Source organism: Flavobacterium aquiphilum (assembly GCF_027111335.1).
Lineage (GTDB): Bacteria > Bacteroidota > Bacteroidia > Flavobacteriales > Flavobacteriaceae > Flavobacterium > Flavobacterium aquiphilum.
This window is the reverse complement of the sequence record NZ_CP114288.1, coordinates 2,710,148-3,171,520: the sequence shown is the minus strand read 5'-3', so window position 1 is coordinate 3,171,520 and position 461,373 is coordinate 2,710,148. Positions and strand designations below refer to the sequence as shown.

Annotated in this window: 380 protein-coding genes, 4 tRNA genes, 1 other RNA gene and 4 pseudogenes (2 of these 389 only partly in view); 249 read left to right on the top strand and 140 right to left on the bottom strand. The window is 34.3% G+C overall.

From position 1 onward, the window contains the following. Positions 1-20, top strand: partial view of an alpha/beta hydrolase gene (locus OZP12_RS13095; protein ID WP_281225462.1) — the end only. It extends 874 nt beyond the left edge of the window; only the last 20 of its 894 coding nucleotides appear in the window; its start codon lies beyond the left edge, outside the window; it ends in the stop codon at positions 18-20. A gap of 79 nt (positions 21-99) precedes the next feature. Here the strand turns inward: OZP12_RS13095 and OZP12_RS13090 are convergent, their stop codons facing one another. Then, complete coding sequence (locus OZP12_RS13090; protein WP_281225461.1) at positions 100-246, bottom strand: hypothetical protein; 147 nt, start codon at positions 244-246, stop codon at positions 100-102. A 570-nt stretch (positions 247-816) separates the two neighbouring features. Between OZP12_RS13090 and OZP12_RS13085 the strand changes: the two genes are divergently transcribed. Both OZP12_RS13085 and OZP12_RS13080 read left to right on the top strand, forming a co-directional pair. Continuing rightward, on the top strand, positions 817-1,857 hold the full coding sequence (locus OZP12_RS13085) for a hypothetical protein (RefSeq protein WP_281225460.1): 1,041 nt from the start codon (positions 817-819) through the stop codon (positions 1,855-1,857). A 1,183-nt stretch (positions 1,858-3,040) separates the two neighbouring features. Next, on the top strand, positions 3,041-3,961 hold the full coding sequence (locus OZP12_RS13080; RefSeq protein WP_281225459.1) for a hypothetical protein: 921 nt from the start codon (positions 3,041-3,043) through the stop codon (positions 3,959-3,961). A 174-nt stretch (positions 3,962-4,135) separates the two neighbouring features. Here the strand turns inward: OZP12_RS13080 and OZP12_RS13075 are convergent, their stop codons facing one another. Next, positions 4,136-4,300 (bottom strand): hypothetical protein, encoded by a 165-nt coding sequence (locus tag OZP12_RS13075; protein WP_281225458.1) that lies wholly within the window; start codon positions 4,298-4,300, stop codon positions 4,136-4,138. Between the two features lie 629 nt (positions 4,301-4,929). Here OZP12_RS13075 and OZP12_RS13070 point away from each other — a divergent pair. From OZP12_RS13070 to OZP12_RS13005, 14 genes and pseudogenes are all read left to right on the top strand, one after another. Next, positions 4,930-5,712: an SDR family oxidoreductase gene (locus OZP12_RS13070; RefSeq protein ID WP_281225457.1), complete on the top strand. Its 783-nt coding sequence runs from the start codon at positions 4,930-4,932 to the stop codon at positions 5,710-5,712. 21 nt (positions 5,713-5,733) lie between these two features. Further along, entirely contained in the window at positions 5,734-6,057 is a 324-nt protein-coding gene (locus OZP12_RS13065) for a nuclear transport factor 2 family protein (RefSeq protein WP_281225456.1), read from the top strand. A 54-nt stretch (positions 6,058-6,111) separates the two neighbouring features. Then, a complete protein-coding gene (locus OZP12_RS13060) occupies positions 6,112-6,663 on the top strand; it encodes a DNA-3-methyladenine glycosylase I (RefSeq protein ID WP_281225455.1) in 552 nt (183 codons plus the stop codon). Positions 6,664-7,016: 353 nt separating this feature from the next. Next, positions 7,017-7,547, top strand: a complete 531-nt coding sequence (locus tag OZP12_RS13055; protein ID WP_281225454.1) for a hypothetical protein — start codon at positions 7,017-7,019, stop codon at positions 7,545-7,547. Beyond that, positions 7,548-8,309 carry an XAC2610-related protein gene (locus tag OZP12_RS13050; RefSeq protein ID WP_281225453.1) on the top strand — a complete coding sequence of 254 codons (762 nt, stop codon included), beginning with the start codon at positions 7,548-7,550 and terminating at the stop codon, positions 8,307-8,309. A 205-nt stretch (positions 8,310-8,514) separates the two neighbouring features. Continuing rightward, positions 8,515-8,970, top strand: coding sequence for a DinB family protein (locus OZP12_RS13045; RefSeq protein WP_281225452.1), 456 nt, complete (start codon positions 8,515-8,517; stop codon positions 8,968-8,970). Between the two features lie 239 nt (positions 8,971-9,209). Continuing rightward, complete coding sequence (locus tag OZP12_RS13040; RefSeq protein ID WP_281225450.1) at positions 9,210-9,905, top strand: aspartate/glutamate racemase family protein; 696 nt, start codon at positions 9,210-9,212, stop codon at positions 9,903-9,905. 538 nt (positions 9,906-10,443) lie between these two features. Continuing rightward, positions 10,444-11,076, top strand: a complete 633-nt coding sequence (locus OZP12_RS13035; RefSeq protein ID WP_281225449.1) for a hydrolase — start codon at positions 10,444-10,446, stop codon at positions 11,074-11,076. A 517-nt stretch (positions 11,077-11,593) separates the two neighbouring features. Continuing rightward, positions 11,594-11,944 (top strand): MmcQ/YjbR family DNA-binding protein, encoded by a 351-nt coding sequence (locus tag OZP12_RS13030; protein WP_281225448.1) that lies wholly within the window; start codon positions 11,594-11,596, stop codon positions 11,942-11,944. A gap of 584 nt (positions 11,945-12,528) precedes the next feature. After that, positions 12,529-13,524: an SDR family NAD(P)-dependent oxidoreductase gene (locus tag OZP12_RS13025; RefSeq protein ID WP_281225447.1), complete on the top strand. Its 996-nt coding sequence runs from the start codon at positions 12,529-12,531 to the stop codon at positions 13,522-13,524. A gap of 18 nt (positions 13,525-13,542) precedes the next feature. Further along, positions 13,543-14,271, top strand: a pseudogene (locus tag OZP12_RS13020) (SDR family NAD(P)-dependent oxidoreductase). Between the two features lie 76 nt (positions 14,272-14,347). Next, positions 14,348-15,166 carry a helix-turn-helix domain-containing protein gene (locus OZP12_RS13015; protein ID WP_281225446.1) on the top strand — a complete coding sequence of 273 codons (819 nt, stop codon included), beginning with the start codon at positions 14,348-14,350 and terminating at the stop codon, positions 15,164-15,166. A gap of 519 nt (positions 15,167-15,685) precedes the next feature. Next, complete coding sequence (locus tag OZP12_RS13010) at positions 15,686-16,120, top strand: Xre family toxin-antitoxin system antitoxin (RefSeq protein WP_281225445.1); 435 nt, start codon at positions 15,686-15,688, stop codon at positions 16,118-16,120. Between the two features lie 5 nt (positions 16,121-16,125). Continuing rightward, positions 16,126-16,578 carry an RES family NAD+ phosphorylase gene (locus tag OZP12_RS13005; protein WP_281225444.1) on the top strand — a complete coding sequence of 151 codons (453 nt, stop codon included), beginning with the start codon at positions 16,126-16,128 and terminating at the stop codon, positions 16,576-16,578. Positions 16,579-16,666: 88 nt separating this feature from the next. On the opposite strand, the gene OZP12_RS13000 is transcribed toward OZP12_RS13005, so the two are convergent. Next, positions 16,667-17,695 (bottom strand): rod shape-determining protein, encoded by a 1,029-nt coding sequence (locus tag OZP12_RS13000; RefSeq protein WP_281225443.1) that lies wholly within the window; start codon positions 17,693-17,695, stop codon positions 16,667-16,669. Positions 17,696-18,314: 619 nt separating this feature from the next. Between OZP12_RS13000 and OZP12_RS12995 the strand changes: the two genes are divergently transcribed. From OZP12_RS12995 to OZP12_RS12950, 10 genes are all read left to right on the top strand, one after another. Next, the gene (locus OZP12_RS12995; protein ID WP_281225442.1) at positions 18,315-21,059 is read left to right on the top strand and encodes a substrate-binding domain-containing protein; all 2,745 of its coding nucleotides are present in this window, start codon (positions 18,315-18,317) and stop codon (positions 21,057-21,059) included. Between the two features lie 184 nt (positions 21,060-21,243). Further along, on the top strand, positions 21,244-23,769 hold the full coding sequence (locus tag OZP12_RS12990; protein ID WP_281225441.1) for a GH32 C-terminal domain-containing protein: 2,526 nt from the start codon (positions 21,244-21,246) through the stop codon (positions 23,767-23,769). A 655-nt stretch (positions 23,770-24,424) separates the two neighbouring features. Beyond that, entirely contained in the window at positions 24,425-25,747 is a 1,323-nt protein-coding gene (locus OZP12_RS12985) for a sugar porter family MFS transporter (RefSeq protein ID WP_281225440.1), read from the top strand. Between the two features lie 36 nt (positions 25,748-25,783). Then, positions 25,784-28,864, top strand: coding sequence for a SusC/RagA family TonB-linked outer membrane protein (locus OZP12_RS12980; protein ID WP_281225439.1), 3,081 nt, complete (start codon positions 25,784-25,786; stop codon positions 28,862-28,864). A 10-nt stretch (positions 28,865-28,874) separates the two neighbouring features. Next, positions 28,875-30,578 (top strand): RagB/SusD family nutrient uptake outer membrane protein, encoded by a 1,704-nt coding sequence (locus OZP12_RS12975; RefSeq protein ID WP_281225438.1) that lies wholly within the window; start codon positions 28,875-28,877, stop codon positions 30,576-30,578. A gap of 23 nt (positions 30,579-30,601) precedes the next feature. Next, complete coding sequence (locus OZP12_RS12970) at positions 30,602-32,413, top strand: SGBP N-terminal domain-containing protein (protein WP_281225437.1); 1,812 nt, start codon at positions 30,602-30,604, stop codon at positions 32,411-32,413. Between the two features lie 19 nt (positions 32,414-32,432). After that, positions 32,433-33,578, top strand: a complete 1,146-nt coding sequence (locus tag OZP12_RS12965; protein WP_281225436.1) for a DUF4960 domain-containing protein — start codon at positions 32,433-32,435, stop codon at positions 33,576-33,578. Positions 33,579-33,655: 77 nt separating this feature from the next. After that, positions 33,656-34,549 (top strand): carbohydrate kinase family protein, encoded by an 894-nt coding sequence (locus OZP12_RS12960; protein ID WP_281225435.1) that lies wholly within the window; start codon positions 33,656-33,658, stop codon positions 34,547-34,549. A 181-nt stretch (positions 34,550-34,730) separates the two neighbouring features. Continuing rightward, the gene (locus tag OZP12_RS12955; protein WP_281225434.1) at positions 34,731-39,848 is read left to right on the top strand and encodes an Ig-like domain-containing protein; all 5,118 of its coding nucleotides are present in this window, start codon (positions 34,731-34,733) and stop codon (positions 39,846-39,848) included. Between the two features lie 198 nt (positions 39,849-40,046). Next, positions 40,047-41,651, top strand: coding sequence for a glycoside hydrolase family 32 protein (locus OZP12_RS12950; RefSeq protein WP_281225433.1), 1,605 nt, complete (start codon positions 40,047-40,049; stop codon positions 41,649-41,651). A 177-nt stretch (positions 41,652-41,828) separates the two neighbouring features. On the opposite strand, the pseudogene OZP12_RS20635 reads toward OZP12_RS12950, so the two are convergent. Both OZP12_RS20635 and OZP12_RS12945 read right to left on the bottom strand, forming a co-directional pair. Continuing rightward, positions 41,829-42,032, bottom strand: a pseudogene (locus OZP12_RS20635) (transposase); the annotation flags it as partial. 186 nt (positions 42,033-42,218) lie between these two features. After that, on the bottom strand, positions 42,219-42,455 hold the full coding sequence (locus OZP12_RS12945; RefSeq protein ID WP_281225432.1) for a hypothetical protein: 237 nt from the start codon (positions 42,453-42,455) through the stop codon (positions 42,219-42,221). A 493-nt stretch (positions 42,456-42,948) separates the two neighbouring features. Between OZP12_RS12945 and OZP12_RS12940 the strand changes: the two genes are divergently transcribed. From OZP12_RS12940 to OZP12_RS12930, 3 genes are all read left to right on the top strand, one after another. Next, positions 42,949-45,375, top strand: a complete 2,427-nt coding sequence (locus OZP12_RS12940) for an aminotransferase class I/II-fold pyridoxal phosphate-dependent enzyme (protein ID WP_281225431.1) — start codon at positions 42,949-42,951, stop codon at positions 45,373-45,375. 34 nt (positions 45,376-45,409) lie between these two features. Next, positions 45,410-45,787 carry a DUF7793 family protein gene (locus OZP12_RS12935; protein WP_281225430.1) on the top strand — a complete coding sequence of 126 codons (378 nt, stop codon included), beginning with the start codon at positions 45,410-45,412 and terminating at the stop codon, positions 45,785-45,787. 405 nt (positions 45,788-46,192) lie between these two features. After that, on the top strand, positions 46,193-47,701 hold the full coding sequence (locus tag OZP12_RS12930) for an ATP-binding protein (RefSeq protein ID WP_281225429.1): 1,509 nt from the start codon (positions 46,193-46,195) through the stop codon (positions 47,699-47,701). Positions 47,702-47,985: 284 nt separating this feature from the next. Here the strand turns inward: OZP12_RS12930 and OZP12_RS12925 are convergent, their stop codons facing one another. Both OZP12_RS12925 and OZP12_RS12920 read right to left on the bottom strand, forming a co-directional pair. Next, positions 47,986-48,162, bottom strand: coding sequence for a histone H1 (locus OZP12_RS12925; protein ID WP_281225428.1), 177 nt, complete (start codon positions 48,160-48,162; stop codon positions 47,986-47,988). Positions 48,163-48,298: 136 nt separating this feature from the next. Further along, positions 48,299-49,972, bottom strand: coding sequence for an AraC family transcriptional regulator (locus tag OZP12_RS12920; protein ID WP_281225427.1), 1,674 nt, complete (start codon positions 49,970-49,972; stop codon positions 48,299-48,301). A gap of 492 nt (positions 49,973-50,464) precedes the next feature. Here OZP12_RS12920 and OZP12_RS12915 point away from each other — a divergent pair, with 492 nt between their 5' ends. From OZP12_RS12915 to OZP12_RS12905, 3 genes are all read left to right on the top strand, one after another. Beyond that, complete coding sequence (locus OZP12_RS12915) at positions 50,465-51,061, top strand: hypothetical protein (RefSeq protein ID WP_281225426.1); 597 nt, start codon at positions 50,465-50,467, stop codon at positions 51,059-51,061. Between the two features lie 356 nt (positions 51,062-51,417). Then, entirely contained in the window at positions 51,418-52,248 is an 831-nt protein-coding gene (locus OZP12_RS12910) for a helix-turn-helix domain-containing protein (RefSeq protein ID WP_281225425.1), read from the top strand. A gap of 111 nt (positions 52,249-52,359) precedes the next feature. Continuing rightward, complete coding sequence (locus OZP12_RS12905) at positions 52,360-53,553, top strand: hypothetical protein (RefSeq protein ID WP_281225424.1); 1,194 nt, start codon at positions 52,360-52,362, stop codon at positions 53,551-53,553. Between the two features lie 152 nt (positions 53,554-53,705). On the opposite strand, the gene OZP12_RS12900 is transcribed toward OZP12_RS12905, so the two are convergent. After that, positions 53,706-55,430 carry a phospholipase D-like domain-containing protein gene (locus tag OZP12_RS12900; RefSeq protein ID WP_281225423.1) on the bottom strand — a complete coding sequence of 575 codons (1,725 nt, stop codon included), beginning with the start codon at positions 55,428-55,430 and terminating at the stop codon, positions 53,706-53,708. Between the two features lie 455 nt (positions 55,431-55,885). Here OZP12_RS12900 and OZP12_RS12895 point away from each other — a divergent pair, with 455 nt between their 5' ends. From OZP12_RS12895 to OZP12_RS12815, 17 genes are all read left to right on the top strand, one after another. Then, positions 55,886-56,326 carry a hypothetical protein gene (locus tag OZP12_RS12895; protein ID WP_281225422.1) on the top strand — a complete coding sequence of 147 codons (441 nt, stop codon included), beginning with the start codon at positions 55,886-55,888 and terminating at the stop codon, positions 56,324-56,326. Positions 56,327-56,473: 147 nt separating this feature from the next. Continuing rightward, positions 56,474-56,812 (top strand): DUF4134 domain-containing protein, encoded by a 339-nt coding sequence (locus OZP12_RS12890; protein WP_281225421.1) that lies wholly within the window; start codon positions 56,474-56,476, stop codon positions 56,810-56,812. 27 nt (positions 56,813-56,839) lie between these two features. After that, complete coding sequence (locus OZP12_RS12885; protein ID WP_281225420.1) at positions 56,840-57,154, top strand: DUF4133 domain-containing protein; 315 nt, start codon at positions 56,840-56,842, stop codon at positions 57,152-57,154. Positions 57,155-57,186: 32 nt separating this feature from the next. Further along, on the top strand, positions 57,187-59,655 hold the full coding sequence (locus OZP12_RS12880) for a TraG family conjugative transposon ATPase (RefSeq protein ID WP_281225418.1): 2,469 nt from the start codon (positions 57,187-57,189) through the stop codon (positions 59,653-59,655). Positions 59,656-59,668: 13 nt separating this feature from the next. After that, positions 59,669-60,358, top strand: a complete 690-nt coding sequence (locus OZP12_RS12875; protein WP_281225417.1) for a conjugal transfer protein TraI — start codon at positions 59,669-59,671, stop codon at positions 60,356-60,358. A 13-nt stretch (positions 60,359-60,371) separates the two neighbouring features. Then, entirely contained in the window at positions 60,372-60,986 is a 615-nt protein-coding gene (locus tag OZP12_RS12870) for a hypothetical protein (RefSeq protein ID WP_281225416.1), read from the top strand. Positions 60,987-60,997: 11 nt separating this feature from the next. Next, complete coding sequence (locus OZP12_RS12865; protein WP_281225415.1) at positions 60,998-61,633, top strand: TerB family tellurite resistance protein; 636 nt, start codon at positions 60,998-61,000, stop codon at positions 61,631-61,633. Positions 61,634-61,637: 4 nt separating this feature from the next. Continuing rightward, positions 61,638-62,843, top strand: a complete 1,206-nt coding sequence (traJ, locus tag OZP12_RS12860) for a conjugative transposon protein TraJ (RefSeq protein ID WP_281225413.1) — start codon at positions 61,638-61,640, stop codon at positions 62,841-62,843. Positions 62,844-62,860: 17 nt separating this feature from the next. Continuing rightward, positions 62,861-63,481, top strand: coding sequence for a conjugative transposon protein TraK (gene traK, locus OZP12_RS12855; RefSeq protein ID WP_281225412.1), 621 nt, complete (start codon positions 62,861-62,863; stop codon positions 63,479-63,481). 6 nt (positions 63,482-63,487) lie between these two features. Next, positions 63,488-63,802 (top strand): hypothetical protein, encoded by a 315-nt coding sequence (locus OZP12_RS12850; protein WP_281225411.1) that lies wholly within the window; start codon positions 63,488-63,490, stop codon positions 63,800-63,802. A 146-nt stretch (positions 63,803-63,948) separates the two neighbouring features. Further along, a complete protein-coding gene (gene traM, locus OZP12_RS12845) occupies positions 63,949-65,241 on the top strand; it encodes a conjugative transposon protein TraM (RefSeq protein WP_281225410.1) in 1,293 nt (430 codons plus the stop codon). A gap of 14 nt (positions 65,242-65,255) precedes the next feature. Next, positions 65,256-66,098: a conjugative transposon protein TraN gene (traN, locus tag OZP12_RS12840; RefSeq protein ID WP_281225409.1), complete on the top strand. Its 843-nt coding sequence runs from the start codon at positions 65,256-65,258 to the stop codon at positions 66,096-66,098. Between the two features lie 29 nt (positions 66,099-66,127). Continuing rightward, entirely contained in the window at positions 66,128-66,928 is an 801-nt protein-coding gene (locus tag OZP12_RS12835) for a hypothetical protein (RefSeq protein ID WP_281225408.1), read from the top strand. Positions 66,929-66,933: 5 nt separating this feature from the next. Continuing rightward, a complete protein-coding gene (locus OZP12_RS12830; protein WP_281225407.1) occupies positions 66,934-67,221 on the top strand; it encodes a hypothetical protein in 288 nt (95 codons plus the stop codon). A 157-nt stretch (positions 67,222-67,378) separates the two neighbouring features. Then, the gene (locus tag OZP12_RS12825; RefSeq protein WP_281225406.1) at positions 67,379-67,543 is read left to right on the top strand and encodes a hypothetical protein; all 165 of its coding nucleotides are present in this window, start codon (positions 67,379-67,381) and stop codon (positions 67,541-67,543) included. After that, the gene (locus OZP12_RS12820) at positions 67,540-69,099 is read left to right on the top strand and encodes a recombinase family protein (protein ID WP_281225405.1); all 1,560 of its coding nucleotides are present in this window, start codon (positions 67,540-67,542) and stop codon (positions 69,097-69,099) included. The genes OZP12_RS12825 and OZP12_RS12820 overlap by 4 nt, the downstream gene beginning before the upstream one ends. Before the next feature lie 127 nt (positions 69,100-69,226). Then, positions 69,227-70,423 (top strand): site-specific integrase, encoded by a 1,197-nt coding sequence (locus OZP12_RS12815; RefSeq protein ID WP_281225404.1) that lies wholly within the window; start codon positions 69,227-69,229, stop codon positions 70,421-70,423. 64 nt (positions 70,424-70,487) lie between these two features. Here the strand turns inward: OZP12_RS12815 and OZP12_RS12810 are convergent, their stop codons facing one another. The 3 genes from OZP12_RS12810 to OZP12_RS12800 are packed head-to-tail and all read right to left on the bottom strand — an operon-like array spanning position 70,488 to position 72,189. Continuing rightward, on the bottom strand, positions 70,488-71,213 hold the full coding sequence (locus tag OZP12_RS12810; RefSeq protein WP_281225403.1) for a 3'-5' exonuclease: 726 nt from the start codon (positions 71,211-71,213) through the stop codon (positions 70,488-70,490). Positions 71,214-71,233: 20 nt separating this feature from the next. Continuing rightward, a complete protein-coding gene (locus tag OZP12_RS12805) occupies positions 71,234-71,758 on the bottom strand; it encodes a hypothetical protein (protein ID WP_281225402.1) in 525 nt (174 codons plus the stop codon). 41 nt (positions 71,759-71,799) lie between these two features. Further along, a complete protein-coding gene (locus tag OZP12_RS12800; protein WP_281225401.1) occupies positions 71,800-72,189 on the bottom strand; it encodes a hypothetical protein in 390 nt (129 codons plus the stop codon). Positions 72,190-72,321: 132 nt separating this feature from the next. Between OZP12_RS12800 and OZP12_RS12795 the strand changes: the two genes are divergently transcribed. The 42 genes from OZP12_RS12795 (at position 72,322) to OZP12_RS12590 (ending at position 102,205) form a co-directional block, all read left to right on the top strand. After that, complete coding sequence (locus OZP12_RS12795) at positions 72,322-72,585, top strand: hypothetical protein (RefSeq protein WP_281225400.1); 264 nt, start codon at positions 72,322-72,324, stop codon at positions 72,583-72,585. Positions 72,586-72,587: 2 nt separating this feature from the next. Further along, positions 72,588-72,842: a helix-turn-helix domain-containing protein gene (locus OZP12_RS12790; protein ID WP_281225399.1), complete on the top strand. Its 255-nt coding sequence runs from the start codon at positions 72,588-72,590 to the stop codon at positions 72,840-72,842. A gap of 29 nt (positions 72,843-72,871) precedes the next feature. After that, the gene (locus OZP12_RS12785) at positions 72,872-73,018 is read left to right on the top strand and encodes a hypothetical protein (RefSeq protein ID WP_281225398.1); all 147 of its coding nucleotides are present in this window, start codon (positions 72,872-72,874) and stop codon (positions 73,016-73,018) included. A gap of 196 nt (positions 73,019-73,214) precedes the next feature. Further along, a complete protein-coding gene (locus OZP12_RS12780; protein ID WP_281225397.1) occupies positions 73,215-73,643 on the top strand; it encodes a hypothetical protein in 429 nt (142 codons plus the stop codon). 18 nt (positions 73,644-73,661) lie between these two features. Beyond that, the gene (locus OZP12_RS12775) at positions 73,662-73,898 is read left to right on the top strand and encodes a hypothetical protein (RefSeq protein WP_281225395.1); all 237 of its coding nucleotides are present in this window, start codon (positions 73,662-73,664) and stop codon (positions 73,896-73,898) included. 77 nt (positions 73,899-73,975) lie between these two features. Further along, the gene (locus OZP12_RS12770) at positions 73,976-74,344 is read left to right on the top strand and encodes a hypothetical protein (protein WP_281225394.1); all 369 of its coding nucleotides are present in this window, start codon (positions 73,976-73,978) and stop codon (positions 74,342-74,344) included. A gap of 3 nt (positions 74,345-74,347) precedes the next feature. Beyond that, a complete protein-coding gene (locus tag OZP12_RS12765; RefSeq protein WP_281225393.1) occupies positions 74,348-75,058 on the top strand; it encodes a hypothetical protein in 711 nt (236 codons plus the stop codon). Positions 75,059-75,061: 3 nt separating this feature from the next. After that, a complete protein-coding gene (locus OZP12_RS12760) occupies positions 75,062-75,361 on the top strand; it encodes a hypothetical protein (RefSeq protein WP_281225392.1) in 300 nt (99 codons plus the stop codon). Beyond that, a complete protein-coding gene (locus OZP12_RS12755; RefSeq protein WP_281225391.1) occupies positions 75,339-76,100 on the top strand; it encodes a hypothetical protein in 762 nt (253 codons plus the stop codon). Before OZP12_RS12760 ends, OZP12_RS12755 begins: the two co-directional genes overlap by 23 nt. Then, the gene (locus OZP12_RS12750; protein WP_281225390.1) at positions 76,063-76,512 is read left to right on the top strand and encodes a hypothetical protein; all 450 of its coding nucleotides are present in this window, start codon (positions 76,063-76,065) and stop codon (positions 76,510-76,512) included. Before OZP12_RS12755 ends, OZP12_RS12750 begins: the two co-directional genes overlap by 38 nt. A 3-nt stretch (positions 76,513-76,515) precedes the next feature. Further along, positions 76,516-77,214: a helix-turn-helix domain-containing protein gene (locus OZP12_RS12745; RefSeq protein WP_281225389.1), complete on the top strand. Its 699-nt coding sequence runs from the start codon at positions 76,516-76,518 to the stop codon at positions 77,212-77,214. After that, positions 77,214-78,701, top strand: coding sequence for a replicative DNA helicase (locus OZP12_RS12740; protein WP_281225388.1), 1,488 nt, complete (start codon positions 77,214-77,216; stop codon positions 78,699-78,701). The genes OZP12_RS12745 and OZP12_RS12740 overlap by 1 nt, the downstream gene beginning before the upstream one ends. A 2-nt stretch (positions 78,702-78,703) precedes the next feature. Next, positions 78,704-79,021, top strand: coding sequence for an HNH endonuclease (locus tag OZP12_RS12735; protein WP_281225387.1), 318 nt, complete (start codon positions 78,704-78,706; stop codon positions 79,019-79,021). Between the two features lie 96 nt (positions 79,022-79,117). Further along, positions 79,118-79,549: a P27 family phage terminase small subunit gene (locus OZP12_RS12730; RefSeq protein WP_281225385.1), complete on the top strand. Its 432-nt coding sequence runs from the start codon at positions 79,118-79,120 to the stop codon at positions 79,547-79,549. Positions 79,550-79,858: 309 nt separating this feature from the next. Continuing rightward, positions 79,859-80,137: a hypothetical protein gene (locus OZP12_RS12725; RefSeq protein ID WP_281225383.1), complete on the top strand. Its 279-nt coding sequence runs from the start codon at positions 79,859-79,861 to the stop codon at positions 80,135-80,137. A gap of 133 nt (positions 80,138-80,270) precedes the next feature. Next, entirely contained in the window at positions 80,271-80,783 is a 513-nt protein-coding gene (locus OZP12_RS12720; protein ID WP_281225382.1) for a hypothetical protein, read from the top strand. Positions 80,784-80,923: 140 nt separating this feature from the next. Next, entirely contained in the window at positions 80,924-82,666 is a 1,743-nt protein-coding gene (locus OZP12_RS12715) for a terminase large subunit (protein ID WP_281225380.1), read from the top strand. A 22-nt stretch (positions 82,667-82,688) separates the two neighbouring features. Continuing rightward, entirely contained in the window at positions 82,689-82,955 is a 267-nt protein-coding gene (locus OZP12_RS12710) for a hypothetical protein (RefSeq protein ID WP_281225379.1), read from the top strand. Further along, complete coding sequence (locus OZP12_RS12705) at positions 82,952-83,140, top strand: hypothetical protein (protein WP_281225378.1); 189 nt, start codon at positions 82,952-82,954, stop codon at positions 83,138-83,140. Before OZP12_RS12710 ends, OZP12_RS12705 begins: the two co-directional genes overlap by 4 nt. 2 nt (positions 83,141-83,142) lie before the next feature. Continuing rightward, positions 83,143-83,448 (top strand): hypothetical protein, encoded by a 306-nt coding sequence (locus OZP12_RS12700; protein WP_281225377.1) that lies wholly within the window; start codon positions 83,143-83,145, stop codon positions 83,446-83,448. A 19-nt stretch (positions 83,449-83,467) separates the two neighbouring features. Then, positions 83,468-83,620: a hypothetical protein gene (locus OZP12_RS12695; RefSeq protein ID WP_281225376.1), complete on the top strand. Its 153-nt coding sequence runs from the start codon at positions 83,468-83,470 to the stop codon at positions 83,618-83,620. A gap of 732 nt (positions 83,621-84,352) precedes the next feature. Continuing rightward, entirely contained in the window at positions 84,353-85,585 is a 1,233-nt protein-coding gene (locus OZP12_RS12690) for a phage portal protein (RefSeq protein WP_281225375.1), read from the top strand. Beyond that, a complete protein-coding gene (locus OZP12_RS12685) occupies positions 85,575-86,237 on the top strand; it encodes an HK97 family phage prohead protease (protein WP_281225374.1) in 663 nt (220 codons plus the stop codon). The genes OZP12_RS12690 and OZP12_RS12685 overlap by 11 nt, the downstream gene beginning before the upstream one ends. A gap of 6 nt (positions 86,238-86,243) precedes the next feature. Next, positions 86,244-87,563: a phage major capsid protein gene (locus OZP12_RS12680; protein ID WP_281225373.1), complete on the top strand. Its 1,320-nt coding sequence runs from the start codon at positions 86,244-86,246 to the stop codon at positions 87,561-87,563. Positions 87,564-87,594: 31 nt separating this feature from the next. Next, on the top strand, positions 87,595-88,104 hold the full coding sequence (locus OZP12_RS12675; protein ID WP_281225372.1) for a hypothetical protein: 510 nt from the start codon (positions 87,595-87,597) through the stop codon (positions 88,102-88,104). A 12-nt stretch (positions 88,105-88,116) separates the two neighbouring features. After that, positions 88,117-88,674: a head-tail connector protein gene (locus OZP12_RS12670; protein ID WP_281225371.1), complete on the top strand. Its 558-nt coding sequence runs from the start codon at positions 88,117-88,119 to the stop codon at positions 88,672-88,674. 3 nt (positions 88,675-88,677) lie between these two features. Continuing rightward, on the top strand, positions 88,678-89,010 hold the full coding sequence (locus OZP12_RS12665) for a phage head completion protein (RefSeq protein ID WP_281225369.1): 333 nt from the start codon (positions 88,678-88,680) through the stop codon (positions 89,008-89,010). Further along, the gene (locus OZP12_RS12660; protein ID WP_281225368.1) at positions 89,003-89,569 is read left to right on the top strand and encodes a hypothetical protein; all 567 of its coding nucleotides are present in this window, start codon (positions 89,003-89,005) and stop codon (positions 89,567-89,569) included. The genes OZP12_RS12665 and OZP12_RS12660 overlap by 8 nt, the downstream gene beginning before the upstream one ends. After that, a complete protein-coding gene (locus tag OZP12_RS12655; protein WP_281225367.1) occupies positions 89,562-89,930 on the top strand; it encodes a hypothetical protein in 369 nt (122 codons plus the stop codon). Before OZP12_RS12660 ends, OZP12_RS12655 begins: the two co-directional genes overlap by 8 nt. 20 nt (positions 89,931-89,950) lie before the next feature. Then, entirely contained in the window at positions 89,951-90,370 is a 420-nt protein-coding gene (locus OZP12_RS12650) for a phage tail tube protein (protein WP_281225366.1), read from the top strand. A 2-nt stretch (positions 90,371-90,372) separates the two neighbouring features. Further along, positions 90,373-90,762 (top strand): hypothetical protein, encoded by a 390-nt coding sequence (locus OZP12_RS12645; RefSeq protein ID WP_281225365.1) that lies wholly within the window; start codon positions 90,373-90,375, stop codon positions 90,760-90,762. Between the two features lie 164 nt (positions 90,763-90,926). Further along, positions 90,927-91,121, top strand: coding sequence for a hypothetical protein (locus OZP12_RS12640; protein ID WP_281225364.1), 195 nt, complete (start codon positions 90,927-90,929; stop codon positions 91,119-91,121). A gap of 148 nt (positions 91,122-91,269) precedes the next feature. After that, positions 91,270-93,807 carry a phage tail tape measure protein gene (locus tag OZP12_RS12635; RefSeq protein WP_281225363.1) on the top strand — a complete coding sequence of 846 codons (2,538 nt, stop codon included), beginning with the start codon at positions 91,270-91,272 and terminating at the stop codon, positions 93,805-93,807. Continuing rightward, the gene (locus tag OZP12_RS12630) at positions 93,807-96,572 is read left to right on the top strand and encodes a PKD domain-containing protein (RefSeq protein WP_281225362.1); all 2,766 of its coding nucleotides are present in this window, start codon (positions 93,807-93,809) and stop codon (positions 96,570-96,572) included. Before OZP12_RS12635 ends, OZP12_RS12630 begins: the two co-directional genes overlap by 1 nt. A gap of 2 nt (positions 96,573-96,574) precedes the next feature. Beyond that, positions 96,575-96,793, top strand: coding sequence for a hypothetical protein (locus OZP12_RS12625; protein ID WP_281225361.1), 219 nt, complete (start codon positions 96,575-96,577; stop codon positions 96,791-96,793). Positions 96,794-96,798: 5 nt separating this feature from the next. Then, positions 96,799-97,305, top strand: coding sequence for a hypothetical protein (locus OZP12_RS12620; RefSeq protein WP_281225360.1), 507 nt, complete (start codon positions 96,799-96,801; stop codon positions 97,303-97,305). Between the two features lie 9 nt (positions 97,306-97,314). Further along, the gene (locus tag OZP12_RS12615; RefSeq protein ID WP_281225359.1) at positions 97,315-99,840 is read left to right on the top strand and encodes an NHL repeat-containing protein; all 2,526 of its coding nucleotides are present in this window, start codon (positions 97,315-97,317) and stop codon (positions 99,838-99,840) included. A gap of 11 nt (positions 99,841-99,851) precedes the next feature. Then, entirely contained in the window at positions 99,852-100,229 is a 378-nt protein-coding gene (locus tag OZP12_RS12610; RefSeq protein WP_281225358.1) for a hypothetical protein, read from the top strand. Then, positions 100,229-100,558 carry a hypothetical protein gene (locus OZP12_RS12605; RefSeq protein WP_281225357.1) on the top strand — a complete coding sequence of 110 codons (330 nt, stop codon included), beginning with the start codon at positions 100,229-100,231 and terminating at the stop codon, positions 100,556-100,558. Before OZP12_RS12610 ends, OZP12_RS12605 begins: the two co-directional genes overlap by 1 nt. A gap of 20 nt (positions 100,559-100,578) precedes the next feature. Next, the gene (locus OZP12_RS12600; RefSeq protein WP_281225356.1) at positions 100,579-101,061 is read left to right on the top strand and encodes a phage holin family protein; all 483 of its coding nucleotides are present in this window, start codon (positions 100,579-100,581) and stop codon (positions 101,059-101,061) included. A gap of 2 nt (positions 101,062-101,063) precedes the next feature. Next, positions 101,064-101,555 (top strand): lysozyme, encoded by a 492-nt coding sequence (locus OZP12_RS12595; protein ID WP_281225355.1) that lies wholly within the window; start codon positions 101,064-101,066, stop codon positions 101,553-101,555. Between the two features lie 107 nt (positions 101,556-101,662). Next, positions 101,663-102,205 carry a hypothetical protein gene (locus tag OZP12_RS12590; protein ID WP_281225354.1) on the top strand — a complete coding sequence of 181 codons (543 nt, stop codon included), beginning with the start codon at positions 101,663-101,665 and terminating at the stop codon, positions 102,203-102,205. 95 nt (positions 102,206-102,300) lie between these two features. On the opposite strand, the gene OZP12_RS12585 is transcribed toward OZP12_RS12590, so the two are convergent. Beyond that, positions 102,301-102,374 (bottom strand) — tRNA-Arg (locus tag OZP12_RS12585). Positions 102,375-102,489: 115 nt separating this feature from the next. Here OZP12_RS12585 and OZP12_RS12580 point away from each other — a divergent pair. Next, the gene (locus OZP12_RS12580) at positions 102,490-103,002 is read left to right on the top strand and encodes an adenine phosphoribosyltransferase (RefSeq protein ID WP_281225353.1); all 513 of its coding nucleotides are present in this window, start codon (positions 102,490-102,492) and stop codon (positions 103,000-103,002) included. 152 nt (positions 103,003-103,154) lie between these two features. On the opposite strand, the gene OZP12_RS12575 is transcribed toward OZP12_RS12580, so the two are convergent. From OZP12_RS12575 to OZP12_RS12560, 4 genes are all read right to left on the bottom strand, one after another. Next, entirely contained in the window at positions 103,155-103,295 is a 141-nt protein-coding gene (locus tag OZP12_RS12575) for an SsrA-binding protein (protein ID WP_281229070.1), read from the bottom strand. A gap of 72 nt (positions 103,296-103,367) precedes the next feature. Beyond that, positions 103,368-105,257: a M56 family metallopeptidase gene (locus OZP12_RS12570; RefSeq protein ID WP_281225352.1), complete on the bottom strand. Its 1,890-nt coding sequence runs from the start codon at positions 105,255-105,257 to the stop codon at positions 103,368-103,370. A 6-nt stretch (positions 105,258-105,263) separates the two neighbouring features. Beyond that, positions 105,264-105,623, bottom strand: a complete 360-nt coding sequence (locus tag OZP12_RS12565) for a BlaI/MecI/CopY family transcriptional regulator (RefSeq protein ID WP_281225351.1) — start codon at positions 105,621-105,623, stop codon at positions 105,264-105,266. A gap of 618 nt (positions 105,624-106,241) precedes the next feature. Then, entirely contained in the window at positions 106,242-107,462 is a 1,221-nt protein-coding gene (locus tag OZP12_RS12560; RefSeq protein WP_281225350.1) for an MDR family MFS transporter, read from the bottom strand. 184 nt (positions 107,463-107,646) lie between these two features. Here OZP12_RS12560 and OZP12_RS12555 point away from each other — a divergent pair, with 184 nt between their 5' ends. From OZP12_RS12555 to OZP12_RS12535, 5 genes are all read left to right on the top strand, one after another. Continuing rightward, positions 107,647-108,249 (top strand): DUF1684 domain-containing protein, encoded by a 603-nt coding sequence (locus OZP12_RS12555; protein WP_281225349.1) that lies wholly within the window; start codon positions 107,647-107,649, stop codon positions 108,247-108,249. Then, positions 108,249-108,902 (top strand): TatD family hydrolase, encoded by a 654-nt coding sequence (locus tag OZP12_RS12550; RefSeq protein ID WP_281225348.1) that lies wholly within the window; start codon positions 108,249-108,251, stop codon positions 108,900-108,902. Before OZP12_RS12555 ends, OZP12_RS12550 begins: the two co-directional genes overlap by 1 nt. A gap of 73 nt (positions 108,903-108,975) precedes the next feature. Beyond that, positions 108,976-109,698: a tRNA threonylcarbamoyladenosine dehydratase gene (locus OZP12_RS12545; RefSeq protein ID WP_281225347.1), complete on the top strand. Its 723-nt coding sequence runs from the start codon at positions 108,976-108,978 to the stop codon at positions 109,696-109,698. Positions 109,699-109,863: 165 nt separating this feature from the next. Next, positions 109,864-110,517, top strand: a complete 654-nt coding sequence (locus OZP12_RS12540; protein ID WP_281225346.1) for an HAD family hydrolase — start codon at positions 109,864-109,866, stop codon at positions 110,515-110,517. 177 nt (positions 110,518-110,694) lie between these two features. Next, complete coding sequence (locus tag OZP12_RS12535; protein ID WP_281225345.1) at positions 110,695-111,543, top strand: DUF2911 domain-containing protein; 849 nt, start codon at positions 110,695-110,697, stop codon at positions 111,541-111,543. A gap of 203 nt (positions 111,544-111,746) precedes the next feature. Here OZP12_RS12535 and OZP12_RS12530 read toward each other — a convergent pair whose 3' ends face one another. Both OZP12_RS12530 and OZP12_RS12525 read right to left on the bottom strand, forming a co-directional pair. Next, positions 111,747-113,492, bottom strand: a complete 1,746-nt coding sequence (locus OZP12_RS12530; RefSeq protein ID WP_281225344.1) for a sodium:solute symporter family protein — start codon at positions 113,490-113,492, stop codon at positions 111,747-111,749. A gap of 120 nt (positions 113,493-113,612) precedes the next feature. Next, positions 113,613-116,144, bottom strand: coding sequence for a PIG-L family deacetylase (locus tag OZP12_RS12525; protein ID WP_281225343.1), 2,532 nt, complete (start codon positions 116,142-116,144; stop codon positions 113,613-113,615). Positions 116,145-116,436: 292 nt separating this feature from the next. On the opposite strand from OZP12_RS12525, the gene OZP12_RS12520 reads away from it, so the two are divergent. Then, positions 116,437-117,390, top strand: a complete 954-nt coding sequence (locus tag OZP12_RS12520; protein ID WP_281225341.1) for an alpha/beta hydrolase — start codon at positions 116,437-116,439, stop codon at positions 117,388-117,390. 64 nt (positions 117,391-117,454) lie between these two features. Here OZP12_RS12520 and OZP12_RS12515 read toward each other — a convergent pair whose 3' ends face one another. From OZP12_RS12515 to OZP12_RS12490, 6 genes are all read right to left on the bottom strand, one after another. Beyond that, positions 117,455-117,967 (bottom strand): hypothetical protein, encoded by a 513-nt coding sequence (locus OZP12_RS12515; RefSeq protein ID WP_281225340.1) that lies wholly within the window; start codon positions 117,965-117,967, stop codon positions 117,455-117,457. A 52-nt stretch (positions 117,968-118,019) separates the two neighbouring features. Continuing rightward, positions 118,020-118,553 carry a mechanosensitive ion channel family protein gene (locus tag OZP12_RS12510; RefSeq protein WP_281225339.1) on the bottom strand — a complete coding sequence of 178 codons (534 nt, stop codon included), beginning with the start codon at positions 118,551-118,553 and terminating at the stop codon, positions 118,020-118,022. 7 nt (positions 118,554-118,560) lie between these two features. Next, positions 118,561-119,142 (bottom strand): Maf family nucleotide pyrophosphatase, encoded by a 582-nt coding sequence (locus OZP12_RS12505; protein ID WP_281225338.1) that lies wholly within the window; start codon positions 119,140-119,142, stop codon positions 118,561-118,563. Next, entirely contained in the window at positions 119,135-120,061 is a 927-nt protein-coding gene (locus OZP12_RS12500; RefSeq protein ID WP_281225337.1) for a geranylgeranylglycerol-phosphate geranylgeranyltransferase, read from the bottom strand. Before OZP12_RS12500 ends, OZP12_RS12505 begins: the two co-directional genes overlap by 8 nt. Before the next feature lie 66 nt (positions 120,062-120,127). After that, positions 120,128-120,655, bottom strand: a complete 528-nt coding sequence (locus OZP12_RS12495) for a KdsC family phosphatase (protein ID WP_281225336.1) — start codon at positions 120,653-120,655, stop codon at positions 120,128-120,130. Then, positions 120,639-121,400: a Rossmann-like and DUF2520 domain-containing protein gene (locus tag OZP12_RS12490; RefSeq protein ID WP_281225335.1), complete on the bottom strand. Its 762-nt coding sequence runs from the start codon at positions 121,398-121,400 to the stop codon at positions 120,639-120,641. Before OZP12_RS12490 ends, OZP12_RS12495 begins: the two co-directional genes overlap by 17 nt. 199 nt (positions 121,401-121,599) lie before the next feature. On the opposite strand from OZP12_RS12490, the gene OZP12_RS12485 reads away from it, so the two are divergent. Further along, positions 121,600-124,797: a cytochrome c biogenesis protein gene (locus tag OZP12_RS12485; protein WP_281225334.1), complete on the top strand. Its 3,198-nt coding sequence runs from the start codon at positions 121,600-121,602 to the stop codon at positions 124,795-124,797. A gap of 1,218 nt (positions 124,798-126,015) precedes the next feature. Continuing rightward, positions 126,016-126,561: a glutathione peroxidase gene (locus OZP12_RS12480; protein WP_281225333.1), complete on the top strand. Its 546-nt coding sequence runs from the start codon at positions 126,016-126,018 to the stop codon at positions 126,559-126,561. A 98-nt stretch (positions 126,562-126,659) separates the two neighbouring features. Here OZP12_RS12480 and OZP12_RS12475 read toward each other — a convergent pair whose 3' ends face one another. Next, positions 126,660-127,604 (bottom strand): tRNA dihydrouridine synthase, encoded by a 945-nt coding sequence (locus tag OZP12_RS12475; protein WP_281225332.1) that lies wholly within the window; start codon positions 127,602-127,604, stop codon positions 126,660-126,662. 57 nt (positions 127,605-127,661) lie between these two features. Continuing rightward, positions 127,662-128,159: a GNAT family N-acetyltransferase gene (locus OZP12_RS12470; RefSeq protein WP_281225331.1), complete on the bottom strand. Its 498-nt coding sequence runs from the start codon at positions 128,157-128,159 to the stop codon at positions 127,662-127,664. 140 nt (positions 128,160-128,299) lie between these two features. Between OZP12_RS12470 and menD the strand changes: the two genes are divergently transcribed. The 3 genes from menD to OZP12_RS12455 all read left to right on the top strand — a co-directional run bounded on the left by menD (position 128,300) and on the right by OZP12_RS12455 (position 131,462). Continuing rightward, positions 128,300-129,961: a 2-succinyl-5-enolpyruvyl-6-hydroxy-3-cyclohexene-1-carboxylic-acid synthase gene (menD, locus tag OZP12_RS12465; RefSeq protein WP_281225330.1), complete on the top strand. Its 1,662-nt coding sequence runs from the start codon at positions 128,300-128,302 to the stop codon at positions 129,959-129,961. 170 nt (positions 129,962-130,131) lie between these two features. Then, positions 130,132-130,473: a DUF2853 family protein gene (locus OZP12_RS12460; protein ID WP_281225329.1), complete on the top strand. Its 342-nt coding sequence runs from the start codon at positions 130,132-130,134 to the stop codon at positions 130,471-130,473. A gap of 134 nt (positions 130,474-130,607) precedes the next feature. Continuing rightward, on the top strand, positions 130,608-131,462 hold the full coding sequence (locus OZP12_RS12455) for a CvfB family protein (protein ID WP_281225327.1): 855 nt from the start codon (positions 130,608-130,610) through the stop codon (positions 131,460-131,462). Between the two features lie 314 nt (positions 131,463-131,776). Here OZP12_RS12455 and OZP12_RS12450 read toward each other — a convergent pair whose 3' ends face one another. The 5 genes from OZP12_RS12450 to OZP12_RS12430 form a co-directional block, all read right to left on the bottom strand. Further along, positions 131,777-131,917 (bottom strand): hypothetical protein, encoded by a 141-nt coding sequence (locus OZP12_RS12450; protein WP_281225326.1) that lies wholly within the window; start codon positions 131,915-131,917, stop codon positions 131,777-131,779. 237 nt (positions 131,918-132,154) lie between these two features. Beyond that, complete coding sequence (locus OZP12_RS12445; RefSeq protein ID WP_281225325.1) at positions 132,155-133,006, bottom strand: DUF3943 domain-containing protein; 852 nt, start codon at positions 133,004-133,006, stop codon at positions 132,155-132,157. 298 nt (positions 133,007-133,304) lie between these two features. Further along, positions 133,305-134,069 carry an SDR family NAD(P)-dependent oxidoreductase gene (locus OZP12_RS12440; RefSeq protein ID WP_281225324.1) on the bottom strand — a complete coding sequence of 255 codons (765 nt, stop codon included), beginning with the start codon at positions 134,067-134,069 and terminating at the stop codon, positions 133,305-133,307. A 40-nt stretch (positions 134,070-134,109) separates the two neighbouring features. After that, positions 134,110-135,408 carry an L-fucose:H+ symporter permease gene (gene fucP / locus OZP12_RS12435; RefSeq protein ID WP_281225323.1) on the bottom strand — a complete coding sequence of 433 codons (1,299 nt, stop codon included), beginning with the start codon at positions 135,406-135,408 and terminating at the stop codon, positions 134,110-134,112. Positions 135,409-135,628: 220 nt separating this feature from the next. Then, entirely contained in the window at positions 135,629-136,495 is an 867-nt protein-coding gene (locus OZP12_RS12430; protein WP_281225322.1) for an AraC family transcriptional regulator, read from the bottom strand. Between the two features lie 166 nt (positions 136,496-136,661). Between OZP12_RS12430 and OZP12_RS12425 the strand changes: the two genes are divergently transcribed. The 3 genes from OZP12_RS12425 to OZP12_RS12415 are packed head-to-tail and all read left to right on the top strand — an operon-like array spanning position 136,662 to position 142,718. Beyond that, positions 136,662-138,968 carry a glycoside hydrolase family 20 protein gene (locus tag OZP12_RS12425; protein WP_281225321.1) on the top strand — a complete coding sequence of 769 codons (2,307 nt, stop codon included), beginning with the start codon at positions 136,662-136,664 and terminating at the stop codon, positions 138,966-138,968. A gap of 17 nt (positions 138,969-138,985) precedes the next feature. Next, positions 138,986-140,470: an alpha-L-fucosidase gene (locus OZP12_RS12420; RefSeq protein WP_281225320.1), complete on the top strand. Its 1,485-nt coding sequence runs from the start codon at positions 138,986-138,988 to the stop codon at positions 140,468-140,470. Positions 140,471-140,474: 4 nt separating this feature from the next. Beyond that, positions 140,475-142,718 (top strand): GH92 family glycosyl hydrolase, encoded by a 2,244-nt coding sequence (locus OZP12_RS12415; protein ID WP_281229069.1) that lies wholly within the window; start codon positions 140,475-140,477, stop codon positions 142,716-142,718. 64 nt (positions 142,719-142,782) lie between these two features. Here the strand turns inward: OZP12_RS12415 and OZP12_RS12410 are convergent, their stop codons facing one another. The 16 genes from OZP12_RS12410 to OZP12_RS12335 all read right to left on the bottom strand — a co-directional run bounded on the left by OZP12_RS12410 (position 142,783) and on the right by OZP12_RS12335 (position 171,082). Beyond that, a complete protein-coding gene (locus OZP12_RS12410; RefSeq protein WP_281225319.1) occupies positions 142,783-144,900 on the bottom strand; it encodes an alpha-L-fucosidase in 2,118 nt (705 codons plus the stop codon). A 19-nt stretch (positions 144,901-144,919) separates the two neighbouring features. Then, positions 144,920-146,368, bottom strand: coding sequence for an alpha-L-fucosidase (locus tag OZP12_RS12405; RefSeq protein WP_281225318.1), 1,449 nt, complete (start codon positions 146,366-146,368; stop codon positions 144,920-144,922). 233 nt (positions 146,369-146,601) lie between these two features. Next, positions 146,602-147,276 carry a copper homeostasis protein CutC gene (locus OZP12_RS12400; RefSeq protein WP_281225316.1) on the bottom strand — a complete coding sequence of 225 codons (675 nt, stop codon included), beginning with the start codon at positions 147,274-147,276 and terminating at the stop codon, positions 146,602-146,604. A 23-nt stretch (positions 147,277-147,299) separates the two neighbouring features. Next, positions 147,300-148,304, bottom strand: coding sequence for an isoaspartyl peptidase/L-asparaginase (locus OZP12_RS12395; protein ID WP_281225315.1), 1,005 nt, complete (start codon positions 148,302-148,304; stop codon positions 147,300-147,302). Positions 148,305-148,348: 44 nt separating this feature from the next. Beyond that, positions 148,349-149,257, bottom strand: coding sequence for an ROK family protein (locus tag OZP12_RS12390; RefSeq protein WP_281225314.1), 909 nt, complete (start codon positions 149,255-149,257; stop codon positions 148,349-148,351). A 36-nt stretch (positions 149,258-149,293) separates the two neighbouring features. Continuing rightward, positions 149,294-151,603, bottom strand: coding sequence for a glycoside hydrolase family 20 protein (locus OZP12_RS12385; protein WP_281225313.1), 2,310 nt, complete (start codon positions 151,601-151,603; stop codon positions 149,294-149,296). A gap of 255 nt (positions 151,604-151,858) precedes the next feature. Then, entirely contained in the window at positions 151,859-154,045 is a 2,187-nt protein-coding gene (locus tag OZP12_RS12380; RefSeq protein WP_281225312.1) for an alpha-galactosidase, read from the bottom strand. Between the two features lie 58 nt (positions 154,046-154,103). Then, on the bottom strand, positions 154,104-155,186 hold the full coding sequence (locus OZP12_RS12375; RefSeq protein ID WP_281225311.1) for a sulfatase-like hydrolase/transferase: 1,083 nt from the start codon (positions 155,184-155,186) through the stop codon (positions 154,104-154,106). A 176-nt stretch (positions 155,187-155,362) separates the two neighbouring features. After that, entirely contained in the window at positions 155,363-156,823 is a 1,461-nt protein-coding gene (locus OZP12_RS12370) for a glycoside hydrolase family 125 protein (RefSeq protein WP_281229068.1), read from the bottom strand. A 73-nt stretch (positions 156,824-156,896) separates the two neighbouring features. Further along, complete coding sequence (locus OZP12_RS12365) at positions 156,897-159,173, bottom strand: GH92 family glycosyl hydrolase (protein WP_281225310.1); 2,277 nt, start codon at positions 159,171-159,173, stop codon at positions 156,897-156,899. Between the two features lie 26 nt (positions 159,174-159,199). After that, positions 159,200-160,057 carry an endonuclease/exonuclease/phosphatase family protein gene (locus OZP12_RS12360; RefSeq protein ID WP_281225309.1) on the bottom strand — a complete coding sequence of 286 codons (858 nt, stop codon included), beginning with the start codon at positions 160,055-160,057 and terminating at the stop codon, positions 159,200-159,202. A 28-nt stretch (positions 160,058-160,085) separates the two neighbouring features. Next, positions 160,086-162,353: a GH92 family glycosyl hydrolase gene (locus OZP12_RS12355; RefSeq protein ID WP_281225308.1), complete on the bottom strand. Its 2,268-nt coding sequence runs from the start codon at positions 162,351-162,353 to the stop codon at positions 160,086-160,088. Between the two features lie 264 nt (positions 162,354-162,617). Next, positions 162,618-164,630 carry a beta-mannosidase gene (locus OZP12_RS12350; RefSeq protein ID WP_281225306.1) on the bottom strand — a complete coding sequence of 671 codons (2,013 nt, stop codon included), beginning with the start codon at positions 164,628-164,630 and terminating at the stop codon, positions 162,618-162,620. Positions 164,631-164,663: 33 nt separating this feature from the next. Beyond that, positions 164,664-166,529 (bottom strand): glycoside hydrolase family 35 protein, encoded by a 1,866-nt coding sequence (locus OZP12_RS12345; protein ID WP_281225305.1) that lies wholly within the window; start codon positions 166,527-166,529, stop codon positions 164,664-164,666. Positions 166,530-166,628: 99 nt separating this feature from the next. Continuing rightward, the gene (locus OZP12_RS12340) at positions 166,629-169,085 is read right to left on the bottom strand and encodes a carboxylesterase family protein (RefSeq protein ID WP_281225304.1); all 2,457 of its coding nucleotides are present in this window, start codon (positions 169,083-169,085) and stop codon (positions 166,629-166,631) included. A 341-nt stretch (positions 169,086-169,426) separates the two neighbouring features. Further along, positions 169,427-171,082 carry a UxaA family hydrolase gene (locus OZP12_RS12335; protein ID WP_281225303.1) on the bottom strand — a complete coding sequence of 552 codons (1,656 nt, stop codon included), beginning with the start codon at positions 171,080-171,082 and terminating at the stop codon, positions 169,427-169,429. Between the two features lie 521 nt (positions 171,083-171,603). Here OZP12_RS12335 and OZP12_RS12330 point away from each other — a divergent pair. From OZP12_RS12330 to OZP12_RS12275, 12 genes are all read left to right on the top strand, one after another. Continuing rightward, entirely contained in the window at positions 171,604-173,052 is a 1,449-nt protein-coding gene (locus OZP12_RS12330) for an alpha-L-fucosidase (RefSeq protein WP_281225302.1), read from the top strand. 83 nt (positions 173,053-173,135) lie between these two features. Then, complete coding sequence (locus OZP12_RS12325; protein WP_281225301.1) at positions 173,136-173,483, top strand: L-rhamnose mutarotase; 348 nt, start codon at positions 173,136-173,138, stop codon at positions 173,481-173,483. Between the two features lie 38 nt (positions 173,484-173,521). Further along, positions 173,522-174,301, top strand: a complete 780-nt coding sequence (locus OZP12_RS12320; protein ID WP_281225299.1) for an L-fucose dehydrogenase — start codon at positions 173,522-173,524, stop codon at positions 174,299-174,301. A 28-nt stretch (positions 174,302-174,329) separates the two neighbouring features. Continuing rightward, entirely contained in the window at positions 174,330-176,153 is a 1,824-nt protein-coding gene (locus OZP12_RS12315) for a right-handed parallel beta-helix repeat-containing protein (RefSeq protein WP_281225298.1), read from the top strand. A gap of 47 nt (positions 176,154-176,200) precedes the next feature. Beyond that, positions 176,201-178,756: a beta-galactosidase GalB gene (gene galB, locus OZP12_RS12310; RefSeq protein WP_281225297.1), complete on the top strand. Its 2,556-nt coding sequence runs from the start codon at positions 176,201-176,203 to the stop codon at positions 178,754-178,756. A 20-nt stretch (positions 178,757-178,776) separates the two neighbouring features. Next, on the top strand, positions 178,777-180,114 hold the full coding sequence (locus OZP12_RS12305; protein WP_281225296.1) for an alpha-L-fucosidase: 1,338 nt from the start codon (positions 178,777-178,779) through the stop codon (positions 180,112-180,114). 154 nt (positions 180,115-180,268) lie between these two features. Then, positions 180,269-182,938 carry a glycoside hydrolase family 3 C-terminal domain-containing protein gene (locus OZP12_RS12300; protein ID WP_281225295.1) on the top strand — a complete coding sequence of 890 codons (2,670 nt, stop codon included), beginning with the start codon at positions 180,269-180,271 and terminating at the stop codon, positions 182,936-182,938. Between the two features lie 34 nt (positions 182,939-182,972). Beyond that, a complete protein-coding gene (locus tag OZP12_RS12295; protein ID WP_281225294.1) occupies positions 182,973-184,163 on the top strand; it encodes a peptide-N-glycosidase F-related protein in 1,191 nt (396 codons plus the stop codon). 30 nt (positions 184,164-184,193) lie between these two features. Continuing rightward, positions 184,194-186,443, top strand: coding sequence for a family 20 glycosylhydrolase (locus tag OZP12_RS12290; RefSeq protein WP_281225293.1), 2,250 nt, complete (start codon positions 184,194-184,196; stop codon positions 186,441-186,443). Positions 186,444-186,870: 427 nt separating this feature from the next. Beyond that, positions 186,871-187,884: a LacI family DNA-binding transcriptional regulator gene (locus OZP12_RS12285; protein ID WP_281225292.1), complete on the top strand. Its 1,014-nt coding sequence runs from the start codon at positions 186,871-186,873 to the stop codon at positions 187,882-187,884. 369 nt (positions 187,885-188,253) lie between these two features. Further along, the gene (locus OZP12_RS12280; protein ID WP_281225291.1) at positions 188,254-191,583 is read left to right on the top strand and encodes a SusC/RagA family TonB-linked outer membrane protein; all 3,330 of its coding nucleotides are present in this window, start codon (positions 188,254-188,256) and stop codon (positions 191,581-191,583) included. Positions 191,584-191,614: 31 nt separating this feature from the next. Continuing rightward, on the top strand, positions 191,615-193,192 hold the full coding sequence (locus tag OZP12_RS12275) for a SusD/RagB family nutrient-binding outer membrane lipoprotein (protein WP_281225290.1): 1,578 nt from the start codon (positions 191,615-191,617) through the stop codon (positions 193,190-193,192). A gap of 522 nt (positions 193,193-193,714) precedes the next feature. Here OZP12_RS12275 and OZP12_RS12270 read toward each other — a convergent pair. The 3 genes from OZP12_RS12270 to OZP12_RS12260 all read right to left on the bottom strand — a co-directional run bounded on the left by OZP12_RS12270 (position 193,715) and on the right by OZP12_RS12260 (position 198,175). Next, entirely contained in the window at positions 193,715-194,683 is a 969-nt protein-coding gene (locus tag OZP12_RS12270; protein ID WP_281225289.1) for a M20/M25/M40 family metallo-hydrolase, read from the bottom strand. Positions 194,684-194,798: 115 nt separating this feature from the next. Beyond that, positions 194,799-196,130: an alpha-L-fucosidase gene (locus OZP12_RS12265; RefSeq protein ID WP_281225288.1), complete on the bottom strand. Its 1,332-nt coding sequence runs from the start codon at positions 196,128-196,130 to the stop codon at positions 194,799-194,801. Positions 196,131-196,501: 371 nt separating this feature from the next. Further along, a complete protein-coding gene (locus tag OZP12_RS12260) occupies positions 196,502-198,175 on the bottom strand; it encodes a GLPGLI family protein (protein WP_281225287.1) in 1,674 nt (557 codons plus the stop codon). Between the two features lie 321 nt (positions 198,176-198,496). Between OZP12_RS12260 and OZP12_RS12255 the strand changes: the two genes are divergently transcribed. The 13 genes from OZP12_RS12255 (at position 198,497) to OZP12_RS12195 (ending at position 223,900) form a co-directional block, all read left to right on the top strand. Further along, the gene (locus OZP12_RS12255) at positions 198,497-199,249 is read left to right on the top strand and encodes a GntR family transcriptional regulator (protein WP_281225286.1); all 753 of its coding nucleotides are present in this window, start codon (positions 198,497-198,499) and stop codon (positions 199,247-199,249) included. Positions 199,250-199,253: 4 nt separating this feature from the next. Beyond that, positions 199,254-201,920 (top strand): ROK family protein, encoded by a 2,667-nt coding sequence (locus OZP12_RS12250; protein WP_281225285.1) that lies wholly within the window; start codon positions 199,254-199,256, stop codon positions 201,918-201,920. Positions 201,921-202,012: 92 nt separating this feature from the next. After that, on the top strand, positions 202,013-203,452 hold the full coding sequence (locus OZP12_RS12245; protein ID WP_281225284.1) for a sugar porter family MFS transporter: 1,440 nt from the start codon (positions 202,013-202,015) through the stop codon (positions 203,450-203,452). A 21-nt stretch (positions 203,453-203,473) separates the two neighbouring features. Next, positions 203,474-205,921, top strand: a complete 2,448-nt coding sequence (locus OZP12_RS12240) for a bifunctional YncE family protein/alkaline phosphatase family protein (protein ID WP_281225283.1) — start codon at positions 203,474-203,476, stop codon at positions 205,919-205,921. 58 nt (positions 205,922-205,979) lie between these two features. After that, entirely contained in the window at positions 205,980-209,324 is a 3,345-nt protein-coding gene (locus OZP12_RS12235) for a glycoside hydrolase family 38 N-terminal domain-containing protein (RefSeq protein WP_281225282.1), read from the top strand. Positions 209,325-209,337: 13 nt separating this feature from the next. Beyond that, positions 209,338-211,719 carry a GH92 family glycosyl hydrolase gene (locus tag OZP12_RS12230; protein ID WP_281225281.1) on the top strand — a complete coding sequence of 794 codons (2,382 nt, stop codon included), beginning with the start codon at positions 209,338-209,340 and terminating at the stop codon, positions 211,717-211,719. Between the two features lie 16 nt (positions 211,720-211,735). Continuing rightward, entirely contained in the window at positions 211,736-212,440 is a 705-nt protein-coding gene (locus OZP12_RS12225; protein WP_281225280.1) for a glucosidase family protein, read from the top strand. Next, complete coding sequence (locus OZP12_RS12220; protein WP_281225279.1) at positions 212,413-213,027, top strand: glucosidase family protein; 615 nt, start codon at positions 212,413-212,415, stop codon at positions 213,025-213,027. The genes OZP12_RS12225 and OZP12_RS12220 overlap by 28 nt, the downstream gene beginning before the upstream one ends. 72 nt (positions 213,028-213,099) lie before the next feature. Next, a complete protein-coding gene (locus OZP12_RS12215; protein WP_281225278.1) occupies positions 213,100-215,349 on the top strand; it encodes a DUF4838 domain-containing protein in 2,250 nt (749 codons plus the stop codon). Positions 215,350-215,390: 41 nt separating this feature from the next. Continuing rightward, on the top strand, positions 215,391-217,292 hold the full coding sequence (locus OZP12_RS12210) for a right-handed parallel beta-helix repeat-containing protein (RefSeq protein ID WP_281225277.1): 1,902 nt from the start codon (positions 215,391-215,393) through the stop codon (positions 217,290-217,292). A gap of 116 nt (positions 217,293-217,408) precedes the next feature. Beyond that, positions 217,409-219,589 carry a glycoside hydrolase family 3 N-terminal domain-containing protein gene (locus OZP12_RS12205; RefSeq protein ID WP_281225276.1) on the top strand — a complete coding sequence of 727 codons (2,181 nt, stop codon included), beginning with the start codon at positions 217,409-217,411 and terminating at the stop codon, positions 219,587-219,589. 21 nt (positions 219,590-219,610) lie between these two features. Beyond that, positions 219,611-221,872, top strand: coding sequence for a GH92 family glycosyl hydrolase (locus OZP12_RS12200; RefSeq protein ID WP_281225275.1), 2,262 nt, complete (start codon positions 219,611-219,613; stop codon positions 221,870-221,872). Between the two features lie 411 nt (positions 221,873-222,283). After that, positions 222,284-223,900 (top strand): ABC-F family ATP-binding cassette domain-containing protein, encoded by a 1,617-nt coding sequence (locus OZP12_RS12195; RefSeq protein WP_281225274.1) that lies wholly within the window; start codon positions 222,284-222,286, stop codon positions 223,898-223,900. Positions 223,901-224,465: 565 nt separating this feature from the next. Here the strand turns inward: OZP12_RS12195 and OZP12_RS12190 are convergent. Continuing rightward, the gene (locus OZP12_RS12190; RefSeq protein WP_281225273.1) at positions 224,466-225,059 is read right to left on the bottom strand and encodes a hypothetical protein; all 594 of its coding nucleotides are present in this window, start codon (positions 225,057-225,059) and stop codon (positions 224,466-224,468) included. 2 nt (positions 225,060-225,061) lie between these two features. Beyond that, entirely contained in the window at positions 225,062-226,282 is a 1,221-nt protein-coding gene (locus OZP12_RS12185) for a hypothetical protein (RefSeq protein ID WP_281225272.1), read from the bottom strand. 278 nt (positions 226,283-226,560) lie between these two features. Here OZP12_RS12185 and pyrR point away from each other — a divergent pair, with 278 nt between their 5' ends. The 6 genes from pyrR to OZP12_RS12155 all read left to right on the top strand — a co-directional run bounded on the left by pyrR (position 226,561) and on the right by OZP12_RS12155 (position 230,845). Beyond that, the gene (gene pyrR / locus OZP12_RS12180; RefSeq protein ID WP_281225270.1) at positions 226,561-227,100 is read left to right on the top strand and encodes a bifunctional pyr operon transcriptional regulator/uracil phosphoribosyltransferase PyrR; all 540 of its coding nucleotides are present in this window, start codon (positions 226,561-226,563) and stop codon (positions 227,098-227,100) included. Between the two features lie 102 nt (positions 227,101-227,202). Beyond that, positions 227,203-228,129 carry an aspartate carbamoyltransferase catalytic subunit gene (locus OZP12_RS12175; RefSeq protein ID WP_281225269.1) on the top strand — a complete coding sequence of 309 codons (927 nt, stop codon included), beginning with the start codon at positions 227,203-227,205 and terminating at the stop codon, positions 228,127-228,129. Positions 228,130-228,138: 9 nt separating this feature from the next. Next, positions 228,139-228,471 carry a ribonuclease Z gene (locus OZP12_RS12170; RefSeq protein ID WP_281225267.1) on the top strand — a complete coding sequence of 111 codons (333 nt, stop codon included), beginning with the start codon at positions 228,139-228,141 and terminating at the stop codon, positions 228,469-228,471. 128 nt (positions 228,472-228,599) lie between these two features. Beyond that, positions 228,600-229,508: a ribonuclease Z gene (locus OZP12_RS12165; protein WP_281225266.1), complete on the top strand. Its 909-nt coding sequence runs from the start codon at positions 228,600-228,602 to the stop codon at positions 229,506-229,508. Between the two features lie 27 nt (positions 229,509-229,535). Beyond that, the gene (gene pdxH / locus OZP12_RS12160; RefSeq protein ID WP_281225265.1) at positions 229,536-230,180 is read left to right on the top strand and encodes a pyridoxamine 5'-phosphate oxidase; all 645 of its coding nucleotides are present in this window, start codon (positions 229,536-229,538) and stop codon (positions 230,178-230,180) included. Positions 230,181-230,344: 164 nt separating this feature from the next. After that, entirely contained in the window at positions 230,345-230,845 is a 501-nt protein-coding gene (locus OZP12_RS12155; protein ID WP_281225264.1) for a CAP domain-containing protein, read from the top strand. 76 nt (positions 230,846-230,921) lie between these two features. On the opposite strand, the gene OZP12_RS12150 is transcribed toward OZP12_RS12155, so the two are convergent. The 5 genes from OZP12_RS12150 to OZP12_RS12130 form a co-directional block, all read right to left on the bottom strand. Further along, entirely contained in the window at positions 230,922-232,871 is a 1,950-nt protein-coding gene (locus OZP12_RS12150; RefSeq protein ID WP_281225263.1) for an OmpA family protein, read from the bottom strand. A gap of 48 nt (positions 232,872-232,919) precedes the next feature. Next, complete coding sequence (locus tag OZP12_RS12145; protein ID WP_281225262.1) at positions 232,920-233,606, bottom strand: tetratricopeptide repeat protein; 687 nt, start codon at positions 233,604-233,606, stop codon at positions 232,920-232,922. A 102-nt stretch (positions 233,607-233,708) separates the two neighbouring features. Beyond that, complete coding sequence (locus OZP12_RS12140; RefSeq protein WP_281225260.1) at positions 233,709-234,620, bottom strand: PorP/SprF family type IX secretion system membrane protein; 912 nt, start codon at positions 234,618-234,620, stop codon at positions 233,709-233,711. A gap of 140 nt (positions 234,621-234,760) precedes the next feature. After that, positions 234,761-244,978, bottom strand: a complete 10,218-nt coding sequence (locus OZP12_RS12135) for a DUF7507 domain-containing protein (protein ID WP_281225259.1) — start codon at positions 244,976-244,978, stop codon at positions 234,761-234,763. A 152-nt stretch (positions 244,979-245,130) separates the two neighbouring features. Then, positions 245,131-245,403 carry a hypothetical protein gene (locus OZP12_RS12130; RefSeq protein ID WP_281225258.1) on the bottom strand — a complete coding sequence of 91 codons (273 nt, stop codon included), beginning with the start codon at positions 245,401-245,403 and terminating at the stop codon, positions 245,131-245,133. Between the two features lie 1,187 nt (positions 245,404-246,590). Here OZP12_RS12130 and OZP12_RS12125 point away from each other — a divergent pair. Genes OZP12_RS12125 through OZP12_RS12115 form a run of 3 tightly spaced genes read left to right on the top strand, consistent with a single transcriptional unit; the run spans position 246,591 to position 250,101 of the window. After that, the gene (locus tag OZP12_RS12125) at positions 246,591-247,076 is read left to right on the top strand and encodes a SixA phosphatase family protein (protein ID WP_281225257.1); all 486 of its coding nucleotides are present in this window, start codon (positions 246,591-246,593) and stop codon (positions 247,074-247,076) included. Positions 247,077-247,082: 6 nt separating this feature from the next. Beyond that, complete coding sequence (gene ppk1 / locus OZP12_RS12120; RefSeq protein ID WP_281225256.1) at positions 247,083-249,158, top strand: polyphosphate kinase 1; 2,076 nt, start codon at positions 247,083-247,085, stop codon at positions 249,156-249,158. Between the two features lie 52 nt (positions 249,159-249,210). Continuing rightward, the gene (locus OZP12_RS12115; RefSeq protein ID WP_281225255.1) at positions 249,211-250,101 is read left to right on the top strand and encodes a Ppx/GppA phosphatase family protein; all 891 of its coding nucleotides are present in this window, start codon (positions 249,211-249,213) and stop codon (positions 250,099-250,101) included. A 92-nt stretch (positions 250,102-250,193) separates the two neighbouring features. Here OZP12_RS12115 and OZP12_RS12110 read toward each other — a convergent pair whose 3' ends face one another. From OZP12_RS12110 to uvrA, 11 genes are all read right to left on the bottom strand, one after another. Continuing rightward, entirely contained in the window at positions 250,194-251,363 is a 1,170-nt protein-coding gene (locus OZP12_RS12110) for an L-lactate MFS transporter (protein ID WP_281225254.1), read from the bottom strand. Between the two features lie 28 nt (positions 251,364-251,391). After that, a complete protein-coding gene (gene pflA, locus OZP12_RS12105; protein ID WP_281225253.1) occupies positions 251,392-252,174 on the bottom strand; it encodes a pyruvate formate-lyase-activating protein in 783 nt (260 codons plus the stop codon). Positions 252,175-252,274: 100 nt separating this feature from the next. Next, positions 252,275-254,509, bottom strand: coding sequence for a formate C-acetyltransferase (gene pflB, locus OZP12_RS12100; RefSeq protein WP_281225252.1), 2,235 nt, complete (start codon positions 254,507-254,509; stop codon positions 252,275-252,277). 320 nt (positions 254,510-254,829) lie between these two features. Next, positions 254,830-255,291 (bottom strand): DinB family protein, encoded by a 462-nt coding sequence (locus tag OZP12_RS12095; RefSeq protein WP_281225251.1) that lies wholly within the window; start codon positions 255,289-255,291, stop codon positions 254,830-254,832. Between the two features lie 109 nt (positions 255,292-255,400). Further along, positions 255,401-256,621 carry a DUF6600 domain-containing protein gene (locus OZP12_RS12090; RefSeq protein ID WP_281225250.1) on the bottom strand — a complete coding sequence of 407 codons (1,221 nt, stop codon included), beginning with the start codon at positions 256,619-256,621 and terminating at the stop codon, positions 255,401-255,403. 170 nt (positions 256,622-256,791) lie between these two features. After that, positions 256,792-257,469, bottom strand: coding sequence for a peptidoglycan DD-metalloendopeptidase family protein (locus OZP12_RS12085; RefSeq protein ID WP_281225249.1), 678 nt, complete (start codon positions 257,467-257,469; stop codon positions 256,792-256,794). An 85-nt stretch (positions 257,470-257,554) separates the two neighbouring features. Next, positions 257,555-259,963 carry an alpha-ketoacid dehydrogenase subunit alpha/beta gene (locus OZP12_RS12080; protein WP_281225247.1) on the bottom strand — a complete coding sequence of 803 codons (2,409 nt, stop codon included), beginning with the start codon at positions 259,961-259,963 and terminating at the stop codon, positions 257,555-257,557. A gap of 186 nt (positions 259,964-260,149) precedes the next feature. Continuing rightward, positions 260,150-262,978, bottom strand: coding sequence for a gluzincin family metallopeptidase (locus OZP12_RS12075; protein ID WP_349293541.1), 2,829 nt, complete (start codon positions 262,976-262,978; stop codon positions 260,150-260,152). Between the two features lie 151 nt (positions 262,979-263,129). Further along, positions 263,130-263,858, bottom strand: a complete 729-nt coding sequence (locus OZP12_RS12070) for an LOG family protein (RefSeq protein ID WP_281225246.1) — start codon at positions 263,856-263,858, stop codon at positions 263,130-263,132. A gap of 285 nt (positions 263,859-264,143) precedes the next feature. After that, positions 264,144-264,575 carry an endonuclease domain-containing protein gene (locus tag OZP12_RS12065; RefSeq protein WP_281225245.1) on the bottom strand — a complete coding sequence of 144 codons (432 nt, stop codon included), beginning with the start codon at positions 264,573-264,575 and terminating at the stop codon, positions 264,144-264,146. Positions 264,576-264,693: 118 nt separating this feature from the next. Beyond that, positions 264,694-267,525, bottom strand: a complete 2,832-nt coding sequence (uvrA, locus tag OZP12_RS12060; RefSeq protein ID WP_281225244.1) for an excinuclease ABC subunit UvrA — start codon at positions 267,523-267,525, stop codon at positions 264,694-264,696. A gap of 93 nt (positions 267,526-267,618) precedes the next feature. Between uvrA and OZP12_RS12055 the strand changes: the two genes are divergently transcribed. Then, complete coding sequence (locus tag OZP12_RS12055; RefSeq protein ID WP_281225243.1) at positions 267,619-267,828, top strand: hypothetical protein; 210 nt, start codon at positions 267,619-267,621, stop codon at positions 267,826-267,828. A 4-nt stretch (positions 267,829-267,832) separates the two neighbouring features. On the opposite strand, the gene OZP12_RS12050 is transcribed toward OZP12_RS12055, so the two are convergent. From OZP12_RS12050 to OZP12_RS12030, 5 genes are all read right to left on the bottom strand, one after another. After that, positions 267,833-269,626: a chloride channel protein gene (locus tag OZP12_RS12050; RefSeq protein WP_281225242.1), complete on the bottom strand. Its 1,794-nt coding sequence runs from the start codon at positions 269,624-269,626 to the stop codon at positions 267,833-267,835. A 58-nt stretch (positions 269,627-269,684) separates the two neighbouring features. Further along, positions 269,685-270,851, bottom strand: coding sequence for a S1 family peptidase (locus OZP12_RS12045; RefSeq protein ID WP_281225241.1), 1,167 nt, complete (start codon positions 270,849-270,851; stop codon positions 269,685-269,687). Positions 270,852-270,970: 119 nt separating this feature from the next. Further along, a complete protein-coding gene (locus tag OZP12_RS12040; protein ID WP_281225240.1) occupies positions 270,971-271,639 on the bottom strand; it encodes a DNA alkylation repair protein in 669 nt (222 codons plus the stop codon). 29 nt (positions 271,640-271,668) lie between these two features. Further along, positions 271,669-273,354: a gamma-glutamyltransferase gene (ggt, locus tag OZP12_RS12035; protein WP_281225239.1), complete on the bottom strand. Its 1,686-nt coding sequence runs from the start codon at positions 273,352-273,354 to the stop codon at positions 271,669-271,671. After that, a complete protein-coding gene (locus OZP12_RS12030; RefSeq protein WP_281225238.1) occupies positions 273,351-273,935 on the bottom strand; it encodes an acyl carrier protein phosphodiesterase in 585 nt (194 codons plus the stop codon). The genes ggt and OZP12_RS12030 overlap by 4 nt, the downstream gene beginning before the upstream one ends. A gap of 259 nt (positions 273,936-274,194) precedes the next feature. On the opposite strand from OZP12_RS12030, the gene glmM reads away from it, so the two are divergent. The 7 genes from glmM (at position 274,195) to OZP12_RS11995 (ending at position 285,999) form a co-directional block, all read left to right on the top strand. Then, a complete protein-coding gene (gene glmM / locus OZP12_RS12025; protein WP_281225237.1) occupies positions 274,195-275,583 on the top strand; it encodes a phosphoglucosamine mutase in 1,389 nt (462 codons plus the stop codon). A gap of 353 nt (positions 275,584-275,936) precedes the next feature. Continuing rightward, the gene (locus OZP12_RS12020; RefSeq protein ID WP_281225236.1) at positions 275,937-276,506 is read left to right on the top strand and encodes an RNA polymerase sigma factor; all 570 of its coding nucleotides are present in this window, start codon (positions 275,937-275,939) and stop codon (positions 276,504-276,506) included. Positions 276,507-276,702: 196 nt separating this feature from the next. After that, positions 276,703-277,836 (top strand): FecR family protein, encoded by a 1,134-nt coding sequence (locus OZP12_RS12015; RefSeq protein WP_281225235.1) that lies wholly within the window; start codon positions 276,703-276,705, stop codon positions 277,834-277,836. Between the two features lie 133 nt (positions 277,837-277,969). Beyond that, the gene (locus tag OZP12_RS12010) at positions 277,970-281,608 is read left to right on the top strand and encodes a SusC/RagA family TonB-linked outer membrane protein (protein ID WP_281225234.1); all 3,639 of its coding nucleotides are present in this window, start codon (positions 277,970-277,972) and stop codon (positions 281,606-281,608) included. A gap of 4 nt (positions 281,609-281,612) precedes the next feature. Then, the gene (locus tag OZP12_RS12005) at positions 281,613-283,037 is read left to right on the top strand and encodes a RagB/SusD family nutrient uptake outer membrane protein (RefSeq protein WP_281225233.1); all 1,425 of its coding nucleotides are present in this window, start codon (positions 281,613-281,615) and stop codon (positions 283,035-283,037) included. Positions 283,038-283,042: 5 nt separating this feature from the next. Beyond that, complete coding sequence (locus tag OZP12_RS12000; protein ID WP_281225232.1) at positions 283,043-285,481, top strand: zinc-dependent metalloprotease; 2,439 nt, start codon at positions 283,043-283,045, stop codon at positions 285,479-285,481. Continuing rightward, positions 285,478-285,999 carry a DUF3347 domain-containing protein gene (locus tag OZP12_RS11995; RefSeq protein ID WP_281225231.1) on the top strand — a complete coding sequence of 174 codons (522 nt, stop codon included), beginning with the start codon at positions 285,478-285,480 and terminating at the stop codon, positions 285,997-285,999. The genes OZP12_RS12000 and OZP12_RS11995 overlap by 4 nt, the downstream gene beginning before the upstream one ends. Positions 286,000-286,288: 289 nt before the next feature. On the opposite strand, the gene OZP12_RS11990 is transcribed toward OZP12_RS11995, so the two are convergent. After that, a tRNA-Pro gene (locus tag OZP12_RS11990) sits at positions 286,289-286,362 on the bottom strand. Positions 286,363-286,658: 296 nt separating this feature from the next. On the opposite strand from OZP12_RS11990, the gene OZP12_RS11985 reads away from it, so the two are divergent. Continuing rightward, a complete protein-coding gene (locus OZP12_RS11985) occupies positions 286,659-288,146 on the top strand; it encodes an aminotransferase class V-fold PLP-dependent enzyme (protein ID WP_281225230.1) in 1,488 nt (495 codons plus the stop codon). Between the two features lie 139 nt (positions 288,147-288,285). On the opposite strand, the gene OZP12_RS11980 is transcribed toward OZP12_RS11985, so the two are convergent. Beyond that, a complete protein-coding gene (locus OZP12_RS11980) occupies positions 288,286-289,155 on the bottom strand; it encodes a lysophospholipid acyltransferase family protein (RefSeq protein WP_281225228.1) in 870 nt (289 codons plus the stop codon). Between the two features lie 96 nt (positions 289,156-289,251). Further along, positions 289,252-290,121: a lysophospholipid acyltransferase family protein gene (locus OZP12_RS11975; RefSeq protein ID WP_281225227.1), complete on the bottom strand. Its 870-nt coding sequence runs from the start codon at positions 290,119-290,121 to the stop codon at positions 289,252-289,254. A 122-nt stretch (positions 290,122-290,243) separates the two neighbouring features. Between OZP12_RS11975 and OZP12_RS11970 the strand changes: the two genes are divergently transcribed. Both OZP12_RS11970 and OZP12_RS11965 read left to right on the top strand, forming a co-directional pair. Continuing rightward, entirely contained in the window at positions 290,244-290,882 is a 639-nt protein-coding gene (locus OZP12_RS11970) for a rhomboid family intramembrane serine protease (protein WP_281225226.1), read from the top strand. 30 nt (positions 290,883-290,912) lie between these two features. Beyond that, entirely contained in the window at positions 290,913-291,602 is a 690-nt protein-coding gene (locus tag OZP12_RS11965) for an SIMPL domain-containing protein (protein WP_281225225.1), read from the top strand. A gap of 111 nt (positions 291,603-291,713) precedes the next feature. On the opposite strand, the gene OZP12_RS11960 is transcribed toward OZP12_RS11965, so the two are convergent. The 6 genes and pseudogenes from OZP12_RS11960 to OZP12_RS11935 form a co-directional block, all read right to left on the bottom strand. After that, a tRNA-Tyr gene (locus OZP12_RS11960) sits at positions 291,714-291,794 on the bottom strand. A gap of 174 nt (positions 291,795-291,968) precedes the next feature. Continuing rightward, positions 291,969-292,355, bottom strand: a pseudogene (locus tag OZP12_RS11955) (TlpA family protein disulfide reductase); the annotation flags it as partial. Between the two features lie 18 nt (positions 292,356-292,373). Next, entirely contained in the window at positions 292,374-293,132 is a 759-nt protein-coding gene (locus OZP12_RS11950; protein WP_281225224.1) for a DUF4369 domain-containing protein, read from the bottom strand. Between the two features lie 204 nt (positions 293,133-293,336). Next, on the bottom strand, positions 293,337-293,564 hold the full coding sequence (locus OZP12_RS11945; RefSeq protein ID WP_281225223.1) for a hypothetical protein: 228 nt from the start codon (positions 293,562-293,564) through the stop codon (positions 293,337-293,339). Between the two features lie 171 nt (positions 293,565-293,735). After that, positions 293,736-294,176, bottom strand: a complete 441-nt coding sequence (locus OZP12_RS11940; protein WP_281225222.1) for a KTSC domain-containing protein — start codon at positions 294,174-294,176, stop codon at positions 293,736-293,738. A 168-nt stretch (positions 294,177-294,344) separates the two neighbouring features. After that, positions 294,345-294,587, bottom strand: a complete 243-nt coding sequence (locus OZP12_RS11935; RefSeq protein WP_281225221.1) for a hypothetical protein — start codon at positions 294,585-294,587, stop codon at positions 294,345-294,347. 304 nt (positions 294,588-294,891) lie between these two features. Between OZP12_RS11935 and OZP12_RS11930 the strand changes: the two genes are divergently transcribed. Further along, on the top strand, positions 294,892-295,437 hold the full coding sequence (locus tag OZP12_RS11930) for a hypothetical protein (RefSeq protein ID WP_281225220.1): 546 nt from the start codon (positions 294,892-294,894) through the stop codon (positions 295,435-295,437). Here the strand turns inward: OZP12_RS11930 and OZP12_RS11925 are convergent. Further along, positions 295,434-295,829, bottom strand: coding sequence for a response regulator (locus tag OZP12_RS11925; RefSeq protein ID WP_281225219.1), 396 nt, complete (start codon positions 295,827-295,829; stop codon positions 295,434-295,436). The two genes, OZP12_RS11930 and OZP12_RS11925, sit on opposite strands and share 4 nt — an antisense overlap. Beyond that, entirely contained in the window at positions 295,826-298,663 is a 2,838-nt protein-coding gene (locus tag OZP12_RS11920) for a PAS domain S-box protein (protein WP_281225218.1), read from the bottom strand. The genes OZP12_RS11925 and OZP12_RS11920 overlap by 4 nt, the downstream gene beginning before the upstream one ends. Before the next feature lie 242 nt (positions 298,664-298,905). Between OZP12_RS11920 and OZP12_RS11915 the strand changes: the two genes are divergently transcribed. From OZP12_RS11915 to OZP12_RS11890, 6 genes are all read left to right on the top strand, one after another. Next, the gene (locus OZP12_RS11915; protein WP_281225217.1) at positions 298,906-299,064 is read left to right on the top strand and encodes a hypothetical protein; all 159 of its coding nucleotides are present in this window, start codon (positions 298,906-298,908) and stop codon (positions 299,062-299,064) included. Between the two features lie 6 nt (positions 299,065-299,070). Beyond that, positions 299,071-299,301, top strand: a complete 231-nt coding sequence (locus OZP12_RS11910; protein WP_281225216.1) for a hypothetical protein — start codon at positions 299,071-299,073, stop codon at positions 299,299-299,301. A gap of 15 nt (positions 299,302-299,316) precedes the next feature. Continuing rightward, positions 299,317-299,697, top strand: coding sequence for a YchJ family protein (locus tag OZP12_RS11905; RefSeq protein WP_281225214.1), 381 nt, complete (start codon positions 299,317-299,319; stop codon positions 299,695-299,697). A 336-nt stretch (positions 299,698-300,033) separates the two neighbouring features. Next, positions 300,034-300,819 carry an META domain-containing protein gene (locus tag OZP12_RS11900; protein WP_281225213.1) on the top strand — a complete coding sequence of 262 codons (786 nt, stop codon included), beginning with the start codon at positions 300,034-300,036 and terminating at the stop codon, positions 300,817-300,819. A gap of 192 nt (positions 300,820-301,011) precedes the next feature. Continuing rightward, positions 301,012-302,130, top strand: a complete 1,119-nt coding sequence (locus OZP12_RS11895) for a vWA domain-containing protein (RefSeq protein ID WP_281225212.1) — start codon at positions 301,012-301,014, stop codon at positions 302,128-302,130. 40 nt (positions 302,131-302,170) lie between these two features. Next, positions 302,171-303,634: an AAA family ATPase gene (locus tag OZP12_RS11890; protein WP_281225211.1), complete on the top strand. Its 1,464-nt coding sequence runs from the start codon at positions 302,171-302,173 to the stop codon at positions 303,632-303,634. Positions 303,635-303,711: 77 nt separating this feature from the next. On the opposite strand, the gene OZP12_RS11885 is transcribed toward OZP12_RS11890, so the two are convergent. Next, entirely contained in the window at positions 303,712-304,503 is a 792-nt protein-coding gene (locus OZP12_RS11885) for an RMD1 family protein (RefSeq protein ID WP_281225210.1), read from the bottom strand. A gap of 151 nt (positions 304,504-304,654) precedes the next feature. On the opposite strand from OZP12_RS11885, the gene OZP12_RS11880 reads away from it, so the two are divergent. Then, a complete protein-coding gene (locus tag OZP12_RS11880; RefSeq protein WP_281225209.1) occupies positions 304,655-305,008 on the top strand; it encodes a hypothetical protein in 354 nt (117 codons plus the stop codon). Here the strand turns inward: OZP12_RS11880 and OZP12_RS11875 are convergent. Both OZP12_RS11875 and OZP12_RS11870 read right to left on the bottom strand, forming a co-directional pair. Then, positions 304,981-306,078, bottom strand: coding sequence for a class I SAM-dependent methyltransferase (locus OZP12_RS11875; protein ID WP_281225208.1), 1,098 nt, complete (start codon positions 306,076-306,078; stop codon positions 304,981-304,983). The two genes, OZP12_RS11880 and OZP12_RS11875, sit on opposite strands and share 28 nt — an antisense overlap. 37 nt (positions 306,079-306,115) lie before the next feature. Beyond that, positions 306,116-306,412 (bottom strand): hypothetical protein, encoded by a 297-nt coding sequence (locus OZP12_RS11870; RefSeq protein WP_281225207.1) that lies wholly within the window; start codon positions 306,410-306,412, stop codon positions 306,116-306,118. 186 nt (positions 306,413-306,598) lie between these two features. Between OZP12_RS11870 and rnpB the strand changes: the two genes are divergently transcribed. Next, positions 306,599-306,930, top strand: an RNA gene (gene rnpB, locus OZP12_RS11865) — RNase P RNA component class A. Positions 306,931-307,126: 196 nt separating this feature from the next. Then, positions 307,127-307,672: a hypothetical protein gene (locus tag OZP12_RS11860; protein ID WP_281225206.1), complete on the top strand. Its 546-nt coding sequence runs from the start codon at positions 307,127-307,129 to the stop codon at positions 307,670-307,672. Positions 307,673-307,741: 69 nt separating this feature from the next. Here the strand turns inward: OZP12_RS11860 and OZP12_RS11855 are convergent, their stop codons facing one another. Both OZP12_RS11855 and OZP12_RS11850 read right to left on the bottom strand, forming a co-directional pair. Beyond that, positions 307,742-308,344, bottom strand: coding sequence for an RsmD family RNA methyltransferase (locus tag OZP12_RS11855; RefSeq protein WP_281225205.1), 603 nt, complete (start codon positions 308,342-308,344; stop codon positions 307,742-307,744). Then, entirely contained in the window at positions 308,341-309,153 is an 813-nt protein-coding gene (locus OZP12_RS11850; RefSeq protein WP_281225204.1) for a DUF3822 family protein, read from the bottom strand. Before OZP12_RS11850 ends, OZP12_RS11855 begins: the two co-directional genes overlap by 4 nt. Positions 309,154-309,316: 163 nt before the next feature. Between OZP12_RS11850 and OZP12_RS11845 the strand changes: the two genes are divergently transcribed. The 4 genes from OZP12_RS11845 to kdsB all read left to right on the top strand — a co-directional run bounded on the left by OZP12_RS11845 (position 309,317) and on the right by kdsB (position 313,090). Then, a complete protein-coding gene (locus OZP12_RS11845) occupies positions 309,317-310,741 on the top strand; it encodes an ATP-dependent DNA helicase (RefSeq protein ID WP_281225203.1) in 1,425 nt (474 codons plus the stop codon). Positions 310,742-310,851: 110 nt separating this feature from the next. After that, entirely contained in the window at positions 310,852-311,412 is a 561-nt protein-coding gene (locus tag OZP12_RS11840) for a transposase (RefSeq protein WP_281225202.1), read from the top strand. A gap of 59 nt (positions 311,413-311,471) precedes the next feature. Beyond that, the gene (ygiD, locus tag OZP12_RS11835; RefSeq protein WP_281225201.1) at positions 311,472-312,305 is read left to right on the top strand and encodes a 4,5-DOPA-extradiol-dioxygenase; all 834 of its coding nucleotides are present in this window, start codon (positions 311,472-311,474) and stop codon (positions 312,303-312,305) included. Positions 312,306-312,361: 56 nt separating this feature from the next. Next, positions 312,362-313,090: a 3-deoxy-manno-octulosonate cytidylyltransferase gene (kdsB, locus tag OZP12_RS11830; RefSeq protein ID WP_281225200.1), complete on the top strand. Its 729-nt coding sequence runs from the start codon at positions 312,362-312,364 to the stop codon at positions 313,088-313,090. A gap of 67 nt (positions 313,091-313,157) precedes the next feature. Here kdsB and OZP12_RS11825 read toward each other — a convergent pair whose 3' ends face one another. Beyond that, on the bottom strand, positions 313,158-313,823 hold the full coding sequence (locus OZP12_RS11825; protein ID WP_281225199.1) for a spermidine synthase: 666 nt from the start codon (positions 313,821-313,823) through the stop codon (positions 313,158-313,160). Between the two features lie 61 nt (positions 313,824-313,884). Between OZP12_RS11825 and OZP12_RS11820 the strand changes: the two genes are divergently transcribed. The 5 genes from OZP12_RS11820 (at position 313,885) to OZP12_RS11800 (ending at position 319,617) form a co-directional block, all read left to right on the top strand. Beyond that, positions 313,885-314,445, top strand: a complete 561-nt coding sequence (locus OZP12_RS11820) for a 1-acyl-sn-glycerol-3-phosphate acyltransferase (RefSeq protein WP_281225198.1) — start codon at positions 313,885-313,887, stop codon at positions 314,443-314,445. A gap of 213 nt (positions 314,446-314,658) precedes the next feature. Continuing rightward, positions 314,659-315,813, top strand: coding sequence for a M14 family metallopeptidase (locus tag OZP12_RS11815; protein ID WP_281225197.1), 1,155 nt, complete (start codon positions 314,659-314,661; stop codon positions 315,811-315,813). A gap of 76 nt (positions 315,814-315,889) precedes the next feature. Continuing rightward, positions 315,890-316,369, top strand: coding sequence for an Lrp/AsnC family transcriptional regulator (locus OZP12_RS11810; protein ID WP_024981770.1), 480 nt, complete (start codon positions 315,890-315,892; stop codon positions 316,367-316,369). Positions 316,370-316,463: 94 nt separating this feature from the next. Beyond that, positions 316,464-319,049 (top strand): phosphoenolpyruvate carboxylase, encoded by a 2,586-nt coding sequence (locus OZP12_RS11805; protein ID WP_281225195.1) that lies wholly within the window; start codon positions 316,464-316,466, stop codon positions 319,047-319,049. Between the two features lie 46 nt (positions 319,050-319,095). Then, positions 319,096-319,617, top strand: a complete 522-nt coding sequence (locus tag OZP12_RS11800; RefSeq protein ID WP_281225194.1) for a DinB family protein — start codon at positions 319,096-319,098, stop codon at positions 319,615-319,617. Positions 319,618-319,622: 5 nt separating this feature from the next. Here the strand turns inward: OZP12_RS11800 and OZP12_RS11795 are convergent, their stop codons facing one another. From OZP12_RS11795 to aroB, 6 genes are all read right to left on the bottom strand, one after another. After that, a complete protein-coding gene (locus tag OZP12_RS11795) occupies positions 319,623-320,102 on the bottom strand; it encodes a DNA-deoxyinosine glycosylase (RefSeq protein WP_281225192.1) in 480 nt (159 codons plus the stop codon). A 3-nt stretch (positions 320,103-320,105) separates the two neighbouring features. Further along, positions 320,106-322,217 carry a DNA helicase RecQ gene (gene recQ, locus OZP12_RS11790; RefSeq protein ID WP_281225190.1) on the bottom strand — a complete coding sequence of 704 codons (2,112 nt, stop codon included), beginning with the start codon at positions 322,215-322,217 and terminating at the stop codon, positions 320,106-320,108. Between the two features lie 83 nt (positions 322,218-322,300). Further along, the gene (locus tag OZP12_RS11785; RefSeq protein WP_281225189.1) at positions 322,301-322,702 is read right to left on the bottom strand and encodes a DNA primase; all 402 of its coding nucleotides are present in this window, start codon (positions 322,700-322,702) and stop codon (positions 322,301-322,303) included. Positions 322,703-322,711: 9 nt separating this feature from the next. Continuing rightward, entirely contained in the window at positions 322,712-323,683 is a 972-nt protein-coding gene (locus OZP12_RS11780) for a deoxyhypusine synthase family protein (protein ID WP_281225188.1), read from the bottom strand. A 138-nt stretch (positions 323,684-323,821) separates the two neighbouring features. Next, complete coding sequence (locus OZP12_RS11775) at positions 323,822-325,219, bottom strand: type III PLP-dependent enzyme domain-containing protein (protein WP_281225187.1); 1,398 nt, start codon at positions 325,217-325,219, stop codon at positions 323,822-323,824. A gap of 292 nt (positions 325,220-325,511) precedes the next feature. Then, positions 325,512-326,579: a 3-dehydroquinate synthase gene (gene aroB, locus OZP12_RS11770; protein ID WP_281225186.1), complete on the bottom strand. Its 1,068-nt coding sequence runs from the start codon at positions 326,577-326,579 to the stop codon at positions 325,512-325,514. A gap of 92 nt (positions 326,580-326,671) precedes the next feature. On the opposite strand from aroB, the gene OZP12_RS11765 reads away from it, so the two are divergent. Next, positions 326,672-327,841 (top strand): proline dehydrogenase family protein, encoded by a 1,170-nt coding sequence (locus tag OZP12_RS11765; protein WP_281225185.1) that lies wholly within the window; start codon positions 326,672-326,674, stop codon positions 327,839-327,841. 244 nt (positions 327,842-328,085) lie between these two features. Here the strand turns inward: OZP12_RS11765 and OZP12_RS11760 are convergent, their stop codons facing one another. Then, the gene (locus OZP12_RS11760; RefSeq protein ID WP_281225184.1) at positions 328,086-329,873 is read right to left on the bottom strand and encodes an ABC transporter ATP-binding protein; all 1,788 of its coding nucleotides are present in this window, start codon (positions 329,871-329,873) and stop codon (positions 328,086-328,088) included. A gap of 185 nt (positions 329,874-330,058) precedes the next feature. Between OZP12_RS11760 and OZP12_RS11755 the strand changes: the two genes are divergently transcribed. Beyond that, positions 330,059-330,136 (top strand) — tRNA-Val (locus tag OZP12_RS11755). On the opposite strand, the gene OZP12_RS11750 is transcribed toward OZP12_RS11755, so the two are convergent. From OZP12_RS11750 to OZP12_RS11735, 4 genes are all read right to left on the bottom strand, one after another. Further along, entirely contained in the window at positions 330,093-331,649 is a 1,557-nt protein-coding gene (locus OZP12_RS11750; RefSeq protein WP_281229064.1) for a recombinase family protein, read from the bottom strand. The two genes, OZP12_RS11755 and OZP12_RS11750, sit on opposite strands and share 44 nt — an antisense overlap. Further along, on the bottom strand, positions 331,540-331,815 hold the full coding sequence (locus OZP12_RS11745) for a hypothetical protein (RefSeq protein ID WP_281225183.1): 276 nt from the start codon (positions 331,813-331,815) through the stop codon (positions 331,540-331,542). Before OZP12_RS11745 ends, OZP12_RS11750 begins: the two co-directional genes overlap by 110 nt. Positions 331,816-331,952: 137 nt before the next feature. Then, positions 331,953-332,306, bottom strand: coding sequence for a hypothetical protein (locus OZP12_RS11740; RefSeq protein WP_281225182.1), 354 nt, complete (start codon positions 332,304-332,306; stop codon positions 331,953-331,955). Between the two features lie 4 nt (positions 332,307-332,310). Beyond that, positions 332,311-333,945: a hypothetical protein gene (locus OZP12_RS11735; RefSeq protein ID WP_281225180.1), complete on the bottom strand. Its 1,635-nt coding sequence runs from the start codon at positions 333,943-333,945 to the stop codon at positions 332,311-332,313. A 172-nt stretch (positions 333,946-334,117) separates the two neighbouring features. On the opposite strand from OZP12_RS11735, the gene OZP12_RS11730 reads away from it, so the two are divergent. The 17 genes and pseudogenes from OZP12_RS11730 to OZP12_RS11650 all read left to right on the top strand — a co-directional run bounded on the left by OZP12_RS11730 (position 334,118) and on the right by OZP12_RS11650 (position 357,693). After that, positions 334,118-334,522, top strand: a complete 405-nt coding sequence (locus OZP12_RS11730; RefSeq protein WP_281225179.1) for a helix-turn-helix domain-containing protein — start codon at positions 334,118-334,120, stop codon at positions 334,520-334,522. Positions 334,523-334,624: 102 nt separating this feature from the next. Further along, a complete protein-coding gene (locus OZP12_RS11725; protein ID WP_281225178.1) occupies positions 334,625-334,885 on the top strand; it encodes a hypothetical protein in 261 nt (86 codons plus the stop codon). Positions 334,886-335,148: 263 nt separating this feature from the next. Further along, positions 335,149-335,424, top strand: a pseudogene (locus tag OZP12_RS11720) (transposase); the annotation flags it as partial. 195 nt (positions 335,425-335,619) lie between these two features. Further along, positions 335,620-336,714, top strand: coding sequence for an IS3 family transposase (locus tag OZP12_RS11715; protein WP_281225177.1), 1,095 nt, complete (start codon positions 335,620-335,622; stop codon positions 336,712-336,714). Between the two features lie 36 nt (positions 336,715-336,750). Continuing rightward, the gene (locus OZP12_RS11710; RefSeq protein WP_432419509.1) at positions 336,751-337,908 is read left to right on the top strand and encodes an IS3 family transposase; all 1,158 of its coding nucleotides are present in this window, start codon (positions 336,751-336,753) and stop codon (positions 337,906-337,908) included. A 932-nt stretch (positions 337,909-338,840) separates the two neighbouring features. Continuing rightward, positions 338,841-339,236, top strand: a complete 396-nt coding sequence (locus tag OZP12_RS11705; protein ID WP_281225176.1) for a plasmid mobilization protein — start codon at positions 338,841-338,843, stop codon at positions 339,234-339,236. Continuing rightward, complete coding sequence (locus OZP12_RS11700) at positions 339,221-340,462, top strand: relaxase/mobilization nuclease domain-containing protein (protein WP_281225174.1); 1,242 nt, start codon at positions 339,221-339,223, stop codon at positions 340,460-340,462. Before OZP12_RS11705 ends, OZP12_RS11700 begins: the two co-directional genes overlap by 16 nt. Positions 340,463-340,696: 234 nt before the next feature. After that, on the top strand, positions 340,697-341,341 hold the full coding sequence (locus OZP12_RS11695; RefSeq protein ID WP_281225173.1) for a metallophosphoesterase family protein: 645 nt from the start codon (positions 340,697-340,699) through the stop codon (positions 341,339-341,341). A gap of 80 nt (positions 341,342-341,421) precedes the next feature. Next, positions 341,422-343,131 carry a DNA recombination protein RmuC gene (locus tag OZP12_RS11690; RefSeq protein ID WP_281225172.1) on the top strand — a complete coding sequence of 570 codons (1,710 nt, stop codon included), beginning with the start codon at positions 341,422-341,424 and terminating at the stop codon, positions 343,129-343,131. 126 nt (positions 343,132-343,257) lie between these two features. Continuing rightward, positions 343,258-345,303 (top strand): ATP-dependent nuclease, encoded by a 2,046-nt coding sequence (locus OZP12_RS11685; protein ID WP_281225171.1) that lies wholly within the window; start codon positions 343,258-343,260, stop codon positions 345,301-345,303. 4 nt (positions 345,304-345,307) lie between these two features. Next, complete coding sequence (locus OZP12_RS11680; RefSeq protein WP_281225170.1) at positions 345,308-347,065, top strand: UvrD-helicase domain-containing protein; 1,758 nt, start codon at positions 345,308-345,310, stop codon at positions 347,063-347,065. A gap of 137 nt (positions 347,066-347,202) precedes the next feature. Beyond that, the gene (locus OZP12_RS11675; protein ID WP_281225169.1) at positions 347,203-348,105 is read left to right on the top strand and encodes a BRCT domain-containing protein; all 903 of its coding nucleotides are present in this window, start codon (positions 347,203-347,205) and stop codon (positions 348,103-348,105) included. A gap of 6 nt (positions 348,106-348,111) precedes the next feature. Then, a complete protein-coding gene (locus OZP12_RS11670) occupies positions 348,112-350,037 on the top strand; it encodes a tellurite resistance TerB C-terminal domain-containing protein (protein ID WP_281225168.1) in 1,926 nt (641 codons plus the stop codon). Next, positions 350,034-351,350, top strand: a complete 1,317-nt coding sequence (locus OZP12_RS11665; protein ID WP_281225167.1) for an ATP-binding protein — start codon at positions 350,034-350,036, stop codon at positions 351,348-351,350. Before OZP12_RS11670 ends, OZP12_RS11665 begins: the two co-directional genes overlap by 4 nt. Then, positions 351,350-353,482 (top strand): DEAD/DEAH box helicase, encoded by a 2,133-nt coding sequence (locus OZP12_RS11660; RefSeq protein ID WP_281225166.1) that lies wholly within the window; start codon positions 351,350-351,352, stop codon positions 353,480-353,482. Before OZP12_RS11665 ends, OZP12_RS11660 begins: the two co-directional genes overlap by 1 nt. Before the next feature lie 115 nt (positions 353,483-353,597). Beyond that, complete coding sequence (locus OZP12_RS11655) at positions 353,598-353,861, top strand: hypothetical protein (RefSeq protein WP_281225165.1); 264 nt, start codon at positions 353,598-353,600, stop codon at positions 353,859-353,861. A gap of 1 nt (position 353,862) precedes the next feature. Next, on the top strand, positions 353,863-357,693 hold the full coding sequence (locus OZP12_RS11650; protein WP_281225163.1) for a hypothetical protein: 3,831 nt from the start codon (positions 353,863-353,865) through the stop codon (positions 357,691-357,693). Positions 357,694-358,207: 514 nt separating this feature from the next. On the opposite strand, the gene OZP12_RS11645 is transcribed toward OZP12_RS11650, so the two are convergent. The 9 genes from OZP12_RS11645 to recG form a co-directional block, all read right to left on the bottom strand. Then, positions 358,208-359,680 (bottom strand): FAD-dependent oxidoreductase, encoded by a 1,473-nt coding sequence (locus tag OZP12_RS11645; RefSeq protein WP_432419508.1) that lies wholly within the window; start codon positions 359,678-359,680, stop codon positions 358,208-358,210. Positions 359,681-360,676: 996 nt separating this feature from the next. Next, positions 360,677-363,097: a phenylalanine--tRNA ligase subunit beta gene (gene pheT, locus OZP12_RS11640; RefSeq protein WP_281225162.1), complete on the bottom strand. Its 2,421-nt coding sequence runs from the start codon at positions 363,095-363,097 to the stop codon at positions 360,677-360,679. A 111-nt stretch (positions 363,098-363,208) separates the two neighbouring features. Continuing rightward, positions 363,209-363,730: a MepB family protein gene (locus OZP12_RS11635; RefSeq protein WP_281225161.1), complete on the bottom strand. Its 522-nt coding sequence runs from the start codon at positions 363,728-363,730 to the stop codon at positions 363,209-363,211. Positions 363,731-363,754: 24 nt separating this feature from the next. Continuing rightward, the gene (locus tag OZP12_RS11630) at positions 363,755-364,618 is read right to left on the bottom strand and encodes a bestrophin family protein (protein WP_281225159.1); all 864 of its coding nucleotides are present in this window, start codon (positions 364,616-364,618) and stop codon (positions 363,755-363,757) included. 25 nt (positions 364,619-364,643) lie between these two features. Further along, entirely contained in the window at positions 364,644-365,954 is a 1,311-nt protein-coding gene (locus OZP12_RS11625; protein WP_281229060.1) for a TolC family protein, read from the bottom strand. 283 nt (positions 365,955-366,237) lie between these two features. Next, entirely contained in the window at positions 366,238-369,336 is a 3,099-nt protein-coding gene (locus OZP12_RS11620; protein ID WP_281225158.1) for an efflux RND transporter permease subunit, read from the bottom strand. A gap of 236 nt (positions 369,337-369,572) precedes the next feature. Further along, positions 369,573-370,640, bottom strand: a complete 1,068-nt coding sequence (locus tag OZP12_RS11615; protein WP_281225157.1) for an efflux RND transporter periplasmic adaptor subunit — start codon at positions 370,638-370,640, stop codon at positions 369,573-369,575. Between the two features lie 661 nt (positions 370,641-371,301). Further along, entirely contained in the window at positions 371,302-371,901 is a 600-nt protein-coding gene (locus tag OZP12_RS11610; RefSeq protein ID WP_281229059.1) for an REP-associated tyrosine transposase, read from the bottom strand. A gap of 235 nt (positions 371,902-372,136) precedes the next feature. Next, complete coding sequence (recG, locus tag OZP12_RS11605; RefSeq protein ID WP_281225156.1) at positions 372,137-374,272, bottom strand: ATP-dependent DNA helicase RecG; 2,136 nt, start codon at positions 374,270-374,272, stop codon at positions 372,137-372,139. A 173-nt stretch (positions 374,273-374,445) separates the two neighbouring features. Here recG and OZP12_RS11600 point away from each other — a divergent pair, with 173 nt between their 5' ends. Continuing rightward, the gene (locus OZP12_RS11600; protein WP_281225155.1) at positions 374,446-374,991 is read left to right on the top strand and encodes a DUF1697 domain-containing protein; all 546 of its coding nucleotides are present in this window, start codon (positions 374,446-374,448) and stop codon (positions 374,989-374,991) included. 12 nt (positions 374,992-375,003) lie between these two features. Continuing rightward, the gene (locus OZP12_RS11595) at positions 375,004-376,704 is read left to right on the top strand and encodes a carbamoyltransferase family protein (protein ID WP_281225154.1); all 1,701 of its coding nucleotides are present in this window, start codon (positions 375,004-375,006) and stop codon (positions 376,702-376,704) included. Positions 376,705-376,706: 2 nt separating this feature from the next. Here OZP12_RS11595 and OZP12_RS11590 read toward each other — a convergent pair whose 3' ends face one another. From OZP12_RS11590 to OZP12_RS11580, 3 genes are read right to left on the bottom strand one after another with little or no spacing between them, the layout of a single operon-like run. Continuing rightward, on the bottom strand, positions 376,707-377,396 hold the full coding sequence (locus OZP12_RS11590) for an aspartyl/asparaginyl beta-hydroxylase domain-containing protein (protein WP_281225153.1): 690 nt from the start codon (positions 377,394-377,396) through the stop codon (positions 376,707-376,709). A 3-nt stretch (positions 377,397-377,399) separates the two neighbouring features. Next, complete coding sequence (locus OZP12_RS11585) at positions 377,400-377,909, bottom strand: hypothetical protein (RefSeq protein ID WP_281225152.1); 510 nt, start codon at positions 377,907-377,909, stop codon at positions 377,400-377,402. Between the two features lie 34 nt (positions 377,910-377,943). After that, entirely contained in the window at positions 377,944-378,723 is a 780-nt protein-coding gene (locus tag OZP12_RS11580) for a Dph6-related ATP pyrophosphatase (RefSeq protein WP_281225151.1), read from the bottom strand. Between the two features lie 123 nt (positions 378,724-378,846). Between OZP12_RS11580 and OZP12_RS11575 the strand changes: the two genes are divergently transcribed. From OZP12_RS11575 to OZP12_RS11565, 3 genes are all read left to right on the top strand, one after another. Beyond that, positions 378,847-379,659 (top strand): transposase, encoded by an 813-nt coding sequence (locus tag OZP12_RS11575; RefSeq protein ID WP_281225150.1) that lies wholly within the window; start codon positions 378,847-378,849, stop codon positions 379,657-379,659. Continuing rightward, the gene (locus OZP12_RS11570; protein WP_281225149.1) at positions 379,656-381,719 is read left to right on the top strand and encodes a M1 family metallopeptidase; all 2,064 of its coding nucleotides are present in this window, start codon (positions 379,656-379,658) and stop codon (positions 381,717-381,719) included. Before OZP12_RS11575 ends, OZP12_RS11570 begins: the two co-directional genes overlap by 4 nt. Before the next feature lie 86 nt (positions 381,720-381,805). After that, positions 381,806-382,705, top strand: a complete 900-nt coding sequence (locus OZP12_RS11565) for a patatin-like phospholipase family protein (RefSeq protein WP_281225148.1) — start codon at positions 381,806-381,808, stop codon at positions 382,703-382,705. Between the two features lie 79 nt (positions 382,706-382,784). On the opposite strand, the gene OZP12_RS11560 is transcribed toward OZP12_RS11565, so the two are convergent. Next, complete coding sequence (locus OZP12_RS11560; protein WP_281225147.1) at positions 382,785-383,312, bottom strand: DUF7935 family protein; 528 nt, start codon at positions 383,310-383,312, stop codon at positions 382,785-382,787. A 197-nt stretch (positions 383,313-383,509) separates the two neighbouring features. On the opposite strand from OZP12_RS11560, the gene OZP12_RS11555 reads away from it, so the two are divergent. Further along, positions 383,510-384,277, top strand: a complete 768-nt coding sequence (locus tag OZP12_RS11555; RefSeq protein ID WP_281225146.1) for a sulfite exporter TauE/SafE family protein — start codon at positions 383,510-383,512, stop codon at positions 384,275-384,277. Between the two features lie 90 nt (positions 384,278-384,367). Here the strand turns inward: OZP12_RS11555 and OZP12_RS11550 are convergent, their stop codons facing one another. Together OZP12_RS11550 and OZP12_RS11545 are read right to left on the bottom strand one after the other, a co-directional pair. After that, positions 384,368-385,021, bottom strand: a complete 654-nt coding sequence (locus OZP12_RS11550; RefSeq protein ID WP_281225145.1) for a 3-keto-disaccharide hydrolase — start codon at positions 385,019-385,021, stop codon at positions 384,368-384,370. 118 nt (positions 385,022-385,139) lie between these two features. Beyond that, the gene (locus OZP12_RS11545; protein ID WP_281225144.1) at positions 385,140-385,622 is read right to left on the bottom strand and encodes a hypothetical protein; all 483 of its coding nucleotides are present in this window, start codon (positions 385,620-385,622) and stop codon (positions 385,140-385,142) included. A gap of 265 nt (positions 385,623-385,887) precedes the next feature. Between OZP12_RS11545 and OZP12_RS11540 the strand changes: the two genes are divergently transcribed. The 9 genes from OZP12_RS11540 to OZP12_RS11500 all read left to right on the top strand — a co-directional run bounded on the left by OZP12_RS11540 (position 385,888) and on the right by OZP12_RS11500 (position 397,633). After that, positions 385,888-386,427 carry a lipid-binding SYLF domain-containing protein gene (locus OZP12_RS11540; protein ID WP_281225143.1) on the top strand — a complete coding sequence of 180 codons (540 nt, stop codon included), beginning with the start codon at positions 385,888-385,890 and terminating at the stop codon, positions 386,425-386,427. 403 nt (positions 386,428-386,830) lie between these two features. Beyond that, complete coding sequence (locus OZP12_RS11535) at positions 386,831-387,142, top strand: hypothetical protein (protein ID WP_281225142.1); 312 nt, start codon at positions 386,831-386,833, stop codon at positions 387,140-387,142. 328 nt (positions 387,143-387,470) lie between these two features. Then, positions 387,471-388,973 (top strand): rhamnulokinase, encoded by a 1,503-nt coding sequence (locus OZP12_RS11530; RefSeq protein ID WP_281225141.1) that lies wholly within the window; start codon positions 387,471-387,473, stop codon positions 388,971-388,973. Between the two features lie 47 nt (positions 388,974-389,020). Beyond that, complete coding sequence (locus tag OZP12_RS11525) at positions 389,021-390,325, top strand: class II aldolase/adducin family protein (RefSeq protein ID WP_281225139.1); 1,305 nt, start codon at positions 389,021-389,023, stop codon at positions 390,323-390,325. Between the two features lie 244 nt (positions 390,326-390,569). After that, positions 390,570-391,730 (top strand): lactaldehyde reductase, encoded by a 1,161-nt coding sequence (fucO, locus tag OZP12_RS11520; RefSeq protein WP_281225138.1) that lies wholly within the window; start codon positions 390,570-390,572, stop codon positions 391,728-391,730. A 44-nt stretch (positions 391,731-391,774) separates the two neighbouring features. Continuing rightward, positions 391,775-393,037 carry an L-rhamnose isomerase gene (locus OZP12_RS11515; protein WP_281225136.1) on the top strand — a complete coding sequence of 421 codons (1,263 nt, stop codon included), beginning with the start codon at positions 391,775-391,777 and terminating at the stop codon, positions 393,035-393,037. Between the two features lie 195 nt (positions 393,038-393,232). Beyond that, a complete protein-coding gene (locus OZP12_RS11510; RefSeq protein ID WP_281225135.1) occupies positions 393,233-394,168 on the top strand; it encodes an AraC family transcriptional regulator in 936 nt (311 codons plus the stop codon). A gap of 335 nt (positions 394,169-394,503) precedes the next feature. Continuing rightward, positions 394,504-396,840 carry an ATP-dependent helicase gene (locus OZP12_RS11505; protein ID WP_281225134.1) on the top strand — a complete coding sequence of 779 codons (2,337 nt, stop codon included), beginning with the start codon at positions 394,504-394,506 and terminating at the stop codon, positions 396,838-396,840. Between the two features lie 172 nt (positions 396,841-397,012). Then, positions 397,013-397,633, top strand: a complete 621-nt coding sequence (locus tag OZP12_RS11500; protein WP_281225133.1) for an L-threonylcarbamoyladenylate synthase — start codon at positions 397,013-397,015, stop codon at positions 397,631-397,633. 137 nt (positions 397,634-397,770) lie between these two features. On the opposite strand, the gene OZP12_RS11495 is transcribed toward OZP12_RS11500, so the two are convergent. From OZP12_RS11495 to OZP12_RS11485, 3 genes are all read right to left on the bottom strand, one after another. Further along, complete coding sequence (locus OZP12_RS11495; protein WP_281225132.1) at positions 397,771-398,613, bottom strand: OmpA/MotB family protein; 843 nt, start codon at positions 398,611-398,613, stop codon at positions 397,771-397,773. A 70-nt stretch (positions 398,614-398,683) separates the two neighbouring features. Beyond that, positions 398,684-399,679: a glycosyltransferase family 2 protein gene (locus tag OZP12_RS11490; protein ID WP_281225131.1), complete on the bottom strand. Its 996-nt coding sequence runs from the start codon at positions 399,677-399,679 to the stop codon at positions 398,684-398,686. Between the two features lie 111 nt (positions 399,680-399,790). Next, a complete protein-coding gene (locus OZP12_RS11485; protein WP_281225130.1) occupies positions 399,791-400,261 on the bottom strand; it encodes a type I restriction enzyme HsdR N-terminal domain-containing protein in 471 nt (156 codons plus the stop codon). A gap of 123 nt (positions 400,262-400,384) precedes the next feature. On the opposite strand from OZP12_RS11485, the gene holA reads away from it, so the two are divergent. The 4 genes from holA to ettA all read left to right on the top strand — a co-directional run bounded on the left by holA (position 400,385) and on the right by ettA (position 405,421). Then, positions 400,385-401,389, top strand: a complete 1,005-nt coding sequence (gene holA / locus OZP12_RS11480) for a DNA polymerase III subunit delta (protein ID WP_281225129.1) — start codon at positions 400,385-400,387, stop codon at positions 401,387-401,389. Between the two features lie 11 nt (positions 401,390-401,400). Further along, positions 401,401-403,422, top strand: coding sequence for a type I pullulanase (gene pulA, locus OZP12_RS11475; protein WP_281225128.1), 2,022 nt, complete (start codon positions 401,401-401,403; stop codon positions 403,420-403,422). A gap of 76 nt (positions 403,423-403,498) precedes the next feature. Further along, positions 403,499-403,675 (top strand): CAL67264 family membrane protein, encoded by a 177-nt coding sequence (locus OZP12_RS11470; RefSeq protein ID WP_281229058.1) that lies wholly within the window; start codon positions 403,499-403,501, stop codon positions 403,673-403,675. A gap of 51 nt (positions 403,676-403,726) precedes the next feature. Then, a complete protein-coding gene (gene ettA / locus OZP12_RS11465; RefSeq protein WP_281225127.1) occupies positions 403,727-405,421 on the top strand; it encodes an energy-dependent translational throttle protein EttA in 1,695 nt (564 codons plus the stop codon). Positions 405,422-405,764: 343 nt separating this feature from the next. Here the strand turns inward: ettA and OZP12_RS11460 are convergent, their stop codons facing one another. The 3 genes from OZP12_RS11460 to OZP12_RS11450 form a co-directional block, all read right to left on the bottom strand. After that, positions 405,765-406,211, bottom strand: a complete 447-nt coding sequence (locus OZP12_RS11460) for a thiol-disulfide oxidoreductase DCC family protein (protein WP_281229057.1) — start codon at positions 406,209-406,211, stop codon at positions 405,765-405,767. 10 nt (positions 406,212-406,221) lie between these two features. After that, the gene (locus tag OZP12_RS11455; RefSeq protein WP_281225126.1) at positions 406,222-406,527 is read right to left on the bottom strand and encodes a GIY-YIG nuclease family protein; all 306 of its coding nucleotides are present in this window, start codon (positions 406,525-406,527) and stop codon (positions 406,222-406,224) included. A gap of 178 nt (positions 406,528-406,705) precedes the next feature. Further along, positions 406,706-408,871 (bottom strand): endonuclease MutS2, encoded by a 2,166-nt coding sequence (locus OZP12_RS11450; RefSeq protein WP_281225125.1) that lies wholly within the window; start codon positions 408,869-408,871, stop codon positions 406,706-406,708. A gap of 173 nt (positions 408,872-409,044) precedes the next feature. On the opposite strand from OZP12_RS11450, the gene ung reads away from it, so the two are divergent. Beyond that, positions 409,045-409,716: a uracil-DNA glycosylase gene (gene ung / locus OZP12_RS11445; RefSeq protein WP_281225124.1), complete on the top strand. Its 672-nt coding sequence runs from the start codon at positions 409,045-409,047 to the stop codon at positions 409,714-409,716. A 6-nt stretch (positions 409,717-409,722) separates the two neighbouring features. On the opposite strand, the gene OZP12_RS11440 is transcribed toward ung, so the two are convergent. The 5 genes from OZP12_RS11440 to OZP12_RS11420 form a co-directional block, all read right to left on the bottom strand. Beyond that, on the bottom strand, positions 409,723-410,655 hold the full coding sequence (locus OZP12_RS11440) for a transglutaminase-like domain-containing protein (protein ID WP_281225123.1): 933 nt from the start codon (positions 410,653-410,655) through the stop codon (positions 409,723-409,725). Positions 410,656-410,798: 143 nt separating this feature from the next. Beyond that, the gene (locus OZP12_RS11435; RefSeq protein ID WP_281225122.1) at positions 410,799-411,923 is read right to left on the bottom strand and encodes an SDR family oxidoreductase; all 1,125 of its coding nucleotides are present in this window, start codon (positions 411,921-411,923) and stop codon (positions 410,799-410,801) included. A 98-nt stretch (positions 411,924-412,021) separates the two neighbouring features. Next, complete coding sequence (locus OZP12_RS11430; protein ID WP_281225121.1) at positions 412,022-412,894, bottom strand: nucleoside phosphorylase; 873 nt, start codon at positions 412,892-412,894, stop codon at positions 412,022-412,024. A gap of 123 nt (positions 412,895-413,017) precedes the next feature. After that, positions 413,018-413,347, bottom strand: a complete 330-nt coding sequence (locus tag OZP12_RS11425) for a translation initiation factor (protein WP_281225120.1) — start codon at positions 413,345-413,347, stop codon at positions 413,018-413,020. A 74-nt stretch (positions 413,348-413,421) separates the two neighbouring features. Then, on the bottom strand, positions 413,422-414,372 hold the full coding sequence (locus OZP12_RS11420) for an isopenicillin N synthase family dioxygenase (protein ID WP_281225119.1): 951 nt from the start codon (positions 414,370-414,372) through the stop codon (positions 413,422-413,424). A gap of 176 nt (positions 414,373-414,548) precedes the next feature. Between OZP12_RS11420 and OZP12_RS11415 the strand changes: the two genes are divergently transcribed. Beyond that, positions 414,549-416,525, top strand: coding sequence for an alpha-ketoacid dehydrogenase subunit alpha/beta (locus OZP12_RS11415; RefSeq protein ID WP_281225118.1), 1,977 nt, complete (start codon positions 414,549-414,551; stop codon positions 416,523-416,525). 267 nt (positions 416,526-416,792) lie between these two features. Here OZP12_RS11415 and OZP12_RS11410 read toward each other — a convergent pair whose 3' ends face one another. After that, positions 416,793-418,493, bottom strand: a complete 1,701-nt coding sequence (locus OZP12_RS11410) for a putative transporter (protein ID WP_281225117.1) — start codon at positions 418,491-418,493, stop codon at positions 416,793-416,795. 289 nt (positions 418,494-418,782) lie between these two features. Here OZP12_RS11410 and pckA point away from each other — a divergent pair, with 289 nt between their 5' ends. From pckA to OZP12_RS11345, 13 genes are all read left to right on the top strand, one after another. Next, positions 418,783-420,402 (top strand): phosphoenolpyruvate carboxykinase (ATP), encoded by a 1,620-nt coding sequence (gene pckA, locus OZP12_RS11405; RefSeq protein WP_281225115.1) that lies wholly within the window; start codon positions 418,783-418,785, stop codon positions 420,400-420,402. Between the two features lie 421 nt (positions 420,403-420,823). Further along, the gene (gene hisG / locus OZP12_RS11400; protein ID WP_281225114.1) at positions 420,824-421,681 is read left to right on the top strand and encodes an ATP phosphoribosyltransferase; all 858 of its coding nucleotides are present in this window, start codon (positions 420,824-420,826) and stop codon (positions 421,679-421,681) included. A 56-nt stretch (positions 421,682-421,737) separates the two neighbouring features. Then, a complete protein-coding gene (gene hisD, locus OZP12_RS11395) occupies positions 421,738-423,018 on the top strand; it encodes a histidinol dehydrogenase (protein WP_281225113.1) in 1,281 nt (426 codons plus the stop codon). A 128-nt stretch (positions 423,019-423,146) separates the two neighbouring features. Next, the gene (gene hisC / locus OZP12_RS11390) at positions 423,147-424,187 is read left to right on the top strand and encodes a histidinol-phosphate transaminase (protein ID WP_281225112.1); all 1,041 of its coding nucleotides are present in this window, start codon (positions 423,147-423,149) and stop codon (positions 424,185-424,187) included. Between the two features lie 22 nt (positions 424,188-424,209). Next, the gene (locus tag OZP12_RS11385; protein WP_281225110.1) at positions 424,210-424,632 is read left to right on the top strand and encodes a hypothetical protein; all 423 of its coding nucleotides are present in this window, start codon (positions 424,210-424,212) and stop codon (positions 424,630-424,632) included. A gap of 41 nt (positions 424,633-424,673) precedes the next feature. Then, positions 424,674-425,810, top strand: coding sequence for a bifunctional histidinol-phosphatase/imidazoleglycerol-phosphate dehydratase HisB (gene hisB, locus OZP12_RS11380; RefSeq protein WP_194641765.1), 1,137 nt, complete (start codon positions 424,674-424,676; stop codon positions 425,808-425,810). Positions 425,811-425,821: 11 nt separating this feature from the next. Then, on the top strand, positions 425,822-426,169 hold the full coding sequence (locus OZP12_RS11375) for a nuclear transport factor 2 family protein (protein WP_281225109.1): 348 nt from the start codon (positions 425,822-425,824) through the stop codon (positions 426,167-426,169). Between the two features lie 5 nt (positions 426,170-426,174). Next, on the top strand, positions 426,175-426,756 hold the full coding sequence (gene hisH, locus OZP12_RS11370; RefSeq protein WP_281225108.1) for an imidazole glycerol phosphate synthase subunit HisH: 582 nt from the start codon (positions 426,175-426,177) through the stop codon (positions 426,754-426,756). 79 nt (positions 426,757-426,835) lie between these two features. Then, positions 426,836-427,561, top strand: a complete 726-nt coding sequence (gene hisA, locus OZP12_RS11365) for a 1-(5-phosphoribosyl)-5-[(5-phosphoribosylamino)methylideneamino]imidazole-4-carboxamide isomerase (protein WP_281225107.1) — start codon at positions 426,836-426,838, stop codon at positions 427,559-427,561. A gap of 148 nt (positions 427,562-427,709) precedes the next feature. Next, entirely contained in the window at positions 427,710-428,072 is a 363-nt protein-coding gene (locus OZP12_RS11360; RefSeq protein WP_281225106.1) for a four helix bundle protein, read from the top strand. Between the two features lie 56 nt (positions 428,073-428,128). After that, a complete protein-coding gene (gene hisF / locus OZP12_RS11355; RefSeq protein WP_281225105.1) occupies positions 428,129-428,884 on the top strand; it encodes an imidazole glycerol phosphate synthase subunit HisF in 756 nt (251 codons plus the stop codon). 102 nt (positions 428,885-428,986) lie between these two features. Next, positions 428,987-429,583, top strand: a complete 597-nt coding sequence (gene hisIE / locus OZP12_RS11350; RefSeq protein ID WP_281225104.1) for a bifunctional phosphoribosyl-AMP cyclohydrolase/phosphoribosyl-ATP diphosphatase HisIE — start codon at positions 428,987-428,989, stop codon at positions 429,581-429,583. A gap of 165 nt (positions 429,584-429,748) precedes the next feature. Continuing rightward, positions 429,749-431,407: a M1 family metallopeptidase gene (locus OZP12_RS11345; RefSeq protein WP_281225103.1), complete on the top strand. Its 1,659-nt coding sequence runs from the start codon at positions 429,749-429,751 to the stop codon at positions 431,405-431,407. A gap of 89 nt (positions 431,408-431,496) precedes the next feature. Here the strand turns inward: OZP12_RS11345 and OZP12_RS11340 are convergent, their stop codons facing one another. Both OZP12_RS11340 and OZP12_RS11335 read right to left on the bottom strand, forming a co-directional pair. Continuing rightward, complete coding sequence (locus tag OZP12_RS11340) at positions 431,497-432,177, bottom strand: 3-keto-disaccharide hydrolase (protein ID WP_281225101.1); 681 nt, start codon at positions 432,175-432,177, stop codon at positions 431,497-431,499. 4 nt (positions 432,178-432,181) lie between these two features. Next, on the bottom strand, positions 432,182-432,580 hold the full coding sequence (locus OZP12_RS11335; RefSeq protein ID WP_281225100.1) for a glyoxalase: 399 nt from the start codon (positions 432,578-432,580) through the stop codon (positions 432,182-432,184). Between the two features lie 60 nt (positions 432,581-432,640). On the opposite strand from OZP12_RS11335, the gene OZP12_RS11330 reads away from it, so the two are divergent. Then, positions 432,641-433,030 (top strand): acyl-CoA thioesterase, encoded by a 390-nt coding sequence (locus tag OZP12_RS11330; RefSeq protein WP_281225099.1) that lies wholly within the window; start codon positions 432,641-432,643, stop codon positions 433,028-433,030. A 44-nt stretch (positions 433,031-433,074) separates the two neighbouring features. Here the strand turns inward: OZP12_RS11330 and OZP12_RS11325 are convergent, their stop codons facing one another. Both OZP12_RS11325 and OZP12_RS11320 read right to left on the bottom strand, forming a co-directional pair. Then, the gene (locus OZP12_RS11325; protein WP_281225098.1) at positions 433,075-434,334 is read right to left on the bottom strand and encodes a mechanosensitive ion channel family protein; all 1,260 of its coding nucleotides are present in this window, start codon (positions 434,332-434,334) and stop codon (positions 433,075-433,077) included. 158 nt (positions 434,335-434,492) lie between these two features. Then, the gene (locus tag OZP12_RS11320) at positions 434,493-434,777 is read right to left on the bottom strand and encodes a DUF3817 domain-containing protein (RefSeq protein ID WP_281225097.1); all 285 of its coding nucleotides are present in this window, start codon (positions 434,775-434,777) and stop codon (positions 434,493-434,495) included. Positions 434,778-434,882: 105 nt separating this feature from the next. Between OZP12_RS11320 and OZP12_RS11315 the strand changes: the two genes are divergently transcribed. The 19 genes from OZP12_RS11315 to OZP12_RS11225 all read left to right on the top strand — a co-directional run bounded on the left by OZP12_RS11315 (position 434,883) and on the right by OZP12_RS11225 (position 449,894). Further along, positions 434,883-435,410 (top strand): DUF6155 family protein, encoded by a 528-nt coding sequence (locus tag OZP12_RS11315; protein WP_281225096.1) that lies wholly within the window; start codon positions 434,883-434,885, stop codon positions 435,408-435,410. Positions 435,411-435,504: 94 nt separating this feature from the next. Then, positions 435,505-437,043 carry a DEAD/DEAH box helicase gene (locus OZP12_RS11310; RefSeq protein ID WP_281225095.1) on the top strand — a complete coding sequence of 513 codons (1,539 nt, stop codon included), beginning with the start codon at positions 435,505-435,507 and terminating at the stop codon, positions 437,041-437,043. 157 nt (positions 437,044-437,200) lie between these two features. Next, the gene (locus tag OZP12_RS11305) at positions 437,201-438,535 is read left to right on the top strand and encodes a DEAD/DEAH box helicase (RefSeq protein ID WP_281225094.1); all 1,335 of its coding nucleotides are present in this window, start codon (positions 437,201-437,203) and stop codon (positions 438,533-438,535) included. A 55-nt stretch (positions 438,536-438,590) separates the two neighbouring features. Beyond that, positions 438,591-439,862, top strand: a complete 1,272-nt coding sequence (locus OZP12_RS11300; protein WP_281225093.1) for an NAD(P)/FAD-dependent oxidoreductase — start codon at positions 438,591-438,593, stop codon at positions 439,860-439,862. A gap of 174 nt (positions 439,863-440,036) precedes the next feature. Further along, positions 440,037-440,453 carry a hypothetical protein gene (locus OZP12_RS11295; protein ID WP_281225092.1) on the top strand — a complete coding sequence of 139 codons (417 nt, stop codon included), beginning with the start codon at positions 440,037-440,039 and terminating at the stop codon, positions 440,451-440,453. Between the two features lie 32 nt (positions 440,454-440,485). Continuing rightward, positions 440,486-440,944: an SRPBCC family protein gene (locus OZP12_RS11290; RefSeq protein ID WP_281225091.1), complete on the top strand. Its 459-nt coding sequence runs from the start codon at positions 440,486-440,488 to the stop codon at positions 440,942-440,944. 9 nt (positions 440,945-440,953) lie between these two features. Beyond that, positions 440,954-441,850 (top strand): carbohydrate kinase family protein, encoded by an 897-nt coding sequence (locus OZP12_RS11285; RefSeq protein ID WP_281225089.1) that lies wholly within the window; start codon positions 440,954-440,956, stop codon positions 441,848-441,850. A gap of 494 nt (positions 441,851-442,344) precedes the next feature. Beyond that, positions 442,345-442,650, top strand: a complete 306-nt coding sequence (locus OZP12_RS11280) for a hypothetical protein (RefSeq protein ID WP_281225087.1) — start codon at positions 442,345-442,347, stop codon at positions 442,648-442,650. A 4-nt stretch (positions 442,651-442,654) separates the two neighbouring features. After that, a complete protein-coding gene (locus OZP12_RS11275) occupies positions 442,655-442,831 on the top strand; it encodes a hypothetical protein (RefSeq protein WP_281225085.1) in 177 nt (58 codons plus the stop codon). A 120-nt stretch (positions 442,832-442,951) separates the two neighbouring features. Then, positions 442,952-444,085: a replication initiation factor domain-containing protein gene (locus OZP12_RS11270; RefSeq protein ID WP_281225084.1), complete on the top strand. Its 1,134-nt coding sequence runs from the start codon at positions 442,952-442,954 to the stop codon at positions 444,083-444,085. Next, positions 444,085-444,255, top strand: a complete 171-nt coding sequence (locus tag OZP12_RS11265; RefSeq protein WP_281225082.1) for a hypothetical protein — start codon at positions 444,085-444,087, stop codon at positions 444,253-444,255. Before OZP12_RS11270 ends, OZP12_RS11265 begins: the two co-directional genes overlap by 1 nt. Before the next feature lie 122 nt (positions 444,256-444,377). Next, positions 444,378-445,094 carry a hypothetical protein gene (locus OZP12_RS11260; RefSeq protein WP_281225081.1) on the top strand — a complete coding sequence of 239 codons (717 nt, stop codon included), beginning with the start codon at positions 444,378-444,380 and terminating at the stop codon, positions 445,092-445,094. 33 nt (positions 445,095-445,127) lie between these two features. Continuing rightward, a complete protein-coding gene (locus OZP12_RS11255; protein WP_281225080.1) occupies positions 445,128-445,580 on the top strand; it encodes a hypothetical protein in 453 nt (150 codons plus the stop codon). Positions 445,581-445,691: 111 nt separating this feature from the next. After that, positions 445,692-446,150, top strand: a complete 459-nt coding sequence (locus tag OZP12_RS11250) for a hypothetical protein (protein ID WP_281225079.1) — start codon at positions 445,692-445,694, stop codon at positions 446,148-446,150. Between the two features lie 101 nt (positions 446,151-446,251). Next, positions 446,252-446,419 carry a hypothetical protein gene (locus OZP12_RS11245; RefSeq protein ID WP_281225078.1) on the top strand — a complete coding sequence of 56 codons (168 nt, stop codon included), beginning with the start codon at positions 446,252-446,254 and terminating at the stop codon, positions 446,417-446,419. Then, complete coding sequence (locus OZP12_RS11240) at positions 446,412-446,963, top strand: hypothetical protein (protein WP_281225077.1); 552 nt, start codon at positions 446,412-446,414, stop codon at positions 446,961-446,963. Before OZP12_RS11245 ends, OZP12_RS11240 begins: the two co-directional genes overlap by 8 nt. Positions 446,964-447,129: 166 nt before the next feature. Further along, positions 447,130-447,699: a hypothetical protein gene (locus OZP12_RS11235; protein WP_281225076.1), complete on the top strand. Its 570-nt coding sequence runs from the start codon at positions 447,130-447,132 to the stop codon at positions 447,697-447,699. A 15-nt stretch (positions 447,700-447,714) separates the two neighbouring features. Further along, positions 447,715-449,082: a hypothetical protein gene (locus OZP12_RS11230; RefSeq protein WP_281225075.1), complete on the top strand. Its 1,368-nt coding sequence runs from the start codon at positions 447,715-447,717 to the stop codon at positions 449,080-449,082. Positions 449,083-449,429: 347 nt separating this feature from the next. Then, on the top strand, positions 449,430-449,894 hold the full coding sequence (locus OZP12_RS11225) for a hypothetical protein (RefSeq protein WP_281225074.1): 465 nt from the start codon (positions 449,430-449,432) through the stop codon (positions 449,892-449,894). 335 nt (positions 449,895-450,229) lie between these two features. On the opposite strand, the gene OZP12_RS11220 is transcribed toward OZP12_RS11225, so the two are convergent. Next, positions 450,230-450,736, bottom strand: coding sequence for a DUF2911 domain-containing protein (locus OZP12_RS11220; RefSeq protein ID WP_281225073.1), 507 nt, complete (start codon positions 450,734-450,736; stop codon positions 450,230-450,232). A 174-nt stretch (positions 450,737-450,910) separates the two neighbouring features. On the opposite strand from OZP12_RS11220, the gene OZP12_RS11215 reads away from it, so the two are divergent. After that, positions 450,911-452,830 (top strand): DUF294 nucleotidyltransferase-like domain-containing protein, encoded by a 1,920-nt coding sequence (locus OZP12_RS11215; protein WP_281225071.1) that lies wholly within the window; start codon positions 450,911-450,913, stop codon positions 452,828-452,830. A gap of 2 nt (positions 452,831-452,832) precedes the next feature. After that, positions 452,833-453,429, top strand: coding sequence for a 3'-5' exonuclease (locus tag OZP12_RS11210; RefSeq protein ID WP_281225070.1), 597 nt, complete (start codon positions 452,833-452,835; stop codon positions 453,427-453,429). Here the strand turns inward: OZP12_RS11210 and OZP12_RS11205 are convergent, their stop codons facing one another. Genes OZP12_RS11205 through OZP12_RS11175 form a run of 7 tightly spaced genes read right to left on the bottom strand, consistent with a single transcriptional unit; the run spans position 453,430 to position 458,956 of the window. Further along, the gene (locus OZP12_RS11205) at positions 453,430-453,918 is read right to left on the bottom strand and encodes a 4'-phosphopantetheinyl transferase family protein (RefSeq protein WP_281225069.1); all 489 of its coding nucleotides are present in this window, start codon (positions 453,916-453,918) and stop codon (positions 453,430-453,432) included. It lies immediately after the preceding gene. Then, positions 453,915-454,169, bottom strand: a complete 255-nt coding sequence (locus OZP12_RS11200; protein ID WP_281225068.1) for a phosphopantetheine-binding protein — start codon at positions 454,167-454,169, stop codon at positions 453,915-453,917. The genes OZP12_RS11205 and OZP12_RS11200 overlap by 4 nt, the downstream gene beginning before the upstream one ends. Positions 454,170-454,217: 48 nt before the next feature. After that, positions 454,218-455,492: a beta-ketoacyl-[acyl-carrier-protein] synthase family protein gene (locus tag OZP12_RS11195; RefSeq protein WP_281225067.1), complete on the bottom strand. Its 1,275-nt coding sequence runs from the start codon at positions 455,490-455,492 to the stop codon at positions 454,218-454,220. A gap of 15 nt (positions 455,493-455,507) precedes the next feature. Continuing rightward, positions 455,508-455,936 (bottom strand): 3-hydroxyacyl-ACP dehydratase FabZ family protein, encoded by a 429-nt coding sequence (locus OZP12_RS11190; protein ID WP_281225066.1) that lies wholly within the window; start codon positions 455,934-455,936, stop codon positions 455,508-455,510. Between the two features lie 41 nt (positions 455,937-455,977). Beyond that, complete coding sequence (locus OZP12_RS11185) at positions 455,978-457,030, bottom strand: type III polyketide synthase (RefSeq protein ID WP_281225065.1); 1,053 nt, start codon at positions 457,028-457,030, stop codon at positions 455,978-455,980. A gap of 44 nt (positions 457,031-457,074) precedes the next feature. After that, positions 457,075-457,785, bottom strand: a complete 711-nt coding sequence (locus OZP12_RS11180) for a methyltransferase domain-containing protein (protein ID WP_281225064.1) — start codon at positions 457,783-457,785, stop codon at positions 457,075-457,077. 40 nt (positions 457,786-457,825) lie between these two features. After that, positions 457,826-458,956, bottom strand: coding sequence for an NAD(P)/FAD-dependent oxidoreductase (locus tag OZP12_RS11175; RefSeq protein WP_281225063.1), 1,131 nt, complete (start codon positions 458,954-458,956; stop codon positions 457,826-457,828). 165 nt (positions 458,957-459,121) lie between these two features. Between OZP12_RS11175 and dnaX the strand changes: the two genes are divergently transcribed. From dnaX to OZP12_RS11160, 3 genes are all read left to right on the top strand, one after another. Beyond that, positions 459,122-460,207, top strand: a complete 1,086-nt coding sequence (gene dnaX / locus OZP12_RS11170; RefSeq protein WP_281225062.1) for a DNA polymerase III subunit gamma/tau — start codon at positions 459,122-459,124, stop codon at positions 460,205-460,207. Beyond that, the gene (locus OZP12_RS11165; RefSeq protein WP_281225061.1) at positions 460,144-460,866 is read left to right on the top strand and encodes a DNA polymerase III subunit gamma/tau; all 723 of its coding nucleotides are present in this window, start codon (positions 460,144-460,146) and stop codon (positions 460,864-460,866) included. The genes dnaX and OZP12_RS11165 overlap by 64 nt, the downstream gene beginning before the upstream one ends. 109 nt (positions 460,867-460,975) lie before the next feature. Further along, on the top strand, positions 460,976-461,373 hold the 5' portion of the coding sequence (locus tag OZP12_RS11160) for an acetate uptake transporter (RefSeq protein ID WP_281225060.1). It continues 160 nt past the right edge of the window; only the first 398 of its 558 coding nucleotides appear in the window; its start codon is at positions 460,976-460,978; its stop codon lies beyond the right edge, outside the window.

Here is a 461,373-nt window from a genome sequence, read left to right as displayed (position 1 = left end):
GTAAGAAGTCTAAAGTATAAAAATAAGGCACTACCTACAACAGCTACGATTTCGTTGCATGTGCACTACAAACATTTAGATTACTGACAGATTCAAGACCTATTTACCCGACTTGATTTCTTGTAGCATACGTTCGAGTTTTGCTTGCTGTTGATCCACTTTTTTATAATACTCCTTTTGTCTTTTCTCGAAAGTCACTTGTTTTACATGAAGTTCATTGTATACTAAAACAAGTTCTTTTTCCAATATCAAAGTTTTATTGTAATTATAAATCAATAGAGTTAATAGCAATGTAATAATTGAAAAGCAAAGGCCATGTTCCAATAGGAAATATTTTAGTGTTTCAATTCCTCGCGATAGCATAAAATGTCGTTTTTAAATATTCTTTTGGAGAAATAAAGACTCAACGTAAATATAGTAAAAATTGCAAGAAATAGAAATAATTATTATATCATGTGAGGGCTTAAACTCAGAATGATATCTTGTGAACGGTTGAGGGATAGGCGGTATCACGGGATTTAAGAAATGAGAAGATGCCGAGATGGTGTTTTTTTATTTTACGGCAATACTATTATGAATTTACGGAACGGATTGGCTGTAAGTTTATGGGAGTATATCTTTGCTTATGTACGAAAAGTATCTAGTAAATTAAAGTTTATTTAATGATTTGTAAGAAAAAATTAATATATTTGAAAAAGCACAAAGCGAAACAAACCTTCGCTTATCCACCCGAATTTAGGTGGTATACGAAGGGTTGTTTTGTCAATAATCTAGTTACCAGTAATTTTACAAAGACAACTAAAATAAATCAATGACATGAAAAACGAAGACTTAGTGAAAATCCAATCCTACAACTTGGATGTTGAGGAATACAAATTAATTGACAGCATTTATACTGATCCTGCAACAGTTATTGCGATAGCAGAAACTGGATATAAGCTTTATAATATGTTTAAGCGAAAGAGATCGGGACCAAGTGAAGAGCTTAAATATTTGCGAAAAATATATTCAGATATAAGGAATATGCAACAGGACTTAAAATTGATAATTAATCTTTTGCAAGACCTCAAAGTTTATATTGACCAGCGTCAAATTGAATTTATTGCGAATACTTTGTCTTCCAAAATAAATACAACCAATTTATTTTTGATTGGATGGCTAGAAACCGGAAAAGGAAATATTGAGGAACAATTCGCCTCAATTCATGAAACAAAGAACTTGCTTGCTATTTATGGATTTGCTCATATTCATGTTTACATGCTGGCTTTCCAAACAGAATTAGAGTTATGTTACTGGTTAGAAAAAGGTGACAATTTCACAAAAGCATTATTAGAAGATAGTAGGCAGTATTTTTCTGAAGCTTTAAATGAAAATCATACTTTAGAGACCCCTTCGAAAAGACTTAAATTTATTTCAAATGCAATATCCGAATTGCAACAGAAATTCCCAATTGGAACCTATTCCCAAGAAATTAAGATTACTACAAGTAAAGCGACTAATTGTATGTCTGAAGGTTATAAAATAGTTTTGTATACACTTACAATTGAAGGAGGCATTGAAAACGGATTTTCTTTTGGTTTTAGTGAAAAATTAATTAAGAAAGTTGACCCTGTAAGAGACGGTGATTGCAGAGGAGAACCAGGAGGTGGTGGAGTTGGACCACGTTTAATGTTGACAGAATTTGAGGAAAAGCTATTTGAAATTAATTCTAATGCACCATTATTGGATAAGCAAATTTCTAATTATAATAGCGCACATGAACTTTATTTGAAATATTTAAAATCAAAGTTAGAATTAACCGCCACTATTAATACGGTAATTCAAATGGTTGGAATTATTGACACATGGGATAAATAAAACTGCTTGTAATAAGAGTTTTGAGTCAAGCTTGGTGACGTGTAAACTCTGAACTTTGTGCCTTTATTCAAGTTGAGTACTGTTTGACGGTTTAGTGCTTTGAAACTCGCCCGAACGCAGAGCCCGAAAAAGTAAGATTGTGAAAAAAAAAATACATCAAAAAGAGAAGTTATTCTTATACCTGTTAGAGAAAAATTTTATAAATGTGATTCTTTGAGAATCATTTATTAGTTTTTTCACAGACTGATGTTAGTAGAAAGAATACCTCAAAACAGGAGAAACAATGGAATTTGAAATAGTAATTATTATAGTTTTGTCAGCTCTACTTGGAGTTGCTTTGACTATGTATTTTACAAATCAGCGTAAAAAAAGCAGATTTATTTAAGACTTAAAAATTAAGGAGAATGGTGAAATAAAATCTTTTTATATAGACTTAATTGCATCATTGGAAAAAGCCCAAAGATATACGGAAAGAGGAAAAGACTATTCTGAACTAATTGACGAAGGGTTTGTACTTTCAGTAAAAGCAAATTTAATTTCACCAAATCATATCAATGAAAGTTCGCGAATGTTAGTAATGCAATTCACATTTGGTCTTCATACTATCGTAAAAGTTTGCCAACTAAATTTAGGGATACTGATTTGAGCATTATATCAACTGAACAAGGAGAATTTAGAAAAAAAGCTGATGAATTTTACCCAAATTTAAAAACAGAAATAGGATAATTAATTGTGCTGATTAAGACAGAAATTAAAAATAATGAAGAAGATTTAAGAAAATGATTCCTGCTTACAACAGCTAGAGTTCGTAGCATGTGCAGTACCAATAATGAAATCTATGTTGGACTAGACTGCTGTGATTTTTTATCTATGGGGTTATCGTAAAAGAAATTTGTAATTTTTCAAGAGGATTTTGCATCCTCTTTTTTTTATGCGGGCGGATTTGTTAGCGATTTGTTGTTTTGCGGGCACGAGATTTTAGGAGGGTATTTTCTCGTTTGTTGTAATAGTTAATTTTTGTAATTTGTAAATAATTATTTATATATTTGAGAGTATAATAAAGTTATACTGCTTGTTTAAAAATGGAATGTATGGTTATTTTTATAAAAAATGAGTAAATTCTGATATATTTATAGATTTCAACATTTGGTGTTTCAATATTTAAACATAAATCCTTACAAATATGAAAAAAATTATTCTGTTTTTATTGATTATCAGTTTTTCGGCTGGACAGGCACAAGAAAGCTTTAAGAAAAAATATTGGATCACGCAAAGCAAAATTAAAGTGAAAGGTGAAGATGTTGTTTATCTTATGAAAGATAGCATTATAAAATTTGGAAAAATGGATCAGCAAAAAAAAGATGAAATTCTTAGACAATATTCCATAGGTAGTAAAGTAACTCTGTCGCAAGAAATTCTTACTGGTGAGAAAAAAGTTATAGCTGTAAGGGAAGTGGTTGTTAACCAAAGTTTTGTTGATAGTATTAGTGCAAGAATTCCCCAAAAAGTATCTCTTACGCATTGTATTAATAGTAGTGTGCTTTTTGAAGAAGATAAAGTTTATATAAATGGTTATTTAAAAAGAGATACGACTGGAAAATATTTGAATCAATCGATATATTATTATAAACTTAAAAATCGTCAGTGTATTAGGTTATGGTTTGATGAGTATACGGTTTCAGCACTTGTTATTCCCGTAAAGTATAGGTTTAAGGGACATGGACTTTCCGAGGAATTTTCAACGACTATTAATGGAAATGTATTACTTGGTTATTCGATGGGGCAGTCGAGTTTTTTCTATCAAGAAAAAATAGGTAACAAAAGCAATACTTGGAAAGTAACTGGAGGTCTAATTTTGGGAGCTTCCTCAGTAATACTAAATAGTAATAATACTTCTAAAGCTGATGTCCCTCTAGGGCCAGATGTAGAAATCGTAAAAGGACTAGCATCTGTAGGAGTAGGTGCTTCATTTTCTTATAACAAAATAAATTTCGGTCTATTTTCTGGCTGGGATTATGCAATAGGAGATGATGCGCAAAAATGGAATTATAATAAGAAACCTTGGCTGGGAGTTGCTATTGGTTATTCTCTTTTTAATTTTTGAAGCATCAAACTAAAAAATATTCGACTAAAAAAATATGACAAATTTTGTTTTAGCAGTTTCTTACTGCATTAATTTTAATATTTATTTATAAAAAAAGTAGCTTCGCTGCGAAGCCTCCTGACATCACACTATAACTCCTTCAAAACTAGAAATAGCTGTTTTGTGTTAGAAAAATTATAAATCCTTCTCGTCATTTAATTCTACCTCTTCTTCTTTTTTAAAGTAGTTTAAGTCTTTTTCAAGCTTTTTTTCATCTTTTCTGTTTTGCTTTATTAAGATAAAGATAAGGATAATAGCCGCAAGAAAGACAAGCGATAATATAAACCAATTAATTTCCATGACATTGTGGATTAAGTATGCTATTGTATCTCGTAAGTAAGAAGCGAAACTCGTTTTCACCATAATCTTTAATCTTTCGAATAAAAAAATAGCAAAATTCCATTATTATACTATAAAGATACGCAAAAAAATAAGCAAATGCTTCAAGTGTAATAGCCAAATAATCAGCCACCACTTAAACCATAACAAATTAAAATACATTCCCCCGATAGTCCGAGCATTAGGTAACATAGGGCTAGTGCGAGTGTCACACTCGTACCCACAATTTCAAACAGTATCTAAAAGCATTGGCCTTATTTTTTTATGTTTGTGCGATACATTTTAAGACTTTTTACCGCTCTATTTTTTGCACACCGCACCAAATTACTTTTTACCGAAAGTTGTTTTCCTTCATTAATAAACCAAAGCAAACGTATCTTCCATTTCCCGTAGAGTACTTCTCCTATAAGATCAAGTCCACAATTTAAGTTCGGTATTGTTTTTCTCTCAGACATATTACAAAAATAAACCTATCTACCAATTCCTGCAATAGGGGAAAAATTTATCCCTATATGAATCGTAACTCCGTACTTGTGAGAAATTTACATACTTCAGAAATTTGTACCTAGCAATTTTAAAACGAATATAAGATGAATTATCAAAACGAATTATCAGGCAAAATTGCCTTAGTAACAGGAGGTACAAAAGGAACCGGAAGAGCAATTGCAGAAAGACTGCTACAAGCTGGGGCAACGGTTATTATCACTGCAAGAAACGCACCGGAAAAAGAAAACAGTAAACTGCATTTCATTGCGTCCGACTTGAGTAAAGCAGAAGGAACGCAAAAAGTAATTAATGAAGTGCTTTCGACTTATGGAAGGCTTGATATTTTGGTGAACAATCTTGGTTCTTCAACAACACCTGCCGGCGGCTTTACTGCATTATCTGATAAAGATTGGGAATCGACCCTGCAGGCTAATTTGCTTGCTCCTGTTCGACTTGACAGGGGATTTTTACCACAAATGGTAGATCGAAAAAACGGAGTTATTATTCATATAGCTTCTATCCAAGGAATACTACCACTGTATGACTCTACTTTGCCTTATGCGGCTGCAAAAGCAGGATTGAGAAACTATAGTAAAAGCTTATCGAATGAAGTTTCACCTAAAGGGGTTCGGGTGCTAACTGTTTCTCCTAGATGGATCAATACAGGAGCATCGAAAGCTTGGCTGGCTGAGATTGCAAGAAACGCCAATAGTAGTGTAGAAGAAGCAAAACAAGGTGTAATGGATGCATTGGGTGGAATACCTTACGGCAGACCTGCTGAGCCGGAAGAAGTAGCTGAATTGGTCGGTTTTCTTGTTTCGCCGAGAGCCAGTTATTTATCAGGAACTGAATATATAATAGATGGCGGTACAGTACCAACAATTTAATAATCTTTAAAAATTATAACAATGAACTTACCAAAAGTATTAACTGACTTGATTAAAGCACAGAATGAGTTTGATGCTGTGACCTATGCAAATTTGTTTTCAGAAACTGCCATTGTTTTTGATGAAGGTAAAACGCATAAGGGAAGATTGGAAATAGAGGGCTGGATCGACCACTCAAACAAGAATTACAAAGCAGTGATGAAACCACTGGAATATACCGAAAACGGCACAACAAGTGTTTTGTCAGCAGAATGCTCGGGCACATTTCCAGGAAGCCCTATTACGCTGAAATTTCACTTTGATATTGTTGATGAACAAATTCAGCATTTAAAAATAACAGATTAAATAGAGTAGAGAGTGACTATCTTTGGTCACTCTCTATTTTTAAAAATTCAAATTATGAGTTATTGCACCGCTATAGAAACTATGCAGTCTGAAGAAAAGAAAGCATTGCATAAAAATTACCACGACAATTATTACGGCTTTCCGCTTCACGATGATAACGAGTTGTTCTGTCGTTTAGTAATGGAAATTAACCAGGCCGGACTAAGTTGGGAAACAATTCTGAAAAAAGAAGCATCCTTCAGGGAAGCGTACAGCAACTTCGATATAAAAAAAGTGGCGAACTACACCGAAAAGGACCGCGAACGACTTTTAGCAAATGCTGGAATTATAAGGAACCGATTGAAGGTAAATGCAGCCATTGAAAATGCAAAAACAATCTTGACTCTACAGGAAGAATTTGGTTCATTTGAAAAATGGCTGGAGCATCATCATCCTAAAACAAAGGAAGATTGGGTAAAATTATTTAAAAAGACTTTTCGTTTCACAGGCGGTGAGATTGTAAATGAATTTTTAATGAGTATTAGTTATTTACATGGGGCACATTCAGAAAGTTGCCCTGTCTATAAGCAAATACTCAGAGAAAAACCTATGTGGATGAAAAAGTAAAAATGAAAGACGATACTTTAATTGCAATAGATAACTATTGTGAATAGAAGCCCTCTGGTGCTCGTTTGCAATGAGTATATACATTCTTTTGTCTACTAACTAGAGCTCTTACGACGCGGCTAATTTGCCGTGCTCCCCAGTTCTTTGAAGCCTCTTGATTTCATTTTTATTATGCTTTCTCCTAATCGATTGCACTGGTTGTTATGATGATTTGTAATAAAAATATTATTCCTATTTTTGTTCAAAATCCGCGAAATAATAGGGACTATACATTCCAAATTAGGTAGATTGTCGCTACGTTGTAGCGAGTATAAGCGAGTTATAGCCAATGCTAAATGAAAATCAGAACTAAAATGAAAAAGATAATAAAATTAATATTATTTGTTGGAATCTTAATTTCGCAAAATGGATTTTCACAAGCTTGCGGTGGAGGAATATTAACATTAAATATATATACTCTAAATGGAGTAGAAATTGAAGAATTTAACTATGAAATTTTGCCCGTTTCAGAAGAACTTTTAAAAGAAAAATTTTATAAAAAAGTAGTGAATGAAGTAAATCTTGACAATCAAAATTATTATCTCTTTCAAACAATTAATATGAGAGGTTGCATCATAATGGAACAGTATGCTAATGAAATTATTGAAACCAGTGATAAAAAATTAAATGAGGGATTGAGAAAAATGTTGGATTTAAGTAAAATAAATCAATCGGGTAAAATAAAATCTTCCTTGTCTTTTAATACATTCGAACTCATCACTTTTCCGATTATCTTGAAAATTAGCCATAAAGAAAAAAGTATTTATATTTTAGGTAATTATTTTGGTGGTTGTGATAGAGATGTATCATTGATTTGGAATAATGGATCTGGTAAATTGAACTAAATGAAAAACCTGTTTTATATAATTGCTATTTTATTTTTAGTGAGTTGTAAAAACCCAATTAAAAATACCTCTTCTGCAAAAAACACTGTTAAAGATAGTGTATCAACTAAAGATACAAGAGAAGTCTCTATTAATGATACAGCTTCTACATTAGAAATTCCCGAAATTAAATATGATACAATTGTCAAAGTAAGTAAGCCATTTGAGTTGAATGGTATTTTGTGTAATTGGGAAAACCGCATTATTTTTCAAGTTATTTATCAAGAAAAAAATGTGAGCGAAATATATGTAAACCTAAAAAATTATAAGAATAAACAAATATTACTTGAAACACCTTTGGATGTAGAAGACTCAGTTAACTATAAATCAGATGGGTATTTTGAAAATCTCAATAATTACTACTTTAAAGATTTTAATTTTGATGGATTTAAAGATTTTTATTTCTATTCAAAAGGAAGTAACGAAATGACCAGTCTAACAAATATTTACTTATTTAACAATCAGTCAAAAACATTTGAATATTCTGAGTATTTGTCAGCAAGTCATATAGAGGATATTAATAAAAATGGAAGAAAATTGATTACAGAAAATTCAGGAATGGATTATGGCATAACTAATACACATTATTTTGATAAATTCGGAAAGCTGAAATATACTGAAGTTGTTACAGAATATATTAATCCTCACAACTATAAAATATATGAGAAAATAATTAACGGAGAAGTTGTGAAAAGAGACTCTATATTCATCTCTAAGGAATAAGTTGAATATAGAAAGCACTGGCTATAACCGCGGTTTGCAGAAATGGCGAGATATGTGGTAAATTCAAGTTTATCTTTCTCAAGAAATTCTATCTTAGTGGAAAATTATCGGTTTCGAAGTTCGCCACCTCTGCAAGCCTTAAAACGTGGGGTGACAGCTACAACGAAAATACGGGAATTCAATAACCTAAAGAAGAAATAACAAAATGAAAGCCACTTTTAAAATTTGGACAAAAAATAGAGATTTATTTTTAGATTTTTTTGAGAAATATAGTTTAGAACAATTGAATAAAATACCTGTTGGATTTAGCAATAATTTGATTTGGAATATTGGGCATATTATAGTTTGTCAACAAGTATTAATTTATAAATCTTCAGGTTTGAAAGGATATATTTCAGATGAATTATTGGAACTTTATAAACCAGGAACAAAACCAACAGAAAAAACATCAGAAAATGAAATAAAAGATTTGAAAGAACTCTTAATTTCGCTAATTGAGAAAACAGAATCTGATTTTTATAACGGAGAATTTAAGGTTTATAATGAACGAACCACAAGTATGGGATTTCATTTAGGCTCATTAAAAGAATCATTAGAATATAATAATTATCACGAAGGATTGCATTTAGGATTTATGATGAATATTAGAAAATTTATCTGAAAAACTTATAAATAAATGTTGAAATTAACCGCATAAATAGCCGATCGCCCGACACTTGCTACAAGTGATTTGGACATTAGGCTGAATTTAAAAATGGTTTTTATTTAGGATGTTTTGCTTCGCTTGTTCGTCCCGATAATTATTGGGACTCAGGTGGCAAATCCGAAAACAAGGCTTAATTTAACACCAAACCTCTTGTAGCAAATTAATTTTAAAACGACACTTACAAAACAGAAAATATGAGGACAATTGGACTTATTGGTGGAATTAGTTGGGTTTCGACAGTTGATTATTATAAACTGATTAACCAAGGAATTAACGATAAATTAGGTGGGCTTAACTATTCTCAATGTCTAATTTATTCTTTTAACTATGCCGACATAAAAAAGAATAATGATACAAACGATTGGGAAACGACTTTCAAAATGGTTGCAAAGGCTTGTAATGATTTAAAATCTTGCGGGGCGACAGGAATTGTTTTATGTGCTAATACAATGCATTTTATTGCAGACAGACTTGAAAAAGAAATTGGCTTGCCAATTATTCATATTGCAACCGCTACTGCAGTAGAAATTGAAAAGAACGGACTAAAAAAAATAGGGCTACTTGGGACAAAATTTACAATGGAACTAGACTTTTTTAAATCTAAATTATCGGACAAGGGAATTGAGGCTATTATTCCAAATGATGAAGACAGAGAGTTCGTTCATACGACAATTTTTGAAGAATTAGGAAAAGGAATTGTAACTAATGAAACCCAAAAAAGATATTTAAAAATAATTGACAAACTCATAGAAAATGGAGCAGAAGGAATTATACTTGGTTGTACTGAAATTCCGTTAGTTATTCAACAATCTGATGTAAAAGTGCCGACCTTTGACACAGCGTTATTACACTCGAAAGCAGCGATTGAATTTCAATTAGACAAAAAATAAAACTACTTCCAACAGCTGGGATTCGTTGCATGCGAAGCAAAAACACCCGAGTCCCGATGATTATCGGGACGAACTGACGAAGTAATGAAATCCCTCTGGTGCTCTTTTGCAACGAGTATCTACATTCTTTTGTCCACTAACTAGAGCGTTTGCAACGCGGCTAATTTACGATGTTTCCCCTCTGGTCGTCTGCAACAAGTTCCTACATCTCTTTGAAGGCTCTAGACCTCGGGTTTTTGTTAAGCGTTCTCCTAATCGATTGGGATGGTTATTATGATGATTTGAAAGAATTAATGTTTATATTTATATTTGAATAAGCATTTATTTAACCCCACTTCACATATACAACCTATTTTGGGTGGATATGTGTGACAGATTCACAAATATAAACAAGGTTGGTGGTAATGATATAGAAAATTACACAACCAAAAAGAAAGCATTATTTTAATAAAAAACAAAGTAAATTCGGAAGAAAAGTTCTCACTAAGCATTAGAAACAAACAAAGAATAATATTTCAACACATAAAAATCATAGATAATGAGTAGCATTACACCTATTAGAGATCCGAAAACTGATCATTTAATTTCACCTGAAAATTCAGCACTTATCTTGATCGACTACCAGCCTTTACAAGTGAACTCTGTTCGTTCAATGGATCACGTAGAATTGGTAAGAAACATTGTAACCGTTTCAAAATTGGCGAAGGGATTTAATATACCAACAGTTCTTTCTACTGTAAATGTAGAATCTGGTATTAACAAACCGACTATCAAGCACATAAAAGACGTATTAACAGATCTTAAGGAAATAGATAGAACTACAGTAAATTCGTGGGAAGACAAAGGGTTTCAGGATGCCGTAAAAGCATTGGGCAGAAAGAAATTGATCATTTGTGCATTATGGACAGAAGTTTGTCTGTGTTTTCCTGCTTTAGACTTGCTAAAGGAAGGATATGAAGTTTATACTATTGTCGATGCAGTAGGAGGTACTTCTACCATTGCTCACGACACTGCCCTTCGTAGAATGGAACAAGCGGGTGTACAATTATCATCTGTTACCCAGCTAGCCTGTGAACTTCAAAGAGATTGGAATCGTTTAGATACAAAACCAATATTCTTTGACGCATTAAAGGAAAATGGTTCATTTTTTGTTGAAACTTTGCGATGGTAATAGATAAATTTTATAGGCCCTTCTGGCTCGTTTGCAACAAGTACCTATTTTCTTTTTAATACTAACTATAGCGTTTTCAACGCGGCTAATTTACCGTGCTCTACCGCTATTTGTAGTCTCTTAACCTCGAACTTTTGTTAAGTAATGCCATTTGTGCATATAAAATAGTCTAAAGAACGAGTAGATTGGACTATTTTATGTGTACAAATGGCATAATCTCCTGATCGATTGCGATGGTAATTATGATGATTTGAAAAAGAATTGTTTATATAAGCAAAAATAAGCCCTAACGTTTGTCAGACTTATACACCCAATTTGAGGCAGATAAGTCTGATTTTGTCGGACATATAGATGCGTTAGCGGTAATGCTATCCGACTAGTTCTATAAACAAAGTAATTCGGACTTTAAAACAAAACTACCCGACAAAATGCTTTCTATCATTGTCCCCAATGATTTAAACTAACTACTTTAATTAATTAAAAAGTCAATGCATTTATTCCTTGAAAATGATTAGATATGGACATTGAAAAATTTAGATTATTTTGCCTATCACTTCCCGATACAGATGAAAGGATGCCTTTTCAAGGTTTTTTTCGCAATTCCCGTTCCATACTGGTTTTTTATGTTCACAGTAAAATGTTTTGTTTGTTAGATATAGACAATTTTGAAAGTTGCACTATAAAATACCACATTGATGAATTAGAAGATTTAAAAAACCGCTACCTCGCTGTTGGAGATCCATTCAACCTAAGCAGAAAACATTGGATAAGTGTAGCATTTGGCAAGGATCTTTCTGATGAAAAAATACTTAAATTGGTAGGAGATTCTTATGAGTTAGTAAAGAAAAATCTTAAAAAAGGAAAATAATTTACAAGTTGAATTTTTAGACACTTTTAAAAAAAAATTCTGACAGTCGGAAACTAAACTGAACTATGACATTGTAATTATGGAATAACCTAGTTGTTTCAAGGACGATTCGAAGTCCACCCAAAGCCCACTTTCTGGCGAGTCCAAGCTACTCAAAGCCTACTCAAAGGCGTGGATAGTGTATGAAATCAAGATAGAGTGGGGGAGACAGGGTGATACTAAGTAATGAAAATAACACTGCCCCCTCCGGTCGTTTGCAAAGAGTTCCACCATCTCTTTGAAGTCACTTGACCTTGAACTTTTGTTAAACATGCTCTCATCGATTGCGATAGTTATTATGATTATTTGTAAGAATTAATGCTTATATTTGGTTTCAAATAAAGTATGTCCCAAATCATATATCTAGCTAAAACTGGATGGATTTGTGTGATATTGTTTTGCATATCAACAAGTTAGAGGTGATCTTACAGACACATCTCAAAATATCGACCTTTTAAACAAAGCATATTCGGACGTTTAAACAAAGCCTTGACAAAACATCCGCTCTACTTTTGTTCCATCAAAAACATTTAAAATTTAAAAAGATGGAACAAAACAATTATCAAGGAGCGTTACAAAAACCGACAGGTTCTGGCTTCAATGCAAAATCCACAACAAGTGATGTAATTAAAGGCATTGACCTTACTGGAAAAATCGCCATCGTAACGGGTGGTAACACAGGTATTGGTTTGGAAACTACCAAAACGCTGGCAGCCGCAGGGGCAACAGTAATTGTACCTGCACGAGATACAGAAAAAGCAAAAAGAAATTTGACTGGTATTGCAAATGTTGAATTGGAAACAATGGATTTGATGAATCCAGATTCAATTGATGCATTTACCGAAAAGTTTTTGGCTTCCGACAGACCACTTCATTTGCTCATTAACAATGCAGGTATTATGTGGGTACCGCTGCGTAAAGACAGCCGTGGTATCGAATCGCAATTAGCTACCAATTATTTAGCACAGTTTCAATTGACAGCCAGACTTTGGCCAGCCCTCAAAAAAGCCAATGGTGCAAGGGTAATTAATGTATCTTCTCACGGACATCAATTTGCAGGCTTCGATTTTGACGACCCTAATTTTCTTAACAGAGAATACGAAACGCTGCAGGCTTATGGGCAATCAAAAACTGCCACCAATTTATTTGCACTTGAATTGGACAATTTAGCCAAAGCATTTAATGTAAGGGCTTATTCATTACACCCTGGTTCTATTGCTGGAACAGAATTAGGAAGAGAGGCATCATTAGAACTGTTTCAACAAATGGGTTTCCTTGATGCAGACGGTAATCTGTTACCAGAAATAGCCGCATCATTAAAAACAATTCCACAAGGTGCAGCCACAACAGTTTGGTGTGCCACCAGTCCTTTATTGAACAATGTTGGAGGAGTGTATTGTGAAGATGCAGACGTTGCCGAATTGGCTTCTGACATTTCAATGTCAAATGGTGTAAAACGTTACTCATTAGATGAAGAAAGTGCCAAACGTTTATGGATATTAAGCGAAGCAATGACAGGCTTCACATTCAACATTAATTAAACTCTTAAAAATGCTAAAGTGAAAAATCTAAAAAATAAAGTTGCCGTCATTACGGGCGGCAACAGCGGCATCGGTTATGCCACAGCAAAAGCACTGAATGAAAATGGAGCAAAAGTCATCATCACAGGCAGAAGAAAAGAAGCGATTGAAAAGGCCGCATCAGAACTTAATGCAAGTGGTTTGTTGGCAGACCAATCCAACTTATCCGACATTGATATATTGGTTGCAAAAGTGAAAGAGGACTTTGGAAAAGTAGATATTTTACTAATCAATGCAGGTATCACAAAGTTTGCACCCATTGAGTTAATGACTGAAAATATGTTTGACGAAGTAATGAATGTAAATTTTAAAGGGGCGTATTTTACTTTGAGTAAATTTGTTCCTATCCTTAATGATAACGCATCAGTAGTATTTTTATCGTCAACGTCTGCCACCATTTCCCCATAAAGTGCATCGGTATATGCAGCCAGCAAAGCAGCCATCAATGCAGTAATGAAAATCGCAGCGTTGGAATTATCTTCCCGCAAAATTCGTGTAAATGCAGTAAGTCCGGGGCCAGTTGCTACAGAAATTATGAATAAACTTGGGTTGGATAATTATGTTGAAGCTCAAATAATAAATAGCATTCCTTTGTCAAGATTGGGCAAAGCAGATGAAGTAGCAGATTTGATAACTTATTTAGCAGGCGAGAGTGCTTCGTTTATTACAGGCTCAAATTTCCTGATTGATGGCGGTCAGTCAGTATAACAGCAAATCCTATGATTATTTCTATTTTTGTATTCATAAATTCCTATCTGAAGAAAAGAAATTCAAAAAATGCGCCATGGAATATAAAGCAAAATATATAACTGATGATATAAAACTGTCCTCTTACGAGGACAAGTTTTTCAAGTCGGATATTATGTTCGACCACCATATGCTCATCTGGTTTATTTCGGGTGAAACCAAAATTGTACAGGCAGATGCCACTTACTTTTTTAAGAAAGGTGATATATTTTTAATTCCCAGAAATCAACTGGCAACAATTATAAATTATCCTACTAATGGACAACCGCACAAAACCGTGGTAATGCACTTATCCACCGATAGGCTAAGAGATTTTTACTCCAACCTAAATGTAAAACCCAAAGCGGTGGAATCGCAGAAAATTTATTCTTTCAATAATCATCCTTTGCTGGAAAGTTGCCTTGCTTCATTAGTTCCGTATTTTGAAATGAAAGAACTTCCTGAAAATATCGCCACCTTGAAAATTACAGAAGCCATTTGTATTCTAAGGGCTATTGACAAGGGAATTGATAATGTTTTAGCAAACTTTGAAGAGCCTGGGAAAATTGAATTGGCGGATTATATGGAAAAGAACTTTATGTTCAATTTGCCGTTAGAAAAATTCGGCTATCTGACAGGTCGTAGCCTAACAACTTTCAAACGGGATTTTAGTAAAATATTCAACACGACACCACAACGTTGGCTTACTCAAAAGCGATTGGAATTAGCACATTATCAATTTGTCGAAAAGAAAAAGAAACCAATTGACGTTTGCTACGAGGTCGGCTTTGAGAATTTATCGCACTTTTCATACGCTTTCAAAAAACACTTTGGCTATGCACCAACCGACTTGACTGGACAACAAGCCAGCCGCTAACAGCTAGAGTTTCGTTGCGTGTGCAGCACGAACAATGAAACTCGTGTTGAACGGAACCGCTGTGATTCTGCAACTATGGAGTTGTCGTAAAAGAGATTTGTAATTTTTCAAGAGGCCAATGTGCCTCTTTTATATGGGAATTTGTCAGAGACTTGTCAATAATTTTCCCTCTGGTCGTTTGCAACGAGTATCTACATTCTTTTGTTTTCTAACTAGAGCGTTTGCAACGCGGCTAATTTACTGTGCTCTCTAGCTCTTCCAGGTCTCCTGACCTCGTTTTTGTTAAGCCCTGTCCTAGCTCTCAAAGTTAATTTGGCTGTATTGTCCAAGCTACTCAAAGCCTACCCAAAGGCATGGATAGAGTATGAAATCAAGATAGAGTGGGGGAGACTGGATGCTATATTTTATGAAACAGAAACGACGTTTTTTTACACACAGATTGCCGTTGTATGTTTGTTTTTGTAAAATATTCCGTTTACAGACGGAATATTTTCCTAACTTTACAAAAAAGACTAAATTATGAACGCAGTACTTGACAAAAAAGTTAAGGAAAGTATTAAAGACATTCCTGAGATAGGGGATTTAACTAAGATTTTCTTTTATGTTAAGAACCATAACGTAAATTTTCAATATTTAAATCTTTTAAAAGAGTTAACCAATTTGAAAGATGATATAATATCAAATTGGCTCAACATAAACACAAGAACTTTTAGAAATTATAAAAAATCTGATGTTGTTTTAAAGGACAATACAAAGGAACATATTGTTTTGTTGATTTCACTCTACAAACACGGTATTGAAGTTTTCGATAGCATTGAGAATTTTGATAAATGGTTAATCACAGAAAATTTTTTACTCGATAAGAAAGCCCCGATGGATTTTCTTGACACAGTTTCTGGGTTAAAATTTATTGATGACAGACTTACTGCTATTGAATATGGTGATAATGTATAGTAGCAATGGAAGTATATAACATAAGAAAGGAAAAATATTCTTCTACATTAGTCGCATCGGGATCAGCAAATAGATGGAATAAAAAAGATGAATTTGTAATATACACGGGCAGCAACAGAGCACTGTCAACACTTGAAATGGTTGTGCATAGATCATACATTTTACCATCAACCCCCTATAAATTATTGACAATTGAAATACAAGAAGCAGCATCATTTTTAAAAGAAATTGATCCCAATATGCTTCCTAAAAACTGGAGATCTATTGAGGCATATCCTACACTTCAAGATATAGGATCTAACTGGTATAAATCTCAAGAAAGTTTAGTTTTAAAAATACCTTCTGTAATTATCCCACAGGAATACAATGTCGTAATAAACACGAAACACCCTCTTTTTGAAACTCATGTAAAAATAACCACCATTGAAGATTTTATATGGGACGAAAGATTATTATAAAACTACAAATAGCGGTGGTAGTTGTTGTATAACTTCTACTATTTTAAAACTATTGCAAAAGCTCAATTGTATTGATGAAATAACGAACTTATTTCATCAATACACTTTTATATCTAGCCATGTCTTTTAAAACAATACCGGTACCTTTAACCACGGCCCTTAAAGGATCTTCTGCAACATAGACCGGCAGATCCGTCTTCAGCGAAATTCTTTTGTCAAGGCCTCGAAGCATTGCTCCACCTCCTGCAAGATACATACCCGTATGATAAATGTCTGCGGCCAGTTCTGGTGGTGTTTGTGAAAGCGTTACCATAATAACATCTTCAATTCTCTGAATTGATTTATCCAAAGCTCTTGCTATTTCCCTGGAGGTAACCAAAACTTCTTTAGGCTTCCCTGTAAGCATATCTCTTCCACGAACCGTTAAATCATCAGGAGCCTCCTCGAGCCCTTCCATTGCAGCACCAACTTCAATTTTTATCGATTCAGCGGAAGCTTCTCCAATATACAGATTATGATGAGTCCTCATATGAAACAATATATCGTTGGTAAAAACATCACCCGCAATTTTTATAGATTTATCACAAACTATTCCCCCAAGGGCAATAACGGCAATTTCTGTAGTCCCTCCACCAATATCGACTATCAGATTTCCCTTGGGCAGCATCACATCTAAACCAATTCCAATAGCGGCAGCCATAGGTTCATGAATTAAATATATTTCTTTTCCATTTACCCGTTGGCAGGACTCCTTTACGGCTCTCTTTTCAACTGCGGTAATACCACTGGGAATACATACCACCATTCGCAGTGTGGGAGTAAAAAAAGTTTTCTTTAATTGAGGTATATTTTTTATAAACCAACCGATCATTTTTTCCGAAGCATCAAAATCAGCAATAACCCCGTCTTTAAGCGGTCGGATTGTTTTGATGTTCTCATGTGTTTTTCCCTGCATCAAGCTGGCCTCTTTACCTACGGCGATAGTTTTACCATTCCTAATATCTCTGGCCACAATGGAAGGGTTGTCCACTACGATTTTTCCGTTATATATTATCAAAGTATTAGCAGTCCCTAAATCCATAGCTATTTCCATTATCATAAAATCAAATAAGTTCATAATATAGTTTTGTTTAAGAACGCTATTATTATGGTTTTATTCTCTGTAAAAATGAAAATCTAAAGGATCTTTCGTCTTCTAACCTCGAACTTTTGTTAAGCATGCTCTAATCGATTGCGATAGTTAACACAATGATTTGTATGAATTAATGTTTATTTTTGATATTAAATAAAGTATGCCCCCAATCATACATATCTAACTAAATCTGGATAGTTATGTATGACATCATCATACATAACTTTAGCAAAATCTACAAGCTAAGCACACCAAAATAAAGTGGTACATGAGCACTTTTTTGATAACAAATAATTACAGATTCTTTATAAGTTGGAAATATAGTTGCTTCTTTCTTTATCCTCTTTATTTTTGGCTGAACTAATTAAATTACTATGGATCCTAGATGTATTTAATTATTCAGATCTATAATGTTACTAAACTATACTTTATTGTATCAATTTTATCTTTTTTTTTCTTCAAAAAAAAGTAATTTCGAATTCTTAAACTATCAATAATGTAATGATTACATGTTTTAAATATATGATTGTAAATTTTATAATTGTATTTTTTTAAATTGTTTAAAATTACTTCCGTTATGTTTAATTTGTAATAAAGAAATTAAATGCATATTAAAAATACTGTTGCAATGTTGAAATGGACGAAACATATTTTAGTTTTTCTCTTAATTTTTACATGTTTTTCGTGTATTAAAGACGATGAGAGTAATCATAGGATCAAAATTGGTTTTTCACAATGTATAAGTGGTGACCAATGGAGGGTAGCGATGGATTATTCAATGAAATTGGAAGCTTCTATTTATCCAAATGTTGATTTAACTATTTATAATGCAAATAGAGATTCAGAGACGCAAATCCAACAAATTCAGAAAATGATAGATGACGGGATGGACGCTATTATTGTTTCTCCGTTAGAAAGTGATGCATTGACGCCAATTATTGAAAAAGCGTATAAAAAAAATATCTCGATAATTTTGGTCGATAGAAAGATTAATACCGATCAATTTACTACTTATTTAGGTGCTGATAATTTAGAAGTAGGCCGTTTGGCTGCGAAATATTTAGTTTCAAATTCCAAAGAGAAAGTAAAGGTCGTTGAAGTATTTGCTGATTTGGATACTTCAGTGGGACGAGAGCGTACGCAAGGATTTAATGATATAATAAAGGAATTCCCTCGTGTTTCCTTGGTTGGTCGTTTAGATGGTACTAAAAAAGGATTGCCGAAGGCAAAATTTGAAGAATTGCTAGACAAAAATCCAGATATAAATTATGTATTTGCATTTAATGACAATATTGCGTATCAGGCATGGAAAGTGGCCCGCAAAAAAGGATTGGAAAATAAAATAAAATTTATAGGGGTTGACGGTTTGAACGGGCCTAATGGAGGTATAAATTTAGTAAAAAATGGAGTGTTAACAGCTTCTATTTTGTATCCAACAGGTGGAAGTGAAGCCATAAAAATTGCTCTTCAAATATTAAAGGGAGATAAAGTTGCTAAATATAATAAATTAACTACTTTGGTAATAGACTCAGTTAATGCTGATATCATGATCAATCAGTTTGATAAAATTACACAGCAACAAACAGATATCGAATTACAGCAAAATACTATCAAAAGACAGGAAATAGCTTTTACAACCCAATATAATTTGACAAGACTGTTAACCTTGTTTTTGTTACTAATATTATGTTTAGCTTTTTTTAGTGTTTATTCGGCAGTTACAATTTTAAGGAAAAAGAAACTGTTGGAAGAGACTAATGAAAAAATTAGTAGTCAAAGAAATGAAATTGAAAGCTATGCAAATGAATTAAAAATCAGGAATGACGAAAAATTAAATTTTTTCACAGGTTTATCACATGAATTTAAAACTCCTTTGACTTTGATAATGAATGCAATAGATTCTGTTACTTCAGATAAAGCATTAATTGCCGAGTCAAATAAGAAGGATTTTTATCTGATTCATAATAACTCACGAAGGCTTTTGAGATTAATAAATCAATTACTAGATTATAGAAAAATTGAAGAGAAGAAATTCAATTTTAACCCTTCATTGACCGATGTGGTAAGTTTTTCAAAACAAATTTTTAAAGAATTCGCAAGAGAGGCCAATAGAAGAAATATAGATTACAGTTTTAAGTCAAGTGATGAAAAAATTGAAGCTTATATAGACAGAAATCTAATGGATAAAGTGTATTTCAATTTACTGTCTAATGCTTTTAAATTTACTCCGGACAACGGTAAAATTGATGTTGCAATTTTTAAAAATTCAGACAATAATTCGTTTAAAATAAGTATTAAAGATTCAGGAATGGGGATTCCTGATAATGAAATAGACGAAGTATTTAGTTCATTTTATCAAGGCTCAAATAATTATAAGAATAGTTCCGGGATAGGATTGAATCTGTCTAAAAATTTTATTGATCTTCATAACGGAAAAATTGAAGTGATTTCCAAAAATGGAACAGAGTTTATTATTACTCTTAAATTAGGGAATGAACATTTAGTTGGGAATTCAATATTGAACAAAGAAGTTTCTTATATAACGAATGAGTATGACTATTTGGATATTGATCTTGAAGCTAATGAAGAATTAAAGTCTGGTGAGGAGAAATACTCGATTCTGATTATTGAGGACAACGTTGATTTACTTGATTTTATTAGTTTAAAATTGGGGTCGAATTATAATGTGATTAAATGTAATGGAACTAGAGCTATTGAAACTGCAATTGAAATCATCCCTGATATTATAATATGTGATTTAAATTTGCCTGAAATTAGTGGTTTTGAAATATGTCGAATTTTGAAGAAAGACACTAGAACATCTCATATTCCAACTATCATCTTGACAGCCCAAGATGATGATATCTCTTATTTAAAAGCACTGGAAGTTGGTACAGATTTGTTTCTAACGAAACCTTTCAATTTAAGAGTGCTAAAAGAATCTATAAAAGGGTTGTTATTTAATCGAGAAAAAATTAGATATTATTATACAAATAATCTTCATAAGATTGAGGAATTAGGATTGGGTCATCAAGACCGAGATTTCATTAAGAAGATTGATGATCTTATCATTGAAAATTTGGATAATTCATCATTTTCTGTTGAAGAACTGGCAGAGTCTTTAAATATATCAAGAGTCCAGTTATATAGAAAAATTAAGGCATTATTGAATATTAATATAAGTGACTATATTAACAATGTCCGCTTGGAAAAAGCAAAAGAATTATTGACGACTACTAAATTGACTATTTCTGAAATAGCATATTCTTGCGGTTTTTCAACACCAAATTACTTTTCAACTTCATTCAAAAATAAATACAATTTATCACCCAAGGAGTTTAGAGCATAAGCTTTAATTTTTTGGATGTATCATTTTTGAATTTATCGGATTTTTTTAAAATAAACATTGGTTTTTTTGGTTGTAAGTAATTGATAATTAGTGTATTGATTTTTTCATTGATTTTGTTGTCTAGGTAACATATTGAGATGTATTAGTGCTTTTCCTTTTCTATTTTTATCAAAATTATATTGATATGAAAAAGAAATACTTGTTAGTTGGATTACTCTTAATTGGATGTAAAAGCCAAAAAGATCCGACCCCAGATTTACCAGATACTACTCCACAACCAAATGTTGCTGCCAAGATAATTGATTTTGGATTTGATGAATCATCTGGACAAAATACCGTTGAAATTGTGTCAAAATCAAGTTTTACTATTAATGGACCGATTGATTCAGCAGAACGAATTCGGGGACTTGAAGGGAATGCCTTGCGAGTAAATGGATATTATGGATGGGCTTCCGGAAATGCGACGGTAAACTATCCATCGAAAAGCGTGTCGATTTCAGGGTGGATCGCGCCAGCTGTTTTTCCAGTACAGCGTAAAAATGAAGATGCTATCACTGAAAATACGGTTGCAGCTATTTTTTCAAATCAAAACACGACTAATAGTTCCGGAATCTCCTTTGGGATAAATCAGCATGGTAAAATTATTGCACAGTTTAAAGTAGGTAATAATGTTAAAGAAATCATTTCAGATGAGGAGGTGAAATTAAGAGAATGGAGTTTCATCGTTTTAAATATTGATGCTGAGAAAGGGGTAGCTAAATTGTTTTTAAATGGAGTAGAAGTAGAAACTATTTCTTTTCCGGTTGGGAATTTGGGATGGGATAAAAGTATGCCTATTTTGATAGGTAAAGAATCGAAATCAAAAACAGTTGCTGGCTTTGATACAAATGGATTGACCGGGGCGATTGATTTAGTTTCTGTTTGGAATAAGGCGTTAACTGCAGATGAGATTCTTTTGAATTTTAAAAGTCAAAAAGTAATCATTCCTGATTTGTCCATTCCTGAGAGTAGATTTGCTAATGATTTCCATAAACCAAAATATCATTTGATGCCTAGTGCTGGATGGACTAACGAGTCTCATGGATTGATTTATTTAGATGGTAAATACCATATTTTTAGTCAAAGAAATATAAATGGGCCTTATTTGGAACAGATCAATTGGGGACACTATGTTAGTGATGATCTTGTGAATTGGACGGAAATTAAACAAGCTTTGTGGCCTCAACCTGGTTTTGATGAGGTTGGTATTTGGTCAGGGCATGCTGTTGTTACAAATGGAAAACCGTACTTATTTTATACTGGTGTGAATAAATCCAAAGCTGGTATAGGTTTGGCACAAGCGGAAAGTCCTTATATAGAGTGGAAGAAAAATCCAGATCCTATTGTTGCAAGTGCACCACCATCAGTACCTAATGCGGATTTTAGAGACCCTTTCGTTTTTAATGAAAACGGGACTTGGTACATGATGATTGGCACTGGTTTGCGAAGTGGAGTGGCTAGAGGAGGATTGTTTTTGTATAGGTCATCTAATGATCAGTTTAATCAGTGGACTTACGATGGTATAATGCTTGAAGGAAATCCAGTTTTAGATGGTACTGGTGATTTTTGGGAAATGCCGGTATATCATAATTTTGGGAGCAAATCAATAGTGTTAATCAATAAACTGCCAAATGCAAATTCCTTGTATTGGACAGGTTCTTTTAGTAACGGGAAATTTATAAAAGACAATGCAATACCAGAAAGGTTAGATGTTATTAATCAATTGTTGTCGCCGACTATTCAGGAAGATAAAGATGGTAATTTAGTTGCTATTGGGATTATTCCTGACGGAGTAACTTCTCAGAAGGAAAAGGAACAGGGGTGGGCACATATGCTAAGTCTTCCAAGAGTTTGGACATTGGTTAATAATAAAATTTATCAAAAACCGCATCCAAGTTTAGTAAGCTTACGAAAAGGGTCTCAAAATTTTTCAAATGTTAGTTTTAGTTCGGGTGTTAGCAATGTATTAAATGGTGCAAGGGGAACACAATATGAAATTCAAGGAACTATCAATCCCGGCGATGCCAGTAAAGTTGGGTTTATTTTGAACAAAGGAACTGCCAATGGTGAAGAAACACTTATTTATTATGATTATGTAGCTCAAAATTTTGTAGTCAATCGTAGTAATTCTTCGAAATTATCGGGTGTTCCCTTAAGTAATTTGGCAACATCTTATCCGCTTGCAAAAACGGATATAAATTGGCACATATTTGTAGATGCTTCTTCAATTGAAGTTTTTATTAATGATCAATTGGCTTTTGCAACAAGAGTATTTCCATCAAAAGGATCTGATTTAATTGAGTTATATGCTCAAGGTGGTACCGCAATTGTAAAGGATTTAACTATATATAATATTGAAGGTAGTGGAACTGTTTCATCTAAAAAGATTTCTCAAAAAAGTACTGTTATAGAGCCAATCGTTTATCCTAATCCATCAGCTTCTGAATTTAATATTCAGTTTAATAATGTGGCTTCAAAAACCGTTGTATATGCTGGAGTTATTGATATAAATGGAAATATTGTGCGTAAAATAATCACCATGACTAATCCAGAGTCAAAAATTCAATGGGATGGATTTTATGATAATGGTCAAAAAGCAGATCGTGGAGTTTATATAATTAGAGGAATTATAAATAACGAAATTTTTCAAACCAAAGTGATTGTGAAATAGTTAAGTGGAAGTCATTAATCTATATGAAACATTCGCTTAATATGTTTTAAATCTAAAGTATTTAAAATTTCAGTTAGGAGTTCTAAAAATAAGAAAAAAGGCTTTTTCACAATTGTGAAAAAGCCTTTTTTCTTATATCAGTATTTTGATAAAATTGTTTTAAACAAAGCAAAAGAATAGTTTGCTAACTTTATTAGATGAGTACTACAATTTGTTTTTTTAATAGCATATGAATAAACTATGAACAAAGATTTGTTAACCGCTATTTTATATTTAAAATAGGTATATGATATATTTAAAAATGATAAAAAACGCTCTCTTGTAGTACTTGTTTTACGTGTAGATTAATGTTTTATGGTTTAATAATTGTCAATTATTAATATATAATGATTAAAAAATTGAAGATGTTCTTTTTTTGAGTTCTTTTTTTGTGAGATTGATTTTTTCAGGATGAAACATATGTAACAAGAGTGTATTTTGAAGTATCAATTTTAAAAAAAATAAAATTATTAAAAATTAAAAAAGTGTGTAAAGTATTGGTAATTAGAGGTTTTTGTTAGTTGTTTCAAAATTGAATCACTTAGTTACATAATCAGTTATGATAATTTAAAATAGTATTTAGGTTTGGATAACAATTTATTAACACTATACGGATATGAATAAAAAAATTATTTTATGGTCTGCGATTGCATCTCTAGCTGGATTCTTATTTGGTTTCGATACGGTTGTAATTTCAGGCGCAGACAAGACCTTGCAGGAATTATGGCACTCCAGTGATTTTTTCCATGGATCAGTTGTAATGGCAATGGCTTTATGGGGTACGGTTATTGGGGCAATTTTTGGAGCTATCCCAACAAACAAATTAGGGAGAAAGAAAACATTAATGATGATTGGTATTCTTTTTACAATTTCTGCATTGGGATCGGCATTGGCAAATGATCCATGGACATTTGCAATTTTTAGATTTATAGGAGGTTTAGGAATTGGAACTTCAACAATTGCAGCGCCTTCTTATATTTCAGAGATTGCACCTTCAAAAGATCGAGGAAGATTGGTTTCTCTGTACCAGTTTAATATTGTCTTCGGAATTTTGATGGCATTTCTTTCTAATTATGTTTTAAGTGATACAGGAGAAAATGCATGGAGGTGGATGTTAGGTATTCAAGTATTTCCAGCTGGAATTTATACGCTGATGGCTCTTTATATTCCTGAAAGTCCAAGATGGTTGCTTTCTAATTTTAAAGAAGAAAAAGCAATTAAAATTTTAAAACTTATTGAACCCGACAATGATGTTGAAAAGATAGTCTTAGAGATTAATAATGCTAATAAAGAAGTAAAAGTTACCGAAACTATTTTATCTAGTAAATATCGGCTTCCGTTGATACTCGCCTTTTTGATGGCTGCGTTTAATCAATTGTCAGGGATTAATGCTTTTTTATACTATGCCCCACGAATTTTTCAGGAAGCAGGGTTGGGTCAGAGCACTTCACTGTTAAGCAGTATTGGTATTGGAATAATTAATTTGATTTTTACGCTTTTGGGAGTTTTTCTTATCGATCGGATTGGGCGCAAAAAATTGATGTTCATTGGCTCAATCGGATATGTGGCTTCCCTGTCGTTGGTTTCTATTGCTTTCTTTTTGAGCTGGAAAGGAATGTTCGTTCCTATTTTTCTTTTTTTATTTATAGCGTCGCATGCCATTGGGCAAGGAGCTGTAATTTGGGTATTTATCTCAGAAATTTTCCCTAACCATCTTAGGGCAACAGGACAGGCATTTGGTAGTTCCGTTCACTGGATTTTAGCTGCTATTATACCGTCTTTAGTTCCAATTTTCTTCTCTGTTTTTGGAGCTGGATATATGTTTGCATTTTTTGCAATAATGATGTGTCTTCAACTACTTTTTGTATTGTTTATGATGCCTGAAACCAAAGGTGTTGCACTTGAAGATATGGAGTTGAATTTAAAATTCAACAAATAAATAAGTAACCAAACTAAACTAAATTAATAATCAATTATGAAAAACAAGTTTTTAAATGTAAAGCAAGTTTTTGCGTCATTTTGTTTTTTCTTTCTTTTCTTTCTTGCCAATGCACAGCAAAGGGAAATTCGAGGAATAATAACTGACACAAGCAAGAAACCTCTCCCTGGTGCTACAATTGTAGTAAATGGGAGTAAAAATGCAACTACATCAGATTTTGATGGTAAATTTTTAATAAAAGCAGCACAAGGCGATCAGCTTATGGTTTCTTTTATTGGATTTACTAATAAAAAAGTTACTATTGATAGTTCTAATTTTATTACAGTTATTTTAAATGATAATGTAAATAATCTAAGTGAAGTCGTAGTTGTTGGATATACCAAGGAAAAAAAGAGAGATTTGACAGGAGCAGTATCTATAGTAAATGTTGCTGACATTGCACAAGAATCAAGTCCTAATATTTTGACCGCATTACAAGGGAGAGTTGCAGGTCTTCAAGTTAATTCTGGCGGTACTCCAGGAGGTAATGATTCACAAATCACAATACGTGGATTAACGACTGTTAATAGTGGATCGGCTCCTTTGTGGGTTATTGATGGAGTACAAACAACCAGCCCAAGCGCATTAAATTCTGATGAGATTGAATCTGTTCAAGTCTTAAAAGATGGTGCTTCTACTGCAATTTATGGAACTTCAGCAGCTAATGGCGTAATCATTGTGACCACTAAAAAAGGAAAGAAAGGTACTTCTGAGTTTACTTTTAAATCCGAAGTAACTGTAAACATGCTGAGAGATAAAATTAATGTTTTAAAAGCTCAACAGTGGGCTGATGTTGCTTACCAAGCACAGTTAGGTGCTGGAATTGAAACGCCAACACATCCAGTTTTAATTAATAACGGTTCGGGATTTACAATTCCAACTTATTTGGATCCCAATGGTATTCAAACGGCATCAGATACAGATTGGGTTAAAACGATTACACAACCTTCGGTTTCCACTAATAATGATTTTGCATATTCTAAAGGCACTGAACGATTGAGTATGTATTCAAGTGTTAATTATTCTAAAGATAATGGTGTGCAACGTTATACTTATTTTGATCGTTTGAATATGCGATTAAATGCTTCATATAACTTTTTTGATAAAAAATTAGTAATTGGAGAGAATTTCCTGTACTCAAAATTTAATGAAGTAAAGGCTAATGAATTTGAAAATGCCATTCTTCAAAATCCAATTATCCCAGTATATACCAATTTAGGGGATTATGCTGCTCCTCTTTCTGGTGGATTTCAAGACAAGCCAAATCCGTTAGCCAATTTATGGGGAAATAGGAAAAATAAACAAATGAGTCAGAGGTTTTTGGGTAACGTATATGGAAATTATTCTATTATTCCGGATTTAGTTTTTAGCTCTACTCTTAATTTTGACTATGGGACATTCAAATTTAAAACAGCTTCAGAGGCATTTTCGGTAAACGGTTCAATTCCATCCACTTTTCAAAATATAACAACTGAAGATACCAATAATGATTATTTGGGAACCATATTTACGAATACATTAAAATACGATAAAGAATTTAATAAGCATAGAATTTCAGTATTGTTAGGTTTAGAAAATACTGCCAGGGAAGACAATATTAATACTGATTTGGTTAGAGGAGTTGATATTACTGATCCTTCAGGATATATTATTAGACCAGATGCAGAGTATCAGACCATCAAAAATAAAATTGAATCATATAAAATTTCACAATTTGCCTCTGGAAAATATATATATGATGATAAATATATTATTTCGGGTAGTGTAAGAAGAGATGGGTCTTCACGATTTGGTCCCAATAATAAATATGCGATATTTCCTGCTGCTGCACTTGCTTGGAATATGGACAAAGAAGCATTTTTTAAATCCAATAATTATATTTCCAGAGCAAAATTTAGAGCTTCTTGGGGTGTAAACGGTAATGATCAAATTGGGGATTATTTGTATTTGTCAAGTTATATAAATAATTCCACGGCAGGTGTAATTGAATTTTCTGATTATGATATTGATGGTGATGGTCTTGGAACTTCTGGTGGTGTACTACAAACGAGACAGGCAAATCCAGATATAAAATGGGAAAAAACTGAACAGTATAATGTGGGATTAGATCTTGGTTTTTTTAACAATAAGCTACAGCTACAATCGGATTACTTCATTAAAACTACAAATGATTTAATTCTGAATCCTATTTCTTTAGCAGTAACCGGTGAGTCAAGACCTCCAACAATTAATGCAGGTAGTGTAAGCAACAAAGGTTTTGAAGCTGTATTGAGCTATAAGGATAAGATTAACACTGATTTTAATTACGGTGTTGATTTGAATTTTGCTCAATATAAAAATAATGTTGAAAGCCTGGATTCTGATTCAAATTTTTTATTGAATAACAGTATTTCAATTACAAAGGCAGGAAGTCCGATAGCATCATTTTATGGGCTAATTGCTGATGGTATTTTTAGAACACCTGAAGAAGTTGCAGTTCATGCGGAGCAACCAGGAAAAGCTCTTGGTAGAATTCGATACCGAGATTTAAATGGTGATGGAGTTATAGATCAAAATGACAGAACCATAATTGGTAATCCACACCCCAAATTTATGTATGGAATTAATTTGTATGCAGCTTACAAAAGATTTGATTTAACCATGTATTTTGATGGAAAACAAGGTAATGATATTTATAATACACAAAGAAACATGGGGGATTTCGCCTATTTTGGTTTCAACCATGGAACAAATACATTAGATGCATGGACGCCAGAAAATGCAAATTCTAACATCCCAGCTTTATCTACGTTGAACACAAATAATGAGTTACAACCTTCTAGTTATTTTGTAGAAGACGGCTCTTATATCCGTTTGAAAACAATTACGTTGGGTTACACCTTTGATAGAACAATGGTTAAAGGTTGGGGGCTTTCAAATTTGAGAATTAACGTGATTGGCCAAAATTTATTTACAATTACTTCTTTTACCGGTTTTGATTATGAAGTTTCTGGACTTAGTGCCAATGGGATTGGAATTGCTGGTTATGGAATACCTCACTCAAAATCAGTAACATTTGGAGTAAATGCTAATTTTTAATTTAAAGAACATGAAAAAGAAAATAATTACAGGTCTATTAATTGGAATGGCATTATTATTTAATGCTTGTGTAAGTGATTCTGACCTAGATGTTAAGGAATATAATGTCCTTTCGGAAAATAATGTTGATCCAGAGCAATTGGTTATTGCCGCATATAGTGCATTGGATTATAGATACAATACAGGGGACTTTAGAGATTTATGGCCATTCGACCATGCACCTTCCAATTGGGCTACATCAGACATACGTTGTGGAGATGCTTATAAAGGAGGTGGTGGTACCGGCGATAATCCTGGAGGAGGGACACATCAATTGGAAGCTCATGATTTGTTTCCATCGAATGAAAATGGTTATAATTTATGGAGAGCAATTTATTTTGGAATTAAAAGGGTGGATACGGCAATTCGTGCTATAAACCAAAAAACAGCAACTGAATTTCCTAACAAGAATATTAGAATTGGTGAATTAAAAGTTTTACGCGCTCATTTTTATTTTGAGGCTATGAAAAATTTTGGTTCAATAGTTTGGTATGATGAAAACACTCCTGTTGATGAAGTTAACAAAATTCCAAACACCTTTGACTCTGCTTTTATTTGGTCAAAAATAGAAAGTGATTTAAAAGACGCAATAGCTTTATTGCCACAAAATCAGGAAGATTTAGGAAGAGCAAATAAAATGGTAGCTCATGCATTTTTGGCTAAGGCTCAATTGTACCAAAAGAAATGGGCTGAGGTTATTACAAACACAGATGTGGTAATTAATTCAGGTCAGTATGGACTTGTAGCTGATATTGAAAAATTGTACTCAGAGCCAGGATATGGAAACCATGAAAATATTTTTGCAATTCAATTTTCAATTAATGATGGTTCGAATTATGGTAACTTAAACTTTGGTGATTTGATCACTTCTCCTGACAGTCCTGGAGATGATGTTAATCATCCTTACTTGAACGGAGATGATTTTCATAAACCATCACAGAATTTGGTTAATGCATATAAAGTTGGTCCTAATGGTTTGCCACTGCTTACAACCTATAATAATGCTGACGTAACTCCGACAGACAATGTAGATCCAAGGCTTGATCATGCGATTGGCAGACCTGGTATTACATGGAAAGATTGGGCTGCAATGCCACAGCAACAAAATTGGAGTAGAGATCCTGCAACGTATGGTCTATTTGAAAAAAAGAAAAATACTATTTCACCTAATTCTTCGGGGATGGCTTCTAACCCAAACGGTTTTCCATGGGCATTGGGTAATTTAGACTTTCCAATAATTAAATATAGTGATTTGATATTATGGAAAGCAGAAGCATTGATAGAAACTGGACAAGTTGCTGCAGGAATAGCTATAATTAATACTATTAGAACTCGTGCAAAAAACTCTCCTTACGTTAAAGATTTTAATGATCATTCCAAAAATGCGGCTAATTATTTAATTGGATTGTATCCTACGAGCCTTTCGCAAGCTGAAGCACGTGAGGCGTTAAGAATGGAGAGACGATTGGAGTTATCAAATGAGGGGCATGGTTTTTATGACTTAGTAAGATGGGGTATTGCCGAGCAATTTACAGCAGCTTATATCCAAGTAGAAAAGACTAAAAGAACCTATTTACAATCAGCTTTTTTGGAACCAAAAGAAGAATATCTTCCAATACCACAAATCGAAATTGATGCCAGTTCAGGTATTTACAAGCAAAGATCAGGATACTAATTAACTAAACCAAACTAAACCATATGAAAACAATCAAACAAGTATTTTTAAAATATAAAGCAATTATTGCTTTACTGATGATCCTTTTAACCTTGGGATCTTGTGAGAAAAGTGATAATTTTGATGACAGGGTACCTGATTACACCAATGCAATTATTCAATCTTTTAAAGTAGGGGATAAATATGCCGAAATAAATCATACCCTAGGAACAATTACCGCAACATTACCAGCGGGTACAGATTTAACAAAAGTTAAACCTGAAATTAGAATACCAGATGGAGCAACAATATCGCCTTCTGCTGATCAAACGTTTGATTTTACTAAGGGGGCGATAGTGTTTGAAATTAAATCCAGTGATGGTGCAAATAGAAAGTATACGGTATCATTGGCTGTTTATGGCAATCCAAAAATGCTTTCATTTGGAATTGCGGACAAAAAAGGAGTTATTGATGATACAAAAGGTACTGTGGCAATCGAAATAGGGAGTCAAGACGGCAATGTAAATAATCTCGCTCCAACATTTGTTATTGCCGAAGGAACGACAGTAGATGTAGCTTCAGGAGTTGCACGAAATTTTACAAGCCCTGCTGTTTACACTATTTTATCAAATAATGGATATACAGCTAAGCAATACACGGTTACAGTTACACAAATTGCTGCTCCTAGAATTGATACATTTACTATCAATGGTGTTGGAGGAATCATTGATAACCAAAATAACACTATCAATGTTACTCTTCCTCCTGGAACTGCTATAAATGCTTTAACCCCCGTAATTACTGCACCTACAGGGCAAACTGTGAGTCCTGCATCTGGCGTATCTCAGGACTTCTCTAAAGGCACTGTTGAATATACAGTTACAAATACCGAAAAATTAACTAAAAAATATACTGTAAAAATTACTCTTATTGCTGCCACAAAAATTGCATTTTTAGGATTGCAGAATAGTGTAAACGAACTTGCTGATGATGATGCGAAAGCTGCTGCTATCTATTTGCAAAGTGTTTACGGGAATGATTTTAAATATGTGAAAATTTCGGACATTTCAGCTGATAATATGGGTGATGTGAAGGTAGCTATGATTTATTATTTAACTCCCGCAGAAAACCTGGGCTTCTTTGCTACACCTGGGAATGCATCAACTATGTTGCCGCCAGAATTACGCACTGGAGCGGCTCAAGCTGAGGTACTTAAATCATTTGTAAAAAGAGGAGGAGATATGTTTTTAGCAGGAGAGGCAAGTGCTTTAATATTTTCTTTAGGCAGGATTCCAACTAGTTATGCGTATACTGAGAATGGTTGTTCAGCTGCTGCAGGCTGCATTGATCATGGTCATGCATCAAATGATCATTGGGGGTTAGGTATGAGAGATTTAAATAATTCAGGAAACAGAAGAAATCATCCTATTTTTAATGGTTTAACATTTTTAGGTGGTGCTGGTGACGAATATTTACCCTTGCAAAATAGTGATACTAGAGAAGTTCGTCTTGTTTGGTGGCCTCATTTTGACGGTTTGTTAACCCCAAGTTGTTGTGGTCAGGATGCTGCAACTAAGTTTGAAAATACTTTTACTGCTACTAAATTCGGTACATTAAAATGGATCGGAGATGCTTTTGGATATGGAGCTATTGAATGGAAGAGAACTGATTTAACAAATGCGGTCGATTTTGACACCCGAATTAGCACTAATTATAAAGGGCATATTTTTACAATGGAGGATACCATAACCGGCTATGAGTGGGACTCAAATGGAGGGACAAATGATTATCAGTCAAATATTAAAAAATTGACTACGAATATCATTGATTATCTATATTCTATTCAAAATGACTAATCCAAGTAATTCATTTCTTATGAAAAAAGTCAATAAAATTTATGTTTTTTTCATTGCAGCATTTATAGTTTTTATGTGTAATGCCTGCGACGAACGAGAAAATTATGATAGTGATTTGCCGAGTTCATTGAATATAATTAATGCAATGAAAATTGGGGAAACATCTGCAACCATTGATAATTTATCAGGAGTAATTAATGTTGTACTTCCTGCTAATACAAGCTTGCAAGGATTAAAACTTGATATTGCTTCGCCAAAAGGTGTAACAACCAGTCCTGCCAATGGAACAATTGTTGATTTGTCAAACCCATTAGAACTTAAAACAAATTTCAATGGGAAGATCAGAAACTTTATTATAAATGCAAAAGTTTTACCAAATCAAATTGCATTTATTAATGAAGCATCCAGTATAGAAGGAATTGCGGATGACGATATAAAGGCCATAGCAAAATGGGCTCAAAGCACTTATAGTAATGATTTTATATATATCCCTTTTAATGAGTTAACTATTCAATCATTAGCTCATGTAAATGTTCTTTTATTTTACTACGATCAAGAAGGAAGTTCGGCATTGCCTCAAGCAATTTTAAATAAAAAGAATGTTATTACACAATTTGTTGTGGAAGGAGGGAAAATGCTTACTGGCGGTATGGCAAATACTATGATTGCTGAAATTGGTAGAGATAAGAGTGGACTTTTAACCATAAAAAGTAATGGTTCAGGAGGTGTAAACAATGATATTTGGTCAATTGATGGAGGTGTCAATTTTCAGAATGACCAAAGAAATAGCCCTGTTTTTAATTTCACCACTATTATTTCGACAGATTTAAACGGCTATTTTCCAGTTATCAATGGTGGCTTTAAAGAAGATCATAACACAATGTGGGATTTAGGCCCATTATTGGCTGCTGGTCACCAGTTAGGACAATTTGCAGAATTTCAAAGACTTTATGGAGGTAAAGTCTTGGCAACTTGGAGTGGAGTGACAGATGAAGCTGTGGCAGGAATTATCGAATTTGCTCCAACATCCGTTTATGCGGGGACTATTATTGGGATAGGTTTTGGCGGTATGGAATGGTCAATGAATGACAATAGAACTAATGTATACGATGCCAATATAAAAGGTATTTACCGTAATAGTATAGATTATCTTAAAACAAAATAATAAAATAAAAATTGCGATCCGAAAGATATATTAATATTCAAATGTATCTTTTGGATTGTCATATAATTGCTTACAATATGTTAAAAATAACCTGTTTTGGAGAAGTTTTATGGGATGTTTTTCCTACTCATAAAAAAATTGGAGGTGCACCATTGAATGTTGCCGTTAGATTGCAATCATTTGGTAATGATGTCGCCATGATTAGCGCTGTTGGGAATGATAAAAAAGGAGAAAATTTGATAGATTTTCTTAAAGATGGAGGTGTCAATGCAGAATTGATTCAAGTAAATACGGAATATAAAACCGGAAAAGTGAAAGTGATGCTAAATGAAAAAGGTTCGGCATCATATGACATCATGTTTCCAAGAGCTTGGGATAAAATCGAATTGCAAAATCATGCAATTGAGAGGGTCAAAGAATCGGATGCATTTGTTTTTGGCAGTTTAGTTGCTCGTGATGAACAGTCTAAAGAGACACTTTTTGCATTAATTGAGGCTTCTAAATATGCAGTTTTTGACGTGAATCTTAGGAAACCATATTATACTCCAGAGCTTTTAATAGCCCTATTAAAAAAAGCCGATTTTATTAAGTTTAATGATGATGAGCTTTTTGAAATCAGCCGTTATATGGGATCAGTGCATAATTCGTTAGAACAGAATTTACAATTTGTCGCTAATCAAATCCAAGCAAAGAGCATTTGTGTGACCAAAGGCAGGCACGGAGCTGTATTATTACATGAAACAAAACTATTTTATAATAGCGGTTATCAGATAAATGTAGTAGATACAGTCGGAGCAGGAGATTCTTTTTTGGCTTCACTTATTAGTAAATTATTAAACAATGTAAATCCTCAAGAAGCTATTGATTTTGCGTGTGCAGTAGGTGCATTAGTGGCTCAAAGTGAAGGTGCAAATCCAATTCTTAAAATTGAGGATATTGGACTTTTTATTAATCCCTTAACTAATAAGTAAAAACATTCAATAGTAGTTTCTGTTATTTTTATTTTGTTGGCAATTATTTATAAAAAGAAAGTTTAGAGATACTATTTCCAGGACGGCGATGCTTTCTTTATTTTTTTGCATAAAAATATCTGAATTGGCTATAAAAAAGCCAATTCAGATTTATTAATTAATTTTAATTCAATTAAAGATTATGAAAAAAACTACTTTACTATGGATGTTGTTTTTTTTAAATTACATTCATGGGCAACAACCTGTTCTTCATCTTAATTATGATGATGTATCTGGCTCTGTTTCTACAAAAAACATAATAAATGATAATGCTTTTCAAGTAAGTAATAATTTTAATAAACCAGAAAGAATACTAGGAGTTTATGGTAATGCGTTGAGAACAGATGGATTCTCTACTTGGGTATCGGGTAATTTTTCGGTAAATCTTCAAGGACAAATTACTGTAGAAACATGGATTTCTTTGGAGTCCTATCCGTCTGATGAAGAAGTGCCTTATAGCGGTTTGACTCCTTCAGCAATTATAGCACAAAGAAAAGATGGAAAAGGTTTTTCAATGAGTATGAACACCTTTGGGGAATGGTGGTTTGAAGCTAATTTGTCTGGTCAGATTTATAAAGTTAAAGCCCCAAGTTCTTTTCCATTATATCAGTGGGTTCATGTAGCAGCTGTTATTGATTCTGCCAAGGGAACTATGAGTCTAATATTAAATGGAAATCTTTTGGCTTCTACAACAATTCCTTCAGGTTCAAGTCTCGTTATGGCAGATGGACCTTTATTAATTGGTAAGAGTGAGATTAATAAAACAATGGGAATCTTTTTAATTAATTGTTTGAATGCTGCAATTGATGATACCAAGATTTATGACAGGGCTAAACCAATTTCTGAATTGTTGACTGATTATTCCAGTGGTATTGCCGTTGCCAAAACTACTGGAGAACAAGCTATAGCAGTACCGGAAAGCAGATTCGAAAATGATTTACAAAGACCAATATTTCATGGAATGCCTCCTGCAAATTGGACAAATGAACCTCATGGTTTGGTAAAATATAACAATACATATCATATGTTTTATCAAAGAACTCCAAATGGTCCATTTAAAACTGAAATGCATTGGGGACACATGTCAAGTACTGACCTGGTGCATTGGGAGAATAAAAAGGATGCTTTATGGCCATCATTAGATAATTCAAGCACAACGGGTTTTGATATGAAAGGAATATGGTCAGGTGATGTTATAGTAAAAAATAATGTTGCACACGCCTTATATACTAGTGTGAATCATAGTAATATGTATAATCCTGGTATTTCTTTAGCAACAAGTTCAGATTCTGATTTAGAAAATTGGACAAAGAAAGGACCGGTAATTAATAGACAATTTGTAAATGATTTTAGAGATCCTTATTTATGGCAGGATTCTAGCACAGGTAATTATAATATGATCATTGGTGCTGCATTAGGTACCGGTGGTGGTTTAGATTATTATAGCTCATCAGATTTGGTAACATGGAATCATAATGATCAGTTCTCTACAGTTAGTTTTTCGCAAATGGATATCGGTTCAGTTATTTGGGAAATGCCAGTTTTTGAATCTATTGGAAATGGGAAATATCTGTTAATAACAAATCCAATTGGAGGTAGTGTAAGTAAATATGGACCTGCTAAATATACCAGAGCTGTATATTGGATTGGAACTTGGGCAAATGGTAAATTTACTCCAGATTTTAATCAGCCGAAAAATTTAGACTTAATACATGGTCATTTATCTCCAACAGTAACCCGAAAAGCAAATGGCCAGCTTGTAGGAATTGGTATGGTTGATGAACGAAGATCGTCTCAGGCACAATTAAATGCAGGTTGGTGTCATACTTATAGTTTGCCGAGGATCTACTCTCTATTGCCTGATGCTAAAACATTAGGGCAATCCCCAGCACCCGAATTGCAAAGCTTAAGGTTAGTAGGGAGTAAGAGATCCTTTACGGATGTGTCAGTCAATGGAACACAGCAATTAGCTGCTGATGGTAACGCTGTTGAAATTATTGCAACAGTTAATCCATCTTCATCAGCCAAACAGTATGGGTTAAACTTTGCTGTTTCAGCTAGCGGTGGTGAAGTAACAAAATTGTATTATGACGTAAATCTGAAACAAATAGTATTGGATAAAACTAATTCATGCCTTTCAAATGATGATGAGGAAAAAACAATTTTGAGAGGTGATTATGATGAGGCCGCATTTGGGAAACCAACTAAGTTTCAAATTTTTATAGATCATTCTATTATCGACATTTTTATAAATGATGCTGCTGCATTTTCAAACCGAATATATCCCACTAAATTAGACAGCAAAAATATACAATTGACTTCTATTGGAGGAATTTCAATTTTTACAAATGTGGAAGTTTATAATTTGGATAAAGCTTTTGGTGTTATTCAAACGAAGCTTAATTTATCAACAGAAAGTGATATTGCAGAGCATTCTGAAGATGGGAAGGAGTTTTTTGTTTCAGTAAGTAATAATACATTTAAAACAGATTTAGACAAATCGTTGTGGCAAATTGAAAATTTACCTCAAGGAGTTCAAATTGGAAATATAATAAGAGTATCTGACAACCAAGTTAAAGTTGTTCTGCAGGGTAACAGTACTAAGGATTATGATAAAGATATTGCAATAACTCTTTCGATACCTGCTTCTCAATTTTTAGAAGATAAATTGCCACAAACGGTTACAGGTACAGGCTTAATTTTTAAAGCTGTGATTGAACCTGTTACTACAATTAGTATGCAAGCTACTTCTGAAATCAAAGAAGGTTTTGAATCGGGTAAAGAAATTCAGCTAAATATAACAAACAATACGTGGAAAAATGTACTAAATACTGGATCTTGGGTTATAACAAATTTACCTTCAGGTTTACAATATAATATTAGCCGCATTGATTCTACTCAAGTTAAAATTACTTTATCAGGAATCTCAAATGATTATGATCAGGATATTTCAAATTTTACAATAACTGTCCCAAAGTCTGAGTTTGTGAAAGATGATGTTGAGTTGACAGATTCATCTATTACCATAAATCAGGGCATTATTTTTAAAGCAATTAAAGGAGAATTAAAGTATGATTTTGAAAGTGGTGATCTAAAAAACTGGTCTATAACGAGTGGAAATGCATTTTCAAATGGTGATGTTACAAATCAGACAACTTGGTTTGGAGGTAATTTTATGCAACAGGGGAATTATCATTTATGGGGATTTCTTGATGGAGAAGATGTTCAGGTTGGTGAAATGAGGACAGGTACTTTTAAGTTGGAGGGGGATGGAAAGATTAATTTTTTGATTGCTGGAGGAAATGATATCAATAATCTCTATTTAGCACTTGTTGATGCATCTAGTGGTAATGAACTTTTAAAGGCCACGGGAAATAACTCTGAGACATATAGAAGTGAAACTTTTGATGCTAGTCAGTTTATTGGGTTGAATTGCTATTTAAAAGCAGTTGATAAAAGCACTGGTGGATGGGGGCATCTGAATTTAGATGCTATTAGTGTTCCAGTACCTGATAATGAAGTAATGCCAGAATTACCAACTTTAAAAGTTACGGGGATAGTAATAAATCCTATTGCTGTTTCGATGAAAGTTGGAGAGATTAAAGAACTTATCGCAACAGTATCTCCAGAGAATGCATTGGATAAAACAGTTACTTGGTCGTCCTCAAATGGAGCTGTAGCAACAATAGATCAAAACGGAAAGATAACAGCAAAATCGATTGGAAATATAATAGTAAAAGCAATAACTACAGATGGAGGCTTTTGGGCTCAAAGTGAATTGACTGTTTCGGAGGCTCCAAATTATTTGCAATATGATTTCGAAAGTGGTGATTTGACGGGTTGGACAGTTACTGGTGATGCTTTCTCGAATGCTGATGTTACTCAGGATGCTTTTTTTTGGGGTAGTGTTCCATTCAATCAGCAAAAGCTATATCATTTATGGGGTTTTAAAAGTGGGGGAGATTCACAAACTGGTAGCATTAGGACAGCAGATTTCAAATTAGGAGGTGATGGAAAAATATCTTTTCTGATTGGCGGTGGACAAAATTTAAATAATTTATATATTTCATTGGTTCGCGCTTCGGATAATGTGGTTTTACTAAAAGAAACAGGCAAGAATAATGAGGCATATACATCTTCTTTTTTTGATGCTTCTCAATACATAAATGAAACCTGCTATATCAAAGTCGTTGATAATTCCACAGAAGGTTTTGGACATTTAAATGTAGATGATATCAGAATCCCCGTTCAAACTACTTCTGTTGTAAATATAAGTGGAGTTACTGTCGATAAAAGCGATGCAGAACTATTGATTGGGAGTAGTATACAAATTACTGCTGTAGTGAGTCCTTCGTCTGCAACGAATAAAACTCTTTCATGGAGTTCCAGTAACTCAGGAGTTGCTTCAGTTGACCAAAATGGGCTCGTGCAGGCAATAGCTGTTGGTAATGCTATAATTACTGTTGCCTCTATTGATGGCAATTTTAAAGCTATGACGACAATTACTGTTAAGGGAAATACGCAACAAAATGATTTTTTGACTTATGATTTTGAGTCTGGTGATCTGACGGGTTGGACAGTTACTGGTAATGCTTTCTCTAATGCTGATGTCACTAATGTGACAAGCTGGAGTTGGGGAGGTCCATTTAATCAGCATGGAACCTATCATCTTTGGTCATTTAAAGAGGGGGAAGACAACCAAATAGGAAGTATTCGAACTCAAAATTTCTATTTAGGTGGCGATGGCAAAATTACATTTCTCTTGGGGGGTGGATTTGATATAAACACACTGTATTTGGCTTTAGTCCGGGCGTCTGATGGCAGTATTCTAATGAAAGCGACAGGAGAGAATAATAATAGTGAAGAGTATCTTCCGAAATTTTTTGATGCTAGAGATTTTATAGGTGTGCAATGCTATATAACGGTCGTTGACAATGCAACAGATGGATGGGGGCATTTAAACGTTGACAATTTAAAAATTCCTGTGCAAAACAATGTAACAGCTAAGAATTCAAGTTTAAAACAAAAAAGTGCAGACAATGTAGTCAATGAAATACAGGTTTTTCCGAATCCTTCTGAAGATATATTTTATTTAAATTCTGATAAGACGGCTGTTTTTTCCGTAAGTAATGTACTCGGAAATGTATTATTCAACACTAAAGGGAATAGTATTGATTTGACAGGTTATCCTTCAGGAGTTTATATTTTGAATGTAAAAATGTCTACTGAAGAAAAATCAATTAAGATTGTGAAAAAGTAATAGTTCAGCTTGAGTAAATCAATTTTTAATTTATAACAATCAAATTAAGTTAGATTCTACTTTAGCAGAGAGTTTTTCTAAATTATATTCCTGTTTCTGGCTCGGTATGCGTTAGATTATAGATAGTATCGGGCTGGAAGCAAGGGATTGAAGTGTGAAAATTAGGCGAAAAATTAATAAAAATAAAACAAAATTAAAATGAAATCTACGAAACATTTATCGCTAGTTTTTTACGGTACCCTAATGCTTTTTGCAGGATTTACACCTTATTCTGCAATGGGGCAAGCAACTGGTGTGTTAAAAAAAGAGGCAACAGAGGAACAATTATACCGCCCTAATTTTCATTACACTCCTAAAAAAGGTTGGATGAATGATCCAAACGGAATGTTTTACAGCAATGGAAAATATCATTTGTTTTATCAGTATTATCCAAATGATAATGTATGGGGACCTATGCATTGGGGACATGCTGTAAGCAAAGATATGATTAAATGGGAAGAGTTACCAATGGCCCTTTATCCAGATAATCAAAAATATATTTTTTCTGGCAGTGCAGTTGTTGATACGAAAAACACCTCTGGTTTAGGAAATGGAAAAGAGGCACCTATTATCGCAATATATACTATGCATGATGCGGACAAAGAAAAGCAAAATGTAATAGATGTAGAACAACAGGATATTGCTTATTCGCTTGATGAAGGAATTACATGGAAAAAATTTGAAGGAAATCCTGTAATCAAAAATTCAGGGATTCGTGATTTCCGTGATCCAAAAATGTCTTGGGATGAAACTCATCAGCAATGGATCATGATTTTGGCTGCGCAGGATAGAGCTCAGTTTTATAAATCAACAAACCTTAAGAATTGGGAATACCTATCCGATTTTGGAAAAAATATTGGTGCACATGGTGGCGTCTGGGAATGTCCTGATTTCTTTCAGATAAAAGTACAAGGAACTAATGAATCGAAATGGGTTCTAATTCAAAACTTGAATCCAGGCGGAGCAAACGGTGGATCCGGTGTGCAATATTTTGTTGGAGATTTTGATGGTAAAACATTTACGCTTGATCCGCAATTTGCTAAAAGAGTTACAGAAGAAAATGCAGTTTGGTTAGATTATGGAAAAGATAATTATGCGGGTGTCACATGGAATAATATTCCAAATGCTGATGGCCGACGATTATTTATTGGATGGATGTCAAATTGGGCTTATGCAGAGAAAGTGCCAACAACACCATGGAGAAGCGCTACCACAATCCCTCGTGAACTTCAGTTAATTAAAAAAGCAAATGATTACAGCTTAATTAGTAATCCTGTAAAAGAAATTAATAAATACATTTCTAAAACAATGACAAAGAAAAGTGCAAAAGGAAAAGGAAGTTTGACTTTGGTTGAGGGTGGAAAAGTAGATTTAACACAAGCAATTATTGAGTTTAATTTAAAAAATCTAAGACAAGATAACTATATTTTTATGCTATCAAATAAAGCTGGTGAATCTTTAAGTTTTGGAATTAATAATTCATCAGATAGTTATTTATTTGTAGATCGTTCTAAGTCGGGAAGAATTGATTTTTCTGATAAATTTGCGTCAGTAATAAGTAAAGCAAATTTGAAAGGAATTCAAAAAGAAGCTGTTTTTAAAATAATATTAGATAAAACTTCGATCGAAATATTTTATAATAATGGTGAAAAAGTAATGACTGAAATCTTTTTCCCAACACAGCCTTTCACCAAAATTTCAGTCTCATCCAATCAAGGTATTGAAATTTATAATTTAGTAATTAATGATTTATCTATAAAGTAAGTTTAAATGTTTTTACAATATTGAGGTTTGACCTTTAACCTTTGAATAATTTTTTCGCTACAAATCCACAGACTTTGAATCTTTTTTAATCTGAGGATTTGTAGCTTTTGTCTTGTATTTTTGATGAAAATTTTAATATTTGGGTTAATTAAAATAACGTGAGTTCGATACAAATCATTAAAAAAGCATTAAGTGTTTAGTATCAACAAAGTGGTTTTTTAAAGAAGGCTTTATTGGCAAGTTATAGGCAATTAAAGCTGAAAATATCTTGTTAAAGTAATTGGTTTGTGATCGATTTCTGGAATGCTCGACTCGAAAAATATTTTTTAATTGATCAAAAACTGTTTCAGTTATAGCTCTTTTTCTCAAATCAAATGCGTCTGTCTTGTCCTTTTGAAGCTACTCAAAGCCTACTCAAAGGCATGGATAGTGTATGAAATCAAGATAGGGTGGGGGAGACTGCATGATATTAAATAATAAAAATAAAACGGTTCTATGATCAATCTTTATGCAGATTTTTTAAGGTCGATCCACTAGAGCCAAATATGCAATAGCTATCAACTTTTGTTAGCAATAAATATAATAATTTAAAACATCACTTAATTTAGCGGTATGCATTTCCCCTGCAAATATGTTTTTGGTTAGCTCCTTGTAATAATTACATTGAATGTGATAACCCATTTCTGTTAAAAACGGTACAAAAGAATCTATTTTTATTCTAAATTTGTTTGCAGGATGCATTAAAATACTCCCAAGCAAATAGCTTCTGTCGTCAATTTCCTGTAGGCATTGCTCTAAATCCATAAGCTTTACATTTATAACAAATGTAGGAAATCAAAACCATTATTTATTTTCTAATCTCAATAATTATTCGGTTTCTCTTATTAATTTTATAAATACCCAAAAAAATTAGAATGTTTTGTTCACTATTTGTGTAAGCAACATTTTTTAATAGTACAATATATTATTTTTTCAACTTTAAATTGTATTCCAGCTCGAAATTGTAAGTTCAAATTGGTCAACCGCTCGTATTGCAAATTAAGAATTGTTGAGTATCTCCTGTTGACTAATTTGATTTTTTTATAATACTTTACTAATTAAGTAAAATGAAGAAATATTGAAAAGTCGTTGTTTCTTACATTTAATTTCTTAACTTTGAGTGAATTCCTTATTTTTTATCGTATTGTAGTGTTGTTTTGTAATAAATATATTTCCTTTTTTATTTTCATAGTTTAAAGTTTTAATAGGTGCATTAGATCATATAATGTAGTATAGTTTTAATTAAATACTTGAAATTTTGGCAAAAATTAACCACAATAATTATCTGGATGTTGTTGATAGTGTTTGGACTTCAGCTAAGGAAAAAGGCATCATGCATATCAATTCCGAAGAACAACATTTCGATGGAACGAAATTTACAATCAATGGAAATGAACTCATTAATTTTGGAACCTGCGGTTATATGGGGTTAGAAACTCATCCAGATTTAATAGCCAATTCAATTCAGTTGACAAAAAAATTTGGTACCCAATTATCCATGTCCAGGGCATATGTGCGTCCCACCTACATTCAGGAGTTGGAGGAGTTAATGTCTCAGATATTTGATGGCAATAAAGTGATTTGCTATACTTCAACTTCAAATGCACATATTTCAGTTATAAGTACAATTATAAAACCAGATGACTTAATTATTCTGGATCAACAGGTTCATTTCAGTGTTCAATTTCCATGCAAAAACATGAAGTTGCAAGGCACAGATGTAAAAATGGTTCGGCATTCTGATTATTTAATGTTAGAGGAGATGATCCAGGAAAACTACAATCAGTACCATCGGATTTGGTACATGGCTGATGGAGTTTATTCTATGCACGGTGATTTACCGAATACAAGCGTTTTAAAAAGAATGCTCAATAAATACCCTAAACTGAATTTATACTTCGATGATGCACATGGAATGGCTTGGGAAGGTAAAAATGGAGCTGGGCATATTTACAATCAGTTAGGAGTAAACAATCGCATTGTTTTGATATCTACGCTAGCCAAAGGTTTTGGATGTGTTGGCGGTACAGCAATATTTGCTGATCCTGAAATGTATAGAAAAGTAGATATTTTTGGGGGACCTCTAAGCTATTCTCACCCTCTCTCGCCTGCAAATGTTGGTGCGGCAATTGCTTCTGCTAAAATTCATTTGTCAAGTGATATTTATAAGTATCAGGCAGAATTAAGAGAATTAATGGATTATATGAATAAGAGATTGGCAGAAAAAAATCTGACCAATATTTCCTCTCCCGATTCACCAATTTATTTTATCGGTGGAGGTTTAAATAAAGTAACCAGAAATTTTGTTCATCGTATTTTACAAGAAGGCATTTATGTAAATACTGCTATTTTTCCTGTTGTCCCTAATGATAAATCAGGCTTGCGGTTTACCTTAACACGACATAATACAAAACAAGATATTGACTTGTTTACTGATGTTATGGAATATCATTTGCCAAAAGCTATTGAAGAAGAAGGGGATAGCGTTGAACGAGTTTATGAAGAGTTTGGTTATTCTGTTGAAAGAATACAGGGAACTATACTAAGCAATAACACAGCAACAGACTCTAATTTAATTAGTGAAGAATATACTGCAATACAAGACATCAATCCGGGAATTTGGAACAAGATGTTTAAAGATAGAGGAAATATAAGTCATTCGGGAATGCAATGTATGGAAGAGATTTTTTCTAATAATGAAAAATTGGAAGAGAACTGGAGTTTTCACTATCTTATAGTTAAAGACAAAAATGAAAACATTGTATTGGCTACATTCTTTACTGGAGCTTTGTACAAAGATGATATGCTGTCACAAGAAAATGTGTCTAAAAATATAGAAGAAGTTCGTAAAACAAATCCTTTTTATTTGTGTTCAAAAACATTGGCAATGGGATCTTTGTTTGCAGAAGGGGACTTTATCTACTTAGATTCGGAGCATGCTGAATGGAGAAACGCAATTAATTCCTTATTTAAATTTGTTGCAAAAACTAAAAAAGAAATTGAAGCTTCAACCGTCATTTTTAGAGATTTCAATAAAGACAATATTTTGAATTCAATTTTAGAGGATGAAGGTTATGCTAAAATAAAAATGCCAAACACTAACATTATAAAAAACCCCAAATGGGAAACGACTACAGATTTGATGGCATTGATAAAATCAAGTAAAAAAAGAAATAATATTAAGCAATATGCTATTAGGCATCTTGATAAGTTTGATGTTAGAACTAAAAATAAAATAACAGACGAGGAAGCATCTCAATATTTTGATTTGTTTTCGAATGTTAAAAATGTGAACTATTCATATAATTTTTTTTCATATCCGAAAAAATTACCTCATGTTCTTTGCAAGTATCCAGAATGGGAATTCATTGAAATTCGTTTGAAAGAGAACGATCTACTCATTGCAGTTGTTTTTGGATATATTGGCTATGATCACTACTCACCATTGATTGTTGGTTTGGACTATAATTATATTGACACCCATCATGTTTACAAGCAAGCCATGTTTCAAATGGTAAAAAGAGGAAATGATCTTAATAAAAAAATTACCTATTTAGGGTTAACTGCTGATTTTGAAAAACAAAAATATCTGGCAGAGACAATTCCATTATATGCTTTCTTGAAAGTCGATGAAACTTATAATTTAGAATTAATTGAATCGTATTCTAATATACGTACTAAATAGCAATAAGATACGTTAAAAACAATAAATATTGATTATGAACAAATTAGAAAATGAATTTATTAAATTTTGGTTTGAAAACGATATTTTATATTCTCAATTTAAAAGACCTACAGAAGGAACACTTGAAAATATCAAAGAAATAATCAATCTAAGACATCAAATATCAGGAGGTAAAAAGCAATACTGGTGTTATGATTTTAATGGAATTAGATCCTATGATATACATGCACGTGATTATGCCGAAAAAAAAGGGCAAGAGTATTTATATGGTTGTGCAATTCTATTAAATTCTCATGTAACAAAATTCATTCTGAACACATTCATGATATTGAAAAATCCTATTGTTCCTTTAAAAGGGTTTACCAATAAAAAGGATGCAGTTAATTGGCTAAATGGATTGAGTAAAGAATAGGCCAGGATAAAGGAGACGAAAAATCAAAATTTGTCATGAAGTAATAAAAAATACATGAATTAAATTTTGATCAATAATTAGGAATCTTTATCGTTGATTAAAATTATCGAGTATGTTGATTGTCGAGAAGAAAAAATGATAATGCATTAAGGATCGATATTTAGAATAAGGAATAGTAATATTTGTATCATGATTTTAGAAATGTAATATTACTTTGAAGATTGACTTATTATTGTTAAAATTAGAATTGTTATAGGTTTGAATTACTAATGTGAATTTTTATCTGACAAAATTCATTGTTGTTTTTCATGGTGTAAAAAGCCAATAGTTTCTTTAAAAAGGAATGTCATAAATATTGATGTAATTGAGTTTGATTATCAGAAAAACTAAGTATAAAACTATTAGATGACTAAACTGAAAGAAATATTAGCTCTGGTTCGTTCAATCAATGCAGATGAATTTCATGTACAAATCACGAATGGTGGTCGTTTGGATGATGTTTACAAGGAATTACTATTTTTATCAGAAAAAATGGAGTCCAAAAAGAATAGGACTGATCTTATCATTGATCATATTTCAAATTGTTATGCAGGTGATTTTTTCCATAAACTCCCAATTTCTGATGCACAAGACGAATTAGATGTTTTTTGTATGGGGTTTAATACCTATATCGAAGAACTAAAAGCTGTAATGGTTTCCAAAAATTTGTTGGAAGTAATCAATAAAAAATTAGTTGAAGAAAAAGAACGTTCTAATCAATTGGTAAGGGTAAAAGATGAATTCATGTCAAATATGAGTCATGAAATTCGCACACCGCTTAACGGAATTTTGGGATTTACCGATCTATTGTTGAAAAATACTTCTTTAGATAGCGAAGCTAAAAAGCAATTGGATTCGATCAAAATCTCCGGAGATATCCTCCTGGTTATTATAAACGATATTTTAGACTTATTAAAAATAGAATCCGGACAAATTACACTCCGTCAAGAACCGTTTAATTTGCGTGGACTAGCGCAGTTTATCTACGATACTTTTTCAATTCAAATGAGGGAAAAAGAAATCGATTTTAATGTCTCAATTGATAAAAATGTTCCTGCGGTCTTTATTGGTGATTCGATTCGGATCTCTCAGATATTATTCAATTTGGTCAGTAATGCTTTTAAATTTAATCATTTAAAAGGAAAGGTGGAACTAAAAATTCGACTTGATAGAGAAGAAAATGGTTATCATTTTGTAGAGATCTCAGTAAAAGATACAGGGATTGGAATACCATCCGACAAAATTAATTCTATTTTCAATCCTTTTATTCAAGTTAGTAATGATACCAGTAGAAAATACGGAGGGACAGGATTGGGGTTAGCCGTGATAAAGAAAATTATTACTATTATGAATGGCGAAATACATGTCAAGAGTAAACTCGGTACAGGTTCCAAATTCACTACGATTATTCCTCTTCTGAAATCTACTTCTGATCCATTTGTTTTTCAACCAGTTATTAGTAATAATCAAGAAACAATTTTGGCTAATGATGATAAAGTCAAAGTGCTTGTAGCTGAAGACAATCATATCAATCAACTTTTGATGCGAACAGTTTTGAAAAAATTTAATTTTGACTGTACAATTGTTGCCAATGGAAAATTAGCAATAGAAGCACTTAAGAATGAAAGGTTTGATATTATCCTAATGGATTTAATGATGCCGGAAATGAATGGGTTTGAAGCCACATCTGTTATCCGTAATTTAGAAGATGTTGAAAAAAAAAATATTCCTATTATAGCATTAACAGCTGTAGTAACTGGTTCTGATATTGACGCCTGTATTTCCTTAGGAATAGACAAATATCTGTCCAAGCCATTTGAATCTAGTGAATTATATAAAATGATAATAGAATTGGTTCAAAGCAACAAAACATAGTGTTCAACTCGGAGAATCCTTTATTCCCAATAAATACAAAGGAGTAATGGGAGTTGCATTACGTTCAGAAACAAAATGCAGATACTGTACTTTGTTTCACACAAGACCGCAAAACTCTTTAGTGCAACAGATACGGAAATACAGAAAGCGTTAAAATAACAAGCATTTTTATTTTGAATTTTCGAAGAAAAGTCAGACCGTATTTTAAAAAGATTTCTTTGAGAAATAGACAAAAAAATCCTTTCAATACTCTGAAAGGATTAATAGTTAAAGTAAAAATGAAATTATTTTTTAGATTCTTCAATTGAAACTTTTCTAAACTCTTTTAAAAGTTTTTCTATTTCCAAAGTTGATTTACGGGCTCTTGCTCCGGCAGCTTTTACACCTTTTTCAACAAGTGAATCAGATTCTGTCTTAAATGTTTCGAATTCTGTGTTGATTTTTGCAACTAAATCTGTCATAAGAATATTGTATTAAATTAGCCCGAAAAAATAGAAGTTTACTGATAGGATAGGGATAATTTGTTGTTAAAATTGATATAAATTAAATTCTCTGCCTTATCAAAGTCATTCTTTTTTTTGTAAACAGTTAATACATTTAGGGTTGCTCTTTTATTAGTTCTTCTATAAAGTAGGAGGTAGGCATTCCTGTTCTGGAATAAAATGCATTTGCAAAGCGTTGTGTCCTGCTAAAGCCAGCTTCTTCCGCTAGAGCTTTGTTTGAATATTTCCTGATTTTTTTATCCGTTTTCAATAGTGAAATGATATAATCAATCTTCAGGTCATTAATGTATTCCACAAATTTCTTCCCACGGTAATGGTAAATTATTTTAGAAAGATAATTTACATTCGAATCAAATGTGGCACTGAGTTTTGATGCGGTCAGATCTTTTTCGAGAAATTTTTTGCTGTTTTCAAACTTTTCCAGTTGTTTCAAGAGAGTAACAACAGTGTCTTGATTGATATCTTCTATTCCCTTGCTTGCGTTTTTGGGTTCGGTTTTAGTGTTTATCGCACTTTTCTCCATGAGTTCTTCAAACTTTTGTCTGTACATCTTCTTGTTCTTGAAGTATCTGTAAGCCAAAAATGATAGGGATAAAAATAAAATGGTGATGACAGATGCAAAAATCAAGTCATTATGTTTTCTTTTTTCAAATAACTTTTCAATATTTTCTTTCTGAAGTAATATTTCACCCGTGTCAAATTTTTTATGGATTTTACCGGTAAGATATTGATATTTGGTATCCAAAAGACTGTCTGCTTTTATGTATTTATTAATGTAAAAAAGCTGACTTTTTAGATCATTTTTCTGTTTATAATAGTGCACTAATAATTGATAATTCTCAAGGAGATCAGGACGAATGTATTCTTTGTCACTAAAAATTTTATCAACTTTCTTGAAATAGGGTAGTGCAATTTCAGGTTTCTTAAGGTTCCAATAGCTCTTTCCTATATAGAAGTAGCCAACGGCTTCATTTCCGAAGTCTTTGTTTCTACGTATGGAAGGAAGAGAATAGGTGATTTTCTTAATGGCAGAAGCATAATTGTTTTTGAAATACTGGTTAATACCTTCCGAGTGGATGAAATAAGCTTCCATTTCATTATTGCCCAATCTTTTTCCTTCTAAAATCCCCTTTTCGTTAGTTTCTGTACACAATCCATAATTTCCAACTTGGTTGTAACACAAGCCAAGCGAGTGAAGAGAATTTAAATAGCCTTGCACATTTTTTTCTTTAAAAAATTGTATACATTCCCTAAACAAGGAAATCGCCTCATCGTAAAGTCTTAAATAGTATTTTATATTGGCAATGTTGTATTTTACCTTATAGATTAAATACTTGTCATGGGTTTTGGAAATATAACTATTGGCTATAAGGTAATTGTCTAAAGCGTAATTATGTTTTTTCAGGGTATAATATACAATTCCCTTTGAAAGATAGGCTGAACCGATTAAGGCATTGTCCTTCGATTGTTTAGCTATATAGATCATGCTGTCAGCATATACCAGTTTTAAATTTTCTGGTGAATGATGAACATGATTTTTATAACCATTTACAATCTCTTTCCAGTTTTTCTCTGATTTGGCTTTAGATAAAAAAGATTTAAGATATAGTGATTGTTTAGAAACAAAATTTTCCGATTCCTCTATCCGGTCAAAGAGATATTCATAATCCTTGCCTCGAAGAGTATCTGGAATTCTAAAGGTACTTTCCTGTGCAAAAACAGAATGTCCTACACATAGGACAGTTACTAAGAGATACTTTTTAATCATAGGTTAAGTTAAAAATGGGGCATTGTTTTTTATAAAACCGTGGTTTTTGGGGCAGTATTAGTCGTATAAAAATAGTCTACAATTTATTTTAAAAAAAATCCGTCAAATATAATGTAAATAATTAAAAATCAGTGAGTTTTTGACAAATGGATATGTGTGGATTTTCCGAAAATCAATAGTGTTATTTTCAAAAATCGAAATATAATGTGTTGCAAAGCCAAAATTGTACTTCTAGATTTGTCTCGAATTCAAAAGCAAAAAGTTTGGCATCGTGCTAAATTAAAGTTCTGCTTACCCGGGTGAAATGAATTGGCTACAAAAATAGCCGATCACATTTAACACATTTTAATCATGAAAAAAATTTCAAAATCGTCAGTAATTTTAACATTACTGATTGTCTCTTGCACTACTGATACCATTGACAGTTCTGATAGTGCAGATACTAAAGTTGACTACAAAAAATCAACAAAGACAGCACGTTTACTTCAAAGCTTGAGCCCTGAGAACCCAGCAAATATTTATGATTTAGCAGGTAAACTACACAATGAGATACTTGATGTTTATTTAACGGGTAATTATACGTATACTACGATTGCAGAAATCAACCAACAAATTGAAGCTATATCAGCATCGAATGGCGATTTAACGCTTTTAAATTCACAACCCAGTCAACCTGTTAATCTTGTGGAAATGCAAGACATTGTTGATAATCCCCAAGCCAAATTGGAAGAAGTTATTTCAAATTCCACAATGACAAATGAAGCAAAAACTAGCCTTTCCAATTTCATGAATGATGTGCTTTTATGGGAGAACGTGCCATACGAAGAGATTTATCAATCGATAATTTCCTACGAGTCATCTGTAATGGATAATGTTGTATTTACAGATGAGGACAAAAGAATTATTCTCACCACATCGTCCATAACAAGGTATTCCCTTTATTATGATGAAGAACGTAAAGACAAAGATTGGGGTTCCTCGGTAGGTAATCGTGTAGGAGGTGTTAGCGGAGCCATCGAGAATTCATCGGAAGCCGTTAAATGTTCTCTCATAATAGGAATTATGATAAATAGTCTTGGGGCTAATTGATTATGTTTCGAATTTTATTTATTGAAAAGGAAATAGTGTGCGTATTTAGTGTGTTATTAATCCTTTTCAATATAGTTGGTCTTTATTTCATCATAGATCTATTATCCTATGATGAAATAATTGGCTACCTCACAAATGGCAAGATAAAAAGTACTACTAGTCGAAGTCTTACATTTCTATTTTTTGTGAACACTATTTCAAACTTGTTTTTTGTTTCTGTTTCATTGATGGCAAGACTATTAGACAAGTAACCTTCAATTCGATTGAACAAAACAGCAACGTTTGTTTAACTCATTGCAAATTATAATTCTGGAAAGAGTATTGTCTTGGTAAGCAAAAAAACAAAATATCAACATTTGGGTTTACAAGTTTGCATTTTTGAAAGCATTACATCAAAAAATGCTTTCAGGGAATTAATTGGTGCAGATCATTTTTCTATACTGATTGTAAATTCGGGCTTTTTGTGCATACAAGTGAATAACCAAAAAATCAATTTGTCAGTAAATGAAATGATTGTGATATCAAGTCGGTTAGTATGTGAAGTTGTGGTTATAAGTGATCAACTAAAAATTAGCCAATTATCATTTACTTCAGAATTTGCTTTTAAAAATAGGATCAGATGGCCTCATATTGGATATTTTGATTTTTTCATTACACGGTTTTCCACCAAAATAGTGTTGAAAAACAAAGAAGCTATAGTATTAATTGATTTGTTTAAATTATTGAATGGCAAAGTGAAAATGTCAAGTGAGCATGTTTTTAAAAATGAAATACTGCTTTTTAGTTTTAATCTTTTACTCTATGAATTGGCTGGTTTATATAAAAGGTCATCCCGGGAAATCACTGTAAAACATTCCAGTAAAGAAAAATTGGTCATGGAATTTTTTAAAATTTTAGAAATTAATTGCAGAAAACAGCATAGTGTAAAATTCTATTCTGATACTTTACATGTAACTCCAGGTCATCTTACCAAAACCGTTAAGGAAGTTGCAGAGAAAACTGCAAAGCAATTTATAGAAGAGTCTATTGTGTTAGAAGCTAAGGTTTTGCTTCAAGACAACCATTTAACTATTTTGGATATTACAGAGGAATTGCAGTTTAGTAATTCTTCTTTTTTTAGTAATTTTTTTAAAAGGCATACATCCCTGTCTCCTTCTGAATATCGTTTAAGATTAAATTTTCATTGAATGTCGTAAAATAATTGTATTGAATGGGTTAGTGATGTCTTGTTAGCATTGATTTAGAGTGCTCCCAATCTATTATCGGGAGAAATATTTACTAATTAAAAGTAAAAAAACATGACTCAAACCTACCTTTTAGAGTGGCTGGATTCAGTGGTGACCCTAACTCTTAACCCAAAAAGAAACGATGTTAATCAAATTAGTTCGGTTCAGTTAAAAGCTATAAGTGAAAAAGCAGCTCAAGAAACGAAGCTGATCCAGTCCCAATTTACAAATCAGGTTTTTTCTTTGACTAAGGAAAAACAGATTAGGATATTTCTTGAGAATTATCATACGGCCCTAATAGATCTTTTGGATAATCTAATAGGAACCAAAGATGAGAATAATTTTGAAAATGAAGACCTAAAGGAAGCTAGCTCTATTTTAATTTCATGTGTTGATGAACTGATTACTTTTGTTCAATCCAAGTTTACCAAATATTTGAGTTTGGATTCCAGAATACCCAAAACATATCACGTAGACTCACAAAAGAAAATAAGACAAAAATTGGATAAGTTAAAAAACAGCCCAGTTTATAATGGATATGATAAAAGGGTTATCGATATTATTTATAGGGAACTGTATTTTTTCTTCAATTCGAAGAAGAACAAAAAGGTTACTTTTCGGCAAGTCTTTTATAAAAAACAATTGGTTAAAGAGTTGGAAGCGCTAAGAATGGAAAGCAAAGGAGAAAAGTTATATACTGATTTAGAACGGCTTCTAATTTATATGAATTTTAACAGCAGGGAATATGTTAATAATTTAACGAAAAGTATTTCGGAGAAAATAAATACACTTCAGACAAAAGCAGAGCGGATCGACAGCCTCCATTTTCATCATAAAGAATTCAACCAAATGCAGTCGCACCAGAGCTTTATTCTTTATCCGGACCATCAGAATTTAAAAACGATACTTGACAACTGGTTCCATCAGGAAATTTTGTATTTAGAAAAGACGATGCAGTTTTCTGAAAATATTGGCGACCTTAAAAAAATCAATCAGGCTTCAACTTTCGAGCAGGATCGCGTTAAAGTTAACTTATCCATAGACCAAATCGCTCTTATTCTAAGAGCATGTGATGAATCCCGCTTGTTGGAATCCCGTTCTATGAGTATGGTTTTTAAAACTATAGTTCCTCATCTTTCTACACCTCAGAAAAAGGAGCTGTCTTACGATTCGATGCGAAGCAAATCATATCATCCCGAGGATCGTGATAAAGATGTTGCTATTAAGGCTTTGGAACGAATTATTAAGCATATAAAGGAGCTTTAATTTTTGAGTTCTTTGAATTTTAGTTTGAATGAATTTTGATGTATTTAAAAAAAATAACCTCCTTGAATTGGATTTCAAGGAGGTTTTCGTAATTGTATATCTGTTATAGTATTACATATTATGTTTGGATGGTTGTATGGTAATTTCTAGTATTAACCAAACAATTCACGATCTCTTACTTTTTTAATATCTGAATAGTATTCGTCCCACCAAGGTTTTTCACTATCCATTTTCGGAGATTTTGATAAGCACAATGCTCTTCCCGATTTTTTGGATTCTTTGGCTGCTACCCTAAAATGATAATGATCAAATATTCTAAGCGCTTCTATCATGTATGCAATTGCAATTTTTCGGTCTTTGATAAAGAGTAAATTTTCTCCGTTTTTTTTATCTGCGGTTGGAGAGAAATTATAGGAGCCTAGATAAACTCTGGCAGTTGGCTTATCAAAATCAATTACAACAAATTTATGATGCATCCGTGTTCCTGTCCCTCCAGTTGGTTCAGATTTAAATGGTTCAGGAAAGCCCTTGCTTATTTCAGACGGATAAACGGGAGAAACATTGCCATCAGGTTTTTGTAAATCCAGTCCTCCAACTTTTTTATCAGAGATTCCATAAACAAAAATTTTATTGTCATTGGTAAGTCTTGTAACAGCATCCCTTATGGAACCGGAAGTTTGAAATAAAAAGGCAAGCGAGTAGAAAAGATTGGAAGTTGTTTTGTTTTCCATGTCCGTAGCAATTACATCTAAAAGTGAATTTGAATTAGAATGGGGAGAAAAAGAGGCTTTAATATCAATACCCTCAATTCCTATATCATTCCATTCAGCTGACGGAGTCTTTCCATATTTTTTGGCATCATCAAAATTCCAATAATTGTCAAAGGCTTCAAGGAAGGGTTTTATAGCCTTTTCACCTCTTATAATGACAGCATTATTTGCCTGAACATAAAAACCTCTCCAGGTAAAATTAGTTGAGCCGCAAACAGCTGCTTTCACCTTTGGACCATTCACCACAATTGTCTTATTATGTTGCAATTGGCTCATGTGGTGTCTTTTGACCTTATTATTTGTAGATTGTTTAAGTCGTTCCGAAGCATCCGTCTCAGCAGAATCTATTTCACCATGATCGCCACTGTTGTCAATTATTATTTTTAATCGGTCTCCCAACTGAATAAGCCTGTTAACAACCTCAGGCTGATTAAGATCATATGCTACCACTCTGACTTGAGCATCCTTATCATCAATAGCTTCATCGAGCAGTTTTAGGATTTCGTTCACTGCTTCAAATCCCATCCATGGTAATGCTTCATCTGCTTTTGGATGATTTGGTTTAAAATCAAGACCGAATTTGGCTTTAGGTGGGAGTAAGGCAGCAATTCCACCATCAGCTTCATATTTGTCAACAAAGGCTTGTGAAGAAACAAAACCGCGAGTAAAGGATACATTTAATTTACCAGGATAGGTTTCACGACTTAGTGCGATTTCAACTATTTGAGATTCTCCATAACTTAATTCGTCATTACTGCCCATAAATACGGGTTTAACCATATAGCTGAAGTTTCCTTTCAAATCTGCATTTCTGGGAAAATGAACCCATCGGAACTTCTGAAAAGGTGCTTGGAGGGAGGAAATGCTTTCCTGGCTTGCTTTACCCTTTTCATTGAGGAAAGAAAGTCGGTTTTTTAGGGCAAAATATTTATCTCCCCCAGGTTCTTTGTATTCAATGGAAAAACCAACAAAATCTTTGGGAGGTTCAGTGTTTTTCCAGTTCATCGCTAGTAAAAGCATGCCTTCTCCGCGATATGCTTTTAATGTAAAGAGCGCATTTTTGTTAGTACCTGTAATCAGGAAATCGGATGTCTCGTTTGCAGCCATATGATTTTACTTATTATTGTTCAAGATTCTCTTAGTTTTTAATGCTTTAGTAATCGGTTGTTATACTGTTTTTTTAATATTTATTTTTTGTAAGTATTTCAAATATAGTTAATTATAGTTATTGTTTGGTTTTGTTTGTCACTTTAATTCTTACAATTAATAAAAGCTTAATCTCAGTTAGATTAATGTTCTACTTTTCTCAAATTGAACATGAAATATTGTGGTAATAAAATTATAGTATCCAGTTGGTCTAAACTTATTTTAAACCTTAAATAAAATTTAGGATTCTTTTGATTTTTAGGTATTCTTTAAGGTACAGTAGGGTACAAGAAAAAAGTTGTACTTGTAGAAAGTCCATTCTTGTAGTTCCTTTGACTTACAATTAACTAGGAAGTTAATGTTAAAGTGGTGTTTGATGTAAGGGAGAAGATGTTTAATGACTAAAGAGAATTATTATGCTTTCAACTATTTCATGGGGTAATTATTTAATTACAATTTTGGTTTTAACCGCGGTGTGGTATGTTTTTGTGATTTTTTATTATTATTCAGAAGATGTAAAAGGAATTTTTAGTGGACAATCCAAGGGCATTTTTCTTTTAAGAAGTAAAAACATTGAAAATATTGAAGTCCTTTTTTCAGAGGAGATTCAATCTTCAAAATCAGATCAGGATCAAGAAGATTTATCAATTTTATTGGTGAAAGCTATTGAAGAAAGTTGCGAGCTTAATTTTTCAAATGAAGAACTTAAAAGCCATTTAAAATTAATTCTCCATGATTATCCGCAGGCTAATAAACCTTCAGAACGAATCCAACTAAATAAACTTATGGTCTCAGAATGCGAAAAGCACCCACAGCTGATTTTAACTTATGCCGAGGTTGATGGTTTGTGGGGCTGAGACCAAATAATAAAATAGAATAATGCAGAGGAGTATCCCTGTTCGCTCAAGTGCGGTATGGCGAAATGTGACAAGGAGGTAGAGGCTGAAACGGCGGTATTTCTCTGCTATTTTTTTACTAAAATTTTAATTTGTAAATGATCAGAGATGAAAGAAAGGGAAATTAAATTAAAGAGTTTTAGTAGGGGGCTAAAACCTTTGGGCGCGATTAAAATACTATTTTTTCTAATATCGGTTTCGACCATGGCTCAAGATGGAGTAGCCGGTATCAACGAAGCCAATCAAAAGGTTAGGAGTTATTTTGATGCGGGAACCGAACTGATGTATGCTGTGGGAGCCATACTTGGATTAATCGGAGCTGTAAAAGTATATCAAAAATGGAATTCCGGAGATCCCGACACTGGTAAAGTGGCTGCGGCCTGGTTTGGTAGTTGTGTTTTTCTTGTAGTGGTGGCAACTGTGATCAAGTCCTTCTTTGGCGTTTAGTTTTTAACGGAGAAATAAGGATAGCTGATGAATTGCAGTGTGTATAAAATCAATAAAGGAATCAATCAGAGTATCGAATTTAAAGGATTGAAAGCGCAATACATCTGGTACTTGGGAGGAGGGGTTGTGTTATTGATGATTCTATTTGCGATATTATATGTGATGGGGATCCCATCGATTGTTTGTGTCGCTTTTATTGTTATTGCTGGATCTCTTTTGATCTATAAAATTTACAATATGAGCAATAAATATGGGGAGTACGGATTGATGAAGACTTTGGCTGGCAAACAAATTCCAAAACATATAAAATGCAATACTCGAAAAATATTTATTAGGTTTTAGAGGGCGGCTTTAAATGATAATAATGAGAGGTGATGGAGACGAAGATGGACGATGTACTGCCAATTATGGCGGTGGAACATGACTGTATTTTATCAAAACAAGGGGATGTAACTATCGTATTTAAAGCAGAACTACCGGAGATTTTTACCTTATCGGATCAGGAATATGAAGCATTTCATCAAACCTGGATTAAAGCTGTAAAAGTGCTTCCTAAACGATGTGTCTTTCATAAGCAGGACTGGTTTTTAGAAAGCGCACATCAGGCAGATTTTACCGGTACGGACAATAGTTTTCTAAGTCAAAGTAGTGAACGTTTTTTTAACGAAAGGTCTTTTTTGAACCATTCGTGCTATATCATGTTGACAAAAAAGCCGGTTACAAGAAAGAGCTCTAGTTCTTTGTTTTCAAACCTGATAAGACGATCGATTGTTCCCGAAGAAACTTTAAAGCCACAATTGTTACAGGATTTTATTGACTGTACCGGCCAGTTTAAACGGATTTTGGAGGATAGCGGCTTTGTAAAACTCACACGATTAGTGAACAATGACCTAAAAAGCCAAACCCGCTCGTTAGGGTTAATTGAACAATATTGTTTTTTATCAGATGGGAAAGACCCTTTTATCTATAATGATATCAAATTTGATAATGGTTTAGAAGTTGGGGATAAATATTGCCAACTCTTTACCTTAGGTGATGCTGTTGATCTGCCTGCCCTATGTGGTTCTAGAATCAATTTTGATCGCTATTCGACGGATAGGACAAAATTCAGTATCGGATTTGCATCGACTCTAGGGCAGCTTTTGTCCTGTAATCACATCTATAATCAATACCTGTTTATAGAAGATGTCCAAAAGGCCATTCAGAAGTTAGAAAGCAAACGTCTTCGTTTACAGTCATTATCGGCTTACAGCCGTGAGAACCTGTCTGCAAGAGATGCTACAAACGATTTTTTAAATGAAGCTGTTTCCCAACAGCGATCACCTGTAAAGGCACATTTTAATATTTTGGCCTGGTCGTCCAATAAAGATGAATTAAAGGATATTAAAAATAAGGTCTCGTCGGCACTCGCCCAAATGGATACGGCTGCCAAACAGGAAACAGTGGGAGCTGCTCAAATATACTGGGCAGGGATACCGGGGAACGAAGCTGATTTTCCAATGAATGACACTTTTGACACCTTCATCGAGCAAGCGGTTTGTTTTTTAAATATGGAGACTGGTTACGGTTCTTCACTCAGTCCTGTTGGCATTCGTTTGGGCGATCGCCTTACCGGAAGACCTGTTCATGTGGATATCAGTGACGAGCCGGTGAAAATGGGAATATGTACCAATAGAAACAAATTCATTTTGGGGCCATCGGGAAGTGGAAAATCCTTTTTTACCAATCATATGGTTAGAAGCTATTATGAACAAGGAACGCATATAGTGTTGGTTGATGTAGGACATAGTTACAAGGGATTGTGCGATATGGTAAACGGCTATTATTTTACCTATGATGAAAAAAAACCAATTCGGTTCAATCCATTTTACATCGGAGAGGGAGACAGTTTGGATACGGAGAAAAAGGAGAGTATTAAAACACTGCTTTTGGCTTTGTGGAAAAAAGATGACGAAACATTTAACCGCAGTGAATATGTGGCTTTGTCCAATGCTTTGCAACTTTACTATGAAAAATTGGAAATTCAAAGTACTATTTTTCCCTGCTTCGATACCTTCTACGAGTTTTTGAAAGAAGAATTTGTTTTGATTTTAGAAAGCGATAAGGTAAAAGAAAAGGATTTTGACGTCAACAATTTTCTTTATGTATTACGACCTTACTACAAGGGTGGTGAGTTTGATTATCTGCTCAACGCGACGGAGAACCTGGAGCTTTTAAAGGAACGTTTTATTGTTTTTGAATTGGATAATATCAAAGACCACCCAATACTTTTCCCGGTGGTGACCATCATTATCATGGAGGTTTTTATAAGCAAGATGCGAAAACTAAAAGGTATCCGTAAAATGATTTTGATTGAAGAGGCTTGGAAAGCCATTGCCAAAGAGGGAATGGCAGAGTACATCAAATACCTTTTTAAAACGGTGAGAAAGTTCTTTGGTGAAGCCATTGTGGTTACTCAGGAAGTCGAAGATATTATTTCTTCCCCGGTCGTCAAGCAGGCTATCATCAATAATAGCGATTGCAAAATCCTACTGGATCAAAGTAAGTATCAAAACAAATTTGATCAGATACAGGAATTGTTGGGACTTACTGAGAAAGAAAAAGCATTAGTACTATCGGTTAATAAGGCCAATGATCCAACTAAGAAATATAAAGAAGTATTCGTTTCATTAGGAGGGATGCTTTCCAAGGTATACAGAACAGAGGTTTCATTGGAGGAATATCTGGTTTATACCACAGAAGAAAGTGAAAAGGTGAAAGTACACACCTACGCCCAAAAGTACGGAGGCGATATCAAAAAAGGTATAGCTGCATTGGCTTTTGATTTGAGAAATGGAAATTAAATGAAAAAGAAAAATGAAAGTGAAAACAAAATTAATTGCCGCTGTGCTTTGTTTATTTCTACTATCTACCCCAGCACGGCCTGCTACAAATGTCACAGCACTACCTATCTTGGAGCTTGTAAGACAGGTCGCTATTAAAGTAATAAAAGCCATTGATCTCCGGATTCAGCGTTTGCAGAACAAGACCATCTGGTTGCAAAACGCCCAGAAGAAAATAGAGAACATCTTATCTAAATTAAAATTGAATGAGATTTCCGAGTGGACACAAAAGCAGCGGGACCTTTACAAGGAGTATTACGATGAACTGATGAAAGTCAAATCAGTTATTGCCTATTATCAGCGAATTAAAGAGATCACCCGAAAGCAGGCCAGACTGGTGGACGAGTATGAACGGGCTTGGAAATTATTTAAGCAAGACAGTCATTTTACGGCTGAAGAGCTTGAATATATGCAGCGGGTTTATACAGGAATTTTGGAAGAAAGCTTAAAAAATATGGATCAGATATTTTTAATACTTGATTCCTTCACGACCCAAATGAGTGATCTAAAGCGATTGGAAATTATTAATAAGGCTGCAGACCAAATCGATGCTAATTATGATGATTTATTGCTGTTCAATGACCAGAATAAGATGCTAAGTCTTCAGAGGGCTAAAACAGAAGTTGAGGCTCAGAAAGTGAAACAATTTTACGGAATCCCTTAAAACTAAAGAAATCATGAAAAAGAATGTTTTATTGTTAGTGGCGACACTTATTTTTCATCCGGGACTACATGCTCAAAATAAACAAATAAAAGAATTGTTACTTCAAATTGCCGCTCTACAGGTTCATATCGATTATGTCAAAAAAGGCTATACGGTAGTCAAAAAGGGACTCAATTTTATTGGAGATGTAAAGAAAGGAGAGGTTAATCTGCATAGCGGTTATTTTAATTCTTTAAAACAAGTTAATCCAAAAATAAGAAAGTACTACAAGGTCGCTGAGATTATTTCCTTGCAGCTCAAAATTGTGAAAATCTATAAAAGGACTCGCGAGCAATTGCGGGTAAGTGATTTATTTCATGGTGATGAACTGGATTATATCGAACGTTCCTTTGATAGGCTCTTAGCGGATTGTGATGATGTATTGGAAGTCCTTATGGAGGTTACACTGGATTCCAAACTGAAAATGAAAGATGATCAGCGAATTATACGGATTGATGAGTTGTATGAAGCAATGCTGGATAATTATGCCTTTTGTAAATCATTCAGCGAGGAGAGTTTAGGGCTTTCATTTTCGAAAGTTCATGAAAATGAAGATGTTAAATCCGCTCAATTACTTCATGCTTTATAAAATCAATAGTTATGAAAAAGATTTTTGTTTCAACAATATTCACCTTAGTTCTGCTTCTTCCGATAAAAGGATTTTCTCAAGTTCAGGAGATCCAGCAATTGATTCTGAATATCGAAAAGTTGGCTCAATTCAAAGAGATTCTAAGTGATATGAAAAAGGGATATGATGTTTTATCGGGAGGCTATAAGGCTGTGAAAGATATGTCCCAAGGAAATTTTAGCCTGCACAAAACTTTTCTGGACGCCCTTTTGCAAGTAAGCCCAGCAGTCAAGAAATACAAAAGGGTAGGTGATATTATCAATTATCAGATTCTTTTAGTTAAAGAGAGCAAAAAGGGCTTAAACAGGTTTCGAAAAAGTGACAGCTTTACCATTCAAGAGTTGAATTATTTTGAAAATATTTATGGCAATTTACTCAATCAAAGTCTTAGAAATCTTGATGAACTGACCATGGTTATGGCTGATGGAAAACTTCGGATGTCCGATGATGAACGGCTGGAGGCTATTGATAAGATCTATATGGAAATGCAGGACAAATTGCATTTTCTGAAAAGCTTTAATGCGTCGTCTAATATTTTGGTGCTGCAACGAACAAAAGAGGCAAATGACGCACAGGTGTCGAAAAGTCTTTACAAACTAAATAACTAGAGCTATGGTTTTATTTAAGATTAATCAAAGGGCTATTCTTATAATTCTTGGAGTGCTATTCCCTTTTATGACACAGGCTCAGAGTTTAGGAAATGACATGAAAAGCCTTCATTTTGTTTTGGATCAACTGTATGATGAGATGATGCCTTTATGCAGTAATCTTTTGGCTGTGGGGCAGGGAATAGCGGGATTTGCAGCGATATGGTATATAGCTTCCCGGGTTTGGAGGCATATCGCCAATGCAGAGCCCATTGATTTTTATCCTTTATTCCGGCCTTTTGTTATCGGGTTCTGTATAATGATTTTTCCATCGGTATTGGCACTTATTAATGGAGTCATGAAGCCGACAGTTGCCGCTACGGCGGCAATGGTAGAAGGATCAAATAATGCAGTAGCTATTCTTTTGAAAGAAAAGGAAAAAGCAATCAAACAAACTGATCCCTGGAAAATGTACGTTGGACTGGATGGTACAGGGGATAGGGATAGGTGGTATAAATACACCCACGATAATGAAGATCCTTCAAATGAGGATATGTTGTCTGGCATTGGAAACGATGTCAAATTTGCTATGGAAAAGGCGTCCTATAGTTTTAGAAATTCGGTAAAAGAGTGGATGAGCGAAGTATTGCGGGTATTGTTTGAAGCAGCAGCTTTGTGCATTGATACACTCAGGACTTTCCAACTTGTAGTACTTTCCATTTTGGGACCATTTGTTTTTGGTATTGCAGTGTTTGATGGCTTTCAGCATACCCTTACTGTATGGTTGGCTAGGTATATCAATATTTATCTTTGGTTACCGGTAGCTAATATTTTTGGAAGTATTATCGGGCGAATTCAGGAACTGATGCTAAAATTGGATATAGCTCAGGTGCACAATACCGGTGATACCTTTTTTAGCAGGACAGACATGGCGTATCTCATTTTTATGATTATTGGCATAATAGGATATTTTACCGTTCCCTCAGTAGCCAATTATATTGTCCATGCCGGTGGAGGTGGTGCTCTTGGACAGAAGGTGACCAGTCTCTTTGGAGGAGCAACTACTTCAGTGATCAACAAAGCATCCCAAGGGGCCGGAATGGTTATGGATTCGATGGGGAATGGCGCAGGGAAAATGTCACAAAGTATGTCTACATCGGCAGGAAACTCACCCTATTTTCAGGATAAAGAAGGATACATGGGAAGTAAGCTAAAAGGAAATTCGAATTAAATTAAAAAGCAGGGGTTATGTTTACCAAAATGAAAAATGTAGATTCGGCTTTTAGATACGTGAGAGGTTTTACAATTCTAATTATAATTAGTTCTGTGGTAATTAGCATGTTTGTTATCTACAAAAGCTTTAAGTCAATAAGTAAGATGCAAGACAAGATTTATATCCTCGCTAATGGGAAAGTCTTGGAAGCTTTTTCTTCTGATCGGAAAGATAATATTCCGGTTGAGGCAAGGGATCATGTCAAGATGTTTCACCAGTTTTTCTTTATTCTGGATCCTGACGATAAAGTCATAAAGGGCAATCTATCAAAAGCACTATATCTGGCTGATGATTCTGCCAAAAGGATTTATGATGATTTAAAAGAAAACGGGTATTACTCGGGAATAATTTCCGGAAACATCAGTCAAACGATCCAGATAGACAGTATCAACGTAGATATAAAAGATTACCCATATCATTTTAAATGTTACTCAAAGCAAAACATTGTTCGTACAACCAGTATTCTAATACGTAGCCTTGTCACGGAAGGCGATCTTCGAAGTGTATCCAGAAGTGACAATAATCCTCATGGTTTTCTAATTGAACGTTGGAATACTATTGAAAATAAGGATTTAGCTGTTGAAAACAGAAAATAGTGAATTATGGGGTCTATATTCAAACGAGGTCAAGTTCAGGAGGTGTTTGAAAAGCGTTATCAGTTTGTACAACATTTATGGACTAAGAAAATGACCAATATAACATTGGGGATGTCTAGGATGAAACTAATTTGTTTACTGTTTGCATTTGTGGTTTTTAGTGGAGGTTTTTTTGTTTACAGGATTATGGAATCCTTTTCAAATACAGCTTCAGTTTCACTGCCAATTTCTTCAATTTCAAAGGTAATTGCACCAATGAAGACAAACAATAGTACTTCAATAAATACTTTAATTAATGAATATGAATATTCTAAAATATAATTATTTAATAAGTATTTAGATAGTATAAAAAGTGATCCAATGAGGAAAAAAATCTATGACAATATTAAGAAAAATAAGGGTGGGCTCTTAGATAGTCTAGCTTTTGGTGAGCAATATTATTATATCAATTTTAAAGAGAATGAATTATGGAGAAGAAAACATTATCATTTAAAGAATTAAAAAAACGCAAGATGCTTTTAATGCTTCCATTGATCACCTTGCCATTTATTACCCTTTTGTTTTGGAGTTTTGGTGGAGGAAGGACTATTGCAAGATCAGAACCTAATAAAATAAAAACAGGCTTCAATGCCGATCTTCCTGTTCCAAATTTCAAAGACGACAAGGACTTGGATAAGATGAGTTATTATGACAAGGCTGCTTCAGACTCGATAAAACTACTGGAAGAGATGAAAAAAGATCCTAATTATTCCAATGAAATCACTGAAGAAAATCCTTTGGAAGACAGGAATGATGGGGAGATGAGATTAAATGATTTTCGAAAAGAGAAAACAGCACTAAACTCAACTTCTTTCAAACCACGAAATGAAGAGAAGGTGTATCAAAAATTAAAAGCATTGCAAAAGCTGGTAAATCAGTCTTCATCCGATCCGTACAATGACCAAGATATGGGAGAGTTTGAAAATAAAAGGCTGTCTTCGTCAGAATCAAGCGATATGAATAAGCTAGAGCAAATGATGAGCACTATGAGTCAGTCCCGGGAGCCAGACCCTGAGCTCAAGCAATTGGGAGGCATGCTGGAGAATATACTAGATATACAGCATCCTTCGCGGGTTGAGGAGCGAATAAAACAGTCAGCTGAGAATAAAAAGGGAGCTGTTTTAACGGTTGATAGGTTAAATATGGAAAACACTATAACATCACTAGAAAGGAAAGGAAGTTATCAAAATGCATATTCAGAAACCAATTCATTTTACTCCCTTGATGAAGATGCAGGTCAAAATGAAAGGCAGAATTCAATTGAGGCTGTGGTTCACGAATCTCAGATTATTGTCAGTGGCTCCATAGTTAAACTTAGATTAAGCAATGATGTCAATATTGGACAAATGATAGTTCCTAAAAATAGTTTTCTGTTTGGAACGGCGGCAATCAGTGGGGAGCGTCTACAGGTTAAAATCAATACCATCAAATATAAAAATTCCATTTTACCCGTAGAGTTATCTGTTTATGATATGGATGGAATTGCAGGCATTTATATACCAGGTGCTATCAATAGGGACGTAGCTAAAGCTTCGGCTGATCGTTCCATTCAAAGTTTGGGATTATCCGGTCTTGATGATTCCTGGAAAGCCCAGGCCGCAGAACTCGGTATTGAGGCCGCAAAAAGTCTTGTGAGTAAGAAAGTAAAGTTAGTCAAGGTGGTCGTAAAAGCCGGATACCAAGTTTTGCTTTACGATGAGAAACAAAAGAATTTAAAATAACGAAAAGAGAAAAGATGAAAAATAGCAATTGGTTAATGATGGTGATGTTGGTTCTGACAGCTTTATCGGGGTATTCACAGTATAATATTGAGAAAAAAATGTTATTGAGAGAACAATTTGAAAATCTTCAGATAGGCTATTCAAAAACGACTAGTATTATTTTTCCTTATCCTATTAAGAGCGTAGACAGGGGCAGTTATAACGTTTTAATTCAAAAGGCAAAAGGAGTTGAAAATGTATTATTGCTTAAGGCGGGACAGAAAAATTTTATTCAAACTAATCTAACAGTTGTGACCACGGACGGGAAGCTGTATGTTTTTGTTTTGAATTACAATGAGGAGTGCCCTGATTTGAATTTTAAAGTAGATAATTCAATTGGTCTAAATAATGAGATTTTGTTTTCCCTTGAAAATGAAAACCAAAAGACAATAGAACAATATGCCGATTTGGCCTTATATAAAACAAAAAAAATATATGGACTGAAACGAGAAAGGTTTGGTATTAAACTTCAGCTCAATGGATTATTTATCCATCAGAATGCAATCTATCTTAGATTAATATTGGAAAATACTTCGAGTATGAATTATGATGTTGATCAACTTCGTTTTTTTATTTGTGACCAAAAAAAGTCAAAAAGAACAGCATCACAGGAAATTGAAATTTTTCCATTGCTAACTTCTTCGGTCATTTCAACAATTTCGGATCAGTCTGAGGTTACCGCCGTTTTTGCACTGCCAAAATTTACAATTCCGGAAAAGAAGTATTTAACCATTCAACTAATTGAAAAGAATGGGGGAAGGCAAGTTCAACTTGACATAAAGAATAGCGATCTAAATAAAGTTGAGATATTGAATTGAATGCAGTATTAATCAAAAAAATAAATATCATGAATCAGAAAAATTTAGAATTTCTTAGGGATCAGTTGAAATACACTGGATTTGGTGAAACACTTGAAAATGTTTTGAAAGAGAAACTGGAAAAGGGTGAAACAGAATTCAAAATACGACATGAAGTCGTCTTGGGAAAAGATGCCTTGTCGGCGGATTTGAATTTTAAGAAATCGGATCAATCCGATATGTATTTCTTTAATTCATATAAAGTCAATCTTTATAAAGACCAATCTAAAGAAAACCTGGCACAGACTTTCTATATTAATAAGGATAGCAATATCACCTTAAAAGAGTCCTACAATTTACTAGAGGGACGCTCTATCAATAAGGATTTAAAAAATAGGGAGGGAGAAGTGTATAATGCCTGGCTAAAAATGGATTTTAAAGAGGCTGATGCTAATGGAAACTTCAAAATCAACCAATATCATCAAAATTATGGTTACGACCTTGAGGCCAGCCTATCCAAACATCCGATAAAAGAACTGCAAACACCGGAATACAAGGACGACTTACTTAACTCATTGAAAAAGGGAAATATCCAATCCGTTACGTTTGTTGTTGATGGCGCTGAAAAGAAACATTTCGTTGAAGCCAATCCTCAATTTAAAACGGTCAATGTTTATGATGGCAGTATGCAAAGACTCAACAATCGAGAAAATAAAGAGCAAAAGCAAGGTGAGGGTCAAGGACAATCTTCTGTTAAAGATGCAAAACAAAAAGAAAATTTGAATTCGGCAGACCCAGAGGAGGGTGATAAGAAAAATAAACAAAGAAAAAGTAAGGCTAAATCATTGTAGAGATTATGGATACTTTAAAACCTTTATCTGACTTCTTTTCAGCCATTGAAAAGGATTTCCGTATCGGCACAACGCATATTGCCATTTATGCCGCTTTGCTTGAATATAGAGTCGGTAAAGGTTTTATTAACCCAATAGAAGTGTATCGGTATGAGATTACATCTCTGGCGAAGATTTCCTCTCCTTATACCTATCATAAGTGTATTAAGGATTTGAATGATTATGGATATTTGAAGTATGAACCTTCGGTTAAAAAGACACAAGGGAGTAAGATTTATTTTCTAAATAATTAGAGTAAAAGAATTCTTGAAGAGGCTGTATAAAAGTCTTAATTATCTCTTTGGTAATCATAATTTTGCAATAATTATCTGGCGGGTGCCCGAATATAAAAGAGGCTGTCAAACTTTTGTGACAGTCTCTTTTTCTATTTAAATTCAATTCAAGATGGAGATGGAAGATGAAGAAAAGAATGCAAATGGTAAAATTTCGCCTGAAAAGGCAATGGAAATGTTAAAGTCTGAGGGTATGAATGTTACGATAGAAGAGGCAACTGAAATTTTGCTATTTTTACGAAAAATGGCTCATATAGCCGTATCAAAATTTTTAGAATCATGAGTACTATTGCAGATTTATATATACGTGTAAGCACAGATGAGCAAGCAGAAAAAGGTTATTCTCAGAGAAATCAGGAAGAAGTTCTTAGAAAGTATTGTACACTTAATTTTATAGAAATTCGTAATGTTATCTATGAGGATCATTCCGCAAAAACTTTTAATAGACCGCAGTGGAATAAACTGCTCCTTGGTTTAAAAAAACAAAAAAATAAAAGTGATCTGGTATTATTTACAAAGTGGGATAGATTTAGTAGAAATGCAGGGGATGCTTATCAGATGATAAGCATATTACGAAAATTAGGTATCGAACCTCAGGCAATAGAGCAGCCACTTGATTTATCAATTCCTGAAAATAAAATGATGCTGGCTTTTTACTTGGCGGCACCTGAGGTTGAAAATGACAGGAGAGCTCTAAATACTTTTCATGGAATGAGAAGAGCTAAAAAAGAAGGAAGGTATATGGGGACAGCTCCTTTCGGATATGCAAATAAATCCAAAGAAGATGGAACCAAATACATTGCGCTTGTTGAGCCGGCAGCTTCTGTTATGAGATGGATATTTGAAGAGTTATCCAGAGGGATTTTTAATACAGAGCAGGTGTATCATCTTGCTGTAAGAAGAGGTTTCAAAAGAACGAAGAGTAACATGTGGGGATTAATTCGAAATCCAATTTACTGCGGTAAAATTTTTGTTCCCAAGTATAAAGATGAAGAAAGTAGATTAGTAACAGGTCAGCACGAACCTCTAATTTCTGAGGGATTATTTTATAATGTGCAGGATGTTTTAGATGGAAAATCACGCATTTACAGGCCAAAAATTAAGACTATAGTGGAATTTCCACTCAGAGGTTTTTTTATTTGTCCAAAATGCCAGAAGAAGCTACAGGGAAGTAAATGTAAAGGCAGACATAAACACTATTACTATTACCACTGCGAGGCTAAGTGTAAATATCGAATTAATTCAGAAACTGCCAATAATCTGTTTATTGAAAATCTTGAAAAATATAAACCTATTGCCGAAGTAAAAAAACTATATACTTCTTTATTGTATGAAACACATCGTGAGTTGGCAGATAACGCAAGAGAGAGAAAAAGAAAGCTTGCTGAGCAAATTAAAGATTATGAAGTAAGGCTGGGTAATGCAAGAGATCTTTTGTTATCGCTAAAAATTGATCCAGAAGATTATAAAATGATGAAAGACGACTACGGTGAACGAATTACAAACCTTGAAAGGGAATTGTCTGAGGTGGTCAATGATAAGCACAGTATTGAAGAGCTACTGAATAAAGGGATTGAGAAGCTTATAACGCTTAATGATACTTATGTGGATAGGGATTTAGCAGATAAAAGAAGTCTAATTGGTTTAATTTACCCCGAAAATTTTACAATTCGCGAAAACAAAATACAAACCGCTAGAGTGAACAAAATTATTGAGTCTATATATTTGATTAACAATGAATTGAAGTGCAAAAAAAATGGGACAAAAGATGATTTTCATCTTTTGTCCCGTAGAGTGACCTCGACTGTAGCCAAAAATAAAACATCAAATAAAATTTAATATTCTAAAAACTGAATATAGCCTTGTTTTTAAAGGGTTTGTATCTTTTTATATTTTGTTTGATTATGTCTTAATATGTAAGTTGTTGGCTAAATGTTGGCTTTTTTTATATCTTTGATTAAAAAAAATGGCGACAATTAATTTCCTGCTTCAGTCCAAAAATAATCCTGCTAATATTTATGTTAGGTTGTCTGATGGCCGAAAAATTGACGTTAAAACCAAAACAAATTTTATTATTGATCCTGCTGATTGGAGCGATGTAAAACAGCGGCCAAAAAACCTGAAAAATGCTGCTTTAAAAAACCTTGATTATGATCTACAGGAACTGCGTACAAATCTACTGAATTATTATAATAAATCGGCTGAAGAAAAAAATCTAAATTGGCTGAAAAATTTTTTAAATCCAGTAGTGGAAAAAGAAATTCCAAAAGATTTGATTGGCTATTTTGATTATTATTTGAAAGAACGTGAAAATGAATTGAATCATCGTACTGTTTTAAAAATAAAAGTCGTTCAGAATAAATTAAAGCTTTTTCAGAAAGAGAAAAAAACAATTTACCTGGTAAAAGATGTTAATGATAAATTCAAAAAAGATTTTGAAAAATATAACATTGATAAGGGGTATTCTCAAAATACGATTCTGAGTAATATTAAAGAAATTAAAGGGGTTTGTTATCATGCATCGAAAAAAGGGTTAGAGATTAATTCTGAATTGGCGACAATAAAAACTGCTCAGAAAAAAGCGGTTAGTATTTATTTGACGTTTGACGAATTGGAAAAAATTGAAAAAACCGACCTGAAAATAAAAGAATTGCAGGATGCTCGGGATTGGCTGATTATAAGTTGCTATTCCGGGCAAAGGGTGTCTGATTTTATGCGTTTTAAAAAAGAAATGATCCGTACACAAGGAAAAGTAAAATTGATTGAATTTACGCAGCAAAAAACGGGTAAAATAATGACTTTGCCGCTACATCCAAAAGTTTTGGCTATATTGGAAAAAAGAAAAGGGAATTTTCCTGATGCGACTACCGATCCCAAATATAATATTGCGATAAAAAATGTTTGCAAAAAAGCGAAACTGAATGAATTGGTTTACGGTGGTAAAAATGATCCTAAAACAAACCGAAAAGTTTTTAAGGAATATCCAAAACACGAACTAGTTACCTCCCATATTGGCAGGCGGTCATTTGCGACAAATTTTTACGGAAAAATACCAACTTCGTTATTAATTTCGGCTACTGGCCATAGTACCGAACAAATGTTTCTTATTTATATTGGAAAAAGTAATTCCGATAAAGCAATTCAATTGGCTGATTATTTTTAATATGCTTTTTTTAGATTATTAGTTTGTTTGGGAGTGATAAATGATTATTGAATTAAAATTCATTTTAAACATGTCTGCTCCAATTTTGGTTTTTTTGTTTTTTTAAATGAAAAAAGCACTTGGATGTGAAAAATGTATCCATTTGTGAGTTATGAAGTTGTAATTGATCTTTAATTCCGTTTCCATAAATACCGATACATAATTCTGATAATGTTGGATTTTTATATATTTTTAAAAATTCTTTCCCCATTTTCATAGTGCAATATGTTGTTTTGTTGGTGAAAGGCTTTTTTAATTTTGCTCTTAAAAATTCAGATTCAACGACGTGTTTATCAAACATAATGTTGTGACCAACTATTGTTGTTACTTTTTGACAATCTAATTCAAATTTATGTAATGCGTCTAAAATATCAATTCCTTCTGTATTTGCTTTTTCTGTTGTAATTCCGTGAATTTTTACTGCATGGTCTGGTATTTCTGTTTCTTGTTTTATTAAAAAATCCCCTTCACAAATTAAATTTTCATTTCTTGAAAATACACCCCAGCTTATACTGACTATTCGAGGGAAGTTTTCTGGGTTTTCTTTCATGCTTTTAACTGATGGTTTAATATTTTTATCTAAAATTAAACCTGTTGTTTCTATATCAAAAATTAAACAATATGGTTCGGCGTTAGAATTAGGTATGAAGTTAAGATTTTGTGTAGATTTATTTTTGTTTATAGAAAAAAGTGAGATGATTAAAACAATAGTTCCTATAAATAAAATAAATCCAAATAAAAAATTTAGCATAATGCTTCTTGTTGAAATTATTAATCTTTTCTTAATTTCCAAATAGTCCCGTCGCTAAATGCAACTTCATAAGCTCTAGCTGAAATTATTTTTTTTGCGTCTTTTGAGTGTATGGACCATGTTCCGTAAGATGATTTATTTGGGCTTATTGGTTCGTCTGTAAAGCCTCCGCCTTCTCCTAAAATAGATAAGTTGCCCATGTCTGCTGGTTCATGAAAAGCATTTTCACCATACCATTCAAATCTAATTGATTCTATTTTCTTTTTTGAAATATTTTTATAGAATAATTTAATATTTTTTGAGTTGGAATATTCCTCTTTGATTAATGATGATTTTGTGATTAATATTGGGCTTTTTGATTGGCCGGTTGTATCTAAATAAGAGGCTTTGGTGGAAGAATTAAGCATGCTGTCAACTCTTTCTTTGGCTAATTGTGAAACTTTTAGGCTATCCAAAAGATATTTATTTCTTTCTGAGTAATCATTTTCTTTTTTGTTGCATGAAAATAAAAACAAAATCGATAAAAAAAGTATAATTTTCTTCATAATATTTTTTTATCAAATATACTTATTTTTTACTATTAATACTACATTTCAAAATTATCATCAAATTCTATATTATTTTTTCTCAATATTCCTTGTAAACGAATAACTTCCAACAGTAGATTATGACATTTTTCTTTGCAATCAAGAAGGTCACGCAGGTCCTTTTGTTGATCGTTATTTCTGTATTCACTTGTTGGTTCTTTTACTTGGTTTGTTTTTCCAATTTCACTTGCTAAAACCTTATTTTCTAAAAATTCCAAAATGGTATTTAGTGAGTTTTCTTGTGGATTTTTTGACGTGCCATTAATAATTCTTATGATTCCGGCTTCGGTTAGGGGTGTGTTTTTAGCTATATCATAAGCAGTTAGGTCTAATTCCTTTACTTTTTTTAGAATAATATTAAGCTTTTCTTTTTTGGTTAATCCGTACATAGTCAGGTAGTTAAGTTTAATTGTTTGGGTTTTTATTTATTTATTTTAATTAATATTGAATTTGTATAGTAATTATTACTATATTTGTATAGTAATAATTCACAGAATATTAATAACAAATATACAAAAGTCATGCCAACTGATACTATTTTGAAATTAAAACAGCGAGATTTTAAAACGTTGAAACGATTTAATACTGCGTATGCTCAATCTATTCTATTGAAGAGTTTTTTTGAAAAAGGATTTAAATCGTATGATGCGCTTAAGGCAATTGTATTGAATTACTATCCTGAAATTTCTGAAAATCGTCTTTGGGATTTTTGGCACTTTAGAATTCTTGATGAAGAAATTTCCGAAAAATTAACAGATGTTTTTGAAAAACTAAAATCTGAATAATTATGGAAGCGATTCAATTTATAGGTACTACGCCTGAAGCTTTACAGCAAATGATTATTGATTCAATGCGTGAATTGTTACGTGTAAAAGAAGATGAAGTTTTGCTAACTCAGCAAGAAGTCGCTGATTTTTATAAGGTAACGACTCAAACGATAATCAAATGGCAAACGGCTGGAATAATTAAAGCTTATGGTATTGCCAGTGAACGCCGATACAAAAAAAGCGAATTGATGGATAATCTTATCCAATTAAAGTAAAGCAATTTTTTAACCCAAATTATAAAGCCATGAATTATACCGATCAGCAAGAAATTAACAACATCGAAGTTGTTGAGCCTGAAATTTTATCGTGTGGCAGTGCTACCGAAGTATGTGATCCTGAGGATTTATTTGATGTTATCGAACAATGTAAAATTTGTGGGAGATGTGTGTAGATTATGGAAGTATCGTGCTGTTTTATTTGCTATGCATTGCCGATGTACTGCTATTTGTGTTCTTCATTATCAGTGTGATTTCATTTCATAAAGAAGTGAAAAAGTATGATAAAATGATTGAGTCCTACGAAAAAGGTGTTTTTAAACTTTAAAAATAAACCTATAAAAATTACTAATCATTAAATTATAGAAAACTATGATATCAAATAAAAGTCAATCTAGCCCATCTATTTTACAAGGTGATGGCTATATCTATTCTGTCCGCCAAAATAGAATAGATGTTGTTAATGAAATAATTGCAAAAATTGCATCATTAGATAGAAAATTTTTTGAGTATAAAGGCGATGTTTCGAAAATTTTTCAAAGACACGGAAGGCTTTATATGTTTAATGAATACAATAAGAAAGATATGTGTTTGTCTACTAAATATGGACGCAAACCGACAGGATTTACTCACGGAGGAACGCTTTGGGGATTAACTAAAGATTTTAAAGAATTTATTGTCTCTGGCAAAAAATCAAATGGTGAAAATGGTTATGGCGGATTATATTGTTCACATTGGGGATATTCTTCTGAGTCAATGGAAGAGATTCGAGAAACAGCAAAAGTTCTTGGTTATCTATAAAGTTAAAATAGTAAAGTTATGATAGAAATTATGATAGACCTAGCCTGCATATTGGTAATTGCAATTGTTGTGGGTGCGTATTTTACGCTGTTTTTCATTTTGTATGGGCTTTCTGTATGTTTTTGGAAAATTCATATTAAGAAAAAACAACTTTTGAAAGAGTTTTATGATGAATGTCAGCACGATAATTTGGTTTATACAGATGTACATCCTGAAAAGCATTTTAAGTGTACTGATTGTGGGGAATTGTTTTAAGTAATCAATAAAAAATAAATATAAAAATGGAAAAACAAATTTTTTAAAGTGATTCGCCCGAAGAGCGATTGCGGCTATTGAAGGACAATGCCGATAGAACGGAAAGTTTTAATTATTCCCGTGAATTGAGTAACGGTGAAATTCAGGAACTACAATCGCATTTATCTCAGGATATGATTACGGTTGATAAGGCTGAACAGGTTTTGAAGGTAGCGAAGGAAGTTTTTAAAGCAGCAACAAAACCGGTGAAACAGGAAATTGCCAAAAACCTCCAAATGATTCGTTCACGGGTTGAGGAAGTGAAGGAAGATGTCTATTTAATAAAAGACATTGAAGCGGGTAAAATGGGCTATTATTCAAAAGCGGGGATTTTGGTTTTCGAACGCAATCTTACCCCTGATGAAATGCAATATAGTATAACGGAACATTTAAGAAAATCTAGTTAAAAAATGGAAGAAAATTTAAAAATTACCGTAGAAAACGGTGTGAAAGAATTAGTGATTTTAAAAGGTACTGCTGAACCGGTATTTCATAAAAAAGCAATTGAGGTAAAAGGCGGTTCTATAAATTCGGCTTTGGAATACCTGTCAAAAAAAGTTGTGGACCCTGAAATTATCAAGCATTCAAAAATTGAATTTTGCTACGATGAATTGTACATCAAATTGCTGTATGATGCCCGTGAGCGAAATCCGGATTTTATTGAGGGGGTTTTGAAACTGCATCCCGATTTGAAAAAATTCAATATCAATTCCGGTAAAACATATAGTCCTTTTGAATTGTCTGATTTTATCAAAATGAATCGTCATTATTTTGAAAACAAAGACTATGCGATGAAGTTGGTTTCAAGACTAAGAGAATTTGAAGGAAACGTTAACCGTGATATTGAGGCAAAAGCAGATGGAAGAGGTAATAAACGTGCTTTGATTAATGAGGTTGTAGAGTCGAATATTCCTGAAAAATTCTATTTGGAATTGCCTGTTTTTATTGGTCAGCCAAAACAACGCTTGGAGGTTGAAATTAGTATCACAGCTTCATTTGATTGCTCTTTGGTTTCTCCTGATTTGAAAGAATTGATCGATATGCAATCAAGAGAGATTTTAGACAAGCAATTGGAAGAAATTCAGGAAATGCACCCGGAGTTGAAAATTTTTGAATTGTAAAATATGCAAACAATCACTTTCGATACCGACAAACTAGAACAGGCGATAAGCGTGGAATTTGGTTGCAGGGTTTCGGAAATCGTGAGCCTTCGGGATTCATTGGTAAAGAAAGTGATTGTTTTTATTTTGTCTAAAGCTCAAAATTACAATGCTAGGGCAATAGCTACGAAATATAGTATTTCGTATTTGTACGTGCCTACGGTGATTTTGGAAGTTGAGTTTTTGATGAAAACAAAACCTGATTTTGAAAATAAAATTAATTCTATAATTCAAAATGTCTATGAGGTTGAAAAAATGGACTGAGCAGGAAATAGCGATTTTGCGTGAAAATTGGAATATTCCGCTTCGGGAGTTACTTGTTTTTCTTCCTGATCGTGATCGAAAGCAAATATACTGGAAGCTTGGTGTGTTGGGTTTTAGGCGTCAAACTTTTAAAAGATACAATACTAAAGATGATATTTATATCAGGGAAAATTATCAAAAAAAAGGAAATTTTGAGATAGGACGTGACTTAAAGAGAACGGCAAAGTCTATCACAAAACGCATGATAATTTTGGGTTTAAAACGATCTGATGATGAGTTAAAATTTTTAAAAAAAACGAATAGGGGTTGTTTTAAACAAGGTAGGGTTTCTGAAAAAACAGTTCCAAACGGAAATTTAAGATTGACATATGACGAGACTTCAGATAGAAGTTTTTATGATATCAAAATTGATGGAAAGTTTGTTCGGTTTTCTAGGTATTTATATGAAAAATACCATAATGAAGAATTGAAACCTACGGATATTATTTTTCATTTGGATGGTGACGGAATGAATGTTTTGAAAGAAAATTTAGTAAAAATTACCCGTTCCGAATTATTGGAAAAAAATAATATGACTGATGTTGCTTTTGTCAAGCGAATTTTTAGAGTTACCGATCCTGAAATGATAAAAGAGATTATCGATAATCATCCTGAAATGATTGAAGTCAAAAGAAAAATAATAACCATTAATAAAAAAATAAATGGACGTAACAGAAAAATTAACGGCATTGCTGACTGATAAAAAATTCAGTCATAACGGTAAAGAATTGTGTTTTTTGAGTTGCAAAAAAGTGAACTCAAATATTATGGTTCTAACAAACAAAGAAACGATTCCTATACCTGTTGATCGTTTTGTTGATTTTTATAATAAAGTCGAAAAAAATTGCAGTCCGGTAAATGAATCAAAATCTTCGTTTGTTCCTGCTGAAATTCCGATTAAAAATAAGGCTATAATTGTTCCTGAAATGCCTGGCGTTTTTGGTAAAATAAATCAAAGTTTTGATAGTCTTATTGATGCTATTGAAAACGCTTCGGATGCTGATATGAAAGTTTTGGAAGTAAAGGCTAAAATGCTTACGTCTATGGCTCAAACTGCTGTTAATATGGAAAATAGCCGTATTAATTTGATTAAACTATTTAACGGTAAATAAGTTATGAATCAGCCAAATTTTTACGCTATCATTCCGGCAAATATTCGGTATGATGATTTTTTGAAGCCTAATGCAAAGCTTTTGTATGGTGAAATTACGGCTTTGTGTGGTCGTGAGGGCTTTTGTTGGGCTGGTAACGAGTATTTTGCTGAATTGTATAAAGTGTCGCTGGAAACGATTTCTCGCTGGATATCTCAGCTGGCAAACCGTGGTTATTTGGTTGTCGAAATCCATAAAAAAGAGGGAAATAAAAGACAGATTTTCCTTAAAGAAGCTACACCCGACCTATTGACAAAAAAGTCAATACCTATTGACAAAAAGATCAATAGGGTATTGACAAAAAAATCAATACCTATTGACAAAAAGATCAAGTCAAATATAAGGATGAATAATACAATTAATAATACAATGAATAGAGAGGAAAAAGCACTCGCTTTTTTTGAAAAAAATTCACCTTCTGAATGGGATAATTTTCAAATGAGATTTATGAAAAATTTTGATTTGAAAGAATGGGAAAAATTCAAAGAATTATTTAACTGTAAAATTGATGAAGAAGGTTTGGAATTTACCACAAAAATAATTTCGGCAAGATTGACCCGATTTGCGATAAACTACATTCAGAATCTAAACAAAGAAAAAACTAAAATTCCTGCAAGTGAATTGAATTATAAATCAATGCCATCATCCAAAAAATTAGATTAATGGAAACTCAAATCAAACCATATTCAAAAAATAATTACCAAGTCGGAAAGGTTTTACAGTTGGAAAAAGGAAAAGTGCCGCCTCAGGCAATCGAATTGGAGGAAGCAATTTTGGGAGCGATGATGATTGATCCGGCAAGTATCGACGAATTGTTTCAGGTGTTTTCTTCTGAGGAAGTTTTTTACCGTGACAATCACAAATTTATTTTCAGAGCAATTAAGACTTTAGTTGACAGTTCTAAACAGGTTGATTTACTTACGGTTTCTGCTGAATTGAGAATACAAGGGAATTTGGATTATGCGGGCGGTGATTTTTATTTGATTGGATTAACTCAAAAAGTGGCTTCGGGAGCGCATATAAATTACCACGCTCATATCGTTTTGCAAAGCTTTATGCGAAGAAAAGTAATTCAAATTGCAAGCGAATCTATTGAAGCGGCCTACGATGATACGATTGATGTATTTTCTCTTTTGGACAGAATGGATACAGAAAGTGCGATGATAAATGATGTTGTTTCCCGAGGTAAAAGCGATATGAGTTTTTCTGAAGCATTGGAACATGTCATGAAAAATGTTGAAGTTTTATCGAATGCAAAAGACGGTGAAGTCTTGGGGGTTAAGACAGGATTCACAAAGTTAGATAGGCATTTTGGAGGTTGGCAACCTAGTGATTTCGTCGTTATTGGGGCACGCCCTGGTATGGGAAAAACAGCCTTTACGATTAACACGATGATTGCGGCTGCGAAAGATGGTGTTGGTGTTGGTTTTGTTTCGATGGAAATGAGTACGATACAATTGGCTATTCGTTCGGTGGCTGTGAATAGTAATTTTCATTTGAATCAGTTGACTAAAACTGGATTCGATAAAGTGCAATATTTTAATACGTTGCGTGCTAAAGTTGACGAAATGAAGTCGTTGCCGATATATATCGATGAACGCCCAGCTCTTACCATTGGTGAAATAAAAAGAAAGGCTAGGCTTTTGAAACGTAAGTACGATATCAAAGAATTGATTGTTGATTATATTCAGCTGGCTGGCGGTGATGATGATATCAGAAAGCGAACAGGACAAACCTCACAAGGTTTGAAAGCTTTGGCAAAAGAATTGAATATCACTGTGATTGGTTTGGCTCAATTGAGTAGAGCAGTTGAAAGTACATCTAGCAAACGCCCGATGTTGAATCATTTGAAAGAAAGCGGTGATATTGAACAGGATGCTGATATAGTGGCTTTTCTTTTCCGTCCTGCTTACTACGGCATGGGACCGGATGAAAGCATTCTTTCGGACGGATGTAATACTGAGTTCATCGTGGCAAAGTATAGAGCTGGTGGATTGGGGACTTTAGGATTGCACTTTGATGAAAACAAAACAAAGTTTACAGATCAGGAAGTTGTTGAAGAAATATCACATCTTAGTTCATTGCCTTATATGAATCCTGGTGATGTATTTGATGTTGATGTTGAACATGATAACGGAATTGATTTTTAGTTATGGCAAATAAACCAAAGAAAGTAGTAAGAAGTTGGGTTAAAGAAAGAGTTGCTTTTGATCGTGAACTTAAGGATGATAAGTTTTATAACTCATGGCCTTGGCGTAAAGCACGAAAAGCTTTTATAAATAAAAATCCTTTGTGTGTGCATTGCGAAGAAAATGGCGAAGTTACAGCGGCAACGGTTGTCGATCATAAGATACCGATTAAGCAAGGTGGTGAACCTTTGAATGAAAGTAATTTTCAAAGTTTATGTGAAAAATGTCATAATAAAAAATCTGCAAACGAATCTAGGGGGTATGGGGTAAAATCTCGTTGAGTCGGATGGTCCTTACATCGCTGTTCAGTTGGAATTTTACTCGGAGTTAGTTTTTGAAGGGGGGGTAAGAATATTTAATATTTAAAAAGTTTAGTTATGGAGATTTCGATTAATAGAGGTAAAGATACATTATTGGTTTGTCCAAAACCGCCGATGTATTTGACGGATGAAGCAAAAAAGTTTTACAAACACATGGGTAATGTTTTAGCGAAAAAAGATCGCTTGAAAGATACTTATCTAAATGCTTTGGAAATATATGCTGAAGCTATGGCACAATTTCAATTTGCTGTTTCTGAAATAAAAGAAAAAAACAAAAAAGAATACGGTTCTGGTTATCGTCAAAAATTTAATTCAGGAGCACAAAATATTTCTGTAGAGTTGACCTTAAAAAATAATGCCGAAGATACTCTTTTGAAATGCTTTAAGCTTTTTGGTTTAGATCCAAAATCTGAAAAAGAACTAAAAGCAACCACAGATCCAAATCAAACGGATTTATTCGATGCCTTTTTAAATCAAAACCACGGGTAAAATGAATGTACAACCAACAATAATCCCACCCGAAACCGAAGAAAAAATAATTTCTCGTTGGAAATACAGCCCGATTAATAGTATTTCTGAAATAGCCAAAGAATTTCATTTAAAACAAAATGTAATTCATATAATTATAAATAATCACTTATCTAAAAAATTAAAAAAATAATGAGTTACGGATTGCTGAAGCCTTAACAAAGCGACGGAGTATTTTTCGCTAGGAAAATGCGACTACGTAATAAAAAAAAATTAATTATTAATTAAAACCAACAGTTTTGCTAAACCGAGGTTATAAAATGTTTTTGTATGAAAAGTTTACAAAAAATATTAGATAAATGTAAATGTTCTGTCACTTTGACTATAAACCAACATCGAGATTATTACGAAACTGTTGAGACCTCAATTGAAGAAGATGAACGAAAGGATATTAATCCAAAAGTTTTTGCTGAAATGATAAAACGTGATACAGTAATTGAATTGCAATTTTATCCTGAAACTCCAATTGGATTTTTTAGAATATATCATTACGATTTAAAATCCGCTATCGAATTGGCAATTTCTGTTCTTCACAAAAATGGCTTATAACGGGTGGATGATAGTGGCTGTTTGCTACTACAAAAATTGAATCGAAGCGATAAATGTCTGCAAATAGCCATTATCATTTGTTATGCCTTCGGCTTTTTTATTCACATTATTAATCAATTAAAACAAAAAAAATATGAATTTAGAATTAAAACATTTATCAGGCTATTTAGAGTATAATATTCTAACAATTAATAATGATAATAAAGAAATAATGCAATTAGGCGGGTTATCAGGTGATACAGCTGAATTATTACAATTAAAAGGAATTGGAACAGATGATGAATATTGTAGATTATCTTCTTTTGAAGAATTTAAGCCAATTTTAAGACCTTTATCTGATTTAGCAAATGAAATAAAACATAATGAGAAGACTTTTTACCCACTTTGCTCTTTGCTTATTTCAAAATATCCTAAATGGTTTGTAAATCATTTTGATAACGAAAAATACAAACATATTACGATAGATTTCACAGGAAGATATGCTGAAGCTTCTACAACTTATCAAGCAACAAATTCTATTCAACTTGATTCGACTTATATTTTAAATGAGAGTTATAGTATTATTCAAAAATTGTTAGAATGGCATTTTGATGTTTTTGGATTAATTGAAAAAGGATTAGCAATTTCTATTCACGATGTTGAGTAAGCTGAGGCATAATGATGGATTTGACTCTGTTGATAATTTTTTAAAATGGTTTTCTTCTGATTTTAAAGGAAAGATTATTCATTGGACTAATTTAAAATATTAACCATTAACCATTAACAATTAACCATCAACCATTAAAAATGAACCTAACCCCTCAAATGCTTCAATCCGTCCCTTTCCAATACGCAAACGACGTGCGTGCAGGAAAAATTGTGACCGGAAAAAGGATAAAACAAGCCGTTGAGCGTTTTTATAGTTGGATCGAAACTGCCGATCAGGATGGTTATTACCTAGACCATAATAAAGGGATGAAAATTGTCGATTTCTTCCCAACGTTTCTGAACCACACCAAAGGAAAACTAGCCGGAAAACCCTTCGTACTCGAACCGTTTCAGGCGTTCACCATGTACAATGTATTTGGGTGGTTGGATAAAGACGGAAAACGCAGAATATCAACAGTTTACGACAAACGAGCGAAGAAAAACGGTAAATCGGCTGAAATGGCGGGATTATCTCTCTTTTGTATGTCTTTTGATATGGAGATGGAAGCCGAATGTTATGTTGGGGCAACCAAAGAAGATCAGGCAAAAATCTGTTGGCGTCAAGCCGCCCAATTCATACAATCACCTGTTGCAAACCGAGCTTTGCAAAAAATGGGCTTCTTTGTACAGCAAAAAAAGATAGGATTCAAGCGTACAGACTCGTATATGGCTCCATTGGGAGGTGATTCCAGTACTCAGGATGGTATAAACGCTCATTTATCAATCATAGATGAGTACCACGCTCATAAAGATGATTCTGTTAAAGAAAACCTAGAATCATCATCCGTACAGCGAAAACAGCCTCTTTTATGGCATATAACCACAGCAGGAAGCAATAAAGGTTCTGTTTGCAAAAATTACGAAGATTCCGTTATCGAAGTACTTAGTGGCGTAAAAAAAGACGATCACCTATGGATTATGATCCACGATTTAGACGAATCAGATATTAAAGGAAATGATTGGCAAAATAAAGAAAATTGGTATAAAGCCAACCCGTTGTTAGGTCATGGTTTAGATATTGATCAAATGGAGCGTGAATTTATCAAAGCGATAAACCAACCTTCAAAGATACCAAATTTCAAAACCAAACACCTAAACATGTGGGTCGATGGTTTGAGTGCATGGATTCCTGCTGAAATTTGGCAGAAAAATAAAGTTGAATTTGATAATTACAAAGAAGTTGTCAAAGAAAAAGCTCAGAAATTTGGTTCTTATGCCGGATTAGACTTGTCTTCTGTGGCTGATATAACCGCTTTCGATATTTTAACCGAGCCGGATGAAAACGGCGATCAGTTTGTGCTTCCGTTCTTATTTTGTCCTGAAGAAAATATCGATCGTCGTAGTAAAAATGACGGTGTACCATACCGTTATTGGGTAGATGCCGGTTATATGATAGCTACACCCGGAAATCGTGTAGATTACAATTATATAAAAAGATACGTTCGTGATAATTTTGAAAATTATAATATCCAGCGCGTAGAATCGGATCCGTGGAACGCTAGTAGTTTATTGTCGGAATTAATAGAAATGGAAATTCCTGTGTCGGAATTGTCGCAAATAATGAGTAGATTGAACCATCCTACAAAAATGCTCGAAAAACTTATCTACGACGGTAAAATAAAACACGACGGTAATCCGGTTATGGAATGGATGTTGGCGGCCTGTGTGCCAATTGAGGATTCAAAAGGGAATGTAATGATTTCAAAAAAAGAAAGCCATAAAAACAAAAAACGTATCGATGGTATTGCGGCTTTAATAAATGCATTAGCGGGGTCCCTGTCACCAGCTGAAGAAACAAACGAGTCCTATTACAATAATCCCAACAATGTATTCGAATGCTAATCAAAAAAAGTAAAATAAAATTATGAGCACATCGACACCCGCCGAAGAAAATGCGTTTCGAATCCGAATCGAACAATTAGAAAAAAAAATTGAATTAATGCGAAAACTGTCAACAACAACAGGTTTCTATTTACACTATTTTTCAGAATTAAAAAACCACAAGTCAAATAAACAATGTTTTGATGGTGTCAATGAATTATATCATTCATTATTTGGCGAATACCGTTATTCCGATTTCAACTCATTTAAAGTAACATCAAATTATTATAGCAAAAAAACAAACCGATGAAAATAATAGCAGCAATTTTAATCACATTCCTATTGGCGCTGGCCACAAGTTATTTATATGAATTCAATTTCATATCCAAAAATCCTATTCGGTACATTTTGGTATTAGCGTTAATCATAATCGAATTAGTAACCGGATTCTTTTACATAAAATCAGAAGTTAAAAACAATAAAAAAATAGAGTAATTATGAAAGTGACAGATTTAAGAATTGGAAATTTATTTATTGATAAATATTCAAAAAAGATTATTCCTGTTTTAGAATTATTAAGAAACGGAAATATTATTTTTGATATAGAATATTTTGGAATTTGGCAAGCTGAGCCAATTCCGTTAACTGAAAATTGGATAGAAAAATTAAAATTTGATCATAACCATTGGGCTACGAAATGGATTTTATATGATATGCCAACTCCTACAGGTATAAAATACGTCCACCAACTCCAAAACCTATATTTTGCTTTAACCGGTGAGGAATTAACAATTAATAATTAACTATTGATAATTAATTACCATGTCAGAAAATCTTAAAGCCGAAAATCTAGCCAAAGCAATAAAACTACTCCCAAAACCTAAAACCTACCAACCCGAAACTGTAACGGTTGCAGTAGAAAAATTAAAATACACCTTCGAAAAAAATAATGATGAATGGTATTATAAATTTTAGTCATTGCGAGTTACGAAGCAACTACACTAACAAAATAAAAATAAATGGCTTTTATAAATCAAAAAAAATGGTTTATGGTGTTTGAAAAAGTGTATCAAACAGGAAAAACCATCGTCTGCAACGATATATTATGAGTTAATGAGTTAACAATCCAATATATTTTAACGGTTTACGCTTTTAAAAATACTTTAAAACATTGATTTACAGTGTTTTATATTTTGAATGAAAAATCTTTATTTTGTTGTTTTTTGTTAAGAAATACCGTCTATTGTGAATAAGTTTGACTTTTAAAAACCGCATTAATTAGTAACCTTTGTAAATAACAAAACCACAGGTCCAACTGTGGTTTGTAAATCAAATGTTATGGAGTGCAATCCAGAAAATTGGTTAACTATTTCAGGAATTGTTTTTAATGTTTTTGGTATATTAGAGATAATATATCGGACAATAAAAGAACAAAAGAAAAAGTAACCTCTTAGTAAAGTAACCCGTCTTATAGGCGGGTTATTTTTTTACAAATATATGTTAGTTTTAATAAATAACACCTTTTTTAAATGTAAAAATAACAAACATTTGTTGTTTATAACTTAAATATACATATTTATTAGGCTATTGTTTCACTTGTTTTTGGTGATGCAATTTCTATTGTGTATACACAAGATTAAAAGTTAAATAATTTAACCATTTAAGCACTGTCTTAAACATAATTTTACCCAATAATTTAAAGGTAAAATGAGTTTAAACGGTGCTTTTGTCGATATGTTCAGCCCTTCAGTAAAAAGAAGTGCAACCTCAGACGGTTCTTATTTGGGCGGTTTTGGAGGTTTCTTTTCTTTGGGTAATGGTGGAACGACAAAGATAAACTATAAAACTTCTCTTACAATATCAGCAGTTTACAACGCAGTAGAACAAATCTCAAATGATATTGCAAAAATACCTTTTTCGGTTAACCAAAAAGTAAATAATAACCGAATCTCACAACCTAATCACCCGGCACAGCTTTTGGTTGCCGTTGCGCCAAACTCCTTAATGACAACCTTTATTTTCCGTAAAACAATGGCAGTATCGCTATTGTTGCGTGGAAATGCATTGGCAAAAATAAATTACGATGTAAAAGGGAATCCGGTTTCAACTGATTTTATCAATTGGGATAAAGTTCGTGATATCCGAATCAAAAATGGTGAATTACTTTACGATGTACAAGGGTTTTCACAATCGCTTTTAGCGTCCGAAGTACTGCACTGGAAAAACTTTTCCCATGACGGAATTGTCGGGGTTGGTGCAATTACGTATGGTGCACAACAATTGGGATTGGCTATTGAAACGCAAACCTATTCTGCAACAAATTTCGCAAACAAAGGTGTTCGTCAGGGAGTTCTTGAAACGGATAAAATAATTTCAGAAGGAAAACCTCAAATAGTTGCTGGTGTAAAACAGGCTTTTTCTGAAAAAGACCCAACCCGTGTAGCGGTTTTGGACGAGGGTTTAAAGTGGAAATCAATTACGATTACGCCTCAGGAAATGGAAATAATTGCAACGCAAAGATTTTCAGTTGAGGAAATTGCACGTTTCTTCAATATTGCGCCTCACAAAATTAAGTCCTTACAACAATCTACCAATAACAATATCGAACAGCAATCATTGGACCATGTGTCCGATACGATTCAGCCGTTAATCACAAATATCGAGCAGGAATATGCCAAAAAACTATTCACAAGCAAAGAATTAAGTTCCGGCTACTATGTGCGTGGGAATATCGATGCTTTGTTAAGAGCTGATATGAAAACTCGTGCTGAGGCTATATGTAGATATGTACTAAGTGGAATTATAAGCAGGCAAGAAGGTCGACAAAAAGAAGATATGAACGATGGTCCTGATATGTTGAATGAGTTTTTAACACCTGTAAATACTTTCACGGAATCACAAATTGAACAAAATTTAAAAGACAGAAAAAATGGAAAATAAAGATTATATCCAAAATATTAGCGAAACTGCTGAGAGACGTTTTTTTTCTTCTGAAGTAAGAATGGCAAAACGTGATGCATCTGTCGAAGATTCGCCTTCAGTTATTGAAGGTTATGCATGTAAGTTCAATAGTGAAACTGTAATAGGTAATTGGTTTCGTGAAAAAATAAGAACTGGTGCATGTGATGATGTGTTGAATGATGATGTGCGTTGTCTTTTTAATCATAATCCAAATTATATATTGGCACGTTGTTTTAAAAGAAAAGGGACATTAACTCTATCAGTTGATGATATTGGATTAAAATATTCTTACGTAACTCCTGATAGGCAATATGCACGTGATTTAGAAAATGCAATTGAAATGGGTGATGTAACACAATCTTCATTTGCATTTGATATAGAAGAACAAATTTGGCATGAAGTTGATGGTGAATTGCCTCTTCGTGAAATTGTTCGATTTAAAATTTTATATGATGTTGCCCCTGTAACATATCCGGCGTATACTGATACTGAAGTCGTAAAAAGAAGCTTAACTGCTTATCAGGAAAAAAATAAAACTACTGAAAATGCTGAGCCTGTCGAAGCACGTTCAGACAACGAAAAAGAGCTCAACGCTTTTGAAGCTCAATTAATTATTAACTCAAATTTATAAGGCTGTATGAAAAAATCGGCAGAATTAAAACAAGAACGAGCTCAAAAGATTGAAGCTCAAAGAGCGTTGCACAACACAGCAACTGCTGAAAAAAGAAATTTGAACGAAACCGAAACAACTTCGTTTCGTGCATTGCAAACAGAAATTGAAAGTTTGGATGGGCAAATTAAAGATGCCGAAGCTTTCGAAACAAATCTTCGTTCATTGGAGGGTTCACAGCCAACTTCTTTTACTCCTGAAAATCAGGAACAAAGAAATACACCTAAAAAAGTGTTCTCATTAAACCGTGCTATTCGTTCACAAATGGCAAATGGTTCGCTTGAAGGCGCTGAGTTGGAAGTGCATACAGCAACTGTAGAAATGGCAAAACGTGCCGGAATCCCTATTTCTGGAATTGCGGTTCCTTTATTTGATAGCCGAAGCGTTCAAATGGAAACTCGTGCCGATGGTCAAACCGTAACAGGTGATTCGGGTGGATATGGTGGTAATTTGGTAGCAACCGAAATTCAACCGGTTATCGACAAGTTACGCCCACAACCTGTTGTTGAGAAATTGGGAGCTATTTTCTTGACAGGTTTACAAGGTGATTTAAAATTCCCTGTAAACGATGGTGGAATTGCGGCTACATGGGAGGGTGAAGATGCTGAAGTTGCTAATACAAAAAATGCATATTCAAGCAAAACAATGAAACCTATCCGTTTAGCGGTAGCGGTGCCTATTTCATTGCAAAACATTATGCAATCATCTATAGATATGGAAAATTATACTATGTCTGAGATTCGTACAATTGTTGCAAATGCAATTGATTTGGCAGCGATCAACGGTTCAGGAACAGGACAGCCAATTGGTATTTTGAATGTTTCAGGAACCAACTCTGTTGCTGGTGGAACAAATGGTTTAGCTCCAACATATGGTAATGTTGTAGCAATGGAAACAGCTGTTTTTGTTGAAAACGCAAACAGTGCAAAATTACAGTATTTATCAAACCCAAAAGTTCGTGGAAAACTAAAAACTACGACTCAGGTAGATGGTTACCCAACTTATTTGATGGCGGCCGATGGTTCAGTGAATGGATATCCATTTACAGCTTCAAATCATGTTCCTTCAAATTTGACTAAAGGTACTGCAAGTGGTGTTTGTTCGGCTGCTATTTTTGGGGATTTCTCTCAATTAATTGTTGGTCAATGGGGTTTCATGGATATTACGGTAGATAATATGTCAAGAAAAAAAGAAGGATATATTGAAATCATCGTGAATGTTTTCTTAGATGTTTTGGTAAAACAACCAAAAGCATTCACTGTGATTAAAGACTTGTTAACTGCTTAAGCTTTGGCTTAAGTGTAATACTTTCAATGAAATGAGTAAAAAAAGTACTAACACATCCGCTGTATCGGTGGATGTGTTAAAATCAAATTTTGAAACGGCTGAGGCTGCTTTAAATGCGATAACGGAAACGGCTTCTGTAGAGGAAAAAGAAGCAGCTCAAAAAGTTTTTGATGATGCAAAATTGGCTTTAGATAGTTTAACAGATATTTCAACTCCTGAAGATAAGGAAACTATTCAAACTACTTTTGAAACTGCTGAATCTGCTTTGAATGCAATTAAAGACCTTCCAACGCCTGAAGAAAAGCAAGCGGCTCAAACGGCTTTTGATGAAGCTAAATTGGCTTACGAAACTGCTTTGAAACCGAATACAGGTTCAACAACTTCAAAACCAAAAGATAAAATGTTAAAAGGAAAATTTATTGTTTCTCCTACAGGGCGTTTTAATTTAGGTTACAATGTTGGTGAGGAAGCGGAATTTCCTGAATTGCAAGCGAGAGAACTCGACGAAGCTGGTTATTTCAAGATCGATAATAACGCATAAAAATACAATCCTATGGTAACTCATTCTTATATAGCTAAGAAAATAGATACACCGCTTTTGACTTTGGCGCAAGCCAAAAAACAATGCAAAGTGAGTGATGATCTTACGTATGAAGATGATCTAATTACTGAATACAATGTTAGTGCTCAATTTGCGTGTGAAAATTATTTAAACCGTTCCATTTCAAAAAGAGATTTTGTTATGGAAGCGAGTAAGTTTTTTTCGCCTATTACTTTCGAGCGAAATTATGAGAATGACGTTATCACAAAGATTGAATATTATGCACCTGGTGCTACGATATTAACGCTGTTACCTTCTGATCAATACAAGTTACGTAAATCAAATACAATTGAGTGTTTCGATATTTATTTTGTATCCATGCCGGAAACGGCAGAACGTGACGATGCGGTAATAATTACAATTGCACAGGGATTTGATGCGGCTGCGTGTCCAAAACCTATTTTGCAAGCAATTCGTTTGCAGTTATCCAGTTTGTACGTTTTCCGTGAAGATGGAAATGGCAACAATGCGGCCTCGTTAAACTTGCTTCGACCTTACCGAAAATTCTAAATCATGGATAGTAAAACTTTCATTGGCCAAATGGATCGTAGAATTCAGTTGGTGCAAAAAATAAAATCGCAAACGGAAACATGTTCTGAGGTTTCTACTGAAGCTGTAATCAGTGAATGTTTTGCATCAATGAAAGATGTATCCGGTGGTGAGGAAGTGGACGGAAAAGTAAAGCATTTGGTGTCACGTACTTATACTATTTGGTTTAATCCATTGGTAAAAGAGAAAGGAACAGCTTTGATATTGATCGACGAAAACCGAAAGTTCGAAATCCTTCATATCATAGAAATCGGACGTAAACAGTACCTCGAAATTAGATGCAAATTGTATGAGTAGGCCATTAGTTGAGATAACAGGATTCAAGGAATTGCAGGAAAAGTTAAAACTGCTTTCCAACGACAAAGACAAGAAAAAAGAAATACTTCTTATCCTTCGTCAAGTGGCTAATCCTACTATTAAAGCGGTTAAAAGTTTTGTTCCTGTTTCTAAAAAAGCACACAAAGCCAGAGGTAAATTAATACAGCCACGTAATCTTGAAAAGTCAATCGGTACGATCACTGGAAAGCAAGAAAACCCAACAATATTAGTTGGGCCGCGTGTAAAAGGTAATAATAACGGTTGGTATGGTCATATGGTAGATCAAGGTCATAATATCTATCAAAATCCTTTAAATGCAAATAAATATCATAAAAAAGGGGTTTTAAAAGGTAGATCAAAATCAGTATTATCTAGGGTGACTCATAAAAGAGTTGGGGTTATTTCTAGTAGAGTTGACGGTGTTAATTTTATGAAAGAAGGTTTTAATGTTACTAATGCTCAAGTTACAGCCGATGCAGAAAAAAGAATTACAGCTTTTATCCAACGTAGAATTGACAAACTAAGCACAAATGTTTAAAGAAACATCATTATCGGTTGTAGATTATTTAAAAAATCTACCTGAGTTCACAGCAGTAATGCAGCGTATCGTTGATGGTAACGAAAAATTATTTCTTTTTCCATTAGTAGCAAGTATTGAAAATACATTACCGTTAACCACTTATGTTTTAAGTGAAAGAACACCTTTAACTAAAGATGTAAGTCAGGTTATAGTAACATTAAATTTTTGGTTTGGGATGGAAAGCTACGACGCTTGTTGTGAGTTCACCGATACGCTTACCGATCTGATTGATGATAAATTTTTATTACAATCATCATCGATAGAATACAATGAGGAAACGGCAACGTTTTCTGGAATAATAAATTTTAGTATAATTTAATAATTAAAAAATATAAAGAGATGAGTATATTTTATCAAGGAAAATTGCTACGATTCAAATTTAATAGCAAAAAGGCATTACATGCTACGAATTGTAAATTGACTATTTCTTCTAAATTGGAAGAAATTGCTACAAAAGACACAGATGGAACGGTTGTTATTCCTTCTAATTATTCAATTTCGGGGAGTACTGAGGTTTTGATGGCTAAGTTGCCTGAAGGAGATACAACCCATATTACAACTGATGATTTATTGGATATGCAGTTGGCTGGTACTGAAATTCCTATGGAGTTTACTACAGGAGAAACAGGTGATTTTATTTATACGTTTAATGCGTATATTGATAATTTCGATATCGGGGCACAAACTGGAGAATCAGTAAAAGTTTCTATTTCTTTTAAAGGAAATGGAAATTTAACAAAAGAAACTGTATCTGCTTAAGTATGAGTAAAACAGTAGAAATACAGGTAAACGGAAAAACTTTCAAGCTGGGTTATGGCTTGGAAGTTTTTTTAAGTTTGGGTGAACTTTGGGGTTTGGATACTTTGGAGGAAGTAAACGAGCGGTTCCAAGTGTTATTACAGTTTCAGGAGGGTAAAACTTTGTTATCAAACATGAAAACGATGTCCGAAATTGTAGAGGCAATGATAGCCGGCAACATCGACAACAAAGAGTTTTTAACGGCAAGGGAAATCCGTTGTTTGGATATGGGCCAATTCGAACAGGTTATGACACAATTAATAAAAGGATTTGCGCAAAACATGCCACAAGCCAGCACTGAAGAAAAGGAAGAGGACTCCGAAAAAAAGACGAAGCCCAGGGGGAAAAAATAAAGCCGTACACCTGGGATCAATTAGAGGAATTGGCTTGCGGCGAAATAGGTTTAAGTCTTAAATATTTCTATTCCCTTACCCAACGGCAATTTTTTAATATCGTAAACGGCTATCGAAAAAAAGAAGATCTCTTAAGCCGGGAACGTTGGCAAATAAGCCGTAAAATGATGTACGCTTCTTTGGCTCAGTTTATGGGTGAAAACGGAAAAGAAACCGATATAATGGTTTTCCCGTGGGAAGAAAAAAAGATTAAAAAACTAGCTGAGGAAGAAATGAAACAAATGCAGGAAGCGCAAGCGATCAGCGAAGCATTTTTCGCACGTGTCGATGCGTGGAGAGCAGAAAAAGCAAAAGCGTAATTTTTTTTATTTTTTATTTATTTTTTGGTAGAGACATTGCGTGCAATGTCTCTTTTTTTTTGCGCAAACGATATTAAGTTAAATAATTTAACCATTTAAAAAAATGCTTGAAACTACTTTTAAACCAATATTTAAAAGTAGTTTTTTAATGGGATTAGCTAATATAACCATAAAGTTTCAGGCGGATTTAAGGGGATTCTCAACCGAGATGCAAAACTCTATGCGTCGTATTGGTGCTTTTGGTAACCAAATGCAAGCGATAGGAAAAGGAATGTCGATGTATATTACTGCTCCTGTATTGTTAGCTGGTGCGGCTGCTGTTAAAATGGCTTCAGATTATGATGAATCTCTGAATAAAGTCGATGTAGCTTTTAAGGATTCAGCAAATGGTGTAAAGGATTTTGCAAAAACTTCTTTGGAATCATTTGGTATTGCCGAGGGTACAGCTTTAGATATGGCTGCAACTTATGGAGACATGGCAACATCATTAGGTTTGTCACAAGATAAAGCGGCTAAAATGTCAAAAACATTAGTTGGTTTGGCTGGTGACTTATCTTCCTTTAAAAATATCGGAATCGATCAGGCTAATACGGCTTTGGCGGGAATATTCACTGGCGAAACAGAATCTCTTAAAAAGCTTGGTATCGTGATGACAGAAGCGAATTTGCAAAATTTCGCATTGTCAAAAGGTATCAAAACCCAAATTAAAGATATGGATCAGGCATCTAAGGTAAATCTTAGATATGCTTATATAATGAGTGTTACCAAAAATGCTCAGGGTGATTTTATTCGTACCGGAGGCGGTGCGGCCAACCAAATGAGAATCTTTCAGGAATCCATGAAACAGGTTGCGCAGCAATTCGGTACGATATTGATTCCGGCTTTTACAAAAGCGATTACGTATGTCAATAGTTTGATTAAGTCCTTTGGTAGTTTAACTGAAGGAACCAAAACAACGATTGTTGTCATTGCAGGAGTTGCGGCGGCAATTGGGCCATTGTTGACGGTTTTTGGTTCAATGCTAACATTTATACCAAATCTAATTACAAAATTCAATGCTTTAAAAGATACTATGATTGGTTTGCAGGCTGTAATTGCTGCGAATCCATATACTGCTGCGGCAATTGCTATCGGTTTGGTTGCAGCAGCTACATACGGTTGGTATATCAATTCCGAAAAAACACTAACGGCTCAACAATCCTTAAACAAAGCAATTGAGGAAGGTAATAAAGCTTCTGCAACCGAAGTAGGTACGTTGGATAAGTTATATGCTTCTGCTACGAATGTAAAAGGCTCGATAACAGAATCGAAAGAAGCAAGGGAAAAGCTGCAAAATTTATACCCTGCTTATTTTAAAAATCTCGATGATGAGGCGATTAAAAACGGAACTGCAAAAAAATCGTATGACGAATTGCGTGAAGCTATTTTTAACCGAAGCCGTGCAACTGCTATCGATAACGAATTGCAAAAACGAGCAAACGATCGTGTGCAAAAAGAAATCGAATTACGTGAAAAAATTGCCTTAACAGAGTCTAAAATCAAAGAGATTAGAAAAGGGGCAAATAATGTTACTATTCAGGAAGGAAGTGTTTCAAAAGGGGTATTGGATTACAATGTAAGTAAAGCGGATTTGATTAAGCATCAAACAGAATTATTACGTAAACAACAAGCTGATTTAAAGAACTTCAATGCTGAAAATTTAAGTGCCGATCAAGTATTGTTTAATGCGAAACAAGATTACTTAAAAAAATCGGGCAAACTTTTAGAAAATGAAGCTGTAAAGGCTGATGCTGTTACCGAAGCGTTGGGCGGTGTTGTTGAAGGTGCAGGAAAAATTGAGAAAATAAAAGCTCCAAAAAACCTAGACGAATTAAAATCATTTTTAGAATTAAAACCTTCTGAAAGTTCTGCGGCTGCTTATGATGCTCAGATCGAAAAAATAAAACAATTCCGTGACGAAGTTGCTACGACAGCTGTGCAAGTAGCATCTGCAAATGAAGCTATAAAACAAGTAGAATTTGCCAAAGCCTTAAATCTTGATCCTACATCATTGATTAAAACAACTGAAACGGTTGAGCAAATGATGGAAAGATTGAAAGCTTCAGTATCTGGGGTAAAAGCATCTATGCAAACTGATATGATAGAGATTGGATCTATCCTTTCACAGCAATTTACACAATTAGGCAATGATTTGGCTAATGGAATAGGTACGGCAATTGGGGCAATTGCTTTAGGAACTGCAACAATGAGTGGTGTGTTTAATTCAATGCTTGGGATTGTAGGTGATTTTTTGGGAGCCTTAGGAAAGTCTTTGATACAGGCGGGTGTCGCTGGTATTGCATTTAAAAAATTATTAGCCAATCCTTATGCGGCTATTGCAGCCGGTATTGCGTTGGTTGCTTTGAGTGCGGTTGTTAGTAGTAAGCTTCAAAATGGTCCATCTGGGATAAAAGGTTATGCAAATGGCGGGATTGTTGGAGGAACGTCTTTTTATGGTGATAAAATAATGGCTCGTGTAAATAGTGGAGAAATGATAGCCAATTCAGGACAACAACAAAAAATTTGGAACGCTATGAATTCGGGTTCAAATGTAAATATTACGCTGGGTGGTGGGTTTGTGGTGGATGGAAATAAATTAAGGTTAGTACTTGATCGTACTGATAAACGAAATAATCGTTTAGGATAATGGGGTATTACGTTGACATAATAGATCAGGTTTTGCGTGAAAATCTTTTTGTTATCGAAAAGGCCTCCCGTTCTGCTATTGTATTGGCTTGGAATGGTGGTGACGAAAAAGACGGTTTATCGATTGTGGGAAGTAGTTTGACTTTTGATTTTGCGCATAATGAATTAATTGATGCTAAGTTTATGAAATTCTTCACTGGTGATGAAATCCGTTTTAAAGTAGAATTAAAACAGACTGAAGATGATTCAATGATTTGGCAGGGGTTTGTTGTTCCTGATCAATATGCTGAACCTTATACTAATGGTGTAACATTTGTAAAATTCACGGCATCGTGTGGTTTGGGTAGATTAAAAGGAAAATACCTGCCTGATGATTTTTATAATGATGAAAAAAGCGTGATCGCTATTTTTTGTAAAATCCTAACATTAACAAGTGTTGATATAAACTTAATTTTTAATCCTGCAATCGAAAACAGTGTACAAAAAGATTGGGACAAGATTTATATAGATACATTGACTTTTGCTGATAAAAACAAAAAAATGGATGCGTACAGCATCTTAGATATGCTTTTGAAAGACATGTTGTGTGTTTGTTTTCAATCAGATAATTGTTGGCAAATTGAAGGAATAAATAAACGTCATATCCGTGGAATCGATGCAAAGCGATATAATATCCAAACGGGTGAATTGATAGGGTCGGTTATTGATAAAAAGCTTTTGAAAAAAGTAACTGCTTATGTAACTCCGTCAACAACAATGGTGCCGCCGTATAACATGATTTCGGTAACTCATAAACGTGTAGAGCCTTCGTTGCCTGAAACAATTGCCAAAGAAAGTAATGACGGTTGGGTGGTAATGTCCGGGGTTGTTGGAGAAATTTACGCAACGGATTGGAACGGTAACAATAACTATTTCTGCAAATGTATTGCTCCAAATTATCAAAATTCAATAAAAAAAGAATGGGTTGATCCTGATTTCACAGGTAATATAAGTGCAGACATTGCGCCGTTTGATGAAACAAAATTTATAAATCTTAAGAATAAGATTTATGTATATAAGTATCAAAAATTAACCATATCGGCATCGTTTACAATTATAAAATTTGCCAATGTGATGGAGGGTGTTGATGAAACGGATTGGTATAATACTTTGTTGTATTCGTTTGAATTGAATGATGAAATATTGTTTTCCAACAGAAAAATAACGATTCCTGAAAACGAAAATATAATCTTTTCCAGTGATGGAGTGGCTAAGTTAAATTTTGATGTAATCATACAGGAAGAGGGGTTATTGGATATAAAGTTATGGCGGCCATTTGGTAATATTCCTGGTAATAATATTTTGGGATTTGAAATTACTGAAATGAAAGTTAGTCCAGTGGCATTCAATGAAAATTATGAGGTTGTCGATGTGATATCCGATGAATTTACCATTGATAAAGAAATAGAATTGACTTATGCGGATGATGATAGTGCGTTTAGCAAGTCCTTTCGATTAGCAAAACTGAAAGAAGCTACTGTTGATTATAATGAAATCGAAGTTCCAATTTTGGATCAATTTATGCAAAATGGTATTAATTATTCTGTTGTGCATTTGGATGGTGCAAATTTAATTTCAGATAATAAAAATACAACTTATCATGAAGGTATTTTACTTGAAGATATAGGGGTTATTTATAATTATTATTCTAGTGATAGAATGGTAGTTCAGACAACGGATGCTGTTATTGGATCGTTTGTTGTTAGAGTGTATAAAAATAATGATTATGTAGATAGCCGTGTTTCTTGGATGCAATGGACGGATAGTGTTTATAAAATTGAAACCTCCCGTTATGGTCAGATTGTAGCAAATATCATTAGACGTATGTTTAATGTAGCATCCGAAAAAATGGACATGGTTGTGCATAATGCGATAAAATTTAACGATTTGATTTTGTTTAAATATGTCTATGATAAATCATTTGTAGTGACCAATTTATCATGGGATATTGATCTAAACAAATCAACGCTTACGTTATCAAGGGCTGTATATCGTGATTCAGGCGATTCAGGAAGTAACCCCGAAAATATACCGCCAATTGTAAATGCCGGAACTGATATTGTATTAACGGATGCGCAAACTACGGCTTCGTTGTTGGCGACAGCTTATGATGTGGATGGATATATTGTTTCTCAGATTTGGACAAAATTAGAAGGTGGTTTTGGTGATATCATCATGAGTCCAAACCAATTAGCAACCGACTTGCAAAATCTTACCGAAGATAGTTATAAATATCAGATTCAAGTAACTGATAATGATGGTGCAACGGCAACAGATACGATATCAATTACAAGGATAAAAGATTATGCGGTTTCGTTGGATTTAATTGGTACAACTGATGATCTCGGTTTTTGTCCAAAATACCAACTAATTATCGATCCAAATATACCGGCCTCATTCAATTTGTTATTAAAAGGTAGTATTTGGTTAACAATGAACGGAAGTGGTTTGGAATTTACTTTTTCAGGTGTTCGTATTCTTAGAAATGGTGTGGTTATATTTCATGCTGAACACTCTCAAACTGGTGATGCTGCTTATGAAGTTACTTTTTCGATAGGATATCTTTCTACTGATGAAATAATATTTGAATTACCGCAAAGATTAGCATTACCAATGCCTATCGAAGGAAGTAATTCAGTGTATTTAAAAACAATTGATTTTGTAAACGGATCAGGAAATATAATTGGTTTACCTGTTCATGCACAATATGTACCAGGACCTTTTTAATTATGGCAAATAACATTCAAAGAATAGGTGTAGGAAATAGCAAGTTTCCAAGTATAAATGATCCGGTTATCGATCCGGTTCCGGGGTATTTTACATTCGATAGCACAACTGTAACATTTGACAGCATGGTAGATACATTTGATTTTGATGTTATTCCATTGCCTCCGGTAGTTGTAAGAGAATATTCGAGTAATGATTACTCAGAAACTGATTATAAATAAAAGATATGACACTAACTGAAATTCGCGAATTGATAGCGACAAAATTAGCCGATACCTCAGATATACAAGCTAGTGAGCATCGAGAAGTCGAGAATGCAATTGTCGATTATATTGAGGCTTTGCAGTCAACAATTGCAAAATCAAAAGTAGTGACATTGGATTCATGGACTACAGATCGAAACTATTCTGTTGCAACAGGTTTGTCTTCGGGTGCTGTGATTGCAGGAGTTTTAGTAATGTTAGTTTGTAAAAATGTGAATAATGGCTTTAGTATTGGCGATACGATCACGGCTCCAACGCCTTATCCTGAAGATTCACACAGGACTTCTGCACAGGGAATTGGTGTTCAGTTCAATAATTTGAATCCTGCAACGATTAATGTGATGGTAAACGACCAAATAACAATTATGACAGTGTATAATCCGGCACCGTCGGCAATAGCAAATAATGTTATTTTTTCAGGTTCGGCAACTAATGATTGGAAAATTCAATTAGTAATAGGTTACGTTTAAAAAATGAGTATGGAACAGATTTTCAAAGGTACGGTTGTAGGTGATAAAACCGGAACGCCTGCAAGACAAGCGGCTGATGTTATCAATGGTAATTTTGCGCTTGTTGATAGCAGAATAACTGCTTTAGAAAACCCTGATGCAGTTTTAAAAAAGGGAAACATAGACACGGACGGCCTAAATGTTCATGTTGATGAATTGGCTTTCGAGTGGCGAATCAGTCAAATGGAGTTTACGGAAAACCCCGAATATAACGTAACGCTGGACGCTGCAACAGATGGTTATCACCGAAAAGATGTTTTGTTGGGTAATAATACCGGAGGTTATAATATTTTCAAAGGCAATGAAGATGCAACTTCAGCCACGGAACCCAATTTATTTCCTGTAGGAACCATAAAATTAGGTGTTATCGATGTGTATGGTGCAACAATAACCGGTTCAACTCCTGTAGATTTGAGTGCCTACGCAACAAAGGATTATGTGGATGAAGGGCTATCAACAAAATTAGATGCTTCTGCGTACAATGATCGCTTTAAAGGAAAATATACCTCTTTAGGTGCTTTGGAAACAGCATATCCAACGGCAAACGCTGGAGATTATGCTCAAGTAGATTCTGGAAGCGGCTCCGATGTTATCAACTACAATTATGATATTGAAGATGGTTGGATTGAAGGCGGTTCTGGAAGCTCTGCAACTAATACTGATGCCTTGCCAGAAGGTTCAATACATTTATATTTCGAAGCTGCTAGAGTTTTGGCAACCGTATTAAGCGGAATTTCTTTTGCAACTGGTGGAGCGATAGTTTCAACTGATACGGTTTTGCAAGCTTTTGGAAAAATTCAAAAGCAAATAAATGATATTTTAACCACTTTAAATGGAAAGCTAACTGCCAATTTGCCAATCACAGGAGCAACAAAAACAAAAGTAACTTATGATGCTAATGGATTGGTTACTGGTGGTGCAGATGCCACAACAGCCGATATTGCGGATAGTACAGATAAAAGATATGTTACAGATACTCAACTAACAAAAGTAAACGCAATAGATCAGGCAGTTTCCGCTACTGAAAAAGCTACTTGGAATGCTGGAGACATGACTACTAATACAGCTCAAACCGTTTCAGGATTGAAAACATTTTTAAACGGAATGTTAGGATTACGAAATTCCGCAAACACATTCACGAACTTATTTTCTGTAATTACAACAGCTACAAGAACTTGGACATGGCCTGATAAAAGTGGTACTATTGCCATGACTAGTGATATAGTTGCTCAATTAAATGGTACAGTAAATAAATTAGTGAAATTTGGAACTACTACAACTGGAACTGACAGCAGAATAACTGACACTGGTACATATTTAGGTATTGACGTGATAAACACTCCTTTAAAAGATATTACACTAGGGAACCAATCGACAAAATCCGTTGGTATTGAAGATTCTGAAAGTATTTTTCCGGGAAGAGATTTAATTGTAACGGCAGGTAGGACGGTGAATTTTATAATTAGTTCAATACTAACGGTATTAGATGCAACTAACAGAAATTATTTGGGATCATTTCCGGGTTTGAATGGAGATGTATTTTTTTGTACCCAAACCGGACTTTTTAAACAAACAGGTGGTACCGGAGCACTAGCTCTATATGCTACAACTGGGTTATCTGGTGCGTATATTACCGGAGGCTGTGTAACTCCTAGTGGTGATGTGTATGTATGTACGCAATTAGGTACTAGCCCAGGAATCAACAAACAAACAGGAGGTACGGGTAGTTTTTCTTTACAATTGGCTATTCCTGCTGTTAGATCAATGTGTTGTACACCCAATGGTGATGTATATTTTTCAAATGGGTCTACAAATTCAACAGGAGGCAGTATAGGTGATATATATAGAAGAACGGGAGGTGTAGGTTCTTTCGTTGCTTTAGGAGTTACGGCTAGAGATTATCATATTGCTGCTGCTCCTAATAATGATGTTTATGCAGCTGTAAGAGGCGGCTCTATTTACAGAATTGCATCTGGCACTAATACGTTAACAGATTTGCTTACAACATTACGAACATGGTCGTCTATCAGTGTATCGCCTAATGGTGATATATATGCAGCAGTATATAATGGTGATATATATAAGAGTTCAGTAGGATCAGCATTTTTAGCCACAGGACAGACAACTAGAACGTATGAAGCATTGTCGGTTAATATAAATTATACTTTATATGCTGGAGGTAGTGGCAATGCTTTTTTTATGAATACTTTTTCAGCAGGTTTTCCAAATTTAGATGGTGGGACATATAAAGCCAAAGCTGGAACTGGTAAAGGTACTGGTAAATCTCGTTATGAATTTTATACTGGACAAAAAACAGTTTCAGGTACCGATATGCAACTCGATACACTTAGAGCTTATTTTGATGAAAACGGATTTTTCGTGTACCTAACACCTCCTGTTTATGCTAATGATGCCGCTGCCGATGCTGATGTAAATCTCCCATCAGGAGCATATTATAAAGTTACCGGAAGTCGTGTTTTATATCAAAAACCTTAAAATCATACACAATGATACAAACTAAAACAGCCATAGTTTACGGAGATAGAAGTGAAAAAACAGGAGTTATAAAGGTAGAGGTTAGGCCACTTGAAACAACCAATGAAGGCACTAGGTATCTAGTGATTGATTGGGATATTAGCAACCTAAATAATGATCCTATTTTTTCTAAAGAAGTTTTTTGGACTAATCAGGAAATTGATGTAATGGATTCTTATTTAGAGCAAAATAATGATTTTTCGGCTTTAACTAAGTCTGAAAAGGAAATGAAAAAAATACAATTAGCATTGTATTTTGATACAATGTATAATCTATTACCAAGTGGTAAAACTATTTATAGGCTTACAGCTGACGACTGGGAGTTAACACCTGAAATAATTACAGAGTAATGGGCTTCTTTCTATTCAACATCGCACTGATATTAATTTTCTTCCTGACCATTGTCAACTATTGGTATGTAGAGAATAAAAAAGGCTATTTCTTAAGCACGGCCAAGAACCTGGACATTTTCGCAAATCGTGAATTTAGAGCGTTTTGGAATGCCGTTTTAATCGAGCAGGACGGCTATAAATTCGGCAAGGAAGGCGAAACGCTTTCAAGTGCTTTAGGTAAAAACCAACGCTTAGAAAAATTAAAAACAAAAGGTAAATGGCTCGTCCGGCAACTTGATAAAATAGACAAGAATCATTGCTTTAATTCTATAAATGATAATCTTTAATTAAATAAACAAACCTACTCATGGAAAAAATAATTGTAATACTTTGGATCACATTTGCCCTTTATTTATCTGTTTTGCTCGGAATATTTGCCGACTTATGGAGCGGAATCAGAAAAGCCAAAATCAACGGAGTTGCACGTTCCTCTTATGGCTACCGTAGAACGATTGATAAAATCGCTAGGTATTATAATGTGCTGATGGCATTAACTGTCATTGATGGTATGCAGATTTCTTCTGTATGGTATCTAGATACTTATTATCACATGACAAGTCTTCCAATGTTTCCGTTTTTAACACTTGTTGGATCCATTTTCATGTGTGTGATTGAAGTAAAAAGTATTTTAGAAAAAGCAGAAGATAAAGTGCGTATTGAAAATGTCGGGGCTTTGGCCGGAAAGATAATTACACATAAAGACGATATTGGAGAAATTGTAAAAGCAGTAGTTGAGTACATGAATAAACCTGAAGAAAAAGAAGTTGTTGTTGAACCGGTAGAAAAATAATAATGCAAAAAATCACATCAGTATCCGAAAGCTTTATCGCTAAAATAAAGAAAAGCGAGGGTTTTAAATCCAGACCTTATCCTGATCCGGGAACTAAGGGAAGGCCTTTTACTATTGGCTACGGTACTACCCGATATTTTGATACTGGTAAACTGGTCACTATGGTCGATAAACCAATTGATGAAAAAGAAGGCGATCGCTTGTTAAGAGGTTGGTTTTCAAAATATGTTTCGCCATTGGTTGACAGATTATGCCGTGATGATCTTACGCAAGATGAGTTTGATGCTATTGCTGATTTCGTTTACAATGCCGGAGCCACATATATTGATAAAAAAGGCAATGTTAAATATTTTAATCTATTCGAAAAAGTAAACAACAAAGTGCCAAAATCAGAACTACAGGCCTATTGGGAAAAACTATGCATCACCGGAGGTGGCCACATATTGCCCGGATTAATCACCCGAAGAAAAGAAGAAGTCGAACTTTATTTTTAAAAATCATGAAAAAGTTATTTAAAATGTTCTGTTTTTGGATTAATGGAGGGAAATCCATTGCTCCAAACGAAACTAAATGGTAGGTCTAACACTGTAATTTTTTAAACATGAAAAAAATATTCAAAACACTGTTTATTTCGATGTCTGCTCTATTAATGTTTTCCTGCGGTGCCCGGAAAAAAGATAAAACCCACACGGATAAAACGGTAAAAACTGAAGTTTCCCAAAAAGAAAGCGAAACTTCAAAAGAAGCTCTAAATATAAAATCGAATGCCGAAGCCCAAACCAATATCCAAAACGGCACCGTAACCAAGAAAACAACCTATGAGCCTATCGATGCTTCAAAACCTGCAACTGTAATTGATAAATTGGGCAAACGAATCGATTTAAACAATTCAAAATATACAGAGGAAGAAACAACGGCCACAACCAATACCCAAAAAAATGAAAAATCAAACTTTCAGGACCAGTCTAAAAAAGAAGTTGCCAAACAATCAGAAGCACACCAAAAGAAAGCAGCCAAAAAAGAAACTGATAATCTTCACCTGGACAGGGGTTCGAATATTGGAGTTTTAATCGGATTGGGAGTCGCTTTATTCGGGTTAGTTTATGCTGTTTATAAATATAGGGACAAAATTTGGTGGGTGTAGAAAAAAGAATAGTAAGTCAGTTGGCTAAATGTTGACTAGATATAAAATAAAAATCCCTAAATAGCTAATTTAAAGCCGTTTAGGGATTTCTTTTGTGACCTCGACTGGATTCAAACCAGTAACCTTCTGAGCCGTAATCAGATGCGCTATTCAGTTGCGCCACGAGGCCTTAAACAGTAAACAAACCTTATTGTTATCAGGTGTTGTATGAACTTGTTTGCGGGTGCAAAGATAGAAATAAATATGTATCTTGCAAGCGTAAAATCGCATAAAAATAAAAAAATATGGACTTAAAAAAATATATACGTGATATTCAGGGATTTCCAAAAGAGGGAATTGTATTTAAAGATATCACTCCACTGTTAATTGATCCAAATGCAAGGAAAGAATGCTTAGAAATATTGCTTTCTACTGTAAAAGACAAAAAAATTGACAAGGTAATTGGTGTAGAAAGCCGTGGTTTTTTCTTTGGGATGCTTTTGGCAGAGGAATTGAATGCTGGTTTTGTTCCTGTTCGTAAACCTAAAAAGCTTCCTTTTGATACCATATCGGCTTCTTATGATTTAGAATATGGTACCGATACGCTTGAAATTCACACCGATGCCATTCAAAAAGGGGATAGGGTATTGATACATGATGATGTTTTGGCTACAGGGGGAACTGCAAAAGCCGTATGTGAATTGGTAGAAAGACTAGGTGGGGTCATCGTTCAGTGTAACTTCTTGATGGAAATAACTTTCCTGAACGGCAGGGAGAAAATTCCAGGAAATGAAATTTTTGCAGCAATGACGTATTGAAAAGTTTAAGAGTTTAAAAGTTTAAGAGTTTAAAAGTTTAAAAGTTTAAGAGTTTAAGAGTTTAAGAGTTTAAGAGTTTAAGAGTTTAAGAGTTTAAGTTGTATTTAAACGGCTTCATTAAACAATATTAAACCATTTTAAACAACCTTAAACTAATTTAGTGCCCTGATTGTAACATAATAGCGATATCCAATAATTGCCATTTGCCACTTTTTGGCTTTGGATATATCAAGTTTTTGCTTGGTAAAGCTTGGTAGGATTAGTTTGTTGATTTTAGCAAGAATTTTAAACATCATTTTTCTTTCAAAGATATAAAAAAAGACGGTTTTCATATAGGACCGTCTTTTCTTGTTTTTGCGATTGAATTATTTTTTATCCTTTTTCTCGGATAAATATTTTTCCATTTCTTTCTCGTAGATTTTCATTTTTTCGTTGAAAGCTTCCATTTGTTTGTTGAATGGTTCCATTTGCTTATCAAATTCGGCCATTTGTTTATCGAATGCTTCCATTTGAGGTTCTATTTTTTTCATTTTGGCATCAAACTCTTCCATTTGTTTTTCAAATTCTTTCCAGGCTTTTTTGTCTCCATGAACAGGGTCGCCTTTTGGAGCTTTAGGAGCTTTTGGCATAGCGGGTGGAGCAGGAGCCTTTGCTTTCATAACTGGAGGTGTCGGAGGTATTGGAGGAACCGGTGCGTTTTTGTCGTGTTGGATATTAATGTTGTTACTTGTAACGATTCGGATTGTTTTTTTACCGTTAGTATTAACATCCATTCTGGTAATGTTTTTGGGATCCGTTTGATTAAATGTGTCTTTATCTACTTTTTCATTATTTATAAAATACTCTTCCTCAGAACCATTTTCAGAATGTTTTTTAGTGATTATTCGAACTTCTTTTTTATCTGAATTTTTGATGACATTTATATTTACAATATCTTCTGGATCTAATTTCTCCATTTCTGTTTTGTCTGACTTTTTATCGTCAATGATGATTTCTGTGTCATCAGGAATGTCGTTTTTTGAAGAGAGATTGTTGCTTATGACTATTTTATGCTCTTTGTGAACAGATTCATTATCTTCGGCAAAGTCGATTTTTAATTTTCCATTTTCGTCTTTTGAAATGATTATTGCAAAAGCTTTTATAGGGTCAGTGCTTTTTACAGTTCTGTTTTCGGCAATTTCTTTTCCTTTTTTTATTTCAATCGCAATGGAAGTTAGTTCATCACTTGCATTTCTTTTTGTTTTAGAAAAATGAACGGTGACTCCGTAATTTTTACTGATTGTTTCTGCTTTTTCTTTTAATTCGGCTTCAGTTGTATTTTTGTCAATTTTATAAATTTCAACATCTTTTGAAGTTGATTTTACTTGTTCTATTTTGATGTTTTGATGTTTTTCTTTGGCAATAACTTCCATTTGGAATATAAATACAAAAGCGACTAATACCGGAATAACCAAAGCGTACTTCAAGGAATTCCATTTTTTTGATTGGGTTTTGTTTAACATAACGATTCGTTTTTTGATTAATGATTGATAAAAATGATTGGTAAGCACAACACAATTTTCGTGTGTCGTAATTTTTAAAAGTGTAAGCTGATAGGCTTTTTTGTCGGATAATTTTTTGGTCGCCTCACTATCGGCAATGAATTCCAGGTTTTGCAAAATTGCTTTTTTGTATAACCACATAAAAGGATTGAACCAAAATACGATGCAGAATATACGTGTGATTAAGACGTCTATCGTGTGGTATTGTTCGCCGTGTACTTTTTCGTGTTCGAGTATGCTTTCCATTTCTTGTTCGCTGTACAGTGATGAGTTGTAAACGATAGTGTTGAAATACGAAAAAGGAGCGATATTTTCGTTTAAGTCGATGAATTTATGGTCGGCTTGATGTTTAACCGATTTTCCTTTTATAACACTGTTTAAATGATAAAAATCGTAAGCAAACTGAGCCAATAAAAGAACTGAACCAATTGCATAAGCAATGGCTGTAGCAAGATACCAATCGATTTCAAAACTTTCTTCTTGGACAGGTGTCATCGGAATTTTTGACCAATCAATATTGGTTGGTGTTGGCTCTACCCAAACTATGGTGGTGAAAACTATCCAAGGCAAAATGACTGAGGTCAACAAACCTGCCAAAAGAAACCAACGATTGGCTGTAAAAAAAGTTTCTTTTCGCAACAGCAAATAATAGGCGATATAAAATACAGCTATCAGTCCGCTTGATTTTACGATATTGATGAATAGTGTTTCCATAGTGGGTTATTTTTTTTGTTCAATCATAGCTAGAATTTCGCGAAGCTCATCAGCTGTGATTTTTTCTTCTTTGGCAAAAAAGGATACCATATTTTTATAGGAACTGTTGAAATAATTGTCAATTGCCCTGCTCATGAACTTTTTGCGGTATTCCTCAATACTTACCAATGGATAATATTGATGTGTATTCCCAAAAACATTATACGAAACATACCCTTTTTCCTCCAGGTTCCGGATGATAGTAGAGAGAGTATTGTAATGTGGCTGGTCTTCGGTGATTTCAGCCATGACTTCTTTTACGAATGCTTTTTTGAGCTTCCATAAAATGTGCATGATTTCTTCTTCCTTATTCGTTAGCTTTTGCATTTTGATTTTTGTTAATGTTTTATTCCATAGCAAACGTACAACTATATTTTTAGTTTACAAACTATAAATATAGTTTATTAACTAATTTTTTAGTTTTTAAATGATTTTGTTGGGTTTAGAGCGGAAACATTAGGCTTTTTTAGTAAAGATGTTTCCCGCTTTTCGCTACATACGAGCGATAGCGAACTGACGAAGTAATCTTGCGGATCTCGTCTTTTAGGGACGAGACCCACAAGGATTTTCGCTGCAATCCTACCGTCTGGACACAAATATTTTATATTAAAAATGGCACGCAGATAACGCGGATTAGACAGATTATCGCTGATTTTTTGGTTGCATACTAAAAATATTATTTGTAAAACTTATGTTTTTTTCAATACATTTTTTTAAAAACAACAAATTTATCTGTGTAAATCCGTTCAATCCGCGTCATCTGTGGCCTATAAAAAGATGTGTCCAGACGGTAGGCTGCAATCGGGGCTAGCAGTTGGCATTATTGCTTTTTTGTTTTTTTTCAAAAAAGAGCAATAAATCATTTTCCCGATGAGTCAAGTTTATAAACGCTTTAGTAACTCAAGGGGGTAAATAGTTATAAGAGAAGGAAATTCCTCTTTTGTTTTATTGATTTTTCTCTTTATGAAGTATTCTATCCAGCCAGATGCCGGAAAGAAAAGCAACCATTGCTAAACAACCCATTATAAACCAGTTGACGGGGTAGTTGTAATGGGCAATGATTTCAAGACCTGTTTTGGAACTTACAATATGAGCCAAACTGAAACTCATGGTGTAAAATCCCATATATTGACCTTCCTGTCCTTTTGGCGCTCGGTTGAGGGCAACAGCATTGGCAAAAGGGAAAGAAAATATTTCTCCAAATGTGAGTAATACGATACTGATAACTAAAATCCCAACCCAGGAATCGATCAGCAAAATATAATATCCAGCCGCAATACATAATGAACCATAGCCAATACTTTTTACTTTATTAAATTTTTTTCGTTCCAATCTACTAACAATTGGCATTTCCAAAAGAAAAACTAATAAACCATTGATGGAAAGAAGTAACCCGGTCTGGAACTCGCTGAGGCCAAATTTTTCATTGTGATATAACGGTAGAGTAGAAAATATTTGGAGAAAAACCATAAATGTGACAAAACTGATAAAAAGCAGTATCCAAAAAGGTTTGTCTTTGTAGATGGAATTTGGGAGAGGTTTAGTTATAGAATCATCTGCAGAAACCTGTACTCTCTTTTTTTCTTTGACATAAAAAGCAAAAATCAGAATTGCGATTATACTGGTACTTCCATCAACCCAAAACAAACCTTGGTATCCCATTCCTAAAATGATTAATCCACCCAACGCCGGACCTGCTGTAAATCCAAGGTTTACTGCTAATCGTACCAAGGATAAGGCGCGGACTCTGTTTTCTGGTTTCGCATATACGCTTAAGGATACAAACATAGCTGGGCGAAACATATCCGAAATGGCCATGATGGTAAACATACCAAAACACAATCCCCAAAAACTAGTGATGTATTGCAAGACAAAAAATAAAACTCCGCTTGTAAAAAGGCTGAAAATCATGATTTTATAGAAGCCTATTTTATCGGTTAATTTACCCCCTAACCATGAACCCAACATAGAACCCAATCCAAAGGTAACCATAATCCATCCCACTTCGCCGTAGGAAAACTGTAAGTCTTCTTTTAGATATTTGGATAGAAAAGGCAGTACCATGGTACCAGCCCTGTTGATAAAAGTGATTAGGGCAAGTATCCAAACTTCACGTGTGAATCCTTTAAAATTGTTGATGTATCGACCGAGGGCAGTTTTGAGCATATAGTAAAATCTGAATATTGCAAATCTACAAAGTTTTTTAGGAGTTATTTCCGACTATTTATTGTAAATACTTATAGTAAAATAGAAAGTTTTAGGATTTTAAAATAGTAAAAGGGAATTGCTTGAAAACATAAACTTTGTGGCTTTACAACTTTAGTTTATTTTTGCTTAAAATTTAGAAAATATGAGAGTTACACTTACTTTGGCTTTGTTGTTTGTGTTTACCGTTGGGTTTGGCCAACAAAAATTTGATAAAGCAGTTGTTGAAAAATTTCAAAAAGAACTGAATGCAGAATATGCAGACGCAAAGACAAGTCCGCTTTTGCCGGAAGATTTGGCTCATTTCAAAGCCTTGGATTTTTATCCTATTAATGAAAAAGCATTCGTAGTCGCAAAATTTATAAGAACTGAAAACGAAAAACCGTTTGAAATGCCAACTTCTGGAGCAAGAAGACCGCTGTATGTGAAATATGGGGAAGCTCATTTTGTAATGGAAGGAAAGAAATTTAAACTGAATATTTATCGCAATATTGAACTTTCAAAAAAGGAAGAATACAAAAACCATTTGTTTCTGCCGTTTTCAGACCTAACTTCGGGGAAGGAGAGTTATATAGGAGGGAAATATATAGATTTAAATGTTCCGTCCGGCAATACGATTGTTATTGATTTTAATTTATCCTACAATCCGTACTGTGCTTATAGTTATAAATATTCCTGCCCAAAAGTGCCTTTGGAAAATGATTTGGCTATCGAAATCAAAGCAGGTGTTAAGAAGTTTCATGACTAATGGAGTTCTTCAATTTACATACCCATAAATTTACAAACCGCGAAGAAGTTTTGGAGCTTGTTAATCAATATCCTCGTGAGTTTGATGCCTCAATTCCATGTTATTCTATAGGTATTCACCCTTGGTATATTGATGGAAATTTACTTGAAGAAGAACTAAATATAATAGAAAATAAATTATTAAAAATTAATTGTTTATCTATTGGAGAATGTGGATTAGATAAACGTGTTGAGATTCCTTTGTCTTTACAGGAAATAGTTTTTGAGAGACAGTTGCTTTTGGCGCAAAAATATAATAAACCTGTAGTGATTCATTGTGTCGCTGCTTATCAGGAAGTAATTGCAATCAAGAAGCGATTGAAGATTACAGTCCCGATGATTATTCATGGTTTCTCCAAAAACAAACAAGTCGCGAAAGGACTCATAGATAACGGATTTTATATTTCGTTTGGTAAATTTTTATTGCTCAATCCTGAATTGGAAACCGTTTTTCAAAGTATTCCCGATGATCGATTTTTTTTGGAAACAGATACGGTTGAAGAAGGAATAGAGGAAGTATATGCTTTGGCATCCAAATATAAAAATTGGAGTATGGATGAGCTGAAACAACAAATAAAGAGTAATTTTGCAACCGTTTTTGGGAAAAAGCTATAAGTTGCTTATTTGAGAAATAAACAAATAGCCCAAAACAATTAAACAAACAAACGATTAAACCAAATTTAAGAATATGGCAGAATGGACGGAAAGAGCCGAACTATTATTTAGAAAAGAAGGATTAGAGAAACTAAAAGGTTCACATGTATTGGTTGTAGGACTTGGTGGAGTAGGTTCATTTGCAGCTGAGTTTTTAGCGAGAGCAGGAGTGGGAACAATGACGATAGTTGATGGCGACGTGGTGGATATTACCAATATTAATAGACAGTTGCCAGCTTTGCATTCCACTGTTGGGGAACCAAAAGTTGACATTGTGGGCGACCGATTGATGGATATAAATCCTAAATTGAATTTGATTCGGGTAAAAGAATTTCTTTCGCCAGAGCGTGCTTTCGAAATTGTCAGTAAAGATTTTGATTACGTTTTAGATTGCATTGACAGTATTACTCCAAAATTGAATTTAATTGTTGGAGCTAAGAAAAAAGGCGTGAAAATCATTTCAAACATGGGAGCTGGCGGAAAAACGACAGCCAGTAAAGTGGTTGTAAAAGATATTGCCAAAACTGATGTTTGCCCACTAGCAAAAGTGATTCGTAAACGTCTTAAAAAAATGGGGGTTAGCAGAGGTGTGAAAGCAGTATTTTCTTTGGAAAAACCAGACGAAGGTAGTGTGAAAAGGACTGATGGTTCTAATTTTAAAAAATCTTTCTACGGTACCAATAGCTATATGCCAGGATTATTTGGTCTTCATGCCGCCGAAACGGTGATACGCTATTTGCTTAAAAAAGAAGTTTAAAAGTTTAAAAATTGTCATAAACAACTGGGATTAAACAATTTTAAACAATTCAAACAACATTAAACTTTTAAACCTTAAAGAATTTAAACCAATTCAAACAATATTAATCTAATTGAGGAGTCTCTGTATCTTAAGAACTTAGACTCTTAGAATCTTTAAATAAAAATGATACAAACCGTAATTTTCGATATGGATGGTGTAATTGTTGATACAGAACTCGTGCACCGTTATGCCTATTACAAGCAATTTGGAGAACTTTCTATTGAAGTTCCCGAGGAAATTTATACTTCTTTTACAGGACTATCAACCCGCAATACCTTTCAGAGGTTAAAGGATGATTTTCAATTACAACAAGGTGTCGAAGATTTGATTTTGAGAAAAAGATCTATTTTCAATGATGCATTCGATAATAAAGAGGATTTGTCATTGCTGGAAGGAGTAGAAAATTTGATAAAGGATTTTCATAAGAACGGAATGCAGTTGATTGTTGCTTCTTCGGCTTCAAAAGAGACAATAAACCGTGTTTTTACTCGTTTTGATTTACACCAATATTTTTCGCATATAGTGAGTGGTGAGGATTTCCCCCAATCAAAACCGCATCCTGCCATTTTTGAACATGCAGCTTCTTTGTCTGTTGCACCAAAGGAAAATTGTATTGTTATTGAGGATAGTACTAATGGGGTGAAAGCAGCCAAATCCGCTGGGATTTTTTGCGTGGGATATAACAGTTTACATTCAAAAGATCAAGATTTATCATTGGCCGATGTCGTTATAAATCATTTTGATGAATTGAATTATGAGATCGTATCTAGTTATTAATTTGGAATTAATTAAATATTAATGTTTTAGGTTTTATGATTTTTTTTAAATTTGAACAAAACCACATAAACCTACTAATTTTATGAAATCGCCATAAACAAATAGTTTGCGTAAGCAAACACCAATAAATAAATGGCGATTGCATATTATGACTTCTGATAAATAAATTTTACATATATGAAAAAGATTCTTTTTGTTTTAACTTTTATAATTGCTCCTTTTATAGTTGAGGCGCAATTAAAAACTCCTCAAGCTAGCCCTAAAGCTACCGTTTTTCAAACTGTTGGTCTAACTGATGTTGAAATTGTTTATTGCAGGCCTTCAGCGAGAGGAAGAGCTGTATTTGGTAATTTGGTTCCTTTTGGGAAAATTTGGAGAACAGGTGCCAATGAAAATACTACGATTTCTTTCAGTGATGATGTTCTAATTGATGGTAAAGTTTTGCCAAAAGGAAAATATGCATTATATACAGTTCCTAAAATTGAAAGCTGGGAAATTATTTTTTATTCAACTACAAACAATTGGGGAAATCCTGAAGTATGGAATGAGGCTAATGTTGTGTTGAGAACCACAGTAAAAGAAGATGCTTTAGTTAAACCAGTTGAATCTCTAACTATCGGAATCAGTAGTTTGGATGCTAATTTTGGTTATTTGGATATCGAATGGGAGAATTCTTCTGTCTCAATGAAATTTGAAGTACCTACGCAAAAAAATACAATGGATAATATCGAAAAAGTATTAGCAGGACCTACTTCGGCTGATTATTTTTCGGCAGCGCAATATGTTTACCAATCGAATGGTGATAATGCAAAAGCGTTGAATTATATTGATAAAGCAATGGATATGAGCACAGAGAAACCATATTGGTACACTCGTTTGAAATCCTTGATTCAAGCGAGATCAAACGATTTTAAAAATGCTATTGAAACAGCAAAACTTTCTCTTGGAGCGGCTGAAGTTGCTAAAAATCAAGATTACGTAAAAATGAATAAAGAAAGCATTGCTGAATGGAGTAAAAAGCTTTAAATCATAGATAAGAAGTAATGGAAATCCCGATTCAACTTGAATCGGGATTTTTTTATGAAAATGATTTTACTTTGAGATCTAACAGGTTTTTCTTCAAGATTACTTCGTCAGTTCGCTATCGTTCGTGTGTAGCAAAGCGGGATCAATGTTTCCTAAATTGCCAATGTTTCTGTTCCTAAAAATTCTAATTAATTCTCTCACGATTATGAAATCACGTTTTCCGCCAATGCCGTTTGTTGTTCTTCGTTTTTGAAGACATTTGTTTGCAAAAAATACGAAATGATTATTGTGAGCAATGCACCAATAAAATTAAGCCACAAATAGCCAAGTTTTTCCTCTCCGCTTGGGTAGATGAAATTAGTAAAATAATAAATGATAAAAATTGCAATTTGACTGATAATTGCACTGTAATAAATTGATTTTCCGCCAATTTTTTTGGTGTAAAAACCAACAAGGAAAATTCCGAGGACGGTACCGTAAAATATGGATCCGATGATGTTTACGAGCTGAATAAGATTTTCAAAAAGGGTCGCGATACAGGCAAATGCAATAGCGATGATTCCCCACATGAGTGTGAAAAGTTTTGAGGCTTTTAGATAATGCCTTTCGGTTTTTTCTTCTTTGACATTGCGTTTGTAAATATCAATGGCTGTTGTTGAGGCCAATGCATTAAGCCCAGATGCAGTTGAAGACATAGCTGCTGAAATGATTACAGCCAACAGTAAACCAATTAATCCTTTTGGCAGATAATGGAGGATGAAATAGAAAAATACATAATCCTTATCGTTTGTTTCAGCTTTGCTATCTGCTTTGGAGATAATTTCCCTTGCTTTTGCCCTCAATTCTTTTTCTTTAATTGATAAATCAACTAATTCTTTTCGAAGAGTAGGATTGTCGTAATCTTGATTGAGTTGATCAATGTATAATAGATTGACTACTCTTTCGTCTTCAGACAAATGATTTAATTCTTTTTGTAAATTTTGATATTCGGTTTTGTATTTTGAGTTTTCGACTGTTATTTTATTGTTTGGATTGAAGTTTAGAGGCGTTTCGTTGAATTGAAAAAAAACAAAAACCATCACTCCGGTAAGTAGAATCAAGAATTGCATAGGTACTTTTAAAAAGCCGTTCATGATTAATCCCATTTGGCTTTCCCGAACTGATTTACCGGATAAATAACGTCCTACTTGTGATTGATCTGTTCCAAAATAAGCTAAGGCAAGGAAAAAACCACCTGTAATTCCGCTCCAGAAAGTATATTTTTCATCTAGGTCAAATGAGAAATTCACAATATTCATTTTTTGATTGGCTCCTGCAATATGTAAAGCGTTATCAAAAGTCATATCATTGGGCAAGTAATCAAAAATGAGGAAAAAAGTAATTACCATACCGGCTAATATGACAAACATTTGCTGTTTTTGAGTGACATTTACAGCTTTTGTCCCACCAGAAAAGGTATAAATGATTACCAAAATACCAATGACAATATTCATATAAGTAAGGTTCCAACCCAATAATGCCGATAAAATAATAGAAGGCGCATAAATTGTAATCCCGGTTCCCAAACCTCTTTGGACCAAAAATAAAATAGCTGCCAAAGAACGGGTTTTTAAGTCAAATCTTTTTTCTAAATATTCATAAGCAGTATAGACTTTGTATTTGTGGTAAATAGGGATAAAAGTGAGACAAATAACAACCATGGCAATGGGCAACCCAAAATAAAATTGAACAAATCCCATTCCGTCGTGATAGGCCTGTCCCGGCGTAGAAAGAAAAGTAATGGCACTGGCTTGTGTGGCCATTACAGAAAGACCTACAGTAAACCAAGGCGTTTCGTTGTTTCCTAAAATATAATCCTCAACGTTTCTACTGCCACGTGTTTTCCAAGCACCATAGATGACAATGAATAAAAGTGTTACTATCAGTACAATCCAGTCAAATAATTGCATAGGTTAAGAATATAGTTTCATTATTAAATAAAAAACAATTATAAAAAAGGCATTGGCAAGCAAGACCAGGCTGTAGGTTTTTGACCAAATTTTCGGCTTTTTTGATTCCATGTCTTTGTATTAAGGTTTTAATTTTTGATTAGGAATAGTTTCAGAAGATTTCAACGAAATCATATTGGATAACAATTTATAGGCTCCCGGAACACCTTCAGGCAATTCTCTAAAGAGGCTAAGTCCTGTGTAAATATAATTCCCTTTTCCGTAAGGGGCAATCAACAAAGCACCTTCTTTCGCGCTTTCACCTTTATCGTTTGAAGATAGGATAGGAGTGAAGGCTTTGTCAAAATCCTTTGGATAATACAATCCTTGTTCCTGTTTCCAACCTTTGAAATCATCTTGGGTAATTGTGTTTGGATAATTCAACGCAGGATGATTCGGAGCAAGGAAACGAACTTCGGCGTTTTCGTCGGTTACCCTGTCGCTGGAAATTTTCAGTGGATACGGAGCAATATTTGTTGTGACCAAATCACCTGCCGTATTGTATTGTACAATCATTGTTTTTCCGCCTTTTACAAAATCAAACAAAATATTCTGTTTGTTTGCCAATGCCTGAACAGTGTTGTAAGCTCGAATACCCGTCATTACAACGTCGAAAGATTCGAGCTTTTCTGGAGTAATATCTTCTGCTTTTACCAGAGTCACTTTGTAACCCATTTGAGCCAAACTTTTTGGGACTTCATCACCGGCACCCATGATATAAGCGATTTTTTCCTCGTTGGTTTTCAAATCAAATCGAATGCATTTTACTTCCGAAGTTTTTAAAACCTGCTGTTTTGTGATATGGTCGTAATTGATGTCAATTTTTTCTTTATCATAAGTAATACCGTCAACGGCTGCGATACTTTTACCAACGGTTTCACTCATTTGCGTAGGCGGAGTTACCTCAAAATAGAAGGTTTGTTCCATTCCTTTTTTATCCAATTGAAAAGAAATTGAGGAAGGAGAAACTTTCCAACTCTTAGGTAAATCAAGCTTTAAATTTCCTTTGATATCATTTTTTCCAGCTTTTACAGTTACACCAAGGTATTTCGATTTTGTATTGGTAAAAAGTAATACTTTGTCCTGAATCGTTGTGGTTACAACTGGAACAATGTCAAGAAAATTATACATTTCGCCTTTTACATCATCGTTGTATTTATAAACGACAGTTCTTTCAAATGGAATTTCGATATCATTGATTTTTACATTGAAAACGACTTTGGTTTCGCGAATAATATCCGGAATTCCAATGTTTTGTTGTTCTTTTACCGTGTATAGTCCTACTGTTCCTGGCTCTCTTAGCCAATAAGGTTCGGTATAGTTTATCGATTGTGGCAATTGTAAATCGATAGTTTTGTTTTGTGCTATGTTGTCTCTTAAATCGGTGTTTAGAACCGTATTTTTTTGTTCAGGCAGTGTTGTTACACTAACCAACTGCATAGGAATTGCGCTTCGGTTTATTGCTTCCAAATTAAGTTTTAGTACACTGCCGGGAGTTGCTTCCTGAGAGTTTGAAACAGCTTCCAGATATAAACCGGTACAATCAGCAATGATTTTTTTTATTTCTTCCGATTTTATTTTTTTCCAATGATTTTCCTCTAAGGCTTGAATCATTGCGTAAGCTTTAATCAAGTTCGGAATACTGGCAGATGGATTTTTGAAATCGTATTGATTGACAATAGTGGTAATAAGTTCACCTATTGATTTTCCTCCTTTTACACGATTCCAGCTAGTGTCGATTCCTTCAAAAAGAGATGATTTGTTTATTAGTGGTTCACCTTTTAGAAGTTCCAAATATTCTGTTTCTTCACCTCGGGATCCCGTGCTGCCAAATCCTTGTGATTTATGACTACTGCGGCTTAATGCGGCTATTTCCTGATTTGATTTTCCTAAAGTTGGGTAATAAACACCTGTTTGAATTGCCAACATTTTAGTTTTGTCGGCGGCATCAAATTTTTCTTTACTTCCATAAAACCACCATGAAGGGTTAAAAAATACACGTTTGGGCTGCCAAGGCTGTACGTATTGTAATTGCTCAGGAAAAGAGGCAGAATTATTGGCTAAACCAAATCCTTCCACACTTAGCATGGCTGATGATGTGTGATGCCCATGTGTTGTCCCGGGCGAACGATGGTCAAAGCGGTTGATGATGACATCGGGTTGAAATTTTCGGATAGTCCAAACTAAGTCTGCAAGCACTTTTTCTTTGTCCCATATCCGTAATGTTTCATCCGGATTCTTAGAAAAACCAAAATCGTTTGCTCTTGAAAAAAATTGTTCTCCACCGTCAATTTTACGTGCTTCCAAAAGTTCTTGTGTTCTTATTACGCCAAGTAATTCCCTTAATTGTGGACCAATTAAGTTTTGACCTCCATCTCCTCTGGTTAAAGACAAATAACCTGTTTCGGCATGTATATTATTGGCTAAATATGAAATTAAACGGGTATTTTCATCATCGGGATGTGCTGCAATATAGAGTACGGTTCCCAGAAAATTAAGTTTTTGTATTTGATTGTAAATTTCGGCAGAACTTGGTTTTTGGGGCTTTTGAGCGTATGTTGTCGGGATAGAAAGGATTAATACTAAAAAGAATTTTAAAAAAAGCTTTCGCATATAATATGGTTTTATTTCTAAAAAAAGGCGTACGAATTAGTTCAACTTCAAAAATACTAATTTAATAAAGGGAATATTTAGATGTAATTCCAAAAGTTATGTTAATGTTTGAGATTTTGATTTTATTTTGGAAAAAAGAATGCCGTTATGATCAATTAATGTGCCATAAAATATTAATATTCTAAATGCTGTTATTTAAAATTAGAATGCTAAATTTGAGAAAGCCCGAAAAGTATATTCGTGTCTATTTTAAAACTTACTGCGCTTATAAACTAACCTAACCAACATGAATATGCAATACAAAGAAGATGTCTTGAAAAATGGTTTTGAGCAAATGACAATGCTTCAGAACGATGATTATGAAGGAAAAGTGACGGCAACTTTAATTCGAAAAAGAAATTCAGTTGCTTCTACAAAAGCAATTTTATGTATTCATGGATTCAATGATTACTTTTACCAACAAATTATTGCCGAAGAATTTTTGAAGAAAGGCTACCATTTTTATGCTCTTGATTTAAGAAAATATGGCAGGTCTATTTTACCCAATCATTTAGCAAATAATGTTCGGAATTTACAGGAATATTATGAAGATATTGATCGCGCATTAGCAATAATTAGAGAGGAAGGGTGTCAAAAAACGGTTTTGTACGGTCATTCAACCGGAGGGTTAATTATTACGCTGTATGCTGAAGATCGAAAAGGAAAAGAGCTGTTTGATGTTTTAATTTGCAATAGTCCTTTTTATGATTTTAATGTTCCATCCATAGAAAAGAAAGCTGGAATTCCTTTGCTTTCTATTTTTGGAAAAATGGTTCCAAATATTAATTTACCTGTCGGTTTTTCAAAATTTTACGGGAAAAGTCTTCATAAAGATGATTTCGGGGAATGGGATTTTAATTTGAAATGGAAGCCACACGTTGCAACGGCAATCAATGCAGGTTGGATAAATGCTATCCACGAAGGGCATTTGAGAGTTACCAATGGAATTTCGCTCGATAAGCCAATATTGGTTTTGCACGCAAATAAATCAGTGTATCCAAAGGAATGGAGTGATGAAATGTTTGAAGGAGACGCTATTTTGAATGTAACTGATATTGTTGAAAAAGCGAAACATATTGAATCTCCTCAAAAAGATGTTATTGGTTTTGATCACGCTATGCATGATTTGGTCTTATCCAGAAAGCCGACACGAGATTTAGTTTTTGAAACTATATTTAATTGGCTGGATTTATATCTAAAAGATTAATTAAAAAAAGAAAGAGCACTCTTTTGAAGTGCTCTTTCTTTTTATTTAAAGTAAATGGAAGAGATTAATGTTTATGACCTTTTCCATTATTTCCTTTTCCTCCGTGATTGCCGTTATCGTGATGACCGTGATCATAATCGTGATCGTCATGATCTTCATAACGTACTTGGTATGGACCTCTCATTTTTTGAGGTTTTCCTTTATACCCTTTATAGTATTTCACTCTATGGGTCTCATAGTATGCATAAGGTGTACGACCATGGTAATCAGTCAAAACTACTTTGTATCCGTGATACAAGTCGTAATCTCTACAATAGGCAGGTAAATATCTGGAACGAATCCATCTACCATCACCGAAATAAATATATTGAGACGCTCTAATGTCATAATACATTTGGATATCCGGTAAGTAATAGTAATCTACATTATCATATCCAACTGGACCCCAAACAGGTGGTGTACCTATATGTACATTTACGTTTGGTGTTCCAATGTTTACGTCAACGGCAACTTGAGCCTGCGTTAAGCTCGCCGTCAGTAAAAGAAGTCCTGAAATAATTAATCTGCTAGTTTTCATAAGTATTTAATTTAGAGTTGGGTTTAATTTTTGAAGAAATAACAAATAACCTTTAATCGGTAAATTCATTATTATTGTTTGTTGGTCTTTTTATAATTGAAATTCCTTTTTGGAAAAACAAATTATTAGGATAGATGACCATTTCTCCCGAATGGGATTTTAATGTAACGTGAAATGCGCCAATATCAACGATTTCACCTTCTTCGGGAAAGTCTTTGTCGTGAATATATATGAAGTCCCCTATTTTAAATGGAAAAGAAAAAAACAAAATGATGCCAGAGGTAATGTTACTTAAGATTGACCATTGTGCAAACATCGCTACTCCAATTACCGTCGCAACAGACGAAATCGTAAAGAAAATATCATCCGGTTGTACTCCCCAAATTAATATTAAGGTTATAGAAGCCAAAATAGTAATCAGGATATTGATATATTTTATGACCAAATTAGTTCTCTTTTCGATAATCTGGCTGGCGGTTGCATATCGTTTTACTAATTTTGAAACTACTCTCCTGGACAAAACAACAATAAGTAATAATATTATAGTACTGATTTCCTGTTTAAGGTAGTATTCCAAAAACTCCATTTTTTATTTATAAATTTTTAAAATAGTTATACACTTTGTCTGTCGGCATTCCCATGACATTGGCGTAGGACCCCTCAATTTTTGATACTCCTATAAAGCCAATCCATTCCTGGATTCCGTAAGCTCCAGCTTTATCATAAGGTTTGTATTTTTCCAAATAATAAAGAATTGCTTGATCACTTAACGTATTAAACGTCACTTTTGTTGTTTCACAGATTAAATTTGATGTTAAAGTTGTCTTAAAACATACTGAAGTGATGACTTCATGCGTGGAATTTGACAATGATTTTAAAATTTCAAATGCATCTTGATGATCCTTAGGTTTACCTAAAGCACAATTTTTGTGCCAAACTATAGTGTCGCTAGTGATTAAAATTTCATTTTCTTGTAATTCTCCCTCAAAGGCATCTGCTTTTAATTGTGCGAGGTAATTAGTGATTTCCTCAGCCTTTAATTCTGGTGGAAAAAGTTCTTCAATTTCTTTTAAGCGAATTTCAAAATCCAAGTCCAAATCTTTGAAGAATTGTTGTCTTCTAGGGGAACCCGATGCTAATATCAGCTTGTATTTTTTTAGTTTTTCCTTAAGCATGGTGGAGAATATTATAAGTAACAACAGTGATTGAGAACAATCCGAAAAGGATAACCAGCTTCAAAACAGTACTCAAATGTTTGAAATCTTTGCTGTTTTTGGCTTCCGCCATTTTTACCGCAAAGTAAATCAAAGGAGCTACAATAGAGATTAATGCATATAAAGTTGCGATGTACAAATCAAATTCAAAAAAATATTTTTTGATGTAAAAAATTACCATAACCAACGGAATTAAACTCAAAATGAATATTAATTTTGATGTTCTTTTGATTCCAAATAAAATTGGTAATGTGTTCATTCCTTGATTGTAATCTCCATTTACATCTTCTAAATCTTTAACTATTTCTCTAATAAAATTAATTACAAAAGCGAATAAGGCGTAATCCAACAGAATTGAGAATAATTCGGCCATAACGACTTTGTTTCCGGGATTAATAGCAGGCAAAAGATCAAAAACGCCAATAATAAGAACACTGAAAGCCAATAATGATGCTACTACAAAATTTCCTATAAGTAACATTTGCTTTAAGCTTGTAGCATAAAGATATAAGGTCGCCGATATAATTATAAATATCGCTGCAAAACCTGGCCTTTCAATTACGTTTGATAAATAGAATCCGGCACCAACTCCTAAAACTGTACAAGCAAAATACCAGTTGTATGCATTAGTTTCGGAGATATTTTTGCCTACAACAACCTGATAGGGTTTGTTAATATTGTCGGTTGCCTGATCAAAAATGTTATTGATAATGTAACCACCAGCGGCAATCATTACCGTTGCAAATACCAATATAAAGTATTGCCAATCATTTAGTGCCAAAGGAATATTTTGATAATTCAAAAAACCATATCTGAATAGCAATTGCATGAGCGCAATCATCAACAGATTTTGGTAACGTATCAGTTTAAGGTATTTCATTGTAGGTTTACGACCGATTTATAGTTTGTTTGTGGTTGAGGATTAAAATCTAAATTTTAAAAATCCTTAATCAAGTTTTCCGTCAAATGATTCCATCCATTTTCCTTGTACTTTCATTACTTGCTCAATTACATCGCGAACAGCTCCTTTGCCACCGTTTTTATGAGAAATGTAGGTTGAAATTCCTTTGATTTCAGGGCTTGCATCTTGTGGGCTGGTTGGTAATCCAACTAATTGCATAACATAATAATCCGGGATATCGTCACCCATATACAATACCTGTTCTGGTTTGATATTGTTAACATCAGTGTATTCTTTGAAAGTTTTAACTTTGTCCGGAGTGCCCAAATGAATGTCGGTAATTCCTAAATTACGGAGTCTTACACGTACCCCTTCGTTACTTCCTCCAGAAATGATGCATACATTGTAACCGCTGTCAACAGCGGCTTTCATTGCATAGCCATCTTTGATGTTCATTGTACGAAGCATTTCTCCTTCATTGGTAACAAAAACAGAACCGTCAGTAAGCACACCATCTACGTCAAAAATAAACGTAGTAATATCATTCATTATTTCTTTATAGCTTTTTGCCATGATTTTGTATAGATTGGGTTAATATTTTATAAATCGTAGATTGATTTTCATTGGATAAAAATGATTCATGTGCCTTGATCGTGGAAAGATCATTGCGCTTGGCTGGACCGGTTTGCGCATCTTTTGGTGAAAGTGTCAATAATTTTTCGGCAGTTTCAAGAATCAAAGGTTTTAATATATCGAAGGAAACATGGTTTTCTTGACAAATTTCGTTTCCTAATTGATACAGGTAATTAGTGAAATTGTTAACAAAAACAGCCGCGACATGAAGTGCTTTTCTTTGATGCGAATCTATTGATTGTACATTTTCAGAAATGGAATACGCCACTTTTTCTAATAGTTTATAGTCACTTTCAAACTGCGTCTCTAGGCATAGAGGAATCGTTTTGAAATCTATTGATTTGCCTTTAGTGAATGTTTGCAAAGGATAAAAAACACCTTTTCGGTTTTTGTCATCAAGTAAAGATAGGGGAGCGCTTCCGGAGGTGTGAACAACCAATTGATTCTTAAAAGGCAATTGAGAAGAAACACTAGCAATGGCGTCATCGGAAACGGATATGATATACAAATCGGCTTCTGCCAATGCATTCCAATCAGTGATGATTTTTTGGGGATCGAGATTGTCGGTGATGTGTTTTTGAGTTCTTGAAAAAACTTGGATGATTTCCACCGCATCGCTTTTTGCGAAAGCGTCAATCAGGTGTTGTGCAACATTTCCAGAACCAATAATCGTTATTTTAATCATTTTGCAAAATTAACAAAAAAAAGTGAAGAGTTCGTTTCAAAATTTTTATCCATGATACAACAGAGATAGGCATCATTTATTGTTTTTTTGTTTAAAAAAGCTTCCTTAATTTTGGATTAAATTAACAATTATGTCCTAAAACAACTGGACAATTTTGAGTACTTTTGCGACACTTTATTAAAACGAAATCTACTTCTAAATGGATAAAAAAATATTCTCTGTCCTATTTTCTACCCGATTAATGGCAATATTATTCCTGACTTTTGCAATAGCAATGGGAACAGGGACTTTTATCGAAAGTAAATACAATACTGATACAGCTAGGATTTTAGTGTACAATACTTGGTGGTTTGAGGCTATAATGGGTGTTTTTGTGATTAATTTCATTGGAAATATCAAGCGCTATCAGTTGTTCAAAAAAGAAAAATGGGTGACTTTGGTACTTCATTTGTCTTTCATTTTTATCATCGCCGGAGCTTTTATTACCCGATATATCAGTTTTGAGGGAATGATGCCCATTCGCGAAGGCGCAACCGAAAATCAATTTTATTCAGATAAAACATTCCTAACACTTTTTGTTGACGGCGAATATAAAGGAGAAATGAGACGCAGAGTTTTTGAAAAACAGCTGTTGCTGTCTCCGGTTACGGATAATGATTTTAAAATGACAGGCGATTTTGCAGGAACCCCATTTGAAGTGCACTATAAAAATTTTATTATGGGGGCCAAAGAATATGTAAAACCAGATCCAAAGGGAAGTTTGTATTTTAAATTGGTCGAGGCTGGTGCTGGTGGTCGTGAAGAACATTTCCTGAAATCGGGAGAAGTTCAAAACATTCACAATGTTCTTTTTGCTTTGAATAAATTTACTGAGGGCGCAATTAATATCAATACGACCGGAAGTAGTTACACTGTTCAAATGCCTTTTGAAGGGAATTTTATGAGAATGGCTGATAAACTTCAAGGAAAAGTGGAGAAAGACATTGTTCAGCCTTTGATGATGCGTTCTTTATATAGTATTGGAGATATTCGTTTTGTTTTCCCGGAACCAGCCGTTAAGGGAGTAATCGATTATGAAAGCAGTAACAATTTTAAGGAAAAGAATCATGAAGATGCTTTAACTGTTATGCTTTCAGCGAATGGAAAAGAAGAAGTTGTAACTTTAATTGGTTCCAAAGGAAAAGTTGGGGATTCTAAAACGGTTAAAATAGGGGAGCATGAATATACTTTCTTCTACGGAAGCAAAGCTTATATTTTACCTTTCAAGATTAGATTGAATGATTTTATTGCTCAAAAATATCCTGGAACAGAAAAGAGTTATTCTTCATTCGAAAGTCAGGTGACGGTTCAGGATTCTGTAAAACCTTTCGATACCCGCATTTATATGAATCACGTGTTGGATCACGAAGGTTATCGTTTTTTCCAATCTTCATTTGATCCGGACGAAAAAGGAACGGTATTGTCTGTAAATCACGATTTTTGGGGAACGAATATTACTTATTTAGGATATTATTTATTGTTTTTTAGTATGATAGCGCTGCTTTTTACAAAACATTCTCGATTTGGTGATTTGAAAAGAAAATTGGATGTGGTAAAAGAAAAGAAAGCAAAATTATTGACGATTTTGGTTCTGTTATTTAGTTTGAGTGGTTTTGCACAAGAACATAATCACGAACACGATCATTCAACTGAAAAGGGAGCGGAGTCTCACGAAGAAAATACAGGACATGTAAGGATAAAACCTACACAAGCGCAATTGGATTCCGTATTGACGGCTTATACGGTTACACCGGAGCATGCCGCCAAGTTTGGACGATTGATAATTCAGGATGCTGGTGGAAGGATGAAACCAATTAACACCTTTTCATCAGAATTATTAAGAAAAGTGAGTCATTCCGATACTTATAAAGGAATGAATTCAGATCAAGTGTTTTTGTCGATGACCCAAAGCGCACAATTGTGGATTGAAATTCCGTTGATTTATATTAAACCCGGAAACGACAGTATTCGTAAGATTATCGGAATAGATCCAAAAGATAAATTTGCTCCGTTTATTGCTTTTTTCGACGAAAAAGGAAATTATAAATTATCGCCTTATTTGGATGACGCATATAAAGCAGGAAATCCAAATCAGTTTGAGAAAGATTTCGTAGAAACGGATAAGAAGGTAAACTTAATGGAATCGGCCTTGAGCGGAAGTATTTTGAAAATTTTTCCAATTCCTAATGACCCGGGAAATAAATGGATTTCGTACTTGGAACTGGAACATGCTGGTATGAAAGGGATGGATTCGACTTATACTAAAAGTATTTTACCGCTTTATTTTGGAACACTAAGTCACGCTATTGAATCGAAAAATTATAAAACTGCTGATCAATTATTGGAAAGCATCGATGGTTTTCAAAAGAAATTTGGTAGCAAAGTCAGACCAAGTGAGGAAAAAATTGATCTTGAAATTGCATATAATAAATATGATTTGCTCCAAAAATTACCTTATGCATATTTATTGGCAGCAGTCTTGATGTTGATCTTTACTATCATTAAAATTTTTAAAGAATCTAAAGTTTTGAATGTTCTGATTAATTCAATGCACATTTTTATAGCTATTCTTTTTGTGTTGCATACCATTACATTATGTGCCCGCTGGTATATTTCGGGGCATGCGCCTTGGAGTAATGCTTATGAAGCGATTGTTTATGTAGCTTGGGCGACCATGTTCTTTGGATTGGCGTTTGATATCAAATCAAAATTAACAGTAGCTTCGGCAGCTTTTGTAACAGCAATGATTTTAACAGCAGCCTACGCAAACTGGATTGATCCTGAAATCGCCAATTTACAGCCCGTTCTTAATTCCTATTGGTTAATGATTCACGTAGCAGTTATTGTGGCTAGTTATGGTCCATTTGCTTTAGGAATGATATTAGGTTTTGTGTCACTTGTTTTAATCTTTTGTACCAACGAAAAGAATAGGGATAAAATGGATTTGAACATCAAAGAAATAACGTATATCAACGAGATGGCTTTGACAATCGGATTAATTATGTTGACCATCGGGAACTTTCTTGGCGGGCAATGGGCCAATGAAAGTTGGGGGCGTTACTGGGGATGGGATCCTAAGGAGACCTGGGCATTAATCAGTATTATGGTTTATGCTTTTGTAATACATGCCCGATTCGTACCATCGTTAAGAGGAACATGGACGTTTAACCTGATGAGTATGTTTGGTTTTGTATCCATCTTGTTTACTTATTATGGGGTGAATTTCCATTTGGTAGGATTGCATTCGTATGCTAGTGGTGAAGCACATTCTTTGAGTTGGATATATTATTCATTGGGAACAATTTCATTGATTGGAGCTGTAACGTATCCTAAATATAGAAAATATTATAAGAAGTAATTTTAGATAAAATACATTTAAGTGAGCCCTGACATGAAAGTTGAGGCTCATTTTTTTTAGAATAAATTTTAATTTTTTTTTAATAATAAATCTGATTTTCAGTTAAATAAAATGTAATTTTGTATCGTAATATGCTAGTAATCAACTCTTGGCATGGTGTTTGGAAAGTTATTTATAGATGATTTTATTACTCCAAATATATTGTAGATTAGGTTGGTAGGTTGGTTTACACACATATTTATAAAATTATCAATTACAGTTAGTTTGAAAGATGCTCCAAATGGGGCATCTTTTTTTGTTCAAATCACATGTGGATTTTTTGAATTTGCTTTTTTGAGGTAGTGCAAAATTTTTAGTTCAGGAGTAACAGCTATAGCAAAATGATTGTTTTAAATAGCAGCAAATTTAAAAAGTAGCTTAAGTTTTATTTTTTAGCAAAAAAGTGTTGTTTTGGACGATAAAATTTATCATTTTATGGCTTTTGGCATTGTCTTTGATATTTCTTATATGATTTTATTAGGTTATGCAAACATATAATTTAGTAGGTTTGGTTTAGGAAAATTTGTTTGCATAGGGGGGCCTAATATCAATCAGTTATTATTTAGTTAGAAGGTGTCTCTTACGGGACACCTTTTTTATTTAAGGAAGGTGTTTCTAAGGTTGTTATTATTCAGTTTTTATTTTTGGTTTTGGTATGCTATTTGAAAAGTCTACGGTAGATAATTTAATTAGGTTTAATAAATCTAAGTTTTATTGGTTAAACTATTAGTTTAGTAAAAGCGGCGTATTTATAAAAAGATTATCGATTAGATTAGTTGGAAAGATGTTCCTTCGGGAGCATCTTTTTTTTAGGTATTATTAAATATTGATTAATTAAGATAAAACTTATTTATGTGTATTTTATAAGTGTTTTATCGATATAATTCGTATATAAACTGTTTTTGGCACGATGTTTGAAAGTTATATAAAAGGTTGGTTTATTTAGATTTTGTATATTTTTGATTAGGTCTCAAAAGTTGATTTACATAGTAAAGTCTAAAGAATGTTGGTTATATTTAGTTAGTTAAAAATGCTCCATTTCGGAGCATTTTTTTGTTCTTTTTTGAGATCAATATTTTATTACTGATAAAAGACTCCTTTCGTTTTAACTCATGTTTAACCCAAATAAATTTTAAAACATACACTATTTGTTCTAATTTTATAAAAAAATAAAAACTTATGAAAAAAATAGTATTAGCGATTAGCGCTGTATTTCTTTTTAGCATCCAAATTCAAGCACAAGTGAAACAAACGATTTATCAATTTAAAGTAGAAGATTTATATGGTAAGACTTTTGATTTCGCTACTCTAAAAGGCAAAAAAGTAATGATTGTCAATACCGCTTCAAAATGTGGATTGACTCCACAATATAAAGATTTGGAAGCTTTGTATAAAGAATATTCATCCAAAGGATTTGTGATTGTAGGTTTTCCTGCCAATAATTTTGCTTCACAAGAACCAGGAACTAATGAAGAAATTGCTACTTTCTGTAAATTGAATTATGGAGTTACCTTCCCGATGATGGATAAAGTTTCGGTAAAAGGAGATGATATGTGTGCTGTTTATCAGTTTTTGACACAAAAATCTAAAAATGGTCTTGAAGATTCTGAAGTAAAATGGAATTTTCAAAAATACCTTATCAATGAAAAAGGCGAATTGGTAAAAGTAATTTCGCCAAAAACATTACCAACAGATCCGGAAGTAGTGAATTGGATTAAAGGGTAGTGATCCGTTATCAGTATTGAGTATTCAGTTATAAAATAGAAAAGAGTTTGCATGGCAAACTCTTTTTTTATGGGTTTATGTTTTCCTGTATCCTGAACTTATTCCTTTGTAATAATTTCTTTCACAGTTGCTTCGTAATTTCGAATGCTTTTAGTCTTTTTGATGTTTTTATAGGTTTTATGCGGATTTGAAAATATAACCGAAAAGTATTCCCATAAATGATGCATTTTTAAAAGAATGTGTGCTTGTCCGGATAATGATTCACTGTAACCTTCATAAAGTGTGTCATGGAATGCGTTGAATAATTCCATTTTGTTTTTAGGATATTCCAAAGAGTCATTTTTTATCATGCTTGGTAAAAAAGGATCTGAAATCAGACCTCTGCCAATCATCCAGTGATCTATCGATGGAAAGCGCTGTTGCATTTTACGGAAACCGGTAACTGATGTAATATCTCCGTTATAATATAATTTATGTTTGGTATTGTCTATACATTGCTGAAAAGCATCCAGATGAACACCACCTTTGTATAGTTGCTTTCCAATTCGTGCATGTATGGCAATGTTTTTTAAGGGATAAGTATCCAAAATAGGCAAGACATCCAGAATTTCTTCAGTTGTATCATATCCCAAGCGCATTTTCATAGATACAATAATATCAGTTTCCGAGTGGGCGCGATCCAAAATATGATTGATTTTTTCAGTATTACTAATAAGGCCAGAACCCATGCCGGATTTTGTAACCATAGGATAGGGACAACCCAAATTCCAATTGAGTTCTTTATAACCCAGTTGGCGCACATATTTGGCGACGAATAAGAATTCTTCTGCATCATTGGTGATGACTTGAGGAATGACTTCAAGACCAACATTGTTTTCAGGGAGTAAATCTCTTTCGTAGGATGATTTTATTACCAATTTTCCGTTCAAACGAATATATGGGGAGTAATAAGTGTCAATTCCACCGAAATATTTGTTGATGGCATTTCGAAAACGAAAATCAGTAAACCCCTGCAAGGGTGAGGAAAGCAGTGTAAAGCTCATAAATATTCTTAAAAGCGCAAAGATATGTCTTTATGGCTTATGCTTGGTCGGAATTATTTATTCCAAAATCAATTGCATAAAAACAGAATGTAGCCAGCGGTCAAACTTGTAGGCTGAGTCTTTAATGATTCCAACGGTTTTGAAACCAAATTTTTCATGAAAATCGATACTGCTTTGGTTTTCGGCATCAATTACGGCGATCATAGTATGCAAATTTTGCTTTTTTGCCAATTGGATTAATTCAAACAATAACAATTTTCCAATTCCTTGACCTTGAAAATCATTATCGACATAAACGGAGTGTTCGACGGTGTACTTATAAGCTTCGCGAAAACGGAATTCGCCATACATCCCAAAACCGGTTACTTTACCATCCGCTTCGGCAACAATCACAGGGAAGTTTTTCTTGATTTTGTCTTCCAATAATGCTTTTTGCTGTTCGTAACTTCGAATGTTATAATCGTATATGGCTGTTGAGTTCAGGATATTGTAATTGATGATATCCAATATCGCCTGAGTATCCCCGGTTTGATAAGGTCTTAATTTAATTTTCATTTCTAAATTTATTTCTTATCAAAAATAGGAAAAAGTTGTTCGATTTGAAGGAATTCGATAGTCAAGTTTGTAACTTTGCTCTTTAGTTTAAAGCGTTAGAAAAACTTCAAACTTTTAATCTCTAATTTCTAATTTCAAAAATGGTTTATCCCAAAATACCTTTAGCCCAAAGCCTACTTCAAATTTTTTTAGCCAAAGGAATCACAAACATCATAATATCACCCGGATCAAGAAACGCGCCACTTACGATTGGTTTTGCCAGTAATCCCGCTTTTAACTGTTACAGTATTGCCGATGAGCGCTCCGCAGCATTTTTTGCTTTAGGAATTGCGCAGCAAACCCGCAAACCCACCGTGGTTGTTTGTACTTCGGGTTCGGCGTTATTGAATTATTATCCAGCTTTTTCGGAAGCGTTTTATAGCCAGATTCCGTTGATTGTCGTTTCGGCAGACAGACCGCAAAATAAAATTGATATTGGTGATGGACAAACCATTCGTCAACAGAATGTATTTTCCAATCATTCCTTGTACAATGCCAATTTGCTTGAAGCGGCATCAGAGGAAAATGACCGAAAAATAAACGAAGCTATCAATACGGCTATTGCCAAAAAAGGTCCTGTTCATATCAATGCTCCATTTGAAGAGCCTTTGTATGAAACGGTTTCGGAGTTAGGTGTTAATAGTGCTATTATCGCTTCCGCAAAAGTAAATCGCACAATTGACATCAATGATTTACAGAAATCTGTTCCTCTTTGGGACAAAGCTACTCGAAAACTGATTTTAATTGGAGTAAACGAACCTAATTCAATTGCTGAAGATGTGATTAAGGCTTTCGCCAATGATGAATCGGTGGTTGTGATGACCGAGAATACTTCGAATGTTAGTCACGAAAGTTTTATAAGTAATATCGATACCATTATTACGCCGTTTACAAATGAAGATTTTGAAAAGTTCCGTCCCGAAATTTTGGTGACTTTTGGAGGAATGGTCGTTTCTAAACGAATAAAAGCCTATTTCAGAAAATACAAACCAGACCACCATTGGCATGTGGATACCTTAAGGGCTTATGATACTTTTGGCTGTCTGTCGGAACATTTCGAGGTGGAACCCAATACGTTTTTTGAGGCCTTTTTGCCATTGACTTCGAAGGTTGAAAGTGATTATTTCTCACAGCTAAATGCTATTAAAGAGTTACGAAAAGAAAAGCATGATATCTATTTGACAAAGATCCCTTTTACAGATTTCAAAGTTTTTGAAAAAGTGATTAGTGGCATGCCAAAAAACAGTCAATTGCAGATAAGTAATAGTTCAGCGATTCGTTATGCGCAATTGATCCCGATCGATCCTTCAATTGAAGTTTATTGCAACAGAGGAACTAGCGGAATTGACGGTAGTACTTCAACAGCAATTGGTGCAGCAGTTGCCAATACTAAACCAACAGTTTTCATAACCGGAGATATTGGATTCTTATACGATAGTAACGCACTTTGGAACAACTATATTCCGAAAAACTTCAAAATCATTTTGATTAATAATGGTGGAGGAGGGATTTTTAGAATTTTACCGGGGCATTCGGAAACTCCTGTTTTCAATACCTATTTTGAAACGTCACATAATTTAACTGCAGAACATTTGTCCAAAATGTTTGGGTTGGATTATTTGACAGCCAATGATGAACCGAGTTTGTCCAAAGGATTGGAATTGTTATATGCACAAAATGATAAACCGGTTATTTTAGAAGTCTTTACACCAACAACAGAAAATAATGCAGTTTTATTGCAGTATTTTAGAGAGCTGGTTTAGACTTTTTTATTTAAAAGATAAATGAACATATTTGTTCAATGAAAATAAATTTTCCTTTAAGTAGTAAAATTTCACGAAAAAATAATGAATAAAAATCGCACACTTTAATAATAAATTACTAAATTTGAGGTAGTTATAAATTGTTTGTATAAACCTTTAAATATGTTTTTATGAGTGCAAAAGATGTATTAATTGTAAAGTACGCAGCCGATTTGAAAGAAAAATGCGGGATCATACCAGACATGGATTTATTGACCAAAGTGACAATTGGCTGTGGTCCGTCCATATATAATCCTGACTCTTCTATTATAGCGGGAACACAGCAATCCGAAATTGCGACAGTTAAAAATAATTTTCTAATTAAGAAATTAGGCTTGAAAGATGGCCCCGAACTTCTTAAGGGAATTGATTCTGTATTGGAAAAATATGGAAGAGCAAACAAAAGTAAATACAGAGCAGTAGTTTATTATTTATTGGCTCTGCATTTTGGAAGAGAAAGTGTTTTTAGTTAAAGTTAATTTAAGTTATTTGGAAAGCGTCTTTAATAGGCGCTTTTTTATTGGAAATGTTTTTTATAAATCCATTTTCAAAGTTTGTACCTTTGCACTTAAATTTAGTTGGAATTACAACTTAGAATAAAATCAAAATGATTGAAATAGGAAAATATAACACGTTAACAATATTGCGTGATACCAAAGTGGGTTTGTTTTTGGGTGACCCAGAAAAAGATCCTGAAGGGAAATACGATGTGCTTTTGCCTAATAAATATGTGCCTAATGAATTTGAAATAGGTGAAGAGCTAGTGGTTTTTGTGTATTTGGACCACGAAGAGCGTCCGGTAGCAACAACTTTGGAACCTTATATATTACTGAATGAATTTGCGCTTTTGCGAGTGAATTATATCAATCAAATTGGTGCTTTCATGGATTGGGGGATGGAAAAGGATATTTTAGTACCGTTTAAGGAACAGGCTCGCCCTATGGAAAAAGGAAAACGATATTTGGTCTATCTTTATATGGATAAAAAAACCAATCGTTTGGTTGCATCCAGTAAATTGAATCAATTTTTAAAAAATGACGATCTTACCGTTGAAAAAGGAGAAGAAGTAGATTTAATAGTTTCTCATATTACCGATTTGGGAATTAATGTAATTATCAACGAAAAGCACAAAGGATTGCTGTACAAAGATGAAGTTTATGATGATTCGATTCGTACAGGAGACCGCATGAGAGGATACGTCAAAAATATCAGACCTGATCACAAGATTGATGTGGCATTGCAAATTCAAGGTTATCAAGGAGTAGAACCGAATGCTGAAAAAATCATGGATGAATTGCGGGCAAGCAGAGGCTTTTTACGCTTAAATGACAATTCACATCCAGAAGACATCAAAACGGTTTTGAAAATGAGCAAAAAAACCTTTAAAAAAGCAATTGGTGCTTTGTATAAGGAAAAGTTGATCGAGATAAAAGAAGACGGAATTTATCTGGTTAAGGAATAAAAAAAAGGCTAATCATCTGATTAGCCTTTTTCTCTTACTTTTGTTTGTACCCTATAGATATAAACAAAAATAAAATTTTCTTGCATTTTCAAAAGTATATTTAAGCACTTTTACTATTGTATTGGTAATACCTGTAATCTCTAAGTGTGAAAATTACTTTGTAAAATGGATTGTCTTATAAATCAAATACTCTCTTTTCGATAGTAAAATCTAAATTTCGCAATAAAACCATTGGTTGACTATACATTTAAAGTTTATTTTCCTGGAACAATTTGTTTTGATTTTAAAAACTTGTTGGATTATAAATCTTTTATTTAACCTTTTGGTGCTACTATTTTATCAATTACCACTTTAGCGAATACTTCATTTAAATGCTTGTATTTTATGGTCTTTGAAATATTTACATAATTTAAAACCAAAAAAATAGAAGCGACAATAATTTCAAATTCACTCAAAAAAATCGTTTTTTAGGTTTGTAAATCAGTGAATAACTCTATGCTAACCTGAATTAATAACTAACGTTGTTTTACTTTAGAATAACGATTAGCATGAGATAAAAGTAATAATTATTTTTTTTCATGAATGTTAAAATCTAGATTTTTTTTAAATTTTAACGCTTCTGATTCATTTGAATTTTTATTGAAAGTATTGGTTTAATAAAGTGATTTTTAGTTTATTAAAAATCTTACGACTTAAAATTGTACATTAAGATTCAATCCCCAAATCGCTTTGTTAGTACCGCTGTTAAAACCAACAGGACTTACATTTGATTGTACTTTAACTTTCTGCTGGTATCCTAGACCATCCAAAAGTGTATTGAAAGGATCCATTAAAACGAGGGAAGTGTAACCAAGGAATCTTGATTTCAATACTCTTTTATCATGTCTCAAAATACTTTTTTTGCAATAGAAAAATCCTTCTCCTATGGCAGAACCAACTACAGGTGTAATTATTAAATCCTGTTTTGAAGGGATTTCAGCAAATGCTTCAATTCCATATTCCCAAAAGCAGGTAGACATAAAGGCCGAGTACAAAAAGGATTCAAACCAAGTAAAACCACTACTTCTGGCAGTCATATAATAAATTCCTCCCGCATAAGGATGGGTAACCCAGTTTAAAACCCAGTCATCATGATCCCAAACCGGACCTGCTTTTACATTTTGCTTCCATTTATATGTAATTCCATTTTCTTTCATGGCTTCTTTGTCCCAATTGGTCACGCTTTCAGGCATGGCATACAATATCCCAAACGAAATAACGGCAGCTCCAAAATACATTGCAGTATCATAACCTAATCTTGTGTAATCTCTTTTGATTGGCGGATAGTTAATTGCATTTTGTTGTACGACCGTGCTATCAGCTAAAATAAGCATGTTGTACGGATTAACATTCTCTGGAGTGTCAGAGTAGGCAAGTGTGTTTTCGGAAGGAGGAGTTTGATTGAGATTATGAAAGTTTACTGGCTGTAGTGTTTGTTGGGCAAAAACTGTATTGGCAGACAATAAAATTACAATGGCGTATAAAATATTTTTTAAAGAATTCATTTTTTGGTTTAGAATATAGTTGAGTTAGGCTTTTTGTTGTTGAATTCCAAGCTTTTTTATATTGGTATTCTTCTCTCAAAAGCGGCGCAAATATAATTAATTTAAAATAATTGGGTAAGGTATTCCTTTATATCTTAAAGTTAAATTTTGTTCGAATGCTGATTTGGAGGGTATTCTCTAAAAAGGTGAGGCAAGGTCAAATTAAAAAGCTCAAACAATCCTAAGATAGTTTGAGCTTTTGTTTTTCTCAGATTCTTTGTGTCTTTATAGATTGGTAGGTCTATAAGTTGTTCATGTTTTAGTTATTCAATTTTATAAATCCTCCATCAATAGGGTAATCGCAACCAGTAATAAAGCCAGCTTCATCACTACAAAGGAATAAAGCCAAAGCAGCTACTTCTTCCGGTTTTGCCATACGGCCTATTGGTTGTGATTTTGATAGTTTTTCGAACATTTCAGCTTCTTGACCAGGGTAATTTTTGGAGATAAAACCATCCACAAAAGGAGTGTGAACCCTTGCCGGAGAAATTGAGTTACAACGGATGTTTTCGTTAATGTAATCTTTGGCTACAGACAAAGTCATTGACATTACTGCTCCTTTAGCCGTAGAATAAGCAAATCTGTCAGGAATTCCAACCCATGATGCAATTGATGCCATGTTAAGGATAACTCCTCCGCCTGAAGTTCTTAGTTGTGGTATGGCCGCATACAAACAATTGTAAACTCCTTTTACGTTCACACTCATGATACGATCAAAATCGGCTTCGGGTGTAGTATCTACTTTACCAACATGCGCAATACCAGCATTGTTAACCAAAATATCAAAAGCTCCGATTTTTTCAAATGTCGCGGTTACCTCTTGCTGATTGGCAACATTGCATGCATGTGAAACTACTTTTCCTCCTAAAGCAGTGATTTCTTCTACCGCAGTTTGAGCACTTTCTTTAGTCAGTTCAACGATATGTACTTCGGCTCCTTGTTTAGCGAATAAAACAGAAATAGCTTTTCCTATTCCGCTACCACCACCTGTAATTACTGTTTTTTTGTCTTTTAATGAAAACATGGTCTTTATTTTTTATTATAGATATATTAATTAAGTCAATTTAGGCTTGATTTGTTTTATGACCGTTAAAGGCGAATAAAAGGATTACTGAAAAACAAACTAATGGAACAACGTAACCGTTTTGGATATTTCCGGTAGCATCTGAAATTAATCCTAGAACAGGAGGTAATAATGCTCCTCCAACGATTGACATTACAATAAGAGAAGAACCAATTTTTGTATTATGCCCAAGTCCGTCGATTCCCATGGAGAAAATTGTAGGGAACATGATGCTCATAAAAAATGCAATTGCAATCAAAGTGTATACTACAACCATTCCTGTACCAACGATGGCCAAAAGTGATAGCAAAATATTGATTATTGCATAGATGATCAATAGTTTTCTTGGTTGTATGTATTGCATGAAGAATGTGCCTGCAAAACGGCCTAGCATAAAGGTTAAACCAAAAGCACCTAAGAATTTTGCTGCTGAATCTTCAGTAAGACCGGCTGAAGTAGTTGCCATTTTTATGAAAAAACTAGCCACACAAACTTGCGCTCCCACATAAAAAAACTGTGCCAAAATTCCCCATCGTAAACGCATCGATTTCAAAGCTCCGGCAAAACTTCCTGCTTCATGTCCTTCGGCGTCTTCTTTGTCTTCATTTGTGATATCAGGCATGTGGGTGAAATAAAATATAACTGCTACTGTCAAAATGATTAATCCTAAAATCAAATAAGGCATTTTTACACTCGCTGCTTCTTCCAAAATATGAGCGTGCATTTCAGAAGGAGTCAGAGCATCCAATTGTTCTTTAGTCAAACTTTTTCCGGATAAAATCATTGGTCCGATAAAGGCTGGAGCAACATAAGCGGCAAGTCCGTTGAAAGATTGTGAAAAGTTCAATCTTTTGGTTGCCGTTTCAGCAGGTCCTAAGATCGTAACATAAGGATTGGCGGCGGTTTCCAAAAAGGTAAGTCCGCAAGCAATCACAAACAAAGCCCCAAGAAAATAGATATATTGCAATGAATTAGCGGCCGGAACAAAAAGAATACATCCCATTCCAAAAAGAAGTAATCCTAATATAATTCCCGATTTATAACCATATTTTCGCATAATGTAACCCGCAGGCAAAGCCATAACGAAATAGGCAATAAAAACGGAGGAATCTATCAGTGAGGATTGTAAATCCGAAAGATTAAATGCTTTTCTTAAGTGAGGAATAAGTATCGGATCCAAATTGTGAACAAATCCCCAGAAAAAAAATAAGCTGGTTACTAATATAAAGGGGAATAACCATTTTTTATTTTCGTTTGAGTTCCCATTCTTTGGGGTTCCGGATTGAGGTGCTAATGCCATGCAAATTGCTTTTAAGTTAGTATAGTTTTAGGATTTGAAAGATATAATTACTAAAGTCTGTTTGTTAATTCAATATTATCATAGTTTAGTTATTAATTATCTTTTTGAATTGAATCAATTAGAAACAAAAAATCAAAATAATGCACTTTCTGCGGATTTTATTATGATATTTATCAGAAAATAAAAGCTATTTGATAAAAAAATATTAGCCCTAAAAAAATTAGTTTTCAGTTTTTTTACGGTATTCTTTTGGCGTAGTCCCTGTCAGTTTTTTGAAAAGCTTGTTGAAATTAGAAGCGGTTTTGTAACCACACTCGTATGCGATTTCAGACATTCCCATATCGGTTTCTATTAAAAATTTACATGCGTTGGCAACCCTAATTTCATTGAGATATTCCACAAAATGTTTTTGGGTTTTCGCTTTAAACATTCTGCAAAAAGAAGTTGGGGTTAAATTTGCGATCTGGGAAATTTCATCTAATGAAATGTCTTGTTTGAAATTGTTTTTTACATAATCAAAAACATCAGATATGCGATCATTTTTGGTTTGTTCATTTACAGGCAAATAAGCTTCATTATTTACAAATGAAATGTCCTCACTTTCAGAAAGAATTGACAGGATTTCAAAAAGGCCAATAATGATTTCGAAGTTTTTTTTGTTGACTAACTTTTCCAGTTTTTTTGCAACCAATTCGTTTGTTTTTCCCGAAATCGAAAGTCCTCTTACGGCCTTGTTGAAAAGGTTGTTTATTTTTTGCGTTTCTTTTAATTCATAAAAAATAGGTCCAAAAATATCTTTGTTAAAATAAACTACGATAGCTTGGGCTTTTAATGTATTGATGCCTTTGTAATAAATTTCGTCATTCAGCCATACATGGGGAATGTCCGAACCAAGAAAAACCATATCGCCGGAAACAAACTGCTCAACAGAATTTCCCACGATTCTTTTTCCGTAACTTTCTTTGATATAAACTAATTCGAGTTCGGGGTGTGAATGAAAAGGAGATTGAAAAAAAGATTCCTCACGGGAAATAACTGAAATGTAGCTATTCAGGTAGGATGTTATTTTGGTTTTTTCAATTTTCATTTTTCTATTTTTTGCCGTAAAGATAAGTAATAATTAAACTAAGGTAATATTGAGGTAATAAATATGGTTTAGTACCAGTATATTTAGAAAATAAAATGCTAAAAATATAATGTCCTACTAATAAGTTTTAGGAATTATAAGCAGTAAACAAAAAAAAATCAAAAATATGAGGAAAACGATTTTATTGGCGGTACTGTTATTTTCTATGTTGTCGCGAGCACAGCAAACAATTAACATTATCCCGCAACCAGTTAGTTTAGAAATGAAGCAGGGAAGTTTTGTCATCAATGATAAAACAGCTATCAAAATTTCTAAAAAAGATAAAGAAACAGAACGAGTAGTTCATTTTTTTACAGAATATGTAAAAAGGGTTTCAGGCTTTGATTTAAAAGCAAACAACAAAGGAAATAAAATTATTTTTCAAATTGAAAAAATCGAGAATATAGGAGATGAGGGATATTTGATTTCGGTAAATTCAAATGAGATTTCAGTTAAAGCAAATACTTCTAAAGGGCTGTTTTATGGCGTTCAGTCATTGTTACAAACTTTGCCTTTTACACGAACCAACGATTTGGTTCAAATTCCGAGTATGGAAATTAAAGATTATCCACGTTTTCAGTGGAGAGGTTTGATGCTTGACGTCAGCCGACATTTTTTTGCCCCCGAATTGGTAAAAGAATTTATCGATTTGTTGGCAACTTATAAAATGAATGTTTTTCATTGGCATTTAGTTGACGGAGCCGGATGGCGCTTAGAAATCAAAAAATATCCTAAACTGACTCAGCAAGCCGCTTGGCGTGTAGATGATACCGCAAAACCTTGGAACTGGGCAGAGGTAACATTCAATGCAGACAGAAGTAAATCGACTTACGGAGGTTATTATACCCAAGAGCAGGCAAAAGAGATTGTTGCTTACGCCAAAGAAAGAAATATTACCGTTGTTCCAGAAATTGAAATGCCAGGACATTCAGAAGCTGCAATGGCTGCATATCCTGAACTTTCTTGTAATTCTAAAGTTAATTTTGGGACGACTGGAAATTTCTTTGCCAGTAAAGGCGAAAGCAATTATTGCGCTGGAAATGATCAGGCATTTGCGTTTTTAGAAGATGTACTTACTGAGGTGATGGCTATTTTTCCTTCCCAATATATTCATGTGGGAGGTGATGAAGTTGATAAAACAAGTTGGAAAAACTGCCCTAAATGTCAAGCCAGAATGAAAGCAGAACAATTGAAAGACGAAAAAGAATTGCAGAGTTATTTCATCCGTAGAATCGAAAAGTTTTTGGTTTCCAAAAATCGAAAAATGATTGGCTGGGACGAAATTTTAGAAGGCGGTTTAGCTCCTGAAGCAACTGTTATGAGTTGGCAGGGTGAAGCAGGTGGAATTGAAGCAGCCAAAATGGGGCATGACGTGATCATGACTCCTGGTTCTCCATGTTATTTTGACCATTATCAGGGCGATCCTGAAACAGAACCTGCAGCAATCGGTGGATTTAATACTTTGAAAAAAGTGTATAGCTATGAACCGATTCCGTCAGAATTAACCCAAGAGGAAGGCAAACGCGTTTTGGGTTCACAAGCTAATTTATGGACAGAATATATCCCAACTGCAGAACAGGCTGAATATATGATTCTTCCGCGTATGCAAGCTCTGGCGGAAGTATTGTGGTCTCCAAAGGAGAAGCGTAATTGGGAAGATTTCAATAAACGATTGCAGCCCCACTTAGTAGGTTTTGATCAAAAAGGGCTTCATTATTCCAAAGGAAATTTCAAAGTAGACATTAAACCGATAGTGGAAAATGGTAAACTTTCTATTGCGCTTGAAACAGAAAATACTGATGGTGTCATTTATTATACAACCGATGGGAGTATCCCTACTATCGGAAGCAGTAAATATGAAAAGCCATTTGCAGTTAATTCATTTATGACAGTAAAGGCTATTATGGTATTGAATAACAAGGTTATGAATAAAAAACCAGCTGAACAATCATTTACTTTCAATAAGGCTACAGGGAAAAACGTAATTTATACAAATGCTTTCAGCAAATATTATCCTGCCAACGGTGCAAATACGTTAACAGACGGTATTAAGGGAACTAAAAATATTGGCAAACATTGGCATGCATTTGATGGAAATGATTTAGTGGCTACAATAGATTTAGGAGCAATAACTAATGTAAATACTATTACTTTGGGCTGTATCCAAAATTACGGACAATGGGTGTTTTTACCGCAATGGGTAAAATTTGAAGTTTCGAGTGATGGAATTAATTTTAAAGAAGTAAAGACTATAATAAATTCGGTTCCAGCTTCAGAAAAAGAGTTGGTGATTAAAGATTTTGAGGCTAAATTTTCGGAAGAAAAAGCGAAAATTGTTCGTGTTACAGCCAAGAATCTTGGGCAATGTCCTCTAGGCCATCCGGGCGAAAATCAATCGGCTTGGTTGTTTGTTGATGAAATTACGGTGAATTAAAAAAATAAAGTGTAAAGATGAAAAAAGGAATATTTATTATCGCGTTATTGTTTACAGTTCAAATGTTTTCGCAGGCTATCTACGAAGACGAACGTTATGTGCCTGAAACTGATCCGTTGGTTCTGAAAAATCTAGAGCAATGGCAAGGGAAAAAGTTTGGATTATTGATGCACTGGGGAACTTACAGTCAATGGGGAATTGTTGAATCTTGGTCAATTTGCCCGGAAGATTATGGATGGTGTGAGCGCAAAAAAGGAAGTAATCCAGCCAACTATACACAATATGTAAAAGAGTATGAAGGTTTGAAAAAAACATTTAATCCAACAAAATTCGACCCTTCAAAATGGGCCAAAGCAGCTAAAGCAGCCGGAATGAAATACATGGTTTTTACCACAAAACACCATGATGGGTTTACAATGTTTGATTCAAAATATACTGATTATAAAGTAACCGACAAAGATTGTGCTTTTAGTACAAATTCAAAAGCCGATATTTTGAAGGAAGTTTTTAATGCTTTTAGAAATGAAAATATTTCAACGGGAGCTTATTTTTCTAAACCTGATTGGCATTGCGAAAACTATTGGGATCCTTATTTTCCTCCTTTTGACAGAAACGTAAATTACGATCCAAAGCTTTACCCTGAAAAATGGCAAAAATATGTTGATTTCACGCACAACCAAATTTTAGAAATTTTGACCAATTATGGTAAAGTTGATATTTTATGGTTAGATGGCGGATGGGTTAAAAAAAGAGATTTGCAGAACATCAAAGAAAACTATGCTGAAAAATTTGCTGAAAATGAATCGAAAGATGGTTTTATCAAACATAGAGTAGTGGATCAAGATGTAAAAATGGACGAATTGGTTGCAAAAGCACGTCAGAAACAACCGGGATTGATCGTTGTGGACAGAGCAGTTCACGGTAAAAATCAAAATTATTTAACCCCTGAAAACAGAGTTCCTGAAAAGACGTTGCCTTATCCTTGGGAATCTTGTATTACTTCAGGAGGTGGTTGGTCTTATACTCCAGACGCGAAATACATGACAGGAAGACAAGGAATTCATATGTTGATTGATGTAGTTGCCAAAGGCGGGAACTTATTGTTGAACATTGCTCCAAGCCCGGAGGGTGAATGGCAGCAAGGTGCTTATGATTTATTGGCAGCATATGCCGATTGGATGAAGGTAAACAGCATCGCAATTTACGACACAAAACCAATTGTGCCTTATAAGGAAAACAACATTTGCATGACGCAAAATAAAATGGGTAACGTTTTCTTGTTTTATTTGGCAAAAGATGGAGAAGATAAGATTCCCGCAGAAGTTACAGTAAAATCTATTAATCCAAAAAAAGGAACAAAAATTACAATGTTAGGTTCAAAAGTTTCTCTTAAATGGAAAAAAGAAGCTCAAGGATTTAAAGTTGTAATTCCAGAAAGTCTTAGACAAAATTTACCAGCAAAAGAAGCGTGGACTTTGAAAATTGAAACGATTGACAAATAGAGATATGTTTTTAGGAAGAAAAAGAACAATACAAACAGTATGTTTTCTTTACATGCTGTTTTTTAGTATAATAATTTCTGCTCAAAAACCAGCAGATTTTGTGAATCCGTTTATTGGAACTTCAAATTACGGAGCTGATTTTCCAGGACCAATTGCGCCACGAGGAATGGCAAGCATTAGTCCTTTTAATGTGGCTGGGCCTAAGAACTTGCCTCTGGAAAAAGACAGTCAGTGGTTGTCTAATCCTTATGTGAATGAAAATACATTTTTAACCGGATTTAGCCAGGTGAATTTAAGTGGGGTAGGTTGCCCAGATTTAGGCGTTATTTTGCTAATGCCAACGACTGGAACTGTTGAAACCAATCATTTAAAATATGGTTCGACTTATTCCAATGAAGTTGCCAAAACGGCTTACTATAGCGTAGATATTGATAAATATAAGGTTAAAGGCGAATTTACAGCTTCAAAAAGAGTTGGAGTTAGCAAATTCACTTTCCCGAAAGGGCAAGCTAATATTTTATTGAATCTCGGCTTGGGATTAACCAATGAAGAAGGAGCGATGGTAAAAGTCGTTTCTTCAACCGAAATAGAAGGGATGCGTACCGTAGGTTCATTTTGTTATAATAGCCCCGAACAAGCTTATCCGGTCTATTTTGTAGCAAAATTTTCAAAACCCGCAGATCAATTTGGAGTCTGGAAAAAGACTGCAAAATATCAAGGAGAAGAAGCAAAATGGATGGGTTATAATGGCAAAACTCGAATGATGGAAAATACCATTAAAACGGTGGTTGGAGATAGTATTGGGACTTATTTTTCGTATCAGTTTGATAAAGAGGAGACGGTTGAAGTTAAAATTGGGGTTTCGTATGTGAGTATCCAAAATGCCCGTGAGAATTTAGAAAAAGAAACAGGAAATAAGTCATTTGAAGCTATTTATAAAGATACCTACAATGAATGGAACGAAGAGCTTTCGAAAATTTTGGTCGAAGGAGGTTCTAATGATGATAAGACTATTTTTTATACCGCATTGTACCATACTTTGATTCATCCAAATACTTTAAATGATTTTAATGGAGAGTACCCGGAAATTAGACGAAGTAAGATTGGTAAAACCGAAGGCACACGTTATACGGTTTTTTCCTTGTGGGATACGTACCGAAACATGCATCAGTTAATGTCTTTGGTTTATCCGCAACAACAGTCCAATATGGTTAAAAGTATGTTGCAAATGTATGATGAAAACGGTTGGTTACCAAAATGGGAACTGAATTCGACTGAGACTTTTACAATGGTTGGAGATCCTGCGAGTATTGTTATTGCAGATACTTATTTGAAAGGAATTCAGGATTTTGATGTTCAGAAAGCTTACAAAGCAATGTTGAAAGGAGCCGATCAGATCGAGAATAATCCGTTACGTCCGGGGCTTAAAGAATATATTGAAAAAGGATTTTTGACAACCAATCATCATGGCCCGGTTTCTACGACAGAAGAGTATAATACTGCGGATTATTCCATTTCTCTTTTAGCGAAAGCTTTAGGAAAAAAACAAGACTATGAACGCTTTAAAAATCGTTCGTTATCTTACCGAAAATTATATGATAAAAACCTAAAATTGCTTCGACCTCGAACCGTTGACGGAAAATGGTATGAACCATTTAATCCTGATACAGGAGCTAATTTTCAGGCGAATGTTGGTTTTGTTGAGGGAAATGCATGGCAATATGCTTTTATGGTACCACACGATATAAAAGGATTAATGAATTTAATGGGAGGTGATAAAAGCTTTTCAAATCAATTGCAAAAAGTCTTTGACAATAAACAATTTGATATGGCAAATGAGCCAGACATTGCTTATCCTTATTTGTTTAATTACGTACAAGGAAAGGAGTGGAGAAGTCAGGAATTAGTGAAAAAACTTGTGAAAGAGTATTTTCAAAATAAACCAAAAGGATTGCCTGGAAATGACGATACTGGAACAATGTCTGCTTGGTTGGTGTATTCTATGATGGGAATTTATCCTATTTCGCCCGGTGATCCAATTTATACGATCACGACACCAATGTTTGATAAAATTACAATTCAACTAGATCCAAAATATTATAAAAAGAAAACTATTGTGATTGAACGGGAAATCAATAACAATGGTAAAATCAAGGCGATTCAATTAAACGGAAAAACACTTAATAGCTATTTCATTTCGCATGATGATTTTGTAAATGGAACTACGCTGAAAGTGATTCAGAATTAAAATGAAAAAGGGGCTTCTAAATTGATGCCCCTTTTGTTTTGTTTCAAATTAAATAAGAAGTAAACTATTTTACTGTTTTCACACCCAATTCAGCAGTCGAAATATAATTTCCATCAACACTGCTTTTGCCAATGAATTTAAAATATCGTGCTTTTACAGCTGTTTTTAAAGGAACGTTTTGTTCAACAGGATTGCTTTTGATGTTTGAAAATTCGCCTTCGGCAACGGTTGTCCAGGTTGTATTATCGTTACTTGTTTGCCATTCGTAGTTTTTCACAATGCCGCCAGTTCCGTTTTGACGAGGTAAATATGAAAATGAAGCAATACTTATTTCTTTGCCCATATCAATAGTGATTGATTGTGGTAAAGCTGTATTTTCAGGAGTGCTCCAAAGACTTCTTACATTATCATCAATGGTATTCAACGATTTTCCGTTTTCTTGATTTTCAGAAGTAGCTGCAACTACTTTCCAGTCTTTTTTAGATACATTGAACGATTGAATTACCATTTCGCTTGATTTCATATCGGTTCCAAATGATTTTGCTTTCACTTCACCCGAAGTAGAAAATACAAATGCTTCTTTATAAACCGGAGATTGCGCAGAAGGTTCTGTTCCGTCAATGGTAAAATGGATTTCTTTTACAGGCATTTCAGTAGTTATAGAAACCATTCCATCTTTATCTCTTTTGATTTTTGGCTTTGCCAATTGTTCCGGCTCTTTAAATACTCCAACATCGCTCAAAGCAATACAAACAGGCGATTCTTCGATACGAATTCTTAGTTTTGAAGCAGTAACATAATTTGGCAAACGTACCAATCGGTTTGAACCAATGCTTGTTGCTTCGCCTATTTTTTTCCAATTTCCATTGACAAAAGCATCGATTTCAACTTTTTCGATACGTTGCCCCAATTTGATGTTTTCTCTAAGACGGATAACATTAAATGTTTGGTCTTTTTTCCATTCTAAAGTAAGCGATGCTTTTTTTACATCATCATCGGTCGCCCAATACGAGTAACGATTTTCATCAATCAGGTTTTTAATACCAAATGATTTGGCATCACCACCTCTGGTATTAGAAGCTGTAATTACAGCAGATTTAGCAAGGTTGTCAGCAAATAATTTTTTCAGATAGTCCCCAAAATCTTTTAGATTTTTTACGTCATTTTGATGCAACAAACCATCAGTTGTTGGCGAAAGCCCTAAATCAAGACAACCACCCCTTCCTACGGAATTAGTATAAATCTCAAATAATTCTGAAACTGTTTTCACGTGATTATCATCAGTAGTGTGGTAAAACCAACCATTTCTTAACGGTACATCACATTCGGCCGGTTTCCAATATTTACCGTTTCTTGTTCCTTCAGGTGCTTTTCTGGAATCGGTTGCTCCCGGTGCAGCAACTGTATTACCGTCTGTTGGTAGTGGCGTAAATGTTGCCCATGAGGTTTCGGCAGCAAAACCATGCTCATTACCTACCCAACGTACATCACCCATATCGGCAAAAATAACGGCTCCCGGTTGCAATTTTCTGGAAATTCCCCAAGTGGTTTCCCAACCGTAATATTTTGTGCGATCGATACTTCTTTTTTCGTTTTTTCCGCCATAATAACCATCGCCTCCATTGGCACCATCAAACCAGGTAATGAATAAGTTCCCGTAATTTGAATACAATTCGGTTAATTGTTCACGAAATTTGGTCACATATTCAGGTTTGCCATAATCTTCATTATTTCTGTCCCAAGGTGAGCAATAAAGCCCGAATTTCATTCCTGCATTACGTACAGCAGTTTCAAATTCTTTTACCATATCTCCTTTTCCGTCACGGAAAGGGCTTTTACTGATATTGTAATTTGTTGTTTTGGTAGGCCACAAACAAAAACCATCATGGTGTTTGGCAACAAGAATCACTCCTTTGAAGCCACCAGCCTTGGCAGCATTTACAATTTGACTCGCATCAAATTTAGTTGGATTGAAAATTTTTGGATCGGCATCTCCATAACCCCATTCTTTGTTTTGAAAAGTTGTTGGTGTAAAGTGTACCAAAACATATTGTTCCATTTCATGCCACTGTAATTGTGGTTCGGTAGGCAAGACGCCATAGGGAGCAGGAGCAGTCACTTTTTGGGCTGTCATAGACAAAAATGCTAAACATCCAATAGCGGTCAATAACCTTTTTTTCATTTTTTATTTCTTCGAAAAATTATTTACTTACTTTGATTACTACCGCTTCTTGACTGGCTAACGAACTTCTAAGCTCTTGCGGAATCGTAACAATGATTCCTCCATCTGTTTTTTTGCTGGACAATTTTTGTTTGTTAGATAATAAAGTAGCTTTCAAACTGCCTTTCATATCGGTTTTGATAGTGATTTGTGCAGGCAATTCTTTTTCGTCTTTTGCCGGCATGTAAATCCCGTAAATAGCAGCTCCTTTTTGTGTATAACCTACTTTTCCGTCCAAGTAGGGTGCAACAGGTTTGGTATCATAAATCGCTTCACCATTAACAGAAAGCCATTTTCCAACATTAGCTAACGTTTTTTCAATTTTCGGGTCAAATTCCCCTTTGGCATCTGGTCCAACTCCCAATAAAAGATTACCGCCTTTTACAACAATGTTCGTAAGCAATTGTACCACTTCTTTCGAAGATTTGTAATGGTCATTTGGTACCCATCCCCAGGCTCCTCCAAGGGTAATGCAACTTTCCCAAGGCACTGTCAAAGGTTTTTCGGGAGTTTTTTGTTCAGGTGTCAGGTAGTTTTCATATTCGCTAGGAACCCAACGATCCACAACCAACATTCCTGGTTGTTTTTTGCGTGCCGTTTCCGAAATCAATTTCATGTTGATATCCATATCATAAGGATATTTACAAAACTCTTCGACTTTTTTATTGATCGTATTTAAAGGTCGAACCCAGCATCCATCAAGCCAAAGAATATCAACTTTTCCGTAATTGGTTGTCAATTCGTTCAATTGGTTTTGAGTGTATTTAACATAGCTATCCCATCTTTCCGGAAATTTTTTGATGTCATAAGTAGGATTCCTGTCTTTTGGTGGATAATACGACCACCAAAAATTTTCGGTTGTCCAGTCAGGCTTTGAAAAATAAACTCCAACAGCCAATCCTTCTTTTCTCGACGCATCCAAAACGTCTTTCAACACATCCGCTTTTGGATTTTTTCCATAAGGAAACTCCGGATTTGTAATTTTAAAATCGGTGTATTTCGAATCATACATACAAAATCCGTCGTGGTGTTTCGAAGTAAAAATCATATATTTTGCCCCAGCACCTTTGAACATTTTTGCCCATTTCTCCGAATTCAGATTGGTCGGATTCAATTTGTATTTGGTATTTCGGTAATCAGTGGCGTATTTGTAATAATCATCATAGCCATCTCTGGTTACCCAGTCTTCAGGTGCCAAGCCCCAGGATTCAACGGTTCCCAACTGCGTGTAAAGCCCCATGTGGATTAATACTCCAAACTTGTAACCCTGCCATTTATCAAGATTAGCTTTTACCAAAGGGTCTTTGGTCCAAACATAGCCTTCTTCTTCTGATTTGTCGGCTTTCATACTGAATTCACCTTGCGCGTGAAGGGCAATCGTGTTGGAAAAAACAACTGCGGCAAATAATAATTTAAATCTGTTTTTCATCTTTTGTCTTTTAGTTTTTGAAACGATGGATGATATAATTTTTTTAGGAGCAGAAACATTAGTTTTTTTTGTATGCATGATTCCCGCTTTCGCCTTTATCTCTTCGCTTCACTACGAGGATATCGGCTCTATCGGGGCTGAAAGGAAACAATTGGCTTTCTTGCCATCATTTCTTTCTTTGCGTCTTTGCGTGAAATTAGACAAAGAAGCAATGGTGCAAAGCAATTTGTGAGTTATTTCAAACCCAAAACCAAAGCCTTCACTTCTTTACCGTCGGCAGTTTCAGTTCCATCTGTAATTGCTGACGAATGGTAGTAGGTCGTATTCATTTTCTCTTTCAACATCCCTACATTCGATGAGCGAACACCTCCGCCTGGCATGATCACAATTCGGTTTCCAGCTTTTTTAGCCAATTCTTCCAAAACCGAAATTCCTTCAACAACATTAGGTTCTTGTCCAGAGGTCAAAATAGTTTTGAATCCGCAATCAATTACAGTTTCCAACGAATTGTAAACATCAGTAACAACATCAAAAGCGCGGTGGAAAGTACAAGGCAAAGGTTTGGCCAAAGCGACTAATTCTTTGTTTCGAACTACGTTTACACTATTGTCCTTATTCAAAATCCCGAATACAAATCCGTCAACATTCAACTTTTTGTATGCTTTTATTTCCTGTTTCATTTGCTCGTATTCGGCATCGCTATAAACAAAATTTCCGCCTCGTGGACGAATCATAACGTTCAAAGCAATGGTCAGTTCTTCACGGGTAGCAATTATCGTTTCCATTGAAGGAGATGTTCCGCCTTTGCTCATTTCATTGCAAAGTTCAACGCGGTTTGCACCGTTTTTTTGTGCAATCACCGCCGATTCCGGATTGAAACAGGCAATTTCCAAATTATATTTTTTCATTATTCTGCTTAGTGCTTTTAAGGTTATGGTTTCAAATGAAAATCAGCGTCAATTAATCGGTTTCCGGTTTCGTCATTAACGGCATAATTGAAACCGCTTTGCACGCAGTAAGAACCGTATTCTCCTTTTTTGTTCAAGGCGATAAATCCAACCTGAATATCTTTCAAATTTTTATTTCTGATTTTCATTAGTTTTACTACTCTCGAAACGGCTTCTTCACACGCTTTTTGAGGTGATTTTCCCTGACGCATCAATTCGACAACCAAATGGCATCCTGAAATTCGGATCACTTCTTCGCCGTGCCCTGTTGCAGTTGCAGCGCCAATTTCATTGTCAACATACAATCCCGCACCGATGATAGGGGAGTCCCCCAGACGTCCGTGCATTTTGAAAGCCATTCCACTTGTAGTACAAGCTCCTGAAAGATTTCCGGCGGCATCCAAGGCAATCATCCCAATCGTGTCATGATTTTCGATGTTTGCAATTGGTTTGTATTCGGAGGTTTTCAACCATTCTTTCCATTCTCTTTCAGAATCGGGAACCAATAAATTTTCTTTAGGAAATCCTTGAGATAAGGCAAATTGTAGTGCTCCGTCTCCCACCAGCATAACGTGAGGTGTTTTTTCCATTACGGCACGTGCTACAGATATCGGGTGTTTGATGTATTCCAAACAGCCAACGGATCCGATATTTGACATTTCATCCATGATACAAGCATCCAGCGTTACGCGGCCATCTCTGTCGGGACGTCCTCCGTAACCCACGCTTCTTTCTTTAGGATCGCCTTCAGGTACTTTTACACCTGCTTCTACGGCGTCTAAGGCACGACCTCCTTTTTTTAAAACTTCCCAAGCGGCATCATTGGCTGCAAGCCCGAATCGCCAAGTTGAAAGCACAATTGGTTTTCTTACTTTGGATGAGTCCAAAATTGTTTCTTCGACTTCTTCAGATGTGCCTCTGAACGAAGTTAATGCAACGGCTGCCGATGCAATGGCTGTTGTTTTTAGAAAATTTCTGCGATTAGTCATATCTTTTAATTTTAAATCTGATCGTTTAAAATCAGAAAATAATATTATACGTTAACTGCGTTAAGTAAAGTCGCTACTCCCAATAAAGCGGAAGTTTCATTGTCAGTTGAGATTGCTACTTCAATTTTAATTCCAGCATTTTTTGCTTTCTCTTCAAAAGCATTCAGAAATAAATCACCAGCATTGGCTAATTTTCCACCAATGACAAGCATATCGGCATTAAAGTTTTTTAGGCATGGAATTACAACCTCGGCAAGATCTTCCCCAAATTTACTAAAAGCTTCGATAGCTTTTTCATCTCCTTCATAAGCTAAGTTGTATAAATCTATGCCTTCATTCAGTTGATTACCACTTAAGTTTTTGTAATTGGCGAGCAAACCTCTTAATGAAACTGCATCTTCGGCGATACCATTTTTGTATGGAAGATTCCATATTTCACCATTTTCAGGGACATTGTTTCCTTTGTTTATTACTTTTCCATTTTCAACAAAACAGCCGCCAAGCCCCGTTCCTAAGGTAATTGCCATTACTCTTTTGGTAAGGTTTTTCGGGTCTTTATATACTTCACCTTTGCCAAAACTGGTGGCATCATTATCTGAAACTATTGGAAAATTTTGCTCAAAATTGAAACGTTCTCTTAACAGGTCTTTTATATTCAAACCATAAAAATTGTCGTATTTATTTTGATCCTTTATCCAAAAAGTTCCTTTTTCGTAATCAAATGGCCCAGGAATAGCCATAGCAATTCCCGAAAGTTTTTCCACCTTCAACTTTTCGCATAAAGAACGAATAATATTTTCCCAATAATCCATTACCATACTGACTGATAAATTCGAATTGAAAGAAACTTTAGAAACAGATTCTTCAATAATTTTCATCTCATTTATGTCAATAATTGCGGCAGTAATATGTGAACCGCCGACATCCATCCCTATTGCAAATCTTTTTTCCATTGTAATGTAATTGTTCTTTATATATCTTTTTTTTTATTATTCCACTGTGATTTCGTCCACAAATAGCCAGGCAGGTTTCCCAGCACCTGGTGATCCTTCAGGACAAACACCAATATTTTTGGCTGTAACGCGAATCACTTTTGCTTTTTGCTTTGCAAAATTTGTTGTGATATCATTCAACATCACTTCGGTTACATTGGTTGGAACCGGATTTAGAATGGTTTCTACTTCTTTGAAATTTATTCCATCAACCGAAATCTCGAATTTTACCCATTTAGGCATGAACATCCAGTTATTAAAATTTTGAATGGTTCCTATCGAAATACTGCTGATATCTGTTAGTGTTCCCAAATCAACTGTTGCCACTACGTCGTCTCCTTCAAATCCATGCCAATACAGATAATGGTTTTTAGTGCCTTTAAATCCGTCGGTAAGGGAATTATTTCCCGTTCCTTGATAATTTTTACTGTATAGCTTTTCGTATTTGACGTCTTTGCCAGTGGCTTTGTTGAAAGTGAATCGCTGTTCAGCTGGTTTCGAAACCATTGTTTTATTATCAACTACGAGAATTGCCCTTACGGTTGTTGTTCCGTTAATTTCAAAGGGTTTTTCATATTTTTTTGAACCAATATTTGGAAAACTTCCATCGGTAGAGTAATAAATCGTTCCGTCATTATTTTCAGATGAAAGAGAAACAGTTATCGTACCCTTGATGCGTTCAGCATTGATGTCAACTTTAAAATTTCCTTTGGAATATCTGAATCCTTTTTGTTCAAATGATGTTAAATGAGGTTTTAACTTTTGGCTAAAATTATCCCAATTGCGTTTTTCTTTGGGTGACCAAACCACTTCTGATAAAGCCAGCATACGAGGCAAAATCATATATTCGACTTGTTCTCTTGTAGTGATATATTCTGTCCACAAATTGGCTTGCGAACCTAAAATATGTTTGGCTTGTTCAGCAGTCAATTCTTTTGGAATAGGATCGTAATTATAAATACGTTTCAATGTATTAAATCCACCGAAAGCCTGAGGTTCATTTTCACTATCGCCTTGGTAATAATCAAAATAGAGTGGAGTAGCAGGTGTCATAATAACATCGTGTCCCATTTTGGAGGCTTCAATTCCTCCAGCTTCGCCTCGCCAGCTCATAACAGTAGCCTCGGGTGCCAAACCTCCTTCCAGAATTTCATCCCAACCAATCATTTTTCTGTTTTTGGAAACAATGAATTTTTCAATTCTTTTGACAAAATAACTTTGTAATTCTTCTTCGTTTTTCAAACCTTCGCTTTTCATTCTCGCCTGACATTTCGGGCAGTTTTTCCAGTTTGTTTTATCAACTTCATCTCCTCCAATGTGAATGTATTTCGAAGGGAAAAGAGCCATAACTTCCGTCAATACATCTTGCAAAAAATCAAAAGCTTTGTCATTTCCTGCACAGAAACTACCATCAACAGTGCTGGCTGGAAAAGTACCGCCATTACCAAAATGTACTTTTCCGTTACAGGAAAGTTCCGGATAGGCTGCCAATAAAGCTTCGGTGTGTCCTGGCATTTCAATTTCGGGTATAATTGTAATGTTCCTTACTTTTGCGTAATCAACAATATCTTTGACTTCTTCCTGAGTGTAAAAACCTCCATAAATCGATTTAGTAAAATCATCAGAAAATTGTATTCCAGACCAATTCCAAGGCTTTCCAGTATCATCAATGCGCCAAGCAGCTTGTTGAGTCAGTTTAGGGTATTTCTTTATTTCCAAACGCCAGCCTGCTCCGTCAACCAAATGCCAATGGAAGACATTCATTTTGTACAATGACAATAAATCGATAAATTCCTTCACCATATCAGCAGGGAAGAAATGACGACTTGTATCAAGCATTAACCCTCTCCATTGAAAGCGTGGGTAATCTTTAATCTGCATACAAGGAATTTCAGCAATTCTATTAGTACGGGTTATGGGAAGGGTTTGAATTAATGACTGTACACCATAGAAAAGGCCTTTAGGTGTATTGGCCGTTATTAAAATTTCATTCGGGTTGACATTCAAAAGATAACCTTCGTCACCAATTTCGTTTGTTTTCTGAATTTCGAAACGAATGTTTTTGTTTTTTTTAGTATTGATTTGTAGAGCAGTTCCAGTTATTCTCTTAATGTATTCCTTGAAGAAAAGAATCGTTGGCTCAACAGATTTGTCTTTGGCGTTATAGCTAATGGAAGTTGAAGCGTCAATAAGAAAGCTTCCCGTTTTTAATTCGAGATTTACAGGTTCCGGAATGATATGCACGACTTGTTGCGCCTGCAAAGCAAAGGACAAAAAGAACGATACTAAAAAGACAATTTTTTTCATTTCAAAACCAATATTATTTTTTGCTTTCTTGTGATTTTTTGCTAAAGTAATTATTTTTTATGGAAATACTAAATCGTATTAGTAATTTGAATGTCGATAGTCAAATTTTAACATAAAACTAAATATTTTCCATTATTTTAACCATTGCTTCGTGAAAATATATAACTAAAATCTTATTTTGATGTAAATTAAATCGATATAGTTGATAGTTTAAACCTAATCTATTTCTTCTAAAAGCAAAGCATCTTTGTTTCGTTATTCAACAACATACCAAGTGTAACTTTCCGGTTCGATTGAAAAAGTCAGTTCGGCTTCATAATTACGGTTGATTTTGTAATTTTTAGCAATACCTTCTTTCTCCCGAATTTTAGCATTATCGGTTAAACCCGAATAATACAAAGGCACTTTGATTGTTCTTATCATTTTATCCTTGGTAGGGTTGTACAACATGATAAATGCTTTTTGTTTCAATGTCGGATTCACATGCACAAAACCATCCCAATCCCTGCCATCAGCGCGACGTAACTGAATCATGTCGGAATTCAGAATTTCACGGTATTTTTTGTACCAATTGATGGTTGTTTTAACCAATTCTTTTGTTGCATTAGTGTCATATAAGCGAGGACCTCTGTAACATGCCTGAACTCCAGCTCCGTAATATTGAATCATCAATTGTTCGTAATCCTTTAAGTGTTCGCTCAATGGCTCTAAAACAGCCGAAGCATCACCACCCTGATAAGCTGTCAAAGGAACAAATCCCCAGGACATGGAAGCTGATTTTTCAATTGTTCCGTCGTGGATATTCTGGCGGTTCAAAATGCGTTGTTGATCTCTTGGCAAAGAAAAATTGACTTCACGATAACCCAAAGCTATTTTATGTGTTCCGTCAAGGAAGTACCAATCGGGTGCGTTGATATAAACTCCTTTTTCGTTTAGCCAACGGTACAACTCTTTTTGGATTTCCATTTGTCTCCATTGTGAATCATCTATGCCTTTGTGACCGGGATGTGTGGTCGAAGCGCATACATCTCCGGGATACGGCCCGTCATTTTCCCAAATGTCAAAACCTGTTTCTGTGAAAAATTTCTTGATTCTGTCTCTATAGGACAATCCCCATTTACTTCCAAAACAAGGCGCATGTCCGCCAAAAAACGCTCCGCCAGGTTTCCCGGTTTTTGGATCGACTACATCATCTTCATCGCTAATTCGTCGGCTGCTAAACAACGAATAGCCACCAATTTTTACTCCTTTGCTATGAGCGTAATCTGCTAATGCTTTCCATTTTTGATAATTTTCAGGAGTATCCAATTCCATGTTCAAATGACTTCCAAAACTCAAAATCAATGCTTCGTAACCCGTTGCGGCACATTGGTCAATTGCAGTACGCACTTGTTCGTCGTTTTTGCTTACCAAGTGCATGAAAATTGGGTTTTCGGTTGTCCAGGGAGCTATAGTACGATACATTTTCTTGATCATCAATCCGCGACGTTGACGGTCGTAAGTGTCAATCAGTAATTCGTTACTGCGAACCGAATTGTAAACTTCACCCGGTTTTAACTCAATTCCCGGTGTTTTTTTAGGATAAACCTCAAGTAGGCAAGGTGTTTTGTAATTGTAATGTACTTGTGAAGTGTAAACGGAATCCTTTTTCCAATGTGTAGTTTGATCGCTCAATTCGTAACTCATTGAGTTGTTGAAAGCATAATTGGTTTCGATATAAAATCCGTGTTGGCTTCGCATCTTTTCGGGATTGCCTTCCACGGCGCTTTGCTCTTCAACCATAGCAATGGTTTCATTTATGACTCTATCAAGTTTGAAAACTTTTTGAGTTGAATTTTCGATTGTAACTGATTTGGTAATCAATGGTAAACCATCATATAATTCATAGTTTACTTTAACTTTTAGACCTTTAAATTCCTGTAGGGAAGAAGCGTATTCAAAAACCAATAATTTTCCTGTGGCTAGTTTTTTGTTCATTGCCCAATTATTTGCTTTCCAATTAATGTATGGTTTTATGTCTGAAATTGTATAGTTGACAAAAGTAAAATCCTCTTTGCCAACTTCCATTTTATCAACCCATTCGGGTAATAGATAGGCATTTTCTTTTTGACCTTTTAATCCGCCAATGTTGTATTCTTTTCCGTCAAGCGTAATTTTGGCTTCTGGTTTTACAGCTCTGATTAATTGTTGATCTGTAGTCAGATTGGTGAAATCAGTGCATGCAACATTTGGCGAAATTCTAAAAGTTCTTCGCACTAATCCGTTATTTAGGATAATTGTTTTTCCTTCTTTGTAAACAGATGCTTTTTGAGTAATCGGTGTAACCAGCCAATCAACATTTGTTGATTGATAGGGTGAATTTTGTTTGCGCTCAGTTTTATTTTGCGCTTGTACAAGTCCTATATTTAAGATTGTCAGAATTGAAAATAGAAATCGATTCATTTGAAAATTTATTTTAAAACAAAAAGCATTAATTGTTTGAAATAAAAACAAAAGGTTATTATTTCAATACTTCTGATATTTCTTTTGCTATAGGATGTTCTGCCTTAAAAGTATATCCCATCAGTTTTGCAATAGTTTGGGCAAATTGTTCTTGATATAATTGACCTTCCGTTTTTACTTCTCCTTTTTCACTAATGCCTGGCCCCATAGCGGCAAACCATATTTCGGATGCGTCCTGAATAGAACTGCCATGACTAGTCCATTCCTGTTTTATCTTATCACCACGACCATGATCTGTTGTGATGAACAAAGCAGTTTTATTTTTATATTTTGGGTCATTTTGAACAAAGTCCCAAATTTGTTTGATCCAAGCATCGACTTGATGAGCCGCATCTAAATAAGAACGGTATTGCCCCGCATGTGCCCATTCGTCTGTTTCACCAAAAGCGACATATAATACTTTTGGCTTATTTGTTTTTAATTCCTCTATGGCACTATATTGAGTAAAAACATCAAAACATTCATCGGTATGCCAAGGTTTATAAGAATCCTTAAGCATGTTATTAATTAGTTTTTGTTGTTCTGTTGGCGTATTTCCTCCTATTTTGTCAAAAGCGGAAGCAACGGGTATTCCGCTTCGTTTTTCATTTAAGATTCTGTCAAATGCTTCCCATGCGCCAAAAGCTGCCACTTTTCCTTTTAGTTTTGGCTGTTGGTTTAAAAATTCCAGTAAGGTAACATGAGGATTTGGACCATAATCGTTAGAATTTATTGCAGGATCGGCATAACCGGTCATTATTTCACTATAACCCGGATAGCTGAACCAATGCGGATTCGCATTATTTACTTTATTTCCATAATTTCTGTTACCATATAATTGTCCTTTTGAAGCAATAGATGACCATATAAAAGGCATCAATTTTTCTCGACGTTCCTTAACATCAGGACTCCAGTATTTTTTAAAAATATAGGTGCTGTCCCCTTGATTAAATTTTCGGTCTTTGGCAATTGTCTGATCCATTCCTTCAAAAAGCTCATGCCATCGAAGTCCATCCGTAGTTATGATGATAATGTTTTCTGCTTGTTGTGCATAAGATAAAACACTTGTGAATACCAGCAATAACAATAAGTATTTTTTCATATATGTAAAATTTATTTATTATAGGTCATATAGGGTATGCTTCGCCAATTCGCTACCGCTCGGGTCGCCTTTTGTTTATTGGTGTTTATCTCACAACAATTTATTTTCATCGGTGTTCGATGATTATTAATTGCTTGCGCAAACTTGTTGTTAATGGCGATTTCATAGGAATGTATTTAAATATTTTTATCAGCTAGAATATTTGGATGATTTTTGCTGACATTAACAATTAATTCTCCAAATAAGGTATTTGCCCAGGCAAACCATTTGCGCGTGAATTTTGTGGCATCGTCTTTATGAATCGATTCGTGCATAAATCCGGTATCAGCATGGGTTTTCCTTAAGGTGCTGATGCAATATTTAATTTCGTTTTCATCTACACTTGTAATTGCTCGTAAAATAATACTCATTGGCCAGATTGTATCGGCTCCAGTGTGAGGCCCGCCAATTCCTTCGGCCGCTTTTCCTTTGTAGAAAAATGGATTATTGTCTGAAAGAACTACTTTTCGGGTATTCAAATACAATGGACTGTCTGGTTTTATGGCACCCAAATAAGGCAACGACAATAATGAAGGAATATTGGCGTCGTCCATAAAATGGAAACTTCCATAACCGTTTACTTCAAAGGCTATAATTTCACCGAATTTTGGATGGTTAACAATTCCGTTCTCTTTCAACCCTTTTTGAACCTGTGCTCTTAATTCGGATGCTTTTCTAACAATTTCATCATCTTTTAAAGTCGGAGTTGAACACATTTCAATCATGTAACCCAATATTTCGATAGCAAACATATTGCTCGGAATCAAATAGCCAAATAAAGTACTATCATCACTCGGACGGAAAGTTGATACAATCAATCCGCATGGTTTTACAGGATAGCCGTAACCTGATAAAGGTACACCATCAGTTGCCCAAGCGGTGTTTCTTTGGAAAGTGTAAGGGCCTTTGTTTGTCCAACGCTGTTGTTCTTTGAACGTTTGTAAAACCAAATTCATAGCTTTTATCCAGTTTTCGTCAAACATAGAAGTGTCTCCTGTTTCCTTCCAATAACCGTGAGCCAAACGAACCGGATAGCACAAACTGTCTATTTCCCATTTGCGTTCGTGGATTCCGGACTGCATTTTGGTCAAATCACTTTTCCATTCACTCACCTGATTGAAATCTTTGTAAAAAGCATTGGCATAAGGATCAAGCAAAATGCATTTCGTTTGACGGTTGATAACTCCTTTTACCAATTCTTTCAGCTTTTTATCTTCTTTTACAAAAGGGATGTATGGCCAAATTTGGGCAGTAGAATCACGGAGCCACATAGCATCGATATCTCCAGTTATTACATAAGTATCCGGTTTTCCGTCGATGATTTCGAAATCGACTGTGGTATCCAAAGTATTTGGGAAACAGTTTTCGAACAACCATGCCAATTCCGGATTTGCAATTTGTTTTTTGATACGAACAATGGCGTCCTCAATAGCTTTACTGGTGAATTTTCTTTGTGCCAATGGAGGGCGTTGGCTCACAAAATCAGTTCCTAAATTAAATAAGGAACCGGATTCTAAAGCAAAAGCATCAGTGCTCAGGGCTAACATTCCTGCAGATAATATCCCTGTATTTTTTATAAAATTTCTACGTGATTGCATATTTTCGGTTAATTGTTTTGTTGTTGATGGTTTATTGTCTATTTGACGATGATCTGCTGAAACCATTGTCAATTTATTTACTGTACGAATACGGATAGCTTGCCTTGGTTGCTCCTCTGTTTTTGTTTGGAGCATTAATCATGTTGAAATCCAGTTCGGCTCCTTTTTGCAAATCAAAATGGTTGATGTAATTTTTGTCATACACTTTTTGGTTCCACTTTAATTCCTGAACGTATTTGTTTTCGGCCGAATTTTTATCTGCTTTGATCACGATTTGTTTTCCGTTTTCCAAAGAAACTGTTACTTTTTTGAACAATGGCGCACCCAAAACATATTCATCCGAAGCCGGACAAACAGGGTAGAAGCCCATTGATGAGAAAACATACCAGGCCGAAGTTTGTCCGTTATCCTCGTCACCGCAATAACCATCAGGTGTTGGTTTGTACAAACGGTTCATCACTTCTCTAGACCAATATTGTGTTTTCCAAGGTTGTCCCGCATAATTGTACAGGTAAATTACGTGCTGAATTGGTTGGTTTCCGTGAGCGTATTGTCCCATATTCATAATTTGCATTTCACGGATTTCGTGAATCACACTGCCATAATAAGAATCATCGAAAGTTGGCGGCAACGAAAAAACTTCGTCCAGTTTGTCTGTAAACGCTTTTTCGCCTCCCATCAAATTGATCAATCCTTGGATATCGTGGAAAACGCTCCAGCTATAGTGCCAACTGTTCCCTTCGGTAAAAGCATCGCCCCATTTAAACGGATTGAAATTTTTGGTAAAACTACCGTCTTTATTTCTTCCGCTCATTAATTTGAATTCGGGATTGAACAGGTTTTTATAGTTCATCATGCGTTTTTCGTACTGCGCAATTTCTGTCGCAGGACGGTTTAGAGCTTTCGCCAATTTCCATATTGCAAAGTCATCATAAGCATATTCCAAAGTACGTGCTGCATTCTCGTTGATTTTTACATCATAAGGAACATAGCCCAAAGTGTTGTAATATTCCACTCCTTTACGTCCTGTGGCATTTGGACCTTCGTTGTTTGCTCCATGTTGCAAGGCATCATACAAAGTGTTGATATCATAACCTCTCAAACCTTTCAAATAGGCTTCTGCGACTATCGAAGCCGAATTGTTCCCCACCATACAATCTCTTAAACCTGGACTTGACCATTCAGGTAAAAAGCCACCTTCTTTATAATCATTGATTAATGCTTCCTGCATTTCTCTGTTGATGGAAGGATAAACCAAATTCAACAGGGGATACAAGGCTCTAAAAGTGTCCCAAAATCCCGTACCTCCGTACATATAACCGTCCAAAACTTTTCCGTTATACGGACTGTAATGCACAATTTTTCCCGAAGCTTCCAATTCATACAATTTTTGTGGAAAGCAAACAGTGCGGTACAAACAAGAATAAAAAGTATTCAGTTGTTCGTCGGTTCCGCCTTCAGCTTTTACTTTTCCAAGAGTTGTGTTCCAGGCATTTTTTGATTCGGCTACTACTTTTTCAAAAGGCATATTTTTTAATTCCGCTTTCAGGTTTTGTTCTGCTTGTTCAAAACTGATGAACGATGAAGCTACACGAACATTCACTTTTTCTCCCTTATTGGTTTTAAAGCCAACAACAGCTCCCGAATGGTCATCTTTCATTTCGAGTTGGTCTTTTGCTAACCCTTTATCATTCCAAGTATATTTTGTTTCAAATGGTTTGTCGAAAACCAAAACAAAATAATTTTTGAAATTTTCGGGAACGCCACCACTGTTTTTTGTTGTGTAACCAATGATTTTATTTTCCGAAGGAATGATTTTGATGTATGAACCTTTGTCAAAAGCATCAATTACAATTGATGATTGATCATTTTTAGGGAAAGTGATTTGGAAATGAGCAGCTCTTTCAGTTGCTGTTATTTCAGTTGTGATGTCAAAATCGGCTAAGTAAACACTATAATAATGCGGTTTTGCAATTTCCGATTTATGACTGAACCAACTTGCTCTTTCGTCTTCTTTATAAACAATTTTTCCCGTCACCGGCATAATCGAAAATTGACCATAATCGTTAATCCAAGGTGAAGGCTGGTGAGTTTGCTTGAAACCACGAATTTTTTCGGCTGTATAAGTGTACATCCATCCGTCGCCCATTTTACCTGTTTGAGGAGACCAAAAATTCATTCCCCAAGGACGGGCAATCGCAGGATAGGTATTACCGTTTGACAAACTGTGAACCGATTGTGTTCCGACCAAAGTACTAACATGGTCTACCGGACTAACCGTTTTGTCTTGAGCATTTACTGCAAAGCTCAAAAAAAGAAATGTCAAAAGGATGTAGCTGTTGTTTTTCATTATAGAGGGGGTAAATGATTATTATATTAAAGAGAAATATTGATGAAAACGGGTGCGTGATCAGAAAGACAAAGGTCATTTAGCGTTTCAGCAAAAACAGCGTACTTTTTCACTGTGATTCCTTTGGTTACCAAAATATAATCGATAAGCGGTCTGTCTTTGAATGGAATTTTTCCAAAATCATGAAAAGACCAATTTGGACCGTAAACAATTGGTGCCAGTTTTTTCGAATCTAAGAGAGTTAATGATTTTTCAGGTGCTAACAATGCCAATATCACTGATGAATCGGGCGTTGCATTCAAATCACCCATCATAATTTGAGGCATTCCTTCACTTAGTTGTGTGATTTTTGATTTTATCAAATTTACACTTTCACGTCTGGCAACTTCGCCTATGTGATCAAAATGAGTATTCAAAACGAAGACTTTTTTTCCAGTTGCTTTCTCTTTCAATTGTACCCAAGTAGCAATACGTTCACATGCAGCATCCCAACCTTTTCCTGGTTTTTCCGGTGTTTGACTCAACCAGAAATAGCCTGACTTGATTAGGGTAAATTTATTTTTGTTGAAAAGGATTGGGCTGTATTCTCCTTTTTCTTTTCCATCTTCGCGACCAACACCAATCGCAGTATATTCAGTCAAGTTAGTAGTGAAATCCTTTAACTGATGTGCCAAAACTTCCTGCATTCCCAAAATATCAATCTCATTGAAACGAACCATTTTTAAAGCGTTTTCTTTTCGGTTTTGCCAATTGTTCAAACCGTCACCCGGATTGTCATAACGGATATTGAATGTCATTATATTCAGACTCGATTGCGCTTTGGTCTGCGCATTTGCGTTGGCTAACGCAAATAATATTCCTAAAACCAAGATGGATTTTCTCATAATATTCTTTTTGAATTAGTTACATTTTTTACAAAGGTCTGTCTGCTTTTGCAGTTCCAAAAGTCAATGAAGGTTGGCTTCCCATATATAATTTAAGTTCGCCGCCTTTTACAATCATATCATGTGTAATATATGATTTTGTATAAGGTTTTCCGTTGTATTCCACTTTTTGAACATATATATTGGCTTTACTGTTATTCACAGCAATCATTTTGAATGACACATTTTCTTTGTAATGAATAATAGCTTCGTCAATCGCAGGACTTCCAAAAACATATATTCCGTTTGCATGGTTCACCGCATAGAATCCCATAGACGATAATACATACCAAGCCGACATTTGTCCAACATCTTCATTTCCACAAATTCCGTCAATTTTGGTGGTATAAAATTGGTCGAAAACCTGACGAACAATTTTAGCTGTTTTCCAAGGCTGTCCAACGTAAGCGTATAAATACGGAATATGATGGCTCGGTTCATTTCCTTGAGCATATTGCCCAATCAGACCGCTGATGTCCGGAGAAGCTTCTTCGCCAGCCACTTTTTCTGTAAGTGTAAATAATTGATCGAATTTCTCGATGAATTTTTGGTCTCCGCCAAATAAATCAATCAAACCGTAAGGATCCTGAGGAACTAACCAAGTGTATTGCCAAGCATTTCCTTCTACATAATCGTCTTTTCGGTGAGAAGAAGCAAGTGGATTGAATGGTTCTCTCCATTGACCGTTAGCCAGTTTTCCTCGCATGAAACCAGTGTTTTTGTCAAAGTATTGTTTGTACAATTCGGCTCTTTTAGTGAAATAAGAGTAGTCGTCCATTTTGCCTAAATCCTTAGCCATACGTGCAATACACCAATCATCGATTGCATATTCCAAAGCATTGGCAACGGTTTCCAATTGACTATCAGCAGGGATATATTGTATTTTTTGAACATAATCCATTCCAGCTCGGGTTTGCATAGCCGTTTTTTTGATGGCTTCGTAAGCCAAATTCACGTCATAATTGCGATAACCTTTAAAATAAGCATCTACAATTACCGCAATCGAGTGGTTTCCGTTCATACAATCGGTCTCATTCCCCATCAAATGCCAAACCGGTAATCTTCCTTGTTGTTGGTAAATTGCCAAAAATGTCTTTACAATATCATTGATTTTGTCTTGTTGTGTAATAGTGTAGAGTGGGTGCAATGCTCGATAAGTATCCCACAATGAAAACGTTGTGTAATTGGTGAAACCACTATTTTTATAGACTTTTTTATCTGTTCCTCTGTAATCGCCATTCACATCATTGAAAATTGATGGAGCAAACATGGTGTGATAAAAAGAAGTATAGAAAATAGTTTTGGTATTGGCATTGGCTTTGATATCTATTTTTGCTAAAGCTTTGTTCCATTTAGCATCCGCATTTTGAACCATTTTTGCGAAATCCCAAAGCGGAATTTCAGCTTTGATATTTGCCAACGCATTTTCAACACTCACTGGTGAAATTCCGACTTTCACCATAATAACATTTCCTTTTTTGTTTTTGAAATCCAAAATGGCTTTCATTTTTTTTCCTTCGCCTTGAAGTCCGCTTTTTGAAGCAATACTGTCATACAAAGCAATGTTCGAAATTTCTTCTGAGAATTCCATCGCAAAAAACAAGCGTTGGTCATCGGCCCAGCCTTTTGAATGACGATATCCGACAATGGTTTTGCTTCCTGTTTTCTGGATCATCGTTTGTTTTGGGCTATCCCAACCTACACCATCAGTAAGGTCTAATAAAATATGCGCTTCGTCTTTTGAGTTGAAAGTATATTTGTGAAAACCAACTCTTTCTGAGGTCGTTAATTCCGCTTTTACATTGTATTTGTCCAAAAGAACACTGTAATAACCAGGTTTCACTACTTCATTTTGATGCGAAAAAGTAGAACCATAACCATTAGGATCTTTTTTCTCTGCTTTGTTCAAAGGTACTTTTCCAGTTGCAGGCAACAACAAAATGTCGTTCAAATCTCCAATCCCTGTTCCGCTCAAATGGGTGTGTGTAAAACCTAGAATAGTATTGCTCGAATAATTATATCCACTGCACCAATCCCAACCTTCAAAAATAGTTGAAGGTCCCAATTGTACCGCCCCAAAAGGAACATTCGCTCCCACAAAAACGTGACCGTGCCCACCCGAACCAATGTACGGATTTACATATTGGGTGTAGGTGGCTTTTGGTTCATTTTTTGTTTTTCCTTGAGAGAAAGCTGGCGTTGCAAATAACATAGTTGCCATTGCAAGAACCGAAATTTTAAATTTGTTAGACTGCATAATTTTATTTTTTATCTAAATCTTTTTTAGGAGCACAAACAATTGGCATTTTTATGAACATTGTTCCCGCTGTCATTCCAATCTTTTTATCTCGTCCCAAAAAACGAGATAAAAAGGATTTTCCCTTCCATCGGGGCTAAAAGGAAACAATTCGTTTTTTTGCAATCATTTCTTTTTTATTGATTTAGACCTAACAGGTTTTTAAAGCCTGTTAGGTCATGTTTGAAAATCAAATGTTTTGAGTTTTTTAATTGATTTTCTTATTTATTTGTTTCTACTCAAAACATCAAACAACGAAGTAATCGTGATTTGCGGTTTTGAAATCGGAGTTTGAATCGAAATAGTTTTTTCTTCACCAGCTTTCAAATCAAAATAATTATCACTTAATCTGCCAGTGTAACCTTTTATATCAATCCATACAAATTTGGCGCCTTTTGTAGCTTTCAAAGTGATATTGTCACCCTCAACTTTGAAAGTGATTTGAGGATTTTTCAATTTCAAATCAATTGGGCGAACCTTGTCGATTGTTGGTTTTACATCGTCACGGTAGGCTTCTTTTACAGCGTACCAAGCGGCTTTTGGCTGGCGGTTATAATAATCTGTAATACTCCAGCTCGCAACCGGCCAACAATCGTTCAACTGCCACAATAAAGTCCCCATATTGTATGGTTCTTTGGAACGATGAATCGCAATGATGTTTTTAAAAGAATAATATTGTAAACATTGAGTCAAATAAGTATAATCTTTGACAGACCAAGTTTTTACGTGTGTTGTATCCTTGAAATAGCGTTGAATATAACTATTTAATTTTGTAAATCCTTTACCCGCTTTTTGGTGCGCTTTCAACACATCCGAATACAATTTTCTATCTTCTTCCTGAGTGATTTTTTCAATCGTAGAATAATTTGGCATCGCCTGCATTCCGTATTCGCTCACAAAACGACCTGTTTTTTTATTCACAATTTCAATGTCTTCAAGTCCCCACCAGGTTCCCCAATAGTGACTGTCTCCTTGTTTGATGCTTTCTTTTTTGCCCCAACCAAATAGGGGAGAACTGCTTACGTAAGGACGCGATGGATCTACTTCTTTTACCCATTTTGGGATACTGTCTTGAAACAGTCTTTTGTAGTCACTCCATAAACGGATAGAATCTTTCTTATTTATTTTGAATTGCTTTTGCCAACCCCAATTTTTGAAAGCTTCGTCAATTTCGTTATTCCCGCACCAAACCACAACCGACGGATGGTGGCGTAAGCGTTTAACTTGATATTTTACTTCTTCTTTTACATTATCAAAGAAATCTTTGTCACCGGGAACCATCGTTCCGGCAAACATGAAATCCTGCCAAATGTAGATTCCGTTTTTATCACACAAATCATAGAAATAATCATTTTCATAGATTCCGCCACCCCAAACACGAAGCATGTTCATGTTGGCATCTTTGGCTGTAGCAATCACTTTGTCATATTCTGCATGAGTCATTCTTGATAAAAACGCATCTGATGGAATGTAATTTGCTCCTTTCATATACACTGCTTTATCATCAATCTTGAAATAAAACGAAGCTCCTGCAGTGTCTTTTTCCTGAACCAATTCGTATTTATGAGGTGCCTTGTATTCTTCTTCAGCTTCTTTTTCGTCGAATGCTTCTAAACGAACTGCTTTCCAAATCCCACAAGTGGTGAATTTTGGTCCCCAATCCCAGCCAAAATGATATTGCGCTTTACGAACATAACATCTCGGATTGTCCGGAATAACATAGGGCAAATCTTTTTTAGCCAATGAATCAACCACATTTTGAGCCGATTTGAATATGATTCTCAATTCGTTATTCTCCGCTTTCAAATTTTGTTTCACATCAGCAGACCATTGACGGAACATATTGTTGGTTTTTAAAACCTCAATTCCGTTGATATAAACAGTGGCGTAAGTGTCTAATCCGTCGAAAACCAAAAGATTATTTTTCTTTTTCAAAAACTCGGGAGAAACATTAAAATTGGTTTTGTATTCCCAGTCTTTCTTCTCAATCCAAACCAATTTTTTCTCATTGTCACGATAGAATGGATCCGGAATCAATTTATTTTTCAATAAATCAGTATGAACTTCGCCTGGAACTGTAGCAGAATGCCAATCATTTTTTGTTACTTCTCTGAATTGCCAACCCTTATCGATTTCCATCGAAAGTTTTTCTTTATTGCTCGAACAGCTTGTTCCTAAAAACCACATTCCTGCCAAAAGCAACAATGCACTTAAATTGTTTTTTCTGATTCTATTCATTTCTTTTGGTTTTATTTAAACAAAATCTAATTTTTATTTAGCTTCGCCTTTTTCAGGTTGTAAATCTTCTAAAATTGGTGTTTCGATCGATTTAACGCTTGTTTGAAGCTTGTCATTTTTTTGTTCGAAAATTACAATTTCGTTAGCCCCTTCTTTCAGCCAACAACCCGGAACATATAAGGTTTGTTGTGGCCCAACACTCCAGTAACGCCCAATATTTATTCCGTTGATAAAGACAATTCCTTTGCCCCAATCACGCATGTCTAGGAAAGTATCTCCCTTTTTGGAAAGACTGAAAGTACCTTGGTAAAGGGTTGGTTCTCCTGCTTTTGCATTGCTTTTGGCATCAGCCAGATTCGGCATTTTGTCCATTGGTAGAGGATACATATTCCAGTCACCCGTGATGGTTTCTCCGTTTATAATGACTGGTGAAATAATCCCTTTGGTACTGTTGATTATTTTTGCCCCGTAATTAATACGTCCCATATTTTCAACGATGATGTCCAAAGTCGCATTGAAAGGGACATCGATCGTGCATTCGTATTTTTTGTAGTAACTATTCAATTCGGCTACTTTTTCACCATTGACATAAACAATTGCATAGTCGCGAAGACCATTTAATTCTAGTTTTCCGCTGATTGGCTGTTTGAATTTTTTGCTGTACCAAACATAACCGTGCCCTTGATTTAACTCTTCAAAAGTTAACGGTTTTTCATCATTTACAGGTTTGATTTTGTCTTTCAAAGATTCCAATGAAACCGCTTTGGTCAATTTAATTTCCGGAATCGAAATCACGTTGTTTTTGGCTGGAATAGCAGGTGTTTTTGGTGTTTTCAGCAATTCACGGATAGCATTGTATTTTTCGGTAGCCCAACCCGCTTCGCTAATTGGAGCGTCATAATCGTAAGAGGTTAAATCTGGTTGGATGTCGTGTTTTCCGTCGTAATTGGCTCCTGAAGTGAATCCGAAATTCGTTCCTCCGTGAACCATATAGTAGTTGAAAGAAATTCCTGCGTCAAGGTACTTTTTGGTTTGTTTGGCAACATTTTCAGCACTAACTTTCGGGAAAGGTTCCGCCCAGTGATCTAGCCAGCCCGGGTAGAATTCTGCTACCATATAAGGACCTTTTCCACCATTGAATTTATTTACTACCTCTTTTAGTTTGTCCACATTGTCTTCACCATTTGCAGTTGGTAATGCTCCCGGAAGCGCACCTTCGGCAAATAACCAACTTCCATCCGAAGTGAAGAAAGGCACGTTGAAACCAACGTCTTTTAACTGTTGGAAAACCGCGGCACTGTATTTTTTATGTTCTTCAACCGAAATATCTTTTCGTTGGGCAACATAGGAACCAAATTCATTTTCTCCCTGAACCATAATAATTGGCCCACCATTGGTTACCAATAAATTTTTAACCTGACCGTAAAGTGCCGTGAAATAGGCTTTAGTGGCAGCCAAATATTGCGGATTGTTACCACGAATTACCATTCCCGGTACTTTTTGGAGGAACCAAGGATAGCCTCCAAATTCCCATTCAGCACAAACATAAGGCCCCGGACGCAATATAACATAAAGTCCTTCTTCCTGAGCCGTTTTGATGTATTCGGCAATATTTCTGTTTCCGGTTTTAAAATCCCAAACTCCCGGAGCCGTTTCATGGTAATTCCAGAAAACATAAGTCGCAACGGCATTTAATCCCATTGCTTTCATCATTTGGAATCGGTGGCGCCAATATTCTTTCGGAATTCGGGCATAATGCATCTCACCGCTATGAATTTGAATGTTTTTTCCATCCAAAATAAAGTTACCGTCTTTAATTTCAAACGTATGTTTTTTTTGCCCGATTGCATTTGTAATCAACAAAAGGAAAAGAAAAAGGGAGAATAGATTTTTTTTCATTTTATAAATAAGTTGGCAGTTTTTTATGTCCACCCTAATCGCTAATTTTTTTCTTGCAGCATTATTAATTAGCGAATTAGGGTTGTAACATATTTTATTTTAATTCAGAAATTCTAATGTTTTGGTTGACCAATCATTGTCAAAGAAACCGGTCACTTTCATTTCGGGTAAACCTTTTAAAAGTAAGTCGGCTTTAAAGATCATTACATCAGGAAAACCTGTAATCCCCGAAATGTAATTGTTTGCCCACGTGGCTTTCATTCCAGCTTCCGAAGTTCCAGCAACAACACCTACCATGGCAATTTTGCTGTCTTTTCTTGGTAAAACGAAATAAGCGGCTAAATCATCTCCTTTAAGGATTTTATCACCCACTTTTACTTGCTGGTTGTTAATTTGGATTGGCGAATTTTTCAGTAATAAGTTCCATGCTTTGTTATTGGATGCATTTCCATAGATTATGACATTTCGGTCTTTGTATTTTTTCAATGAAAATTCGCTGTCAGGAATCACATCAATGCTTCCGTTTCCTCTGTAATAAAAGGTTTCCGCATCAAATCTGGCTCTGTTTTGGTACCATTCACGCTCTGGGGCTGAACCGCCAGTAGCATAGACAAAAACGACATTGTTATTGAAAGCAAACTTGAACCCACCTTGGCGATCAGCGTATTTTTCAGCAGTGTTGATTTCGTTAATAAATGCCCATTTTCCATCTTTTAAAGCTAAAATCGCTTTTTTATCGGCGGTAGTTTTTAAAGCCTGATCGTTGATATTTATTGTGATTTCGTCTTTTAATTCTAATGAAGGTAAGTCGAGTTCAAGTATAGAAACATTATCAGTTTTGAAATTAATTTGTTGCTTATCAATTTTAGCATTGATATTTGAAAAATCAAAAGGACGAATTTGTTGTTGTAGTTTTATCCAATAATCAGTCGAAGAAACTGCTGGCGTAGCAGTGTAGAAATCAATTTCTTTGACTTCTTTATTGGCGGGAATCGATTGACGTTTGAAGAATTCAAAAATAGGGAACCAATCCACAGAATGGTCGCCGTACCAATGTTCTCCTCCCGGATATTCATAATAACAAAAATTTGGATGAAAAGTGCTCAAAATCTGGCGCATCTCTCTAACTTGTGAAATAGGTACAGTTGAGTCGGCATCACCATGAAGAATATAAACACCTGATTGTTTCAGGTTTTTTACAATACTCTTTACACGACCTGAATTGGCTGAACGGTTGATGCTTTCAAAAGCTTTGAACTGATCATTCATTTCATCACCTTTATCGAATCCATAGGTCGCGATGTCAGGGTAGGAGGCACAAGGAGCAATAGCCGCAAATTTCCCTGGATAAGTTGTTCCCAAAAACCAGGTTCCATGGCCACCCATCGAATGTCCTGTCAAATAAGTTTGTGAAGGGATTGTATTGAATACTTTTTTGGCTTCCGCCAAAACTTCCAAAGCATCGATTCGTCCCCAATCTTCCCAATTGAAACCAAAAGGACGACGGTTTGTTGCAGCAACAATAGTTGCCCAGTCTTTTTGTTTGTAAGCACGAGCCTGGTTACGGGCTTCAACCGAAGCACCGTGAACTGAAAGAACTAAGGCTTTTTGGCCACTTCCCAATGCAGGAGCTACACTATAATATTGTACACTGTTGTCTACTTTGCTCAAAAAAGTACGCTCGTGATGAACCGTGGCAGAACGTTGCTGAATAGGTATTTCTGTTTCGTCTATCACTTTTCCGCTCTTATCAGAAAGGGTCAGTTTCATTTTTAATTCACCTGTATAATCCGCTTTTGCAGCAGGAACTTTGAATTTTACTTTTCTGACAAACAAAGGCATAATGTTGTCTGTTGCATAAGTAGCGGTTTCACCACTTGATAATTTTGCTGTAATAACAAGGTTTTTTAAGTCTTTTTCGGTAGCATTGATGACACGGATTGAAGCCCATTTTTCATCTTTTTCTCCATTAATTACATCTGGGAGTGTTAAATCGCGTTTGGTAAAAAGTATACTTTTTGACGGAATTACAATTTTAGATTTCACCCTGCCAAAGCGACCTTTTGTGTACACAAATTCATTTGTTCCTTTGCGTAATTTAAAAGGAATTAGTGTGTATCCAAAATCATAGTGATCGCCTTCGTGAGGCATTCCATTGATGTAAGTGCGTGTTCCGCCAGTAGTTTCCAAAAGGGCAATTTGTTCTTTTGGCGAATTATATTCTGTAAAAAGAAAAGCTGATCTCATTTCTTTTTGGCTAAAAACTCCAACAGAATCTTGTTTGATCGATTGCCAATCTCCTTTTTGTTTATTTGGATTTACGAATTTCCCAACCGCATATTGCCAGGCTACAGGATCTTGCCCGTTAAAAAGGGTACCGTTTTTTTTATCTGCAGGAAGAAAATACCCATCGCTGAATTGATGCAAAACATTTCCTTCGGCAGTGGTTACAATTTTTTCCTTTCCGAAATATTCTACAACATTTCCAGTGACTTTTGTTTGTGCAACTAAATTTGCACTCAAAAAACACAAAGAGAGTATTAATCCTGTCCTCATTTTATATCAATTTTAGTTTTATTCGTCTTTGTTTTTAAATTCAATTTTCAGAAATGACTTCGCAAACTAAATCGGTTTAGTAGTAAGGGTTAAAAAAATGGAAACTATCTCATTTCCATGCTTTTTTAAAAAATAACAAAATAAATCGATGTTATTTCCACAAATATAATAATAAAATGGGTTATAAACTTATTTATTTTTTAAAAATATTTTAGCAAACTTTAGTTTAAAAGTTTGGTCTCAATCTAAACCAAAAACGATTTAGCTATTAAAGAAAAAAGATAGGCATCATAAAATCAGCCCACCTTTTCACTTAAAAAATAAAAAAAATATTTTTGGGTTTACAAAGAAACACCTCTTTTCCATGGAATAAAGTCATCCTGATTCAATTGTACCGCTTTTGGGAGAATTTCACCGCTTGCAACTTTGATGCAAAGTTCTAAAATATCTTCGCCCATTTCGGTGATTGTTTTTTCTCCTCTGATAACTGGTCCACAATCAATATCGATAATGTCTTTCATTTTAGTAGCTAAAACAGTATTAGTAGCAACCTTAATTACAGGACAAATTGGGTTTCCGGTTGGAGTACCCAATCCTGTTGTAAACAAAATCAAGTTAGCTCCAGACGATGCCTGACCCGTAGTAGCTTCTACGTCATTTCCTGGAGTGCATACTAAATTCAGTCCAGGTTTTGTTGCTAATTCTGTATAGTCCAAAACATCAACTACGGGTGAAGTTCCTCCTTTTTTGGCAGCTCCGGCACTTTTTATAGCATCGGTAATCAAACCGTCTTTGATGTTTCCGGGAGAAGGATTCATGAAGAAACCGGAACCAACTCTATGCGCCTGTTCGTCATATTCTTCCATTAGACGAATGAATTTATTTGCCAATTCTTCAGATTGGCAACGGTCAATCATATTCTGTTCCACTCCACACAATTCCGGGAATTCTGCCAACAAAACTTTTCCACCTAATGCAACAAGTAAATCGGCTGTGTAACCTACGGCAGGATTGGCAGATACACCACTGAATCCGTCGCTCCCACCGCATTTTACACCAATATTTAAATGATGCAATGGTTGTGCTGTTCTTTCAATTTCGTTTGCTTCTGATAAACCAATAAAAGTCGATTTAATTGCCTGTGCAATTAATTCTTCCTCGCTTACCATTTGTTGTTGCTCAAAAATATAAAGAGGCTTATCAAATTTTGGATTTTGTGCCTTTAAATCAGTAACAAAATTTTTGATTTGCAAATGTTGACATCCTAAACTCAATAGAGTAACTCCTGCAACATTTGGATGATTGGCGTAAGAAGCCAATAATTTACTTAAAGTTTCAGAATCCTGACGATTTCCGCCACAACCTCCTTGATGATTTAAGAATTTGATTCCGTCTATATTTTTAAAAACACGATTGCTTTTTGGGTTTGGGTTCAAATGAATATCTGCAGTCGCCAAATCTTCCCCGTTTTTGAAAGCGGTCAGTAAATCGTGAGTAAATTGATTGTATTTTGCAGTAACAGCATATCCTAGCTGATTGTAAAGCGCTTCTTTGATTACGTCAAGATTTCTGTTTTCACAAAAAACAGTTGGGATAAAAATCCAATAATTGGCAGTTCCTACGCTTCCGTCTTTACGTTTGTAACCGTTGAAAGTTCGGTTTTCGAATTTAGAAACATCAGGACTTGTCCATTGATAGTCTATTTTTCGATAAGCGTATGGATCTGCAGCGTGTTTAAGGTTGTCAGTTGTCATCAGGCTTCCTTTTGGAATGTCAAATTGTGCTTTTCCAACCAAGACACCGTACATCATCACTTCATCGCCAGTTTTTAGGTCGGTGGTGTAAAATTTATGCTTAGCCTTTACATCGTCCTGAAGGATATAGCTTTGCCCTTCAAAAGTTACTTCTGTACCTTTTGTCAAATCCACTAATGCTACAAGGGCATTGTCACTTGGATGCATTTTTACTACTAAACTTTTAGATTCGTTTACTGACATTGTTTATTTTGATTATGCTTTTTAAAAATATAATTAGCTTGATTTTGAAATTCAAAATTACATCTTAATCAATTTAGCGATTGACTCGATTTTATCCATATTTAGCTATTATTTATCTTTAATTATTTTAAAACAAAGAGAGTGCAATAACTGAATACGTTTATCTAATTAAGAGTGATATAATCTATTGTCTTTTAGTCTTCATCAGAATTTATGGCATGCTTTTTATTTTTTTACATTAAATAATCAAATAGAAGTAATGGTTAATATATTGTTGTTTTTTGCCTTCAAATGTTAAGATAATAATTGCTTATATAATGATAATTTTGAGTTAATAAGTTTCTTTTTAATACAATAATTTTATTTTTTCAGATGGTACTCCTAAAAATTTAAAACGTTTTAGTTGTTGATAGTGATGTTTACTGAAAAAACTACTATAACGTTTTCTTAAAAATACTTATTGAAATAAATAAAAAGAAAGTCATTATATATAAGACAACGGATAAAAAAGTTTTCCACTTATGAAAAATAAAATAAAACTAGTTTTGGTACTCTGTTGTTTTGCAACAGTTACTTTGTCTCATGCGCAAGGGGACATCATGCCTGAAAACGAAAAAACACCGTATGACTCTTATGTAGGTCCAAAAGACAAGGCTGTAAAAGAAAATTTAGCCAAATGGCAGGATTATAAATTTGGGGTTTTGATTCATATGGGGTTGTATAGCCAATTAGGAATTTGCGAGTCCTGGGGATTGGCTCCCGAAGATTGGGTAACGCGCAACGGTTATGATGATTACGATTCGTTTGCTTCAGATTATCGTAGGGCACGTTTCAGTTTGAATCCGATACATTTGGATTCTGAAAAATGGGCAAAAATGTTCAAAAGTGCTGGAGTAAAGTATTTGATTTTTACATCCAAGCACCATGATGGTTTTTGTATGTATGATTCGAAATTTACAGATTTCAAAATTACCAATCCGAATTTGCCATACGCCAAAAATCCAAATGCCGATGTGCTGAAAAATGTTTTAGACGCTTCGCGAAAAGAAGGTCTGTCAGTTGGGATTTATTTCTCGAAACCGGACTGGACTTCTCAGGATTTTTGGTGGAAATATTATCCTCCAAAAGACAGGAATCCGAATTACAGCATCAAAGCTTATCCTGAGAAATGGCAAAGTTTTGTAAAATACAGTCAAAATCAGTTGGATGAATTGACGACTAACTATGGAAAGGTTGATATTCTTTGGCTTGATGGTGGATGGGTTCGTCCAGTATCTAATGTAAAGGAAAGTGAAGGAAAGAAAGGCCGTCAGGATTTAGATATCAATATGAAACTCATCGCGGAAACTGCACGTAAAAAACAACCGGGACTAATTGTAGTGGATCGTTGGGTGCCGGGCGATTACGAGGATTATTTGACTCCTGAGCGAAAAGTGCTTGAAAAACCAATTCCAGTGCCTTGGGAAAGTTGTGTTACCCTTGGAAATGATTGGGGTTGGGTACCAAATGATAAATATAAATCAGGTAAAGAAGTGATTCAGTTGCTGACTGGAATTGTTGCCAAAGGAGGGAATTTATTGTTAGGCGTTGGTCCTGATGGAAAAGGAGAATTCGAACCAAAAATCAAACAGACTTTGGCCGAAGTTGGTAAATGGCTTGACGTAAACGGAGATGCTATTTATGCCACAAAACCAATTGCACCTTATTCTGAGGGTAATTTATTTTATACTTCAAAAGGAGAAAAAACAGTTTTCGGAATTTATATTCCAACTGAGAATGAAAAAGAACTTCCTTCACAAATCGTCATAAAAAACAGTTTGAAAGGGAAATTGAATGTTACACTTTTGGCAAATAAACAAAAACTGAATTATAAATACGTAAACGGCGGGATTAGTGTTACGATTCCTAATTCATTGAGAACAGAAATGGCAAAACAAGCTGGTACAGTTATAAAAATAAGTGCACAGTAAAAGGCTTTTCTTTTGAATGGTTATTAATCAGGCAATTATTAACTTTAAACCATAAACAATTAACTAAAACAAATTAACAAAGAATGATAACTCAAAAATATTGTCTTGCATTAGATTTGATTGAAGATCCAATACTAATGGAAGAATACAAAAAAATGCACGAGAAAATTTGGCCGGAAATCACAAAAAGTATCATCGGTTCAGGAATTGAAAACCTTGATATTTATTGTGTTGGAAACAGAATGTTTATGATTATTGAGGCCAATGAAACTTTTTCATTCGAAAGAAAAGGGGAAATGGATGCCAATAATCCAAAGGTTCAGGAATGGGAAGAATTGATGTGGAAATATCAAAAAGCTTTGCCTTGGACTAAGGAAGGTGAAAAGTGGATGATGATGGATAAAATATTTGACTTGCATCAAAACGGTTAAGCATTTTGTAAAATAGAATTTTAAAAAAAATATAAAAGATGAATCTTAATTTAAAAGATAAAATTGTAATTGTTACTGGAGGAGCAAAGGGAATCGGGCTTGGAATTTGTAAAGTTCTGGCTTCGGAGGGAGCTATTCCTGTAATCGTGGGTAGAGTTGATGCAGACAATCAAATCGCTATCAAAGAAATAGAAGCTGAAGGAGGAAAGGCTTTGTCTGTTGTAGCTGAACTTACTCATCCGGACGATTGCAAGAGAGCCGTTGATCAGGTAATTGCAATGTGTGGACGAATCGATGGTTTAGTCAACAATGCAGGTGTAAATGACGGTGTGGGTCTAGAAAGTGGTGATTATGAAAAATTTGTTGCTTCGGTTCACAAAAACTTGGTGCATTACTATTTGATGGCGCAACACGCTTTGCCTGAATTGAAAAAAACGAAAGGCTCAATCGTAAACATTGGTTCTAAAACCGCTGATACCGGACAAGGAAACACTTCGGCTTATGCTGCTTCAAACGGAGGACGTAACGCTTTAACCCGCGAATGGGCTGTTGAATTATTGAAATACGGAATCCGTGTAAACGCTGTAATCGTGGCCGAATGTTATACACCATTATATGACAAATGGATTAAAACACTTGAAAACCCGGAAGAAAAATTAAAAGAGATTACATCCAAAATTCCGTTTGAAAACCGAATGACAACTGCCGAAGAAATAGCAAACATGACGGTGTTTTTATTGTCTGACAAATCGAGCCACACCACAGGTCAATTGATTTATGTTGATGGAGGTTATACTCATTTGGATCGCGCACTGTAAGTTTTAATTAAAAAATAAATAGCCTAAAATGAATTTTTCCAAAGCAAAAGTTTTACTTTTTTTATTACTTCTAATCACTTTTAGCGTTTCAGCACAGATTGCCGATACGATTAAAGTGTCGCAATTTGGCGTGAAATCTAATAGCTATTTGAATGCAAGTAAAGGAATTCGACAAGCTTTGGAAAAATGCAAAGGCAAACAAAATGTTGTCCTTCAATTACCGGGTGGACGAATTGATTTATGGCCTGAAGATGCTGTTAAAAAGGAAATTTATATTTCGAATTCAACCGAAAGTGATACGTTATCAAAAGTAAAAAATATTGGCTTTTTCTTTGACTATTTGAAGAATGTGACTTTGGATGGAAATAATACTTTGGTGATTTTACATGGAAAAATGGTTTCGTTTGCATTGTTTAATTGCCAAAATATTCAAATTAAAAATGTCCAATTCGACTACGAAAGGCCAACGATGTCTGAATTAACAATCACTTCGGTTTCGCCAACGGCAATCAAAATGAAAATTCATCCCGATTCAAGATATTTTATTGAAAACGGGAAAATTGGATTTTATGGCGAAGGGTGGAAAAGCAATTCACATCATACCATTTCTTTGGATCCGAAAAACGATTTGATGCGTTACTCTTCATTTGAACTTTTTTTAAAAGCAAAAGCTAAAACGATTCAGGAAGAAAAAAGAACAGTTTTGTTTGAGGGGGATTTTGCAAAAGCAAATTATAAAGTGGGTGATGTGCTTTCGATTCGTGATACCTACAGAGATAATTGCGGTGGATTTATTACTTTGAGCAAAGATATTGTCCTATCTAATGTAAAGATGCATTTTATGCACGGATTGGGAATCGTTTCTCAATTTGCCGAAAATATTACACTTTCAAAAGTTATTGTTGCTCCTCGTGAAGATTCAGGTCGTGTGATTTCGTCATTTGCAGATTGTTTTCATTTTTCAGGCTGCAAAGGAAAAATCTTGGTTGACGGTTGCAAGACTTCTGGCTCTCATGACGACCCAATTAACGTTCATGGGACTCATTTGAAAATTTCTGAAATAACAGCTGATAAAAAAATAAAGGTGCAATTCATGCATCATCAAACTTATGGTTTTGAAGCTTTTTTTGCAGGAGACAGTATCAGTTTTGTAAGCCCACAAACTTTAAAACCAATTATTTTAGGTAAATTGAAGTCGGCAAAATTGATCGGAAAAAAAGAAATGGAATTGGTTTTGGACGGGCAAATTTCGGATAAAGTAAATGTTGGAGATGTTATCGAGAACATAACTTGGACTCCGGAAGTGACCATTCGAAATTCAAGATTCGAGCGTACAAATACCAGAGGATTATTGATAACGACACGCCGAAAAGTTTTAATAGAAAACAACATTTTTTACCGGACAGGAATGCACGCCATCCTGATTGCAAATGATGCTTCGAGTTGGTTTGAGTCTGGCCCGGTGAAAGATGTTACGATTCGGAACAACACTTTTGAGGAATGTGCCTATAATTCAGGAACGATCATCAATATAGCACCGGAAAATCATGAATTGGTGAGTGGTTATTATGTACATCGTAACATTCGTATTGAAAATAACCTTTTCAAAATATTCGACAAGTCAATTTTGTCGGCTCGTTCTACAGATGGTTTGGTTTTTGTGAATAATACAATTAATCCATCTGATTTGCTTCCTGCGGGTTCCAATGAAAATTCGTTTACACTCACTGCTTGTAACAATGTAATTATCAAAAAGAATCATTTTAATACGAGTTGGAAGCCGAAAATTGCCACATCCAAAATGACTAAAAAGCAAGTCAAAACCGATATAAAAGATTTGAATATTAAATAATGATTTTAGTTCGAAAAATATCAAAACCAAAACAAAAAAACAAAAAAATGAATAAGAACAAAAAGATGTTTTCTCTGAAGAATTGCCTTTCTCTGATAGTTTGTTTGATGATTGGATTTTCAGTGTTTTCTCAAAACGCGACGATAAAGAGGATGGGGGCGACGGATACTCAGTCATTCGACAATAACTGGCTTTTTTCAAGATTTGGTCTTCAAGCTGACGGTTTGGTCAAGCAAGAACCTAAAGATTTGGAAGCCATTTCTACCAATGAATCCAATTGGGAAAAATTGAATTTGCCACACGATTGGGCAATCAAAGGACCATTCAGAATTGAATTGAGAGGGGAAACCGGGAAATTGCCATGGAAAGGAATTGGTTGGTACCGAAAACATTTTAATGTTCCTGCATCCGACTCAGGAAAACAAATTTTTGTTGATTTTGATGGTGCTATGGCAAATGCCAAAGTTTATTTGAACGGAAATTACGTTGGAACCTGGCCTTATGGTTATAATTCTTTCCGAATGAATTTGACTCCTTTTTTGAAATTCGGACAGGAAAATATTTTAGCTGTTCGTTTGGATACTGAAAACTGGGATTCGCGTTGGTATCCGGGAGCTGGAATTTATCGCCACGTTTGGTTGGTAAAAACAAATCCGGTGCATGTTGGACATTGGGGAACGTACATCACGACTCCGAATGTTACCAAAGAAGCAGCCGATATTCGAATGATTGTGAATGTTGATAATGCCTCGAATCAAACTGTAAAAGCAGTAGTTACAACCGATTTATATGAAATGGATGTCAATGATGTGGCCAAATTAAAAGTGGGTTCATTAATTCCTTCAACGTTTGAAATTAAGCCAAATGAAACCGGAAGATCAGAGGCTCATTCGGTTTTGAATAATCCAAAATTATGGGATCTAAAAACTCCAAATCGCTACTTGGCGCAAACGAAAGTTACTGTTGACGGAAAAGTGGTTGATACCTACAATACTCCTTTTGGAGTTCGTACTATTGAGTTTACACCAAGAAACGGATTCCTTCTAAACGGAAAAAGAGTTGAAATTTTCGGAACATGTAATCACCATGACTTGGGGGCTTTGGGTGCTGCTATTAATACTTCGGCATTAAAAAGACAACTAAAAATGTTGAAAGAAATGGGATGTAATTCGTTACGTACTTCACATAACCCACCGGCTCCGGAATTATTAGAATTGGCTGATAAGATGGGATTCCTGGTTTGGGATGAAGCTTTTGACGCATGGAAAAATGGCAAGAAAAAACTAGATTATAATGTGATTTTTGACGAATGGCATGAAAAAGATTTAATGGCTTTGGTTCACAGGGACAGAAACCATCCTTCGGTGTTTATTTGGTCAATTGGAAATGAAGTTCCGGATCAGCAAAATGTTCCGCTGACTAAGCATTTGGCCGATATTGTGAGAAGAGAAGATCCAACTCGACCTGTTTCGAACGGATATAACGATCCTGATGGTGGACGAGCTTCGGGCGCTGTGGTCGGATTGGATATTATGGGAGTTAACTATTTTTTCAGCCAACAACCAAAATGGGATGTTGATCCAAGATATGAGAAAAAACCAACGATTGGAAGTGAAACCGCATCAACGGTGAGCTCTCGTGGCGAATATTTCTTTGATGATAAATACAATAAAACTACATGGCAAATTTCGTCTTATGACGATGCTTTCCCAGGTTGGGGATGCTCTCCGGATACACAATTCCGCACCAATGCACAATTTCCACATTTATTGGGAGAATATGTTTGGACCGGATTTGATTATTTGGGTGAACCAACACCTTATAATTCTGATGAAACCAATTTGTTGAACTTTAGAACAGATCCTTTAAAACAAGCTGAATTACAAACCAAACTTGAGGAGTTGCAAAAAAACAATCCGCCTTCGAGAAGCAGTTATTTTGGAATAATCGATTTGGCTGGTTTCCCAAAAGACCGTTATTATATTTATAAATCGCATTGGAGACCGGATGTTCCGACAGCTCATATTCTTCCGCACTGGAATTGGAGTGAGCGTGTTGGAAAAGTTGTTCCTGTTCATGTATATACTTCGGGGGATGAAGGCGAATTATTTCTTAACGGAAAAAGTCTTGGAAGAAAGAAAATGGTAGCCGGAAAAGATTTTCGTCTGACTTGGGACAATGTAATTTACACACCGGGCGAACTGAAAGTGGTGTGTTATAAAAAAGGAAAACAATGGGCTACTGACGTGGTTAAAACTACTGGAGAAGCTACAAAACTAAAAATGTCAGCCGATAGAAACGAAATCCTTGCTGACGATGCAGATTTGGCTTTTGTTACTGTTGATATTACCGATAAAAACGGTTTGGTTGTGCCTCGTTCCAATCCAACAGTGAAGTTTTCAGTTGAAGGAGCGGGGGAAATTGTGGCAACAGATAACGGTGATGCAACAAGTTTTGTTCCGTTTCAAAGTCATGAACGACCTGCTTATAACGGAAAAGTTTTAGTGATCGTAAAAGCGAAAAAAGATCAGAAAGGACAATTTACAGTGAAAGCGGAAAGCAACGGGTTACAAGCCGCTTCGACAGTTATCAAAATAAAATAGAAACATAAAATTTATAATGAATGATAAAGAAATTAATAGTAGCGGCTCTTTTCGTTGGAACTTCAATAGTAGGCAATGCGCAAAATAAAATTGCGGCGAAGGATATTGCCGACAAGATGAAATGGTTTGAGGATGCGAAGTTGGGTATCTTCATTCATGCAGGAATTTATTCAGTTGCCGATGTTTCGGAATCCTGGAGTTTTCATAACGGAAACATTTCGGTGGATGATTATATGAAACAGCAAAAAAGCTACACTTTGAGTAAATATGACCCTGCTGCTTGGGCACAAATGATTAAAGATTGTGGCGCAAGATATTGTGTTATCACTACGAAACATCATGACGGAGTAGCGATGTATGATACCAAATTGGGTAAATTGAGTTCGGTTAAAACCTGTGCTGCCAAAAAAGACATGATTAAACCTTTCTTTGAAGAACTTCGCAAAAGAGACGTAAAATGTGGCGCTTATTTCTCATTAATCGATTGGACACATGATGATTATCCTGGATTTTTGAAAGATAAAGCGCGTTATGATATCAAAAAGGAACCTGCTCGTTGGGAGCGTTTTCAAAAATTCTTTCAAGGACAAATTAAAGAAATCTCAGATTGGTATAATCCTGATTTGTGGTGGTTTGATGGAGATTGGGAACACAGCGCCGAAGAGTGGCAAGCTGAAAAAACTCGTAAAATGATGTTGGACAGAAACCCAAATACCATCATCAATGGTCGTTTGCAAGGGTATGGTGATTATGATACACCTGAGCAAAATTTCCCTGTTGTACGTCCAGCTTTCAAATGGTGGGAATTGTGTATGACTATGAACGAAAACTGGGGGTACCGTGTGAGCGACAACAACTGGAAAACGCCTTATGAAATCATTACCATTTTTGTGGACGCGGTTTCTAACGGTGGAAATTTATTATTAGACATTGGACCAAAACCTGATGGAACTTATCCTGAGCAAGTTGTTTCTACTTTGAAAGAATTAGGAGATTGGAACAAAAGGAATGGTGAAGGAATTTTTGGGACTATTCCAGGAATTGCACAAGGGCATTTCTATGGGCCAACAACATTGTCGAAAGATTCAAAAACACTTTATTTATTTGTTCATGGGAAAACTTCAGGACAGGTTATGCTAAAAGGATTGGATAATAAAATTCAGGATATTACAGTTTTGGGTTCTAACGTGAAATTGACTCATAAAGTAGTTGGTAAAATTTCCTGGAGCGCTGTTCCTGGTTTGGTTTATATTGATTTACCGGAAACTGCTGTTGACAAATATGTGACTTGTATAAAAGTAACATTGGATAAGCCAATTAAATTATACAGAGGCCAAGGTGGTTTCTTGACTAATTAATAAACTATGAAAATGACATTTTCATTTTTGAGGATGTCATTTTTTTATAAAATCCATTTAAACGATTTAGATAAAAGAAAAAATCTTACCTAACACTATTTTATTGATTTTTTGATAAATAAAAATATGCTGTAAGATAGCTAATATCAAAACGATGAAAAAAAATACACTTTTACTTTGTTTGTTTTTGGGGAGCCAATTATTGTTTTCTCAAAAAACGCCGAAATATAAAAATCCAAAATTGCCTGTAGAAGAGCGAGTTCAGGATTTATTGTTCCAAATGACACCCGAAGAAAAATTTTGGCAGATGTATATGATTCCCGGTGACTTGTCTGACGGTGCAGATAACTACAAAAACGGAATTTTCGGCTTTCAGGTAAGCGCCAAAGGAAGTACCGATGCGGGTAACCAAATTTTAGATTACAGCGCAGCAAGTAATGCTCAGGAAACAGTAAAATTGATCAACAAAATTCAAAAACATTTTATAGAAAACACGCGTCTTGGTATCCCGATTATTGCTTTTGACGAAGCTTTGCACGGATTGGTAAGAGATGGGGCTACTGCTTTCCCTCAATCTATTTCATTGGCGGCAACATTTGATCCAGCTTTGGTAAAAAGAGTTTCAACAGCGATTGCATTGGAATCAAAAAGTCGCGGAATCCGCCAGATTTTATCGCCAGTTGTAAACCTCGCTTCGGATGTTCGTTGGGGGCGTGTTGAGGAAACCTATGGTGAAGATCCTTTTCTTTCTTCAAAAATGGGAGTCGCTTACGTGTCGTCTTTTGAAGAAAGGGGAGTAATAACAACACCTAAACATTTTCTGGCAAATAGTGGGGATGGGGGACGAGACAGTTACCCGATTGATTACAACGAACGTTATCTGGAAGAATATCAGTTTCCGCCTTTCAGGGCTTGTTTTACCGAAGGAGGAAGTCGAAGTGTAATGACTTCGTACAATACCGTAAACGGAAGTCCTTGTACTGCCAACGATTGGCTATTGAACAAAAAACTCAAAGGGGAAATGAATTTTAAAGGATTCATTATTTCGGATGCTAATGCTGTAGGGGGAGGGAATATACTTCATTATACTGCCAAAGATTATCCGCAATCAGGAGCAAATGCAATTAATAATGGTCTGGATGTTATTTTTCAAACGGCCTATGAGCATTATAAATTATTTCAACCACCTTTCCTTGATGGAAGAATTGATAGAAAAAATATTGATGAATCTGTTACAAGAGTGTTACGATTGAAATTTGAATTGGGATTATTTGAACACCCGTATGCCGATGAAAAGGAAACGAATAAATGGAACGGAAATCCGGCTCACAAATTATTAGCCAGAGAAGCTGCCGAAAAAGGGATGGTTTTGCTGAAAAATGACAATAAAGTTTTGCCTTTGCAAAAAAACATAAAATCAATCGCTTTAATTGGTCACGATATTACTGAAGCCCGATTGGGTGGTTACAGCGGCCCCGGAAATGGAAAAGTGAGTATTCTTGACGGAATTAAAGGTAAATTAGGAAAATCGGTTTCGATTAATCTAGCCGAAGGTGTTGCCAGGAGAAGCATAGAATATGTTCCGGTTCCTTCTTCAAATTTATTTACTGTTGAAAAAGGTAAAGTGATAAATGGATTGTCTGCAGAATATTTCAATAATGTGCAATTGAGTGGAAGTCCTGCTTTGTCACGATTGGACAATGCGATAAATTTTGATTGGACTTTGTATTCACCGGATCAGGAGAAAATCAATTACGATTTTTATTCGGCTAAATGGAGCGGAAAAATAAAATCACCCGTAACAGGAACGTACAAAGTTGGCTTTGAAGGCAATGACGGTTACCGTTTGTATTTGAATGGAAAACTAATCATTGATAACTGGAAAAGCCAAACCTATTCCACAAAATTGGTTGATTTTAATTTTGAAAAAGATAAAGAATACGATATTAGAGTTGAGTTTTTTGAGTCTCAAGGTTATGCCAAGTTCAAATTAGTTTGGAATATTGGCGTAAATAATGATTGGCAAAGAAAAATTGATGATGCAGTGGCGGCAGCCAAAAAATCGGATGTGGCAGTGATTGCTGCCGGAATTGAGGAGGGCGAGTTCAATGACAGAGCTTATCTGGGATTGTTAGGCCATCAGGAAGAATTGATAAATGCTGTTGCTGCAACAGGAAAACCGGTTGTTGTGCTTTTGGTTGGAGGAAGTGCAATCACGATGAATAATTGGATTAACAATGTTCCTGCAATTTTGGATGTATGGTATCCGGGGGAAGACGGAGGAAATGCTGTGGCAAATATTCTTTTTGGGGACAAAAATCCTGCAGGACGTTTACCAATTACCTTTCCCGTTTTTGAAGGACAATTGCCATTGGTGTACAATCATAAGCCAACAGGACGTTCTGATGATTATACGAATTTAAACGGTGCTCCTTTATTTCCTTTCGGTTACGGATTGAGTTATTCGACTTTTGAATACAGCAATATACATTTTGATAAAAAGCAAATTGGAAAATCAGAAACCACAAAAGTGTATTGTTCCATAAAAAACACAAGTAATGTTGATGGTGAAGAAGTGGTTCAATTGTACGTAAGAGATCTTTTGGTATCTATTGCACAGCCTATTAAACAAATGAAAGGTTTTCAAAGAATTTCCCTAAAAGCCGGAGAATCAAAAGAAATTTCATTTGAAATAAATAAAGAAACACTTCAGATATTGAACGGTGACATGAAATGGGTGGTTGAACCAGGCGATTTCAGAATTATGATTGGAGCTTCTTCAAGAGATATTAAGTTGAGGGATATCTTAACGGTTACAGAATAGATTTTAAAATAGGTTGACATAAATACAAACAATAATGAAAAAAATAATTTTTGCAATGCTACTTTCAGCTTTGTTTTTTTGCAATAATGTAAAAGCACAAAAGATTGAAATATTCGATCGGATACGGGTAAATCAAGACGATAGCCGAAAGGATTTTTCAACCGACAATAACGGAAATATTTACTACGGTGGAGGCCAGTATGTGTTTAAAAAAGTAACTTTCCCTAAACAAAAACTGAATACCAAAGCCGAAATCAGTGTTACAGTGATTTCTGGTGGAGATCGTTACGATCGTGCCGGTTCAATTTATGTACTTCCTGTGGATAAAAACAATTCGCTTGAGGATGTGGTGAAAAATAAAAAGTTTACATCAAATGAATTTAGCAAAATTAAAACTATTGTACCTGAAGGAAATTTTGGTCCAACGGTAGAATTGATGCGTTTTATGACGACTTTCGGTGTTGGTTATTTCAGTAACGATTCTTTACAACGCAAACCGGTTTATATTCCGTATTGGGAAAAAGAAGTGAAATGGAAAGAAGATATTTCGCAATTCACGACTTTATTGCAAGGTGAAGTTTGGATTGGCGTACACATTGGGAATTATACCAAAGGCGGGCATATTGTAAGTGCTTCTATCAATCTTATGCCAAGCGAATTGAGCTGTGATGTTGCTAAAAATAGGGTAATTGTACCGCTATTAAATACCGATCCTTTTGGTCCAAACCAAGGGAATGATGAACTTTTTGCTTACAAAGATTTTCAGGTTGAATTTAATTTGCCGAAAGGAGCCAAAAATCCAAAATTATATTACATCACTACAGGTCACGGTGGTCACAGTGAAGGAGATGAGTTTGTTAAAAAACAGAATATTGTAAAAATTGATGATAAAAAAGTAATCGATTTTATTCCGTGGCGCGATGACTGTGCCAGTTTCCGCCGATTCAATCCAGGAACCGGTGTTTGGTTGAAAAAGCGCGTGGCTCCCTATATACAAGACGATAAAGGAACTTACACGACCAAAGAAATTGAAGAGCCTATTGCCAGCAGCGATTTAAGCCGCTCAAACTGGTGTCCGGGAAGTAATGTTCAGCCCATGATTGTTCCGCTTGACTTGAAAGATGGAAAGCATACAATAATTTTCAGTATTCCCGAAGCTCAAAAAAATGCAAACGGCACTTCAAACCACTGGATGGTGAGTTCGTATCTCGTTTACGAACTTTAGAATAAAGAAATATTCATAAAATAATACTAAATGAAAAAAGCATTTTTACTTTTATTGTTGCCATTCCTTTGTATGTCTCAAACTCCATACCGAGTTTCTATAATTCCGAAACCTCAAAGTATAACGTATAGTGAGGGCGGATTTACGTTAAAAAACGGTTCAACTGTCGCAGTAACCGATGCAAGACTTGCATCATTGGCAAATTATCTTGTGGCAACCATCGGAAAAGAAAACGGCTTGGATTTGAAAATTTCAAAAGATATTAAAGCTGATATCACACTTTCATTGGGCTACAAAAATGAAAAACTGGAAGCTTACAAAATGGAGGTTTCAAATAATGGAATTGCAATTGTCGGAGCTTCTCCTGCAGGTGTTTTGATGTCGGTTGCGACTTTGCAACAATTGATTCCTGTTGGTGTAAGTCAAACTAAAGTACAATTTTTGAAAATTGAAGATTTTCCAAAATACAGTTACAGAGGAGCACATTTGGACGTGAGTCGTCATTTTTATAGTGAAAATGAAGTGAAACATTTTTTGGATTTGATGGCGAGATACAAGTTGAATAAATTTCACTGGCATTTGACGGACGATCAGGGGTGGAGAATAGAAATCAAAAAATATCCATTGCTGACCGAAAAAGGCGCTTGGCGCAAATTGAATAATCAGGACAGGGATTGTATCAAATTGAGTAAAGAACAGGATAACAGCGATTTCAAATTGCCTAAAGAACATTTAAAAATTGTCGAAAATGATACACTTTACGGTGGATTTTACACTCAGGAACAAATTAAAAATGTGGTAAAATATGCAAAAGAGCGAGGTATTGATGTTTTGCCAGAAATCGATATGCCAGGGCATTTTATGGCTGCAATTATTGGTTATCCATATCTTTCCTGTAAAGGTGGCGCACATATGGGAACTACCTTTTCAGACCCATTATGCGTTGGAAATCCGCAATCGTTGAAATTAGCAAAAGATATTTATACCGAAGTTGCCGGTTTATTCCCTTATGAATACATGCATTTGGGTGCTGATGAAGTAGAAAGAACCAATTGGAAAGAATGCCCTAAATGTCAGGCTAAGGTAAAAAAGGAACATTTGAAAGGTGTTGAGGAACTACAGGCGTGGTTTGTTCACGATATGGAAAAGCATTTCAATAAGTTAGGCAAGAAATTAATTGGTTGGGATGAAATTTTAGACGGCGGCCTATCGCCAACAGCGACAATTATGTGGTGGAGAAATTGGGCTCCAAAAGCAATTCCAACTGCTACTGAACAAGGAAATAAAGCGATTTCAAGTCCTTGTTTCGAAATGTATTTCGATTTAACGGAAGGGCCAACTTCTCTGGAATCGGCTTATATGTTTGAGCCATTGAAAGGGCTTTCGCCAAAGCAATCCAATAATGTGATTGGTATTCAGGGGAATCTTTGGACTGAAACGGTTCCTACGGTTCGTCGTGCCGAACATCAATATTTTCCACGATTTTTTGCCCTTTCAGAAGGGGCATGGAATGGAGGAAAGCGCAATTGGGAAGAATTTAGAAGCCGAGTGGTAAACGAAATCGAATATCTTGATGCCAAGAAAATTAATTACCGTGTTCCAAACTTGACAGGTTTCAACGATTTAAATGTATTTACTGAAAATGAAGCGGTAAATGTAAATTGTATTTTACCCAATATTACGGTTCGATATACTACAGATGGTTCCATTCCGCAAGCAAATTCAACAAAATATATTGCTCCATTTACGGTGTCTGAAACTACAAAGTTTAATTTTAGATCGTTTCGTCCTGATGGAAGTGGATCAGAAGTTTACAAAGCAGAATTTAGAAAAGAAAGTTATTCAAATGCTTATTCGGGAACTTTCGCTGGAGACGGAATTGTCGTAAAAGAATACGATTCTAAATCGAAAAAATGTGCCGACATCAAAAACAGCAATTTGGTCAAAGAATCCAAGGCTGATACTATGGAAATGCCAGTGGATTTCAAAGGTTTTGCGGGGTTGATTTTTGAAGGATATTTTGAAGTTAAAGCTGATGGCGTTTACACTTTTGAATTGGCTTCGAATGATGGTTCGATGTTATATGTTGACGGTGCAATGGTAATCGATAATGACGGACCACACGGAAACAAAGCCAAAACAGGGCAAAAAGCGTTGGCAAAAGGCTGGCACAAAATGGCAGCAGAATATTTTGATTTGGATTCCGGAGGGAATTTTTCAGTGAAAATGAAATCGACTGAGGAAAAAGGTTTTTCTGTGATGAGTCATTTTAAAAATTAAAATATTCTCAGTCAAAATTAAAAGTTTGTATCTGTTTTGTAGAATAGTTATTTTAAATTGATATCTCTAGGAAATTTTATTAATAATAAAATACGGCTACTAATTTTTTAGAAATAAATAGATTGATCGATAAGCAATTAGAATAAGTAAGAAAGATATTCTTATTTTAAATTTTTGTTAAAAATTATTAAGTGTATTTTTCTGTGATTTTGGTTGGGTGTTATTTTTTTATTGCGAATAATTCAAAATGTACAGTAATATTTGATACTGTTTTTAAAGCATTAGTGTTAAATACTTAAACATTATGTTAAAATGTTAAAAGGTTATTTTTTGTTAAAAAAAAATCACTAAAACGTTTTTGTAAATCGTTTTATTCTATATATTTGTTAATAATAATTTAACAGAGTTTAAGACAGAATTAACTTTTATGGGTAAAATGATCACAATCAAGGATATCGCCAAAGCGGCAAACGTATCGGTAACAACTGTTTCGTTTGTTTTGAATGATAAAGGTGAGAAGATGGGGATAAGTGCCGAAGTGATCAAAAAAGTTCTTAAAGTTGCTGAGGAAATGAAATACAAACCCAATATGATCGCCAGCAGTTTACGTACTGGTAAGACCCGATCTATTGGACTTATTGTTGAAGATATCTCAAACCAATTTTTTTCTGAATTGGCAAGAGTTATTGAAAGAGAGGCAATTCAATTAAATTATAGAGTATTTTATTGTAGCACAGGAGGAGACGATGCTCGCGCTGTTGAACTGGTAGATAGTTTGTTGCAGGCAAATGTTGATGGTTTTATAATTACTCCTACAGTGCAAATGAAATCTACAATTGACAGATTGATTGATTTAAAACGTCCGGTTGTGTTAATCGACCGATATTTTGAGGATCAAAACGTTAGTCACGTAGTACTTGATAATTTGGATGGAGGGCACACTGCCACACGCTTTCTTTTAGAAAAAGGATTTAAAAAAATTGGATTTGTTACTAATTTACGAGAATTGGTTCAGATGCAATTGAGAAAACAAGGTTATATAGATGCTTTGAACGAAGTTGGATTATATGATAAATCAAGAATATTGGAATTAGATTATCATATTACAGAAGAAGAACGAATTGAAAAGATTTGTGATTTTTTGAGTACAGTAACCGATATTGATGCAGTTTTGTTTAGCACCAATTATTTGTTATTAGCAGGTTTACAAGCATTTAAAAAATTAGGTTTACAAATACCTAAAGACAAAGCAGTAATCAGTTTTGATGATCACGATAGTTTTAGGCTGCACTCGCCCTCGATAACTGTAATGTCGCAGCCTATTGAAGAAATGGGGAAGAAAACTGTTCGATTACTTATGATGCAGATGGATGATATTACCAAATTTAAAGTCCAGAAGGAAAAGAAAAAAGGAAACTTAATTATAAGAGAATCGGTTTAACACGATTAAGTTTTTTTAATTATTATTAAAACGTTTTAGCATAATTTTATTGAAAGTACCAAAATAGAATCTTTATCTTTTTTTTAAAATATTAACTACAACGTTGTAGTTGGTTTTTAAATAAAAGAGTTCTTTAATATAATACTATTATTAAATTGTACTAAAACGATTCAGTAAAACATGAAACAAATTAAATCAATAGTAAACAAAAAAAGAATTGCGTATGATATAAAAGAAAAAAGATAGTATTAAGGGAAACTAATTATTGTCAAAACTCAACAAAAACGGGCAATAAGTAGTTGAAGGACTCGGTTAAGAAACTACCCCTTCAATTTTAAAATCAAAACAAAACAAAACCAATAAAAAATTATGAGAAAACTGTTATATGAAGCACTATTAGTTTTTCTAGTGGTGTTGTGCTTTCAGAACGCGAATGCACAAAATAAGACAATCTCCGGAGTGATTACGGACAATACAGATATGCCGGTTGCGGGAGTTACTGTTAAGGAAAAAGGCACAAAAGAAGGAGCAATTACTGATTTTGACGGACACTTTAAAATTTCAGTAAAAGAAGGAGCAACTCTTGTTGTAAGTTCAGTTGGATTCAAAACTGTTGAAGTAAAAGCAGCTGAAGGTGTCAAAATCAAATTATCTACTGCTACAAACGAATTAGAAGGAGTTACTGTTACTGCGTTAGGACAATCCAAAAAGAACAAATCGATTGGTTATGCTACAAGCGTTGTAAAATCTGAGGCTATTGTAAAAACAGGTTCACCTACAATTGCTAACTCTTTGTATGGTAAAGCACCTGGGGTTCGTGTTAATTCTTCGCCTGGGGGTAATGGAGTAATTAATATCACTATTCGTGGGCTTAACTCTATTAAAGGTAAAACGAATCCACTTATCGTTTTAGATGGTGTGCCAATTCGTGACGGAGAAGCAAAAAATAATAACTATTGGGATGATTCCCGCGTGAGAAACAATGGATTGGCAGATATTAATCCGGAAGATATTGATAATATCTCTATCCTTAAGGGAGCTTCTGCTGCTGCATTATACGGTTCTGAGGCTGTAAATGGGGTTGTTTTGATTACTTCTAAATCAGGTAAAGGGAAAAAAGGCTTAGGTGTAGATTTTAGTACTAGTTATGCAGTTAATAAGATTGCATACCTACCAAGATTTCAATATGAAAGAGGTCCTGGGTATTCAAATAATAATTATGCTTCGTCAGGATATGTTCTTCCTGATGGTTTTGCTCATTATGATACCAATGGTGATGGTGTTGCTGATACGAGAGGTGTTTCAGGAGCAAGTCAATCAAATTTTGGTCAGTGGTTCGACGGTCAGCCTATTATGTCCTGGGATGGTGTAGTTCGCCCATATTCGGCTCAAAAAGACGGATACAAAAATATGTTCCAGAATTCTTGGGATGGGCTAACAAACATTGCCCTTTCTAACAATACTGAAAATAGCTCTATCCGTTTTTCTTATACTCATAATGAGTCACAAGCGTTGACTATGGGAAATATGAATAAGAAAAACACACTTAATTTGAATACATCATTTAATACTGGTAAATATTCGAAAACAGATGTGATTGTGAGTTATATGAATCAAAATATTCATAATCGTGCAATTCTTATGGATAGATTGATAAATAACTTTGGTGGAATGATGAGTCCTTTTGACAACGGTGACTGGTACAAAGCAAAATACAAAACTAGTTTAGGTTATAAATATGTAACAGGTACAGATCAAAGTTTGACTCCAAGTGAAAACATCATCCGTAATGGTTTCAAAGGTGATATTGGTGATTATTTTTGGAATACGAATGAAAATTCAAGTGATGAAATTACAAACCGTTTGATTGCGAGTGTTACGGAAACGCTAACTATTTATAAAGATTTGAAAGTGCGTGGACGTGTTTCAACTGATTTAACCTCACAGAATACTGAAAATAAAAATCCAGTAGAAAAACCTATACTTTATGGAACTGGACCTGGTTCTTTTTCAATGATGTCAAATGATTACAATGTTCTTTACGGAGAAGGGATGTTGATTTACAACAAAAAAATTAATGAAGATTTCGAGGTGGGAGCTCAAGCGGGATATAATACAACTAAAGAAACTTTTTCTTCTTTGACGAGATCAACTGATGGAGGTTTAAGTGTTGAAGGCTGGTACGACATGAATGCCTCAGTTAATACTCCTACAAGTAAATCTAGTAGATCTACACTTGTAAAAGATGCTATATTCGGAACTATCAACGGAAGCTATAAAAATTACCTGTTTCTTGAAGGAACTATAAGAAAGGATCGTACTTCTACAATGCACCCTGATAACAATGCTTTTACTTATCCTTCAGTAAACTCTTCTTTCATATTGTCTGAAGCAGTTAAATTACCAGAAGTAATCAGTTATGCAAAATTACGTGGTTCTTGGGGAATTGTGGGTAACTATCCTGAAATTTATCAGTCTAATGTAGCTTTTAATCAAACTACATTAGGAAATCAGGGGACAACTACTCCGGTACTTATTACTACTTCAAATGCATCTTATGGAAACGAAGGTATTAAACCGGAGATGAAAAATGAGTTTGAGTTTGGTTTCGAAACTAAATTCTTTGACAGAAGGTTGGGATTGGATTTCTCTTACTACAACGCAAAAGTTAAAGATCAAATTTTGCCATTATCGTTAGCACCTACTACTGGAGCAACTAATATTTTGGCCAACGTAGGTGATTTAAGCAACCAAGGTATTGAAATCGCGTTAACAGGTTCTCCAATAAGAACTGAGGATTTTTCTTGGGATATTACTTTGAACTGGGCTAAAAATACAAATAAAATTGAAAAATTAGCTAACGGTGCAACCGAGTATTTACACGCTGACTATGATGGATCTGCAGCTCAATTAAAATCTGTTGTAGGTGATCCTATGGGAGGTATCTATGCTCACCCTGTAAAAACTGATGCTAATGGTAATAAAATGGTTGATAGTGATGGTTTCTATATGATTGATGGGGAAAAATGGGAGAAGTATGGAACTGCTACAGCTAAAGGGGTTGGAGGTTTATTGAACTCGTTTACGTATAAAGATTTTACTTTGGATGTTAATATTGATTATTCTTACGGAGGTTACTTGATGCCAACGGGTATCAACTGGATGACTGCCAGAGGGTTAACAGAATTAAGTTTGAACGCTAGTACTAATGATCGCGGAGGTTTAACTTACTATATGGATGCTAGTGGTAATGGAGTTCAAGTTCCAAATAGTGCTACAGCAGGGCCAACAGGCCAAGTATTGTATAGAGATGGTATGTTGATGGACGGTGTGACAGCTGATGGTAAGCAAAACACTAACGTTGTCTCTCAGGCAGGTTATTATAATATGACTTACAACTGGGGTGGTCCTCAATACAGTAGCTCACGTTATGAATTGTATATCGTGAAAAACGATTACATCAAAATGAGAGAAATATCATTGTCTTATAATATGCCAAAGGCTTGGGCTAGCAAGATTGGTGCTACTAAATTAAGTTTTTCAGCTTTTGGACGTAATTTATTCTATATCTACAGAACTATTAAGGATATGGATACCGAGGGAACTGTAGCGGGTACTAGATGGGATCAAAACGTGAACAATGCTGGATTGACTCCATCTACTAGAAGTTTTGGATTAATGATGAGAGCCTCTTTCTAATTTGATAAAACATAATTTAAAAAAAAGTAACATGAAAAAATTATTATATATATCACTGGCAAGCTTAGCTGTTTTCTTTGGCTCTTGTTCGCAAGACGAGTTTGCGGATGCTTATAGAGATCCTTCTACGGTTACAACAACAACTGTTCCTAAACAGTTTGCCGGTTTCATGAAGATCAACTATGAGGATGTAATTCCGTCATATTGGAACTATTTTACAGTTTTAAGATCGACTTCTTTAACATACACTCAGGCGCATGGATTTACAAATACACCCGGACGTTATATTCCAGGTGCTGCTACAGTTTATAGATGGGATAGATATTACAGGTTTATTACCCAATATAGAGAGTTAGAGAAAGTTATGGCTTCGTTACCTGCAGCAGAACAGGCTGATAACAGGATTTTTACCATTGCTTCGACTATTTATTTATTCGATCATACATCAAAAATGATTGACAACTTTGGAGATATTCCTTTCTCTGAAGCTGGTAAAATCAGTATGACGGGTGGTGCTTACTCTAATGCATTGGCTAAGTATGATAATCAGACAGAGCTTTATACAATGATGTTGGATCAATTGAAAGCTTTTTCGACTGAATTGAATACCATTACTCTATCTGCTAAGGTTAACACAGAATTCAAAAATCAAGACTTAATTAATAAGGGAGATTTGGTAATGTGGAAAAATTATTGTAATTCTTTACGTTTGAAATTATTGAACAGAGTTTCTGCTGTTCCTGCTTTTACAGCAAGAGCAAATACTGAAATGGCTGCAATTATTGCTGAAGGAAAACTAGTTGATGAAAATTCAGAAAATATTGCATTCAGAGTTTATAATCAAAATTCTGATACAGGATTGAATAGTTCTGGATTTCAGGATGCTTTAGAATCTTGGCCCAATAATATTGCTCCAAAAGCAATGATTGATCATATGAATACGAATCTTGACCCTCGTAAGCCTTGGTTGTTTGAACCAGGAGCTAACGCATCAGGAGTTTATACAGGACTTGATCCAGCGATCGCTTCATCGGCATCTCAGGATTTATTAATCACTGATGGTAAACTTGCAATCTATAATCGTTCTGTAATCAGTAGAAACAAATGGTTACCTGGAACATTGATTAATGCTGCTGAAGTTAACTTGATTCTTGCAGAGTACTATTCAAGAAGTGGTAACGCTGCTACGGCAAAAACTCATTTCGAGAAAGCAATCAGACAATCAATAGAGTATTATGTGAGATTAGGTGATAAAGCTGATGTTGTTACTTGGAAACCTGCTGTAGAGCCTACAGCAGCTGAAATCGATGCTTATATTCTTAAAATTAATTTTGCTGGAGCTTTAACACCTGCTGCTCAATTACAGTTGATTGCTTTCCAAAAGTATATTCACTATAACATAATGCAAGCTGACGAGTCTTGGGCTGAACAAAGAAGATTAAAACTTCCAGCTTTAACATTCTTGGATGACGAGACTAGTAGCATTAGAAAAACACCGCCAACTCGCTGGACATATCCAGGTTCTGAGAGTGTTTATAACACTGCTAATTACAATGCTGTTAAAGCAAATGATAATTTGAGTACTAAAATTTTCTGGGACGTAAAGTAATTGGTTTTTTTTAGTTAATATTTTTTGTTAGTAATGGGCAAACCCCGGACTCGAGTTAATTCTTGAGACGGGGTTTTCTTTATATAAAGCGAGAAAATATTGTTTGATGAAATATCTAAAGTTATGGGGTGTATGTAATCTGCCTTGTATGTTATTCTAATTGCTATTACGAAACAAGATGAACGTTAAAATTAAACTGGAGCAAAAGCAACAAAACACTTTCTGGAAAAGTCACAGTTGTTGAAGGAGAACCTTTTAAGATCGTAATCGCAACCAACAATTGGAAAAATGTAAAAATCAATACTGATGCCGCTTCTTTTAAATGGGAAAACCATCCCGACAGCGATGTATTGAAAGTTTTAGTTCTGGAAAATCCAACCTCCAAAGATGTAAAATGGTCGGTTTCGTTTAAGAAATAAGTCTTAAAGTTGGAAGGAAAAGCGCGAGATTTATTTCTTGCGCTTTTTTTAGTACAGTAACCATTCTGTTTCCATTTCCTTTGGAGAGGGGCGGTGTGAGGATTTAATTTTGCTTTATAAAAGTCAATGGTTGCTCATAGTTAGCAATCGCAATCAAAGCATTGCAAATATATTGACAAACTAAAACAGCTCCTTTACTGTTAATTAAAGTAGAATCGTCTTCGGGCGTGTGGTATTGCGGATGTCCGCCTGTATGTAACCCAACTGCCGAAATGTCATTTTTATAGAAAGTAACATGATCTGATCCTCCAACATCACCAGCAAAAACAATAGGATTCAATCCACTGCCTTCACCTAGTTTTTTCATCAGTTCAACTCCTCCGGGAAAGGTACCAGCACCTCCCATATAGAGTTCTTTTTTGTCGTTCAATCGGCCAACCATATCCATGTTGATCATTACTTTTACTGAATTTTTATCAACTGGTAGATGATTTACAAAATATTTGGATCCTAATAATCCTTCTTCTTCACCACTAAACGAAATAAAAATAATGCTTCTTTTGGTAGTAATCTTTTTATTATGGAATTCCTCCAAAATCGACAGCAATGCCGAAACTCCCGAAGCATTGTCATCGGCACCGTTATGAATGGCCAGAGTGTCTTTTTTCTTGCTGCCAGAACCTGTTCCGCCCCAACCCCAGTGATCATAATGCGCACCAATGACGATGAATTCCTTTTTTAGGTTTTCATCCGAACCTTCGATAAAACCTACCACATTTTGCGTAGCTACGCTATCCGATTTCATCTTATTGATATTCGGTTTTATAAAAACCTTGAATGGCTGATAATAATCGTTGTTTAATTTTTTCAACCCGAATTTCTTAAAGTGTTTTTTGATGTAAGCTGCTGCTTCATTGTTACCTTTTGTTCCAACAAGACGGCCTTCCAGTTTATCCGAAGCCAGATAGGTATCGTGTTTCATGAATTTTTCCGCAGAAAATGTCGATTGCGCAGTTCCTTTTTCAGTTGCTAATAGCGCTATCACTGAAAAGAAAAGAATTTTTTTAAGCATGATTTGAGATTTGTTATGTTTTAACCGTTATGTTTTTTTTTACCATTAAGATATTAAGTTTATAAAGAAGCAAACTTAAATTTCTTTAATATCTTAATGGTTTAAAAATAAAAGACTATTGCATTTCCATTTCGATAATCGTATCAATCGGGTCAATTTTTGCACCATCCAAATACACAAAAGTTCCTTCCGGTTGTTGTTTGAATTTCAGTTCTTTTTTTCCGTCCATCAAATAGCATTTTTTGATTTTTTGTTTCATTTCCGGGATAAAAATATAACCATTTTGTTTTGGAGCGTTGATGATGTGCGCAAACCAATTTTTGTCTTTGGCAGTAAATACTCCCCAATCTTGGGTTTTCATTATGCCGCCTCTGGTTCCGTAAATGCTATTTCCGTTTTTCTCCATCCAAGTTCCCATTTCTTTCAGAGTAGTCACAAATTCAGGTTGAATTGTCCCGTCAGCCATAGGACCAACATTCAAAAGGAAATTTGCATTCATACTGGCAGCATTTATCATATAATGCAGTAGATCCTTCGTCGACTTGTATTTCCGGTCGTTGATATTAAACCCCCAGGAATTGTTCATTGTTTCGCAGGTTTCCAGTGGTAATTGAGAAACCGATTGCCCTCCAAAACCAGATGTGTTTCCACCTGGCAAGTCTTTTTCAAATGCCTGAAAATCTTCTCCAGGAAGGGGAGTGAGGTGATGATTATTCGAAATCATGCAGTTGGGTTGCAACGAGTGAATCAATTTGTAGATTTCATCATAATGCCAATTCACTTTTGAGAGTAATGTTTTGTCTGTGTCATTATCCAATTGGTCCCAATGCCCGTCAAACCAAATTCCGCTAATTTCACCGTAATTGCTCAATAATTCAGTTAATTGTCCTTTCATAAAGCGAATGTAGCTGTCCCAGTCACTTTTTTGGGTTCTGCCTGTTCCTTTTCCAGTTTTTCCGGTTTCGTATTGATAATCGGTTCTTGTCCAGTCTAAAAGCGAATAATAGCAAAATAATTTGATGCCTTGTTTGTGGCATTCGTCAGCCAATTCTTTTAATAAATCTCTTTTAAAATGCGTATTGGTAATTTTCCAATCGGATAATTTGGTGTCAAAATTGCTAAAACCATCGTGGTGACGTGTCGTGAAAGTGATGTATTTCATTCCCGCCGATTTTGCAATTCCTACCCATTTTTTAGCATCAAAATCTTGCGGATTGAACACATTAATAAGTCTTCCGTATTCAGTAACCTTGATGTTTTGGTTATTCATCACCCATTCGCCGTTACCCAAAACACTGTAAGGTCCAAAGTGAATAAACATTCCGAATTTATCGTCTTGAAAAGCGGCTCTATTTTTCAAATTCCCCTCAGTAGGCGCGTATGTTTGCGCCAGAATTCCCATCCAATTCATTGATAGGAATAGTAAACAAAGTGCTGTTTTTTTCATTCTATTTAGAGTTTAGTTAGTTTAAATTTTTTTGAAGCAGAAACAATTGGCTTTTTTGCCAGCATGGTTCCCGCTATTCACTACAATCTTGCGGGCTGAACCCCAGCCCACAAGGATTTTCGTTTCTATCGGGGCTGAAAGGCAACATTTTGTTTCTCTAGTAATCATTTTTTTTATCGTCAGTTCTAGATATCATTTTTATTCTAAAAAAAGCAATATAAATGAAGTTTGTTTTGTCAGGCTGAGCGCAGTCGAAGCCCTATCCAAACAAAAACGTCATTGGTAGTAAATTTGAAATACATTAGCTTTTCAAATTGTATCGAGAATCCGCATCGCTCCCCTTTCCTTCGGAGAGGGGTTGGGGGAGAGGATTATTTCTCCCCAATCAAAAATCCCGAAACATTCCACGCACTTGAGCTACTCCCTTCAGGTTTTCCAAGCGGAATAGATACTTTGATGGTATGTTTTCCAGGAGAAAGATTTCCTAAATCAATCAAATTTGGATTCGTCGTTGTTCCCGGGCACCAGTTGGATCGGCTTTCGTCAGAAGATGACAATCCGTTACCAAAATTACCCGAAGCAGGATTACTCAATCGGTATGAACCACAGTCGGTGCGCCAAGGAGTGAATCCAAAAATTTCTTTTCCATCAATCAAAATGGTGTTTTTTTTCTGCAAAAACTCATCACCATTTTCCCAACCTCCGTGACCGGTTGTAGTGTAACTCAATTTGAAATTTCTATAACCATCAGGCACTTCAAATGTCATTTCGAGCCCTTTTTCGTTATCAAACATTGTTGAATATTCTTGTCCCGCCATTTCCATTACATTCAGCGTATTGAAAAGAGGCAAAATAAAATCAGCTTTGGTATTGTTGTCTTCACCTTCATGAATCGTAATGTTTAAACTCGCTTTGTGCCCGCCTGCATCATAATTACCGATAAACATTCCAATATAAACCTCTTGATCACTTAGTTTTGGCTGTAATAATGAAATGTCTTGACGATAGATAACACTATCCTGCCAAACTTTGTTTTTTAGTTGTAAATAGTTGAAATGCTTTACTCCAAAAGGAGTGAAAAAGCGCATCATTTCTAATAATGAGGTGTATTCGTTGGTAGAAACAACGCCTTGGTATTTCTTGCCATTTCCATTTTCATAAACAGGTAAGGTTTTTATACCATTTTTTAATCCGTCAAGAAAAGATTTTTGTTTGTCCATCGGAATCATAAAAACCGAACCGGTTCTGTCATAAGCATCACCATTTGATTGCTCGGTTACATCTGCATAAATGGAACTTCCTCTTTTGATTTCAGGGAATTTAATTTTTCGAACAATTACAGTTCCGTTTGCAAATCTATAAATGCTGTCATTTGATTTGGCATCCGAAACAAAATGAATTTGTTCTTTGGTAAAAACCGGAATATTTACAAAGCGACTTTTCCATAATAAATCTTTGTAAGTCAATTGATCAACAGCTTGTACCTGTGGAATTACAAGAAGGGTAGGAGTGGTCTTTAAAATTTCAATTTTTGTAGCTGTCAAAGTCGAATTTCCGTTACGAATGGTTTCCAGAACCAAACCTAAATTTTGTCCCAAAACACTAGGCCCTCCTTTCAATCCAAATTCAGTGGTGTACCAAATTTCAATTTTATTTGAGTTGACAAAGGTTGTTGCCTTTTTGCAAGTATAATTCAGGATTTTTTTGGTTTCGGAGCTGAATTCAAATTTTTGTTTACCTAAAGCTTCATTATCATTACTGAGAATAGATTTGCCTCCTTTCAATTGTGCCCATTGTGAAATCGTTTGGGTGTTAAAATCGATAAAAGTTTGTTCAAATGGGAAGTTTGCATTTTGCTGCAGGATTTTGTCAGTTGTTATTAAACTTAAATCCTTCGAAGCAAACAAAAACATCGGGTCTTGATTTTCAGTCACTTTTCCGTTCGATGTTCTTAGGTAGGTGACTTTAATTGCTGTCGGTATTTTTTGTGCAAATGACAAAGTAATTACACAAACGGTCAACAGGGTTAATACTTTTTTTTTCATCTATTCTTTTTTTTTGGTGAGTTAGATAGAGGTATCCTAATATTTATGACTTAGATACTAAATCGTTTTATTAAAAAACAAATATATTAAATAAGTGCATATGATAGTAGGAGAAAGGTATATAATTATTCAAGTTTTAATATGAACATATCATTTTAAAATGACTTGAAAAGGAGTTTTTTGATTTTTATTTTCTGAAAATCAACTATTTCTCTATAACGTTTTAGGAAATAAATGTATTACTAAAATATGCTATATATCAATTATTTATATTTACTTAAAATAATTTTTTTGATAAAATAAAAATGTTACATTTGTCATATGTATGAACATTTAAAAAATATACCGTTACTAGATCATGACAGTAAAATTCCTTTGCATAAACAAGCGGAAGAACAATTACGTGAACTTATTAAACTTCCGGAATTTAAAGGAGGTGAATTATTTCCAAAAGAAGTCGATTTGGCAAAACGTTGGGGAATTTCCCGCAATACGCTTCGTCAGGCTATTGCTATTTTGGTGAATGAAAAATTGTTGGAAAGAAAAAAAGGTTCTGGAACAAGGGTTACTCAAAATCGGATAAGCACCAATCTTAATAATTGGATGAGTTTCACCCACGAGATGGAGGATTTGGGCTTGGAATTCAAAAATCTTTCATTGCATGCTGAAATTGTTCCTGCAAGTGCCAAAGTTGCTAAACATTTGCAAATAAACGAAGGAGACGAAGTCATGTTTTTACAACGAATCCGAAGCATTGACGATAGTCCAATGGTTTATTTTGAATCCTATTTTCATCCTCGAATAGGTCTTTCTCTTGATGAAAATTTTGAAACCCCACTATATGAAATATTGGATAATAAATACAATGTGGTTCCCGTGTATTCACAGGAAGAGCTCAAAGCCATTGCTGCCAGTAAGAAAATTGCTAGTAATTTGAAAATTGAAAAAGATCAGCCTGTTCTTGAAAGAAAGCGTGTAGTACTCGACACGGCCAGAAAACCAATCGAATATAATATCTGTTATTATAGAAATGATTGGTTTACCTATACAATAGAAATTAAACGTACGATTTAGAAAAATGAAAAAAGTAGGAGTTGATGTAGGAGGAAGCCATGTTACTGTAAGTGTTATCGAACACAATGCTACAGATAACCAAAAGCAAACATTTTTTAGAAAGGAAATCAATACAAATGAAAATCCAACAGCCATCATTTCAGCTATTGGTAACTCAATAAAAGAAGCTTTAGATCACCAAAATGGAGTAGCTACTATTGGAATCGCTTTTCCCGGACCATTTAATTATGCAAAAGGGGTGAGTGAAATAAAAGGGGTCGGAGGTAAATTTGAAACAACTTTTGGAGTTCATATACAACAGGCATTAAAAAATTTCACAGGTTTAGATACTGCTTTTTTTGCATTTGGAAATGATGCACATTGTTTTGCCGTAGGAGCTTATCATAGACATCAATTAAAAAGCAAACGAACCGTTTTTTTAACTCTTGGGACAGGTTTTGGTTCCGCTTTTATGGTCGATGGTGATTTGGTTGAAAATCATCCTGACGTACCAAAAAATGGAGTGTTTTATGATAAACCTTTCCTAGGAACTATTGCTGATGAATGTTTTTCAACTCGTTGGATTTTGGCTGAATATGAACGACTTTCAGGTCAGATAATTAAATCGGTGAAAGCTTTAGCAGCTTTAAATACGGATGTTTCGAAGATAGTTTTCAGAAATTTTGGAGCCAATATGGGAACTTTTCTTTTTCCTTGGTTCGAAAAATTTAGCTGTGAAGAACTTGTTATTGGCGGAAATATTTCGAAAGCTAAAGCTTTGTTTTTACCGGTATTGGAAGAAAAATTAAAATCATTAAAAACAAAAATTAATATCCTTTTCTGTGATGATGCGGAACAAAGCATTTTGACAGGAGCTACGATTATTGCAGACAAGAAAAATAGATTACAAATGGAAAACACTATTCAGTCCAAAAGAAAAACCACACAAGCTTTATTGCCGGTAAATGAGGTGGTAAAAAGCAATTCAGATTACAATATTTTTCCGTCTTTTCACACCAATTCAGACGTTTTTGTAGGATTTGATTCTTTAGCGAATGCCATTTCAAAACAAAAAAAGGTAATTATTGACGGATTTGGAGGTGTGCTTTGGGAGAATTTTAGAAACCATTTGAATTCGGCTTTGACCGAAAAAAAGATAAATGTGCTTTGGTATGATATTGATGCTTGTTTGAAATCATCTGCCGAGATTGACGAAATGATTAAACCGAATATGAATGGTGATGATTTGGTTTTCGGAAAACGATATGAAGGTGAACTTTCCGATTTCTTTGATGCTGAAAAACTAAAAATGTTGCAGCCCGATTCAGCGGCTGATATATGTATTGTTTATGGGACTGGCGCTTCTTTGGCTAATTGGGAAGGGCAATTGATTTATGTGGATGTGCCTAAAAATGAAATCCAATACCGAATGAGAGCTTGCTCGGTTAAAAATATTGGCTCCACTGATACTTTGGCGTATTCGCAAATTTACAAACGACTGTATTTTATTGAATGGCCGGTTTTGAATGCGCACAAAGAACGTTTACTTCCAAAAATTGATTTAATCGTTGATGAACAACGTATTGATGAAATTACTTGGATGCAGGGAAGTGATTTTAGAAAAGCGTTGGACAAAATGTTGGAATCACCGTTACGCGCTAGACCATGGTTTGAAGCTGGGGTTTGGGGTGGTCATTGGATGAAAAATCACATTGATGATTTGAATCAGGAAGAAGTGAATTATGCTTGGTCTTTTGAATTAATTACTCCGGAAAACGGAATTGTTTTGGAAGGAAACAATCATTTATTGGAAGTTTCTTTTGATTTTTTGATGTTCCGTGACAACAAAAAAGTGTTAGGAAAAGCGGCAGAACGTTTTGGAAATGATTTCCCGATTCGTTTTGATTATCTCGATACTTTCGATGGAGGAAATCTTTCTGTGCAATGTCATCCTCGTCCCGAATATATCAAAGAGAATTTTGGAGAACCTTTTACGCAGGATGAAACCTATTACATCCTTGATTGTAGAGATGATGCAAATGTGTATTTAGGTTTTACAGATGATATTAATCCAAAAGAATTTGAGCAAGCTTTAATCGAGTCTCAGGAGACAGCCCAACCAATTGAAATTGAAAAATACGTACAAAAATTCAAAGCCAAAAAACACGACTTATTCCTGATTCCAAACGGAACTATTCACGCTTCGGGAATTAATAATATGGTTCTGGAAATAAGCAGTACGCCTTACATTTTTACTTTCAAAATGTACGATTGGGTTCGCCCGGGATTGGACGGAAAACCACGCCCTATCAATGTTGAACATGGGTTGAAGAATGTTTATTTTGACAGAAAAGGAGAAAGGGTTGCCAATGAATTTATATCAAAACAAACTGCTGTTCAGGAATTTCCAAACGGACGAAAAATGAATTTATCAACTCATCAAGAACATTTTTATGCTATTGACCGCTATGAGTTTACAGGGGATATCGAAATCGAAACTTTAGGTCAGTGTCACATTTGTATGCTGGTCGAAGGAGATATTGCCGAAGTATCTGCGGGAGAAAATACCCAAACATTTAAATATGCCGAAACTTTTGTAATTCCGGCGAATGTCCCGAAATACAAAATCAATTGCAAAGGCGATAATAAAGCTTTTGTGGTGGTTTCATATGTAAAAGACAGTTGGTGTTAACTACATTTTTTCGAGAAACAATAAAGCAACCATTTTTTTATGCTAAATAAAAAATCGATTTAGTAACCTATTAACCAAGAACCAAAACTATTATGAAAAGACAAAGAACTAATTATTTTATATCGCTTATAACGCTGATTGCAGCTTTAGGAGGCTTTTTATTCGGTTTTGATATGGCCGTAGTAAGTGGAATTATTGAACCATTGAAATTGCAGTATGGCTTATCATCAGGTCAGGAAGGATTATTTGTGTCCTGCGCTTTATTAGGGTGTATTGTAGGTGTTGCGTTTTCGGGTTACATGAGCGATAAAATAGGAAGAAGGAAAGTACTGTTTGTTTCTGCTGTTTTGTTTTTAATCAGTGCTATTGGATTCGCGTTTTCGGAAGTTTATGTAGTATTGATTGCTTTTCGTGTCCTTGCAGGAATGGGTGTGGGTGTGGCTTCGAATGTGTCACCGCTTTATATTTCCGAGGTGGCGCCTTCGCAAAAGAGAGGAAAGTTGGTTGTTTTTTATCAACTTGCCATAACCGTTGGAGTTTTGGCGGCTTATATCAGTAATTTATTTTTGCAGCGATACGCTTCGGCCAATGCTGGAGAAGGAACTGGTTTGGTGCATTGGATGTTTGTTGAAAATGTTTGGCGCGGAATGTTCATCGTTGGGGTTATACCGGCTTTGGCGTTTTGTTTGTTATTATTAATAGTTCCCGAAAGCCCACGCTGGTTGGTACAATACGGGGAAAACGTTAAGGCATTGGATATTTTGACAAAAATAAATGGCGAAGAAACGGCTCGTTTGGAGTTGGATTCCATCAAAGAAATGGCTGGTCAAAAATCAGGCGGAATTAAAGAGTTATTACAATTGCCACTTCGTAAATTATTGATTTTGGCAATGGTACTTACAGCTTTGTCACAATTTAGCGGAATCAATGGCGTGATTTTTTACGGGCCAACAATTTTGAAATCGGCAGGAATTGTTACCAGTGATGCGCTGTTTTATCAGGTAATATTGGGATCTGCCAATGTGCTTTTTACTTTTATTGCCATTTCAAAAGTGGATAGTTGGGGTCGCAGACCATTATACATTGTAGGTTCTTTGTGTGCCGCTTTTGCATTGGCATTAACCGCTTTTTGTTTCCTAATGAATGTTACGGGTTGGTTCATGCTCTTTAGTATTATTTTATTCCTGTTGTTTTTTGCTTTTTCGCTTGGGCCATTAAAATTTGTTATATCGACAGAAATTTTTCCAACTCATATAAGAGGAACCGCTTTATCAGTCTGCATTATGACGATGTGGGTTTCCGATTATATAGTGAATCTATTGTTTCCTGTGATGCGAGACGGATTGGGAATTGCTACTACGTTTTTTATTTTCTCCTTCTTCTGTATTCTTTCTTTTTTATATGCTAAAAAGAAACTGTTTGAAACCAAAGGAAAAAGTCTGGAAGAAATTGAAAGAGAATGGAATTCTGATTTGAATAGTGGCAAGGAATTATCCATTAATAAAATGGAGATTTTAGAAGAAATTGAATAATCGTAGATTAAAAACGAAGCCATGAAAAATCGTTCTGTTCAAATAGTTTTTGCGTCTTTGTTTTCTTTCTTTTTTGGGAATGGTTTAATAGCGCAAACTCAACTGCAAAAAGAAGTCAAAACCGTTTTATTGCCTAATGGCTGGTCAATTACAAATGTTGGCAGGTCTTTACCTTTGGGCGATTTGCCATTGAATATTGCTGTTAGTAAATCAAAAAAATGGATTGCAGTAACTAATAACGGTTTAGGGAAGCATTATATTCAGCTTATTGACCCTAAAAAGGAAAAACAAGTCGATAGTATTATTATTCCTTCGAGTTGGTACGGATTGAAGTTTAGTTCAAACGAAAAACAATTGTACGCTTCGGGAGGGAATGACAATGTTATTTACCGAATCGATTTGATTGGTAATAAACTCAAACTTGCCGATACCATTACTTTAGGCAAAAAATGGCCAAATAGAATTTCGCCTGCAGGCTTTGATGTTGACGACAAAAATCAGTTGCTTTATGTGGTGACCAAAGACAATAATTCACTTTATGTGATGGATTTGAAAACCGAAAAAGTTAAAAAGCAACTTCCTTTGGGCGGTGAAGGCTTTACCTGTGTTTTGTCTCCCTATTCAAAAGAATTGTATGTGAGTTGTTGGGGTTGCGAAAAATTATTGGTTTATGATACTATAAAAGAAGAATTTATAGCTTCAGTTCCTGTAGGAAGCCACCCAAATGAGATTCTACTTTCAAAAAATAATGATTTTCTATTTGTTGCCAATTCTAATGATAATTCGGTTTCAGTCATTGATAGAAAAACACGTAATATCGTTGAAACACTTAATGCTGCCTTATATCCTGATGCACCGGCGGGATCAACTACCAATTCTTTGAGTTTGAGCGATAATGGAAAACAACTTTATATTGCCAATGCTGATAATAATTGTCTTGCTGTTTTTGATGTAAGTCATTCTGGTAAAAGCAAATCGCTTGGATTTATTCCTACTGGCTGGTATCCTACGAATGTTAGGATTGTGAACAAGAAAATATTTGTAGCCAACGGAAAAGGATTTGTTCCGATGACCAATCTTCAGGCACCAACACCTTATACAAAAGGATATAATTTACAATATAGGGCAGAGGACGCTTCCAAACCCAAATCGGTGCATTCGATTGGTGAATTGTTCAAAGGGACATTAAGCATTATCGACCAACCATCTACAGATTTATTGGGCGCTTATACTAAAATGGTTTATCAAAATTCGCCGTATTCAAAAGAAAAAGAACTGAAAGCGCATAATGATGTTGGAAATCCCGTTCCAATGAAAGTTGGGGATGTAAGCCCAATAAAATATGTGTTTTATGTTATCAAAGAAAACCGAACCTACGACCAGGTTATGGGTGATGTAAAAGAAGGAAATGGAGATCCTTCGCTAGTTATGTTTGGCGAAAAAATAACACCCAATCAGCACAAGTTGGCGAAAGACTTTGTGCTTTTGGATAATTTTTATGTTGATGCCGAAGTCAGTGCTGATGGTCATAATTGGTCACTTGGCGCTTATGCAACAGATTATCTTGAAAAAATGTGGCCTACCTGCTACGGTCGTGCTTGGGATTATCCAGGAGAAGGCCGCAGACCGATTGCCAACAATAAAGCAGGGTTTATTTGGGATGCTTGCAAACGTGGCAATGTAAGTTACAGAACTTATGGCGAATTTATTATTGAAAAAAAGCCGACAATAGCTGTTTTGCAAAATCATTATTGCAAAAGTTTCAATACTTGGGTCGAATTGGCAGAAAAAGATGTAAACCGTTTCGAACAATGGAAAAAAGATTTTGATTCGTTGGTAGCAATTAAGCAAGTTCCTCGATTTAATACAATCCGTTTTCTGAACGACCACACCGAAGGCTTAAGAAAAGGAAGACCCACGCCAAATGCACACGTTGCAGACAATGATTTGGCTACAGGACTTTTAGTCGAATATTTAAGTAAAAGCCCTATTTGGAACGAATGTTTGGTTTTAATTGTAGAAGATGATGCTCAAAGTGGAACTGATCATGTAGATGCACATAGAAGCACCGCTTTTTTAGCAGGACCGTATGTAAAACGGAATTTTGTGGATCATACGATGTATTCCTCGACTTCGTTTTTACGTACGATAGAGTTGGTTTTGGGATTACCGCCAATGTCGCAACATGATGCCGCTTCGACTCCTTTGTGGAATAGCTTTACATCAAAACCCGATTTTACACCATTCAAGTCGGTTCCCGCAAATATTGATTTGAACGAAAAGAATATAGCAATGAATAAATGGCAGCAAAAATCAGAGACTTACGATTTCTCAAAAGTTGATGCCATTCCTGATCTGGAATTTACAGAATTGCTTTGGTACGCTATTAAAGGGGATGCAGTTGCATTTCCAGGTCCCAGACGAGCTGCTTTTGTTAGTCTGAACGATAAAAAGGACGATGATGATTAAAAGTTGAAATATCAAAGATTAGTTATAATTAAATGAGGGAATTATAAAAATATTGAATATGAATTTAAAAAAACGAAACATTGTCCGGTTATCTATTGCTCTTTTTATCGGCTTTTTAACGCAGTCAATCCTTGCACAAAATGAAGCTCCTTTTTTCGGAAAAATCAATTGGATTAATGGTTACTCTCAAGAAATAAGCGGAGAAAATATTAGCTATAATTCGGCTTTTCAGGATTACGCCACTGTAGCGCTTTTGACCAGAAATACAGATGGTAATAAAGTCATTGAATGGGAAACAGCTCCAGTTCCAAAAGGGACTAAAGGCGAGTATGTTTATTTCGGATTTGTAGCCGGACATTCTACAGGGACCAGTAGTGGTGACAGAAATTATGATTTATATGTCAATGACAAAAAGCTTTTGACTTTCACAACTTTGCCTAAAAATCAAAAACCAAATTGGATTTTCAAAGCTGAAGATGGTTCGGCACTAGTGTTTCAACAAACAAAGTTGGACGGTGCACGTGATTCACAAGGATATGCTTTTTTGCGTCTTCCAGTAAATAAAGTAAAACCGGGTCAATCCGTTCGCATCAAAATTGTAGGTCAGAAACAAAACAGCACGGATTGGTTCATGGCTTTCAAATTTCCTTTTGAGGAAAATGTAAAAGTTGTTCCGATGCCTTTTCTTTTAAAAGATGGAACACAATCTTTAGCTCTTACTGTTTTGCATTTTGGAAAAGAAGAAACTGTAAAGGTGAAAATTAATGATAAAGAAAATCACATTTATACGGTTAAAAATGGAATGAACAGTTTTGATGTTCCGGTTGCAGCAGTGAGTAAAGAAGAAAAAGTAAAAGTGCTCGCGACCATTGGGAATAAAACGTATATCAACGATTCTTATGTTGTAAAACCTGTTATTTACAGGGAACTTCATTTGATTCATCATGCGCATACTGATATTGGTTATTCACATTTACAGCCTGAAGTTTTGAAAATTCACAATAAAAATATTGATGATGCCCTCGAAATGATTGAAAAAACAAAATCATATCCCGAAGAGGCAAAATTCAAATGGAATATTGAATCAATCTGGGCTGTTGAAAATTATCTGAAAGTAGCTACTCCAACGAAAAAAGAGAGATTTGTTGCGGCTGTGAAAAATGGCGATATTTTCCTTTCTGCTTTGTATGCAAACATGCTTACCGGCATGAGTCAACCCGAAGAGATGTTTCATTACACGGATTATGCGGCGAAATTGCGTAAGGAATTTGGATTTAAAATAAACGGAGCAATGATTTCGGATATCCCCGGATTTGCATGGTCAACCGTAACGGCTCTTTCAAAAGGAGGCGTGAAATACTTTTCGATAGGTTCTAATTTTATGGGATTAGACCATCCTTATTTGGGAGATAGGGCAGGTCATTTTTTGAAGAATTGGGGAGACAAACCAGTTTGGTGGACTTCTCCTTCGGGTCAGGAAAAAGTTCTGTTTTGGGCTGGAGCCAAAGGATATTCGTCGTGGCACGGCATGCAACCTGGCGCTATTTTCGAAAGAGGTTCTAAAAAAATCGCTGATTATTTGAACGAACTGACCGCAAATAATTATCCTTATGACATGGTGCAATGGCGCTTTAATATCGTTGCTGATAATGGGCCAATTGAACCTAATATTTCTGATTTTGTAAAAAAATGGAATGAGAAATATGCATCTCCAAAATTGGTTCTGAACACTACGGAGAAACTATTTGAAACTTTCGAAAAAAAATATGGTGATAAAATCCCAACCGTAAAAGGGGATATGACACCTTATTGGGAAGACGGAGCTATTTCGACCGCTGAGGAAGAAGGAAAAAACAGAATCAACAGTTTGCGTTTACAGCAATTGACAACGCTTTATACGATGCTAGATTCTAAAAAATATAACGAAAAAAAATTTTACGAAGCCTGGAGAAATATTCTCCTGTTTCATGAGCATACCTGGGGAGCACATAATAGTACAACCGAACCGGATGTCCCTTTTGTAACTGAACAGTGGTGTATTAAAAAACAGTATTTACTTGATGGCGACAAGCAGATTAATGAGCTGGAGAAAAATTTGTTTGAGGATATAAGTAATTCACAATCAAAAAAAATTGCCGTTTTCAATACTTCTTCATGGAAAAGAACTGGATTAGTGATTATTGAATCATCAGTTGACGGAAAATCAGTGAAAGATGCTAATGGAAATCTTTTGCCTTTGCAAAAATTAAACAACGGAAAACAGGCTTTTATCGCTAAAGACGTTCCTGCTTTTGGATCTGTTTCGTATGAAATTACAAATAAAGTAGCGCCTGCTTTGTCCAGCAAATTTGTTTTGAGTGAAAATTCATTATCGAATGGAAAAATTGAATTCTCTTGGGACAAAAACAATGGAAGCATCACGAATTTGAAAACCGTTTCGGATTTCAATTATGCGGGTGATTTCAAAAAACAAGGATTAAATAGTTATTGGTATGTACCGGGATTGAATCCTGAAGAAGCTCAAACTAACGGAAATGTTCAGATAAAAATTATTGAAAAAGGACCAGTTATTACAACAGTTTCAATTACTTCAGATGCTCCTGGAGCCAATAAATTGGAGCGTATTATTTCGCTTTACAGTGGAAGCGACGAAGTAATGATCCAAAATGTTTTGGATAAAAAAGCCATCCGAAACAAAGAGGGTGTTCATTTTGGATATCCATTCAATGAGCAATTTACCAAAACCACTCTTGATGCCGGTTATGGCTCGATGGAGTTCCTAAAAGATCAATTGCCAGGATCGAATATGGATTATTTATACGGAAGAAGATGGGTGGATGTTTCTGCTGGAGACAAGGGAATTCAGTGGTTATTATTAGAATCGCCTTTGGTTGAACCAAGCAATATGATTGATGAAAGAAAAGTCGTTGAAGGTAATCACAAAGAATGGAAAAAAACGGGTCAACCAACTGCAACCTGGTTCAGTTATGTGATGAATAATTATTGGCACACCAATTATAAAGCAGATCAGGAAGGAATCGTAAGTTTCAGATATGCGCTTCGTCCTCACGCTGCAGTAAACGCAGAAGATATAGAAAAAGCGGCTGCGGATTTTACACAACCTTTGATTGGAATTATGATTAAAGACGACGTGAAATTGCCTTCGAATCTTTTTGAATTAACAAACTCAAAAATTGTGGTAACTAGTCTAACTCCGAACGAAGATGGTACAATATTAATGCGTTTGTTCAATCCGGAATCCTCTGCTCAAGAAACCAAATTTATTTGGAAATCATTAGTACCAAAATCTATTATTGATGTAACGACTGGAGACGAAAAAACAAGTTCCTCCGAAATTAGTATCGTTGGAAGTGGAGTTTCAGAATTTTTATTGAAGAAATAAAATTGGAATAAATATGAAGACAATATCAAAAGGAATTTTACTGCTGTTAATGAGCATTTCTATTTTTTCTTGTTCGAAGAAAAAAGATGATTTTAATGCTGCTTCTTGGGTTAATCCACAAATTGGTTCGGTACATGGGCGTTGGTTTTTTTACACACCGGCTTCTGTGCCTTTTGGTATGGCTAAATTAGCTCCTCACACTAATGCTTACGGAAGTGGCGGAAGCTGGGAACCCTGTGGTTACGACAATCGTCATAATTCTATTGAAGGTTTCGGACATTTTCACGAATTTCAAATCGGTGGATTGGTAGCGATGCCGATAACAGGAAAATTACAAACTACGCCTGGAACTTTGGAAAAGCCGGAAACAGGTTATCGTTCGACTTTTGACAAAAAAGACGAACATGCAGAGCCTGGTTATTATTCGGTTTTTCTAAAAGAGTACGGTATTAAAGCCGAATTAACAGCTACAGAAAGAGTTGGTTTTCATCGATACACTTTTCCGAAATCAAAGGAATCACGCATCATTTTCGATATTGGACATCGCGAAGGTGAAAGTAGCGGTGTGACGGAAGCCACAATGAAACTTTCGGGCAAGAATACTTTGGAAGGAACTATAGAAACGTATCCTGAATACTTGAAATTCTGCGACCCAGAAAAAAGAGTGAAAATGTATTTTGTTATTCAGATGAGCAAAACGCCAGAATCGTACGGTTCATTTATTGAAGACAAAACTTTCGATAGTCAAAAAGAAACCAAAGGAATTGGAAATGGAATGTATATAAATTTCACAACCAAAAAAGGAGAAGTTGTCGAAATGCAAGTTGGACTTTCTTATACAAGTATTGAAAACGCTAAACTGAATTTGAAAACCGAATCGGAAGGTCAGACATTTGATGCAGTAAGAACTGCGGCACATGAAAAATGGAATGAGAAATTAGGACGAATCAAAGTTGAAACTAAAGACAGCATTAATAAAGTAAAATTCTACACTGGTTTGTACCATGCACTTTTAGGACGTGGATTGGCAAGTGATGTCAACGGAAGTTATCCTAGACACGACGGTAAAATTGGTCGTATTCCTTTGGATTCAAACGGAAAACCAAAATACAATCATTACAACACAGACGGAATTTGGGGCGGATTTTGGAATTTGGGACAACTTTGGGCTTTAGCGTATCCTGATTATTTGAGTCAATACATTCAGTCTAATCTTGATTTTGCTAAAGAAACGGGTTGGTTGCACGACGGAGTTGCCGCCGGAGCACATTCGAACGGTGTACAAACAAACTGTTTTGGCTTGATGATTGCCGCGACTTATAACTGTGGCATTCGTGATTTTAACGTGGATGAAGCTTATAAAATAGCTTATAAAAATGAAACCGGTTACAACAATCGCCCATTTGGTTCAGGGAAATATGATCTGTCCTATTTTGTAAAAGACGGTTATATTCCGTCGAAAGACACTGTATTGGCAAATGGATGGAAGTTCAACTTCGGGGCATCACATACACTCGAATTTGCCTATACTTCTTACGGAGTTTCGCAATTTGCAAAAGCATTGGGGAAAAAAGCAGATTATGAAAAATTGATGAAGCAAGCCGGAAATTGGAAAAATATCTTTGATCCCGAAACCAAATTCATTCGACCAAGATACCAAGATGGGAAATTTATTGAAAATTTTGATCCAATGCAGGCTTGGAGAGGATTTCAGGAAGCAAATGGCTATCAATATACTTGGTATGTTCCGCAAGATCCAGCGGGCTTAATAAAAGTTTTGGGCTTGGATTTATTCAACCAACGTTTGGAAAATACATTTAACGTAAGTCAAAAATCAACTTTTGGCGGAGGAAACGGAATCGACAGTTTCTCAGGATTGGAAATGTTGTACAACCACGGTAATCAGCCTTGTTTGCACCAGTCCTTTTTATTCAATTATTCAGGCAAACCTTGGTTAACGCAAAAATGGTCACGTACAATTTGTGACGAATTTTACGGAGCGGAGCCGCTTCATGGTTACGGTTACGGACAAGACGAAGATCAAGGGCAATTGGGAGCTTGGTACGTAATGGCTTCGATGGGATTGTTTGATGTTCAGGGTCACGCAGCGATGCATCCGACCTTCCAATTCGGAAGTCCGTTATTTGATAAAGTAACAATCAAATTGGACAAGAAATATTATAAGGGTGACGAATTGGTAATTGTAACCAAAAATAATTCGAAGAAAAACAGGTACATCCAATCAGCTTCTTTCAATGGCGAAAAAAATGAAAATGTGTGGATTGACCGCAAAAAACTAACTGATGGAGGAACCTTGATTTTTGATATGGGCGTAAATCCTAATACCAAATGGGGAATAAAAACTCCGCCTCCATCAATGAGTACAAGTAATTAATTCAAATTGAAATAATATGAAGAAAATAGTAACCTCAATAGTAGTATTTTCATTTGCTTTGACAGCTACAGCGCAGCCAAAGCCTTCTATTGATAAAAAATTAGCAGATAAAATCAAAAATGATTCCTATATGCCTTTTGTGAAAAATAAGGCGTTGGAAGTGATGAAAACGGGAGTAAATGCCGGGGATGGCTATCGCGAAGTATGGATTCGTGATTATAATACTTTCATCGAATTGGCTGCACAAGTCACGAAAAAGGAAGACATAAAGGAAAATCTTTTGGTATTTTTCAGAATGCAGGGTGAGGACGGAAACATCATTGACGGTTATACCCCAAAAGAGAAAATAGGAAAAGAAGAAACCGATTTTTCCTATTCAAAATTGGAACCAAGATATGCTGCACATAAAAATACAGTAGAAACCGATCAGGAGTCTTCATTGATACAAGCGGTTTATAAATACATTAAATTGACAGGTGATAAATCTATTTTGAATGAAAAAGTGGGTGATAAAACCGTTGCAACAAGACTGGAATGGGCAATGGATTTTCTCATGCAACATCGATACACTAAAAAATACGGATTAATTACCGGAGCAACAACTGCTGATGGGGAGATGTACAGCCAGAACCGGGTTATGGAGTTGATGTTGATGGAAACACGCATATTGCTTGTGATATTTATGATAATGCAATGTTTGTTATCGCTTTGGATAATCTGATGGAAATGATGCCTGCCAGTAAACAAAAATGGGGTAGAATCAGAAGTGATGTTGCCAAAAACTGTCGTGCTTATCTTTGGGATGCCAAAAAGAAAAAATTTATTCCGCACTTGTATTTGAATGGTTCCCCTTTTCCTGCTGATTTTGACGAAAATAATATTTTTTATTTCGGAGGAACAACGGTGGCAATGGAAGCGGGATTGTTGAGCAAAAAAGAAGTAAAAGCTTCATTGGATGAAATGGTAAAAAGAGTCAAAGAAGCTGGTGCTCCTTCGATTGGTCTGACGCTTTATCCGCCTTATCCAAACGGTTATTTCGTAAATAAAATCATGAACCCGATTTATAGTTACCAAAATGGAGGTGACTGGACGTGGTTTGGAGCGAGAACGATTCAGCAATTAATCAAATACGGTTATGTGGAAGAAGCCTACAGAGAAGTGCAACCCATGTTGAAACGCGTGAAAGACAACAATGGCTTCTACGAATGGTATTCCATTAAAAATGAGCCAAGAGGTTCGGGGACTTTTAGAGGCGAAGCGGGTGTTTTATATACTGCCATCGTAATGTTCGAAAATCTGAATAAATAAAATTAAATAAAGATAAAGTAGAATTGAATATCAATTAGCTTCATCTTTTTTGCTTAAACTAACCAAAACAAAATGAAAAAAAATAGTAATCAATTCGTCTCCTCAAATAGCTTCAAAGCCTTCTTTTGTTTGCTATTATTCGCTTTTCAGTTTAATTCTTTTGCCAAAACAATTCCGCTTATAGTAAATGGGAAGAGTGATTATGTTATTGTTATTTCTGCCAATGAAAAGGAACAGGAAAAAACGGCTGCTTTGCTTTTGCAAAAGTATGTTTCCGAAATTTCAGGATATCAGCTTCAAATTTCAAACCAACTGGCAAAAGGTAAAAAGGCAATCTATATTAATATTTCGAATGCCATTCAAAATCCGGACGGGTTTTTGATAAAGACCAAAAATGATGCCCTTTATATAGATGGAGGAGTTAAAAAAGGCTGTATTTATGGGATTGTGACCTTGCTGGAAAAGTATATGGGCTGCCGTTATTATTGGTCAAATTATAAAGAAATACCATCAGCAAAAAACATCAATTTGCCTGAAATTAATTTAAAAGACGAACCCAAAAATGACTGCCGAATTGTTTACATAGTTGACAAAGTAGGGCAAGAATTTTTGGATTGGAATCGATTGAATACCGTTGATGAAATTTTTGCCAAAGGCTACTATGTGCATACGTTTGGAAAATTGGTTCCGTGGCAGGAATATTTCAAAACGCATCCCGAATATTTTTCTGAAATGAATGGAAAAAGAAATATCGACCAATTGTGCCTGTCAAACCCAGAAGTTTTAAAAATCACGATTGAAAAACTGAAAAAAGAAATGGCTCTTCAGCCCAATGAAGAATACTGGTCAGTGAGTCAGAATGATAATTTTTCGTATTGCCAATGTGAAAAATGTAGCAAAATAATTGCAGAAGAAGGAAGCCCGTCCGGTCCGATTATCCGTTTCGTGAATGAAGTGGCGAAACAATTTCCGGATAAAATTATCTCGACTTTGGCTTATGAATATTCGCGAAAAGCGCCAGCCGTTACAAAGCCAGCTAAAAATGTTCAGGTGATGTTATGTACCATCGAATTGAATCGTAGCAAAGCAATAGAAGTGGACAAGGGAAATGAATCGTTCAAAAATGATATCATTGAATGGGGAAAAATCTGCAATCATATTTACCTCTGGGATTATAATATCGATTTTGCCAATTCGGTGAGTCCTTTCCCTAATTTACATGTGTTGCAGCCTAATATTCAGTTTTTTGTAAAGAACAACGTTTCCGCTCATTTTCAGCAGGCGAATGCTTCGGTGGGATCGGAATTCTCTGAGTTGAAAGTCTATTTGATTTCCCGTTTGTTGTGGAATCCAAATGCTGATGCAGCTCAAATAAGGAATGATTTTTTAAACGGATATTATGGAAAAGCGGCTCCATGGATAAAAAAATACATTGATAAATTAGAAAGTGAATTGAAGAAAAGCGGTGACAGACTCGATATTTACGAGCATCCGACAAGTCATCAGAATACTTTTTTGTCGCAGACAAATATTAATGAATACAATACCTTTTTCGATAATGCTGAAAAAGAAGCCCAAGGGGATGTGACTCAATTGCTTCATGTAAAAGTGGCGCGATTACCGTTACAGTTTGCCATCATGGAAATTGGTAAAAATGACATGTTTGGACCGCGTGGCTGGTACGCTGAGAAAAATGGCGACTTTACCGTGATTCCAGAAAAAGTTCAACTAATTGAAGATTTTTATTCAGTTTGCCAACAGGCTAATATTGACCATTTGAACGAATCTGGTTTGACACCAAAATCCTATTACGAAAGCACCAAACGATTTATAGATGTTCAGGTGAAGGGTAATCTTTCCTTCAAGAAAAAAGTAACTTCGAGCGAAACTCCATCACCACAGTACAGCAAAGGAGATTTAAGTTACTTGACCAATGGTGTTCGAGGCGATAGCAATTACAAAGTGCATTGGTTGGGTTGGGAAGGAGTCGACTTTAGTTTAACAGTCGATCTGGAAAAACCGGTTCAAGCAAAAACAATCGAAATCAGTTCGCTTTGGGATGCCAAAAGTTGGATTCTTCATCCGGCAGGTATTCGTTGTTTGGTTTCAGAAAATGGAACAGATTTTATCAAAGTAGGAAATATTTCGACAGAAGGTAATCAGGAGAAAGCAGAAGTGAATAAAGTCTTTTCATTTAAAGCTCCTGAAAAAAACATTCGCTTTGTCAAATTTGAAATAACAGGAACAAAGAAATTACCGGAATGGCACCCTTCGGCTGGTTCAAAATCCTGGGTTTTTATTGATGAAATTGTAGTAAAGTAAGAAGTTAATATAGTTTTATAATATTTTAATAATCAGTTATAATGAAATATAAATTATTAATATTTTGGCTTATAATAACATTTGGCCTTTCGGCAAAAGAGATACATGTTTCTGTTAGAGGAAATGACACAAATGAAGGAACGTTAATGAAGCCTTTCAGAACGATTAATCATGCTGCCCAAATAGCTGTAGCTGGTGATGTAGTGATTGTTCATGCCGGAACTTATAGGGAAAGAATCAATCCGAAAAACGGTGGAGAAAACGATTCTAACCGAATTATTTACAAGGCAGCCGATGGAGAAAAAGTTGAAATCAAAGGCTCAGAAGTTTTAACAGGTTGGAAAAAAGTAAAAGAAGGTGTTTGGAAAATTGTGATTCCGAATTCTTTTTTTGGAGATTACAATCCATTCAAAGACTACGTAGCTGGTGATTGGTGTAGTAATCCTGTAAAAATTCATACTTGTGATATTTTTATTGGTGGGAAATCGCTTTTTGAAACGGATAAAATGGAATTGGTTACTAATCCAGTGCCTAACGCAAAAGTGAACGAAAAAGAGAGCACTCTTTACACGTGGTACACCGAATGTGACGACCAAACAACAACAGTTTGGGCTAATTTTCAAAAACGTAACCCCAATAAGGAATTAACCGAAGTCAGCATCCGAAGAACCTGTTTTTATCCAGAAACCCCAGGAATCAATTATATTACTATCACCGGATTTGATTTTAGTCAAGCGGCAACACAATGGGGAGCGCCAACGGCAGAGCAGGTGGGTATGGTTGCGACACATTGGAACAAAGGATGGATTATCGAAAACAATACGATTCACGATTCAAAATGCGTGGGAATCAGTTTGGGAAAGGAAAGAAAAACAGGTCATAATGTTTGGACACAGGATTTAGGGAACATTTTCAATGATGGAAACATTCACTATATCGAAGTCATTTTTAGAGTGTTAAAAAATGGCTGGAACAAAGAAAATATAGGCTCCCATATCGTTAGAAACAACAAAATATTTAATTGTGAACAGGCCGGAATTTGCGGAAGCATGGGCGCTGTTTTTTGTACAATTGAAAATAATCATGTTTATAATATCCATCAGAAGAAACAATTTGGCGGAGCTGAATTGGGTGGAATAAAACTTCATGCAGCAATCGATACACAAATAATCCATAACCGAATCCACTCGGTTGACGGGGCTGGAATTTGGTTGGATTGGATGGCACAAGGAACGAGAGTTTCAAGAAATTTAATGTATAACAATAGTTGGCAGGATATTTTCGCTGAAGTTAATCACGGCCCTTATTTGATTGATAATAATATTTTGCTTTCGGAAAATGCAATTAATTTACAGTCAACTGGCGGTGCGATTGTTCATAATCTGATTGTTGGGACTTTTGAATTAGGATTAAATCAAACCCGGTCAACGCCTTATCATTTGGGACATTCAACTGAAATTAAAGGTCTTTCCGAAATTGTTCCCGGTGATGACCGTTTTTATAATAATATATTCTTAACCAAAAAAGAATTGAAAGATGGAAGTTATTCTCTAGATGAGAATTTTGGATTAAACGATTACAAAAAAGCAAAATTGTCCGCAACTGCTGATGGGAATATATATTATGGAGGCTCAATACCTTATTTTAAAGAGGTTAATTTTATTGAAAATAGAGCAGTAGATCCTAAATTCTTATTGATTGAAGAAGGAAATAAAGTCTTCATATCCTATACATTGGCTGATGATTCAGGTTTAAAAACAAAAAGTGTTGATACTGATTTGTTGGGTAAAACTACTGTTTCCAAAGAAAAATTTGAAAACCCTGATGGAACACCCTTAAAAATTGACATTGATTATTTCGGTAATAAACGGTCGTCTATAAATCCTTCATCAGGAGCCTTTGAAAACAAAGGAAATAAGATAGAGAAATTGCAAGTTTGGTAAGGTTGTTTATTCTTTTTTGAAATTTTATTGTTATATAGTAAAACGATTTAGTATTTTTGAAATCAAATGCTGTTCATTGAATCCATTTTGGCTAATTAATCACTAAAAATAAAACAATGAAATTGAATCTAAGAAAGCTGTCTGTTGCACTTTTAATCGGTTTTTGGGCTGTTACAGCAATTGCACAACAGAAAACACCAGCGTATAAAAATCAGGATTTACCGATTGATAAAAGGGTAGAGGATTTGTTGAAACAACTTACTCTCGATGAAAAGATTTCTTTAATTGGTTTTCAAAGTAGACCTGTAGAGCGATTAGGAATTCCGGCTTATAACTGGTGGAATGAGGCTTTGCATGGTGTGGCGAGAGCGGGTCGTGCGACCGTTTTTCCGCAGGCTATTGGAATGGCAGCGACTTTTAATGACGAATTGTTTCATGAAGTTGCAACCGCAATTTCAACCGAAGCGAGAGCAAAAAATAATTTGGCTGTCGCCAAAGACCGTCGCTTGCAATATATGGGATTAAATTTTTGGTCACCAAATATCAATATTTTCAGAGACCCGCGTTGGGGAAGAGGGCAGGAAACGTATGGAGAAGATCCATTCCTGACCGGAAAAATGGGAACGGCTTTTGTAAAAGGAATGCAAGGCGATAACCCAAAATATATGAAGACTGCTGCTTGTGCTAAACACTTTGCTGTACATAGCGGACCAGAAAGTACGCGTCATTCTTTTAATGCGATTGTTGATGAAAAAGATTTGAGAGAAACGTATTTGTATGCCTTTAAAAAGTTGGTTGACGCCAATGTAGAATCGGTGATGTGTGCTTATAATAGAGTGAATTCCGAGCCTTGTTGTACGGGAAAAACGTTATTGACCGACATTTTGCATAAAGAATGGAATTTCAAAGGACATGTCGTAACCGACTGTTGGGCATTACAGGATATTTACGATCAACACAAAGCCTTACCAAATAGTGTTGCTGTCGCCGCTGCTGCAATTAAAGGCGGTGTAAATATGGATTGCAGCGATTTATTGCAAAAAGATGCGATGAAAGCATTGGAACAAAAATTAATTACTACGAAGGATATTGATAATGCTTTGGCTCCTTCGCTGCGCACTCAATTCAAATTAGGATTCTATGATAAACCAGAAGATAATCCGTATCGAAAATACGGAGTCGATAGTATTGCAAATTCTTACCACATTGGTTTAAGCCGAAAAATGGCGGAACAAAGTATGGTTTTGCTAAAGAATGGTTTAGTAAATGGAAGCAAAATTTTACCTTTTGATAAAGAGAAATGCAAAGCGATTATGGTTGTAGGGCCAAATGCCGCATCAATTGACGCCTTGGTTGGTAATTACCACGGAATTAGTGATAAGGCTGTGAATTTTGTAGAAGGAATTGTCGGAGCGGTTTCGCCAGATACGAGAGTGGAGTATGATATGGGTTGTGACTTTAATGATACACAGCGTTTCAACGGAATGTGGGGTTCTTCGATGTCTGACTTGACGGTTGCAGTGATTGGGTTCAATCCGGTTTATGAAGGCGAAGAAGGTGATGCTTTTCTTGCTGATGGAAAAGGAGACCGTAAAAATATGGAATTGCCTGCTTCGCATATTGCCTACATGAAAGCATTGCGTAAAGGTTCAAAATCACCAATTATTGCTGTGATTACGGGAGGTGGAGCAGTCGATGTTTCTTCAATCGAGCCATATGTAGATGCCATAATCTTTGCTTGGTATCCAGGAGAACAAGGAGGAACTGCACTGGCTAATCTTATTTTTGGAAAAGTGTCTCCATCAGGACATTTGCCAATTACTTTCTACAAATCGTTCAGCGATTTACCAGATTACAGCAGCTACGCGATGGGTGGTAGAACCTATCGCTATTTCACCAAAGAAGTTCAATATCCTTTCGGATTTGGATTGAGTTATACCACTTTTGGTTATAATTGGATTCAAAAACCAGAGAATATAAAAATGGCTTCGAGTAAAATTTCAATGCAAATCAAAATTGAAAATACAGGAGAATATGATGCTGATGAAGTAGCTCAGGTGTATATTGAATATCCAAAAATTGACAGAATGCCGCTGAAAGAATTGAAAGCTTTTAAACGTGTTGCCTTCAAAAAAGGCAGCTCTCAAAATATTACATTGGAAATTCCATTGGAAGAACTTCAAAAATGGGATGAATCCAAAAAACAATTCCGAATCTATGAAGGTAAATATACTGTGAAAATCGGTTCAAATTCAAGAGATGTACAGCTAGAAACGAGTTTTGAGATTGCAAAGTAAAATTTAGAAAAAAGATATAACATGAATAAAAATTTAAAATCAGTACTTTTTGTAATTGCAGGTTTTTGTTGCTTGCAAATACAGGGGCAATCGGTTAAACAAAATTTGACGCAGTATGTTGATCCTTACATTGGAACCGGATTTCACGGACATGTTTTCATGGGGGCAAATGTTCCTTTTGGTGGTGTTCAATTGGGGCCGGTGAATATTTCACAAGGTTGGGATTGGTGTTCAGGCTATCATTATTCGGATCCAACGATAATCGGTTTTTCACATACGCATTTGAGCGGTACAGGAATTGGCGATCTTGGGGATATTCTTTTTATGCCGGCTGTTGGGAAAATAAATTTGAAAAAAGGGACGGCTAAGGACATGGACAACGGTTATATTTCGTCCTATGATCATAAAGATGAAGTAGCTAAACCAGGCTATTATTCGGTTATTTTGAAGAAAAACGGAATCAAGGCTGAAATGACTGCTTCTGAAAGGGTAGGTTTTCAAAAATACACTTTCCCTGCCTCAGACCAATCGCATATTATTTTGGATTTGGTCGAAGGAATCGGCTGGGACAGACCAGCAAACACTTACATTCGTGTGAAAAATGATACTTTAATTGAGGGTTATCGTTTTTCCAAAGGTTGGGCTCCTGATCAAAGAATTTATTTTACCGCAATTCTGTCAAAACCAGCCAAAAAAATCCAATTGTACGACAATACAAAAGAGATGATCAACAAAGTGGTTATGGGAGATAGTGCCAAAGCGGTGATTCAATTTTTGACTTCAAAAGACGAAACAATCAAAATCAAAGTGGGAATCTCTGCGGTGAGTGCTGAAAATGCTTTGATGAATATAAAAAGAGAAATCCCTGGTTGGAATTTCGAAAAAGTTGCGGCCGTCGCAGACGAAAAATGGAACAACGAGTTGAACAAAATTGCGGTAAAAACGAATGATAATGCCAAAATGAAAACGTTCTACACAGCTCTATACCACACAATGATTGCGCCTTCTATTTATAATGACGTTAATGGCGATTATTACGGTACCGACAAACAAGTACACAGAGCGGCAGGATTTACAAATTTGACGACTTTCTCTTTATGGGACACATATCGTGGTGCAAATCCGTTGTTTACATTGACGCAACCTGAAAGAGTTTCGGATATGGTCAATTCGATGCTGGCGATTTATCAAGAATCAGGGCATCTTCCAGTTTGGCATTTGATGGGGAATGAAACATATTGCATGCCAGGAAATAGTGCGATTCAAATTGTAGCCGATGCCTATTTGAAAGGGATTAAAGGAATTGACGGTGAATTGGCTTTCGAAGCCGTAAAAGCAACTGCTATGCAGGACGACCGTGGATTGAATTATGTGAAAACATTAGGCTACATTCCTGCCGATAATTTAAGAGAATCGGTAGCAATAGGGATGGAATATGCAATTGCCGACGGTGCTATTGCGATGATGGCAAAAAAAATGGGGAAAATAGAAGATTATAAATATTTCTTCAAACGTTCCAAAGCTTATCAAAAATATTACGATCCTTCAGTGACTTTTGTTCGAGGAAAAGTGAGCGATACGGAATGGAGAACTCCATTTGACCCGTTTAAATCGGCACACATGAAAGATGATTTTGCCGAAGGGAATGCGTGGCAATATACTTGGTTGGTACCTCATGATGTCGAAGGATTGATTGCGATGCTGGGAGGTGAAAAACCGTTTACCAAAAAACTAGACAATTTGTTTACTGTTACTGGTGATATGGGAAAAGAAGCATCCAATGATATTACAGGTTTGATTGGGCAATACGCACATGGAAACGAACCAAGTCACCATATTTCGTATTTGTTCAATTTTGTGGGACAGCCATGGAAAACTGCAGAGAAAGTACGTTACATCGTTGATAATTTATACACAGATAAGCCTGACGGTTTGTGCGGAAATGAGGATGTTGGACAAATGTCGGCTTGGTATGTTTGGAGTTCGTTAGGAATGTACTCTGTAAATCCTTTCAATGGAATCTATGTTTTTGGAAGTCCATCTATGGATGAATCTGTGTTGAATTTGACGAATGGAAAAAGTTTCACTGTAAAAGCAATTAACAATAGCCCTAAGAATATTTACATTCAAAGCGCCACTTTAAACGGAAAACCATATACAAAAAGTTATATTCTTCATTCGGAAATTATGAAAGGCGGAGATTTGATTTTTACTATGGGTGCAACTCCTTCTAAATCGTGGGGAACCGCTGTGAACGACCGTCCATATTCGGTTGAAAAGTAAAAAGGGTTTTATTGTTTAAGGTTTAAAGCGTTTAATTGGTCATTCGATTAAAATTAAAATCTGTGAATATCTGTCAAATTTGCGTGAAAAAAAATAAGCACGCAGATTCTGCAGATTTTCGCAGATTTCTTTTTTGATCACAGCGGACTAAATCTCTCGCGATGACGCAAAGGTATTTTCTTTTAAAGATTCTTGTAAAAAAGCAAAATGTTGATTTATAGCCCCGATCGTTGTGAAAATCCTTGTAAACCGGGGTTCGGTTTACAAGATTGCAGCGGAGAGCGGGAGAAATGTTGATAAAAAAGCCTAATGTTTCTGCTCCAAAAAATAATAATGGAACTCGTTTTTTTAAGTAAAAAATAATTGACATTTTTTTGTACTTTTGCGCAAAATTTTAATAAAGAGACCTTCATGTTAACAGTCAATAATTTATCAGTTCAGTTTGGCAAAAGAATTTTGTTTGACGAAGTAAATACAACCTTCACTCACGGAAATGTTTATGGAGTTATTGGAGCCAATGGTGCTGGAAAATCTACATTTTTAAAAATAATTTCGGGCGATATCGATCCAACTTCGGGGCACATTCATTTGGAACCCGGAAAACGTATGTCGGTTTTGAACCAAAATCACAATATGTTTGATGAGCATACGGTGCTTGAAACTGTGTTGATGGGGAATAAAGTTTTGTATGCTGTCAAAACAGAGATGGATGCTCTTTATTTGGATTACAATGATGCAAATGCTGACAGAATAGGGGAGTTACAAGTGCAATTTGAAGAAATGAATGGTTGGAATGCCGACTCGGATGCGGCCGCAATGCTTTCTAATTTAGGTATTAATGAAGAGTTTCATTACACTTTAATGAGTGATATGGAAGGGAAGATGAAAGTGAGAGTGCTTTTGGCACAGGCGCTTTTTGGAAACCCTGACTTATTGATTATGGATGAGCCTACCAACGATTTGGATTTTGAAACAATTGGTTGGTTGGAAAACTTCTTGGCAAATTATGAAAATACAGTAATTGTGGTTTCTCACGACCGTCATTTTTTAGATGCTGTTTGTACACATATTTCGGATATTGATTTTGGTAAAATAAATCACTATTCAGGAAACTATACTTTCTGGTATGAGTCTAGCCAGTTAGCGGCTAAACAACGTGCGCAACAAAACAAAAAAGCAGAAGAAAAGAAAGCGGAGTTGGAAGAGTTTATTCGTCGTTTTTCTGCGAACGTGGCAAAATCGAAACAAGCTACTTCCCGTAAAAAAATGATTTCCAAATTGAATATTTCCGAAATCAGACCTTCCAGCCGTCGTTATCCTGCGATTATTTTTGATCAGGATCGTGAGGCAGGAGATCAAATTTTGAATGTGCAAAATTTAAGCGCTTCGATTGATGGTGAAATTTTGTTTAAAGGAGTAGATTTGAATATGGCGAAAGGCGATAAAATAGTTCTTTTCTCAAGAGATTCGCGTGCTACAACTGCCTTTTATGAAATATTGAACGGAAACCAAAAACCGGATTCGGGTGAGTTTGATTGGGGAGTTACCACAAATCAAGCGTATTTGCCGGCTGAAAATCACTCGTATTTTGAAAATGATCTGACTTTAGTTGATTGGTTACGTCAATGGGCAAAAACAGAGGAAGAGCGTGATGAAGTTTATATTAGAGGTTTCCTAGGGAAAATGATTTTCTCTGGTGAAGAAGCTTTGAAAACAAGCCGTGTATTATCAGGAGGAGAAAAAGTTCGTTGTATGTTGTCACGAATGATGATGGAGAGAGCAAACATCCTGATGCTTGACGAACCTACAAATCACTTGGATTTGGAATCGATTACGGCTTTCAATAACTCATTGAAAAACTTTAAAGGTTCGGTTATTTTTACAACACATGACCACGAATTTGCTCAAACTGTAGGTAACCGTGTGGTTGAATTGACTCCAAACGGTGTTATCGATCGTTATATGACTTTTGATGAATACCTTGATGATGAGAAAATTCAGGAACAAAGAAAGAAAATGTATTCTTAATTGTTTTGAGATAAAATTATAAAAGAAAACTCCCAGCGAAAGTGGGAGTTTTTTTGTTGTGTTGAATATACAAAAGCAGTTTCTTGATTTATAATTTTAGGGCTATTTTGAAATTTTTATGAGAAAAGATTAATAAATAAAATGAAGCTAAATACATCTTTTCTGCTTTTTAAATTTAGTATGATTACTTTTTCCTTTTATGTAAAAAAAACTGTTTATTGCTGATTTTTATATAATACTTGCAAAGTAAACCACATTTATCTAATCAAACAGTGCTAAGTATAAAATAAGTAAAAGCCCTTTAAGGGCTTTTGCAATTTTTAGAATTATTTATAATTGTGTTGTGGTATTGTTTTTGGTTTATTTCAGACATACTCAAACTTACTATTATTTTAGTTTCTCTTTGTGTTTTAAGTAATAAATACAACCGATAAAAATAGCTAACAAGATAATATAAAAATAACTTATTAGATAATATGTGTCATATATACATATGGTAAAAAAGTATTCTGAAAAGAATAAATAAATAAGCAATATAATGGAAATTAATAAAAATATTGAAATTTTAGTTCTCATTATCCGTTGTTATTGAATTATTAAAAAAGGCATTAAACATAGTGAATTTACCAAATGGAATTTCTTGAAAATTAATATCTTCAATTATCATATTAATTAATTCATTTGGAAACATTCTATATAACATCTTGTTTTCAACACGTGTACTAATTTCAGAAATTAAATCTTTTATTTCTCTTGAATCTGAATTGTCATTTTTCATTTGTTCAATTTCTAAACTTGAAAAAAAGTATTCAATTTTGTTTTTTTGAACTCTAATTGTATAAAATGGTATTAAGATACTTAAGAACAATGATATAGTATGCAGTTCGCTTTCTTGAACTATTTGCAAATTAAAGCTAATTGCTCTATCCTGCCAATCCAATAAAGATACATCTTTGAAATTTCTAAGGACTTTATCATTTTCAAAGTCCTTTTTTAATATATCACAAAAATATCTATTCTCATCCTTGTTAAAATATCCAATTCTTTCTATTAGTCTTTTGTATTCGACTGAATTAAAATATTTTTCTTCTTCTTTTTGAAAGCATATTTTTCTTGGATAAAATAAATATGCTAAGTTTATTAAGGTGCTTTTTACCATAATTAGCTACAATTTCCTGTGTTAAATAAATTTGTTTGATACTCAGTTGGCATACCTCTAAAAGTTGATGCATTAAAATTTACTCTACCCCCTGGTATAAATAAAGGGTAGTTATGCTTTAATCTTTCTTCAAAATATAATCGTACAGTTAATTCTGTTACTGGCTTATTACCATACATTCTGACAGTTTCGCTCATAGATATTTCAAGGGCTTTTGCAGATAAAGTCGCTGCAAGTCCAGGACTAATATCTGTATTTCCAATACTTATATTTGTTGGTGTTCCAAACAATATTGCAGTTGGATAATTAATAATTTGACTATAGTGGTATCCCTCAGGAGTAACAACAACTATATTGAAATGAACATTTCTAACTGCTGCTTCTTGCCAAAGTGAACCTGTTTTATTTTTAAAATCAAAACTTTGGCAACTTGGAGGAACTCCTATTGAAGAGTTCGAAGCATCAGTATCATTATAACTTCCACCACTACCACCACCTCCAGGAGCAGGCATACTATAAGGTAGGTTAGGGTTACTAACTGGTGAAGGTGGGTTATATGGAACATACCAACCTGTGTAGTCATATGGTCTAGTCTGGCTATATCTATTCATTACTATAACCTCATCAAGTTCGTTTACGTTCCTTGCTGTAGTGTTGTTTTTGTTTCCTTTTACAAGTACACTTTCTACTTTACCATTATTTATATTGTGACAGGATAAAACTTTATCATTCCAATTTTTGGTTATTAAAAGTCCTGTAAAATCATCCCCCATTTTATTTAACATCACGTTGTCAATGTTTCCACCTTTGGCTAAAAGATATTGATTGTCGGGAATGTAATACAGTTTTCTTACTATCATTTTACTGCTGTCTGTTCTGATAATTACCAATCTCAATTGGATAGCATCGATAATTTTTTGTACATCCGTGTTTGTTGAGGATTTTTTTGGGGGCATAAAGATTTTGACGGACTCTTCTTGCAGAGGACATTCAAAAATTTCAATACTGTCATTTTCTAGATAAGTACCTTTGCTCCAATCAGGTATTTTATTTGTACTTTCAGGGTTTTGTTTCCACTCTTCCGACTTCTTGAAGGTGTTGTTAAACCAATCTTTTGTATTGTTTTGCGCAATGTCCCCGTGCGTTTCTCCGTCTGTATCTCTAGTACAGGCAAACATCCCCAACAGGACAATAAAAATAATAAAACCAATTGATTTTTTCATAATTTTAATGGTATTAAGGTTAATTTATAAAGATATATCTTTCGAAAATTATTATTTGTAGTATATTTTATTTAAAAATGTAGAATTAATTATTGATTAAATATCGTTATAATTAGGTATAAGTATACTCTCTGTAAGCTTGTACTAAATACAAAGATTGCACAATTGAAACAACCAAAATCGTCTTTCATTTCAAAAAAAAATATTTGTAACTCCAATTCCTCAACAAATAAATTCATAATTCCTATATTTGTATCTCAAATACACAACACTTCATTATGAGTCAAAAAGTATTGCTCACTTCAAAAGAAGTCAATATCATTCTGCATCGTTTGGCCTGTCAGTTAATTGAAAAACATCTTGATTTTTCAGAAACTGTTTTGATTGGCATTCAACCTAGAGGGACATTTTTGGCTGAGCGATTAAAGGAATTATTAGAAAACGAATATCATATTTCGAATGTTTCTTTGGGGTATTTGGATATCACTTTTTTCAGGGATGATTTCCGTAGAACCAATAAACCTTTGGAAGCCAATAAAACCCAAATCGATTTTTTGGTCGAAGATAAAAAGGTAATCTTCATTGACGATGTGTTGTACACAGGGCGAAGCATACGTGCGGCTTTGACAGCCATTCAGTCTTTTGGGAGACCTTCAGGAATTGAATTATTGACGTTGATTGATCGTCGTTTTAGCAGGGATTTGCCAATTCAGCCGGATTATCGCGGTCGTCAGGTCGATGCAATTAATGGTGAAAAAGTGAAAGTTTGCTGGGTTGAGCAAGATGGGGAAGATGGTGTTTACCTGGTTACTAATTAAGATAAAAATGATTATGGTTAATTGTTCATAGTTTGTTGTTCACACGCAGAGCAACAATAAACAACAAACCATAAACCACAAACAAAAAAACATAAAAAAACAATGAGCGAATTAAGTGTAAATCATTTATTAGGAATTAAATACATTAATGAAAATGATATTAACCTGATTTTTGAAACTGCCGATCATTTTAAAGAAGTTATTAATCGCCCAATAAAGAAAGTGCCTTCACTTCGGGATATTACCATTGCTAATATATTCTTTGAAAACAGTACTCGGACAAAATTATCATTCGAATTAGCTCAAAAACGTTTGTCCGCCGATGTTATCAGTTTTTCGGCAGCACAGTCTTCGGTAAAGAAAGGGGAGACCTTAATTGATACAGTGAACAATATTCTTTCTATGAAAGTAGATATGGTAGTAATGCGACATTCAAATCCGGGTGCCGCTTATTTTTTGTCCAAAAATGTAAAGGCAAGTATTGTAAATGCCGGTGACGGAGCTCATGAACACCCTACACAAGCCTTATTGGACAGTTATTCTATCAGAGAAAAATTAGGTAATGTTGGAGGAAAAAAAGTAGTGATTGTTGGTGATATTTTACATTCAAGAGTTGCGCTTTCCAATATATATGCTTTGCAAATGCAAGGTGCCGAAGTTAAAGTTTGCGGACCTAAAACGCTAATTCCAAGGTATATTGAGTCACTTGGAGTAACAGTTGAATCGGATTTACGTAAAGCATTGGAATGGTGCGATGTAGCAAACATGTTAAGGGTTCAAAATGAACGAATGGACGTCAACTTTTTCCCATCAACCAGAGAGTATGCCCAGCAGTATGGAGTAGATAAAACTTTATTGGATTCACTCAATAAAGAGATTGTAATTATGCACCCTGGACCTATAAATCGTGGAGTCGAAATTACAAGTGATGTAGCCGATTCTCAGCAATCGGTCATTTTAAATCAAGTAGAGAATGGAGTTGCCATCCGAATGGCAGTTATCTATCTTTTAGCGTCAAAAATCCAATAAGCAATGCCTATGAAAGTTACTACAAAAGGACATACTATTACAATCAAAGATACCGAAGGGAATATTATTGAGTTTTTGGATAAGGTAAACAATCAATACAATAGTTTTAAAGAGCACAATCTCATCTTGGATATATCACAAGATAAATCGGTGGATGTAAAATCTATTAAGATTTTTGCCGAATTAGCCAAAAAATATAAAAAAGCGAAAAAGTCATTGGTTTTTGTTGTTCCCGATATTGATTACAACAAAGTTCCGGTATCGATTACGGTGGTTCCTACTCATTTGGAAGCGAATGATTTAATTGAAATGGACGAGATTGAAAGGGACTTAGGTTTCTAAAAATTGTTTAAAAGTGTAATGTTGTTTAAACGTTAAAAGCTATAGATGATTAAACTTTATCGATTCTTCGTTGAACAATTTTAAATTCTATTAAACTATTTTTAAACAATATTAAACAAAATATAAAATTGAAACTCACGATTTTAGGCTGTTATGCCGCTACGCCACGTACTTTAACCAATCCAACTTCTCAGGTTTTAGAAATTAAGAACCGATTGTTTTTGATTGACTGTGGTGAGGGCACTCAAGTACAGTTGCGCAAAAACAAATTGAAATTTTCAAAAATCAATAATGTTTTTATTTCCCATTTGCATGGCGATCATTTTTTTGGGTTAATTGGTTTGATATCCACTTTTTCTCTTTTGGGTAGAACTACTGATTTACATATTTATGCCCCAAAGGGAATAAAAGAAATAATTAATTTACAGTTGCGATTATCGAATTCCTGGACGAATTATCAATTGATTTTTCATGAATTGGAATCAAATGAAAGTGAAATTATTTTTGAAGATGATAAAGTGATCGTAAAAACAATCCCACTAAAACATCGTGTTTATACCAACGGTTTTTTGTTTCAGGAAAAAATAGGGGAACGAAGACTTGATTTTAATTCCGTTAAGGATTATGAAATTGAGACTTGTTATTTTCAGAATATAAAAAACGGAAAAGACATCACTCTTGATGATGGCCGAATTATTGACAACCATAAATTATCTTTTGATCCGGTCCCTCCTTTGAGTTATGCTTTTTGTTCCGATACTAAATATTACGAAGATGTAGTTCCATTGATAGAAAATGTGAGTGTTTTGTATCACGAATCTACATTTTTGCAATCGGAAGAATCATTGGCCTCAAAAACAATGCATTCCACAGCCAAAGAAGCTGCCAAAATTGCTTTGAAAGCCAATGCGAAGCAATTAATTTTAGGACATTATTCAACCCGTTACGACAGTATCGATTTGTTCAAAAAAGAAGCTGAAACAATTTTTAAGGAAGTTGAGTTGGCCGATGATGGCAAAAGTTTTGAATTTGAATAATTCCTTGACAATTTAAAAGATTATAAAATGAGTGATTTAAGCAATTATAGAAAGTCATACGAAAAAAGTGAATTACTAGAAACTTCGATTCCTGAGGATCCGATAAATCTTTTTAACAGATGGTTTCATGAAGTAGAAGATTTTGATGAAACGGGAGAGGTGAATGCAATGACAGTTTCAACTATCGGATTGGATGGTTTTCCAAAGTCACGTGTTGTGTTATTAAAAAGGTTTAATGAAGAAGGTTTCATTTTTTATACTAACTATAATTCTGAAAAGGGTAGGGCTATAGCTAATAATCCAAATGTTTGTCTTTCTTTTTTTTGGGAAAGTTTGGAACGACAAGTAATTATAAAAGGAATTGCTCAAAAAACTTCTGAGAACATATCTGATGGTTATTTTGACTCAAGACCGGACGGAAGTAAATTAGGCGCTGTTGTTTCCAACCAAAGTGAAGTTATTCCATCGCGAAATTATCTTGAAGAAAATTTGAAACAATTGGAAAAAGATTTTGAAGGAAAAGAAATTCCTCGACCAAAGCATTGGGGTGGTTTTTTGGTAACTCCTTTAGAGGTAGAGTTTTGGCAAGGAAGACCTAACCGTTTGCATGACAGGATTCGTTATAAGCTACTGGAGGACTATTCTTGGGGCATTTCTCGTCTTGCGCCATAATGTAGGAATTAATCATTTGATTTTATAAATTTTATGTAGTTCGTCGATTTTTTTTGGTAGTTTAAAGTTTAGTATGTTTATTTGAATATAGATTAATGAGCTAAACCATTAACATTAAAGCAGTTTGCCCCACATTCTACTTTAAATTTAAACTACTAAATATTATGAAATCGAAATTACTTCGTTTGTCTTTCTTTGTGGCAATTTTGAGTTTTATGGTTTCGTGTACCGCCGAGGATGCATCTCAAGAAACTAATAGTGATCAGGCACTTGTTACGAACTACGAATATAGTCCTGTTGAATTGGAAACAATGACTTTGATTAATGATTATCGAGTAAGTAAAGGTTTAAAGGCTTTGGAAAGAATTAACCACATATCTTATAAATCAGAAGAGCACGATAATTATATGATTGCCAATAATGTTGTAAACCATGATGATTTTGAAGCACGTTCAACTAATATCATGAGAGTTCTAAAAGCAAAAACCGTAAGTGAGAACATTGCTTACAACTACAATAGTGCCAAAGGTGCTTTTGATGCTTGGTTGCTTAGCGATAGCCATAGAAAAAATATTGAAGGTGATTATACACATTTTGGTATTTCTGTCAGAGAAAATCCAACTACCGGTAAAAAATATTATACCAATATCTTTGTGAAGATATAAACTCAAAAAATAGATCAAAACAAAAAAACTACCGTTACGGTAGTTTTTTTTGTTTTAATTAAATATGATTTTTAATTTATAGAGCGGTTATGATAAATTCGCTTCGTCTATTTTGTTGATGTTCATCTTCTGTACATTGTACTCCATCAGAACAACGGTTGACTAATTTTGTCTCTCCATACCCTTTGCTTAATAATCTGTCTGGAGCAATACCATTTTTGATCAACCAGTCTTTAGTCGCTTTTGCTCTTCTGCCAGATAATCCTTCATTGTATTTATAAGAACCTCGGCTATCGGTATGAGAACGGATATCAATTTTCATATTTGGATATTGCCCCATAACATCTAATATTTTTGCTAAATCTAAAGTTGCAACATCTCTGATAATAGCTTTGTCAAAATCAAAGTATATCCATTTAATTCCGAAGCATTTACCTAAATCGTCACCCACAGCAACTTTACACAATTTTTTTTCAAAACCAAGATCCAAATCATTTTTACAATCTTCAGGACCTATTGAGATTGTTTTTTCGGTAGTGGAATAATCTTCTTTTTCAGCTCTTACGCTGTATGTTTTATCAATTTCCAAACCTTTAAACATATAATTTCCCTTATCGTCTGTTTCAGTACTTTTAATTTCTTTATGCATTTCATCAAAAAGGGTTATTTTCGAATTTGGTAAATTTTCTCCAGTAGCTAATTCTGAAACAGTACCACTTAATTCAGCTTTACATTTAGGAATCAGTCTTTTGGTTTCCAAAAATTGGTAAACATCATCATAACCTTTTCCTCCGGGTCTATTGGATGAAAGAAACCCGATTCGATTTTTGGAATTTATTATATATGCAAAATCATCTTGTGGTGAATTGGCATCAGTTCCTACGTTTTGGACTTCGTCAATAGTTCCGTCCTCATTAATTTTAGAAACAAATATATCTAGGCCACCAATTCCAGGTTGTGTATCGGAAGAAAAATACAGTTCATTATCATCACTAACAAATGGGAATGTTTCTTTTCCTGGTGTATTGATCAGACTTCCTAAATTTTGAGGATTTCCGTAAGTGCCATCTGCGTTGATATTTACTTTGAAAATATCAGACTCACCCAAAGTTCCTGGCATATCAGAAACAAAATATAATGTTTTTTCATCAGGGCTAAGCGCTGGATGTGCAGTACTATAATTATTACTGTTAAATGGCAATTCGGTTACATTTTCCCAATCTTCTTTTCCAAAAGTAGCTTTGTATATTTTAACTAAAGTAACTCTATCACCATCTTTTCCTTTTTTTCCTTCCAAATAATTATTTCTCGTAAAATACATCGTTTTACCATCTTTTGTAAAAATGGCACTAGCTTCATGAAATTTTGACCGTACACTTTTTGAAAATTTAACAGGCATCGCTGGAATTAATGAATCGCTGGATAAATTTGCTTGATATAAGTTTGTAAAATATTGATTGGTCCAGGAATGTTTTCTTTGCCCCAAGCTTCCAGTATCTCTGGCTGATGTAAAAACAAGTTTATCATTGTAGAAGGAGCTTCCGTAATCAGAATATTTAGAATTAATACCCGCGTTTTTTATTTTATATCTTCCCGAATTGGCTTTAATTTTATCCATATAATTCACTTCTTTGGAATATTGTATTCCTTTTCCGGTGTTTCCAGTTTTTTCATTATATGTTTTGAGCATTTCATCTGCTTTTTTAATATCACCGGTAGATCTAAGGCAGTAGGCATATCTATAATAGTAGACTGGGTCAACATCTGTTGTTAAAGCAAATAATTGGTCGTACCATTTTGCCGCCTTATCTAATTCAGAATTAAAAAAATATGCATTCCCTAATTTTTGAAACATTTCAGGTGATTGATACCCTTTTTCGGCTATTCTTTCGTAGGTTTTAATAGCATCAATATAGGCGTAATTGTCATATTTTTTATCAGCTCTCGATACTTTTGCTTGTTGCGCATAAATGCACAATGAAAAAAGATTAAGTATCGTTAGGTAAAGTACTGTAATGTTTTTCATAATAATTATTTTTAGATATCCATAATTTTCGTTTTGATCATATTGGCATTATTTACTAGTCTTGTTAGTAGATAATTGATTGAATTTTTTCAAAAATTCATCGGCCTGTTCTTTTTTCCCCATCGCTCTTAAAGAAATTGAATAGCGATAGTAATATTCCGGTGGTAAGTCGGATGTCAAATTGAACAATTTCGTATAACATTTTTCAGCTTTTTCTAGTTCGTCACTAAAAAAATATGAATCAGCTACTTTCTTTAACATATCTACAGATTCAAAACCTTTGTCTGAAACTCTTTCATAAGTTTTTATAATATCAATGTAGGCAACAGAATTTGTTCTTTTGGCTTTATCAGAAATCGATATTTCAGCCGAAGGAATCTTCTTCAAGGTATCTGCTTTTAAGCTTGGAACTTGTTGTTCGACTTGTACTTCATCTTCGTATACAGGTGTAACAATTCTTCTATTATTAGGTCCTAAATCATAAGTCCTGATTAATTTGGCATCTTTAACATCATAAATCGTTCTGTAACCACCAAATTTTAAAGGAGTGATTTCTTCTACATGATAATACTTTACTTTTCGTGTTGTATTTACAATTCGACTATTTGCAATAGCTGTGTCAGTTTTTGATTTATCCGATTTCTTTTCATTCGAAACAATAGTCTTTTTTTGGCTCCAAGCTGCAAAAGAAAAGAAACAGATAATTGTTATATGTAGGAATATCGAATTTTTCATGATATTTATTTTTAAAAGTTCTAAAAGCTTTTTTCATATACATAAAAATAGATTTAATTCCTCAAATTTGTTAAAACACAGATATTTTTTATTAAAATACCATTAGAAGAATCTAGGTGTTATCATTTTGTTATTTTTCTTGAATATTTCATAGCGTAAGAATATCTCATGTGAACCTGAATTATATTTGTCTAGCTCAGTAGTTTCAAAATCATAACTATAACCTACATAGAAAGCATCTGAAATTTGGAAACCGGCCATGGCACTAACCGATGCACTCCATCTGTAAGCAAGTCCTAAAACTAGCTTATCAATAAGAAGGAAATTTGCTGAAACATCGACTTGCAGAGGAGATCCTTCTACCGCTTTGGTCATAAATGCAGGTTTGAATCTTACGCTTGGACTTAAATCAAACACATAACCTCCAATCAAATAGAAATTCATTTTTTCTTTATAAATGGCTACTTCATTGTCATTATATGCATTCATTTCTAAAAAATTTGGAACAGAAAGTCCAACATAACCTTTATCAGAATGCAAGTAAAGACCAGCTCCGATATTTGGATTGAATTCATTCTTGAAATTTTGAAATTGAGGATCTGTTTGATCACCAGGATTTAATTTAGTTACGTCAATATTGAACAGATTAGCAGTTCCTTTGACCCCAAAGGACAATTTCAATGTTTCCGACATTGGAATAGTGTACGATATATCAGCAGATAGTGAATTAGAGGTAGACGGGCCAATTTCATCGTTTACAATCGAAACACCCAATCCTAAATTACTGTTATTAAAAGGTGTATTTACTGAGAATGAGTTCGTCACAGGAGCGCCATCAAGGCCAACCCATTGTGCACGGTGCAAAGCAAATAAGCTTAGAGCACCTCTCGAACCGGCATACGCAGGGTTTACATTTATTGTGTTGTACATATATTGGGTATATTGCGCATCTTGTTGCGCATAACCTACAATAACTGTCAACATCAAAACGAGTGAAAATAATTTTGTTTTCATAGTGTGCGATTTGTTGGTTTAAATTGGCTATTTGTAAATAGCATAAGGTTTGAGGATTTATTTTTACTAATGTTTAGTTTTCAATCAAAGACCGTAAAACACTCTGAGGACTTTTCCTCAGAGTATTTTTTGGACTAATTCTATTTTACTAAATAGAGGAAACCATCTTTTTTGATTCTAACTTTATTACCAAGATTATCATCAGAATCATAGCTTAATATATAGAAGTATGTTCCTGTTGGTAAACCTTCATTTTTATTGATTGTTGTTCTACCTTCAGATTTTCCTCTAAATGCATTTCCTTCATTGTTATAGTTGTCTTTTTCGAAAACTAAAACTCCCCAACGATTGTAAATTTCAACTCTGATGTTTTTATAACAAGCATTGTCTTCTATTCCTTCAATTTGGAAGTAATCATTACGTCCGTCTTCAGTAGAAGATAAAGCATTGTGTACAACAATAGTTCTACATGGTAACACTTTACAATCATCATTTATAGATAATGTTAGGAATATACTTCTTGGACAATCTCCTGCAATTTTATATTCATATTTGTATGTTCCAATTGGTATACCTAGAGCATTTAAAGTGCTGCCAGTCAAGCCTCCTGTATTTTCGGTATCTACCCATGTTCCAGTTAATGGTGTTCCTTGAGGTAATAAACTATTCAAATCAACAGGAGTTGTATCGGCGTTACAGTATGATGCTCCAGTTATTGTTACAGGTTCAATGCCAGCAATATTGATTGTAATCGTTGAAGTAGAACAATTTGTTGGGTTTGCAGTTTCACAAACTTGATAATTAAGAACAAATTGACCTGCAGCTACACCATTTGAAAATGATACATTACCATTATTATCAACTTGGATGTTTTGTCCAGCGACTGATAATAATTTGAATTTAAAATCAGCCAAGCTTGGTGTTACACCATTCAATAAGTCATTGCTTAATGCATTACGGATCGCGTCACCAAATGAACATTGAGTTACACTATATATGTCTGGATTAGCAATAATTGGTAAAGGAATATTGGTAACATTCACAGTTACAATCGCAGAATCACAGTTGCCGGCATCTGCTTTTTCACATATTTGATATGTCAAAGTATAAGTTCCGGTAGGAGTATTCGCTTTTACATCTACAGTACCATCAGCATTTAAAGTTATTCCACCTTTTGGATCAGGAGTCAAAACTGTTAGAGTCACATCTGCAGGGTTTAACGCTACAGTATTTAAAGTATCATTTTTAAACACATCAACTACGTTTTTCACTCCTTTTAGACCTTCAAGTGTGCTGGCAGTATCATCAACCGCATCAATTTTGAATGTTGGTCTTGAAGTACAAAAAGGATCAGATGGTGGATAATTTATCACAAGTGTTTCACTAGGATTCATTGTTAATGTTACCGAAGCTGTTGGTCGGAGACCTTCAAAACCATCAGCACCTTCTATCCATTTTCCGTTTGGCAATAATAACCAACCTGGCCAATCGATTCCGTTACCATTTTGATCTACCACAGCTCCTGGCCACAATACTTTTCCGTTTAGTGGTAAATTGTTCATTGTAGCAACAACATTACCATTTTTGTCTTTCCAAGTAATTGTTAATCCATTTAGCGGAGTAAAGTTATTGGCAGTTGTAGTATAACTGAAGTAAGGAACATCATTGATACAAATACCTTGTCCACTTACTGTCATACTTGGAGCCTCAATGTTTACTGTTACTGTTGCAGAATCACAATTGGTGTTGTTTGCTTTTTCACAAATTTGGTACACCAAAGTTTGTGTTCCTACAGGAGCACTTGGTAATACATCTATTGAACCGTCAGCATTCATCTGCAAGAAAGGATTTGCTGTTACTGTTGTTAAAATTAGATCTGCTGGGTTTACAGCTAATCCATTTAGAGTATCATTTTTAAATATATTGATAACGTTTGGAGTAATTACATTTACACCTACAACAGTTCCTGCATTATCATCGACAGCATCAATTACATTCGCTTTTTCATTAACTATTTCATCATCAGTACCACTAATTGGAGTACCATCTGGTGTAAATCCATCGGCTTTAGCAACATTGGTAACAGAACCTTTGTTCAAGTCGTCTTGAGTTACTGTATAACTTTGTGTATAATCAGAACTTCCACCAGGAGCTAAAGTTGCAATAACAGTATTTAATCCAGTAAGAGGATCTTTTACAGTTATTTGATTCAACGTTGTATTTCCAGTATTTTTGACTGTTATAGTATAATGAATAATATCACCAACAACACTAAAACTATTAGTGGTAGCAGTTTTTACAACGGTTAAACCAGGATTAATACAAAAAACAATTACATTAGGATCATTATTACTTGGTGTATTACCCGATTCATCTTTTACTATTGTTTCATTAGGAGCTTTACCATTTATTGAAGCTTGATTGATAATTTTTCCGTTATCAATATCGGCTTGGGTTACAGTGTAAGTTGCTTTATAAACCCAAGTTTCGCTAACTTCTAAAATACTGTTAGTATTACTATCACCACTTTCTAATGCTATAGCAGATAAGCCAGGATGAGGGTCAGTAAGGATTATATTATGTAAACTTACATTGCCAGGATTAGTTACAGTGAAAGTATAAGTTACCACGTCACCTACTTTTAAAGTAGCACATCCATTTTCTCCAACTGTAATGTTATTGGTTTTAACTAAAGCTATACCAGGATTAGTACAAATAGTAATTACATTAGGATTATTATCAGTTGAAGTATTACCAGATTGATCTGTTACTATTGTTTCATTAGGAGCTTTTCCATTAACCAAAGCTTGATTGGTAATTTTGCCATTATCAATATCGGCCTGGGTTACGGTGTAGGTTGCTTTATAAATCCAAGTTTCGCCAACTTCCAAAATACTGTTAGTATTACTATCACCACTTTCTAATGCTATAGCAGATAAGCCAGGATGAGGATCTGCAAGGATTATATTATGCAAACTCACATTACCAGGATTAGTTACAGTGAAAGTATAAGTTACCACGTCTCCAACTTTTAAAGTAGCACATCCATTTTCTCCAACTGTAATGTTATTGGTTTTGACTAAAGCTATACCAGGATTAGTACAAATAGTAATGACATTAGGATTATTGTCAGTTGAAGTATTACCTGATTGATCTGTTACTATACTTTCATCAGGAGCTTTACCATTAGCTGAAGCTTGATTAGTGATTTTACCAGCATCAATATCAGCTTGCGCTACAGTATAGGTTGCTTTATAAATCCAAGTTTCATTAACTTCAAGAATATTGTTAGTATTACTATCACCACTTTCTAAAGCAATAGCAGATAAGCCTGCATGAGGGTCGTTTACAGTAATATTGTGCAAACTCACATTGCCGGGATTAGTTACAGCGAAAGTATAAGTTACTACGTCGCCTACTTTTAGAGCAGCACATCCATTTTCTCCAACTGTAATGTTATAGTTTTTAACTAAAGCTATACCAGAATTAGTACAAATAGTAATGACATTAGGATTATTGTCAGTTGAAGTATTTCCGGATTGGTCAGTTACTATTATGTCTTTAGGCGATGTACCACTAACCGAAGCTTGATTGGTAATTTTACCATTATCAATATCAGATTGAGTCACAGTATAGGTTGCTTTATAAACCCAAGTTTCGTTAAGTTCTAAAATATTATTAGTATTACTATCACCACTTTCTAATGCAATTGCGGATAAACCAAGATGAGGATCGACAACACTTATATTGTGTAAACTTACATTACCGGGATTAGTTACAGTGAAAGTATAAGTTACCATGTCACCTACTTTTAAAGTAGCACATCCATTTTCTCCAACTGTAATGTTATTGTTTTTAACTAAAACAATTTTCGGTGTTTGGGTCAAAGGAGTGATTGTACAATCTGGACAATCTGGTTTGATTGGACAAGTAGTACAAGGTGTTGGATCTGAAGATGTATCTGTAACTGAATTGTTTTTAGGGTCTTTAGCAACAACAGTCGCCAAGTTGTATACTAACCCAGCATCAATATCATCTTGAGTGATTGCGTGTGAACCGCTGAATGTAGTTGAATCAGTTGCCCCAACAGCAAGCGTAGCAATTGGTCCACCAGAGATGACCGCATTATTATCTGTTATTGTTACATTAGTTAATGTTACGTTTCCGGTATTTTTAACTACAAAATTATAAGTTACCACATCTCCTACATTAGTAATTCCATCATTATTGCTATCCACATATGTACCATCTTTAGTAACATTGATACTTGGAGATTGATTAAGTTCCGTAATGGTGCAATCAGGACAATCCTCTTTAATTGGACAAGTAGTACAAGGAGTAGGGTCAGAAGAATTATCTGTTACTGTTTTATTTTCAGGATCTTTAGCTGTAGCTAATGCCAAGTTATATACAAATCCGGTATTTATATCTGCTTGAGTTATAATATGAGAACCAGAGAATGTATTTGAATCTGTAGCACCGGCAGCAAGAAGAGCGATTGGCCCACCAGTAATCGAGGCATTATTATCTGTAATTGTTACGTTAGTAAGATCTACAGTTCCTGTATTTTTTACAACAAAATTATAAGTAACAAGATCGCCTACATTGGTAATTCCATCATGATTATTATCTACATAACTACCATCTTTGGTAACATTTATACTTGACTCAGAAATGGTAAATGTATAATTTGCTTTACAACCTCTGGCGTCAGTGATCTCCACGCTATAAGTTCCATTTGTCAAGTTTGATAAATCTTCTGTTATTGCTTGATTTGACCATAGGAAAGTGTAAGGTGTTGTTCCCCCGGTTACTGTTAGATTAATAGAACCATTATGACAAGAAGTACAATTATTGTTATTAACAATTACTGCCGTAGCGCTTAAAGCTGCTGCTGGTTGTTCAATAGTTACAGTACAAGTTGTTTTATATCCTAGTGCATCGGTAACAGTAACAGTGTGTAAACCTACATTTAAAGCTAATGCTTTTGCTGTAGTTTCTCCATTATCCCATAAGTAAGTGTAACCAAAATTACCTCCATGAGCAGTAACAGTAGCGGTACCGTTACTATCACCAAAACATTTTACAGGAGAGTCTTGAACAACATTACAAGATAATACTTCAGGTTGTGTAACTGTAATGCTGCATGTAGTAGTACATCCTTTTGAGTCGGTTACAGTTACTGTATGAAGTCCTTCATTAAGCTGTACTGCTTTTGCTGTAGTTTCTCCGTTATCCCATAAGTAAGTATAACCTCCATTTCCACCAACAGGAGTAACTGTTGCTTGTCCATCACTCAAACCATTAGAAGAAACTGGTTTATTTGGAGTTATTGAGCAAGATAAAACTGCTGGTTGGCTGATTATTTGGTTACCCAATGTAATTGTACAAGCAATATTTGCCGCATCACGAATCTGAACACTGTAGGTTGCAGGTGCAAGACTTATAAAGTTACCACTTGATTGCCAAGTTCCAGTATTTAAACGATACTCATAAGTTCCATAACCTCCAATTGGAGCAGATACAGTTATTATTCCATTGTTGGCTCCGTTACAAGTTACATCTGTTTTTGCAACTGAAGCGCTTAAAGTGTTAGGTTGAGTAATTATTTGGTTTCCTAAAGTAATTGTGCAGCCAACATTTGCTGCATCACGAATTTGAACACTGTAAGTTGCTGGTGCAAGACCGGTAAAGTTTCCACTTGTTTGCCAAGCTCCTGAACCAAGTCTGTATTCATAAGTTCCATAACCTCCAGTAGGGCTTGTCACAGTAATTGTACCGTCATTGGCACTGTTACAAGTAACATTTGTTTTAGACACTGTTGCAGCTAATACATTTGGTTGAGTAATTACTTGATTACCTAATGTAATTGTACAAGTAACATTTGCAGCATCACGAATTTGTACACTGTAAGTTGCTGGTGCAAGACCGGTAAAACTTCCGCTAGTTTGCCAAGTTCCTGAACCAAGACGATATTCAAAAGTACCATAACCACCAGTTGGATTAGTTACTGTAATTGTACCATCATTAGCAGCATTACAGGTAACATTTGTTTTTGCAACTGTTGCAGCAAGTACATTAGGTTGAGTTATTATTTGGTCACCCAAAACAATTGTACAGGCGATATTTGCTGCATCACGAATTTGGACACTGTAAGTATTTGGTGCAAGTCCGGTAAAATTACCACTTGATTGCCAAGTTCCTGAATTTAGACGATATTGATAAGTACCATAACCTCCAGTTGGAGCAGATACAGTAATTGTTCCGTTATTAGCACCGTTGCAAGTAACATCAGTTTTAGCGACTGTAGCACTTAATACATTTGGTTGCGTAATTGTTTGACTGCCTAGTGTAATTGTACAGCCAACATTAGCTGCATCACGAATTTGGACACTGTAAGTATTTGGTGCAAGTCCGGTAAAATTACCACTTGATTGCCAAGTTCCTGAATTTAGACGATATTGATAAGTACCATAACCTCCAGTTGGAGCAGATACAGTAATTGTTCCGTTATTAGCACCGTTGCAAGTAACATCAGTTTTAGCGACTGTAGCACTTAATACATTTGGTTGCGTAATTGTTTGACTGCCTAGTGTAATTGTACAGCCAACATTAGCTGCATCACGAATCTGAACACTGTAAGTTGCTGGTGCAAGACCTGTAAAGCTTCCGCTCGCTTGCCAAGCTCCAGAATCTAAACGATATTCATAAGTTCCGTAACCTCCAGTTGGGCTTGTTACAGTAATAGTTCCGTTATTAGCTTCGTTACAAGTAACATTTGTTTTGGCCACTGAAGCATTTAACACTGCTGGTTGAGTAATTGTCTGGTTACCTAATGCAATTGTACAGGTAACATTTGCAGCATCACGAATTTGAACACTGTAAGTTGCTGGTGCAAGACCGGTAAAGTTTCCACTTGTTTGCCATGTCCCTGAACCAAGACGGTATTCAAAAGTGCCATAACCACCAGTTGGATCGCTTACTGTAATTGTACCATCATTAGCAGCATTACAAGTAACATTTGTTTTGGCAACAGTAGCACTTAAAACTGCCGGTTGAGTAATTGTTTGGTTACCCAAAGTAATTGTACAGGCAGTATTTGCTGCATCACGAATTTGTACACTGTATATATTTGGAGCAAGTCCTGTAAAAGTACCACTTGATTGCCAAGTCCCTGAATTTAGACGATATTGATAAGTTCCGTAACCTCCAGTTGGGCTTGTTACTGTAATTGTTCCGTTATTGGCTCCGTTACAAGTAACATCTGTTTTTGCTACTGAAGCATTTAATACTGCTGGTTGAGTAATTGTTTGGTTACCTAAAGTAATTGTACAAGCAGTATTTGCAGCATCACGAATTTGCACACTGTAAGTTGCAGGAGCTAAGCCAGTAAAGTTTCCACTGACTTGCCAAGTTCCTGAATCCAAACGATATTGATAAGTACCATATCCTCCAGTAGGAACAGTCACAGTAATTGTTCCGTTATTGGCTCCATTACAGGTTACATCTGTTTTTGCAACTGTAGCATTTAATACTGCCGGTTGAGTAATTGTTTGATTACCCAATGCAATTGTACAGGTAACATTTGCTGCATCACGAATTTGCACACTGTAAGTTGCGGGAGCTAGACCAATAAAACTTCCGCTAGTTTGCCAAGTTCCAGAATCCAAACGATATTCATAAGTTCCGTAGCCTCCTGTTGGGACAGTCACAGTAATTGTTCCGTCGCTGGATCCGCTACAAGTCACATTTGTTTTTGCAACTGTAGCATTTAATACTGCTGGTTGAGTAATTATTTGACTTCCTAAAGTAATTGTACAGGCAGTATTGGCCGCATCACGAATTTGGACACTGTATGTATTAGGAGCAAGAGCTGTAAAACTTCCGCTTGCTTGCCAAGTTCCAGAACCCAAACGATATTCGTAAGTACCATATCCTCCAGTCGGACTGCTTACAGTAATTGTTCCGTTATTAGCTCCGTTACAAGTAACATCGGTTTTTGCTACTGTTGCATTTAATACTGCTGGTTGAGTAATTATTTGACTTCCTAAAGTAATTGTACAGGCAGTATTGGCCGCATCACGGATTTGAACACTGTAAGTTGCTGGCGCAAGAGCTGTGAAATTACCGCTTGTTTGCCAAGTTCCTGAATCCAAACGATATTGATAAGTACCATATCCTCCAGTAGGAACAGTCACAGTAATTGTTCCGTTATTGGCTCCATTACAGGTTACATCTGTTTTTGCAACTGTAGCATTTAATACTGCCGGTTGAGTAATTGTTTGATTACCCAATGCAATTGTACAGGTAACATTTGCTGCATCACGAATTTGCACACTGTAAGTTGCGGGAGCTAGACCAATAAAACTTCCGCTAGTTTGCCAAGTTCCAGAATCCAAACGATATTCATAAGTTCCGTAGCCTCCTGTTGGGACAGTCACAGTAATTGTTCCGTCGCTGGATCCGCTACAAGTCACATTTGTTTTTGCAACTGTAGCATTTAATACTGCTGGTTGAGTAATTATTTGACTTCCTAAAGTAATTGTACAGGCAGTATTGGCCGCATCACGAATTTGAACACTGTAAGTAGCAGGAGCAAGACCTGTAAAGTTACCATTTGCTTGCCAAGCTCCAGAATCAAGACGATACTCATAAGTTCCGTAACCACCTGTTGGGCTAGTTATAGTAATTGTTCCGTTACTTGCACTATTACAAGTTACATTTGTTTTATTAACTGTAGCACTTAATGCATTTGGCTGAGTAATTGTTTGGTTACCTAAGGTAATTATACAAGTAACGTTAGCAGCATCACGAATTTGAACGCTATAAGTTGCATTAGCAAGATTTGCAAAATTACCACTTGTTTGCCAGGTACCGGAATCGAGACGATATTCATAAGTACCGTAACCACCAGTAGGAGCAGTTACTGTAATTGTACCATCATTAGCTCCATTACAAGTCACATTAGTTTTTGCAACAGAGGCTGCTAAAACAGCAGGCTCAGTAATAGTGATTTGCTCAGTATCAGTACATCCTTTGGAATCAGTAACTGTTACGGTATAAGTTCCTGCAGCCAATCCAGTTGCAGTTGCTGTATTTTGAACTGGAGTTGTGTTCCAACTATAAGTATATCCTGGAGTTCCTCCGGTAGCAGAAGCTGTTGCAGATCCGGAAGCCCCACCTTTACAAGTAGCATTTACCACTGAATTTATGCTTGCAATTGGCAAAGAATTTATATTTACTTGTGTAGTAACAGATTTTGGACATCCTCCTGTAGAGAAAGAATAAGTTACGGTGTAGGTTCCTGCTGTACTAGCAGCAACATTGATTTGTCCTGTAGTTGGATTAATACTTAAACCACTTGATGAGGCAGAATAAGTTCCTCCTGTAACTCCGCTAAATGTAACATCAACTAGCCCTTCATTTTTACAAAAATTACCGTTGCCATAACTTATGCTCGCAGTTCCTAAAACTAATTTCACTGGATATGGACCTGCAAAATCATTTAAAGATGCTGAAGAAGCATTTGAAGATTTTGTTTTAATCAAAACCGATCCAAATTGCGCTCCTGCACAAGGGTCATTAATTGCAAAAAAGGCACTAATATTAATTGCTGCCTCAACAAATTGATAATTAGAATATTGACTAGAACCAAAGGCACCACCAGTAAATGTATCTACTAAATTTGTATTTGTTTGACCAAAAGCATTTGTAGAAGGATCTACAACCAATACATAGTCTGTTCCGCTCCATTTATAAAATTTAACAGTTGCAATACTACCTCCATTTGAGTATTCTACTGACAACAAAATATCGCCAACTGTTCTTCCTCCCGTCAAAGTGAAACTGCCACCAGCATTGGCAGTTAATGTATTTTGAAAAAATTCAAAATCAATATAACTTGTTCCTGTATTATCTAACCTATCACTTGCAATAATTAACCATTGATTATTACTAATGTCGGATGCTAAATGAATCAAAACATTGTTAATATCCCCTTTTCCTCCGGCTTTACTATTAGTCCAACTCCACAAAGTATTTGGGTCATCATTAAATTTTCCACCACCGGTAAAAGTATTATCACCAGTGGAATTATAAAGATCAGTAAATCTATAAGTAGTAGCTGTATTTATAGCAGTCCCATCAAGGTTAAATACATTTTGACCAGAACCGCCTGTTCCAGGTATCCAGTCACCAACATTTGTTGTAGGTGTGTTTGCTTTGAGATCACCATCAATATCAAAACCATTATATGGAAAAACCACAGGAGCTGTTTGGGCTACTGCTGTTGAAATACAGAAATAACTAAAGATTAAAAATAGAGTTAATTTGTTTAAATAAGTAAAAATTGTTTTCATTTTTAATTTTTTTTAAGGTTAATAACCTAGGTATTATAAGACGGTATTATTGATTTTAATTCAATAGGGGTCTGACATTAAAGCATGTAAAATGTATACTTGCTTTAAAGTATTTATAATGAAAGCTCAAAAAATGAGTATGTCGTTAAGAATTAATAGTTTGCAATTTGCAATGCATAATAATACATTTCCTCAGGGGGAGCACTTTTAATATTCTCGCTTTTATCTGTTTTAATTGTAGTGATTTTAAAAACAGCATTAGCAAAAGTGACAGAAGAATAGGATACTACTGAAAGTATATTAGATATTTTTAAAGTATCCGACCATGTTCTTTTTTCGAAAAAAGGAAGTAAAAACTGGATTGTTTTTTGAATGATATCCGAAAAAAAATCTTTTAATAGGTTTAAAGTAGTTTTAGGCTTCATAATCTTAAATTTTAATTAAACGATTAGTGTTTATAAAAGTTCCGCATACTGAATTTTTTATATAAATGAATAATCTAAATAAAGCTCAACAAATAATTCTTGCACTAGGTCTTACAGACAATCTTTTAGTTTGATTCGATTTGGGATTAAATCAAATTAAAATTCATTTTTGTCTAAAATTGAAAACTGAAATATCAGTTAACAATGGATCGGAGTAGGTCTTACAGACAATCTTTTAGTTTGATTCAGATTTGGGTTTAAAATCAAATTAAAATTCATTTTTGTTTAAAATTATTAACTGAAATTATTATCAGTCAACAATGGATCAAAGTAGGTTTGTTTATAATTTAATTTGATTCAGATTTGGGTTTGATATCAAATTAATATTCTTTTTTTATCAAAAATTGTAAACTGAAATTCTTATCAGTTGACAATGAATCGAACTTGGTTTTTCTAAAATTTTATTTTGATTGAGATTTGAGAAACAATCAAAAAAAATATAATAAAAAGAACTTGAGTAGGTTAACTAATAATTATTGAGTCATTTTGTTTGGTGTCAAAAAACTAAATAAATTATCTATAGTTCAAATTTATAAAGAATGTTTATAATACAATATGATTGTCTTTGAATAGCCTAAATACTCGTTGAAGAGCTAAAAATATAAGTAAAATACCTTTGAAAATATATTTTTTGTGAAATATGTTGTGCGTTTTTGGAACGAATAACTTTGTAAAATTGGCAACTAAATTTAATTGTATTTAAGAAAAAGCATATTAATGTGTGAATAGTTTAATATAAAGTTCTTTTTACTATAAAAAAATCCAATACTTTTAAATATAGAAAAAACACTATACTATTAAATATCTATAAATCAATAATTTATTGATAGCTCATGATGTAAAATACAGATTTGAATAAAATGGTTGATTGTATATAATTCACCTACCACTATCTAATTATGAACTACATACCATCAGGCCTTTGAAAAGAATATTGAAAATTTATAATCCTCTCATCTAAAAATATAATAAAAGTTATAAACTTTTTTGTAAATTGTAAGTCCCTTAATGATTTTGTAATTCAATTTCATAATTGATTCTAATCCATATACAACTACCTATTTGCTGTTTTCATGTAATTATGTTGCTGTAGATTGTTTACTTTAAAAATTAAATAGTTGTGACGTATGAAAAATTTGATTTTAATTCGACATGCAAAGTCTAGTTGGGAAGTACCTTTGCATGATAAAGACAGACCATTAACTTCACAAGGAATGCAAAGCGCTCATTTGGTTTCATCCACCGCCATTAAATATTTGCCCAAAACCTTCAGTATTTGGAGCAGTACAGCCGAAAGAGCTGTTGAAACTGCCTTGATTTTTGCGCAGAATATAAACTTTCCTCTGGAGAGTATTATATATAAGGACGAGCTGTATACTTTCGATGAAAGAAAATTAGAAAAAGTTATTAAATCGTACAGTAATGGTTATGATAGCATAATTATATTTGGGCATAACGAGGCTATTACAAATTTTGTTAATAAATTTGGAGATGTTTACATTGATAATGTACCAACGGCAGGGTTTGTTCATATAGAATTTGACTGTGAAAGTTGGGACGATATCCATAAAGGCAAGACAAAAAAAATGCTATTCCCCAGAGATTTAAAATAGATAAACGTGTTTGAACATAAATATATTGATAGAGAAAAAAGCTGGTTGGCTTTTAATGCTCGAGTTTTACAAGAGGCAGGTGATGATTCAGTGCCTTTATTAGATAGGTTAAGGTTTTTAGGAATTTTTTCAAATAATTTAGATGAATTCTTTAGAGTTCGATTTGCAGCTATCAGACGTTTGAGTTTGAGTGGTATTTCGGGAGAGAAATATCTAGGTGGGGTTTCCGCACAACAATTAATTAAAGATATAACTGATATTGTTATCCAGCAGCAATCCGAAAGTTTAAGGATTCTTAATAATATTGAAGAGAAATTAAAAACCGAAAATATTTTTATAGTTCATGAAAATGAGGTTAATTCTGAACAAGAAGTTTTTCTAAAAGATTTTTTTATACAAAAATTAAGCCCGGAATTAGTTACCATCATATTAAATGATTTAGCTGAATTTCCAGTTTTAAAAGATTCTTTGGGATATTTGGCTGTGAAACTTGTGATGAAAAAAAATCAGGAAGTACGTTATGCTATGATTGAGATCCCCAAAATGGTCAATCGTTTTGTGGTTTTACCTTCAAGTGATGAAAAACAGTATGTAATTTTGATTGATGATGTCATCAGAATGAATTTGGGTAACATCTTTAATATTTTCAGTTACGAAAGTGTTTCAGCCCATATGATAAAAATTACACGAGATGCCCAATTGGACATTGATAGTGATTTGAGCAAAAGTATGCTCGAAAAAATTTCATCAAGCGTAAAGGACAGAAGAATAGGGGAGCCGGTTCGTTTTATTTATGATCAGGAAATAGAAAAAGATACCCTCAAATTCTTTTTAGATAAAATGAATATTGATTCTACCGACAGTATAATTCCCGGAGGAAGGTATCATAATAGAAGGGATTATATGAATTTTCCAAACCTTGGCAGATTTGATTTATTGTATAAAAAAAATGATCCTCTTCCAATACCTGGATTAAGTCTTGAAGGTAGTATTTTAGAAAAAATTGCAAAGAAAGATTATTTATTAAATGCTCCATATCAATCTTTTGCTTACCTAATAAAATTTTTACGTGAAGCTGCTTTGGATCCAAAAGTAACCTCTATCAAAATTACTTTATACAGGTTGGCCAAAAATTCTCAAATCATTAGTTCTTTGATTAATGCGGCCAAGAATGGAAAGAAAGTAATTGTTCAAATAGAATTACAAGCTCGATTCGATGAAGCCTCCAATATTTCTTATTCCGAACAAATGCAGATGGAAGGAATCCAACTTATTTTCGGGATAAAAGGATTGAAGGTTCACAGCAAAGTTTGTGTAATTGAAAGAATGGAGAAAAGTAAAGTAAAGCGATACGGCTTTATTTCCACAGGAAATTTCAATGAAGGCACTGCGAAGATTTACACAGATGTAACACTTTTTACTTACCATCAACAAATTTTGAAAGACATTTCGAAAGTTTTTGATTTTTTTGATATCAATTATAAAATACAACGTTATAAACATCTTATCGTTTCACCGCAACATACCAGACATCGTTTTGTGAAAATGATTGATAGGGAAATCGCCCATTCTTTGGCGGGAAGAAAGACCTACATAAAATTAAAAATGAATAGTTTGTCAGACATCCCAATGATTGACAAATTATATGAGGCAAGTAATGCTGGTGTGAAAATTCAATTACAAGTAAGGGGAATCTGTTCGTTGATACCTGGAGTAAAAGGTTTGAGCGAAAATATCCAAGCCATAAGTATAGTCGATAATTTCTTGGAACATTCTAGAGTTTATATCTTCGGTAATGCCGGATTTACTGAAGTCTATATTTCTTCCGCTGATTTTATGACGCGTAACTTAGATGCAAGGGTAGAAGTGACGTGTCCAATTTATGATGAAGACATAAAAAATGAATTAATTGAAAATTTCAATATTGGTTGGAAAGGAAATGTAAAAGCACGATTCCATTCTTATAAATTGGATAATAAGTATAGAGTCCGAGGAGATAACCCTATTTTTAGAGCCCAAATAGAAACGTATAAGTACTACCAAAGTAAAGTTGAACCGATTGAAATATTAAAAGAAGAATAAAAAGAGAGCAAGAAAAATTTGTTCTAAAACATAAAATCGTATCCGAGAGAACATGATTAAAATTAAAAAATATGCCGCTATTGATATTGGATCGAATGCGATGCGTCTATTAATTGCCAATATAGTAGAAGAAGATGGAAAAGAAACTCAATTCAATAAAAGTTCATTGGTACGTGTACCTATACGTTTAGGACAAGATGCTTTTACTGTCGGGGAAATTTCCCAGGAAAATATCGAACGAATGGTTGACGCCATGAAAGCGTTCAATTTATTAATGAAAGTTCACAAAATAGAGCGTTATATGGCATTTGCTACATCAGCAATGCGCGAAGCTTATAATGCAAAAGAAGTTGTCGCTTTAATAAAAAAGAAAGCCGATATAAAGATCGAGATTATTGATGGAAAAAAAGAAGCTGCCATTATAGCTTCTACAGATTTACACTATTTATTAAAAACTGACGAAACTTATCTGTTTGTTGATGTAGGAGGTGGTAGTACTGAGTTTACATTATTTTCAAATGGAAAAATGATTACTTCAAGATCCTTCAAAGCGGGTACGGTTCGATTATTGAACGAGATGGTTTGCGATGTTGTATGGAATGAAATTGAGAAATGGATTAAAACCATTACTGCCGATTACGATGAAATTGCTTTGATAGGTTCGGGAGGAAATATCAATAAACTCTTCAAAATGTCGGGCAAGATTCAGGAAAAGCCGTTGTCATACATTTATATGAACGCTCAATATGCCTATTTGAATTCGTTGACGTACGAGCAAAGAATTTCTCAATTAGGATTAAACCCTGACCGAGCTGACGTAATTGTACCGGCAACACGTATTTATCTGAATGCCATGAAATGGAGTGGAGCCAGACAAATTTTCGTACCTAAAATTGGACTTTCGGACGGAATTGTAAAAGCAATGTATTACGGTAAAATTTAGAAAACTAAATAAGTTTTTTATTTTTGTAGATATTAAAAACAGAAAAGCAGTCAGTAGTTGACTGCTTTTCTGTTTTTCAAATAAAAATATTTTTAAGCAACTTTCAATAACAATCCTTTTAGCCATAGACCAACCAATAAAGCAATGACTAACAATATGGCAAACAGATAGAAAATAGTGATTTCTGTACTTAAGCCTAACAATAATGGCCCCGCAAATGCTGCTGCTGACCAAGCAGTTAATGTATAACCAAGTACTTGTCCATATTTTTCAGCGCCAAAAATGTTTTTTACAAAAGAAGGCATAGTCGCAAATCCAGCTCCATAACCAGCAATTATGACAAATGTTAAGGTTTGAAACGAAACTTGATTAGTTGAAAAAGTTGGTATTAAAGCAAAGCAGACCGCATTTATTCCGATAAAAATCATAAACGTATTCCAACATCCAATTTTATCTGAAATACTAGACCAAAATAAACGTCCTAATCCATTGAATAAACCAATAATGGCTACAAACATAGTTGCTTCTGTAGCGCTCATTCCTACCACTTCCTCGCCCAATATTGCTGCCTTTGAAATGATTGCAATACCACCACAAACATTTAGAAATAACAACAACCACAGTGCGATAAATCGTTTGTCTGAAACAATTTCTTTAGGTGTTAAATCTACATGGACATGTTGATTAAGAGATGTGTTTGATGGGTTTTCCAAATATAAAGCACTCAATAGCATACAAATTCCATAGCCTATTGCAAAAGTTAAAAATGCTCCGGACAATCCTAAAGAAGCATACAATGGCCCGATTAAAAATGAAGCCAATAAAGATCCCAATGCAAATGACATAATGATAATTCCTGAAGCCAATCCCGGACGGTCAGGAAACCATTTTACAACGGTATAGACTGGAACAATATATCCAAATCCTAAACCAATTCCCTGCAAAACACCAAATGTTAAGTAGAATAAATAAATTGAATTTATTTTAACAGCCAGTGAACTGCCCAATAAACCTATAATTAAAAAAAATGTTCCTAATAATCCTGCTTTTGTTGGACCTACTTTTTGGGCAAATTTCCCCATAAAAGCGGCAGTTAATCCTAAGAAACAAATGGCTAAACTAAATCCTGTTTTGGTATCATGAGCTTCCCAGTTTAATTCTTTTGTTAATGGTTCGATCCATTTGCTATACGCATAAATTGATCCAATTGACAGTTGCATAATCATTCCTGCCAATACGATCAAATATTTATTTTTTGACATGATTGTATAATTGTAATTTATAAATACCTTATTTAATTTTTACATTTTTGAAGTAAAGCCTGAAAATTTCGGCTGCTTTATTTACTTCTTCCTTAGTTGGAGGTTGTGTATCGGCTAATTGATATTCCAATCCCATCACTTCCCATTTGTGTTTTCCCAACTGATGAAAAGGAATAATTTCAACCTTTTCAATAGTTTTATACGAAGCGAAATGTTTTCCCCATTCGTGTAGATATTCCTCTTGGTCACTCCATCCTGGAACTAATACATAACGTAACCACATTGGTTTGCCTGTACTTTCTCTATACTCAGCTACGCGCAGTGTAGTTTTGTTTTTTAGACCTGTTAGTTTTTTATGCCACTCTTTATTAATATGTTTGACATCCAAAAGCAATAAATCGGTTCTTTCTAATAGCTGTTCTGTTTTGGAATCCAAAACTCTCCCATTTGAATCGAGGCAAGTATTAATACCATTTTCGTGTAAACGATCAAAAAAATGTATCAATTTTTCGCGCTGCAACAAAGGTTCGCCTCCTGAAACTGTTACTCCTCCTTTTTTGCCAAAATATGATTTTTGGTGCAAAGCTTTTTCAACTAATTCCTCTATAGGCACAAAAGAACCTCCATGAATATCAATGGTATCTGGATTTTGGCAATATAAACATCTGAATTGGCATCCTTGAACAAAAACTACCATCCGAATTCCAGGACCATCATGAGTTCCTAATGTTTCTATGGAATGAATACGTAACAAGTCGGGGTTATGTACGTCAATGGAATCGTCTGTATATTGTTGTTGAGGAAAATACATCAGTATGTGGGTTTAAAAAAACCTGTCTAAAAACTCAATTATTTGAAGTTCTTTAGACAGGTTAATTGGTTCTAATCAAAAATACGATTTATTTTGAAATTTACATTGTTTCGTGGAAAGTTCTAGTGATAACTTCCAATTGATGTGCTTTGGATAATCTAACAAAATTCACAGCATATCCAGAAACTCTAATTGTTAATTGAGGATAATTCTCAGGGTGTTCATAAGCATCCATTAAAGTTTCCTTATCCAAAACATTTACATTTAAGTGATGTGCATTTCTTGCGAAATAACCATCCATGATACCAACTAAATTTGAAACTTGTTCTTCTTTGTCAGATCCTAATGATTTTGGAACCATTGAAAATGTATTTGATATACCATCTTGAGCATCATCATAACTCAATTTACTTACTGAATTTAAAGAAGCAATAGCACCATTTACATCTCTACCGTGCATTGGGTTTGCTCCCGGAGCAAAAGCTTCACCTGCTTTACGTCCATCAGGAGTAGAACCTGTATTCGTTCCGTACATCACATTTGAAGTAATTGTCAATAGCGATAGTGTTGGAGTAGCATCTTTATAAGCTCTGTGTTTTCTTAATTCGTCAATAAAGATTTTTGTTATTTCTTGTGCAATACTGTCAACTCTGTCGTCATCATTACCATACTTAGGGAAATCACCTTCAATGTTAAAATCTACAGTTAACCCGATATCATTTCTTACAGGAGTTACTTTAGCATATTTAATTGCAGAAAGAGAATCGGCAATAATAGAAATACCTGCAGCACCGTATGCAATATCAATTCCTGGGTCACTATCGATCAAAGCCATTTGAGCTCTTTCATAATAGTATTTGTCATGCATATAGTGAATGATGTACATTGATTTAGCATAAACTCTTGCTACTTCAGCCAAAGTTGTTTTGAAAATATCCATTACTGAATCATAGTCTAATACTCCATCCTTCATTTGAGGAATATTTTTGATAACTACAGATCCTTTATCTTCTTCACGACCTCCATTTAAAGCCATCAATAAAGCTTTTGGCAAATTGGCACGAGCTCCAAAGTGTTGAATTCTTTTTCCAATTTTTTGGTAAGATACACAACAAGCGATTCCATAATCATCAGAACCTCTATTTGGACGCATCAAGTCATCATTCTCGTATTGAAGAGATGAAGTGTCAATAGATACTTGAGCACAGAAATCTTTAAATCCTTGTGGTAATTTTTGAGACCAAAGAATAGTTAAATTTGGTTCTGGAGAAGCTCCTAAATTATAAAGTGTTTGTAAGAATCTGAAAGAGGTTTTAGTTACTTTCGTTCTTCCGTCATTGAATTGTCCTCCGATAGCTTCAGTTACCCAAGTTGGGTCTCCACCAAAAATTTCATCATAACTTCCTGGACGTAAGTGACGAACTAAACGCAATTTCATTACGAATTGGTCGATAAATTCTTGTGCTTCCTCTTCGGTAATAAGACCAGATTTTAAATCATTTTGGATATAAATGTCTAAGAAAGAAGAAACGTTACCTAGTGACATAGCAGCTCCATCTTGTTCTTTTACTGCACTTAAATAAGCTAAGTAAGTGAATTGAACCGCTTCATGAGCATTGGCCGCTGGTACAGAAATATCAAGTCCATAAGTATGAGCCATTAATTTCATATCCTGCAATGCGCTTATTTGAGAAGTGATTTCTTCTCTAAGACGTACCTTGTGGTCTGTCATTTCACCCCCAACAGCAGCAAAATCTGCTTTTTTGGATTCAATTAAACGATCTACACCATAAAGAGGAATTCTTCTAAAATCACCAATGATTCTTCCTCTTGCATAATTATCAGGCAAACCAGTCAATAAGTGTTTAGAACGAAAAGCTCTAATTTCACTATCGTAAGCACTGAAAACTGCTTGATTGTGATCTTTGGCATAATTAAAAATTTTAACCACTTCATCAGATACTTGCAATCCTCTTTCAGCCAAAGCAGATTGAACCAATTTAATTCCTCCGAAAGGCTTCATGGCTCTTTTCAAAAGTTGGTCGGTTTGTAAACCTACAATAACTTCATTTTTTTTGTCAATATACCCTGGGCCAAATGAGGTCAAATTTGAAATGACATTTGTATCAATCGCCAAACATCCATTGTTTTTTCTTTCCTGAAGTAAATTTTCTTTGCAAATATCCCAAAGTTTTTTAGTTCTTTCTGATGGTCCTGATAAAAATTTTGAATCTCCTTCATAAGGGCTAACATTTTGCAATACAAAATCATAGACATCAATTGTATTATTCCAATTCCCTGTTTTAAAACATAATGTTTCAGTCGTACTTTTCATTTTGTTTAAATTGTTTGTAGTTAATTTTTTTTGTGATTATAACAATCTGATTTACATTAGTAAAGTTAACCATTTTACGAACCTCATAAACGTAGGATTTGATTTTTAAATAAATTTTAAGGTATTGTGTAATATTAACATTTATGTATAAATATTACATAGTTTTAATGATTATTCCTAAAAACTATTACGTTATCGAGAAAACTTATTGTTAGTTTAAATTGAAAGATTTTATTTATTAAAAATTATAATTATCCAATATTTCTTCTCAAAAGAAGTTCCTATTAAAAAGTTTTAGTAAGTATAACACGAAAAAACTATTAACCATTACCTGTTTTATCGTCAAGTAAACGTCTATGATAATTTATTTGTCCCAAATGATAAGCCAAATGTGTAGTCAGATGCGTTAATAAAAACCCTTTTGATGTTTTGGATTCAAAAACTGAAAAAGAATGTTCTTTTTTTAAATCCTCATCGTTCATAAGGTTTAGCGAATTATTAATTGTCTGAATTGTTTCTTCTATTTGAATGATTAAAGCTGATTTAGGAACATTTTTATTGGAAAATTCCAATTCTCTATTTCTTATATAATTGGTGTTGCCAATTTGAGCACCAATATATGTGTTTAAATTACCTATAAGGTGCAAACAAAGATTCCCCGCTGAATTGGCAATTTCTTTTTCGATGTACCAAATTTTATCCTCATTCTGATACGATTCAATCTCAAATTTCAATTTTTTCAAGTCTCTATTAAATATTTCTTTCAAAGTTTCAATCATCATACCAAATGTTTTTAGTTTTACAAAAAAAGTCAAAATTTTTACTGCCTGATTTTGAATCAGAACTGTAAAAATAATGACTTTTATTATTTTTTACTATAAGTCACCACTGCTAATGTTTTTGATGTTCTCCTCGATTTTCATTTTGCTGAGGAGACGGTTGAGCATTTCGTTGTGGCTGTTGATTACTACGGTTTGATTCCTGAGGATATTGCGGCTGATATTGTCTGTTGTTTTGTGGCTGAGGAACCGATTGCTCGCTACGTTGTGGCTGTTGATTTCCTCGGTTTGATTCCTGAGGATATTGCGGTTGATATTGTCTATTATTATGTTGTTGAGGAACAGATTGCTCATTACGTTGTGGGGGGTGATACCCAGGATTTGGTTCTTGATTTTGTTTGTTTGGTTTAGGAACAGATTGATCATTACGTTGGGGGTGTTGATTACCACGATTTTGTTCTTGATTTAGATTATTTGGTTCCCTTTGATCTGGTCGATCATTACGTTGCTCTGAAGCATTTGATCTGTTATTTGATTTTACATCTTTCATTGGAACCACTTTATATGGAATAGGCCTATTACCCGAAGCAGTTTGTCTTTCTACTCTGGGTTTATAAATGTAAAGATCATTTTTATCGTAATTATGCCCCGGTTTACTTCGCTCTCTAATAGCAACAGGGCTAATTTCTGAACCAATTCTTTTTTCTATTTCGTTTCTATTTGGCCCAACACCATATCTTACTCTATTGGTGTTGTCTGTTCTGATGTTGTTAATTACAGTAGAATTTCTAAGGATTCTGTCATTGTCTGAAGAACGGACGTAATAATTATTGATATTTCTTCTTCCCATGTCTCGGTCTCTTACCAATATCCATTGATTTGAAGGCAAATTGTAGCTACCCCCGTATGCCACACTAATACTGATTCCCGGGCCTATAGGTGCCCATCCATAATAACCTTCGCATCTTCTCCAAACAACCCAAGCTGGTCCCCAGTCATAATCCGGAACCCATACCCAACCATACATATAGTCAAAATACCAACGACCATAATGAAAAGGAGCCCATCCCCAAGGATAATTTGAAACCCATGTCCAACCAACATTTGTATATATCCAATTACCATTTGTACCGTAAGGAATAAAGCCAACGGCAACATCTGGGATCCAAACATATCCATAATGTGAATTAAGCACCCAGCTTCCATAGGGACTTAAATCATCGTAAAAAACCTGAAAATTTATTGATACTTGCGCAGTTGCCTTTTGAGGCGATATCATTGTCCACGTATTGAAAGCAATGAAGAAAACTGCTATTTTGCATATGGATTTCATGATATGTTATTTTAAGTTATAGATAAAAAATATCTCTTTAACTATCATAACGCTCGAAATAGGGAATACAAGCTTAAAATTAAGTTGAATATTTCTAAAATCAATGTTAAAAGAATCGTAGTAATTGATTTAAAAATATTTTTATCACCAATGGTTTTAAAATCAAGTTGTTATTTTAATTTCAACAATAGGTTAGGATCAGGGCAATTTTCCAGATAAAAATCCAAATTACTTTTGCTACAAACTCCAGGATAGTCTCCAAAATTATCTTCAATATTTTTTATAATTTGAAAATGCAAATGAGGAGCGTAATCACCATTTACGGTGGAATCTCCCAAAGTTGCCAGCTGTTGCCCTTTTGCAAAAAAATCACCAATTTTCAGGGAAGTGATGCTCTCTAAAGATAAATGCCCATATAAAGTATAGAAAATAGTTCCGCTTAATTCGTGTTCCAAAATAATTGTTGGGCCATAATCACCTAAATTATTATTGTTTTGAAAACTATGCACTTTCCCATCCAATGCAGCTAAAACAGAAGTCCCTGCTTTAATCCATAAATCCAAACCAATATGGATATTTCGTTCCTCAGTACTTGCATCATTGAAAACCGTACTTCTTTTATACAGATTACGTATTTCTCCATAACCTCCATAGGCAACACGAGCTTTATTTTTAGCTAAATAATTATCAAGATATACTTCAAATTGAGTAGCATCTGAAAGATTAAGTTGATTTAATTCCTGATTGGATTCAGACAAGTCAAAAGGAAAATATTCTGAGTAGGGGATAGTGCGGTCAATAACTCTTATATCGTCTAATTCTAAAAATAAAGTTTCTAAAGATGCCATTAAAAATAGTTATGATTAGGTTTTGCTAAAGATAAAAAAATCCCATTTGCAGAAGCGAATGGGATTTGGATATTGATTTTAAATTTTAATACAAACTTGGATATTTTGAAGGATTTACTTCATTCATCATTGCATACACCTTTTCGTAAATATCTTCAGCAGAAGGTTTTGAAAAATAATCACCATCTGTTCCGTAAGCTGGTCGATGCGCTTGTGCTGTCAGAGTTTGCGGTTTGCTGTCTAAATAATTGTAAGCATTTTGCTCTTCAATGATTTGTTGCAAAATAAATGCTGAAGCTCCTCCAGGAACATCTTCGTCGACTACCAGTAATCGATTGGTTTTAGCAATACTTTTTACAATATCATGATTAATATCAAAAGGCAACAATGATTGTAAATCGATTACTTCACAATCAATTCCTGTTTCAAATAATTCTTTGGCAGCTTGTTCTACTAAGCGTAAAGTAGAACCATAGGAAACAAGTGTAATATCAGAACCTTTTCTCAATGTTTCAACTACACCGATTGGTGTTTTGAATTCTCCATAATTCAAAGGCGCTTTTTCTTTTAATCGGTAACCATTTAAACATTCGATTATCAAAGCAGGTTCATCGCATGCTAATAAAGTATTATAAAAACCTGCTGCTTGTGTCATATTTCTTGGAACCAACACGTGCATTCCTCTGATTGCATTAATAATCATTCCCATTGGCGAACCGGAATGCCAAATACCTTCCAACCGGTGTCCGCGGGTACGAACAATAAGCGGTGCTTTTTGTTTACCCAAAGTTCTGTATTGTAAAGTAGCCAAATCATCACTCATGATTTGAATGGCATACAATAGGTAATCCAAATATTGAATTTCAGCAATCGGACGCAATCCTCTCAATGCCATTCCAATTCCTTGTCCAATTATAGTAGCTTCACGTATTCCAGTATCAGCTACTCGTAGCTCTCCGTATTTCTCCTGCATTCCTTCAAGACCTTGGTTTACATCACCAATATTTCCAGCATCCTCACCAAAGACCAAAGCTTCCGGATATTTAGAGAAAAGTGCATCAAAATTATCTCGAAGAATCATTCTACCATCTGTATCCGGTGTAGCATTGCTAGGGTATTCTGGTAAAACTTCTTTAACCGAAAACACATTTTTGTTGGATTCAGAATGTAAATGACTACTGAATTTTATTTGTTCTTTTTTAATAAAATTGGTAATCCATTGCGATAATTCTGCTTTATCATCTTCATTAATAATCAATCGCAATGATTTTCTTGAGATTGACATTATTTCCTTTTTCAAAGGCGATTTGATGCTTTTTAATGCCGCAACATTTTTAAGAATTTCTTCTTTTTTAGGACTTGTGGTCGCTATTCTTTCTAAAATTGAAATTACCTGATTTTGATCTTCAATTATTGGACCGATAAAAGCGTTCCATGCTATTTTTTTACCTTCGAAAACCTCTTTTTTGGCTTCCAAATCAATCGCGTCAATTTCTTCCGGTGATGCTATATTAATGGCAATCATCCATAATTTCATTTGACGAATACAGTCAAAGTCTTTTTCCCAAGCCAATCGGGCAGCATTTTTATATCGTTCGTGTGAACCTGAACTGGAGTGCCCTTGAGGTTGCGTCAACTGTTCAACATGAATGAGTACTGGAACATGTTGTTCACGGGCGATTTCGGCCGCTTTTTCGTAAGTGGCAACTAAATCAACATAATCCCAACCTTTTACTTTTAGTATTTCAAAACCATTCGAATTTTCATCTTTTTGGTATCCTTTCAAAATTTCCGAAATACTTTCTTTGCAAGTTTGGTATTTGGCATGTACTGAAATTCCATATTCGTCATCCCATACACTCATAACCATTGGAACTTGCAAAACTCCCGCAGCATTAATAGTCTCAAAAAATAATCCTTCTGAAGTGCTTGCATTTCCTATTGTTCCCCATGCAATTTCGTTCCCGTTAATAGAGAATTGATCTGCATCTGGGATGCCTGGAACGTTTCTGTAAATTTTTGAAGCTTGTGCCAATCCAAGTAATCTAGGCATTTGAGCTGCAGTTGGAGAAATATCGGCGCTTGAATTTTTTTGTTGTGTTAAGTTTTTCCAAGATCCGTCTTCATTCAAACTGTGGGTAACAAAATGTCCTCCCATTTGTCTTCCTGCAGACATTGGTTCCAACTCAATATCAGTGTGACCATATAAACCGGCGAAAAATTGTTCAATTGTCAATTCGCCTATGGCCATCATAAAAGTTTGATCTCGATAATAGCCTGACCGAAAGTCTCCATTCCTAAAGCATTTCGCCATCGCAAGCTGCGGTACTTCCTTGCCATCGCCAAAAATACCGAACTTGGCTTTTCCAGTTAATACTTCTTTACGGCCTAATAAACTACATTCTCGGCTTATTACGGCAATTCTGTAATCATTTAAGACTTCGGTTTTAAAATCTTCAAATGTTAAACCAGTATCGACTTTCTCTTTTATCATAATTTAAAAGTATAGCTTTCACGGTGCAAAGCTAATCAAAAACTACTTATATATCGTTATAGAATTCTGTAATTTTATATTTTTTTATGAAAAAATCTCCAGTAAAACGAATGTATTTTTACGATATATTCAATTTTAATTTAAAAAACAAACTATAATTCAATATTTTAAAGTTTTTATTTTGATTTAAAACCATTTTCGGGTAAAAAGGTTAATTAATGATTTTGGATTAAAAACGAAGATAAACCTTATTTTTTCGCCATAATTTTTTTCGGCCATTTCAAATCCGTTAGAGGAATAAACTGGAAAGAATAATTCAAAGTAATCCTGAACCAAATTTAGCCTTATTCCACTATCATAAATAAACGTATTATTCATGCCTTTGTTTTTAACCAAACCAAAATCGGCATAGGCATCGACCCAATTCCATAACAAACTATAACTCAAGTTTGTTGTTGCTAACCATTGATTAGATTCTCTAGGAGTCACAAAAGATTTAAAACCTCCCTGTGCATAAAAATATTGTTGACTTAGTATTCCTTCAGTATCAGACCTTGCGTAAACGGCATAATCAAATAAATAATCGTTTACCCTTGAAATTCCAAAATTATAATTCTGAGTATTATTGGTATTGTATAAAAAAGTACCAACAAACGCTCTAACGTTAAAATAACGATTATCGTTGAACAATTTTCGATATTCCATTTCGGCGGATACTTTTCCAAAATAACCTGAAAACTGAACATCGGTAAGGAATTTTACGTGACTCGTAATCTCCGTTTTTATATTGGAATATTTAAAATTTAAAATGGAATAATTATCTGTACTGTCCGTCACAAAAGAAGAAGGCTCTTTGTTAATAATATTGTATTTGACATATATCGCTTGTTTTCTGTTGTCTCGATAACTCGGTTCTCTAAAAAACATTGCCAAACTCGGGTATAATTTAAGATATGCAGCATCCGAGGCATAATGAAAATACGAACCACTAAGAGTATAGCGAATATTATACAATCTTCTTTCTCTCAAATATTGGTTAATTGTCAATGCAGAACTACCCACAACAGATTTGGTTGTTATGGAATACATCGGATTTACGGTAAACATAAACGGTTTATCAAATAAACTATAGTTGTAAAAACTTACTCCAGGCGCAAACCCATCATATTTATTGAAAAATAGGGTAGGTACATAAAACAATTGCGAACGATGCGGATCTTCCAAATCTTCAAAAAATGTGAGTTTCAGAGGACGATTCAAAGAAACATCATACAATGATTTCCAATTGTTTCTCAAATTGAATTCAGGCACTTCATTTTTATAATTAAGTACTAACTTATCTATACTATCCCTCTTGAGAGTGAGAGTTGTTTCAATTTCACTGATTTCAAGCCATTTTTTAAACACAATTTGTTTGTCTTTGATGCCATACACAGGAATAGGAACCAATGGAACACCTTTGTTTTTTACTGTAAATCTTATACTGTCTTTAGTTTTAGAAAAATCTCCAAGCTTATAATCAATATTATCACGGCTATCAATTATGTATTTAAAAAACCAATCGATATCTTTTGAAGCTTTTGCTCTTAAAATACTTTCAAAAACTGACCTATCGGTTTGACCTTTTTTATTGATATCATAAAGTTCCTGAACCCCTGATGTAATCAAATCATTTCCAAGATAATGATCCAAATATTGAAGACTCAAACCTGCTTTGTATTTGTTTGCAATTTGAACATTATACTTTATTAAAGTGTTTTTTGGTGCATTAAGTGGTTGATCCAGATTTTTGCGAGCCATCAGCATATAATAATAACTGTATTGCTCATTAAAATCGGTTTGAGCCATTTTAAATCCTCGCAACAAAAAATATTTGGAAGCAGATCCCATCATTTTACTGTCGGGATGATATTTATCTATATAATTAATCATTGTAAATACCTGAATTCCATCATAAATCCAGTTGTCTTTTCTGGAATCCAACCGCAAACTATTTTTAAGGAAATTATTCAAATATGTTTTTAAAAATTTTATTTCATAAATAAAATCAGAATGAAACGGGCGCATAAATTTAGGCAGCTGATTCAGACCATAAAATGGATTTTTTTCATAATCTTCTTCTGAAACGACGATTTTACCAAATGGATATTGCCCAATATTAGTGTTTGCAAAATCAACGATTCGTTTGATCATTGTAGTTTTCAAAGTATCACTGAATCTTCCAGAACCAAGATTTGTTATAACTTCCAAATCACCAATTTTATAGCTTTTATAACTTGACTCTTTCTCTACAATTAAGTCAAAATCGGTTCGCTTTTTACCTGAAAGTTTTGCTATGGTTTCTTGCTCAGTTTGTATTAATTCATCAATAGACAGATCTGTTGTGATTGCATTTTTATTGGGTATTTTCAACTCAATTTCAAAATCCGAAATTCCATTGGCTATATCATCAAGATTTTCGTTGCTGTATTTTATAAATTGATGATCTTCGTAACGGGCAGGAGTAAGGAACCAATTTTTTAGATGCATTCCGTATTTTTGCTCAAAATGGCCATATTTAGTGAATTTGTCACTCGGAATTTGGGAAGCATAAGTCAGGTGCAGTTTTACTTTTTGACCGGGAAGTAACACTCTATGCAGTAAAACTTTGATATAATCAGGATGGTTGCTGGATCTTTCCCATGCAAAAATATTTTTATCCTTATCCTCAATATACAAATTAATCGTTCCTCCGCGCTCATGTGGTTGCGCCATATGAAACTTAGTATAGAACTCATCGGAAAAACGTTTCCCCAAAGGGCTATTTCTATCCGAAAAAGCATTGTTCCAATCGTTTAACACAATAGAAGTTAAGGTATCACCCGTTTGGTTGTAAAAAGTAATTTCCTGGTCGATTGACAGGCATTTTGACCCCATATCCATATCCACAGTCATTTTGGAATGATGCTGCGCATATTGTTTGTGGAAAACAAACAAAACGACAATAGAAATGATGATTTTACCGTGAGTTCTCAATTTGGGGAAATTAAATTGTTCGTGAAATATATCAATCTTTATACAATTTACAAAAAATTAAGAAAACTACAGTATTTAGTGGTCAAAATGCAACAATAGACGTTAAATGAAAAGAGCCGTCTTGTTTTTATTGACGAGACGGCTCTTGATATTAAAAATTAGGACTTAAATCGTATTTTTTATAGAATTTATCTAAGACTTCTACTACTTCGTCTTCGGTATCGACGACTTTAAATAAATTCAAATCGTCGGGACTGACGGTATGTTCTCTTTCGACTAAAACTGCTTTAATCCATTCAATCAGACCTGACCAAAATGATGTTCCTACTAAGATAATCGGGAATTTTCCAATCTTTTTAGTCTGAATCAAAGTAATAGCTTCAAATAATTCATCCATAGTTCCAAACCCTCCCGGCATTACGACAAATCCCTGAGAATATTTCACAAACATTACTTTTCGAACAAAGAAATAGTCAAAATTTAAGTTTTTGTCATTATCGATATAAGGGTTGAAATGCTGCTCAAATGGCAACTCAATATTAAGTCCAACTGAAGGCCCTCCCCCTAAATGCGCCCCTTTGTTGCCGGCTTCCATAATTCCGGGACCACCTCCTGTAATCACGCCATAACCAGCCTTACTGATTTTATAGGCAATTTTCTCTGCGAGCAAATAATATTTATCCTCCGGTTTTATCCTCGCCGAACCAAAAATAGTCACACAAGGCCCAATACGGCTCATGGTATCATAACCGTTTACAAACTCGGACATGATTTTAAAAATCGCCCAACTGTCATTTGTTTTTATTTCGTTCCAAGTTTTTCGCTTTAATTTATCTTGGATTACTTTATCTTCATCGTTGTCAAAATCTTCTAATCTCATATTTTTTATTTTTTGGAGCTAATCCCGTCTCGTCCAAAAGACGAGATTGCAATCTTTTTACCTCGTCCAAAAGACGAGACAAAAGGATTTCCACTTCTCGGGGCTAGGGCATCCGTTTTTCAGTTCAGTTTTTATTTTATTAAGACATTATCTAAATATAACTCTTTTTTCAAAAACTGTGCCGTGTAGCTCTTTTTATTTTCAGGATTTATTCTAGAATTTTCGGTTAGTCTTCCCCTCCTTTGGAGGGGTGCCCGTAGGGCGGGGTGGTTCATATGGATATAATCAACACTTTCTGCCAAACTCCTCAATAACATATTTTTCCAACTCCATCATCACATTATTCAAATCATGCTTAACTCGTAAATCTGAAATTCTATAAACTTTTAATCCTAGCGATATTAAATAATCTTCTCTCTTTTGGTCGTATTCTTCTTTATCATTATGACTTGAACCGTCAATTTCTATTATCAACCCCAAGGTTTTTACATAAAAATCCACAATATAATTGCCTATGATTCTTTGTCTATCAAAATCAATTTTCCAAAACATCCCTTTGTGAACTTGTCGCCAAAAAATAACCTCAGACAATACTCCTGCTTTCCGTAATGCTCTTGCTCTTGACTTTAGTTTTATATTATATGGCAAGTTTTCAATGAAATTTCTATAGATAGGTTGGGTGTTTATATAAGTTGTTATTTCATTTTTGCTTTCCATAATTTTATCTTAAGCGCTAACCATTAATGTTATCTCAAAGGTAAATTTATGAAAATTATTACAAATACAACACATGAACCACCCCGCCCTACAGGCACCCCTCCAAAGGAGGGGAATTTTAGGGGAGTTCTTTTTTCAAAAACTGTGCCGTGTAGCTTTTTTTATTTTTTACGATTTCTTCGGGAGTTCCTTTGGCTACAAGCTGTCCGCCTCCTTTTCCGCCTTCAGGGCCAATGTCGATAATATAATCGGCTAGTTTGATGACTTCCATATTGTGTTCAATAATCAAAATAGTATTTCCCTTGTCAACCAATTTATTAATTACGTCCATCAATACCCGAATATCCTCAAAATGCAGACCTGTTGTGGGTTCATCAAGAATATAAAAAGTGTTTCCGGTGTCTTTCTTAGACAATTCACCGGCCAACTTAATACGTTGCGCTTCACCACCGGAAAGAGTAGTACTTTGTTGCCCAAGCGTGATGTAGCCCAAACCAACATCCTGAATCGTTTTTATTTTTCTGTAAATTTTTGGAATGTTTTCAAAGAAAGGAACTGCTTCATCAACGGTCATATTCAATACATCAGAGATCGATTTTCCTTTATAGCGAATCTCCAATGTTTCCCTGTTAAAACGCTTTCCTTGACACGTTTCGCATTCTACATATACATCAGGCAAGAAGTTCATTTCTATTGTACGAACACCTGAACCTTCACAGGTTTCGCATCGTCCGCCTTTAACATTAAAACTAAAACGCCCTGCTTTGTATCCGCGAATCATACTCTCAGAAGTCATAGTAAACAGGTTTCGTATTTCTGTGAAAACCTCGGTATAAGTCGCAGGATTGGAACGCGGAGTTCTTCCAATCGGACTTTGGTCGATATCAATTACTTTGTCAATATGTTCCAAGCCTTCGATTTTTTTATATGGCATCGGAATTTTAACTCCGTTGAAATAATGCGCATTGAAAATAGGGTAGAGCGTTTCGTTGATCAATGTTGATTTCCCGCTTCCTGAAACCCCTGTGACGCATATCATTTTACCTAAAGGCAATTCAATCGAAACATTTTTAAGGTTATTCCCTGTAGCTCCGGTTAATTTCACGAATTTTCCATTTCCTTCGCGACGTTTTTCGGGAATTTCCAATTTCATTTTACCATTCAGATATTGAGCAGTAATCGTCTCTGAAGCCAAAGTTTCTTTTGGCGTTCCAATACTGATAATTTCTCCACCATATTTACCGGCTTTTGGACCGATATCAATCACGTAATCGGCGCGCTCAATCATGTCTTTGTCGTGTTCAACCACAATAACCGAGTTACCGATATCTCGCAATTGTTCTAACGAATGGATTAATTTTTCGTTATCTCTTTGGTGCAAACCAATACTTGGTTCGTCCAAAATATATAAGACCCCGACCAATTGCGATCCAATTTGCGTTGCCAATCGAATACGCTGTGCCTCACCACCCGAAAGCGATTTGGAGCTTCGGCTTAAAGCCAAATAATCCAAGCCTACATTCATTAGGAAAGCCAAACGATCTTTGATTTCTTTAATTACTTCGGTAGCAATTCGTTTTTGTTTATCGGTTAAATGCTTGTCCAAATCCAAAAACCAAGCTGTCAAATCGGAAATATCCATATCACACAACTCGGATATGCTTTTTTCATTTATCCTAAAATAATTGGCTTCCTTTTTCAAGCGGGAACCCTCGCAAACAGGACATTTTATTTCGTCCATGAATTCTTTTGCCCAACGTCTGATTGTCGTAGAACCACTTTCATCATGTTGATTTTTTATGAAATGGGCAATTCCTTCAAAATCAATTTTATAATCGCGGGCAACACCTAAATCTTTTGAATTAATAGTGAATTTTTCTTTTCCTCCATTCAAAATCATTTCCATTGCTTCAGCAGGAATTTTTTCAATTGGATCGGTTATTTTAAAACCAAACTTTTCGCCAATGATTTCTAATTGTTTGAAAATCCAAGATGATTTATATTCACCCAATGGAGCAAATCCACCCGCTTTTATCGATAATTTTGGATTTGGTATAATTTTTCCAACATTGATTTGATTCACAGTTCCCAATCCGTTGCAATTGTCACAAGCCCCTTTTGGTGAGTTGAATGAAAATAAGTTTGGCTCTGGATTTTGATACGAAATACCCGTTGAAGGACACATCAAATTTCGACTGAAATAACGCACTTCATTAGTGTCCTGATCGAGAACCATCAATACGTTTTCACCGTGGTGCATTGCAGTATTAATACTTTCGGATAAACGTTTTTCATTGTCTGGAGTATCCTCAATAACCATTCTGTCAACAACAATTTCTATATCGTGGGTTTTATAACGATCCAATTTCATCCCCGAAACCAAGTCCAAAATATCTCCATTAACACGGACTTTCAAGAATCCTTGTTTGGTTATTTGTTGAAAAAGTTCAGCATAATGTCCTTTTCTGGCTCGGATAACAGGAGCTAGGATATTGATTCTTTTTCCTGTAAAATCCTGAATAATCAGTTCTTTGATTTGGTCATCGGAGTAAGAAACCATTTTTTCTCCTGTGTTATAACTGGAAGCATCGGCACCACGTGCGTAAAGCAAACGAAGGAAATCGTAAATCTCAGTGATGGTTCCAACAGTCGAACGAGGACTTTTGCTTGTCGTTTTTTGCTCGATGGCAATAACAGGGGAGAGTCCGTCAATTTTATCGACATCAGGACGTTCCAAACCTCCGAGGAATTGTCTAGCATAGGCCGAAAAGGTTTCTACGTAACGACGCTGTCCTTCGGCATAAATAGTGTCGAACGCCAATGAGGATTTTCCCGAACCCGAAAGACCCGTAATTACTACAAGTTTTTCTCTCGGAATGGAAATATCTATGTTTTTTAGATTGTGAACGCGGGCGCCCTGAACTTCAATCGTATTGTCTGTATCTAGCATAATTTTTTGCAAAAAAGCAAAGTTACCATTTTGATTGATTCTTTATATCTCAAACCTGATTATTGTTTTTACTTTTTGAATAATTGTACCAAAGTGAATATATTAAAAGATGATCCGAATGGTATTACCAAAAAAGCAACAATGTCTATCTTTAGCCCCGGGTGTAGTGAAAATCCTTTTGAACCGTCTCGTCCAAAAGACGAGACGGTTCAAAAGATTGTAGCGGAAAACGGGACGATGTCACCAAAAAAGCCAAATGTTTCTGCTCCAAAAAATTATAATAGAAACTTTTATTGGAATTAAGATTTTATTCTATAATCATCGATTTTAGCTTGGCTCTGTATGCATCGAGCGCAACGGCTTTGGAAATAAAGCCATAATATTTGTCGTCGCTGATTACAGGAAGAAAGCTTTTTTGGGAAGATTCGAATTTGTTCATTACGATTTCCATGCTGTGAGAAGGATGAATAATCGTAACTGGCTGCACCATAATTTCTTTTACCAAAGTGTATTTTACCCTGTACGGATTAAAAATAATCTCCCGAATGTCATTAAAGTGGACAATTCCCAATAAACGATTGTCTTTTGAAACCACAGGAAAAATAACCTGATTGGAATGGGAAATCAAATCGACTAATTTCTCAAGGTTCTCATCGGGTGTTATTTTCAAATAATCTGTTTGGATGATTGAGTTTGTATCCAATGTCGAAAGGACGTTGGAATCTTTATTGCTGGTAAAAGCATGTCCTTTTTTGGCCAAATTTTTGACATCCAAAGAATGTTTTTCAAATCGTTTGGAAATGGCAAAACTAGTCGACGCGACAATCATCAGCGGAATCATCAAACCATAACCACCCGTAATCTCCGCAATAAGGAAGATTGCTGTTAATGGTGCATGAAACAGTGCGCTCAAAATACCTGCCATCCCTACCAAGGTAAAGTTTCCAATTGGCAAATTCGTTAAACCGGTAAGATTAAGTAATTTCGAAAAGAAAAAACCAATATAGGAACCTAAAAATAGGGAAGGAGCAAAGTTTCCTCCGTTACCGCCACTACCCAAAGTGATTCCTGTTGCAAAGGCTTTCAGAAACAGTGAGGAGCCAACAAAAGCCAATAATGCCCAATGATTTTCTCTAAATCCTTTAAAAAAAGTATTTTCCATTAATTCTGAAGGGTCACTTCCTGCGAGAATCCTAATGGTTTCATATCCTTCTCCAAAAAGTGTCGGAAAAATAAAGATCATAAACGCTAAAATAGAAGCGCCAAAAACCGCTTTTTTATAAGCGGACATTCGCAAATGCCCAAAGTAATGTTCTGTTTTTTCAAATTTTCTGGCGTAAAAAACCGCTACAAAACCAGTACAAATGCCAAGTAAGGTATAATAAGGGATATTGTAGTAATTAAACGTTTGTCTGCTAGGAAAATTTAACAAAATAGATTCGTCCAATGCAATTGCTGATACTAATGCTCCAGTGGCTGCAGCAATCATTATTGGGGTAAAGGCTGAAATGCTAACATCAACCAAAAGCACTTCAACCGCGAATAAAACTCCAGCAATTGGTGCATTAAACGCAGCTGCAATTCCCGCCGCAACTCCACAACCAATTAAAAGAGTTCTGTCTTTGTAGTGCAATTTATATCTCTGCGCATAATTGGAACCAAATGCAGCGCCAGTAACTACGATGGGGCTTTCAAGTCCTGCAGAACCTCCCAAACCAACCGTAAGCGAGCTTGTCATTATTTGGGCATACATCTGTTTTCTTGGAATTATACTCGCTTTTTTGGCTACGACATATAAAATTTGTGATGTCCCCTTTTCAATAGTTCCTCCCAAAAAACGTTTTACAACAAATACCGTCAACACGATACCAATTACAGGCAGCATTATTTTGAAAAGGCCAATATTATAAACATCCGTATGAATTGTAATATAAGTGGCGAATCTAAATACCCAGTGGGCAAATGTTTTCAGGATAATAACTGCTATACCTGAAGAAATACCGACTAATACACTTGATAAAAAGATAAATTGCTTTGGGCTTAAAACAGATTGCGATAAAATTAGCAGCTGTTCGACTTTTGAAAAAAAACGTTTAAACATTGTCTTTTTGGAGTTTGTTTGTCACAAAATTAAGCTTTTTGGCACAAAAAATCACAAACTATTCTATCAATGTCATGGCATGTTTGGCCACAATTCCGAAATTATATCCTTGGGCTTCATCATAACCGGCATAATTGATGGCGATTAACTGTCCGCATTCATTAAATACAGGAGAACCACTGGCACCATGGGTCGAAGTGACATTGTACTGTAAGCTTACCCCATCCGATTCTTTATTAATTTGGCCTTCATAAACCTGCACTTTTATACCTTTTCGGGTATTGGCGAGTTGCATTCCCATTGGATAACCAATTAAAATAGCGTTGGTCCCTGGTTTTATGCTAGCATCATCTTTTACGGCATTGTCCAAATCGACAATATTTGAAACCGAGGAGGGCAATGTTTCGCTTACTAATTGCAAAACCGCAACATCCACTTCATCACCATCAGCTATTTTATATACTTTGCATTGCAGCCAATTGTCTTTGGAACCATGCAAGGCAACGCTTATTTCGACTGTTTTAGGAACGATCTCGATCTCATCTGGCTTTGTGTAGGTGATTTGGCTAGTTACGGCCTTTTCTTCTGATTTATTATCCGATATCAAATCGTTTACTTCAGTAGCAACATTTGAAGAATCTACATTTGCCACCGGGGCTGAAACTTTACTGGTTCCTTCAGCTTCTTCATCTGAATAATCGCCTTCTTCATCACCTCCGTAATAATCATTCCAGTGCAGTTCAAGGTATGTTTTATACTCTTTTTTATCAATTGAATCTGGTAGAATGGCTGCGATATGATTTTTTAATTCGCTAAAATCATTATTATCAGAGCCCGTATATTTCCATGGTTCAGCGACATGATGATTAGTAACTATTTTCCCATCCTCAGTAACGAAAAATCCGGTGCCGGAAATTGTTTTCTCTTCAAAAGAACTATCGTCAACGGTTATCTGAAATGGTTCTGATCCCTTAATTGAAATTTGAAGCGCATACGTGTGTTTAACTAGTACCACAGCTTCTTTATATTTTTCATAAATCTGGGTTTGATTATTAAGACAAATTACTTCTTTTTTGTTGAATTTAGCCCAAACACGGGGGATGATGATAATTCCAAGTATAACGATTATCCCAACAATTAGCCCAATTTTCTTGCCATTTGATTTATTGTTGTTTTGAAGTGTATTTAAATTGTCTTTTTCTTTTGTAGAGATGAATTTCGTCATTTTATTAAATTTTTGAAGCGAATTTAATAAAATAAAACGTAGTAATTATATGTCATTTTGTTTTAATTAAAATAAAATTTCATTGCATTTAAAAGTATTGAAAATCAAATACTTTACAGTTATTTTAAATTTTTCAAAGCTTCTTTTTCGCTCAATTTTTTCAAATCTGTGCAGGATACATAATTCTTTACGGCTTCAGGATTTGTTTTCGCATATTCACGCAACGCCCAACCTATAGCTTTTTGTATAAAAAATTCTGTTGATGATTTATGATTCTCACAAATCGATTTCAATAATTCAAAATTTGTTTTTCCTTTATAACCCAACTGAAAAAGAATCGCGCTTCGATTCAACCACATATTGTCGGAATTTGAAAAACGTCTAATAACTGTATCTGTTTCAAGAGGAAACTGAAGTAAATATTCGCCTAGAATGAATTTGGCTATAACATCGACGCTATCCCACCAAGAGTTAGTAACTATAAGTTTTTCTATCAGCTGAATATCATCTTTAGTATAATTATTTTTCAGATGTTTAATTAAAATTTCTAGAGCACAATAATGGAGTTCACGTTCCTTTTTTGAATATAAAAACAAAGCTATTTCTCTCGGATTATCTTTAATTTCTAGTAGGTTTTTGGTAGAAATATTTTTAAAAATTCGTCTTCTGTCTTCGGTTTTTATTCCAAAAAATCGGAAATTGTTTTTCATATATTTTGACATAGCGACAGCATTTTCAGCGTTGCCATTTTCATTAAAAGCTTTTTCTAGTTGGCTACAAAACTCCATAAAGTTTTAAATTTATAATACTCAAAATCTTAAAATCCGGCAGCTTTATCATCACCTCTAAAATCGGCACCACCTTCCATTTTCCCGTCGGGAAGCACCAAAATCGCATCAACTTTTCCGATCACCGGAGTTGTTTTTTCATTGATTATATACCCTTTGGTTTTCAATTTTTCAAAAGAGCCAGTGTCAAAAATATTAGGTTCAAATGTAATCACGTCAGGCAGCCACTGATGATGAAATCTTGGTGCATTTACCGCTTCCTGCATTCCTAAATTGTATTCATAAACATTAAGTATGGTCTGCAAAACCGAAGTAATGATAGTAGAACCACCGGGCGAGCCAACAACCATAAAAAGTTTTCCGTCTTTCTCCACAATTGTTGGTGTCATAGAACTTAACATTCGTTTTTGAGGTGCTATGCTGTTGGCTTCATTACCAACCAATCCAAACATATTGGGTTCGCCAGGTTTGGCACTAAAATCGTCCATTTCATTATTTAAAAAGAAACCCAATTCATCACAATAATATTTCGAACCGTAGGCGTCGTTTAAAGTTGTTGTTGCCGCAACAGCATTTCCAAATTGATCTACAATAGAATAATGAGTCGTTTCTGTACTTTCATTATAAATTACTTTTCCTTCTTTAATTTCAGATGATAGGGATGCTTTATCTAAATTAAAACTTGACATTCTTTCTTTCAAATAATCATTTGCCAAAAGTTCTTTTAAAGGTATTTTTACAAAGTCAGGATCTCCAAGAAAAACACTTCTGTCAGCATAAGCACGACGTTCTGCTTCCACAATTACCTGAATCGATTCGGCTGTATTATGCCCCATTTTCGACAAGTCATAAGGCTCGATCATTTTTAAAATTTGAGCCAAGCAAATCCCTCCGCTACTTGGTGGCGACATCGAAATCACTTTTAAATTCTTATAATTGAAAGAAAGCGGAGTTCTCCATTTTGCTTCATATTTAGCCAAATCCTGCATAGTGATAATCGCTCCTTTGCTTTGAAGATATTTTATAAGAGTTTTACCAGTTTGCCCTTTGTAAAATTCATTTCTGCCATATTTAGCAATTCTTTTTAGCGTGTTTGCCAATGCAGGATATTTGATTGTGTCGTTTTCTTTATAAATAATAGCAAATTTGGTATTTTCTCCATTTGCTTTAATAATTAACGGCCTGTAATCATTAAGTCTTTTCTCTTGTTTTTGAGTAACAATTACGCCTCTTTCTGCCAATGCAATAACTGGTTTCAAAATTTCAGCCATTGGCATTAAACCAAATTTTCTATGAACCGCAAAAACACCTGCAATTGTTCCCGGAACACCAATTGCAAGTGGACTTTCGGTGCTTTTTCCTTTAATGATATTTCCTTCTTCATCCAAGAACATATTTTTGGTAGCTGCCAGGGGGGCTTTTTCTCTATAATCCAAAGCACCAAGCTCACCATTCCCCATACGATACACCATAAATCCTCCTCCGCCAAGGTTTCCGGCATAAGGATAAGCAACTGCCAAAGCCAATTCGGTGCCAACCATGGCATCAAAAGCATTTCCTCCTCTTTTCATGATTTCAGTCCCAATTTTAGAGGCTTCTTCTCGGGCGGAAACCACCATAGCTCTGTTAGCAATAAGACCCGTTGTGTGATTAATTTCATTTTGTCCCAAACAATTTAGGCCTATCAAAAGAAAGAATAATGCAGTTTTTCTCATAGTGAGATTAATTTTTTATAGGATTCGGTTTTTATATCTTCAAAAAAAGTGGTGAATTCCAGTTCGAAATCACCATAATATTCAACAAGTTCGCGAAAAGCAAAACGCATTTTTGACTCATTTTGTGTTCGACTGTCCATTCTTGTCAAAATACTAGCAATACCTTCAACAGTTTGATAACTTACCAGCCAATTATGACTAATCATATATGGCATCATGCCTTTCGCTCTTTCAGATAAAAATTCATAATTATCTTGAAGTGATTGATAAAATCGGTTGGTAAAATCTTCCAAACTTTCATCAGAATAATTAGTCCAATTTTTGGCCAAAAAATGATCATAAAACACATCTACAATCACTCCGGCATAATGATGATAGTTTTCATGCAGTCGTTTGGTGCTTTTTCTGAAAATTGGATGAGAGTCAGTATAAGTATCTATAAAACGATGTAAAATAATCCCTTTTTGAATTTCGGGAGGGTAATTTTCAAACTGTTTTCCTCGAATTCCATCGGCCATAAAATTCCCGATTTTTATCAAATCATTGTCTCCTGATAAATAAATATGAGCTAAGAAGTTCATTTCTTATGAGTTGTTAGATTTCTCGGTTATGTAAGACTCGAAGTTTGTTTTCGTAAATGTAAAGACTTTTTTATTTACTCTTCAAAATTAAATTTTTCAGCTCTAATGTTTCTTTTTTTGCACTTTTAAAACACTTTGTTTGAAAAATTAATTCTAAAAAAATCTTATCAATTTGCTACCTCATAAACTCTACAACTTTTATATATTTGTAGGCAATAACCCCACTAATTCATAAAAAATAACCATTAACTTATTAAAAATGACTTTAATCAAATCAATTTCCGGAATTAGAGGAACTATTGGAGGAAAAGTAGGAGATAATTTAACTCCTGTAGATGCGGTAAAATTTGCTTCGGCTTATGGAACCTGGCTTAAAAATTATTCGAAAAAAGAAAAACTAAATGTTGTAGTTGGTCGTGATGCCCGTATTTCAGGTCCTATGATCCACAATTTAGTTATCAATACCTTAATCGGATTAGGAATCGATGTAATAGATTTAGGATTATCAACAACACCAACAGTTGAAGTGGCTGTTCCGCTTGAAAAAGCCGATGGAGGAATCATTTTGACAGCTTCGCATAATCCTAAACAATGGAACGCATTAAAATTACTGAATGAAAAAGGAGAATTCTTAAGCGGTGCCGCTGGAGAAAAAATCCTTGAGATTGCCGAAGCCGAAGCTTTCGATTTTGCTGATGTGGATAGCCTTGGTCAAATCACTGTCAATGATGCTTATATGGACATTCATATCGATGAAGTCTTGAACTTGCCTTTGGTAGATATTGAAGCAGTAAAAGCGGCAAAATTCAAAGTAGTTGTTGACGGCGTGAATTCATCCGGAGGAATCATTATCCCTAAATTATTGGAAATAATGGGTGTCGAAGTAGTAAAATTATACTGCGAACCAAACGGACATTTCCCTCACAATCCAGAACCTTTGAAGGAACATTTAACTGATATTTCGGAATTAGTAGTTAAAGAAAAAGCGCATTTCGGAATCGTTGTTGACCCAGACGTGGATCGTTTGGCTTTTATTAGCGAAGACGGTGAAATGTTTGGCGAAGAATATACTTTAGTAGCTTGTGCTGATTATGTATTGAGCAAAACCCCTGGAGACACTGTTTCCAATATGTCTTCGTCGCGCGCTTTACGAGATGTAACAAAAAAACACAACGGAAACTACCAAGCTAGCGCAGTAGGAGAGGTGAACGTTGTGGAATTAATGAAAAAGAACAATGCAATCATCGGTGGCGAAGGAAATGGCGGAATCATTTATCCTGCCTCACACTACGGTCGCGACAGTATGGTGGGTGTGGCTTTGTTTTTGACTCATTTGGCAAACAAAAAAATGTCGGTTTCTGCTTTGCGTGCTTCTTATCCGGAGTATTATATGAGCAAAAACAAAATCGAGTTAACACCACAAATCGATGTTGATGCAATCCTTGTTGGTATGGCCGATAAATACAAAAATGAAGAAATAAATACAATTGACGGTGTGAAAATTGACTTTGCCGAAAATTGGGTACACTTGAGAAAATCAAACACAGAACCAATTATTCGTATTTATACCGAAGCCGCTACTCAGCAATTGGCAGATGATTTAGCTCTGCGAATTATTGATGAAATAAAAGCTGTAGCTGGAATATAAATTTTAAGGAGCGAAAGAGTAGGCTTGTCAGTAAACATGGATTCCTGCCATCGCCTTTATCTCTTCGCTGCACTACGAGGATATCGGCTTTGTCAGGGCTAAGAAGCCAACATAGTCTATTATTGGTTTCCTTGGCAAAATATAAAAACGCAAAACCCGGCAAGAGTCGGGTTTTGTTATTTTCAGGGATAAACGATTCTATTTATTAAACTCTTTTTTGATCATTAAAAGCATCCGGCAAGTATTGCAGGCGTTTATAATAATAGATTTTTTTGTCCTAACTCAATCACCCCTTAGTTTTTGACCCAAAAAATGTTTAATATTGCGTTTTGATTCATCCCCCCCTATAATTAATGACAATTTATAATAAATATGCTGATCATATTTTATTGAATCTCCTTAAGGAAGATGATCAATTGGCTTATACAGAAATTTTTGAACGCTATTCTAAAATTTTAGTAAACCATGCTTATAAATTACTTGGTGATCGTGATCAGGCAAATGATGTTGTTCAAGATGTTTTTTTAGCCATTTGGAACAAAAGATTTGAAATTGTGCTTACCGGTTCTCTTTCTTCCTATTTATACAAAGCAACCAAAAATAGAATCCTAAATCATATTGCCCACGAAAAAGTGGTTTCTCGTTATGCCGATTCCATTTTAAATTTTATTGAAAATGATTATGTTTTGGCCGATTCTAGCTTCAGGGAAAAAGAATTGGAGGCCATTATTGAAAAAGAAATAGCCCTACTTCCAGAAAAAATGCGAGAAGTTTTTCTTTTGAGAAAAATAGAAGAACTTTCGTATGAAGAAATTGCGCTTAAATTAAATATCACCGATAAGACTGCCAAACAACAAGTTTATAATTCGCTTAAAATATTGAGACACAAACTCAAGTCTTTATTGGGTGTATTTATTTGGTAATCATCACACTACAGTATTCTTCTCTTTTTGTTATCATATATAACAAAAATCAATCGTTATAGTTGAATTTGCCTAATTAAAATCAACAAAAATTGATATTTGTTAACAATATTACAAAGTTTTTTTAATATTGGCTATGACAAAAGTTATTTCTAACTGTCTTACTTAAAACGGGACAAAATTTCCTATTGTAATTATGAATAAAACTGAAATCTTAGCAATGCTAAAAAAATACCAAAATGGTACTTTATCTAATGCGGATAAGGATAAGCTAGATGCGTGGTATTTGCACAAAGCTTCAAATAGCAATATACAGCTTAGCGAGAATGAACTGGAAGACAGTTACGAATATCTAAAATCTAAATTACCATTGGCACAAGAAACAAAAGTAGTTAGTCTTTGGCCACGTCTTGCTGTTGCTGCATCAATAGTTTTGTTATTAGCTACGGGATTATTTTATTTCAAAAAACCAAAAGAACAAGATATTCAAGTTGCTGAAAAACCACAGGAAATTGCTCCTGGAGGAAATAAAGGGATCTTGACTCTTTCGAACGGGAAACAAATTGTCCTTACCGATGTATCGGTAAAAGGAATTGTAGCCCAAGAAGGTAATCAAGATGCAGTCACAATCAAATTGAGTGAGGACGGAGTAATCACTTATATTGTTAACCCAGATGCTTCAAAAGAGACTACCAATTCATTCAATACACTTTCCACGCCAACTGGAGGCCAATACAACATTGTCTTGGGTGATGGAACCAAAGTATATTTGAATGCTGTTTCATCCATAAAATACCCAACTCAGTTTAAAGGAAATCAAAGAGTGGTCGAAGTAGAAGGAGAAGCTTATTTTGAAGTGGCCAAAAACAAAAACAAACCTTTTATTGTAAAATCCGGAAATCAATCCATAGAAGTTCTTGGAACCCATTTCAACCTACATGCCTATAATAATGAATCGGTTATTAAAACTACTTTGTTAGAAGGAAGTGTTGCAGTTTCTTGCAATAATCAAAAAGCGATTTTAAAACCAGGAGAACAATCTAATGTTTCTGATAATTTAAACAAGATAGCAATTCGAAAAGTTGATACCGAAGCTACTATTGCCTGGAAAAATGGCCGTTTTAAATTTGACAATGACGATCTAAAAACTGTAATGAAACAATTGGAGCGCTGGTATGGAATAAAAGTGGAATACCGTGGTGATGTTTCGGATGTTAGGTTTAACGGAGGTACGTTTATGAATAAAAATTTATCTGAAGTATTAAAAGTACTTGAGCTTAGTAATATCAAATTTAAAGTTGAAGGAAAAACGATTATCGTTTACCCCTGATTTTAAATTTAACCGATTATATTGAGTCTATAAACTAAAAAACCAGAAGCAGTTGCGATGCTTCTGGTTGTTAATAAGTTTATAGCCAGTATAAGTTGTCCACTATTGTTTAACTATAACTAAATGTAAATGTATGAAATTTAATTTACAAACGAAAAATCCTTACAAAAAATTCGGGAAAAAGATTCCTCGTCTTAGTTTTTCTAATCATGTATGGGCGTTTTGTACGCTGCTCATTCTATTTTGTAGTTTTACCGTTCAAGCACAAAAAGTTAGTGTTAATTTTAAAGATGCACCGCTTGAAACAGTTCTCAAGGAAACTGCCAAACAGGCCAACTATGAAGTTTTTTACAATCAGAATTTACTAAAAAATTCAAACCCTGTAACCATCAATGTAAAAAATTCTAATTTAAGAGAAGCCTTAAATTTGATTTTCAGCAATCAAAATTTAAAGTACACAATTACCAATCAAACGATAGTGGTGACTGCTTTAAAAGAGGAGAATCGGGGAAACGGAATAATAAACATACGCGGAAAAGTACTAAACAGCAAAAATGAGACTTTTCCGGGAATAAATGTTTATATCGCAGGGACTAGCAGACATAGCATAACCGATTATGATGGAAGCTTTTCTTTTGATAATGTGCCATCGGATGGTATCCTCGAATGTTCTGGATTGACTATTGAAAAAAAATCTTTTTCTATTAATGGACGTTCAGAATTAACACTTATCGTTGAAGATAAAATATCAGCGATGAAAGAGGTGGTCGTTACAGGTTTTCAAACGCTTACAAGAAGCCATTCTACAGGTGCAATTGCTCAGGTGAATGAAAAAGTTTTAAATGAAAATATTAATACCAATCTAGCGACGGCTATTGAAGGACGTGTTGCGGGTTTGATGTTTCAGAAAAATCCAACTGGAGCTGCGGCAGATACACCCATATTAAGAGGTATTGGTACCTATTCTTCTTTAGAAGTTGGATACAGTCCACTTTTAGTTATAGATGGGCTACCGACCGAATTGACTCTTGATCAAATTAATCCTTATGACATTGAAAGTGTAAACGTTCTTAAAGATGCCGCTGCCGGATCTATTTATGGTTCAAGAGCAGCAAACGGTATTATTGTTTTGACTACCAAAAAAGGAAATGGTAAGCTAAAAGTGAGTATAAATTCTGATTTCTTTGTTGGTACGAAACCAAATCTTAAAGACATGAATTACGCTTCTACCAGTGAGTTGATAGACTTTGAACAGGCCGTGTATAATAGAGAGCGAGCGAGATTTGCCAACACGACAAGTATGTTCAGTAGTTATGGTGATATTGGAAGCAGCAGCCCAAAGTATTACAGCCCTTTATACCAGCTTAACAGAGATTTGGAAGATGGAAAAATCAATAGTGCAGATTACGGTACTACTATCGCCCAATGGAGAAAGAACGATTATATAAAAGATTATAGCGATAATGTATGGCAAAATGAATACAGACAACGTTACAATATAGCATTTTCAGGGAGTACGAGCAAGCAAAATACATATGTGTCATTAAATTATGACGCTGCAGATAATCGTATCAAAAATAACGATAGTCGCGCATTTAATCTTTATGCAAAAAGCAGTTTTCAGATGAACAACTGGTTAAATGCCACTTTTGGATTAAATTCAACTTATACAAATGAAGATGTTACTGATTCCGATTTTGGAAATTATGATATCCAAAAAAGATACGAGCGCATTACAGACGATAACGGAAATCTTGTAATATCACCTTTTGTAGGCATAAAAGATGGTTTTACGGGCAGCAGTGTTATTAACCCTGCTATGGCTGCAAAAATAAATAGTTTAAGTGGTTTTAAATCCGTAAGATTTAATGTATTGGATGCACTTCAGGAAGGTATTACAAAAGAAAACTCATTAAGTCTAAGAACTTTTGCAAACATTCGTGCTAAAATCTGGAAAGGCTTAAGCTTTAATACACAATTTCAGTACGAATTAAGAAAAAATGACAATGAACAGTATTACGCTGTAGACTCTTATAAAATGCGTTTCGCTATTAACACCTTGACAGGATATAATGCCGCTACAAATGCCTACACTTATGTTGACGGTTTTTCTGCAGGAGGGCGCTATAAACAATGGAGTAGTCAGGCGAGTAATTATTCTTTTAGAAACCAGTTAGATTTTAATCAGGATTTTGGTGGAGGGAAACACTCTGTTAATGCTATAGGAGGTTTTGAAATGCGTGAAACTTTTGTCCCAAGAACAATCGAACAATTAAGATATGGTTATGACCCAGTTACACTTACTTCAGCTACATTGAATAACCTTTCACTTAGCCAGACAGGTGTTTCTAGTTACATATATGGAAATAGTGCAACTTTAGCAGCTTTATCAAGAACACAGACAGAAGTTTTGCATCGCTATTTTTCTGTTTTTAGTACAGCAGGTTATACTTATTTATCAAAATATAACGTAACAGGAAGTTACCGTGTAGATCGTGCAGATTTATTTGGAGTAGATTCTAAGTATAAAAACCGTCCATTGTGGTCTGTAGGTTTAGGATGGAATATTAGCAATGAAGACTTCATGAAAGACATAAAATGGATCGACATGCTTAAACTTAGAGCAACTTATGGGGTTAGCGGAAATATTGATCAAAGTACTACACCGTATGTAACCGCTACAAGAAAAAATGATAATTTATATTCCTCATTACAGTACATCAATATTACAGCACAGCCTAACCCAATGCTGAGATGGGAAAAAACACAAACAACTAACTTAGGTTTAGATTATACTGTGTTAAGGCATAAACTTACAGGTAGTATTGATGTATATCGTAAATATAGCAGTGATTTATTGGCAACAACCGATTTAGATCCTACTGTTGGAGCAACAAGCAGAAGAATTAATGCAGGAGCTTTGCTAAACAGAGGAGTTGAATTTAGTGTAGGTTCTGAATGGTTCAATAATGGTGATTTTCGTATTAATTCTAATGTTGTTTTTGGTTTCAACAAAACAACTGTTGATAAAATTACCAGAGCACAATCAACTTCATCAGTGTATGTTAGCTCACCATCGAATTACTTTTTTGAAGGAGATGCATACAATACTCTGTACGCTTACAAATACGGAGGTACAGTTAATGGATACCCTTACGTATTGGATGAAAACGGAAATCCGTCAATCACTTTTGATGCTAATGGAAACCCTATATCGACGAGTATAAAAACAGTTACCAATCCGAATGCGCTTGTAAAAATGGGAAGTTTAACACCAACTTATACAGGTTCTCTATCACAACGATTCTCCTACAAACAATTCGATTTGAATTTTATGTTTATTTTCTCAGGAGGTAATGTAATACGAAAAGAGACTATCGACATGAGTACTGATGCTGTAAATCTTTCAGGTATTACAGATCGATATACAGATGCACAGCCAAACGGCAATACACGCTTATATGTAGATTTGGCAGAAAATGTGAGAAGTTATGCTGGAACAATCAGCAGCCAATGGAGAAATTCGGATGTAAATGTTGTAGATGGAGATTATATCAAACTTAGAAATATTTCATTAGGTTACAGCCTGCCAAAATCTGTCGCTAATCAAATCAAAATGGAATCAGCAAAATTCACTTTCCAGGTAAACAATATCTGGTATTGGAGTGCTGCTGGAAACCGTATTGATCCTGAAGTCTATTCAGTTAACTCAGGAACACGCAACTTACCATTGCCTAAAACTTATTTATTTGGGTTTAATCTAACACTTTAAAAAAATGAAACATAAATATATAATAATACTATCGCTGATGATGCTAACTATAACATCCTGCGAAGATTACACCGATGTTACGCCTAAAGGGGCTTTGGTTGTTGAGACCGCATCGCAATTCTATGAAATGGTATCTCTGCCGGGCAGAGGCTATCCAATCAATAACTTTCAGTATTTGGTGGACGATCAATGGATGAAAGAATCAAATGTAATAGGGAAAACGCCAAACATCGATATTATCAATTTTACATTTGACGAAACCACTGATAGAGTTTCGTTAATGACAGGTTCTAGCTTTTACAATCAGGCTTACACCTATATCAACAGATGGAACACCATTATTTCATTAGTTGATAATAGTAAAGGAGATGAAAAAACAAAACAATTAGCAAAAGCAGAAGCCAAAATCTATAGAGCATACGATCACTTTTTGCTAGTAAATCACTACGCAAAAGGTTATGACCCGCAGACTGCGGCTACTGACGGTGGTATCTGTATCATGGACAAATTTGATTTAGAGGCACAGCCATCAAAATCTACTGTAGCTCAGGTTTACGATTTTATTCAAAAGGATATAGAAGATGCACTGCCGTATCTTCAGGAAAAACCAGCTGATGTTTACCATCCGTCATTGGCATTTGCTTATGCATTTAAGGCTAAAGTTCATTTATTTAAACGTGAAATCGCAAGCGCCCAAGCAGCAGCAGAAAAATCATTAAGCTATAATAATCAAATATTTGATATGGTAGCTTATAACAAGCAGGGGGGACCAAATGTAGTTGCCGTACCGGCAGCAAATAATATAGAAGTTCTCAGCTACATGTATATGACAGGCTACAATGAGATGAACTTTGCATATCAGTATATCATAAGCCCGGAACTTCGTACTTTATTTGGAACTAATGATGCACGTTTTAATTTGTTTTTCAATACTACCAGCACAACAAATCTGGATCAGGGATCAAATACAGCGTATTGGGCAACTGTATATACGAAGTTTTTTTACCCTACTGTTGGAATGAAAACAACTGAGGTTTATTTAATGCTGGCTGAATGCTATGCCAGAGAAAATAAATTTGCTGAAGCTGTTGATGTATTGAACAAATTAAGAGCAAAACGTATTTTATCAGGTACTGTAAATTTACCGGTTCCAGCCACCAGAAAAGAAACAATGGAACTTGTTATAAACGAGCGCAGAAAAGAATTACTCTTGGGCTTTAATCGTTTTTTTGATCTTAAAAGATTAAACACTGAAGCGGAATACGCAAAGACCATTACAAGAGTATTTCCAATCGTGAACAAGACCGTTCCTCAAAAAACATATACTTTACAGCCTAATTCCAGATTATACATTATTCCGTTTCCTTTGTCAGCTTTAACAAAAAACCCAAAGCTTACATTAAATACTGACGAGAAACTTCCATTTTAATTCCGATGAAAAAAATATTTATATTAACAATCATGCTGGCTGCTTTGCTCCAGCATGGTTTTGCGCAAGCTCAAGAAAAAAAAGAAGATACTATCAATAACCCGCAAAAAGGTTTACAGGCCTACGATAAGATAATTAAAGAGGGAACTAAAAGTAAAATAGGTCTTTTTACAGTTACTCAAGTAGCTAATAAATTTTACTTTCAAATTCCAGACAGTTTGTATAACAGATACATGCTGGTAGTGACAAGATATCTTTCTACTCCTGAAGGAATGGGGCTTTTTGGCGGTGAAAAAGCCAACGAACAAACCATTTACTTTGAAAAAGGAGCTAATAACACTGTTTTCTTAAGATCATTGCAGTATAGACAAGATGTTCGCAATCCAGATTCGATGCTCGCAAAAGCATTAGCCGGCAGTAACGAAAATCCAATTGTTGCCGCTTTTCCAATAAAAACAATCAATCCAACTACTGGAAATACTGTAATTGATGTAACAGATGCTTTTAAGAAAGATAATCCTATGTTTTCTTTGCCAAGTCAAGAAAAAACAGATAGAAAACTAACTACACTTGCTGATGATAAAACTTTCATCGAGACTATAGATAGCTATCCTATTAACATTGAGGTAAAGACCACCAAGACATATACGAGTTCTTCATCAAACAGCGGAAGCATAACAATAAGATTAAATGTCTCAATTGTATTACTGCCAAAAACGCCAATGCGAAAACGTTTTGAAGATGAAAGAGTTGGTTATTTTGCCAATAAATATGTTTTGTTTGATGATGACCAGCAGCGGGCTGAAAAAAAATTCATTATTCAGCGTTACCGTTTGGAACCAAAAGATAAAGACATCAAAAAATACTTAAGAGGCGAACTGGTTGAACCTAAAAAACAAATTGTTTACTACATTGACCCAGCTACTCCAAAAAAATGGAGACCTTATTTAATTGCAGGTATCAACGACTGGCAGAAAGCTTTTGAAGCAGCAGGTTTTAAAAATGCTATTGTTGGTAAAGAATGGCCGGAAGATGATAAAACAATGAGCCTGGAAGACGCTAGGTATTCGGTAGTAAGATATCTTGCCTCTGAAACGCCAAATGCTTACGGCCCTAGAATTAGTGATCCAAGAAGCGGGGAAATCATGGAGAGCCACGTAGGCTGGTATCATAATGTGATGAAATTAGTGCAAAGATGGTATATGATTCAGGTAGGACCTTTAGATCCAAAAGCCAGAAAAATGCATTTGGATGATGAGTTAATGGGACAGTTAATCCGTTTTGTTTCTTCTCATGAAATTGGACATACAATTGGTTTACGCCACAACATGGGAGCGAGCAGTGCGACTCCTGTTGAAAAATTAAGGGATAAAAAATGGGTCGAAGCAAATGGTCATACCGTTTCTATAATGGATTATGCCCGCTTTAACTATGTGGCTCAGCCGGAAGATAATATTGGTCCGGATGGTATTTACCCTCGTATCGGGATGTACGATAAATGGGCTGTTAAATGGGGATACAGCTATTTTCCAAACGCTAAAGATGAGTTTGAAGAAGAAAACATTCTTGCCAAATTAACAACGGACAGTTTAACTGCTAATCCTAAATTATGGTTTGGAGGTGAAGGAAAAGACGAAGATCCTCGCAGTCAGTCAGAAGATTTGGGTGATGACGCAGTACTTGCCAGCGATTATGGGATTAAAAATTTGAAGCGTGTTGTACCAAATCTTGTAGAATGGACTTACGAACCAAACGATGCTTATAACAATTTAGAAGATATGCATAAAGCGGTTGTAGCACAATATTCAAGATACTTGTATCATGTGTTGAAATATATTGGTAACAACTATATAACTAAGAGAAGTGTTGACGAGAAAGGTACCGTAAACCAGCCTGTACCAAAAGCAAAAGTGAAAGCAGCAATCGATTATATAGGCAGACAATTGTTTGTAGCGCCACTTTGGATGTATCCACAAAATATTGATCAGCTTATTTCTTTAAAAACAGAGGATCAGATTTCAGATCAACAGAATCAAGCATTGAATATATTACTTAGTTCCGGCATGCTATACAATATTAGCCTTAAATCGATGCAGTTTGAAGGAGCTTATACCGTTCCTGAGTTTTTAAACGATTTGCAGCAAACTGTATGGGTAAAATTTACTGGTGACACAAAACAGGATTATTACAGAAGGGCATTACAGCGCAGCTATATTGATAAATTAGGTATGTTGTTATTGCCTAAAGAAGCAGAGCCAGGCAAAGCTTTGAATGCAGCACAGCGTAGTGATATAAGATTATATGGTAAACAGCATATTTTAAAATTAAGATCCGATGTTACCAAATTAATGAACTCATCAACAGGGATTAATAAAGATCACTTTGAAAGTATTTTAATCGATATTGACAAAATTATTTCAAAATTAAACAAAACAGATATATGAAAAGAATATTAGTTATAGCATTCATCTGCTTAAGTACTTTGGGACATGCTCAATTGAAATCAAGCGAGGAAGTAACTCCAGATCTGGTTGAGAAACGTGAAGCACAAAAAAAGGAAATCACAAAAAATTACCTGGACTTAAAAAACAGTCTTATAATTTCAGATAGTATTGCTGTTGTTAAAAATGCAGATGCGTTAAAGAATTCATTAAAAAACTTCAAATTTAAAAAACTGAGGCTTGAACAAATGAATGAGGCTACTACAAAGAGAAGGGAAATTATTGATCTTGCAACTCAGGTAACAGCAACCAAAAACATCAATAAACAAAGAAAAATTGTTCAGGAACTTTCGGTTAAATTCTGGGACTTAGCACCAAAATTTAAAGCTGAAGATGCTACATTATATCTTCAGGTATGTCCAATGACGGGAGCAGTCTGGACAAGCGACAGCAAAGAAATCAAAAATCCTTACTATCCTAAAAATATGCTGACTTGCGGTGAAGTAAAAGCAAGTTTATAAAAATTGAATTAGTGGATAAAATACGGTATTCTGAAAAGGTGCCGTATTTGTCCATTAAGCTAAAAAAGGTAATGTCAAAAAAATAAACCTTTGTGGCAAATAGTAGATCTAATGAAAAAGTTATTTCTTCTACTATTAGTCACTTTTTTTGTAACCAATAATACCTAGAAAAGTAGGAGCAGAGCATTGCGTGTTTCGAATACAAAGACATATTTCAAAAAAAACAATGGACACTCTTGTTGGGTGTTTCATAAAAAAAGAGGCAAAAAAGCCTCTTTTTTTATGGAAGTCGGGATGACTGGATTCGAACCAGCGACCCCTAGCACCCCATGCTAGTACGCTACCAGGCTGCGCTACATCCCGAATTTTGATTGCAAATATATTTTTTTATGAATTACTAAGAAAATTAAAGCAGGCTTTTTTTTGAATTTTTTAAAACAATTTGTTTCAGTTTAAACAATGTTTTACTAAATCAAAACTCAGTATTATTGAAAGGATTTTTAAGCTTTAATTTTTAAACTTTTGACAAAAAACATATTTAAATCAGTTAAAAAATGATAATACTCTGGTTATTAACCCCAAAAACTTTTAAAAGCGAAAACAGCCAAATGTTTGAAATTAATTAAAAAACAATATATTTGGAGTCAAATTAAAAGAAAATGGCCTCGACAAAAGTTACAACACAATTAGAATTGTATTTTCAACAGTTTAGAGAAAATATTATCGGAATCGAGCAAGGTTTCGAATCTCCTTTTGGTTTTCAAAAAATCATTTACACCGATTGGACAGCCAGTGGCCGTTTGTACCGTCCTATCGAAGAAAAACTAATGAATGAATTTGGGCCTTTTGTAGCCAATACCCATACCGAAACTACCGTTTCAGGAACAGCAATGACGAAATCCTATCATCATGCCCGAAATATCATCAAGAAACATGTAAATGCTAGTCCTGAAGATGTTTTAATAACCGATGGAACAGGAATGACAGGAGTAGTTAATAAATTTCAACGTATTTTAGGTTTGAAAGTTCCAGAAAATCTAACAAAATACTTCAATATTCCTGCCGAAAAAAAACCAATTGTTTTTATTTCGCACATGGAGCACCATTCCAATCAAACTTCTTGGCTAGAAACCATTGCCGATGTTGAAGTTATCCCTTCCTGTGAAGAAGGGCTTTTTAGTTTGGACAATTTGGCTTTTTTATTGGAAAAATATAAAGACAGACCATATAAAATTGCTTCCATAACTTCGTGTTCTAATGTAACAGGAATTAAAACACCTTATCATCAAGCTGCTAAATTAATGCATCAACATAATGGTGTTTGTTTTGTGGATTTTGCTTGTTCAGGGCCCTATGTTAAAATCGATATGCATCCCGAAGATGCAGAATCGTATTTGGATGCTGTTTTCTTTTCACCTCATAAGTTCTTGGGAGGACCTGGAACTTCGGGAGTTTTAGTATTCAATAAAAAATTATACCACAATATGGTTCCTGATTGTCCGGGAGGAGGAACTGTTTCTTGGACAAATCCGTGGGGCGAACATAAATACATTGACAATATCGAAGATAGGGAAGATGGTGGTACTCCAGGATTTCTTCAGGTTATAAAAACTGCTTTGGCGATTCAACTAAAGGAACAAATGGGAGTTGAAAATATCTTGAAACGAGAACATGAAATCGTAGAATATGTTTTTGATTCACTTGAAAATATTCCAAATATCAAAATTCTTGCCGGACAACATCGTAACAGATTAGGCGTTATTTCATTTTTTATTGAAGACCTACACTTTAATTTGGGTGTAAAATTATTAAACGATAAATTCGGAATACAGACTCGTGGAGGTTGCAGTTGCGCTGGTACTTACGGGCATTTTTTACTGCACGTAGACCAAGAAACTTCAAATAAGCTGATAGACGAAATTACTTTGGGAGATTTGATTAAAAAACCGGGTTGGATCAGGATGTCAATACACCCAACAACTACTACAGATGAAATTGAATATGTTTGTAACAGTATCAAATCCTTAGCCGAAAATCATAAAGACTGGGTATTGGATTATGATTATGATAAAGATACCAATGAGTTTTTACACAAAGAAGCTCAGGCAATTGAAGATAAATTAGTAGATCATTGGTTTTCTCTTTAAATAATCTAATTTTTAAGACATCAAATTCTAAACTTTTAATAAAATAAAAACACCGTTTCGAAATGAATTTTTGAAACGGTGTTTTGTTTTTTTATTAAGCAATCCAAATTCTAAAATCAGCAATCTGAAATTTAAAATCTTATCTTCTGTATTTCCATCTTTTATGTGTCCACAAATAAAATTCTGGAGCTTCATAAATCTGTTTTTCCAAAAGTTTTAAATATTGGTCTGTAAGCTGAAAATCAGGAACTTCTTTTGGGTTTTCAGAAAGAACTTCCAGTGTAGCTTCATAATACCCTCGTTTTACCTTTTTCGTATTAAGATAAAGCAAAATCATATTGTATCTTTTGGACAACATTTCGGCTCCTACATGAACAGGAACGTCTATCCCCATAAATTTGGCCCAATGCATTGCTCCTTTTGCTTTTGGCGATTGATCACTTGCAAAACCGTACAACGACAGCACATTATTTTTGGCATTATTGATAATTGTAGGTACTGTTTGTCTAGTAGTGATCAATTTGGCATTGAATCGAGAACGTATTTTATGAACTAATTTGTCAAAATACGGATTTTTTATTTGTTTGTAAATTCCATATCCAGCAAAATCCGAATAATAATTCATCGAAATAATCCACTCATAGCTGGCATAATGTGAGCAGATAACTGCAATACTTTTCCCTTGTTTTTCAAGTTCCTTATAAATTTCAATATTTTTAAAGACAAATCTTTTGCAAATTTCTTCCTTAGAAATATTCATTGTTTTTATCATTTCAAGAAACATATCACACATGTGACGATAAAACTTTTTTTCTATGATTAAAAGTTCCTTGTTAGATAAATGAGGCAATGCCAAGCCAAGGTTTTTACGAACCGTTCTTTTACGATAACCAATGATTCGATAGACAATGATATAAACAAAATCTGAAAACAGATACAACAATCTAAAAGGAAGCATCGAAATTGTCCAAATTATTGGATATGCAAGTAAATATATGAGGTATTGCATTTATTAGAAATTTATGCAAATATAAATAAATAATATTTTTTATAAGTAGTTTACAATTTATGAGCTATTCTTTTTGAACATATTTGCCTTAGAAAACTACCTTCTGTGTTTCCATCGCTTATGCGTCCACAGGTAATATTCAGGGGATTCATAAATTTGTTCTTCCACACGTTTTAAAAACAAATCGGTTAGTTCATAACTAGGTACTTCCTTTGCATTTTCGGAAAGCACTTCCAAAGTAGCCTCATAATATCCGCGTTTTACTTTTTTTGTTTTAAGAAAGACAACGTTCATGTTGTATTTTTTTGCCAACATTTCTGCACCGGTGTGTACAGGCACTTCGATTCCCATAAATTTTGTCCAATGGTGCGCACTGTTCTCTTTTGGCGATTGATCGCCGGCAAAGCCATAAACCGATAGCTTTTTATTTTTGTTATTGTTTATGATTGTTGGAATCGTTTCTTTGGTAGTGATTAGAGTCGCATTAAATTTAGATCGAATGGAATGTACCAATTTATCAAAATACGGATTTTTTATTTGTTTGTAAATTCCATAACCATGAAATTTAGTGAAGTAATTCATGGAAACAACCCATTCGTAACTGGCATAATGGGCGCACATGATGGCAACGCTTTTGTCCTGCTTTTCTAATTCGGCATAAACTTCAAAATTTGTAAAAGAATATCTTTTGCATATTTCTTTCTTGGAAATAGTCATTGTTTTTATCATTTCGAGGAACATATCACACAAATGATGATAGAATTTTTTTTCAACAACTAATCGTTCTTCATTGGATAAATGAGGCAGGGTTAACGCTAAATTATTGCGGACCGTTTTTTTTCGATAACCAATAAGTTGGTAAACGATGATATAAACAAAATCTGAAAAAAGATAGAGTAAGCGAAAAGGTAAGATTGAAATACACCATAAAATAGGGTAAACAATTAGGTAAACAATGTATTTCATTATTATATATTTCTCCAAATATAGTTTTTTAATTTGCATTCATAAATAGTTTATGATTTCTTTATTAATAGAAATTATAATATTAATTAGATTTACGTTAAAATTTTAAAACCTACATTTATATGAATGCCATTTTTATTGGAATTATTGTCGCCAATGTATTGATAAGTTATAAAGGATTTAATGATTATGCATTTTTTAGGAAATACGAGTTCCATGTTGGAAGTATCCGTGCCGGAGAACAAATTCGAATGATTTCATCAGGATTTCTGCATGCTGATATGGGACACTTGTTGTTTAATATGTTAACGCTTTATTTCTTTGCTCCAGTTGTTTTTAGTTATTTAGGAAATCTTTCATTTATTCTCGTTTATTTTGGTAGTTTGATTTTTGGTAGCTTATTAACCATGTCATTTCATAAAAACGACTATAGCTATCGAGCTGTAGGTGCTTCTGGAGCTGTAACCGGAGTTTTGTATTCGGCAATTTTATTACAACCGGATATGATGTTAGGTCTATATTTTATCATTCCAATACCTGCTTACATATTCGGAATTTTGTATTTATTGTATTCTATTTATGGGATGAAAGCAAAAAATGATAACATAGGCCATACGGCTCATTTTGGAGGCGCTATGGGAGGTTATTTGATAACTCTTGTAAGAAACCCTGAATTAATACAAGAACACACCTTAATGACCGTTTTATTAGCTATACCTATCATTTTTCTTTTTGCAATGGCAAAAACAGGAAAGCTTTAAATTAAATTTTAATCAATAATCATCAATATCATGAAAAAAACAATTTTGTCTTTTATCTGCCTTTTTACAGTTTTGGCATATAGCCAGGAAACCAAACCTATTCCTCAAATAAGTGTTATGGGGGAAGGAAAAGTAAAAGTAACTCCCGATCAGGTCCTTATTCTGGCAACAGTCGAAACCAAAGGAACAAATGCTAAAGATGTAAAAAAACAAAATGACCAACAAATGGAAGCTGTTTTGAAATTAATTAAAAGTATGGATTTGGCTCCAGCTGATTATAAAACTAAAAGAGTTTCCCTGAATCCTCAGTATGATTATGAGAAAAAGAAACATAATTACAATGCCACACAAACAATAGAAATCCTTTTACGTGATTTATCGAAGTATGATGAACTTATGGAAGAATTAGTCGATAAAGGAATCAACAGAATTGACAATGTTACTTTCCAATCATCAAAGCTGGCACAACATCAAGCAGAAGCACGAAAATTAGCTATGAAGGAGGCAAAAACGAAAGCTGAGGACTATGTATCTGTTTTAGGGCAAAAAATAGGCTCAGCGATAACAATTAACGATAATTCACAAACATACTATCCTCAGCCTGTATTTGCTATGAAATCGATGAGAGCTGAATCAATGGATGCAGCTCCAAAAGAAACTATGGCTGTTGGAGAAATCGAAATTACTGCCAATGTAAGTGTGAGTTTTAAATTGGACTAAAATTCATCACTTATATAAAATTAAAATCCCATCTTGTTTTAAAAAATGAGATGGGATTTTAATTTAATTTTTTGAATAAAAAAAACGCTTCAAATATCTTGAAGCGTTTTGTGGGAAGAGCAGGATTCGAACCTGCGAAGGTTACCCAACGGATTTACAGTCCGTCCTCGTTGGCCGCTTGAGTATCTTCCCAAGCCTTGTGTTTAGTAGCGCTCATTGCGTTAACCGGGTGCAAATATAGAGACACTTTTTAGTTATACAAACTTTTTTTGCACTTTATTTTAATATTATTTTTAATACGTTGGAATTGAATAAAATAAAAAATCTCCACAAGGGAGATTTTTTATTCTGAAAGACTAAAAATGGTTATTTCTTTAGTAATTCTATGATTTTTGCTTTCAATTCTTCGCCTCTTAAACCTTGTGCAACCACATTTCCTGATTGATCAAGAACAAAAGTAGCTGGAATTGCTTCAACTTTGTATTGCTTTGCAATTGGATCTTCCCAACCTTTTAGATTAGAAACCTGAGTCCAGGTTAGTTTATCTTTTGCAATAGCTTCTTTCCATTTCACAGGATCTTCATCTAGAGAAACACCAATTATATTAAGCCCTTTAGAATGTAATTCATTATAAATTGCTACAACATTAGGATTTTCATGTCGACAAGGACCACACCAAGAAGCCCAAAAATCAACAATAGTAACTTTTCCTAAACTTTCCTTAAGAGAAACTTTCTTCCCTTCCGGGTTAGGAGCAGAGAAATCTGTCCTTCATTTAGTTGCTGGGGCAGCAGCTCCAGGAGCAGAAGCACCAACACTAGGGATTTTCAATTGAGCAATTTTCAATTTAATTGCTTTCCCTGGTTTAGAGTTTTTCAATGATTCATCAAGTCCATTGTACATAGTTTCGATTTTTTTAGAATCTACCGATGGATCATTAGTCATTGATTGGATAATTAATGCACTGATTAAAGCTTTTGGATGTGTATTAGCGTAATCAACATATTTAGTTTTTGAACTATTTCCAATTTCAGATTGGATTTTAGTATACTCTTTCATCAAACTGTTGATTGTTGCAGTATCTTTAGTTTGTTGAGCTGTTTGCATTTTTTGCATGTTAGCTGTTTGAAAATCCATCAAAGGTTTTTGGATTTTAATAATTTCTTCGTTGAATTTCACATACTCGTCATTATTGTAAGTACCTGAAATTTTAGATTTTTGAATTGTGTCTTTGTTTACAACGATTTTAATATCACCATTTTCTAAGATAAATGGGATTGAACCTTGGGCTCCTTCAATTTGCAACATATGGAAAGAAGGCTCTACAGCTTTTCCTTTAATTTCAAATTTACCATTTTCTATTTTTACCGTATCAACAGCAATTAATCCCATACCGTTCTCTTGCGTAGTTTGCATGATTACAGTTTTACCGTTTGCAAATCCTGGGGCTTCACCGGTAATAGTGTATTTGTCTTTGCTACAAGAAGTAAGTAATGCTGTAGCAGTAAGAAATAAAATAATTTTTTTCATTTTTATTAGTTAATTGTTTTTAAGGTTACAAAAGTATTTAAATTTATAAACTAACAATAACTTTAGTACCTAAATTTATGTTATAATTTCAAGGCAACATAAGTTATTACAGACCAAATTGTTCTGTGTTTATAATTTGAAAAAATTGAATTATTTACACTTTATAAAAGTAATAAAGAGGCTATAAATCCAATACACTTTTAATTAGTTACTTTTAGGAGCTGAATCAAAGAGATATGATTCGATATGTTCTATCTCATTCAGGGTTATTGTAATGTCTAAATTGACTTTTCTTAAATCTTTGTGCAGATACGAACAAACAGGATTTGATTCAAGTTTAAAATTAATTTCGTCTTTTGTAATTTGCAATTTTTCGTAGGTTCTAAGGGCATTTTTATACTGCCTTTTGTACCTGTTAATACGGTCATTCATTTTTTTTGGTCAGGTTTTAGTTAATTAGGGTCAACAAATTTAATAAAAAACTTGTTAAAGAAATACTAATCGACTGTAATTTTGATATTTATGAATATGACCTAAATATTATATAATTTCAAAAAAAAACGCCCTTTAAAAGAGCGCTTTTCTATATAATTATTAAAAAAATTATTCTTGGGTTGTGGTTTTTCTCCAAGGATAAGCATTAAAGATGTGTCTTTTTGCAAATCTTCCCGGAGAATCAGCGTTTACCATTTTCACATAAGTCGCTTTAGGAACACTAATATATTCATAAATACTTCCATTTGCGAAATTAACAATCAATCTTCCCTCTACAAATTTATAGTCTGTGATTGTTGATGTACTAATCGTTTCAGTATATTCAGGTAAAAGTTGCTTAATTGTCGCTGGATTGATACTCACTAAGAAGTGATAAGCTTCAATTATTTTTTTACTGTTTTCTTCAGCTTCTTTCAAACCGGCTTCATCACCTTGAAATTTATCGGGATGCGCATCTTTCATCGCATTACGATAGATGGTTTTTAAATCTTTAAGTTCTACTGTTTTATCAACGTTAAGTAGCTTGCGGTATTCAACTATTTTTTTCATAAATAAGGTAACTGCTTGTCTTTTAAATTCAAACCAAATTAATTCTGGCTCTTTTTTGAAATTTTTTGCAAAGGTACACTTTTTTTTAAGTTTTTAGTTTGGGGCAAAAAAAAAATCAAAAAAAGTACTTTTTGATTTTTTCAGTGATTTCTAAAACCTAAAAACCTATTATTCAGGCTTTTTATTAGCTTTGTCAAAGTTTCTGGATTTTTTGGGATATTTCTTGTAACTGATGTCGCTTGGGTTTTCGATGACACTTTTTATCGTAATCCAATCGCCAAGATTATATTTTTGGGCCATTTTGAAATCCAAAAGATATTCACCGCAAAAGTAATTCTTATTTTCGTCCTGTTCCATTATTCCTGTAAAAACGCCTTTTTGCGGCATTTTTTCTTCTGATGATTTGGCCATTTTCTTTGTTTTAAAATGATTTTTGCTGCAAAGTTAATTAATATAAGCAGAAATTGGTGTTTTGACGGAAATTGAAATGCTTTTCGGGAATGGAAAATTCGATTTTTAACATAAAAATTGATTACGAGCGGGTGAGGGATAGAAGCAAGCTACCAAAGTAGCGCGGATAGCCCGACAGCGTCCCGATAAAAGGGCGTGTAAGTACAAAGAGAATAGCCCTTTTATCGGGACGGTGGCACCCCATAATTATTTTAGATTTTGAATTGATTTGGTACTTACCGCAGTTTGTGGCTACCTTTGTTTTATGGAAAAAATATTTCGCCCTAGCCCAAGGTCGTTCAAAAATACATTTTGCGTTTTTCACGAGGTAATGCACGATCGGATTGCCGGAATGCCGGTGCAATATGATAGCCAATCCGGCAGTAAGTATTATTATACCGAAGAAGGCATGTATCGATTATCGAACCATTGGGGGCGTTTGGCCAACAGCAAATGGAGGTTAGTCCCAATGGAACCGGAGACGAGTTCGAAATTTAAAATTGGTTTTGCACGCTGGAATGAGTTTTATCCTGATAATGAGAAAGAGGAATTGTATTATTTGGAAGCCGATTATGTTAAGAAAACAGTCAATTATCAGCACCGAAACAATCCGAATTATGATTCTAAAGCGATATTGAGGACAAGTTTTGCAACCGCAAAAAGAATTAAGCAGATTCGGAATTTATTTGAACTGACTTCGTGGGCAAAATATTTTGATTATGATGATATCGATGTTTTGAGAAAAGAAATTATTGAGGAATTAATTTTTACAGAGAAAACTTTGGAAGAAATAAAAAAGGAACTCATTTAATTGCTTGCCGCTATTAATATTAAATCATTTGTAGTAATGGGCTTTGATAAATAAGCAATAATCTCAGGGTATTCTTTAGCTTTATTTTTATCTTCTAATGCAATAGATGAACTAACAATATATATTTGTATTGGATTATTGATTTTAGATTTTAATAGCACCATTTCATCCATAAATTCCCATCCATCCATAATAGGCATATTAATATCTAAAAGTATAATATTAGGCAAAACTTCATTTTTATCTAACATTTTTTTTAGTGTATCTATCGCTATCTTACCGTTTTCAAAACTTGAAAAGCTCAAAAACAGTTCTGATTTACTAATTATTTTGTTAACGATAATTTGATAAATTGGGTCATCATCTATCACCCATATTGTTTTTAAGCTCATAATATTTCAATTTTAAATGTTGTTCCTACATTGGGCTCACTTTCGACAGTTATAGTTCCTCCCATTGCTTCTATCTGATTTTTTGTAATAAACAATCCAACTCCTTTTGAATTGGGGGCATTAGTAAAGGTTTTGTACAACCCAAAAATTTTATTTCCGTTTTTTGCTAAATCAATACCGATACCATTGTCTGAAATTTGAAGGATATTTTTATCTTTTTCCTTTAACCACTTTAAGGTTATAATCGTTTTGCGATCAGGATAACTATATTTTATTGCATTCGAAATTACATTATAAAGAATACTTTCTAAATAGGCTGGATTGTAAATTATAGTTGTTTTTTGCGGAATTAAATTTCTAATTACTACCTCTTCTGATAGTAGTTGTTTGGAAAATATTTTTGTTGCATTATCAGCAAAAGCTTTTAAATTTAATTGCTCAGTCGCTAAACCAATATTGGTTCTTATGTTAATTACTTCATTTAGGTGAACCATTGTTTCATTTAATAGATCTGAAACCGAAATCAACAATTCCATTAGTTGGCGTTTTTCTTGCTCGTTTTCAGAAGCTTTAATTAATGATATTATCGAAGCTATATTACTTGTATGTGATCTTAAATTATGTGAAATGATATAGGAAAAATTCAACAATCTTTCATTTTGCTTGGATACCAAATTAAATGAGTTACTCAATTCGTTTTCAATATTTTTTGATTTTGTGATATCAATCATTATTCCTTCTAGGCTAACTGCTTTTCCATTTCTAAAATTAATATTCACCATGTCTCTTAACCAAATGACAGCACCATTTTTACAAATCATTCGATATTCAAAATCATGATTTAAAAGTTCTTTTGTTTTTAAAGAGCAATACTCAAGAGCCCAATCTCTGTCTTCTGGATGAATATGATTTTTCCAAAAGTCAGGTTCATTAATCCATTCTTCGGAGGTATATCCCAAAATTTGTTCTACTTTTTTACTTACAAAAGTAAACATAAAAGTCTCTATATCACACTCCCAAACAATTCCATCTATAGTATTTATTAAGGACTCAACTTTCTTTCTAGAGTCAATAATTAACTTTTCATGTCTTTTTCGAGATGTAATATCTTCGGTTGAAATAATTACACGTTCGAATGTTTTTTCATGTCCTTTTATAACATTCCATGTAAAATGAATATCAATCGCCTCCCCGTTACTATTTATAATTTTAGTATCATAAGCTAATTGATTATCGTTTTCGATGATGGCAATTAACTGCTTAATAAAGTCATTTAATGTATCTGTATGGAGTACTTGTTCCAAATTCGCAATTAATTCATTTTTCGTTGTTATATTTAAAAGTTGCAGACATTTATAATTCACTGCCGTAATTTTAACTAGTGAAAAACATTTTCTTACTACTTCCGGATTTTGCTCAAAATAGGAAGTTACTTTTATAGAGCTTTTATTAATAAGGTTTAAATCTTTGAGATAATTTTTAACTAAAGATAAATCGACCTCCCATAATGGGATTGGAGAACTTTTAAATAAACTCTTAAATTGTTTCTCATTCTTCTTAAGATCCTCTAAAATTTGATGCTGCAAAGTAATATCTTCAACAATTGAAATGTTTGTATTTAATTTTTTATTTGCTTTAGTAAGGGAAGTAACAATTAAATTAGTCCAAATAATTTTTCCAAATTTAGTTATATACCTTTTTTTTAATTTGTACTCTGAAATTTTGCCCTCTTGAAGTTCAGTGGCGACCAATTCGTTTGACAGTAAGTCCTTTGGATGTGTAATTGATTGGTAATCTTTAGTTTTCATTTCTTCCTCAGAATACCCAATCAGTTCGCAAAATTTACTATTGATTTCTAAAAAACTGCCTGTGTTTGCATCTACAAGGGCAATACCTACAGGAGCTCTGTCAAAAATTGTTTTAAATTTTATTTCATTGTCTAAAATCATTTTTTCTTGAATATCTATCAATTGTTGCAATTGTTGGGGTCTATCCAATAAGTTAGTTACAAAAACACCCAATAAAAATGCTAAAATAAATCCCAATATTGAAGGTATAAAAAGATCTGAGTAGGAATAAATTTGCTTCTTTGCAAATAAATATAATTTCCAATTTCCATCTGGAATTGTTGTAGAAATTTGTTCATTTTCATAAACATCTTTCTGAATTGGGAGAAAAAAATCTTCTTTTTGGGTATTAGGATTTCTTTTTGAAAATTGAAAATAATATTTACTGGTATCAATCGATTTAATTCCAGATTTCCTTAATAAATCTTGAAATTTAATCACAACAGCAGAGAAACCCCAAAATTTATTTTTTTTATAAACTGGCAATCTACCAACAATTCCAATCCCGCCTTGCTTTAAAACTAATGGACCAGCAAAATACATCTTCTTATTTGCTATAGATTTTAATGCCTCATATTTAACACTTGGAGTATTAAAAAGATTGAGATTTAAGGCCGATTCATTTCCCTTCAGAGGGTAAACATATTTTATAATTCCGTTTGGAACAAGTTGAACAGCACTAATACTATTATTCGATGCGATAAGCTGAGCACTTATGGAATCAAAATTCTCTGGTGTGCCATTGTCATTTATTGTCAAGGCAAGTGTGAGAGTAGTTGTATAACAGTTCTTAAGAGACTGATCAATATTTTGATGCAAATTTTCAAGAGTTGAACGCATAGCACGATGCTCATTTTCTCTAATAATTTGTATACGTTGAAAAATTGTAAATGCAACACCAACACTTAGGATTAAAAAAATTATAAATCCTGTAGTCTTCGGTTTAGTCAGAAACCAATCAATGTATTTGTTATTTTTGATTTTCATTACGCACCGTTAAGAAAGATTGAAAATAAAAGTAATAAAAATCCGATTTTTACGAAGCAAAGTTAGTATTTCTGCCGAAAAAAATAAATTTTATTATGATCTAAGAGCCTTTAAATTTCGCTTTTGCAAAAATAAAAATGATTAAGATTATGATAATATAAACGAACTTTGCTGTTATTTTAGTCTAATTCCGTTTGAAAAATGAATCGTATTAGCATAAAACCTAAAAAAGTACTGATATAATGAGCCGAAACAACGAAAAAAATATCAAAAAACATAACGACAAACTGCATAAAGCGCAAGCAAAAGCAAAACAGGCCGAAATAGCCCGAAAGGAAAAATTGAAACAAATAACTAAAAAGTTCAACGAAGGTAAATCTTCGGATGACACTGTAAATTAATACAATATGGATAAAAATAAATTCAGCGAATTAAAAAACGGAGTTCAGGAAATCATTGATTTGATTGCCAATAAAAATGCCAAAGAAGCCAATAATAAATTGGTTGACATTAGCAAAGAACTGGACGAGCTACTGGATCATGCCGAAGAAGATGAGGAACTAATCGAAATCAGCAAATATCAAGTTTTGTTGAATCAATTGCAGCAAAGAATTGTTCAGCTAAACGGACAAAATTAATTTAGGTTTGATTTTATGACTTCTCAAAAATGTTATTGTGGTTCTTCGGAATCTTTCGAATCTTGCTGTAACCGTTACATTAGCGGAGCTGAAAAAGCACCAACAGCCTTGGCTTTGATGAAATCACGATATTCTGCCTATGCCACGCACCAAGTTGATTATTTATTGGCAACAACGCATATTAGCGAAAGAGAATATTATTCGAAAGAAGATGTTTTGCATTGGGCGACAGCCAATAAATGGCAAAAATTGGAAATCATTTCGTTTACAGAAGACACAGTCGAGTTTAAAGCTTATTTTGTTGATGGAAATAATGCAAACCAAGTGCATTATGAGTTTTCGACTTTTAAACAGGAAAATGGCAACTGGTTTTATGTGGACGGAAAATTTGAGTAATTTTCGATTTAAACTAAACCACTCTGCACTGAAAGTGCAGAGGTTTGTTTTACGAGAGACTGAAAGTCTCTCCATTTTGAAAACTCGCTTAACAATATTAAAAGCGGAGGATTATATTTTTTCGCATTACTAAAGTACTGCAATAAATTGCAGGGTTTTAAACCCAAATCTGAAACCAATAAACTACCTCGGGGCAGAGCCCCAGAGGTATTAACTAAATAGTAACCTCAGATTTATAGATTTTTAAAAATCCTTTTTAATCTGTGAATCTGTGGCAAAAAAAACCGAAGCAGAGTTTCGAGGAATTAAACCTAAAGAGATTAAAGATTGAAATTCATGAAAAAATGCATTCAATTATTCGCAATTACCCTATTAATTATCAGTTGTAAAAGTACTGTATCAACCTCAAATGAAGTTGTAAAAATCCCTTATTTTGGTTATCAACAGCAAAAGGAGAATTTAGAAAAAGGCATTTATTTTAGAGGCAATGGCAATGATCCCGAATGGAGTTTGAAAATTGCTGATAAAACCATTGAATTCAATTCTTTGCTTCCTGGCTTTGAAAAACTCACAGGAAATCACGTTGAACCTGTGCGTGCTATGGACGCCAATGTAAAAATGTATCGGGTTGCGACAGACACTGTGACAATGATTATTCAGATTATGCAACAGGAATGTACTAATACAATGTCCGGTCTGAAATCAGCTTATTCCGTGCGTATTGAAATGCTAAAAGATAGCAAATCAACTTTTTTTAACGGTTGCGGAAACTACATCACTGATTCACGCCTGCACGATATTTGGGTTTTGGAAGAATTAAATGGTAAAAAAGTAAGTTTGGCGGATTTTGGAAAAGAAATACCTAACCTTGAAATAAATTCTTCAACCAATAAATTTATGGGTTTTGCGGGATGCAACAAAATGAACGGAACTATTTTCTTTGAAAAAGAATTGCTTCGATTTTCTAACATTGTTACAACCCGTATGGCTTGTGTTAACAATAATAAAGAAACTGAATTTCTAAAAGCACTGCAAACTATAACCAATTATAAAGTGGAGAATTTAAAATTAATCTTATCTAATACTGATGAAAATAAATTGATTTTTAAGAAAGTAGATTAGCTTATTAAAAGTTTCACTTAAAACAGAAAATTATCATTCACTTTTGGAAGCAAAAAACATAATCACAGTTCGGGCTGTGATTTTTTTTTGAAAAAACATTTAAAATCATACAGTTTTCATCAAAAGGCTTTTAACGTAAAATTATAAATTGATTGTAGTGAGTTCATTAAAAAATAATCTAAATTTATATTTATGGACAACATGATAAAAAAAGGATTCTATTTTAAAAGCTACGAAGCTCCGTTTCAATCTCCATTTGATAAGCTTTTTGAAATTTTCAAGGAGCTGATTACTCACACTTCGGGAGATTTTGATGAAGCAATCAGTTGGTTACGCGAATTAGATAAAGAATACAAACTAACCGATGAATCCTATACAATCGATGATTTTATTGAGGATTTAAAGAAAAAAGGATACATCCGCGAAGAACTAAAGGACGACGGCACTCCCGGTTTAGGAATTACTGCCAAAACCGAACGTGCCATTCGTCAACAAGCCTTAGATAATATTTTTGGGAACCTTAAAAAATCGGGGAGCGGTAACCACAAAACCAAACATGTAGGAAACGGCGATGAGCATACCGGAGAATTCCGCGAGTTTCGTTTCGGTGATGGATTGGAACGTATTTCATTGACAGAAAGTTTGCGAAATGCTCAAATCAATAATGGCGTGAGCGATTTTAAGCTGACCGAAAATGATTTGGTCGTCGAGGAAACCCGAAACAAATCCCAAATGAGTACCGTTTTGATGATTGATATCAGTCATAGCATGATTTTGTATGGGGAAGACCGCATCACGCCCGCCAAGAAAGTTGCAATGGCATTGGCCGAATTAATCACCACCCGCTATCCAAAAGACACTCTTGATATCTTGGTTTTTGGCGATGATGCCTGGCGGATTTCCATTCGGGATTTACCATATTTAAAGGTTGGACCATATCATACCAACACCGTTGCAGGATTGCAATTGGCAATGGATTTATTACGCAGAAAGAAAAATACGAACAAACAAATTTTCATGATTACCGACGGTAAGCCAAGCTGTGTAAGAGAAAATGACGGAACTTATTATATGAACAGCAACGGTCTCGATCATTATATTGTTGAAAAATGCTACACTCAAGCGCAACAAGCCCGAAAACTCCATATTCCGATAACCACTTTTATGATTGCCAATGATCCTTATTTGCAAAAATTTGTAAATAAGTTTACTGAAGCCAATCAAGGCAAGGCTTTCTACACTGGATTAAAAGGTTTGGGCGAAATGATTTTTGAAGATTATGAAACCAATAGAAAAAAAAGGATAAAATAATTTCCATTTGAATTCAACTACAAAGACAAAAAAACAAAATATGAAAATTGAAGATATAAAGACTTTCGGAGAATTAAAGAAATCAGGATACGTAAGCAAGAGTATCAAAGATGAATTGCGCCAAAATCTAATTGCAAAAATAAGATCGGGCCAATCCACTTTTGAAGGGGTTCACGGTTTTGAGAATACCGTAATCCCTGAGTTGGAAAGAGCGATACTGTCGCGCCACAACATCAATTTGTTGGGACTGCGAGGACAAGCTAAAACTAGATTGGCCAGAAAAATGATCGAATTGTTGGACGAATACATTCCGTATGTGACTGGTTCCGAAATCAATGACGACCCTTTTCATCCTTTGTCACGCTTTGCGAAAGATTTAATTGCAGAGAAAGGGGACGAAACGCCAATATCATGGTTACACCGAAACGAACGCTTTTTCGAAAAACTTGCCACTCCCGATGTAACCGTTGCCGATTTAATAGGAGATGTCGATCCTATCAAAGCCGCAAATTTAAAATTATCTTATGCAGATGACCGCGTGATTCACTTTGGAATGATTCCGCGTGCTAACCGCTGTATTTTTGTGATTAACGAATTACCCGATTTACAAGCCCGAATTCAAGTTGCTTTGTTTAATATTTTACAGGAAGGCGACATACAAATTCGCGGTTTTAAATTACGAATGCCGCTTGATATGCAGTTTGTTTTTACCGCCAATCCGGAAGATTACACCAATCGGGGAAGTATAGTAACGCCTTTGAAGGACAGAATTGGGTCGCAAATACTGACTCATTATCCTCAAAATATTCATATCGCCAGAACAATTACGGCGCAGGAAGCAAAGCTTGATACCGCCCAAAGCGACTTGGTTTACATTCCTTCTTTGGCGAAGGATTTATTGGAGCAAATCAGTTTTGAAGCAAGAGAAAGCGAATTTATTGACAACAAAAGCGGTGTGAGTGCCCGATTGAGCATTACTGCTTATGAAAATTTACTAAGTACCGCAGAAAGACGTGCGTTAAAATCAGGAATTGACAAAACAACTTTACGCCTGTCTGATTTTATGGGAATAATTCCATCTATAACCGGTAAAGTCGAATTGGTTTACGAAGGCGAGCAGGAGGGAGCCGCAGTTGTTGCGCAACGATTGATAAGTGATGCCATTCATACATTTTTCCCGGCTTATTTTCCAAAAATAGAACGATTGGAGAAACAAGGCGAAAAAACACCTTATGCGGATATTTTGGATTGGTTTTTCACCGAAAGTGGTTTTGAATTATTGGACGACTGTACCGATGAGGAATACAACACAATTTTGGACGATATTGCGCCTTTGGAGAAATTAATAGAAAAATACCAACCTCAATTAGATAATCGGGATCGTAATTTTATGAAAGAATTCATTTTGTGGGGATTGGTTGAATATAAAAAACTCAGCAAAGATCGTATCTCAGAAGGATATCAATTCAGGGATATTTTTGGAAGTTATATCAACAAATTATAATTTCATTTAAACAATAAAGAGCCATAACACCCCGTTTTGGCTCTTTAATTTTTTCTAAAACATTCCATTGCTATTTTTTAATGAAAAAGCAAAGCTATAATTATCTCTATAAAAATCAATACGATAACAATCCATTCCAAGCGGGAACTCTCCCGAACATTAAGAACATCAGTGAAAAGCTTTAAGTTGTCTTCGACGATATCCAATCGGTAATCAAGATCTCTAAAGCGTGGATTAATATCAAAATTGGCTTTTAAATGGCGGTTTAAAAGATTGAGTTCTTCATTGTCCCAAACCAAATTAGGATCATCCAAAATATAAAGATTGTCGACAATACTGTTTTTAACGTTCAGTACTTTTCCGATGTATTTTAGCAGATTAATTTTTGAAATACTCAGTTTTCCTCGCTGTTCCAATTCCTGAATATAAATCCTTGAAGAAGTAATTAGTTCGTCCGTAAGTGCTTCATAATAATCCAAAGCCACTGATTGCGCGATGTTGAGCATAACAGTTTTGAGAACTGCGGCATCGATGGAAGGAACTGAAACAAAGTCGTTTTTGATAATCATTTTTGGAATACTTTCATCAATTTCAATTCGGTATTCTTCAACAAAATCCAAATAAAGATTTGTAGAGGCGTAATCTTTGATAAAATCAATAAATTCATCCTTTTTGGGTTTTGAGTAATTAGCAAATACAACTACACCGTAATCAAAAACATAGAGGTATCGCTTTCTATTCAAATTATAAAAAATTTCAGAAGGAGAACTGGAGTGGGGCTCAACGCCAAAATCAGCCCTTAATTTTTTGATATTAAAGTCTTCTGCTATTTGGATAGCTTCAATCTTAATGAAATTGGCTTTTTCCATAGAAATTTTGTTTAACACAAAAAGCACATTAAAGTTAGCTATTTCTATTTAAAAATTAAGAGAAGCATTCTTTATTTTTAGACAAAAACAAAGAATGATTTAGTTAAAATTTGTAAATTAGTGTATTGAAAACCAATAAAATGTAGGTAAAATGAAAGAGATAGAAAAACAATTAAGAACGAATGGCATAAGTCGAAATAATGAAGACAAAAACAAATTGCCTGATTCCCTTTTGTATCCGCCGGAAGAAGATATTTACAGAAAATTCCACAAGGAAAGTGAAATTGATCCTGAAGATATTTCGAAAAAGAAAGCTCCGGTTGAAATCAATAATATAAGTGAGTTGAACCAGAAGGAGTTTGACGAAGATATGTCTGGTGACGACTTGGATATACCAGGATCAGAAATTGATGATGATTTTGAAAACTTAGGAAACGATGATGAGGAAAATGATTACTACAGCATCGGAGGAGACGGTCACACTGCTTTAGACGAAAACTCATAGGTCAAATTCCTTAAGCCCATAAGTGGAAATTTGGGAACATTCTTTTCTTGAATTAAAACTTTAAATTTGAGTCCCATATCCATTAGAAGTCTATAGTTTATATTTGCTTCTTCAATGGCTTTTGAAACATTGGCATTGGTGTTCAATAATCTTTTTTCCTGATATTCTTTAATTCCAAGAGACAGTAGAAACGAAGCTTGATTTGTCATTCCGCAATAATTGAGTCCGCTTTTGTTCCCCCAATTTATTAAAGCTGAAAAATTGACGTGGGACGTAATATCCTGTTCGCCTATGAATTGGTATGGATTATCATTTTTATGATGTTTGTAATAACATAAAAGCGTACCAGAGCTCCTGTATTTCTCATAAAGTTCTGAAGAAATAGCTCCATAATCGATGGTAATAACATAACCGCTATTCAGCGATTTGGCAATTTCTTGAATCCAGGAATGGGCTTGAAGATTTACTTCTGTGCGGAAACCTCTTGGTAATTCAATATCCAAAGAAGCAAAATAATCAACAAGTTCTTTATTTGCGGGTTTTAAAACTTCGATAAAACCACCCGCAAAATCCACAAAAACCTCCATCAACTGATCTTCCATAACAACACGATGCACTGAAAAATTATCAATCAATTCATTGGATAAAATACAGCCATTGATTTCCTCAATTTCCTGAATGGAATTATACCAACTTACTTTTTCGTTTAAAAGCTTTTTTTCCCTTTTGCGCATACCCGAACTTTTTTCAATAATGCAATAAGACAAAATATCGTAAAAAGTAGGGGAGTTGTTTTTGAGATAATCGAGGATATCCTGGCAAAGCAAACCTGTACCAGCACCATATTCAACAATCTTGAAAGGTTTTCTTTCCGATTTTTGCCACATTTCTTCAATTTGACGGGCTATCATGACACCAAAAGCATCCGAAAGATTGGCACTTGTATAAAAATCGCCGTCAGCCCCAATTTTATCAGGAAAAGAACTGTAATATCCCAATCCAGGATAATACAAAGCCATCTCCATAAAATCCCGAAACGATATTGGGCCTTCTTGCTGAATCCGTTGCATTATTATATCTGACAGGGGCATTGAAGCGAAATAATTATTACTTGCTGCTTTCAATGATTAATTTTTCCAAAATCTGTGAAGCTTCATAATCCGAATTTGCAGAAAAGCCGGCAACAAAAACACCTTTTTTGCCAGAGCTTGAAATTATACCATAAACAACAGATTCTTCGTCAGGATCCGAATCACCTTCGTAACGATATACGTGCTCAACTGAATAATCATCTGGATTTTCCTTAATGGATTCATAATGAAGATTAAAATCATGGTGAAACCCTTTTTCTTTCAAATCATTCAAGGCTTCCAAAACTGTAGTATAATGATACGTTGGTTTCATTTTTATTAGTTTCTAAGTTACTAAGTCTCCAAGAAAAACATTCATAAGTTTAAAAGCTTTGAAACTTAGAAGCTCAGAAACTTACAATCTAATAAAGATAACCAATTTATTTATAAGACGTTGCAAAGGACTTGTTAAAGTAAAAGCGGTATTCTTGATAAAGCTTGATTAATGTTGTAGATTTGCACCGCAGACCGCCTTATCGTCGTCTCGTCTTTATGGGCGGGAGGGAGGAAAGTCCGGACACCATAGAGAAGCATAGCGGGTAACACCCGTCGGTTTTGTCTTTACGGACGAGATTAGGACAAGTGCAACAGAAAGTATGTACAGGTAATGCTGTAGTGAAACCAGGTAAACTCTATGCGGTGAAATATCAAGTATATCAGCATTTAAGGGCTTCTCGTCCGTTGCTGAAGGGTAGATAGCTTGAGTCTTGGAGTAATTCAAGATCTAGATAAATGATAAGGTATTGTTAGCAATAACAAGAACAGAATCCGGCTTATAGGTCTGCATTTTTTATTTTAAATTCCAACCCAATATTTCGAACACTTTCAATGCTTATTCTGGAATCGTCTTTGAAATATTTGAGAATTTAGATAAAGATTCTGATTGCATAGTATGCTTTTAAAAAAAATCACTAAATAACTCCAAAAACTTTTAAAATATAATAATTGTATTACATTTGGGTATGAATTAATTATTAACACAAGTTTTATGAAGTTACTGCCTCAGTTTATTCTTTTTTTATTCTTCAACTTTTTAACTAACGCTATTGCTCAAGAAAATCCTTCTGTTGAGAAAAATCTATTCAAAATTGATTTTCTGGCTCCCGGTTTTACCTATGAATATGGTTTGTCACCAACGAATACATTAATGTCGGGAGCAGGTTTGGCTGCTAGCTATGAATATTCAGATTATTTCGGATCTACATGGATAGTATCTCCATTTATTTCAGAAGAGTTTAGGCATTACTATAATTTTGAAAGAAGAATACGTAAAGGAAAAAATATATCCAGAAACTCTGCGAATTATTTTGGTTTTAATGTTACACACTATTTTGAACCAATAACACACCAACAACAAAATTTTGTAAATTCAACAAATTTAAATGCTCTTTACGGATTTCAAAGAACTTATAAAGCAGGTTTTAATCTTGGTTTTCAGGTAGGTGTTGGATATTCAATAGCTAAATCGGATGATGATGGTTTTTATCCTTATTTTAGATTTACGATTGGTTGGGTGTTAGGTAAAAATAAATAAAAAATTATGTCATATAAAGAGAAAAGCCCATGAAATAAGGGCTTTTCCTTTTATAATTTTTCATGTAAATTAACCTTCGTCTTCTTCTGTACCTTTTCTGTTCGATTCATCGTCAATTTCTTCTTCTTCGGTTGAATCCAATTCGAAGAAACTAAAAATAGAACCACCATAGCTTTTCTGAAAAGAAAAATTAACCATGTGATCGAGTTTTGTGTATTTGGAATGCTCAATAATCATCATGCCTGCCTCATTGAGAAATTCCTTTTCGAATACCAATAAAACAATTCTTTCGAATGTTTTTTGATCCAAACCATAAGGAGGATCTGCAAAAATAATATCGTATGTTGCTTTATTTTTTCCTAAAAAGGCGAAAACATCGCTTTTTATGGCTGCAATATCAAAATCATATTCGGCCGCTACTTGCTTAATGAATTTTACACAACCAAAATCGGCATCAACAGATGTGATTGGAGAACTTCCTCGGGAAGCAAACTCGTAACTGATATTACCGGTACCGGCAAATAAATCCAACACTTTTAACCCCTCAAAGTCAAAATTATTATTTAAAACATTGAACAAAGCCTCTTTACTCATATCGGTGGTGGGGCGAACGGGGAGTCCTTTTGGTGGAAAAATGCGTCTTCCCTTATATTTTCCGGATATGATTCTCATGAGTTAAAAAGTATAAATTGTTGTTGGTTTTGTGCTTTTGAAAAAGTATTGCTTTTTTGTAAATCAGTTACATCAAGAAAAGATACATTTCGAATGTATTTGAACGCAATTTTATAAAAATCATCTTCTTCTGATATAGCTCCTAATAATTCTAAATGAAAACTTTCAGGGTTCATATTCAATTGTTCGGCGGTAAAAAGCAAATAATAAATAAAATCCTCGGGTGTTTTGTATTCGAATGAATTAAATAAAAGCAGTTTTTGATTCTGAATCACGATAATTTCAAAATGACCTGGATTGAAATGTACAATCATTTTTTTGGTATCGTTGTTTTTGGATGCATCCAAAAGCTTAGAAACCAAAATAGTATTAGCATGCTTGTAATCAAAAGAGCCAAATTGATCTATGAAAAAATTATTGATATTTACGTAAGGAATATAAACCGCATTCATTTGATAATTAGTGATTTCATCAAATGCGAAAAAATCGGTTTCAAAAACTTTGGTATTGTATTGCAAATAACTGCCTAAAAAGTTTTCGTCAAATAGGGCAGTGGGAACAAAGGTCGAAAGATTGTTATTATGAATCACCAAAATTTCATCATAACTCTCATTCAGTTCGGGATAATTACGAAAAGCATCCGAAAACAATTCTTCAATCTTGGTTGACTTATGGAAAGTGTCAAAATGAATTTCGTTTATCGATGTAATCTTGTTATGAAGTGTATCAAAACAACAAAAAGAAAGTCCTGTCAGTGAAACCTGAATGGAAAGTTTTTTGTATTTTTTATCGGTTATATTAATGTTCATAGTATTTTTTGCAACAATGCAAACTTACAATTTTTATTTTTTAGTTTAGAAGTGTAGAATGGTTAATAGTTTAGAAGTTTTAATGTTTAGTTTTCCAAATCTAAACTTCTAAACTAATAAACTTTTAACCTTTTTTACTTTACTTTGCAATAAAATATTCCTGATGAATTCCTCTTCTTTTTACAGCCTTTTGCAGAAAAAATTCCCTTTTCCGCCGACATACAATCAGGATATTTTTTTTCAAAAAGTTGCCATTTTCCTGACTGATAGTTATAATGACACCATTTTTGTTTTAAAAGGATATGCAGGAACGGGGAAAACTACCGTTATTTCGACAATCGTAAATAGTTTATTGGATATCAATAAAAAGTATGTTTTGTTGGCACCAACAGGACGTGCGGCGAAGGTAATTGCCAATTATTCGAACAAACCCGCTTTTACAATTCATAAAAAAATCTATTTCCCAAAGAAAAATTCAGGCGGAGGAGTTTCGTTTACTTTACAACCCAATAAACATAAAAACACCATTTTTATAGTCGATGAAGCCTCGATGATTTCGGACGCCAATTCGGATTCCAAATTATACGAAAACGGCTCATTGCTTGATGATTTGATTTCCTATGTATATTCGGGAACTAATTGCAAAATGATCCTTTTGGGCGACACAGCTCAGTTGCCTCCTGTAAATTTGGACATAAGCCCAGCTTTGGATATTAGCACTTTAAGTATTCATTACAATAAAGAAGTAGAACATATTGAACTTGATGAAGTAATGCGTCAGGAAGAAAGCTCAGGAATTCTACATAACGCAACCGAATTGAGAGAGTTATTAAAGGACAGTTTTATATCGGAATTCAAATTTAATATTAGGAAATTCAAGGATATTGTACGCTTGGTTGATGGCTATGATATCCAGGATGCGATTCATTCTGCCTACAGTAATTACAGTATCGAAGACACTGCTTTTATTGTTCGTTCCAATAAAAGAGCGAATCAATACAACGAGCAAATTCGGTCAAAGATCCTTGATAAAGAAAGCGAATTGTCCACAGGCGATTTCCTGATGGTGGTGAAGAATAATTATTTTTGGCTAAAAGACTCCGATGAAGCAGGATTTATTGCCAATGGTGATATCATTGAAGTTTTGGAAATGTTTGGAATCAAAGAATTATATGGTTTTAAATTCGCCAAAGTAAAAATCCGAATGATTGATTATCCCGACCAAAAACCTTTTGAAACAGTTCTTTTGATGGATACAATTAAAAGCGAATCACCTTCGTTGACTTTTGAAGAATCAAACAGATTGTATCAGGAAGTAATGAAAGATTACGAAAGCGAAACCACCAAATATAAAAAGTTCCAAAAAGTAAAGGAAAACGAATATTTCAATGCGTTGCAAGTTAAATTCTCGTATGCGATTACCTGCCATAAATCCCAGGGAGGGCAGTGGAATACAGTGTTTATTGAGCAACCGTATTTACCAAACGGCATCGACAGGGATTATGTTCGATGGTTATACACCGCTATGACAAGAGCCAAAAATAAGTTATATTTGATAGGATTTAAAGACGATAGTTTTGTGATGTAAAGAAGCGATTTATCGCGTCTCACGTATCGTGCATCAAAAAATCCCCTATCATTGTATGAGACGCGATAAATCGCGTCTGTACATTTTTATGAAAATAAAAGGATTAAAGTATGGCAGAAAAATTCAGAAATAAATATAGAGTTCCTTCAGTTCGATTACAAAATTGGGATTATGGTACAAATGGAGCCTATTTTATTACGATTTGTACGAAGGAGATGCAGTCCTTTTTTGGAGAAGTTGTCAATAATGTAATGAATTTAAACGAAATTGGTATATTGGCTGAAAAATATTGGACAGAAATAGTGAAAAAATTTCCATACATAGAATTAGGAAATTTTCAGATTATGCCTAACCACATGCATGGAATATTAATTATTGATAAATCCATCACATTAGGAGAAACGCAATTAATTGCCTCAGAGCAATCAAAGAATAAAACAGGAGGATGCACTGGTCAAAACAATCCTATGCTTGCCGAAAATATATCACGAGTAATAAGATGGTATAAGGGAAGATGTACCTTTGAAATGAGAAAAATAAATCAAAAGTTTGAATGGCATAATCGTTTTCATGACCATATTATTAGAAATTCAGAATCTTTTGAAAGAATACAAAATTATATCGAAGAAAACCCTTTGAAATGGAATGAAGATAAATTTTGTAAAAAATAAATCTTCTTACATACGTGATTTATCACGTCTCATCATCTTTAAACTAAATGAAATGCATCATGAACACGCTAAACGATTTACATAAAATTTCTGGATCATTTTCGAATACCGAAAAAATGCCTGTATTGTTTTTGGGGCATGGAAGCCCAATGAATGCCATCGAAGAAAATCAGTTTGTGACCGGTTTTAGGAATTTAGCCAAAACCTTGCTTAAACCAAACGCAATTTTGTGTATTTCGGCGCATTGGTTTACCAACGGGACTAAGGTTACCGCTATGGAAATGCCTCGCACGATTCATGATTTTGGAGGATTCCCTCAGGAATTATTTGAAGTACAATATCCCGCCAAAGGAAGTCCCGAACTGGCCAGCGCAACTAAGGAATTATTATCACCAACCGATGTGGAATTAGACCATCATTGGGGATTGGATCACGGAGCTTGGAGTGTAATTAAACATTTATATCCCGACGCTGATATTCCTGTAATTCAGATGAGTATCGATTACACAAAATCGGGTCAGTACCATTTTGAATTGGCGCAAAAATTAAGTGAATTACGCACCAAAGGTATCCTTATTGTAGGCAGCGGAAACATCATTCACAACTTAAGATTAGTCGATTTCAGAAACATAAATACCGACAATTACGGTTACGATTGGGCTTTTGAAGCAAGAGAAGTTATCAATAAACACTTAATCGATGGCGATTTCCAACCGCTTATTGATTTTGAAAAACAAAGCAAAGCTTTCCAACTTTCCATCCCAACACCTGATCATTATTTACCGTTGATTTATACTTTGGGATTAAAAGGAAAATCAGAAGAATTGAGTTTGTTTAATGATAAATTGGTAGGAGGGTCGTTAAGTATGACTTCGGTGAGAATTTCGGATTAACTTTAGATTATAAAAACATATATTTGACACCAAATAAAACAGTAGAATAAATATAAATGAAAATAATAGCAGTCATTCCCGCCCGTTACGCATCTACACGATTTCCAGCAAAACTGATACAGGATTTAGGAGGTAAAACGGTTATTTTAAGAACCTACGAAGCCGCCATAAACACACAATTATTTGATGATGTCTTTGTGGTAACCGATTCCGATTTAATTTTTGACGAAATTGTTTCCAATGGCGGAAAAGCGATCAAAAGTATCAAAGAACACGAATCGGGGAGTGACCGAATTGCAGAAGCCGTCGAAAATCTTGACGTGGATATTGTCATCAATGTCCAAGGAGACGAACCTTTTATAAACAAAGAACCTTTAGCAAAAGTTATCGAAGTTTTCAGAAATGACACTGATAAGCAGGTAGATTTGGCTTCTTTAATGTGCGAAATCAAAGATGAAGCCGATATTAATAATCCAAACAATGTGAAAGTGGTCGTGAACCAAGATGGTTTTGCGCTGTACTTTTCGCGTTCGGTGATTCCTTACCCTAGAGAAGTAAATGTTGGTGTTCGTTATATGAAACACATTGGAATTTATGCTTTTAGAAAACAAGCATTATTGGATTTTTACAGCTTACCGATGAAATCATTGGAAGCCTCCGAAAAATTAGAACAATTACGCTATCTAGAATTTGGAAAACGCATCAAAATGGTCGAAACAACACACATCGGAATTGGAATTGATACCGCCGAAGATTTAGAAAAAGCTAGAAAAATGCTTCTTTGATTTTACTCTCTTTTACATACAGTCATCATCTAGCCTCCCTCTCCTTTGGAGAAGGTCGGGGAGGAGATTAATTTTGTTTTTGAATAATAATCAATTCATTATGAATTTCAACTCTGGGAATTGACTCAATTTTATAGTTTTCATCATTGAGCTCCTTAATCAATTTTTTATTTCTTAGGTTGTCTTTAGCTGTCAGACACATTGTATTAAAAAGTACAACTCCTCTGCTTTGAAGCAAAAAACAAATTCTATTGATAAAAAAATCTTCAAACAAAAAATTCGGCATATTCATATCCTGGAATATATCAATGATAATCAAATCATAACGATCCTTAGTTTTTAGAACAAATTCAAAAGCATCATCAATCACGATATTAAGATTTTTTATTTCATCTAATTTAAAATATTGATTTGCAATTTTAATAATGTCTTGATCAATATCAACACCTGTAATTTGACCTTTAAAATGAATTTCATCAACCAATGTTTTTATAACACTACCACCAGCAACTCCAAGAACCAAGGCATGATTCATTTTTGAAATTTTATCAAATCCAAAATGCTTTAACCCAATTCTTAATATGCGCTGCAAACTTCCATAGGAATAATTTGTATTTTCAGAATCCATCACCAACTCGCCATTTACCCAAGTGACTTCGATGGTTTTACTTAATTTTGATTTAGTTTTGAAAATTTTTATCGGAATGATATAACTCAGTAATTTAATTAGCATTAACTTCGGTTTTGCCCAAAAATAAGATAATTATTATTTAATTTGTATAAAATAATCATAAATGAAGAAACAAATCTATAAATGGATTTTTGAAAATTTAATGGGTTGGAAAATAGAGGGTAACTTCGATGAGAGAATAAAAAAAAGTGTTGTGATAGTAATGCCACATACGAGTTGGCACGACTTTTACATCGCTATTATTTGCCGAGGAGCTATTGGCGTCGACATCAATTGGGTTGGGAAAAAAGAATTATTCCGTTTTCCGTTTGGTAATTTTTTCAAATATTTTGGAGGCGCGCCACTTGATAGGACTGGCGGTTTAAACATAGTAGATTCGATAGTACAATTATTTGAAGCAAAAGAAACTTTTCGTTTAGGAATATCACCCGAAGGGACAAGAAAAAAAGTGGATCAACTCAGAACAGGATTCTATTATATAGCTTTACACGCAAAAGTGCCAATTATTCCTGTATCCTTAAATTTTGAGACAAAAATAGTTGATTTTGGAAAACCATTTTATCCAACAGCAAATCTAGAATCCGATTTAAACGTTTTAAAGAAACACTTTGAAAACTCAAAAGGCAAAATTCCAGAAAATGGATATAATCCAACCCAAAGCTAAACTCGCTGAGAATCGCGTAAAATATTTTTTTCGACTCTTAGCACAGAATATTTAATTCTCACGAATTACAAAACAGAGCTGTTTTATAAATTATTCTAAGAACTGAATCCCTAAATATCGTTTTCTAACAATTCTCAAATTATTTTTTAAAAAACTGATAATCTTTTAAAGTAAAAGCAAAGATGCTTACTTTTGTATATCAAATATTGTAAAATGAATTTAGAAGAATTATTCAATCAAAATAAAGAAGAAACAATTCAAGGGCGATATATTACATTAGAAAATATAGAGCCATTATTAAAAAGGGAATCTTTAAAAAATGATGTAAAAATAATTGGGGAGTCCGTATTAGGAAAACCAATTTATAGTTATCAAAAAGGCCATGGTAAATTAAAAATTTATCTTTGGTCACAAATGCATGGTAACGAAAGTACTACGACTAAGGCATTATTTGATTTTATTAATTTATTGAATAATGGATCAGATTTAGCCAAACAACTCTTGGATACTTTTACATTTTATTGTATTCCAATGCTAAATCCTGATGGAGCCAAATTATACACTAGAGCCAATGCCAATGAAATTGATCTAAATCGTGATTCTCAGAATCTCACCCAACCGGAAAGCAAGGTCTTGAGAGCTATTTTTGAAGAGTTTAAGCCAGATTATTGTTTCAATTTACATGATCAACGTACTATTTTTGGTGTTTCTGACACAGGAAAACCGGCAACTGTTTCGTTTTTAGCGCCATCTTATAATGAAGAAAGAGAAATAAATGACACCCGATTAAAAGCAATCAACTTAATTGCAGGTATCAACGAAGTTTTACAAAATTACATTCCGGGACAAGTTGGCCGATTTGATGATTCTTTCAACATCAATTGTATTGGAGACACTTTTCAATATTTAGGTGTTCCTACTTTATTATTTGAAGCAGGACATTTTCCAGGAGATTATGAGAGAGAAATTACACGAAAACACATATTCTTCTCTTTGGTTTCGAGCTTCAATATTCTCAGCGAAAACGATATAGTTAGCAACGGAAATGATAAATATTTAAACATTCCGCAGAATAAAGTCGTTTTTTTTGATTTTATGTATAAAAATATCAAAATAAATTATGATGGTATTGAAATAATCACGAATTTTGTTGCTCAATATAAAGAAGAGTTAATTGACAATCAGATAATTTTTAATGCTTACATAGTTGAAGTTGGCGATTTGGAAAATTATTTTGGTCATAATGTTTACGATGCAAAAGGTGCATTATACAGAGATGACTTTAACAATTACCCAAATAAAGATCAAAAAGCCAACTTTAATTTAGACGGAAAAGTGTTTTTCGTGAACGGAACGATAATAAAATAAAAAAAGTGCCGTTTATTTAATTTTTATTTATAATTTTAACTTTTTCAGTATCAAATAACCATATAATAAAAGAATTATGAGTAAGTTTCGTTTAGATGAAGTAGATCACCAGATTTTAGATATGTTGATAGACAACACAAGAGTACCGTTTACTGACATTGCTAAAAAATTATTGATTTCAGCTGGAACGGTTCATGTGAGAGTTAAGAAAATGGAAGATGCAGGTATCATAATGGGATCCTCATTAGTCCTTGATTATGACAAACTTGGATATTCATTTATCGCTTACGTGGGGGTTTTCCTTAACAATACTTCTCAAACAAAATTTGTTTTAGAGCGTATTAATGAAATTCCATTTGTAACTGTTGCTTCAGTTACTACTGGTAAGTTTAATATTTTTTGTAAAATCAGAGCAAAAGATACTAAGCATGCTAAGGATGTAATTTTTATGATAGATGATATCGAAGGAGTTTATAGAACTGAAACTATGATTTCTTTAGAGGAAAGTATAAATGATAAAAAGCGTTTGATGCATACCATTTTTAAGGAAATGTAAAATAAACTTGAATGCTATATTATAAAATATAACCTCAAGCATACACTTGAGGTTTTTTTATGACGAATTAACCAACCTATTTTAACGTATAATTATGTACACTTTACCCAAAATAGAACGTTTTAATCAAAATGTCCTATCTAAATACCATATATACAACAGTGTATTTATTACATTGCCTTTTGATTCTGTAGACAATACGGGAGTTTTGCTTCCAATTTTTACAGAACTTTGTGATAACGGTTTTAAAAAACAGGAGACACCAAGAGAAATTTTCGACTTTTTCTCAGATAAATATTTGCACAGTGCTACTGAAAAAGATAAAATTAATTTGATGTTCCACTTTATACAGTATATTGAACGTCAAATTGTTTTATTTGATGCTATCGAAGATGCTGCTTTTCCTGTTGTAAACAATATGGAAGGTAGAGGATCATTACGTGATATCAAAGAGAAATCAGATGTTCGGGACAAGAAAGAAGAACTGATTAATTTCTTAGAGAGTTTTAACGTTCGTACTGTTTTAACTGCTCACCCAACTCAATTTTACCCTGGACCAGTTCTTGGAATCATTAATGATTTGACAGAAGCAATTCGTAACAATGACCTTCTTGAAATCAAGCAATTATTAGCTCAACTTGGTAAAACACCATTTATCCAAAATGAAAAGCCAAATCCTTATGATGAAGCGGTGAGTTTAATTTGGTATCTGGAAAATGTTTTTTACAACACTTCCGGAGAGATGGTTCATTATTTGCAAAAAAATGTTTTTGAAGGTGAAGCAATAAAAAACCCAATAATCAAATTAGGTTTCTGGCCAGGTGGAGATCGTGATGGAAACCCATTTGTTACTACTGATATTACATTAAAAGTAGCTGATCGTTTGAGAAGTTCTATTTTGAAATGTTATTATATCGAGATCAGAAACTTAAAACGAAAACTTACTTTCCCAGTTGTTGATTCCTTGGTAATGGAATTAGAACAAAAATTATATCGTTCTGTTTTTTATTCAAAAGGTGAAATTTTTATTACCTGCGAAGAGTTAAAAACTCAATTAAATAAAATAAAAACTATCATTATTGAGCAACATCAATCTCTTTATGCTGATCAAATTGATGCATTACTTATACGATTGAATTTATTTGGTTTCCACTTTGCTACTTTAGATATTAGACAAAATAGTAAAATCCACCAAAATGTTTTTTACGATATAGTTGATTATTATTCCAAATCAAAAACAAATATTTTTCCAGAGAATTATTTCCAACTAACTGAGGATGAAAAAATACAAGTTTTGTCAACAGTTAAGGGTAATTTGGATGCAGCGGATTTTGAAAATGAAATGACAAGATCTACGATTGAGTCTATTCAGGCAATCAAAACAATTCAGGAAAATAATGGAGAATTTGGCGCCAACCGTTATATTATTAGTAACAACGAAAGTGCACTTAATGTAATGGAAACTTTTGCATTGTTCAAATTATGTAATTGGGAAAATGCAAGTGTTGATGTAATTCCATTGTTTGAATCGGTAGATGATTTGCACAATGCTCATTTAGTAATGGAAAAATTATACACTAATCCTGAATATGCTAAACATTTAGCTAATAGAAATAACAAGCAAACAATCATGCTTGGTTTTTCTGACGGGACAAAAGATGGTGGTTATTTGATGGCCAACTGGAGTATCTATAAAGCCAAAGAAGCATTAACTGAAATTTCCAGAAAGTACGGAATTCACGCTATTTTCTTTGATGGACGTGGTGGACCACCTGCTCGTGGTGGTGGAAAAACACATAAATTCTATGCTTCGTTAGGACCAAATATTGAAAACAACGAAATTCAAATAACAATTCAAGGTCAAACCATCAGTTCTAATTTTGGAACTTTGGATTCTTGCCGATATAATTTAGAAAATCTTTTGAGTGCTGGTGTTGCCAACCAAGTTTTCAACCAAGGAGAGAATAACCTATCGTCAGAAGAAAAAGATATCTTGGATCAAATGGCTGAATTAGGGTATGACAAATATTTAGCTTTCAAAAACCACCCTAAATTCATTCCTTATTTGGAGCAAATGAGTACTTTGAAATATTATGCAAAAACTAACATTGGAAGCCGACCTTCAAAAAGAAGTAAATCCGAAACACTTGATTTTGCTGACTTAAGAGCAATTCCATTTGTTGGATCTTGGAGTCAGTTAAAACAAAATGTACCTGGATTCTTCGGAGTTGGTGCTGCATTGAAACATTTTGAAGATACAAACCAATGGGAAAAAGCTCAAAATCTTTACGATAACTCATTGTTTTTCAGAACATTACTTGAAAATAGTATGATGTCATTGGCAAAATCATTCTTCCCATTGACCGCCTACATGAGAAAAGATCCTGAGTTTGGAGAATTTTGGCAAATTATCTATGATGAGTTTTTGGAAACCAAAAGGTTATTATTGAAAATTGCTGGTTTCAAAGAGCTTATGGAGAATTATCCTGACGGTAGAGCTTCTATTTTGATGAGAGAACGTATTGTTTTACCTCTTTTGACTATCCAACAATATGCTTTGTTACGAATCAATGAGTTAAATAAAGAAGCAAATCCAGATGCCAACTTGATAAAAGTATATGAGAAAATCGTGACTCGCTCACTTTTCGGAAATACAAACGCAAGTAGAAATTCTGCTTAATTTGAAAATAAAAAATTAGTATTTTTAATTCTAAAAAAACTACCATATGAGATCTGATCAATTGCCGGTTAATGAATATTCAAAGTTCAATGCTACGTACATACAAGCTCTTGAGAATGTTGAATTATTCGAAGAATTAGAAATAAGTTTACATGACTTTATCAAATTTGTCCAAAATATTCCAATGGACAAATTTGATTATAGTTATGCTGAAGGAAAATGGACGATAAAAGAAATTATTCAGCATATTATTGATACTGAAAGAATTTTTGCTTATCGTGCACTTCGAATTTCCAGAAATGATAAAACGCCATTACCTGGATTCGAAGAAAATGATTATGCTGCAAACACCGATGCTAAAAGCAGAAGTATTCAAGATTTATTATCTGAATTTTCGGCTGTAAGACATTCTAACTTATTGATGTTCAAAAGTTTTTCTGACGAACAATTAAGAAGAATCGGAACTGCATCAAATCATAAAATTTCAGTAAGAGCTATTGGTTTTATACTTTTAGGACATGTTAAACATCATAAAAGAGTTTTTGAAGAAAGATACCTTAATTCTTGAAAATTTTAATCCAAAATACTTGACCAAATTCTGAGTTTATTATCAAAAGTCATAGTATTGGCAGGACTAGTAGAAGGCATTACGAAATAGGTAATGCCTTTTATTTGCCCATATTTTTTATAGAAAAAAGCATAGCTTTGTTTTCCGTTAAAAACAATTTTGTTGATTTTAGGAAATTTTTCAAACAAGGCAATAAAATCATTTTCCTTGTGATTTTTTATATGAATGTCTAAACTTCCTTTTCTTTCACAATTTTCCAAAACATCCCAAAGCCCAATTTTGTTTGATTGAAGAATTTTAACCTTTTCCTCAAAAATTTCAGGAATTGGTAAGGCATCAAAAAGAGTACACATAATTTTCCAAAAATGATTTCTAGGATTGGCATAATATTCCTGTTTATTCAATGACGCCACGCCAGGCATAGTTCCCAAAACCAAAATTTCAGAATTTGAATCCACAAAATAAGGAAAAGAAGATATTGTCATAAATTAAGATACTATTTTTTCTTTTTCGAGTATAGCCAAACCAATCCTTATTTTATCATACGGAATTTGTTCTTCGAAAAATTCGAAATAAGGTTTTAAGGCAGTAGGTGAGTCGAGCTTAATTTTTGCATCGGCGATTTTTGCAATTTCATCTTCATTTATGAAAACACTCAAATCTATGTTTTGGCCGTCACTGTATAATTTGGCCAAATGTGAAATTATTGTTGGAACTCCCAATTTTCTTTTCAACGCAATTTCCTCAACAGTCATACCGTTTTGAAATAATACCAAAGTTTCTTTGTAGGTCGTATTCTCTTTTTTGGCCTTTACTTTTTTTATCTTTTGAAATTCAATAATTGCTTTAATAAAAACATGACCATATTTTTCCAATTTTGCTTTTCCAACCCCGTCGATAGCCAAAAATTCCGAATCACTCATCGGACGTTGAATTTCCAGCTGTCTCAATGTGGCATCATTGAAAATGACGTATGCAGGAACTTCTTCTTCTTTGGCAATTTCAGCGCGAAGTTTTCTAAGAAACTCAAAAAGAGAATTTGCAGAAGATTTTGTTTTAGTGGTTTGAGTCTCGAATTTTTCTTTGTTAATCTTCTGAACAGTTGTCAATTGCACTTTTTCACCATCAAATAATACCTTTTTTGCAAAAGGAGTTAATTTAATTCTGTTTTGTTGATGAAAGGCAATTTCGCAATATCCCAAATTTATTAATTGGATCAAATACTGATTCCAATCGTGCCAAGAAATATCGGCTCCAACACCATAGGTTTTTAAATCTTGGTAGCCTTTATCATAAATCGAAGCATTTTTAGAACCTCTCAAAAAATCAACGATTACAGGCAATGACTCCGATTCTTTCAAACGACTTATGGCCGACAATGCTTTCTGAGCAATTATCGTTCCGTCAAAAAAGGCAGGAGGATTTTTGCAAATATCACAATTGCCACAATTTTCAGAAACCAGTTCACCAAAATAGGAAAGCAAAATTTTTCTTCGGCAACTTAAAGCATCAGCATACTGTTTCATTCGCTCCAATTTTGCCAACTGCACATCTGCGTTCAAACCTTGAGATGCAAAATTTTGCAATTGAATCATGTCTCCATAACTTTCGAACAAAACAGTTTCGGATGGCAATCCGTCTCGACCAGCCCGACCAATTTCCTGATAATAACCTTCAATATTTTTTGGCAAATTATAATGAATCACCCAACGGACATTCGATTTATCAATTCCCATTCCGAAAGCAATGGTCGCGCAAACCACCTGACATTCATCATTGATAAATTCGTCTTGGGTTTTGGAACGAATTTTATTGTCTAAACCCGCATGGTAAGCTTTGGCTGAAATTCCGATTTTTTGTAATTTTTCAGACAACTCTTCGGTAGTCTTTCTACTCAAACAATAAACAATCCCTGATTCATTTGGTTTGCTTTTTATGAAATCAATAATTTGTTTAACGCGATCTAATGCAGGTCTCACTTCGAGACTTAAATTTTTCCTATCAAATGAAGCCACAAAAGTTGTGGGATTCTTCAAATTTAATTGTTGACAAATATCAGTTCGTGTAGCTTTGTCTGCAGTGGCGGTCAATGCAAGGATTGGAGTAGAGGGGAAGCGGTTTTTCAAATATCCCAAATTTGTGTAAGCAGGACGAAAATCATGACCCCAAGCCGAAATACAATGGGCTTCGTCAATCGCAATTAAACTAACAACGATTTGGCTGAATGCATTTTCCAAAAAAGATAAACTCTCCGGTGCAACATAAACGAGTTTAACTTTCCCACTTTTTAAATTTTCAATGTGCAGTTCCTGTTCTTCTGAAGACTGACTGCTATTGATGTAACATGCTGCAATTCCGTTAGCTTTTAAACTGTCAACCTGATCTTTCATCAAGGCAATCAATGGAGAAATGACAATCGTAATCCCCGAAAAGACTAAAGCGGGTAACTGAAAACAAATTGATTTTCCTCCTCCTGTCGGCATAATTGCCAGAGTATCTTTTCCCGAAAGGATACAATTAATAATTTCTTCCTGATTGGGTCTGAATTTTTCAAACCCAAAATTTTCTTTTAATTTGGCGTGTAAAATTTCTGTAGTCATTTTGGCGTATATTTTTATGGTATAAATCTAATAAAAAAAGGAACCCGAAATAGAGTTCCTTTCATTTTTATGATAGTATAGAATTAATCTTCGTCGTCATCGTCATCATCATCGGCTACATCTTTGTCGTCATCCTCATCGTCCTCACCATCAACATCCGGTTTGTCCAAGTTTTCATCTTCATCATCATCGGCAGAAGGAGCGTCATCATCATCAACATCCAATTCTATTCCGCTGATTGGTTCTACTACTTCATCCATATCATCATCGTCTTCATAATTACCAATTCTATCAGCCAATTTAGTACTAACTTTTACTAAATAGATAGTGTCTTCGGTTCTAACTTCAACAGCTTCAACCAGTTCATTTTTAGCATTTCTAAATCGAATGATATCAGAATCATCATAACCATCTGGGAATTTTTCAACCAAAAGATTTAAAATTTCATTGGTCAATTTGGCGTAATCAACTATTATTCTCTTCATAAATAATTATTATAGATCTAACAAATATGCAAAAATTAACGGAGCCACAATAGTAGCATCAGACTCGATAATGAATTTTGGAGTATTAATATCTAATTTACCCCAAGTAATCTTTTCATTAGGAACCGCTCCGGAGTAAGATCCGTAACTAGTTGTTGAATCTGAAATTTGGCAAAAATAACTCCAAAATGGAATATCGTGCATTTCCATGTCTTGGTACAACATTGGAACAACACATATTGGGAAGTCTCCAGCGATACCACCACCAATTTGGAAGAATCCAACACCATTAGAACTATTTTTTGTGTACCAATCGGATAAGAAAGTCATATATTCAATACCAGATTTCATAGTAGAAGCTTTCAATTCGCCTTTAATTACATAAGAAGCAAAAATATTACCCATTGTACTGTCTTCCCATCCCGGAACAATAATAGGTAAATTTTTCTCGGCAGCAGCATACATCCAGCTGTCTTTTAAGTCAATTTCATAATATTCTTCCAACACACCGGATAACAACATTTTATACATGAATTCATGAGGAAAATATCTTTCTCCTTTATCATCAGCATCTTTCCAAATTTTGTAAATGTGCTTTTGAAGACGACGGAATGCTTCGTGTTCAGGAATACAGGTATCAGTAACTCTATTCAATCCTCTTTCCAATAAATCCCACTCATCTTGCGGAGTCAAATCACGGTAATGTGGCACTCTTTCATAATGTGAATGCGCTACCAAATTCATAATATCTTCCTCAAGGTTAGCACCTGTACAAGAAATAATTTGAACTTTATCCTGACGAATTATTTCGGAAAAAATCTTTCCAATTTCGGCTGTACTCATAGCACCGGCCATAGTTACCATCATTTTTGCACCATTGGCTAATTGCTGTTCGTATGCCTTTGCAGCGTCAACTAAAGAGGCAGAATTGAAATGCAAATAATGCTTCTCAATAAATTGACTGATTGGTCCTTTACTCATTTTATTTTTTTCTTTTTTTTTGTTTTTATTTTCAAAAGGTAATTTGAGACTTGGGATTTACAAATAAAAGAAATTTATAAATATCAAATTTCCAGAATCTCAATTTTTAATGATTATTTATAATAACCAAAAATTTTATTATTTATTATAACCTAATATTTTCATTACGTCTTCAGCTGTTTGCGCTTCTGAAAACACTTCGGTTGCCAATATTCCGTTCTCATCACGGTCTATTAAAATGTGTTTTGGCTGCGGAATCAAACAGTGTTGCAATCCTCCAAAACCACCAATTGTCTCTTGATAGGCTCCAGTGTTGAAAAATCCTAAATACAATGGTTTTTCTTTATTGTATTTTGGCAAATAAATAGCGTTCATGTTTTGTTCCGAGTTGTAGTAATCATCGCTGTCACAAGTCATTCCACCTAGTAAAACCCTCTCGTACGTATCATTCCATCTATTGATAGCCAACATAATGAAACGTTTGTTAATTGCCCAAGTATCAGGCAAAGTAGTGATAAACGAAGAGTCAATCATGTTCCATTTTTCTCTATCATTTTGTTGTTTTTGATACAACACCTGATAAATGGCGCCACCACTTTCTCCAACAGTAAATGATCCAAATTCAGTAAAAATATGAGGAACATCTACTTCTGCTTCATCACAGGCTATTTTAATCTGATTGATAATTTCATCAATCATATATTGGTAATCGTATTCGAAAGCCAATGAATTTTTGATAGGGAAACCACCACCAATATTCAAACTGTCAAGGGTAGGGCATTCTTTTTTCAAAGCAACATAAACCTTGATACATTTTACAAGCTCATTCCAATAATAAGCATTGTCATTGATTCCTGTATTAATAAAAAAGTGTAACATTTTAAGTTCCAATTTTTTATTCTCTTTTATTTCTTTTTTATAGAAAGGAACAATGTTTTTGTATCCAATTCCCAATCTTGAAGTATAAAACTCAAATTTTGGTTCTTCTTCGGCAGCAATACGGATTCCAATTTTGAATTTCCCTTTTATTTCTCCCTGCAACAAATCCAATTCTTCGTAATTGTCAATAATCGGAATAGTATTCTTATGACCGTTATTAATTAATCTCGCAATGTTATCAATATATTGGTCTCTTTTGAAACCATTACAAATGATAAAAGTGTTTTTATTTATTTTTCCGTTATCTAATAAATTTTCAACAATATTGATATCAAAAGCAGAAGACGTTTCAATATGAATATTATTCTTGAAAGCCTCATTCATAATATACTCAAAATGAGAACTTTTTGTACAATAACAATAGTAATACTTAGCCTCATATTTGTTTTTTTCCATCGATTTACGAAACCAACTTTTGGCTTTGTTGATGTTGTTTGAAATTTGTGGCAAATAGGTAAATTTTAAAGGAGTACCGTATGTTTCCACCAATTTCATCAAATCGATATTATGAAACTGAAGATTATCTTTGTTTAATTTGAATTCTTCCTGAGGAAAGTAATATGTTTGATTTATTAAGTCGGAATATTTTGTATTCATCTGTTTTATAGGGTTTTAAATTAATTGTATTTTTAAAATAGAATTAATAAAAGTTCAAACCCTAATATTTGCATAAATAATCTGCAGTTTATCGTAATCGGCCCTAAAATATTGAAAAACATCAAAACTAAAATTTCCTTTTATACCATAAAAACGCTTCAATAAGCTCAAAAAAGACCTATTGTTACCGCTTCTTTTGGCAGAAAATTTTTTAGTGTTTTGTTTTCTATTCATTGAGGCAAATGTAAAAAATAAAATAAACGCAAAGCAATCCTTTTTTATTAAAAAATAACTAAGATTTATAATCCTCAAAAGCCTTTAGAATCAATTCGTTCTCTACAGATTGGTTAATTTTTATTTTCCCGATACCCTCAATCAATGCAAATTGTATTGTACCGTATTCATTTTTTTTGTCATGAATTAACAACTCAAGGATTGGATCAATATCATTTTCTTCAAAAACCACATCATCATATATAGATTTCAGTGTTGTCTTTATTTGGTCGTATTCTTCTTTAGAAATCAAATTTTTCTGCCATGAAATATAGCTTTCCAAAATCATTCCCACAGCAATGGCTTCACCGTGCAACAAAGTAGTTTTTGCTTCATTTTCCAAAAAGTAACCTTCAATAGCATGTCCCAAAGTATGTCCGAAATTTAACGCCTTTCTGATATTCTTTTCTGTTGGATCCTGCATCACGATAATGTTCTTAATTTCCACAGAACGATGAATCAATTCATCCAAATCATCGTAGTTAATCGATTTTACATCCAAAAATGATTCCCAATAGGCTTTATCAAAAATAAGTCCGTGTTTCAACATTTCGGCAAGCCCGGAACGCATTTCATTTTGAGGAACGGTTTCAAGATATTGTGTATCGACAATTACCATTTTTGGAGTGTTGATAACACCGATTTGATTTTTCAAATTCCCCAAATCCACACCGTTTTTTCCGCCCACAGAAGCATCCACCATAGACAACAAAGTTGTTGGAACATGAATAAAATCGACACCTCTTTTAAAAGTAGAAGCTACAAATCCACCTAAATCGGTTACAACACCTCCACCAACATTAATAATCAATGTTTTTCTGTCGGCACCAAGTTCTGTCAATACTTTCCAGATTTCGATGCAGGTTTCAATATTTTTATTGATTTCACCAGCTTCAAACTCTACTATTTCAACAGTCAAATCTGTTTCCAATAAAGGAAGAAATTTAGACAAACAATGTTCGTTTGTATTGGTGTCAGCAATTATAAATAGGTTTGAATATTTGTTCTCTTTTAGATGTTGGTTTAGTTTTTCATACCCTGTTCCGTTGAAATGAACAGGATAATTATTAGCTTGGATTGACTGCATGATTTTAATTTAATTTTAAGCGCAAAATAAGGCAAAATTTAGCAAAATTAGTCGCATACTCTCTTTATATTTGCATAAAAATATAACAAAAAATGGATAATATTTTCAATAACACACAAATTGCTTTTGCCCTAAAAAGCGATACGGAGCTTGAAAGAGCTTATTTTCTATTCAAACTAATCAACAGCCAGCCCTTGGTACGTATAGGAACAGCGGTTACAAACTTTGCTATAAAGGCTAATCTTCCTGTTGAAAATCTTATTCGCGCAACAGTATTTGACCATTTTTGCGGCGGCGTAAATGAAAACGACTGTTTATCGGTTGTAGATAAAATGTACACCAAAGGAGTTTCTTCTGTTTTGGATTATTCAGTTGAAGGTAAAGAAGAGGAAAATCAATTTGATGCCGCATTGGAAATGACCTTAAAAACAATTGAATTTGCAAAAGAGCGCCAAGCTATTCCTTTTGCTGTTTTCAAACCGACAGGATTAGGACGTTTGGACTTATATGAAAAAGTAGGAGAGAAACAAATTTTATCTCCAGAAGAACAATCTGAGTGGGATAGAGTAGTGGCTCGTTTCGATCAAGTTTGTAGTGAAGCGCACAAAAAGAATGTTGCCTTGTTGATTGATGCCGAAGAAAGTTGGATGCAAGATGCAGCCGATGATTTGGTTACCGAAATGATGCGTAAATACAACAAAGAAAAAGTGATTGTGTTCAACACGCTTCAAATGTATCGTTGGGATCGTTTGGATTATTTGAAAAAACTGCACGAACAAGCCAAAGTTGAAGGTTTCTTCATCGGAATGAAATTGGTTCGCGGTGCATATATGGAAAAAGAAAATGAGCGAGCAATAGAAAAAGGCTATCCAACACCAATTTGTCCTACTAAAGAAGCCACAGACATCAATTATGACGCTGCTGTTACTTACATGGCTGAACATTTGGATACAATGGCCATTTTTGCAGGAACTCATAACGAAGAAAGCACCAGTAAATTAATGGAAATAATGAAAGCCAAAACAATATCGACTAAAGATGACCGAATTTGGTTTGGACAATTATACGGAATGAGTGACAACATCAGTTACAACTTAGCTGCCAATGGATATAATATTGCCAAATATTTACCTTTTGGTCCCGTAAAAGACGTTATGCCTTATTTAATTCGCCGAGCCGAAGAAAACACATCGGTAGCGGGACAAACCAGCCGAGAACTTTCGATGATTAAAGCAGAACGTAGTAGAAGAAAATTAAAATAGTTTTTTAGTAATTTCTTCAATTCATAAAAAAATCCATTCACTGCTGCGAATGGATTTTTTTTTATGACTCAGATTACATAATACCATTTATACATATAAAATAGTCCAATCAACTCGTTCTTTTTCTCCAATACTTCGTCAAAAAATAATACCATAGTAAGGCTATGCAATGATTTTTATCCTTGTCTTGAAGAAAAACAACTTCGCATCTTTAGACTATTTATATGCACAAAGGGTATTAAAACTATAAATTACTAAACTGCAAATTACTTAAGTTTTTATACAACCCATTTTCCAAATTGATTAATTCCTGATGCGTTCCCTGCTCACTGATTTTTCCATGATCAAGTACCAAAATCTGATCGGCTGAACGAATTGTAGAAAGACGATGAGCTATAATAATACTTGTTCTTCCTTCCATCAAAACTTCAAGAGCTTCCTGAACCAGTTTTTCGCTTTCACTATCCAAAGAAGAAGTTGCTTCGTCCAAAATCAATATGGATGGATTTTTTAGCAAAGCACGGGCAATAGCAATTCGCTGTCTTTGTCCTCCTGAAAGCTTAATTCCTCTTTCTCCAACAACAGTATCAAATTTTTCCGGAAAACCTTCTATAAACGTAAGAGCATTGGCTTGTTTGGCAGCTATCATAATTTCTTCATCGGTAGCATTTGGTTTACCATAAGCAATATTTTCCTTAATTGTTCCTCCGAAAAGAATAACATCCTGAGGCACAATACTCATGTTTCCGCGAAGGCTTTCTAAATCATAATCGTATATATTTTTCCCGTCGATTAAAATTTCCCCTGCATTGATATCATAAAAACGTAATAATAACGACGCGATAGTTGATTTTCCCATTCCGCTTGGCCCAACAAGAGCAATCTTTTGTCCATAACCAGCCGAGAAATTAATGTCTTTCAAAACTTTTACTTCTTTTCGTGTCGGATAACTAAAAGCAACATTTTTGAAAGTAACGTCACCTTTTAATTTATCGACGGAAGGAACATGCATACTTGCATTAATTTTCTCTGGTGTTTCATCCAATAATTCAAAAACCCTTTCGGTAGCTCCAATTGCTTTTTGCATTTGTGCATACAATTCGGCAATTCCACCTGATGAAGCGCCAACATAACTCGAATATAATATAAAGGTAAAAAGCTCCCCAACGGTAATTTCGCCGGCTATACTCAATTGCACACCATACCAAACTACACCCACAATTGTTCCAAACAAACAAATGATAATAAAGGAAGCAAAGAAACCTCTGAATTGACCTCCTTTAATACCCATTTTAACAACTTCTCTAATCTTCTCTTTGTAACGGGCAATTTCATACCACTCATTAGCGAAAGCCTTAACAATACTGATTCCCTGCATTGTTTCTTCAACAACGACCTGGCTTTCGGCTACCTGATCCTGTACTTTTTTTGAATATTTACGAATAAACCGCCCAAAAATAACAGCAGCTACACCAACCAAGGGCACAACCGAAACCATCATAATTGTCAATTTGATATTGATACTTGCCAGCATTGCAAAACTTCCGATAATCAATATAAACTGTCTTAAAAACTCGGCAATTGTTGTGGTTAAAGTATCCTGAATTTGAGTAATATCGTTACTGATTCGGCTATTTAATTCCCCAACACGTTTTTGAGAGAAAAACGACATCGGCAGTTTTACCAAATTGGTATATAAAGCCAAACGAACATTAGCCAAAGTGTTCTCAGTAAAATTCACAAACAATGAAAGTCTGAAAAAAGAGAATAAAGATTGGAGCAATAAGACCAATCCTAAGCCAAGTGCAATTTCATTCGCTAAATGAGCATCTTTTTTATGAACACAATCGACAAGCATTCCCATAAACTTAGGAAAGGCCAAAGCAGTAACACTCGTAAGTAATAAGAATAACAATCCAAGATAAAATTTCCACTTATGACTATCGGCATATTTGAAAATCAGGATTGCTTTTTGCAAAGAACTTGCAGTAATTTTTGATTTTGGTAAATCATTTTCTTGGAATCGAGCCATTGTTATTATTTTATAATACAAATGTAAGGCTATAAGAAGATGATAACCAAAAAAAATATGGAGTTTCAATCGTGAATAAAACACTGTCTATGAGGAGCTAAATAAAAACAGAATAAATTTTAATCTATTTTTATCGATTTTCGCTTGCAATTACGAGTTCTAGTTGTATATTTGCACACGCAATAGGGCGATTAGCTCAGCTGGTTCAGAGCACCTCGTTTACACCGAGGGGGTCGGGGGTTCGAACCCCTCATCGCCCACCATAAGGGACAAATCAAAAATATTTTGATTTGTCCCTTTTTTGTTTGAATCTAATTGCTTGTTAATCAAGTACATTAACTGCACTGCTTCGTTGATTCTTGTGGTTCGAAATCCAATCCCGTCAAATATCAAATTCTCAGGATATATTGAACCGATTAAATCCCTGCATGCCACAAACTCTGAATTTTCATAGATAGAATGGATTCTGAATAGGTTCTCAATACCTTGATTCAGTAGTTTTTCAATATCGTCATCATCGGTATTCAATCCTGAATATCTCGCTTGTAGTCTTGCCAACTTATCTCCATAATCAGATTTTATATCTCTATAATCTGATGAATCAATTTGATTGGTCATAAGCAAATCACGAGCTTTAGTCAATCTATTTTCATAATCCTTTATTTGGTTCAATAATTGAGCCTTTTCATTTTGTCTTTCTTTAGTTTGTTCTTTATAGGCTTCTAGGATAATTATACTATAAACTTTTTTATACTCTTTCCTTGGAGCATATTGCATAAGTTCCTGTATGAACAAATGATTTACTTCGTCTGCATTAGATCGATGAGTACAACCTTTGTAACAATGATAATAGGCGTAATATTTTTTTCTTCCTTTAGATTTACTACCTGAAAGTACTTTACCACATACTGGACATTTTAAAAATCCCCGAAGCGGAAGTTCCAGAATTGTTTCTACTTTTGGGCGAATTACTTTTTTCCGCCCATCAACAATATCCTGAACTTTGTAAAACAGTTCTTCACTGATTATAGCTTCGTGTTGCCCATTTACAAGATAGCCTTCTTCATCTTTATATTGTGGTACACGAATTTTTCCGCAATACAGAGGATTTCTAACCGCCAACCAAAAGCTGTGCTTTCCGGTTTTAATCCCTCTCTTTCTCGCCATTTTATGAATATCTTCAGTACAGAAAATCCCTTTAGCTATTTCATTGAAAGCCCAGCGCATTACTGAAGCTTCTGGTTCTTTGATAGAAATATATTTACTGCCGTCATCTTTAGTCCGGTTAACATATCCAATTGGTGCCTGACTAACGTATCTGCCTTCTTTTTTTGCTCTTCGCATACCATGGAAAACATTTAAAGCCCTTCTGTCATTTTCAACTTCGGGAACTGCAAGATAAAAAGCCAACATCATTTTGTTTTCAGGAACAGACAAATCCAACGGCTGTTCGATGGCTTGGGGTTCAACCCCAAGTTTTCTCAAAGTATTAATCATTTGATAAGCATCGCCCGCATTCCTGCTAAACCTGTCCCATTTGGTAAACAAAACCAAATCGGTTTTGTTTTTAAATCTTTTGAGATTTACTAATAACAATTTCCACTTGGGTCTAACAAATGTTTTGGCAGAATGATCTTCATATATAATATCTCTTATTCCAATATTATTAATCTGACAGTACTTTTTCAGTACTTCTTCTTGGTTTCTTTGTGAATACCCTTTGTCCGCCTGTTCGTCTGTACTTACTCTCACGTAAAGGTCTGCTATTTGTTTCATTTTGTTTATTTAAAAAATTTGATACGGTTATTGCTGCCAGTTTTCTCATAAATTCCAAGATTACCCTTGCTTGGTCAAGTGTCAGGTCTAAATTTTCTTCTTTGAACATTTTTAAAGCTTGTTCTGCTGTCAAACTCCCTCTTTCATTCCCTTCGTCATTTCTCATCTTTCAAGTCCTCTCCATTAAAAAAAGACCATCACTGGTCTTTTTTGTTCAACAATCATTTTCCTAATAAAGATAAGACAGTGTTTTTTTTAAATGCTAATCAAAATATGGTGAGAATATGGGCTAAAAAGGGTATTTTACTCTGTAGAATCTGACTCTTTTTTCTGTTTTAAGTAAAGACTATGTATTTCGTCTAACAATTCCATTTCTCCAAGTGGAAAAAGTTGAAGAGCTATCTCCAACAATCCCATTACATTTATCTCAGGGCTAGGAACTGCTGCAGAAATGCATTCCGAATCAAATTCTAATGCAGATATGCTCGCTTTTAATAAATCAGTTATCATTAAAGAAAGATCGGTATAGCCTGTAACTTTCAAGTCCACCGTAAATAAATTGTCCTTATTCTTATAAGGTTTTAATCTTCCGAAATATCTAATCTCACCCATTACACTCATTAAATCGATAGCTTCTTTTTTCTCTTCTGTTTCCATGGTTTCAAACTTTAGGTTCTAATTTTTCAATACGTTCTAATTCTGTTTTTACAATGTTATTGGCAAATTGCGCAAAGTCATTGCATCGCTCTTCCAATAAATCCATATCCTTATCCGAAAAACTGTCGGTTGAGCAATAGCGAAGCGTAGGGTATGATCTGCTTAGCACCTGAAACAAATTTCTGTCTTGTTCGGTCAAACGAGGAAAAAAAATACTGGCTTTTGGATTGATATAGTCACAAATTTCCAGCAGGTACGATAGTGCAAAATGATTGGGAAAATACCCCATAAACAACCGAATCATTCCCAAGCATATCTGCTCAATAATGTAATGAAGCATAACTCCTTTAAGAGGAGAATAACAAGCCCATTCGTAATCTTCTTGCCACCCCCTCATATTGTTCACGATAATATTTCTGTGTTGCAAGTAATCCTTTGACTCCTTATAATCACGATTTAAAGTCTGGTTTAAACTGATAAGATCGGTTTGTTTGGCTCTAAATAGAACTTTTCCATTTTTTATGACATTCAAAAAGAAATATAGTTGGTCTGGCTGTTTGGTTTTTAATTCCGTAAAAGGATGGATAAGTAAAGTTGCTGTGCATCTTCCGTCAGTTTTGCTCTTAATTATATCAGCAAGGTCATGCACAGCATTATCCTTTTGCTTTTGAGTAAAAATCAATAAATAGAAATGGTTTGGTTTTGTCTGCCCGTTATTAAAACAATAGATTGCCTCTGTTTCGAGATATGATGTAATTGCATTGGTTATAATGATTTCATCATTTACAGCTATTTCTTCAAAATTTGCTTTTCCTTCTTCCGGTTTAATAAAGCCTACAATCCTTTCCTGACAACATGAAAGTTGCCTTTGATATATTGTTTTTGTTGCCTTTAGGAGCTTGTGAAGCTTTTTATGTACTGCTTTAACGGTTTCTTTTTTAATTCTTGTTTTAGCTTTAAAAGGAAAATTACTATTGACTTTATCGAGGAGCTCCATCATAAATTTATCCTCGGCATTATTGCCATTAAGGATTGTGTTCAAAATCGGAGCAAAATTCTTTACAACATTAAGATGGTGTAATAGACTAGGGTTAACATGCGGTTTTCCCATTGTCAGTTCGCCAACTACATGAAAGAGAAGGCTTATGGCTTGATGAATGGTATAAAGTGCCATTTGATGGTTGTTTGTTCCTTCATAGTGCTGGGCACCTCTTTTAAGCGATTCTGCTTTAGCAATAAATTCAATATATTTCTTTTCAGCCTTTGAAAGCAACTCACTAGCCTTGTATATGTCTTTTTTTATATTAAAATTGAAGCCCTCGTTTTTAAATAAAACAATCATTGAAAGATACCATTTCACATAATAGAGATTTCCATTTTTAAGATAATCCTGTACATCCAAGATATTTACAATGCGATAGGTGATTTCTAAATGCCTTTTAAAAATTTTATCTGCCCAATCATACATTTCACCTGCAATTTGTTTACTGTTTTCTTCCAAGATTATCGTTAATATATAACCTAATTTACCTGCGACATTCGCTTCATGCAAAGTGACCGCAGTAATATCCATAAAGCTTCGGAGTTCTGAAATTGCAGCCTCCATTTCTTTCTGTTGCGGAAATTGAATTGCTTCCATAATTTTGATTTTTTGGTTGATAATTATGCGAAAAATTGTATTTTTGTTTAAATACATAGCAAGTAAGCAATAGATTGTACCGTACCGAACTAATGGGAATTGTATCTTACCAAAGCGGACTTGTATTTTACCAGAAGTGATTTTTGTAAAGAATTTTAAATACCTTTGAGTTATGAACACAGCAACAAAACCAAAACATATTGGCAGAAATATTAGCCGAATCAGAGAGCTTAGAGGTATGAAACAGGAAGCACTTGCAGCTGCGATTGGAGTGAGTCAGCAATCTGTTTCGAATATCGAAGGAAGTGAGACAGTGGACGAAGAGAAACTAAAAGTTATTGCAGAAGTTTTAGGAGTCTCTACGGAAGCAATCAAAAATTATAGTGATGAAACTGTATTCAATATTATTGGGAATACATATCATGACAATTCATCATCATTAAACTATAACTGCACATTCAACCCTTTAGATAAATTGATTGAGTCTTATGAAGAAAACAAAAAGCTTTACGAACGTCTAGTTCAAGCCGAGAAAGATAAAGTCGAATATTTGGAAAAATTACTAAAAGGGAAGTAGCCTTTTAAAAGAATTATTGATTCCATAAAGAGACTTTCGAGTCTCTTTTTTAATTTAAAATATTATTTATTTTTGCGCTATAACATTGAAAAGATTAATGCCATGGATAAAACTATAAAACTTCGAGTAAAAAAAGAAATTGATAATCTAAACGAGATCAAGGTATTAAAACTAAAAGGGACTTTAATTACCAAAGGTTTCACCGAAATTATTCACATTGCAGACGAAAACGAAGAATTCTATTTGAATTCGTTTTCCACTTCTGCTGACCATAAAAAAGAGGCCGAAGATTTTGTTCTAGACTATATTTCAACTAATAATCTAACAGACATAATCACTTTGCTAAACACTACAAAAAATTAAGATACCTATATACTTGAATGTACCAACTAGGAACCATCCTTAAAAATATAGGTTTTGTTTTAGTGTATATATTCAAACTCAAAAATACTCAAAATAGCATTTGCCTCGCGTTTTGATACAAAAATCCAGCTCATTTCGAGCTGGATTTTTCATTTTTATCTTATTTCAAAATTTTGAAAATAGCTAAAAATATCTGTTAGTCAAATAGTTAAGATGTTATTTTTTAAAATGATCAAAAGTGGTTTTCATGATCGAACAATAAAGGGCTTGATAAACATTACAGACATAGAGTAATACAACATAATAAAGGATATTACAAGAGCGGTGCTTATCACACTAATAGCATTGAAGGATTTTGGAGTCATTTAAAAAGAGGTATTATTGGGATATATCATGTTGTAAGTAAAAAGCATCTAGATAAGTATTGTGATGAATTTGCATATCGATATAACACAAGGGATATGTTAGACGGAGAAAGGTTCAATCTATCATTGATTAATGCAGATGAAAGAATGAGATATAAGGAGTTGATTGCGTAGGAATTCAAATCCCTTCAAATATTTAGATAAAATAATATACCCAAGGTTACCACTTTAATTTTTAAATATTACCGAAGAAGTGATTTAATATAAAGATAATGATGTATTAAGTATGTTATTATCTTTTAATTATTTATATATCAACGTCATTATATTTCTTAAATTCACGTAAGAATAGAACCTGAATTTTAAGAAATGGAGAAACGTAAAATCTACGATCGTAATTTTAAAGAAAATGCAATCCAATTGAGCTCTGAAAGAGGTTTGAGAAAAGCCTCAAGAGAACTTGGTACAGCACCTGCACTTATATCTAGATGGCGACAGGAGCTTCTTAAATATGGAACAGCAAGTTTTTCTGGATATGGAAACTGTAGATTAACCCCCGAAGAGAAAATATTTTCCAAACAAAAAATAAAACTTAACAGAGAGCTTAAACAATCAAAACTTAAGATTGAAATTTGGAAGAATGGGAGTAAATATATTTCTCAAGGAAAACTAATGATTTATCATTTTATTGAAAGTAATATAGACAAGTATAAACTTGGAATAATATGCAACGTTTTAGGAGTAAGTAAAATATCATATAATAAATGGAAAAATCGGAGAATTTCTCCGACACAACGTCGAATAAATTTTTTAAAAGAAGAAATAACTTCAATCTTTTTTGAGTACAAAGGAATATATGGCAGTGCAAGAATTGCTGCAGAATTACAAGGTCGAGGCTTTTCGATAAAAAAACGACAAGTTGCCATCCATATGAGAAAACTAGGTTTGGTTAGCAAGATTAGAAGAAATTATAAACTCAAGACTGTTTCACGTTTTAATAATCCTTATGCTTTTCCTAATATTTTAAATCAACAATTTACGGTTGAAGAACCATCTAAAGCTTGGGTCTCAGGGATAACTCGCTTCCAAACAGAAAAGGAACTATTATTCTTAACTATTATTATGGATTTATTTGACAGGAAAATTATAGGTTGGAGCCTGAGTAATGGATTAACTGTCAAGGAAACTACAATATCAGCTTGGGAAATGGCTGTACAAAATCGTAAAATAAAAACGGGTTTAATATTTCATTCTAATAGAGGAATTCAATATGCGAACAAGATGTTTGCTAGTAAATTAGACTCTTATATGTTTATTAGACGAAGTATGAATCGAATAGGAAATCATTCTGATAATTCTATTTGCGAAAGCTTTTTTACTTTTCTTAAATCTGAACTAGTTGATTTAAATATGCTTCTAACAAGAGAGCAAATTGAAGAAAAAATATTTGAATATCTACATTAAAAAGACATTCTGCTATAAATTATCAAACTTCAGGCGATGAAAAAATACGAACGTACTTTTAAAGAGAATGCAGTTAAATTAAGTTATGATCGAGGCAAGAGGCAAATTGCAAGTTTTGCAAGAGAGTTGGGAATAGTTCCAGATTTCTTGTACAAATGGCGAAAAGACTATGAAAAATTTGGAACGGGGAGTTTTTGTGGAAGAGGCCACCCAAAAATGACTCCCCAACAAGCGGTCATTACTGAGCTTAAAAGAAAAATTAAAGATGCAAAAATTACGCTGGAAATTTTAAAGAAAGGGACAAAATATGTTTCACAAGGAAAAATAATGACTAAGCGATTCATTGAAAACAATAAATCTGAATTTTCAATTGCAAAAATGTTAGCTGTCTTAGAAGTATCGGAGACCACATACTATAGAAGAAAAAAACAAGAGCTTACAGATACAGAATCTCGAGTAATTTTATTAAAACAAGAAATTACATCCATATTTTATGAATTTAAGCAAAGATATGGATACACGAAAATTACAAAAGAACTTCAAAGTAGAGGATTTAAAAACAAAAACTCGTCAGTAAAATTTTACATGGGAATACTAGGGTTGCGTAGCAAAGTTAAAAGAAAATATAAGATAACAACTGATTCACATCATAATCACTATGTAGTCCCAAATGTTTTAAATAGAGAATTTACAGTTAGAGAGCATGCTAGAGCTTGGGTTTCAGACATAACATATATACCAACAAAGAAAGGCTTTTTATATCTTACCATTGTTATGGATTTATTTGATAGGAAAATAATAGGATGGAGTTTAAGCACAAAAATTAGTACAAAAGCGACATCGTTGCCAGCTTGGGAAATGGCAGTAAATAACAGGAAAATCAGTAAGGATTTAATCTTCCATTCAGATAGAGGTGTTCAATATGCTAATAAAATTTTCACGAATACATTAGAATCTTATAATTGCGTTAGACGCAGTATGTGTCGTAAACAAAATCATTATGATAATGCTGTTGCTGAAAGCTTTTTCAGCTCTTTTAAAAAAGAATTAATTAATCGAAACAAACTTCTACCGAAAAAACAGATGAGAGTACAAGTTCATGAATATATTGAAAATTGGTATAATAAAAAAAGACGGCATTCATATTTAGGATATAAAACAATCGAAGAATTTGATAAAATTTATTTAAGATAATTGATATACAAGACTACATCTTTGAAATCATTGAGGATATTTGTTTAATTATATATAAACTATAAATTTTAAACAAATATATCATGAAAACACTTTCAAGAAAGTTTTGCGCCTGTTAAAGAAGAACAACAAGAAGTTATAGAGAATCAAGTTGACAACAAAGAAGAAGTTGTTAATGAGGATGAAAATGTAGAAAAGGAAAAGCCGTCTGAATAAGGACGATTTTTCCACTATATTAACTATACTTTATTGCTAACAATAGCTTAAAAAAATGTTGTTTGATAATTGAATGAAAAGATTTAGCTTTGTTCTTATTGATATAAACTTAATTTTCAACCATATTTATTCCTTACAGAGATCCGCAAAAATCTTCCCGAAAAGGGTCAGAATTTTGCGGATTTTAAATTTAAAATTGCTTGAAAAAGTACACTTCTTTGTTGTTTGTTTTTCATTTGTTTTTGAAGTGTACACTTTCATAGACTCTTCAAAATCGAGAGTAGTTTAAAACAATTCCAAAAAGAAAAAAGCAAGCAAATTTATTGTACAAAAGACAAAGAAGTGCGCATAATGACAGTCCTCATTCCTCGTCCAGTCACCCTTCGGGACTTATAGCACTTCTTTGCCTTTTGTCCATTTTCGGACAGCTTTCTTTTTCTCTTTTTTGTTTTGAAAATGTTTATTTAGCAATCAGAAACAACAAATTCAACCAACCATTCTTATCAAAATAACCTAATCAAAATCTAGTGAGGATTGCCTACTTTACAAAGCTTTTCTAACTTAGTCAGCGTAATAAAAGTATAAAAGACGCCACGTTCCTGCGTCTGGCAAGATGAACGGTTGTTAAACAACCGCCTATCTTGCCACCTTTTACCTCGGAACTCGGTGGTGGAGAAATTAAAAGGAAAAAGTTTGAAAACAATGAAAAATGAAAGATGATGAAAAGAGAAAATTCAAACAGAACACGAATTGTCGGACTACGCTTTAAACCCGAAGAATATGCAAAAATTGAAAGTAAATTTAGAGCAAGTACGTGTCGAAAATTAAGCGATCACATTCGAAAACATTTATTCAACCAACCAATTGTAAGCACTTATCGGAATCAATCATTAGATGATTTAATGGAAGAAACAATTGTTCTTACTTCTGAACTAAAAAGCATCGGAAAAAATATCAATCAGATTGCTAAAAAAGTTAATTCAATGCAGCTGATTCCAGAATTGAAACAACAGCTTTATTTGTTTGATATTATACAAAAAAGGCTATCTTCTAAGTTAGATGAAATTAGCAACCATACTAAAAAAATTGCCGAGAGATGGTTGCAGTTATAAAAACAAGTCATTTGATAAACAGCATCCTTAATTACAATGAAAGCAAAGTTAAGGAAGGAGTGGCTGAATGCATCAGTGCCGTAAACTACCCCTTGGAATTGGACAAACTAAGCTTTACCCAGAAGCTGAACCGCTTTGTAAAACTGTCCTCATTGAATGAAAACACAAAGCGAAACAGCGTTCATATATCGCTCAATTTTGATCCTTCGGAAAACCATTCCAAAGAAAAGCTGATTGAAATTGCAGATACTTACATGGAGAAAATTGGTTTTGGAAGACAGCCTTATTTGGTGTACCAACATTTCGATGCCGGACATCCGCATTGTCATATTGTAACAAATAATATCCAAAGAGACGGAAAAAGAATTGACCTTCATCTACTTGGAATCCGTAAATCAGAACCTGCAAGAAAAGAAATTGAACAAATCTTTGGACTTGTTAAAGCGGAAGGCAGAAAGCCAGCAGACGAATTTTCATTAAAACCTATTAAACTTAAAGTGGAATATGGAAAAGCAGAGTCCCGAAAGGCAATCAATTCAGTTTTAAACAAGGTATTATTTGATTACAAATATTCCAGCCTGCCTGAACTCAATGCCGTTTTAAACCTTTACAATGTCCATGCTGACAGAGGTACTGAAGAATCACGAGTATTTAAAAATAATGGACTTTTTTACAGAATACTCGACAAAGACTCAAAACCAGTGGGAGTACCAATCAAGGCGAGTGATTTTTATAGCAAACCGACTTTAAAATTTCTGGAAGAAAGATTCAAAGTAAATGAAACAAAAAAGGAATCAAATAAAAGCCATGTAAAAAATGCTGTAAGGATGGCTTTCTATCGCGGAGATATAAAATCTCTTGAGAAATTAGCCGAGAAATTGGAAGGCAAAGGTATTTACATAGTGTTGAGAAAAAGCAAAGAGGGACAGGTTTATGGTATAACTTACATAGATCATAAAACGCAGTGTGTTTTTAATGGAAGTAGTCTGGGAAAAGAATTCAGCGTAAAAGGGGTTCTAGGACAATGTGAGCTAAATATTTCTAACAATGAAAAACAATATCAGACCTCAAAATCAATTTCTTTTGAGAACATTCAAAACTCAGAATTAATAGAAAAATTTAAAAATAATCTGACAGATATTTTAATGAATAATGAACACACAAATGAATATCTTCCAAAACTGTTTAAAAAAAAGAAGAAAAGAAAAATACATAGAGGGATTTAAAAAATGACGTAGTAATTTGCTTTTGGTGTAACATATTTACATCTCTCAACTGCTTAAATGCATTTACAATCTTAATAAATTATTTAAGTAGATATAGGTGACATTAAATTATGAATTGATATATTTGAAAGAATAATATGGTTATCCGTAAAAAAGATTCATATTAAATAATAACATTTGAATTATCTTATATAATGTAATTCAAAAGTGTATTTATTAAAAACAATATAAAATATGAAGGTTCTCCATACTGCAGACTGGCATATTGGCCAATTATTTCACGAATACGACCGTACTTACGAGCACCAACGGTTTTTAAATTGGCTGATTACTACTTTGCAAACAGAACAAATAGATGTTTTACTCATTAGTGGAGATATTTTTGATATTTCCAATCCATCCTCACCATCGATAAAAATGTTTTATTCTTTTCTGAACAATGCCACTAAAGTAAATCCTGATTTACAGATCGTAATCACGGCAGGCAATCACGATTCCGCATCGCGTTTAGAAGCTCCAAAAGCCTTATTGAAATCTTCTAATGTACATATTATAGGCTTGGTTGAAAAAGATGCAGAAGGTAATATAGACGATCAAAAGTTACTTGTGCCTATTTATGATGATTCGAAAAATTTAAAAATATGGTGTGTTGTGATTCCCCTTTTACGCATGGGTGACTACCCAACAATATTAAATTGTGCAAATCCTTATACCGAAGGAGTAACTGCATTATATAAAGACGTATTTGAATATGCTAATTTAAAAAAACAAGATACCTTGAATGATATCGCAAGTTTGGTTGGCTTAAATTTTAAACAATTTACCAGATCGGTTTTGCTGGCACAAAGTAATTTTAGCGACTTTATGAAAGCTAGTTAAGATGAGAAATCTTCTTTACTAGAAAAACTCACGGAAACCCATATATTCTGAAATTTCAAAAAAAAATAAAACAATAAAAAATGAATTTAGCACTCCTGATAATTATTATAGTCTTACTAATCATTAATATTTCTTTAGCAATATTTAAAAAAACCAATCAAAATAATGACTTCAAAGATGAATTGGCAAAACATGCTCTGGAATTTGGTAAGATTGATCAGCTTATTCGTTCTGAATTTTCAACTAATCGAGATGAAGCACAGAAAAATTCTAGAGAAACTAGGGAAGAGCTGGCAAACTCATTTAAAACATTCGGAGAAACTTTAACAAAAAACATTACAGATCTCTCTACTCTGCAGAAGGATCAGTTTGGAAACTTTTCAGAACAGCTTCAAGTTTTAACAAAAAATAATGAAGAGAGAATCGAAAAACTGATTTTATCAAATGAGAAAAAGCAGACTGAATTTACGGAACAATTTTTAAAGTCTTCAAAGACAACAAAAGAGGAATTAGTAGAGTCTTTAAAAAACAATGAAGAAAAAACAGATAAACTTCTTCTGTCATTTGACCAAAAAACTAAAGAACTAAACGATCAACTTAATACTTCAGCAAAGGAAAATAGAGATGAACAGGTAAAATCACTGAAGTCTTTCGAGGAAAAATTTACTCAAAACGTAAAAGATTTTAATGAACTGCAAAAGCAGAAGTTTGATGAATTAATTATAAAACAAGAGCAGTTAAAATCAGAAACAGAATTGAAGTTAGAAAAGATAAGAGAAACTGTTGAACAAAAACTTCAAACACTTCAAGAGGAGAATGGAAAAAAACTTGAAGAAATGCGTAATACTGTTGATGAAAAACTGCAGGCTACTGTTGAAAAAAGATTTGATGCATCATTTAAAATTATCAGTGACAGGCTGGAATTAGTGCATAAAGGCCTAGGTGAAATGCAGACACTTGCGGTAGGCGTAGGAGACCTTAAAAAAGTACTTACTAATGTTAAAACAAGGGGTAATTTTGGTGAAATCCAGTTGGGAGCGATATTAGAACAGATTTTATCACCAGAGCAGTTTGAACATAATAAAATTGTAAAGAATGGCACTCAAGAAAGAGTTGAATATGTTGTTAAATTACCAGGTCAAAATGAAGATAACACGCCTTTATATTTACCGATTGATTCAAAATTTCCAAATGAAGATTATCAGAGATTATTAGAAGCATATGATAATGTAGGAACAATTGATGCAAAAGATCTTGAAGCAATAAACAGACAGTTTGAAAATGCTATTAGAAAGAATGCGAAAGATATAAGCGATAAATATATTAATCCGCCAGTTACAACTGATTTTGCAATTATGTTTGTTCCGACCGAAGGGCTGTATGCAGAAGTACTTAGACGAACCGGTTTATTTGAAAGACTTCAGAGAGAATTTAAAATAATTGTTGTTGGCCCGACAAATTTAGTTGCTTTTTTAAGTAGTTTAAATATGGGCTTCAGGACATTAGCAATTCAAAAAAGATCAAGTGAAGTCTGGCAGATCTTAGGTGCAGTTAAAACTGAATTTGGAAAATTTGGAACCATGCTTGATAAGACTAAAAAGAAATTACAAGAAGCTACAAATACAATAGATTCAGCAGGAACCAGATCTAGAGCAATAGAAAGACATTTGAGAAAAGTAGAATTATTGCCACAGAACGAAGCAGTTGAATTAATTGAGGATGCCCTAAAATTGGATATTGAAGATATTTTAGAGGAAGCGAAAGATAATTCAGTTAATGACAGAGAATAATTTCATAATGAAGTTAAATTTTTAGAATAAAAATAAATTTAGAACTTTCGATTTATCTTTTGAAGAATTGCTACTTGACTTAGTTCCATTAACATTTTCAACGATAATAAATAATATTAAACTGAAATGAAAATTAAAACTCTTGAAATTAAAAATTTTAGATTATTAAAAAACATAACTCTTTCTTTGGAAGATCACACCACGGTTATCGTTGGACGAAATAACTCAGGTAAAACCTCTTTGACTGAAATTTTTCGCAGGCTGATCGGAGATAAGAATCCATCATTTTCAATTTATGATTTTAGTCTCTCTGCAATGGAGGGATTTATAAAGGCATTATATTGTAAACTGGAAGGCAGAGATGATAATGAAATAAGGGCAGAAATTCCGTATATTGAAATTAGAATTACTATTGAATATCCTATTGATCTTGAGGATTTGGGGATACTAGGAGATTTTATTATTGATTTGGATCCTGCCAGTAATATTGTAATAATAGCCGTTAAATACGCTCTCAAAAATGGTAAAATTGAATCTTTTTTTGAAGGCGTAGCTGACATGAATAAAGACAGCTTAAAGAATTTTATGAAGTCTCTAAAGGAAAGAATTCCAAGTCTTTTTGAAACTCATATAACAGCTGTTGATCCTATAGATCCTGAAAATACTGCTACAGTTGAGTACTCCAAATTTAGAGCAGTACTAGGCGCGAGCTTTATTAACGCACAAAGAGGACTTGATGATGTCACGCATTCTGAAAAAGATGTATTAGGAAAAGTATTGGCACAGCTTTTTAAAACATCTCAATCAACTTCGGCTCCTGATGATATGAAAAATAACTCGGCTGAGTTAAAAGTTATTGTTGACGACATTCAAAATAAGGTGGATACAGACTTCAATACCCAATTAAATAAGCTTTTGCCTGCACTTGGACTGTTTGGTTATCCAGGACTTTCTGATCCTAACTTGAGTACTGAAACCACAATAGATATTTCCAATATTTTAGAAAGTCATACAAAAATCCGATATGGACAGGGAAATAATCTTTTTCTGCCAGAAACATACAATGGATTGGGTTCTAGGAACTTAATTTATATTTTGTTTCAGCTATTTGAATTTTTTCGAAGATATCAAAGCAGGCAGATTTCCAATAGTTTAGACGTTATCTTTATCGAAGAGCCGGAAGCACATCTGCATCCTCAGATGCAGCAGATTTTTATTAGAAAATTGTATGAGATTGCAAATGAGTTTTCAAAGACTTTAAACGATGGGAAGCCTTGGCCGGTTCAATTTGTTGTCACAACACATTCTACACATATGGCTAACGAAGCTGAATTCGAAGCAATTCGATATTTTTTAACTTCAAGCGGAGCGGAAAGACAGACTGTAGTAAAAGATTTAAGAAAGGAATTTAGGACTGTTGATCTTAAGGAAGATAAAGAATTTTTGCATAAATATTTGACCCTCACCAAATGTGACTTATATTTTGCAGATAAAGCTATTCTTTTTGAAGGTCCAGCAGAAAGGTTAATGATGCCTCTGCTTATAGCTAAAAGAGATGAGTTGGATTTAAATAAGCCACAGCTTGGTGTTCAATATGTTACAGCTATTGAGGTAGGCGGAGCTTTTGCACATCACTTCTATAAATTTTTAGATTTTCTTGAATTACAATGTTTGGTGATCACTGATTTAGATTCAGTGCTGTTGACAAAGGGAGAGAAAACTACCTATCCAGGTTCATTTGTAAAAAATGGTTCACATACTTCGAATGCAGGAATAAAAAATTGGTTTGCCAAAGGTACAGAAGGATATTATCTGCTTGCTGATTGTCTTGCTCAGACAGCAGATACTAAAGTTTCCGGCTCCAGAAGAATTGCTTTCCAAATTGCTGAGGAAGGAAAGACAGCTATTGGAAGAAGCTTTGAGGAGGCATTTATTTTGGCAAATAGAGAGCATTTTGGAATTTCGGAAATTGACGAAAATGATGTTGAAGCTAAAGCTGAGATGTTTGCACCTGAAAACAAGAAGAAAACAGAATTTGCTTTAAAATATTCCCTGGAACATACTACATGGAATGCTCCCAAATATATTCTTGAGGGTCTTGATTGGTTAGCGGTTAAGCCTGCTGTGCCAGAAATAATTCCTGCTGAAGATGTTAATGAACTAATAGAATAAGATCATGCCAGAAAATTTAGAAATAAGTCCTGCAGAAAATGCATCCATTGAATGTTTAACTAGAGTTTTTAAGGCAATTGATGAAAAAAAACACTTTCTCGTCGAAGCAGGTGCAGGTGCAGGAAAAACCTATACTTTAATTAAAGCTTTAAAACATCTCATAAGTAAATATGATGCTGAGTATTTAAAAACTAGCCGAAAAATTGCCTGTATCACCTATACAAACGTCGCAAAAGACGAAATTCGTTCTAGGACAGACAATCATCCTATTGTTTTAGCCGACACTATACATGCTTTCGCATGGGAAGCCATTAAAAATTTTCAAAAAGGACTTCGTGACAGGATGGTAGAGCTGGGTGATAGATGGCAGGAAAGAATTAAGGAGGCAGGAGGAATTAAATCACAAAGGGTCATTTATAGTTTAGGATATCCGAAAATAACAAGTGAAGAAATTTTTTTACATCACAATGATGTCATAAAGCTGTTTACTTCTCTTCTGTATGATAATAAGTTTAAAAAGATATTTACAAGCAGGTATCCGATAATTCTCATTGATGAATATCAGGATACAAATAAAGGATTAGCGGATGCATTAGTAAATAATTTTATTGAAGAAAAATCGAGCATAATTTTAGGTTTTTTTGGGGATCACTGGCAGAAAATTTATGGAACAGAGTCTTGCGGTTTTATTGAGACAACGGACGGGAAAATGGAAATTATCGGCAAACAGGCCAATTTTCGCTCAGATAAAAATATTGTTTCGGTTCTTAATAAAATGAGACCGGAACTTAAGCAGTTTGAGTATGATCCTGAATCTGAAGGCGAAATAATTGTTTTTCATAGTAACAATTGGAAAGGAGAACGAAGAGCAGGAGCGCATTGGAGTGGTGATCTTCCCGAAGATGTCGCACATAATTATTTAGAATGGACTAAGCAAGAATTAAATAAAGGAGATTGGAATATAAGTTCAGAAAATACAAAGATTCTAATGCTTACTAATAATGTACTGGCTTCCGAACAAGGCTATCAGAATGTTGCAAATGCATTTTCTGATAACGATGATTATCTTAAAAAGAATAACGATTATATGGCGTTTCTTATTGATACCGTAGAAATAGGATCTGAAGAATTTCTAAATAAAAAGTACGGAGAAATGATTCAGGTATTTAATGCAGGAACACCTAAGATCCGAAAACATGCAGATAAAAAGGTTTGGTTTGATGATATGACCAAACTTCTTGCGCTCTGTCATGTCGGAACTATCGGGGAAGTATTAGATTTGTTAAAAGTGACAAAAAAACCAAAATTGCCAAAGAAAATTGAAGAGAAAGAACAGCGGTTTAAACAAATTACAGCTGTTGAGGAAAAAGATTGGGAGGAAGAGGAAAGAAGCTTTGTTTCAAAAATTAAATCGATCAGGTCAATTCCGTATTCTGAAATTTCAAATGTATCAAGCTACATTGATGATAAAACGTTGTATTCAACAAAACACGGTGTGAAAGGTGCTGAATTTGAAAATGTAATTATAGTTTTAGGCAGAGGATGGAATCAGTATAATTGGAATCAATTTTTAGAATGGATGAATAATGGAATTCCAGCGGGTAGGGAGGATTCATTTGAAAGAAACAGAAATCTATTTTATGTCGCCTGCTCAAGGCCGCAAAAGAGATTGTGTCTGCTTTTTACCCAAGAGCTTTCCGAAAATGCATTTCAAAGCCTGGATAAACTTTTTGGAAATGTTGTAAATGAGGCATGTAATTAAACAAATATTGTGATTGTCATTTGTTGGAAATAATATTTTTTTAGTATTGAGCACTTGTTAGGCTCATAAAGAGATATTTAAAAAGTATTAAAATTACAATTATTAAATAGGTTTTATTAATAATTAAAAAATATAGTATGAGTAACATAGATCAAGAATTACTGAAAATTTACACTTCAAAATCTCAAGCAGATAAAGCAATTAGCTCTTTAAAAGGATTGTTACTTGGTATTCAGTCAGATGAGGAAGTGAACGAAAAAGAAATTAATGAACTTAGAAAATGGGTAACAGAGCATAAACTGTTGATAAACAGAAATCCTTTTAACGAGTTTATGACCATCATTGAAGAAACTATATCAAATAAAATACCTCCTAAAGAAACAATTGAAGATTTATTTTGGCTTTGTCAAAAATATGAAAGTGACAATTATTACTACAATGCAGTAACTTCTGATCTTCAAACTTTGCAGGGTATTTGTCATGGAATCTTATCTGATGGAAGGATATGTGACAAGGAGATATTTGAATTGAATACTTGGCTTTCTGAAAATGAGCATCTAAACACCTATTATCCTTATGATGAGATTAGAAGCCTAATACTATCTGTATTATCTGATAATAAAATTGATGAAGAAGAAAGAATAGTGCTGAAAGCTTACTTTAAGCAATTTGTTAAGTTAAAAGATTCAGAAGTGCAAAAGCAAATTGAGAAGGAAACCGCTGACATTACTATTTCAGGGCTTTGTACAAGTGAACCAAGTGTTGATTTTCAGGGAAAAACATTCTGTATTACAGGAGTGTTAAAAAGAGGCAATAGAGAAACTTTGCAAAATCAGATTAAAAGACTTGGGGGAATACCTACTGATAGTGTTACAAAGAAAACGGATTATCTAATTGTGGGAGATAATGGAAACCCAGCTTGGGCATTTTCTTGTTATGGACGAAAAGTAGAAAAAGCTTTGAGTCTAAGAAAAGACGGTCATACAATTACAATGATTCATGAATTTGATTTTTCAGATATTATAGATGACCTAATTTAGTTATAGATGACAATAATAATTATAATCTTTATAATAATTGTTCTTGTTTCGGCAGGAAAAAAGAAACCAGAGCCTACAAAAGTAAATTATTATGATGCGGCAAAAAATCAGCGAAAAAAACAGATTTCTTCGATTGATAGAACAAGCACTATTAATATTTCTGTGACTAAATCTAGTTCAAAAAATGACGCTTCAATTATAGATGTCGGATCACAATCTTACAAGATTCACTCCAATTATGGATTAGAATCTAAAGTTCCTTTCTGGTCTCATAGTTATGTTTATTCTTATTCAGAAATTAATTATGCTACACCCAATCAAAAAAAGTTTTATCAATATTATAAAACTCAATTTTTGAATGGTGAATTTCTAGATTTAGAAGGGAATACTAATTATGCATTTATTTTGCTGTTCGATTTGTTAAACGAGTTTGAACAACATAAAAATATTGCTAAGTTAGAATCACAGATAGAAATTTTAGGTGATAATTATCCTAAAACTAAATCTTACGGAATAAATTTTCTAATAAAAAAAATGGAACAGGTCGGTGATAATGATGGTATTGCCAGATTGAGAGAAGATCATTATAATTATCAATATAACCAAGTTAATTACTCAACTTTTGAGTGGAGGAATAAATACAAGAAAAAATTAAATCTTACTAAAGAGGAGACAAATGTATTAGATAAAATATGGTATTCCAGTAATAACTTTATAAGTATTGAATATTGTTCTGTTGAAGTTATCAAACTTTATTTGGCGACAATTAATAATCTAAAACAGATATACATAGATAATAGTTCTTCAATTGAAAAAGAATTTGAAGAAATTGCAGATGTTGTAGTTAGGAAGCATTTTAGATTTAGAAAAGGGAGTAATAATTACAAATATGCTATGCAGTCTTCTGAGAATGAATTTTATACAAGTATCTTTAAATTTTGTGAGAATACAGTAAGAGAACACTTTGGACATAAAAGAAAAATTACAATTGATCCCTATGCGTCATCTTCAGATGCAAAGGAAGAATTTGAAACAAAGCTTATAAGGAAAATTGCTCAGATTCATATATCATTAATTCCAAGTATAAATTTACCTGATGAAGAGACGGAAATAAAACTTAATATTCAGAACACAACTCGGTGGAAAACTAGATTTGAAGAAATTACTTCTAATTTTAATAAAAATTCAAAAGAGTTTATGAACCAAATTGTTGAATTAGGGAAATTAAACAAAGAAAATCCTTCGGTTGAAAATATCTTTTTTGAAGCTTCTAAATTTATTACAAAGTATGATCAGGAAACTGCTTTATTACTTTATATATATTATCTGGATTATGATTTAAAGTCAATAACTTTTGATAACAAGCAATTAACCAAGACTATTCAAAAAAGTCTTTTTAAGGAAAATATTCAGCTTGAGAATTTTGAAAGAATAGTGAGTGAATTTATAAATGACAAGGATTTAGAAAAAGCCCTTAAATCAATACCAGAGGTATATACTATTAAACGTAAAAAAATCCAACTAGATAAATCTCTAATTAAGGAAGTTCAGCAACAGCATTCAGGAACTGTAGAATTATTAAATGAATATTTAAAAGATGAAAATTCAGAAAATTTAGAGATTAAATCAGATGAGCAAATCGAAATCACTATCAATAAAAGCAAAACAGAAGATACAGTATCAATATATGCTGAAGAGTTTGCTTTTAAACCAATTCATACTTTAACATTGGAGTATTTTTCAAAAAATAATTTTTCAATACTTCAAAGTGAGTTTGAAATTTTTGCGAAATCTAAAGGAGCTTTTAGAAACCAATTAATAGAAAGTATTAATGAAATATGTTTTGATGATCTTGATGATATTTTAATTGAAGAAGACGAAGATTATTACACTATAAACAATGATTATTACCAAAAAATTTTAGCAAAATGATAGATAATATAAAACCAAAAGAAGCGACTTCAATTATAAATTCATTATTAGGAGGTGTCGTCCCTAAAATAGGCGTGCAACACATTACGGTAGGTAGATCTGAAGAAGTAGCTGCTTTTGTAACAGCATTAGAGGATGTGAAGAACGGACATAGTATGGCAAAATTCTGGATTGGAGATTTTGGTTCTGGAAAATCTTTTATGCTTCATCTTCTTAATACAGTTGCTTTGAAACAAAAATTTGTAGTTGCAAATGCTGATTTTACGCCTGATAATCGATTATATTCTAATGATGGAAAGGGAGTAATGTTATATTCTGCAATAATGGATAATGTTGCAATTCAAACAAAACCAGAAGGAGGAGCATTACCAACGTTATTGGAAAAATGGATAGAACAGATAATTAGTAAAACGGCAGAAGAAAACAATATTTTATTGACATCGATTCGAGAAGAACAATATTTTAGTTTAATTCAAAAGAATTTAATGAAAACTATCAGTGAAATTACTGAAGTTGGAAGTTTCGATTTTGGAACAGTAATAATGAAATATTATGAAGGCTATATAAAAGATGACGAACAGCTGAGAAGAAATGCCTTAAAATGGCTTAAAGGAGAATACCGAACCAAAACAGAGGCTAAGCAAGAGTTAGGCGTAAGAGATATTATTAATGATCTTAATTATTACGATATGCTTAAGAATTTCTGTAAGTTGTTCGTTAATATGGGCTACAGCGGATTTATGATCAATTTAGATGAAGCAATAAATTTATATAAAATTTCAACTTCTGTAATGAGAGAGAAAAACTATGAAAAAATTCTGTCTATTTATAATGATTGTTTTCAAGGAAAAGTAGCTAATCTATTTTTTAATTTTGCTGGTACAAGAGAATTTTTAGAAAATGAAAGAAGAGGATTATTCAGTTATCAGGCATTAAAATCTCGTTTAGAAACCAATAAATATGAAACTCTAGAAGTCAGAGATTTTGCTCAGCCAGTAATTCGTTTAATGCCTTTAAATCATAATGAAATTTTTGTATTACTAAAAAAACTTAAATTAATTTTTGATTTTAATTATAAAGCAGAAATTGATATTTCAGATAATGATATCGAACAATTTATGGAAGAAATTTTTAATAAGCCAGGTGCTTCCGAATTTCTAACACCTAGAGAAGTTATCCGAGATTTTCTAAATATTCTAAACATTATCAGACAAAATCCGAAGGTTGATAAAAATATATTATTTGGAGAAATCGAAATTTCTGATGAGCGACCAGATGAGTTATCTCTAATTGATAGTATAGAAGAATTATAATGTCATCTTACAATTTACTTTCAGATCCTATAAAAAAATATGTCAGGGATAAGAGATGGGAAGAATTGAGACCTATTCAGGATGCAGCAATTCAAAGAATCATTACTACTGATGACAACTATATTTTGGCTTCAAGAACAGCTTCAGGTAAAACTGAAGCTGCTTTTCTTCCTATACTTTCAAAAGTCAATTTTAATGAAATTGGCATTCAGGTATTATATATATCACCATTAATCGCACTTATTAATGATCAGTTTTACAGAATAGAAGAACTTTGTAAATACCTTGAAGTTCCAGTTACAAAGTGGCATGGAGAAGCCAATAGGACACTTAAAGAAAAAATAATAAAAGATCCTAGTGGCATAATGCTCATAACACCAGAGTCATTAGAAGCAATGTTTGTTAATAAACCACATCATATAAGTCATTTGTTTTCTAATCTAAAGTATGTTGTAATTGATGAAATACATTCCTTTATTGGATCAGGAAGAGGAGCTCAATTAAAATCTATTTTGTCAAGATTACAGGATTTGAATTCAAAGAAATTTAATATTGTAGGATTATCAGCAACCATAGGAGAATATGAAGAAGCAAAGAAATTTACTGGCGATGTGTTGCAGACAAAAGTACTGTTAGATAAAACACCCAAAGAAATAGATACAGAGTTTAGATATTTTGAAAATGGAGGTGTTGAACTGCCTCTTGAACTTTTAAAAGATTTATACTTAGAAACTAGAAATAATAAAGTTCTAATTTTTCCAAATAGTAGGGGGCGTGCAGAAGAAGTGGCAGTTAAACTTAAAAAAATTTCTGAAAAGGTAAAAGGACATGCAAACTATTTTTCACATCATTCTTCTGTTGATAAGGAAGTAAGGGAGTATGTGGAATACTTTGCAAAGAGTAATAATAGACAAAACTTTTGTATATCTTGTACTTCTACATTGGAGCTGGGAATTGATATTGGTTCAGTTGATGAGGTTGTTCAAATAGATGCGACAAATAGTATTGCTTCTTTGATACAGCGTGTTGGAAGAAGTGGTAGACAAAATGGCGCAAAAAGCAATCTTTTTTTATATGCTACCGATAAATGGAGTTTATTGCAATCTTTGGCCTGTTGGCAATTATATAAAGACAAATTTATAGAACCTTCAGAGCCTATGGATTTTGTTTATGATATCTTGCTGCATCAGGCGCTATCTATAACTAAAGAATTTTCAGGCATTAAGCTTGTAAATTTAATCAGACGTTTAAATCTTAATTTTGCATTCCATGATATTGAAATTTCAGATATTGAAGAAATTCTAAATCATTTGATCGCAATAGACTTTTTGGAGAAATTAGGAGATGAGGTTATTATAGGAGTCGAAGGTGAGAAAATTGTAAATAATAGAGATTTTTATAGCGCCTTTACTGTTGAAGACAATTTTAAAGTTGTTAGTGCAGGTAATAAAATAGGTGAAATACCATTTACTCCACAAGTTAAAGAAGATGAGAATATTTTGTTAGCAGCTAAAATATGGAAAATTAAGTTCGTAGATTTTAAAGCAAAAAAAATAGAGGTAATTCCAGCTAATGATGGTAGAAAACCTAAATTTTCAGGAGAAGGAGGTATTGTACATCCAGAAATCAGAAAAAAAATGCTTGAAATAATCTATCAAGAAGAAACTTTTAATGAACTAGATCAAAGCTCATCCGACGAACTAGAGAAGATGAGAAGAGAATTTTCTGTTTTTGATTTGCAAAATATTGAATCAGAAAGATTGCTGATGGTTTCTGAGAAAAAAATCTTGTTCTATACTTTTGCAGGCACTAAAATAAATAGGACACTAAAACTACTTTTTGATGTAATAGAAATTAAAAATATTTTAGATGATAAAGCTAGTATGTTTTATATAATGATCTCAAAAGAAGAGTTTTTGTCTAAACTAAATCTTATAGTTTCAAACGTTAAAATTATTGATGAAATTATCACTAATGAATTAGAAAAAAATTCAGACTCATTAACTGTATCTAAATGGGGTGCTTATCTGCCTATAAAATTTCAGATTAGATTGATGAAGCAAAAATTTTATGATACAGAAGAAACTCAAGAATTCTTACTTAGTATTAATAGAATTGTAGAAAATTTATAATTAATTATCTAGATTTTAATGAACCGGAATGTTTCGATTATAGAAGCTGAAAGATTTATGAAATGAGGGCTGCCAAATGGGTAAAAAAATTAAATAATAATAAATATTTAAAATCATGAATAAAAAATTAAAAACTATTATCATTATTATTAATGTTATAATGCTGTTTGTTGCTGGATATTGGTTATATAGAGATAAAGAGCTAGAACCATTAACCGTGGTTTTATCCCAGGGTGCAACTATCTTAATATTATTTTTTGAAAACTCAATAACTAAAAAATTTGAAGCAGGAAATCTTTTGGATTCTGAATTAGAGGTTGAAAATAAAGATGAAGTTAAAATGAATGATATTACTAAATCAAAAGTTAAAATAAAATAGGATGGGCATTAGAGGCTTTTTTAGAAATACTTTCAATCCAAAAAAATATTCTTTTGGAGATGTTACAGAATCTGAAATAAATATTTTTGAGAATTGTGAAATTAATGAAAGACCCCTATTTGAAGTAAATGAGCATTGGTTTGAAACTCTTTTTGCTAAACACTATACTAAAGATATTCAATCCAAATATGATTCATCGCTTTTTGTTGACCAAGATAAAGGAAAGGCATCAAATCTGTTAAATGAAATAAAATTTAATACAGATCATTATTCTTTATATAAAAATGAATTGCGAATACTAATCGAGTGGCTAGATAAATTTCCAATTGAATATCAAGAGTTGAAAGATTTTTTAGCTGGTGAGTCAATTGAAATTAATATTAAATCTAAACAATATATTCAGTTAGAAATATTGTTACATAAAATAGAATCAATTAAAGGAATTGCAAATGAGCAAAAGGCAATTCTTGAGAGTGGAATAAATAATATTAATACGTCATTGCCACTAATAGTATTTGATGATTATGAACATAGTCATGGGTTTAACTCTAAAAAAATAGGTGAATATGAGGATGATTTAAAATTTATTAATCAAAAAGTATCTGAAGAATATCCAATTGAAGTTGTATTTAGAAGACAATCACAAATCTTACAACAGATACGTTCTTTAAACTTAATAGAAGTTGATTTTTTTAATAGAATTAAATTAATACATGGGAAAGCAGGAATGGGAAAGTCTAACATTTCAGCATTTTTGATTAATTACTTAAAAGATGATAATCATCCTGTAATTTTAATCAAAGCAAAAGACTTTAGAGGCAATCCAGACGAATTTAATAGAATTTTAATGGAACAGTTATTAGTGCCTATTAATTATTCTATTGAAGAAGTTTTAGATAACATTAATACATATGGAGAAACATTAGCTAAAAGAGTTGTTTTAATTTTTGATGGTTTAAACGAAACAACATTTGCAAATGAAGGATTTAGTAAAATATGGGAGAAGAATTTCGATACATTTATTCAGCTTTTAAGTAATTATCATTTTGTTTATTTGGTTGCCACACTTAGAACTTCATATATATCTAGAATTTGGAGTAATAATCAAATTCCATATTCAAATTTTGAATTAAGTGGCTTTGATAATACTAATTTAGAATCAGTTGTTAGTAAATATTTTGACCATTATAAAATTACTTTTAACCAACTAAATATTGATGATATTTTCTATTTTAAGACACCTTTGTTAATTGATTTATATTGTCAAATGCTAAATCCATCAAAAGAAATTGAAGTTGAAGCTATTTTTGGATTACATGGATTTAAAGATGTTTTTGAAAAGTACATTTTAAATCTTTCACATAAAGTTAAACAAAAACTAGGTTTAGGAACAATAGATCAAGTGAATGATGGCATTGATAGATGCTCAAATGCTATGATTAATAATTTAGAGGCAAATATTCCTTTAATGCAGTTTCATTCTTTAATGCAAAATCAAAATGTGATTAATGTACATGATACTATTGGTAATGAAATTTTATCAGAATATTTAATTTATTTAGATGAAAATCATAATGGAAGAGATGTTGTAATTCATACACAACAAGAAGTTGGGGGCTATTTGTTAGCTAAAAAATTAATTCAGGAATATGGTTCAATTGATGCTATAGTAAACACCGATTTTTTTATAAATAAAATAATTGGAACCGTTGAGCCCACACATCAATTAAAGGATGATATTATAAAGTTTTTAATATTGGAATCAGATGTGAATTCATTATTATTTCAGCAGTACATTAGCAACCCTATCATAAAAAAATTCACTTTAATTACATTAAAAAATGAAAAATCTAATCTTAAAACAGCTGCTCTTCAGCAAATAATCATTGGTACTTTAACTAATAAAGAAGATATTAACGAAATACTAAATGGATTTAGCACAACTTTTTTTGACATAGAATCTCCTTTAAACTTTGATTTTATTAAATCCCAACTTATATTTTTGAATAGTAATGATTTTGAATATACTTGGACGAAACTGATCTATGAAAATTACTATAAGATTGACGGTCTTGTATCAAATGTTTTAAGTGGTGAATTGATCCTTGATGAAATTCAAAACCGAGAGCTATTAGTTGATTTTTTTATTTGGGTATTAGAAACTACTATAAGAGAATTAAGAGATAGTGTAACTGTAGTTTTATTAGGTTATTTTAATAAGTATCCTCAATTATTATTCGATAAGGTTTTCGAATACTCAAATATTAATAAATCATACATTTATGAAAGATTAGTTTCGATTTGTTATGGTTTATGCCTCAAAAACCAAAATAATGAAGAATTTATAAATTCAGCATTAAAAGAAAATATTAACAGAATATATAATTTGCAGTTTGGACAAAATCCAACAAATCCTAAATACAATTATATTGTTGTTGATTCCATAAAACATTTAGTTGATTTAGCAATACACAAAGGAGTTTTTACTATTTCTGAAATTGAAATTGATAATTTCAATAATTATAAATTTACGATTGATAGTTGGTTTGAAATTGAAAAATTTGATGTCGAAAAAGTTAGAGAAATATATTTGCATTGGACATTAAGTGATAATCCTGATCCTTTGAGAGGAGATTTTGTTCATTATACAATACCTCGATTAGAAAAAAGAGAGAATGAAAATAGATTAATAAATACAGCTAATATTTATAGACAAATATTGAATCTTGGTTATATACCAAATCAGACAGAGTTAAGTAAAACAGAATTAAAATTTAAAAATGGTGAATCATTATATGGGGTAGAAGATAAAATTGACAGACTAGGTAAAAAATATTCTTGGATGTCTTTCTTTGATTATGCAGGTCATCTGCTAAATGAAGGAAAGCTAGATGTATGGAGAGAAGAAGATTCAGAATATGAAAGGCATTATTCTAGATTAGGTGATATTGAAATTGAGATTACTAATCCAAAACCTATCACATTTAATGAAAAATTGTATTTCGAGGATTTATTTTCACATATAGATGAAAGCCAAAATTGGGTTTACAAGCCTATGTATGATTCATTATTAAGCTTATTTGAAAATAAAGATTTTACTTTATTATCTGGTTTTATTAATCAAAGGCAATCTGAATCTTATGATAATAGGTCATTTTTATTAATTGATTCATTCTTTATTAAAAAAGAATCAATTTCTGGAAGTATTGATGACATATTAGGCAGAGAATTTGATTGGAAAGATGATGTTGTTACTTCAAGAAGTTCATTGTCAAAAGTTTATTTTGGCGAATTATATTGGGCTGACAATATTCCAATTACAAGTTTAAATCATAAAGAATTGCCTTTAGAAGATGAAGAAGAAATTGAACGCATGGTAACTCCTTTTGATATAATACATTATCCAAAAAAATATAAAAAAGAAGATCTTAATAAATTTTATAAAATCACGAAGAAAAAAAGAATATCTTTTGAATTTGAAGCGTCTCTTATTGATTATTTATGGGAAAGTAATTCAAAAGTGATTCCAACAATTAGTTCAACCATTCCAAATACAAATATCGGAAAACAATTAGGTCTAAAAGCAGATACAAAGAATCTTCAAATACTTGATGAAAATAAAATTATTTCACACAAATCTTTTGATTTTGAGGAAGATTATTATTCTCAAAATTTTGAGTATTTTAGAAATGACTTATTATTAGAGTATATGAATAATAATAATTACTTACTAATGTATCAAGTCAAACAACATACCTATGATAGGAACTCAGGTGATGGAACTGGAGATTTCAGAGGAATGCAATTCTTTTTATCATCATTAAACAAATAGTTTTATATCGTCGTAAACTTACGAAGTCTATTAGTTACTTATAAAGTAAAAATCAGATACTTTTTAAAACATGAAAAGGCTTAAATCAATGTCATAGAAAAGGTATTAAATCTAATTTGGATTTGTAAGTATAAAATAGACATAAAGTTAAAGATAGTTTTCATGATTAAATTTTCTTTTTTATTAGCACCAACAATAGTTTATATTAAAGCCGTCTTATTTAATTAAGTTTGTTTTACAAAACATCCTCAAAACAGCCAGCTAATAGTTTCAAATCTTCTAACAAAAGGTTCGAATTTTGTCCAATTACGTTCACTTTAATTATTTATAAAAATAGTGACCTTGGTAGGATTTGAACCAGATTAATTTGAGTTTTATCAAATTTATAATTTACATAATTTCTTCAAATCTTGCATAAAATGGTTCGAAAACAGGTTCGTAAGGACCACCATAAGGGACAAATCAAAAATATTTTGATTTGTCCCTTTTTTATTTGAATCTAATTACTTGTTAATCAAGTACATTTTTTCTTTAAACACCGTCCTCTGGGCTCATCACCCTCATGAAGCACGATTTCGGAATGCAGAAATTGCGCAGCCTCTGCTGAATCTTTGACTTTTGTAGCACTACGTTCTAACATTTCTGCTTCAAACCCAGCTAATACGCTTTCCCTCACTCCAGCTTTTCTCCATTGCGATAAAGGCCTACATCCTTTTGCAATCCCCCGGGCCAGCATGAGTGCATCCAGCAGCGCTTGATTTGCTCCCTGTCCTTTGAATGGACTCATGGGGTGCGCCGCATCTCCAATCAGAGTCACTTGCCTTCCTTTCTCCAACATTTCTGGCTTGAGTAATTCTCTGTCATAGACGGGATAACCCGAAATCTGAGCTTCCTGGGTCGCTGCTAAAATCTGCGGAATAGGATCGTGCCATTGCGTTCTGCGACAGGCCTCCTCTTTGAGTGCCCGAGGTCCTTGAGCACTTAAAGCTTTTGCTTCCTTCTCTTGCATTGGAAAACTAAGTTGCCACATCACCGAGTCTGCCGTATAGGGCATCACGTAGATTCGCTCATTGCCATTGGCGGTTTGAAATACTGTGGCAGAGTCAAGTAAAGAATTTGTATGACCTTCGAGGGCACTCAAAGGACAAATACCCAATATCACAATACAATCCAGATAACGTAAAGGGGTACTATTCTCACCAATCAACAACCTGCGCACCGAACTACGAATACCATCGGCTCCAACCACAAGATCTGCCTTGCAACTCTTTTTCTTTCCTTCCACTTGAAAACTTAACTCAACACCTTTACCATCACATTCCTTAAAATCTAGTAACTGGTGCCCCCATTGTATTCTATCATTTCCGCCGAGTTGTTCCAATAGTGCACGACGCAAAGATTGCCGCGCGATATGCACATTTGTTCGTTTCTGAAAAGTTTTAGTGTCTGACTGAACCCATTTTCTGATTCCCCATTCACCAATCACTTTTCCTTCTGTAGTATGAACTATATGTCTTGTTGAAATTATCCCTTCATCTAACGAGAAAATACCCAATCCCTCAATCGCTTTACTAGCTTGTTGCAAAGTGAGTCCGTAACCCTGAGATCGAGCATCAAAGTTGCTATCGCGTTCATATAGTGTAAAAGGAATTCCGCGGTGCAAACAAGCCACAGCCAGAGCTACACCTCCAATACCTCCACCAATAATGGCAAGGTGCGGGTAGTTTTCTTTATCCGCCATAGGAGCATTAGCAGAACGGAGCAACCCCGAACCGTTACAATTTAAACAGGTGTACAAGTGACCTTTCGGTTGAATTGGAGCTATTCCTTCGCCTTTCGTCTTTTTAAATTCGTCGAGTGCGATTTGATAGTTGCGTCGTGCTTTATCGCTCAGCCCCCGACTTTTTTTACCACGTCCCTGACATTCCTTACAAATAGTCCAGTTTCCTTTGGCATTTTCCACTTTTTTCACTTTCTCTTTATTCAATTTAATTTTGACCAAACGTGAGAAGTTTATACTTAGTGTTCCCACTTGTTGCAGCTCGCAAATTTAAAACAAAAGATTGCCAGTATAAAAACTGCTTAAGAATTTATTTAAATACCTGTGTTGTTAATCCCCAAACAAATTACGAAAGTAGTTTTACCATCGTCATTTTTTCTATAGGCGAGTAACCTCCATATGCTTCGCCAATACTTTTGCACAAAGTCAAACCAATTCCAGCTCCTTCTTTGCTGGTGGTGAAAAACGGCAGGAATAATTCAACTCCAAATTTCTTTAAATCCTGTAAAAAATGGTTCGTAAGGTCACCATAAGAGACAAATCAAAAATGTTTTGATTTGTCTCTTATTTATTCAAATATAATTCATTATTAATCAAGTAGATTAACAATATTACTTCATAGATTAAAGGGATTTTTTTTAAATTATCTACAGCTAGTTCATTTTTATTGACATGATTTTTACGAGCAACTTTAATTTTCGCTCCAAAATGTCTTTTTACATAGCTATTTATCGTCTTATAATTAATGCCTTCCGAGATATAATCACCAGTTATCCATTGAACTAAATCAGTATAGAAAGTAAAGCTTCTTTAGGCGAATGCATTCTTTTTTCTATTGTCTAATGCAAATCAGCACTGATTATTGAGGGGTTAAAGCCAATCCTACCATCATGCAATAAGTCATCAATCCCGTTTGTAGAATAGGAAGATCTCCATTTTTGAGTAGTATTTTAATTGATTATCAGGATTTAAAAAAACCTCTTTACTTAACAATACCTCACTCTTTTTAAAACCAGTAACATTTGTATTCGGTTCTTTAAATAGACAGGCTATTTTCTCTTTAATACCTTGAGTTCCTGCCCGCTTTCTTTTACTAGTATGAATTTTGCTAATGCTATAAAGTCTTGCAAAATAAAATTAAGAAGATAAAAAAACTCCCAATCCTTAATAAAGATTGGGAGTAACTATTATTTTAGCTTAAAATTATCTCAAACTAGCTCCAAGCTCCGTTTCAAAATTCTTAATTAGTTTACTCATAATTTTATCTATTTGAGCATCTTCAAGAGTTTTATTGGTATCCTGAATCGTAAAACTCAAAGCATAGGATTTTTTACCCTCCGGTAAATTTTGTCCTTCATATACATCAAACAGATTAATGTTTTTCAACAACGATTTTTCAGTTTGTCTGGCGATAGAATAAATGGAATCATAAGTGACATTTTGATCCACCATCAAAGCTAAATCTCTACGAACTTCCGGATATTTTGGAATTTCTGTGAATTTAATTTTAGCCGACATCACTTTCAAAACATTTGCCCAATTAAAATCGGCATATAAAACTTCTTGTTTAATTCCAAAATGCTTTAAAACTGATTTTTTTACAACACCAAATTCAACTAATGTATCATTTCCTAATCCAAAAGCAATTCCTTCTGAAAACACATCCGATTTTACAGGAACACTTTTTGAATTCGAAATTCCTAATCTTGACAAAATAGCTTCTACATATCCCTTGAATAAAAAGAAATCTGAAGGCTTTTGAGCATTGGTCCAAGTTTCTTGGTTTCTGTTTCCTGTTTGGAACAAAGTTAAATGCTTGATTTCCTCGTAACCCGAAAGGAATTTATGGTATGATTTTCCAAATTCAAATAATTTTAAATCCGAATTTTTACGGTTGATATTATAGGATATCGCTTCCAAACCTGAAAACAACAACGACTGACGCATTGTGGCCAAATCACTGCTTAACGGGTTTAACATTGTTACGTTGTATTCCTCTTTCAACATTTCTGAAAGTTGTACATAAGAAGCGGTAGTCAATGAATTAGCCATCATTTCATGAAATCCTTGGGAATTCAATTGGGAAGCAACAATATTTTGTACCTTATAATCTTCGTTTCTTGGAGAATTGGAAACTGTAGCGTTTAATTTTTTAGAGAATACAATATTGTTATATCCATATACTCTTAAAATTTCTTCGATAACATCAATTTCTCTTTGTACATCAACGCGGTAAGCAGGAATTGTTAATCCTAAACCAACTTCAGAAACACTATTAACTTTAATCTCCAAAGAAGCCAAAATTTGCTTAATAGTATCTTTTGGCAATTCCTGGCCTATGATTCTGGCTACATTTTTGAAATTCAAGAATACACTAAAGCCTTCAATTTTCTTTGGGTAAATATCAATAATGTCAGATGTAATTTCTCCACCACCTACTTCTTTAATCAACAAAGCTGCTCTTTTCAAAGCATATTCAGTAATACTTGGATCGATTCCTCTTTCAAATCTAAAAGAAGCATCTGTATTCAATTGATGTCTTTTGGCCGATTTACGAATACTAACCGGATTAAAATAAGCGCTTTCAAGGAAAATAGAAGTCGTTGTATCTGTCACTCCAGATTTTACTCCTCCAAAAACACCTGCAATACACATCGGGCCTTTTTCATCGCAAATCATCAAATCTTCTTCATGCAACGTTCTTTCCACTTCGTCCAAAGTTGTGAACTTGGTTCCTGCAGGAAGTGTTTTTACAATAACTTTTCCGTTTATTTTTGAAGCGTCAAAAGCGTGTAGTGGCTGACCTAAATCATGTAATACATAATTAGTTACATCTACAATATTATTCTTTGGATTGATTCCGATGGCTTTCAATCTGTTTTTCAACCATTCCGGAGATTCTTTCACAGTAAGTCCGGAAATAGTTACTCCACAATATCTTGGTGCAAGATGAGCATCTTTTACATCAACATCAATTTTCAAGATTTTTTTATCTACTCTAAAATTACTTACCGAAGGAGTAATTAATTCGATATTTGTTCCTCTTTGAATAAGCCCTGCTCTTAAATCACGTGCGGTTCCAAAATGACTCATTGCATCGGCACGGTTTGGCGTTAAACCAATCTCAAAAACTTCGTCATTTTCTATTTTAAAAACTGTCGAAGCCAATGTTCCTGCAGGAATTGAATCATCAAGTACCATTATTCCTTCATGACTTTCGCCTAGACCTAATTCATCTTCGGCACAAATCATCCCATGACTTTCCTGACCTCTGATTTTTCCTTTTTTAATAGTAAAAGAATTTCCTTCTTTATCATATAAAACAGTTCCAATCGTTGCTACGGGTACTTTTTGCCCAGCATCAACATTACTAGCACCACAAACGATTTGAATAGGCACACCGTCTCCTAAATCAACAGTTGTAACTTTCAATCTATCGGCATCGGGATGAGGCACACAGGTAAGAACGTGTCCTACGACAATACCTTCTAATCCGCCTTTTACCGATTGGTATTTTTCTACTACTTCTACTTCAAGACCTAAATCAGTCAATAATGCAGCCGTTTCTTCTGATTTCCAGTCTATTTTTATGAATTGTTTTAACCAGTTGTAAGATATTTTCATTTGAGAATTTTAATAAGAATGCAAATATAAGAATTGCTATTTGGAGTAAGAAACAATTTATTTGGTTTTTGAATAGAATTTGTGGATTAAATTAGTATCCAAAATTGTTTTTCAATGACTTTGATTCAATAATTTCTTAGCTAAATCAAGATTGTCAATCGCATTTGTTTTAATTGTCACGAAATAGTTGATTTGCCAATTTTGTGTTTTTTCGGCTTGTTTGCTTTTTGGAATATCCCAGGGCGGATAAACTCGAATACCTCTTTTCCCTGAGACGCCGTTTTGTGTTAGAATTCCTTTATCGGCCAACACATTTTTTGGGAAAATAAATTGCCCAAAATTTTCACCACTTCTTGACGAAATAATAAAAAAATCAATTTCATCAGACACATCAAATGGTTCTGTTATCCCATTCTTGCTTCTTTTCCAAATAGTTACAAATTGACCTGTTTTGGTTGGTGTAATTTTGGAAGCACGGTATTGAACAATTTTATTATTGAGTTCAAATGAGCACGCTGCATAATCTTCGCTTTCAGAATTTAATTTAGGATTGCTCAATGTAAAATTGCATACATCATAAACAAGCTCCTTAGCTATTTTCAAATCGTTATGAAACGAGTTTAGGTTTGCCATAATATTGTGATAGATTTTCAAAAATCAAATCAATTCTTCAACATATTTTTTAATATTTTCAGCTATTTTTCTGATAGGCAAATCGTTATCATCATAACCAAAAGGCTCTTCAATTTCTTCGGAAATTAATTCGATACTTACCAACACGTAAAAAATCAAAGAAACCACCGGAATTACATAATATCCCAATGTCAAACTATAAGCATAGGGCAATGTAAAAACAAAAACGAATATGAATTTTTTGATAAAAGTACTGTAGGAATAGGGGATAGGAGTGTTTTTTATTCGCTCACAAGCGCCACATATATCAGTGAAAGATTGAAATTCATTATTTAAAATAATTAATTGCTCACCTGTAATTTTATGGGAAACATACAAATCGTTTATTTTTTGAAACATCATTTTAGCAACCTGATTTGGTCTATGTTTATGATGATCTATCATTAAATCCACATTATCAAAGAGCATCATACTGATTTCCTCATCTTTCAAATGTTTGTTCAAAATCGAAGCATAACTTGGAATCATTTTCCTGAAATAAGCCAAATCCTTTTCGTCCTTCAACATAACAGAAAGTTTTATGGCAAAATTTCGGCTGCTGTTCATCAAAGCACCCCATAATTTTCTTCCTTCCCACCAACGATCATAAGCCGAATTGATTCTGTAGGCCAATAATAACGAGATTACAAACCCCAAAGTACCATGAATCACATAAAGGTTCTTGACGTGGCTAGTATCCTCCAATTTGAAGTAATCAATTTCTAAATAGGCAATTATAGCCGTATATATTGAGAAAAAAACTAATCCCGGTAGTAAATTTCTAAAGGAGTCCGATCTGTGAAAACGAAAAATGTAAACTAACCAAACCTTTGGATTATATGAAATCATTCTGTGTTTTTGATTTCAAAAATAATTAAAAATTAAGATTACCGGCTAATTCTCTTAAAGTAATTTCAGATAATTTTGCCTGAAATTCAGCATCACTCAAACGAATCCTCGAATTGATATAATTCAACTGTGCAGCCCTGAACTCAACAGAAGTAATGGTTCCGATTTTAAATTTCTCAGCCGTAATTTCAAGGTTTTGTTTTGAAATAGCAGTATTATTTTCTTCCAAATCAATCAAATCCAAGTTGGTCAAATACAACTGAAATGCAATAGTCAAATCACTTCTCAACTGAATCAATTTCTGATCAATCAATAGTTTGGAATTATCAACCTGCATTTTGGCAATTTTCTCATTTCGGTTTTGGGCGTTTCCGTCAAACAAGTTCAAAGAAGCTGTAAAACCATAATTTAAACCATGTGTTGATGATGCTGTTGTAAAACCAAGGCTTGATGTTGCATCCGTGAAATTATATCCGGAATTCAATTTAATAGTTGGATAGCGTTCTCCTTTTATTTGTTTCAAATCCAATTCTGACACTTTTTTATTAATCATTTGCATCATCAATTCCGGGTTTTGGTTTTCGCCTAAAGCAATTAAATCAACCAATTTTAATTTTCTGTCAACACTAATTCCTTCAGAAACTTTAAAATCAGTTTTTAAATCTCTTGCCAATATTTGATTCAAAAGCGTTTTGGCATTGGCATAAGCCTGTTTTTCTTTCAACAAATTTCCAAGATCAGTGTTCAAATCCACTTGAGCGTTCAACACATCTAGTTTAGAACCCTTTCCGATGGTGTATCTGTTTTTGGTGAATTCCAATCTTTTTTTGGAAATAACTATTGTGGAATCCAAATCGGATAATTTCTGTTGTTCCTGAATCAAATTAAAATAAACCGAATTGACACTGCTCACTTTATTAATTATGGTCATTTTCAATTGGGCGTCACTCATATTTTGCAATTCCTTCAATTGATCATATTTGGCAAACATTTTCATTCCGTCAAAAATCGTCCAATCCAAAGCAACACCGTAATTCAAATTGCTGTTTTTAGCATTTTGCAATTTTACGGTATTCCCATCCGATCGGGTTTGAGAGGTATTCAAAATGCTATTATTATCCGTAGCGACCGCACTGACAGAAGGCAACATACCGGCATTCCCAATTGCAACATTAGCCGTTTCAATCTTTAAATTATTATCGGCAATTTTTATTTCATAATTGTTTTCCAATGCAATTTTCACGGCATTTTCAAGGGTAAGCAGTTCTTGTGCGTTCCCTGTTGCAAAGCAAAGGAAAAACAGCAGGAAACTTTTAAGAAACAGTTTGGTATTCATCATTATTTTCTTTTTTTAGGAGCACAAACATTTGGCTTTTTTATCGGCATTGATCCCGCTATCCGTTTCAATCTTGTTTGCCTCTCGTCTTTTGGGACGAGACGGCCAAACAAGGATTTCCACTGCTATCGGGGCTAAAAGGAAACATTTGCGCTTTTTACAATCATTTTTTAACGTCAGTTCAAGTAAATTTGAAATGCGAAAGCTTTTCAAATTGTATTAAGAACCGCTTTGTTTATTCGTCTCGCTCCCCTTTCCTTCGGAGAGGGGCCGGGGGAGAGGATTATTTTTTCACCTCATTTTCATATTCATCAATATGGTCAAATTCCGGATAATGTTTACGGGCTTTGGACCACATTGAATACAACGCAGGAATTACAAATAAAGTCAGCACCAAAGAGAAAATTGTCCCTCCTACGATAACAACTCCCATACCTATTCTACTCGTTGCGGCCGCTCCTAGGGACAAAGCAATAGGCAAAGCTCCTAACGAAATGGCTAAACTAGTCATCAAAATAGGGCGTAACCTTGCTTCCGAAGCTTCCATAATGGCTTCTAATTTTGGTTTTCCTTGCTCCCTCAGCTGATTCGCAAATTCGACAATCAGGATTCCGTTCTTCGTCACCAATCCAATCAACATAATCGTTCCAATCTGACTGAAAATATTCCACGTTTGATTGAACAACCAAAGCGAGAATAAAGCTCCCGCAACCGCCATTGGCACTGTCAAAATAATGATAAACGGATCGACGAAACTCTCAAACTGTGCCGCCAATATTAGAAAAATCAATAATAAAGCCAATCCAAAGGCAAAAGAAGTATTCGAACTACTTTCAACAAAATCCCTTGATTCTCCACTCAAATCGGTTGTAAATGAATCATCAAGAACTTTGGCTTTAATCTTATTCATCTCATCTATTCCATCGCTAAGACTTTTGCCCGGAGCGAGACCTGCCGAAACAGTAGCCGACATGTATCGATTATTATGATACAACTGAGGCGGATTACTTTGCTCATCAATTTTAACCACATTGTCCATTTGGATCAGTTCCCCTTTGTTGTTTTTAACATACATCGACGTTAAATCCAAAGGTTTGGCGCGATCCTCTTTCTCAAACTGACCAATAACCTGATATTGTTTTCCGTTTCTTATAAAATAACCAAAACGCTGACCGCTCAAAGAAAGTTGCAAAGTTTGCGCAACATCTTTTACCGAAATCCCTAAACTTTCTGCTTTTTCCCTGTCAATCGAAACGTTGATTTCAGGTTTATTGAATTTTAAATTCACATCCGTATTAGAGAAAACATCGCTTTTTGCAGCTTCATCCATAAACAATGGAATCTTTTCTCTTAATTTTTCAAAATTTGGAGCCTGAATAATATATTGAACCGGCAGACCACCTCGTCTGTTTACAGCAATCGTCGGTTGTTCAGTCACCGAAGTTTTTGCCTCCGAATAATTATTAGTCCATTTGGTTAACTTATCGGCTATGTCTTTTTGTTTTAGTTTTCTTTGATCTGGTTCAACCAAATTTATCAAAACCCTTCCACTATTTACAGCCGATGTCGCAAAACCTGGCGCAGTAATTACCAATGCTACTTTTTTCTCTGGAATGGAATCATCGATCAATCTTGAAATTTCCTGCATGAAACGGTCTGTGTATTCATAGGAAGCACCTTCAGGTGTATTGATAGACATTCTTATAGCACTACGATCATCATAGGGAGCCGTTTCTTTTTTCAAAATATTGAAAAACAAATAAATCAAACCGAAACAAACTATAAGAATAGGAAAACTCAACCACTTCTTTTTCATAAAACGGCCAAGTGCATTTGCATATCCTTCATTCAATTTCACAAAATATGGTTCGGTAAGATGGTAAAATTTCGTTTTCTTTTGCTCGCCTCCTTTCATCAAATACGCATTCAACATTGGTGTCAAAGTCAAAGACACAAAAGCCGAAATCAATACCGCGGCACCAATGACGACACCAAATTCACGGAACAGTCGTCCAACAAAACCTTCAAGGAAAATAACCGGTAAAAATACCGCCGCCAAGGTGATGGAAATCGAAATAACTGCGAAGAAAATCTCATTCGACCCTTTTATTGCCGCTTCAATAGGCGACATCCCTTCTTCAACCTTCTTGAAAATATTCTCGGTAACCACAATTCCGTCATCCACAACTAAACCTGTTGCAAGCACAATCGCCAACAACGTAAGTACATTTATCGAAAACCCAAAAAGCCACATGATAAAGAATGTTGCAATTAACGAAACCGGAATATCGATTAAGGGTCTGAACGCAATTGCCCAATCCCTGAAAAACAAAAAGATAATAAGGATTACCAATATAATTGAAATCCCAAGTGTTTCTGCCACTTCAATAACTGATTTTTTTACAAAAACGGTATTATCAATGGCAATGTTTAATTTAATATCACTTGGCAAATCCTTTTTTAAACGCTCGTATTGTTTGTAAAATTCTTTTGCAATATCCAAATAATTAGCTCCGGGAAGCGGTACAATAGCACAACCAACAAGGTGAGTACCGGATTGCGTCATTTTTGTCTCAATATTTTCTGGTCCCAATTCAGCGGTTCCGATATCACTGAAACGAACTATTTTTTCTCCTTCGGAGCGAATGATGATATTATTAAATTCTTCAGGTTTTGAAAGATTACCAACGGTTTTTACGGTCAATTCCGTATTATTACCCGTAATTTTTCCTGAAGGCAATTCCACATTTTGGCTGTTTAGTGCATCTCGAACTTCGGCAACTGTACAACCGTAAGCGGCTAATTTTTCAGGATTAATCCAAAGTCGCATGGCGTATCGTTTTTGCCCCCAAATTTGGACTCCACTTACACCCGGAATGGTTTCTAGTCGTTGGCCAATCACATTTTCGGCATAATCACTCAATTCCAATGCACTTCGGGTATCACTTTGAACTGTCATCGAAATAATGGCATCACTATTGGCATCAGCCTTTGAAACTACAGGTGGCGCATCAATGTCCTGTGGTAAACTACGAATGGCCTGAGATACTTTGTCACGAACATCATTTGCAGCTTCTTCAAGGTTTTTGTCCAAATTAAATTCAACAGTAATACTGCTGCTACCTTGTGAACTTGATGATGTTACATTTCGTACCCCGTCTATTGAGTTGATTGCTTTTTCTAGGGGTTCCGTGATTTGTGACTCAATAATATCCGAATTCGCTCCCGTATAACTTGTTTTAATCGAAACCTGGGCTGGGTCGATCGAGGGGAACTCACGAACTCCCAAATAGGTATAACCAATAACACCAAATAATATAATCGCTAAGTTCATAACGATCGTCATTACAGGTCTTTTTATGCTTAATGTGGATAAACTCATTTAAATTATTTTTGATTTTTGAGTGTTGATTTTTGATTTCTGATGGCTCGCCAAATGATAATTAATTCTTATTGAAAACATTAAAAAACAAACATGTTAAACTTTTTTGTCACTTTAAGGATTTACAATATTGTAGATTATGACTTTTGAATAAAGACTTTTGATTTAAAACTTCATCTTATTATAAATTGTTGCCAAAATCTGAAGTCAAAAATCGTTAATCAACAATCAAAAATCTATTTTTTCATATTTAAAATCACCTTAACCTTAGTAGAATCTTTCAAGGCCATCACACCGCTGGTCAACAAAGTATCACCTGCTTTTAAGCCTGAAAGAACTAATACAGATGCGTCTGTTCGCGTAGCGGTTTCAACCTTAACTTCCTTGGCCATTCCGTTTTTAGCAATAAAAACCTTTTTACCATCCTGAATCGGAATAATCGCTTCTGTAGGCACAACTATAGCGTCTTTTATAATGCTCAAAGGCAAAGCGACATTCGCAAAAGTCCCCGGTAATAATTTTCCCTGACTGTTTTCGGTTATTGCTCTTACTTGTAATGTACGGGTGGCCACTGCAACTTCAGGTTCAATGGCATACACTTTGGCGGTAAATTGTTCTGTAGAACCTTCAACTGTAAAAGTCAAGTTAGTATTTGTTTTTACTTGTGATGCGTATTTCTCCGGAATCGAAAAAGTGATTTTCAGTTTACTGATGTTGACCAATTTCGCAACCAAAACACTTGGTGTGATATAGGTACCTGGCGAAATGGCCCGCAAACCAATTTTTCCCGAAAAAGGGGCACGAACCGATGTTTTAGAAATTTGAGCTTTGATTAATTGCGTTTGCGCCTGAGCAGATTTGTAATCGGTTCTGGCAATATCATATTCCTCTTGACTGATGGCTTCTTTTTGCAACAACAATTTTGCCCTTCTTTCATTTTCGGCGGCCAAACTTTCTTTGGTTGCTGCTTGGGCTAGTTGTGCCCTTAATTCAATATCGTTGACTTTGAAAAGTATTTGTCCTTTTGAAACATTGCTTCCTTCCTGAAAATAAATCCCCTCGACAATCCCCGAAACTTCCGAATGGATTTCAATTTGCTCGTTGGCCTCAATAGACCCAGAAAGCGACAAATTATTGTTGAAAGTTTTAGGATGCACCAAAACGCCTGTTACGGTCGTTGGCTTATCTTTCCCGTCTTTGTCTTTTTTATCACCATTTTTTGCGCTGTTCGAAGTAATTCTGTAGGCTATAAATCCACCAAACCCTATAACTAATAAGGCATAAACAAGATTTCTTATTTTCATTTTTTTAAGTAAAAGAAGTTTAATATATCCTTTTGGATAAGAATTAAACAAAATTAGGTTTTAGAATTATTAAAAGTACAATTGTTAATTATTATTTAACGCTTGTACATACAAATATTAATTTTTAGCAAAATTAATCATTTGGCAGGGGATAAGATTATGAAATAATAAAAAGGTTTAAAACTGAAACTAGATTTAAAATGTTTTTTTTCTAAATATTGCCGTAGCTACTTGCAGAAACATTTAACTAGACCTTAATTTTAAGGTCATTAAGTTAAAGATATAAAGCCATCGTTTTGTCATTCCGATTTTGATATCGGATTTGCAATCATAAGTATTCGAAGGGTTATAAAGATTTTTTTTCGGTAATCTATTATCCTCAGAGTTTGTCATTCCGAGGAACGAGGAATCACACTAGTTGATTACGTTATGTGATTTCTCCCGCTGGTCGAAATGACAAATCTTTACGGATAATCTGTTGTTGAAATATCAAACGTAAAGCAGAATGATATGTTTTTAAGCAGCATATTGTTTGAAATCATGGTTTTATAACCCCGCTCCGCAAAGTGTACACTCAAAATCTATTTAAATCAAAACTCCATTATGAGCGCTGCGCAAATGTCTCCGACTTTGCGCCCATTCCTATTGACAATTATGCTAGCTAATATTGATTGTATTTTGTGAATGACCATGACTTCAAAACATCGACTATTGGATTATCCATTTTTTCTATCTGAACTAAACCATTATCATCTACGTAATTACTAGCACTCGAATAAATATAATCAGAAGCTCTTTCTACAATTCCTGCCCGAACTGGATTCATATGGATATAGTCTAATTTTGACCACATAAACTTAGCAGTATAAATTTCTTCTGCATGATTGCCATATTGCCACAATTGATAATTTTTGTTTCGAGAATGACTTTCGGTTGCTAGTTTAAATCGCTCTAACATCCATTCGCGTCTGCTTTCTGGTTCGTTTTGAATTTTTCTCAAAATGGTATTTGCTGTAAATTTTTTAAAATCACGCAATAAATCCGATAATTTTCCTTCACTGGACTGTACTACTAAGTGAACATGATTACTCATAATAACATAGCCATATACAATCATGCCCTTATTTTGTACACAGAAATTTAGGCACTCTATTACTGTATCTCTATAGTTTTTTCTTGAAAAAACATCAATCCAATCTACAACGGTGGCAGTTATAAAATGAGCTTTTGTTTGATCTCTAATTACGTAACCTTCTTTAATATATCATTTTTAAATAAAATAAAAAACAATATACAATTTTTATTACAAACTAGTTTTATAAATAATTTGATTTGACTATTATTGAGGCTTATAGGAGCGGGCGCAAAGTCAGAGACATTTGCGCAGCGCAGACAACGAGAGTGCAAACAATAATACTTCGTAGAGCAATCTGTATTCATAATGAAAAGGCACTTTTCAACTTAGAAACTTAGCATCTCAGCAACTCCAAAAAAAATCAACTAATATAATTCCAAATGTTTTTCTTTTTGGTCAATTCTATAAAAACAGCTTTTAGAATGGCGTTTTCCGTTTTTTGGAGCGGGGCATCGTCTTTGAGGATTTTTATGGCGTAGTTACGTGCCAACATCAAAATATCCCTGTCTTTTACAATATCGGCAATTTGAAGGTTTAAGACACCACTTTGTTGGGTTCCCATCAAGTCTCCGGGGCCTCGGAGTTTCAGGTCAACTTCGGCAATTTCGAAACCATCATTAGTGCTGACCATTGTTTCCATACGGGTCTTGCTATCGCTGGACAATTTGTAGGAAGTCATCAAAATGCAATAGCTTTGGTCTGCGCCACGCCCCACACGCCCCCGCAATTGGTGGAGTTGTGACAGTCCAAAACGCTCGGCACTTTCAATAATCATCACGCTTGCATTGGGAACATTAACGCCCACTTCGATAACCGTTGTGGCAACCATGATGTTGGTTTTTCCTTCGGCAAAGCGTTTCATCTCCGAATCTTTTTCGTCGGGTTTCATTTTTCCGTGCAGAATCGAAACCGAATACTGCGGCAACGGAAAATCTCGGGAAATACTCTCATAACCGTCCATTAAATCCTTGTAATCCATTTTTTCGGACTCCTGAATCAGTGGGTAAACAATATAGATTTGGCGTCCCAAAGCGATTTCGTCCCGAATAAATTTCCAAACTTTCAATCGGTTCGAATCAAAACGGTGCACAGTTTGAATGGGTTTTCGACCCGGCGGCAATTCGTCAATAACTGAAATATCCAAGTCGCCGTACAAACTCATCGCCAAAGTCCTTGGAATAGGAGTAGCCGTCATGACTAAAATATGGGGCGGAACCGGTTCCCCTCCATTGGAGGGGTTAGGGGTGGATTTCTTCCATAATTTGGATCGCTGTTCGACTCCAAAACGATGCTGCTCATCAATAACCGCCAAACCTAAATTTTGAAACACCACTTTGTCTTCCAATAAAGCGTGAGTGCCAATGAGTATTTGCAAAGTCCCGTTTTCGAGTTCTTCGTGTATGATTCTTCGAGCTGCAATTTTGGTAGAACCCGTCAGTATTTTTATGTTGATATTCATTGATTTTGCCAATTCGGACAAACCAATAAAATGCTGATTGGCCAAAATTTCGGTGGGAGCCATCAAACAGGCCTGATAACCGTTATCCAAAGCCAAGAGCATGCTCATAAAAGCCACAATGGTTTTTCCGGAACCCACATCACCTTGCAATAAACGGTTCATTTGGGCATTGCTGCCCATGTCTGTCCTAATTTCCTTGATTACTCTTTTTTGGGCATTAGTCAAGTCAAATGGCAAATGATTTTTATAAAATTCGTTAAAAAATTCCCCAACTTTGGTAAACGGAAAACCTTTGATTTTGTGCTTCCGAATCAAATTCTTAGTTATCAGTTGCAACTGAATAAAGAATAATTCTTCGAATTTTAAACGGAATTGGGCTTTCGCCAAAATTTCGGCACTCTTGGGAAAATGAATATTGAATAAAGCGGCGTTTTTTGGAATCAGCTTGAGTTCGTTTATTAAATAGGAAGGCAGCGTTTCGCTGAACAAAGCTTGTGTTTCGAGAAACAATTGCTGCATCATTTTGTTCACCACACGGTTTGTGATTCCGCGGTTTGCCAATGTTTCGGTCGAAGGGTAAACAGGTTGCATCGCTGATCGCAAACTTGATTCATGTTCCTTCAACAACTCAATTTCGGGGTGCGCCATGCTGTAATTACTGCCGTATTGGGAGCATTTTCCAAAAATAACACAGACTTCATTGAGTTTTAAACTCTCTTTGATCCATTTAAGACCTTGAAACCAATTGAGTTCCATTTGGCCTGTATCATCCACGAATGTGGCGACCAATCGCTTTTGGTTTTTACCAAATTCAACGGTTTTAATATTGATTATTTTGCCGATAATTTGAACTTCGGCAATATTATTCTGCAACTCATTGATTTTGTAATAACGAGTGCGGTCGATATAACGGTTCGGAAAAAAATTGACTAAATCCCCGTATTTAAAAATCCCCAATTCCTTACGTAACAATGCGCCCCGAGTGGGACCAACGCCTTTAAGATATTCGATGGGAGTTTCTAGGAGATTATTGGACATTATTTATTTTAGATTGCAGATTTTAGATTTATAAAGTCTAGACTCTTTATTCTATATTCTTTTCTCTTTTTGCAATGCGAAGATAGTTTTTTGTTGGGAAATTTGGAAATGGATATTGCTATAGGAAATTCCCTTAATTCCCTTTACTTTAGCAAAACAAAATTTTATAAAAAATGACAACTCATTTAGCATTACTCCGTGGCATCAACGTTTCCGGCCACAATATGATAAAAATGGATGCCTTGAAAGCAGCTTTGGAGAACATCGGTTTTCAAAATGTGCAAACCTATATTCAATCCGGAAATGTTTTTGTGGATACCGAGGAAGAAAATGCCGCTGCGGTTGGTTTCAAAATCAAACAGGAAATTTTCAAGGTTTTTGGTCACGAAGTCCCAACAGTTGTCATTGGCAAATCAGACTTAGAAAGCTGTTTCAAGAATAATCCTTTTTTGAAAGAGAAAGAGTTGGATATCAAAAAAATATATGTCGCTTTTCTCTCTATACCGCAACGAAGCGAAAGCATAAATGATTTAAAAATGAGTCAGGTAAAACCCGACGAAGCGAGTATTGACGAAAGCAGAATCTATATTAAATATGCTGTAGGAGCTGGAAAAACACGATTTGACCAAAAATATATCGAGAAAAAACTGAATGTTACAGCCACCATCCGAAATTGGAATACCGTGACGCAGTTGCTGAAAATGTATGAAGAACGATAATAACGCTATTTAATGACCCCACCCATTTACGTATTAGGAACAGGACTTTCGCATAACGGATCAGCCGTACTATTAAAAAACGGTCGTGTTTGTGTAGGTATCGAAAAAGAGCGAATCAGCAGAAAAAAGCACGATGGAGGCAACGATACTTTGGCAATTCAATATTGTTTGGATGCTGAAGGAATAGCACTTAGTGATGTCGCATTGGTGGTTCAATGTGCTAATTTTGATATTCCCGACCGAAATCAATTTAGGGGGGAAAGAATTTTTGCAAACACCGATTTTCCGAAGATTGTCAATATTTCGCACCATTTGGCACATGCTTATAGTGCTGTGGGAACTTCCCCTTTTTCTGAATGTGCCGTGATGGTAATTGACGGTTGTGGTAGTCCATTAGATCAGTTTTTGAGTATGCATCCTGAACAGAAAGAGTACATAAATCCTAATTTTTTAAACGAAATGCAAATGTTGTGTGAGAAAGATAGTTTTTATCATTTTGACGGTCAAAAACTCAGCCCATTACTCAAAGATTTTAGTCCAATGTCTCAGACTTCAGACAATGGATTGAAGTTGCCCACCACGCAGCATTCCATAGGCGGATTTTATGCGGCAGTAAGCCATTATGTCTTTGGGGATATGGATGATGTGGGGAAATTGATGGGCTTGGCACCTTTTGGCAATGCCAAAGATTTTGATTTTGATGCTTTTGAGTTTCAATCAGGATGTGTATTGGTAAAAGATGATTGGAAAAAACATTTTACAAATCCTTCAAAAGGATACGAATATTTTAAGGAACATTTTTCCTATTACGCCAATGTGGCAAAGTGGGCGCAGGAACAGGTAGAAAAGGCGGTTATTACTTGCATTACAAACAGATTAGAGCAATTTCCGCATAAAAATCTATGTTACACCGGCGGAGTTGCGCTGAATGCAGTTGCCAATGCAAAACTCGAAGACGCACAAATAGCAGAAACTATTTATTTTGAACCGGCCGCAGGTGATAACGGCCTTGCGTTGGGCTGTGCTTATTACGGTTGGTTGGAGTATTTAAATATGCCAAAAGTTCTTCACGACGGAAGTACCTGTTTCGGAAAGCAATATAGCGAAAAAGAAATAGAAGAAGCTCTCAAAAAAGAAGTTAATTCAGCTTATAATCAGAAGAAATTTGAAAATGAAGAGGATTTGATGTCCTATTGTGCCAAAAAATTACATGAGGGGAAAACAATGGGGTGGTTTCAATCGGGTGCTGAATTCGGACCCCGTTCATTGGGCAGAAGAAGTATTTTGGCTCATCCGTCAGTCGATGGGATGAAACTGCACATCAATCGGGATATTAAATTCAGGGAAGATTTTCGTCCATTTGCACCTGCGGTTTTAAAAGAAAAAGTACAAGATTATTTTGAATCCGGAAGAAACAGCCCTTATATGATATTGGTCGATAAAACGCGTCCTGAGTATCTTAACCAATTGATCAATGTGACACATTGTGACGGATCGGCTCGGGTTCAAACCGTTGAAGAAACATGGAATCCGCGATTTTTTAAGTTATTGAAAGAATTTGAAAGACAAAGCGGTATTGCTGTGCTGCTCAATACTAGTTTGAATAAAAAAGGGATGCCTATCGTTGAAACTCCCGAAGAAGCACTCTATCTATTTGGAATTTCAGCTTTGGATATTTTGGTTCTTGAGAATATTGTTGTCGAAAAAGGTTAGAACTATTCCATTTCTTTAATCAAATCATTGGCCACGGCAGAATTCATACGCTGTAATTCGGCTATCATAAGTTGTTTTTGCTCTTCGCTCATAACAGGTTTGGGTTTGATGAATTGATTGGGGTTCGCTTCCGCAAAAAAGAGCCGGTCTGTCCACTCATTTCGAATGCCGTCAATGACCAAATGTATGCGGTCATTAGTCCCTCTATTGGCCACCGAATGAATAAAATTGGCATCGATATACCAACACTCGCCTTCGTTCATTATAACGCGGTTGCCATCCAAAATGAATTCCACTCCGTTATTAGTGATAATTGGAATATGCAGTCTGAAAAATCCGTCTTCATAACCCAAGCAATGGTCACTGTGTGGCTTAACTTCGGCACCAACGGACAATTGCAATAGTCGAACCGCCGTTTTTTCAAATTGGAATCCATCCAAAACTGTTTTGAAATAATCACAGGAATCCAAAATTTCAGTATTTGTAATAGGCTTTTCGCTCTTTGGAAGAGCATATATGTCATTTGATTTTCCGCTCTTTGACATCAGGGCAATCGAGATCCATTTGCCCGAATAGTCATTCGTATTGTAATGGTCTGTCCAATTCTGCTTTACAACTTTTTGCACATCCGCTTTCAGACGTTCAGTGTCAAAAGTGACTGGGAATTTTATAGTGCGTACTAATTCTTCCATAACTTAATCTCTTAACCATTTTTGCATTACCGGAAATGCTTTTTTTCCTTCTTTTACGGCAGTGTCTTCACTCAAAGTCAAACCTTGCCATTCCAATAAAGGCAACCCAATATATTTTCCACAGCTGAAATTTGAAATAAACCAATCCGAACAGTTTTTATATCCGTTGGGATGAAATACAAATTCCAAAGGCAATTCCAAATGGCAAATAGCGGCATACGACCATAAAATAGCTCCAATTTCGTCACCCTGTGAAGGCCATTCTTTTGGCATCGCTTCGGTTCCGACAAGCTTTCTTTCGGATGCAGTGGTAACGGCCAAATGTCCTGCTTCGTGCAAAAGGTCACCTGGATACAATAGTCTTTGGTAATCAACATAAATGCTGTTGGCTCCCAAAGCTAAACCGGGCAAAAAAGTGGTTTCATCCAATTCTTTTTCGATAATTTCAATTCCGATTTCGTCCAAAAAAAGCAAAACTTTTTCTAATTCGATACTATGGTTTTTGGTTTCCATAACAATTTTTAGGTCAATAGGTTTTCAAGAATGCTTATTTTTCGACTAAATCGCAATACCAAAATCCGAAGTCAAAAGCATCCGAGGCTGAAGTGTCACAGGCAGTATCAGACGAATCTTGATTTTTTGGTTTTTCGTATTTTCGATAAACCACTTCACCAACTTCAAATGAAATGGGTTTGGAGAAAATAGGGCCATCAAAAGTAAAGGTATGAAATTCTCCGTTTTCTCCGCATACATCGACATTTTCGGGTAAATCATCGATAAAATCCTGATCGATGACACGTCCTACAAAACTTTTATCCAAAAACCGTTCATTAACACAAACCACAATAGTCTTGAATCCCAATGCTATGAATTCATTTATTAAATCAAGGCTCGGAATTTTCCAAAGCGGAAATACGCCCTCAAAATTCATTTCAGCCAATTTATCTTCTCTGTATTTGCGTAAATCTTCTAGAAAAATGTCCCCAAAAATAGAATGGGTGACGCCTTGTTCCTTTAATTTGGATAGTGTGGTCTGCATAACCGCTTCATAGACTTCCATTGTAGGCATCTCGGGAATTTGCATGATTTCGAGCGGTAAACCGATGCTTTTTGCCTGTTGTTCCAATAATTCCACTCGAACACCATGCATCGAAATACGTTGGAACTGTTGGTTTACAATAGTCAACAAACAATTAATTTCGTATTCGTTATTTTGCAGAATCTTGTGCAGTGCCAGAGCAGAATCTTTTCCACTACTCCAATTAAATAGGGCTTTCTTTTTCAATGGTTGGATTTTTAAATTATTTTGGGCTGTAATTGTATTCATATTGGTATTGGCAGAGACGCACTGTAGAGACGCAGCAGTGCGTCTCTACAATGACGTACAAATACAAATTTAATACGATTTTTGGTTAAACCTTTGTAACTTTGAATATATAACAAATTATACATGCCTTTATTCAAAAATAAATACAGAACGGAATCAAACAGATTGAAGAATTGGGATTATTCCAGCAAAGCGATTTATTTTATCACATTGGTTACCCAAAACCGAAAATGTATTTTCGGTGATATTGTAAACAAAAAAATGGTTTTAAACGATAACGGCAAAATAATTAAAAATGAATTATTGAAATCAATCGAAATTAGGGATCGATGGCTGTTTCATAATTGGGTAATTATGCCTAATCATATCCATTTACTGATTGAAATTGTATCGACAACAGAGAATGTTGAAAATCATAATGTTGAAAACCACCCTGTAGAGACGCACTGCAGTGCGTCTCTACAATCAAAATCCCAATCACAAAACCAATTTCCAAAATTCAATTGTTCTACCAAAAGAATTCTGCCGATTGATACCGATATTGAATTGGTAAAGGCATTTGTTTCCTATGATGCATATTTGTCATACATAAAATCAACGAACGATGTGGTACGGATGCACAATGTAAAGACGCACTGCAGTGCGTCTCTACATGACACCCCACAACATAATCCGTCACAACAAAAGGATGGATCCAAAATGAATTTATTAATAAAAAGACCAAATTCCATTTCATCATTTGTTGCAGTATTCAAATCAATAACGACCAAACAGATAAAATATTCACTGGGAAATATCGAATCGGATTCCATTTGGCAATCCAATTATCACGATCATATAATTCAGAATTACGATTCTTTCGACAAAATATATTACTACATTAAAAACAATCCGAAAAATTGGGAAAATGATTCCATAAATCCACAACTACAATGAAATACTTTCTCCTCTTTCTATCCGCATTTGCATTGGCACAACAAACCAAATCGGTTGATTTTAAAACTGCAAATGGTTCTATCTCCATTAATCCTGACGATAAAAGTATTTCGGGAACTGTTATTTATACTTTTGAAGTGTTGAAACCCATTGACACAGTCAAAATTGATGCGCAGAATATGACATTTTCAGCATTGGAACTGAACCATAAAAGTATTCCATTTACTACCAATGGAAAAGAATTACTTTTGATTTATCCGTTCCAAAAAGGAAAAAATTCCGTTCAGTTTATATACGAAGCCAAACCCAAACAAACGATGTATTTTGTGGGTTCTGAAGAAACCGATAATATGGAAATTTGGACACAGGGGCAAGGAAAGTACACCAGTCATTGGTTTCCGAGTTTTGATGATGTCAACGAAAAAGTGATTTTCAATATGGATATTGCGTTCGATTCTAAATATCAGGTTTTGTCCAACGGTGTTTTAAAAAACAAAATAACAGATAAAAATATAACTCATTGGTCTTACCAAATGCAAAAACCAATGAGCTCTTATTTATTGGTACTCTCCATCGGGAAATATGATAAAAATATTCAGAAATCCAAATCCGGAATTCCGTTGGAAATGTATCTGAATCCAAAAGATGTTGCCAAACTAGAACCTACTTATCGCTACTCCAAAGAAATATTTGACTATCTCGAAAAGGAAATAGGAGTGAAGTACCCATGGAAAATCTACCGGCAAGTTCCTGTTTCCGAGTTTTTGTATGCCGGTATGGAAAACACCAGCACAACACTATTCATGACTCGTTATATAGTCGATTCCATTGGTTTTGAAGACAGAAATTATACCAATGTCAATGCCCACGAGTTGGCTCATCAATGGTTTGGCGATTTGATAACGGCACAAAGCGGAAAAGACCATTGGTTGCAGGAAGGCTTTGCCACCTATTATGCTTTGTTGGCCGAAAAAGAAATTTATGGGGAAGATTATTTTTACTCCAAATTATACGAATCGTCTATGCAACTCAAACAAGCTTCCAAAACAGATACAATTCCTGTTCTAAATCCGAAGGCTAGTTCGTTGAGCTTTTACCAAAAAGGAGCTTGGGCACTGCATGTTCTTAGAGAAGGAATAGGGGAGAAAGCGTTCAAAAAAGCTGTAAAAAGTTACCTCAAAAAATACGCCTATAAAAACGTAACAACATCGAATTTCTTTGATGAAATTAAAAAAGTATCCAATTATGATTTAGAAAACTTCAGTAAAATTTGGCTTGAATCATCCGCATTTAACAGTGATATAGCCAATGATTTATTAGCAAAAAACAAATCAATGCAGATACAGCTTGAAGTTAACAAATACAGAAACAAACCATTGGCTGAGAAGTATGTTTTTTTCGAAAAAACATTGCAATCTGATGTATATTCTTCTGTAAAAGAATCCATTATTGGGCAATTGACGAAAGAAAAATTCGAAGACAAAAAACAATTATTGCAATTGGCGCTTAACACAAAAAACATTCAGGTTCGCCAAGCCGTTGCCAGTACCCTACAAAAAATTCCAGAAGAATTTAGAACCGAATATGAAACATTGTTGGACGACAAATCCTATCAAACACAAGAGTTGGCACTCTTTTATTTATGGAATAACTTTAAAGATAAAAGAGTGGATTATTTAGAAAAAACAAAAGATTGGATTGGATTCAATGATTTTAATCTTCGCATTCTTTGGTTGTCATTGGCAATTTCAACACCAGATTATAATGCTAACAAAGAAACTTGTCTTGACGAATTGATTAGCTATTCTTCTCCAAATTACGAAGCCACAACCCGACAAAACGCATTAGAATACTTGATTAATTTCAATGTTATTAATGAAGCAGTTTTAAAGAATTTAGTCAATGCAACAACACATCATATGTGGCAATTTTCTAAATTTGGAAGAGATAATATTCGGATTTTATTAAAAACACCTGAAATTAGAACAGCTTTTCAGTCTTTATTACCCAATTTAAACGAAAGAGAACAATTTCAACTAAATAGATTACTCAAGGAATAAAGATTTAAGAATTTTGATTAACGATCTAAGAATTCAGATGTCCGTAAATCAAAAAATCGTTAATCACTAATCGAAAATCTAAAATCATGCGAGCATTAGTCATTTCAGGCGGAGGTAGTAAAGGCGCATTTGCAGGAGGTGTCGCCCAATATTTGTTGCAAAACAAAAGGATACACTATGACTTGTTTATAGGAACTTCAACGGGAAGTTTACTGATTCCTCACTTGGCATTGGGAAATATCAACAAACTTCACAACATCTACACCAATGTCAATATGGAACAGATATTCGACATCAATCCTTTTATTATTAAACGAAAAGGAAGAGCCGAATACGTAACCATAAACCATTTCAATGTGATATGGCAATTTATAAGAGGCAGAAGAACTTTTGGCGAAAGCCGAAAATTAAGAGAATTTATCAAAACTAATTTTTCAGAATCTGAATTCGAATACCTAAAGTCATTGCCTACTGATGTGATCGTCACTGTCACGAATATTTCCAAAAACCAACCCGAATACAAATCGATAAAAGACTGTACATATGAGGAATTTTGCGATTGGATTTGGATTTCGAGTAATTATATTCCTTTTATGAGTTTGGTCAAAAAAAACTTTTGCGAATATGGCGATGGCGGCTTTTCGTGCTTTGTTCCCATTGCCGAAGCCATTAACAGGGGAGCCACAGAGATTGATGTCATTATTCTTGAAACCGAAATCAGAATAAAAAAGACCATCCTAGGAAAAAATCCATTTTCCCTCCTAATTAATTTATTTTTATTTACGATGGATCAGGTAGGAAAACGCGATTTGTGGAACGGAAAACTCGCCGCAAAAAATAAAAACACAAAACTCAATTTATACTACACTCCGACAAAACTAACCAACAACGCACTCATTTTTAATCAAAAGAAAATGAAAAAATGGTGGGATCTTGGCTTCAAATATGCTCAAAATAAGAGCGAAATTATGAGTGATAATAAGTGAATTCCTAAGTTACTGAGCCTCTAAGTTTCTAACTCATTTTCTTAGAAACTTAGAGGCTCAACATTAGTTATTTAGAAGCTTAGTATCTTAGAAAATCAGCAACTTCTTTCTTAATATATGCCAAAGCTGCGCTGCTTGGCGTTTGTTTTTCTAATAAATCACTCAATAAAGCTTCTCTTAATTGATCGGCGTTATTTACATCAGAGCTTAAGGTTGCTTTGCGAATCATCTGAATGGTAGCATTTTTGGATGTGACAATGATTGTCCAACACTCATCGGTCATATAGATTTGTTGTGCCAAATTATGCTCGAATTCCTGCTCGATATGCGAAATAACAAAATTGCAGTAATCATTTTTATCAGTTGAAATCGGAGAGATTCTTATCAGTAAATTAGAAAGACCTATACGTTCCAAAAACAAAGTCATGCGTTCGTATGCCTGCAGACGCAAAGGCATAGAGTTTTTTTGTCCTTCTCTCATTAACAAAAAACGACGTTTTCCATCCTCGTTTTTGATATGTAAATTAAAAAAATAATAAGCGACACCACCCGTGATAATAGCTGGAATAGTATAACTCAGTAGTTCAAGTATTTTTGATAAATCCATTTTGTTTTTATTTTTAAGAAAGCAAAAATAATGTTTTTGGTACTAAATCAATGGCTATTTCTCGCAATAATATAAAGTGGAATAGTATTTTTGCGATTAAATTGCTCACTAACAAAAGAAACACAACGAATTAAGATAGATTAAAAATTTGTTATATCTGTATCAACCGTGGGCTATAAAATTAGAAATCAAAACACATGGAGACCTACATTATCGTATTACTTTGTTTAGCAGCCTTTTTTGCAGGATTTATCGACGCAATAGTAGGAGGCGGCGGACTTATACAAACACCTATTGGGCTCATATTATTACCCAATCTCCCTGTATCTACAGTCATAGGATCATTGAAAGTTCCAGCTTTTAGTGGTACTTCTTTTGCCGCTTATCAATATTTAAAAAGAGTTACTCTCAATAAAAGGATATTAATTATTATGATGCTATTGGCTTTTCCGGCTGCATTTTTAGGATCGACGCTATTGACGTATGTCAGCAATGATTTCATGAAGCCTTTATTGCTTATAGTACTTTCTTTATTAGCGATTTACACTTATGCAAAGAAAAATTTCGGTCAACATCAAGTACGGGATATTTCAGTAAGAACCCAAATTTTAAATGCTGTCGGAATCAGTTTTGTAGTGGGTTTTTACGACGGATTCATAGGCCCGGGCACAGGAAGCTTTCTAGTTGTTGCCTTTATCGCCATAATGGGATTTGATTTCCTTCACGCTTCTGCCAATGCCAAAATGGTCAATTTGGCAACCAATTTTGGTTCGATCTGTCTGTTTCTTCTCAAAGGTAAAATCATTTGGGCTATCGCATTGCCGATGGCTGCCAGTAATGCAATTGGAGGTTGGGTAGGTGCCAAACTTGCCATTAATCGAGGAAATAAATTCATCCGAATCTTCTTTTTGATTGTCGTCGTGGGCACATTGATTCGTTTTGCCTATGATGTTTTTTTCAAGTAGTTAATATTTCTTTTTAGTTGTACACTTGAAAAATATAAAGTATAAAAAAAGAGGATCTCAAATCCTCCTTTTTTATTATCCTAAATCTTATTACTTCGAAATATTCTTAATTTTAATATTCTTGAAATCAATTGGCGCATGTTCATAATTCAATGAAATCTTACCCTCAGTAGAACTAGCATCTGTACATTCGTTTACTAATTTTTCATTTAAATATTGAGTAATTTTTCCGTTCAATGATCGAATAAGAATCGTATTCCATTCGCCATAAGGTTTCTCGTTTGCAACAAATTTTGGGGTAACCACACTTGCACCGGCTTCAACCTGTTTTCCGTTTATTTTTGCCGTTACCTGATCCAAGAAAATAAAATCACCGGTTGTATTTTCTTTTATTTGAAATTGAATTCCTTTTGGCCAAACTTTATCTGATGCATCCAAAGGAATATTGTACATTACACCACTATTTTTGGTACCGTTTATTTTATACTTCTCATCTATATTCCATCGGAATTCCAAAGAAAGTTCAAAATTTTTATAACTCTTTTTAGTCATTAAACAACCAACATTTTCTCCATACATACGAATCATTCCATCGGTAAAGTCATAAACTTTTGACGGTTCCTGCCTTGCAATATTTGTTTTTGTAAAAGCATACCAATCATCCATTGATAAGCTTTTTTGTTGAACGGCACATGAATTTAAAATAAAAAGAAGAACAATGGCAAAAGTTGATTTTTTAAGCATAAGTATAATTTTAAAAACGAAATCTATCGTGGTTTTAAGGATTTATAAAAAGTAAAAATTGGACTCAAAAATACTCTTTTTGCAAAGAAAAAGGGGAACAAATTCCCCTTTTCATAAATTATTTTTTTTCACATTCTACTTTCGAGAATTTGTATTTTACCTTATCAAAGTCAATCGGAGTGCCTTTTGCAAAATAAGAGCGTCCCAAATATGTTTCTATTTTCCCGCTGCCCAATATGAGTTCATTTCCTTTTTTTAGCATTGCCATTGGATTCTTGAATGTCACTTTATCATTCGTTACCATAGCAAAAGTGTAGTCAACAAATAAAGTGTCTCCATGAAAACTTCCTTCTATTTTTCCAACTTTTTCTGGGTGTTCAAAAACCTTCATGCTCATATTTCCGGTTATTTTACCATCCTTCAGTGTATTAATTTTCAAATCAAGAGTATCTTGTTCATACAAGGCTCTGTAACACTCTGTGTTTATCGGTTTTTCTTCCTGTACTTTGGCAGTTTTAACTTCATTTTGGTTAGGTTCTTTTTTGCAACTTACGAAAACAATGCAAAACATCAGTAAATAAAACAAATCTGATTTTTTCATGGCAATAGATATTTAGTTAAAATTAGAAACATAGTAATTGTATTGCTAATTTACGAATAAATAATACTTATTAATTGAAAAAAATCATTTTTAAATTCGATAAAAGACCATCATCATAAATGAATGGATGCAGATGATGCTCTTATGTGCTACTACGTTAAAAATTAGTTATAAATATTTGATAATCAGTAATATTTTAATACTTGTAATAACTTTTTACTAACTTTGATAAAAGAATATTTACAAACAATTTAATATATATGCTATGAAAAAATTAAATGTCATTTTGTTAACAATGATGGTTTGTGTTCTAAATGCAACATCAATTTTCGGGCAGTCTGAATCGAAAAAGAATAAAATTATTGCCGACGCAAGCACTTCAAAAGCAGAGTTTATTAAAGCCGATCCACTTATGAAATCTATTTTCACCAATGCTTATGGCTATGTAATCTTTCCAAATGTTGGTAAAGGAGGAGTTGGTGTTGGAGGGGCAGCCGGAAATGGAGCTGTTTATGAAAAAGGCCAACTTATAGGTATGGCAAAATTGTCACAATTGAGTATTGGTCTTCAAGCTGGTGGACAAGCCTATCGTGAAGTCATATTTTTTGAATCGAAAGCAGCGATGGATCGATTTAAAGACAGCAAATTCGAGTTTTCAGCACAAGTTTCGGCTGTAGCGGCAAAAGCAGGTGCTTCAGGAAATGCAAAATACACTGACGGTGTCATGGTGTTTACCATGCAAAAGGGAGGCCTTATGTATGAAGCTTCTGTTGGTGGTCAAAAATTTACATTTCATAAATTGTAAAACTCTTTCTTGCTTATAATATCTATAGCTCATCAAAATAAAAAGCTATGATTATAAAATGTCATAGCTTTTTACCCTTTCAAAAAGTGTTTTTATTGCAGTTGTTGAGAATCAATTCCCCGAATTATCACTAACAAACACTCAAAAAATCTTGAGTATTTTCATTAAACACGATTTTCAACAACTACTCAAAATGATATTCAAATAATTTTATTTTGCAAAAAATCAAATAGTTTCTTCTCAAAGAAAACAGATGTTAATTTTAAATTAAATGTCCTTTTATAATCCATTACAGGCAATATTTGGCACCAAACTTGTCTATTAAAAATGGATTAAGATATTTTGGCACGGGTACGCATAGGTCTAAATGCTATCGCAAAATCAATTTAAAATAACTGCAATCATGAAAAATAAAATAAAATTTTCAGAAAAAAATGAATTTCAGGAAAGACAATTTTTAGATCAAAAAGAAACTGAGTCAATTGGTGAGCAAAAAAGCGACAGAAAACCATTTCATAAAATAATTAAAGGAAAAGTCAAAGTATATCACAATAATCACAAACCTAATTTTTGGTGCCACAAACACAATTATAACGATGAATCAGAATTAATTTTAATTTCTGATCGAATGCTACTTTTTATGAAATTTGTCTTAGTTATGATTGTACTGTTTTTTTTGTTTTTAATATTTAAGAATAATCCAATCGTAATTTAATAATATTTTGATTAGTGCTTTCTCAAACACTTTATTAAAGCACCAATTTGCAATTTATAATAGCACAAAACAGTATCGAAACTCTTAAAAACTCTTGGTTTTTCTTCTAAAATGCATTTTTGATTTGCTAAACCAGACAACTCCAAATTGAATATATGGCAAAATAACGGTGTCAAAAATTAGAATTTGATCAAAAAATTAAGTTTAATTATCAAAAATTCATCTTTGATTTTGTTTTAAAAAAATACGTTTGTAGTAATTAATCATGGAGCTAAAAAAGCAACATTGGATTATCACTTCAAATTTTTTCTTATTCATATAAAATCAGATGAAAAATAAATCTTTTTTAGCATTTGACCTTGGAGCAACCAGCGGACGCACGATTTTGGGGACAATTGAACAAGGTCGCCTCCAAATGAAAGAACTAACACGTTTTTCAAATCAAATACTTCAAATCGGGAATCACATTCATTGGAATATTTATTCCTTATTCGAACACCTGAAGGCAGGACTTGCAGCAGCAAAAAGAGAAGGAGTAGAGATAGCTTCAATTGGCATTGATACTTGGGGCGTTGATTTTGCTTTGCTTGCCGAAGACGGCTCAATATTAGGAGCTCCTTATGCTTATCGTGACCCACATACGGTGGGTATGCCCGAAAAATATTTTCAATTAATTTCCCGCGAAAAAGTTTATGAACTAACCGGAATTCAAGTAATGAATTTTAATAGTTTGTATCAACTTTTTGCTTTAAGCCAGGCAAATAATTCTTTACTCAAAAGTGCAAAAGAAATGCTATTCATCCCGGATGCTTTGGCTTATATGCTTACCGGCAATAAAGTAGTAGAATATACCATTGCATCAACTTCACAAATTTTAAATCCCCGAACCAAAAAATTCGAAGTAGAATTACTTGAAAAAGCTGGTGTTTCACCATCAATTCTTGGAGAAATTGTTATGCCCGGGCATTTGATTGGCCAATTAAAAGATGATTTGGCTACAGAAAGCGAATTAGGCAAAATCAATGTGGTTGCAGTTGCTGGACATGATACGGGAGCAGCAGTAGCAGCAGTTCCGGCGATGAGTGAAAATTTTGCTTATCTAAGCTCAGGCACATGGTCATTGATGGGTATTGAAGTAAAAGACCCGATTATCAACGAAAATACTTTTGCTTTGAACTTCACCAATGAAGGAGGAATTGAAGGTACAACACGTTTTTTGAAAAACATTACAGGCATGTGGTTATTGGAACAATGCTTGAAAGATTGGAAAAACGAAGGCATCACTTATGCCTACGAGAAATTAGTCCAAATGACCACCGCAGTTCCGGCTTTTCAATCCATTATTGATCCTGACCACGAATCATTTGCAAATCCTGCTTGCATGCCTACAGCGATAGCAGAATATTGTTGGCAAACCAATCAAATAGTGCCATCGACCCATGCCGAATTTGTTCGATGTATTTTCGAAAGCCTTTCACTGAAATACAATTACGTATTAGAAAAGCTTAAAGATTTAGCGCCTTTCCCTATTGAAAAACTACATGTAATAGGTGGCGGGTCAAAAAATCCTTTACTAAATCAATGGACTGCCAATGCTACTGGAATTACAGTATTAGCAGGCCCTTCAGAAGCAACCGCTATTGGAAATATAATGATTCAGGCAAAATCAGCCGGTTGTGTAAAATCTTTACAGGAAATGCGTCAAATTATTTGCAACTCCGTACAATTAGACGAATTCACGCCTGAGAACCCAATTGCCTGGCATGAAGCCTATCAAAAATTCTTGACAATTACTCGATTAGGTCAAGAAAATCATGTAGAACATGTGTAGAAAAAATTAAGAACGAAAGAAAGAAATAAGCAAATAAATTATTCAAAATGAAAAAGTTAGATATTAAATTGATGCATCCGGTCGAACAGATTAACATGGTAATCGGGAGGATTTATGAAAAAGGAATGACTACCACATCCGGAGGTAACATTTCGATAAGAGATAAAAATGGGGATATATGGATAACCCCTTCGGCAGTTGACAAAGGAGATTTGACTCCAAAAGATATTGTTTGTGTAAAAGCTGACGGAACTGTAGTAGGCCTGCACAAACCTTCATCAGAATTCCCTTTTCATAAAGCAATATTCGATGCACGCCCTGATATAAACGCAATTATTCATGCTCATCCTCCTGGATTAGTCGCTTTTAGTATCACTCGTCAAGTTCCAAATACGAATATTACCCCTCATTTTCGTTCTGTTTGTGGTAAAATAGGTTATGCACCTTATGGTTGTCCGGGTAGTGAAGATTTAGGCAAAAAAATTGCAGATCAATTTATCAATAGCGACAGCAAAGCGGTAATTATGGAAAACCACGGAGTTGTGTTAGGCGGATCAGATATGCTCGATGCTTATCAACGATTTGAGACGCTTGAGTTGTGCTGTTGTATCCTTATAAGTGCCGGAAAACTTGGGAAAATAAACGCTTTGACTGATGAACAAATTCAACAATACAGAGCGCAAATTCCTTCAAAAGCAGATCGTTTTTCAGATCCTGGTTATCCTTCAGACGAACTTGCCATTCGAAGAGACATGGTAAATATCATTCACCGTGCCTGCGAACAAGGATTGATGATTTCTACTTTTGGAACTGTATCTGCCCGTTGGAATAAAAATGATTTCTTGATTACACCTCACAATGTCTCTCGTTGGAACATTACAGCCGACAATATCATTCAGGTTAAAAACGGAATGACCGAAGACAATAAAAATCCAAGTTATCAAGTGAAATTGCACCAACGCATTTACGAAGAAAATCCACATATCAATTCGATCATCACCACGCAATCTCCAAATTTGATGGCGCATTCGATCAGCGGAACCAAATTTGATGTCCGCACCATTCCTGAAAGCTGGATTTTCTTGCAGGATGTACCTTCAATTCCTTTCGGTTCTTTATTCGATGACATAGATGGCATGGCAAAAATGTTTGATAAAAACCGTGTTGTCTTAATCGAAAATGACTGTGCTGTAGTTACTGGAGACAAATTATTGAACACATTTGACTATTTGGAAGTGGCCGAATTTAGTGCCAATTCATTGGTAATGGCAGCCTCTGTTGGTCCTTTGTGTCCAATGGGAGATGCCGAGATAGACGAATTAAGAGTGGCTTTTAGTGCGATAATTAGATAAGAGAGAGTCCGATTATTTTTTTGGAGCGGAAAGAATAGGCGTTTTCGGAAGGCATGGATCCCGCCATCCGCTACAATCTTTTGCCCTTGAACCCCAAGGGCAAAAGGATTTTCGCTTCTGTCGGGGCTAAAGAGCAAGTTTTTGATTTTTTGCGATCATTTAAGACCTAAACAGGCTTCAGAAACATAAGTATTAGGTCTCAGATGAAAAAATAAGAAATATTAAAAAAATTTATATAAAAATCATGAGTACCATTAAACGAATTATTTTAAACGAGATGTCCTATTATGGCGCGGGATCTCGATCTGTTCTTGCAGATGAAATTAAAAAAAGAGGCCTGAAGAAAATTTTTATCGTTACCGACAAAGATTTAATAAAATTTGGAGTAGTAGAAAAAGTTACTTCTGTTTTAGATTTGGGAAAAATTGAATACAGTATTTTTTCAAATGTAAAACAAAATCCAACCGTTGCTCAAGTAAAAGAAGGTGTATTGGATTTTAGTGCATCGGGAGCTAATGCGATAGTTGCTATTGGTGGCGGTTCACCTATTGATACTGCCAAAGCCATAGCAATTATTTCGAACAATCCAGAATTTGCCGATGTAGTTTCTCTTGAAGGAGTAGCCGATACCAAAAACAAATGTGTCCCAATTATCGCTTTACCTACAACCGCAGGAACTGCTGCCGAAGTCACAATTAACTATGTGATTACTGACGAAAAAAGTGTAAAGAAAATGGTTTGCGTTGATCCAAACGCTATACCAATTCTTTCCATTGTCGATGCCGAATTGATGTTGACCTTGCCACCAAGCGTAACAGCTGCAACCGGAATGGATGCATTGACTCACGCAATCGAGGGTTATATTACAAAAGGAGCTTGGGAAATGTCGGATATGTTTGAATTAAAAGCTATCGAGATGATCGCCAAACATTTACCAACTGCAGTCAAAAATCCTTCTAATGTTGAGGCTCGCGACGGAATGGCTGTTGCTCAATATATTGCTGGAATGGGATTTTCTAATGTGGGATTAGGTTTAGTACACGGAATGGCTCATCCTTTAGGAGCTTATTATGATATTCCGCACGGGGTTGCTAACGCATTATTGTTACCAATTGTAATGGAATACAACACCAAATCATCAATTAGCAAATACGCCGAAATTGCACGAGCTATGGGAATTTACGTTAACAATTTGTCTTTGGTTGAAGCCGCACAAGCTGCAGTTCAAGCAGTAAAAAATCTTGCAATAGAAGTGGGAATTCCGGAAAAACTGAACTTGCTAAATGTAAAAGAAGAAGATTTGGAAAGACTTGCCCAATCAGCTTTTGAAGATGTTTGCACCCCTGGAAATCCACGTGACGTTACTGTTCAAGAAATATTAGAACTTTATAAAAAAGCATTTTAATTATCCCCAAAAGGGAATAGATCAAAAAACAACCAATTTAGAAAATGAAAACAGAACAAGTAAATCAGGCATTTGAATATGCAAAAACACGATATGCTCAATTTGGTATCGATGCCGAAAAAGCGATTGCTGAAATGGATAAATTATCCATCTCATTACACTGCTGGCAAGCTGATGATGTAACTGGATTTGAAACCGGTAATGATGAGTTGACAGGCGGAATTCAGGTAACAGGTAATTACCCTGGAAAAGCAAGAACAATAGCAGAACTTCGTGCTGATATCGACAAAGCAATGTCTTTAATCCCAGGCGAACATCGTGTGAACATTCATGCTTTATATGGAGATTTTGGCGGAGAAGTAGTAGATCGTAATCAAATTGAGGTAAAACATTTCCAAAGCTGGATTGACTGGGCGAAAGAAAAAGGTTATAAATTAGACTTTAATGCTACTTGTTTCTCTCACGAAAAATCAGCTAGCGGATTCACATTATCACATAGAGATCCTACTGTTCGTCAGTTTTGGATTGATCACGTGATCCGTTGCCGTAAAATCGCCGAAGAAATGGGCCGTCAATTAGGCTCAAAATGTATCCATAACATTTGGATTCCAGACGGATCTAAAGATCTAACTGTTGATCGATTAGAATATCGTCAAAATCTAAAAGATTCATTAGACAAAATTTTTGAATACAAAACAAATGATGACTACATGCTGGACAGCATCGAATGTAAATTATTTGGTATTGGAAGCGAAAGTTTTGTAGTTGGATCACATGAATTTTACATGGGCTATGGGATTGCCAATAATAAATTAATCACTCTCGACGCTGGACATTTTCATCCAACCGAAGTAATATCTGATAAAATTTCCTCACTATTATTGTTTTCTCCGGAGGTATTACTTCATGTTAGCCGTGGCGTTCGTTGGGACAGTGACCACGTAGTCATTTTAAACGATGAATTACAAGCCATTGCCCAGGAAATAATTCGCGCCAAAGCTTTGGAACGTGTCCACGTTGGGCTTGATTTCTTTGACGGTTCCATCAACAGAATTGGAGCTTATGTAATTGGTGTTCGCGCCACACAAAAAGCATTTTTACAGGCGTTATTGGAACCAATAGAGCAATTACGTGCTTACGAAGAAAATGGACAGAATTTTGAGCGTCTTGCATTATTAGAAGAAGCTAAATCTTTGCCTTGGTCTGCAGTTTTTGACTACTATTGTGCCAAAAATGGTATTCTTGCCGCCGAAGATTATATCGCCGACATTCAGGAATATGAAAAGAATGTAACTTCAAAAAGATAAAACTTGTACCTCTTGGATTATCCAATTAGTTCAATCTTTTTGAAATAACAAATGGTATTAAATCCTCAACTTCAGAAAAATGAAGTTGGGGATTTTTTTTAAAACATGATTTATATCAGAATTGGATGGATACCTATTTTTTAAATTTGTTATGAAATTTTTCATTCAATTAAATCCTAATTCATCCATATTTCAATGCCTTACAAAAACATAAACAATAGCGTTAATTATTCAATAACTTCACATGAAGATGAATTATGGGGACTAACGATTACTACTGTCGGTCATCAAAATATTAATGAAAAACAACAGTATCCTCCCGAAAAACATCCATTGGGATATTATTTCAATGTTGGAAAAGGCAGAGTTCTAAATGAATATCAATTACTGTATATCACAAACGGGAATGGAGTTTTTACTTATGGAAATTCAAAAGAATCCTATTTTATAACCGAAGGAAAAATGTTTTTCTTAATGCCGGGTGTTTGGCATACTTATAAGCCTATGGAAAACACCGGTTGGAATGAATATTGGATTGGTTTTAAAGGAAAAATGATTGAACGAATCGTTCGAGAAGGTTTCTTTTTAAACAAACCACCTGTTTTTCATATCGGAATGAATGAAGAAATCATCGATTTGTATTACAAAGCAATAGAAATCGCACAAGAAGAGCGAGCTGGATTTCAGCAGGCTCTATGTGGTATTGTGATGAATATTTTAGGTTTAATGTATTACCGTGATAAAACAAGGGATTTTGAAGATGAAGAACTCATCAACAAAATCAACAAAGCCAAAGTGATGATGCGGGAAGATATCTACAGAAATGTAACTGCAGAAGAAATTGCCCGAAATCTCGGAATTAGCTATTCAGGGTTTCGTAGAGCTTTCAAAGAATTGACAGGTACTTCTCCTTCAAAATACATGCTCGAATTAAAACTAAACGAAGCCAAACTTTTATTATACAGCACTAATCTGCCCATAAAAGAGATTTCATATAGTTTGCAATTTGAGAACCCGGATTATTTTCCAATTTTCTTCAAAAAAAGAACAGGAAAAACACCTAGCGAATACCGAAATTTTGTGTGCTCAAGCAACATTGAACAAAATCAGGAAAGCTGCTCTCTTGTATAATCATTACACAAACCAAAGAAAAACCTAATAAACTACCTCGGGCAAAGCCCCAGAGGTATTAGCTAAATAGTAACCTCAGATTTATAGATTTTTAAAAATCCTTTTTTAATCTGTGAATCTGTGGCAAAAAAAAAACGAAGCAGAGCTTCGAGGAATTAAACCTAAAGAAATTAAATAAAATTCAAATACTAAAATTTTTAGTTTTTGAAACAACTCCATTTTATACTAAAAATTTCATGCTTGAAAACTACGTCTATAATTCTGCAATCTGATTGCTGATAAGGAATAATATTCATTCTAAAATTCTTATTTTTGCATCAAACAGAAATTTTTCTATGCAAAAATATATCGATCAGCTTAACGAAGCTCAACGTGCACCAGTATTGCAAAAGGAGGGACCAATGATTATTATTGCTGGTGCCGGATCTGGTAAAACTCGTGTGCTTACCATCAGAATTGCTTATTTGATGCATCAAGGTGTGGATCCATTCAATATTTTGTCGCTTACCTTTACCAATAAAGCGGCACGTGAAATGAAGAAACGTATCTCAGACATTGTTGGTGCCAGCGAAGCCAAAAATCTATGGATGGGGACTTTTCACTCTATTTTTGCCCGAATTTTACGTTCCGAAGCAGAACATTTAGGTTATCCGTCAAATTTTACAATATACGATTCCCAAGATTCTTTGCGTGCCATTTCAGCGATTATCAAAGAAATGCAATTGGACAAAGATGTATATAAACCTAAACAAGTTTTAAGCAGGATTTCCAACTTTAAAAACAGTTTGATTACCGTAAAAGCGTATTTCAACGACCCCGAATTGCAGGAAGCAGATGCTATCAGCAAAAAACCCCGAATGGGTGAAATTTATAAGAACTATGTAGATCGATGCTTCAAGTCGGGCGCAATGGATTTTGATGATTTGTTGTTAAAAACCAATGAATTATTAACGCGTTTTCCAGAAGTTCTTGCAAAATATCAAAACCGTTTCCGCTATTTATTGGTTGATGAGTACCAAGATACGAACCACTCTCAATATTTGATTGTTCGTGCTTTGTCTGATAAATTCCAGAATATTTGTGTAGTAGGGGATGATGCGCAAAGTATTTATGCTTTCCGTGGTGCAAATATCAATAACATTTTGAACTTCCAGAAAGATTATGAAGGAGTAAACACTTTTAGGCTAGAGCAAAACTACCGTTCAACCAAAAACATTGTGGAAGCCGCCAATACGATCATTGACAAAAACAAAGTAAAACTGGACAAAGTAGTTTGGACAGCCAATGAATTTGGTCCTAAAATCAAAGTCCACAGAAGTATTACAGATAATGAAGAAGGCCGTTTTGTAGCTAGCACCATTTGGCAACAAAAAATGAACCATCAAATGCACAATGGTGAATTTGCAATTTTATATAGAACAAACTCTCAATCGCGAGCCATAGAGGATGCTTTACGAAAAAGAGATATTCCGTATAGAATTTATGGGGGTTTGTCTTTTTACCAAAGAAAAGAAGTTAAAGATGTGTTGTGTTACCTCCGACTAGTGGTTAATCCAAAAGACGAAGAAGCTTTGATTCGTGTAATTAATTATCCGGCACGAGGAATTGGAAATACCACTATCGAAAAACTAACGATCGCAGCCAATCATTACAAACGTTCGATTTTTGAAGTAATGCAAAACATTGAACGAATTGACTTAAAACTGAATTCACCGACCAAACAAAAACTGCTTGATTTTGTTACGATGATTCAGAGTTTTCAAGTAATTAACGAAAATCAGGATGCCTTTTACCTTACCGATCACGTAGCCAAAAAAACCGGTTTAATTCAGGAATTGAAGAAAGACGCCACTCCTGAAGGTATGGCTCGAATTGAAAATATCGAACAATTACTGAGCGGGATTAAAGATTTCACTGAGGGACAAAAAGAAGTTGACGGAGCACGTGGTTCATTAGCTGAATTTTTGGAAGATGTCGCCCTTGCAACCGATTTGGACAAAGACACCAGCGATGAAGACCGCGTGGCTCTGATGACGATTCACTTGGCCAAAGGACTTGAATTCCCGCATGTATTTGTAGTTGGTATGGAAGAAGATTTATTCCCAAGTGCTATGAGTATGAGTACACGAAGTGAATTGGAAGAAGAACGCCGATTGTTTTACGTAGCTCTAACCCGTGCCGAGCACCAAGCATATTTAACTTATGCGCAATCGCGTTACCGTTGGGGAAAACTAACTGATAGTGAACCTTCACGTTTTATTGAAGAAATTGACGGACAATACTTGGAATACCTCACACCTGCGGAAAGTAATTATCGCTACAAACCGATGATTGATAGTGATATTTTTGGAGATGTGGATAAATCCAAATTGCGATTAGCCAAACCTGTTAGCGGAATGCCTCCAAAACACGTGACAGAAAATGAACCGAAACCGGATTTAAACATTCGTAAATTAAAACCAGTATCTGGAAATAATCCTCCGTCAGGAAATGCTAATTTATTTGATAACAAACTGGTTGCCGGAAATGTAGTAATGCACGAACGCTTCGGAAAAGGGCAAGTCATCAACCTTGAAGGTGTTGGTGCCGACAAAAAAGCGGAAATCAAATTTGAAGTAGGAGGTTTGAAAAAGTTATTATTGCGTTTTGCAAAATTAGAAATCATCGGGTAAAAAGAATAAAAGTACAGAACAAAGAAAATAGATTGGAGAATCGATTTATGAATCTTCATTAGCTTAAAAAAATACTTTAAAAATCTTAATTAGCAATCTATTTACTACTTTTGTAATATGTTAAAACTTGTCATGAGAGACAAACGATTAACAATAAACCATAAACAACAAAATGGCACAGCTAGTAAAAATATACCCCGATAAACCAAGTGAAGCAGCAATCGCAAAAGTGGTAAAAGTGCTTCAAGATGGTGGTTTGGTTATTTATCCAACTGATACGGTTTATGGATTGGGTTGTGATATCACCAATTCCCGCGCCCTGGAAAAAATAGCCAAAATAAAAGGCGTTAAATTAGAGAAAGCTAATTTTTCCTTTATTTGCCACGATTTAAGCAACTTATCTGATTATGTAAAGCAAATAGATACTTCTACTTTTAAAATACTAAAAAGAGCTTTACCTGGACCTTATACTTTTATTCTTCCGGGAAATAATAATCTGCCAAAGGAATTTAAAAAGAAAACAACAGTCGGAATCCGTGTTCCGGATAATTCCATTGCATTAGAAATTGTGCGCCAACTAGGAAATCCGATTGTTTCAACCTCTATTCGCGACGAAGATGAAGTAATTGAATACACCACTGACCCTGAACTTATTTTTGAAAAATGGCAAAATCTAGTAGATATCGTCATTGATGGTGGGTACGGTGACAACGTTGGATCTACTATTATTGATTTATCAGGATATGAACCAATAGTAGTAAGAGAAGGAAAGGGAGACCTTGATATAATTTAAAATTTAAAACTTACAAAACAAATTAACAGAACTTCGGTTCTGTTTTTTTTATGTCACTATTTTACGATTTTACGATGATATAAGGCGTAAAAAAAACGTCCCGATAATCGAGACGTTTTTCAAAACTAAAAATGATTTTATTTTTGAGCTCCTGGTTGTTTTTTCATTTCTTTTTCAACCATATCGTAGAACTGATCAATTTTTGGCATTACATAGATACGAGTTCTTCTGTTTTTTGCTTTGTTTTCAGCAGAATCATTTGGAACCAAAGGAACGTATGAACTTCTACCAGCAGCAATTAACTGTTCTGGTTTTACTCCTAAGTCCTTAGACAAAATACGGATGATAGCAGTAGAACGTTTAACACTCAAATCCCAGTTATCAACTAAACAAGAGTTACCTTTTAATACATCTGTATCAGTGTGTCCTTCAACCATGCACTCAAAATCAGGTTTATCATTGATTACTTTCGCAACTTTTGTCAAAACTCCTTTAGCTTTATCATTTACTTCATAGCTACCGCTTTTGAATAACATTTTATCAGAGATAGAAATGAAAACAACACCTTTATCAACATTGATTTCGATGTCTTGATCATCCATTCCAACAACTGATTTTAAGCTGGTAACAACTGCAAGAGTAACACTATCTTTCTTAGTTAAAGCATCTTGCATTCTGCTGATTTTCAAATCTTTTTCTTTGATAGACTCCAAAGCTTTCTCAATGTTTTCAGCACCTTTGGTAGTCAAAACAGTCATGTCTTTTGAAGTATTGATCAAATGTTGATTTGTTTCTTTCAAACCTGCTACAGTAGCAGTAAGACCTGCTTTTTCTTCTAAACAAGAGTTCAGTTTTACAGTACAAGTATTAAGTAAATCTTGTGTTTCTTTGTTTTTAGCTTCTAATGCAGCATATTCCTTTTTGGACACGCAAGATGTCAAAAGAGCCAAAGCTGATAACGTAACCATTATTTTTTTCATAGTACAAATTTTAATTAAACGTGAATTACAAAGTTAGTTTTTAATATTAATTTTCAAATGTAAATTATTGTTAAAAATAGTTAGCAAAAACTGTGCCATTTTCAACATAATACCCATAAACGACGCTTTTTGTTTTAAAGTATAATTTGGTCTGTTTTTTTTCTCTTTTTTTATAATTTCTAAAAAACAACCCATAAAAAGAAAAATGCGCACGTATAATTGCCGAACAATGAGCAAATTGACCTTCCAAAATAAATTTAACTCCTGCAATACCATCCAACAGCAACCTAACAATAAGAACCTGAAAAAGAACATCTTGCGGCAAATTCTTCGTTAACATCAATAATGAATTTCTAAAATTAAGAAACGTTTTTTTAGGATTGGACTGTTGCAAAGTAGCCCCTCCAACATGATAAACTATTGATTCTGGACAATATTTTATTTTATAATCTTTATTAATTGTTCTCCAACACAAATCAATCTCTTCCTGATGGGCAAAAAAATCTTCATCAAATCCTTTCATTTCCTTATAAACAGCTGATCGAATAAAAAAACAAGCTCCAGAGGCCCAAAAGATTTCTATTCTATCATCGTATTGCCCTTTGTCTTTTTCCAAAGTGTCAAAAATGCGTCCGCGACAAAAAGGATACCCAAACTTATCAATGAATCCACCAGCCGCTCCGGCATATTCAAAATATTCTTTCTTTTTAAAATCCAATATCTTCGGCTGAATAATTGCCGTTGCAGGTTCAGTCTCAAAAATCTTTACTATGGGATTCAGCCAATTTTCGGTCACTTCAATATCTGAATTGACCAAAGCATAAATTTCTTCATCTACCTGTTGCAAAGCCTCATTGTAACCGCCAGCAAAACCTTTATTGCTTTTATTTTGAATAATTTTAACTTCGGGATAATTATTTTTTACAAATTGTATTGATTCATCTGTCGAAGCGTTATCGGCAACATATATAGTCGCTTCTTGTGAAAATTGGGTAACAGAAGGTAAAAATTGCTCCAAAAGCTTTACTCCATTCCAATTCAGTATTACTACAGCTATTTTTTTCAAGAAATTTTACTATTTAACCGCGAAACTTGCAAAGTTTATTATTTACAAAATCCACATAATTGATATTTTAAATCATAAAACCAAGATTTCATAAAAGTCTTTTTTACAATCTTAATTCTTAGTTTTATACTCTATTTTCTCTCGATAATCAGGAAGTTCTCTCAAAAACTCATACTTTTCATTTTCGAAATCCATTTTGCAAAAATAATGATTTAAACCGTTAGTCACCATCAAAAAATCGGCATCCAGAGTCATATTATATCGCGCAATTTGATCAAAAACAGCCTGAGAAATTTTAACTTCGGGAGCCTTACATTCAATCAAAACAAAAATAGTCCCATCTGGATTAAAAACAACAACATCATAGCGTTTTCGCAAACCATTCACCATTAAAACTTTCTCGACATTAATCAAAGATTTGGGGTATCTTTTTTCTTCTAATAAAAACTGCACTACGTGTTGGCGAACCCATTCCTCGGGCGTAAGAATGATGAATTTTTTCCTGATTATATCAAAAATTGACACTTTATTTTCGCTATTTTTGAAACGAAAACTATAGTTAGGAAAGTTGAGATTTTGCATAAAGCAAAAATAATTAAATAGTTTAAAAGTTTAAGCTTTAAAGTTGTTTAAATAAAACCCAAAAGGGAATTTTGCTTCAAAGACTTTTAAACTATTTAAACTTTTAAATCTTAAACAAAAAAAATGGACGAAGTTGTAAAGATTGTAAATGATATAAAGGGCGGCAACATCAAACCAATTTATTTTTTGATGGGGGAAGAACCTTATTATATCGACAAATTGTCAGAATATATTGAAATAAATGTTTTGGCCGAAGAAGAAAAAGGGTTTAATCAAACCGTTCTTTATGGCAGGGATGTTAGTATAGAAGATGTTGTCTCTACAGCCAAACGCTACCCTATGATGGCCGATCGCCAAGTGGTAATCATCAAAGAAGCGCAGGAATTATCAAGAACAATCGACAAAATAGAAAGTTATGTCGAAAACCCAATGCCTTCGACCGTTTTGGTATTTTGTTACAAATACAAAACACTAGACAAACGTAAAAAAGTCACCAAACTTCTCGCTAAAAACGGAATTGTTTATGAAAGTAAAAAATTGTATGAAAATCAGGTAGGAGACTGGATTAAGCGCGTTTTATCAGGGAAGAAATACTCTATTGAACCCAAAGCTTCTGCTATGTTGGTCGAGTTTTTAGGAACTGATTTGAGCACTATCAATAAAGAACTTGAAAAACTGCAAATTATATTGCCGGCAGGAAGCACTATATCTGCCAAAGACATTGAAGAAAATATTGGATTTAGCAAAGATTATAATGTCTTCGAATTGCGAAAAGCCATTGGTGAACGCGATCAATTGAAAGCATACAAAATCGCTGAGAATTTTGCTCAAAACCCAAAAGACAACCCAATTGTTATGACAGTTGGTTTGGTTTTTAGCTTTTTTGTTCAGCTATTGAAATACCACGGTTTGAAGGACAAAAACCCTAAAAATGTGGCTTCTGCACTGGGAGTTAATCCTTTTTTCTTAAAAGATTATGATGTAGCAGTCAAAAATTATCCAATGAAAAAAGTAAGCCAAATAGTGGCGTCATTGCGAGATACTGATGTAAAAAGCAAAGGTGTTGGTGCCAACAGCTTATCACAGGCGGATTTATTAAGAGAAATGCTTTACAAAATTTTCAATTAAACATTTTTAATATGTTTGGCGACACTAAAAAAATCCATTTAATTATTGGTTTATTACTCACAGTAAATTTTGCCATGACCCAAAACTCAAAAATAAACACAATTCAGTATGCTACATTTGATGCTTATCCTGTTTATTTGAAAGATGATTTGGGGGTTGTTTATTCGCCCAATAAAACCATTATAAAATTATGGAGTCCAAATGTTAGCGAAGTCAAAATAAATCTTTATAAACAAGGCAATGGAGGAGAAACTTTTGCTGTAAAAAATTTAGATTATGATCCTAAAACAGGTGTCTGGCAAATTGTTTTAGACGGCAATTATCACAATACCTACTATACGTTACAAGTAAAATATATCAATGGAAATTGGTCTAAAGAAATGCCTGATCCGTATGTAAAAGGTGTAGGTGTGAACGGGAATCGAGGCCTGATCTTTGACCCAAAATTAACCAATCCTTCTGACTGGAAAACAGACAAGCAGCCTTCTTTAAAATCGATTTCAGACATCATATTGTATGAAGCTCACGTGCGGGATTTTTCAATTGATCCTTCATCGGGGATAAAAAACAAAGGAAAATTCCTTGGTTTAACCGAAAAGAATACCAAAAATGCTTTTGGCGAAGCTACAGGATTAGACTATTTACAAGAATTAGGGATTACTCATTTGCATTTGCTTCCGGTATTTGATTACAAATCAATTGATGAAACTTCATTAGAAAAAAAACAATATAATTGGGGTTATGATCCGCAGAATTACAATTCTTTAGAAGGTTCTTACTCAACTAATCCTTTTGATGGATTGGTCCGAATAAATGAATACAAACAAATGGTTTTAGCTTTGCATAAAGCAAAAATTCGATTGATAATGGATGTTGTTTACAACCACACCAGTTCTACCGATATTTTTGATCAATTGGTTCCGGGTTATTACTACAGAAGCTGGCCTGATGGAAAACGTTCGGATGGAACGGCCTGTGGGAATGAATTTGCTTCTGAACGAATCATGGCGAGACAATTCATGCTGGAATCGCTTAAATATTGGGTCAAAGAATATCATATCGACGGGTTTCGATTTGACTTAATGGCCGTACATGATGTCGAAACAATGAATCTTATTTCTGCAGCATTGAAAAAAATCGACCCAACTATTTTTCTTTATGGCGAAGGATGGACAGCCGGAGATTCACCTTTACCTATAGAAAAACGAGCTTTGAAAAGTAGTGTAAAAAAACTAGATAATATTGCCGTTTTCTCAGACGATATAAGGGATGGTGTAAAAGGACATTGGTCTAATGTTACCGAAAAAGGTTTTGTAAGCGGTAATCCAAATTACAAAGAGGTAATCCAATTTGGAATTGTAGCATCAACAAATCATCCTCAAATTAAATATGATCCCAAGCGAAGTTATGCGCAATCGCCATATTCCGATAGCCCAACAAAAGTTATCGGCTATGTTTCCTGTCATGATAACAATACTTTGTATGACAAATTAAAAATTGCCAATCCAAAAGCAACCGAAAAGGAATTAGTTCAAATGGACAAACTGGCCAATACCATCATTTTGACTTCTCAAAGCATTCCCTTTTTACACATGGGCGTAGAAATGAAACGTACCAAAATGGGAGTTGAGAACTCCTATAAATCACCAGACAGCATTAACAAAATAGACTGGAACTGGAAACACGAAAACAAAGAATTAGTTCAGTATTATAAAAACCTCATAGCTCTTAGAAACAACCATCCTGCGTTCAAAATGACTTCCGAAAAGATGATTCAGGAGCATTTGGAATTTCTTTCTTTAGAATCCCCATTATTAGTTGGTTACACCCTGAAAAACCATGCAAATGGTGATAAATGGAAAAATATCAGAGTTTATTTTAACGGAGATGAAAAAGGAGCAAAACAAAACATTGAGGGGACTTGGACACTTGTTTGCAATGGCGAATTTATCAATCAAAACAGCGTTGTAAAAATTAAAAACCAACCTGTGACAATCCCTGGTAGAAGTGCCATAATTTTGTATCAGGAATAAGTGTTTTAAATCAAAAAAGTTATAAAAAATACCGATATTTGCAGCTTTCTAAAAAACAAATACTACAATTATGGGAATGAATAAAAATACTATTTTAGGATGGGCTACCCTCATAATGACACTCATGGGATTGTTACTTATAGGATTAGGCATTTTTAGATACAGTGAAGTTTCAGGCTGGGGATTTGCGGCTGTTGGAATTGGATTTTTTGCCATTGCTTGGGTATTTAGCTCGCTAAAAGGCCGATTATAGTTTTCTTTCAAAAACCAATAATTAATCATAATAAATTAAAAACATATAAACATGTCAGACGATAAAAAAGTAATTTTCTCAATGCAAAAATTGAGTAAAACCTACCAAGGAGCAGACAAACCTGTTCTTAAAAACATTTATTTAAGTTTCTTTTACGGAGCTAAAATTGGTATTCTAGGTTTAAATGGTTCAGGAAAATCATCTCTTTTAAAAATTATTGCCGGAGTTGATAAAAACTATCAGGGAGATGTTGTTTTTCAGCCTGGTTATACAGTTGGTTACTTAGAACAGGAGCCAATTCTTGATGATTCTAAAACTGTTTTAGAAATTGTTCAAGAAGGGGCGGCCGAAACTATGGCTGTTTTGGCAGAATACAATCAGATTAATGATTTATTTGGTCTTGAAGAAAACTATTCAGATCCAGATAAAATGGACAAGTTGATGGATCGTCAAGCTGCCTTACAAGACAAAATTGATGCTCTTGGTGCTTGGGAAATCGATACCAAATTAGAAATTGCAATGGATGCTTTGCGCACGCCAGATGGAGATACACCAATTAAGAATCTTTCAGGTGGAGAGCGTCGTCGTGTAGCTTTATGTCGTTTGTTATTGCAGCAGCCTGATGTCTTGCTTTTGGATGAGCCTACCAACCACTTGGATGCAGAGAGTGTTCTTTGGTTAGAACAACACTTGGCACAATATTCCGGAACTGTAATTGCAGTAACGCACGATAGATATTTCTTGGATAATGTTGCAGGATGGATTTTGGAATTGGATAGAGGAGAAGGTATTCCGTGGAAAGGAAATTATTCTTCTTGGTTGGACCAAAAATCAAGCAGAATGGCATTGGAAGAAAAAGTAGCTTCTAAACGTCGTAAAAACTTAGAACGTGAGTTGGATTGGGTTCGTCAAGGAGCGAAAGGACGTCAAACCAAACAAAAAGCACGTTTACAGAATTATGATAAACTTTTGAATGAAGATCAAAAACAATTGGATGAAAACTTGGAAATCTATATTCCAAATGGACCACGTTTAGGAACTAATGTTATCGAAGCCAAAAATGTAGCCAAAGCTTTTGGAGACAAATTATTGTACGACAACTTAAATTTTACTTTGCCACAAGCGGGAATTGTTGGAATTATCGGACCAAATGGTGCTGGTAAATCAACCATTTTCAAAATGATAATGGGTGAAGAAAAACCAGATGCCGGAGAGTTTTTAATTGGTGAGACAGTAAAAATTGCTTATGTCGACCAATCACACTCTAATATCGACCCAAACAAATCTATCTGGGAAAATTTTGCCGATGGTCAAGAATTAATTATGATGGGAGGTAAACAAGTAAACTCAAGAGCTTATTTATCTCGCTTTAACTTTGGTGGTGGCGAACAAAACAAGAAAGTTTCGATGCTTTCTGGTGGAGAGCGTAACCGTTTGCACTTAGCGATGACTTTGAAAGAAGAAGGAAACGTATTGTTGCTGGATGAGCCAACCAATGATTTGGACGTAAACACGCTTCGAGCATTAGAAGAAGGGTTAGAAAATTTCGCAGGTTGTGCCGTTGTTATTTCGCACGATAGATGGTTCTTAGACAGAATTTGTACGCACATTCTAGCTTTCGAAGGTGATTCTGAAGTATATTATTTTGAAGGAGGTTTCACTGAATACGAAGAAAACAAAAAGAAACGTTTAGGTGGTGATTTAACTCCAAAACGAATTAAATACAGAAAACTAATCAGAAACTAATATTTCTTTTTAAAATTCAGAAAAGGGGATGATCATAAAAAGACATCCTCTTTTTTTTTTGACAAAAAACCACTATTTCATAAAAACAAAAGAGGATGACCACAGAAAGACATCCTCTTTTTTTAGACAAAAAAAACTAATCATTTCATTTTACAAGAATCCATCATCATTATCATAGCGCCTTTTAAACCAATAATTACTAATACGAAAACAACTACCTTTTAAACGTATTAAATCACCATGAACAGAGCGATAAACCTCTTATAAAAACATAAATATTAAGATGTGTCAAAAGTACACCATCTATGCGTTGTAAGACATGACATTTATCATGTAATAAGAATTATTCCAAAAATTTTATTTTTAAGTCCGGAGTTGGAATCATACAGCTTTCTTTTTTGCCGTACCATTTATAGCGATTCCTGGCAATGTAATCGTATAATTGATTTCTGATTCCGGTTGGGATAATTTTAAAAAGAATTCTCAGGGCAAATAAACCGTTCAAGCTTTTCGCAATTTGCAAAGCAGCATCCGACTTGTAATAATAAGCCACTCCAGGTTCATACAAAACAATGCTATCAATGTTTTTAACATCAATCCCTATATGGGAAAGTATTTCTTTTCCCAACTCCGATTGAAGTGCTACAAAACGAAAAACGTCTTTCTTGTCGTGTTTAATTACAAACTGCACCGCAGAATTACAGAGACTACAAACACCGTCAAAGAGAATTATTTTTTTATTCGCAACAGTCTTTGCGAGGAACGAAGCAATCTCACGCTGTTCTTCCATCTTTATCATTTTATACTGTCATAATATCTTTAATTTCTTCAAACAAATCTTTCCAAGTTGGATTTATTGAACGAATAAGATTATTTTTGAATTCTCTTGACACTGCCTTTATTTGTTTTTCTCTCGTTATTGCATCTTCAATCCATTGAAATTGCTCATAATAAACCAGAATATTTACATTATAACGAGCAGAAAATGATTGAGGATATTTTTTCTCCTTATGGTCTAAAATTCTTTGTGGCAAATTTGAAGTTACACCAGTATAAACAACGGTTTGACTTTTATTGGTAATAATATAAACAAATCCTGGCTTCATTTATTTTAAGTATCAATTTACAATAATAAATTCAGTCTCAATTGGTCATTGCGATGCATGAATCAATCATACAATCAAACTAAAACTACCCAAACAACCCATCCATAGGAATACACTGAACGGGATTGCTTCGTGCCTCGCAATGACCTAATCTCGTGTGATAACTAATAAACAAAAACTACTTCTTAACCGCTTCAACCAATTCCAATTCGTCCAAACTCACTTTAGAAGTAAAGAGTCCATAATTCACCACTGCTTTATTTTTTTCAATCTTATCAATGCTTCCCACTGATTTACCATCCAGCATTCGCACTCGGTCACCAACTTTCAGAATAGGTTTTGGTTTTTCAATTACCGGTTTTAATTTCTTTTCTTTCTTTTCCTTGCGAATTTCTTCAACGACAACAGCAACCTCTTGAATAACTTCTTTTTTCTTTTGTTGTATTGCCTTAACTTCTTTTGGAGTAGCTTTTTTACGTTTGGAATTTTCTATCTCAACAATTTTCAAAAATTCTCCAATAAGATCTTTTTTGTTTTTATTATTAAAATATTTTTCGGCGATATCTTCTATTTTTTGACCAATATAAATTGTCTTTTGGTTACTATCATACAATTCCTGATAGCTTTCTAATTTTTGTTTGATTCTCACATTGATATCTTCCATCTTTTTGCTTTCTTCACGAGCTTTGGTTTCTTCTTCCTTAAGATTAATGGAAGTTTTTTCCAGTTTGGAGCGTTCTTTCTGCAAATTGGCGATTGTTTTATCAAAACGGACTTTTCCAATCTCAATTTTCTTTTTAGCCCGATTAATTAAACCGAAAGGAATTCCATTTTTCTGAGCCACTTCAAAAGTAAAAGAACTTCCTGCCTGTCCTAAAACCAATTTATACATTGGCTCCAATGATTTTTCATCAAATAACATATTTGCATTTGTAGCACAAGGCAGTTCATTTGCCAAAATTTTCAGATTCGAATAATGCGTTGTTATCAATCCAAAAGCTTCTCTATGATAAAACTCTTCCAGGAAGATTTCAGCCAAAGCACCACCCAATTCAGGATCGGAACCTGTACCAAATTCATCAATCAAAAACATGGTTCTTTTATTGCACTTTTTCAAAAAGTAGTTCATGTTTTTCAATCGGTAACTATAAGTACTCAAATGATTTTCAATAGATTGATTATCGCCAATATCTGTCAAGATTCTGTCAAACAGAAATGTTTCACTGCGTTCATGAACCGGTATTAACATTCCCGATTGTAACATCAATTGCAATAACCCAACTGTTTTCATCGAAATGGTTTTCCCACCCGCATTTGGTCCAGAAATAACTATTATTCTGTTTTGCTGACTTAATTCAATTGTTTGCGGATGCGTAACTTCTTTCTTTTGTTTATTGGTCAAATACAAAATAGGGTGATAGGCATCCCTGAAATAAAGACGACGTTCCTCAGTAATTGTTGGCAAAATTCCATTGATTCTATTCGCATATTTTGCTTTGGCAGCAATTACGTCAATATCACTAAGGAAATCCTGATACTGAATCAATAAAGGCAAAAAAGGACGGATAGCATTCGTCAATTGCTTTAAAATCTTGGTGATTTCCTCTTTTTCCTCATATTCCAGATTACTTAATTCACGGGAATATTTGAGGGTATTTTCGGGTTCGATATAGGCAATACTTCCAGTTTTAGAACTTCCAAGAATAGAACCTTTCACTTTTCGTCTATACATCGCCAAAACAGCCAAAACACGACGGTTTTGCACAAAACTTTCTTTGATATCGTCCAAATAACCCAAACTATTGTATTGCGTCAAAGCCGAACCAAAACTTTGATTCACTTTTCCACGAACCAAATTCATTTCCCGGCGGATTTCTAAAAGTCGGGGAGAGGCATTGTCTTTTATCTCTCCATATTTATCCACTACCACATCAATCAAAGAGACAATTTCTTTGGTAAGCTGGATTCCCGAACTTTTCGCACAAAGACTCGGATAATAATCATTGAATTTATTTAAAAATGCCAAAAGCACGTTAGTCGTTTCGGATATAGTAGCAATTTTTCTAAAACTTCCCACTTCCAAAAAACTGTCTTCGATGGCAAGAAACTTAATTTCGTAAGTAATGGCATCAAAACCGTGATTAGGAATTGCATTGTTATTTTGAAAAGAAGAGACATACTCTGATGTTTGCAACAATGCGCTCATCAAAGATTCTTTTTCTCTAAAAGGAGTAATTTCCAAGGCTTTTTGTTTTCCTATGTCGGTATTACAGATTTCAGAAATTGTTTCTAAGACAGTAGGAAATTGTAAATCTTGTAATGTTTTTTCGGTAATGGAGATCATTTAATAAATTGATTTAACGCTACAAAAATAAGGTTATTTTAAGAAAGAAACATAGTGTAATTTTTAGAGATTAAAACAGGTAAAATCAAGATAATTATTTGCCTTTTGTCATAATATTTTTTTGAGAATCTCTTTAAAATCTTCGTGTATCTTTGCGAAAACAACTTTTGAATATGAACCTCAACCTAAATCCTTCTTGGCAAACTATTTTATCAGACGAAATTACAAAACCCTATTTTGTTGAATTGATGAATACCGTTGAACAGGAATATCAAAATTCAGTTTGTTTTCCTCCAAAAGAACTTATTTTTTCGGCTTTTAATAATTGCCCATTCAAAGACATTAAAGTAGTTATTATCGGCCAAGATCCTTATCATGGAGATGGCGAAGCCAATGGTTTATCTTTTTCGGTAAATGATTCTGTGAAAATCCCACCATCATTACGTAATATTTTCAGGGAAATCAACTCCGATTTAGACTCTATTTTCATGCCAACTACAGGAAATCTTGAATTTTGGGCAAAGCAAGGTGTTTTGCTGCTCAATGCCTCCTTAACCGTTAGAAAAGACATTCCAAACAGTCACAAACACCTCAAGTGGAATCTTTTTACCGACGCAGTCATTAAAAAAATATCGGAAGAAAAAGAAAACATAGTTTTTATGCTTTGGGGAAGTTTTGCACAAAAAAAAGGCGCTAAAATTGACAGAAGCAAGCATTTGGTTTTAGAATCAGGGCATCCTTCACCAATGAGTGCCAATCAAGGGAAATGGTTTGGAAATAAACATTTTAGTCAAGCAAATATATATTTAGAAAAGAATAATTTGGAAAAGATTAATTGGCTGTAAATTCATTTATTCCAAGGTCAAAGCTCCCAATATTTCTTCAAACATAAAAGGACCTCCGGGATATTTTGCAGTATAATCTAGGTTCAACCAAATTTGGCCGTGCTCATCGATATGATAATTCAGTGTTTTTCCGCGACTTTCGTCAGGAAACAAAATGTTTTTTATCAAAAAATTCACCGTTTCAAGATCCCCTTTATCTCCAATCAATATTTCGGGATAAATATGCCCTTTGGTATGAATCAGTCGGGGAGTGCCACCTATCGAGCGCACACAAGCTGCCATTAAGATGGAATGATCGTCACAATCTCCCGAAAAATAAAGTAACGATTCATGTGCCGTAGCAATATAGTCTCCATATTTAGGGTCATTTACATAATTCCAGCGGCTATTAATTTCTTTAAACACAGCAAAACACTGGATTAAAGTCCTGTAATCCGAATAACCACGAATATATTTAAAATGCCTCGTTGTAGCCATTATGGCAAAGTTTCTCACCTTTGGGTTCTCATATTCGATTGCCCTCAATATTTCACTCTTATTGGGAAAAGGAAGTAATTTGGCAACAATAATATCCTGCGGAAAAGGATTATTATTCATCGTGTATAACATCGAATTGTAATCATCGAAAACAGAATTAAAATTAAAATTCCCGAATAAACTACCATAAATAAGCATCAAAAGATAAATTCCCAAACAAATGATGCTTATAGTTCTCAAAGCATACAATACGCAATAGACAACTATAAAAACGAGGATAAAAAGCAGTATTCTGTCCAAACTAAAATACCACTGCGGGTCAATAATATTTTGGTGAATTACAATAAATGAAGGAATTGTTATTATAACTGTCAAAAAGAAGATAACAAAACTGTCCCAAGGTTTTTTCAATCGAAACTTGGCTCTTATCCGATAAAAATTCTCTTTAGTAAGTTGTATCATAACACCCAAAAAGTAGGGAAATGTTTTTTTTTGGTTACTGAGATGCTAAGATACTAAAACTTTAAGATTCTAAGTTTCTGAGTTACTAAGATTCTAAGTTTTTTAATACTCTAGTCTCTTATAAACTTAGAATCCCAGCAACTTTACACATTGATATCCTTAAAATCATTGGATATAGCATAACGAATCATATTGGTAAATGCTTCGTTATCTAATTTGGGAATCTCAAGGATTGAATTCAGTAAAGTAGTGTCGTATTCGTTGGGTTTGGTAATAAAATAAGGTTTTAAATGCTTACCAATACTCTCATAATACAGTTTCTCGATAGTGTTTTTGTATTTGAAATCGAGTGGATTTTTGATTAAAGTGAAATTAGTATAACCCACTTCTTTCATAATCAGTTGCAGTCCTTTTACAATATTGAAACTTTTATCATTTACGATATTCAGTTGCTCGATATCGTCCCTTTCAAAAGTGTTTACAATCACTTTGGATACATAATCGACCGGTATAATATTCAATCCTGTTTCCTCATTGATAATAAAACGAACATTTTCCTGTTCGCCTTTTCGTTGTGAGGTAAAATGGAAAAACTTCGCCAAAAGATAAAAAACCATGTATTTCGGAATGAAATAAGGGCTTTCAGTCCCCAACATTTTCCCGCCGATAACACTTGGCCTCAGAATTTGGAATGGCAATCCTAATCTTTTACATTCTTGTGCAATGAAATTCTCAGAATGAAATTTGGCATCTTCATAGGCATTGCGATGCTTTGGCTTGAAACCAAGATTATGAAAATCATTATCTATCAGTCCGACTCTGATTCCTGATGAAAAAGCTGTTCCAATGTAAACGAATTTCTTTATAAAAGGGTGGAACGTATTGAAAAGTGACTTGGTAATCTTTGCATTCTCATCAAAAATTTTGCCTTTCAATTTTTCGTCAGTGGAAAGATTTACATATCCAGCCGAATGGATGAAATAGGCGCCCTTTATTTTTTCGGAAAAAGTATCTTGAAGGTTTGCTAAATCAGAATCGATGATTTCGATATAACGGTGTAGTTTTTCTAAACCTGCTTTTCGTAAAATTTCAGGAGTATAATCACTGGTCAAAAGTTCATTGACACGGTCGATCGCGTTGACTTTCCCTTTGTTTCTTGCAATAATAAAAAGCTTTCCATTATTGTTTTGCTTAATAAAAAGCTCCAGAATGTCATACATAATATGCGACCCTAAAACGCCGGTTGCTCCAGTAAGTATTATTTTCATTGTTTTGATTTTCAAAACGCAAATATAGTTTTAAAAAAAGAATCCAGTAGCTATTTAAAAAACTACTTACGATTAAACTTTTTATTTCCAGAATTAAATTATTTTACAGCCAATTTCTCCAATGTGTACAAAATTAACTCATCTACTGCTTTGTATGGATCACTACTGAAAGTGCCATTGGCACGATTAGCAATAATGGCATTTAACGAAAGTGCATTATGCCCCAAAAGAGCCGAAAGTCCGTAAATAGCTGAAGTTTCCATTTCGAGATTAGTTATTTTAGTTCCTTCAAAAAAGAAATTATCCATCTTAGAGTTCAACTTTTTGTCTTGGATATCCAAACGTAAAATGCGCCCTTGTGGACCATAAAAACCACCAGCCGTTGCTGTAATTCCCTTGTGCATTTTATCGCTATCCATTCTTTTTTCTAATGTTCGTGAACAAGGGACAACTACAGGTCTGCCTTTTTTCAAATCCCAATTAGTGTGTTCGATAAATGCATTTTCCATCTCAACATTTGAAATAGTTTCGATCAAATAGGAGCGAAGCATATTGTCCAGTCCCAAACCAAATTGCGCCATCACGAAACTATCCACAGGAATATCATCATGCAAAGAACCCGAAGTCCCTATTCGGATAATATTTAATGATGTTAGTTTTTCTTTTGGTTTTCTGGTTTCCAAATCGATATTAACAAGTGCGTCGAGTTCATTAATAACAATATCGATATTATCCGGGCCAATTCCAGTCGACATCACAGTTAAACGTTTGCCCTTATAAATTCCTGTTTCGGTTTTGAATTCTCTTTTTTGAGTTGAAAATTCAATAACATCAAAGTGTTTGGTAATTTTTGATACCCTGTCTTGATCTCCCACAAAAATAATATCACGGGCAATATTTTCGGGTTTCAGATTAAGATGATACACACTCCCGTCAGGATTGAGTATTAATTCGGATTGCTGTATAGACATTTTTTTAAGTTTAATATGGTTTATTGTAGTTTAATATGGTTTAAAAGTTTAATAGTTTAGAAAGTTTAGGCCGTAGAACTGATTTAAACATTTAAGCCATATTAAACTTTTTTTAAACCTTTCTTATCCTCCAACACGTTTTACCTTAAATCCTTTTTCTTTTAGGATAGCCATTATTTTGTCGCGGTAATCCCCTTGGATAATAATAGAATCGTCTTTAAAACTTCCGCCAACACTTAATTTGGTTTTAATTTCTTTGGCCAAAATTTTAAAATCCTCATCGGTTCCTTCGTAACCTTCTATTATAGTAGTTGCTTTCCCTTTTCTTTTTTCGTATTTACAAATCATAGGTTCTTTTTGAACATATAATTCATGAGCTTCTTTTTGGATTGCTTCTTCATGAGCTGGTTCATGGTCCGGAAAAAGATTTTTTAATTGGTCTTGTAAATCCATTGTAAAATTTTCTAATTAATTATATAAAACAAAAAGATATCTTTCGACATCTTTTTGTTTTATAAAAATAGGTTTTATTTTTTGATTAATCCTAAATCTACTAATCGTTCGTATAAAAACTCTCCCGCAGTAATATCCTCATATTTTTTAGGATTTTCGGCATCAATGCAGTTTTCCAAACAGTCCAATTTCATATCACTTACCGGGTGCATGAAAAACGGAATAGAATAACGGGAGGTTCCCCATAATTCCCTTGGCGGGTTAACCACTTGATGAATGGTAGATTTTAGTTTGTTATTGGTATGGCGTGAAAGCATATCACCCACATTTATCACCAATTCATCCTGTTCGGCAACAGCATCAATCCAATCACCATTATGGTTTTGAACTTGTAATCCTTTGCCTTGCGCTCCCATCAACAATGTAATTAAGTTGATATCGCCATGAGCAGCTGCTCTAACAGCATTCTCTGGTTCAGTCGTAATAGGAGGGTAGTGGATTGGTCTTAGAATCGAATTCCCGTCTTTGGCGTATTGGTCAAAATAAAATTCATCCAATCCAAGATGTAATGCCAAAGCTCTCAACACATAAACACCAGTTTTTTCAAGCATTTGATAAGCTTCTTTACCTACCACATTAAAACGAGGCAATTCTTTTACCTCAACGTTTTCAGGGTATTCCGATGCATATTTTGAATCTTTGTCCACATACTGACCAAAGTGCCAAAACTCTTTTAAATCGCCTTCTTTTCGGCCTTTGGCATGCTCTTTTCCAAAAGAAACATAACCTCTTTGCCCTCCAATTTCAGGGATTTCATAGTTGTGTTTTGTTTCTAATGGCAACGAAAAGAAATTTCGAATTTCGCCATACAATTCATCAACTAATTGATCGTTCAAAAAATGCCCTTTGAGCGCTACGAAGCCTATATCTTCGAATGCACTCCCGATTTCATTTACAAATTTTTGTTTACGTTTCGGGTCGTCCGAAAGGAAATCACGCAAGTCAACACTAGGAATGTTTTGCATATAATATGTATTTAATACTTGGAATTCAATAAAATTTAAAAATCCAAGTTGACAAAGTTAAAAAATAAATCAATTCAGTTATTTCAAAAATTACACTCGTTTCAAAATAATATAACATTTAATTTAATTACTGTTATATTTATATATCTTTGAAACATGCTATAAAAACCAAAAAAATGAATTTTGACAGACAGAATTTATCAAACGAAACCTTATTAGATTTATATAAAAGAATACTGAAACCACGATTGGTTGAAGAAAAAATGTTAATCCTGATCCGTCAGGGAAAAGTCTCCAAATGGTTTTCCGGAATAGGACAAGAAGCAATTTCGGTGGGAATTGCAGCTGTTTTGGATACTGATGAATACATATTACCTATGCACCGAAATCTGGGCGTATTTACAGGCAGAGACATCCCGCTACACCGTCTTTTTTCACAATGGCAAGGCAAAGCCAATGGTTTTACCAAAGGCAGAGACCGAAGCTTTCACTTTGGAACGCAAGAATATAAAATAGTAGGGATGATTTCACATCTGGGACCTCAGCTGGGTGTCGCTGACGGAATTGCATTAGCCAATAAATTAGAGAAAAACGGAAAAGTAACTGCCGTTTTTACTGGAGAGGGTGCAACCAGCGAAGGTGATTTTCACGAAGCCCTGAATATTGCAGCAGTTTGGGATTTGCCCGTTCTATTTATTATTGAAAATAACGGCTACGGCCTATCAACACCAACCAACGAACAATACCGTTGCGAAAACCTTGCTGATAAAGGAATTGGTTACGGAATTGAAAGCCGTATTGTAGATGGAAATAATATTTTGGAGGTTTTTAATTTATTGACAGAATTGAAAGCATCGATGATTGAAAACCCGCGCCCAATTTTACTAGAGTTCAAAACATTCCGTATGAGAGGACATGAAGAGGCGAGTGGTACTAAATATGTTCCGCAAGAATTAATGGATTTATGGGCTGCAAAAGACCCTGTAGACAATTACAGAAGCTTTTTGTACCATAGCAACATTCTTACCAAAGAACATGATGATCAAATTCAGCAGGAAATCAAAAAAGACATTGACGAAAGTTGGGCAATGGCAAATGCAGAGCCTGAAATTGTTCCTACTTACGAAGGTGAATTAAATGACGTTTACAAACCTTATGATTTTAAATATTTCCCTCCAAATGACAAAACTGAAAATATCCGCTTTATAGACGCAATTTCCAGCGGTTTAAAACAATCTATGGAAAGACACGAAAAGTCGGTTATTATGGGACAGGATATTGCCGAATACGGTGGTGCTTTCAAAATAACTGATGGCTTTGTGACACAATTTGGCAAAGAGCGTGTTCGGAATACGCCTATTTGCGAAAGCGCCGTAGTTTCGACAGCCATGGGATTGTCTATTAACGGCTACAAAGCCATTGTCGAAATGCAGTTTGCCGATTTTGTTTCGACCGGATTTAACCCAATTGTAAATTTACTCGCAAAATCACATTACCGTTGGTTGGAAAAAGCCGATGTAGTTGTTAGAATGCCTTGTGGCGGTGGAACTCAAGCAGGACCTTTTCATTCACAAACCAACGAAGCCTGGTTTACCAAGACTCCGGGATTAAAAGTAGTTTATCCCGCTTTTCCAGTTGACGCTAAAGGCTTGCTGAACGCTTCAATCAACGATCCAAATCCTGTGCTTTTCTTTGAACACAAACAATTGTACCGAAGCCTCTCCCAAGAAGTCCCAACTGATTATTACACCATTCCGTTAGGGAAAGCAGCTTTACTAAAAGAAGGTAAGGATGTCACGATTATCTCTTTTGGTGCAGCCGTACATTGGGCTTTGGAAACCTTGAATAAAAACCCTGACATAAAAGCTGATCTATTGGATTTAAGAACACTTCAGCCTTTAGATACCGAAGCAATTTACACATCGGTCAAAAAGACTGGAAAAGTGATTATTTATCAGGAAGATTCCATGTTTGGAGGCGTTGCCAGCGATATTTCAGCTTTGATTATGGAAAATTGTTTTGAATATTTGGATGCGCCAGTAAAACGTGTAGCGAGCCTCGATTCCCCGATTCCTTTCACAAAAGCCCTCGAAGATCAATATTTGCCGAAAGGCCGATTCGAAAACGAGTTAAAAACACTTTTGGAATATTAAGTACTTATTTGTTTATAGAAGCAGAACATTAACTTTTCAGAGAAACAGTTGTCCCGCTCTCCGTTACAATCTTATAAACCTCTCGTCTTTTGGGACGAGACGGTTTATAAGGATTTTCACTGCGATCGGGGCTAAAGAAGAACATTTGTATTTTTTAGAAGTAAAAAATCTGCGAAATCAGTGTGAAAAAATTAACACGCAGATTCCGCAGATTCTATTTTTTAGATAATCGAATAACAAAGAAATCAATTATCAAATTTCCCATCATCAACTCGCAAAAAGTAGAATAAGCAATTGAGCCACTAATATCCTACTGATAGTAACCAAAGGATAAACCGTAGCATACGATTGATTAGGAATATCCGAATCAAGGTATTTGGTACTAAAAGCCAAAGCAGCTGGATCAGTATAGGAACCACTCATAATTCCCACCATTTGATAAAAATTAAGTTTGAATACAAATCGGCTGATAAGAACCAAAATGACTAACGGTATAAAAGTGATGTAACAACCATAGTAAATCCACATCCAGCCGTCATTTGCAACGAAATTATCATAGAAACCATGACCGGCCTTAATCCCAACAGCAGCAAAGAAAAGACAAATCCCGAAATCTTTCATAAAATGAATCGCGCCGTTATTGATATATGAATGAATAACTCCAACACCGCCGTATCTACTGATAAATATTGCAGCCAAAAGTGGTCCGGCCGCCAATCCCAATTTTAATGGAACAGGTAGGGAAGGGATCATTATAGGGATGGAACCTATTATAACACCAAAAATCAACCCTCCGAACAAAGAAAGAAAATCAGGTTCCAAAAGTATTTTTTTAGAATTCCCAATGATTTTCTCAGCTTCAGCAATTCCTTCTTTGTTACCTACTACCATCAAAGTGTCGCCATAATAAAGTTCTAAAGAGGGCTGAGCTAAAATTTCCAACCCTGAACGAACTACACGAGTCACTTTTAATCCAAATTGGTTGTACAAATCCAATTGTGCCAATGTTTTATGAGTGGCTGTTTTTTTAGTGACACTCAATATTTTTGCTGTAACATCACCTTCAGATTCAATAAATAAATCTGTTGATACTTTACCCACAATATCAATAAACTTTGCAATATCTTTTTGTTTTGCAACTACCATCAAAACATCTTTTTCGGTTATGATGGATTCCAAAGAAGGCGAATAAACCACTTTTGATCCACTTCGTTTTTGTCTGGAAACAATCACGTCTTCGATATGGAATTCTTTATAGATCTGACGAATCGTTTTCCCAAAGACTTCGGGTTTGGTAACCCTACATTTTTCTCTGACAATTTTATTTTCGGAATCTTTATTTTTTTCATTGAGCAAAATAACTTCTTTGGATAAATCAATTTTCAATAAGTTTTTGGCCAAAATTATAATGAGTATGATTCCAAAAACTCCGATGGGATAAGTAATGGCATAAGCAATTGCAGGATCTGCAAAATGATCAGAAGGGAGGTTTAATTGTTTTTGAATTTCAATCAACGTTGATTTGGCTGCCCCCAAACCAGGTGTGTTTGTAACGGAACCAGACATTAATCCGACTGCATTTTCAATTTTCACATTTACAATCAAATGAATTAAATAAGCAATTATTCCACCCAAAAAAACAGTCCCAACTCCCAAAGCATTAAAAATCACTCCTTCCTTTTTGAAAGAAGAGAAAAAACTGGGACCAACCTGAATACCAATACCATAAACAAACAGAATCAAACCAAATTCCCTAACAAACTGAATTAATTCTGCATCCATGCTAAAACCCAAATGACCCAAAAAAAGGCCTACAAACATTACCGCTGAAACCCCAAGAGAGACATTCCCAAATTTGAGTTTTCCAACAAAAAAACCGACACTTACTGCCATAAACAATGCTATTAAGGACTGTGTCATCTCCGGGGTATCTGTCGGAGTAAATAATATTCTAAACCATTCAAACATATTGATATATTTTAACTGTGAATAATACAGTAAATGAATTAATTTTTTTAGTAATTTTATATGACAAAAATCAGATTTGTGTGATTTTACTTCATACAATTATATCGTTTCTCTAGCCAATTCATTTAAAGATAAAGGAATCCTGCAAACCCTTGTAAAACAAGGAAAAAAGACGAAAACGTTTGCGCAACTTTTCTTGCAAACATGATAAAAATCAGCTTTTTTTTTTATTTGTTAAAGTACTTTTGAAGTAGAAAAAACACAAAAAAACACATAAACAAAAAAAATCATGAAAAACATCAAAATTATTCAGGAATTGCACAATTTAGGAATCACAGGGTACCATGAAGTTGTATATAACCCTTCCTACGAAGAATTATTCCAAGCCGAAGTTTCTAATAAAAGAAAAGGATATGAAAAAGGGGCTTTGACAGATACAGGTGCAGTAGCTGTAAAAACTGGAGTTTTCACTGGTCGTTCACCAAAAGACAGATATATCGTAAAAGATACAGTTACAAGAGATACCATCTACTGGGATGACAAAGTAAACTTTCCAACAAGCCAAGCTATTTATGATGATTTAAAAGGATTAGTTCTAAAACAACTTTCTACTTCTCCAAAATTATACGTAGTTGATGCATTTTGCGGAACAAATCCTGACACAAGACTTAAAGTTCGTTTTGTAATGGAAGTGGCTTGGCAAGCACATTTTGTAACCAATATGTTCATCCGCCCTTCAAATTACGAATTGGAAAACTTTGGACAACCTGATTTCATTGTAATGAACGGTTCCAAAACTGTAAATCCAAACTGGAGAGAACAAGGATTAAACTCAGAAAACTTTGTGGTTTTCAATCTTACTGAAAGAATTCAGCTTATTGGAGGAACTTGGTATGGTGGTGAAATGAAAAAAGGAATGTTCTCCATGATGAACTATTATTTGCCTCTAAAAGGAATGGCTTCCATGCACTGTTCTGCTAACGTAGGTGAAAAAGGAGATGTTGCAGTATTCTTCGGACTTTCAGGAACTGGAAAAACTACACTTTCTGCCGATCCAAAAAGATTCTTGATTGGTGATGACGAGCATGGATGGGATGACCACGGCGTGTTCAACTATGAAGGAGGTTGTTATGCTAAAGTAATTGATTTATCTGAAGAAAACGAACCAGACATCTGGAGAGCTATCAAAAGAGATGCCTTATTAGAAAATGTAATTGTTGACGAATACGGTGAAATCGACTACTCCGATCACTCAATCACTGAAAACTCAAGAGTTTCATATCCAATTTACCATATCAATAAAATAGTGTTGCCGTCCAAAGCAGGACACGCGAGCAAAATCATTTATCTTTCTGCCGATGCATTTGGAGTATTGCCTCCGGTATCAATCTTAGACGAGGATCAAGCACAATACCACTTCTTATGCGGATACACTTCAAAATTAGCTGGTACAGAAAGAGGAATCACTGAACCGCTTCCATCATTCTCTCCTGCATTTGGTGAAGCTTTCTTAACATTGCACCCAACTATGTATTCTAAAACATTGATTGGAAAAATGAAAGAACACGGAGCTAAAGCTTACTTGGTAAACACAGGTTGGAACGGTACTGGAAAAAGAATCTCTCTTAAAAACACAAGAGCTATCATCGATGCAATCATCAGTGGTGAAATCGAAACTGCGGAAACTAAAACAATTCCATTCTTGAATTTGACAGTTCCAACAAAATTGCCAAATGTAAGCGCTGGAATCTTAGACCCAAGAGATACTTATAAAAACGAAGAAGAATGGGAACGCAAAGCAAAAGACCTATCTGCACGTTACATTCAAAATTTCGAACAATATACCGATACTGATGAAGGAAAACGTTTAGTTGCAGCTGGACCTACTTTGGAAGCTGTTCTAAATTAGTAGATTATTAATAATTATTTTAAGGTTGGTTGAACACCCATTAACAACTGCATAAAAAGCAGTTTTGGTGGGTGTTTCATATTTTAAGTTCAAAATTTCACCTGAAATCAATTCGCTTTCTAACAATTAATACGTTTTTTAATTTAACAAATAATTAGTGAAACGTTAAAATAAAAATTGGATTGTAATTAATTTATCCTCTATCTTTGCAAAAGAAACAAAGAGTTATCTAATTTTTTAAAGTTATGTTATCAATTCAATTGCATCATCATCATTCTCATTATTGCTCTCAAGCGATGTGTTAATGGTATGCGTGTAATTCACAATAATCTAAACCCGTTTGAGTACATCAAACGGGTTTTTTATTACCTAATTCTTTGTACTCAAACATTAATTTAAACTACAAACTAAAAAACAACAAATGAGTACACTTAAAATTGCAATCCAAAAATCGGGACGTTTAAACGAAGACAGCATTCAAATTCTAAAAGATTGTGGTATTTCCATAGACAATGGGAACGACCAATTGAAAGCCGAAGCTACTAATTTTCCTTTGGAAGTTTTATTCCTTAGAAATTCGGACATTCCACAATATTTAATTGATGGTGTTGTAGATGCTGCGATTGTTGGAGATAATCTTTTGGTTGAAAAAGGTAAAGGAATCGAAGTAGCACAAAAATTAGGATTTTCTAAATGCAAAGTGTCCGTAGCCGTTCCAAAAACTTTTGAATACAATTCGTTAAAAGATTTGGACGGATTGCGTATCGCCACTTCTTATCCTAATACAGTTGTGAATTATTTCGCTTCGAATGGAATGACGGTTGATATTCACCAAATTTCGGGATCGGTTGAAATTGCGCCAAATATTGGTCTTGCAGATGCTATTGTAGATATTGTATCCAGTGGTAGTACTTTGTTTAAAAACAACCTGAAAGAAGTTGAAGTTATCCTTAAAAGTGAAGCAGTTTTGGCTGTTTCCCCAAAAATAAGTGAAGAAAATCAAAAATTGATTGATACTTTAAAATTCCGAATCGAATCAGTTTTAAGAGCCCGTAAATCAAGATATATTTTGATGAACGTTCCAAATGATAAAATTGATGCGGTTGGAAAAATTCTTCCCGTTTTAAGAAGTTTAACTGTTTTGCCTCTAGCTCAGGAAGGATGGAGCAGTGTACACTCTGTAATTGACAAGGATACTTTTTGGGAAGTAATCGACAAACTGAAAGAGGCCGGAGCTGAGGGAATTTTAGTGTGTCCTATTGAAAAAATGGTATTGTAAAGTTTGATTTCAGAAGTTATAAATTAGAAATCATTACAATCAAAATCTTTAATAAAATGAACAAAATATATAACCCAAAACCAGAAACCTGGTCATCAATTTTAGAAAGGCCAACTAAAACAGTTGATGACATTGAAGCAACCGTAAAAGGGATTTTCAAGGAAGTACAATCCAAAGGGGATTTTGCAGTAGCAAAATATACTTCTCTTTTCGATGGGGTTTCTGTTCCTGATTTGGAAGTTTCACAAACCGAAATAGCCACGGCAATTGCAACTATTTCCAAAGAATTGAAAGAAGCCATTCAATTGGCAAAATCAAATATTGAAAAATTCCACGCTGCACAAAAAACAAATCGCGTAACTGTTGAAACAATTGAAGGTGTAAGCTGTTGGCAGGAAAAAAGACCAATCCAAAAAATTGGTTTATACATTCCCGGCGGAACTGCTCCTTTGTTTTCTACAGTGTTAATGCTTGCGGTACCGGCTAATCTTGCAGGTTGCAGCGAAATTGTATTATGTTCGCCTCCGGACAAAAATGGAAACATCAATCCAGCCATTTTATACGCTGCTTACTTATGCGGTGTGACCAAAATTCTGAAAGTGGGAGGAATTCAAGCTATTGCCGGAATGACTTTTGGTACTGTTAGTATTCCAAAAGTGTATAAAATATTTGGCCCAGGAAACCAATTTGTGACTGTTGCCAAACAATTAGCTACTCAATTCGGTGTTGCAATTGATATGCCGGCGGGGCCTTCAGAATTGTTGATTGTTGCCGATGATAGTGCCGTTCCTGCATTCGTTGCATCCGACTTACTTTCTCAAGCCGAGCATGGAACTGACAGTCAGGTAATTTTGGTTTCGACTTCAAAAACATTGATCGATGAGGTTGAAAAAGAAATCCAATCACAAATGGATGCTTTACCTCGAAAAGCTATCGCAGAAAAAGCTATCGCCAATTCCAAATTGATTTTTGTTGAAAATGATGCCATCGCTTTAGAATTAATCAATGAATACGGCCCTGAACATTTTATCATTTGTACCAAAGACGAAGCTTTCTATGTAGATAATATTGCCAACGCAGGTTCTGTTTTCATCGGAAACTACACTCCGGAAAGTGCAGGAGATTACGCATCAGGAACGAATCATACCTTGCCAACAAATGGTTATGCCAAAAATTACAGCGGTGTAAACCTTGATAGTTTTACCAAATCGATGACTTTCCAAAAAATATCCGAAAAAGGTATTCAAAACATTGGAAAAGCGATTGAAATAATGGCTGAAGCCGAGGGATTGCAAGCGCATAAAAATGCCGTAACATTGCGATTAAATAAAAAATAGAATTTTAAGAAAATAGAATAAAGAGCATAGATTTCAGAATAAAGACTTTAAAACAAAGAATTAACCACAAGCAAAAAAGTCTATTTTCTATACTCTATCATCTATTTTCTTTTTAAAAAATATAAAAAATGACTTTCGATATAAATACAATAACACGTGATAACGTTAAAGTTTTAAAGCCTTATTCGTCTGCAAGGGATGAATTTGAGGATTTTGATACCGCCGATATGGTTTTTTTGGATGCCAATGAAAATCCGTACAATAGCGGAGTAAACCGTTATCCCGACCCACAACAGGCTTCTGTAAAAAGTATTTTAGCAAAACAACACGGTGTAAGTCAAGACCAAATGCTTTTAGGAAACGGCAGTGACGAAGTGTTGGATTTGATTTTCAGAGCTTTTTGCGAACCAAAAGTGGATAATGTAATCTCTTTACCGCCCACTTACGGAATGTATGGTGTTTTGGCAAATATCAATGCGGTTGAGAATAGAGAAGTATTGCTTTCAACCGATTTTCAACCTCAAATTGAGAAAATTTTTCAAGCAGTTGACAACAACACCAAAATTATATTTTTATGTTCGCCAAATAACCCAACAGGAAATTCTTTTTCGGAAGAAAGTGTGACTGCATTATTGGAAAATTTTAAAAAGTTAATTGTGATTGATGAAGCGTATATAGATTTTTCAGACAAAGAAAGCTGGTTGAAAAAAATGGATCAATACCCAAATTTGATTATCACTCAAACGCTGTCAAAAGCTTATGGATTAGCAGGAATCCGTTTGGGAATTTGCTATGCTTCAAAAGAAATAATTGCTATTTTAAACAAAATAAAACCTCCTTATAACGTCAATGAACTGACGCAAAAAAGAGCTTTAGCACGACTGGATGATACCAACGCAATAAAACACGAAATAGCTTCTATTATTGAGCAAAGAGAAGAATTACTTAAAGTTTTACTTGACATAAAATATGTTGAAAAAATCTATCCGACTGAGGCTAATTTTATCTTGATAAAAGTGGATGACGCGAATAAAAGATACGATGATTTGATCGCCAAAGGAATCGTTATCCGTAATAGGACAACACAACCGTTATGTGAAAACACCTTACGTCTGACTATTGGAACCGAAGAAGAAAATAAAAAATTAATTGAAGCATTAAAAGCTTAAAAAATGAAGAAAATTTTATTAAATGACTATTAATAATAAATATATAGTTCTATTAAGTATAGTATGTTTCTTAATATCATTAAATCAGGCTGTTTTTTTTCATTCTCCAAATTACAGAGAGTATACTAAAGGGTGGGAAATTTTTGTTTTTGGATGGTTTGGGATTTTAAAAGGTAATATTATTTCAATTGCTTGGCTTGCTAATCCGATGCTAATAATGTCTTGGGTCAATTTTAAAAAAAATAAAATTACTTTAAAATATAGCGCCTTATCATTGTTTTTCTGTTTGTTTTTTGTTATTTATGATTTTTTTAAAAATGAAATTCAATTTTCAAATTACAATGAAGGATTTTATTTTTGGATTTCAAGTATATTAATTATGACCTTAGCCAATTTATATTTTATGAAACAAATAGTTAAAGAAAATAATAGAGTAATCCTATAAAAGAAAGAAATTAAATTAGCGTGAGCTAAAAATAAATAAAAATGAAGAAAGTACTTTTTATAGATCGTGACGGAACGATTGTATTGGAACCGGAAGGATATCAATTAGATAGTTTAGAAAAACTGGAATTTTACCCAAAAGCATTTCAGTATTTGGCAAAAATCGCCAAAGAAATGGATTACGAATTGGTTATGGTTACCAATCAGGATGGTTTGGGAACCGATAGTTTTCCGGAAGATACTTTTTGGCCAACACAAAACTTTATTTTAAGAGCTTTTGAAAACGAAGGAGTTCTTTTTGATGATATTTTTATAGATCGTTCTTTCCCTGAAGACAATGCGCCTACACGCAAGCCAAGAACCGGAATGTTGAAAAAATACATTGACAATCCTGAATACGATTTGGCCAACTCATTTGTTTTAGGCGATCGCATTACCGATGTGGAATTGGCTAAAAACCTAGGCGCAAAAGCTATTTTCCTGAAATCGGAAGATGATTTGGGAATCGCTGAAATCTCAAGCAAAAAAGAAGAATTAGACGAAATCATTGTCTTGCATTCTACCGATTGGAAAGTGATTTACGAGTTTTTAAAACTAGAAGCGCGTTCGGCATCGATTTCAAGAAAAACAAACGAGACAGATATTTACATCAACCTGAACTTGGACGGAACAGGAAAAAGCAAAATCGAAACGGGAATTGCCTTTTTTGACCACATGCTTGACCAAATTGCACGCCACGGACAAATGGACTTGGAGATTTTGGTAAAAGGCGACCTTGAAGTTGATGAACACCATACGATCGAAGACACAGCAATTGCTTTGGGAGAAGTTTTTGCGAAAGCTTTAGGAAACAAATTAGGAATTGAGCGTTATGGCTTCTGTTTGCCAATGGACGACTGCTTATCTCAAGTAGCGATTGATTTTGGTGGTAGAAACTGGCTGGTTTGGGAAACCGAATTCAAACGCGAAATGGTAGGTAAAATGCCAACGGAAATGTTTTATCATTTCTTTAAATCTTTCTCTGATGGAGCAAAAGCGAATATCAACATCAAAGCAGAGGGGACGAACGAACATCACAAAATCGAAGCTATTTTTAAAGCTTTTGCGAAAGCAATTAAAGTAGCCGTAAAACGTGATACCGAGAAAATGATTTTGCCTTCAACAAAAGGAATGCTTTAATACTACCAATTATGGATGCTCAAAAATTTGCTTCAGAATGGATTGAATCTTGGAATTCTCACGATTTAGATGATATTTTAAATCATTATTCAGAAGACATCGAAATTACTACTCCAATGATAAAATTGGCCGGAGGAATTGAAAGCGGTTCTCTTGTTGGAAAAGCCTTGGTTAAAGATTATTGGAATAAGGCTTTAACTAAATTTCCTGATTTACATTTTGAGCTGATTGAAATTACATCTGGCGTCAATTCAGTCGCTTTATATTACAAATCTATTATGGGAAAAATGGCAATTGAAGTTATGTTTTTCAATGATAAAGGATTGGTAAACAAAATGATAGCGCATTATACTAATTAAGAAAAATGAAAATAGTAATCATAAATTACGGAGCAGGAAATATCCAAAGCATTATGTTTGCCATCGAGAGATTGGGATTCAAAGCCGTTTTGAGTAATGATCCTGAGGAAATAAAAGCGGCAGACAAAGTGATTTTTCCCGGAGTGGGAGAGGCGAGTTATGCCATGATGATGCTCAAAAAAAGTGGATTAGACACTTTGATTCCGACGCTACAACAGCCTGTTTTGGGGATTTGTTTGGGAATGCAGTTGATGTGTAACCGTTCTGAAGAAGGAAACACAGAAGGTTTGGGAATCTTTGATGTAGATGTTATTAAATTTTCGCCAAAAGTAAAAGTGCCTCAAATGGGGTGGAATATCATTTACAACCTAAAATCGGATTTGTTCAAAGATGTGGCCGAAAAGGAATATATGTATTTGGTTCATAGTTTTTATGCGCCTATTTGCAAAGAAACCATTGCAACCACTGATTATGACGTTGAATATTCGTCGGCTCTGGAAAATAACAATTTCTACGGAACGCAATTTCACCCCGAAAAAAGCGGTGATGTTGGCGAGCAAATCCTTGGAAATTTCCTGAAGCTATAAATGGTAATGACAATATCAAAAATCAATTTCAATATCAAATCTGAAATCAGAAATCGTTAATCAAAAATCAAAAATCTCAATGAGAATAATACCTGCAATAGACATTATCGAAGGAAAATGTGTTCGCTTATCCAAAGGCGATTACAATACCAAAATCATATATAACGAAAACCCGCTGGAAGTAGCAAAATCATTCGAAGCGCACGGAATAGAATATTTGCATTTGGTAGATTTGGATGGTGCAAAATCAAGCAAGATTGTCAATTATAAAATATTGGAACAAATCGCCACGCAAACCAAATTGAAAATTGATTTTGGCGGAGGTTTAAAAGCCGATTCTGATTTGAAAATCGCTTTTGAAAGTGGTGCCAACCAAATCACAGGCGGAAGTATTGCCGTAAAAAACAGACCCATTTTCGAAAAATGGATTGCAGAATACGGTTCGGATAAAATCATTTTAGGAGCCGATGCCACTAATGAAAAAGTAGCGGTTTCAGGTTGGCTGGAAGATTCAAACGAAGATTTGGTTCCTTTTATACAAGATTATCAAAAGAAAGGAATTCAGTACGTAATTTGCACTGATATTGCCAAAGATGGAATGCTTGAAGGCCCAAGTTTTGATTTGTATGCTAAGATTTTAGATCAAGCGAAAGGTGTAAAATTAATCGCCTCCGGTGGAATTTCTACCTTTGATGAATTGCCTAAGCTAGCCGAATTAGGCTGTGAAGGAACCATCATTGGTAAAGCCATTTACGAAGGCAGAATTTCGTTGAAACAATTGGAAAGCTATATAATTCAAGGTTAGAAATAAGAAGTCAGAGGTTAGAAGTAAAAAAAAAGTTAGAGGTATGAAATCAGAGGTTAGAAGTGGTTGGAATCGAAAATCATTTTTTTCTAATTTCTAAATTAATTTTAATTTCGTATTTCGAACCTCTAATCTCTAACTTCAAATTATGCAGGATTTAAAAGCAAGAACTAAAAAATTCGCTATAGATTGTGGAAAGCTTTGCAGAAATTTTCCTCATTCACGAGAGTATAATGCCTATGTAAATCAATTGATAAGATGTTCAAGTTCTGTTGGGGCTAATTACAGAGCATCACAAAGAGGAAAATCAACAGCAGACTTCATCAACAAATTAAAAATAGTTGAAGAGGAAGCTGATGAAAGCCATTTTTTTATTGAACTTTTATTGGAATTATATGATTTAGAAGATCAAAACGTAAAAAATGAAATGATAAGATTATGCAAAGAAGCTAATGAATTGGTTGCAATAATAGTAGCTTCAATTAATACGGCAAAAAGTAAATTGAAGTAATTTTTTTAAAGGTCATGAATTTCTAAATTCTAACCTCTAATCTCAAACTTTAAATAATGTTAACAAAAAGAATAATTCCTTGTTTAGATATAAAAAACGGAAGAACCGTAAAAGGCGTTAATTTCGTAGATTTGCGTGATGCTGGTGATCCTGTGGAATTGGCAAAAATCTATTCGGATGAAGGAGCTGATGAATTGGTTTTTCTGGATATTTCGGCAACTGAGGAACGAAGAAGAACTCTGGTTGATTTGGTTCGAAAAGTAGCTGCAACTATCAACATTCCGTTTACGGTGGGTGGTGGAATTTCAGCAGTGAGTGACGTTGAAGTGCTTTTGCAAAACGGAGCAGACAAAGTTTCCATCAATTCATCGGCAGTGAAAAATCCACAGTTGATTAATGATTTGGCGCAAAAATTCGGAAGTCAATGTGTAGTAGTTGCAATTGATGCGAAGCAAATTGACGGTGAATGGATCGTGCATTTGGTAGGAGGAAAAGTTCCGACAGAAATCAAATTATTCGATTGGGCAAAAGAAGTGGAACAAAGAGGGGCAGGAGAAATCCTTTTTACTTCGATGGATCACGACGGAACCAAAAACGGTTTTGCCAATGAAGCTTTGGCAAAATTATCGCAATTGGTAAATATTCCAATAATCGCTTCTGGAGGTGCTGGAAATATGCAGCATTTCACTGATACTTTTATCGATGGAAAAGCAGACGCAGCTTTGGCGGCAAGTGTATTTCACTTCAAAGAAATCGAAATCAAAGAATTAAAAAAAGAACTTAAAAACAACAATATAGAAGTTAGAATATAGATAATAGAATAAAGAAAATAGACTACGAAGTGAACGTTATTTTATCAAACTTTTTGTCTATATTCTATTCTCTTTTTTCTTTTTTCTTCAAAAAAAATAAATATGAACATAGATATCAAAAGTGCACACGGGTTAATTCCGGCAATAATTCAGGATTCAGAAACCAAAAATGTCCTGATGTTGGGGTATATGAACGAAGAATCGCTTCAAAAAACAATAGAAACACAAAAAGTAACTTTCTTTAGCCGTTCCAAACAAAGACTTTGGACAAAAGGTGAGGAAAGCGGTAACTTCTTGAATTTGGTTAGCATTAAAAACGATTGTGATGGAGACACACTTTTGATTCAGGCAAAACCTGTTGGACCAACATGCCACACGGGAGCAGATACCTGCTGGCAAGAGCCTAATGAACAAGAATATGGTTTTATTTCGGCTTTGGAAAAAACCATCAAAACCCGAAGAGAAAATGCCGATTCAGAGAAAAGCTATGTAGCTTCTTTATTTGAAAAAGGAATCAACAAAATTGCCCAAAAAGTAGGGGAAGAAGCGGTAGAAGTAGTAATTGAAGCCAAAGACAACAACGATGATTTATTCTTGAACGAGAGTGCTGATTTGTTATTTCATTATTTGATTTTACTACAAGCAAAAGGTTATCAATTGAATGATATTGTCAACGTTTTGAAAAGCCGCCAAAAATAAGAATGGCACGCCGATAAAACGGATGAAACAGATTATCACTGATTTTTTTATTACAGCATAAAAAATAATTAAACCCAATGGCAATTAATTTTGCTATTGGGTTTGTTTTTTATTTGTGAAAAACTCAAAAAAAGTATGTAGTTTTGGTAAAAAATTACCAAATCCATGAAAAAAAATCTTAACCTTCTATTGATTTCTTTTTTAGTTTCTAATGGAATTCAGGCACAAGGACTACTGAACAAGTCGGAAACTCAATTTACCCGACAAGATTCCCTTAGAGGAAGTATTACCAAAGAAAGATCATGGTGGGATTTGAAATATTATGATCTGGACATAAAAGTCAACCCCGCAGACAGCACAATTACAGGTTCTAACACGATTCAATATAAAGTTTTACAGCCTTATGGCGTAATGCAAATTGATTTGCAAAATCCGATGGAAATTAGCAAAATCATTCAAGATGGAGTGGAGCAAAAATTCAAAAGAGAGGGTAATGCTTATTTTATAACATTGGCTAGTTCTCAAAATATTGGAGCAACGAAAGAAATCAAAATATTTTATCACGGTAAACCAAAGATTGCTGTTAGACCACCTTGGGATGGTGGAATTACCTGGAAAAAAGATAAAAACGGAAACAATTTCATAGCTTCTTCCTGCCAAGGATTAGGTGCTAGCGTTTGGTGGCCCAACAAAGACCATATGTATGATGAGGTTGACGGAATGAAAATCAGCGTGAATGTTCCCGGAAAATTAACCGATGTTTCCAATGGTCGTATTCAGAGTGTAAAAGATCTCAAAGACGGAACTAATACTTATACTTGGGTCGTAAAAAATCCAATAAACAACTATGGCGTAAACATCAATATTGGAGATTACGTTACTTTTTCGGAGAAATACAAAGGAGAAAAAGGCGATTTGAATTGTACTTATTATGTACTGAAGGATAATTTGGCCAAAGCCAAAGAACAATTCAAGCAGGTTCCAAAAATGCTAAAAGCTTTCGAGCATTGGTTCGGACCTTATCCATTTTATGAAGACAGCTATAAATTGGTCGAAACCCCTTATTTAGGTATGGAGCACCAAAGTTGTGTGACTTACGGAAACGGTTATAAAAATGGTTATCTCGGTCGTGATTTGAGCGGAACAGGCTGGGGACTGAAATTTGATTTTATCATTATTCACGAATCCGGACACGAATGGTTTGCCAACAATATTACCTACAAAGACATTGCCGACATGTGGATTCACGAAAGTTTCACTTGTTATTCTGAAAGTCTTTTTCTGGAGTATTATTACGGAAAAGAAGCAGGACTTGAATACGTTCGTGGTATTAGAAAAAATATTCAGAACGATAAACCAATCATTGGACATTATGATGTGAACAATGAAGGTTCAGGAGACATGTATTACAAAGGTGCCAATATGCTGAATACTTTACGCCAATTGGTGAATGATGATGCAAAATGGAGAAATATCCTGAGAGGTTTAAACAGTACTTTTTACCATCAGACGGTAACAACCAAGCAGATTGAAGATTATTTAAGCCAACAAATTGGAATGGATTTGAATACGTTTTTCAATCAATATTTGAGAGACATCCGAATACCAACTTTAGAATATACAATTCAAGATAATATTTTGAAATATCGTTGGACAAATATTGTTTCGGGTTTTGAAATGCCTGTAAAAGTCTCCCTTAACGGCAAAGAAGTTTTGCTAAAACCAAAAGCAGACTGGAACGAACTTACTAATGAATCAAAAATCGATAAACTAGAGATCAACAAAGATTTTTATGTTTTAGCTAGGGAAGTATCAAAACAATAAGTTTATTCTGAAATTCACAAAACAAAATAGCCTCTTTTCGAAGAGGCTATTTTGTTTAAGGATAAATCCAATTTTAACTGAGTTCAAATTTATTCTTTTTTAATCATAATGTTGCGATACCAAACTTCATTGCCGTGATCTTGCAAGGCAATTTTTCCTTTTTTGAAAGTTCCAAAACCAGGCCAGGTTGCAAATTTGCTTCCAGCAATCAATTTCTTAAAATTATCATCCCAAAGAGTTGTTTCAACAACGATAACAGCGTTCAAGATCAAGGTTAGTTTTCCTTTTTTACTAATGATTTCAGCAGTATTCCATTCTCCAACGGCTTTTACTGGCTCCGATTTACTTTTAATCAAATCGTATAAATCTCCCGAACGATGCTTTTCAATTTTTCCATCATGGTGTCCTTCATTGTCCAGAACCTGCATTTCTAAACCGGTATCGTAGGTGTTTTTATATTTTTCAGGATTCTCATTCACATAAAAAATAATACCACTGTTGGCATTTGGCGCCACTTTCCAATCCAGTTTTAGATGAAAATTTTCATATTCGGCATTAGTCACTAAATCGCCTCCCTGACCATTTTTGGCCGCTTCGGGATCAAAATGCAAAACACCTTTTTCAACTTTCCATCCCGCACCAGCCGAAGTTTTTCCGTAAGAATGCCAACCTACAGTAGTTTTTCCGTCAAACAATGGTTTGAAGCCCTTTTGTGCATGAATGCCTTGTCCTAAAGTGAATAAAAATGCAGCAACTATAACTTTTTTCATTTATTTAATTATTATTTTCAAATAACTGAACCTGTCCCTTAAGTCTTTCAATCAGCAAATTCATCATTCTTTTGTTGAGATTAGAAGAATTTTGAATATAAAGCGCATATTCGTCGGTGGTAAACAATGCTATAATCATCCCTTTTAGGGCGTTTCGGAATTTGATGTCTTTTTGGATGGCATTTTCAATAATAGCCAATTTGCTTTCAACCGATTTTGTATAAAAATCCCTTTTGTATTTACTGATGTAATTTAGAAAAGAAGCGATAAACAAATCGTTCTGTAATTTTAAAATTGGTCTAATAACCTCATTTTGAAACAACTCCTCTGAAAGTGACTGAACATTTAATTCTCCCAATGATTCTCCGCGAAGTTCCTTGATTAATTTATCTCTTTGATCCATCTTTTTTTTCTTTAAAAATAGTTAATTAAGTCTTATTTTCGCAGAATAAAATAAAAAATTATGCGATTTCATACAAGAAAATGGGTAAAACCTGAAGACTTAAATCCGAATGGTTCTTTGTTTGGAGGTAAATTGTTGGCTTGGTTAGACGAAGAATTGGCTCTATACTCTATTGTACAATTAGAAAACCCAAGAATTGTAACCAAACACATGTCGGAGATTAATTTTAGGAGCTCTGCAAGACAAGGAGATATAGTTGAAATTGGAATCGATGTGGTGAAATTTGGGCATACTTCGTTAATCTTAAAATGTGAAGCGCGAAATATGATGACCAGAGAAACCATTATTACAATTGACGAAACTGTGATGGTAAACTTAGGAGTAGACGGAAAACCAAAAGCTCACGGAAAAACCGAAATTGAATTTGTAAAAGACAGATTGTCTGAATAAAAAAAGCCACTTTGATTAAAAAATTAAAGTGACTTTTTTAATAGCTATTCGTTAGCTTTTGGCTTATCAGAAGGCGTCGAAAAAATTTCCAAACCAAAATACGGAACTGATGCAATGATATGATCAAATATATCGGCCATGATGTATTCGTAATTCTCAAAACGCTTGTCTTTTGAAAAAGTATAAACTTCAAGCGGAACACCAAAAGGCGTTGATTGCAGTTGACGACAAACCATCGTCATATCACTATTTAAGCCCGGATATTGCTGTAAGTATTGGATAATATATTTTCGGAACAATCCTAAATTAGTGAGGTTTCTTCCATTTATAGCCAAACTTTTATCGACTTTATGACCGAGATTGTAATTATCAATTTCTTTTTTTCGGGTGTCAATATAACCACTCAAAAGTTCAATTTTCTTTAAATCGGCAAGTTCGTGGTCTTCAAGAAACCGGATACTGTTTGATTTTATGATAATGTGTCGTTTAATTCTCCTTCCGTTTGAATTAAGCATTCCCCTCCAGTTTTGAAAAGAGTCCGAACTCAAACTATACGTTGGAATTGTGGTTGTAGTATTGTCAAAATTTCGAACTTTTACTGTAGCCAAATTAATTTCGATAACATCTCCATCAGCGCCATAACGATCCATTGTAATCCAGTCTCCAATTCGCACCATATCGTTTATCGCTACCTGTACACTTGCCACAAAACCCAAAATAGTATCCCTGAAAACCAAGATAATTACTGCCGAAACAGCTCCCAAAATAGTCAACATTTCCTTTTGATCAATATCAAATACTTTCGAAATAATCAGTGCAATTCCAAGCATCCAGAGCACAATCATGATAACCTGAATGAAACTGTCAATTGGTTTATCACTGTACCTCGGAATTAATTTCAAATAATCACGAAGCGAATTGAAAATGGTTCTGATAATCCATAAAATCAGCAAAACAATATAAGTAGCAACAGCTTTACCGAAAAGGTCTTCCCAATATTCAAACTTATCCAAAATCACCGGAACCGACTTGAAAACAAAAAATAGCGGAACCAAATACGAAATGTACTTTGCTGTTTTATTGTTCACCAACAAATCATCAAATCTAGTTTTCGTTCTTTGGGCAACAATAGCCATAAGCGTCACCAATATGAATCGGGAAATCGCATACAAAGCATAAGCTAAAAAACAGAGCAAAATTGTATTGAGTACCAAACTCGTATAAGTCGATAAAGTCCTACTCATTCCCCAATGTCTGAAAATAGGGTAGAGGAAACTAAAAATTGAATGTACCAGTTTGTCCATTTTGATATTTATTAATTGAGATTAACTGCAAACCTGACAAAGAATTAGATTTAAACCGTAGAGATGCACTGCAGTGCATCTTTACAATCGTCAAACAAACGAATATTTAACGTCAAAAAGTTAACCACAGCACAACGGCTTGAGTATTTAAGGCGTGATTAAGCTACTTTCAAATATTTTTTCTCCATGTAAAAAGTCCCGAACGGCAATAAAGAAGCTGCCAATATAAATCCGAAATCTTTGATATTCCAATTTTGGGCATTCTTCAACAAGAAAGCTAAAATAACATAACCAATAAACAGAACACCATGACTCATCCCGATAGGATAAAGTAATGTCTTGTAAAGTTCTAAATTTGTTGGTTTAATAAAAAGCATATTCGAAAATAAAACCAAATAAGAGATCCCCTCCAAAATGGCAGTAACCTTGAAAATTTTAAGCATTTGTAGTTGTTTTTCAATTATTGAGTGGCAAAATTAAGTAATAACATCCATTATTGGCATATTCTATTTCAAAGTAAATTACTTTTGTACTCTTAAATTTTGAGAATGAGTAAACGTGATCTAAAAAAATATTTGAATGAACTTACAAAAGAACAATTGGAGGAACAAATCCTTGAATTGTATGAAAAGTTCAGTCCCGTAAAAGTATATTACAATTTTGTTTTCAATCCGAAGGAGGAAACCCTTTTGCAAGAATGCAAACTCAAAATTTCCCAAGAATATTTTCCGTTGCAAAACAAAAGCAAAAGGAAAAAGCCAAAAATGAGACGGTCAGTTGCCCAAAAATACATCAAGCATTTTATTCTTTTGGGAGTAGATCCATTTATAATTGCCGATGTGATGCTTTATAACATCGAAATTGCCCAAACTTTCTCGGCAGAAAATCCCGTAAAACAGGAATTATTCTATAAAAGCATGTTCAATTCATTCGAACAAGCCAAAAATTTTATCATTTCAAACGGAATTATCGCCGAATTTAAAAAGAGATTACTCGCCATTTGTGAAGAAGCTTCTGATCAAAAATGGGTGAATACCTCTGATTTCAAATCAATTATTGAGCTTTTGGAGGAGTAAAAAAGATTTTAATTAGTATGTTTTTATTTTTTTAAAAAAAATTACCCGAATAACTCTTTTTTAGGCGTATTTTTGCAAAAATCCAAAAATTAGCATGCATCACGAGAGTTTAGAAATTGAAACCGAAGTCAGGAAAGAACTTTACGCTTATCAACAAGGAGACATTGACGCCATTTTTGAGCGTATAGACAATGCTTCTCAAAATCATCATTTATTATATCAATTGCCTACAGGTGGAGGGAAAACTGTGATTTTTTCCGAAATCGTTCGTCGCTATTTGTCAAAACATGACAAAAAAGTGGTGGTTCTAACGCATCGTATTGAGTTGTGCAAACAAACCTCAAAAATGCTTAAAGGATTTGATGTAAAAAACAAAATCATCAACAGCAAAGTAAAAGAACTTCCGGACCAAAACGATTATTCATGTTTTGTGGCCATGGTTGAGACTTTGAAAAACCGTATCAATGACGAAAAATTACATTTAGACAATATCGGTTTGGTGATTATTGACGAAGCACACTACAATTCTTTCAGAAAGTTGCTCAAGTCGTTCAAAAACGCCTTTATACTTGGAGTTACGGCAACTCCTTTGAGTTCAAACATAAAATTGCCAATGCACCAAAGCTATGATGAGTTAATCGTGGGCGACACCATCGCTTCATTAATTAGCAATGGTTTCTTGGCAAAAGCGATTACCTACAGTTATGACGTTGGATTGACTTCATTAAAAGTAGGTATCAACGGAGATTATACCGTAAAATCTTCGGATGATTTATATACCAACATGGCTATGCAGGAAAAATTATTGCATGCCTACACCGAAAAATCATTGGGAAAAAAGACCTTGATTTTCAATAACGGAATCAACACGTCTCTCTATGTATATGACACTTTCAGGGAAGCAGGCTACGCCATTCGCCACCTTGACAACACCAGTAGCAACGAGGAACGTAAAGAAATCCTACATTGGTTCAAACACACTCCGGACGCGATTTTGACTTCTGTCGGAATCTTGACAACCGGTTTTGACGAACCAACTGTAGAAACTATTATTCTGAACAGAGCAACAAAATCTCTGACTCTATATTTCCAAATGATTGGTCGTGGCTCCCGAAAATTGCCGGGTAAAGACGAATTTACAGTTATCGATTTAGGGAATAACGCCGCCCGTTTTGGTTTATGGAGCGATCCTGTAAATTGGCAACATATCTTTAAATCACCAGAATTTTACTTGGAAAACCTACGTGATGACAGCGAAATCGAAATGCATTTCAAATATTCGATGCCAGCAGAGTTACGCGCCAAATTCAGCAAAACTCCCAATGTAGATTTTGATGTCGATGAAGAACACAAACTAGCAATTGCACAAAATTTAAGGTCCAAAGTTGTTTTGGATAAATCCATCGATCAGCACGCCGCTATGTGTGTGGACAATACTGAACTACCGCAGGAGGCCAGGGCTCTTTCAAAAGAATTGGAAGCCGATATCGAATACCGAGTAAAGCGTTTTGCAAAATGCCTTAGCCAATGCAGTAAAAACTACAGAGAATGGCTAATGGACGATTATAAGCAAAAATTAACCCTGTTAATCGGAAAAAAATACCGCGAAAAAGTAATGAACGAACTTGATTAAAGATCATTAATTCGTTCTAATATTTTTTTTCAGAAGCCAATCCGGCTGTACGCTGTATCTGTGTCCCCGAACCCCGGGGACACAGGATGCCGCTTCCATCCGGGCTAAAACAACATTCTGCAGTCAACAGCATTTTACAATCAAAAACAAAAAAATTATGTCAAAACAATTCTCAGATTTAGGAATTTCAAGTGAAATACTAAAAGCAATTACCGAAATGGGAATTGTAACCCCAACCGAAATTCAGCAAAAAACCATTCCGTTGCTATTATCAAATAAAACAGATATGGTGGGACTTGCCAAAACAGGAACGGGAAAGACCGCTGCTTTTGGATTGCCATTATTGCAATTGATTGACACTAAAATTGCCGCTGTACAAGCAGTAATCCTAGCGCCTACAAGAGAATTGGGACAACAAATTTTTGATAATCTTGAAAGTTTTGCCAAATACTCACCTGAAGTTTCAATAGCTGCAGTTTGTGGTGGAATCCCAATCAAACCACAAATTGAACGATTAAAATCACCAACACATATCGTTGTTGCAACGCCGGGTCGTTTGATCGATTTACTGCAACGAAAAGCCGTTAGCCTAAAAGAAACCAAATTCTTCGTGCTTGATGAAGCCGATGAAATGGTTGCTATCCTAAAAGAAGCTTTGGACGAAATCATTGCTGAATTTCCCAAAAACTATAGGACTTTTTTGTTTTCGGCGACTATGCCCGGAACGATTAAACAGTTAGTCCAGAATTACTTGAACAAAAATGTAATTCAGGTAAGTGCAAATATGGAAACAACAGGAAATCAGGAGATTGACCACAATTATATCGTGGTGGAACCAATTGAAAAACTTGATGTTTTAATGCATTTCCTAAATTCCAAAGAAGGAGAACGCGGAATTATTTTTTGCAAAACCAAAGCCGCCGTCAATAAACTTGCCAAAAACCTAGCCATCAACCGTTTTTCTTCAGGAGCATTGCATGGAAGCCTAACGCAAGGAATCCGTGACCGAATCATGGAGCAATTTCGTGAAGGACATATTAATATTTTGGTCGCAACCGATTTGGCCGCTAGGGGAATAGATGTTAAAGAAATATCTTATGTTGTAAATTATCATTTGCCTGATGTTTACGAAACCTACGTTCATCGTAGCGGAAGAACAGCCAGAGCAGGGGCAAAAGGACTCTCTTTAACCGTTTTACAACCCGAAGAAGCACCTGAAATTGCCGATTTTGAAAGAGAATTGGGAATTAAGTTTTTCGAATACAAAAAACCGTCAGCAGTAAGTATCGAAGAAAACAATATGCTTTTATGGGCAAAACAAATCTTCAAAACCAAGCCTAATCATGATTTGGATTCCGAATTAAAATCAAAAATAAAAACGGTTTTTCATCATTTGACCAAAGACGAACTGATAGAAAAATTAATGGCAAATTATATATTGCAAAACAAATCTGAAATAACAGAAAAGCCTGTTAAAAAATTTAAAAACTAATTTTTTGCTCGTAATATAAATTGTATTTTTGAGAGAATAGACAAAAAATCTCAATATGCACATCGTAATCATAGGTGGAGGTTTTGCCGGAATTAATTTGGCAAAAGAACTTACCGACCACAAAGGAATTGAAGTAACGCTTGTTGACAAGAACAATTACAATTTCTTTCCGCCACTAATCTATCAGGTAGCTACGGCTTTTTTAGAACCTTCAAGCATCAGTTATCCTTTCCGTAAGTTTTTTGCAGGAAAAAAGAACCTGCAATTTCGTTTGGGAGAATTGCAAAAAGTGATTCCTTCCGAAAACAAAATTGAGCTCAACAATGGTGATTTGCATTACGACAAATTGGTTTTTGCAACGGGTGCCGAAACGAGTTATTTCGGAATGGAAAATGTCAAGAAAAATGCCATCCCGATGAAAACACTCAATGATGCCATTGAAATGCGCAATGCATTATTGAAAAATCTAGAAAAAGCCACCATTTGCAAAGACATCCACGAACGCAGAAAACATTTAACAATAGTCATTGTTGGAGGCGGGCCAACCGGAGTAGAAGTTTCAGGAATGTTTGCCGAAATGCGCAAAAATATTTTGCTCAAAGAATATCCGGAATTACAAACCTCGGCTAGTAATATTTATTTGGTCGATGGAGGCGATGCTTTATTATCGCCAATGAGCAAGGAATCTCAAGAAGATACCATAAAAGCAATAACTCAACTTGGTGTTATAGTCAAACTTCACACACGAGTTGTCGATTATAAAGACGATACAGTTTATTTTGCCGATGGAAAAACCATTCAAACCAAAAATTTAATTTGGGCTGCGGGAGTTTCGGCAAGAGAGTTTGAAGGAATTCCGGCTGAAAGTTATGGTCGTGGCAAACGAATGGCTACTGATCCATTCAATAAAGTAAACGCCACCGACAATATCTATGCAATTGGTGATACATCTATTCAGTTAAATGATCCTGATTTCCCAAATGGTCATCCGCAAGTGGCGCAGGTTGCTATTCAGCAGGGCGTAAATCTTGCTGAGAACTTTAAACGAATGGTTCAAAACAAACCATTAAAACCGTTTAAATACAATGACAAAGGTTCAATGGCGATTATTGGAAAAAACAAAGCTGTTGTCGATTTACCGAAACCAAAAATGCATTTCAGAGGATTTTTTGCTTGGTTCATTTGGTTGTTTATTCACCTGATGTCCTTAATAACATACCGTAACCGAATCAATACTTTTTACCATTGGATGATTGCTTATTTCTCTAAAGATCAATCGTTGAGAATGATTATTAGGCCTGAGAAACGAACGAAAGCGGAGTCATAAGTTTATCAAATTTTATTCTGTTCTCTTAAAACCAACAATGTATCTTAAAAAACTCAAATCTTTAGAAACAGCAAAAAAACACCATAATTAATTGTTTAACAGGTATTTATTAAAAAATATCCGTAAATTAGTGACTACTTTAAATCAGTTATTAACTACATTAAAAAAGACATTATGAAAAAGTGCATTTTACTATTGAGTTTGATGATTTCTATAGCCTCCGTAGGGCAAACTATTACATCAAAAAATGAAGTCGCAAATGTGGCGCAATATGAATTACTTAAAAAAGTACATGAATATTATCCTGACATTAGTTTAAGTGAAAAGGTGATCAATTTTTATATCGATGACAAAATAATCGACACTAAACAAGAATTTGATATAAAAAATACTGATTTTACTAGTTATAAATTAAGTATCAGTCCCGATAACAAAAGAGTTGTATTTGATTTTGATTCCACTAAAAATGGAAAAATATATGGTGTCATCGTCGTTTTTAAAGGAGAATATGTAAAAACAACTTTCAATGAGAAATCAGGACAATTTGATACAATGGTAAATGGCAAATCAGTTTACATGCAAAAGAAATAGTAAATAATCAATCATAAACCACTTAACAAAAAATGGCATCGGAAATTCTCTCAACAAATCCAGATTGCGAAATTGTAACTATCAGAACTATAAATTTCCCGATAGAGTTGGCTTTCAAAGCATGGACGGATCCGGATCATTTAAAAAATTGGTGGGGACCGAAAGGATTTACTAATACTTTCAACGAATACGATTTGCGTCCGGGCGGAAGATGGAGCTTCATCATGCATGGACCAGATAAAGGAAATTACCCCAATGAAGTCGAATTTATAAAAATCGACAAACCCAATCTTATTTATTGGAAACGCCATTCCAAACCGCTTTTCAGGGTTCTTGCCACATTTGAAGAAGTTGCTGAAAATCAAATAAAAATTATTTTCAAAATGCTTTTTGACACACCTGAAGAATGCAACAAATTAAAAGGATTTGTCATCGATAAAAATGAAGAGAATTTCGATAGACTTGAAGTAGAATTGACCAAAATGGCATAAAAAAATAGAATGGACAGAAAATTAAAAGGCGTTTGTTTCGGAGAAATTCTTTTTGATGTTTTTATCGAACGAAAAAAAATAGGCGGAGCCCCACTGAATGTAGCGTCACGATTAAGTTCTTTGGGTGGTGATATTACCGTGATTAGCGGTGTTGGGAACGATGCTGACGGGAAAATATTGATGGATTATTTGAAAAACCAAAACATCAATACTGAAGCAATTCAGGTAAATAACGGTTATTCGACGGGTTTGGTCAATGTGATTTTGGATGAAAAGGGAAATGCTTCCTATGACATACATTATCCATCGGCTTGGGACAAAATTGAGTTATCGGCTAAAAATATTTCCTTGGTAAAAAATGCCGATTTCTTTGTTTACGGAAGCTTGTCCACAAGGGATTCTGTTTCCGAAAACACCTTGAAACAATTTTTGTCTGTTGCAAATTATAAAGTATTTGATGCCAATTTAAGATCGCCATATTACGATATTGGAAAAATTTTAGATTTGGCTTTTGAAGCCGATTTGCTAAAGTTAAACGATGATGAACTTGACGAAATTTATTTTTATTTAAATGCGGATAAAAAATCTTTAGAACAAAAAATTGAATTTATAGCCCAAAAAACCAATGCCAAAACTGTATGTGTGACTTTAGGGGCTCATGGAGCAATTTTATTTTTTGAAAATAAATTTTATCGCAATTTCGGTTTCAAAGTAAATGTTATGGATACTGTTGGTTCCGGAGATTCTTTTTTGGCTGCGCTAATTATAAATTTACTTGGCAAAAATAATCCGCAATATGCAATTGATTTTTCCTGTGCTGTTGGATCGATTGTGGCACAAAGCGAAGGAGCCAATCCAACAATAACGCAATTGGAAATAAATGAATTATTGTCTATAAATCCTTGATATTCATGATTGACTCGTTTTTGAGCATAATTTTGGATAGTATTTTTTGCACTATAATTTATAGTAAGTAAATTCAAAGTGCTTTTTAAGTAATTGACTACTAAAGTAGTTTGCGTACATAATATTTTTAGTAATTTAAAAATATTATAAATGCAAAAAAACATTACCCCTGATTTAAGGCTGTTACACCAAAAATACAGCTTAGAATGTGAGAAGTTATCAGACTCCGATAAACCCACATTTAAAACCATTCAAAAGAAAATCCAGCCTTTTTGTAAAACTACTCTGTTAAATAACATAGTTTTTACTGTCTGTTTAAAAGGTACAAAAAAAAGAATCAAAATCACAAAAACAAATGAATGCTATGTATTAGGTGTTCATTATTATGACGTTACTGAAACAGGTTCGAATTTTGTACTTAGTATCTCCGCATCGAATTTAAAAGAATTGTTTCATAAGATAAACAATAGGTATAATCTTTTAAATCCTGTAGCATGTTAGAGGTTCTACTTTATATCGTTCCTGACGATTATCAGGAAACTGCTAAAAGGTTTCTTTATTATTTAAAAACCTTACCCGACAAAACTTATAATAAGGATATTCCCGAAATATCCCAGTATAAAGTTCAAATAGTAAAGACTCTTCATACTTTATCTGTTATTAATCATCAGCATTATAAAACTGTTGTAATTACTCATAATTGGAAGCAAATAGAGGAAATAATAAAGCTTCATTTTGAGAAAAAACAACCTCAATTAACTGACGAACAACAACAATTTATTTTAGACTTAAGATTTTAAAATTATGGCTTTACCAATATTATTAAGAGAATTAAAAGAAAGAACCTATTTCCTTTTAAATTCAAATACTTATAGGCTTTTATCTTTTGAAATGGAAGGGGTAAGGTGCGAGGATAAAGACGGAAAATTACATTATTTTTCTTACTTGGAAATAGTTACACTCCCCGAACTTCCGTTTTAAGAGTAATTCACCTGATTTAAAAAACTAGCCGTTAGGTAAAACGGCTATCAACTCACCCGAAAAATTAACACAATGCACCCAAAAACCTTAATATCAATAGATTACCTAATCATTAATTTAATGGGCGAATTATCACCGAAAACGCCTAATAACTCACTAAATTTTGAATTAATAACAGAGCCATTTGGTACAAAAACATTTGCAAATAAAAACATCGTAAAATACAAAGGTGAGCAAATCGGTTTTGTTTTAAGTAACCCTCGTTCAAATATTATTAACGATCGATTAAACCAAATGCAGTTTGAAAATCACATATTTTACTCTAAATCTTTAACCGAAATAAAAAACATTATAAATGAACTTACCGACGTTTACAATCTTGAATTTTTTAGTATTAACCGCCTTGATATTGCTATGGATATTAACGACAAAGACGGTTATTATCGTGATTTATCGAATAAAGTTACTGCGGGAGCGTATAAACTTGCTGGACGTAAAAAATCCTTTTCAGTTTACAATGAACTTGTTAAAGGTGTATGCATTAACAATGGTTTTAGTCTTGGTCAGCGTTCTAGTACTAAATTTCTTCGAGTGTATAATAAAACTTTATCACTTGAAATAAAAGAAAAACAGCACATTTTAGATTTTTATAAAGCGAACGATTTTGAGAATTCTAACGTCTGGCGTTTTGAATTTCAATTAAATGCTTCTTTTTTTACGAATCTAAAAAACTTCGGACATGATAAGGATTTCTTCGATGATAATAAAGAAAAACACGTTTTACCGTTTGAGGATTTAACTTGGGCTATTTTTAATTATGGTGCGCTTGTCAACTTGGTTATTTTGGCACAAAAAAACTTTTTTGAAATAAGGCTAAATACTGGTAAAAGCCAAACCAATAAAGAGGAAATTGTAAATTTTATTATTGACTTCAATTATCTTTTATCTATTGTTTCTAATTATAACCCAACTTTTCTAAGGCTTAAAAAAACACATACTCCAAGTGTGGTCAAGCGGAAACGGCTTGCGAAGGCATTGTTTCGGGAGTATTGCGCCAATTTTCAAAATATTACATATATCGTTGCTCTTAATAGGCTTTTGGATGAAACAAACCCTTTTGACGGCTTGCCGTTGTCTGTATGGTTTATAGAAAAAATGTCTTTTTACTTGGCAGAATTTAAAGAGCTTGAAAAAATGGACATTAAATTTAATTATGATCTATTTAACGAACAACTTGATTTATTTATTGAATAATGGCAAAATCAAATTCAACTCAGAAAATAAATAAAAAAGAACTTTCCGTTCTCCTTGGTGTATCGTATAAAACTGCTCGTAAGGACTATCAAACAATTTTAGATTCTTTGGATTTAAAAAGAAATTATCTTACTGTAAAGGATTTGGAAGTTTACGGAATTATGTCTTAATAAATAGGTAAAAAGCGGTAAAAATAGGTAAAAAGCGGTAAAAATGGGTAAAAAGCGGTAACCCCTTGTTTAATGTTGACAAACCTTTGTACTCGAAATTATTATTAATTAAAAAATAGAGTATGAAAATTACAACTTTAACAGGGGTTACAAAAAGCCCTGAAATTTCAATCACAAAATCAATAGGTTCTTTGATTGTGTCTTCTACTGTTGCGTTGAATGATTTGACAACAGAAAAAATTTCTGTTTATATCGAACGTGCAAACGGTTCAAACGTCAATTTGGCGGTTAAAGTGCCTTTGTTGGATTTTATTTTAGCTTCTACTTATGGTAATGAGGCTGTACAGTCTGATGATGATTGGAACATGATTGCGCTTTGCGAAATTGCTTTAGGTGGTTCGATCTTCTTGCAAGACAAAGAAAGTATTAAAGTGCTGTTTGAGGATTTGAAATCTGATAAAACCTATGAGTTACATGGTGTTGAAGAGCCGTTGAGTACTTCACATCTTTATTTCTTTGAGCAGAAAACAATTGCTTCTGAGGATTTTAACAAGCGTATAGATGTTCAAGGCTTCGACCTTGCGGTAATGACTCGAAAAGCTTCCTTACAGGATATTAGTTACGGATTTGAAAACGGACAGGTTGTAAAATATCTTCCTTTCGAATTACAAACTTTGTCAAGTAATATTGATCCGATAGCTGCCGTAAATTCTACAAGTGTTCAACAAAGGGTTACAACTCGTTTGGCTCTTCCGCTTGTTCACGTTGATACAATTGAGGTAAACAAGGCTCAGGGTGATGTTATCAACTTTGTTGTTAGAAACATTAGAGAGGTTTAAAAATCCTTATTATAAATATCTAAATATATAATTATGGGATTATTTAAAAAGCTTGGTGAAAAAGTAAAAAGGGTAGCTTCTTTAAAAAATGTTGTTGGAATTGTTACAGGGAATTATTTAGGTGTTGCAAAAGACGCTTTGCGTGTTGCAACAACTAATAAGCCTGTAAAGAATCAACCTGCTGAACAGGATACTACTTTTTTTCAACAACCGCCTGTCATTCCTGAGTCTATGGAAAATTATTTGACTGTCAAAGGTGATGAACAAAAACAAAAATTGACTAATAAACTTGCTCAAAAAAAAGAAGTTCAGGATGCTGCTGATCAGGTTACGGGTTTTATGTCTGGAGTGTATTTAAAAGCGCTTTGGTTAAAGTATAAAGCTTGGTTTATTGCTGGTTTCATTGCTCTTGGTGCTTTTCTAGTGTATTGGTTTGGTTTTCGTAATAAAAACCAATCGGGAAGCCGTGCAAGAAGGAGACGATAAATTTAATTACAGGCGTGTTTATTGGTGGTTATTTCTGATTGATACGCTTGTAATTATCTTAAAAAAGTTTACAGAATTGTTAATTAATATTAAACATTTAATCCTAAAATAATGGCAGGATATAAAAAACAAGGTTATAATAACTCGAATAGAAGCTATTCGAATTATAATAGTAATGGCGGTCAAAGTCAAAGTAAGGGCAAAAAATACGAAAGTAAAAGTCATGCTGAAATCCAATTGGTTGAGCCTTCAAGTGGTCAAAAGTTTGAACCTTTTAAAAAGATTTTTGCTTGGAAAACGACCAAAAGATTTGGTTTCATAAGCTTACAAGCTTATAAAAATAAAGATCAGAAAATTTTGTCTGGTGAACCTGTTGCGGATGGTTACGAAAAATGGTACGCTGATGTAAAAACAGGTGTTTCAACACAAAGAGTTTCGTGTCTTTTTAATGTAAGAAAGAAAATTTTGTTTTTCGAATTGGGTACTCAAAAATGTGCTGTTTCACCTACGAAAGGTTATTTTTCATTTCTTACTCCTGATGCAGTAAAAAACAATCGTAATAGACGTTAAATGTTTAAGCGGTTATTAAATAGGCTAATCCCGTTTTTAATTGACGGGATTGTCGAAGCCTTAAAAGAAAAGTTTCATTTAGAGGAAAAAAAGGATAAAGTATGAAAACAGTAAAATCGATTATTACAGTTATTGGGATTGTTGTAAAATATGGTGCTGTCGTTATGGCGGTTATAAAAGGTATCGAGGTTGTCCATTCAGAATTGGAAAAAATCGACTTTGGAGAGGGTAAAAAGGAAGTTGAACCAATTGCAGAAAAAAATGAGTAGTTCTTATTTGGGTCGTAAAGACCTTTCGAGGGGCATTAGAAATAATAATCCGGGTAATTTGGTTTACACTACTAATACTTGGCTTGGAAAAATACCGTATTCTAAAAATACGGATTCAGGTAAAAAGTTTGAGCAGTTTGAAAGTATGTCTTACGGAATTAGGGCAATGCTCCGAAATTTAGTAAACCATATTGATGGTGGTGAAAACACGGTAAGAAAATTAATTACTACTTATGCGCCTCCGTTTGAGAATGATACAGAATTGTATATTAAACAAGTCTGTAATACCATAGGGGTAAAGCCTGATGATGTTATCACGTCTGTAAATTCCGACTTTCTTTTTCTACTTGCAAAAGCTATTGTAAAAAATGAAAATGGACAGGATTCTAAATATGTTAAAGATTCTGACATTAAAGAAGCTATAAAGAATTTGGGAACTTTTAAAACTTCAAATTTGATTGTTGACGTTTCTAAAAATGTAAACCTAGCTTTTTTTCTTGGTGTATTGCTTTTTTGTTATACTGTTTTCGCCGTTTCAGTCTAAAAAAAGGTAAAAGATAAAACTTAAATTATTAATTCTTAAATATTAAATATCATGTGGGAAAAAATTAAAACATTTTATACTGAGCATAAAATTTACTGTAATATTGGTATCGGTCTTGTAGTTGCTTTAATTGGTTGGAAGTTGCTACGTAAAAAACAGTAATAATATGGCTACTCGTATAAGAAGCTTAAAACCCGTAGCAACTACGGGTTTTTTTGAATGGTTAAAGCTAAACTGGTTAATTGTCTGTGCTGTACTTCTTGTTTTCCCTATGTTTTATCGTTGGGTAACAACTTTGTTTGCACAAGTAAAAGCTGGTCAATTAAAAGCTGATACAATTGTAAGTAATGCGCAAAATGGCAAATCAAGTCCCAATATTATTACCCAAAAATCTTTCAATATTTTTAAAAAATACCCGAAAGTTTCACCTTCGGAAATGGAAAGATATAAAGCTGTATGTCAACAGGTTTCTATCGCTTTGGGAACTAACGTTGAGGATAACCATTTTGTTTTTAATACAGATTTGTTTAATGTTTCTGCTTGGTCTGAGGATGAAAACAAAGTTATCAGCCTTTTAAAAACAGTTCCTACAACTTTTCCTATAGTAGAGGATTTGTATTATAATGTCTTCACTCGTAGTCGCAATTTAAAAACCGATTTGTACAAGTATTTATCTGTTTCGGAAATTGCACAATTGAAAAAAGTTTTTGCTAAATATGGTAAAAAGTGGTTGTAAATTAAAATAAAAAAAATGAGAAATTTTATACAATATATAGATTCGTCTTACCGTTTAAAGGTTCAAGAGTGTTCTTTTGAAGATGGACATTATAGGGTTTCAAATATACCTGATAATTTTTTTGTTGTCTCTTTGTTTGTCAATTCTAAAAAAGTGAGCGGTGTTTATTTGCGAAATAATGAAAGTTTGTTTTGCGAAGGGATTCTTAATGATTTGGGTAATATTGACTTAAACATGATTCCTGAAAATGTCTTTTTCGCACCTTTACAGGTTGTTGATTTAATGTATAGTGCTAATAATGATGTTTTGAATTGTGTTTGTAACTGTACTTGTGATTGTGGTTCTTCTGGTGGTGGTGTCGATGCTCCAACAATTTTGTTAAATTCTATGTCAGTTGATTATACAATTTTGGGCTTGGTTGCTAGAGGTAATCTTTCTAATTCATTAGAGGTTCAAAGTTCGTTTCACTCGGATTTTAGTGATATTAATCAATCTTTTTTTATTGATAAAAGTACACAACAATTTAACTATGTTGGTAGGCTTCAAAGTGATGCTTATGTAAGAATTCATGATTCACTTAACAATATGTATTCCAATATTCTTCCTGTACCTGCTTTTGTTCCTGCTTCAATCACGTTGCAAAATTTAAATAATGATTATATTTCATTTGATTTTCAATATTTAGGGTCAAATCGTTCACCACTTTTACAAATACAAATTTTTGATGGTCAAAATTGGAATCCTATTTCAGATACTGACTCTACGACTGGACATTTTGAGATTGCAATAAATCCTAGTGTTACATACCAAAAAGTTAGACTTTTTGACTATATGAATAATAATATTTATTCAAACGAAATTGTTGCTTATGTTCCTGTTCAAGTTCCTGTACTTACAAAGTTTTATTTTGAATCAAATTGGGAAGCTGGTGACACGGTTCATCATCCCGAAGTAAATAGTTGGGTTGATTACATCGACTTAGCAGGTCAGCAACAAAGATTTTTTGCAGGTTCTTTGCAGGATGGGTGTCAATTGCTTGAGGCTGTTTCGATAGTTCATGTTAATGGGTGTCATGAGTGTATCCCTGGCCCAAAATTTACGGTAAGTTACGAAACTTTGGGTTATAACGATATAATGCTTAGTTTTCACTTAAATGATTATTTAAGATCTCTTTTACCAACTCAATTAAATGGTATTGGAGTTACAGCGGATTATTTTGTTAGTATTGGACAACATAGAGTAGTTTCTTATCCTTTGGGTTCTGCAAATGCTGGTGGAAATAGGCAGGGAGGAATTTTAACTGCTGGTACAAATCAATTAAATTGCTCTTTTACTTTTAATGGTGTTACGTATTATTCTAATACTTTAGATATTACACTTTAAAATTTAGGCTATGGCAAATAACACTCCAACGCCTTATAGATGTGTAGTATTTCACAAGGATAAAACTAGGCATCCTATAATTTACCCATTTATGAAAAGTATTTTTTATTTACATAAATTATTGGAGCGTGAAAACTTTGATTATCACTACATAAACATTTACAATCGGAAAACTGGTGTTTATCTTGGTCGGCAGTATTTTGATAAGTTTGTGATTGACAAACCACCTTATTAAATTAAGGTGGTTTCTTTCGTTGTATTTTTAAAAATGGTTTATTATTAATTCTCTGTAGGAAATAACCGCAAAGATATATATATTTACACGTTCTTACTAAACTAATATTTTTATGAAAAAAATTACAATTTTATTTTTGCTTGTTTTTTCTTTTAGTCAGGCTCAAAAAAAACAAACTGTTAACGCTAAACTTAATATTTTTGAAGGTGTTATAGAATTTGAACAGTATGATTTAATAAAAAAAGTTAATCAGTTTTATCCTGAGGTTCTTGTTTCAAAAAATGTTAAGAATGTTTACAAGTCAGGTACTGGAAAAAAAATTGTTCCTACTTTACTTGTTTGTGATTTACCTGAAGGTTACTCTAGATATATTTTGAATATTGGTGATGATAATTTGAATTTGTTGTTTAACTATAAAATGTCTGATGGCAGTATTATGAATGGTATTTATACGCTTATGGGTAATAATGTCTTTAAAACCGAATATTATTTTAAGGCAGATTATAAGATAACTCGTTTTTATAGGAATGGTAAACTTTTATTTTCAGATAGTCCTGAGAATGAAGTTTTAAATTAAAATACTAAGCCTCAAATAATTGAGGCTTTTTTATTGCATAAAAAAATATTTTAAAAACTGTAGGAAATATTAATAAAATGTGTATATATTTGGGTTTAAAATTATGTATGCAGAAAAGCATTTATTTGAACTATAATTTATATTATGTAAAATAGAATTTTTAAATCCCCTAATGCTTAATAAAGTTCTAGTTGCTTCTGACCAGATTTATTTTAAAGAAAACAATCGTAAACTCACTCTACTTTCGATAAATTAATTTTGAAAAATTAGGTTCAGTTATATTCAAAAAAAAATCATCGCTTTTGTGCGATGATTTAAAAACATTTATAAAAAAATTATTTTACGCTAAAACCAATATCCCAATTGTCCCAGCTCAAAACAACATCTTTAGCATTTATTGTGTAAACCAATTTTTCAGTACTTGTTTTAGCCATTTTTGGTTTAACAGTTACTCGCAACTGATCTTCTTTATCATTGTATTTATAAGCTCCCCATTGTTTAGCTTCTTTATTAAAAACAATTACACATTGCTTTTCATTTGGAATTACAAAAAAAGAATATTTACCGGCCGGTAATTTTGAACCTTCAATTGTAAGATCTTTATCAGTTTCAAATGTCGTAGCTTCATTAGCACCGGCTCTCCAAACTTTGTCAAAAGGAACTAATTCGCCCCAAATTTTTCGTCCTCTTACAGAAGGACTTCCATAATTGATTTGGATTGTAGCTCCATTGATTGTTCCTGTTGCTTTTTCAGGTGGACTCTTTGGTTTGTCTTGTGCATTTGCAAATGAAATCGCAAAAACCGACAAAAACATTAATAATGAGTTTTTTAAAATTTTCATAGTTTTATTTATTGATTTAGTATTAAAATTAAATAATTGCTTTTAATACTCTCTTAACTCTTAGTATTTTATGAAAATTTTAACTACCTTGTGATTTATTAAAATTAGTTTTCGGGTGCCTGTTTTTGAAATCTATTTTTATTATTTTTACAGGCATTACTTTAAAACCAACCTATGAATACAATTGCAGAAAATATAGCTGACTTTTTGAAAGAATACCCGCCTTTTGACAACTTAACTTTTCAAGAACTATCAGCAATTGCTACAAATATTCGAGTTTTAAATGTCGAAAAAAACGAAACTTTATTCCAAATAAACGATAAACTACATGATTGTTTTTATGTAGTAGCTTCTGGTATAATTCATTTGTCCGTTATCGCCGATGCTGAAGAAACTTTATTAAACAAATGCCATCCTGGTGATATTCTTGGGTTGAGACCATTTTTTGCCAAAAATAATTACATGATGACGGCAAAAGCCCGTGAAGAAAGTATTATTTATGCCATTCCTATTGCTACTTTTAGACCTTTTGTAGCCAATAATCCTGATGTTTTAAACTTTCTTCTTGAAAGTTTTGCGACCAATACCTGGAACCCAAAAGATAAAGAAAATCCAAGAGGTAAATTAAGTAGCGACAATGTGGTTTATATTGACCAGAAGTCTGAAATGCAATACTTCCAATCACTTACCTACAATAGATCGCCACTTACCGCAACCATAAATGATACTGCCAAAGATGTCGCCTTACGAATGACTGAAAACATGAGTACCAGTGTTATTATTTGTGACAATCAGTTACCTATCGGTATAGTAACACATACTGATTTATGTTCAAAAATAGCAACCGGACTGTTTCCTCTTAGCGTTACTATGAAAGCCATCATGTCTTCACCGGTTGTAACTGTAGTTGAAAATGTCTCATTGGCTGAAGCACAACTTGTGATGCTAAAAAACAGTGTAACCCATTTATGTGTTACTTCAGACGGAACAGATAAATCTCCTGTAAAAGGTGTGATTTCAGAACATGACCTGATTATTGCACAAGCTAATAACCCTGGTGTTTTGATCAAAGAAATAAAAAGATCATCCAGTGCAAAAGATTTAAAACTTATAAGAGACAGATTAACTGAATTAATTCAAAATTCAATTTATAAAAATATTCCGCTTTCTAATATTAACAATATCGCAAGCGAAATAAATTCAGCTATTTTAAAACGAGCGGTAGAATTATCTATTTTGGATTTAGGGTCTCCTCCTGCGCGATTTGCGTGGTTAAGTATCGGAAGTCAAGGACGAAAAGAACAATTATTATTAACCGATCAGGACAGTATATTAATTTTTGAAGATGTAGCTCCTGAAAAATATAGGGACGTAAGAGATTATTTCTTGAAGTTGGCAAAGAGAACAACTGCTACGCTGGAGAAAGTTGGCTACGAATTATGCCCGAATGGTCACATGGCCAGTAATATGCTTTGGTGTAAATCACTGACTGACTGGACAAAACAATACGACAGCTGGATGAATACTCCAGGTGAAAACAGCAATGATCTTAGCAGCATTTTCTTTGATTTGGAACTTGTTTTTGGCGAAAAAAAGATATACGAAACCATAGAAAATGTCATTTTAAAGGATTTGGAACACAACTCTTTATTTTTTGATTTCCTTGGAAACGATGCTTTAAGGAAAAATTCCCCTCTTACCTTTTTCAAAAAATTCGCATTGGAAGAAGAAGAAGGTCCTAATAAAAACAAATTCGACATAAAAACGAGAGCCTTAATGCCTTTAATTGACGGTGCGAGATTATTTGCCTTGCATTTTAAAATAAAAGGGCTTAACAATACTTATCTACGTTTCAAACAATTAGCTATTATTGACTCCAAAAATTCAGATATTTACTTAAATTGCGCTGAAGCATTTTTGGTAATATCTAAATTTAGAGTAAATGAAGGCCTAAAAAATGAAAATTCAGGACAATATATAAACCTGAGTGAACTATCGAAATTAGATAAGGAAAAATTAAAAAATGCCTTAGCCCCAATGAAAGAACTGGAAGAATTAATCAAAAGTAATTTCAAACTAACACAATTTTCTTAATAATGCTGGATTGGCTGAAAAATATAAATAAAGAATACCCTGATTTTTGGAAAACTTATCTTTCTAAGTTTGAACAAAAATCAAAACGATATGTTGTTTTCACAACAGAAACTTCGGGATTGAGCCCAGAACATGATGTTATTTTATCAATTGGTTCCTTTGCCATTGTAAATAACAAAATCCTTATCGGCGACAGTTTCGAATCTATTTTACTGCAATACAAATATTTTCATGACAATGGATTGTCAAATGAATTTATATTGGAAAGCAAAATGAAAAAATTGAGCGAACCTGAAGCCATTCGTTCTTTTATTGAATATATCGGGAATGCTGTTTTGATTGGACATCATGTAGATTTTGACGTCGACATGATAAACAGTGCACTGGCAAGATTGGATTGTGGACGATTAAAAAACGAAGCTTTAGATATCGACGTAATGTATAGAAAACTTGTAGACATCAACGATAAACAATTCTCGCTTGACGAATTGTCGGAGATCTTTAAACTACCTAAAAGCTATAGAAAATCACCTTCTGAAGATGCTTATACTATTGCGTTATTATTTTTAAAACTAAAAAACAGATTAGGAATCAAATAATCACTGAATTGTTATCGCTCTCTGAAAACGACCGTGATGAGTAATAGAGACGGGAATTACTGTATTTGAAGAACTATTCAAAATAAACGGAATTCCATTCTCTTTTTTTACATTTTCCAAAGAATCCAAAGCTTTTATTTTATCAAAAATCGGAATTTGAGTAACAGCAATTGTATAAATATATTCTGCTGAAACTTGTGTTTGAGTATGAAAAACAAATCCTTCGACAGAAACGATTCCTGATTTTTCATTCTCATAATGGCACTGTAATTTTTGCGGAAAATACTCCCTAATCCCAGTGATTCGATTATAGATTTTATACGCTGCCTCTTTCCTGCTCCATAAATTCCAAACCATTAGCTCTGGCTTGTAATAATTTAGAATCAAGCATTGCTCATCTGGAGAAAAAATTTTATCCAAAAAACCTTTTCTTTTCCAATTACTTTCTTTAAGGGCTAAATCAAGATCAACTATATCATTTCCAATCATTTTTTCACCAATTCATCTTCAATGATTCCGATAGCCGATTTTACAGTGACCATTTTTTTCATTGTCTCATTATCGATCATGATATCGAATTTCTCTTCAATATCTAATATAACATCAACCAAATTTGCCGAATTTATTTTCAAATCATTTACAAAATCAGTTTCTTCTGAAATTGCATCAAAAGCTTCCTGATTTTGAATATAAGGCTTTACTATACTTTTTAACTGTTCTAATGTTGCTTCTCTATCCATAAAAGTTATTTTATTTTGTTAAACTAAATATATTAAGGCTTACAAATACTAAGTTGTTATTTTCTTAAAGACCACACACCCATTTACATCTCCAAATCCAAAACTGGCTTTCAAAATAATTTTCAAATCTTTTTCAATCATTTTTTGTGGAATTCTGGACGAATCAATGATTTCAGTAATTTCTCGGTGCAAATCTTCACAATTTCGGTTTGGAAAAACAAATCCATGATACAATTGCAAAACGCTCGCCACACTTTCTATACTTCCTGCAGCCGACAAACAATGCCCTATCATAGATTTTAACGAATTGATGTAAGGAAAATTGTCTCCTTTTCTATTCAAAGCTAAACTCCAATTCAAAATTTCAAGACTATCTTTTGAAGTCGCGGTAAGATGTCCATTAATAGCATCTACATCTTGAGATGCAATTCCGGCGTTTTTCACTGCATTCTGAATACATTTTTGGACAGCAAGAGGATTAGGAGCAGTCAATGAACCTGATCCTCTTTGACCTCCTGAATTTAAATTACCTCCTAAAACTTCAGCATAAATTCTAGCTCCTCTCGCTAATGCCATTTCCAAATCTTCCAGAACCATCGCACCGGCACCACTCGCAGGTACAAAGCCCGAAGCACTTTCAGACATAGGTCTCGATCCCGTTTCAGGTAAATCATTAGATTTAGAATTACAAACCCTCATAGCATCAAATCCTCCCCAAACATAAGGTCCCGAATCACTCGTACTTCCCGCAAGAATTCTTTTGGCTTGCCCCGATTTTATTCGGTCATACGCCATAAGAATGCTTTCCGTTCCAGTTGTACAAGCAGAAGAATTGGTTGTTACCAAATTTCCTAACCCTAATTTCCCGGCCAAATAGGCACTTACGCCACTATTCATGGTCTGAATTACCGTAGTACTACCCAAACTCCTGACTTTTAATTCATCAATTTTATAAATACTCTCCCGAAATTTATCAATTCCCGAAGTACCTGCACCAAAAACAGTTCCGCTGTCCCAATCAGGTTCGTCAAGTTTTTCAATTGACAAACCAGCATCTTTCCAAGCGTCAATTCCAGCAATAACTCCATATAAAATACCAGTTGCGTTAAAATTCTTAAGTTCAAGTTCCGAAAAATATTGAGATGCCAATTCAGAAGAAACATTGGGCATTCCGGCAATCTGACAAGAAAATTTCAATCTTTCCAATTCCTCAAAATGCCTAATTCCAGAAATTCCGTTTTTTATCGAATGTAAAAATGCATCAAGTCCCACCCCATTTGGAGCAACCACACCTAAACCAGTAATAACAACGCGGTTCTTCATTTGCTATATACGACTTTAAACAATCATTCCTGAAATTGTTCCGTTGCAAACTATTTCTCCATTTTGGTTTTTCATGCTTACTTCACATTTTAATTTCCCAAATCTAAAATAGTTTTTTTTCGAAACCACTATTACTTTTTCGTTAGGATAAACAGCTTTTAAAAATTCAATATTAGTTGATGTTAAAGCAATTAATGGTTTTAATTTAATATTTTCATTTAACAAAAACACACCCAAACAAACCACTCCAATCTGCGCCATAACCTCAGTCAAAATCACCCCTGGCGTAACAGGGTTATCTTTAAAATGACCTTTATAGAAATCCAGATTTTCATCAAAAGTAAATTCCCCCTCTACTCCATTTTCATCAATTTTGATAATTTCATCCACAAATAGAAATGGCTTTGAATACGGTAATTTTGAAATTATATCTGCTTTTTCCATTAACTCTTCAAAATATAAAACCCAACAAACTCATTAATATTCTAAAACTGCAACAAAACCCTTTGAGCTGAAAACCCGGGCCCAAAACTCAACATTAATCCTTTTGAGCCTTTCTCTGGTTTTTTATCCATAAATCGCTCTAAAACATACAATACAGTCGCACTAGACATATTTCCATAAAGCTTCAAAACTTCTTTGGTATCACCTATATCTTTTCCATGCTCAAAAAAAAGATCTTCAACAATCTGAACTATTTTTTTTCCTCCGGGATGGAAAATCAAATGATCTATTTCCTCTATTCCCAAATTATTCTTTTTCAAAAACGGATGAATGATATCTCCAAAATGAGAAGTTATAGTTTCAGGCACCTCGATATCCAAAATCATTTGCAAACCAGAATTGGTGAGTTTAAACCCCATCATGTGGATATTGTCATAGAAATGATACATCTCATCAGCTAAAATTTCAGGCCCTTCCTCATCTTCCACCGACGAAAGCAAAATACAAGCCGCACCATCACCAAAAATTGCTGCGCTCACAATATTTGCCATCGAAAAATCATCCAGTTGAAACGTAGCAGTCGGGCTTTCTATTGCGATAACAGCTGCTTTTTTACCCGGATTAGCCTGGAGAAAATTCTTAGCATAAATAATTCCCGAAATTCCTGCTGCACAACCCATTTCAGTAACCGGTAACCTTACTATATCCTGCTTCAGTTTCAAACTATTAATCAAATAAGCATCAAGCGATGGAATCATAATCCCAGTACAGCTGACAGTGATTATATAATCCAAATCCTCAGGTAACCAATTTGCTTTTTTTAAAGCTTTACTCAGGACTTTTTCCCCTAAATCAATTACTTCCCGAATATAAATATCATTCTTTTCTTCAAATGAGGTCTTTTCAAAAACCCCAATCGGATCCATAATCGAATAGCGTTTATCAACTCCGGCTCCTTCAAATATTTTTTTTACTTTTCGAATAAAACGTTCATCTTGACCTTCCAGCCAAATATCCAAAAATGGAAGAATTTCTTCAGTAGTCCTAGAAAAACTAGGCAATTGCTTAGCAACACATTTTATTTTTACACTCATTTATTTTCGTTTGGGGATATTTAAGAACTAAAACTAACATTAAATTATTTTTCAACGATCCATTGGTAACGAAAAGCCCATTTCCATTGAACACTGTATTTTTTAAAACTTAATTTCTTTGAAAAAGCAATCAATTCTTCCTTTTTGAATCCTCTCAAAATCGAAACCAAACCATCCTTTTTAGCCATTCCGTTCATTCGAAAAACAAAACAAAGCATCTGAAACAATCGATAAGCCACCACATTTCGATGTAAATCATTTACAACAAAACCAAGTCTTGAATTTCTATTGAACAACGCCAACAATTTAAAAATTTCTTCATTTTTAAAATGATGTAACGTTAAAGTACAAAGAACAATATCATACTTTACTTCATTAAAAGATTCGTCAAAAATATCCTCACACCGATAACTAATATTTGAATATTTTTCAGATAAACCTGCCGCATAATTTATTGTAAAAGCATTGGCATCTACACCAATCAATTTTAGATTCCAATTATTTCGAATACCTAAATCGGCCAATCTCCGCAACATATCACCATTACCACAACCTACATCAACGATAGTAATCAATTTTGAAGATCGCTCTTTTTCAAGCATTTTTTCAACACCTCTTATAGTTAATCGATTTCCTCCAAGAAGCTGATTTATTCTGGCAATTTTATCCAATGTTTGTATCAAAACATCACCTTTTAAATCAAAATTATCCATTATTTCAGGATCATCTGTTCTATGTCTCGTATTTACAAGCACTACTTTGATTGTTTCAAATTAAATTTAGTTGACTTTTTAACTATTCAATGAAAATTGGTTTTCCATGAGTTTGCTTGATTATTATTGGCATTAAAAATGGTAATTTAATCAATATTTCCATCAAAACAGCAGAAAGTTTTGTTTTTTGCAATAAAAAAGACAAAACACGTCCAATTCTTAACCTTTTTTTAAAATTGACATTCCATTCTGCAATATACATTCGCTCCAATTCTTCTCTTGTTTTTATTTTACCGGTGTAGAAATCACCAATCAATTCAGAAACAATTTTCGCACTGTGAATAGCCATTGCCATCCCGTTACCGCACAACGGATGAATCAAGCCTGCTGTATCGCCAATCATCAAAATATGGTTTTCCACCGTTGCCTTTTTATCAAAAGAAACCTGACTAATCGTCAATGGAGCCTCAAAAAGCATTTTACTTGTTTCAAAAATCAATTTCAAATATGGGTTCTTACTTATAATTTGATTCTGAAATTCCTCAATGTTTTTATATTTTTTAAACGAATCATATTTAGTCAAATAACAGATATTAATTGTATTATTTTCTACTTTTGAAACGCCACAATATCCTCCTTCAAAATTATGCAAACCCACTAAATCACTAGGAAAAACACCTGAATAATGCGCTTTTACTGCTAACCAATGCGACTTTTTTTGAACAAAATCTCTTTTTAACTTCTGATCAATATTAGATCGTTTACCAAAAGCTCCTATAATAATCTCCGAAACAAAATCCTTATTATTCGAAGTTTTCACTGTAAAAATATTATCTTCAAAAATGACATCATCCACAGTATCGTGAATAATTTCACAACCATTTTCAATCGCTTTTTTACACAAAAAAGCATCCAAAACAAACCTACTAACACCAAATCCACCAAGCGGCAAATTACAGTTTATTGTTTTTCCGTCAACTGTCGAAAAATCTAATTTTGTGATATGAGTGGGATTTAACTCTGAGATATCTAACGAAAGCCAATTGAAATAAGGCAAGATTTCATTTGATATATATTCTCCACAAACTTTATGTTTGGGATATTCGTTTTTTTCGATCACAATGACTTTTAATCCAATTTTGGACAAATGAATTGCCGCGGTCAGTCCGGCCAATCCTCCTCCAACAATGATAACCGTTTTAGCAACATTCATAGAAAGTCATTTTTAAAAGATTGGATTTCAAAACAATTGTGAAAGTACACAAATGTTACCTGAAAACCCAATTCAAACCTGTTTTTAAAGAAAATTAAACCTATGAAAAATTTAATTGTTTTTTGAATTTTCTAGTCCTATATTTGCTTTCGAATAAAAAAATCTATGGAACAATTTGTAGTATCAGCACGTAAATACCGCCCTCAAACATTTAAAGATGTTGTGGGACAAAAAGCGATTACAAACACTTTGCTCAACGCCATAGAAAACAATCATTTAGCCTCGGCGCTTTTATTCACAGGACCTCGTGGAGTTGGAAAAACAACCTGCGCCCGTATTTTGGCACGAAAAATCAACCAGCCGGGATACGATGACCCTAATGAAGATTTTGCATTCAATGTATTTGAACTTGATGCGGCTTCCAACAATTCCGTTGACGATATCCGAAATCTGATAGACCAAGTTCGTATTCCTCCGCAAACCGGACAATACAAAGTATATATCATTGACGAGGTGCACATGTTGTCATCGGCCGCTTTCAATGCTTTTTTGAAAACATTGGAAGAACCACCAAAGCACGCCATTTTCATATTGGCAACCACCGAAAAACACAAAATCATCCCAACGATATTATCGCGTTGTCAAATATTTGATTTCAAAAGAATTACCGTAAAAGATGCGAAAGAACATCTTGCCGATGTAGCTTCTAGCCAAGGGGTTTCATATGAAGACGATGCGTTGCACATCATTGCTCAAAAAGCAGATGGCGCTATGCGCGATGCTTTGTCAATTTTTGACAGAGTAGTTTCTTTTTGTGGAAATAACTTAACCCGTCAAGCCGTAACCGAAAATCTGAATGTTTTGGATTACGAAACTTACGTTACCGTTACCGATTTAATCCTTGAAAATAAAATCCCTGATTTACTATTGATTTTCAACGATATTCTTGCAAAAGGTTTCGACAGCCACCATTTTGTTTCCGGATTGGCAACCCATTTCAGAGATTTGTTGGTATGCAAAACACCAGCCACACTTGTCTTACTTGAAATTGGTGAACAAGCTCAAAAAATGTATGGTATTCAGGCGCAAAAATGTCCTCAGGACTTTCTATTAAAAGGAATCGACATCGCCAATGACTGTGATTTAAAATACAAAGCCAGTCAAAACCAAAGATTACTTGTTGAACTTTGCCTAATGCAGCTTGCCTCCATCACTTACGATGGAGAAAAAAAAAAGTTGAGCAATTTATAATTCCACCTACTCATTTCAGAAGAAATGATTATTCCATTGTTGATGTTGCCAAAAACAATAATAATGACAGAGGCGATCAAAACATCAATATCAGTACTGAAAAACCTGAGGTTACAAAACCAACTGTTGTCACCGAGGAAAAACCAAAAATTACACCTCCTACAGTTCCTAGTTCTACAGACAATGAACCTAAATTTTCAGCTTTATCACTTTCCAGTATTCGCGCTAAAAAGTCTTTGGAAGAAAACATAAAAGGATTCGTCAAAAAAGAAGACAACACTGTTCTGCCAACAGAACCTTTTACTGAAACAGAAATGCTTTTGCAATGGACAAAATACGCCCAGCGCTTAGGCAGCAAAGGATATAAAATCATCGAGTCCCTGCTTTTGATCAATGACCCGAAACTGGATGGAACAAAAATTTCCTTTGAATTACCTAATGAGGGATCAAAAATTGAATTTGAAGGCGAAATGATTGGTCTTTTAGGGCATTTACGTGGACATTTACACAATCACGACATTACGATCGAAGTAATCGTAAACGAAAGCATCGAAATAAGAAGAACTTTCACAGATCAGGATCGCTACAATAGGCTTTTGGAAATCAACCCAAACATTGAATTATTAAGAACAACTTTTGGTTTGGATGTAAACGCTTAAAAAATCAAATCTTCATGTAGTTATTTCGTAATAAATGTTATTTTTACACCTGTAAGCATTTTATTTATAGTGCAAATTTTAACTTTACTAACTATTAAAAAATCAGAAAATGGAGAACAAAATTGCTAATCCAGCACCTTTAGGCCTTTTAGGCTTTGGAATGACAACAATTCTATTAAACATTCACAATTTGGGATTTTTCCCTGTAAGTGCCGCCATCATATCAATGGGAATTTTCTACGGAGGATTGGCACAAATAATAGCTGGAATATTGTCATACAAAAACGGAAAAACATTTGCTGGTACAGCTTTCACTTCTTACGGTTTCTTTTGGCTTACTTTGGTTGGTATTTGGCTTTTACCAAACACTGGATTTGAAATGGCAGGTACAACTCCAGCACCATTTTTCGGATGCTACTTAACACTTTGGGGAACTTTCACAGCATTTATGTGGTGGGGAACTTGGGGAGGCAGCAAAGTACAACAATTTGTATTTTTATCTTTGAC

Coding starts and splice junctions, on each gene's coding strand:
- OZP12_RS12020 (WP_281225236.1), top strand. CDS start 275,937: ATGACAATTTATAATAAATATGCTGATCATATTTTATTGAATCTCCTT.
- OZP12_RS11300 (WP_281225093.1), top strand. CDS start 438,591: ATGCACATCGTAATCATAGGTGGAGGTTTTGCCGGAATTAATTTGGCA.
- dnaX (WP_281225062.1), top strand. CDS start 459,122: ATGGAACAATTTGTAGTATCAGCACGTAAATACCGCCCTCAAACATTT.
- OZP12_RS13070 (WP_281225457.1), top strand. CDS start 4,930: ATGAATTATCAAAACGAATTATCAGGCAAAATTGCCTTAGTAACAGGA.
- OZP12_RS11760 (WP_281225184.1), bottom strand. CDS start 329,873: ATGGCTCGATTCCAAGAAAATGATTTACCAAAATCAAAAATTACTGCA.
- OZP12_RS11740 (WP_281225182.1), bottom strand. CDS start 332,306: ATGGAAACAGAAGAGAAAAAAGAAGCTATCGATTTAATGAGTGTAATG.
- OZP12_RS11980 (WP_281225228.1), bottom strand. CDS start 289,155: ATGCAATACCTCATATATTTACTTGCATATCCAATAATTTGGACAATT.
- OZP12_RS11840 (WP_281225202.1), top strand. CDS start 310,852: ATGGCAGAAAAATTCAGAAATAAATATAGAGTTCCTTCAGTTCGATTA.
- OZP12_RS11625 (WP_281229060.1), bottom strand. CDS start 365,954: ATGAATACCAAACTGTTTCTTAAAAGTTTCCTGCTGTTTTTCCTTTGC.
- ung (WP_281225124.1), top strand. CDS start 409,045: ATGAACCTCAACCTAAATCCTTCTTGGCAAACTATTTTATCAGACGAA.
- OZP12_RS12235 (WP_281225282.1), top strand. CDS start 205,980: ATGAATTTAAAAAAACGAAACATTGTCCGGTTATCTATTGCTCTTTTT.
- OZP12_RS12765 (WP_281225393.1), top strand. CDS start 74,348: ATGGAAGAAAATTTAAAAATTACCGTAGAAAACGGTGTGAAAGAATTA.
- OZP12_RS11260 (WP_281225081.1), top strand. CDS start 444,378: ATGAAAATTACAACTTTAACAGGGGTTACAAAAAGCCCTGAAATTTCA.
- OZP12_RS11715 (WP_281225177.1), top strand. CDS start 335,620: ATGGAGAAACGTAAAATCTACGATCGTAATTTTAAAGAAAATGCAATC.
- OZP12_RS12700 (WP_281225377.1), top strand. CDS start 83,143: ATGAAAGTGACAGATTTAAGAATTGGAAATTTATTTATTGATAAATAT.
- holA (WP_281225129.1), top strand. CDS start 400,385: ATGGACGAAGTTGTAAAGATTGTAAATGATATAAAGGGCGGCAACATC.
- recG (WP_281225156.1), bottom strand. CDS start 374,272: ATGTCCAATAATCTCCTAGAAACTCCCATCGAATATCTTAAAGGCGTT.
- OZP12_RS12480 (WP_281225333.1), top strand. CDS start 126,016: ATGAAAAAAATAGTATTAGCGATTAGCGCTGTATTTCTTTTTAGCATC.
- OZP12_RS12540 (WP_281225346.1), top strand. CDS start 109,864: ATGATACAAACCGTAATTTTCGATATGGATGGTGTAATTGTTGATACA.
- OZP12_RS12390 (WP_281225314.1), bottom strand. CDS start 149,257: ATGGAAAAAAGATTTGCAATAGGGATGGATGTCGGCGGTTCACATATT.
- OZP12_RS12560 (WP_281225350.1), bottom strand. CDS start 107,462: ATGCTCAAAACTGCCCTCGGTCGATACATCAACAATTTTAAAGGATTC.
- OZP12_RS11750 (WP_281229064.1), bottom strand. CDS start 331,649: ATGAAACAAATAGCAGACCTTTACGTGAGAGTAAGTACAGACGAACAG.
- OZP12_RS12070 (WP_281225246.1), bottom strand. CDS start 263,858: ATGAGATTAGAAGATTTTGACAACGATGAAGATAAAGTAATCCAAGAT.
- OZP12_RS11540 (WP_281225143.1), top strand. CDS start 385,888: ATGAAAAAATTAAATGTCATTTTGTTAACAATGATGGTTTGTGTTCTA.
- OZP12_RS12945 (WP_281225432.1), bottom strand. CDS start 42,455: ATGGATTTAGAGCAATGCCTACAGGAAATTGACGACAGAAGCTATTTG.
- OZP12_RS12125 (WP_281225257.1), top strand. CDS start 246,591: ATGAAAAATTTGATTTTAATTCGACATGCAAAGTCTAGTTGGGAAGTA.
- OZP12_RS12220 (WP_281225279.1), top strand. CDS start 212,413: ATGTTTGTTATCGCTTTGGATAATCTGATGGAAATGATGCCTGCCAGT.
- recQ (WP_281225190.1), bottom strand. CDS start 322,217: ATGACTACAGAAATTTTACACGCCAAATTAAAAGAAAATTTTGGGTTT.
- OZP12_RS12240 (WP_281225283.1), top strand. CDS start 203,474: ATGAAAAATCGTTCTGTTCAAATAGTTTTTGCGTCTTTGTTTTCTTTC.
- OZP12_RS11215 (WP_281225071.1), top strand. CDS start 450,911: ATGAATACAATTGCAGAAAATATAGCTGACTTTTTGAAAGAATACCCG.
- OZP12_RS11455 (WP_281225126.1), bottom strand. CDS start 406,527: ATGAAGCCAGGATTTGTTTATATTATTACCAATAAAAGTCAAACCGTT.
- OZP12_RS13005 (WP_281225444.1), top strand. CDS start 16,126: ATGGAAGTATATAACATAAGAAAGGAAAAATATTCTTCTACATTAGTC.
- OZP12_RS11765 (WP_281225185.1), top strand. CDS start 326,672: ATGGATAATATTTTCAATAACACACAAATTGCTTTTGCCCTAAAAAGC.
- OZP12_RS12005 (WP_281225233.1), top strand. CDS start 281,613: ATGAAACATAAATATATAATAATACTATCGCTGATGATGCTAACTATA.
- OZP12_RS11250 (WP_281225079.1), top strand. CDS start 445,692: ATGGCAGGATATAAAAAACAAGGTTATAATAACTCGAATAGAAGCTAT.
- OZP12_RS11320 (WP_281225097.1), bottom strand. CDS start 434,777: ATGCTTAAAATTTTCAAGGTTACTGCCATTTTGGAGGGGATCTCTTAT.
- OZP12_RS11375 (WP_281225109.1), top strand. CDS start 425,822: ATGGATGCTCAAAAATTTGCTTCAGAATGGATTGAATCTTGGAATTCT.
- OZP12_RS11685 (WP_281225171.1), top strand. CDS start 343,258: ATGAAAATTAAAACTCTTGAAATTAAAAATTTTAGATTATTAAAAAAC.
- OZP12_RS11905 (WP_281225214.1), top strand. CDS start 299,317: ATGACTTCTCAAAAATGTTATTGTGGTTCTTCGGAATCTTTCGAATCT.
- OZP12_RS12640 (WP_281225364.1), top strand. CDS start 90,927: ATGATGTACGCTTCTTTGGCTCAGTTTATGGGTGAAAACGGAAAAGAA.
- OZP12_RS11875 (WP_281225208.1), bottom strand. CDS start 306,078: ATGCAACGGATTCAGCAAGAAGGCCCAATATCGTTTCGGGATTTTATG.
- OZP12_RS12440 (WP_281225324.1), bottom strand. CDS start 134,069: ATGTTTTCATTAAAAGACAAAAAAACAGTAATTACAGGTGGTGGTAGC.
- OZP12_RS12975 (WP_281225438.1), top strand. CDS start 28,875: ATGAAAAAGAAAATAATTACAGGTCTATTAATTGGAATGGCATTATTA.
- OZP12_RS11345 (WP_281225103.1), top strand. CDS start 429,749: ATGAAAAAAAATCTTAACCTTCTATTGATTTCTTTTTTAGTTTCTAAT.
- ettA (WP_281225127.1), top strand. CDS start 403,727: ATGTCAGACGATAAAAAAGTAATTTTCTCAATGCAAAAATTGAGTAAA.
- OZP12_RS12050 (WP_281225242.1), bottom strand. CDS start 269,626: ATGTTTAAACGTTTTTTTTCAAAAGTCGAACAGCTGCTAATTTTATCG.
- OZP12_RS11570 (WP_281225149.1), top strand. CDS start 379,656: ATGAAATACTTTCTCCTCTTTCTATCCGCATTTGCATTGGCACAACAA.
- hisB (WP_194641765.1), top strand. CDS start 424,674: ATGAAGAAAGTACTTTTTATAGATCGTGACGGAACGATTGTATTGGAA.
- OZP12_RS12745 (WP_281225389.1), top strand. CDS start 76,516: ATGAATCAGCCAAATTTTTACGCTATCATTCCGGCAAATATTCGGTAT.
- OZP12_RS11435 (WP_281225122.1), bottom strand. CDS start 411,923: ATGAAAATAATACTTACTGGAGCAACCGGCGTTTTAGGGTCGCATATT.
- OZP12_RS11535 (WP_281225142.1), top strand. CDS start 386,831: ATGAAAAATAAAATAAAATTTTCAGAAAAAAATGAATTTCAGGAAAGA.
- OZP12_RS12610 (WP_281225358.1), top strand. CDS start 99,852: ATGATACAAACTAAAACAGCCATAGTTTACGGAGATAGAAGTGAAAAA.
- OZP12_RS12385 (WP_281225313.1), bottom strand. CDS start 151,603: ATGAAAAAAATTGTCTTTTTAGTATCGTTCTTTTTGTCCTTTGCTTTG.
- OZP12_RS13015 (WP_281225446.1), top strand. CDS start 14,348: ATGGAATATAAAGCAAAATATATAACTGATGATATAAAACTGTCCTCT.
- OZP12_RS11470 (WP_281229058.1), top strand. CDS start 403,499: ATGAATAAAAATACTATTTTAGGATGGGCTACCCTCATAATGACACTC.
- OZP12_RS12030 (WP_281225238.1), bottom strand. CDS start 273,935: ATGAACTTCTTAGCTCATATTTATTTATCAGGAGACAATGATTTGATA.
- OZP12_RS11240 (WP_281225077.1), top strand. CDS start 446,412: ATGAGTAGTTCTTATTTGGGTCGTAAAGACCTTTCGAGGGGCATTAGA.
- OZP12_RS11805 (WP_281225195.1), top strand. CDS start 316,464: ATGTACACTTTACCCAAAATAGAACGTTTTAATCAAAATGTCCTATCT.
- OZP12_RS12445 (WP_281225325.1), bottom strand. CDS start 133,006: ATGAATTCTTTAAAAAATATTTTATACGCCATTGTAATTTTATTGTCT.
- OZP12_RS12980 (WP_281225439.1), top strand. CDS start 25,784: ATGAAAAACAAGTTTTTAAATGTAAAGCAAGTTTTTGCGTCATTTTGT.
- OZP12_RS12720 (WP_281225382.1), top strand. CDS start 80,271: ATGAATTTAGAATTAAAACATTTATCAGGCTATTTAGAGTATAATATT.
- OZP12_RS12965 (WP_281225436.1), top strand. CDS start 32,433: ATGAAAAAAGTCAATAAAATTTATGTTTTTTTCATTGCAGCATTTATA.
- OZP12_RS12305 (WP_281225296.1), top strand. CDS start 178,777: ATGATAAAGAAATTAATAGTAGCGGCTCTTTTCGTTGGAACTTCAATA.
- OZP12_RS12655 (WP_281225367.1), top strand. CDS start 89,562: ATGTTTAAAGAAACATCATTATCGGTTGTAGATTATTTAAAAAATCTA.
- OZP12_RS12850 (WP_281225411.1), top strand. CDS start 63,488: ATGGGGTCTATATTCAAACGAGGTCAAGTTCAGGAGGTGTTTGAAAAG.
- OZP12_RS12250 (WP_281225285.1), top strand. CDS start 199,254: ATGAAAAAAGTAGGAGTTGATGTAGGAGGAAGCCATGTTACTGTAAGT.
- OZP12_RS12350 (WP_281225306.1), bottom strand. CDS start 164,630: ATGAATAGAATCAGAAAAAACAATTTAAGTGCATTGTTGCTTTTGGCA.
- OZP12_RS13055 (WP_281225454.1), top strand. CDS start 7,017: ATGAAAAAGATAATAAAATTAATATTATTTGTTGGAATCTTAATTTCG.
- OZP12_RS11595 (WP_281225154.1), top strand. CDS start 375,004: ATGACCCCACCCATTTACGTATTAGGAACAGGACTTTCGCATAACGGA.
- OZP12_RS11315 (WP_281225096.1), top strand. CDS start 434,883: ATGAGTAAACGTGATCTAAAAAAATATTTGAATGAACTTACAAAAGAA.
- OZP12_RS11800 (WP_281225194.1), top strand. CDS start 319,096: ATGAGATCTGATCAATTGCCGGTTAATGAATATTCAAAGTTCAATGCT.
- OZP12_RS13060 (WP_281225455.1), top strand. CDS start 6,112: ATGAGTTATTGCACCGCTATAGAAACTATGCAGTCTGAAGAAAAGAAA.
- OZP12_RS12515 (WP_281225340.1), bottom strand. CDS start 117,967: ATGAAAACTAGCAGATTAATTATTTCAGGACTTCTTTTACTGACGGCG.
- OZP12_RS12265 (WP_281225288.1), bottom strand. CDS start 196,130: ATGAAAAAAACAGCACTTTGTTTACTATTCCTATCAATGAATTGGATG.
- OZP12_RS11695 (WP_281225173.1), top strand. CDS start 340,697: ATGAAGGTTCTCCATACTGCAGACTGGCATATTGGCCAATTATTTCAC.
- OZP12_RS12355 (WP_281225308.1), bottom strand. CDS start 162,353: ATGCAGTCTAACAAATTTAAAATTTCGGTTCTTGCAATGGCAACTATG.
- OZP12_RS11880 (WP_281225209.1), top strand. CDS start 304,655: ATGAAAGAGATAGAAAAACAATTAAGAACGAATGGCATAAGTCGAAAT.
- OZP12_RS11895 (WP_281225212.1), top strand. CDS start 301,012: ATGGACAACATGATAAAAAAAGGATTCTATTTTAAAAGCTACGAAGCT.
- menD (WP_281225330.1), top strand. CDS start 128,300: ATGGTTTATCCCAAAATACCTTTAGCCCAAAGCCTACTTCAAATTTTT.
- OZP12_RS11485 (WP_281225130.1), bottom strand. CDS start 400,261: ATGCAAAATCTCAACTTTCCTAACTATAGTTTTCGTTTCAAAAATAGC.
- OZP12_RS12080 (WP_281225247.1), bottom strand. CDS start 259,963: ATGATAAAAGAGAAAGTCGATACTGGTTTAACATTTGAAGATTTTAAA.
- OZP12_RS12205 (WP_281225276.1), top strand. CDS start 217,409: ATGAAATTGAATCTAAGAAAGCTGTCTGTTGCACTTTTAATCGGTTTT.
- OZP12_RS12595 (WP_281225355.1), top strand. CDS start 101,064: ATGCAAAAAATCACATCAGTATCCGAAAGCTTTATCGCTAAAATAAAG.
- OZP12_RS11545 (WP_281225144.1), bottom strand. CDS start 385,622: ATGAAAAAATCAGATTTGTTTTATTTACTGATGTTTTGCATTGTTTTC.
- OZP12_RS12990 (WP_281225441.1), top strand. CDS start 21,244: ATGAAAAAGAAATACTTGTTAGTTGGATTACTCTTAATTGGATGTAAA.
- OZP12_RS12010 (WP_281225234.1), top strand. CDS start 277,970: ATGAAATTTAATTTACAAACGAAAAATCCTTACAAAAAATTCGGGAAA.
- OZP12_RS12960 (WP_281225435.1), top strand. CDS start 33,656: ATGTTAAAAATAACCTGTTTTGGAGAAGTTTTATGGGATGTTTTTCCT.
- traK (WP_281225412.1), top strand. CDS start 62,861: ATGTTTACCAAAATGAAAAATGTAGATTCGGCTTTTAGATACGTGAGA.
- OZP12_RS12140 (WP_281225260.1), bottom strand. CDS start 234,620: ATGAAAACAAAATTATTTTCACTCGTTTTGATGTTGACAGTTATTGTA.
- OZP12_RS12040 (WP_281225240.1), bottom strand. CDS start 271,639: ATGGAGTTTTGTAGCCAACTAGAAAAAGCTTTTAATGAAAATGGCAAC.
- pheT (WP_281225162.1), bottom strand. CDS start 363,097: ATGAAAATATCTTACAACTGGTTAAAACAATTCATAAAAATAGACTGG.
- OZP12_RS11575 (WP_281225150.1), top strand. CDS start 378,847: ATGCCTTTATTCAAAAATAAATACAGAACGGAATCAAACAGATTGAAG.
- OZP12_RS11710 (WP_432419509.1), top strand. CDS start 336,751: ATGAAAAAATACGAACGTACTTTTAAAGAGAATGCAGTTAAATTAAGT.
- OZP12_RS12895 (WP_281225422.1), top strand. CDS start 55,886: ATGCTTTCAACTATTTCATGGGGTAATTATTTAATTACAATTTTGGTT.
- OZP12_RS11225 (WP_281225074.1), top strand. CDS start 449,430: ATGAAAAAAATTACAATTTTATTTTTGCTTGTTTTTTCTTTTAGTCAG.
- OZP12_RS11860 (WP_281225206.1), top strand. CDS start 307,127: ATGAAGTTACTGCCTCAGTTTATTCTTTTTTTATTCTTCAACTTTTTA.
- OZP12_RS12950 (WP_281225433.1), top strand. CDS start 40,047: ATGAAATCTACGAAACATTTATCGCTAGTTTTTTACGGTACCCTAATG.
- OZP12_RS12425 (WP_281225321.1), top strand. CDS start 136,662: ATGAGGAAAACGATTTTATTGGCGGTACTGTTATTTTCTATGTTGTCG.
- OZP12_RS13000 (WP_281225443.1), bottom strand. CDS start 17,695: ATGAACTTATTTGATTTTATGATAATGGAAATAGCTATGGATTTAGGG.
- OZP12_RS12830 (WP_281225407.1), top strand. CDS start 66,934: ATGGATACTTTAAAACCTTTATCTGACTTCTTTTCAGCCATTGAAAAG.
- OZP12_RS12685 (WP_281225374.1), top strand. CDS start 85,575: ATGGAAAATAAAGATTATATCCAAAATATTAGCGAAACTGCTGAGAGA.
- OZP12_RS11850 (WP_281225204.1), bottom strand. CDS start 309,153: ATGAACATTAATATAACCGATAAAAAATACAAAAAACTTTCCATTCAG.
- OZP12_RS11555 (WP_281225146.1), top strand. CDS start 383,510: ATGGAGACCTACATTATCGTATTACTTTGTTTAGCAGCCTTTTTTGCA.
- fucP (WP_281225323.1), bottom strand. CDS start 135,408: ATGGCATTAGCACCTCAATCCGGAACCCCAAAGAATGGGAACTCAAAC.
- OZP12_RS12880 (WP_281225418.1), top strand. CDS start 57,187: ATGGAGACGAAGATGGACGATGTACTGCCAATTATGGCGGTGGAACAT.
- OZP12_RS12600 (WP_281225356.1), top strand. CDS start 100,579: ATGGAAAAAATAATTGTAATACTTTGGATCACATTTGCCCTTTATTTA.
- OZP12_RS11735 (WP_281225180.1), bottom strand. CDS start 333,945: ATGGAAGCAATTCAATTTCCGCAACAGAAAGAAATGGAGGCTGCAATT.
- OZP12_RS12190 (WP_281225273.1), bottom strand. CDS start 225,059: ATGGTAAAAAGCACCTTAATAAACTTAGCATATTTATTTTATCCAAGA.
- OZP12_RS12575 (WP_281229070.1), bottom strand. CDS start 103,295: ATGTTTAAAATTCTTGCTAAAATCAACAAACTAATCCTACCAAGCTTT.
- OZP12_RS12755 (WP_281225391.1), top strand. CDS start 75,339: ATGAGGTTGAAAAAATGGACTGAGCAGGAAATAGCGATTTTGCGTGAA.
- OZP12_RS12605 (WP_281225357.1), top strand. CDS start 100,229: ATGGGCTTCTTTCTATTCAACATCGCACTGATATTAATTTTCTTCCTG.
- OZP12_RS11195 (WP_281225067.1), bottom strand. CDS start 455,492: ATGAAGAACCGCGTTGTTATTACTGGTTTAGGTGTGGTTGCTCCAAAT.
- OZP12_RS12065 (WP_281225245.1), bottom strand. CDS start 264,575: ATGGAAAGCAAAAATGAAATAACAACTTATATAAACACCCAACCTATC.
- OZP12_RS12520 (WP_281225341.1), top strand. CDS start 116,437: ATGCAATACAAAGAAGATGTCTTGAAAAATGGTTTTGAGCAAATGACA.
- OZP12_RS11915 (WP_281225217.1), top strand. CDS start 298,906: ATGAGCCGAAACAACGAAAAAAATATCAAAAAACATAACGACAAACTG.
- OZP12_RS11665 (WP_281225167.1), top strand. CDS start 350,034: ATGATAGATAATATAAAACCAAAAGAAGCGACTTCAATTATAAATTCA.
- OZP12_RS11275 (WP_281225085.1), top strand. CDS start 442,655: ATGGCTTTACCAATATTATTAAGAGAATTAAAAGAAAGAACCTATTTC.
- OZP12_RS11920 (WP_281225218.1), bottom strand. CDS start 298,663: ATGAAAATCAAAAATAACAAATACATTGATTGGTTTCTGACTAAACCG.
- OZP12_RS11965 (WP_281225225.1), top strand. CDS start 290,913: ATGAAAAAAACAATTTTGTCTTTTATCTGCCTTTTTACAGTTTTGGCA.
- OZP12_RS12490 (WP_281225335.1), bottom strand. CDS start 121,400: ATGATTAAAATAACGATTATTGGTTCTGGAAATGTTGCACAACACCTG.
- OZP12_RS11200 (WP_281225068.1), bottom strand. CDS start 454,169: ATGGATAGAGAAGCAACATTAGAACAGTTAAAAAGTATAGTAAAGCCT.
- OZP12_RS13075 (WP_281225458.1), bottom strand. CDS start 4,300: ATGGAAATTAATTGGTTTATATTATCGCTTGTCTTTCTTGCGGCTATT.
- OZP12_RS11450 (WP_281225125.1), bottom strand. CDS start 408,871: ATGATCTCCATTACCGAAAAAACATTACAAGATTTACAATTTCCTACT.
- OZP12_RS12475 (WP_281225332.1), bottom strand. CDS start 127,604: ATGAGCTTTACACTGCTTTCCTCACCCTTGCAGGGGTTTACTGATTTT.
- OZP12_RS12280 (WP_281225291.1), top strand. CDS start 188,254: ATGAGAAAACTGTTATATGAAGCACTATTAGTTTTTCTAGTGGTGTTG.
- OZP12_RS11290 (WP_281225091.1), top strand. CDS start 440,486: ATGGCATCGGAAATTCTCTCAACAAATCCAGATTGCGAAATTGTAACT.
- OZP12_RS12295 (WP_281225294.1), top strand. CDS start 182,973: ATGAAAAAAATAATTTTTGCAATGCTACTTTCAGCTTTGTTTTTTTGC.
- OZP12_RS12530 (WP_281225344.1), bottom strand. CDS start 113,492: ATGCAATTATTTGACTGGATTGTACTGATAGTAACACTTTTATTCATT.
- OZP12_RS11530 (WP_281225141.1), top strand. CDS start 387,471: ATGAAAAATAAATCTTTTTTAGCATTTGACCTTGGAGCAACCAGCGGA.
- OZP12_RS12885 (WP_281225420.1), top strand. CDS start 56,840: ATGAATTGCAGTGTGTATAAAATCAATAAAGGAATCAATCAGAGTATC.
- OZP12_RS12415 (WP_281229069.1), top strand. CDS start 140,475: ATGTTTTTAGGAAGAAAAAGAACAATACAAACAGTATGTTTTCTTTAC.
- OZP12_RS12155 (WP_281225264.1), top strand. CDS start 230,345: ATGAAATCGAAATTACTTCGTTTGTCTTTCTTTGTGGCAATTTTGAGT.
- aroB (WP_281225186.1), bottom strand. CDS start 326,579: ATGCAGTCAATCCAAGCTAATAATTATCCTGTTCATTTCAACGGAACA.
- OZP12_RS12900 (WP_281225423.1), bottom strand. CDS start 55,430: ATGGCTGCAAACGAGACATCCGATTTCCTGATTACAGGTACTAACAAA.
- OZP12_RS11590 (WP_281225153.1), bottom strand. CDS start 377,396: ATGGAAGAATTAGTACGCACTATAAAATTCCCAGTCACTTTTGACACT.
- fucO (WP_281225138.1), top strand. CDS start 390,570: ATGAGTACCATTAAACGAATTATTTTAAACGAGATGTCCTATTATGGC.
- OZP12_RS12955 (WP_281225434.1), top strand. CDS start 34,731: ATGAAAAAAACTACTTTACTATGGATGTTGTTTTTTTTAAATTACATT.
- OZP12_RS12710 (WP_281225379.1), top strand. CDS start 82,689: ATGAGCACATCGACACCCGCCGAAGAAAATGCGTTTCGAATCCGAATC.
- OZP12_RS11680 (WP_281225170.1), top strand. CDS start 345,308: ATGCCAGAAAATTTAGAAATAAGTCCTGCAGAAAATGCATCCATTGAA.
- OZP12_RS11255 (WP_281225080.1), top strand. CDS start 445,128: ATGGGATTATTTAAAAAGCTTGGTGAAAAAGTAAAAAGGGTAGCTTCT.
- OZP12_RS12525 (WP_281225343.1), bottom strand. CDS start 116,144: ATGCGAAAGCTTTTTTTAAAATTCTTTTTAGTATTAATCCTTTCTATC.
- OZP12_RS12260 (WP_281225287.1), bottom strand. CDS start 198,175: ATGAAAAAAAAAGTATTAACCCTGTTGACCGTTTGTGTAATTACTTTG.
- OZP12_RS11995 (WP_281225231.1), top strand. CDS start 285,478: ATGAAAAGAATATTAGTTATAGCATTCATCTGCTTAAGTACTTTGGGA.
- OZP12_RS12570 (WP_281225352.1), bottom strand. CDS start 105,257: ATGGAAACACTATTCATCAATATCGTAAAATCAAGCGGACTGATAGCT.
- OZP12_RS13030 (WP_281225448.1), top strand. CDS start 11,594: ATGGACATTGAAAAATTTAGATTATTTTGCCTATCACTTCCCGATACA.
- OZP12_RS11615 (WP_281225157.1), bottom strand. CDS start 370,640: ATGAAAATAAGAAATCTTGTTTATGCCTTATTAGTTATAGGGTTTGGT.
- hisD (WP_281225113.1), top strand. CDS start 421,738: ATGAACAAAATATATAACCCAAAACCAGAAACCTGGTCATCAATTTTA.
- OZP12_RS11495 (WP_281225132.1), bottom strand. CDS start 398,613: ATGAAAAAAATAATGGTTACGTTATCAGCTTTGGCTCTTTTGACATCT.
- OZP12_RS11900 (WP_281225213.1), top strand. CDS start 300,034: ATGAAAAAATGCATTCAATTATTCGCAATTACCCTATTAATTATCAGT.
- OZP12_RS11810 (WP_024981770.1), top strand. CDS start 315,890: ATGAGTAAGTTTCGTTTAGATGAAGTAGATCACCAGATTTTAGATATG.
- OZP12_RS12285 (WP_281225292.1), top strand. CDS start 186,871: ATGGGTAAAATGATCACAATCAAGGATATCGCCAAAGCGGCAAACGTA.
- OZP12_RS12665 (WP_281225369.1), top strand. CDS start 88,678: ATGGATAGTAAAACTTTCATTGGCCAAATGGATCGTAGAATTCAGTTG.
- OZP12_RS12835 (WP_281225408.1), top strand. CDS start 66,128: ATGAATCAGAAAAATTTAGAATTTCTTAGGGATCAGTTGAAATACACT.
- OZP12_RS12795 (WP_281225400.1), top strand. CDS start 72,322: ATGCCAACTGATACTATTTTGAAATTAAAACAGCGAGATTTTAAAACG.
- OZP12_RS12920 (WP_281225427.1), bottom strand. CDS start 49,972: ATGATTAAAAAGTATCTCTTAGTAACTGTCCTATGTGTAGGACATTCT.
- OZP12_RS11280 (WP_281225087.1), top strand. CDS start 442,345: ATGTTAGAGGTTCTACTTTATATCGTTCCTGACGATTATCAGGAAACT.
- OZP12_RS11815 (WP_281225197.1), top strand. CDS start 314,659: ATGAATTTAGAAGAATTATTCAATCAAAATAAAGAAGAAACAATTCAA.
- OZP12_RS11220 (WP_281225073.1), bottom strand. CDS start 450,736: ATGAAAATTTTAAAAAACTCATTATTAATGTTTTTGTCGGTTTTTGCG.
- OZP12_RS12865 (WP_281225415.1), top strand. CDS start 60,998: ATGAAAAAGATTTTTGTTTCAACAATATTCACCTTAGTTCTGCTTCTT.
- OZP12_RS11660 (WP_281225166.1), top strand. CDS start 351,350: ATGTCATCTTACAATTTACTTTCAGATCCTATAAAAAAATATGTCAGG.
- OZP12_RS12315 (WP_281225298.1), top strand. CDS start 174,330: ATGAATTTTTCCAAAGCAAAAGTTTTACTTTTTTTATTACTTCTAATC.
- OZP12_RS11780 (WP_281225188.1), bottom strand. CDS start 323,683: ATGAGTAAAGGACCAATCAGTCAATTTATTGAGAAGCATTATTTGCAT.
- OZP12_RS12670 (WP_281225371.1), top strand. CDS start 88,117: ATGGTAACTCATTCTTATATAGCTAAGAAAATAGATACACCGCTTTTG.
- OZP12_RS11175 (WP_281225063.1), bottom strand. CDS start 458,956: ATGAATGTTGCTAAAACGGTTATCATTGTTGGAGGAGGATTGGCCGGA.
- OZP12_RS12365 (WP_281225310.1), bottom strand. CDS start 159,173: ATGAAAAACAACAGCTACATCCTTTTGACATTTCTTTTTTTGAGCTTT.
- OZP12_RS12255 (WP_281225286.1), top strand. CDS start 198,497: ATGTATGAACATTTAAAAAATATACCGTTACTAGATCATGACAGTAAA.
- OZP12_RS12800 (WP_281225401.1), bottom strand. CDS start 72,189: ATGTACGGATTAACCAAAAAAGAAAAGCTTAATATTATTCTAAAAAAA.
- OZP12_RS11410 (WP_281225117.1), bottom strand. CDS start 418,493: ATGTTTGAATGGTTTAGAATATTATTTACTCCGACAGATACCCCGGAG.
- OZP12_RS11600 (WP_281225155.1), top strand. CDS start 374,446: ATGACAACTCATTTAGCATTACTCCGTGGCATCAACGTTTCCGGCCAC.
- OZP12_RS11230 (WP_281225075.1), top strand. CDS start 447,715: ATGAGAAATTTTATACAATATATAGATTCGTCTTACCGTTTAAAGGTT.
- OZP12_RS11440 (WP_281225123.1), bottom strand. CDS start 410,655: ATGATACAACTTACTAAAGAGAATTTTTATCGGATAAGAGCCAAGTTT.
- OZP12_RS11725 (WP_281225178.1), top strand. CDS start 334,625: ATGGATAAAACTATAAAACTTCGAGTAAAAAAAGAAATTGATAATCTA.
- OZP12_RS11235 (WP_281225076.1), top strand. CDS start 447,130: ATGGCTACTCGTATAAGAAGCTTAAAACCCGTAGCAACTACGGGTTTT.
- OZP12_RS12725 (WP_281225383.1), top strand. CDS start 79,859: ATGAAAAGTTTACAAAAAATATTAGATAAATGTAAATGTTCTGTCACT.
- OZP12_RS12805 (WP_281225402.1), bottom strand. CDS start 71,758: ATGAAGAAAATTATACTTTTTTTATCGATTTTGTTTTTATTTTCATGC.
- OZP12_RS12555 (WP_281225349.1), top strand. CDS start 107,647: ATGAGAGTTACACTTACTTTGGCTTTGTTGTTTGTGTTTACCGTTGGG.
- OZP12_RS11360 (WP_281225106.1), top strand. CDS start 427,710: ATGCAGGATTTAAAAGCAAGAACTAAAAAATTCGCTATAGATTGTGGA.
- OZP12_RS12275 (WP_281225290.1), top strand. CDS start 191,615: ATGAAAAAATTATTATATATATCACTGGCAAGCTTAGCTGTTTTCTTT.
- OZP12_RS12825 (WP_281225406.1), top strand. CDS start 67,379: ATGGAAGATGAAGAAAAGAATGCAAATGGTAAAATTTCGCCTGAAAAG.
- OZP12_RS12115 (WP_281225255.1), top strand. CDS start 249,211: ATGATTAAAATTAAAAAATATGCCGCTATTGATATTGGATCGAATGCG.
- OZP12_RS12300 (WP_281225295.1), top strand. CDS start 180,269: ATGAAAAAAAATACACTTTTACTTTGTTTGTTTTTGGGGAGCCAATTA.
- OZP12_RS12045 (WP_281225241.1), bottom strand. CDS start 270,851: ATGACGAAATTCATCTCTACAAAAGAAAAAGACAATTTAAATACACTT.
- OZP12_RS12430 (WP_281225322.1), bottom strand. CDS start 136,495: ATGAAAATTGAAAAAACCAAAATAACATCCTACCTGAATAGCTACATT.
- OZP12_RS11500 (WP_281225133.1), top strand. CDS start 397,013: ATGGCACAGCTAGTAAAAATATACCCCGATAAACCAAGTGAAGCAGCA.
- OZP12_RS11745 (WP_281225183.1), bottom strand. CDS start 331,815: ATGAGAAATGACGAAGGGAATGAAAGAGGGAGTTTGACAGCAGAACAA.
- OZP12_RS12095 (WP_281225251.1), bottom strand. CDS start 255,291: ATGATGATTGAAACTTTGAAAGAAATATTTAATAGAGACTTGAAAAAA.
- OZP12_RS12460 (WP_281225329.1), top strand. CDS start 130,132: ATGAGTGCAAAAGATGTATTAATTGTAAAGTACGCAGCCGATTTGAAA.
- OZP12_RS12780 (WP_281225397.1), top strand. CDS start 73,215: ATGATATCAAATAAAAGTCAATCTAGCCCATCTATTTTACAAGGTGAT.
- OZP12_RS12505 (WP_281225338.1), bottom strand. CDS start 119,142: ATGCTTAAGGAAAAACTAAAAAAATACAAGCTGATATTAGCATCGGGT.
- OZP12_RS11585 (WP_281225152.1), bottom strand. CDS start 377,909: ATGGAAACCAAAAACCATAGTATCGAATTAGAAAAAGTTTTGCTTTTT.
- OZP12_RS12690 (WP_281225375.1), top strand. CDS start 84,353: ATGAGTTTAAACGGTGCTTTTGTCGATATGTTCAGCCCTTCAGTAAAA.
- OZP12_RS12625 (WP_281225361.1), top strand. CDS start 96,575: ATGGCAAATAACATTCAAAGAATAGGTGTAGGAAATAGCAAGTTTCCA.
- OZP12_RS13040 (WP_281225450.1), top strand. CDS start 9,210: ATGAGGACAATTGGACTTATTGGTGGAATTAGTTGGGTTTCGACAGTT.
- OZP12_RS12405 (WP_281225318.1), bottom strand. CDS start 146,368: ATGAAAAACAGATTTAAATTATTATTTGCCGCAGTTGTTTTTTCCAAC.
- hisA (WP_281225107.1), top strand. CDS start 426,836: ATGAGAATAATACCTGCAATAGACATTATCGAAGGAAAATGTGTTCGC.
- OZP12_RS12890 (WP_281225421.1), top strand. CDS start 56,474: ATGAAAGAAAGGGAAATTAAATTAAAGAGTTTTAGTAGGGGGCTAAAA.
- OZP12_RS12870 (WP_281225416.1), top strand. CDS start 60,372: ATGAAAAAGAATGTTTTATTGTTAGTGGCGACACTTATTTTTCATCCG.
- OZP12_RS12645 (WP_281225365.1), top strand. CDS start 90,373: ATGAGTAAAACAGTAGAAATACAGGTAAACGGAAAAACTTTCAAGCTG.
- OZP12_RS11985 (WP_281225230.1), top strand. CDS start 286,659: ATGGCCTCGACAAAAGTTACAACACAATTAGAATTGTATTTTCAACAG.
- OZP12_RS11940 (WP_281225222.1), bottom strand. CDS start 294,176: ATGAAAAAAATAGTTGAATACCGCAAGCTACTTAACGTTGATAAAACA.
- OZP12_RS12370 (WP_281229068.1), bottom strand. CDS start 156,823: ATGCAATCACGTAGAAATTTTATAAAAAATACAGGGATATTATCTGCA.
- OZP12_RS11635 (WP_281225161.1), bottom strand. CDS start 363,730: ATGGCAAACCTAAACTCGTTTCATAACGATTTGAAAATAGCTAAGGAG.
- OZP12_RS12930 (WP_281225429.1), top strand. CDS start 46,193: ATGACTAAACTGAAAGAAATATTAGCTCTGGTTCGTTCAATCAATGCA.
- OZP12_RS11460 (WP_281229057.1), bottom strand. CDS start 406,211: ATGGAAGAACAGCGTGAGATTGCTTCGTTCCTCGCAAAGACTGTTGCG.
- OZP12_RS12970 (WP_281225437.1), top strand. CDS start 30,602: ATGAAAACAATCAAACAAGTATTTTTAAAATATAAAGCAATTATTGCT.
- OZP12_RS13085 (WP_281225460.1), top strand. CDS start 817: ATGAAAAACGAAGACTTAGTGAAAATCCAATCCTACAACTTGGATGTT.
- OZP12_RS11890 (WP_281225211.1), top strand. CDS start 302,171: ATGAAAATTGAAGATATAAAGACTTTCGGAGAATTAAAGAAATCAGGA.
- OZP12_RS11580 (WP_281225151.1), bottom strand. CDS start 378,723: ATGAATACAATTACAGCCCAAAATAATTTAAAAATCCAACCATTGAAA.
- OZP12_RS12150 (WP_281225263.1), bottom strand. CDS start 232,871: ATGAAAAACATTACAGTACTTTACCTAACGATACTTAATCTTTTTTCA.
- ggt (WP_281225239.1), bottom strand. CDS start 273,354: ATGAGAAAAACTGCATTATTCTTTCTTTTGATAGGCCTAAATTGTTTG.
- hisC (WP_281225112.1), top strand. CDS start 423,147: ATGACTTTCGATATAAATACAATAACACGTGATAACGTTAAAGTTTTA.
- OZP12_RS12925 (WP_281225428.1), bottom strand. CDS start 48,162: ATGACAGATTTAGTTGCAAAAATCAACACAGAATTCGAAACATTTAAG.
- OZP12_RS11310 (WP_281225095.1), top strand. CDS start 435,505: ATGCATCACGAGAGTTTAGAAATTGAAACCGAAGTCAGGAAAGAACTT.
- OZP12_RS12810 (WP_281225403.1), bottom strand. CDS start 71,213: ATGCTAAATTTTTTATTTGGATTTATTTTATTTATAGGAACTATTGTT.
- OZP12_RS11210 (WP_281225070.1), top strand. CDS start 452,833: ATGCTGGATTGGCTGAAAAATATAAATAAAGAATACCCTGATTTTTGG.
- OZP12_RS12660 (WP_281225368.1), top strand. CDS start 89,003: ATGAGTAGGCCATTAGTTGAGATAACAGGATTCAAGGAATTGCAGGAA.
- OZP12_RS12620 (WP_281225360.1), top strand. CDS start 96,799: ATGACACTAACTGAAATTCGCGAATTGATAGCGACAAAATTAGCCGAT.
- OZP12_RS11505 (WP_281225134.1), top strand. CDS start 394,504: ATGCAAAAATATATCGATCAGCTTAACGAAGCTCAACGTGCACCAGTA.
- OZP12_RS11855 (WP_281225205.1), bottom strand. CDS start 308,344: ATGAGAATCATATCCGGAAAATATAAGGGAAGACGCATTTTTCCACCA.
- OZP12_RS12495 (WP_281225336.1), bottom strand. CDS start 120,655: ATGGCAAAAAGCTATAAAGAAATAATGAATGATATTACTACGTTTATT.
- pflA (WP_281225253.1), bottom strand. CDS start 252,174: ATGTATTTTCCTCAACAACAATATACAGACGATTCCATTGACGTACAT.
- OZP12_RS13050 (WP_281225453.1), top strand. CDS start 7,548: ATGAAAAACCTGTTTTATATAATTGCTATTTTATTTTTAGTGAGTTGT.
- OZP12_RS11730 (WP_281225179.1), top strand. CDS start 334,118: ATGAACACAGCAACAAAACCAAAACATATTGGCAGAAATATTAGCCGA.
- OZP12_RS12110 (WP_281225254.1), bottom strand. CDS start 251,363: ATGTCAAAAAATAAATATTTGATCGTATTGGCAGGAATGATTATGCAA.
- OZP12_RS11425 (WP_281225120.1), bottom strand. CDS start 413,347: ATGGATTTACAAGACCAATTAAAAAATCTTTTTCCGGACCATGAACCA.
- OZP12_RS12320 (WP_281225299.1), top strand. CDS start 173,522: ATGAATCTTAATTTAAAAGATAAAATTGTAATTGTTACTGGAGGAGCA.
- OZP12_RS12135 (WP_281225259.1), bottom strand. CDS start 244,978: ATGAAAACAATTTTTACTTATTTAAACAAATTAACTCTATTTTTAATC.
- OZP12_RS11925 (WP_281225219.1), bottom strand. CDS start 295,829: ATGAGCTTAAAAACAATATGGGTGATAGATGATGACCCAATTTATCAA.
- OZP12_RS12195 (WP_281225274.1), top strand. CDS start 222,284: ATGTTAACAGTCAATAATTTATCAGTTCAGTTTGGCAAAAGAATTTTG.
- OZP12_RS12650 (WP_281225366.1), top strand. CDS start 89,951: ATGAGTATATTTTATCAAGGAAAATTGCTACGATTCAAATTTAATAGC.
- OZP12_RS12215 (WP_281225278.1), top strand. CDS start 213,100: ATGAAAAAAAATAGTAATCAATTCGTCTCCTCAAATAGCTTCAAAGCC.
- traJ (WP_281225413.1), top strand. CDS start 61,638: ATGGTTTTATTTAAGATTAATCAAAGGGCTATTCTTATAATTCTTGGA.
- OZP12_RS13010 (WP_281225445.1), top strand. CDS start 15,686: ATGAACGCAGTACTTGACAAAAAAGTTAAGGAAAGTATTAAAGACATT.
- pdxH (WP_281225265.1), top strand. CDS start 229,536: ATGAGTGATTTAAGCAATTATAGAAAGTCATACGAAAAAAGTGAATTA.
- OZP12_RS11295 (WP_281225092.1), top strand. CDS start 440,037: ATGAAAAAGTGCATTTTACTATTGAGTTTGATGATTTCTATAGCCTCC.
- OZP12_RS11330 (WP_281225099.1), top strand. CDS start 432,641: ATGCGATTTCATACAAGAAAATGGGTAAAACCTGAAGACTTAAATCCG.
- OZP12_RS12535 (WP_281225345.1), top strand. CDS start 110,695: ATGAAAAAGATTCTTTTTGTTTTAACTTTTATAATTGCTCCTTTTATA.
- OZP12_RS11650 (WP_281225163.1), top strand. CDS start 353,863: ATGGGCATTAGAGGCTTTTTTAGAAATACTTTCAATCCAAAAAAATAT.
- OZP12_RS11950 (WP_281225224.1), bottom strand. CDS start 293,132: ATGAAAAAAATTATTTTATTTCTTACTGCTACAGCATTACTTACTTCT.
- OZP12_RS11655 (WP_281225165.1), top strand. CDS start 353,598: ATGAATAAAAAATTAAAAACTATTATCATTATTATTAATGTTATAATG.
- OZP12_RS11550 (WP_281225145.1), bottom strand. CDS start 385,021: ATGCTTAAAAAATCAACTTTTGCCATTGTTCTTCTTTTTATTTTAAAT.
- OZP12_RS12000 (WP_281225232.1), top strand. CDS start 283,043: ATGAAAAAAATATTTATATTAACAATCATGCTGGCTGCTTTGCTCCAG.
- OZP12_RS13025 (WP_281225447.1), top strand. CDS start 12,529: ATGGAACAAAACAATTATCAAGGAGCGTTACAAAAACCGACAGGTTCT.
- OZP12_RS11870 (WP_281225207.1), bottom strand. CDS start 306,412: ATGAAACCAACGTATCATTATACTACAGTTTTGGAAGCCTTGAATGAT.
- OZP12_RS11205 (WP_281225069.1), bottom strand. CDS start 453,918: ATGATTGGAAATGATATAGTTGATCTTGATTTAGCCCTTAAAGAAAGT.
- OZP12_RS12815 (WP_281225404.1), top strand. CDS start 69,227: ATGGCGACAATTAATTTCCTGCTTCAGTCCAAAAATAATCCTGCTAAT.
- OZP12_RS12360 (WP_281225309.1), bottom strand. CDS start 160,057: ATGAGAAAATCCATCTTGGTTTTAGGAATATTATTTGCGTTAGCCAAC.
- OZP12_RS12790 (WP_281225399.1), top strand. CDS start 72,588: ATGGAAGCGATTCAATTTATAGGTACTACGCCTGAAGCTTTACAGCAA.
- OZP12_RS13080 (WP_281225459.1), top strand. CDS start 3,041: ATGAAAAAAATTATTCTGTTTTTATTGATTATCAGTTTTTCGGCTGGA.
- OZP12_RS12705 (WP_281225378.1), top strand. CDS start 82,952: ATGAAAATAATAGCAGCAATTTTAATCACATTCCTATTGGCGCTGGCC.
- pyrR (WP_281225270.1), top strand. CDS start 226,561: ATGAGTCAAAAAGTATTGCTCACTTCAAAAGAAGTCAATATCATTCTG.
- OZP12_RS12510 (WP_281225339.1), bottom strand. CDS start 118,553: ATGGAGTTTTTGGAATACTACCTTAAACAGGAAATCAGTACTATAATA.
- OZP12_RS12345 (WP_281225305.1), bottom strand. CDS start 166,529: ATGAAAAAAAATCTATTCTCCCTTTTTCTTTTCCTTTTGTTGATTACA.
- OZP12_RS11690 (WP_281225172.1), top strand. CDS start 341,422: ATGAATTTAGCACTCCTGATAATTATTATAGTCTTACTAATCATTAAT.
- OZP12_RS12335 (WP_281225303.1), bottom strand. CDS start 171,082: ATGTCAGTAAACGAATCTAAAAGTTTAGTAGTAAAAATGCATCCAAGT.
- OZP12_RS11385 (WP_281225110.1), top strand. CDS start 424,210: ATGACTATTAATAATAAATATATAGTTCTATTAAGTATAGTATGTTTC.
- OZP12_RS11670 (WP_281225168.1), top strand. CDS start 348,112: ATGACAATAATAATTATAATCTTTATAATAATTGTTCTTGTTTCGGCA.
- hisH (WP_281225108.1), top strand. CDS start 426,175: ATGAAAATAGTAATCATAAATTACGGAGCAGGAAATATCCAAAGCATT.
- OZP12_RS12820 (WP_281225405.1), top strand. CDS start 67,540: ATGAGTACTATTGCAGATTTATATATACGTGTAAGCACAGATGAGCAA.
- OZP12_RS12175 (WP_281225269.1), top strand. CDS start 227,203: ATGAGCGAATTAAGTGTAAATCATTTATTAGGAATTAAATACATTAAT.
- OZP12_RS11420 (WP_281225119.1), bottom strand. CDS start 414,372: ATGCAAAACATTCCTAGTGTTGACTTGCGTGATTTCCTTTCGGACGAC.
- OZP12_RS11975 (WP_281225227.1), bottom strand. CDS start 290,121: ATGAAATACATTGTTTACCTAATTGTTTACCCTATTTTATGGTGTATT.
- OZP12_RS12985 (WP_281225440.1), top strand. CDS start 24,425: ATGAATAAAAAAATTATTTTATGGTCTGCGATTGCATCTCTAGCTGGA.
- OZP12_RS12340 (WP_281225304.1), bottom strand. CDS start 169,085: ATGAGGACAGGATTAATACTCTCTTTGTGTTTTTTGAGTGCAAATTTA.
- OZP12_RS11705 (WP_281225176.1), top strand. CDS start 338,841: ATGATGAAAAGAGAAAATTCAAACAGAACACGAATTGTCGGACTACGC.
- OZP12_RS12170 (WP_281225267.1), top strand. CDS start 228,139: ATGAAAGTTACTACAAAAGGACATACTATTACAATCAAAGATACCGAA.
- OZP12_RS11560 (WP_281225147.1), bottom strand. CDS start 383,312: ATGGATTTATCAAAAATACTTGAACTACTGAGTTATACTATTCCAGCT.
- OZP12_RS12680 (WP_281225373.1), top strand. CDS start 86,244: ATGAAAAAATCGGCAGAATTAAAACAAGAACGAGCTCAAAAGATTGAA.
- OZP12_RS11935 (WP_281225221.1), bottom strand. CDS start 294,587: ATGGCCAAATCATCAGAAGAAAAAATGCCGCAAAAAGGCGTTTTTACA.
- OZP12_RS12400 (WP_281225316.1), bottom strand. CDS start 147,276: ATGAAAAAATATAATTTGGAAATTGCCTGTTTCAATCCGGAATCGGCG.
- OZP12_RS12935 (WP_281225430.1), top strand. CDS start 45,410: ATGAACAAATTAGAAAATGAATTTATTAAATTTTGGTTTGAAAACGAT.
- OZP12_RS11775 (WP_281225187.1), bottom strand. CDS start 325,219: ATGAATACAAAATATTCCGACTTAATAAATCAAACATATTACTTTCCT.
- OZP12_RS12760 (WP_281225392.1), top strand. CDS start 75,062: ATGCAAACAATCACTTTCGATACCGACAAACTAGAACAGGCGATAAGC.
- OZP12_RS12730 (WP_281225385.1), top strand. CDS start 79,118: ATGGAGATTTCGATTAATAGAGGTAAAGATACATTATTGGTTTGTCCA.
- OZP12_RS13065 (WP_281225456.1), top strand. CDS start 5,734: ATGAACTTACCAAAAGTATTAACTGACTTGATTAAAGCACAGAATGAG.
- OZP12_RS12675 (WP_281225372.1), top strand. CDS start 87,595: ATGAGTAAAAAAAGTACTAACACATCCGCTGTATCGGTGGATGTGTTA.
- OZP12_RS12245 (WP_281225284.1), top strand. CDS start 202,013: ATGAAAAGACAAAGAACTAATTATTTTATATCGCTTATAACGCTGATT.
- pckA (WP_281225115.1), top strand. CDS start 418,783: ATGAAAAACATCAAAATTATTCAGGAATTGCACAATTTAGGAATCACA.
- kdsB (WP_281225200.1), top strand. CDS start 312,362: ATGAAAATAATAGCAGTCATTCCCGCCCGTTACGCATCTACACGATTT.
- OZP12_RS11930 (WP_281225220.1), top strand. CDS start 294,892: ATGGAAAAAATATTTCGCCCTAGCCCAAGGTCGTTCAAAAATACATTT.
- OZP12_RS12200 (WP_281225275.1), top strand. CDS start 219,611: ATGAATAAAAATTTAAAATCAGTACTTTTTGTAATTGCAGGTTTTTGT.
- pulA (WP_281225128.1), top strand. CDS start 401,401: ATGTTTGGCGACACTAAAAAAATCCATTTAATTATTGGTTTATTACTC.
- OZP12_RS12270 (WP_281225289.1), bottom strand. CDS start 194,683: ATGCTTAAAAAAATTCTTTTCTTTTCAGTGATAGCGCTATTAGCAACT.
- hisIE (WP_281225104.1), top strand. CDS start 428,987: ATGAACATAGATATCAAAAGTGCACACGGGTTAATTCCGGCAATAATT.
- hisF (WP_281225105.1), top strand. CDS start 428,129: ATGTTAACAAAAAGAATAATTCCTTGTTTAGATATAAAAAACGGAAGA.
- OZP12_RS12210 (WP_281225277.1), top strand. CDS start 215,391: ATGAAATATAAATTATTAATATTTTGGCTTATAATAACATTTGGCCTT.
- OZP12_RS11270 (WP_281225084.1), top strand. CDS start 442,952: ATGGGCGAATTATCACCGAAAACGCCTAATAACTCACTAAATTTTGAA.
- OZP12_RS12375 (WP_281225311.1), bottom strand. CDS start 155,186: ATGAAAAAATACTTATTGTTATTGCTGGTATTCACAAGTGTTTTATCT.
- OZP12_RS12145 (WP_281225262.1), bottom strand. CDS start 233,606: ATGAAAAATTCGATATTCCTACATATAACAATTATCTGTTTCTTTTCT.
- OZP12_RS12590 (WP_281225354.1), top strand. CDS start 101,663: ATGAAAAAAATATTCAAAACACTGTTTATTTCGATGTCTGCTCTATTA.
- OZP12_RS11265 (WP_281225082.1), top strand. CDS start 444,085: ATGGCAAAATCAAATTCAACTCAGAAAATAAATAAAAAAGAACTTTCC.
- OZP12_RS12565 (WP_281225351.1), bottom strand. CDS start 105,623: ATGCAAAAGCTAACGAATAAGGAAGAAGAAATCATGCACATTTTATGG.
- OZP12_RS12090 (WP_281225250.1), bottom strand. CDS start 256,621: ATGAAATCCATATGCAAAATAGCAGTTTTCTTCATTGCTTTCAATACG.
- OZP12_RS12410 (WP_281225319.1), bottom strand. CDS start 144,900: ATGAAAAAAAGGTTATTGACCGCTATTGGATGTTTAGCATTTTTGTCT.
- ygiD (WP_281225201.1), top strand. CDS start 311,472: ATGAACACGCTAAACGATTTACATAAAATTTCTGGATCATTTTCGAAT.
- OZP12_RS12470 (WP_281225331.1), bottom strand. CDS start 128,159: ATGAAAATTAAATTAAGACCTTATCAAACCGGGGATACTCAGGCGATA.
- OZP12_RS11970 (WP_281225226.1), top strand. CDS start 290,244: ATGAATGCCATTTTTATTGGAATTATTGTCGCCAATGTATTGATAAGT.
- OZP12_RS11825 (WP_281225199.1), bottom strand. CDS start 313,823: ATGCTAATTAAATTACTGAGTTATATCATTCCGATAAAAATTTTCAAA.
- OZP12_RS11785 (WP_281225189.1), bottom strand. CDS start 322,702: ATGAAGAGAATAATAGTTGATTACGCCAAATTGACCAATGAAATTTTA.
- OZP12_RS11285 (WP_281225089.1), top strand. CDS start 440,954: ATGGACAGAAAATTAAAAGGCGTTTGTTTCGGAGAAATTCTTTTTGAT.
- OZP12_RS12630 (WP_281225362.1), top strand. CDS start 93,807: ATGGGGTATTACGTTGACATAATAGATCAGGTTTTGCGTGAAAATCTT.
- OZP12_RS12420 (WP_281225320.1), top strand. CDS start 138,986: ATGAAAAAAGGAATATTTATTATCGCGTTATTGTTTACAGTTCAAATG.
- OZP12_RS11675 (WP_281225169.1), top strand. CDS start 347,203: ATGAGTAACATAGATCAAGAATTACTGAAAATTTACACTTCAAAATCT.
- OZP12_RS11910 (WP_281225216.1), top strand. CDS start 299,071: ATGGATAAAAATAAATTCAGCGAATTAAAAAACGGAGTTCAGGAAATC.
- OZP12_RS12715 (WP_281225380.1), top strand. CDS start 80,924: ATGAACCTAACCCCTCAAATGCTTCAATCCGTCCCTTTCCAATACGCA.
- OZP12_RS11525 (WP_281225139.1), top strand. CDS start 389,021: ATGAAAAAGTTAGATATTAAATTGATGCATCCGGTCGAACAGATTAAC.
- OZP12_RS11510 (WP_281225135.1), top strand. CDS start 393,233: ATGCCTTACAAAAACATAAACAATAGCGTTAATTATTCAATAACTTCA.
- traM (WP_281225410.1), top strand. CDS start 63,949: ATGGAGAAGAAAACATTATCATTTAAAGAATTAAAAAAACGCAAGATG.
- OZP12_RS11305 (WP_281225094.1), top strand. CDS start 437,201: ATGTCAAAACAATTCTCAGATTTAGGAATTTCAAGTGAAATACTAAAA.
- OZP12_RS12695 (WP_281225376.1), top strand. CDS start 83,468: ATGTCAGAAAATCTTAAAGCCGAAAATCTAGCCAAAGCAATAAAACTA.
- OZP12_RS11515 (WP_281225136.1), top strand. CDS start 391,775: ATGAAAACAGAACAAGTAAATCAGGCATTTGAATATGCAAAAACACGA.
- hisG (WP_281225114.1), top strand. CDS start 420,824: ATGAGTACACTTAAAATTGCAATCCAAAAATCGGGACGTTTAAACGAA.
- OZP12_RS12875 (WP_281225417.1), top strand. CDS start 59,669: ATGAAAGTGAAAACAAAATTAATTGCCGCTGTGCTTTGTTTATTTCTA.
- OZP12_RS12290 (WP_281225293.1), top strand. CDS start 184,194: ATGAAAAAAGCATTTTTACTTTTATTGTTGCCATTCCTTTGTATGTCT.
- traN (WP_281225409.1), top strand. CDS start 65,256: ATGAAAAATAGCAATTGGTTAATGATGGTGATGTTGGTTCTGACAGCT.
- OZP12_RS11335 (WP_281225100.1), bottom strand. CDS start 432,580: ATGGATCAAAGAGATAAATTAATCAAGGAACTTCGCGGAGAATCATTG.
- OZP12_RS12905 (WP_281225424.1), top strand. CDS start 52,360: ATGACTCAAACCTACCTTTTAGAGTGGCTGGATTCAGTGGTGACCCTA.
- OZP12_RS12185 (WP_281225272.1), bottom strand. CDS start 226,282: ATGAAAAAATCAATTGGTTTTATTATTTTTATTGTCCTGTTGGGGATG.
- OZP12_RS11700 (WP_281225174.1), top strand. CDS start 339,221: ATGGTTGCAGTTATAAAAACAAGTCATTTGATAAACAGCATCCTTAAT.
- OZP12_RS12550 (WP_281225348.1), top strand. CDS start 108,249: ATGGAGTTCTTCAATTTACATACCCATAAATTTACAAACCGCGAAGAA.
- OZP12_RS12615 (WP_281225359.1), top strand. CDS start 97,315: ATGGAACAGATTTTCAAAGGTACGGTTGTAGGTGATAAAACCGGAACG.
- OZP12_RS12635 (WP_281225363.1), top strand. CDS start 91,270: ATGGGATTAGCTAATATAACCATAAAGTTTCAGGCGGATTTAAGGGGA.
- pflB (WP_281225252.1), bottom strand. CDS start 254,509: ATGAAAAGTACGACTGAAACATTATGTTTTAAAACAGGGAATTGGAAT.
- OZP12_RS12545 (WP_281225347.1), top strand. CDS start 108,976: ATGGCAGAATGGACGGAAAGAGCCGAACTATTATTTAGAAAAGAAGGA.
- OZP12_RS11630 (WP_281225159.1), bottom strand. CDS start 364,618: ATGATTTCATATAATCCAAAGGTTTGGTTAGTTTACATTTTTCGTTTT.
- OZP12_RS12750 (WP_281225390.1), top strand. CDS start 76,063: ATGGACGTAACAGAAAAATTAACGGCATTGCTGACTGATAAAAAATTC.
- OZP12_RS12130 (WP_281225258.1), bottom strand. CDS start 245,403: ATGAAGCCTAAAACTACTTTAAACCTATTAAAAGATTTTTTTTCGGAT.
- OZP12_RS11945 (WP_281225223.1), bottom strand. CDS start 293,564: ATGAATGACCGTATTAACAGGTACAAAAGGCAGTATAAAAATGCCCTT.
- OZP12_RS12735 (WP_281225387.1), top strand. CDS start 78,704: ATGGCAAATAAACCAAAGAAAGTAGTAAGAAGTTGGGTTAAAGAAAGA.
- uvrA (WP_281225244.1), bottom strand. CDS start 267,525: ATGCTAGATACAGACAATACGATTGAAGTTCAGGGCGCCCGCGTTCAC.
- OZP12_RS12085 (WP_281225249.1), bottom strand. CDS start 257,469: ATGGCATCTTTAGAAACTTTATTTTTAGAATTAGACGATATAAGAGTT.
- OZP12_RS11885 (WP_281225210.1), bottom strand. CDS start 304,503: ATGGAAAAAGCCAATTTCATTAAGATTGAAGCTATCCAAATAGCAGAA.
- OZP12_RS12580 (WP_281225353.1), top strand. CDS start 102,490: ATGGACTTAAAAAAATATATACGTGATATTCAGGGATTTCCAAAAGAG.
- OZP12_RS11565 (WP_281225148.1), top strand. CDS start 381,806: ATGCGAGCATTAGTCATTTCAGGCGGAGGTAGTAAAGGCGCATTTGCA.
- OZP12_RS11245 (WP_281225078.1), top strand. CDS start 446,252: ATGAAAACAGTAAAATCGATTATTACAGTTATTGGGATTGTTGTAAAA.
- OZP12_RS11325 (WP_281225098.1), bottom strand. CDS start 434,334: ATGGACAAACTGGTACATTCAATTTTTAGTTTCCTCTACCCTATTTTC.
- OZP12_RS12740 (WP_281225388.1), top strand. CDS start 77,214: ATGGAAACTCAAATCAAACCATATTCAAAAAATAATTACCAAGTCGGA.
- OZP12_RS12330 (WP_281225302.1), top strand. CDS start 171,604: ATGAAAAATAAAATAAAACTAGTTTTGGTACTCTGTTGTTTTGCAACA.
- OZP12_RS11190 (WP_281225066.1), bottom strand. CDS start 455,936: ATGGAAAAAGCAGATATAATTTCAAAATTACCGTATTCAAAGCCATTT.
- OZP12_RS12500 (WP_281225337.1), bottom strand. CDS start 120,061: ATGAAATACCTTAAACTGATACGTTACCAAAATCTGTTGATGATTGCG.
- glmM (WP_281225237.1), top strand. CDS start 274,195: ATGACTTTAATCAAATCAATTTCCGGAATTAGAGGAACTATTGGAGGA.
- OZP12_RS12995 (WP_281225442.1), top strand. CDS start 18,315: ATGCATATTAAAAATACTGTTGCAATGTTGAAATGGACGAAACATATT.
- OZP12_RS12015 (WP_281225235.1), top strand. CDS start 276,703: ATGAATAAAACTGAAATCTTAGCAATGCTAAAAAAATACCAAAATGGT.
- OZP12_RS12225 (WP_281225280.1), top strand. CDS start 211,736: ATGAAGAAAATAGTAACCTCAATAGTAGTATTTTCATTTGCTTTGACA.
- OZP12_RS12775 (WP_281225395.1), top strand. CDS start 73,662: ATGATAGAAATTATGATAGACCTAGCCTGCATATTGGTAATTGCAATT.
- galB (WP_281225297.1), top strand. CDS start 176,201: ATGAATAAGAACAAAAAGATGTTTTCTCTGAAGAATTGCCTTTCTCTG.
- OZP12_RS13045 (WP_281225452.1), top strand. CDS start 8,515: ATGAAAGCCACTTTTAAAATTTGGACAAAAAATAGAGATTTATTTTTA.
- OZP12_RS11845 (WP_281225203.1), top strand. CDS start 309,317: ATGAATTCCTCTTCTTTTTACAGCCTTTTGCAGAAAAAATTCCCTTTT.
- OZP12_RS11185 (WP_281225065.1), bottom strand. CDS start 457,030: ATGAGTGTAAAAATAAAATGTGTTGCTAAGCAATTGCCTAGTTTTTCT.
- OZP12_RS12455 (WP_281225327.1), top strand. CDS start 130,608: ATGATTGAAATAGGAAAATATAACACGTTAACAATATTGCGTGATACC.
- OZP12_RS12380 (WP_281225312.1), bottom strand. CDS start 154,045: ATGAATCGATTTCTATTTTCAATTCTGACAATCTTAAATATAGGACTT.
- OZP12_RS11820 (WP_281225198.1), top strand. CDS start 313,885: ATGAAGAAACAAATCTATAAATGGATTTTTGAAAATTTAATGGGTTGG.
- OZP12_RS11340 (WP_281225101.1), bottom strand. CDS start 432,177: ATGAAAAAAGTTATAGTTGCTGCATTTTTATTCACTTTAGGACAAGGC.
- OZP12_RS11795 (WP_281225192.1), bottom strand. CDS start 320,102: ATGACAATATCTTCTTTTCCTTATTTTGTGGATTCAAATTCTGAAATT.
- OZP12_RS13035 (WP_281225449.1), top strand. CDS start 10,444: ATGAGTAGCATTACACCTATTAGAGATCCGAAAACTGATCATTTAATT.
- OZP12_RS12395 (WP_281225315.1), bottom strand. CDS start 148,304: ATGACTAATCGCAGAAATTTTCTAAAAACAACAGCCATTGCATCGGCA.
- OZP12_RS12230 (WP_281225281.1), top strand. CDS start 209,338: ATGAAGACAATATCAAAAGGAATTTTACTGCTGTTAATGAGCATTTCT.
- OZP12_RS11415 (WP_281225118.1), top strand. CDS start 414,549: ATGAATTTTGACAGACAGAATTTATCAAACGAAACCTTATTAGATTTA.
- OZP12_RS12785 (WP_281225398.1), top strand. CDS start 72,872: ATGAATTATACCGATCAGCAAGAAATTAACAACATCGAAGTTGTTGAG.
- OZP12_RS11620 (WP_281225158.1), bottom strand. CDS start 369,336: ATGAGTTTATCCACATTAAGCATAAAAAGACCTGTAATGACGATCGTT.
- OZP12_RS12325 (WP_281225301.1), top strand. CDS start 173,136: ATGATAACTCAAAAATATTGTCTTGCATTAGATTTGATTGAAGATCCA.
- OZP12_RS11430 (WP_281225121.1), bottom strand. CDS start 412,894: ATGTCTATACAGCAATCCGAATTAATACTCAATCCTGACGGGAGTGTG.
- OZP12_RS12485 (WP_281225334.1), top strand. CDS start 121,600: ATGGATAAAAAAATATTCTCTGTCCTATTTTCTACCCGATTAATGGCA.